Source organism: Aureimonas altamirensis (genome assembly GCF_023702225.1).
Taxonomy (GTDB): domain Bacteria; phylum Pseudomonadota; class Alphaproteobacteria; order Rhizobiales; family Rhizobiaceae; genus Aureimonas; species Aureimonas altamirensis_B.
Genome location: NZ_JAMQCO010000005.1, coordinates 1 through 335,845 on the forward strand (window position 1 = coordinate 1; position 335,845 = coordinate 335,845).

Sequence of the window (335,845 nt, forward strand, 5' to 3'; positions counted from 1 at the left end):
CAACAAGGACGAGGATGCTCCCATCTTCCAGGTCGCCGACTACGGACTCGTCGGCGACCTCTTCCAGATAATCCCGGAGCTTCAATCGAAGCTTTGAGACGATTATCATGCGTATGGGCGGCAGGAAGCCGCCCGTACGATATCTCCGGGGGAACTTGAATGGTCGAGATTCGCAAGGTCGGCGTGATCGGGGCAGGACAGATGGGCGTCGGCATCGCGCATGTGGCGGCGCTCGGCGGCTTCGATGTCATCCTGCAGGATGTGAGCCACGAGCGGGCGCAGGCCGGGCTGCAACGCATCGAGGCAAACCTTGCGCGCCAGGTCGCGTCCGGCAAGCTGGCCGAGGACGCCAGGGCGGCGGCCCTGTCGCGGATCGCAGCCGCCGATGGCGTGCAGGCCATGCGCGACGCGGACCTCGTCATCGAGGCGGCCACGGAGGAAGAGGCCGTCAAGCGGCGGATCTTTCAACAGGTCTGCCCGGAATTGCGCCCCGACGCCATCCTGGCGACGAACACCTCGTCCATTTCCATCACGCGGCTTGCCGCGTCGACCGACCGCCCGGAACAGTTCGTCGGCATCCACTTCATGAACCCCGTTCCCATCATGAAGCTGATCGAACTGGTTCGCGGCATCGCCACGTCCGACGAGACCTTCGGATCGGCCAAGGCCTTTGCCGATAAGCTCGACAAGGTGACGACGGTCTCGGAGGACTTCCCTGCCTTCATCGTCAATCGAATCCTGATGCCGATGATCAACGAGGCGATCTACACGCTGTACGAGGGCGTCGGCTCGGTCGAGAGCATCGACACGTCGATGAAGCTGGGTGCGAACCATCCGATGGGGCCGCTGCAACTGGCCGACTTCATCGGCCTCGACACATGCCTGTCGATCATGCAGGTCCTGCATGACGGGTTGTCCGATTCCAAGTACCGGCCTTGCCCGCTGCTGGTGAAGTATGTCGAGGCCGGCTGGCTCGGCCGCAAGGCCAAGCGAGGCTTCTACGACTATCGCGGCGAAACGCCGGTTCCGACGCGCTGAAGGGGGGCGTGATGCCCCTTACTTGCCGACCTCGGCGCCCGGCTCGGCATCGCCCGCGATGACGGCGCGGCGCTCCTGCGCCTTCAACTCGTCGAGCGCCGGCATCGACATGATGTTGTAGCCCGCATCCACATACTGGATCTCGCCGGTCACGCCATTGGCGAGATCCGACAAAAGGTACAGCGCCGCGCCGCCAACCTCGTCTATGGTGACGTTGCGGCGCATGGGGGCGTTGCGGCGCTGATAGTTCAGCATCAGCCGGGCGTCGGAAACACCCGCCCCCGCGAGCGTGCGCACCGGCCCCGCCGAAATGGCGTTGACGCGAATGTTGCGCGGCCCGAAATCGGCGGCCAGGTAGCGAACCGAGGCCTCCAGCGCGGCCTTGGCCACACCCATCACGTTGTAGTTCGGCATGACGCGCTGCGAGCCGTCATAGGTCAATGTCAGCAGCGAGCCGCCATTGTTCATGATACCGGCAGCGCGCCGCGCGATCTCCGTGAAGGAGAAGCAGGAGATGACCATCGTGCGCACGAAATTCTCGCGCGTGGTATCGGCGTAAAGTCCCTTCAACTCGGACTTGTCCGAGAAGGCGATGGCGTGGACGACGAAGTCGATCCTGCCCCAGCGCTGCTCGAGAGTGTCGAAGGCGGCGTTGACGCTGGCGACGTCCTCGACATCGCAGTCGATGAGGACATCGCTGCCGATTTCCGCGGCCAGCGGCCGGACGCGCTTGCCGAAGGCATCGCCCTGATAGGTCAGGGCGATTTCGGCGCCATGGGCGGCGAGCAGGCGGGCGATGCCCCATGCGATGGAATTGTGGTTGGCGACGCCCATGACGAGCCCGCGCTTTCCCTTCATCAGGTCGCCCATGGCCGATCCCTCTCTTGTTGTCAGTTGGTCAGACCCGGCGGAACACCAGTGTCGCGTTGGTGCCGCCGAACCCGAAGGAGTTGGACAGGACGGTATCGATCTTGGCATCGTCGATCCGTTCGCGGACGATGGGTATGTCCGCGAAATCGGGATCGATCTCGTCGATATGCGCGCTCTTGGCGATGAAGCGATCGCGCATCATCAGGATGCTGTAGATCGCTTCCTGCACCCCGGTCGCGCCGAGCGAGTGCCCGGTCAGCGACTTCGTTGCCGAGATCGGCGGGATGGCGTCCCCGAACACCTCGCGGATCGCCGCGATCTCCTGCCGGTCGCCGACCGGCGTGGAAGTGGCGTGCGGATTGATGTAGTCGATCGGCGTATCCACGCCGGCCAGCGCCTGCTGCATGCAGCGCACGGCGCCCTCGCCCGAAGGGGCCACCATGTCGTAGCCGTCCGAGGTTGCGCCATAGCCGACGATCTCGGCCAGGATGTCGGCGCCGCGCGCCTTGGCGTGCTCGTATTCCTCCAGCACCAGCACGCCGGCGCCTCCGGCGATCACGAAGCCGTCCCTGTCCTTGTCGTAGGCGCGGGATGCCTCCGACGGGCGGTCGTTGAAGCCCGAGGACATCGCGCCCATGGCGTCGAACAGCGCCGAAAGGGTCCAGTCGAGTTCTTCGCAGCCGCCGGCGAAGATGATGTCCTGCCGGCCGGCCTGGATCGTCTCGTAGGCATTGCCGATGCAATGGTTGGACGTGGCGCAGGCCGACGATATGGAATAGTTGACGCCCTTGATCTTGAACCATGTGGCAAGCGTCGCCGAGGCGGTCGAGCCCATGGCCTTCGGTACGCTGGTCGGCCCGATGCGCTTCGGCCCGCCCTTGTTGCGGGTGATCTCCGCCGCCTGAACGATGGTCTGCGTGGAGGCGCCGCCCGAGCCCATGATGATGCCCGTGCGCGGGTTGGAGACGAGGTCCGTCGTCAGCCCGGCGTCGGCGATCGCCTGGTCCATGGCGATATGGTTCCACGCCGTGCCGCCGCCGTGGAAACGCATGGCGCGCCGGTCGAGCACGGTCGTCGGGTCCAGGGTCGGCCTGCCGTGCACGCGGCAGCGGAAATTCAATTCTTCGTATTCGGGCGCATAGGAGATGCCCGAGCGGGATTCCTTCAGCGAACGGGCGACTTCCTCCACGTCGTTTCCGATGGAGGAAACGATGCCCATGCCGGTTACGACGACGCGCTTCATGCCAAAGGCCCTTCTTTTCTATGGATGCTCAAGCTGCGTCCGCGTCCCGGAACAGGCCGACACGCAGATCGCTGGCGCGATAGATGACCTCGCCATCGGCCTTCATCCAGCCCTCGGCGATGCCGAGCTTGAGTTTGGAGCGCATGACGCGCCGGAATTCGACCCCGTACTCGACCAGCTTGACGTCCGGCGTCACCTGCCCGGTGAACTTGACCTCGCCGACGCCCAGCGCCCGGCCGCGGCCCGGCTCGCCCAGCCAGCCCAGGTAGAAGCCCGTCAACTGCCAGAGGGCGTCCAGCCCCAGGCAGCCGGGCATGACCGGATCTCCCTGGAAATGGCAGGCGAAGAACCAGAGGTCGGGAGATACGTCGAACTCGGCCTTGATGGACCCCTTGCCGAACTGGCCGCCGTCTTCCGTGACTTCGGTGATCCGGTCGAACATCAGCATGGGGGGAAGCGGCAATTGCGCATTGCCGGGCCCAAACAGCTCTCCACGGGCGCAAGCGAGAATATCCTCCTTGCCGAACTGCGTCTGTCTGGTGTCCATCATGCTGCCCGTTTCTCCCCGCTTCAGTGATTGCCGCCGTTGCGCGCGAGGCGGGGCGACGGCTGCCCTGACTGTTTCAGGTGTGCCCCTTAGCATGGGCCGGCCCCGTGGCAAATCCCGTCCGATTCGGATCGCGGCAATATGAGGTATGAACGGAATGCAAATCGCCCTGCGGTTTCTGGGATTTTTTCTCCCGCTCATCGTCTGCGGTCCGGCGCCGGCAGCCACCTGGGGGTTCTCGGATGGCGCGGCCCCGTCGCTGGCCTTCGACGGCGGCAGCGCCGGCCCATCGTTTCGCTGCATGGGCGAAGGCACCGTTCAGACGACCGTGCCGGGTGGCGGCGGGCGCTTCGAGCCGGGCCGCGCCTACACGGTGACGTTGTCGGTCGACGGGCTTGCCTTCCTGATGACGATGCGGGTCGAGCCGCAGGCCGGGGGCGACGTCTTCGTGCTTCTTCGATCGCTTGCCGAAAGCGAAGACCTGCTTGCCGCGCTGGCCCGCGGCAAGGACCTCGAGGTCGCTTCGCCGGCCGGGCATTACCGCCTGCCGCTGGACGGAAGCGCGCGGGGCGTGGCCGCCCTGCGGCGAGCCTGCGCCTGATCGGCGCCGGCCTGCTGCGGATTTGTTTTTCCCGCCGGAAAAGACTATCTCTTGAACGTGCGGGCGAAACCCCGTAAAAGTGGATCATCGTTGTCAAGTTATTCAGATGGTGTCGAAGTGATGGACGAACGTGCAGTTGCGAAAACCGTGGCCGGCGGGCGTCAGCTTTCCTATTGCGTGTTCGAGCGCCTGCGCGCCGCGGGCCTGCGTCCGACACGGCAGCGCGTGACGCTGGGCAACCTGATCTTCGGTGCGGGCGACAGGCACCTGTCCGCCGAAGAGCTGCACGAAGAGGCGCACAAGGCCGGCGAGCCGGTATCGCTGGCCACCGTCTACAATACGCTGCACCAATTCACGGATGCCGGCCTGGTGCGCCCGATCTCGGGCGAGGGACAGCGCACCTATTTCGATACCAATACGTCGGATCATCACCACTTCTTCCTGGAGGAAGAGAACATGATGATCGATATTCCGGACGGTTCGATCCGCATACAGGATCTGCCCGCGCCGCCCGAGGGCATGGAAATCGTCAATGTGGACGTCGTCGTGCGGCTTCGCCGACGGCCCTCCTGACGGGCCGAAGCCCGCCTTGCCGTCGATCAGTTGAACGATTCGCCCGGATAGACGCCCCAGAGCTCGTTCTGGGAGACGAATCCCTTGCGATCCGCGACATCGACCCGGCAGGTGGAGCCGTTGCACTCTTCGACCCGCACGATGACGCCCGGCTCCAGCATGGCGACCGGCCCGCTTTCAGCGGCGGCGGCGCGGCGCACCTGGACCTTGAAATCCTCGCCCTTGCGCCACGGAGTGGCGATGGCGGTGCGTTGGCCGGACAGGAGCGAATAGTAGACCCATCCTTCCGAGCCCTCGCTGTCGCGTACGCGACGCCATTGCTCGAACTCCTGGATGATCTCCACCGGCAGGCCCCGCTTGCTGTAGCGCCACGATACGGGGAAGTCGCGCCCCGGTCCGACCCGCAGGTTCACCTGCTCGGCCTTGAACGACACGAAGCGCGGCAGCGGCAGCTTGTCGGGGTCTGCGGCGTCTTCGTTGGCCTGCTGGGCTTGTGCGGCATGGCCGAGCGTCAGGGCGCAGGCGATGGTAAGAGCGATGCGGCGGAAAGGAATGTTGGCCACGTCTTTCCCTTGGCTGGTCGGATTTCGCCCCGTCGGGGCATCGGCCTCTTGTCGCATGGCTTTGGTTAACAAGTTTTCATCGCATGCAGGGCGGAGTATGTCGGCGCGCATCCAGTGTGCTATCCATGCGAGCACGGAGGGACCATCGGGAGCGACATGACGGAACGGCGGGCTTTGGTGGTGGCGTTGACGCGCCGGTTGCCTCAGGAAATCGAACGGCGCATGGAGGAATTGTTCCGCGTGGCGCGTCCACCGCAGGATGGCGCGATGACGCGCCGCCAGCTGGCGGCCGCCATGGAAGAGGCGGACGTCCTTGTGTCCACCCTCAACGACCGGATCGACGCCGAACTTCTGGCTGCGGCCGGCCCGCGCCTGAAGCTGATCGCCCAGTACGGCGCAGGCACCGACAATATCGACATCGACGCCGCGCATCGGGCGGGCATCACGGTCACCAATACGCCGAACGTCCTGAACGAGGATACCGCGGACATGACCATGGCGCTGATCCTGGCTGTCGCGCGCCGCGTCGTGGAGGGCAGCCGCGACCTTCTCGACGATGGCGCATGGCCCGGCTGGTCGCCGGATTTCATGCTGGGCATGCGGCTGTCCGGAAAACGGCTGGGCATCGTGGGCATGGGCCGCATCGGAACCGCCGTCGCACGCCGGGCGCGCGCCTTCGGAATGGAAATCCACTACCACAACCGCAACCGCGCCAGCGAGCGGACGGAGGGCGAGCTTGCCGCCACCTATTGGGAGAGCCTGGACCAGATGCTGGCCCGGGTGGATGTCGTTTCCGTCAACTGCCCCTACACGCCGGCCACCTACCATCTTCTGTCGCGGCGTCGTCTGGCGCTGATGCAGCCCACGGCGCTGCTGGTGAACACGGCGCGCGGCGAGATCGTCGACGAGGATGCGTTGATCGAGCTTCTGGAGGCCGGCAGGCTCGGCGGCGCCGGCCTGGACGTCTTCGAAGCGCAGCCCCGGCTGAACGAGCGGCTCGTGCGGCTGGCGCAGCGCAACCGTGTGACGCTCCTGCCGCACATGGCCTCCGCCACGCGCGAGGCGCGGCTGGACATGGGCGAAAAGGTCATCATCAACATCCGGACCTTCATGGATGGGCACCGGCCGCCCGACCGCATCCTGCCCGGGCGCGGCTGAGGATGTTTAGCGCCGGTAGCGGATTTCGCTGAAGCGCATCGCCAGGACATCGACCATCAGCAGCCGGCCGATCAGCGGGTCGCCGATGCCGCAGATATGCTTGACCGCCTCGGCGGCTGCCATGGTGCCGAGGATGCCGGTGACGACGCCGAGGATGCCGGCCTCGGCGCATGTCGGCACGGAGCCTTCCGGCGGCGCCTCCGGGAACAGGTCCGTCAGGCGCGGCGCAGGGCTGCCATCGGGCAGGTCCATGAAGGGCGCAAGCAGCGTCAGCGAACCGGAGAACCTCTGGACGGCAGCCTGGACCAGCGGCTTGCGGGCCCTTTCGCACAGGGCCGCGACCGCATAGCGGGTGGCGAAATTGTCGGACCCGTCGATGACGAGATCGTAGCCCTCGACGATGTCCATGCCGTTGTCCGTGGTCAACCGCAGGGGGTGCCGCTCGATTGCGACATGCGGGTTGAGCGCGTGCAGCCGGTGCGCGGCCCGATCGACCTTGGCCGCGCCGATATCGGCGGTTCCGTACAAGACCTGCCTCTGCAAATTCGACAGGCTCACGACGTCGTCGTCGACGAGGCCCAGCGTACCAATGCCTGCGGCCGCCAGATAAAGCGCGGCAGGGGCGCCGATGCCGCCGGCGCCGACGAGAAGAACGCGGGCGGCCTTCAGCTTCTGCTGGCCGGCGCCGCCGACCTCCGACAGCATGATGTGGCGGGCATAGCGTTGCAGCTCTTGCGGTTGAAGCATCGTCATGACGCAAGCGATCCGTTGGTGGCGGCCAGGATTTGGGCGCGGCCTTCCAGCGCGTCGAACAGCGCACGGTCGGTGCCCGTCATGAAGCTTTGTACGCCGAGTCGGTCGAGGATGTCGAACAGCGTCGCCCGGCGGCCGGGATCGAGATGGGCGGCGACCTCATCCAGCAGCAGGATCGGCGGGAGGCCGCTGGACTGCCGCACAAGGTCGGCATGGGCCAGCACCAGGCCGATCAGCAATGCCTTCTGCTCGCCGGTCGAGGCGAGGCCGGCCGGCATCGACTTGGCGAGGTGCGTTACCAAGAGATCGGCGCGATGCGGCCCTTCCAGCGTCCGTCCGGCCGCCCGGTCCAGCCCGCGCGATCGCCGCAACCGTGCCGCGATCTCGTCTTCCACGTCGATGCCGGGACGCGACAGATCGAGCGCGCCGTAGCCTGCATGGAGCTCCAGCCCGGCCAGGGGAAAGGTTCCGTCCGCCGCCGGCCCGCCATGAATTGCCGCTGCAAGGCGATGCACCGTTTCGGCCCGCGCCAGGGCGATGGCAAGGCCCAGTTCTGCCATCTGGACCTCGATGCCCGACAGCCAGGCGTCGTCCCCGCGATCCGCGGCCAGAAGGCGATTGCGGCCGCGCATCGCCTTTTCGAAGTCGGTGGAGCGTCGCCCATGCTCCGGATGCAGGGTCAGGACAAGGCGATCCAGGAAACGGCGGCGCTCGGCGGCGGGCCCGGTGAAAAGCCCATCCATCGCCGGTGTCAGCCACAGGATCCGGCAGAGGTCTAGAAGCTCTTCGGCGCTGCGGGCCGCCACCGCGTCGATCCGCACCTGCCGCTGCGGCCCGACGCCGGCCTCGGGCCGCATCAGCGTCAGGACATCGGCCGGTTCGTCATGGGGGCGGGCAAGGCCCGCGCGGACGGAGAAGCCGCCGCTGCCGGCCACGCGCGCCATCTCGCCATAGGTGGCGCGGCGCAGGCCGCGTCCCGGGGTCAGCAGCGACACGGCCTCGATGAGATTTGTCTTGCCGGCGCCGTTGTCGCCGGCCAGCACCACGAAGCGCGACCCTATATCGAGCCTCAGCGTCGTGTAGTTTCGAAAATCGGCAAGACGCAGTTCGGTGACGCGGCCGGGGCCGGGATCGTCCATCGATGACCCTAGACGCGCATCGGCATGAGGACGTAGAGCGTGCCCGTATCGCCGCCATCGCGGATCAGCGTCGGCGAGCCGGCATCCGCCAGCATGAATACGGCTTCCTCGCCGGCCAGCTGGCCGGTGATGTCGAGGAGGTAGCGGGCGTTGAAGCCGATCTCGATGTCGTCGGCCTCGTAGCCGACCGGGAGTTCTTCGGTGGCGGTGCCGGAATCCGGCGAATTGACCGTCAGCACGAGCTGGCCGTTGGACACCGCCAGTTTTACCGCGCGACCGCGCTCGGACGAGATGGTTGACACGCGGTCGACCGCCTGGGCGAAGCTCTGCCGGTCGAGGGTCAGCGCCTTGTCGTTGCCCGTCGGAATGACGCGCTGGTAGTCGGGGAAGGTGCCGTCGATCAGCTTGGAGGTGATGACCACGTCTCCGATCGTGAAGCGGATCTTGGCTTCGGACAGTTCGATGGCCACCATGCTGTCCGAAGCGGCGTCGCTGATGAGCTTCTGCAGTTCGGCAACCGTCTTGCGGGGCACGATGATGCCGGGCATGCCTTCGGAGCCGGAAGGCGCCACGGATTCCGCACGCGCAAGGCGGTGGCCGTCCGTGGCCACGGCGCGCAGGCGCAGGTCGCCTTCGGATTCGATCGTGTGCAGGTAGATGCCGTTCAGGTAATAGCGCGTCTCTTCGGTGGAGATGGCGAACTGCGTCCGCTCGATGAGACGCGCCAGATCGCCGGCCGACAGGCTGAAGCTGTGCGACAGCGCACCGGCGGTAATGTCGGGAAAGTCCACCTCGGGCAGGCACTGCAGCCGGAAGCGCGACCGCCCGGAACTGACGATCAGCTGGCCGCCGTCCTCGCTGGTGGCAAGGCTGACCTCCGCTCCGTCGGACAGCTTGCGGACGATGTCGTAGAGAAGATAGGCGGGCACGGTCGTGCCGCCGGCCTGCTCGTCGATCGCCGAGACACGCTCCGTCACCTCGATGTCGAGGTCCGTCGCCTTCAGGCGCAGGGCGCCGTCCTCGCTCTTGAGCAGCACGTTCGACAGGATCGGGATCGTGTTGCGCCGCTCGACCACGCGGTGAACGTGGCTCAGTGCCTTCAGGAGGTTCGAACGCTCGATGATGATACGCATGACGTCAGGGCAGACCGATCTAGATGGAAGCCGGGCATGCGGCCCGGCACGTTCCGCTTTTATTAGAGCAAGGCACGCCGAATTGGAACCTCGCCGTCGCGCCGGGCCAGGCCGGGCGCCGTCATTCTTCGATCATGCGGCGGATGATGTCGAGCTCTTCCGAAAGCTTGGAATCTCCGGCGCGCTCCGCCTCGATCTTGCGTACCGCGTGCAGCACGGTCGTATGGTCGCGGCCGCCGAAGCGACGCCCGATCTCGGGCAGCGAGCGCGGGGTCATCGTCTTGGCGAGATACATGGCGATCTGCCTGGGCCGCACTATGGTGCGCGTGCGCCGCGCCGACAGGATATCGGCCCGCGACACGTTGTAGTGCCGCGATACGAATTTCAGGATGTCCTCGATGCGCACGCGCTTCTCGGCCGTATTGCGCGTCAGCTGGTTGAGCAGGTCGTTGAGATGGTCGCTGGACAGCGGCTGGCCGACCGAATGGCGGAAGGCGATCTGGTTGAAGGCGCCTTCCAGGTCGCGGCCGGAGCCGGTGATGCGTTTGGCGATCGTGTCGATGACGGTTTCCGGCAGCTCGAAGGAGGGGTCCTCGGCCTTCATGGCGCTGATGCGGGTGTTGAGGATGGTGCGGCGCATGTCGAGGTCGGGCGATGCCATCTCGATGGAGACGCCGCCGGCAAGGCGCGAACGCACCCGCTGATCCAGCGATTCGAGCTCGTAGGCCGGCCTGTCCGCGGCGACGATCACCTGCCGCGCGCTGTCGATCAGCGCATTCAGCAGATGGCAGAACTCCTGCTGGATGGAACGCCCCTGCAGAAACTGCATGTCATCGATGATCAAAAGGTCGATGCCACGCAGGTTCTGCTTGAAGTCGAGCGCCTGGTTGTCGCGGATCGCCGTCGCGAAGCGCCACATGAAGTATTCGGCCGTCAGGTACACGACGCGCGGGTTGTCGGCCCGCGCCAGCGCCGAGTTGGCGATCGCCTGCAGGAGATGCGTCTTGCCGAGACCGACCGACGCATGGATGAACAGCGGGTTGAACCGCACCGAGTGAGGGCCGTTCTCGGCGATGGAGCGGGCCGCGGCCAGCGCCACCCGGTTGCTCGGCCCCTCGACGAAGCCGGAGAAGACATAGCGCGGGTCGAGCGGCGAGCCGAACTCGGCGGCCGGACGGTCCAAGGCGGGCGCGACGGCGGGCAGGCCGGAACGCGCATGCCTGTCGCCGTCATTGGCCGGCATGGGCATGGGCATGGGCATCGCGGCGGGCATCGCCGTCACGGAGGCGGCGGCCGGCGGCGCTGCGCGCACCGCGCTGCGCACCTGTATGTCGACGCGCATCGTGCCCGGCACTTCCTCGGCGAAGATCTGCTGGAGGAAATCCTTGTAGTGGCCGTTGATCCAGGTCTTCAGGAAGGCCGTCGGAACCGAGAGCTGCACGGAGCCTCGCCCGACCGCCTCGAGCTTCATGCGCTGGAACCAGGAGGCGTAGATGTCCTGGCCGAGCTGCGCCTTCAGCCGCGCGCGCACACGTTCCATCACCTCGTCGTCGTTGCGCGCCGGCAGTGTCCGCATCGGGGTTTGTGCTCCTTCGTGATGGCCGAATGCCGTATGCGCCGTCTGTCGCGTCGTCGCCTCGAGCGACCGGTTGCCGCCCGCCACGCTCATTTCTGCACCCAGGTCAGGCCTTCGGCCTTCCAGCCGGCCACCCGGCCGCGATGGCCGTCCGTGTCCGGCGGACCTTCGAAGCCGTCGAGTATGTTGAAGCTTTCGCCAAAGCCGGCGGCCGACATCGCCGCCGCGCTGGCCATGGAGCGGGCGCCCGAGCGGCACAGGAAATACAGTCGCGACCGACGCGAGCCGCCGCGCTCCTCGACGGCGGCGGAAACCCGCTCCACGAAGGCGGGGTTGACCGACATGGACGGATAGCTCTGCCATTCGACGAAAAGCGGATCCCTCGCCCCGTCCGGCAGGAGCGGAAAGCCGACATAGGTCCACTCGGCCAGCGTGCGGACATCGATCAGGAACGCGTCACCCCCGGCTTCGAGGTCGTCCCAGCATTGCCGGGCCGTTACATCGTCCTTGTAGGGCTTCGTCACGGCGATACTCTCCATGGGCCGCGGCGGCATGCGCCGGGCAGGTAAAAGAAAACAGAACACGGGTCGGCAACGCCGCAAAGACGCGCGGTTGCCAGTTCGGGAATTGCGAGAGCTTAAGCGAGGGGTGTGTTGAACCTAGAAGGACACCAGATTTCCAATTTTGTTCTGGAAAACACGCGTTGTCCCCACACTTCGTTTCCGCAAGCTCTTGTCGCTGAGAGGAAGCTACGCATGTCGACAGTTTGGGGCAAGCTTCGAATCGTGGAAAACGACCTCGCGGCTCGGGGACTGTGGCGCGGAGGACAAAGCCATAGTGTAGCCCATTTGATTAATGGGCTGATTCCGCAACGGATTCGTTTTCCGATCCACACATCGGGAAACGACAAGGAAAATTTCGACTTTATTTCGCACCCCCTTGCTTGACTCTCGCCCTGCGCGGGACTTCCCGGCAGATGACAGAAAAGTTTCAATCAGACCTTCGCCAACCTGCTGAAATATAACGGTTAATTCTGCGGGCCGCGGGCGTGCGGCAGAATCGCCGCGGGCCGCTGTGGCGTTTGCATGACGGAAAACCCCCCGAGGCCTTGATTCCGTTTCGGGAATCGCGGCTCCGCCGAACCGGGCTTGACGGCCGCGTCCGTGTAATGAGAACAAAAGGAGATCCTTGCGACTCGAGTCGAGGACGGGGCCATGCTTACGGAGACGATCATGCAGGCCTTGCTGCCGGCCCTGATGATTCTCAACCTGTGCTTTCTGATCTGGCTGATATCGCGGGTTGCACGGGGGGAATCCGCCCGCGATGAGATCGCCGACCGGCTCGACCAGCTCGATGCCCGCATGTCGGAGACGCAGAGTTTCGCCCAGGCGGGCTTCAGCGCCCTGCGCGAGGATTTCGCACATGCCGCCTCGGAAACGCGGGCGGATGCCAGGCACCTTCGGGAGGAGGTCGGGGCGTCGCTGCACCGCCTCGGCACCCAGACCATGACCACGCTGGACGGTGCGACGCGGCGCCAGGCCGAAGGCTTGCAGGGCGTTGCCGGCCGGCTTCACGAGATGTCCGAGGCCAACGAGCGCCGGCAGGAGGCGTTGCGCCAGACACTGGAAGGCCGGCTCGACCGCCTGCGCCAGGAGAATGCCGCCAAGCTGGAGGAGATGCGCGTGACCGTGGACGAGAAACTGCAGGGGACGCTGGAACAGCGTCTCGGCGCTTCCTTCAACACGGTGAACGAGAATCTGGAGCGGGTCTTCCGTTCGGTCGGGGAAATGCAGTCCATCGCAACGGGTGTAGGGGACCTGAAGCGCGTGCTCTCCAACGTGAAGGCGCGTGGCACCTGGGGCGAGGCGACGCTCGGCATGGCGCTGGAGCAGGTGATGACGCCGGAGCAGTACGCCACCAATGTCGAGGTGCGCCCGCATAGCGGGCAACGTGTGGAATATGCGATCCGCCTGCCGGGAGACGGAGCGGAGCCGGTCTGGCTGCCGATCGACGCGAAGCTGCCGACCGAGGATTACGAGCGTCTGGTCGATGCGTCGGAGCGCGGCGACGCCGATGGCGTCGAGGAGGCTGCCAAGGGGCTGGACCGCGCCATTCGCAAGGCTGCCGCCGAGATCGCCGCCAAATATGTCCAGCCGCCCCACACCACGGATTTCGCCGTCATGTTCCTGCCGACCGAAGGCCTCTTCGCCGAGGTCGTGCGGCGGCCGGGCCTGATCGACCAGTTGCAGCGCGACAGCCGGGTGATCGTGACGGGCCCGACGACGCTGATGGCGTTGCTGACGTCGCTGCGCATGGGGTTTCGCTCGCTTGCCATACAGGAGCGATCGAGCGAGGTCTGGCAGGTGCTGGGCGGTGTGAAGAGCGAGTTCTCGCGGTTCGGCGACATGCTGGACAAGGTACAGAAGAAGCTTGGCGAGGCGCAGACGGCCGTCGATGGCGCGCGGACGCGCGGACGCGCGATCGACAGGCGGCTACGCGCCGTCGATGACGGCGGCGACGGCGCGCGCCACCATCCGCTCCTCGTCGGTGGCGAAGACGTGCAGTGCGGGCCCCTGTCCTGACGATATGTCTTCGGCCCCGGCCTCGTTTGCGGCCTCGTCGATCCGGACGCCGAGCCAGGAGAGGCGGCGAGCGATCATCGCCCGCGCGGCGGGCGAGTTTTCGCCGATACCGGCCGTGAACACGATGCGATCGACGCCCTCCAGCGCCGCCGTCAACGCGCCGACCTGACGGCATACGGTCAGCGCGAAATAATCCAGCGCCTCGCGGGCCTCCGGTGTGCCGGCGGCCATCAGTTCCTGCATGTCGCCGGAAAGGCCGCTGACGCCGGCAAGACCGGAGCGACGGTACAGCATATCTTCCACCGCATCGGGCGCCATGCCCTTTCGCAGCATCAGGTGAAGCAGGACGCCGGGGTCGATCGCCCCGCACCTCGTGGCCATGACGGGGCCGTCGAGCGGCGAGAACCCCATGGTGGTCGCGACGCTCTGCCCGTCCCGCATGGCGCAGAGACTGGAACCGCTGCCCAGATGCAGCACCAGAACGCGCCCGCCGGCGTCGGGCCCGAAACGCTGCGCCAGCCGTTCGGCGATGGCCTCGAAGGACAGGCCATGGAAACCATAGGCGATGATGCCCTCGTCGATCAGCGAGCGGGGCAGGCCGTAAAGCTTCTGCAGCGCCGGGCGGCCGGCATGGAAGGCCGTGTCGAACGCGCCGACCTGCACCGCATCGGGGAAGCGCCTTGCGGCCAAGGCGACGATGGCGAGGTTGTAGGGTTGGTGCAGCGGCGCCAGCGGCTCCAGGGTGGCAAGATAGTCGAGCGTCGGGCCGTCCAGCCGGGCCGGACCGGTCAGCATCCGGCCGCCATGGACGATGCGATGGCCGATGGCCGAAATGGCCCGCTTGCCGGACAGGCCCCCCTCCAGCCGGTCGAAGACCAGTTCCAGCGCACCGTCCATGTCGATGGGGGCGTCGCCTGGGCTCTCGTCGACAGTCTCGCCCCCCGCCGCACGGATGCGCAGGCGTGGCCGATGGCCGATGCCTGAAACGGAGCCGCGCACGCGCTCGTCGCCGCCTTCGGCATAGAGGGCGAATTTCAGGCTGGACGAACCGGCGTTGAGCACGAGCCTTCGTGTCATGCGGGGATGCTTTCCTTGGCGGCGCGCGCGCTTTTCTGCCGGCGCGCCACAAGCAGCGCCGCCGCAGCCGAGGCCAGCCGCGACAACCGCCCGTCGGCGCGGCTGGTCAGCATGATCGGCACGCGCGCACCCATCACCAGTCCGGCCGATTGCGCCGCCGCAAGATAGAACAGTTGCTTGGCCATCATGTTGCCGGCCTCGATATCCGGCACGATCAGGATATCTGCGCGCCCCGCGACGGGCGATCGGATGCCCTTGCGCTCGGCCGCCTCCGGCGACACGGCGTTGTCGAAGGCGAGCGGCCCGTCGATGATGCCGCCTTCGATCTGCCCCCGGTCGGCCATCTTGCACAGGGCTGCCGCATCCAGCGTCGCGGGCATCGTGGGGTGGACCGTCTCCACGGCGGCGAGCAGCGCGACGCGTGGCTCGGGCACGCCCAGCGCATGGGCGCAGTCGATGGCGTTGCGGACGATATCGGCCTTGGCCGCCAGGTCGGGCGAGATGTTGATGGCCGCGTCCGATATGAAGAGCGGGCGCGGATAGGTCGGCACATCCATGATGAAGACATGCGACATGCGGCGGTCGGTCCGCAGGCCCTTGGCGCGGTCCACCACCGCGCCCAGGAGTTCGTCCGTATGAAGGCTGCCCTTCATCAGCGCTTCCACGCTGCCGTCCCGCGCCAGGGCGCAGGCGGCTTCCGCGGCCGCATGACTGTGCTCTACCTCGACGCGCTCGATCCCCGAAATGTCGATGCCGGCGGCTTCGGCAGCCCGGTCGATGCGCCCCGCCGGGCCGATCAGCACCGGCTCGATCAGCCCGATGCGCGCAGCCTCGACGGCCCCTTCAAGCGAAACGGCGTCGACGGGATGCACCACGGCGGTCCGGGCCGGTGCGGCCTTGTCGGCCAGTCCGAGCAGCCTGTCCAGTTGCGAGGTCATGTCTGCCCCCTGTCCGCGTTCGGTGGAATCCATGGCGCTCCAGTCGGGTCAGGGGAGGGTGTAGGCGATCACGTAGTCGCCGCGCTCGGGCGATTGGCGCGCGCCGCCGGCCGTGACGACGACATACTGCTTTCCGCTTGCGGGCGACACGTAGCTCATCGGGCCGCCCTGGCTGCCGACGGGCAGGCGGCCCTTCCACAACTCCTCGCCCGTCCGGCCGTCGAAGGCCCGCAGGTAGAAATCCTGGGTGCCGGCAAAGAACACGAGGCCCGAATGCGTCGCCAGCGAGGGGCCGAGCGTCGGCATGCCGATCGGGATGGGCAAGCCCATCGCGATCCCGAGCGGGCCGGTATCCTCCACCGTGCCGAGCGGAACCTGCCACACAAGCTCGTGCGTCTTCAGGTCGATCGCCGAGAGCGTGCCGAAAGGCGGCTTCTGGCAGGGGATGCCCAGCGGCGACAGGAAGCGCATGCGCATGGCGCCGAAGGGGGTGCCCTCCTGCGGCACGACGCCCATTTCGATGCCGCTGGCGCCGGCCGGTATGTCGGCGCGCGGCACCATGTAGTTGGCGAGCCCGAGCCGCATGTCGTTGACGTACATCAGGTCGGTGGTGGCATCGATGGACACGGCGCCCCAGTTCATGCCGCCGAGCGACCCGGGGAACTGCAACGACTTGTCCAGGCCGGGCGGGGTGAATATCCCTTCCACCCGCATGTCGCGGAAAGCGATCCGGCACAATAGCTGGTCGAAGGGCGTAGCGCCCCACATGTCGGCCTCGGTGAGCGTCTCGTTACCGATCATCGGCATGCCGACCGAGAAGGGCTGCGTAGGACTGTAGGTTTCCCCTTCGAGGTTGCCCTGCGGTACGGGCCTGTCCTCGACCTCGGCGATGGGCTCTCCCGTCTCGCGGTTGAGAAGGAAGATCATGCCCTGCTTGGTCACCTGCGCCAACGCCGGCACGGTGCCGCCATTGCCGTCCGGAATGTCGTACAGCACGGGCTGGGCGGGCATGTCGAAATCCCAGATGTCGCGGCGAACTCCCTGGAAGGTCCAGCGGACCTGCCCGGTCGCCTGGTCCAGCGCCACCACGGAAGAGGAATACCGGTTGTCCAGGTCGCTGCGATGGCCTGTCCAGAAGTCCGGCGTGGCGTTGCCGGTCGGCAGATAGACGAGGCCCAGTTCGGGGTCGTAGGACATGGCGGCCCACACATTGGGTGTGCCGCGCGTATAGGTTTCACCCTCCGGCGGCTCGCCCGTCAGGTCCGGGTTGCCGGGGTCCCATGCCCAGGCGAGATTGCCCGTGAGCACGTCGAAGGCGCGGACGACGCCCGGGGGCTCGTCGGTCGAGAAATTGTCGGCCACGCGGCCGCCGACGATCACGAGGTCGCCGGCCACGAGCGCGGTGGATGTCTGCTGATAGTAACCCGGCTCGACTTCGCCCATCCCGACCGTCAGATCCACCGTCCCGCCCTGGCCGAAATCGGCGCAGGGCTGCCCGGTTTCCGCGTCCAGTGCGATCAGGCGCGCATCGATGGTCGGCAGGAACAGGCGTCCCCGGCACAGGGCGGCATCGGCGGCCTGCGGCGCCGGCTGGCCCTCGCCGCCGGCCGCAGGCGGCGTCTGCGCCGCCGGCGCCGGCTCGTCGCCTGCCTCCCAGTAGGCGAGGCCGCGGCAGCGTTGCCAGTTGGGCGACTGCGCCTGCGGGTCGAAGCGCCAGCGCTCGGTGCCCGCATCGGCGTCGATGGCGAACACCTTGCCGTAGGCGGAGCAGACATAGACCGTGTCGCCGACCTGTATGGGCGTGTTCTGGTCTTCCGCGCCCGAGCCGGTGCTTTCCGGCAGGTCGCCGGTGCGGAACGTCCAGGCCACCTGCAGGTCCTGCACGTTGGCAGGGGTGATCTGGTCGATGGACGCGAAGCGCGTTCCGAACGAGTCCTTGCCCCATTCGCGCCATTCGCCGGGTTGTGCCGGTGTGTCCGGCGCGGCGTAGCTGGCGGTCGGGGCGACGACGTTCTTGGGAGAGAAGGCGGCGACCGCGGTGGCCACGATGCCGACGAGGAGCACGAGCCCGGCGCCGTAGGGCGCGAAGGAGGGTTGCCGTCCGGCGGCACGCTGCAATGTCGGATGCAGGAACAGGAGAAGGCAGGTGGCGACCGCGATGGCGAAAAGCCGCGCCACGAGTTGCCAGAAGTCGAATCCGACCTCCCAGAGCGCCCATGGAATGGTGACCAGGAAGACGATGCAGAACAGCACCGTACCGGTGGGGCTGAGCGAGACGATCAGCGCACCGGAGGCAAGCAGCACGAGGCCCGCCAGAAGGTAGTACCAACTGCCGCCGAGGCCGGCGAGCCAGGCCCCACCGCCGGCAAGGTACAGGCCGGCGATGATGACGACGATGCCGACGAGCCGCAGGAGAATGCGTCCGAAGGCGGAGGATGTTTGTTCTGGCATGCTGCACGTCCCCGAGAAACGGCGCTGTGTCGAGACGACCAGGCGCCTCGAAGAGTGATTAGCGCGGCCTCAAAAAGAAACAACCCACCGCCTTGCGGTGGGTTGTCGAATCGCGGGTGAACGGTGCGTTCATGCCGACAGGTTGGAATTGATCCAGGCGACAAGCTTCGATTTGGGCGCCGCACCCACCTGTACCGATGCCTGCTGGCCGTCCTTGAACAGCATCAGCGTCGGAATGGACCGCACGCCGAACTGCGCCGCCAGATCCGGATTGTCGTCGATGTTGACCTTGACGATCTGGACGGCGTCGTTCTCTTCCGAGATTTCCTCCAGGCTGGGCGCGATCATCTTGCAGGGGCCGCACCACTCGGCCCAGAAATCGACGACGACAGGCTTTGACGCCTGGAGAACATCGGCCTGGAAAGACGCTTTGTCGGTTTTCTTCGTAGCCATAGGGGGCTCCACTTCGCGCCGTTCCCGATGGGGCGGCGCCGATTGTTTGCGATTGCCGGCGGCACGAGGCGATTGTCTCCGCGATGCCGCCGGGCCTGTCCCATAGTTAGAACCTTGCATTGCCGCGTTCAAGCAGCCGGTCCAAGCGACAGCGCCTCCGGGTCCAGGCGATGCAGCACCGGCCCCTCGGTATAGAGCAGCGCCGCCTCGATGCGCCGGTCGGGGAAAAGCGGCGCCAGCAATGCCGCGTACAGCGCCATCTGCCGGCGATGCGCTTCCGGAATGGCGGCGGCGTCCTGTGGAACGGGACGGTTTGTCTTGTAGTCCACCAGAAGGACGCGGTCCGCTTCCACGGCCAGCCGGTCGATCAGGCCGTTGACCGGCAGACGCCGCCCGTCCAGCTCGACCGTCCCGGCGATCGCCACCTCCGCGCGGCTGGCCGATCCGAAGATGGGGGCAAATGCGGGCTCGCGCAGGACGGCGTCCACCTCTTCGATCAATTTTTCGCGCTCTGCCGCCGGCAAGGCCGGTGCGCATCGCGCGACATAGCCATGGGCGGCCTCGCGGCGCGCTTCCTCTGCAAGGTCCGGCAGGACCTGCAGCAGGCGATGGGCCATTTGTCCGCGCAGGAGCGCCATGGCCGGGTCCGCCGGCCCGTCGAGGACCGGCGAGCGCCATGCCGGCCCTTCGAAGCGTTCGATCGTCTGGCCGCCGGCCGTCGAAGGCGTCAGCGGGCGCGGCCCGATCTCCTCGGGCGGCAGGGGCGACAGGTCGATTGCCGGCGGAGTTGCCGGCGCGGCTTCGACGGCATCTTCCATCCGGCCGTGCGGCGGCTTGCCGATGCGCCAGGCGACGATTTCGCCGCCGGGATCGAGGATCGCCTCGGCGGTTTCGCCCAGACTGTCGCGGACATGGGCGGACCAGCTATCCGCACTCGGTTCCCGGATGCCGGAATAGCCGCAGACGACGAGGCGATCGGCCGCGCGCGTCAGGCCCACATAGAGAAGGCGGCGATACTCGTCTTCCGCACGCGCGCGCTCCAGCGCCGCCAGCCTTTCGATCTCTGCGTTGCGGCATGACCTGTCGGGACACCAGAGGAAGCCCGGCTGGCTTTCCGGCGGTTGGCCCGGCATGCCCTCCCATTCGATCAGGCGAGCCGCATGGCCGGTGGTGAAAGGCTCCGAACCGGGATCGACCAGAAAGACCGCCGGGGCTTCCAGCCCCTTGGCGGCATGCACCGTCATGATGCGCACTTCTCCCCTGAGCGGCGTCATTTCGCGGCGCACGACGGGAGGATTGGCGGCCAGGTCGGCAAGGAAGGCGTCGAGCCCGGCTCGCCCCTCCTGCTCGGCCGTCAGGGCAAGCTCCAGAAACGCGTCCAGGACTTCGCCCGTATCGCGGCCGAGGCGGGCGGACAACGCGGCCCGGCCGCCCTCGGGCCCGAGAAGGCGCGCGTAGAAGCCGTAGACCCCGGTGTAGCCGGCGCGGTCGCGCAGAGCTTCCAGGCGCTCGAAGGCGCGTCTTGCGCGCTCGGCCAAGGGATCCGCATCGACACCGAACGGTTGCAGCCGCGCCGGATCCACCCCGCCCGCCAGCCGGCGAAGGGCCAGATAGAGGGCTTGCGGCTGTCGCACATTGCCGCGCGACAGCGCGAGCGCCATCAGGTCGTCATCGCTGAAACCGAAGATCGGGCTCTTCAACGCTTCGGCCAGCGACAGCTCGTCCTCGGCGTTGGCGACGGTGCGGCCGATGGCCATCAGATCCTGCACGGCGAGATGGTCGGTAATGGTGAGACGATCGGCTCCGGCAACCCGTATGGCCGGATTGCCCAGCGCCCTGATGGCGGCGCCCATGGCGGCCACGAAGGCCGACCGCTTGCGCACCAGGATGATGACGTCGCCGGCGTCCAGCGGGCGGGTGACCCCCTTTACCTCGACGGGCGTGCCGACCCAGGCCTCGATCTGCCCGGCGATCCGTCGGGCCAGACGGTGAATAGGCGCGTCCAGCGGCTGGTGGTCGATGGGCTGCAGCCAATCGTCGTCGGTTTGCGCCGCGGGAAGCGGCCGGACGGTGGGCCACACCTCGACGAGGCCCGCCTGGGCGGCGCGCGCGGACTCGTGCACCGGAGCCTCGCCTTCGCTGGACAGGCCGCGACGGCGCGTCTCGTCGGAAAAGATCGTGTCGACCGCCGACAGGATTTCGGCCGCGGAGCGAAACGACTGGTGCAACCCTACCCGGTGGAAGGGATGCCCGGACCGGGCGGCCAGTTGCTCCAGCCGCCGTCGCTCCCGCGCGAACATTGCCGGGGATGCGCCCTGGAACGAATAGATGGACTGCTTTTCGTCACCGACGGCGAAGACGGTGCGCCGACGCGCCGCATCGGCGCCATGGAAGAATTCGTCCACCAGCGCCCGCACCACCTGCCACTGGCGCAGGCTCGTATCCTGCGCCTCGTCGACGAGCACATGGTCGATACCCCGGTCGAGCTTGTAGTGCACCCAGGCCGAAGCCTCGCGCCGCAAGAGAAGATCGGCCGTGCGTACGATCAGGTCTTCGAAATCCAGCATGCCGCGCCGCTGCTTCAGGGCGCGATAGTCGCGCTCCAGCCGGTCGGCGACGACAAGGGCTGCCCGGCTGGCGCGAAACAGGCGTTCGGTGGCAAGGCGTTCGGCACAGCCGTCGAGATAGTCGCCCAGCATCCCGAGCCTCGATTCGAGGTCGGGCAAGGCCGCTGCGACGGCCTTGGTGGCGACGCTGCCGAGCTTGTAGCGATCGCCCTTCACGGTGAAGACCAGCGATCGAAGGACGGCATACCGCTCCTGCGGCGCCGGCGCGGCGGTCAGGCGCGCCAGCTTCTCGCACAGCTTGTCGTTGGTGGCGCCGCCGGCCCGCGCCGCTTCCAGGCCGAGCTGCCGGCAGAAGGCGGGCTCGAAGCCGGGCGGATCGTCGATGCCGGCCAGGGGGTCCGTGCCGCCCACGCCCAGCGCCTGCCGGAGCGTCCGGACGGCACCGTCCGCGCCGCCGCAGCCCTCGATGAAGGCGCCGATGCGGTCGCGCCGGGCTATACAGGCATCGATCAACGCGTCGAGGCCGGCTTCCCCCGCCAGTTCGAGCGCCTCGGCGAAGGCCTCGGCAAGCGCCGGGTCGGCGCCGGTGCCGCCGTCCAGCCGGGCCAGTACCACCAGCAGGCGGCGCGCCTCTGCCAGAAGGAGCGTGCTTTCGCCCTCGTCCATGACCCGGAAGTGGCCCGGCACGTTCGCCTCGAGCGGGAATTGATGCAGGATGGCTTCGCAGAAGGCGTGTATGGTCTGGATCTTCAGGCCGCCCGGCGTTTCCAGCGCAGTGGCGAACAGGCGGCGCGCGGCCTTCACGTCGCCCGGGACGCCGCCTCGTAAGGCTGCCAGCTCCTTGCCGAGGCTGTCGTCGTCGGCGCGCGTCCAGCGCGACAGGGTGGCGAAGACGCGGGCCTGCATCTCCGCTGCCGCCGCCTTCGTGTAGGTGAGGCACAGGATACGGCCTGGGCTGACGCCGGAAAGGAGCAGCCGCACCACCCGCATCGTCAGGACATGCGTCTTCCCGGAGCCGGCATTGGCCGCCACGAAAACCGACAGGGACGGATCGGAGGCGCGCTCCTGCGCGTGGATCGTGGCGGCGGAAACGGAAAGACCGGTCATTCCTGTTCCTCGCTCCCTTCCTCGGCCATCGCCCATTCGCGCGAGCGGGCAAGCTGGTCGTAATCGCCCGACATGTCGGCGGCGACGAATGGGCGCGCACGCGACAGATAGCCCTTCGCAGGGTTGCGGTAGGCGGCGCCGAGGGCGCGCAGCCGCGCCAGGGCGGCATCGGCCAGCCCATCCACGGTGATGGCCTCGCTCCGGGCGCTGCCGGGCGTGGCCAACGCTTCCTCGATGAAGTCGCGTTCGCGGAGGCGCACATAGCTCAGCCCCGCGATGGGCGTCCCGGCGGCCAGCCCGTCGAAGGCGCCGAGCTTCAGCATCGCGCCTTCCAGCGGCAATTGCGGCGCAAGCAGCGTGCGCGCCTGCCTGACCGAGGGCGAAAGCCCGGTCTTGAAGTCGATGATCTCCGCGCCGCCGTCGACCGTCTCGTCGATGCGATCGGCATAGCCCGTCAGGGTCAGCCCGATATCCGCAAGGACGAGTTGGCCGCCGAGCTCCGCCCTGCGGGTGCGGATGCGGGGGCTCCGTTCGTTTTCCCAGTCAAGGTATCGCCGCGCCAGCCCCTCCATGCGCGGCCACCATACCGCCTCGATCTCCGGCGGCAGCTCCGCCGCGGCGAATTGGCGCCGCGCGATGGCCAGCAGCGCCGAACCGGCATCGGGGCTTGCCGGATCCAGCCCCTGCGAAACGAACTCAGCCAGGATGTCGTGGAACAGCGTTCCGCGCTCGGCGGCACCGGGAGCGCGGATCAACGACTCGAACGGTTCCAGCTTGAGGATGCGCCGGGCGTAGACGGCATAAGGGTCGCGCACCAGGCGCTCAACTTCGGTCACCGATATGCGGTCGGGCCTAAATTCGACAGGCGGGCGGGGCTCGGGGCGGGCGTGGCGCGGCATCTCGGCGCCGGTGTCGAGACGGCGCGCATGGGCGATATAGGACGCGCCCCGCTGCCGCAGGCGGGCGGTCGCGTCCGGGCCGGCCACGGCCGCAAGCCGCTGCAGCCAGCGCGAGGCGATGGATGGCGCGCCGCCCCGGCGCTCGGCCCGCGTCAGGATCAACCGCTCGTTTCCGATCGACATCCACAGGTCGTGCGCGGCGAGGCCGATCCGGCGCTCCGGCGGATCGAGCAGTATCTCCGTGCGCATCAGCCGCGACAGGAAGGCGTCGGCGCGCGCGCCCTGCGGCCAGGTACCCTCGTCGAGACCGCCGAGGATCAGCGTATCAACGCTCTGCAGGCGCGCTTCCAGGGCGCCCCAGACAAAGGCGCGATGCGACAAGCCGCCGCGCGGGGCGACGCGCCTGTCGGCCATCAGGGCAGCGACCACGTCGGGAAGCTCTGCCGGGGCAAAGGCGAATTCCGTCGCCGGTGACGAGACGAGTTCGCGCAGCCATGCGGCGAGGGCCTGGCCGGCTTCCTCTGCGTAGAGGGAGGCCGGCGTCCCATCGGGGTCGGCGGCAAGGCCTTCCAGGGCCAATGCCAGCTGCATCGCCTGCGGGGCAAGTTCCATCGCCGTCTCGCCGCGCAGCGCGGCAAGTGGAGCCAGTGCCAACTCAAGCGCCTCGGCCACCGCGGCGCCAAGGGCAAGGTCCGCCTCTGTCAGAAGCTGCACGGCGCGCGCAACGCGCGCATCCTCCGCGCGTTGCCGGCAACGCCTTGCGTACAAGGCTGCCAGCCCGGCCGCATCGGCAACCCCGGCGCCGCCGCGCAACGCCACGATCTCGACCGCGCGGGCGCCGCGCCGCACATCGGCAGGCGCCATCCCCAGGCGGGTCAGCGGATGCTTCATCAGCGACAGAAGCACAACGGGATCGCCGGGCGTCAGCGCGGCCTGCAAGGCCAGCCGGACCAGTTCTCCCGGCGGCGTCGCGGCAAGCGGCCGGCCGGCGGAATCGTTGGCCGATATGCCGAAACGCTCCAGTTCGGCACAAACGCGACGGCCGAGGGCCCGGTCGGGTGTCGCCAGCGCAACGCGGCTGCCCGGCTGCGTCAGGGCCTCGCGCATGGCGATGGCGATGGCCAGCGCTTCTTCCGCTTCGTCCGCCGCCTCGATCAGGCTGACGCCGTCCAGCCCCGCCTCGACATCCAGCGCGGCGTCCCGCCAGCGCTCCGTCGTTTCGGCCGGGCGCGTCGCCTCTGAAAAAAGGGCTTCGCGTGCGCCGAGCGCCGGTATCGCGGGACCATCGATCTCGCGGACATCGGCGCGGGACAGGCCGAGACCGTCCAGCATGCGCGCCAGCGTGTATTGCGGGTGGCCCGCCGCGGCGGCTTCATGCGCGCGGCGCACCCGCTGGAACGCGTCGTCGTCGAGCCGCTTGTCCAGGCCGGGCAGCACGAGCGCTCCGTTCGGCAGGGCTGCGATCGCCTTCATGAGGCCCAGCGTCGCGCCCACGCTGGTCAGCGCGCCGGCCACCAGGACCGGGTCCTTGCTGCCTTCGGTACGGTAGCGCGCCGCCTCCCGCCGCGCGAGTTCGAGCCGCAGGGTTGCGGCGTCGGCAAGCTGGAGCCGGGCGAGTTCGCCGGGCCAGTGCTCGGTCACGATGGACAGGAAGGTCTGCGTCAACTGCCACCAGCCGGCCAGCCGGTCGCTCATGTCGAGGCGCGCCAGCGCGCCGAGGTCGATGCCTTCCCCGGCGGCCTCGTCCATCAGCGCGGCAAGGTCGGACGCCATCCACAGGGCGTCCGCCGCCGAGGCAGGGAGTACCAGCTCCTCCTCGCCGAGGACGTCAAGGGCGGCGCCGGCCAGCTGCGTCTTCCAGAAGCGGATCAGCCGCGCCAGCAGCAGGCGGCGGTGCAACGGCTCCATGGCGGGAAGAAGGGTGGATGCGCCATCGGGGCGGAAGCCGGCGGCATCGTCTTCCTCGCCCAGCGTGCGGATGCGGGGAAGGATGGCCGATACGCCGCCCAGCTCCGAAGCCAGGGCGGCGGCGAGCGTCTGCCCGGCTCGCCGCGTCGGCACGTAGATGGTCAGGGCTGCAAGGGCCAACGGGTCGCTCGCGCCGGCGGCGATCTCGGGCACGATCCGTCCGGCCAGGATCTCTTTCGCCAACGTCGGCAGGAAAGGCAGGCGCGGCGGAATGGAGAAGACGCGCAGGGCCGGCCCATCCATCGCCGTCACGCCGCGCTGGCGACGAGCACCCGCTCGGCTGCGCCGATGGCGTCGGGGGTGCCGACCGTCAGCCACAGCCCGTCCAGCCGCACCCCGAACAGCCGGCGGTTCTCGATGGCGCGGTCGAAGACGCGATTGAGCGAATAGCGCTCGATGCCGAACCCCTCGAAGGCGCGCGGGTGGATGATGGCGGCCCCGGCATAGATGAAGGGCGACATGTCGCGCTCGTCCACGCGGGCCAGCCGTCCCTCTACATCCATGACGAAATCGCCGCGCCCGTCATAGCCGGTCGATCGTTTCATGTCGGCGATGAGCAGCAGGATATCCATCGTGCTTTCGTCCCACATCGCGGCCATGAGGTCGAGATTGTCGCGGTACCCCTCGATCCAGAATGTGTCCGAGTTGATGACGTAGAACGGGTCCGGCCCCAGAAGGGGCAGGGCCTTGGCGATGCCGCCGCCGCTTTCCAGGAGGGCGTCGCTCTCGTCCGAGATGTCCACGCGCACGTCGCGGCGCTTGCGCATGTGGGCGCGTACGAGATCGGGCAGATAATGGACGTTGACGACCAGATGGTCGACGCCGTTGCGCAGCAGCGCCTCGACCCCGTAATCGATGAGGGCCTTGCCGCCCACCTCCACCAGCGGCTTGGGAATCGTGGCGGTGATCGGCCGCATGCGTTTGCCGATTCCGGCGGCCAAAACCATGGCCGTCTTCGGCCGTTCCATCGTCTGTCGTGTCATGTCTCGTCTGTCGTCCGTCAGGCGCCGGTGACGCCCCAGTCATCGTAGATCGCCTTCAGCCTCGCATTGGCGGGATGGAGGATCGATCGGTTCAGATAGGTCTGAATACGTGGAATGTGACGCAGGTATTGCGGCTTGCCGTCGCGCTCGTGCAGCCGCACGAAAAGTCCCAGAAGCTTGGTCGCGCGCTGGGCCGCCATGATGGCGTATTGCGCGGCAAGCGCCTCCGCGTCGAAGGCCGGGTCGATGGCCAGCGCCTCTTCCAGATAGGCTGCCGAAACCGCCTCTTCCAGGTCCTGCGGCATGTCTACGCGCGCATCCTGCGCCAGCGAGGCGAGATCGTAGGCGACCGGCCCGATCATGGCGTCCTGGAAGTCCAGGAGGCCGATCCGCGCCGGCCCGGACTGTTCCGCCTGCCACAGGATGTTCGGAGAATGAAAGTCGCGCATCACCAGGCCGCGCCGCGCGCCCTTGAGCCCGTCGAAAGTTGCCGACCAGGCGGCGCGGAACGCGTCCCGCTTCGCATCGGGGATGGGCTCGCCGTGCTGCCGCGGCCAGTACCAGTCGGCAAGTAGCTCCACCTCGATGGACAGGGCCGGCCTGTCGAAAGGCGGAATCGTCCAGGCGAAGCCGTGCCGCGTCTCGATCGGCCCGGTGAAGTCCTCGGCGTGCAGGCGCGCCAGCGCGCGGGCGCTTGCCTCGTAGCGGGCGGGGATCGGTTCGCCGTCCGGGGTAACGATCCCCTCGACGCCGAGATCGCCCAGAAGGACGAGCCCGGCAGGAACGTCCGCCGCCAGGACACGGGGCGCGGTGAAGCCGCGTGCGGAGAGTTCTTCCGCTATGGCGATGAAGGGGCGCACGTCGCGCGCGATATGGGCGATCTGCGTATAGGCGCGGCCGTTGCGGATGGCCGGGCCCGGAGGCTGCGCCGGTGCGTCCATCAGCACCATCGACCGGCCGTCATGCGTGGCGCGTTCGTAGCGGCGCACGCTGGCATCCGCCGGAAAGGGCATGCGGTGCGCGCCGCCGAAGCCGGCATCGTCCAGGAACCGGCGGATGGCCAGGCTGCGCGCCAGCCGAAGTGCAAGTTCCGGAGTTGGCGAAAGGGCGGCATCGCGCCCGCCGTCCGGCGCGATCGTCAGGGCGATCGTCAGGTTCGCCTCCTCCAGCGCCTGGCGCGCCCGCTCCGGCCACTCGACCAGCACGATCCCGGTTTCGGCGGCTTCCTCGAAGCCGAGCTCGTCCAGCTCGCTGTCCTCGGCCAGGCGATACAGGTCGAAATGCGTTACCTTCGGCGCCGTCTCGTAGGTCTGCGTCAGCGTGTAGGTCGGGGAGGGAACCTCCAGTTCGGGTTCGCCGGCCAGCTGGCGGATCAGCGCGCGCGCCAGCGTCGTCTTGCCGGCGCCGAGGTCTCCGGTCATCGCCACGACGTCGCCGGTCCGCAGGATGGCGGCCAGATCCTGCGCGAAGGCGTGGGTGGCGGCTTCGTCCGGCAGGTGGACCGTCAGGCCGGGTTCTACTATCACCATCAACGCGCGGCCTCGTGCAGTTTCGGGAAACGACAGGTCACGACGGTTCCTGCCCCGGCGCTGGAGGTAATCTCGACCTCGCCCTGATGCAACTCGACGAAGCTCTTGACGATGGACAGGCCGAGCCCGGCGCCGGATTTGCGGGCCCCCGCCGCATTCTGCTCGAACCGCTCGAAGGCCTTGGTCACGGTTTCCGGCGACATGCCCGGTCCCTCGTCGGTGACCGAAAAGAGCGTATCGGTGCCGTCCCGCCACACCGTCAGCCGAACCACCCCGCCGGCGGGAGAGAAGTTGACGGCGTTGGACAGGAGGTTGAACAGGATCTGCACCACCCGCTTGCCATCGGCGCGGAACGTGCTGCCGGCGGCGGCAAGGTCGGTCTCGATCCCGATATCGCCCTGCCGCGTCCTGTCTTCCACCGCCTCGATGGCCTGCTCGACCGTGCGCGCGATGTCGACGTCCGACAGGTCGAGCTGCAGCGTGCCGGCATCGATGGAAGCCAGGTCCAGGATGTCGTTGACGATGGTCATCAGCGCCCGCGTCGAGGTGATGATGTAGTCCAGATATTCGCTCTGGCGCTCGGTCAGCGGGCCCGTGTCGAGCGATCGCAGCAGGGCTGAAAAGCCGATGATGTTGGTCAGCGGCGAGCGCAGCTCGTAACTGACATGCTGGACGAAATCGTTCTTCAGGCGGTCCGCTTCCTCGAGCGCCTCGTTGCGCTCGCGCAGCATGCGCTCGGCCTGGCGCGCCACCGAGACGTCGGAAAATGTCAGCATGGTCTGGCCGTTGGGCAGCGGCACGATGCCGTAGCTCTGGGTGCGGCCGTCCTCGAGTTCGAATTCGCCGCTTTCCGTCAGGCGTGCTCCCTCGTCGAAGGCCGTGACGGCATTGGCGAACAGCTCCCAGGACGGCGATCCCGCCACGCCCTTTCGCAGCGCAAAAGGCGTCGCCCTGGCGAAGGAGCGGATATGCGGCTTGGCCGCCAGGAAGTCGCGCGAGAGCCCCCACATTTCCGCGAAGGTCGGGTTGGAGAGGCGCAGCCGCCCATCCTGGCCGAACACGGCGACCGCTTCCTTCAGGTAGTCGAGCGTTTCGCCCTGCAGGCGGACCAGCGAGTTCAGGCGGCTTTCGAGCTGAAACTTCTCGGTCAGGTCCTCGAACACCCAGGTCGCGCCGCCCTGCGGCTCCGGGCTGGCGAAGACGCGCAACGTGCGTCCGTCGGCCAGATGCCAGAGCGCGTCGGTGGGGCGCGTGGCGCGGTAGGCGGCCAGGATATCGTCCTTCAGGTCGCGCAACGGCCTGTCTTCCGGCATGATGCCGCGCGTGCGCAACTGGTCCATGATGGCGACGTGATCGGGCTTGCCGTCCAGATAGGATTCCGACAGGTCGAAAAGCTTCTGGAACTCGGCATTGTAGTATGTCAGCAGCGTCTTGGCGTCGAAGCGCGCCACCGCCGTCGTCAGGTGGTCGAGCGTCTCGGAATGGCTGCGCAAGGTCGCCTTCAGTTCGCGGCGCACCGTCTCGACGGCGGAGACGTCCGAAGCCAGGCCGGCCGAGCCGAGCGGGCCTGCCGCCTCGATGACGTCGAAATTGCGCCTGTCGCCTTCCACCACCGCGGTCAGCCCGCCGCGGAAGACGCCCGTTCCGGCAACCGACTGGGCGATCGCGGCGCGGTCCTGCGCGTTGAAGAACTCGACCTGCCGGTCCACCGTCTCGTCGACGCTTTCCGCCTCGACGCTGCGGGCGAAGGCCGTATTTACCCATACCAGCACGCCGCTGCGCGCGCGCAGCCACATCGGGGTGGGAGCCGCATCGAACAGGCTCTGCATCGTCTCGATGGTGGCGGTGGTGCGCTGGCGCTCGATGCGCAACGTCGCCAGTTCCTCGCGCATGCCGGACAGGGGCGTGAAGCGCACGACGGCGAGGGCGCCGACCGTGCGTCCGGCCACTTCCAGAGGCCGCCCGTTCGCCAGTTCGACCTCGCGGCGGAAGCCTTCGGCGCTGGCGCGCAACCGGTCGATCTCGCGTTCCAGCGCCATCGCGTCGTAGGCCGGCATCCAGTCCCTGAACGACAGGAAGGCGGCGGCCTCGCGGGGGGCCTCGTATTCCCGCGGGAGGCTGCCGAGCACCTCGGGCGAATCGCGTCCGGCAAAGGCCACGATGCGCTGGTCGGTTGCGGCGATGATGCCGGCTCGGATATCGGCAAGGCCCTGCGCGTCCGCCAGCTCTCCGCGCAGCCTGTCGGCATCGGCCAGAAGGCGGGCGCGCTGGCGCATGTGCCAGACGGCGATCAGCAGGGCGCCGGCCAGGAACAGGGCGGCCACCGCAAGCGCGAGAATCATCTCCGGGCTGGCGGATCCCGCCAGTTGTCCCGCCTGCGTCTCACCCTGCATCCGATTCCCCTCGAGCGTCCCCGCCGGGGCGCGCGCCCCGGCTCGATTCGCTCAAGTTTAGAGCGTCATGCGGGCAGATGGAATCGCTTCCGTGGCCTGTCCGCGAACGAATGCGTCAGTAGCGGTAATGCTCGGCCTTGAAGGGCCCCTGCGGCGATACGCCGATATAGGCGGCCTGGTCCTCGCTGAGCTCGGTCAGGCGCGCGCCCAGCTTGCCGAGGTGCAGCCGCGCCACCTTCTCGTCGAGATGCTTGGGCAGCACATAGACCTCGTTGGCATAGGAGCCGCCCTTGGTGAACAGTTCGATCTGCGCCAGCGTCTGGTTGGTGAACGAGGCCGACATGACGAAGGACGGATGGCCCGTGGCGTTGCCGAGATTGAGCAGGCGTCCCTCGGACAGGAGGATGATGCGCTTGCCGTCGGCAAACTCGATCATGTCGACCTGCGGCTTGACGTTCGTCCACTTCAGGTTGCGCAGCGCGCCGACCTGGATCTCGTTGTCGAAGTGGCCGATATTCCCGACGATGCACATGTCCTTGAGGGCGCGCATGTGCTCCAGCCGCACGACATCCTTGTTGCCGGTGGTGGTGATGATGATGTCGGCCGTCGGCGCGGCGTCCTCCAGCGTCACGACCTCGAAGCCGTCCATCGCGGCCTGCAGGGCGCAGATCGGATCGACTTCCGTCACCTTCACGCGCGCGCCGGCGCCGGCCAGCGACGCGGCGGAGCCCTTGCCCACGTCGCCATAGCCGCAGACCACGGCCACCTTGCCGGCCATCATCACGTCGGTGCCGCGGCGGATGCCGTCGACCAGCGATTCCTTGCAGCCATACTTGTTGTCGAACTTCGACTTGGTGACGCTGTCGTTCACGTTGATGGCGGGGAAAGGCAGGAGGCCCTTCTTCTGCAACTGGTAAAGGCGGTTGACGCCTGTCGTCGTCTCTTCGGTAACGCCACGGATGGCGTCGCGCTGGCGCTTGAAGAAGCCCGGCGTCTTTTCCATGCGCCTGGCGATCTGGCGGAAAAGGATCTCCTCCTCCTCGTTGCCGGGGTTGGACAGCACGTCTTCGCCCGCTTCCGCGCGCGCGCCGATCAGGATGTACATCGTGGCGTCGCCGCCATCGTCCAGGATCATGTTGGAGGGCTCGCCGTCCGGCCACTGGAAGATGCGGTCGGTGTACTCCCAATACTCTTCCAGGCTCTCTCCCTTCACGGCGAAGACGGGCGTGCCCGTCGCGGCGATGGCGGCCGCCGCGTGGTCCTGCGTCGAAAAGATGTTGCACGATGCCCAGCGTACGTCGGCGCCCAGCGCCTGCAGCGTCTCGATGAGCACACCCGTCTGGATCGTCATGTGCAACGAGCCGGAGATGCGCGCGCCCTTGAGCGGCTTGTCGGCGCCGAATTCGTCGCGGCAGGCCATGAGGCCCGGCATCTCGGTTTCGGCGATTGTGAGTTCCTTGCGGCCCCAGTCGGCCAGGGCGATGTCGCGGACGACGTAGTCTTGTGCGGTCATGACGGAAAATCCCGTTCCGGAGCCTCGATCGGCGACCGATCTACCAGATGGGCCGCGCGGCGCACAAGGGGATATAAACTTTTCCTTATGTCTTTGCGTAGCGATCGGCCGACAGGTCGTCGCTGCGGATGTCGGTGCTGCGGCCGCTGACGATATCGGCCAGCAGGCGGGCGGAACCGCAGCTCATCGTCCAGCCGAGGGTGCCGTGACCCGTATTCAGGAAGAGGTTGCGAACCGACGTCTTCCCGATGATCGGCGTGCCATCCGGCGTCATCGGCCGCAGGCCGGACCAGAAGCTGGCGGCAGACAAGTCGCCGCCGGGGAAGAGGTCGCCGACGGACTGTTCCAGCGTACGGCGGCGCGCCTGCGGCAAGGCGTTGTTGTAGCCGGAAATCTCGGCCATGCCGCCCACGCGGATGCGGTCGCCGAGCCGCGTGAGGGCGATCTTGTAGGTTTCGTCCATCACGGTGGATTCGGGCGCCAGCGCGGCGTCGCGGATGGGGATGGTCAGCGAATAGCCCTTCACCGGATAGACGGGGATGCGGATGCCGAGCGGCCGCACCATGAAGGGCGAGAAACTGCCCAGCGCCACGACGACCGCGTCGAAAGCCTCGGTCTGTCCGTCGACGACGATACCGGTGGCCCGGCCACCCTGTTCCACGATCCGCTCGACCTTGCAGCCGAAACGGAACGAGATCCCCGCCGCTTCGGCCATGGCGGCAAGCGAGTTGGTGAACTTGAAGCAGTCCCCCGTCTCGTCCTGCGGGGTCCTGAGCCCACCGGCGATCTTGCCCCTTACGCGCGCCAGCGCCGGCTCGGCCGCAACGCAGCCATCCGCATCCAGCACCTCGTAGGGGATGCCGTCGGCGGCCAGCGCCTTGACGTCCTTGGCGGAGGCGTCCACCTGCGCCTCTGTCCGGAACAACTGCAGCGTGCCGCGCTGGCGGGAATCGTATTCGATGCCCGTTTCCGTCCGCAGCGCCGCCAGGCAGGTGCGGCTGTAATCGGCGACGCGCAGCATGCGGCCCTTGTTGCGGGCATAGGCCGCGGACGTGCAATTGGACAGCATCTGCGCCATCCAGCCCAGCATCGCGGCATCGGGCTTCGGCCGCAGGATCAGCGGAGCATGCTCCATCATCAGCCACTTTATCGCCTTGACCGGAATGCCGGGCGCTGCCCAGGGCGACGAATAGCCGAACGAGACCTGGCCGGCATTTGCGAAGCTGGTTTCCAGCGCCGGACCCTTCTCGCGGTCGAACAGCGTCACCGCGTGGCCGGCCTTGCCGAGATACCAAGCCGATGTGACGCCGATGACGCCGCCACCCAGAACTGCGACCTTCATGCGACGGCTCCCTTGCCGGTTTCGTCGCGATAGACGCGCGTGAAGCGCATGCCGAGCGACGTCAGGATTTCGTAGGATATGGTGCCGGCATCCGCCGCGACCGCGTCGAGAGTGCGGTGCGGCCCGACCAGTTCGACCCGATCGCCCGGCGCAAGCGCCGGCACGGCGGTCGCGTCGAGGATGATGCTGTCCATCGATACCCGCCCTGCGAAGGGCAGCGCATGGCCCTCGAACCAGGCCGAACCCCTGTTGCTCGAGGCTCGATGCCATCCGTCCGCATAGCCGACCGGGATGGTGGCGAGGCGCATCCGGCCCGTGGCATGGCGGCTGAACCCGTAGCCGATGCCGGCGCCGGGCGGCACCGTGCGGATCTGCGCCACGGGCGCTTCAACCGTCGCCACCGGTTTCATCGGGTTCGGCCGGCCGGGGATGGGCGCGCCGCCATAGAGCGCGATACCGGGCCGGACGAGGTCGAAGCGGAAATCCGGCCCCAGCATGATCCCGGCCGAATTGGCGAGCGACCGGCGGGCCGCGGGCAACAGCGCCGACAGTGCCCGGAAATTGGCTAGCTGCATCGCGTTGGCTGCGTTGTCCGGCTCGTCGGCGCAGGCGAGATGACTCATGAACAGGGTGAAGTCGAGGCCCTCGAACGCGGTGGCGTCGGCGGCGATGGCCTCGAGCTCTTCGGGCGGCAGTCCAAGGCGGGACATTCCGGTGTCGGCCTGCAGGGCGGCGGGCAGGCGTCGGCCGAGCCGGTGGGCAAGTGCGCGCCAGGCCGCAAATTGCGGGCGCGAATTGAGAACGGGGGTGATCCGTCGCTCCGCGCACTCCGCCTCGAGCTCCGGCTGCACGCCGTTCAGGACGAAGAGTTCGGCATCGCCGGGCAATCCGTCGCGAAGGGAAAGCGCCTCCATGAGTTGGGCGACGAAGAATGTCCGGCACCCTTCTTGGTACAGGACCTGCGCGATCCGCGCGGCGCCCAGGCCATAGGCATCGGCCTTGACGACGCCGGCCACGGCCGCTCCGGCGGCTGCTTGGCACAGGCCGCGATAATTAGACCGCACGGCGGCAAGGTCGATCGTCAGGGTGCCCGCGCCGACCATGGCCAGTGGTGAAATGTCGATTGACCCGCTGGAATGCATGACGTTCGGCCCGTTCATCCCGATCTTCCCCGCTGCGGCGCGATAAGGGAAGAATGGCCGAATGATTGTCGAATGTTTGCGCTTATGAGAGAAGGAAAGACGAATATGCGTCCGCCAGGCGCATGAAGTTCGAAAGGTCCGCAATAATTTGCACGACATCGACCGAATAGACCGCGCCATCATCCGTGCCCTGCGGCAGGACGGGCGCCAGACCAATTCAGCGCTGGCCCAGAAGGTCGGCCTGTCGCAGTCGGCATGCCTTCGGCGCGTGCAGATCCTGGAGGAGCGGAAGGTGATCCGCGGCTACACCGCGCTCGTCTCCGGCCCGGCGGCGGCGGATGCGCATGTGGTGATCGTGCGCATCAGCCTGGAGCGGCAGACGGAAGACGTGCTGAACCGCTTCGAGGCCGAGGTGCTGAAGCACCCCGAAATCCGCGAATGCTACCTGATGACGGGCGAGGAGGATTACCTCCTGCGTCTCGAAGTCGCCGGGGCGGGCGATTACGAGCGCGTCCACAAGGAGATCCTCTCGCGCCTGCCGGGCGTGTTGCGGATCAACTCCAGCTTCGCGATCCGTAGCGTTCTCTAGAAAGCGAGATATCGGAATGATATATCTGGATATCAGAAGGAGATATCCAGATGGCGCTTTTCATTCGTGATGCCGATGTCGATGCGATGGCTGAAGAGATAAAGATGCTGACGCAGGCGCCGACAAAGGCTGCGGCCGTCCGCGAGGCGCTGCGTGCGCAACTCAACCAAATTCGGAAAGAGCTGCCGATCAGGGAAAGGTTGAAGCGCGCGAGAAGGCTGGCCGATGCGCTGGGACCGAGCGATCCGAGCTTCGAGATGAAAGCCTTTAGCGACGACATGTGGGGCGGCATTTAATGTTTATCGACGCTTCCGCGATCGTTGCTGTTCTCACCCGCGAACCGGGTTTCGAAGAGCTTGAAAGGCGCCTGAACGAAATTCGGGGTACATTCTACGTCTCTCCCTTGGTTCGTTACGAAGCCACGCTTGCCCTTGCTCGCGCCAAGAGCGGAGAGAGAAGGCCGGATGCGGAACTCGTCTCTTATGCCGAAGCGGTTGTTTCAGCATTCATCGAGGACATCGGCGCTGAAGAGGTATCCATCGACAGTAAAATCGGCGTTGCGGCGATAGAGGCGTCTGCACGCTATGGAAAGTCTGTCGGCCATGCGGCGGATCTCAATTTCGGCGACTGTTTTGCCTATGCGTGTGCTCGGCGCCTCGGCGTCGGCCTGATCTACAAGGGCTCGGATTTTATCCATACCGACCTGGCTTGAGGCGGCGGTCGCGAGCGGCCGCCGCAAACACATCCCGCCTATTCCTTGACCGCGCCCGTCATCGACGAGACGTAATAGTCGACGAAGAAGGAATAGAGGATCACCACGGGCAGCGAGCCGATCAGCGCTCCGGCCATGAGCGACCCCCATTCGTAGACGTCGCCGCGCACCAGTTCCGTCAGGACGCCCACCGGCACCGTCTTGTTTTCCGAAGACTGGATGAAGGTCAGTGCGTAGATGAACTCGTTCCACGACAGGGTGAAGGCGAAGATGCCGGCCGAGATGAGGCCGGGGATCGCCAGCGGCAGCACGATCTTGGTCAGGATCTGCCATCGTGTCGCACCGTCCACCAGCGCGCTTTCCTCCAGTTCGAACGGGATCGACCGGAAGTAGCCCATCAGCAGCCAGGTGCAGAAGGGGATCAGGAACGTCGGGTAGGTCAGGATCAGCGCCAGCCGCGTGTCGAAGATGCCTGCCTGGAAGACGATGAAGGCGAGCGGAATGAACAGGATGGACGGCGGCACCAGATAGGCGAGGAAGATCGACAGGCCCGCCACGCGCGCGCCGCTGAAGCGCACCCGCTCGATGGCGTAGGCGGCGAAGACGGAGGCGCCCAGCGACAGGAAGGTGGAGGCGACCGCCACGATGATCGTGTTCCACAGCCAGCCCGGATAGGACGTCTCGAATAGGAGATAGCGGATGTGGTCCAGCGTCGGCCTGACCACCCAGAACGGGCTGTAGGTCTGGTAATCGGTCAGCTGCTCGTTCGGCTTAACCGCCGTGATCGCCATCCAGTAGAAGGGAAACAGCAGGACGAAGACGAAGACCGCCAGTGGCAGGTAGATCACCAGGATCCGGCGGGCCAGCGTGTCGTGGTGCGACATGCCGACGATGTCGTCGACGACGGGAGCGGCATTGGCTTGGGTCGTATCGGTCATTGTCGGTGCCTCAATCGTTGCCGCCCTGCTGCCACTTGCGGCGTTGCAGGCCGAAGAAGCTTAACAGGATTGCTGCGAGCAGGAAGGGGATCATGGCGACGGCGATGGCCGCGCCCTCGCCGAGCTGGCCGCCCGGTATGCCGCGCTGGAAGGACAGCGTCGCCATCAGGTGCGTCGCATTGACGGGGCCGCCGCGCGTCAGCACGTAGATGAGCTGGAAATCGGTGAAGGTGAACAGGACCGAGAAGGTCATGACGACGGCGATGATGGGCGTCAGCAAGGGCAGGGTCACGCTACGGAACCGCTGCCACGATGTCGCGCCGTCCAGTGCCGCGGCCTCGTGCAGCGATTGCGGAATGGTCTGCAGGCCGGCCAGCAGCGAGATGGCGACGAAGGGAATGCCGCGCCAGACATTGGCCGCGATCACCGAGGCGCGCGCATTGGTGGGATCGCCGAGGAAGTTGATGGGCGCGTCGATCAGCCCCCATTGCATCAGCACCCAGGAGATGATCGAGAACTGGCTGTCGAAGATCCACCAGAAGGCGAGCGCCGACAGCACGGTCGGAACCACCCACGGAAGAAGGATGATGGCGCGGAAGAGATTCTTGAAGGGCAGGTGCTCGTTCAGGATGATGGCCAGCCACAGGCCCAGCGCGAATTTCAGCACCGACGCGACGGTGGTGTAGAGCACCGTGTTGAAGACCGACATCCAGAAGACGCTGTCGTCGAACAGCCAAAGGTAGTTCTCCAGGCCGATGAAGACGCCCGGCCTGCCGATCTGCGTATCCGTGAAGCCGAGCCAGACGCCCAGGAACAGGGGATAGGTCAGAAAGCAGATCAGGAAGACCGCTGCCGGCAGCATGAACAGAAGGCCGAGGCCGTTCCGGCTTTGCGACAGGCGGTCGAGGAAGGAGGGCTTGGGCGCACTCTCGATGCTGGACATGGATCGTTTCCCCGAAGGATGGGCCGGGCGGAAGACCGGGTCCGCCTCGGAGGCGGACCCGGCGATACCCCATGCAGGCTTTAGCGGTAGTAGCGGCTGGCGCGGCGTTCGGCGTTGCGCATCGCATCTTCCGGCGAGCGCTGGCCGGTGACGGCCTCCGCGAACATGTCCACCAGCACGTAGTCGGCCATGGCGCCCGCCGAGGCGGAGCCGAGCGGGCCGGCGTAGCCGTTCGGGCGCAGGCTCGCCGAAGCGCGCGAATAGGGCTCGTGGATCGGGTTGGCGGTCCACACCGGGTTGCTCTCGTAGGCCCGCAGCGGCTGGCAGCAATAGGCGTTGGCGCCCTCTACCCAGGCGTTCATCTGGTCATTGCCGTAGATGAACTTCAGGTAGGCCTTCGCGGCCTCCGGATATTGCGTATGGGCAAAGACCGACATGGTCGAGGCCTGGTGCAGCTCGACCGATTCTCCGACCGGCCCGATGGGCAGGTTCACCGAGCGCATGTCGGCGGCAAGCTCGGCCAGTGCCGGATCCTTCGTCGCGGCATAGTACATCGACACGCCGTTCGCCGTCAGGGATACCTGGCCGGCCAGGAAGGCGCGGTTGTTGTTGACGTCGAGCCAGCTTTCCGTGCCGGGGATGAAGGTCTTGTACAGCTCCTGCGCATACTGGATCGCGGCCAGGGTCTCCGGGCTGTTGATGGTGACGGCGCCTGCCTCGTCCACCATCTTGCCGCCATGGCTCCACAGCAGCCAGTGGGCGTAATTGTTGCCGTCGCCAACCGCCTTGCCGTGGGGGAAGCCCGCCGGCGTGCCCTTGGCCTGCAACGCCTTGCAGAGCTCGAGGAAACCGGCGGTGTCCTCCGGAAATTCGCTGAAGCCGGCAGCCTTCATGTGGCTGTCGCGGTAGCAGATCGCGTTGCCGATGGCGCAGAGCGGCAGGGCGATGAACTTGCCGTCGCGCTTGGCATAGCCTTCCAGGCCAGGATACCAGCCGCCGTCGCGCGCGCCGAGATACTCGCCGAGGTCGGTAAGGTCGAGGAGCTTGTCCGGATATTGCTGCGGATCGTCGAACCAGCTCATGACGATGTCCGGGCCGGAGCCGACATTGGCGGCCACCGCCGCCTTCGGGCGAACGTCTTCCCAGCTTTCCTTGTCGATCCGCACCTCGACGCCGGTCGCGTCGGTGAAGGCCTTCGTGTTGGCCAGGAAGGCTTCTTCCTCGGCCGGCACGAACGGGACCCAGCGCAGCACGCGCAGGGAAGCGCCGGCTTCCGGCGTGAAGGTTGGCTCGGCGGCCTGTGCGAAGGCGTTGCCGATACCGAAGCGACCGCCGAGGGCCGCGCCGGCGGCGATGCCGGCGGTGCCGGCAAGGACGTTTCTGCGCGTGATCTTCATGGGTTGTGTTCCTCCCTGCGTTTCCCGGGACTTATCCTCCTGCCGCGCCCATCCCGGATCCTGCGCGGCGAACGGATCAGTCGACGAGGCGTTGGCCGCTCTTGGCGTCGAACAGATGAATGGCGTTCGGGTCGATCGCCACATGGATCGTCTCGCCCGGCGCGACGGCGACGCGCTCGCGGAAGACGCAGCTGATCTCGGATTGGCCGAGCTTCGCCACGACCTGGCTTTCGTAGCCTGTCGGCTCGATCACCACGACCTGCAGCGGCACCCCGGACGCAGACAGCGTCATCGCTTCCGGGCGCATACCGTAGACAAGGTCCTTGCCCAGCGCCGAAGCCGGCGGCCGGCCGACCGGCAACACGGTCCCGTCACCGGTCACGAAGCGGGTCGGATCGTTCGGGTCCAGACGCCCGGACACCATGTTCATGGCGGGCGAGCCGATGAAGCCGGCGACGAACAAATTGGCCGGCCTGTCGTAGAGGTCGAGCGGCTTGCCGACCTGCTCGACGATGCCGTCATGCATGACGACGATCTTGTCGGCCATGGTCATGGCCTCGATCTGGTCGTGCGTCACGTAGACCGTGGTCGTCGTCAGGCGCTGATGAAGGTTCTTGATCTCGGCGCGCATCGACACGCGCAGCTTGGCGTCGAGGTTGGACAGCGGCTCGTCGAACAGGAACACCTGCGGGTCGCGTACGATGGCGCGCCCCATGGCGACGCGCTGACGCTGGCCGCCCGAAAGCTGCCGGGGGAAGCGGTCCAGAAGATGCGACAGCCCCAGGATCTGCGCCGCCGGCGCGACGCGGCTCTCGATCTCGCTGGCCGACGCTCCCTTGAGCTTCAGCGAGAAGGCCATGTTGTCGCCGACCGTCATATGCGGATAGAGCGCATAGTTCTGGAACACCATGGCGATGTCCCTGTCCTTGGGCGGCAATTCGTTGACCACCTTGTTGCCGATGCGAATCTCGCCCGAGGTGATGTGTTCCAGCCCCGCCAGCATGCGCAGGAGGGTGGATTTGCCGCAGCCCGACGGACCGACGAGGATGACGAACTCGCCATCCTCGATGTCGATGTTGACACCCTTGATGACCGGGTGGGCGCCATAGTTCTTGCGCACGTCGACGATATCGACAGATGCCATTCTTGCTCCTCCCGCAAGCGCGCCGCCTCTCTCCCGCGGCGCGGTTTGCCTGTTATCCCGTTTCCCGTCAGCCGCGTCCGACGAAGGGCATCCTGTTGGCCATGACGGTCATGGTGAGCACGTTGGCGCTCAGCGGCAGGCCGGCCATGTAGCGGACGGCCTCGCCGACCAGCTTCGGGTCGATGGTCGCTTCCGCCGCCGTGCTGCCGTCCGCCTGCAATACGCCCTTGGAGATCGTCGTCGTCATCTCGCTGGCGGCATTGCCGATATCGATCTGCCCGCAGGCGATGTCGAAGGCCCGGCCCTCCAGCGACGTCGCCTTGGTCAGCCCCGAGATCGCGTGCTTGGTGGCGGCATAGGGCGCCGAATGCGGCCGCGGCGTCGTGGCCGATACCGAGCCGTTGTTGACGATGCGCCCCCCTTGCGGCGATTGCGCCTTGAACTGCCGCACGGCGGCCTGCGTGCACAGGAAGGCGCCCGTCAGATTGGCGGCAACCACTGTGTTCCACTCGTCGAAGGCGACGTCTTCCAACGCCTTCAGGGGGGCGTTGACCCCGGCATTGTTGACCAGGAGGTCGATGCGCCCGAAGCGCTCGACGACGGTGTCGAACAGGGCCTTCACATCGTCCGGCCGGGAAATGTCGGCCGCCACTGCGATTACCGCGCCGCCGGAGGAAAGCTCGGCGGCGGTCGCGTCCAGGACGTCCTTGCGGCGTCCGGTGATGACCACGCTGAAGCCCGCTTCCGCCAGCTCCCGGGTGATGGCCTTGCCGACGCCCGTTCCGCCGCCGGTGACGATGGCGACCTTGCCGTCGCCATTCCTGTCGTTGCTCATTGCGATGCCCTTGTTGTCTCGTCCCGTCGTCTCGTTCCCGATGCCGGTTCAGGCCGCGATGCGCCCGCCGAGTTCGTCATCGATATGCGCCCGGATGATCGCGTCGAAATCGGTTTCGGCGGTGAAGCCGAGTTCGCGCGCACGGCGCGCCTCGAAATTGGTGGCCCAGCCGGCGACGATGCGCTGGATGGTCTCGTCCGGCTCGCGGCGGATCAGCCGCACGGCCTTGTCGCCGGCGACGCGCCGCAATGCTTCGATCTCTTCGCCCACGGTCGCCGAAAGGCCGGGCATCGTCAGGTTGATGCGGGGGCCGACCGGCGCAAGATCCATCGTTGCCGCATGGATGAAGAAGCCGACGGCCGAGCGTGGGCTGGCGAACCAGTGCCGGACGCTTTCGTCCACGGGCAGGACGGCCTCGTGCCCGGAAAGCGGCTCGCGCAGGATGTTGGAGAAGAAGCCCGACGCCGCCTTGTTGGGCTTGCCGGGGCGGATGCAGATCGTGGGAAGGCGGATACCGATGCCCGACAGAAACCCCTTGCGGGAATAGTCCGCCAGGAGAAGCTCGCCGATGGCCTTCTGCGTGCCGTAGCTGGTGAGCGGATAGAGGGCGAAATCCTCGGCGATCGTCTCGTCGAAGGGCGCTCCGTAGACCGCGATGGACGAAGCGTAGACGACGCGGGGCTTGTAGGGCTGCTTCATGCCCTCGTGGCGGATCGCCTCCAGCAGGGCATGCGTGCCGGTCTGGTTGACGCGGTAGCCCTTGTCGAAGTCGGCTTCCGCTTCGCCGGAAACGACGGCGGCCAGATGGATGATCAGGTCCGGCCGGCCGGAAACGAGCCGTTCCGCCACGCCGGGCTCGGAAAGATCGACAGCCTCGCCGGTTGCGACGGCACTCAGCGCCGCAGGCGCCGCTGGCTCCACCACGTCGACCAGCGTCAGCCTGTCGATCGCCGCGCCCAGCGCCTCGGGCTCCGCGGCTACCTTGTCCAGTATCTTGCGACCGACCATTCCGGCCGCCCCGATCATCAGTACGTGCATTGCGCCTGCTTCCGTTAATGGCCCGGGACGCCGACGCCCTTGAGCCTCAAGACAGTTGGAACGGGAAAGTGCCGTGACGTTTGCGATGGACGGCCCTCAGGCCGAAACCCCGCTATCCGCCGGCATGCGCATGATGCTCATGAAGGCCTCCCCCGATCGGCGTTTCCGGGCTTCCGGAGCGGCCGTAGAACCAGAATTCGTGTGGGAGCCGGCATCCGGCTTCCGTTTCCTGCGCCATCTTTCTGGTAGCGCTTGCGTTACGCCTAGCGAATTGCGATCACTCTGCCAAGCGCATTCTGGCAGCGCTGCCAAAAAAAGTATGACGATATCGTGTGGCGGGGATCGAACCCCTGTCGCACGGGGTGCGCGGCCAGCGCATCCCACCCCGGGGGAGGGGCTCCGACATGAAGGATCGGTACGGGCAACCGGCGGAACTGTCCGCCGTTACGCTTCGGGAAGTCAGCCGCGAAGCTGGCGTCGGAGCCAGCACGGTGTCGCGCGTGCTACGCAACCAGGGCTCCTTTTCCGCCAGGACGCGGGATCGTGTGCTGCAGGCGGTGGAGAAGCTCGGCTATGTACCGAACAGGCTGGCGGGCGCCCTCGCATCGGCCGGATCCAACCTCGTCGGCATCGTCATTCCCTCGCTTCACAATGTCGTCTTCCCCGATCTCCTGCGCGGTGTCACGCGCCAGCTCGACCGGACGGGCCGGCAGGCGGTGATCGGCGTCAGCGAATACTCCATCGAGAGGGAGCAGGCCCTGGTGGCCTCCATGCTGGCGTGGCGGCCCGCAGCGCTCCTGCTGGTCGGGCTGGAACATACGGATCGGACGCGCCAGATGCTGGATGCCGCCCATATCCGCGTGGCGGAACTGCTGGATCTCGATGGCGAAGGCGTGGATATCGTCATCGGGTTCTCGCATCGGGAGGCCGGGCGCGCCTGCGCACGCCACCTTCTCGAACGCGGTTACCGGAAGATCGCCTATATCGGTCGCGACTTCGCCAGCGACCGGCGCAGTGCCAAACGGTGTGCCGGCTTCCGCGAGATCCTGCGCGAGTCCGGGCTGGATCTCGTCGCGATCCGCGAACTGGACGGAGAGTCGTCCACCGAACTCGGCCGTGCCGCACTGGGGTCTCTGCTTGCGGAGCGCGTGCCGATGGACGCCGTGTTCTGCTCGAACGACGATTATGCGGTCGGAGCGCTGTTCCACTGCATGGCTTGCGGCGTCGACGTGCCGGGACAACTGGCGATCATGGGCTATAACGGGCTCGATATCGGGCGGGCGGCGCCGCTGCCGCTGGCAACCGTTTTGACCCCGCGCGTCGAAGTCGGCGAGATCGCGGCGCTGAAGGTCTTTTCCGACGAGCCGTCGCAGCGGCTGCAGGTGCCGTTCACCATCATCCCCGGAGCGACCGCCTGACGATCAGGGCCTTCCTCAGCCCTGCCATTGCGGGCGCGATCGCTTCCGCCTACGCATCCAGCGTTTCGGCCTCCTGTTCGGGAAGTTTTCATGACGCAATTCATCTCGCCCAGCCTCCTTCCCATCCTGCTTCTGGTCTGCTCCAACGTCTTCATGACCTTCGCCTGGTACGGGCACTTGAAGTTCGAGAACAAGCCGCTTCTTGCCGTCATACTGGTAAGCTGGGGCATCGCCTTCTTCGAGTATTGCCTCGCCGTGCCTGCAAACCGCTACGGTTCGCACGTCTATTCTGCGGCCGAACTGAAGACGATGCAGGAGGTGATAACCCTCGCCGTGTTCGCGGTGTTCTCAGTCACCTATCTCGGCGAGCGCCTGACGGTGAACCATCTGGTCGGCTTCGGTTTCATTGCGCTCGGAGCCTTCTTCATCTTCAAGGGACCACTCCGTTTCTGAGCATCAGCGTCCGATCGGACGCACGGCGCGCCAAGCGCTTCCGGGGCTTGAAAGAGCGTGCGGCACAGCCCATCTTCAGGGCCGGTTGCTGGCACCTGCCGCCCGCGGGCCCGGATGGGCCCTTGGTGAAGTCCAGCCTCACCTGCGATCCATCGGTGTCATCTCCGGGGCGCATCGTGGCAATGCGGGCACCATGCAGGAAGCCGCCTCTCTACGTTCGGAGAGACCCGACATGACCATGACATTCGACACAATCAGCGCCCGGACCCTCAAGTCCGAGGCGAAAGCCCTGCGCGAGAGCAGTGCGCGGACTGGCCTTGCCATGACGCACGGAGCGGCCCTCGAGGCGGTCGCCAGGGCGCATGGCTTCCGTGACTGGAATACGGCGCGAGCCACCTTGCCGGATCATGCCGCGGCACCGTTCCAGGTGGGCATGCGCGTCGGCGGCCATTATCTCGAGCGGCCTTTCGAGGGCCTCGTCGTCGGCGTCCGGCTGCTGGGCAGCCGTCCGCTCCTGTCGGTGACGATCCAGTTCGACAAGCCGGTCGACGTCACGCCGAACCTGATGTTCGAGACCCTGCGCCAGCGCGTCACCGCGACGGTGAATACCGAGGGCGTCTCGCCCGAATTGCGCGGCAACGGCAAGCCGGTCATGCAGTTGGCCCACCTTTAGGTCGGCGCACCCTACGCAAGCAGAAAAGGGGCTCCGGACATCTCCGGAGCCCCTTTTCCATGAAGATTCTGGAGAGCCCCCTCCGGCAGATCTTAAGCAAGGCCGAGGAAGCTGAGGATTGCGATGATGACGACAACAACCCCGATGATGTAAAAGATGTTCACGGCGTCTCTCTCCTGTTTTGGTCGAGCATTCAACGCCGGGTGCGACACAATGTTCCGACGGATGTGGACGGATGTGGACGGATGTTTCATTCCGTCCATGCGAATGATCACTGCGCCGCGACCGGTTCGGCGATGCCGCGCTGCTTCAACCAGTCGCGCATCTCCGCAATTTCCTTCTCCTGAGCCGCGATGACTTCTTGCGCCAGCGTGCGCGTGAATTCGTCCTTGCCGTATTCCAGCACGATCTTCGCCATGTCGATCGCGCCCTGATGATGCGGGATCATGCCCAACACGAAGGCAACGTCGGGATCGGCATTCTCGACACCCTCCATCATCGGCCCGTGCATCCTGTCCATCGCGTCCATGTACGCTTCGGTGGCGGGAGATGCCGTTTGCGCCGACGTCATGGCCGACATGTCGTGCCCCGCATGGGACCCGTTATCCTGTGCGGATGCGCCCGTTGCCGTCATGGCCGCGAACGCCGCTGCAAGAAGAAACCGCTTCATGATGCTGTCCAACCCCGTCTCTGGCGCGCCGTCCGCAATGGCCGGCACCGTGGTGGAACCGCCAGTACCCCTTCCAACCATGGGAAGGTCAAATCGTAATTCGGCGGTCGACCAAACGTGAGCGGTTGGCGAATATTTAACCTTGCATGACAGAAGGATGAAGGTTCATAAGGCTGTCATCGTATGGAGGGCTTATGAATACCTTCTCCGTTGGGCGTCGCTTCGCCGGCTTGACGCTCCTTGTGCTTGCGGCGACGCTTGCCCTGGCATTCGCTGCGGCAGGCCTATTGGGTTTCGAGGCCGCCTCTATCGAGGAGGGGCCGCTCGAGCGCGCCCAGGAAATCGTGCTGGCGCTGTCCATCTTCCTGTTCGTCGGTGCCGCGATCTACCAGCGTGGGGCCGGCCGGATGGCAAGCTTCGGCATGGTCCTGCTGTGCATCGTCTTCTTCCTGCGCGAACTGGAGCTTCCGGTCAGCGGACCGGTGACGGCCTACCTTCATACGGACACGTTCCGGTTGCACGAGACGATCGCGCTGCTGGCGCTTGGCCTTCCGTACCTGGCTCTCCGCTGGCGTCTGATTCCGCAGTTCTGGCACTATGCCGTATCCTTGCGCGGCTGGCCCTTCGTCCTGTCCGCCGCCCTGGTCGGGCTCGGCGCGGCCGCCGAAGCGATGGTGCCGTATTTTCCCGTCTGGTCGATGGGTGTCTTCTTCGAGGAGACCTTCGAAACGATGGCTTACGTCGTGCTTGCCTGCCTTGCGGTGCATGTGCTGTCGGCTGCCTTCCAGCAATGCCAGACACAGGCGGCCGATGCGATGCCGGGGCCCGTCACACGGCTCCGCTGAAGCGCATGCCGCTTTCCGTTCGATAACGATCGAAGACCGCGGCGGCCAGGCGCACGAAGGGGCGGCCGATCTCGGTCATTTCTATCCGTGTTCCGGCAACCCGCACGAGCCCGTCCGCCACGTAGGGCCGCAGAAGGGCGACTTCGTCGGCGAACCGGCCTCCATCCGTACCGAGATCTATCTGCAGATTGCACATCAACGCCTCGATGATCGACGCGCGGCGACGATCATCGTCCGAAAGCTCGTGACCGCGCCGCGTCGCCAGGCGGCCCTCCGTCACCATCCGCGAATAGGCGCCGATCGCGGGCTCGTTCTGGACGAAGCCTCCGGGCAGTTGCGAGATCGCGGATGCGCCAAAGCCGATCAGGCTGTTTCCCTCGTCGTCCGTATAGCCCTGGAAATTCCGGTGAAGGCGGCCTCCGCGCATGGCCTGCGCCAACGGATCGTCCGCAAGGGCATAATGGTCGATGCCGACGCGTTCATAGCCATGGCTGATGAGGCTGTCGCGTACGGCCTCGGCCAACGCCATCCGCAGGACCGGTCCGGGAAGCCGCTGCGGATCGATGAGCCTCTGGTTGGCGCGACGGTGCGGGAGGTGGGCGTAGCCGTAGCAGGCTATCCTGTCCGGCCGCATCGCCGCGACGGCGTCGCAGGTATCGGCGATGCTTCGCTCGGTCTGCTCCGGCAGGCCGTAGATAAGGTCTATATTGATCCGCGCGATGCCCGCATCCCGCAGCGTGCCCACGGCTGCCCTGACGACATCCATGGGTTGCTCGCGGCCGATGGCCTGCTGCACGACGGGGTTGGTGTCCTGGACGCCGAGACTTGCCCTGTCGACGCCGATATCCACCAGGCGTCGGCATAGCTCCGGCGACAATTGGCGCGGGTCCAGCTCGATGGAGTGCTCGCGGATATCCGATGTGTCGAAATGCCGGGCGAGCGTGTCGACGATCCGGACGAGCCCTTCGGCCCCCAGGATGGAGGGCGTGCCGCCGCCCCACGCCAGCCGGCCGATCGGGATGCGGCCGGCGCACAGGCCGGCAACGAGCCGGATCTCCTCTGCCAGCCTGTCGCGATAGGCATCGATGACGGTGTCGCGGCGCGCCATCTTTGCGTGGCATCCGCAGTAATGGCAGATCTGCTGGCAGTACGGCACATGGACGTAAGCGGAGACTGCCTCCCGCGGGTCGAGGTCGCGCAGCCAGCGTGCATGGTCGCGCGGGCCGACGGCAGCGTCGAAATCCGCTGCAGTCGGGTAGGAGGTGTAGCGGGGAACGGACAGGGCGGCGTAACGCTCCACGGTGTCCATCCTAGACGTTCCGCCGCGATGCCGGCTTGCCGCGGAACGGGCCGTCCGCCGGCCGCACCTGCAGACGATCCTCGCGCATTTCGAACCACATTGCGTTGAGGATGGCGAAGGCGCAGGCGAGGCCGACGCCGAGAATCCACGAGAAGTACCACATGGCTATCGTTCCTTTCCGTCAGTAGGCGTTGGGGTTGCGCTCGATGCTCTGCGCCGTCACCGGGCCGCGCATGACGCTGTAGACCCAGGTGGTGTAGGCCAGGATGAGCGGCAGGAAGACGAGCGTCGCCAGCAGCATGATGAACAAAGTGAGGTGGCTCGACGAGGCATCCCAGACCGTCAGGCTGACGCCGGGATCGAGGGATGAGGGCAGCAGGAAGGGAAACAGCGACAGGCCCGCCGTGGCCACGATGCCGGTGACCGACAGGCTCGAACCGCCGATCGAAAGCCAGCCGTTTCGGACAGACAGGCCGGCGAGGTACAGGAGCGCGCCGAGAAAGCCGAGCGCCGGGGCGGCGATCATCCACGGATGGGCTCCGAAATTGGTGAGCCATCCGCCGGGCACGAGCGCGACCGTCTTGGCAAGCGGATTGGAGGGCAGCGTGGTGACGATCGCGCCCGTCACGCGGTAGCCGTCGATGCCGTAAGCGATCCACAATCCGCCGAGGGCGAAGAGGGCGAGGGTCAGCACGGCTGCGATCCGGCCATAGCTTCGGCTGCGATCCGCCACCGCGCCCCGTGTCCGGGTGGCGATCACGCCGGCGCCGTGCATGACCAGCATGGCCACGCTGAGTACGCCGCACAGAAGCGGGAAGGGCCGCAGGAGGCCGAAGAACGATCCCTCGTAGCTGGGGCGCATGGCCGCGTCGAGGCCGAAGGGAACGCCCAAGAGCACGTTACCCACGGCGACGCCGAAGATGAGCGCCGGGACGAACCCGCCGATGAAAAGGGCCCAATCCCACAGGCTGCGCCAGCGCGGATCGGCGATCTTGCCGCGGAACTTGAAGCCGACGGGCCTGAGAATCAGCGCCAGGAGCACGGTGATCATGGCAAGGTAGAAGCCGGAGAACGACACGGCGTAAAGCGCGGGCCAAGCCGCGAAGATGGCGCCGCCGCCGAGCACAAGCCAAACCTGGTTTCCTTCCCAGGTGGGGCCGATGAGGTTGATGAGGATGCGGCGCTCCTCGTCGGTGCGCGCGGCGAAGGGCAGGAGCGTGCCGACGCCGAGGTCGTAGCCGTCGGTGACGGCGAAGGCGATCAGCAGGATGCCCAGAAGCGCCCACCAGATCAGCCGCATGGTTTCATAGTCGAGGGGAATGTCGATCATCTTTCGATATCCTGTTGGCGGCGTCGTTCAGTGCCGATCCGGGGTGGCCGCCGCGCCTTGCGGCGCAACAGGCGCGCCGGAGACGGCCTCCATGACGAGGTTGTGCCCGCTGGGTCCGGCCTTGATGACCTTGAGCATCAGGAGAACCATGATGATCGCCAGCACGGTGTAGAGCGTGACGAAGAAGCCGAGGCTGATCGCAAGGTCGGTCACCGAAAGGTCGGAAGCGGCATAGAAGGTTGGCAGTACGCCCTCGACCGCCCAGGGCTGGCGCCCGTACTCCGCGATGAACCAGCCGGCTTCGGCAGCGATCCAGGGCAGCGGCAGGCTGATCAGCGCCAGTTGGAGGAAGCGCCGGCTTTCCACGATGCGGTGCTTGCTCGTCTGCCAGAAGGCGAAGGCGAAGAAGGCTATGAAGTAGAAGCCCAGCGCCACCATGATGCGGAAGGACCAGAACATGGGGGCGACACCGGGGACGGTATCGAGCGCGGCGGCGGTGATCTCGTCCTGCGTGGCATTCAAAATGTCCTCGCGGTAGCGCTTGAGCAGCAGCGCGTAGCCGAGGTCGGGCCATGTCTCAGCAAACCGGGCCCGGGCGGCTTCGTCCGTACCGTCGGCGCGGATGGCCTGAAGGGCGCGATAGGCCTCCAGCCCATTGGCGATGCGATGGCCGGATGTTTCGACGAGGTCGAGAATGCCCGGGATCTCGCCCGTCAGGGAGCGTGTCGCGATCAGTCCCAGAGCGTAGGGAACCTGGATCTCGAAGCGATTCTGCCCGTTGCCCGGGAGGGCGAAGAGGTTGAATCCGGCGGGAGCCGGCTCGGTGTGCCACATGGCTTCCATGGCCGCGAGCTTCATCTTCTGGTGCTGGGTGGCCGCGTAGCCGCTTTCATCGCCCAGGACGACGACCGACAGCGACGCTGCCAGGCCGAAGCTGGCGGCGACCGCGATGGAGCGCTTGGCCAGGTCCAGATGCCGGCCGCGCAGGATGAAGTAGGCACTGATCGCTATGACGAACATGGCGCCGGTGACGTAGCCCGCGCTGACCGTATGGACGAACTTGGCCTGCGCGACCGGGTTGAAGATCACCGCCATGAAATCGGTGATCTCCATCCGCATCGTGTCCGGATTGAAGGTCGAGCCGACGGGGTTCTGCATCCAACCGTTGGCGATTAGGATCCAGAGTGCCGAGAAGTTGGCGCCCAGCGCGACCAGCCAGGTGACGCAGAGGTGCTGGACCTTGGAAAGCCTGTCCCAGCCGAAGAAGAAGAGGCCGACGAAGGTCGCTTCCAGGAAGAAGGCCATCAGCCCTTCGATGGCCAGGGGCGCACCGAAGATGTCGCCGACATAGTGGCTGTAATAGGCCCAGTTCATGCCGAACTGGAACTCCATGACGATGCCGGTGGCGACGCCCATGGCGAAGTTGATGCCGAAAAGCGTGCCCCAGAAGAGCGTCATGCGGCGCCAGATCTCGCGCCCCGTCATGACGTAGACGCTTTCCATGATGGCCATCAGGAATGACAGGCCGAGCGTCAGCGGCACGAAGATGAAGTGGTACATCGCCGTTGCCGCGAATTGCAGCCGCGACAGGTCGACGACCGTCAGATCGATCATGGTTTCATTCGCTTCTCTTGGCCGGACCGCCGATGGATTCTCTATACGGACGGGGCAGGTTGCGGTGTCGACGGGAAGCTGTAGGAGCGGCGCCCGGCCCCCGCATTGATTCAAATCAATGTCGGCATTCTGCCGTCGGCTTATCGGTATCCGGCATGAACCGGGACAGCCGCGCATGACGATGACCACGAGACACGACCGCGAAACGGTACGGCGCCACCGGCAATGGCTGCGGGCGCGTCGTATCGACGGCGGCGCCGCCCTGAAGGCGGGGCTTGTGCTGCCGCTGGCCTCGGGCCTGCTTCTCGTCGGGCAGGCCTGGCTGCTGGCAGGCATCGTCGATGCCGTCGCGGTGTCGGGCGCAACGCCGGCTGTCCTGGTTGCGCCGATTGCCGGCCTTGCCGGCCTCGTCCTGGCGCGAGCCCTGCTGTCGGCGCTGAGCGAGCGCGCGGCGGCGCGGGGCGCTGAAGCGATCAAGCGCCAGGTGCGCCGGCGGATCATGTCCGGCTATCTCAACGGTGCGCTCGCACCGGCCAGGCCCGAAAGCGGCGCCATGGCATCGACGATCGTCGAGCAGGTCGACGCGCTGGACGGCTTCTATGCCCGCTTCCTGCCCGCCATGGTACAGGCCGCCATCCTGCCCGTCGCCTTCGCCGCCACCGTCCTGCCGGTGGATGTCGTGGTGGCGTTGCTGTTCGTCGTCACGGCGCCGCTGATTCCGCTGTTCATGGCGCTGGTGGGTTGGGGCGCTCAGGCGGCGAGCGACGCACAGGCCGATGCGATGGCCGGCCTGTCCGGATTCTTCGCCGACCGGTTGCGCGGCCTTCTGACGATTCGCCTGCTGGGGCGGGCCGGCGACGAAGCGCGGCTGCTGACACAGCGTAGCGACGCCTTGCGCAGGCGCACGTTCCGGGTGCTGCGCATCGCCTTCCTGTCGTCCGCCGTGCTGGAACTGTTCGCGGCGCTCGGGGTTGCCGGTGTCGCACTCTATATCGGGCTCGCCTATCTGGGCATGATCGGCTCGCTCGGAGCGGGCGCCACCCTCTCGGCCGGCCTGTTCTGCCTGCTGATAGCCCCGGAAGTGTACCAGCCGCTCCGCCTTCTGGCCGCCCATTATCACGACCGCGCAGGGGCCATGGCCGCCGTCGCCATGATCGAAGCCCATTACGAGGACGATCGCGCGACGCCGGAAGACGGACCGACGCGGCCTCTACCTGCAACGCGCCCGACCGATCTCGTATTGCGCGGTCTGGCGCTGGACGCTCCGGGGGGGCGGGCCCTGCTGCGCGATGTCGGCCTTGCCGTCGAAGCGGATCGGCATCTCGGCATCGTCGGCCCAAGCGGATGCGGCAAGTCGACCCTGATCGAAACCATTGCCGCCCTGCGGTCGCCGGCGGCCGGCACGATCCATCTGGGCGGCACGGATCTCCTGACGGCGCCATGGGCGTGGCGCGCCGACATGATATGCCACATCGGCCAGGCGCCGCGTCTTTTCCACGGCACCATCGCCGACAATATCCGCTTTGCCCGGCCGGACGCGACGGACGCCGATATTCGGCGGGCGGCCGATTATGCGCTGGTTCGACGCTTCGCCACGCGGCTGCCGGACGGGCTGGAGACGCGTATCGGCGAAGGTGGCTACGGCCTGTCCGGCGGGCAGGCGCATCGCGTCGGCCTGGCGCGCCTTTTCCTGCGGGATCCGGCGCTGATCCTGCTGGACGAGCCGACGGCGCATCTCGATGCGGCGACCGAAGACGAACTGATGGCCAACATCCTGGCATTCGCCAAAGGGCGGATGCTGGTCATGGCGACGCATTCCGCAAGTGCCGCCGCCCGGATGACGACGGTTCTCCGAATCGCGGACGGCCTGCTGGTTCCGTGCGGCGGGCGGGGCGTACAGATCCGCCTGGTCGGGAAGGACGCGGCATGAGAGCGCTTCTTTCGTTCACGCCGCTGTTCGTCCGGCATTATCGCGCTTTCGCGCTGGCGCTGTTGATGGCTCTCGCGACGGTCGCGGCTGGCGTCGGGCTTCTGGCCGTGTCCGGCTGGTTCCTGACGGCAGCGTTCCTGGCGGGAGCCGGAGCCGCGTTCAACCTGTTCGGGCCGTCTTCGGCCGTGCGGGGCCTGTCGCTGCTGCGCATCCTCTGCCGCTATGGCGAAAGGATGAGCGGCCACGATGCGACCTTGAAGGCGCTGACGCAATTGCGGCACTGGCTGTTCACTCGGCTGGTGCCGAATGCCGGGCCGCTGGGGAAGGGGCTGCGCAGGGGAGACCTGATCCAGCGCCTGACGGCCGATGTGGACGCGCTGGACGTCGTCTTTCTGTTGGCGATCGGCCCGATGGCCACGGCGTTTCTTGCCGGTTCGGTGCTCTCCGTCGTCTTCTGGTTCGTGTTGCCGGGCGCTGCCCTCGGGTATCTTGCCGCCTTCATGGCGGCCGCCATCGCCGTTCCGCTGCTTTTGACGCCGGCGACCCGCCGGGCCGGACGCGATGCGGTGGAGGCGATGGCCGCCTTGCGCATGATGGTCCTGGACGGCGTGGACGGACGATCCGAGATCCTCTGCTTCGGTTGCCGCGACCGCTTCATGGAGCGGTTCGATACGGCAGCAGCCGCGCTCGGCCTGGCCCGGACCCGCATCGCGGACCGGGCTGCCTTCGCCCAGGGGAGCGTCCAGGCGTTGACCGGCGCCGCGCTCCTTCTGGTGCTGGTGCCGGGGATGGGCGCGGTGTCGCAAGGCCAACTCGGCGGGGCCGCGTTGGCCGGACTGCTGCTCGCCGTTCTGGGCACGTTCGAGACGACGGCCATTCTGACGCGCAGCGTCGCACGGCTGGGCGCCGCCGCAACCGCCGCCGAGCGTCTGAACGAGATCGCACGGCCGATGGAGGCTGCGATGAAGCGGCAGGCGGGCGTACAGAATGTTCCGGACGGTGACCTGCGTTTCGTATCCGCGGTCGCGGGCTATCGCGGCGCGTCGCCTGTCGGGCCGCTCGACCTGACCGTGCGGCAAGGTGGCGTGGTGGCCATCAAGGGGCCGAGCGGCAGTGGCAAGTCGACCTTGCTCGCATCGGTCCTGCAACTGGCGCCGCTCCGTGCGGGCAGGATCTCGATCGGCGGCGTACCGATCGAAGAGGCGAGCCAACAGGCTCTCTACGCCCGCGTCGCCCTCCTGGAGCAGGAGGCCCCCATCTTTCTCGGCACTCTTCGCGACAATCTGTTGCTCGCAGACCCCGATGCGACCGATCGACACCTGTGGGGAGCGCTCGCCGATGCGCGGCTGGAGGCTATGGTGCGTGCACTGCCGGGCGGTCTCGATACGGAGGTGGGCGAGGCCGGGCATGCCCTGTCGGCGGGTGAGCGCCGGCGGCTTGCCCTGGCGCGTATTCTGATGACGAAGGCGACGATCCTGCTTCTCGACGAGCCGACCTCCGGGCTCGACGCGGAAACGGAAGCGACATTCTTCTCGGATATCAGACGTGCATGCCGGGGCCGGACGGTCGTCATCGCCACCCACGCCGAACTTCCGGCCGGCGCCGTGGACAGGGTACTGACGCTGAATGACGGCCTGCCGGGCTGAGCGTCGCCGAGTTGTTCAGTCCTGACCAATGCCGGCGACCGCAGCCAAGGCGCGCCGATCCACGATGTCCACATGATGGGCGTCGGGGAGGCGGATCAGTTGCTGATTGCGCAGCTTGGTGAAGCTGCGGCTCACCGTCTCGATGGTCAGGCCGAGATAGTCGGCGATATCCGACCGCGACATCGGTATGGAGACGGGATTTGCAGGCAGGCCGCGCGCCGCCATTCGGGTGGACATCACCAGAAGGAAGCTCGACAGCTTCTCTACCGGCGCCATCCGCCCCAGCATGATCTGGCCGTCCCGTGCCTCGCGAAGCGCCGACCGGGTGAACTGCATCAGCCGCGCCTGCAATGGAGGGTGATCGTGCAGCAGCCTTTCCATGTCGGCACGGGCAAAAGCGCACAAGGTCGCATTCGTGACGGCCTCCGCCGTGGCGGATGTCGTTTCCTCATCCGCAAGGCCCAGAAAGTCGCCCGGCATCAGAAAGCCGGTGATCTGGCGGCGGCCGTCGACGAGGATCGTGGACAGGCGCAACATGCCCCTGGTCAGCGTATAGACGCGCCGTGCCGGATCTCCTTCGTGGACGAGGATTTCGTCAGGCGCGAGGTTGCGCACCGTCGAAACCCGCTCCATCGCCGAAAGATCGTCCTGTCGCAGCGCGGCGCAAAGCGACAAGGCGCGGACGTCGCAGGATGCACATGATGTCTCGCACGGGACGGGAGTGCGGGATGCAACGCCTGACATCGTGTTAATCGATCCTTAACCAACCGCGCCGGCAACCATGCGAACCCGTCGCATATGCGTCATTACGACGCATATTCGCGCCGCTCGGGTAACGCAACGTTAATTACTGTTTCTCCGGGCGTACAACAACTTGTGTTTGTTATGCAACACCCGGTCCTGATCTCCGAAACCCCACTATTTTCAACTGGCGGTTACCCCATTTAGTCGGTACGCAACACTCAAGAGTAACGGCCAAGCCTTCGGACACACCGACAGGATCCGGCCACAGACAGGGGGGTTCTGTCATGAACCGTTTCGCACTTCTTCTGGCTTCGGCCGCTTTCGTTACGCCCGCCGTGGCCGCGGACGTCATCTATGAAGAGCCGGCTCCGGCTCCGGTCGTCGCTTACGAGCCGGCCTTCACCTGGACCGGCTTCTACGTCGGTGGCCAGGCCGGCGTCGCCTTCAACCGCGACTCGGGCCTGTTCTCCACGGACTCGTCCTTCATCGGCTCCAGCGACGATGGCGAAGCTTCGTTCATCGGCGGTGGTCACGTCGGTTACGACTACCAGATGGGCAACTTCCTCATCGGTGCGGTCGCCGACTTGAGCTACATCGACGCTTCGACGGCTTCGTCCTACACGCTGCCGGGTTCGGCGGTGGTTTACGGCGCGCAGCAGGACATCGACTATGTCGGTACCGTCCGCGCCAAGCTCGGCTACGCGGCTGACCGCATCGCCGTGTATGCCACGGGTGGTCTCGCCTACGGCGACACCAGCAACAACTACCTCGGCAGCAGCACCGCTACGCTGTCGGTCGGTGGCGCTGCTCCGGCCCTGTACAACGTCTCCGTCGAAGAAGACACGGACGATGTCGGCTACTCCGTTGGCGCGGGCGTCGAGTATCTCGTGACGCAGAACTTCTCGTTCGGCGTCGAGTACCTCTACACCGACCTCGGCGACTCGAAGCTCGACGTCACCTACACGCCGGTTGCCGGTGGCACGGCCGGCAGCGTCACGACGACGTCGTCCTCGGACCTCGACTTCCACACCGTGTGGGCCAAGGCTTCGTTCCGCTTCAACTAAGACGCGGAACGGCTGCAAGCAGCCAGGAAATGAAAAGGGGTTCCCGGGAAACCGGGAGCCCCTTTTTTCGTGCCCTGCGGTCTGTGCCGGTGCCGGTCGGGCACATTGAACGGCCGTGGGTGATCCGGCATTGCGCAGCGTAGATGGAAAGACCCTATACACGCACGTCAAAAAGCCGGGCACAGAGGCTGCACCCGGCTTATCGTATTGGAGCGTAGTCGCTGCCGGATCAGGCGGCGGCGACGGCCTTAACGCGGCTCGACAGACGCGAGATCTTGCGGGAAACGAGGTTCTTGTGGAACACGCCCTTCGAAGCGGCGCGGGCCAGTTCGGGCTCGCATGCCTTCAGGGCTGCCGTGGCGGCGGCCTTGTCGCCGGCGAGGATGGCTTCCTCGACCTTGCGGAGATAGGTGCGAACGCGCGAGCGGCGCGCCTTGTTGATAGCCGTCCGGCGCGCGATCTTCCGCGTAGCCTTCTTGGCCGAAGGGGTATTGGCCATGTCGAAGTCTCTTTCTGTTGCCGCGCCCCGGCAGTGCCCGAAAGGCCATGCTGGCGCGCATGTCTGGATGTCGGTGATCCCGCATTGCAGCCCGAAGGTCGACAAAGAGGGACGGGGCCGCAACTCTCGTCGCGGCTGAACATGGCGCGCCTTATAGGGAAAACAGCGTTGAGCGTCAACCGAGATTCAACGTCTCAGCGCTGGCAGACAGGGCAGAAGAACGTCGAGCGGCCCGACTGTACGATCCGGGCTATGGTGCCGCCGCAGTCTTTGTGTCGGCAAGGCTGCCCCTCGCGGTCGTAGGCGGCGAAAGCGTGCTGGAAATAGCCGAGGCTGCCGTCGGCCTGTCGGTAGTCCCGAAGCGAAGACCCGCCGGCCGCGATCGCGTCGGCAATGGTCTGGCGGATGTGGACGGTCAGGCGCTCCAGGCGCTCCGTCGGCCGGCCGGAAGCGCGGACCAGCGAGCCTGCGCCTCTGCGCGGCGACAGGCGCGCCCGCCACAGCGCCTCGCACACATAGATGTTGCCGAGCCCGGCAACGATCGTCTGGTCCAGCAGGGCGGCCTTCAGCGGCGCGGCCCGCCCGGCGAAGCGCAAGGCGAGGTAATCGGGCGAGAGCGCGTTGCCGGTCGGCTCGACGCCGAGGTTGCGGAACATCGGATCCTCGGCCATCCGGAGGCGCGTCGACAGGCGCATGAAGCCGAAACGGCGGGGATCGTTGTAGACGATGCTCGGCGCGGAGCCGTCGGGCCGTTCGAGATGGAGCGCGACATGATCGTGCAGGCGCGCCTGCGACCGCGGATGGTGGAACAGGCCGGGCGTATCCGCCTCGGCATGCGGCCATTCGATGCGGAAGGATCCCGACATTCCGAGATGCATGGCGAGGATGTCGTCGTTTTCCAGCTCGCACAGGAGGTACTTGGCGCGGCGCGACAGGGACAGGATGCGCTGGCCGGTGAGCCTTTCGGCAAAATCCCGATCGAAGGGGAAGCGCAGGTCGGCCCGGTTGAGCGCAACGGAGGCGATGGTTGCACCTTCCATGGCGGGGGCAAGCCCGCGGCGTACGGTTTCGACTTCCGGTAGTTCAGGCATGGCCCTATCTGAGTTGGTGCCGACGCGGCTGTTTACGCGTTTCCCTTGGCGCGGGAAACGCTTTACAGCTTTCCGCGCGATCGGCCGGTCTCGAATCGACGGGCCGATCCCGAACCAGAAGGCTTTCGCTTATGTCGCGCAACCGCATCACCGACGCCGATGGCATGGAAACCTCCTACGGCTTCGAGACCGTATCCGGCAAGGCAGAGAAGCAGGCCCGGGTGGACGAGGTGTTCCACCGCGTCGCCAGCCGCTACGACCTGATGAACGACCTGATGTCCGGCGGCATGCACCGCCTGTGGAAGGATGCGCTCGTCAACTGGCTGGCGCCGTCGCGCAGGCCGGGCTGGCGCTTCGTCGACGTGGCCGGCGGCACCGGCGACGTGGCCTTCCGTATCGTGGAGGCGTCGAGGCGCAATGCGGAAGGCACGGTGCTGGATATCAATGCCTCGATGCTCGGCGTCGGCGCGGAGCGCGCCGCCAGGCGCGGCCTCAAGGACAATCTGACCTTCGTGGAAGGAAACGCCGAAAACCTGTCCCTGCCCACAGCGGACTTCGACGCCTACACGATCGCCTTCGGCATCCGCAACGTGCCGCGCATCGACCTTGCGCTGGCCGAGGCGTACCGTGTGCTCAAGCCGGGCGGACGGTTTATGTGCCTGGAATTCTCCGAGGTCGACCTCCCCGTGCTCGACAAGGTCTACGATGCCTGGTCCTTCCGCGCCATACCCGCCATCGGCGAGGCGGTGGCCAAGGATCGCGCATCCTACGCGTATCTCGTGGAGTCGATCCGCAAGTTCCCCAACCAGGAGAATTTCGCGTCGCTGATCCGCGCCGCCGGATTCGAGCGCGTATCCTGGCGCAACCTGTCGGGTGGCATCGCCGCCATCCATTCCGGCTGGAAGCTCTGACCTTGCTGAGTTCGCTTTACGGTATCGTGGCGCTGCTGCGCGCCGGCTGGGTGCTGATGCGCGAAGGCGTCGTCTCGGCCCTGCCGGCCGAAGGGCTGCCGCCCGGGCCGCGGCTCGCCCACCGCCTGGCCGGCCTCATGGCGCGGCGTTCGGCCCGGCGCAAGGCGCGCTCCGAACGCCTGTCGCAGGCGTTGAACCGGCTGGGCCCATCCTATGTCAAGCTCGGGCAGTTTCTTGCCACGCGGCCCGACATCGTGGGCCAGAGCCTGGCCTTGGAACTCGGCCATCTGCAGGACAAGGTGCCCCCTTTCCCGACGGCGCAGGCCATCGCGACGATCGAGGCGTCGCTCGGCCGCACCATCGACGATCTTTTCCTGACTTTCGGCGAGCCGGTCGGAGCGGCGTCCATCGCGCAGGTGCACAAGGCGCGCATCGCCGCACCGGACGGAGAGAGGGACGTGGCCGTAAAGGTCATCCGCCCCGGCGTCCGTGCCCGCTTCCGTCGCGAGTTGAACGCTTTCGCCTTCATCGCCAGGATGATGGAGCGTTTCGTGCGGTCGTCGCGGCGCCTGCGGCCCGTGGCCGTCGTCGAGACGCTGGCGCAAAGCACGCGGATCGAGATGGATCTCCGGCTCGAGGCCGCCGCCTCGTCCGAAATGGCCGAGAACATCCGCAACGACCCCGGTTTCCGTGTCCCGACCGTCGACTGGGAGCGCACCGGCCGCGACGTTCTGACGATGGAGTGGATCGACGGCATCAAGATGAGCGACGTCGCCGGCGTCGCCGCGGCGGGGCACGACCTGAAGGCGCTCGGCATCAATGTCGTGCAGAACTTCCTGCGCCAGTCCATGCGCGACGGCTTCTTCCACGCCGACATGCACCAGGGAAACCTCTTCGTCGCGCCCGACGGAGCCATCGTGGCGGTCGATCTCGGCATCGTCGGCCGCCTGTCGTCGGACAGCCGGCGTTTTCTGGCGGAAATCCTGTACGGTTTCATCCGCCGGGATTATCGACGCGTCGCCGAAGTGCATTTCGAGGCCGGGTACGTGCCCCGCAACCAGGATGTCCTGTCCTTCGCGCAGGCGCTGCGCGCCATCGGCGAGCCGATCCATGGCCAGCCGGCGGAGACCATATCCATGGGGCACCTGCTGACCCTGCTCTTCGAGGTGACGGAACTGTTCGACATGCGCACCCGGCCCGAACTGGTGCTGCTGCAGAAGACGATGGTGGTCGTGGAAGGCGTCGCCCGCAGCTACGACCCGAAATTCAACATGTGGGAGGCCGCCGAGCCCGTCGTGTCCGACTATATCCGGGGCGAACTCGGCCCGACGGCCAAGCTGGCGGAATTGCGTGACGTGCTGGAGGCCGTCGTGAAGATCGGCCGCAGGCTGCCCGACTATGCGGTCGGGCTGGAGGTTCTCGGCAAGCACCTGCCGGATCTGGTCGACAACGGCATCCGCATCAACGACGATTCCCTGCAGGAGCTGGCGCAGGATACCAAGGCCGGCATCCTGTTCGGGCATATCGCGCAGTGGGTAACGGCACTCGGCGTGGCGGTGATCGCCGCCAGCCTGCTTTTGGGGTAGGGCGATGGAGCGCACGCTCGCGGGAAAACGCATTCTCCTGATCATCGGCGGCGGTATCGCCGCCTACAAGGCGCTCGACCTCATCCGCCGCCTGCGGGAGCGTGGCGCCGCGGTGACGCCCATCCTGACGGCGGCCGGGGCGCAGTTCGTGACTCCGCTGGCCGTCGGCGCGCTGTCCGCCACGCGTGTCTACGACGATCTATTCTCACGCGACGACGAGCAGGATGTCGGCCATATCCGGCTGGCGCGCGGAGCGGACCTGATCCTCGTCGCACCGGCGACCGCCGATCGCATGGCGCAGATGGCCGCCGGCCTCGCGGGGGACCTCGCCGGCGCGGTTCTGCTGGCGGCGCGCTGCCCCATCCTGCTCGCCCCCGCCATGAACCCGGCCATGTGGACGCACCCCGCCACCCGGCGTAGCGCAGCCTTGCTGGAAGGGGACGGCGTCTCCTTTGTGGGCCCAGAGCGCGGAGAAATGGCCGAGGCGGGCGAAAGCGGCCTCGGCCGCATGAGCGAACCGCCGGCCATCGTCTGCGCGGTTGAGGCGCGCCTGGCCGCGCAGGGCGGCGGCAAGCCGCTGTCGGGCCGCCGCGCCGTGGTGACCTCCGGCCCGACGCATGAACCGATCGACCCCGTCCGCTACATCGCAAACCGCTCGTCGGGGCGGCAGGGCCACGCCATGGCCGAGGCCTTGGCCGAGCTGGGCGCAGAGGTGACGCTGGTCTCCGGCCCGGTCGCCATCCTCGATCCGGCGGGGGTGCGCGTCGTGCGGGTGGAGACGGCCCGCCAGATGCTGGCGGCGGTGGAGGCGGCGCTTCCGGCCGATATCGGCGTCTTCGTCGCCGCCGTCGCCGACTGGCGTGCTGCGGAAGAGGCGACCGACAAGATCAAGAAGCGCGTCGGAGGGGGCGCGCTTTCCCTGGCGCTGGCCGAGAACCCGGACATACTCGCCACGATTGCCCACGGCCCGAGCCGGCCGCGCCTGGTGGTCGGCTTCGCGGCCGAGACATCGGGCCTGATGGGCAATGCGCAGGCCAAGCTGCAACGCAAAGGCGCCGACATGATCGTTGCAAACGACGTGTCGGGCGAGGTGATGGGCGGCGCGGACAATCGTGTCCATCTGTTGACGCAAGCGGGTGTGGAAGACTGGCCCGAGCTGTCGAAGGCGGAGGTTGCCCGGCGGCTCGCGTCGCGGTTCGCCGCCATGCTGGGGGATATGGAATGAGCATCGACGTCAAGGTGAAGCGCCTGCCGCATGCCGCGGACATGCCGTTGCCGGCTTACGAGAGCGACGGGGCGGCGGGCGCGGATCTGCGCGCAGCCGTCGCGGATGTGCTGGAGATACCGCCGATGGGCCGGGCTCTGGTGCCGACCGGGCTCTGCTTCGAGATACCGGACGGATACGAGATGCAGGTCCGGCCGCGCTCGGGCCTTGCGGCCCGGCACGGGATAACCCTTCTCAACACGCCCGGCACGGTGGATAGCGACTATCGCGGCGAGGTAAAGGTGATCGTGATCAACCTCGGCGACACGGCGTTCGAAGTGCGGCGCGGCGAGCGGATCGCACAGGCCGTCGTGGCTCCGGTCACGCGGGCGCGCTACGCCGAGGTCGAGGATCTCGCGGAAACCTTGCGGGGGGCCGGCGGCTTCGGCTCGACGGGACGTTGAGGGAGATGTTCGATGAAAGCACATGAATCGCATGTCGTATCGCAGTTCGGGCCGCAGGCGGCGGCTTACGTAGCGAGCGCCGTCCACGCTTCGGGCCCCGATCTGGAGGCCCTCGAGCGCGTTGTCGCCGAAAGGCGCCCCGCAAACGCCCTGGACCTCGGGACAGGTGGCGGGCACGTCGCCTATCTTCTCGCAGCCCATGCCGTTCAAGTGACGGCGGTGGATCTGTCCGCCGAGATGCTGGCCGCCGTCGCGGCGACGGCGTCGGACAGGGGCCTCGGCAATCTCCAGACGGTGGAAAGTGCAGCCGAAACGCTGCCATTCGACGATGGCGCATTCGATTTCCTCGCCTGCCGCTATTCGGCCCATCACTGGGGCGATCTCGAAGCCGGCATCCGCCAGGCAAGGCGGGTCCTGAAATACGGAGCGCCGGCCGTTTTCATCGACACGGTCGCGGCCGGCTCGGCCCTGGCGGATACCCATTTGCAGGCAGTGGAGCTTCTGCGCGACACATCGCATGTGCGCGACTACAGCCCGGCGGAATGGATGGCGGTGCTGGCGCGCACGGGCTTTGCCGTGGAGGGCCTGCGCATGTTCCGGGTCCGCATGGACTTCAAGGTGTGGATTGCACGGATGCGCACGCCGGACGAGAATGCCCGCGTCATCCGCACCCTTCAGGACGGCGCGTCGCAGGCCGTGCGACGGCATTTCGCCATCGAGGACGACGGCTCCTTCATGTTGGACGTCATGATGGTCGAGGCCCGCGCCGCCTGAACAATTTGTTGCCGCCATGCGTTTGTCGGGCAGAATTTTCTCCGTCTCGTCGCCGTGGCGTGGTGCGGCAACCTCGCGCCGGAACCGCCGTGGCGGTTAGACTGGGCCATGAGCAAACGGGAGAGCACCATGGACAAGACGGTCAACGACCAGATCGCACGGACGCATGGACGCGGGCGTGTCTACGATTCCATTCTGGACACGATCGGCGATACGCCGCTGGTCCGGATCGACAAGTTCGCCCATGAGAAGGGCGTGAAGGCGAAGCTTCTCGCCAAGCTGGAATTCTTCAATCCGATCGCCTCCGTCAAGGACCGCATCGGCGTCGCCATGCTGGAAAAGCTCGAGGCCGATGGCGCCATCGAACCCGGCCGGACGGTTCTGGTGGAGCCGACATCCGGCAATACGGGCATCGCACTGGCTTTCGCGGCTGCGGCCAAGGGCTATCGCCTCATCCTGACCATGCCCGAGACGATGTCGCTGGAGCGGCGCAAGATGCTGCGCCTTCTGGGTGCGGACCTTGTCCTGACCGAGGGCGCCAAGGGCATGAAGGGGGCCATCGCCAAGGCCGAGGAGCTGAAGGCGGAGCTGCCCAATGCGGTGATCCCGCAGCAGTTCGAGAACCCGGCAAACCCGCAGATCCACCGCATCACCACGGCTGAGGAAATCTGGAACGATACGGGCGGCAACGTCGACGTCCTCATATCGGGCATCGGCACGGGCGGCACCATCACCGGCGTCGGCCAGGTGCTCAAGGCCCGCAAGCCGGACGTGCGTGTCGTGGCGGTGGAGCCGGAGGCTTCGCCCGTCCTGTCGGGCGGCAACCCCGGCCCGCACAAGATCCAGGGCATCGGCGCGGGCTTCGCGCCGCCGATCCTGGACAAGACCGTCTATGACGAGGTGGTGACAGTGTCCAATGACGACGCCTTCGAAAACGCCCGCCTTCTGGCGCGGATCGAGGGGATACCCGTGGGCATCTCGTCCGGCGCGGCGCTGACGGCCGCCGTCGAGGTGGGCCGCCGCCCCGAGAACGATGGGAAGACCATCGTCGTCATCATACCGTCCTTCGCCGAGCGGTATCTTTCGACGGCGCTGTTCGAGGGATTGGGCGACGAGGCGCCCGCGGCGCCCGCCGACCGCCCGGCCGGCGGCGCGATCTAGAGCGTTTCCTGCTCATATGGAAACGCTCTAAGGGCCATCAGCGGCGGCGGCTGACCCGCATGGGCAGGCCGCCGCGCGGTTGAACCGTAATCTTCTGCACCGGATAGGGCTGCTCGGTGCCGGCATAGTCGAAACGCAGATGCCGCATGAGGCTGGCGAGGGCGATGACGCCCTCGTGCATGGCGAAGCTCGAGCCGATACAGACCCGGGGCCCGACGCCGAAGGGCAGGTACTGGAAGCGGTCGAGCTTCTCGCGCTCTCCCGGCATGAACCGGTCCGGTATGAAGTAGCCGGGCCTGTCCCAATAGAGCTCGTTGCGGTGGACGAGCCACGGCATCACCAAAAGGGAAGCGCCGGCGGGAATGTCGATGCCGCCGACGCAATCGTCGGCCAGCGCCGTCCGGTTCAGCGATGGGGCCGGCGGATAGAGACGCATCGCTTCTTCCAGCGCGGCCCGTGTGCGCGGCAGCTTGTCCAGCCACTGTGCCGGATCGGGCAGGCCGTCCAGCGTGGCATCCAGCTCTTCCTCGACCTTGCGGCGCTCGTCCGGCGCCTGCGCCAGGAGATAGAGGGTCCATCCCAAGGCACGAGCCGTCGTCTCGTGGCCGGCGCCGATGAAGGTGATGATGTTGTCCTCGATCTCGGATCGCGAGAGGCCGTCCGTCTTCAGCAGCATCGTCAGGAAATCGCCCGGCGCGGCGTCCGGGGCGCGCTCCAGCATCGCGATGCGTCGCTCCATGGTGTCGGCGATCAGCTTGCGGAAGTAATTGGTGCTGCGCATGCCGATCAGCCTGTTGATGCGCGGCAGGAAGGCGGGGGCATCGAGGATGTCCAGCGGGTCCACCCGTCCCATGCGGGCCAGAAACGTTTCCATCGAGCGGGCGAATTCCTTCGGCTCGCCCGTGATGTCGTCCGAGAACAGCGTCGCCTGAAGGATGTCGTAGGTCAGCAGCGTCATCTGGAAGGCGACGTCGACCGTTTCGCCGCTTTCAGCGAGCCCATCGGCGAAGGCGGCGCTGCGGGCCGCCATGACGGGCGTCAGCCCGTCGATGTTGCGCGGCGTGAATACCGGCGCGAGCGCCCGCCGGGTGCGCTTCCACAATTCGCCCTCCGCCGTCAGTAGCCCGTCGCGCAGCATGAGCCGCAACACCCGCTGCCGCAGCGGCTGCATCGCGTAGTTGCGGGCGTTGTCGACGAGGCAGTGGCGGATGCCGGCAGGATCGTTGACGATAACGGTGGGCACGCGCAGCCAGTTGGCCTTGAGATACGGCTCCTTGAAGGCGCGCGAGCCCCAGATCTCGATGGGATTGCGCGATGCCGTCAGCACGAAGCCGAGCATGCCGAGCGGCTTGGTGTGAGGCGTCGGGGCCGGGGCGAGGAATGGCTCTGCGATCGTATCCATGCCCCCTCATATGGGAAGTCCGATACCCTCGGTCGAGCTTTGGCCGATGCTTTCATTTTCGCCTGAAAATGCCTATATTCGGGAAGCTTGATAAGCCGCAGTCGCGGCAGGGCCGGCGGCGATTCGCCACCCGGGCCGCAGCCGCGCCAATGAAGGATTCCCATGTCGCAAGCTGAAGAGACGAACGCCGGCCTCGACGCCGAATATGGCGCCGATTCCATCAAGGTTCTCAAGGGGCTCGATGCCGTTCGCAAGCGGCCCGGCATGTATATCGGCGATACGGACGACGGCTCCGGCCTGCATCACATGGTTTACGAGGTGGTCGACAACGCCATCGACGAGGCGCTCGCCGGCCATGCGACGCATGTGACCGTCACGTTGAACGCCGACGGCTCGTGCACCGTCACCGACAACGGCCGCGGCATTCCGACGGATATCCACCAGGGCGAGGGCGTGTCGGCTGCCGAGGTCATCATGACCCAGTTGCATGCCGGCGGGAAGTTCGACCAGAATTCCTACAAGGTGTCCGGCGGCCTGCACGGCGTCGGCGTGTCCGTCGTCAACGCGCTGTCGGTGTGGCTGCGCATGAAGATCCGCCGCAAGGGCAAGATCCACGAGATGTCCTTCACGCATGGTGTGCCGGATGCGCCGCTGGCCGTCACGGGCGAAGCCGGCGCGGAGACGGGCACCGCCATCACCTTCCTGCCGTCGACCGATACCTTCTCGCGCACCGAGTTCGATCTTGCCACGCTGGAGCATCGGCTGCGCGAGCTTGCCTTCCTGAATTCCGGCGTGCGCATCATCCTGACCGACAAGCGGCCCGCCGACGAGAAACGCGTCGAGCTCTTCTACGAAGGCGGGCTGGAAGCGTTCGTGCGCTATCTCGACCGCGCCCGCAAGCCGCTGATGCCCGAGCCGATCGTCATCCACGGCGAAAAGGACGGCATGACCGTTGAAGCCGCCATGTGGTGGAACGATTCCTACCAGGATACGGTGCTGGCCTTCACCAACAACATCCCGCAGCGCGACGGCGGCACCCATATGGCCGGTTTCCGGGGCGCGCTGACACGCCAGGTGACGGGCTATGCCGAGACCTCGGGCATCCTCAAGAAGGAAAAGGTGTCGCTGACCGGGGACGACTGCCGCGAAGGTTTGAGCTGCGTCCTGTCGGTCAAGGTGCCGGACCCGAAATTCTCCTCGCAGACCAAGGACAAGCTGGTCTCCTCGGAAGTGCGGCCGGTCGTGGAGGGCCTTGTAAACGAGGCGCTGGCCACCTGGTTCGAGGAGCATCCGCAGGAAGCGCGCATCGTCATCGGCAAGGTGGTCGAGGCTGCGTCGGCGCGCGAGGCCGCCCGCAAGGCGCGCGAGTTGACGCGGCGCAAGGGCGCGCTCGACATCACGTCGCTGCCGGGCAAGCTCGCCGATTGCCAGGAGCGCGACCCCGCCAAGTCCGAGATCTTCATCGTCGAGGGCGACTCGGCCGGTGGCTCGGCCAAGGGTGCGCGTTCGCGCCAGAACCAGGCGATCCTTCCGCTGCGTGGCAAGATCCTCAACGTAGAGCGTGCGCGCTTCGACCGGATGCTCGGCTCCGACCAGATCGGCACGCTGATCACGGCGCTCGGCACGTCCATCGGCAAGGACGAGTTCAACCCTGACAAGCTGCGCTATCACAAGATCATCATCATGACGGACGCCGACGTCGACGGCGCCCACATCCGCACATTGCTGCTCACTTTCTTCTTCCGGCAGATGCCGGAGCTGATCGAGCGTGGCTATGTCTACATCGCGCAGCCGCCCCTGTTCAAAGTCACGCGGGGCAAGCAGAGCCAGTACCTGAAAAACGAGAAGGCGCTCGAGAACTACCTGATCGACGGCGGGCTGGACGACGCGCTGCTGCGGCTCGCCTCCGGCGAAACACGGACCGGCAAGGATCTGCGCAGCGTCGTGGACGACGCCCTGTCGGTGCGCCAGATCCTGAACGGCCTGCATACACGCTACGACCGCGCCGTGGTGGAGCAGGCGGCGATCGCCGGCGCGCTGACGCCGGAGATCGCCGACAGCGGCGCGGATGCCCCCTACATGGCCGAGCGCATCGCCAAGGCGCTCGACGCCGTCGCCGAGGAAACGGAGCGCGGCTGGAGCGGTGAATCGACGCCGGAGGGCGGCTATCGCTTCCAGCGCCTCGTTCGCGGCGTGCAGGAAGTGCAGACCATCGATGCGGCACTGATCCATTCGGCCGACGCCATCGCGCTCAACCGGATGGCCTCGCGCCTCGGCGAAGTCTATGCGCAGTCGCCGACGCTGAAGCGCAAAGAGACCGAGCGGTCGATCAGCGGCCCGGTCGATCTTTTGAACGCAGTGTTCGAGGTGGGCCGCAAGGGCATCTCGCTGCAGCGCTACAAGGGGCTGGGCGAAATGGATCCCGAGCAGCTCTGGGAAACGACGCTGGATCCGGAAGTGCGCTCGCTCCTGCAGGTCAAGATCAACGACGCAACCGACGCCGACCAACTCTTCTCACGCCTCATGGGCGACGAGGTTGAACCACGTCGCGAGTTCATCCAGGACAATGCGTTGCAGGTGGCCAATCTGGACGTTTGATCTGACTTTCTACAGAAAATATGCAGCAGCGGTTCAAGCGAGATCGGTGCCCATCGAGTGGTGCCGATTCCGATAGCAGACGATAGCAATCATCAGGTTGCGATGGCTGTGATCCGCAGGCATTGAAGCGCACTCTCTCGGCCACGGTGTTGAGGGACCGAGACATTTGCCAGCAGCGGCTTGGTAAACCCAAAACAATATCTGTTAGTTGATCAAAAAAGGCGGGGGCAAACTCGTTTCCGAGCTGCCCCCATACTGTTTAGACTCTTTTGGCATCCCGCATGGGAGCAAGCTTCATCGAAATGTCGCCACCAACCGAGTGATCATGAAGGTATCCACTGCGACAGCAATGTCAAGCTCGACGTCTGTGCCCTTGATGGAGCCTAGGCGCCCCCGTTATCAAAGCGAGCTCCGCGAGCTTGTCGATACCTACCTCGCACGTACTCCATGGGCAAAGGAAGCCTGTTTCCTTGAAGAGGATATACGCAAGCTTCACCCGCTGATGCTGGGCGATGCGTTGCGCGAGCTGATCGCGGGTCGCTCGAAGGGCGAGATCGGGGTGCGATCGGCCCTCCTGATTGTCTATGGCCGCAAAATGAAAGAGATGGCTGCTCTTTACCCTCTTGCCTTCAGTGTCGAGAACGCGCTTCGCGCCCGTGTCGCCGAGGCGACCTCCGGACGGTTCGGCTACGACACATGGTGGAGGCCTATCCGCTTCGCCATGAAGAACGGGCAGGATCCACAAACCGTAAAAGAGATTATGAAGGTACCGATTACGAGCAAGTTGGCCCGTCGAGTCGGCGACATCATCGCCTTCGTGGATGGCGAACGTCTAACGCGGGATACGACGGAAATCATGACTTGCGGGAGCGCCTTCCTGGCAGGTTCGACCTTCGGCCAGTTGCGTTACCTTGTCATCGACTCTTGGAGTGTCTTCGACCACCTGTTCGACGGCAAGAGGAACGGCTTGCGTGCCATGTCGAAAGAGGATTTCGCCAGCCTTTCGAAGGCTGTGAACGATACTCGTAACGACCTTTACCATCACAATCCGGTTGCCTACCGCCAACGCTTCATCGAAGCGTGCGAAAGGATTGCCGACCACCTCGACCTGCATCTCGGATCCATCGACGCTTTTCTCACGAATGCTCGATACACGAGGCCGGAATTCGATGTGACGGCACAGGATCGGCACTGCGCAGACTACCCTACGGGGTAGACCGGTATCAGGCCGCGAGCTGACTGCGGATGACGTCGCTGCGGTGGCGGAAGACGCTGTCGCGGGTCAGGTGTTCCGCCGAAGCGCCGGCGGCGCGGATCAGCGTCGCCAGCACGCCCCGGTTGGCGTCCAGCCCGGCGATCGTGTCGGCGAGGGCTTCCGGGTTGCCGCGGGGCACCAGCAGGCCGGCGCCTTTTTCGTCGATCAACCCGGCGGAATAAGGGTCCTTGTAGCCGATCAGCGGCGTCGCCGAATGCAGGCTTTCGATAAGATTGCGCGGCGACTCGTCGCTCAGATGGCAGAACATCAACAGATGGGCGTCGCGGTAGGAGGTCCGGACGCGCGCCGGGTCGGACACGAATCCCTCGAAGACGAGCTCATCTTGCGTCAGGCCCGCCTTCTCGGCCGCAGCCCGCATGGCGGGGAGAAGGTCGCCGTCGCCCAGCCACCGGGCCTCGAAGGCAACGCCGCGCGCCTTCAGCGCCGCCAGCGCGGCGACCCACTCCAGTGGCCCCTTCATCGGCGCGGCGCGGCCGCAATAGACGATGCGCAGCGGCCCGCTGGCGGCGCCCTGCGCCTTCGCGGCGACTTCCCGAGGCGACAGCCGGTCGTCCGCATTGAAGTGGATGTCCTCCACCTGGTGCGGATTGCGGGCGATGGGCCTGAAATGATCGAAGACCGTCGCCCCGTGCAGCAGGCTCAGTTCCGCGCCGCGCACGGCGCGCTTTTCGTTCCGCTCCATGATGGCCATCTTGATCGCCGTTTTGAGCCGGCCCTTCAGCGACCCGTCGCCTTCGGCCTTTACCACCTGTGACTCCACACGGTCGAACCAGACAGCATGGGCGATGCCGTGTCGCCGGGCGACGGCGGCGGCGAGTTCGCCCGGGTCGCCCAGCCAGCCGCCGTAGGCGAAGCTGTGGTAATGGGTATCCCGCATCAGCTGCAGCATGGTCTCGGACAGCGCCTTGCGCTGGCTGAAAAGGACCTTGAGGTCGTAAGTGTTGGGGATCGGCACGAGCTTGATGCCCGGCTCCGTCAATCCTCCTTCGGCGGCGTCTTCCCAGCCCGGCGGCGGGGGGGCGTCGTGGCAGATCGAGAAGGCAACGAGGCGCGAGAAATTCTCCTTCCAGGCATGCAGCCCGGAAATCGTCTGCCGCTCGGCGAAAAGCCGCCCGTCATGGCGATAGAGCGGGGCGCTGAAGCCCAGCATCAGGGAATTGTCCGTCCGTGTCATCGTCGTTCTCGCTGGCATGCTGCGGGGCGGCGGTTCCGGTCAGGATAGACGGAGGCCGCCGCCGGAGCCATAGCGCCGGCCTCCTCCATCCGGATGACGGCCGTGCCGCATTCGGTATCAGGCGGTTTCCTTCAATGCGGGGGGCCCCTTCAACTGCGCTTCGCCGGAGTAGGCGTCGGGCTGGTTGATCTCGGCTTCCTTTTCGGTCGCGTACCATTGAGACGTCCGATGCAGCACGAGGCGGTCGCGGCCGAAACCTCGCAACAGGCCCCACATCATCAGGATAATGACGAAGGCGAAGGGGAAACCGGCGACGACGGCGGCAGCCTGCAACGCCTGCAACCCGCCCAGCACCAGAAGCACGGCCGCGATCGCGCCCTCCGCCAGAGCCCAGAACAGGCGCTGGATCTTCGGCGGGTTGGCATGGCCGCCGGCCGTCAGCATGTCGATGACGAAGCTGGCGCTGTCGGACGAGGTGACGAACCAGATGACGATCATGAAGACCACCAGCACATTCAGGAGTGTCGTGAAGGGATAGAACTCCATCAGCGCGAAGATGGCGCCGCCATAGCTGGCGCGCGTGACTTCGACGAGGCCCGGATCGCCCGTCAGTTCAAGGTGCAGCGCCGCGCCGCCGAAGGCGGTGAACCAGAGGAACAGGATACCGCAAGGAATGAGGAGGACGCCGAGAGCGAACTCGCGCACCGTCCGCCCGCGCGAGATGCGGGCGATGAAGATACCGACGAAGGGAGACCAGGAGATCCACCAGGCCCAGTAGAAGATCGTCCAGTCGACCTGCCAGTCGGTACCCGAATAGGCCTCGTTCCAGAAGGAGAAGCGGACGATGTCCTGGACGTAGAGGCCGATATTCTCCACGAAGCTGTCCAGGATATAAAGTGTCGGGCCGGTGGCCATGATGAAGGCCAGCATGATGAGCGTCAGCCCCACATTGAAGTTGGACAGGCGCTTGATGCCGCTGTCCAGCCCGGCCATGACCGACGCGGTGGCCATCGCGGTGATGACGGCGATCAGGATCAGCTGGATCGCGGTGCTTTCGGGCCAGCCGAACAGAGTCGACAGGCCGTCGTTTATCTGCATGACGCCAAGGCCCAGCGATGTCACCACGCCGAACATGGTGCCGAAGACCGCGAGGATATCCACCGCATGGCCGATCGGTCCGTAGATGCGCTGGCCGATCAGCGGATAGAGGGCTGAGCGGACGGATAGCGGCAGGCCGTGCCGGAAGTGGAAATAGGCCAACGCAAGGCCGACCACCGCGTAGATGGCCCAGCCATGGATACCCCAATGCAGGAAGGACAACACCATCGCCTGCTGCGCGGCTTCGGCCGTTTCGGGCGTTCCGATGGGCGGGGCCAGGAAATGCTGCAAGGGCTCGGCGACGCCCCAATAGAGAAGACCGATTCCGATGCCGGCGGAGAACAGCATCGAGACCCAGGAAAAGAGGCCGTATTCGGGTGTCTCCGTCTGCGCCCCGAGGCGGATGTCGCCATAGCGGCTGAACGCGACGTAGAAGGTGAAGATCAGGGCGAGATTGGTCGTCGACGTCAGGAACCAGCCGAACCGCTCGGCGATCTGCGATTGCGCACCGGTAAACAGCGTGTTCGACAACTCCGGCGCCAGCATTCCGAACAGCACGAAGCCGACGATGAGGAGGGCGGAAACGGAGAATACGCTCCGGCTGACATGCGGGAAGGGGCCGAGACGACCGGTTCTGACCTCACGCTGCAAGCTATCGATCCTTTCGTGGAGACTGCCGCACCGGGCGGCCGGGAGTGCCGACCCATATGGGGCGCCCCCGCGAAAGGTCGATAACCGGACGCTCGCGCGTCCGTTATCTCAACGCCAGCCGAGGCCGGGTGCGACATGCTTCAGGATATTCTCGATCACATGCGCATTGTACTCGACCCCGAGCTGGTTGGGCACGGTGAGAAGCAGCGTATCCGCCTCCGCGACGGCTTCGTCGTCCGCGAGAAGCCGGATGAGCGCGTCGGGCTCCGCCGCATAGTTGCGGCCGAAGATCGAGCGGGTCCTGTCGATGACGCCGACCTGGTCGCGCGCATCGCCGCCGCGTCCGAAATAGGCGCGGTCCTCGTCACTGGTCAGGGCGAAGATGCTGCGGCTGACCGATACGCGCGGTGTACGGGTATGGCCTGCCTCTTTCCAGGCCGCGCGATACGCGCGGATCTGCCGTGCCTGCTGCACGTGGAACGGCTCGCCGCTTTCGTCCGTCTTCAAGGTCGAGCTTTGCAGGTTCATGCCCAGCACCGCGGCCCAGACGGCTGTCGCATCGGACGCCGCGCCCCACCAGATCCGGTCGCGAAGGCCCTCCGAGTGCGGCTCCAGCCGCAGCAGGCCCGGCGGGTTGGGAAACATGGGTTGCGGGTTCGGCTCGGCGAAGCCCCTACCTTCGAGTAGTTGGAGCAGAGTCTGGGTCCGCTCCCGCGCCATGTCGGATTCGGTCTTCCCCTCGGCCGGCCGGTATCCGAAGTGCCGCCAGCCATCGATGACCTGTTCGGGCGAGCCGCGGCTGAGGCCGAGCTGCAATCGTCCACCGGCGATCAGGTCGGCCGCGCCGGCGTCCTCCGCCATGTAGAACGGGTTCTCGTAGCGCATATCGATGACGGCAGTGCCGGTTTCGATCCGTTTCGTGCGAGCGCCGACGGCTGCCAGCAGCGGAAAGGGCGAGGCAAGCTGGCGAGCGAAATGGTGAACGCGGAAATACGCCCCGTCGGCGCCCAGTTCTTCGGCCGCGACGGCGAGTTCGATGGATTGCAGCAGCGCGTCGCCCGCAGAGCGCGTCTGCGAACCCGGTGCCGGAGACCAATGCCCGAAGGAGAGAAACCCGATCTTCTTCATCTCGAACGTCCTTTTCCGCCCGTTCTACGGGCTTGTACGGCTTCGAGATAGGACCGACCGGCGACGTGCGCAATTTGCGGATTGGAAACGCAGTGTCGTCGTTTGCCTTACTGCGTGATCGCGTTTGCCAGGAAGTGCTGATGGCCGTGCGCCCGCGCGCGGACGATGTTGGGGAAGGGGTCGCGCGGCTGGGTGAACTCGGGCGGCATGCGCATCATCGGCAGGATGCGGTTCAGGATCGCCTTGGCGGTCGGCACCGCGTTCCAACCCGCCGTCCGGAAACCGTGCGTGCCCTCGACGGGCTTCGGCTCGTCGAGCATGACGAGGATCAGGTATTTCGGCTCGTGCGCCGGAACGAGTCCCATGAAGGAGGTCATCACCTTGCCCTTGGCGTAGCGTCCGTCGATCACTTTCTCGGCGGTGCCCGTCTTGCCGCCGACATGGTAGCCGGCGATGGTGGCGCGGCGTGCCGAGCCGTCGATGCCGTTCAGCCGCATGAGGTAGCGCAGGGCCTCGCCGGTCGACGGTGCTATGACGTCCTCGGCGATGACGCGGCCTTCGACCGGCGTATCCTTGATGAAGGTCGGACGGATCAGACGGCCGCCATTCACCAATGCGGCGACGCCCATGGAAGCCTGCAGCGGCGTCACCGCCAGTCCGTGACCGAATGCGATGGTGGCGGTATTGACCGCACCCCAGTTGCGCGGAACGATGGGGGCGGCGCTTTCGGGCAGTTCGGTCGTCAGGCGGGTGAGCTGGCCGAGCGCCCGCAGGAACTCCTTGTGCCTGTCCACGCCGATCTGCATCGCCATCTTGCCGAACACGATGTTGGACGAGACGAGAAAGGCTTCCGGCATGTTCAGCGGCCGCTTTTCCCCGCGATAGTCGCTGATCGAAAACCGGCCGAAGCGCAGGGGATTGGTCGCATCCACGACGGAATGGATGTCGAAGGCGGTGCTGTCGAGCCCCATCGCCATGGTCAGGGCCTTGAAGGTCGAGCCCATCTCGTAGACGCCGACATTGATGCGGTTGATGTTTTCCTTCCGGTGCGCCTCCGTCGGATTGTTCGGATCGAAATCCGGCAAGGACACGAGGGAGACGACTTCGCCGGTGTTGACGTCGAGCACCAGGCCCGCACCGCCGATGGCGTCGTAATGGTCGATCGCCTTGCGCATCTCGTCGGCGAAGGCGTGCTGGACATAGAGGTCGATGGACAGGTTGACGGGGTCGAGATCCTCGCGGCGATAGTCCATGCCGGCGGAGCGCAGGACGTTGAGGCCGCTATCGTCGATCCAGCTTTCGATGCCGGCGATGCCCAGATTGTCGATGTTGACCGCGCCCAGCACCTGCGCCGCTGCCGCGCCGTTGGGATACAGGCGGCGCACCTCGGGGCGAAAGCCGATGCCGGGCAGACCGAGATTGTGGATCGCCTGCTGCTTGGCCGGCGTGATCGAGCGGCTGACCCAGGTGAAGCCCGACTTGCCGCTGAGCCTGCGATACAGCGAAGCCGCGTTCAACTCCGGCAGGATGGTCAGCAACTGCTCGACCGTTTCGTCCGGATCGATCACGCGGCGCGGCTCGGCGAAAACGGAAAACATCACGATGTCGCGCGCCAGGATCTCGCCGTTCCGGTCCAGGATATCGGGTCGCGAATGCGACGGGGCGGCGCGTGCCAGGACCGGCTGGTCGGGCTCCAACGTGGTCAGGTGGACAAGTCGACCGAAGATCGCCAGAAATGCTGCCGAGAAGACGGCCAGCAGGACATAGGTTCTGAAAGACGTCGCAACTTGGTTCATTTTACCCAGGGTCGAACTATACTGGCGATACAGGCTCGCGGCGACCCTAGAGTGGCTCTGTTAACTGTCCGTTAATCACAGAATCGTGTTCCGTGAATGCGCTCAGCGTTATTACGCTCCCGCCAAGCGGCGCAGCTTTTGCAGCTTGGTTTCCTGCGGCTCGTCGTAATCGAGCGTGCCGGTAAAGCGCCCGTCCGGGCCCATCAGCAGCACGGAGGCGGTATGGTCCATCGTATAGCCGCCGTCGTCCAGCGGTACGCGGCGAACGTGGATATGGAACGCCTCGGCGGCGGCCTCGACCTGGGCTTGCGTACCCGACAGGCCGATCATGCGCCCGTCGAAGGCCTGGAGATAGCGCGCGACCTGTTGCGGCCCGTCCCTTTCCCAATCCACCGACACGAAGACGAAATCGATTGCGTCGGCCTGCGGGCCGAGTTCCCGCATCAGGCCGGTCAGCTCGTACAATGTCGTCGGGCAGATATCCGGGCAGAAGGTGAAGCCGAAGAAGATCGCGGCGGGACGCCCCGTGAGGTTCTTCTCGGTGAACGGTTCCCCGCCGGTATCGGTCAGGGTGAACGGTCCGCCGATATCGGCGACGGAGATGGAGGCGCTCCGCGTCTGCTGCGGGTTCTGCCCGCCAACCATCGCTGTGAAGCCGGCCAGCGTGGCGCCGACGACGAGGCCGGCGCCGGCCAGAAGGGCGATGTGGCTCCAACGCATGTTCCATCTCCTTGTGCCGGGCCGGATCGCATATTTGCGCGCCCCTGTCACCAGCGTTTACCTGCGGGGGGAATTCGCTTTATGGAGGGGTGGCTCGGATGGGGGGAGCGCCGATGTTCAAGAAGATCCTGATCGCCAATCGCGGCGAGATCGCCTGCCGGGTCATCCGCACGGCCAAGCGCATGGGCATCGCCACTGTTGCGGTCCATTCGGATGCGGACCGCGATGCCGTGCATGTCCGCATGGCGGACGAGGCCGTGTCGATCGGGCCGGCGCCCTCGGCGCAGTCCTATCTGTCCATCGATGCCATCCTTTCGGCCGTTGCCGCGACGGGGGCCGATGCCGTGCACCCCGGCTACGGCTTCCTGTCGGAAAACGCCGCCTTCGCCCGTGCACTCGACGCCGCCGGCGTTGCGTTCGTCGGACCGCCGGCCCCGGCCATCGAGGCGATGGGCGACAAGATCACCTCCAAGAAGCTGGCGGCAGAGGCCGGCGTTTCCACCGTTCCGGGGCATATGGGCCTGATCGAGACCGCGGAGGAGGCCGTCTCCATCGCCGATGGAATCGGCTACCCCGTGATGATCAAGGCTTCGGCCGGCGGTGGCGGCAAGGGCATGCGCATCGCATGGAACGCCGAGGAAGCGCGGCAAGGCTTCGCATCTTCGCGCAGCGAGGCACGCGGCGCCTTCGGCGACGAGCGCATCTTCATCGAGAAATTCGTGGAGCAGCCCCGCCATATCGAGATCCAGGTTCTCGGCGACCGGCACGGGACGATCATCCATCTGGGCGAGCGCGAATGCTCCATCCAGAGACGCAACCAGAAGGTTCTGGAAGAGGCGCCGTCGCCCTTCCTGGACGAAGAGACGCGCGCCGCCATGGGGGCCCAGGCCGTGGCGCTTGCGGCGGCGGTCGGCTACCACTCGGCCGGCACGGTCGAGTTCATCGTCGATGGCGCACGCAATTTCTATTTCCTCGAGATGAATACCCGCCTGCAGGTCGAGCATCCGGTAACCGAACTGGTCACCGGCCTCGACCTCGTGGAAGAGATGATCCGCATCGCCGCCGGGGAGCCGCTGCGCCATGGACAGGCCGACGTTGCGGCCAAGGGCTGGGCCATGGAGGCCCGCATCTACGCGGAGGATCCGTACCGCAATTTCCTGCCGTCCATCGGCCGGCTGACTCGCTATCGCCCGCCGCCCGAAGGGATGATCGGCGCGGTCACGGTACGCAACGACACCGGCGTTACCGAAGGCAGCGAAATCTCGATGTATTACGACCCGATGATCGCCAAGCTGTGCACCCATGCCGCGACGCGCGAGGCGGCGGTCGACGGGCTGGCCGAGGCGCTCGACGGCTTCGAACTGGAGGGGATCGGCCATAACCTGCCGTTCCTTTCGGCCGTGACGCGCAGGGAGCGTTTCCGGACCGGCGCCCTGACCACAGGGTTCATCGCGGAAGAATTTCCGGACGGGTTCACCGGCGTCGAGCCGACGCCTGCGGAGGCGCGCCGCCTCGCCGCGATCGCGGGGCTTGTCCGCAGCCGCGAAACGGCGCGGTCGGCCCGCATTACCGGTGCGATCGCCCATCATGGCGCGACCGCCGACACGGACCTTGTCGTCACCTTCGGCGACTGGCGTTTTCATGTCGCCATAGGCGAAACCATCCGGTTCGACGATGGGTCGCACGCGAGCATCGCCAGCGACTGGAGGCCGGGGGACACGCTGTCGGCCTTCGTGGTGGACGGCGAGGAGATGCTGGTCAAGACCGGCCTGGAGGGCGGAGCCATCCGCCTGCGCTGGCGCGGCGTGGACATAAGGGCGCATGCCCGTCGGCCGCGCGTGGCCGAGCTGGCAGCCCTGATGCCGCACAAGCCTGCCCCCGATACGTCGCGCATGCTGCTGTGCCCGATGCCCGGTGTCGTTACCGCCATCGCCGTTGGCGAGGGGGATGCCGTCGAGGCGGGCCAGGTGCTCGCTACGGTCGAGGCCATGAAGATGGAGAACGTGCTGCGTGCCGAGCGGCGCGCCGTCGTCAAGCGCGTCGCCGCCGAACCGGGCTCCAGCCTGGCGGTCGACGAGCTCATCCTGGAATTCGAGGAGTAGAGCCGCTTAGGGGCGCAGGCGGTAGCCGGTCGCGAACATGCGGTTGATGACGAGGATGCAGGCCAGCATGAAGGCGAAGGTCATGCCGAGGCTGACGAAGATGTTCACGTCGGACTGGCCGAAGAAACTCCAGCGGAAGCCGTTGATGAGATAGACGACCGGGTTGATCATCGACACATCCTGCCAGAAGGGCGGCAGCATGCGGATCGAGTAGAAGCTGCCGCCGAGGAAGGCGAGGGGTGTGACGATGAGCAGGGGCACGAGCTGCAGCTTCTCGAACCCGTCGGCCCATATGCCGATGATGAAGCCGAACAGGCTGAACGTAACGGCCGTCAGCACCAGGAAGAAGAGCATCAGCGGCGGGTGGTCGATCCGCAGCGGCACGAACAGGAACGCCGTGGCGAGGATGATGAGGCCGAGGATCACCGATTTGGTGGCCGCGGCCCCGACATAGCCGGCGACGATCTCGAGGGTCGAGACGGGGGCCGACATGATTTCGTAGATGGTGCCCGTGAATTTCGGGAAATAGATGCCGAAGGCGGCATTGGACAGGCTTTGCGTCAGCAACGACAGCATGATGAGCCCGGGCACGATGAAGGCCCCGTAGTCGATACCGTCCACCGCCCCGATGCTGCGGCCGATGGCCGCCCCGAAGACGACGAAGTAGAGCGATGTCGAGATGACGGGGGACAGGATGCTCTGGAAGATGGTGCGCCACATGCGGGCCATCTCGAAACGATAGATCGCGAGAACGCCGCGCCAGTTCATGCCCTGCTCCTGACGAGGTCGATGAAGATGTCTTCCAGCGTGCTCTGGTGGGTGCGGATATCGTGGAGGCGGATGCCCGCCCCGTCGATGGCGGCCAGCAGCGCCGTGATGCCCGTCCGCTCGCCGCCCGTCGCATAGGCATAGGTGAGAGCCTTGCCATCGTCCGACAAGGCCAGGTCGAAACCGGACAGGGCGGCGGGGACCGAGGGGAGGGGCTCCTGCAGCTCGATGGTGAGTTCCTTGCGGCCGAGCTTTTCCATGAGCCGGGACTTTTCTTCCACCAGGATCAGCTCGCCGCCCCGGATGACGCCGATCCGGTCGGCCATCTCCTGCGCTTCCTCGATGTAATGCGTGGTCAGGAAGATGGTGACCCCGGAATCACGCAGGGTGCTGACGACGCGCCACATGTCGCGACGCAGTTCCACGTCGACGCCGGCAGTCGGCTCGTCGAGGAACAGCAGCCGGGGCTCGTGCGCCAGCGCCTTGGCGATCAGCACCCTGCGCTTCATGCCGCCGGACAGGGTCATGATCTTGGAATCGCGCTTGTCCCACAGGGACAGGTCCTTCAGAACCTTCTCCACATAGGCGTCGTTGCGCTTAAGGCCGAACAGGCCGCGCGTGAAGCTGACCGTCGCCCACACCGATTCGAAGGCGTCGGCCGTCAGTTCCTGCGGCACCAGCCCGATCATCGCACGGGCGGCGCGGTAGTCGGAGCCGATGTCGTGGCCGCCGACGCGCACCGTGCCCTGGCTGCGGTTGGTCAAACCGCAGATAATGCTGATAAGCGTGGTCTTGCCTGCGCCGTTGGGGCCGAGAAGCGCGAAGATCTCGCCCTGCCTGATAGCGAGGTCCACCGGTTTCAGCGCCGTGAATCCGTTGGAATAGGTCTTGGCGACATTCTCGACCGACAGGATCGGTTCCATCATCGAAGCCTTCATCGTGAGCGAGGTCTTCTACTCGATCCCGCCCGCGCTGTCGCCTCCCCCGTCGGCGTCGGCCGCAAGGCTGTCCATCGGTTGCGCCGTATCGATGGACACGATGACCGACATGCCCGGCACCAGCGGACCGGACTGCGCGTCCTGCCCCTCGATCCGGATGCGCACGGGCATGCGCTGGGCGATCTTGGTGAAGTTGCCGGTGGCGTTGTCCGACTTCAGAACCGCGAATTCCGATCCCGTCGCCGGAGAGAAGCGCTCGACCCGCCCATGGAAGACGCGGCCCGGATAGGCATCCACCGTAAAGTCGACGCGCTGTCCCGGCGCCATGCCCCGAACCTGCGTTTCCTTATAGTTGGCGACGATCCACCGGTCGTCCGGCACGAGGCTGGCCAGCGCGGTGCCCGGCTGGACATACTGGCCGACGCGGGCCCCGACCTCGCCGAGCGTTCCGTCGGCGGGGGCGAGGATGCGCGTATGCGCCATGTCGAGTTCGGCCAGCGAGACGGCGGCCTTCGCACTGTCGACCGCGGCTTCCAGCGACTGGCGCGAGGTGATGACGGATGCCAGATCCTGCCGGGAAACCTCCAGCTGCGCGCGCGCCTGGTTCAAAGCGGCGTCGGCCTCGGCCCGGGACTTGCGCGCGAGGTCGAGGTCGCTGCCGGGTGCGAAACCCTTGGCGGCCAGAGGGGCGATGCGGTTCCAGTTGGCGTCCGCCGTGTCGAAGGAGGCTTCCGCGCTTTTCTGAGCCGCCTGTGCCGCCACCACCTTGGCTTCCGCTGAAAGGCGCTGCTGCTCGAAGCGCGACAGGGCCGCCTCCTGTCCCGACAGGTTGGCGCGGGCCTGCTCCAGTTTCTGGCGGTAGGTGCCGTCGTCGATGCGGGCGATGAGCGTGCCTGCCTTCACATGCTGGAAATCCTGCACGGGCACCTCGGCGACGATGCCGGACAGTTGCGGGCTCATCATGGTGACGCGGCCTCGGACATAGGCGTCGTTGGTCGTCTGGACGCTGGACGCGAAGGGCGGCAGGTTCCAGGCGTAGAGGATCGTAAGCACACCGGCGACGCCGATGAGCGCCGCGACATAGGTTGCGAAGGAGCGGAAGATGCGGGGCATGTTCCAGCCTTTCAAATGGTCGGTATCGAGAACGGGGTTTCGTCGGTCTGGTCAGGTCGCCGCCGGCTGGGGCGGCGGGAAGATGTGCCGGAAAAAGACATGCAGCAGCAGGCAGCCGAGGCCGAAGGCGGCCAGACCGCTGACCAGCAGGAACGCGTCGTTGTAGGCGAGGATGGTGGCCTCGCGGGTCGCCTGCGCGGACAGGGCGGCAAGCGCCCTGGCCTGCTGGATCGCCGGGTCCGGCGTCGTCGAGGCATAGGCGGCGGCCATGCGCGCCACGCGCGCCGCCACCGTCGGATCGCTCATGACGACGTCTTCCACCAGGGCCCCGGAATGGAATTTTTCGCGGTAGGTGACGACGGTGCGGAAGATGCCCGAGCCGATGGCCCCTCCCAGACTCTGCGTGGTCAGGAAGACGATCAGGAAGGAGAGCAGATAGTTCATGCCCTTCTTCATTGCCGCCATGAAGCCCATGGCCAGGGCCGGCGGCAGGAACATGACGCCGGCCATGGCGATCATGGACTGGCTGACCAGCATGTTCTCGGGCCGGGTCAGGTTGGTGGCGTGCGCATCCATGAAGGCGCCGACCGACAGGAGCGCCAGGGCGGCAGCATGGATGGCCGGCGCCCGCCCGGGCTTCATGACGGCGGCCGTGGCCAGCCCCGCCAGCACCGTGCTGGCCAGCATCACGAAATAAAGGAGCGTCATCTGCTCGTTGCGCAGGCCTATGGCCTGGAAGAAACCGGAGGCGCCGCTTGTCTGCTCGGACAGGATCAGCCGGAACAACAGCAGGATGCCTGCGAAATGCAGGATTTCCGGCGACAGGATCCAGCGCAGGTCCACCAAAGGATTGGAGCGGTTGAGCTCTATCACGGCAGCGGCCGCCAGTGCGGCGACGCCGGCGGCCAGCGTCCAGCCGATCCAGCGCGCTTCCAGCCACCACTCGTAGGGGCCGACCGTAGCGGTGACGGCGATGGAGCCCAGCCCGATGGCGATCAGGACATAGCTGACGAAGTCCAGCGGTTCGAGCACCTGTGCGCGGGCCGGCGGATTGAGCGGCAGGAAGAAGATCGCGGCCAGCGACAGCATGGCCATCGCCATTTCGAGGCTGAACAGGCTGGCGAAGTCTCCCATGTCGGTCAGGAGGGGCGAGACCAGACGTGCCACCGGCATGGCGATCGAGATGTTGATGACGGCGAAGGTGACGCCCATCGTCATCTTCTTCTCGGGCGGGAAGGTCTCCAGCATGTAGAGGAAGGCGAGCGTCGACAGGGGCGAGGCCGCAACACCCGCGAAGAATCGGACGAGCAGCGCCGACCGGAAGTCGGTGACGAAGAGATGCATGGCGCTGACGGCCACGAAGGCGACGATGGCGCATTCGGCGAAGCGCCGCAGCCCGAACTGGGCGCGGATCTTGGTCATCATCAGGGTCAGGCTGACATTGGGCGCCAGATAAGCCGCCATGAGCCAGACCGTTTCCGTCGTCGTCAGCGAAAGGCTGCCCTGCACGTTGGGCAGGTTGGACGAGATCAGGTTGAGGCCGAGGCCCTGCGTCAGCGAGATAAGCGTGGCCGCGCCGATATACAGCGCGGCATGGGCCGGATGCCGCGCCATGTAGGGCGCGGGCGCCGGCAGCGTGCGCAGGGGGCGGTCCGGGGCGGCGGTTTCATTCGTCATCGTCGGACGCTCCCGGGTGGGAAACGGCCTCGATGGCCCGCGCCATGCGCCGCATGACGGCCAGGGCGGCCACGATCTCCCGGTCGTCGATATCGGCCAGCACGACGTCGCGAATGTCGTCGGATGCCGCCGAGACGGCAGCTGCCGCCTTGCGCCCCGCCGGCGTGAGCCGAACGATCTTCGCCCGCCGGTCGCCGGGGGACGGCAGCCGCTCGATGAGGTCCAGCCGCTCCATTCCGTCCAGAAGGCGGACCACCGTCGCGCTTTCGAGCTGGAGCTGGCAGGCCAGCTCCGTCTGCGTCGGCATCGGATGGCGGGCCAGTTCGGCAAGAGCGCGGGCGCGCGGATAGGTCAGTCCACGCTCGCTGACGCGGGCGTTGAACAGGGTGCGCATGCGGCGGCTCGTCTTGATGACGAGGTCCGTCAACTCGGCTCGGGAGGCATGGTCCGTGTTTTGCATGTTGGGCATATAACTAGTGCACTAACAATAAACAAGACTTACAAACTGTCGCAGGCTAGAAGGTGTTTCCACACCGGAGGTCTGCCCATGGCGAACACGCCGCGCATCACGATCACCTACTGCACCCAATGCCAGTGGCTGCTGCGCGCCGCATGGCTGGCGCAGGAGCTTCTGTCGACCTTCGGCACGGATATCGGCGAGGTGGCTCTGGTGCCCGGAACCGGCGGCATCTTCGAGATCGCCTGCGATGGCGTTTCCGTGTGGGAGCGCAAGGCGGATGGCGGTTTCCCGGAGGCGAAGGTGCTGAAGCAACGCGTGCGCGACCGGCTGGACCCGGGGCGCAGCCTCGGGCACAGCGACCGGTGAAGACGCCATGACGAAGGTGATTTCGGCGCTCCTGATCGTGGCGATGGCCGTTCAGGTGATTCGGCCGCTGGGCCTGCCCGGCCTGCGCCGGCGAGGCGACTTCTGGAAGATCGCGCTGGCGGCCCTGTTCGTCTTCGGCGCAACGGTACTCATTCGGCCACAATAGGGGCGCAGCGTCCGTGCCGATTTCGGGGGAATTTGAACGGCATGGCGCACTCGTGTACTGAGGCGGGCTGTTCCGCAAAGCAGGGGTGACATCGAAGAATGGACCGCATTCGCATTCGGGGCGGTAACGCGCTCAACGGCACGATTCCGATCTCCGGGGCCAAGAACGCCGCGCTGCCGCTGATGATCGCCTCGCTCCTGACGGACGATACGCTGACGCTGGAGAACGTACCGCATCTGGCGGATGTGGAACAGCTGATCCGCATTCTCGGCAATCACGGCGTCGACTATGCGGTGTCGGGCAAGCGCCTGGTCCAGGACCCTTCGCAGGGACGCACGATCCACTTCACCGCGCGGACCATCGTCGACACGACCGCCCCTTACGAACTCGTCTCCAAGATGCGGGCGAGCTTCTGGGTGATCGGGCCGCTGCTGGCCCGCATGCACAAGGCTCGCGTCTCGCTGCCCGGTGGGTGCGCCATCGGCACCCGGCCGGTGGACCTGTTCATCGACGGGCTCCGGGCGCTGGGCGCCGAAATCGATATCGACCAGGGCTATGTCGTCGCCGAGGCGAAGGGCGGCCTCGTCGGCGCGCGGTATCGCTTTCCCAAAGTGTCGGTGGGCGCAACCCATGTCCTGATGATGGCGGCGTCGCTGGCCCGCGGCGAAACCGTGATCGAGAACGCCGCGCGCGAACCTGAGGTGGCCGACCTGGCCACCTGCCTGAATGCCATGGGCGCGCGCATTTCGGGCGCTGGAACATCCACGATCACCATCGAGGGCGTCGCGGCCCTGTCCGGAGCGCGTCACCGCGTGCTGCCGGACCGGATCGAGACGGGCACCTACGCCATTGCCGCCGCCATGGCCGGCGGCGACGTCACGCTGGCCGGCACGCGCGCCTCCCTGCTGGATTCCGCACTCGATGCCTTGCGGCAGGCCGGGGCCGAGATCACCGAACTGAACGACGGAATCCGGGTGCGGCGCAACGGTGCGGGTATTTCCCCGGTCGATGTGACGACGGACCCTTTCCCGGGATTTCCGACCGATCTGCAGGCCCAGTTCATGGCGTTGATGACGCGCTCCGGCGGCGTTTCCAACATCACCGAGACGATCTTCGAGAATCGCTTCATGCATGTGCAGGAACTGGCCCGGCTCGGCGCGAAGATTTCGCTTGCCGGACAGGTCGCCCGGGTTGAGGGCGTGCCGCGGCTTGCCGGCGCCCCGGTTATGGCGACCGATCTGCGCGCCTCCGTGTCGCTGGTGATCGCCGGCCTGGTTGCGGAAGGCGAAACGACGGTCAACCGCGTCTATCATCTCGACCGTGGATTCGAGCGGCTGGAAGAGAAGCTCGTCGCCTGCGGCGCGGATGTGGAGAGGATTTCGGGCTGAGCATGGCCGATCGTTCGGGCAAATCCATTCCCGCCTTGCATTTTTCCTCGTTCCGCACGATTTAGGGCGCGTGAATTTGCATCACGGGTCGGCCGCGCCGTGCGCAGCCGGCCTCGACTCGTTCCAATGGGCCGGCCCGCATCGGGCCTCGGCCGAACCCCGATCCAAGGTCAGGACCACGCATGGCGAAAGAAGAAGTTCTCGAGTTTCCCGGAGTCGTAACCGAGCTGCTGCCGAACGCGACATTCCGCATCAAGCTCGAGAACGATCACGAAATCATCGCGCACACGGCAGGGCGCATGCGCAAGAACCGCATCCGCGTTCTGACGGGCGACAAGGTGCTCGTCGAGATGACCCCCTACGACCTGACCAAGGGCCGCATCACCTATCGCTTCAAGTAAGCCGGGCACGCGTCGCATGGCCCAGTCGCAGCATCTGATTCTCGCTTCGGCGTCGCCGCGCCGGCTCGAACTGCTGCAGCAGGTCGGCCTGGAGCCCGAGCGGCTGTTGCCGGCCGACATCGACGAGACGCAACATCGGTCCGAGCATCCGCGCTCGCTCGCCAAGCGGCTGAGCCAGGGCAAGGCCGAGGCCGCCGCAGCCGTGCTGGAGCGCCTGGAAGAGCGGGTCGGCCGCTTCGTGCTGGCCGCCGATACGGTCGTCTGCGTCGGACGCCAAGTCATGCCCAAGGCGGAACTGATCGAGGATGCGCACGCCAACCTGCGCATCCTGTCCGGCCGTACGCACCGCGTCTATACCGGCGTCTGCGTGATCGGACCGTCGGGGCGGCTTCGCCAGCGGCTGGTGGAGACGCGGGTCCGCTTCAAGCGTCTGACGCGCGAAGACATGGACCGCTATCTGGCCAGCGGCGAGTGGCGCGGCAAGGCCGGCGGCTACGCCATCCAGGGGCTGGCGGGCAGCTTCGTCGTACGCCTGGTGGGAAGCTACAGCAATGTGGTGGGCCTGCCGCTCTACGAGACTTTGGCGCTACTTGCGGGCGAAGGCTTCCGGCAGGGCATGGCGGCTCAATGACCGGCGCGGTAACGCCGCTGCGGCCCAAGCGGGCCTGCCCGGAATGCGGCCGGCCCTCCGAGCGCGCGACCTATCCATTCTGTTCGCCGCGCTGCAAATCCGTGGACCTCAACCGCTGGCTGTCCGGCGCCTACGTCATACCGGGCGTCGAGGAGGAAGTGCCGGACAAGGAAGACGAAGCCTGATTGCCTCACCCCGTCAGCGCAGCGCCGCCGGCACGACGCGGGCATCGCGCCCGGATGCGAGCCGGACCGGGGCATCGCCCCCGACGCGAACCCAGCGGCCCGGATCGGCCGAATCCTGGCGCTTGAGGTAGGTGTAGGGCGTATCGCCCCAGCCGCGCACCCGCGCATCCAGATTGTCCAGGACGAAGTCGCCGTCGCGCGTCGTCAGCGTCAGCACGGCGTGGCCTTCGCCGTCCGGCTTGCGCACGACGGTCATCAGGAGGTTGCCGGCCGGCAGGCCGGCCTCGACCAGGCGCTTGCGTTTCAGGAGCGCGTAATCCTCGCAGTCTCCGCGGTCCACCGGCACGCTCCAATATTCCTCTTGTCCGTGCATGGCCCAGTCCGATGCCGGCTGAATGTCGGCATTGACCTCACGGTTGATGCCGGCGACGAGGTGGAGAAGACCGGCCGAAAGCACCAGAGGGCCCGGCGCCACCCCTGCCGGCGGCCGGCATTCCTGGGGCTGGCGCCTGCAATAGTCGAAATGGCCGATGGGCTGCGTGGTCGGGCCGGCGAGCGGCATGAACAGGGACCGGGCCTGTGCAGGCAATATCGCACCTGCACACAAGGCCGATGCGATCGCAATCGCAAGTAGCGCGCGTAGCCTGCCCATGGAAGCCGAACCCCTCGTCGTCCCCGAACCCTGCATGGAATGGTCGGACCAGGGGCGAAGAAGGTCAACATCTCCGCTGGTGGAGGGTGCCCGACTTGGATGTAGATCGGACCGACGATCGGCGTATTTTCGGTTTCGCAGGTGCAATAGTCCGGGCTCCGTCGTTGCGGTGCAAACCGCGACGATTCAGGCAGTCCCGCGGGGTCCGGTCTGGAGTTTGACGAGCCGGATGGCCTTAATGTGACATTAACATCACGGGCAGGCGAAAATTTATCCGCTCACCTTGCCGGATGCCAGATCGAGGACAGCGGCATCCATCCGCCGAAGGTCTTCCTCGCGCGAGAGGCGGTGATCTCCATTGGCCACCAGCGTCAGCGTCACGCCTTCGCCGGGGAGGTGCGAGACGAGTTCCAGCGCATGGGCATAGGGCACGTCCGGATCCTGCATCCCCTGGATGATGTGGACCGGGCATCCCGTCTCCACCGGCCCGTCCAGCACGCATTGCGACAAGCCGTCGTCGAGGAGCCGCTTGGTGTAGACGGTCGGTTCTGGCGAATAGTTCGAAGCGCGTTCGATAAAGCCGTGGCGTGCAAGGTCGCGGCACTCGGCAGCGGTCAGGGACGGCTCCACGAGCCGCTTGGTGAAGTCCGGCGCCGGCGCCAGAAGCAGCATCCCGGCCATGCGCGCCTGCATCCGCCGCGCCAGCAGAAGCGCGATCCAGCCGCCAATCGACGATCCGACCAGCAGCAGCGGCCCTTCCGTCTTCGCCGATACGATGTCGGCGGCGTCGTCCAGCCAGTCGGATATGGTCAGGTCGGTGAAGCGCCCCGACGATTCGCCGTGGCCACGATAATCGAAGCGCAGAAAGCCGAGGCCCGCCTTGTCGCAGGTGGTCGACAGGCGCTCGGCCTTCGCGCCCCGCATGTCGGAACGATAGCCGCCGAGGAAGACGACTGTCGGCGCCCGGCCGGGCCGGCCGAGCCAGGCGAGCCGTTTGCCTTCGGGCCCGGCAGGCGTGAAGAATTCGGCGTTCGGCTGTGACTGCATCCGGCTGCTCCGTGTCGGTCTTCAAGCAAATAATATGGTAGACGGGTGAAACTCGCCGGGCGACGTGCTATATCGAAAAGGTGATCGGCCCGAGGCCGGCGTGCCGCCGAAAGGGGGCTCGCCGGACCGGGCTGGGTTGCGTGCGTTGTCGCGCAGCTTCGCATATGTCGTCAACAACAGGAGTGAACGACCATTCGCAGACCGTTTCGTGCCCCGCCCGCCCAGAAGGAAGGACCGCGCTCCAACCGGGAAATTCGTGTTCCGCAGATCCAGCTGATCGATGCGGACGGCCAGAACCGTGGTCCGACGCCGACCGCCGAGGCCCTGGCCCTTGCGGAAGAGGCCGGACTGGATCTCGTCGAGATCGTGCCTACGGCCAATCCGCCCGTCTGCAAGATCCTCGATCTCGGCAAGCTGAAATACGAGAATCAGAAGAAGGCCGCCGAGGCGCGCAAGCGCCAGAAGGTCATCGAGGTCAAGGAGATCAAGATGCGGCCGAACATCGACGATCATGACTACGAGACCAAGATGAAAGCCGTGCGCCGCTTCTTCGAGGACGGCGACAAGGTCAAGGTGACGCTGCGCTTCCGCGGCCGCGAGATGGCCCACCAGGAACTTGGCATGCAGCTGTTGAACCGTGTCCGCGAGGAGACGGCCGAAATCTCGAAGGTCGAAGCCGAGCCCAAGCTCGAAGGCCGTCAGATGATGATGGTTCTGGCGCCGCGCGGCTGACGCGCGCGCCATCCCGGCTTGTGCCGGCCATCGCGAATGGCGGGCTTGCCATGCCGGGGACGACAGACTATAAGCCCCAGCGTTCAATTGAGAGCCGTCCGGCAGGGCATGCCGTGGCGGCTCCTAATGCTTGGCGACACGTTCGGTAATGCCGAACGGCGGTCCTTCGGGACCGCCGCCGTCGCCACATCCATCAAGGAGAGCAAAATGCCCAAGATGAAGACCAAATCGAGCGCCAAGAAGCGCTTCCGCATGACGGCGACCGGCAAGGTCAAGGCCCAGCCCGCCGGCAAGCGCCACGGCATGATCAAACGCTCCAACGACTTCATCCGCGATGCGCGCGGAACGATGATCCTGTCCAAGCCGGACGAGCGCATCGTCAAGACCTACATGCCCTACGACCGCTGAGCGGGCCGGGACACCTCAAGGTTTAGAGATTCAGGAGCGATATCATGGCACGTGTCAAAAGAGGCGTTACCGCCCACGCCAAGCACAAGAAGGTTCTGAAGGCCGCCAAAGGCTTTTACGGACGCCGCAAGAACACCATCCGCGCCGCCAAGGCCGCCGTCGACCGCGCGAAGCAGTACGCCACGCGCGACCGCCGCGTTAAGAAGCGCAACTTCCGCGCCCTGTGGATCCAGCGCATCAACGCCGGCGTCCGCGAGCATGGGCTGACCTACGCCCGCTTCATGGACGGCCTCACCAAGGCCGGCATCGAGGTCGACCGCAAGGTCCTGTCCGACATCGCCATCCACGAGCCGGAGGCCTTCGCGGCGCTGGTCGAGCAGGCCAAGTCGGCTCTCGCCTACCTCAAGGACGGCAACGACAACGCCTATGAGCGTGCCGTCGGCGAAAAGCGCGCCGCCTGACGACGGCGTCCTGCCGGACTGTCCCGGCAGCATCGGGACAGTCCGAACCGTTAAAAGCGACAAGGCCCGCCGCGGATGCCGCGTGCGGGCCTTGTCGCGTTCGCATGCTTTGTGCTTGAAGCTCATGACATCGGAAGAAACAGGCGGGCGGCGCGCGGCGTACAATGCGGCGCGACGGACCCGGCAGGGGAATCATGCAGGACACGACCATGGCGAGCGATCTTGCGGCCATCGAGGCGCGCACCCTCTCGCAGATCGAGGCGGCGGCAAGCGAAGCCGCGCTGGAAGACGTGCGGCTGGCCGCGCTGGGCAAGAAGGGCGAAATTTCCGAGCTCCTGAAGGGACTCGGCCGGATGACGCCTGACGAGAGGCGCGAAGCCGGACCTGCGCTCAACGGCCTGCGGGATCGTGTGCAGCAGGCCCTGGCGGCGCGCAAGGAAGCGCTTGCCGATGCCGCGATCGAGGCGCGGTTGGCGGCTGAGGCGGTAGACGTCACGCTGCCGCTGCGCCCCTCCGCGCTGGCGGCGGGGCGGCTGCATCCGCTGAGCCAGGTCGTGGACGAGATCACCGCGATCTTTTCCGACATGGGCTTCGCCATCGCCGAAGGGCCGGACGTCGAGACCGACTATTACAACTTCACCGCGCTGAACTTCCCGGAAGGGCACCCCGCGCGCGAGATGCACGACACGTTCTTCTTCCGTCCCGGCCCGGACGGGGCGCGCAAGGTACTGCGCACCCATACGTCCCCGGTGCAGGTGCGCACGATGGAAAGCCAGAAGCCGCCCATCCGCATCGTGATCCCCGGCAAGACCTACCGGCAGGATTCCGACGCGACGCATTCGCCGATGTTCCACCAGCTCGAAGGGCTGGTGGTCGATCGCAAGGCCAACATCGCCAACATGATGTGGGTTCTGGAAGAGTTCTGCCGCGCCTTCTTCGAGGTGCCCTCGGTCCAGATGCGCTTTCGGCCGAGCTTCTTCCCCTTCACCGAACCGTCGATGGAGGTGGACATCCAGTGCGACCGCTCACGCCCCGGCGAGGTGCGTTTCGGCGAGGGTACGGACTGGATGGAGATCCTCGGCTGCGGCATGGTGCATCCCAACGTGCTGCGTCTCAGCGGCCTCGACCCGGACGAGTTCCAGGGCTTCGCCTGGGGCATGGGCATCGACCGGATCGCCATGCTGAAATACGGCATGCCCGATCTGCGCGCCTTCTTCGACGCGGATGTCCGGTGGCTCGAGCATTACGGCTTCCGTCCGCTGGATATCCCGACCTTGTTCGGCGGGTTGAGCAGCAACTGACCTTGGAAGGGGCGACGGCGATGAAGATGATGATCCTGGAATGCATCGCGGTTCTGGCCGGCGCCGTCCTCGGCACGGTGCTGACGGGCCTGCTGGCCTGGCTGTTCGCCGGCACGCCCTTCGTGGTGGCTGTCGCCTCCCTCGGCGCCTATGTGCTCGGCCTCGTCACCGTCGCCCTGTTCGCCTTCCTGTACCATCAGCTGGATCGTACGCCGGCGGCGCTGGCAAGCCTTGCCGTGGGCGTCGTCCTGCCGACGCTGGTCGACCGCTTCGTGCTGGGCGATACGCTGGGCTGGACGACGATCATCCTTCTGAACCTCGTCTTCGCCGTGCTGGCGCTGTCGATCTACCGTTTCGTGCACGCCAATGCCGCGAGCCGGCAGGCAGCGCGCGGCGTCGCCCGCCGGCTCGACTGAACCCATCCTTCCTTTTCCGATACGATCGCGATTCCCGATATGAAGTTCACCCTGTCCTGGCTGAAGGACCATCTCGACACCGAGGCGGGCCTTGGCGAAATCACCGAACGCCTGACCGCCATCGGCCTCGAGGTCGAGCATGTCGACGACCGGGCCGTGTTCCGACCCTTCACCATTGCGCGTGTCCTCACGGCACAGCCCCATCCGGACGCCGACAAGCTGCGCGTGCTCAGCGTCGACGCAGGATCGGGCGTCAACGGTGGCAAGCCGCTGCAGATCGTCTGCGGGGCGCCCAATGCCGCGGCCGGCCTGGTCGGCGTGCTGGCGCTGCCCGGCACCTACGTTCCGGGCATCGACACGACGCTGGGCGTCGGGAAGATCCGTGGCGTCGAAAGCTTCGGCATGATGTGCTCGGAGCGCGAACTCGAACTTTCGGACGAGCATGACGGCATCATCAGCCTGCCGGCCGACGCGCCCGTCGGCACGGCCTTCGCCGACTATGCGGGCCTGTCCGACCCGGTGATCGAAATCAACCTGACGCCCAACCGGCCGGATGCCACCAGCATCCACGGCATCGCACGCGACCTTGCGGCCGCCGGCCTCGGCCGGTTGAAGGATGCCGCCGTCGAGCGGATCGAGGGCGCTGGCCCGTGCCCCGTGGCCATCCACGTGGAAAGCCCGACCTGCACGGGCTTCGCCCTGCGGCTGGTGCGGGGCGTCAGCAACGGTCCGTCGCCGGAATGGATGCAGAAGCGGCTGCGTGCCATCGGCCTGCGCCCGATCAACGCCCTGGTGGACATCACGAACTACCTGACCTTCGACCGCGGGCGCCCGCTGCACGTCTTCGACGCGGCCAAGGTTTCCGGCGGACTCACCGTGCGGCAGGGCCGGCCGGGCGAGGAGATCCTGGCGCTGGACGGGCGGACCTATGCGCTGGACGAGGACGTCTGCGTGATCGCCGACGACAAGGGTCCGGAATCCATCGGCGGCATCATGGGCGGCGAGCATTCCGGCTGCGACGAGGGCACCGTGGACGTGCTGGTGGAATCCGCCCTCTGGCGCTCGCTGGACATAGCGCGCACGGGCCGTACCCTCGGCATCGTCACGGATGCGCGCTACCGCTTCGAACGCGGCGTGGACCCGGCCTTCATGGAGCCGGGACTGGACCTTGCCACGCGCATGATCCTCGATCTGTGCGGCGGCGAGCCCAGCGAACCGGTCGTGGTTCCGCACCGCGCCGATGCGCCTGCCGAAATCCGCCTGCCCTTTACCGAGGTCAAGAGGCTCACGAGCCTGGACATTTCCCCGGACCGGCAGGTCGAGTTGCTGGAAAGGCTCGGCTTCGCCGTGACGGCCCGAGACGCGGACGGCGCAGGCGTCATCGCGCCGAGCTGGCGCCCGGACGTGGAAGGCAAGGCCGATTTGGTGGAAGAGGTGATGCGGCTGACGGGCGTGGATGCGATCGCCCCGCAGCCGCTGCCGCGCGAAGGCGCCGTGGCGGGGCGCGTGCTGACCACGGCGCAGATGCGCGATCGGCTGGTCAAGCGCGCTCTTGCTACCCGCGGCATGCTGGAAACGGTCACCTACGCCTTCATTCCGCATGAGGAGGCCGTGGCCTTCGGTGGCGGCGCGCCAGAGCTGCAACTGGAAAACCCCATCGCCGCGGAACTGACCGACATGCGTCCCTCGCTTCTGCCCAGCCTTCTGGCGGCGGCCGGGCGCAACGCGGCGCGCGGCTACGGCGATGTTGCGCTGTTCGAGGTTTCCCACGTCTACCGCGACGATACGCCTGCCGGGCAGTTGCGCGTTGCGGCCGGGCTGCGGCGCGGCACCGCAGCGCCGACGGGCGCGGGGCGCAACTGGGCCGGCAACGCCGCCCCGGTTTCGGTCTTCGACGCAAAGGCCGACGCCATGGCGGTGCTGGAGGCTGCGGGCGTGCCGACCGATCGACTGCAGGTCGAAACGGGCGCCAGCTCCTGGTATCATCCCGGCCGCTCGGGCCGATTGAAGCTCGGGCCGAAGGTGACGCTGGCCGAGTTCGGCGAGTTTCATCCGCGCGTCCTGAAGAAGATGCGTCTATCGGCCGCCCATGCCGGGTTCGAGGTGTTCCTCGACGCGCTGCCGGAGGGCAGGCGCAAGGCCACCAGGACGAAGCCGGTTCTGGAGCTTTCGCCGTTCCAGCCCGTGCGGCGCGACTTCGCCTTCGTGGTGGACCAGGCGGTGGAGGCGCTGAAACTCGTCCGTGCCGCCGAGGGTGCCGACCGCAAGCTCGTGTCGTCGGTCAGCGTCTTCGACGTCTTCACCGGTGCGTCGCTGGGCGAAGGGCGCAAATCCGTCGCCATCGAGGTGACGTTGAAGCCGGCCGAGCGGACCCTGACCGACGAGGACCTGGAAGCGGTCTCACAGAAGATCGTGGCAGCGGTGGCCAAGGCGACCGGCGGCACACTGCGGACCTGACGTCCGGTCACCCCAGCCGGTCTATGTCGGATTCAGCATAAAGCATTGATATGCGGAATCCGGCATAAACTTCTTTTATGCGTGAAATGACATACTGGCGCTTTATGCGATTTGCGGCATAATGGGAGCAGGAGATTGTCCATGCCGCTCATCGCTCGATCGCCCAGGCAACTGGGAAATGCAATTCGACGTACCCGTACGCAACGCGGGCTCACGCAGACGCAACTCGCCGATCTTGCCGGTATGCGGCAGGAAAAAGTGTCCGTAATCGAAAGCGGGCAGGAGGGTGCGAAGCTTTCGACGATCTTTGCCCTGCTTGCCGCGCTCAACCTCGAGATCACCGTCGGGGAAAGATCCGGCAAGAGTGAAAAAGGCGTCGAGGACATATTCTGATGGGCCGCCGCAAGACACGCGCGCCACTCGATGTGGTGATCAACAATCGCCTCGTCGGTCGTCTTGTCAAAGAGGCAAATGGGGCAATTCGGTATCGATACGATCAAAGCTGGCTCGATTGGGAGCACAGCTTTGCGATCTCGCTTTCGCTTCCCCTGCGGGAGACAGCCTATACCGGCGCGCCAGTCACTGCGGTGTTCGACAATCTGCTTCCCGACGACCCGAATGTCCGCAAGCGCGTCGCCGAGCGTGTCGGCGCGCAAAGTACCGACTACTATAGCTTGCTCGAAAGCATCGGACGCGACTGCGTCGGCGCGATGCAATTCCTTCCCGACGGGAAGCTGCCCGGCACCGTGCCCGATGTGAAGGGCGAGCCGCTGAGCGAGGACGAAATAGAGCGAATTCTCGCCAATCTCGAGCAGGCTCCGCTGGGCATCGAACCCGATCAGGAATTTCGTATTTCCGTTGCGGGAGCGCAGGAAAAGACTGCGCTGCTCTTTCACGAGGGGCGATGGATGCGTCCGCTCGGCACGACGCCGACAACCCACATCCTGAAGCCTCAGCTCGGTCAAATTCCTACCGCCTTCGGAATGATCGACATGAAGGCGAGCGTCGATAACGAGCACTATTGCCTGGAGCTGATGCGCGCGCTCGGCTTTGAAGTGGCCAGGAGCCAGATCCTCACCTTCGGGAAACGCCGGGTATTGGCCGTCGAGCGATTCGATCGGATCTGGCGCGACGGATCGCACCTGTTGCGCCTTCCTCAAGAGGATTTCTGTCAAGCCACCGGCACACCTTCGGCCCTGAAATATCAGAATAATGGCGGCCCCGGCATTGTGGACGGCCTAAAACTGCTGCAGAGCGCGGACGAGCCGCTGAAGGATCAAGCCGCGTTTTTCAAGGCCCAGATCACGAACTGGCTGATCGGCGCCACGGACGGGCATGGAAAGAATTTCAGCATTTTCCTTCGGCCGGAAGGAAGATACGGGCTCACGCCCTTCTATGACGTGCTGTCGGCGCAGCCAGCCCTGGATGAGAGGCAGATACCGCGCAATAGATTCAAGCTCGCCATGTCGGTCGGCAACAGCCGCAAATACGAAATCATCAAGATCGTCGGAAGGCATTTCATCGAAACCGGCAAGGAAGCCGGGCTCGGCCAGACGATCATACGGCAGGTTGTGTCCGATCTTCTCGAGGAGGCCGTCCAGGCCTCCGAGGCGGCAATTGCCGGAATGCCGGCGGACTTCGCCGGTGAAATCCATGACAGCGTATCCGCCGCAATGGCTGCGAGATTGCGTATACTGGAGGCGACCGGCCTCTAGTCTTGTGGAAGCCGCCTTCGGTCAGGGCAGGGACCGGGATTGGGGGCAAGCTCCGCGCATCCTTGCACGGCCACACTTGGCGGCTCATGATGCGGAGGTGATCATGAACCGCTCCCTCGTGTCGCTCGGCGTCGCTTTCCTGGCGGTCCTTGCCGGGCCCGCAATCGCCGCGCCGGCGGCCAAGGACCTGTTCGGCGCCCGGACGCAGCCGGCGGCCATGGCCAGCCGCAGCATCGGCTTCTATGCCAAGGGCTGCCTGTCCGGCGCGGCGGCGATGCCGAAGGACGGGCCGACCTGGCAGATGACCCGGCCGTCCCGCAACCGCGCCTGGGGCAACCCGGCAATGATTTCCCTGCTGCAGCACCTGTCGGCCGAGGCGGCCGAAAAGGACGGGTGGCGCGGATTCCTGATCGGGGATATCGCCCAGCCGCGCGGCGGTCCGATGTCGTCGGGCCATGCATCGCACCAGATTGGCCTCGATGCGGATGTCTACCTGACGCCGATGCCGCAGCGCCGGCTGAGCGACGCGGAGCGCGACGGCCTCGACCCGCAGAGCCTCATCGACCCGAAGACCCTGCATGTGGACGAAAGCCTGTGGCGGCCGGAACATCTCAAGCTCCTGCGCCGCGTCGCCAAGGCGCCCGAGGTGCAGCGCGTCTTCGTGCATCCGGGCATCAAGCTCAAGCTGTGCCGGACGGCCGGGCGCGATCGTGCGTGGCTGGCCAAGGTGCGTCCCACCTACGGACATGACTATCACTTTCATATCCGGATGTTCTGCCCGCCGGGCGACGCTGCCTGCGACGGACAGGCGCCCGTCGGCCGGGAGGACGGCTGCGACGACCTGGACTGGTGGTTCGATGTCGCGCTGCAGCCGCCGCCGCCCGATGCCCCGCCCTACAAGCCGAAGCCGCCTCTGACGATGGCCGATCTGCCGCGGGCCTGCGCCACCGTGCTCGATGCCGACGCCGGGACCGCCTCGGCGTCGGCCGCGCCCGGACGCATCGCCATACCCACTCAACGCCCGTCACATTGACGCGATAGGCGCTTGTCCAACGCCCCTTCCCTCTATCTCTACTTTCTTCAATCGATTTAGGTCTCCTGCACATGACCCCCACCCATGAAAGTGCCGAAGCGCTGCGCTTCCCGATCCTCCTGGCCGACATCGGCGGCACGAACGCGCGCTTCGCACTTCTGGTGGATGCCTTCGCCGAACCGAAGGTGTTCCCCGTGGTGAAGACGGCGGACTACGGGAACATCGACGACGCCATCCAGGCTGCCGTGCTGGACAAGACGTCCGTTCAGCCGAATTCCGCGGTGCTGGCCATCGCCGGCCCCATCGACGGCGACGAGATCGACCTGACCAACAGCCCCTGGATCGTGCGTCCCAAGGTGCTGATGCGCGACCTCGGCTTCGAGGAAATCGTGGTGATGAACGATTTCGAGGCGCAGGCCCTGGCCGTCTCCGCCCTTCCGGAAACCGGGCGCGAGCAGATCGGCGGGGGCATCGCGCGCGAGGGGGCCAGCCGCGTCGTCCTCGGCCCCGGAACCGGGCTCGGCGTCGCCGGCCTCGTCCGGGCCCGGCGCATGTGGATCCCCGTCGCGGGCGAGGGCGGACATATCGACCTTGGCCCGCGGACCGGCCGCGACCTGGAGATATGGCCCCATCTCGACCGCATCGAGGGGCGCGTTTCCGCGGAGGAGGTCTTGAGCGGCCGGGGTCTGGTCAATCTCTATCATGCCATCTGCACGGCCGATGGAGCGGAGCGCCGGCACGCCGATCCGGCCGACGTCACGCAGGCGGCCGGCGATGGCGATGCCCAGGCATTGGAGGCGGTCCGTCTATTCGCCACCTGTCTGGGGCGCGTCGCGGGCGACCTGGCGTTGGTTTTCATGGCCCGGGGCGGGGTCTACATCGCCGGTGGGATATTCCAGCGCATCGTGCCGCTGATCGAGCCGGAACTGGTGCGCGCCGCCTTCGAGGACAAGGCGCCGCATTCCGCCCTCCTGCGCGACATGCCGCTGTTTGCCGTGACGGAAACGATGGCGGCCCTTGTCGGCATGGCGGCCTATGCGCGCAATCCGCGCTTCTTCGGCCTGGAAACCAGCGGACGACGCTGGGCTGCCTGACAGGGCGGATAAAATGCTCTAAAGCGAGCGGCACGATGAACGGGACGAGCCGGCCGTGAGTAGACAGAAGAACCTTTCGCTGGCCGACGGGCAGGAAAGGGGCGAGGCGTTCAAGTTGCTGCGGCGCATCCTGGCCGAAAACGGGCGCTCGCACATCAAGGGTTACGCGATCGCCATCGCATGCCTGGTCCTCGTGGCGCTGTCGACGGCCTTTCTGGCCTGGATCATGCGAGACGTGATCGACGAGATCTTCGTCGAACGCAACCGCGCCGTGCTGCTGACGCTGCCGCTCGCCGTCTTCGCGGCCTTCCTGATCCGTGGCGTCGCCAGCTACATCCAGGGCGTGATCCTGGCCCGTATCGGCAACGACATCGTCGCGCGCTACCAGAAGCGCCTGTTCACCCATCTCACCGAGCTTTCGGTCGATTTCTTCGGCGAGACGCGCTCGGCGCAGCTTGCGGCGCGCATCAGCCAGAACGTGACGGGCGTTCGCGACACGCTGAACCTCACCGTCACCTCGCTGGCGCGGGACCTCCTGACCCTCGTCTTCCTGATCGGGGTCATGATCTGGCAGGACCCCGTCCTGTCGGGCATCGCCCTTCTGGCCGGGCCGCCGGTCGCCATCATGATCGGGCGCCTGTCGCGCAAGCTGCGGCGCGCCACCCGCCAGTCCATCGACCTCAATGCCCAGGTGGTCGGCTCCATGCAGGAGGCGGCGCAGGGGATACAGGTAGTCAAGGCCTTCACCATGGAAGAGCCGCTGCGCCAGCGGACTGACCGGTTGGTCGAGGCTGCGGAGGAGCGCGCCAACCGCATCGCCGCCATCACCGAACGCTCCGGCCCCATCGTTGAAACCATCGCCGGCCTTGCCGTCGCAGGCGTCATCGGCTGGTCCGGTTACCGCGCCATCGTCTACGGTCATTCGCCGGGCGCGATGTTCGCCTTCATCACCGCGCTTCTGCTGGCCTACGACCCGGCCCGCCGGCTGGCGCGGCTGCAGGTGGAGATGGAGCGTGCATTGGTGAATGCGCGAATGATCTACGAAATCCTCGACCTCAAGCCCCGCAAGCCCGATGCGCCCGGCGCGCCGGACCTGAAGGTCAGCGGCGGCGAAATCCGCTTCGAGAATGTCAGCTTCGCCTATTCGGCCGGCGAGCCCGTATTGCGGCAGGTCGATTTTACGGCCCCCGCCGGCCGCACGACGGCCATCATCGGCGCATCCGGCGGCGGCAAGTCTACCATCCTGTCCCTGATCGAGCGCTTCTACGAGCCGTCGTCGGGCCGGATCACCATCGACGGGCAGGACATTGCCGGCGTCACCAAGCGATCGCTGCGCGCGCAGGTGTCCTACGTGCCGCAACAGGCCGTGCTGTTCGAGGGTACCATACGCGACAATCTTCGCTACGGCCGTCTCGACGCCACGGATGAAGAGATCGAAGCCGCCGCCCGCATGGCACAGGCGGAGGAGTTCATCCTGGCCCAACCCCTCGGCTACGATACGCCGGTAGGCGAAAACGGCATGACGCTTTCGGGCGGGCAGCGTCAGCGCCTGTCCATCGCCCGGGCGCTGGTGCGCGGCGCGCCGATCCTCATCCTGGACGAGGCGACGTCGGCGCTCGACACCCAGTCGGAAACGCTCGTCCAGCGCGCCTTGACCGAGATCATGCGCGAGAAGACCGTGCTGGTGGTGGCGCATCGCCTGTCGACGATCGTCGGCGCGGACCAGATCCTGGTGGTCGAAAACGGCCGTGTGGCCGAAAGCGGCACCCATTCCGACCTTGTTGCCCGGGGTGGCAGCCTGTATGCGAAGTTCCACAGCCTGCAGGCGGCCGGCGAGATCGGCCTGTCGGGACGCAGGGAGTAGACGTCGCGACGATGGGGAAGGATATCGGATGAGACTCGTCGTTCTGGGGGCAGCCGGACGGATGGGCAAGAACCTCGTCCGCGTCATCGAGGAAACGCCTGGCGTCACCCTGGCCGCCGCCATCGAGCGCAAGGGCTCTTCCGCGCTGGGGCGCGATGCCGGCGAGCTTGCCGGCCTCGGCGAGATCGGCACGGCCGTCACCGACTCGCTGGAGCCTGTCCTGGCGGATGCCGACGGGATCCTGGACTTCACTGCGCCGGCCTATTCCATCTTTGTCGCCGAACTGGCGGCGCAGCACGGCCTGGTGCACGTCATCGGCACGACCGGCTTTTCCGCACAGGACGATGCCGCGGTGGCAAAGGCCGCGGCATCGGGGGCGCGGATCGTGAAATCCGGCAATATGAGCCTCGGCGTCAACATGCTGGCCGTCCTGGTGGAGCGGGCGGCGCACGCGCTGGCCGCCGACGGCTTCGACATCGAGATCGCCGAGATGCATCATCGACACAAGGTGGACGCCCCTTCCGGCACGGCGCTGCTTCTGGGCGAGGCAGCCGCCGCCGGGCGCGGGGTCGCGCTGGCGGATGCCTCGGTGCGCGTGCGCGACGGCCATACCGGGCCACGACCCTCCGGCGCCATCGGCTTCGCCACGCTGCGGGGCGGTTCGGTGATCGGCGACCATTCCGTCATCTTCGCGGGGGAGGGCGAGCGCATCGAACTGGCGCATCGCGCCGACGACCGCGCCATCTATGCGCGCGGCGCCGTCAAGGCGGCGCTCTGGGCAGGCGGGCAGGCGCCCGGCCTGTATTCCATGCGTGACGTCCTTTCGATCTGACATTCAACGGAGCTCAAATGGTGCGGACCCTCGTTCTCGTAAGACACGGCCAGAGTGACTGGAACCTCAAGAACCTGTTTACCGGCTGGCGCGACCCGGACCTGACCGAGAAAGGGGTGGAGGAAGCCAAGGCCGCCGGAGAGCGGCTGAAGGCGACGGGCCTGAACTTCGACCATGCCTTCACCAGCAACCTGTCCCGCGCACAGCGTACGCTGTCGCTTCTTCAGGGGACGCTCGGCCAGGCCGACATCCCGACGGAGCACAGCGAGGCCCTGAACGAGCGCGACTATGGCGATCTTTCCGGGCTCAACAAGGACGATGCGCGCGCCAAATGGGGCGAGGAGCAGGTCCATGTCTGGCGGCGCTCCTACGATGTGCCGCCGCCGGGCGGCGAAAGCCTGAAGGATACCGGGGCGCGTGTCTGGCCCTACTATATCCACACCATCCAGCCGCGTGTCCTGGGTGGCGGCAACGTCATCGTGGCGGCGCACGGCAACTCGCTGCGCGCGCTCGTGATGGCGCTGGAGGGCCTGTCGCCGGACGAGATCGTCAATGCGGAGATCGCGACGGGCGTACCCATCGTCTACAGCCTGAACGCCGATTCTTCAGTGGCGTCGAAGGAGGTTCTGGAGGGCTGAGCCGGCTTTAGCCGCGCCGGGCGGTTGCCAGGGCGCGGCCGAACTCGGAGGCGAAGGTTTCCCGGTCGTCCGGGTTCAGGAAGGAGCCGATCTCGGTGGCGCGCCCGCTGCCGGAGACGGCCATCCGCGTGACGCCGAATTCGTGATGGCGTTGCACGTCGAACCGGGCCCAGAACGGGTTGTAATTGTCTTCGCGGACTTCGCCGCGCGGCGAGGTCTTGCGGATCGTGAGGCGCGTGCGCGATACGCTGACTTCCTCCCGCGCGCGGGCGGCACGGTAGTTGGCGCGAAAGGCGATCCACAGGGCCAGCACATCGAGACCGAAAAAGCCGAAGATGGGCCAGGCTCCGTGGGACAGGAAAAACAGGCCCGTGATAAGGCTGATGCCGCCGAAGCCGACCATGACGACGGCAAATCCCGTGCGCCCCAACGAGCGATAGGGCGTCAGCAGCGCGTGGAAAAGCGGCCGCTCGTTGGGGTTCTCGCTTTCCTCGTCCGGCATCCTCGGTTCACCTGTCGGGCAGACTGACAAGGCAGGATACACCATGGCGCCAACAGCGCAAAAGAGGGCGCCCCGTGCGCCGAGGATTCCGTACAGCCGGGCGGAGATCGCCGAGATCTTCCGCAGGTTCGCCGTGCAGCGGCCCGAGCCGCAGCCGGAACTGGAACACAGCAACCCCTTTACGCTCCTGGTCGCGGTCGTGCTTTCGGCGCAGGCCACCGATGCCGGCGTCAACCGGGCAACACGCGGCCTGTTCGCCAAAGCCGACAATGCGGCCGCCATGGTGGCGCTGGGCGAGGACGCCATCAGGGAGGAAATCCGCACGATCGGCCTGTTCCGCAACAAGGCGCGCAATGTGTGGCTGCTGTCGAAGGCGCTGGTGGAGACTTATGGCGGGCAGGTGCCCGATACGCGTGAAGCGCTGGAAGCCCTGCCCGGCGTCGGCCGCAAGACGGCCAATGTGGTTCTGAACACGGCGTTCGGCAAGGAGACGCTGGCCGTCGACACGCACATCTTTCGCATCGGCAACCGGCTCGGGATCGCGCCGGGCAAGACGCCGGAAGAGGTCGAGCGCAATTTCCTGCGCATCATCCCGCACGGCTATCTGCGCCATGCCCATCACTGGCTGATCCTGCACGGACGCTATGTCTGCAAGGCACGCAAGCCCGACTGCCCGGCCTGCATCATCGCCGACCTGTGCAAGGCCGACGTCAAGACGACGGATGTGCCGGCTCCATTGGTGACGCTGGAGACGCGGCCCGCCGGAGAGCAGCCTCGTCCGCCTGTGACGGCTGAAGGTTAGTGCGTTTCCACCTGGGCGGGGCCAGGCTGCGGCACGCCGCCTTCGCGCCGCGAAAGCTTCTGGTGCAGATGCACCATCATCGCGGCGGCGAAGAGCGGCGTGAGCAGGTTGACGATGGGAATTGCAAGGAAGGCGGCGATGACCAGGCCGGCGATGAAGATGCGCCCGCCATTCCGGTTGCGCATGGCGGCGGCCTGGTCTTCGGAGCGATAGCGCAGGCACGCGAACTGGAAATATTCGCGGCCGAGCAGATAGCCGTTGACCACGAAGAAGGCCCCGACATTGACCAGAGGCACCCAAAGCAGCGCGAAGGCGATGAGGTTGCCCAGGATGACGATGCCGAAGAACTTGACGGACAGGACCATGCCGCGCACCAGCGGCAAGGCGCGCCCTTCCGGCTGGTCCGCATAATCCTTCCTTTCCACCGCCTCGGCAACGTCGTCGAGAAAAAGCCCGGCGATGATTGCGCTGACGGGCGCGATCAGGAAAGCCATGAGAAAGGCCAGAACGATGCCCGCCGCGATGCCGGCGAAAGCTCCGGCATTGTCGATCCAGGCCGGCATGTCGGGCGTGAAGCCGGCGAAGAATGGGATGGCCACCGCCGCAAAAAGCCACCGCACGGTGAACCACAGCGCCACCAGCACCACGGCCGTCAGGCCGAGCACCTTCCACAAGGTCGAGCGAAATGGCTGCGAGACGATGTCGCGCAGGGCAAGGCGTGCGGAGGAAAGGATCATATGCGGCAGTACCTCGATCAGATCGTCAGCGGTCCGGTGACTCCGTCCTGTATATAGAGTGCGACGCCGGCGGATGCATTGCGTACGACATGGTAGACGATGCCGTCCAGGCTCGCGTCGCCGCTGCTGCTCCACCCGGCCAGGGAGGCCAGCTCCACCCTGTCGCCGACGTTTCCGGCCACGACCATCTGGTGGACGTTTTCCGCTGCGGCGAGGCCCGTCCATCCGTTGGTCGAATTGAAGAGGTTCGCCGAGGACAGATCCACGACGTCCTCGACGGATATCTTGAGGCGGTTGTCGCCCGAGCCGGTCAGGTCCACCCGCTCGATGCCGGATAGCCGGCCGGCGCCGTGCTGGAGGCCCGTCCCGGGGTTCTGGAGGGCTGTGAGGTCGAGGATGATGCCGCCGCCATCGATCCTGAGCGTGTCCACTCCACTACCGCCGTCCAGATGCGAGATGCGCCCGCTCACGGCGCCGGCAAGGCCCTCCAGCAGAAAGTCGAGGCCGATGACCAACGTATCGTCTCCGGCTCCGCCGAGCGCGACGCTACCGCCGCGCGACAGCGATATCGTATCGTTGCCCGCGCCGCCGGCGATGACCGCCGGCTGGCCGTCGTCCGACATGACGTCGTCGGCCGTGCCGCCGAGTTGCGTAATCGCAGAGTGCGTGAACGCACCCGATGTCGAGCCGTAGATGACATAGGCGCCCCCGCCCCCGGGTTGCCCGGATGCCGTCGGAGCGCCGACCAGAAGGTCTGCAAGGCCGTCGCCATTGACGTCACCCGCCGGCGAAACGGCAGCGCCGGCGAGGTCGCCCGCGCTCTCTCCGCGGATGACGAAACCGCCACCATTGCCGGCGATGATGGAGGATAGCTGGATATCCGAGGCGTTCGCCCGGCCGAAGACGAGGACGGCGCCCCCCGCCTGCAAGCCCGTGACGTTCAGGTCGGGTGTGCCGAGGATGTAATCGGCCAGGCCGTCCCCGCTTACATCCCCAACGGTCGCGACCGATCGGGCGATTGCGCCGGTGGCGGTGTCCCCATCGATCCGGAAGCCTGCCGAACCGCCGGAAGCGTCCGTCAGGTCGATCGGGCCGCCATCGCTCTTCCCGTAGACGATGTAGGTTCTGCCGCCACCCGAGCCCGGGGCCGTTATGGCGACATCGTCGAGCCCATCGCGGTTTGCGTCGCCCGCCGATGCGATCGACGCGCCGGCAAGGTCGCCGGCAGCGCCGTCTATGACATAGCCGCCGAGGCCTGCGGCGATGTCGTCGAGTTGCACCGCCGACGTACCCGCGCGTCCGAAGACGACATAGACGCGCCCGGCATGTCCGGAGGCATCCATCGCGGCTAGGACGACGTCGGCAAGCCCGTCCGCGTTGACGTCGCCGGCTGCGGCAAGGGACGTCAGGACGGTGCCCGTGCCGCTCTGCGAGCGGATCGCCGATGCCGGCATGCCGGGCTCGCCTGCCATGCCCGATGCGGCGTGGGCGCTGCCGCCGAACACGATGTATGCCACGCTTCCCGACGCCGTGCCGACCAGCATGTCGTCGAACCCGTCTCCGTTCACGTCACCCGCGGCCGCGACCCGGGCTCCGATCCCCTGTCCGGTCACCGGGCTCATGATCGCGAAGCCGCCGACGTCCAGGTCGAGGTCCGACGCCAGCACGACCGGATAGGCGACCGAGACCGAGCGGCTGTCGGTGGGCGGGTCTTGCGTTCCGTCCGCTGCAACGGCATGGATGACGGCGTCCTGCGCCGGAATGTCGTTCCGCGAAAAGACCACGCTCCAGCCGTTGTTCGATACGCTGGCCTGCCGGCTCGACTGTCCCCACGTGACGGTTACCTGGACGCCGTCCGCCAGGTTCTCGGCCGTGCCCGCGACGGTCACGTCCGATCCGCGCTCGAGATAGCTGACGACGTCGTCGGCGGACACGGGTTCTATCGCGATACGGGCGACAAGCGGTTCCGGTACGGGCGCGGACGCCGCTATCCGCACCTCGCGCGAGGCGGTGGCGAACTCGCCGATGCTCGCCCGGACCGTATAGGTGGACTCGGCCGTGTCCTGGGGGATCTCGTCTGCGGCAAATGTCACGGACCAGTATCCGGCACTGGACGGGGTGACGCTTTTCGTCGTCGTACCCCATTCGACGACGACGATCGAATCGGCTTCCACGTTCGACGCGACGCCGCTGACCGTGACGCCCGAGCTCCGCTCTGCATCGGTGACCTGATCGTCGTCGGAAACGGCCTCGATCGAGAGGGAGGGCCGCTCGAGCGCCGCGATCTGGACCTTGGTGCCTGCGACGGTCTGACCCGTCATGGCATAGATGTTCGTATAGTCTCGGGTGGCAAGTACGGAACCCGCATCGAAGGTCGCTTGCCAGGTCTCGTTCTCCACGACGGCCGTGGCGCGCGCCGCCCCCCAGGATACGGTAATCGAGGCACCGTCGGCGATGTCGATGGCGGTTCCCGATACGGTTATCGCGCCCGCCAGCTCGCCGTCGCTGAGTAAATTGTCGCCGGTGACGGGATCGATCGCCAGCCTCGGCGTCTTCTGCGTCGTCGTGTCCGGGGGGGTATCCGTTGCCGTTTCGGCTGCTGCGGCGCCGCTTCCTCCACCCGATACGGCCGCGATGCCGCCGCCGATCAGCGCCCCGCCGGCCAGGACGAGACTTTGCGGCGAGAGGCCCGAAGCCAGCGGCAGGCGGTTCGCCGACAGCGTCGAAAGTTCGAATCGATCGGCGGCTAGGACGTCGTACTGGGCTGCGAAGTCGTGCGCCAGGCTGGCCAACGCCTGCCCTTCGCCATAGGAATGCACGACATCGAGACCGCCTGAGGCGTAGGATGGGCGGGGCGTGGAGCCGTCGATCGTCCTTGCCTGCCCGTCCTGCTGCGGAAGCTCGATCGATGCACCTTCGGTGGAGAAGAAATCGCGGACGACGATTTTCGTGCCGTCGTCCGTCAGGAGGACGAGGTCGTTGTCCGGTGTGGAAATCGCGATGACCCTGTCGACGGCTTCCTGGCCGCGTTCGGTGATCTTGACCAGCTTGAAATGTCCGTTCGGTTGCGCCGCGATCTGCACCGAGCGCCCCCGTACGACGGGGAGCGGCGCCGCGCCGCGCGACACCAGCGCGTACGAGATCGAGTTTGCGAAGGGACTGGGTGTAAGGGGCGCAACCATCGACGGAACCTCAAGCGCAGGGACGTAAACCCACTTGACGCTATTTCGACAGGCGCCAAAAGAAACCCAAGATTTAATATTTTCAGTGGTTTAGGGCGCTGTAGTGGTTTCCCTCGCCAAATGTCTCCGGAAGCGTTATCCAACGCCTGTCTCCCATCCTGACGAGAGCCTTCATGCAGGAATACGATCTTCTGACCATCGGAAATGCCATCGTCGATGTCCTTACGCGGACCGACGACGCCGCGCTCGAGGCGCTCGGCGTGGAAAAGGGTGCCATGACGCTGGTAGACGAGGCGCGGGCGATCGAACTTTACGGCGGCATGGGACCGGCCATCGAGATGTCCGGCGGCAGTGCCGGCAATACGCTGGCCGGCTTCGTGTCGCTGGGCGGTCGCGGCGCCTATTTCGGCAAGGTCGCCGCCGATACGCTCGGCGAGATCTTCACCCATGACATCCGTGCCGCCGGCGCCCATTACGAATCTGTGCCGCTGCATGGCGGACCCTCCACGGCACGCTGCATGATCTTCGTGACGCCCGATGGCGAGCGCTCGATGTCCACCTATCTTGGCGCCTGTGTCGAGTTCGGACCGGAGGATGTCGACGAGGCTGTCGTCGCGGCCGCGAAGGTCTGCTACTTCGAAGGATATCTCTGGGATCCGCCGCGCGCCAAGGACGGCATCCTAAAAGCCGCCGCCGCGGCGCACGCTGCTGGGCGCGACGTCTCCATGACGCTGTCCGATTCCTTCTGCGTGCACCGGCACCGGGAAGAGTTTCTCCAACTGATGCGTTCCGGCACGGTCGACATCGTCTTCGCCAACGAGGAGGAGGCGCTGGCCCTGTACGAGACGCGAGACCTGCAGGCCGCCCTCGATGCCATCGGGCGCGACACGCGCAAGCTCGCCGTCGTGACGCGCAGCGAAAAGGGCTGCGTCGTCGTGGAAGGGGGCGCGCAGGCGGCCTATCCCGCACTGCGCGTCGACGACGTCGCCGATACGACGGGGGCCGGCGACCTGTTCGCTTCCGGGTTCCTGCGCGGCTACACCGCCGGCCTTGACCATGGCTCCAGCGCCGCGCTCGGCGCCGCTGCCGCGGGCCATATCATCCGGCAGATGGGTCCACGGCCGCAGCTGCGGCTGGCCGACCAGCCGGAATTCGCGGCGCTTCTTGCCGAGGCTCACCCGACCGTGGTGGCCTGAGGTCCGACGCGATAGGCGAGAGCTTCGGCCAGATGCCGACGCTCGACTGCTTCCACCGCGTCGAGGTCGGCCATGGTGCGCGCAACCTTGAGGACGCGATGGTAGGCCCGGGCCGAAAGCCGCAGGCGGTCGGCTGCCGCCCCCATCATCGCACACCCATCCGCGTCGAGCGCGGCCGCAGCCTCGATTTCGGCGGCCGAGCAGCGGGCATTGACGTGCCCATCGGCCAGGCCCATCGCGGCATAGCGCCGATGTTGCAGGCGACGCGCGGCCGCGACCCGCTGCGCAACGTCGGCTGACGCCTCCGAGGGCCTTTGCACCATCAGGTCGGCGACCGTCACGGCGGGCACGGACATGCGCAGGTCTATCCGGTCCATGAACGGCCCGGAAACGCGCGCCTGATAGTCGCTCTGGCAACGCGGCCCCCGCGCACAGACATGGCCGGGTTCGCCCGCCATGCCGCACCGGCACGGGTTCATCGCGGCGACGAGCTGGAAACGCGCCGGATAGGTGACGCGGTGGTTGACCCGAGCGACGACGGCTTCACCGCTTTCGATCGGCTGGCGCAGCGAATCCAGCACGGCAGGCGTAAATTCGGGCAGCTCGTCGAGAAACAGGACGCCCTGGTGCGCCATGGAGACCTCGCCGGGCCGCGCTTTCGGGCCGCCACCGATCATCGCCGCCATGGAGGCCGAGTGGTGCGGGGCGCGAAACGGCCGGCTCGCGGACAGGCGTCCTTCGGCCAGCTCTCCCGCGATGGACGCGATCATCGACACTTCCAGCAACTCGCGGGGCGACAATGGCGGCAGGATGGATGGCAGGCGCTGGGCAAGCATCGACTTTCCGGAGCCGGGCGGACCGCAGAACAGCATGTTGTATACGGTGGACCCACGAGCTATCTCGGGGACCGGAGAGCATCTGATGACCACAGCGTATTCCTACCTTCGTTTTTCGACGCCCGAGCAGGCCAAAGGCGACAGCACCCGCAGGCAAATCGAACTTGCCGAGCGGTACGCTGCCGAACACGGCCTTACCCTCGACACCAACCTTCGCATGACCGACGAAGGTGTCAGCGCCTTCCGGGCCAAGAACGTGCGAGCTGGCGCTCTGGGACGCTTCCTGCGAGCCATCGATGATGGGATGGTCGAGCCGGGCTCCTTCCTGCTGGTCGAGAACCTTGACCGCGTCAGCCGTGCCAGCCCGTGGGACGCGATGCCCATTTTCCAACAGATCATTAACGCTGGCATCACCATCGTCACGTTGCAGGATGGACGCGCTTGGAGCGAGGCGGAGTTGAGGGAGAACCCCTTCCGCATCTTCGAAAGCCTGATGGTCATGATCAGGGCGAACCAAGAGAGCGAGACGAAGTCGCGGCGTCTTAAGGCGGTCTGGGAGGCCAAGCGGCGAACGGCGGGTTCCGTCGCCCTAACTTCCCGCGCCCCGGCTTGGCTGCGGCTAGACCGTGACGTGTCTGCCTTCGTGGTCGATGAGGAGAAGGCGTCTGTCGTCATTCGCATCTACGAGCTGACGGAGGCCGGTTGGGGGCAGAACCGCATCACCGAGTTGCTGAACACCGAAGGCGTTCCCTGCTTTGGAGGCGCGAAGCACTGGCACCGCTCCTACGTGGTGAAGCTTTTGGAGAACCCAGCGGTCATCGGGACACTGGTCCCCCACGAGGTCTTCTACGAGGACGGCGTGCGGCGCCGGAAGCCCTTGGAGCCGGTCGCCGGCTACTATCCCCCCATCGTGCCGGAGGAGCTGTTCCAGCGCATCAAAGCCCAAAGGATGGGCAAGCGTGCGCCCGTGGTTCGGAAGGGGGTGGTGGCGAACTTCTTCGGCGGGTTGGCACGGTGTCCGGTGTGCGATGCCAGCATGACAAGGGTTTCGAAGGGCTCCACGAGCAAGGGCGGCAAGCCTTATCTCGTCTGCCGCGCCGCGAAGGCGGGTGCCGGTTGTCGGTACCGGGCGACGAAGCTGCCCCAGGTCGAAGAGGCGTTGTTCCAAAATGCCGGGTGGTTGATTGCGACCGCACCGAGCGGCGACGACACCTTGGACGACCAGCTTGCCCAGATCGAGGCCGGAATGTCGGCGCTGTCGGAGCAGATCATAACGCTTGTCGGTGAACTTGCGACAAGACCCTCGGCTGCCGTTCGAACCTTTCTGGTCGAGCAAGAGGCCGCCCTGGAAGCCCTCCGCGAGGAAGAGCGCAAGCTTTTGGAATTGCACGACGCAACCAGCGGCCCATTCCTCCAGCGCCGTCAGAGCGATCTACTGGACGCCCTTGAAGCGACACCGGCCGACCCTGTCCTGGTCAACGCGCTGATGCGTCAGGTCTTCTCGAAGGTCGTCGTGGACTACCGGACGGGTCAGCTCGTCTTCGAGTGGCGCCAGGGCGGAACCACGAGCGTCACCTTCGGCTGGCCGGAGGAGGTCTTCGAAGAGGCCACGGAAGAGGCGCTGGCGAGCTGATGAGCTGAGGGTTCACCGAACGCCCGACACGAACGGGAGCCACGCCCAGAGGGCCAGGAGCGTCGCCAGAAGCACGGGCGGCGTCAGGACGATGCCAACCCGGACGTACTGCCCCCAGGTGATGCGCTGCCCCTTGCCGGCGAGGACGTGAAGCCAGAGCAGCGTTGCCAGCGAGCCGATGGGCGTGAGCTTCGGGCCGAGGTCGTTCCCCACGACGTTGGCGAACACCATCAGCTCCTTCGTCAACGCCGGGATGTCAGCGCGGTCGATGGCCAGGGCCCCGACGAGCGTGGCCGGCATGTTGTTCATGACGGAGGCCAGGGCTGCCACGACGAAGCCTGTCCCAATCGTGGCAACCAGCGTCCCGCGTTCCGCCAGCCAGTGGAGGACGCCGGCCGAGATGTCCGTGAGGCCCGCGTTCCCGAGGCCGTAGACGACGAGATACATTCCGATGGAGAAGAGGACGATCTGCCAAGGCGCATCCCGCATCACCTTCGATAGAGGAATGATCGCGCCCCGTCCCCCCGTCGTCCAGCGTCCTGCCACGACAAGAAGGGCTACGGCGGCAGCTCCGGTCACCAGCGCAATGGGCACCCCAAGCGGCCCTGTGACGAAGTAGGCGACCAGCAGGAGGCCGAGGAGCGGGAAGGCAGCCCGGAACACCGCAGGGTCCTTCACCGCGCTCTGCGGGGCCTCCAAGTCCTCCACTCGGTACTCGACCTCAAGGTCCCGCCGGAAGTGCAGCCACAGGACCAGAAGCGTAGTCGCGATGGACACGAGGTCCACCGGCACCATGACGGCGGCGTAGTGCCCGAACGAGATGCCGAAGAAGTTCGCGGTCACGATGTTCACGAGGTTCGACACTACGAGCGGCAGGCTGGCCGTGTCCGCGATGAAGCCGCAGGCGACCGTGAAGGCGAGCGAAGCGGTTGTGGGAAAGCGGAGGCGCAGGAGGATGGACAGGACGATGGGCGTCAGGAGCAGCGCGGCTCCATCGTTCGCGAACAGGGCGGCGATGACGGCCCCCAGAAGGACCACGAGGGGGAACAGCCGGCGTCCACTTCCCCTGCCCCAGCGGGCCACGTGGAGCGCAGCCCACGAGAAGAAGCCGGCCTCGTCAAGAATGAGCGAGATGACGATGAGGGCGACGAAGGTGAAGGTCGCATCCCAGACGATGTGCCAGACCGTCCCGACATCGGCCCATGCAACGACCCCCGTGGCGAGCGCGAGAGCCGCCCCCATCAGCGCGGACCAGCCAATGCCGAGGCCACGAGGCTGCCAGATGACGAGGACGAGCGTGGCGAGGAAAATCGCGAAGGCGAGCATGGAGATGTCCGGGGGCAGGAAGGGTCAGATGGACCGCTGGTTGACGCGCTTGGAGAGTTCTTCTGCGGTCTCGACACGCTCCGAGTAGCGGTCGGTCAGGTAGGCAGAGCGTCCACGAACGAGGAAGGTGAACTTGGCCAGCTCTTCGCAGACATCGACCACGCGACCGTAGAGGGCCGAGGGCTTCATCCGGCCGGCCTCATCGAACTCAAGGAACGCCTTGGGCACGGAGGACTGGTTCGGAATGGTCACCATCCGCATCCACCGCCCAAGGACACGCATTTGGTTCACGGCGTTGAAAGACTGCGAGCCGCCTGACACTTCCATCACCGCCAGCGTCTTGCCCTGCGTGGGCCTCGTGGCACCGAGGGCGAGAGGCATCCAGTCGATCTGCGCCTTCATGATGCCGGTCATGGCCCCGTGACGCTCCGGGCTGACCCACACCATCCCCTCGGACCAGTCCGCAAGGTCCCGCAGCTCCTTGACCTTCGGATGGTCGGGCTCGGCTCCGTCCGGCAGCGGCAGGCCACGTGGATCGAAGGTCTTCACCTCGCAGCCGAACCAACGGAGCAGCCGGCCGGCCTCCTCGGACAGGAGCCGGGAGAACGACCGTTCGCGGATGGAGCCGTAGAGAATGAGGATGCGGGGCGGATGCGTCTGGTCGCCGGGGCGCGTCAGCATCTCGACGTCAATCGGCTGGAGGTGCGCGAGGTCAACGCTCGGCAGATCGGCGGCCACGGGGTCGGTCATGAAAGGCGCTCCGGGGGCCGTAGAAAGGAGCTGTCACAGCCCTCGGGGACTGCTGCAGTCGCCTCAACGATCGAACCTGCGGGCGATGCTGGGACCACACGGGGCCATCTCCGGACGATCGGAGACCGCCTCATGCTGCGCCTGCCGAAGTCGAGATTACCTCACCGTCTTCCTTGGTGAAGGAGCGGACCGGACGGTCCAGAAGGGAAAGGACTTCCTCGGACGGACGGCACAGCTTCACGCCCTTCGGGGTGACGACGACGGGGCGATTGATGAGAATGGGATGCGCCATCATCGCGTCGATCAGGGCATCGTCGGACAGGCTCTCGTCACCGAGCCCGAGGTCGGCGTAGGGCGTGCCCTTCTGGCGTAGGAGGTCGCGCGGCCGGCCGCCCATGGCGTTAATGAGGCCGACCAACGTCTCGCGCGAGGGCGGCTCCTTCAGGTACTCGATGACCTGCGGGTCCTCACCGGACTGGCGCATCATCTCCAGCGTGTTGCGGGACGTGCCGCAGGCGGGGTTGTGGTAGATCGTGGAGGTCATCGGCAGGTCTCCGGGGGGCAGACGGTCGAGAGGCGCACGAGGTCACCGCAAATCTCCGGGTTGCCGGAGCAGCAGTCCTCGGTGAGGAAGGCGAGGAGCTGGCGCATGTCGTCGTAGCTCGCCGCGTAGAGGATGCGCCGCCCGTCTCGCCACGAGCGCAGGAGCTTGGCCCGCTCAAGGGTCGCAAGGTGGAAGCTCATCCGGGTCGGGGGGATGGTCAGGGTCTCGGCAATTTCCCCCGAGGCCATCCCGTTGGGTCCAGCGCGGACGAGCATCCGAAAGGCCCGCAGGCGGTCTGCATGGGCCAGGGCAGCGAGTGCAGCGACAGCTTCATCATCAATCATGGGCTGACTATCCAAACATCCTTGTAGGATGCAAGGGTTTTGTGATGGTTGGGCCAACACCCGCTTGTTTCTGGGACAAATTTCTTCGAGCCCATCTCATAGGAGCGGAAGAGCGTCCTTCCCCCCATGGGGCGGGGTCGGTGCCGCAAGGCCGGCCGACCAGACACGCTAATGTTGCCTTGCTTTTCTTCTTCCGTTCCTGTCTGCCAGGGGACGGTCGCAAATTAGGAGCATCCAGAACGCATGAGGAAGTGCCAAGTACCGGGCTGCGGGGAGATGACCACGCGCTTCGGTCGCTACTGCACCAGCCACAAGGCTCGGGCTCGACGCCATGGTGATGTCTACCAACGCGGGGTCACCGCCACGGAGCTGAAGCCCTTCGTGATGAAGGTCCGGGCGAGGATGGCGAAGAACGCCGACAACCCGCTGTGGGACCAATGCGATGCCCGCTGGAGGGCCATCGTGGACCATGCGGTCGGCATCGGCCGGACCTTCCAGTCGGGCCAGCCGGGGAACCGCTACGAGCATCAGGCGGCCAAGATGATCATGAACATTGGCTCGCAGGTCGAGCCTCGGGCGGCCGTTGAGACGGCCTTGGCGATGTACCTGATGCGGGAGGCGGACCCGTACCGCTTCACCTCGGACGGTGCCTTCTCGGTCCAGCTCGCGAGACGGCTTCGGGGCTTGGGTGAGGTCAACGCTACGACGACCGTAGATCGGTCAGGACGGCAGCGGCGGGTCTACCGGGAGCTATCCCCGAAGGTCACCATCGTCATCGCCCAGTGGGCCGCACAGGCGCTGGGAGCGGCCGGCATCATCATCGCGAGGTTGGAGATGAAGGAGGTGGAGGCCGCCAGAGCCGAGCGGGATGCCTTCAGCGAAGCCTTGAGCCGCCTCACCTGACACCATCCAAGAACCATGCGCCGGCCGCACCACGGGGCACCATAGGTGCAGTGACTGCACTTGTGCCGGCCGATGCCGAGACGAGAGGAAACCCCATGATCGGAGCCACCACCTCCGCCGACATCCCATTCACCGACGACGAAGGCGAGGACGTCGAGCTGGAGCTGGCCTACGAGCCTTCCGAGACGTTGGAAGAGCTTCGGAAGATGGCGAAGAAGGCGACGGTCACCGAGCGCCCACCTCGGCTGGACCTTCAGGACATCCACGAGTACCCCGAGGTGTTCCAGCCGCGCCCTCTCAACGTCCAGCACATCGATGAGCTGAAGCGAGCGATCAAATCCCGAGGTGATGTCGAACCCATCACCGTCATGCAGATCGGCTTGAAGGCCGTCGTGATCGACGGGCACCACCGCAGGACCGCCTACGGGGACGCAGGGAAGCGTGAGGGCATCCCCGTGAAATACTTCGAGGGGTCGCTGGAGGAGGCCGTCTTGGAGGCAGGGAAGGCGAACTCCAAGGCCAAGCTCCAGATGGACAACCGCACCCGCCAAAACTACGCATGGCGGCTGGTGATGATGGACTTCTCGAAGAGGCAGATCGTGGAGGCGGCCAGCGTCTCGGACGGTCAGATCGGCATCATGCGCCGTGTCCGCAAAGAGCTTGGTCCCCTTGCCTTCGACCAGAAGCACTGGTGGCAGGCCCACAACGCCTGGAAGGGGCTGGAGAACCACACCGAGAGCGATGAGGAGCTGGAGGAGCGTCTGGAGGCGCAGGCGGCGAACTATGCCGACCGTCTCAAGAAGGAGTTTGGGTCCAAGCTCAACCGAAACACGGACCTCGCTGCGAGAGCGTTGGCTCGCCATTTCGGTCGCAGCCTCGGGCAGCTCATCGCGGACCTTCAGGGCCATTGGGATGGTCCGATGGAAGCCGGTGAGGATGACGACTTCTGACCTACCTCATGCAATCCCTACGTGGTGCAAATTGCATAGGGTGAAGTTCCGACGCAGCCAATTGGTGCCATCCGAACATAGGGTCCATTGTCAACAACGGGAGCAGGTTGTGCCCGCCGGCTGCCGCAACCTCGAGGGCGCGCCGGGCTTCCTCCTGGCCCCGGATATCCGCCATGTCCGGCAGCGATGCCGAAGCGGCGCGGCTGACCGGCGTAGGGCGCTCCAGGATCTGCGTGCCCCGGAAATGGTTGGCGATCTGGATGATGTTGCGGGCGGCGACGATGCGCATGTCGGCTCCGGCCCAGGCTGCCTCCGATCCGCAGGAATGGGGGCAGATGAGGCCGAGGCCACTTGCATTGGCCGCCATCGCGGCCGGCAGAACGCCATTGACGGCAACGATGCTGCCGTCCAGCGACAGCTCTCCCAGTACTGCATAGTCCGACAACCCTGCCGGCGGAATCGCGCCGAGCGCGGCCATCAGGCCAAGCGCGATCGGCAGGTCGTAGTGGCTGCCTTCCTTCGGCAGGTTGGCCGGCGCCAGATTGATGGTGATCCGTTTGGGCGGCATCGCCAGTCCCGATGCATGAAGTGCGGACTGGACCCGCTCGCGGCTTTCGGCAACAGCCTTGTCCGCCAGGCCGACGATCTGCATGCCGACCTTGCCGGGCGCCACCATCACCTCGACATCGACGGGGATGGCTTCCACGCCCTGAAAGGCCACCGTGCGAACCCTGGCGATCATCGTGCAACCATATCCCGAACCAAAACATCCGGAGGACTATAGGATATCGTGTTGTCGTCAAGCGTGTCGTGCCACGGGGCGAAACAGCCGACCAGAATTGAATGGCGGTCTAAAGTTTTCGTCATTCGCAGCTTCGTCGATTGGGCTGCAATTGCGGCACACACAATTTTCGGACACGGGATGCATGACCTCATCGAAGCGCAGCGCTGCCGATACCATCAGATGCGAGCTGGCCGTGTCGGAATGGCATATGCGCGACGTGACGATCGTCCGCGGCATCGCCTTCATCGGCGAGGGTGGCCACGACACGGACTTCATCTTCGACGCCAATGACCGCTGTGCGACCCACTTCGTCTTTTATGATCGTACGCAGCCCTTCGGCGCCCTTCGTATCCGGTTCTTTGCCGGCTTCGCGAAATACGAGCGTACCTGTTTCCGACCGAGCCATCGTAACCCGTTCGTCGTCAAGCACTGTGTGGAGATGACGTTCCCCCACGTTGCCCGCAAGGGCTACACCCGCGTCGTCACACAGTCCGACGCACGGCTGGCGCAGCTATGGACGCGCCTCTTCGGTTTCGAATGCGTAGACCGGCACCCGGTGTTAATTCAGGGGCATCCACCCTATGTCACGGTGGTCGGCACGATTGCTGCCGATCCGCATGCGGTCCGCTACGACGGCGAGGGCGAGGCGCTGCTTCAGGCGGAGGACGTGTGGTCAAGGAAGATGGCAGAGACTGCATCATGAGTCAGGGAAAGAAGCGATCCGGCGTCGATGACGCCGCACTTGCCAAGCTGGTGCGGATGGCGCAGGCGGAAGCTCTGAAGGCGGTCGAAGATGCCGCGAAATGGCAAGGCAGCCCCGCCGAGCTTGCCGGACTGTGCGAGGAGATCGCCAGCCGTTACCTGGATATCGCGGAAAAGGCGTCCGCGCTGGCGCTGCGTCGCATGCACCACTGATGCCGCATCAGGCATCGAGGTTGAAGAAGGATCGGAAATCGGTTTCGGCTTCGCTCGAACCGGGCTCCGTGGACAGGTCCGGACTGAAGAACGGGTTGCTCAGAAACTGCGTGCGGTACCAGTCGTAAACGGCGCGCACCGGGGGCGATTGAAGCCGCGCCGCCTCGGCCGTGATATAGATCGGCAAAGGGACGTGGACCTCGGAGCCGGCGCGCCGCAGGCGCGGTTCCAGCAGCGCATAGGTGCCGAGAAGGGCTATTCCGGCTGCTGCCTTGGCAAGGGCGTAATAGGCCAGCGAATTCTCGCAGTGGTGGGTGACGCGGCCCGCGGCCGCCAGTTCGTTCCAGCCGCGCCAGCGCCCGCTCGCATCCTCGTAGTATCCGCACTGAAGAAATGCGTGACCCGCCCCACCCTGGTCGAGGCGGCCGCGACGGGCAAGGTATGCCTCGGCCGCGATCGGAACCAGGTGCAGTGTCCCCACCTCTTCGCAGACGAAGTCCGTACGGCCGATGCGTGAAAGGCCGATCTAAATATCGGCAAGGTTCTTCTCGAAATTCACGAAGGACAACTGATCCTTGATATCGAGCTCGATATCCGGAAAATCCTGGTTGAGCCTGGCGACCGCCGGCGCGACGAAGGCGACGCCGATGCGGGATGGCGCGCTGACGGAGACCCGTCCCGCCAGTGCGCCCCGCTCCCGGCGCAGGCCGGAGGACAGGGTGGACAGCCGATAATCCAGGTCGGCCAGGTCGAGCGCCAGCGCGTGGCCCGTCGGCGTCAGCTTGATGCCCGAATAGCCGGAGACGACCAACTGGGCGCCGAGCTCGTCCTGCAGCCGCTTGACGTCGCGGCTGACCGTCGGGGCGCTGGTATTCAGCAACCGGGCCGCCTGGGCGAAGGACGTGCTTTTGGCGACGGCGAGGAACGTGCGGAGCTCGCGCCAGAAAGGGCGCGACAGGAGCCGAGCCACCTCGAGCGGCGAGCGGTCCAGATCGGCCCGGCCGGTTCCGAAAGGTTCGATGTTGCGCATCGATATCGAACGCGACGGCGTGGCGGACTAGACGCGATCCTCGATCTTGTCCCAGAAGAGAGCGGCGATATCGGCTCCACCGAAGCGGCGGACCTCTCTTATGCCGGTCGGCGAGGTCACGTTGATTTCGGTCAGATAGTCGCCGATCACGTCGATTCCCACGAAGAGCTGCCCGCGCTCGCGCAGGGCCGGACCGATTCGGGCACAGATCTCGCGGTCGCGATCCGTGATGTCCGCCGGTTCCGCACGGCCGCCGACATGCATGTTGGAACGCGCATCGGTCTCGGACGGCACCCGGTTGATCGCGCCCACCGGTTCGCCGTCGATGAGGATCACCCGCTTGTCGCCCTTGCGCACGTCCGGCAGGTATTTTTGCACGATGAATGGCTCGCGGAACAGAAGCGCGAACGTTTCCAGGAAGGACGACAGGTTCCGATCGTCCCGCGTCAGATGGAAGACGCCGGCGCCGCCATTGCCGTAAAGGGGCTTCATCACGATCTCGCCGAACTCGGCGCGGAAAGCGGCAACCTCTGCCGGGTCCTTGGTGATGAGCGTCTCCGGCATGAGGTCCGAGAACTCCGTCACGAAGATCTTCTCGGGCATGTTGCGTACCCAGGCGGGGTCGTTGGCGACGATCGTGCCCGGCTGCAGCCGCTCCAGGAGATGCGTCGACGTGATGTAGTTCATGTCGAAGGGGGGGTCCTGCCGCAACAGGACGACGTCCATCTCGGCGAGATCGGTTCGCACGGGTTCGCCCAGCGTGAAGTGGCGGCCCTGTTCCTCGGCGAGCTGCATCGCCTCGATCCGTGCGGTAACGACGCCGTCGCGCATCGAGAGGCGGTCCGGCGTATAGTGGAAGAGACGGTGTCCGCGCCGCTGCGCCTCCAGGCACAAGGCGAAAGTTGAATCACCCTTGATCGTGATGGACGACACATGGTCCATCTGCACTGCGACCTTCAAGCTCATGACACCTCGCGGGACTCGTCCTCAGGCGTGTCGTAGCCGCCAACGCCTGCGGAATGCAATCACTTGTATCGGACAGGCTGCCATGCACCGGCAAGGTGCCTGAGCCGGAACGCAGACGTCACCGCGACGATGTCGTAGCGCGTGGAAAGGGCGTCGAGCTGCGGATGGCGCCCGCGCCAGACATCCGCCGCGGCCTCGATGCGTCGCCACGCTGCGTTCTGCACGGCATCCACGGCGGCCGTCACCTCATTGCGCGCCTTGACTTCGACCACGGCGAGGACGGCGCCCCGCCGGGCGATGATATCGACCTCGCCCACGCGGCAGCGGAACCGGCGCGCCAGGATGCGATAGCCCTTGAACCTCAGCCAGAGGGCGGCGAAGCCTTCGGCGTGATGGCCCTTGCGAAAGGCCCGCCGGCGCCGGTTGCGGACGTTCAAGCCGTGCCGTCCTTGAGGGCCAGCGCACGCCGGTACAACTCCCGACGCGGTAGGCCCGTCAGCTTGACCGCTTCCTGAGCAGCATGGGCCGGCTTCATTTCCTGAAGCAGGCCGGACAGGATCGCATCGACATCGTCGCCGGAGGCGGCAGCCTCGGGAGCGGGCGGGCCGACGCAAACCACGATCTCGCCGCGCACGCGTTCCATCGCCTGGAATGTCCTCGCGAGGCCGGACAGCCCGTCGCGATAGATCGTCTCGTGAAGCTTCGTCAGTTCGCGGCACACGGCCGCCGGCCTGTCGCCCAGCATCGCGGCCATGTCCGCCAGACTGTCGGCGATACGATGGGGCGCTTCGAAGAACAGGAGCGTGCCCGGCACCCGTGCCAGTTCCTCGAAGCGGGCACGTCGCGCCACCTGCTTCTGCGGCGGAAAGCCGGCAAAGAAGAAGGCGTCGGTCGGCAGGCCGCTGGCCGCCAGCGCCGCCAGCGGCGCCGATGCGCCCGGAACCGGAATAACGGGAAAACCCGCGGCGATGGCCAGGCGAGCGGCCGGAAAACCGGGATCCGAGACGACGGGCGTTCCGGCGTCCGAAACCAGCGCGACGGACTTGCCGGCCGCCAGGGCCTCGAGGATGGCGGCCCCCGCGGCCTCCGAATTATGCTCGTGATAGGCCATGCTGGCGCGCCGGATGCCATAGCGTTGCAACAGCTTGGCGGTCACGCGCGTATCTTCGCACGCCAGCATGTCGGCCCCTGCCACGATCTGCAGCGCCCGCAGCCCCATGTCGCCCAGATTGCCGATGGGCGTGGCCACGAGGTAGAGCCCCGGCTCGGGCCTCGGCGCGTCGAAGACCTGCCCCAGAAAGGTAAAGCGCGAATCCGGACGTGCTTCCTCCACGGCGCTCTCCCTCATGCCAGTTCCGCCAGAACCCGGTCCAGCACCAGCATGCCGGCGGGTGTCGCCCGCAGGCGGTCGGTCGCCAGTCGCTCGACCATTCCATAGGACTTCAGTTCCGCCTCGCGCCCCGCATCGAGGTCGCGGCCAGACAGAAGACGCCAGCGCGCCAGGTCCACGCCCTCGCTCAGGCGCAGCCCCATCAGCAGCAGTTCCTCTGCCTGATCGTCATCGGCCAGCGGCTCGTCGATCTCCATGCCGTGTCCCTGCGCCTCGACCATTTCGAGCCAGCGCTCGGGCAGTTTCTCGTTGGCGGTAGCGTGCCGCATGGCGCTGCCGGGAATGCGTCCATGTGCACCGGGCCCGACGCCGGCATAGAGGCCGTAGCGCCAGTAGGTCAGGTTGTGACGTGATTCGGCGCCGGGTACGGCATGGTTGGAAATTTCATAGGCCGGCATGCCGCGCGCCGCGGTGACGGCCTGCGTCACCTCGTACAAATCCGCGGACAGTTCGCCGTCCGGCACCGGCAGCTTGCCGGCGCGGTGCAGCGCATGGAAGACGGTGCCTTCCTCTATGGTGAGCTGGTACAGCGACAGATGGTCGGCTGCGAGGTCGATGGCCCGCTCGAGTTCGCTGCGCCAAGCCTCTGCGGTCTGGCCGGGGCGCGCATAGATGAGATCGAAGGACAGGCGAGGAAAGGTTTCCCGCGCAAGCTCGATGGCGGCCAGCGCCTGGCGCACGTCATGCAGGCGCCCCAGGCGTCGCAGATCGGCGTCGTTCAACGCCTGGACACCCAGCGACACGCGGTTGACGCCGGCGGCGCGATAGCCCCGGAAGCGCTCCGCCTCGACGCTGCCCGGGTTTGCCTCCATCGTGATCTCGGCGCCGTCCGCGACGGGCCAGAAACGGGCGATGGCGGAAAGGATGCGCTCGACGGTCGCCGGTTCCATCAGGGACGGCGTGCCGCCGCCGAGAAAGACGGAGGTTACCGTCCGGCCCGGCGTGCGCGCCGCCATCGTGGCCAGTTCACGCTCGAAGGCGCGCGCGAAACGCGGCTGGTCCACCGGTTTGTGGCGCACGTGGCTGTTGAAGTCGCAATAGGGGCATTTGGCCGCGCAGAAGGGCCAGTGGACATAGACGCCGAAACCGGGCTCGGCCGGAGTCGGCGTGAAGATGCGCCCCCCGGCCGGAGGTTTGGGGCCTTCAGTCACGCAACGCCCAGCATGTCGCGGGCGAAGGACTGGAATGCCCGCGCGCGATGCGACAGCGCGGTCGCCTGTCCGGGCTTCCAACCGTGCTTTTCTTCCGACGACATCTCGCCGAAGGTCCGTGAATGGCCTTCGGGCAGGAAGAACGGATCGTAGCCGAAGCCGAGCGCGCCGCGCGGCGGCCATACGACGACGCCCTCGACCTCGCCGCGAAACTCGCGCGTCGTGCCGTCCGGCAAGGCCAGGCAGAGAACCGCCACGAAGCGCGCCCGCCGCTGCGCCGGCTCCAGCGCGCCGGCCGCCTGCAACTTCTCTTCCACCTGACGCATCGCCATGGCGAAATCCTTGTCCGGCCCGCCCCAGCGGGCCGAATAGATGCCGGGCGCGCCATCGAGCGCATCGACCACGATGCCGCTGTCGTCCGACAAGGCGACGAGGCCGGTGGCGGTTGCCGCGGCCAGCGCCTTGATCCGGGCGTTCTCCTCGAAGGTCGCGCCGGTCTCGTCCGGCTCCGGCAGATCGCGCTGCGAAGCGGAAACCACCGAGAAGCCGAGCGGGCCGAGAAGCTCCTCGATCTCGGCGATCTTTCCCGTGTTGTGACTGGCCACCAGCAGCGGGCCGGCCTTGGGATCGAGCGTATGGGCCATGGGTCTCCTTCAGCCGGCAAGGACCGCCTTCTGCTTCTCGACGAGTTCGGCGATGCCGGCCTTGGCAAGGTCCATGAGCGCCTTCAACTCGTCTTCGCTGAACGGCTCGCCTTCGGCCGTACCCTGGATCTCCACGATGCCGCCACGCCCCGTCATGACGAAATTGGCGTCCGTTCCGGCGGACGAATCCTCCAGGTAGTCGAGGTCGATCACCGGCTGGCCGTTGTGGATGCCGCACGAGATGGCCGCGACATGATCCTTCAGGACGGCGGCGCGCTTGACCATGCCGCGCTGCTCCATCCAGGACAGGCAGTCGGACAGCGCCACGAAGGCACCCGTGATGGCGGCGGTGCGGGTGCCGCCATCGGCCTGGATGACGTCGCAGTCCACGGTGATCTGGCGCTCGCCCAGCGCCTGGAGATCGACGATGGCGCGCAGCGAGCGGCCGATCAGGCGCTGGATTTCCTGCGTGCGACCGGATTGCTTGCCCGATGCGGCCTCGCGGCGCATCCTGTCTCCGGTCGCGCGCGGCAGCATGCCGTACTCTGCCGTCACCCAACCCTTGCCGGTGTTCTTCAGCCAGCCGGGCACGCGCTCTTCGAGACTGGCCGTGCACAGGACGTGCGTATCGCCGAAGCGCACCAGGCACGAGCCTTCGGCATGGCGGGAGACGCCGCGTTCGAGTGTGACGTTGCGCAGTTCGTGCGCCGCGCGCTTGGATGGCCGCATGAGGCTTGTGTCCCGTATCGTCTTGGGGTGGTCCGCTTGTTCTCGCGTGATGTAGAATCTTTCGACGCTGGACGGAAGCGCCGGCAGGCGCTTATGTTGATGGTAGAGCCATGAAGTACAGGACCACCCCCACCAACGATCCATTCGGAACGGGCGTCGGCGCGACGCTCGACGAGCGGTCCCGCGACATCTTCCGGCTGATCGTCGATTCCTATCTCGACAATGGCGAGCCGGTGGGCTCGCGCAATATCTCGCGCCTCCTGACGCAGAGCCTGTCGCCGGCCTCGGTCCGCAACGTCATGAGCGACCTGGAGGCGCTCGGACTGATCTACGCGCCGCATGTCAGCGCCGGCCGCGTGCCGACCGAGCTTGGCCTGCGCTTCTTCGTCGACGCCTTCCTGGAGGTCGGAGACATGCCGGATGCCGAGCGCGGCCGGATCGAGGAGCATGTGCGCTCGCTGGGAGACACGCGCTCCGTCGATACGCTGCTGACGGAAGCGAGCCAGCTTCTGTCCGGCCTGTCGCGCGGGGCCGGCCTGGTGATGGCAGGCAAGAACGACCTGCGGCTCAAGCATGTGGATTTCATCCGGCTCGACCCTAAGCGGGCGCTGGCCGTCCTGGTCGGCGAGAATGGCGATGTCGAGAACCGCGTCGTGGACCTGCCACCCGGCGTGACGTCCTCGCAGTTGGTCGAGGCCGCCAATTTCCTCAATGCCAACGTGGTCGGACGAACGCTCAGCGAGGCGCATGAGCGGTTGGGCGACCTCAGGCGTCAGACGGCCAGCGAACTGGACAAGCTCTCCCAGGAAATGGTGGATGCGGGCATCGCCGTATGGTCGGGCGCGAGCGCCGACCAGCCGAGCCGCCTGATCGTGCGCGGGCGCGCCAACCTGATCGAGAACGTATCGGCCGCCGCCGACCTGGAGCGCCTGCGCCATCTGTTCAACGATCTCGAAACCAAGAGCTCCATCATGGAACTGGTCGACCTGGCCGAATCCGGCGATGGGGTGCGCATCTTCATCGGGTCGGAGAACAAGCTTTTCTCAATGTCGGGGTCATCGCTGGTCATCGCGCCGTATCGCGACGGCGCGGAGCGCGTCATCGGCGCTGTCGGCGTCATCGGGCCGACGCGCCTCAACTACCGGCGCATCGTGCCCATGGTCGATTACACGGCGCGGCTGGTTTCGCGGCTTCTGGGCGGCGGCGCCGGCCGCCCGTGACCTTGATTTTGAGGCGGCCGCATTCGATATGCGGCGGGATCGATCTGTTCCGCCGCACGGGCGGCGGCACGCAAAGGAGAGCCTGACACGATGACGAACAGCGAAAACGGTACGCGCCACGACGAAGGCGTGGAACAGAAGACCGAGACCGCTGGCGCTGCCGACGACGCCGCGACGCCCGGCTGGGGCGAGGGCGCGGCGGCCGCCGACGCCGAAAGGCTGGCCACGCTGGAGGCCGAGAACGCCGAACTGAAGGACCGGATGCTGCGCGTTGCGGCCGACATGGAGAACCTGCGCCGCCGTACCGAACGCGAGATCCGCGATGCGCGCCAGTTCGCCGTCGCCGGCTTCGCCCGGGACATGCTGGGCGTTTCCGACAATCTCTCCCGCGCCCTCCAGGCCATTCCGGCCGAGGCGCGCGACGGGGCGGACAGCGGCTTCAAGTCGCTGGTCGAGGGCGTCGACATGACGGCCCGCTCGATGCTGTCTGCGCTGGAAAGCCATGGAGTGCGCAAGCTGGAGCCGAAGGGCCAGAGGTTCGATCCGAACTTCCATCAGGCCATGTTCGAGGTGCCCAACGCCGAGATACCCGCCAACACGGTGGTCGAGGTGGTGCAGGACGGCTACGCCATAGGCGAGCGCGTCCTGCGGCCGGCCCTGGTGGGCGTATCGAAGGGCGGCCCGAAGGCGCCGGTCGAGCCGCCGGCCGCCGGGGCGGACGAAGCGACCCGCGACGCCTGATTTTTCTGCTTTCCGGTCCGCTTCCGGCTCGGCTATCCTCGTGCCGGGCCGGAAGGGGAGAAACGGACACATGCCGCAGCTTGAGGGGAATGTCGCGATCGTCACGGGGGCCGGCTCCGGCATCGGCCGCCAGATCGCCATGGCCTACGCGCGCGAAGGCGCGCGCGTCGCCGTCAGCGACATCGATGCCGGTGCTGCGGCCCGCACCGTGGAGGCGGTCGCCGCCGCCGGAGGCGAGGCCCTCGCCGTGACCATGGACGTGACCGACGAGCGGGCCGTGGAGGAGGGCGTCGCCCAGACCATCGAGCGGTTCGGGCGGATCGACACGATGGTCGCCAATGCCGGCATCCAGATCGTCCACCCGGTCGAGGATTTCCCCTACGAGGAATTCCGCAAGGTCGTGGACATCCATCTCGGTGGCAGCTTCCTTCTGACGAAGGCCTGCATACGTCACATGTACCCGCAGAAATCGGGCTCGCTCATCTATATGGGTTCGGTGCACAGCCACGAACCATCGCCGCTCAAGAGCGCCTATGTCGCCGCCAAGCATGCCATCCTCGGCCTGGCGCGCGTGATGGCGCGGGAGGGCGGCCCCCACGGGGTACGCTCCAACATCATCTGCCCCGGCTTCGTCCGCACGCCGCTGGTGGAGAGGCAGATTCCCGAACAGGCGCGCGATCTCGGCATCTCCGAACAGGAGGTCGTCGAGCGCGTCATGCTGGGGCGCACGGTGGACAAGGAGTTCACCACGCTGGATGACGTCGCGGACGTCGCCGTGTTTCTTGCGGCATTCCGCTCCAACGCGCTGACCGGCCAGTCGATCGTGCCCAGCCATGGGTGGTACATGGCCTGAACGCGCCTATTTCCTCTCACGGACACACCCGGAGAGGATTCCCATGGACGTTATCGTCATCCAGCCTGTCGTCGCCCTGATTGCCGGCGTTCTCATTCTCATCATGCCGCGACTGCTGAACTACATCGTGGCATTCTATCTCATCATCGTGGGGCTGACGGGCCTGTTCGGCTGACAGGGAGGCAAGGGAGTTGGCAAGGCAGACGCGCATCCTGATCCTCGGCGGCGGGGCAGGCGGGCTGGAACTGGCGGTGCAGTTGGCGGGCGGCCGGGATATCGACGTGACCCTGATCGACAGGGTGACGTCGCATCTGTGGAAGCCGCGCCTGCACGAATTCGCGGCCGGTACGGTATCCTCCTCCCTGGCGGAAATTTCCTTCTACGTCCTCGGCCAGTTGCGCGGCTTCCATTTCGAGCAGGGCAGCGTCATCGGCATCGAGCACGCCATGAAGGCCGTGCGCCTTGCCGCCATCCATGACGATGCCGGCGAGGTCGTGGTGCCGGAACGTCTCCTGACCTATGATTACTGCGTGGTCGCGCTGGGCGGGGTCACGCCCGATTTCAACACGACCGGCGTTGCCGAGAACGCGATTCGGCTGGATGCGGCAAACGATGCGGATGCGTTCCGCAAGCGCTTCATCAACGAAATGATCCGTGCCCGCGCCACGGGTGTTCCCGCCGATGTCGTGATCGTCGGCTCCGGCGCCACGGGAACGGAACTCGCCGCGCATCTGCGCGCCTCGGAGCGCGCCTTCTTCGACTGGAGCAGCAAGGGGCCGGTGCCCCGCGGCCGCAAACTGCTCGACATCACCATCCTGGAGGCCGCGCCCGAGCTGATGCCGGGCGCCGAGACCGCCCTGCGCGAGAAGCTTGTCGAGCGGCTTCGCGGGCTCGACATCAAGACCGTGACCGACGCACGCATCACCGTGGTGGACAAGGACGAGATCCGCACCGCCAAGGGCGAGGCCTGGCCGGTGGACATCTCGGTATGGGCCGCCGGCCTCGTCGGAAACCCGGTACTGCGCAACCTCGGCCGGTTCGATTACGACGACAAGGGGCGAATCGAGGTGGACAGCCATCTGCGATCCACCACCGACGATTGCATCTACGTCCTCGGCGACGCCGCGGCCTGCATTCCTGCAGGAGCGGAAAAGCCATTGCCGCCCACCGCGCAGGCCGCCAGCCAGCAGGCCGCCTACCTTGCCGCGGCGCTGCCGCGCGTGATGCGAAACGAGCCGGTCAGGCCGTTCCGCTTCCAGAACAAGGGGCGGCTCGTATCGCTTGCCGGGGCTGGAGCGATCGGCATCATAGGACGCCGCAAGCAGGACATACTGATCCACGGCCAGTTCGCCATCGCAGCCTATGACGCGTTGCAGCGTCAGCATCAGTGGCGCGTCCTCGGCCCGGTGCGCGGCTCGGTCGCCATCCTCGCCGACCTGTTGTCGCCGACGCGCGGGCCGCCGCTCAAGCTGCATGGCGGTTGACCCGCGATCTGGCTGTTGCAACGCCGACCCGGTCGTGGTGAAAGCTGAGTCGCAAGCGAAGGATTTTTGCGATGAGCGTGACCGCCAAGCTTCAGGATGTGCCGGACTGCGGCTTTGCCGTCTCAGAGCCCCTGTTCGCCGCCGAGGGCCTGACCTACGCGATCGGGGAGCGGGCCCTTGTCGGACCGCTCGACCTGACGTTGCCGGCCGGCCGGGTGATCGGGTTGATCGGCCATAACGGCTCCGGCAAATCGACCCTTTTGAAGATGCTGGCCCGGCAGGAGCCGCCGACGCGCGGCGCGATCCGCTTCGAGGGAAAGGCGTTGAAGGAATGGGGCGAGCGCGCCTTCGCGCGCAAGGTGGCCTACCTGCCGCAATATACGCCGGCCGCCACGGGGATGCTCGTGCGCGAACTCGTGGCGCTGGGCCGGTATCCCTGGCACGGCGCGCTTGGCCGTTTCGGCGAGGGCGACCGCGCCAAGGTGGAGGAGGCGATGGCGCTGACCGATATCCAGAGCTTCGCCGATCGGCAGGTGGATACGCTGTCCGGCGGCGAACGCCAGCGTGTCTGGCTGGCCATGCTGGTAGCTCAGGACGCCGAATGCCTGCTGCTGGACGAGCCGATCTCGGCGCTGGACGTCGCACACCAGATCGAGGTTCTGTCGCTGGTGCATCGCCTTTCGGCGGAGCGCGGCCTCGGTGTGGTCGTTGTGCTTCACGACGTCAACATGGCGGCACGCTTCTGCGACGAGATCTTGGCGCTGAAGCAAGGAAAGCTGATCGCGCGCGGTTCGCCCGAGGCGATCATGACGCCGGAAGAGCTGCAACGCATCTACGGCGTAGCGATGGACGTCCTGCCGCAGGGCCCGGGGAAGCGGCCGCTGGCCTTTCCGGCCTAGAGCGTTTCCCGCTCAGCCGAACACACGGGAAAGATGTAAACGATATACGATATTGAAAATCGTATTGTCGGGTGCTCAAGACCTCACATCCTGTAGATGTGTGGGAAACCAATTATGCCCGATGTTTTGACCGATCATCTCGACCCGGATGCAGCGGACGTGCCGAGTGAGGGCGTTGCTCACGTCAGCGCTCCAGCGACCGTGCGATACGGCGGCTTCTGGATCAGGGCGGCCGCTTACGTGATCGACGTCCTCATACTGTCGCCTGTATCTTTCGTGTTGACCTTCCTTCAGCAGTTCAGCCCGTCCTCGAACTGGCAGGCCGCGGAAACACTCGTCGTGATCACGGCGCTTCTCGCCTACAATATCCTCCTGGTTGCGCGCCCGGCGCAGGCAACGTGGGGCAAGCAGATTCTGGGACTTCGCATCGTCCGGACCGACGGCAAACCGATCGGCTACCGATTGGCGCTCGGCCGCTTCCTGTCCCGATCCATATCCATGTTCTGCTTGCTCATAGGCGTCCTGATGGTTGGCTGGACTCGGGAGAAGCAGGGGCTCCACGACATGATGTGCAGGACGAGAGTCGTCTACCGGTAGAGTGCGACACGCCATGGGCGGGGTCAGTATTCGATACCCTTCTGCGCCTTGATGCCGGCGCGGAAGGGGTGCTTGACCTGCTCCATCTCCGTCACCAGGTCGGCGGCTTCGATCAGTTCGTCCTTTGCGTTCCGCCCGGTGATGACGACATGCTTCATGGGCGGCTTCGACGTTCGCAGGAATTCGACCACCTCCTCCACCGGCAGGTAATCGTAGCGCAGCACGATGTTCAGCTCGTCCAGCACCACCATCTGGTGTTCGGCGTCGGCTATCAGCGCCTTGGCGCGCTCCCAGGCGGCGCGTGCGGCGGCGATGTCGCGCTGCCGGTCCTGTGTTTCCCAGGTGAAGCCGTCGCCCATGGCGGTGATGGTGACTTCGTCGGCGAAACGCGTCAGGGCCTGACGCTCGCCCGTTTCCCACTTGCCCTTCACGAACTGCACGATGGCAACCTTCATGCCGTTGCCCAGCGCCCGGAAGACAAGGCCGAACGCCGCCGTGGACTTGCCCTTGCCCTTGCCGGTGTGGACGATCACGAGGCCCTTTTCCTGCGTCTTGGTGGCGATGATCTTGTCGCGCGCGGCCTTCTTCTTGCGCATCTTCTCCGCGTGGCGTGCATCCAGCTCGGCATCGCTCATCCCGGCGATCTTCTCATTCTTCACGGTCATTGCAGCGTCCCCTTGCGGTCGAGTTCGAAGCGGGCGGCATTGGAGCGCGGACGCCAGAGGCCCCGCTCCACCGCCTCGGCCAGGCGGTCCACCATTTCGCGGTAGGCGGCCGGGTTGTTGGCGCGCATGAAGGCGCTGACGGTCTCGTCGGCCACGAAAGCCGCGTGCACCAGGTCGAAGTGATGGTCGCGCACCGCGCCCGTCGTGGCGGCGAAGGCGAAGAGGTAGTCCACCGTGGCGGTGATCTCGAAGGCGCCCTTGTAGCCATGGCGCATGACGCCCGATATCCATTTCGGATTGACGACGCGTGCGCGCAGCACGCGGCCGATCTCCTCGTCGAGGGTTCGGACGACCGGGCGCTCGGGCCGCGAATGGTCGTTGTGATAGGCATGCGGACGCTTGCCCGTCAGCGTCTCGACCGCCGCACTCATGCCGCCCTCGAACTGATAGTAATCGTCGGAATCCAGAAGGTCGTGCTCGCGGTTGTCCTGGTTCTGCACCACGGCGTCGACCTGCGACAGCCGCGTTTCCAGTGCCTGCCTGTCGACCTCGCCTTCGCCGTCCGCGCCATAGGCATAGCCGCCCCAGACGAGAAAGGCTTCCGCGAAGTCTCGCCTGTCGGTCCAGCCGCCTTCGTCGATCAGCGCCTGCAGGCCCGCGCCATAGGCGCCGGGGCGCGCGCCGAAGACGCGGAAGCCTGCTCGCCGCCGCGCCTCTTCCGGTGTCGAGCCGCCTTCCACCAGCGCCGCCGCATCATCGCGCATGCGGGCGGCAAGAGGGTTGTCCGCGTCGGGTTCGTCGAGGGCGCCGACCGCGCGCGCGGCGGCATCGAACAGGGCGATCTGCTCGGGGAACGCATCTCGGAAAAAGCCGGAAATCCGCAACGTGACATCGACGCGTGGCCGGCCGAGCGCCGCAAGCGGCACGATCTCGAAACCTGTGACGCGCCGCGACCCGCCGTCCCAGACGGGCCGCGCGCCGATGAGCGCCAGGGCCTGCGCGATATCGTCGCCGCCGGTGCGCATATTAGCCGTGCCCCATACCGTCAGGCCGATGGCGCGGAGCCATTCGCCATGATCCTGCAAATGCCGCGTCACCAGCGCCTCGGCGGATTTCCGCCCGAGGGCGAAAGCCGTCTCGGTGGGGACGGCCCGTGTATCGACTGAATAGAAATTGCGTCCGGTCGGCAGCACGTCCGGCCGCCCGCGCGTCGGCGCGCCGGAGGGGCCGGGGGCAAGGAAACGGCCGTCCAGCCCGGTCAGAAGGCCGGTCAGTTCCGCTTGTCCACAGCCGTCCACGGCGGGTGCCAGAGTTTCTCGCATGAACGCCAGAACCGGAGCCGCTGACGGCATGGGGATATCCGCGCCGAGCGTGCCGGCGACAAGCCGGCTGCAAAGCAGCTCCAGCCTTTCGACCGTATCCCCGCAACTGCGCCACGGGTCTGTGGACAACCTGTCGAGAAGGTGTGGCCGAGGTCCGGTCCAGGGCGTCGAGAATTCACAGGATAGCGGATCGAAATCCCCAAGCTCCAGATCCTGCGCCAGCGCGCGCATCAGCGAGGCGTCCTGCGGCCCCGTTCCGCGTGGCAGGCGCAGCATCGCGACGATCAGTTCGTCGCGCAGGCCGCCTTCCGGCGACCGGCCGAAGATATGGAGCCCATCCCGTATCTGCATCTCCTTCAGGTCGCACAGATAGGCATCGAGCTTTACGAGAGCGGCGTCGGGAAGGGCTTCGCCCGCGATGCCGGCATCTTCGGCAAGGCCGCTGTCGACGGCCAGTTGCAGGATCTTCGGGCGCAGGGCGTCCGCCCGCCGCCTGTCGCCTTGCTCGGCCTCGTAATATTCGTCGACCAACCCTTCCAGGTCGCGCAGCACCCCGTAGCTTTCAGCGCGCGCCAAGGGCGGCGTCAGATGATCGACGATCACGGCGGCGTTGCGCCGCTTGGCCTGAGTGCCTTCGCCCGGGTCGTTGACGATGAATGGGTAGAGATGCGGCATCGGCCCCAGGATCGCGCGTGGTGCGCAGGCTTCCGAAAGGGCCAGCGCCTTGCCGGGCAGCCATTCGAGATTGCCGTGCTTGCCCATGTGGATGACCGCATCCGCGCAAAAGATCCTTCGCAACCAGGCATAGGCAGCGATGTAGTTGTGCGGCGGCGGAAGATCGGGCGCGTGGTAGCTTTCCTTCGGATCGATATTGTAGCCGCGGGCCGGCTGGATGCCGACCACACTATTGCCGAACCGCGCGAAGGGCAGGGCGAAGCCCATGCCGGCCAGATGGAAGGGATCGTCCTGGGGCGGGCCCCAGCGCTCGCTCACCGCCTGCCGAAGGGCCGGCGGCAGCGTCGCGAAAAAGGCGTCATAGTCTTCGAGCGTCAAGGTTTCCCGGATGGCGCGGCCCGCGATGCCGGCGTTGGTGGCGCCGGCAAGCAGATGCTCCACAAGGCGGTTGCCGTCATGGGGAAGGCCGTCGACCCGATATCCGGCCTGCCGCATGGCCGTCAGCACCGCCATGGCGCCGGCCGGCGTGTCCAGCCCGACACCGTTGGCGATGCGGCCATCGCGATTGGGATAGTTTGCAAGAAGCATCGCGATGCGGCGCTGCCCCGTCGGCTTGCGCCTCAGGCGCGACCATCGGTCGGCCAGGGCGCAGGCGAAGTCGATATTGGCCGCCAGCGGGCGATGGGTGACGACATCCACTTCGCAGACGGGATCCCATGTCGCCGCGCTCTTGAAGGCGACCGCGCCGGCCAGGACACGCCCGTCGACCTCCGGCAGGGCGATGTTCATGGCAAGGTCGCGGACGCCCAGCCCCCTGTCGGAGCTTGCCCACGTCTCTTCGCTGGTGCCGGACAGCACGCACTGGATGACCGGGGCGCCCTGTTCATCGAGCACCGTGGGGCGGTGTGCCTGCCCGGCCGGCGATATTGCGAAGCCCGTGCAGTTCAACACGACATCGGGCCGCGAGGCCGAGAAGAGATGGCGCACCGTCTCCTGCGTGACGGCATCCTTGAGGCTGGACACGAATATCGGAAGGGCGCGCAGGCCGCGGCGCTCCAGCCCCTCGCATAGCGACTCGATCGTCTCCGTCTGGCCGCTTTGCATCAGCGCGCGGTAGAAAATGACGGACGCCACCGGCGCGTCGGGCGCGGCATACGATATGCGGTCCATGAGGCCGGCTCGCAGCAGGGGGCGCGCATCCGGCGGCCATGCGCCATCGTCGATCACCGCGCCGCAGGCTTCGACGAAGTGCATGGCGTTGTCTGGGCCGCCTTCCCGCAGATAGGCCGCAAGCCGATCGCAAACGGACGGCGCAACGGTTCCGGCGGCGTCCAGCGCGGGGTCCGGGCGATCGTCGCCCGGAAGGAAGGTGAGGGCGAAGCCCTTGCGCTGCGCGGCGGCGCGCAATGCATCGACGCCGTAAGGCCAGTAGCCGATGCCGCCCAGCAGCCGCACGACGACGAGGCGGGCCCGCGACAGGGTCCGCTCCACATAGGTATCGACCGACATGGGATGCGTCAGCCGCATCAGGTTGGCCAGCCGCAGGCGACCGGGCGCGAGGTGCAACCGACGCGCCGCCGACGACAGGGAAGCAAGCTCCGTATCGGCGGCCGACAGAACGACGATTTCGCCCGGGGACTGGCCGAGATCGACCGCCTCGGCGGTCTCGGCGAGAGATCCCTTTTCCGCCAGCAGCAGGTGCATCGGGTCAGGCCGCCGCGCGGGTCGTCAGTTGTTCCAGCCGCGCGGTGATGGCCGTCCGCGCGGCGCCGTCCAGCCTGTCATGCAGGCCGATGACGACAAGGCGCGTTCCCTCGTCCTGTCCGGCCGGACGGTCGAAATAGCTGTCGATACGTCTGCCCACCGCCTGAACCTGCAGGCGCATCGGCTTGCCCGCGATGCTGGCAAACCCCTTAAGGCGGAGAATGTCGTACTCGGCGATGACGGCCTCGAGGGCGTCTTCGAGTGCTTCGCGCGAGGGAACCTTGCCGATATCGACCAGGAAACTGTCGAAATCCTCGTGGTCGTGATCGTGCCCGTCGGCATGGTGAATCTCGTGATGCGACCGGCGGCCGGCGATCAGCGCCTCGGTCCCGGCCTGAAGGCCGATCAGCACGTCGGCGGGCAGCTTGCCGCCTTCCGCGGCCAAGACCGGCAGCTTGCGCCCTGCCTCTGCCTCGACGAGCGCGCGGACGCCGTCCAGCGCCGTGGCGTCCACAAGGTCGGCCTTGTTGAGAACGACGAGGTCCGCAGCCCGGATCTGGTCCTCGAACAGCTCTTCCAGCGGGTTATCATGGCCGAGGCTGTCGTCGGCGGCACGCTGCGCCGCCAGGCGGGCCTCGTCATCGGCAAAGCGGCCGGCGGCGACGGCCGCCGTGTCGATTACGGTGACGACACCATCGACCGTCACCTGCTCGCGGATGCCGGGCCAGTTGAAGGCGGCGACCAGCGGTTGCGGCAGCGCCAGCCCCGATGTCTCGATGACGATGTGATCCGGCTTTTCGGCGCGCTCGAGAAGCTTCGTCATGGTGGGGATGAAGTCGTCGGCCACGGTGCAGCAGATGCAGCCGTTCGTCAGCTCCACGATATCCTCTTCCCGGCAGGCGCTGCCGGCGCAGGCCCGAAGCACGTCCCCGTCGACACCCAGATCGCCGAACTCGTTGATGATGAGGGCGATTCTCCTGTCCCCGGCATCGGCGAGGAGGTTGCGGATAAGCGTCGTCTTGCCGGCGCCGAGGAAGCCGGTGATGACGGTGGCGGGGATCTTGCGGGTCATGATGTCTATCCTTTCAGTTTCAGCGGCAGCCCGGCGGCAACCAGCCAGGCCTCGTCGGCGCGTGCCGCGATGGCCTGGTTCATGCGGCCGGAATGATCGCGGAAGGCGCGGGCCAAAGCGTTTTCGGGCACGATCGACAGGCCGACCTCGTTGGAAACGAGGATGATCGTGCCGTCTGCCGCTTCCAGCATCCGGCCCAGTTCGTCGATGGCGGCGGCGATATCGCCGTCCGCCAGGAGGCAATTGCTGAGCCAAAGGGTCAGGCAGTCCACCAGAAGCACGCGGTCTTGGCGCGCTTCCGCCCGGATGGCTTGCGTCAGGGCCTGCGGCGCTTCCACGGTGCGCCAGCCCGTGCCGCGAGAGCGCCGATGCGCATCGATGCGCGCTACCATCTCTGCGTCGAAGGCTTGCCCCGTCGCGATATAGACCTGCTCGAGCCCGGTCGCGTCGGCAAGCCGCTCGGCGAAGGCGCTCTTGCCGGAGCGCGCTCCGCCGAGCACGAAGACGGTCCGCCTCACGCGGGGCGCGGCACGGCGCTGCGCCGGATCGCGTCGAGCACCAGCCCGGAGAACAGGCCGATCAACACCCAGAAGAGCGCGGACGTCGCCAGCGACGCCACGGCGAACTCCGCCGCCAGGCTGGGCGGAATCGGGCTTGCCAGCTCGGCCGGGTGCGGCGCCGGCACGAACAGGGGCAGCACGATCAGCACGAGGCCGAGAAGGCGTTGCCATGTGCGCCGAGACAGGACGAGGCCGGCCAGGCCGCCTCCGGTGCATGCGACGGCCATCAGCCACCAGGCCTGCCGCGCCCCCAGGTCGGCGGCGGGCATGGCCGGCAGCTCCGGCGGCAGGCCGAGTGCCGGGGCCAGCGTAAGGACGGCAAAGCCGGCAAGGCCCCAGACCGCGCCGTTGCGGGCCGTCACCGGCCTGTCGGATGCCAGGCTGACCGCCGCGAGGAGCAGCGCGAAGCCGGCGCCCAGAACGATGTTGGCCATCGCCGTTCCGCCGAGGCGGCTGGCGACGAGGGTGGCGCTTTCCTCGCCCTCGCCGCCATGGGCGTTGGCGGGGGTGACGAGTGACAGGCCCGCCGCGTGGTCATGGGCAGGTGCGCCGCCGTCCTCGAAGATTTCGGCGGCAAGGATGAGGGGGGTCGTCTTCAGCGACTGGACCGGCGTGATCGCCAGGCCAGCCAGCATTCCGGCCAGAAGGGCCGCGATAAGGGTTCGTGCCAGCATGGTGCGTTCCTCCGTCCCGGCTCAGTGGCAGGGAAGGCCCATGGCGTGGCGCGCATCGTGCGCGGTGTCGTGCAGCGCATCGGCGGAGGCGAAGCCCGCGCCATAGACGAAGAAGACGCCGAGAACGAGGGCGAAGAGCGCTGTTGCGATGCGCCCGGACGAAGTGGCATGCGTTTGCGACGCGGAATGCGCGGTCATCGGGTTCAACCTCCGTGACGGCGGCAGGATTGCCGCCCTTCAGCGATGGCAGGTCTCCTGGCTCGCGGGTCAGCGGTTGCTTCCTGCCTTCCCGGGGCAAGCCCAGTGGCGTTTCCGGCATGCCGGTGGAAGAACCTCTCCGCTCTACAGTCGCGGGGTCGGCTGCGATACGGGCCCCCGGATTGGGTCGGCCCTTCGCATTCCCTCTTAGCCCGAAGCCGCAGGGGGCGGCACGGGACCATCGGCCGTCACGATAATCAGTCGGCTTGCCGGCCGCAACTTGCCAATGCGGGCCTGCTGCCCGAAATAGGCGGGACCGAAACGAAAGATCCACCGGAGCCGTCCATGCCACACCCCGCAATCGCCCCCAACCACAACGCGGTCGTGATGGGCGGGGCGGCCGGCATCGGCCTTGCCGCCGCCCGCCGGTTCCTGGCCGAAGGCATGAACGTGGCCATCGTGGACCGCGACATGGAGCAGCTCGCCGAGGCGCTGCAAATGCTCGAAACCGAGGCCGGCGGGGAGCTCAACGTCGCGGCAGCCGCCTGCGACGTCACGGACAGGGCCGGGTTGGCCAAGACCGCCGCGCACCTGGAGCGGACGCTGGGTCCGATCCACGTGCTGATGAACAACGCCGGAATCCAGCCCGGCTCCTCGATCTTCGGCGAGGAGAGGAACTGGGACGCCGTCCTGTCGGTCAATCTGGGCGGGGTGATCAACGGCACGCGGGCGTTCGGGCCCGCCATGCTGGCGCATGGCGAGCCGGGCCTGATCGTCAACACCGGTTCCAAGCAGGGCATCACCACGCCGCCCGGCGACCCGGCCTACAATGTCTCGAAGGCCGGCGTGAAGGCGTTTACCGAAGCGCTTGCGCATGAGTTGCGCGAGCGGGAGGGCTGCGCGGTGACGGCGGCGCTGCTGATTCCGGGCTTCGTCTTCACCGGGCTGACGGCGCGCGGCCAGGCCGACAAGCCGGACGCTGCCTGGACTCCGGAAGAGACGGTGGATTTCATGATGGCGCGCCTGTCGGAGGGCGATTTCTACATCCTGTGTCCCGACAACGAGGTGACGCGCGAGATCGACGAAAAGCGCATCCAGTGGGCGGCGGAGGACGTGATCGGCAACCGGCCGCCATTGTCTCGTTGGCACAAGGATTGGGCGGATCGCTTTCGCGCCTTCATGGCAGGGTGATCAATAGAAGCCGATGACCGGATCGAGAAGGCCGATGGCCTGGAAATGCTCGATCGCCTCGAAGGCGGGCACCGAAACGAAAAAGACGAGCCCGTCCTTCAACGTCGCCCATAGCATGTGCGGCTTGACGGTCACGGCATCCGGGCTGCGATAGAGCGACGGATTCGGGATCAGGCGCGGCACACGCGCGCAATAGCGGGCATAGGCCGGGCCGAACTGCTCGGCCAGGAACGCCTCCTCGCGGCGGATGACGATGGCGAAGGCGATCAGGCAGCCGAGGCCGAAGAGCGCGGCGATGGTGATGCTGCCCGTCTGCGCGCCGACACCCGTGGCGGCGATGCCGGAGAAGAAGTACAGCGGGTTGCGGCACATGGCGTAAGGGCCCGTATCCACGATCTCCGCGGCCTTGCGGCCGCCGATGTAGAGGGTGCACCAGAGGCGGCCCAGGATGCCGGCGGCGATGAGGAACATGCCGAGCTGCTCCAGCCCCTCGTGCATCTCGCCGCCGCCGAGCGGCCTGACGAAGGGGATGGCGCCGACGACGAGAAGGATGAGTACTGCCAGCGCGATCCGGCGCCGTCTCTGGAAACTGGTCAAGGCCATGGGGTCGTCGTCATCCCGTCAGATCATCCGCGAAGCGATTCGATCTTTCCAGACCGCCTCGTGCAGCCCCAACATGGCGATGTGCCCGACGATCAGCGCCAGTAACACCCACCCGAGCAGGCCGTGCACGGCGCTCGCCGGCGCGATCAGCACCGGGATACGCTCGCCCGTGGCGGCGAATATCTCGAATCCGTAGGGAGCGAACCCCCTGCCGTTGCCGTAGGCGCGCAGTATGGCGAGAAACGGGATGACGATCATCAGAAGATACATCGCCAGATGGCCCACCGTGGCCAGCCGGCCGAAGCGGATCGTGGAATGCCCCGGCCGCCGGGACAGGTTCGCCAGCCCCCACAGGCCGCGCAGGATCGCCAGCAGGAATATGGTGAAGCCGACGGCGTAGTGGGTCGACCAGAAGAAGCCTTCCAGCGTCGTATCCTCGGCGAAGACCCGCAGCAGGGCGCTGGTGAACTGCCAGGCCAGCAGCGCCACCATCACCCAGTGGAACAGCCGGGAAACGATGCCGAAACGGCCCGGCGTATCCATCATGGTCGAGTGCATCGGCAATGGCTCCTTGCCTGGAAACGTTCCAGCGAATCTGGCGCAGGATGCGGCCGGGGGAAAGATGCCATTGCGTGACGAAAGGTTTCAGCGCGCGAGCCGCAGCAGCGATTGCACGTCCAGAGCCGCTTCCAGCGCGTCGGCGACGCCGTCGAGGGCAGCTTCGACATCGGCCATGTAGGCCAGCGTCGGGCCGGCATGGCCGAGATCCGACAGGAAGCGGCCGCGCCAGGCGTCGTTGGCGAAGACGCCGTGCAGATAGGTGCCGAGGACGCGGCCGTCGGCGCTGACGGCGCCCTCCGGCCCGGATTCATCGGCGGCGAAGGGGCGGCTGCGGCCGGGGCCCTCGGTGCGGCCGAGATGGATTTCGTAACCGGACAGATCCTCTCCGGTCGTCGCGCGCAGGCGGGCCGGGCGCACCGTCTTGCGCGGCTCCATCACCGTATCCACCGCGAGCAGGCCAAGGCCGTCGACGCTGCCGGCCGGCCCCTCCATCCCTTCGGGATCCTCGATCCGTCGACCCAGCATCTGGAAGCCGCCACAAATGCCGACGATCGTGCCGCCGCCCGCATGATGGCGGGCGATGTCGCGGTCCCAGCCATTGCGGCGAAAGGCTGCAAGGTCGGCGATCGTGGCCCGCGTGCCGGGCAGCAGGATGCAGTCGCACCGGGGGATCGCCTCGCCCGGGCGCACGAAGGTGACTTCGACCCCCGGCGTCGCGGCGAGCGGGTCGAGGTCGTCGAAATTGGCGATGCGCCCGGGTTGCGGAACGGCAATGCGGATGCGACGCGCCCCGCCGCCGGGGCGTGGACGCTCCAGCGCCACGGAATCCTCGGGCGGCAGGCGTCCGGCGGTCGAAAGCCAGGGAACCAGCCCCAGCGAGGGCCATCCGGTATGCTTCGCGATCGTCGCGAGCCCTTCGGCGAACAGCGCCGGATCGCCGCGAAACTTGTTGACGATGGTGCCGACGATCATGGCGCGGTCCGGCGGCGGCAAGACGCAATGCGTGCCGACCAGCGCCGCGATGACGCCGCCCCGGTCGATATCCCCGACCAGCACCACCGGCACGCCGGCGGCGCGGGCAAAGCCCATATTGGCGATGTCGCCGGCGCGAAGGTTGACCTCGGATGCGCTGCCCGCCCCCTCGACGAGGACGAGGTCGCATTCCGCCGCCAGCCTTGCATGGCTTTCCAGCACCGCGTCGAGCAGGCTTGCCTTGAGGCGCTGGTAGGCGGCGGCGGATGCGGGGCCCCGGCTTCTGCCCTGCACGACGATGTCGGCGCCCGTGTCGGACATCGGTTTCAGCAGCACGGGGTTCATGTCGGTGACCGGTTCGGCGCCGCACGCCAGCGCCTGCAGCCATTGCGCGCGGCCGATCTCGCCGTAGCCGCCGTCGTGGCGGCGCGCCACGGCGGCGTTGTTGGACATGTTCTGCGCCTTGAACGGGCGCACCGCCGTTCCGCGGCGGGCAAACAACCGGCACAGTCCGGCAACGAGGACGCTTTTCCCGACATCGGAGCCGGTGCCCTGGAACATGAGGCTGCGTGCGGCCATGCCCGTCAGCCCCAGATGAGCTTGAGCGCAAGCGTCGTGCAGACCACGACGAGCAGGGGGCGAATCAGCCTTGCGCCGAAGCGTACGGCGGAAGCGGCGCCCAGGCGCGCGCCGCAGAACTGCGCGATGCCCATGGCAAGCCCGAGCTTCCAGTGGATGGATCCGGAAAAGGCGAAGATGGCGAATCCGCCGAGATTGGACGCGAAATTGAGAAGCTTGGTATGGGCGGTGGCCTTCAGAACGCCGTAGCCCGCGAGCGCCACGAAGGCGATCATGAAGAAGGAGCCGGTGCCGGGGCCGAACAGCCCGTCATAGGCGCCGATCAGCGGCACGAGGAAACAGGCGAAGAAGACGGGAGATATTCGCCGGTCCCGGTCGACGTCGGACAGATTGGGCTTGACCGCGAAATACACGGCGATGGCGATCAGCAGGAAGGGAAGGATGCCGCCCAGCAGATCCGGCGGCAGCAGCATGGCCGCCGATGCGCCGGCGCATGCGCCGGCAAAGGACAGGGCGGCCGCCGGAAGCAGCGCCTTCAGGTCGACCAGCCCGCGACGCGCATAGGCGATGGTGGCCGAGCCGGAGCCGAACAGGCTCTGCAGCTTGTTGGTGCCGAGCGCGGACAGCGGGTCGAAGCCGCCCAGCAGAAGCGCCGGAATGGTGATCAGGCCGCCGCCCCCCGCGATGGCATCGACGAAGCCGGCCACAAATGCTGCGGCGACGATGAGAATCAGGATCGTATCGGGGGACATCGGGCATAAGCTTCCTGTGGCTCGCTTGCGTTTAGAGCCTTTCATGACCTTCGGAAAGCTTCTATGCAGGCGGGGATACGGTGCCTCGCCAAGAGGCTGAGAGATAATCCGTGGCGGCCGACCCAATCCGGGGGCCAGGACGGAGCCGAAGGAGGTGGCGCATGAACGCCCTGATGCTGTGCGGCCATGGCAGCCGCGACCAAGGCGCGGTCGACGAGTTCAAGGCGCTGGCGCACAAGATGACGCATCGCCTGCCCGACTGGACGGTCGATTACGGCTATCTGGAATTCGCAAGGCCCATTATCCGCGACGGGCTCGACAGGCTGCGCGAAGGCGGTGCAAAAACAATCCTGGCGTTGCCCGGCATGCTGTTTGCCGCCGGTCATGCCAAGAACGACATTCCCTCCGTGCTGAACACCTATGCGGGCGCCAACGGCGTGGACATCCGCTACGGGCGCGAACTCGGCATCGATCCGAAGATGGTGCGGGCCGCCGGGGACCGCATCCGGCAAGGCCTTCGGGCCGCCGGGTGGCAGGACGGCATGCCCCTTCACGATACGATGCTGGTCGTCGTCGGGCGGGGGGCCTCGGACCCCGATGCCAATTCAAACGTCGCCAAGGTCATGCGGCTGCTCTGGGAGGGCCTCGGCTTCGGCTGGGGCGAGACGGCCTATTCGGGCGTCACCTTCCCGCTGGTGGAGCCGGCGCTCGAACATGCGACGCGGCTGGGCTATCGGCGCATCGTCGTGTTTCCGTATTTCCTGTTCACCGGCATCCTCGTGCGGCGCATCTACGACTATACCGACGCTGTGGCGTCGCGGCACGGCGACATCGAGTTCATCAAGGCGCCCTACCTGGGCGCGCACGACCTTGTGCTGGAAACATTCGTGGACCGGCTGGAAGAGGTGATTGCCGGCACCAACAACATGAACTGCCAGATGTGCAAGTACCGCGAGCAGGTGCTGGGCTTCGAGGCCGAAGTCGGGCTGCCGCAGGAAAGCCACCACCATCACGTGGAGGGTGTCGGCACGGGCGATGCCGGGCATCACCATGCCGACGGGCACCACCATCATCATGGCGATGGGCATCATAATCATCATCATCATCATGGCGATGGCGGCCATACGCATCATCCCTATCCCCATGCCGAACATCCGCTCGGCCCGCGCTCCATGAAAAAGGACGGCTGAGCCGGTGTCTGTCTGGCTGACGGTCGTCGGGATCGGCGACGGCGGGCTGGAGTGCCTTTCGCCCGGGCAGCGCGCCGCCCTCGATGGCGCGCGGCACGTGGTGGGCGGCGCGCGGCATCTGGCCATGCTGGACGGCAGCGGCATCGGCGCGGAACGCCACCCCTGGTCCTCGCCCTTCGACGAATCCCGTACGACCCTTCAGGCCCTGGCCGGGCAGCCGACCGTCGTGCTGGCATCGGGCGATCCGTCCTGGTTCGGCCCGGTGGCCTGGCTGCGCCGGTTCCTGCCGGCCGATGCCATGCGGGTGCTGCCGTCGCCGTCCTCCTTTTCGCTGGCGGCGGCGCGGCTCGGCTGGCCGCTGGAGGACGTCGCCTGCCTGTCGGCGCATGGGCGCCCCGTCTCCGCGCTGGCTGCATCGTTCGGCGCTGGCCGTCGGCTGCTGATCCTGTCCGCCGGCGCCAGGACGCCGGGCGAGGTCGCGTCGCTGCTGACGCGTGAAGGGTTCGGCGAAAGCCGCATCACCGTTCTGGAACATCTCGGCGGCGCGCTGGAACGGGCAAGCTCTGCGACGGCGGAGGGATTTTCGCTGCCCCAAGGCGCGGCGCTGAACGTCGTCGTCGTCGATTGCATCGGCCGGCCGGCGCATGGCCCGTTCGGGCTGGCCGACGAAGCCTTCGCGCATGATGGCAAAATGACCAAGCGGCCGATGCGCGCCCTGGCGCTCGCCGCCCTGGAGCCGCGCCCTGGCGCCTGCCTGTGGGATATCGGCTCCGGCTGCGGCTCGATCGCGGTGGAATGGGCGCGGTTTGGCGGCCGAGCCATCGCGTTGGAGCCGCGCTCGGACAGGCGTGCGATGCTGGCCGACAATGTCTGTCGCCTGGCGCATGGGCCGGTCGAGATCGTTGCGGGGTTGGCCCCGGATGCGCTGGACGGCCTTGCCGCGCCGGACAGCGTCTTCATCGGCGGCGGGCTGTCGGAGGCCACCTTTGCCCATGCCTTCGATGCCCTGCCGCAGCATGGCAACCTCGTCGCCCATGCCGTCACGCTGGAGTCCGAGGCGCTTCTGCTGGCGCTCCATGCGCGTCACGGCGGCAACCTGACGCGCATCGCCGTCACGCTCGCCGCGCCCGTCGGCAACCTTACGGGCTGGCGGCCGCAGATGCCGGTGACCCATTGGCATCTGCGCAAGGGGGCGGAGCGGACATGAGCGGAACGCTTTACGGCGTCGGCCTCGGGCCGGGCGACCCCGAACTCCTCACACTCAAGGCGGTGCGCATCCTGTCGCAAGTGCCGGCGATCGCCTACCCCGTGCCGGACAGCGGGCACAGCATGGCCCGCGCCATTGCCGCGCCGCATCTGCGGCCGGGCCTTGCCGAGATCGCCTTCGGCCTGTGCATGCGCATCGACGCCGCCCCGGGGCAGGCAGCCTACGACGCGGCGGCGGACGCCATCGCCGCACGCCTGCAGGGCGGCGAGGACGTCGCGCTTCTGTGCGAGGGGGACCCGTTCTTCTACGGCTCCTTCCTCTACCTCTTCGAGCGGCTGGCCGGGCGGTTCCAGGTCGAGATCGTGCCGGGCATCTCCTCGCCCATGGCGGCTGCCGCGGCCATGCGCATGCCGCTGGCGCGCCGCAACGAGACTCTGGCCGTGATACCCGCTCCGCTGCCCGATGCCGAGATCGCCACACGGCTGGCCGTGGCGGACGCCTTCTGCATCATCAAGCTGGGACGGCACCTGGCGCGTATGCGCGCGCTTCTGGAACAAGCCGGCCTTGCGGACGGCAGTTGTTATCTTTCGCATGTCTCCACCCCCCAGGAAACCATCATGCCCTTGTGCGAGGCGCCCGCCACCGCGCCGTATTTCTCGATGATCGTCGGTCACAAGGGAGGCACCGCATGAGGCCGGCCATCGTCATCCTGCATGCCGCGGCCATGGGGACCGCGCAACGCATCCAGGCCGAACTGGCGGCGGGGATCCATGCGCCGGATGGCGTCGTCGGCGCGGATACGCATTATCCGGTGCTGGCCGGGCACCTGCGCAACCTCTTTCGGGAGGGTCGCCCAATCGTCGCGATCATGGCGGCCGGGGCGGTGGTCCGCATTCTCGCCCCATCCCTGGCGGACAAGCGGTCGGAGCCGGCGGTTCTGGCCGTCTCCGAGGATGGACGCAGCATCGTGCCGCTTCTGGGCGGCCATCACGGCGCCAACGAGATGGCGCGGCGTCTTGCCGGCGCTCTCGGCGGCCATGCTGCCGTCACCACGGCCGGCGATACGCGCTTCGGCGTGGCCCTCGATGCGCCGCCATGCGGGTGGCGGCTGGAGAATCCGCAGGATGCGAAGGTTGCCATGGCCGCCTTGCTGGCCGGTGCGCCGGCCCGGATCGAGGCTGAGGCGGACTGGCTGACCGGTCTGGCGGCGCCGCGCGCCGACGATGCCGCGGTGATCCTGTCGGAAGACGATGCAAGGCGCGCACCCCGTCCGGGCGAACTCCTGTATCGCCCGCAGCGGATCGTTCTCGGAATGGGAGCGGAGCGCGGTGCACCGGCGGAGGAGGCCATCGACCTTGCCGAACGGGCCCTGCACCAGGCCGGCGTCAGCCCATGCTCGCTCGCCATGATAGCGACCTTGGACGTCAAGGCCGACGAAGCGTCGCTGAACGCGGTTGCGGCGCATTTCCGCGTGCCGCTGCGTGTCTTCGATGCGGCGATGCTGGAGGCCGAGAGGCATCGGCTGGCCACGCCGTCCGACATCGTCTTCGCCGAGGTCGGATGCCATGGCGTCGCCGAAGGAGCCGCCCTCGCGGCCGGCGGGCCGGACGCCGCGCTGATCCTGCCCAAAGTCAAATCCCGGCGTGTGACAGCGGCGGTCGCGCGTGCGCCGACGCCGCTGTCGACGCGATCCGTCGGCAGGGCGCGGGGGCGCCTGACCCTTGTGGGCATCGGGCCGGGAGCCCCGGAATGGCGTTCGCCCGAGGCCCATGCCGCCATCGAGGCGGCGGACGACCGCGTCGGTTACGGCCTCTACCTGGATCTCGTGGCGGATATCCCCCTTGCCGGCCACCGGCACGATTTTCCGCTGGGCGCGGAAGAGGATCGCGTGCGCCACGCCCTGCTCCTGGCGGCGCAAGGCCGCAAGGTGGCGCTGGTTTGCTCCGGCGATGCCGGCATCTACGCGATGGCGACCCTTGCCTATGAACTGATCGACACGGCCGAACTGCCCGATGCCGCCCGCCGGGTGGAGGTGGTGGTCTGCCCCGGCATCTCGGCCCTGCAGGCGGCGGCGGCGCGGGCCGGAGCGCCGCTCGGCCACGATTTCTGCACCATATCGCTATCCGATCTGCTGACGCCCTGGCCCGATATCGAGCGGCGGGTGCGCGCCGCGGCAACGGGTGACTTCGTGATCGCCTTCTACAATCCGGTTTCGCGGCGGCGGCGAAGCCAGCTCGCCGCTGCACGCGCCATCCTTATGGAGCATCGCCCGGCGGAAACGCCGGTCGTGCTGGCAACCAATCTCGGCCGTCCGGGTGAAACGGTCCGCATCGTGTCGCTGGCGGAGCTGCGGGTGGACGATGTCGACATGCTGACCGTCGTCATCGTCGGCTCGTCGCAGACGCGGCGCATGCGCACGGGTGACGGACGCGAGCATGCCTATACGCCGCGCGGCTATGCCGGCAAGGCGGGCAGTACGTTGACGGCGGATGCCTTGAGGGAGCGCGCATGACGGTTCATTTCATCGGGGCGGGTCCGGGCGCACCCGATCTCATCACGTTGCGCGGCCTGCGGCTGATCCAGTCCTGCCCGGTATGCCTTTATGCCGGGTCGCTGGTGCCCGAGGAAATCGTCCGCGCGGCGCCGGAGGGGGCGCGCGTCCTGGATACCGCCGCGATGACCCTGGACGACATCGTCGCCGAGATCGCCGATGCCCATGGCAAGGGCATGGACGTGGCGCGCGTGCATTCCGGGGATCCGTCGATCTATGGCGCGACGGCGGAGCAGATGCGACGGCTGGACGCCATGGGCATTCCCTACGACGTGACGCCGGGGGTGCCGGCCTTCGCGGCCGCGGCTGCGGCCCTGAAACTGGAACTGACCGTCCCGGAATTGTGCCAGAGCATTATCCTGACGCGCACGGCCATGAAGTCGTCGGCGATGCCGAAGGGCGAGGAACTGGAGACGCTGGCGCGCAGCGGCGCGACGCTCGCCATCCACCTGTCGGTGCGCAACCTCGCGCATATCGAGCGGGTGCTGACGCCGCTTGCCGCCTACGGACCGGATTGCCCGGCCATCATCGCCTATCGCGTCGGCTGGCCGGACGAGGCGTTCCTGCACGGCACGGTGGCTACGATGCGCCGTCTGGCGCGCGACGCCAAATTGACGCGCACGGCCCTCGTGCTTGTCGGCAGGGCGCTCCGCGCATCGGCCTTCCGCGACTCGGCCCTGTACGACCCCGCCCACGTCCATGTGCTCCGGCCCAAAGCGGCCGGACAGGGTCGCAAACATGCCTAGCGCTTGAAGACGATCTCCTTGAGAGCGTCGTTGATACGCGACTGCCAGCCCGGGCCGGATTCCCGGAAGTGCCGCACGATATCGGCGTCGAGCCGCATGGTGAGTTTTTCCTTCGGAGCGGCGATAGGGGGGCGTCCGCGTGGCCGTGTCAGCGTTCCGGTGGCAGCGCGGATAATTCTGTCGCCGTGTCGTATCTCGGCGCGCGCCCAAACGTCATCGGTCCAAGGCGGAGCATCATCTGGATCGACCCAAACGGCTTCGGAATTTTCTACTTTCTTCATCATGGCAGTGCCTCATCGAGATAATGCGTCTTTCGTCACCTCGTGACGTCCATACGATCGACACGACCCGTCCGTGCAATTCGCCGAAGGTTTGATGTCGTATCTCGCCGTAATCTCTCCGGTCATCAATGACGGTTATAGTCCAGCTATCGAAGATCAATGCCGCATCTGCGAAATCCAGGCCGCGTTCTTGAAGAGTTTTCTCACGCTTGGATGGATCATAGCATATCCCTGAGAATTTTCGTACCGACATTTAATGCGCGCTTCAAGTGGTATCCAGATACGAACCGATACGTCCATTTAGTTTACCATGCAACCAAATGACCGCGGCGTTCAGGGTGGTCGCTTCCACGTTTCGGCAGATTCCTGGGCGCCGGATCATGAAGACGGGAATGCCGAGGCATTCGGCGGCATCGAGCTTCGCCAACCCTGCATCACCGCCGGAATTGCGGCAGACGAGATGCGTCACCGCGTGCTCGCGAAACAGCCTTGCTTCCTGCTCCACATCGCGGGAGGGCGGTCCCACGATGACATCCGCCACAAACGGCAAGCGCGCCTGCGGCGGCTCTGCCATGCGCAGCACGGGCGCGATGTCGGACCGATGGCGAAAGGGCGCGAGGTGGCGTTGCCCGAGTGCCAGGAATGGCCGCGACCCGAATGGTAGTGCGGCGCTGGCCGCGCCAAGGCACGCGAAGTGCTGCCAGCCGAGTCTTGATGGCCATTCGCGGCGGATGACTGCGAGATAAGGCACTCCGGCGCTTGTCGCCGCTGCCGCAGCATTGCGGTGGATGCCGGCGGCAAAGGGGTGTGCCGCGTCGATGAGATGGGTGATGCCTTCTGCACGCAGGAAGGCGGCCAGCCCCTCCGCGCCGCCGAAGCCGCCGATCCGCAACGCTCCGGCGTAAGGCGCCGGCTCCGACGTCGCGCCGAGCAGCGACACGATGAGACGCGCTGCGGGAAAATCCTGCGCGATGGCGGCGGCAAGTGCACGCGCCTCCGCAGTGCCGGCAATCAGCAATATCGTCGGGCTAGCGTTGTCCATGCCGATCATTATAAGCGTCGGGTACCATGGCGCGACAGGGTATTCTCATATCGGCCCCGGCTTCGGGTTGCGGCAAGACGCTGGTGACGCTGGCGCTGCTGCGCCTGCTTGCCCGGCGCGGCATGAAGGTGACGCCCGCCAAGTCGGGCCCGGACTATATCGACCCCGGTTTCCATCGCCTTGCCTGCGGGCATGAAAGCGTCAATCTCGATGCCTATGCCATGCAGCCGCAGACGATCCTGCGTCTCGCCGGGCGCGGCGAGGGGCTGCTGGCGGTCGAGGGCGCGATGGGCCTCTTCGACGGCGCGGCGAACGGCCGGGGCTCCGCCGCGGAGCTCGCGCGACTGCTGGGCCTGCCCGTCATCCTGGTGGTCGATTGTACCCGTCAGGCGCAGTCCGTGGCGGCGCTGGTGCGCGGCTTCGCCATGCACGACCCGTCGATCCGGATCGGCGGGCTCATTCTCAACCGCGTCGGCAGCCGACGCCATGAGGCGATGATGCGCTCCGCGCTGGAGCCTCTGGAGATCCCCGTCCTGGCGGCGCTTCCTGCAGAGCCGTCTCTGGCGATCCCCTCCAGGCATCTCGGCCTCGTGCGCGCGGAAGAGCTGGGGGCGGCGGTCGAATTGTTGAGCGAGCGTGCGGCCGACTGGCTGGAAGCGGCGCTGGACCTCGATCGCCTTCTCGATATCTCCGGACGTGCCGTCGTGCCGGCCGGCGATGGCCGGGCGCCTCGCCTGCCGCCGCCCGGCGCGCGCGTCGCGGTGGCGCGCGACGACGCCTTCGCCTTCGCCTATCCGCATCTTCTGGCCTGCTGGCGGGACGCCGGTGCGGAGATTTCGTTCTTTTCGCCGCTGGGCGACGAATCGCCGGATAATGGCGCGGACGCGATCTACCTGCCGGGCGGGTATCCCGAACTCCATGCGGGGCGGATCGCCGGCACGGCCGGCTTTCGTGCCGGAATGGCCGCTGCGGCGATGCGGGGCGCGCTCGTCTACGGCGAATGCGGGGGCTATATGGTGCTTGGCGACGGCATGGTGGATGGCGAGGGCAACCGGCACGCCATGCTGGGCATGCTGCCGCTGGAAACGAGTGTCGAGACGCCGCGCCGGCATCTCGGCTACCGGCAGGCCGCGCGCGCTGGCGATGCGCCTTTCTGGACTGCAGCCGTGACCGCACACGAATTCCACTATGCCTCGATCCTCTCGGAAGGAGACGCGGGCCGACTTTTTAGCGCCAGCGACGCGACCGGGCAGCCATTGGGCGCGCTCGGCCTGTATCGAGGCCGCGTGATGGGATCGTTCCTGCATGTGATCGACGGCATCGCCTGATGGACGCCGCGCTGAAACACGGCGGAGCGCTCGACGCAGCCATGGCGCGCTGGGGAGGCCGTCGCGCTGATTGGCTAGACCTGTCCACCGGCATCAACCCGCATCCGTTGCCCCTCCCGCCGTTGCCGCCGGACGTGTGGACCCGGCTTCCGGAAGCCGCCGACGCAGCGGCGCTGGACGATGCCGCCCGCGCCTTCTTCGGGGCGGCCGGCAGCATCGTTGCCGCTCCGGGAACGCAGGCCCTCATCGGCCTGTGGCCCCACCTCTTCACGCCGCGCCGTGCGGCCATCCTGTCCCCGACCTATGAGGAGCACAGGCGGGCGCTGGTGCTGGCGGGCCACGAGGCAACCGATTGCGCCGGCCTTGGCGATATCCCCGCCGATGCGTCGCTGGTCGTCGTCGTCAATCCGAACAACCCGGACGGGCGGCGCTTTGAGCGGCGGATGCTGCTGGCGCTGGCGGAGCGCCTCGTGGCCTGCGACGGGCTTCTTGTCGTGGACGAGGCCTTCGCCGATGCCGACCCCACCGACAGCCTCGCGGGCGATACGGCAGGCCCGCTGCCGATCCTCGTGCTCAAATCCTTCGGCAAATATTTCGGTTATGCGGGCCTGCGGCTCGGTTTCGCCCTTTGCGGCGACGCACTCGCCGAGCGGATTGCCGCGCGCCTTGGGCCATGGGCCGTGTCCGGACCGGCCCTTGCCGTGGGTGCGGCCGCACTGAGCGCAGAGAGGGCGACAGGCGCGGTGCGGGACCGTCTGGAGGGGCAGGCGCAAAGGACGCGGAAAACGCTGTCCGCCGCCGGGCTTGCCATCGCCGGAGGAACGGCGATGTTCACCCTCATTCGGGATGAAAGGGCCGGGGCGATCTTCGAACGGCTCGCCGCGGGGCATATCCTGACACGCCCCTTCGCCTATGAACCGACCTGGCTCCGGTTCGGAAATACCGGTGACGACGCCGAGGCCGACCGTCTCGCCGAGGCGCTATGCTGCTAGGCGGCTCGGCCATCGCCCTGATTGCCGGATTGCTTCTGGACAGACTGGTGGGCGATCCAAAATGGCTGTGGCGACACCTGCCGCATCCGGTCGTCCTGTTCGGCGCGGCGATCGATCGGCTCGACCGCGCCTGGAACATCTCCACCCTTACGGAAAGTCGAAGACGCCATGCCGGGCTCCTCGCCATCGGTCTCCTGACGGCGGCGGCGGCCCTGCTCGGCTATGCCCTGCAATGGGGCCTGTCCCGTATGGGGCCGCTCGGCATCGGGTTGGAGGCCTGCATCGTCGCGATATTCCTGGCGCAGGGCAGCCTGCGCCAGCATGTCGAGGCGGTGGCGATGGGGCTTTCCCGGTCGCTTGCCGATGGCCGCCATGCGGTATCGATGATCGTCGGCCGCGACCCGGAGCAACTGGACGAGGCCGGCGTCTGCCGGGCCGCGATCGAAAGCCTTGCCGAAAATACGTCCGATGGCGTGGTCGCGCCGTTTCTCTATGCGGCGCTGTTCGGCCTGCCGGGCCTTCTGGCCTACAAGATGATCAATACGGCCGATTCGATGATCGGCCATATGAGCCCGCGCCACCGCGCGTTCGGCATGGGTGCGGCCCGCCTGGACGACCTGGTCAACTGGCCGGCCGCCCGGTCGACTGCACTGCTGTTCGCGCTCGTCGCCTTCGACGGGCGCGCCTGGCGCGTCGCACGGCGGGACGCGCCGAAGCACCGCTCTCCCAATGCGGGGTGGCCGGAAGCGGCGATGGCCGCTGCGCTGGGCCTGTCGCTCGGCGGACCGCGCCGCTATGGCGCCCTTGCGGTCGATGCTCCCTGCATCCATGCGGAGGGCCGGCGGCAGGCGCGGATAGACGACATCGGCCGGGCGCTGGTGCTCTATGGCCGCACCTGCAGCGCCCTTGCGGCCATCGCCGTCCTCTTGGTGTTCGCGTCAGCCTGAAGCGAGCGCCAGTCCCAGCAAGATCGCGATTTCCAGCAATTGCTGGCATGCGCCGAGCGTGTCGCCCGTCTGTCCGCCGAGGCGGCGGCGCACCACGGACCGGAACCACAGATAGACGATCGTCGCGATCGCGGCCGCAAGGACGGCACCGGAAAGCCCCGACGCCATCCAGCAGAGGAGGATGCCTGGCGCCATTCCCAGCGCGAGGGACCAGAGCCCCTGCCGGTGCGTCGGCCTGCCGAGGCGGTCTGCGACGCCGTCGGGGCGTGCGGATGGCAGGGACGACCATAAAAAGCCCATTCCGCCGCGGCTGGCCGCTGCCGCCGCCAGCAAGGCGCATGCCGCAGCAAGCGGACTGGCCATTGCCATCTCCGCCAGAAGCGCGATGCGCAGCAGAAGCGCGAACGACAGCGCCAGGACGCCATAGGTTCCGATGCGGCTGTCCTTCATGATGTCGAGCGCACGGTCCTTTCCGGCATGCCCGAACAGGCCATCCGCCGTGTCGCCGAGCCCGTCTTCGTGCAGGGCGCCGGTCGATGCCACCATCAGCGCAAGTGCCAGGATGGCGGCGGTAAGCGGCGAAAGGCCGGCGGCCATTACAAGCAGCAGGAGCACGGCGGGCACAAACCCGACGATCAGGCCCACCACCGGAAACGATGGGGCATCGGCTGCCAGGGGGTGCGGCCCGCCGCGAAAGGCTTGGGGCAGCGCCGGAAAACGGCTCAGGAAGGAGAGGGCACGCAGAAGGCTGGCGACGGGCTGTATCATGGCGTCAGCTTTCGCCGCGCCGTCGCCAGCATGCAAGCCGTTTGCTTCGACGGGCGCGATTGCCTATCACCGGCCAGTCAAGATCACGCCTATCCGAAAGCTCGTCTCCATGTCCGCAACCGGCCTTCCCTTCGACGATATTCGCGCCCTCGTCCGGCAGATGCCGCAGCAGGATGGCCGCGCCCGCCACGATGCGCGCCATCGCCAGGAGGAACTGACCAAGCCCTCCGGCTCACTTGGCCGGCTCGAGGATATCGCCGAGTGGATGGCCGCCTGGCAGGGGCGTGCGCCGACCGTCGCCCGACCGGTCGTCGCCGTCTTCGCCGCCAACCACGGAATTGCCGCCCGCGGCGCTTCGGCGTTCCCGCCCGAGGTGACGCGCCAGATGGTGGAGAACTTCGCGGCGGGCGGCGCCGCCATCAACCAGATCTGCGCCACCTTCGACCTTGGCCTCAAGATATTCGACCTCGCGCTCGACTACCCCACCGGCGACATCACGCTCGAACCCGCATTGTCGGAGCGCGATTGCGCCGCCACCATGGCCTACGGCATGGAATGCCTTGCGGGGGAACCCGACCTCCTGTGCATCGGCGAGATGGGGATCGGCAATACGGCGGTGGCCAGTGCGCTCTTCGCGGCGCTCTTCGGCGGCACCGCCGGCGACTGGGTCGGGCCGGGCACAGGCCATGACGGCGCCGGCATGGCGCGCAAGACGGCCCTGGTGCAGGAGGCAATAGACCTCCACGCACGCCATGCCGCGGATCCGCTCGAGGCGCTGCGCCGGCTTGGCGGGCGGGAGATCGCCGCCATGGCGGGCGCCATACTTGCGGCCCGGATGCAACGCGTGCCGGTGATCGTGGACGGCTTCGTCGCGACGGCTGCTGCGGCCGTGCTGTACAGGCTGTCCCCCGACACGCTCGACCATTGCCTGTTCGGCCATGTGTCCGCCGAGCCGGGCCACCAGCGCGCCTTGCAGGCGATGGGCAAGGTGCCCTTGCTGGCCCTCGGCATGCGGCTGGGTGAAGGCACCGGGGCGGCGCTGGCCGCCGCCATGGTGAAGGCGGCGGTGGCCTGCCACAACGGCATGGCGACGTTTGCGCAGGCCGGCGTTTCGGACCGCGCTGCCGACTGAATCGGCTCCGGCGCCGCTATTCGCTTTCGGGCGGCGCCTTGTAGTTGATGAACAACGCGAAGATACCGTAGGCGGCGATCGCCAGCGTGATCGCGCCCCAGAGCTGTTCGCCGTTCCACCACTCGAAGCCGGACCAGACGAGGCACGATCCGACGATCAGCACGCGCCGCCACAGCGGCTTGAAGAACGGGTGGTTGGAATCGCTGTACATCTGGCTTGGCTATCCGGCTCGTGTCATGGGGTGCGCCGTGCGGTGGGCGCCATGGCCTCCACGGGCTGGGCGTTGCGCGCCGTCTCCGGGCGCGCGGCCGGGGTGGTGCGGCCCGCCTTTGCCGGTTTCGACGCCACGTGCCACCAGTCGAGATAGCGGGCCAATCCGAACTGGATGGCGAGGCCGATTGTGACGAGGGCCGTATCGTAGGCCAATGTCGTTTCGTTGCCGAAGCGCAGCGCCTGCGCCAGCAGCGACAGGAAGGTTCCGACCGCGAAGACCGGCAGCGAGTGACGGCCGAGCATGGTCAGCGGGTTGGCGGCGCCGACCCGGCTGAAGGGCGACATCTTCGGCGCATGGGCGAAGACGTAGACGAGCGCCACGAGATGCATGAGCCGCGGGATGGACACGTAGGTCTTGTCGAAGCCGACGAAGAGGGACGGCAGCGGGATCATCCGCTCTACCGACCACCAGCCGAAGCCCACGAACGCCCAGGCGAAGGCAAGGAAGCCGAGCGCCAGCACATAGAGCCTCGGGGAATAAGGAATTGCGGGCTGGCCGCGCAGCTTCTGGAAGCCGGTGTACAGGCCGAGGGCGAAGATGAGTTGCCAGGAGAACGGATTGAAGAACCATCCTCCGGGATTGGGATAGTTGGGAATGTTGATGCGCGCGAGGCCGAAGACGAGCCAGACGGTGAGTGACGCGACGAGGAATCCCTTGAGGCCGATCCACCGTATGCCGAGAAGCATGAGCGGCAGCATCAGCAGCAACGCGGCGTAGAGCGGCAGGATGTTCAGATAGCCGAGCTGGTTGCCGAGTGTGGCGATGCCGTAAAGCGCATCGAGGGGCTGCGTCAAAAGGGGCCCAAGCCCGATCTGGCGCAGGATATCGCCCTTGCCGAGCGCCAGCGCGAACCAGATGAACAGCGAGACGACCGCCATGGTAAGGGCGATGTGAACGAGATAGAGAACGCCCGCCCGCCTGGCCGCCTTCAGCGATGCGATCAGCGGCGAGCCCTCCAGGAAGAGACGCCCATAGGCGAAGGCGCTGGCGACGCCGGCCAGGAAGACGAAGACTTCCGCCGAATCGGAGAAGCCGAAATTTCGGCTTGTGAAATTTTCCCAGAGGACGCCCGGTATGTGGTTGATGAAGATCATCACCAGGGCCACGCCGCGGAAAAAATCGATCCTGTAGTCTCGCTCCGGACGGAGAAAGACGCTGTCATGTACGCTCATGGCTGTTCGACCTTCAGCCTCTGGCGGGCGTCTCGATAGGGTCCGACGTGCCCGTCCTCTGATCCCTTCGCGGTTGAGATAGTGTTTTTCGTGCGCCGGCAAGGCGTTGGTGCCACGCTTCGGAAGCGCGGATCACAGGTTCGGGAGCGATCTCGAACGGTGTCGCGAAGATGGAAAGCGCCTTTGCCTTGTCACCCAGCACCGGATCTGCGGTGAACGAGATGAACAGGGGCGCAACCACCAGCGGCAGCGCGATCGGCAGCACCCACAGGAACAGCGTCAGGGAATAGACATAGCTCGTCACCATGAGGACGGCGCCCACGATGACCATCCACCAGCTTGCCGCAAAGGCGGCCGCCAGCGGGACGCCCTCGTCCTCGCGGTCGGTCGACGGCCAGCCGCTGTCACGAGCCATCAAGATTTCGGCAACGGCCTTGGACTGGAACAGCATCATGATCGGCGCGAGAGCACTGGTGAGAATGAGCTCGCAGGTGGCCCCGGCCAGAACCGCGATCGTGCCGCCGAAGCGTGCCGCCCGGTGCGACAGCGCGGCACGGAAGGCGATGAGCGTCTTGGGCAGCAGCAGCAGCGTGAAGATGCCGATCAGGAGCAGCAGCGCCTTTGTCGTTTCCGGACGCGGGAAGACGGGGAACAGGCTGTCTCCGGGGAAGTAGTTCGGCGCAGGCGCCAGAATCGGATCCAGCATGGACACGATGAGAAACAGGAGCCAGATCGGCGAGGCCGCATAGGCCATGATGCCGGACACCATCGCGACGCGGCTCCAGAAGCGCAGGCGCGGCGCGGGGATCAGCCGCCCGTGCTGCAGATTGCCCTGGCACCAGCGCCTGTCGCGCTTGGCATATTCGATCAGGTTCGAAGGCGCCTCTTCGAAGGAGCCTTCGAGGTCGGGATCGACGCGCACCTTCCAGCCGTCGCGGGCCAGGAGCGCCGCCTCGACGAAGTCGTGGCTGAGGATATGGCCGCCGAAGGGCGGGCGGCCCGACAGGTGCGGCAATCCGCAGCTTTCTGCGAAGGCGCGGGTGCGGATGATCGCGTTGTGACCCCAGAAAGGGCCTTCGCGGCCTTGCAGGGCCGCGATCCCGCGCGAAAAGAAGGGGGAGTAGAGAGCGGCCGAGAATTGCAGCGCACGGCCGAAAAGGCTGCGCCGATTGATGATGAGCGGCTGCGTCTGCAGGAGGGCCAACTCATCGTCGTCGTCCATCCGCGCGACCATTTCGACCAGCGTCTCGGGCCGCATCAGGCTGTCTGCATCGAGCACGATCATGTAGGTGTAGGCGCCGCCCTGCTGGGTGACGAACTCGCCGATATTGCCCGCCTTGCGGTTGGTGTTCTTTTCGCGGTGGCGATAGTAGAGATGCGTCCCGGTCTCCAGTGCGCCGGCGATCTCGAAGACCGCCCGACGCTCGGCCGCGACGGATTCCGCCTTGGTGGAGTCCGACAGGACGAAAAAGTCGAACGCCTCGAGCCGTCGAATGCGGCGCAGCCCCTCGATCATGGCGGCGACGCGCGCCATCACGGCATCCGCGTCTTCGTTGTAGACGGGCACCAGAACGGCCGTCCGGTTGACGGAGGCCGGCGCCAGCACGCCGCCCCGCCGGTTCGGCTTGCCGCGCGAGAAGAAGATGCCGGCAACGGCGGTGTTGAAGCCCCAGGCCAGCCACATGCAGCAGACGATCAGCAGGCAGACCTGGGCGAAATGCAGCCAGGTCGCGCCATTGGCGGTGATGATGGTGGCGAACAGGAATCCTGCCACGACAGCCAGCGCCAGCGCCACGAGCGCGAAGATGAACCTTCCGAAGATGACCAAGCCAATCCCGTCCAATCAAGCGGCAATGCGTCGGCAGCGCTGCCTTATGCCCGTTCAGTGACGCTGAGTCACGCCATATTGAGACCGCAGTATCGGGCGCTCCGGCATGTCGAGGCTGCCTCGTGGGGGCGGCAGGACGAGCTTGCGCAGGAAGGCAAGGGCCTTGCGCTTTCCGATGCGCGCCGCCAGAAGCACGACGTCCGGCTCGGGCCCGCTGCGGCCCTCGAAGGCGAGACGCTCGGCGATGGCGCGGCGAACCTCGTCTTCCGACAGGTCGGGCCGCCCGACGAGAACGCCGGCCGGCACCTTCGGCAATGGCGCCTCGTGCCTGCCGGGCGGCGTCGGTGTCGCAGTGGCGTCGGCGGTCATTGGCCGATCCATTGGTACAGCCAGGTTTCGCTGACCACGCGGCCGCCGACCGCCAGCTTGGCCCTCAGTTCCACGGGGGCGCTGTCGAGCTTCTCCAGCTCGATCGAAAGGCGCCAGCCGCCGCCGGGCAGCCGGTTGACCCCGATATGCTCGATGCGGGCGTTCTGCGGAACGTCGACGATGGGTTCGACCACCGAACCGCCCGGCAGGTTGGCTGCGGTGCCGCCATCGAAATTGATCTCGAAGCGGCGGGTGTTGACGTCGCCCGTGTGGGCGGCGTTGCCGCCGAGCCCGGCAAAGGTGCCGAGGACGACGGCCACGTCGCTGCGCATCTCCTCGATCAGGCCCCAGCGCATGCGATAGCGGAATTCGTACTGGCTGCCTGCCTCGGGCCGTTCTTCCGGCACCCAGAAGGCGACGATATTGTCGTTGGCCTCCGACTCGGTCGGGATCTCCACCAGTTGGACGACGCCCTTGCCCCAGTCACCCTGCGGCTCGATGATGAGGGAGGGGCGGACCTCGTAGCGGGCCTCCACGTCCTGGTAGTGATCGAACTCGCGGTCGCGCTGCAGAAGGCCGAAGCGGCGCGGCGAACTTTCGCCGAAATAGCTGAGCGCGAGCTCCGTCGGATTTTTCAAGGGACGCCAAAGGCGCTCGCCATTGACCCGCTCGATGAACAGGCCGTCGCTGTCGTGGACTTCGGGGCGGAAGTCCTCGCGCTCGGGATGGTCGTTTTCTCCGAAGAAGTACATCGACGTCAGCGGCGCCACGCCCAGTCGCTCGACGGGCTGGCGGAAATAAAGCCGTTTGTTGACGTCGATCACCGTTTCGGCGCCCGGCCGGATCAGGAAGGAATAGGCCCCGGTCACGCTGGGGCTGTCCATCTCGGCATAGATCTGGATCGTCCTTTCGCCTTCCCTGGGCTGGACGATGTAGAAAGCCGTGAAGCGCGGAAATTCCTCGGCGACGCTGGTGGCGGTATTCAGCGCGAGGCCGCGGGCCGACAGGCCGTACCGGTTGCCCATCCCGAGAGCGCGGAAATAGCTTGCGCCCAGAAACGATACCAGCTCGTCGAACCGGTCGGGACGGTCGAGCGGATAGTTCAGCCGGAAGCCGGCGACGCCCGGCAATTGCAGGTTCTGGAAGACGTTCGGATCGAGCGGGGCGAGAAACTCGAAATCGGCGCCCGAAAACGGATAGGGCGCGAAACGCGATCCGTCACCGATATGGACGCGCGTCGTGACCTTGTAGAGGAAGCCCGGGAAATAGGCCTGCAGGTGGAAGTTGAACGGGTCGTTCGCCCAGACCGTGCGCTCGCGCCGGAACAGGATGCGCCTGTAGGCGTCGTAGTCGAGATCCTGGATCGGCTGCGGCAGATCGTTGGGAGGCTCGACATAAGGCTGCGCCGCACGGTTCCGCATGGCTTCCGACAGGGCGTCGAAGCTGAAATCGTTGAGGTCCACCATGGTCGGATCGGCCGGTGGCTGAGCAGTTGCGGCGGATGGCTCCGCCGGCGGCTCGGTCGGCTGGGTCGGGGCAGGCTCTGCGTCCTGGGCATAGGCGCGGCCCGCCAGGATGGCCGTCATGATGCCGCCGAGGCCATAGGCCATGGCGGTGCGTCTCGTGGTCTTGAATGAGGAACTCAATGTATCGGCTGACTTTTTCCTGGAGCCTGAGCGTGGTGTGAGCATACGCAAAAAACCCGACAAATCCAGCACCCGGTGGAGTGCACGCGCGGACCATACATAGAAGCGATGAACGGCTTCTGAACCGATTCAGCGATATTTTCGGAAAGGATCAGCGATGACGACGCAGGCGCGCCGCAAGCAGGAGGTCTATGCGCGCCATCGCCTCCTTGACGGCGCGGGCCTCGTCCGCAGACATGCCGCCCGCCAGCTCGCTTTCCAGCCGGGCCCAGACCTGCGCCACGCGTGGCTTCAGAGCGGCGCCCTCTTCCGTCAGAAGAACCATGGTGCGGCGCGCGTCTTCCGCGCTGACGAGGCGGCGGACCGCTCCCTTCTCGACCAACCGGTCCAGCATCTTGGAAACGGTCGACGGCCTCACCGCGATCCGATCGGCAAGCGTGGAGACGCTCATGGGCTCGCCGTCCCGAAGGCAGGCTATCAGCTGGTCTTGCCCGAGATGCAGCCCGATATCGGCAAGAAGAAGCGCCAGGAAGGCGCGGGTAGACTTGGAAATCGACAGGAGCGCCCGAACGAGCGGAAGGGGATCTTCGATTTCCTCCCCGCGGGCATCGCGCGCGCCACCTCTGCCAGATATCGGAAACGAGAACTCATCCATAAGCGATCTATAGCGCCATAACCGACAGTTGCATTAAACCGCTTAAAACCTTCGAAAAATGGCTCCAAACAAATAAAGCATTGCCGTCCAGCTAATTACGGGACAGTTTTTGAGCAACCTGAGGTGGAAACCCGCTTATATGGCCGCAGTCTGAGCGAACCGTCGGGAAGGGCGATCGGGGAATGTCGAGTTGTCTGGTGGCGAAGCTGTCGCACTATCTGTCGCTGGCCGATGAGGAACGGGCATTTCTGGCGCGCATGGAAGGCACCCATCTGAGCTTGCCACGCCGCAGCACGGTGATCGGCGGGCAAAGCCGCATCGGCAACGTGTTCGTCGTTCGGGAGGGATGGCTCTATTCGCACACGACCGATGTCGAGGGGCAGCAGATCATAACCGAGCTCTTCCACCCCGGTGACGTGGTGGGCATCAGCCAGCTCGGCTGCGAACTGTCGACGCTCGTCTATACCGCCGCAACCGACCTCGAATTGTGCCCCTTCCCCAAGGAGGGGCTGCGTGATGCCTTCGCCTATCATCCAAGGCTGGCCGCGCTGTTCTTCACCTTCGTGACGCTGGAGCGCGTATCCATGCTGGACAGGCTTCGCGCCTCCAGCAGCATGAACCCGCGCGACAGGGTCGCGCTCTTCCTTCTGCAGACGCGGGCGCGCCAGCGCATAACCGGGAGGCTGAAGAACGAATGGTTCCTGATGCCGCTGTCCCAGCAGTTGATCGGCAATGTCGTCGGCCTGTCCATCGTCTCCGTCAACCGCGCGCTGCGCGTGCTGGAAGACCAGGGACATCTTGCCCGGGACGGACGGATGATGTCGCTGAGAAATCATGAACGTCTTGCCGGCGAGGTGGACTTCACCGACCGCGACTATGCGATAGACTGCAGCTGGTTTCCGGAGCGGGCCGTGGCCTGAGCCGGTACGCGAAGGGGAGGGAAAGGCATGGCTGACGTCCGCGCGATCTGCGCGATCGGTCGTAGCGGGCAACTGGGGCTGAACGGCATCCTGCCTTGGGAAGGCGCCCGCGAGCGGCCCTTCGTCGAGGACGTCGAACGCTTCTTCGAGATCACGCGCGGCCATGTTCTGGTCGCGGGTCCGCGCACGGTGGCCTCGTTTCCCGATTTCGCGAGGGTCGACAGGACCATCGTGGAAATCCGCTCGAGCGACGATCCGGGCCATGTACTGTCCCGCTTCGCGGAGCGGGTCGTCTATATCGGCGGCGGCCCTTCGGTCTGGGACGTCTATGCCCCGCTGATCCGGCATTGGGACATCAACCGCGTGCCCTATGACGGTCCCGCCGACCGATGGTTCGACCCGGCATGGCTTATCGCCTGCGGGCGAGGGCGATGAAATTGGCGATGAGTCCCAGCCCATCCGGCGTCAGCACCGACTCCGGATGGAACTGTATGCCGTAGGTCGGGTGGGTACGGTGCGACAGAGCCATGACCTCGCCCTCCGGCGAGCGCGCGTCCACCATCAGCGCGGACGCCATTTCCGGCGTTTCCTCGACGATGAGGGAGTGGTAGCGCCCCGCGCGTGCCGGATTGGGCAACCCGGCGAACAACCGCTCGCCGGCGTGAAGAATGTCCGAGGCCTGCCCGTGCAGCGGCATCCGCGCATGCGTCACCCGGCCACCGAATGCCGCTCCGATGACCTGATGGCCGAGGCAGACGCCGAGGATCGGGATGCGCCCCGACAGCCGCCGAACGACATCGGTGGAGATACCGGCTTCCGCCGGCGTGCAGGGCCCCGGCGAAATCACCACCGCGCGCGGCGCCATGTCGACAATGGCCTCGACGCTGGCGGCGTCGTTGCGCAGGACGCGCATGCCGACGCCGAGCCGCTCGAAGTACCGGGCGACGTTGAAGACGAAGCTGTCGTAATTGTCGATCATCACGATCATGAACCGGCCTCGAAGGTTTCGAGAAGGCGGGACGCCTTGGCGAGGCTCTCGTCATATTCCGCCTGCGGGTCCGAAAGAATGGTGATGCCGCCGCCTGCCGACAGGCGCGCCCGGCCCCCGGCAAGGCTTACGGTGCGGATGGCGATGTTGAGATCCATCGATCCGTCGAACCCCAGATAGCCGATGCAGCCGCAATAGACCCCGCGGCGGCGTCGCTCCAGTTCCGTGATGATATCCATGGCGCGGATCTTCGGCGCGCCCGTGATGGATCCGCCTGGAAAGCAGGCGGCCACGATGTCGAGCGCATCGAGGCCCGGGCGCAGGCGCGCTGTGACGACCGAGACGAGATGGTGGACCGAGGCATAGGATTCGAGCCCGCACAGGACCGGGACTTCGACCGTGTCGGGGACTGCCACGCGAGACAGGTCGTTGCGCAGCAGATCGACGATCATAACGTTCTCCGCCCGGTCCTTGACCGAAGAGAGAAGCGCTTCGGCCTGCCGCACGTCTTGCGTCGGGTCGGGCGAACGGCGCGCCGTTCCCTTGATCGGCCGCGTCTCGATCCTGTCGCCGGATAGCGCCATGAACCGCTCGGGCGACGACGATACGATCGTCTCGCCGGGCAGTTCCAGATAGGCGGCGAAGGGTGCGGGGTTGCGACGCCGTAGAGCGGAATGGAAGGCGAGGGCATCGAAGCCGTCCGGCAGGGTGGCGGAAAAGCTCTGTGCGATATTCGCCTGATAGATGTCGCCGTCGCGGATATAGTCCCGTACGCGAGCGATGGCCCGCTCGTAGTCGGCGCGCGTGAAGTCCGAGCGGAAACCCTTTACCGGGGGATTGCGCGCCAGCGGCTCCGGCTCTGCCGACAAGGCGGCCTCGATGCGATCGAACTGGCGCTCCGCCTCTTCGCGTCGCAAGGCGGCGGGCGTATGGCGGTCAAACGCCTGCGAGAAACCGGCGCTCGCCATGACCGCATGGCCCGACATGTGGTCGAAGGTCAGCACCGTGCCGTACAGGCCGAACGAGGCGAGACGCACGCGATCGTCCCAGTCGGACGGCTTGGAGAGCCTTTCGAGGCGATGCGCAAGATCGTACGAGAAGGCGCCGATGGCAGCGCCGGCCATCGCACCTGCGTCATCGGCCTCGATCCGGTACCGCGACAGGAGCGCGCCGAGGCCTGCAAGGTCGCCGTCCCGGGAATCGATCTCGTAGCGCAGGAACGGCGCGGCGGCGACGCACGAGCGCGTGCCGAGCGGCGGCCCGGCGGTGGCGCTGTCCAGAAAGGCGAGGCCGCCCAGCGGGCGAAGCCGCCGCGCAGCATCGAACGGGTCCGTCCCGAGCAAGCGGCGTGTCCACATGGCGGTGGTTCAGCCCTCGTCCACGACGAAGATATGCAGCGTCGCCGGGCCGTGCACGCCGATCACGAGGCTGCCTTCGATATCCGTCGTGCCGCTGGGTCCCGTCACGATCACCACATTGCGGCTGCGCGCCAGGTCGGCGCGGTCGAGGAAGCTGTCGAGATAAGGCAGGATGTCGCGCCGTCTGACGGCAACCAGGTGGTGCAGCGGCAGGAAGGCATCCAGGATCGGCATATGCGGACCCGAGCGGATGACGAGGCTGGCCGTCTCGGCGATGGCGGCCTCTGCCAGCGAAAGGGCGGTCCGGTCGTCCACGGCGTCGCGCAGGCCGACACCGACGGCGTTGAAGTCCAGCACCTGGAATTCTTCGGTCGGCTGTATTTTCAGGGCCGGCTCGAGGCCCATGGCGGAAAGGCGCCGGGCGACGGCAGCGGGCAGGGCGGACATGGCGTCGATCCGCTCCACCGACGCGCCGGGCGGCAGGCGCGCGACGGCGTCCATGAACCGCGTTCCGACGTCGCCATCCGGGGTGGGCGGGCGCACGGCCTGCGGGTCGGCAAGGAGTGCGAGGGCTTCGGCGGCGATCTCTTCCGGTGGTCGTTTCGGGCCGCTTGCCCGTTCTATGCGCTCGAAGATGTCCTGCCGTGCGCTCATGGCTTTTTCCTCTGACGCGCGGCCCTGCTTGCCAGAAAGGACGGTCCGTCAGGGGCGGGCATGTCGCGGAACTGCGTCCAGCCGCCAGCCAGCGGAAGACGCCGGATGCGGCCGTTGCCGCGTCCGAGGATGCGCAGGGCCAGCGATCCGAGGCGTGCGACCGTCCGATACAGGCGTGGATGGGTCGCCAGGAATACCCATGCCTTGACGCCGCCGCGCATGGCCGGCGGCTCCAGCCCCTCGCGCCAGCTGCGGTCGCGCCAGCCCTTGATCAGCGTCGGAAGCGGGATGTCGACGGGGCAGACCTCGCGGCATCGTCCATTGAGCGTGCAGGCTCCGACCAGCTCGCGCGATTTCTCGAGTCCGTCGAAGACGGGCGTCAGGACCGCACCCATGGGCCCGGGATAGGTGCCGCCATAGGCATGGCCGCCGATCTGGTTGAAGACCGGGCAGTGGTTCATGCACGCACCGCATCGGATGCAGCGGAGCATGTCCTTCAACTCCGGATCGGCCAGCATGCGGGTTCGACCGTTGTCCACGAGGACGATGTGGAAGGCCTCCGGCCCATCGAGGTCGCCCGGTCGCTTCGGTCCGGTATGGAAGGTCGTGTACTGCGTCAGCGCCGCGCCGGTGGCCGAGCGCACGAGCAGGCGCAGCATGGTGGCCGCATGGGCGGCGGAGGGGATCAGCTTCTCGATGCCGGCCGTCACGATATGCACGCGCGGCGGCGTCGTCGTCATTTCCGCGTTGCCCTCGTTGGTGACCGTGCAGACCGAGCCGCTGTCGGCGACGAGGAAATTGGCGCCCGATATGCCGATATCGGCGTCGAGGAATTTGACCCGCAGGAAGCGCCGCGCGGAGGCGGCCATCGCCTCCGGCGTCTCCTCCCCGTGCGGGTCGTGGTGGGCCGCCTTGAACAATTCAGAGATCTGCTCGCGCGTCTTGTGAAGCGCCGGCCAGATGATGTGGCTGGGCCGCTCGCCGGCCAGTTGCACGATATGTTCGGCAAGGTCGGTCTCGACACGTTCTATGCCGGCTTCCGCCAAGGCATGCGGCAGCCCGATTTCTTCGCCGAGCATGGATTTGGAGCGCGTGACGCTGCGTGCGCCGGCGTCCCTGCACAGACGCACGACGAGGTCGGCCGCCTCGTCCGCGGTGGACGCGTAATGGACATGTGCGCCGCTGGCGATCGCATTTCGCTCGAACTCGGCCAGGTAGTGGCCGAGATTGGCGACGACATGGTCCCTGATGGCCTTGCCGCGCTGGCGCGCCACCTGGAAATCGGGCCATTGGCCCACTATGGCCGCGCGCTTGGTGCGCGCCGTGCCCGTGGTGCGGTCGATCGCCGTCTTCAGCCAGGCATCGGCCAGCGCCTCGCCGGCCCGCGCCTTGAACGGCGGAAGGGTCGCCAGATCGCTCATCGCCCGTCTCCCTTTTCGCCGATGGCCGGCCCGCCGGACGCGCCGGCCAGAACCTCCACCGTATGGAAGACCCGCACCGAAGAGCCGCGCCGCTGCAGCTTGCCGGCCATGTTCAAGAGGCAGCCGAGATCGCCGCCGAGCAGCATCGCGGCGCCCGTACCCTCGATCGCATCCGCCTTCTCGCCGACGATGGCGTTCGAGATGGCGGGATATTTCACGCAGAAGGTTCCGCCGAATCCGCAGCAGACGTCCGCCCCGGGCAGGGCGCGCATCTCCAGCCCCTCGACCGCGGCCAGAAGCCGCCGGGGCTGGTCGTGGATGCCGAGTTCCCGGAGGCCGGAACAGGTATCGTGATAGGTGGCGCTCGTTGCCAGCGGCGGCGTCTTCGGAACGAAGGCCATGACGTCGCTGAGAAATGTCAGGATCTCGTAGGTGCGCGCGGCCAGCGCTTCCGCCCGCGCCGCCCATTGCGGCTCGGCCGCCAGCGCCTTCGGCCATTCGTGCTTCATCGTCGCGCCGCAGGAGCCGGAGGGCACGACCACATAGTCGTATTCTTCCAGAAGGGCGATCTGGTGCTTGGCCATCCGCACGCCGCCGGCCTGGTCGCCCGAATTGAAGGCCGGCTGGCCGCAGCAGGTCTGCGCCAGGGGCACCTCCACCCGTGCCCCGGCCGATTCCAGCAGGGCGATCGTGCACTCCGCGATGCTCGGGCGCATCACGTTGACGAGGCATGTGACGAACAGCGCAACGCGGGGTGTATCGCCGGCAGGGCGGTTCTGGCCTTCGGGCATATCGAGCAAGGGCTTCCCATTCCATTCGAACGCCGCCGATGGACCGGATTGGCGCACTGCCTCAAGGGTTAGAACATGCGCGTGCGAATTGGAACCGTTCCGTATTCGGGAGTGTGGCCCGGCGCGTGGTCGACGCTTGCGACATCAATTAGTGATTGTGCATTGCGATGCCACATTTCATCGGGCATACTCAGGCCACCTTACGAAAAACGGTCGATGAGCCGACCGTTTCGCGCGGCCTGCCTCGATGCATGGGCCGCCCCAACTGACGAACCAGTCTTCCCTCCGCGTATCGCCTGTCGAGCGCCGGGGACGCACGTTCCGAACAGGAGGGACCGTGGGATGGCTTTCCCGGCACCGTACGTATCCGGCGCATTGCGCCTGGACCCGCAGGATTCCGACCGCATCCGCATAGCGCGCACTGTCTGCATCTTCATGATGATGTATGTGCACGTGCAGGCCGGCGTCGCGGATGACGTGAACGCCCGGCCAGCGGAAGGCGTGTTCGACATCGTCTACTTTCTGCTGACGCGCGTGATGGGCCTCAGCTCCGTCGCGCTTCTCAGCATCGTTTCCGGCTATCTCATCGTATCGACCATCGCCAAGATGGGCGCACTGCCGCTGTACCGCTCCAAGGCTCAGACGCTTCTGGTGCCGCTTGTCGCGTGGAATGCGGTCATGCTGGCCTGTATCGTGGGATATGGCCTTCTGTCCGGCAAATGGGACAAGCTTCCGGCGCTGGATGCGATGGGGCTTGCCAACGACTTCCTCGCCATCACGGAATGGCCGATGGTCGTGCCGCTGTGGTTCCTGCGCGACCTGTTCGTGTGCTGCCTGTTCACGCCGATCCTGCTGGCGGGCCTGCGGCGGGCGCCGCTGGCGACGGCGGGCGCCCTGCTGGTCTTCGCGTTCTTCGGCGAGCCGCTCCACGTTCTGCAAAGGCCGCCGCTGATGCTGTTCTTTGCTGCAGGACTGTGGCTGAGGGACAGGGGCCTGTCGCGCGGGGACCTCGACAGGATCGCCGCTCCGCTTTCTCTGGCGCTCCTGCCGATCGTCGCCGTGTTCCTGGTCGTCCGCCTGAACGAAGGCTCGATCGTCGCGTGGAGCGAAGATGCATCGACCGCGTTCGACATCGCGCTACGCTTCGCCATGGCTGCCGCGATATGGCGCCTGACAAGCCTTCTGGCAACGCTGCGCTTCGGCAAGCTGTGCCGCGAACTGGAGCCCTATGTCTTCTTCGCCTTCTGCAGCCACGCGATCCTGTTCGACTTCGGGCAGATCGTGCTGCGAAGGGCTTTCGGCAATTACGGATCGGACCTGTTTCCGATCATGTTCTTCGGGCTGCCTTTCGCCGCGCTGGCGACCTCGGTCGTGGCGCTGCAGGTCATCCGGCGGGCGCAGCCGCTTCTGTATCTCCTGAATGCGGGCCGCTCCGTGCCGTCCTGGCCGCCGCAACTGGAGCGGCCGCCGCAGCGCGCCGCCGTTTCACCAGAAGCCCGGCGGCATAGAACATGAGGAAAGCCCCGATCGTATAGGGCGTGATCATGTCGATCTCCACGAAGGAGCGAATCGCGAACATGGTGACGAGGCCGAACATCAGGTGAGCGGTCGGGTTGCTTGCATCCCGCGTCAGCGCCGCAAGATGCCCGAACAGCGTCCGATACAGGAAGAACGTCATCACCGCGAGGCCGATGAAGCCGAGCTCCACATACAGCTCGATATAGGTGTTGTGGAAGTGGAAGCCGGTTCGGGTGGCGATGTAGAACTCGTACCAGAGGCGTTCCGCTTCCGGGAAGCCCTGGACCCAGTACGCGTAGTAGCCCGTGCCTGCCAGGGGATTCTGGTTGCCGGCGGCAATGCCTTGCGCCCAGAGATAGGTTCGGCCAGTCAGGGTGGAATCCTTGCCGAAGATGCCCAGCACGGCGTCGGCGAACCCGGCGCCGGCCAAAATCGGTACGAGCGCCGCAACGGCCACGACTGCGACGATCAGGATGACGCGGCGGTGGCCTGGACGAAAGGCGAGCAGCACGCGGAATCCATAGGTCGCCAATATCGTGGCGGCCGTCGCCAGGATGGATGTGGCGGACTGCGAGGCGACCATCCCATAGGCCGAGAACAGCACGACCGCGAGGCAGCCGACGCGCCACAAGCCCCGTTCCTTCAGGATGAACACGGCTGCGAGGCCGAAATAGACGCCAAGCGAGGCATAGAGGCCCAGCTGGTTCTTGGACGAGAAGGAACCCACGAAGCTGTAGGTTCCGTCGAGGGCATCGTAGCTGTAGTGGCCGAACAGGAACGAGTAGACCAAGACCAGGGTGACGCCGATGACGATGCCGCGCGTCAGGTTCCGCACGGACAGCGTATTGACCGCGATCAGGGCGCAGAGAGCGTGCGTGGCGAACTGGACGCTGGCCCGCGCCGTTGTCGGGACGGCGTCGGACCAGAAGGTCGAAAGCAGCGCGACGGCCACGAAGGCCACGATCCACGGTACCAGCACGACGGTGCCCAGCACCTTGCGGTAATCCACGAAGACCAGCGGCAGCCAAAGGGCATAATAGGCCAGGATCGAGATCTGGCCGAAAAGGGTCGAGTAGGCGAAAACGAAGACCGATAGCGTCATCGCGGCGACGCCATAGAGGCCGTTGCGTTCCGGATCGATCAGCCATGCCCTGGCGATGCGCATGGCGTTGCCGTCAGTTTACGGGGATCGCCGCAAGCGCGACCTTGACCACGTCGCCCGGCAGGACAGGCGTGTTCTCTTCTGCGGCGAGCTCCTGCGGCTCGCCGTCGACCGTGCGGACGATCTTGTACTCGATCCGCACATTCTCGTTGAACAGGCCGACATTGGCCACGGGGGCCTGCATCATCGCCTCCGAAACCAGGTTCTGGTTCGTGGCGAGTTGCAGGTCGGCTGCGCGGATGTCTGCCTCTACCTGCTGGCGTTCCCGGGCGATTTCCGCGGCACGGTCGTTTTCCAGGTCGGTGGCCGATTGCTGTGCCTTGGTGATCTCCTGGCGCGCCTGCAGCAATGCCGTTTCGTAGTCGAGAAGGCGCGTTTCCAGCTCCGCCATGGTCCGCTCGACGGAGAGAAGACGCGAGTTGACCACCAGGCCCTGGTTGGACAGGTCGCCGATGTCGCTGAGCTCCTTGCGGGTCAGCTCGATCTGGCGGTTCTGCGCCACGATCTTCTTCTGCAGCGCCTCGACCTCGTTGGTCAGAAGCTGCTTCAGATCGTCCAGCGCCTCGAGCTGAAGATCCAGCCGCTTGCGACGCGTCTCCATGATGGCCGTCTCGTCGGAGATCATGGACGCGAAGTCCGGCTGGTCCTTCAGTTCGGCGGGGGCATCGAACTCGGTGCGGTTGGCCGCTTCCGCCTCCAGCCGCGCCCGCTTGACGATCAGGCGGTTGCGATTGGCCGCCACCACATCGTGCTCGCCCGTGGCGCGGATGACGTCGCGTTCGAGGCGCATGTTGCTATCGTTGGCGCGGCGCAAGCCGCCGGCGATGCTGACCGCCTTGAGGACCGTCAGATCCGGATCGTACGGGTAGCGGCCGGGATTCTGCGCATCGCCCGCCACGAAGACCGGACGGAACTCGGCCAGTTCCACCGATGCGTTAGGCCTGTCCATGAGGCCCAGCGTCTGCTGAAGGTCTTCGCCGATTACGGATGCTATCTCGGCCGGGGTGCGTCCCGCGGCCTCGATCTGTCCGATGAAGGGCAGGGAGATGGACCCGTCCGGGCCGACGAGGTAGTCGCCGCCGAGGGCGCTCCAGTCACGGACCGCACCCTCCGCGCTCTGCCATTCGACGACACGGATGCGCAGCTTGTCCATGGCGCCGAGGCGGTAGCCGTCGCCGCTGTCCTGGGCGCCGGCCGGAAAGCATATGCCGGCCGCGACGAGCGCGCCGGCCAGGCGGATTGATAAGGGTCGGAGCGTCAAGAAAAGCCTCCAGTGCCGGCCCATGCCCGATGGCAGGCCGGCGGATGCCGCGTGAGGCGCGGTCAGTAGCTGCCGCGCGACGCGACGACGGCCGGAACCGTCTTGATGATGATGGCAAGGTCGGTCGCAAGCGACCAGTTCTGCACGTAATGCGTGTCGAAGGCGACGCGCGCCGCGTAGGATACGTCGTTGCGACCGCTGACCTGCCACAGCCCGGTCAGTCCGGGGCGGGACGCCAGGTAGAATTCGGCCGCGGGTCCGTAATAGTCGAGTTCCTCGGATACGACGGGACGCGGCCCCACCACCGACATCTCGCCGCGCACGATGTTCAGGATCTGCGGCAGCTCATCCAGGCTGAGCTTGCGCAGAACCTGGCCGACGCGCGTCACGCGCGGATCGTTCTGGAGTTTGCGCGTGGCGGTCCATTCCGCCAGGGCCTGCGGGTCGGTGCGAAGATGCTGCTGGAGCACCTCGTCGCCGTTCTCGACCATGGTGCGGAACTTCAGGCATCGGAACGTCTCGCCGTTTCGACCGATCCGCTTGTGGCCGTACAGAATGCTTCCGCCGTCGCTCGCCTTCACGAGGGCCCCGATCAGGAAGAACAGGGGCGCCAGAATTATCAGGGCGAGGACCGCCGCGGTGAGATCGAATGTCCGCTTGATCGCGCCGCCGATAGGCGGCGTCTGCCCCTCCGACCGCGCAAAAAGACGTGCGGGCTTGCTTAGGAGCCTATCAGCCGTTCGCATGTTGCAAACTCCGAACCGAGGATGACGAGCACAGGAAGCATACGCGAAACATGTTGCAGTGCAACCAGACATTTGCGCTTTGGATCGAATTTTTCAGGAAGACCATAATTCTGTTGGCGTTTTCCGTGGCGCGCGGCGGTATCCCACCAGTTGAAGAATGCCAATTCGCGTCTGTTGGAATGGCTAAAAATCAGTCAAGGCGCGTCGTTAAGGGCGAAGAATTTGACAATTTTTTGTCACCCATCGAAAGTGGGTGTCCAGCGTAAACGCAGTGTAAGTATATTCTGAAAAAATACTTTGCCCCGGAAAAAATCTACATGACATTCACGGGTGGATCACGATTGCGAACGGTCGCTTATTAAATCGGTTAGGGTGCGCCGCGAAAAAAATGCTACCAAAAATTGATTATCGGACCGCATCCATATTGATCTGTGGCGCGTTTGGCCTTAGAGATGGAGCATATTGAGCTAAAACTTGTGTTTCTTTACTAACCTTAGAAGACCTCTGTTGAGGAAAACAGCCGCGCTGCCGGGAGCAGCCAGGGCCTGCAAGGCTCAAGGAAAGCGGCGCAGATGTTGAACTTGCATCGTTCTTCGCCATGATGATGGTCTTATAGTCATGTCCTTCGTTCTTTTTCTACGTGGCATGTTGCTGGCTCTCACGGCCTTCGCCATCGCAATTTACTGGCTGACGGGCTCGGTTTGGACGACGCTCGTGCAGACCCTTGTGTGCGCAGTCATCATTCAGGTTGGTTACTTCGTAGGCGTACTGTTTCTTGTGTGGCGGTCGGGCAACGTAGCTGAAGATGGTCGCCGTCATGATGCCCAGTCCGATGCCGGCAAGGTCGGGTCCGACGTTTTTCACAATCATTTCTAAGTCGTCATTCCGGCCTTGATCGGCATGGCACTTGAACTCGCCACGTTTCCAAGTCAGCCTTTTGGCTGAAGACGATTACGGAAGCTGAAGGCGGGACCCGCTTATGGAAGACAGGTTGAAGGTTGCAGTCATCATCGCTGCGATGAACGCATCCGCAACGATCTCCAGGGCCGTCATATCCGCATTGGCCGACCGCAATGTCGGCGAGGTCATCGTCGTCGATGACGCATCTTCCGACGATACGGCGGCTGCGGCGCGTGCCGCGGACGACGGGTCCGGGCGTCTGACCGTGCTGGTGCAAGCCGTCAACGCCGGTCCGGCTGCCGCCCGCAACAGGGCGATCGACGCCTCGTCGTCGCCGTTGATCGCCATTCTGGACGCCGATGATTTCCTGTTGCCGGGTCGCTTCGACGCGATTCTCGACGAAGACGGCTGGGATTTCGCCGCCGACGATATCCTTTTCGTGCCGGCGGACCGCGCACTGGACCCTCTGCCTGCGATCGCGGCCAGCCCGCGCCCGGCAAGTACCCTGGACGCAGCCGGCTTCGTCGACGGCAACATATCCCGGCGCGGCCGCTCGCGCGGGGAGATCGGTTTCCTCAAGCCGGTCATGCGGCGGGGCTTCCTGGACACTCACGGACTGCGCTACCGCGAGCAACTGCGCCTCGGCGAGGATTACGAGTTCTATGTCCGCGCCTTGCTGGCCGGGGCCCGGTACAAGGTCGTGCATAATTGCGGCTATGCCGCCATCGTGCGCACCGATTCGCTGAGCGGCCGCCATCGGACGGAGGACCTTCGGCTTCTGTGGCAGGCCGACCTCGCGCTGCTCCGCCTGCCGATGGAAGCGGATGTGCGCAATGCCCTGTCGCGGCACGCCGGACATATTCGCAGGCGATACGAGCTGCGACGGTTCCTCGACGACAAGGCCGCGAGCGGTCTCGTGCGGGCCGGAATTTCCGGTCTCTTCCGGCCCCGGACCCTGCCGGGCATCGCCACCGGTATCGCTGCCGACAAGCTGGACACGCTTCTTCGCCGCCTGGACCGCCGCCCCGCCGAGCTGCCGCGTCACAGGCAGCTTTCCGAGGGGTGGCCCGTCGGCTGAGCTCGGTCAGGTCTTGCGAAGTTTCGAAAGGCAAAGGCTGATTGCGCTTCGTACGATGGCCGGATCGGTCCGGGCCCAGCGCGCCAGCAGCCGGAGTTGCGGCGCCTTCCCGCGCCTCGATCGTGCGACCTGTCCCCACAGCGCTTCGCGGCGTGCCCGTTCCGAGCGGCCGGCAAGGGCGGCCGAGCCTTCTTCGTCGGGCGTGGCGCGCTGCGACAAGAGCTTCAGCGCGCGCAACGTGTTGAACTGCTGTGCCAGATAGGACGGCGCCGTGTTCGTTATGCCGTGGAAGATATTCGCGCCCTCGCCCCGCACTGCGCCCGTGTGTCCCGACAGGATCGTGCGCCGCGCCGCCGACACGCTCTCGTTCATGAAGAGGATATCTTCGGCCGCCAGTCTGAGTTCCGGATCGAACCGGACGGTGCGGAACACCGAGGGCCCCATGACCATGCAGGACAGGTGCAGGTAGGACCAATCCTCCAGCATGCGGGAGGCAAGCCCGTCCGCAACGAGCATCAGCGGTGCGTTCGACAGGGTGGTGAAGCCGGACCTGCCCTCCAGGGCGTCGACGGCGGAATGATAACCGAAGTCGTCTCCACCGGTGATCGTTGCAAAGCAGCAATCGGCATCGAACCTGTCCATGGCGTCGAGCGAGGCCGCGAGATGCCCGGCGTGCCACACATCGTCCGAATCGAGGAAGGCGACATGCGTCGTGTCGCCAGGCACCCGATCCAGCCCCGTATTGCGGGCGCCGCCGGGCCCTGCATTGGCCTGTCGCACCAGTGTCACCCGCGCCTGCTCCGATGGCGGTCGGCAGACGATTTCGATCTGCGCCGGAACGGGCGAGGCGTCGTCCACGACGATGATGGACGGTGTGACACCGACCTGCCCGAAAACGGAATCGAGCGCCCGGGACAGGATGCCCGACTGCTTCTGGTAGAACGGTATGACGACGGTTACCGATGACACGTCCAACCCTTTCCATGGCGATCTGCGCAGCCTCTTGTTGCGGCGCATCAAACTGTTGCAGGCCTTGTGTCCGATGACAATGTTGGCGAAATCAAGGGTTGCATCCAGGCGAAAATATAACGATCTTCCGCACCGCACGACGCTTCGCCGTGACAGCTCCTGTCACAATCTGCCCGCATTCGCGGGCGAGTGATGTCCGCCGCGCCGCAACATGGCGGGTTATCCTGCCTGCACGAACGGCCGACGGACTGCAAACGATAAGGTGGCGTGATGAAAACGCACATGAACCACAAGACGCAGTCTTTCGGTACGAACCCGCAGGTCGAGGACAGCTCCCGGTTGCATCTCGACGAGGCAGCAGGCACGCCCGAGGGAAAGGCCTACCCCGCATATTTCCACGGCATGGGATTTGCCGTCGGAGCGGTTGGCCCGACCGGGGAGGGGTGAGCGTTCCTGCCAGACAAGGAGCCTGCGCCATGCGCATCCCCGCGCTCGCAGCATTGATCCTCGCCACTCCGACCGTCGCTCTGGCGGCCGGAGCGGACGGCAACGGCACCTCCTTCGTGGAGGATTTCGACCGGCTGGACCTGAAGCGCTGGTACGTCTCCGATGGCTGGGCCAACGGCGATCACCAGAACTGTACCTGGTCCAAGCGGCAGGTCGGCATTTCCGACGGCACGTTGCGCCTTGCCTTCGAACAGCGCCGGGCCGGGGACAGGGATTATGCCTGCGGAGAGATCCAGACCCGCGGCGAATTCAAGTACGGGACCTACGAAGTCCGGATGAAGCCGGTTGCCGGCTCCGGCCTCAACTCGTCTCTGTTCACCTATATCGGCCCGACCCACGGCAAGCCCCACGACGAGATCGACTTCGAGTTCCTTGGCAAGGATCCGTCGCAGGTCCAGCTGAACCAGTATGTCGACGGCGTCGGCAACAACGAGAAACTGGTGGATGTCGCCGGCGGCGCGGACACCGCCTTCAACGACTATGCCTTTGTCTGGGAGCCCGACCGTATCCGCTGGTTCGTCAACGGAGAACTGGTCCATAAGGCCGACGACCCCGCCAAGCTGCCGCAGAATGCCCAGAAAATCTATCTGGCACTCTGGGGGAGCGACACCCTGACGGGCTGGATGGGCCCATTCGAGGACGAGGGCCGCAAGGTGATGGAAGTCGACAGGGTATCCTTCACCGCGCAAGGTGAGGCTTGCCAGTATCCGGATTCCATCGTTTGCCGGATCGACGAGGCCGACGCGCAATAGGCTTTCTGCGAAAATGCTGTGGTGCAGCAATTTTATTGCAAAGCCTCAACTTTAGACTTAGCCTCCAATCTGCAGGTTGCACGGGGTCCGCACGGCATGCCTACGATCCTTTATCTCGTCCACGATCTCTCCGACCCGGCCGTCGCACGCCGTGTCGCCATGCTCGAGGCAGGCGGTGCGCGCGTCGACACGGCGGGCTTCTGCCGTGGCGAGGTGCCGGCGCGCCTTGGCGCGGACCGGCCGATCATGCTCGGGGCGACGGCCGATGGCGACTTCCGGCAAAGGCTGGCCATGGTGGCCACCGCCGCGTTGCGCCTGCGACGGTCTCTCGGGCATCTTTCGCGCCCGGACGTGATCGTTGCCCGCACGCTGGAGATGCTTGCCCTCGCGCGTCGCGCGACAAGGTTTCACCGGCCGCGGCCCACGCTCGTCTACGAGAGCCTCGATATCCATCGCCTGCTTCTCGGCGACGGGCTGAAGGGGCGGGCGATGCGCGCCGCCGAGCGAGCCCTCGCCAGTGACGCGGCGCTGCTGATGACGAGTTCGCCCGCTTTCGTGCGGGAGTATTTCGAGCCGCGACAGGGCCTGACCCTGCCGACGCTGCTTCTCGAGAACAAGGTGCTGGACCTCGGCGCCGGGCACGTGCCGGCCGATGCCGTGCCGCATGCCCCCCCTGCCGGCAAGCCGTGGACGATAGGCTGGTTCGGCGCCCTGCGCTGCCGCAAGTCGCTGGACATCCTGTCTCGCCTGACGCGGATGGCCGAAGGCCGCATCGAGGTCGTGCTGCGCGGCCGGCCGGCCCTGCGCGAGTTCGACGATTTCCATGGCCGCATCGCCGAAGAACCCTTCATCCGCTTCGAAGGGCCGTATCGCAACCCGGACGACCTGTCCGCAATCTACGGCGAGGTTCACTTCGCCTGGGCGATCGATTATTTAGAAGCCGGTTTGAATTCCGATTGGCTGCTGCCCAACCGACTGTACGAGAGCTGCCTGCATGGCGTGGTGCCGATAGCGCTGTCGGCCACGGAAACCGGGCGTACGCTGGCACGGCGCGACATCGGCATCCGCCTCGACGCGGCGACGCCGGAGGCCTTGCTGGCGGCCTTGCCGCTGGACGATGAAGGCTATGCGGCGGAGCGTGCCCGGGTGACCGCCCGTCCGCGCTCCTTCTGGGTCTGCGGCCCGCGCGAATGCGCGGCCCTGGTGGAGCGGCTCGTCGCCCTGCCCGGAGAGGTGCGGCCCAAAGGCCGCGCGATGATGGAGGCTGCAGGCTGATGCGTTGCCTGATCGTCGTGCCCTGTCTCAACGAAGCGGCTCATATCGGCCCGCTGCTCGATCGCCTGGATGCCGCAGCGGCCCGCCTCGATGCGCGGATCGTCGTTGCCGACGGCGGCAGCACGGACGGCACGCTCGACTGTCTTCGACAGCGCGCAGGGGGGCGGATCGGTTTCTTCCACAATGCCCGCCGCATCCAGAGCGCCGGGATCAACGAAGCGGTCGCACGCCATGGCGACGGTTTCGACTGGCTGATGCGGATCGATGCCCATGGCGACTATCCGGACGACTTCGTCGACTGCGTGCTGGCCGACGCCGAGGCGACCGGGGCGGATTCCGTCGTCGTCGCCATGGTGACGCAAGGCAAGGGCGCGCGCCAGCGCGCGGCCGCCCTGGCGCAGAACTCGCGCCTCGGCAATGGCGGGTCGGCGCACCGGGCCGGCGGCGGCGGCGCCTTCGTGGACCATGGGCATCATGCCGCCATGCGCATATCCGCCTTCCGGGCCGTCGGCGGTTATGACGAGAGCTTCAGCCACAACGAGGATGCCGAACTGGATCATCGCCTGAGTGCGGCCGGCTATCGCATCTGGATGACGGGCCGGACGCGGATGACCTATTATCCGCGCGCCAGCTTTCGCGCCCTCGCACGGCAGTATTTCGGCTATGGCAAGGGCCGCGCGATGAACCTCATGAAGCACCGCGGCCGACCGCGCCTGCGCCAGCTCGTCCCGGTCCTCGTCGCGCCGGTGCTGGCGATGGCCCTTCTGGCGCCCGCGGCATGGGTGTTCGCGGTGCCGGCGCTCGGCTATCTGCTGCTCTGCCTCGCCTACGGCGCGGCACTGGGTTTCCGGCAGGGCCGCCCGGGCGAGGGCATGCTGGCCGGCCTGTCGGCAGTCGTCATGCACACGGCGTGGTCCGCCGGGTTCTGGGCGGCGCTGCTGCGGCCCGCGCGCCGCCGCGAGGTGCCGGCATGAACGGGAAGCGCTCTGGGGACCGTCTTCTCGTCGATATCGGCCTGTGCACCTTCCGCCGGCCTGAACTGGCCGAGGCGCTGGCATCGATAGACGGGCTTGCCGTGCCCGACGGCGTCGAGCTGCATGTCATCGTGGCGGACAACGACACGGAGCCCACCGCCCGGCCGCGCGTCGACGCCTTTGCGCGTTCGTCGCGCCATCGCGTGAGCTACGTCCATGCGCCGGCCGGCAACATCTCAATCGCGCGCAATGCCTGCCTTGATACGGCGGCGGGACGCTACATCGCCTTCATCGACGATGACGAAACCGCCCATCCGAGCTGGATCGCGGCGCTTCTGAACGTCGCGCGCCTGCAGCGCGCGGCGGCGGTGCTGGGCCCGGTCGAGGCGGTGTATGGCGAGGATGCGCCGCGCTGGATGCGCGAAGCGGATCTCCATTCGACCCTGCCCGTCCATGTCGATGGACGGATCCTGACCGGCTACACCTGCAACGTCCTTCTGGACCGCGAGGCCGCCAGCGTGGCGGGACGCCGCTTCGATCTTTCCCTCGGCCGGACGGGCGGCGAGGATACGGCCTTCTTCACCGGACTGACCCGGGACGGCGGGCGCATCGCCTATGCGCCGGAAGCCCTCGTCTCGGAAGGAGTGCCGAAGGCCCGCGCAACCTTCGGCTGGCTCGCGCGCCGACGGTTCCGCATGGGGCAGACCCATGCGCGTATCGTCATCGGGCCGGGATCGCCGGCCCGCCAGGCGGCCCAGATGGCGCGCGCCGCCGCCAAGGCGGGGTGGTGCTGGGCAATGGCCGCCGCGACGTTTCCGGCTGCGGCCTCCAGCCGCCGGCATGCCCTGCGCGGTACGTTGCATGCGGGCGCGGTGGTTGGCCTTCTCGGCGTGCGCGAAAGCGAGCATTACGGCACGGCGCAGCCTGCGGGGGAGACGCCCGATGCAGCCTGACGTCACCTTCGTCATCGCGGCGTGGAAGGCTGCCGACACGCTGCCCGCGGCCCTGCATTCGGCCTTGGCGCAAGCGGGCGTCGAGGTGGAATGCGTGGTCGCGGACGATTGCTCCGGCGACGGTACGGCCGATGCCGCGCGCGCACTGCGCGACGCGCGGATCAAGATCGTTTCGCTCGACCGGAACGGCGGGCCGGGCGCGGCGCGCAACGCCGCGATGCGGCTGGCGACCGGGCGCTGGCTGGCGGTGCTGGATTGCGACGACAGTGTCCGGCCGGACAGGCTTGCCCGCATGATCGCCCGAGGCGAGCGGATGGACGCCGAGATCGTGGTCGACAACATCGAGATCGCGGAGAACGGGCGCTCGCACCCGATGTTTCCCGAAGCGCTCCTGCGTCGCACGCCGGACATTTCGCTGGAAGCCTTCATCCTGTCCAACCGCATGTTCCGCAGCCGCTTCAATTTCGGCTACATGAAGCCGATCCTGCGACGCGACTTCGTGCTGGAGCATGGTATCCGCTATCCGGACGGCTTGCGGATCGGCGAGGATTTCATCTTCCTGGCCAGCGCCATGGCCCATGGCGGACGGTGCGTCGTGGAGCCCGAGGCCGGCTATGTCTATGCCGTGCGCCAGGGCTCGATCTCGCGCGTCCTGCATGCCCATCACGTCGAGGCGCTGATCGCCGCCGACGCGGCCTTCCTGGCGGCGCATCGCCTGTCCGGCCCCGAGAGCGCCGCAATGGCGGCGCATCGCAAGAGCCTGGACGATGCGGCTGCCTTCCTGGAGGTCGTGCGGCACATCAAGGACAGATCCATCGTCGGAGCCCTCAGGCAGGGCCTGGCGAACCCCATGGCGCTGGCTCACCTGCGCATGCCCATCGCCGCGCGCCTGCAACGGCTGGCGCGTCCGGCAACCGGCTGAGGCGCGGATGAAACAGAACAAGAAAAAGGCGCTGGCGGAATCATGAACCAGAACCATTTCCCCATGCACGGCAAGGTGCAGGCGCTGTCTGGAATGGACGATCGCAGAGACGAATTCATCGACCTGGACCGCCTCCTTGGCATGGTCCGGCGCAATTGGAAGCTGGCCGCCATCGGCGGAGCGGCCGGCCTCGTGCTGGGCGGTCTCTATCTCGTCAGTGCTCCATCGGTCTATACGGCGTCCACACGTATTCTGCTCGACCAGAATCTCAGTCGTTTCGCCGAGGACGAGCCCCAGTCGCGCAATCCGCTGCAGATGGACTCCGTGGTGTTGAACGAGGTGGAGATCCTCGGCTCGTCGCGCCTGGCCCGCACCGTCGCGCAGAACATGAACCTGGACGACAACGACGCTTTCCTGAACCCGCCGCAATCCTTCGTCGGCTGGATCAAGTCCGGCCTCCGCCGGGTCGTCTCCATGGTTTCGCCCCCGCCCGAACTGACCGAGGCCGAGGCGGCCAATGCCCGGCTCGGCAAGGCGCAGTACCTCCTGCAATCGGGGCTGACCGCCGAACGCGTCGGGCGCAGCTTCGTCATCGAGGTATCGTACCGCACCAACGACCGCATCCTCGCCGGCGACATCACGCGGGCCTACGCGGCCGCCTATCTTGCGGACCAGCTCGACGCGAATTTCGAGGCGACCCAGCAGGCCACCGCATGGTTGCAGGGGCGGCTGGAGGAGTTGCGGACGAGTTCGCAGGCCGCAGCCTTGGCGGTGGAGCGTTTCCGGGCCGAGAACGGCCTGACCGCGGCGCGCGGCGAACTGATCTCCGAGCAGCAGCTCAGCGAACTCAACGGTCAGCTGATCCTGGCGCAGGCCGAGACGGCCCGCGCCTCGGCGCGTTATCGCCAGTTCCAGTCGATCGTCGATTCCGGGCCGGAGAACGCGGTACAGAACTCGACCATCTCCAGCGCCGAGCAGCCCGGCACGGAGACCATCGTCGATCTTCGCCAGCGTTACCTGCAGGTGGCGCAGCGCAAGACCGCCATCGAGGAACAGTTCGGCGCCGAACATCCGCAGGCGGTAGCGCTGGCACGCCAGGAAGCCGAGCTGACGCAGCAGATCTTCCGCGAGTTGCAGCAACTGACGAACAGCTATCGCAACGAGTTCGAGGTGGCGCAGTCACGCGAGCAATCCTTGCGCGACAATCTGAACCTCCTGACCGGGCAGGTGCCCGAAACCAATACCGCGATGGTGCGCCTGCGGGAACTGGAGCAGCAGGCCAATACGCTGTCGACGCTCTACCAGACCTTCCTGACGCGCTACGAGGAGGCGTCGCAGCACCAGTCCTTCCCCATCGCCAAGGCGCGGGTCATCTCGCCGGCCGGCAATCCGGTCAGCCCGTCGAGCCCCCGGAAGACCATGACGATGGCCCTCGCGCTCGTGCTCGGGCTGATGGGCGGCGCGGCGGTGGCCGGTCTGCGCGAGTTCCGCGAGCGGTCCTTCCGCACCGGCGCGCAGATCGCACCGGAACTCGGCCTGCGGTTCCTCGGCTATCTGCCGTATTTCGACCGGCGCGTCGTGGCCGCCGCGGCGGCCCAATCGGCGGCCAGCGGCGAGGGGGAAGCCCTGATGCCGCCGGAAATGCGCTTCGCCGCGATGGCGCCCGGCTCCAGCACGGCCGAAAGCCTGCGCCATGCGCGCATGATGGTGGACGCGGCCTTGCCCGACAAGGCTTCCCGGGTGATCGGCTTCGCCTCCGTGCTGCCGGGCGAGGGCAAATCCACCACCGCTTCCAATTTCGCGGCGTTGCTGGCCGCTTCGGGGCGGCGTACCCTGCTGATCGATGCCGATATGCGCAACCCCGGCCTAAGCCGCGCACTTCTGCGGCCTCCGGAGACGGGCCTGGTCGACGTCCTGGCCGGCACGACGCCCTGGCACGGAGCGCTGCTGCAGGACAAGTACACGCAGACGATCCTGTTGCCATCCGTTCTGCGCCGCAACTTTACCCCCACGGCGGAGCTGCTTGCGGGTGCGAAGGCGGCCACGCTGATCGGCGAGGCTCAGGAGCATTTCGAATATGTCGTGGTGGATCTTCCGCCGCTTGGCGCGCTCCTGGATGCACGGGCCTTCGAACCGATCTGCGATGCCTTCATCATCGTCGCCGAATGGGGGCGCACCCCGCGCGAGTTGTTGCGCAGCTCGCTGGAATCGCATCGCGAGATCGGGTCGAAGGCAGCCGGCGTTATCCTGACGAAGACCGACATGCAGAAACTCGGCCTCTATGGCTCTTCGGCCGGGCCGGAACAATATGCCGGCCATTACGGCGCCTATTACAGCGACCGGACCTGACGTCGTCAGATCCGCCCGGCGGGGCGCACGGCGCCGCCGGGCCGGCTGGACAGGAAGCGGCCCGTGTTGTGCCACAGCCGAAGGCCCGTCAGCCGGCCGGTGAAACAGGCGCCGGTATCGAGATTGACCCTGCCCTTCGCATGCAGGGGCTGCTCCACCGGCGTATGGCCGTGCACCACGACACGCTCGGCCAGATGGGCCTTCTCCGCGAAGGACTTCCGCACCGTGGCGAGCTGCCAGTCGGATTGGCGCGCCAACGGCGTGTCGGGCATGACCCCCGCATGCACGAAGGCGAAGCCCGGCATTTCAACGATGATCGCCAGCTGGCGAAGAAACTGCAGATGCGCAACGGGAATCGCCTGGCGGATCAGCATGTCGCGTTCGGCGTTACCCTGCCCAAGGGCCGCGATCTGCGCCGTATCGATGCCATAGGACGCAAGCGTTTCATCCGCGCCGTAACGCAGCCAGTCCTCCAGGGTGCTGCGACCTTCGAGATAGTCGAGCATGACCAGCTCGTGGTTGCCGGCCAGGCACAGGCGGGTGAAGCCCTGCGGCATCGGCTGCATGAGGTGGTCGATGACCTGGGCGGAGGCCGGGCCACGGTCGACGAAGTCGCCGAGCATGATCAGAAGTCGTGGTTCCGGAAAGTGGGCGGAGTCCGCGAAGATTTCGTCTTCCAACGTCAACAGCGCATCGAGGCATCCATGGACGTCACCGACCGCATAGACCGGGCCCTGCGGTTCGGGCAGCACGATGCGTTTCAGCGGGCGGCGATCCGGTCGGCGGGAGCCGATCAGCCGGGACAGGCTCTTCATGCGGGGCGTTCCTGGACGGTCGTGTCGGGGCTGCGAGTCACCATGGGCGACCTTCGGTTGAACGATACTGCATCGAGGCCGCAACGACAAAAAGCGCCCTGGACCGCCGGTCGGCGTTGTCGTGAGGCAACGCCCCAACCCTGAAGAATGCGTGATCGGCGCGCTCAGCGGCGATTTTTCGCCGACCCTGCTTGACCGAACGGTGCGCCGCTTCACCTTCCATCGCATCGACCGTGTAGTCAGGAGACGAGTTATGGACGGCGTAGGTTGGATAGCAGCCATCATCATCGGTGGCATTGCCGGATGGTTGGCGACGATCTTCATGAAGAGCGATACCGGCGTCTTCATGAACATCATATTGGGCATTATCGGCGCAGCGGTGGCGAGCTTTCTGTTCGGGCTGCTGGGCATCTCGTTCGGTGGGTGGCTCGGCTATCTGGTCGCGGGCTTCGTCGGAGCCTGTATCCTCATAGCGATCGCACGTGCGATTCGGGGCAACAGCGTCCGAAGCTGACAGCGACTGGCGGGAGCGGTCCCTGCCGTCTCCCGCCGTCAATTCCGCCCGTCGACCGTAGCGGGCGGCACAAGGCGGCGGTCTGCCCTTTCCGCCTGCATGGACGGCGGCCGCATCGCCGTCGGCATCGCGGCCGGCGCGTTGCGGCCAAGGCTGGCCGCGCGGACCCAACCGGTAAAGATCCCGGCTTCCACGCGGCGCCATTCCCCCTTGCTTTCCACGATCCGCAGGACTTTGCCCGGCTCGACGGTGGCGCGGACTGTCGAACCGTCCTTCGGTTCCGACAGGAGCCGTAGCTGCCCGCTTTTCAACACGGGACGGCTTGCGACCAACGGACGCTTTGCCGGCGTTGCCGGGTTGGCGATGGAGGCCACCTCAGACTTGCGGTCCGGTGTCGGCGGCGCCGGCCGCGGCGATGTCGAAGCCTGCTGGGCACTTGCACGCGGCGCCGGCGCCGAACGCGCCGGTGGGGTATCCGGCTGCGCGAGGCCGGCCAGAGTGGACGCCCTGTCGTAGAGGCCCGTCATGAGTGCAGGGTTGGATCCGTGGACGATCCAGCCTACCCCGAGCAGGCCGGCCAGCCACCAGCCGAGGCCGATGCCCGATTTCCTGCTTGCCGGTTTGCGCCTGCGCTTGCCCGTTGCCATTACCGCGCTCCATAGGTCTCGACCGGCCGAGCCGATCCTGTTCCATCCGGGTTCCCACTGGTCTATACCGTCGGCCGGTTACGAATCTTTACACCTCGCGCGGGCGACCTACATTTTCGCCGAACGGCATATCGAATTGGTGCATGAATTGCTGGCATTGGTCGTCGAAGACGAGCCCATGGTCCGCATGGCTCTGGTGGATTTCCTGTCCGACAACGGGATGGACGTGCGCGAGGCGGGCACCGCCGACGACGCGTGGCGGCTCATCGAGGCCGGCGAGCGGTTCGATATCGTGTACACGGACGTCAACATGCCGGGCGAGATGGACGGGCTCGACCTCGCACACCGCCTGCACAGGGATTGCGGTTCGACGCGGATCGTCATCCTGTCCGGACGGCAGCACCCCGACCGGGCGGCGCTGCCCGCCGGCGCCGTGTTCCTGACCAAGCCCTATCGCTATGAGGAACTGCTCGTTCTCGCCGTACAGTAACCGCAGGTCAATCGATCGCATCCAGCGTGCCGTGCATCTGGAACTGCGCGCCGGCGGGTGCGAAGGTCAGTCGTGCGCTTCCGGAAAAGTAACTGGCCACGACTTTCTCCAGCAGTCGGGAGCCGAAGCCGCGCCGATTCGGTAGCGAGGCCGGCGGCCCGCCGGATTCCAGCCAATTGAAGGTGAACTCCCGCCCATGCCCGAGCGCCCAGACGATATCGACGCGCCCGCCCGGGCTCGACAGGGAACCGTATTTCCAGGCATTCGTCGCCAACTCGTGGATTGCCAGCGTAAGGCCCAGGGTCTGCTGCTCGTTCAGATAGGCGACCGGGCCGGAAACGGCGATCCTGTCGACGCTTTCGCGATGCGGCACCAGCGCCGACGTTACGGCATCGGCGACGGGCGTGCTCGCCGAGACCGATCCGGTCAAAAGATCCTGCGCGCGTGCAAGCGCGGCCAGCCGCGAGGATATGGCCGCGCGGGCCTCGTCCATATCGGACGAAATCCGGAATGTCTGGCCCACGATCGACTGCACTACCGCGAGGGTGTTCTTCATGCGGTGCGACAGTTCGCGCGCCAGCATGAGGCGGCGTCGGTTGGCCTCGCGCAGCTCCTCGATGCTGGCATCGCGCTCGGCGATGAGCTTGCGCATCTCGATCTGGGCCATGGCCTGGCGCGCCAGAAGCTGCAGGCTACGGACCTGATGTTCGCTCAGGGTACGGGGCACGGTATCCAGCACGCAGATCGTGCCGATGGGATGGCCGCCGGGGGCGCGCAGAACCGCGCCTGCATAGAAGCGGATCGCGTCCGTTGCCGTCACGGCCGGGTGCGTTCGGAAGCGCGGGTCCGCAGCGGTGTCGGGAATTTCCAGAAAGCCGTCCTGGCGCACCGTCTGGCGGCAGAATGGCAGGACCGAGACGGCTTCCGCCCCCGTCAGGCCGGTCGCCGCCTTGATGAATTGTCGTTCGGCCGCGACGAGGTTGACGAGGGCGCCAGGCGCTTTGCACAGTTCGGCGGCGATGAAGACGAGTTCGTCGAAGTCGGGTTCGGGCGGCGTGTCCAGAATGGCATAGGATTCGAGCGCGGCGAGCCTCGCCACCTCGCCATCCGCATAAGATTCCATCTCGCCCCGGATGCTCGCCTCCTTCAAAAGAATTATCTGTGATTGAATCCATATCCGAAGTTGCAGACAGAACCATGAAAGCAATCCGGTCGCGGCTATGCAATGCCGAATCAAGCAGGCTGCCGCGAGAACCGGAAGGGGTGGGTGGCGCATGACGCTGTTGCGCGGTCTTCTCGCGGCCTTCGCGATCCTCTTCGTGGTGCCGGTGCTGGCGAGTTCGGCGTGGTGGGCCCTGACGGAGCGGCCCTCGCAGTGGAACCGCGCCATCTGGACCTCGGCCGGCATCCTGCCGCCGGCAGACCGGGAGAAAGCCGCCGTCTATATCCTGGCGGCGCGGACGGGCGGCATGAAGGGAGCAATCTCGCTGCATAGCTGGATCGTGCTGAAGCGGCCGGGGGAGGCGCGTTACGAGCGCTACGACAAGGTCGGCTGGGGGCAGCCTGTTCGGCGAAACCATCGCGACGCCGACGGCTACTGGTACTCGAACGAGCCTTTCGTGGTCCATGCGGTCGAGGGAGAGGCCGCGGCGGCTCTGCTGCCGCAGTTCGATGCGGCGATCGCGGCCTATCCCTACGGGCAGGCCGGCGGCTATCACATCTGGCCGGGCCCGAACTCGAACAGCTTCGTGGCCCATGTGCTGGATGCCGTACCGGATTTCGGCGGGCGGCTTCCGCCGCATGCGGTGGGCCGTGATTTCGCGCCGGGATGGGGGCGGTTCGGCCCGACGCCCGACGGCCGGGACTTCCGCGCCTCTCTCGGCGGCTATGCGGGAATCACCGTCGGCCTGGCAAGCGGGCTCGAGATCAATATCCTCGGCCTCGTCGCCGGGTTCGACGTGGCGCGACTGGGGGTAAAACTGCCCGGTGTCGGCACGCTCGCCTTATGGTGAACCGTTGCGGCTTTCGGCCGTCACTCCGGCATGACGTAGTTCAGGACACGCCGTCCGCCATCGGGATAGATGGTCTCGCCGGTCATGTATGAGGCGTCGTCGCTGGCCAGGAAGGCAACGACCGCCGCGATTTCGTCCGGTGTGCCGTAGCGGCCCAGCGGCGTGCGCGCGATGATCGCCTTGTCCGTCGCCTTGGCCACGAAGTCGCCGCGGATCATCTCCGTGTCGATCGTGCCGGGACCGACGCCGACGACGCGGATGCCGTTGCGTGCAAACGCCACGGCGGCCGTCGAGGTGATCTGGTTCATTCCGCCCTTGCTGATGGCGTAGGTGGCGACGTCCGGGTTGGCGAGCCCGGAATTGATCGACGACATGTTCACGATGACGCCGCCCTTGCCTTGCGCAACCATCTGCCGGGCCGCCGCCTGCGTGCCCCAGAAGGCCCCTTCCAGGTTGACGCCGATCACCTTGCGGAAATCGGCCTCCGTAACGTCGAGGAAGCTCTTCACCTGGGCAATGCCGGCATTGTTGACCATGATGTCCAACTGGCCGAACCGCGCGACCGCCTCCGCCACGAGTGCTTCCACGGCGGCCCTTCGGCTGACGTCCGTAACGACGGTGACGAGCCTGCCATCCCGGTCGAGCTCGCCTGCGGTTTCCGCCAGCCTTTCCGCATCGATATCCGCCAGCACGACGGACGCCCCATCCTGAAGCAGCCGCGCCGCGCAGGCGCGCCCGATCCCGCGCGCAGCGCCCGTTACGATTGCGACCTTGCCCTGAAACTTCGTCATCGCCTGCCTTGCCTTCCGTCGCACAAGTGCCTGTCGACGGAACCATGCCTTATCGCTAGAATGGATACAATATTCAAGAATGAAGGTAGGTGTCCGTGCCGGAAGCTTGCGATGTTCTGATCGTCGGTGGCGGGGTCGTCGGAAGCGCCATCGCGTATTTCCTCACGGCCGTTGAAGGCTTTCATGGCCGGGTCACGGTGGTGGAGCGGGATCCGCTTTATGAACGGTCCTCGTCCTCGCTTTCGGCATCGGCGATCCGTCAGCAATTCGCCTGCCGTGCCAACATCGTCGCATCGCAGTTCGGCATTGATTTCCTGCGGCATGCGGGGGAATTGCTGGCGGTGGACGCGGACATGCCGGACATCGCCCTGCACGAGGCGGGCTACCTGATCCTCGGGGCGGAGGGCGCGCATGACGCGTTTTCGCGGCGCGCCGCGCATCAGGCGTCCTGCGGGGTACGGACGCGGTTGATGGATCCGGCGGCGTTGCGGCAGGCTTTCCCGTGGCTCTCCCTCGACGGGATCGGGGTCGGCTCGCTCGGCATGGATGGCGAAGGGTGGTTCGACGGGCCGGGCCTGCATCTGGCCCTCCGGCGGAAGGCACGCTCCCTTGGCGCGGCCTATACTGCGGGAGATGTCGTCGGCATGAGACGGCAGCACGGCCGCATCGCCGGCGTGAACCTGGCCGATGGCCGCACCATCGACGCGGGGATCGTCGTCGACGCGGCCGGCGCGTGGAGCGGCGCCGTGGCTCGAATGGCGGGGATCGATCTGCCGGTCGCGCCGCGCAAACGCTGTGTCTTCGTGATCGAGAGCCCGGCGCGCCTCGGCAACGCACCCTTCCTGTTCGATCCCAGCGGTTTCTGGATCAGGCCCGAAGGGCAATATTACATCTGCGGCATGCATCCTCCCCTGGAGAATCCACAGGACGACTTTTCGCTCGATGTGGATCACGCGCTGTTCGAGGAACGTCTCTGGCCCGCCCTGGCGCACCGCATTCCCGCATTCGAGGAACTGCGGATGCGGCGTGCCTGGGCGGGACATTATGATTACAATCTCTTCGACCAGAGCGCGGTCATCGGCCCCGTCCCGGACGTGCCCAATCTCATACTGGCCTGCGGATTCAGCGGGCATGGAATGATGCATGCGCCGGCGGCCGGCGCTGCGGTCGCGGACTTGATCCTGTGTGGGCACTACCGGCGGATCGATATGTCCGACTTCGCATTCGGGCGAATTGCAGCCGGACGGCCGGTCGCCGAGCATGTCTATTGACCGTGGAGACGCAATGACCGGAACCGCCATTCGCAAGCAGACGATATCGGGCCGGGTGGCGGACGCCATCCGGCATAAGATTCTGTCCGGCCTGCTTCCGAGCGGCCATGCCTTGCGTCAGGAACATCTGGCGGTCGAGCTCGGCGTCAGCCGGATTCCCGTGCGCGAGGCGCTGCACCAGTTGCATTCCGAGGGACTGGTCGATCTGGTGTCCCACAAGGGGGCGGTGGTGTCGTCGCTGTCGATGGACGACATTCTCGAACTGCACGAATTGCGGGCGCGCGTGGAAACGTGGCTTCTGGAACTGGCGGTGCCCCGCATGGCGGGCGACGACATTGCCCGGGCCGAGAGTGCGCAGGCCAGGTTCGCCTAAGCCGCCGCCGACGGCATCTACGACCTCGATCTCAACTGGCAATTCCATTCGGCGCTCTATGCGCCGGCAGGGCGCCCGGCATCCATCGCGATGATGGCGAAGGTTCACCAGCATATCGAACGACACACCAATCTTCTGGTCAAGGTCGTCGACGAGCGCCGCAACGGAGCGGCGACGGAACATGCGGAGATCGTCGGCCTTTGCAAGGCGGGTGATGCGCAGGGCGCTTCGGCGGCGTTGCAGGCGCATATCCTGAAGGGTGGTCTGGCGCTCGTGGCGCGTCTGCAGGAACTGCGAGGAGAGGGGGGGCCGGTAGTGCCGAGGCGGACGACCGGATGGTGGTGCCTAGGGACGGGATCGAACCGCCGACACTGCGATTTTCAGTCGCATGCTCTACCAACTGAGCTACCTAGGCTTGCCGTGATTTCAGGGTGCGCCGTGCGCCGACCCTTCATCAGGATGGGCGGCTTATAGGTGACGCATATCGGGCTGTCCAGCCCCTTTTGCATGCCCGGAGCATTCTTGGCGACAGCGCCTTGCGCAAGACGCCCGGCTGTGTAATAGAGCCGCCGTCGACAGCGGCTGCGGTAGCTCAGTGGTAGAGCACTCCCTTGGTAAGGGAGAGGTCGAGAGTTCAATCCTCTCTCGCAGCACCATTTCATCCCGTTGAAATCATTGAAACCCTTGACCTGCAAGGGCTTCCGTCCATAACGATGTTACAAAATTCGTTACAAACGGACCCCGTTCATGGCCGGCAAACTGCGCAACCTTCTGAACCGCGACGGGCGATATTTCGCTCGGCTAGTGATCCCGAAGGAACTTCGGCCGTTCATGGATCGCAAGACCGAACTGCGAACGCCGCTCGGCGCTGATTACCGCGATGCAGTGAAGAAGCTGCCAGGAGCCGTTGCGCTGCTTCAACATCAAATCGCCCTCGGCGAGCGCCGCGCCGTCGAGGCCGGCACGAAGCAAGTCACCATTGGCCGCTACCCGCTCGCGCCGGAACAGATCGCGCTTCGCAATTATGAAGCCCGGCTACTATTCGATGAAAAAGTCCGGAATGCTGGATCAATGTGGCCGTCGGTCAGCGTGGACGACCTGCTCGTTGAAAAGCTGCGCGCTGGAATTGCGGGACGACTGTCGGACGCAGAACTTCAGGAAATTGTCGGCGCACGTGTTGAGCACTTCCGCCGTATTGGCAACACTAACGCCGAGTTCGGAAGTGAAGAATGGCGGATCGTCGCCCGCGCGATCTGCATATCGGACTATGAAGCTCTGTCCCGCGTGGCAGAACGCGACGAAGGTGACTTCACCGGGCAGATCGAGCACCCCATGCTAAAGGACTTACAGCCGATCCCGGAAGAGAAGCCGCCCGTATCCCTGAAGAAGCTCTTCGCCGACTACATCGCCAGCCGCGTAGCTATTGGCAAAGGCAAGGGCGCAGAGAAGCGTTGGACGCCTGTTTTCGAGAACCTTCGGAAGTTCGTAAAGCATGACGACGCGCGCCGCTTGACCAAACAGAACCTTCAGGACTGGCGTGACGGTTTACTCAAAACGCACGCAGCGAAGACGGTAGGCGACGTGTATCTCGCGTCCGTTCGCACTGTGTTGAAATGGGCAGTGGAGAACGACCGGCTCGAAGAGAACGTTGCCGAGAAGGTGCGGCAGCAAGTTCCAAAGAAGCAGTTGGACCGGGAACAGGGATACACTGACGCGGAAGCGCTTGTGATCCTCAAGGCCGCGCGGGACTATCGCCCTGTCGCTTCCGACAATATCGCCACGAGCGAGCTTCCACAAACGACAGCCGCGAAACGTTGGGCACCGATCCTTTGCGCCTTTACCGGTGCGCGCATTGGGGAGCTTATGCAGCTTCGCAAGCAGGACTTCCGCAAGGAAGGGGAAACACACGTAATGCGAATCCGCCCATCGGCCGGCACGTTGAAAGCGGGTAGCTACCGTGATGTGCCATTGCACCAGCAGCTTATAGAGTCGGGCTTCCTTGAGTTCGTGCACACCTCACCAACCGACGCGCTCTTCTATCGCGCATCGAAGGGGCGCGCAGCGACCAGCGGCGCGAAGGCGACTGCCGGACGAGTTAGCGTTTGGCTTCAAGGTCTCGGCGTTGTGCCTGAAGGTGTAAGCCCTAGTCACGGATGGCGGCACCGCTTCAAGACAGTCGGGCGCGAGGAAGGAATATCCGACCGGACGTTGGATGCAATTCAAGGTCACGCCTCGAAGACTGCCGGCGACAGCTACGGCGATGTGACTGTGAAGGCACGAAAAGCAGCTATTGATAAGCTGCCGAGCTATCCACTCAAATAGTCTGTAAAAATTCTCGCATCATTCATACGATTTATGTTGCATCGCCGATTCGCAGTATGGGACAATATTGTCAAGATCAAATCTTGACGATGGCAAATGGCTTCCACTCGCATCAAAGACGCAATCCGCGCCCTGTTCTCGTCTATTGAGACGAAGAGCGCAGACGTGCCGTTCAATGCGTGGGGATTGGAAGCATTCCTAACGCCTAACACCGTCTCTGGACACGTTATCACGCCAGAAGTTGCGATGCGTGTCCCGGCCGTGCTTGCGGCCGTTTCACTTTTGTCTTCAACGCTCGGCACAATGCCGGCGAAGTTGCATCGCAAGCATGACGGACAGAAGGCCGTCGCCAACGATCACCCTGCGCACGCACTCATTCATCGGGAGGCCAACGAATGGACTAGCGCAGGCGAGCTACGTGCCTTGCTGACGCAGGACGCGCTCTTGCATGGCAATGGCTACGCCCTTGCCAATCGCGCCAATGCACGCGTTGTTGAGTTCATCCGGCTCGAGCCTACGTCCATACAGGTCCGCACCGATGATTACGGCGCACCGCTCTATGTCCATACGGCGACGGGCGGGCAGACAATCTACAACCACACCGAAGTTCTTCATCTTCGCTCGCGCACGTCCCTCGACGGCTTGTCCGGCGTAGCTCCTATTCGTTTGTGCCGTGAGGCCATCGGCCTTGCGTTGACGATGGAAGAACATGCGTCCCGCCTCTTCGCGGATGGTGCACGCCCCTCGGCTGTTTTGAAGCTTCCGGCCACAAATGGGCGTCCCGGCGAGGACGCAGCCAAGACGCAACGGAACATCATTGAGCGCGCCCGCGCTGGCCTCGCTGGCCTACAGAATGGCGGCAAGCTCGGCGTGCTATTCGATGGGGCCGACCTAGCGACCTTCGCTTTCTCGTCCGTGGACGCGCAGTTCCTCGAACTTCGCCGCTTCGCGATTGACGAGATCGCCCGTGCCTTCCGCATCCCGCCCACGATGCTCTTCGAGCTTGAGCGCGGAACGTGGAGCAACACCGAACAGATGGGGCAGCAGTTCCTTCAACTCACGCTCCTGCCGTGGATCGAAGCATGGCAGGACGCCTATGCCCGCGTGCTCCTGACACGCGAGGAACGCGCCTCCTACGGCGTTGAATTCATCGTTGAAGACCTCCTGCGCGCCGACACGGCCGCGCGATACGAGGCCTACAGCAAGGCCATCGCTTCCCGGTTCATGAATCCGAACGAGGCGCGCGCCCTCGAAAACCTGCCTTCATACGCAGGCGGCGACGAGTTCCTCAATCCGAACACGACCGCCGCGACCGTCCCGGCAAACGAAGCCGCATGACCATATCGCACACTCAATTCTTCGGCGATCAGGAGCGCACGTTCATGCTCGCCGTTCCGCAGATCGTAGAGCTTGAGCGCCAGACCGGAACCGGCGTCGGCGCGCTCGCGCAGCGCATCATGCGCCGCGAGTTCGCGCTCAACGAGCTTCACCAGATCATTCGCCTCGGCCTTATCGGCGGCGGCACCGATCCCAAGGAGGCCACCGACCTGATGGCGGCTTACGTCTATCCCCGTCCAATCGAAGAGGCGCAGCTTATCGCAATCAACGTCATTTCCGCCGCCTACTTCGGCACACCGAATGAGGGCGCTGCCTGATGCCTGTAGAGACCTTCAATATTTACGGCCAGCGAAAGGCCATCTCGCAGTTCGTGCTCGGCCCGAATGGGCGTCCAATTGATCGGGACGCGAATGGCGTTCCCGTTCCCACGCAATTCGTCTCCGAACCGATCCGCCTCGCCGGCCGCATCGCGCTTCAAGTTGCGCCGGTCATGCGCTTCCTGCCGATCGACGCCCGGCTTTGGCTGGAGCGCTGTGTTGCTCCACCCCGTGAATCCGACACGGTCATGGATTGGGCCGAAGCTACAAGCGAGGCGTTCGGCGGGTTCGATATCCAGATTCAGTCCTGGCAGGAAATCAATGCCACGAACGGCTGGATCACCAGTGCGCCCAGGCTCCGGCATTACGATGAGCCGGCCGCAGCGTGGTTCCGCGTTGTCGGCCTCTTCAAGCAGGATAACAGCGTCCACGTCTCATTGTCTGGGGGCGCGGTTTGAACCTCATCGAGACAAAGGCCGAAATTACGTCCACCGAGACCGGCGAGATTTCTGGCCTCGCTTGGCCGTTCGGCACGCCCGACCGTGCCGGCGACATGATCCAGAAAGGCGCTTTTTCTAGTGCTTCTCTCCCGCTCCCGATGCTGTCCCGACATGATCCGGCCGCCCCTGTCGGCGTCTGGACCGGCGTCGAGGAAACTGACGAGGGCCTCATCCTCAAGGGCCGGCTTTTACTGGACGAGGTAGCAGGCGCGCGCGAGACGCTCGCGCTCGTGAAGGCCGGCGTTATGCGCGGCCTGTCCATTGGCTTCCGCACCTTGGCGACAGGCACCCCGACCCGTGGCCGTCGCCTGATCACGAAAGCCGAACTTGTCGAGTGCTCGTTCGTCACCGTGCCGAGCCATCCCGGCGCAAAAGTCCTTTCGACCAAAGACGGAACGCGGGCTCTTGCGCTCGCAGACGCAATCAACCGGGCGACCCTAGCCCTCTCACCCAAGAAGTAAGGAACCTATGAACCTCGACCACTCGGCGTTTGCGAACGCCATCGAACTGAAGAGCGACGACGCCGACGCAAACGATATCGTGACGAAGGCGCTCGCCGACCTGACCACGACCATGGAAGCGCGCCTCGCCGCCATCGAGACGAAGGCCGCTGAACCCGCCTCCCGCCTCGACCGTTTGGAAGCTAAGCTGAACCGCCCGGCCATCCATACGAAGAGCGAAGAGGCACCCATCGAACAGAAGGCCTATGAGGGATACATCCGTCATGGCCTTCAGCAGATGACGGATATCGAGACGAAGGCGCTCGTGCTCGCGAACGACTCGCAGGGCGGATACCTGGCCCCGGAAGCCCTCGCCAGCGAGATCCTTAAATCGCTTGTCGAATATTCGCCGATCCGCTCCTACGCCACGGTCACGACCATCGGCGCGGAATCAATCAAGCTCCCTCGCAAGACCGGCACCACGCAGGCCGTATGGGTAGAAGAGATCGAAGAGCGCACCGAGTCGCAGCCTTCCTTCGGCCAGATGAGTATCAAGCCGTGGGAACTTGCGACGTTCACCGATATGTCTGTCCAGCTTTTGGAGGACAACGCCTATAACCTGATGGGCGAGCTGGCCGAAGACTTCGCCGAGAACTTCGGCAAGACGGAAGGGCTGGCATTCGTCAAAGGCACGGGCGTATCGCAGCCGACCGGCCTGATGACGGCTCAAGGCATCGCCGAGCTTAACTCCGGCCATGCCTCCGGCTTCCCCTCGACCGACCCCTCTGACGTGCTCATCACCATGTATCACGCCCTGCCGACCGCGCACGCACAGCGCGCGTGCTGGCTGATGAATCGCATGACGCTCGGCGAAATCCGCAAGTGGAAGGACGGCAACGGCCGTTACCTCATTGTGGACCCGATCAGCGAAGGCGCGCCGATGACCCTTCTCGGCCGGCCCATCGTTGAAGCCGTGGACATGGATAACATCGGCGCGGGCAATTTCCCGATCCTCTTCGGCGACCTCAAGGGTTTCCGGATCGTGGATCGCGTCGGCTTTTCGACCATGCGCGACCCCTACACCCTTGCGACCCGTGGACAGGTCCGCGTCCACGCCCGCAAGCGTGTCGGCGCTGACGTGACCCACCCGGATCGCTTCATCAAGCTGCGCGTCGCGGCATAACGGGAGAACAAAGCACCATGGCAAACTTTTCCCAGAGCACCGGCACGAAGGTTTATGTCGCTGGCGAGTCATCCGCATCCACCCTCGCCGAGTTCGAGACCCTGACGTGGACCGAAATCGGCGGCATTACGTCCATCGGCTCGTTCGGCGATGAACGCGAAGAAATCACCGTCGATATGTTCGGGGCCGGTCGGCGCATCAAGCGCCCCGGCGTCCGCGATGCTGGCACGTTGGAATTGGAAGTCGCTCGTGACGCGCTGGATGTAGGCCAGCAGCTTTTGCGCGACGGCTTCAATGGCGGGCGCACGCACGCCGTTCGGGTTGTGTTGGACGACCGACCCGCAGGTGGCGGCACGCCGACGAGCGTCTACTGCCTCGGCGTCATCCTGTCTGCCCGCATCGGTATCGACGGGCCGAACGATATCGTGAAGCAGACCTTCAACGTCTCGCTCACCGACGCGCCGCTCGAAGTCCCGGCAGAGGCGGCATAACGAACGATGACGCGGCTCGCATGGGAAGCCGGGGCACTCCAGCCCGGCGCTGAATCTTTACTCCCGACCATGCGGGCCGCGCTTCGGCTGGCGCGAGACTATGACGATTTCGCCCCTCTGTTCCGAGCCATTGCAGAGGGTTCCGTCACCGTCATCAGTCGCGTCATGAGGGAGTGCGCAATCAGTCCGGGCGCACTCCCTCTCTTTCCCGATCCCGATAAAAGCCTCGCCGTGACCCTAAGTGAGCACCAGCCGCTCGCTTTCGAGCTTCTCGCCGGCCTACTCGGCGTTGACACGAACGAACAGCCGGAAAGCAGCCGGCCGGCATCCAAGCACGCCAAACCAACGCGCCTCATCGAGCACTACGAATACCTTTTCGGCTTTGCGACCGGCATCCTGAAATGGACACCGGCTCAGACCTACGCGGCCACTCCCGGCGAGATAATCGCCGCGTTCGAGTTCCGGCAGAAGGCATACGCATCAAAGGACGACAAAGACGCCGCCAAGGACGCGCACGCGAAGCTCACCCTCAATCAGCAGGCAATAAAGGCATTCGCCGGCCTTGGTGCTCGCGTCGTCAAAAGGACGAAGCCCGATGCCGAGTAAGCCGCTCCGCATCTGTGCCTGTGGCAAGCGCGTCCCGGCTACACAGCGCTGCGAATGCCAGATCAACCGCGAGCGCGAGCGCAAGGCGCGCCATGATGCCAACCGTCCGACCGCCTCGCAGCGCGGCTACGGCACGAAGTGGCGCGCTGCCCGCGTCACGTTCCTCGAACAGCACCCGACCTGTGCCAGATGCGGTGCGCCTGCGACCATCGTGGACCACATCATTCCCCATCGTGGCGACCTGACGAAGCGCGGCCTCTTCTGGAACCGGCGCAACTGGCAACCCCTGTGCAAGCCCTGTCACGACCGCGCGAAGCAATCCGAAGAGAAGAGCGCCAGCTAATGCCCTTGCAGACCTTCAACCCGCCGCTCGCCCCTGTCGTCGGCTCATCCGTTCGTAACGAGATGAAGCTTCGGCGCACCGAGTTCGGCGACGGCTACACGCAGATCACCCGCGACGGCATGAACCATCATCGCGTCACCCCGTCGCTTCGCTGGGAATTGCTCGACCCCGAACAGCTTGTCGCCATTGACGACTTCCTCAAGCACCACGGCGGCGACACCCCGTTCTACTACACGCTGCCCGGCCAGACGACGCCCACGAAGTTCACCTGCGAAGAGTGGACATGGACTGGCATGAGCGCCGGCTACGCCTCCCTCGACGCCACGTTCAAACAGTCCTTCAGCTTGCAGGTATGACATGACCTACGAAGAAGCCCGTCAGATTGACGTTGAAGAGTTCGCGACGGAAAGCCGCGACCTGATGCGCCGTGCCCTCGCTTACGCGGCTGAAAAGCGTGCCGAAGAGGTAGCGAGGTTCACCAGTGCCAAACCGGCACCATCCGCGCAGTTCAACAGGCAGGGCATCGGCACGTCTGTCTATGAGCTGGACGGCAAGCACATGTCACTGCCCGAATGGTGCGCTCATTATGAGATCGATATCGCCGACGTGCGTCGTCGCCTCAAAGCTGGATGGACCTTGGATGCCGCTCTCAAAACCCGCAAGGGCACTGCGCGCGCCGCCAAGCTTTACGATCTCGACGGAGTAGAGAAGCCGATTGCCGCTTGGGCCTTGGAGCACGGCATTAGCTTACCGACCGTTATGAGCCGCCTCTACACAGATTGGACGCTGAAGCAGGCGCTCGGCATCGCACCGCGCGAACGTAAGCAGCGGACGCCGAAAGTGACCCCGGGGCGGGTCCGAACTTCTCTAGATGACTAAGGGACCGGCGGGGGTTCCGCCGCGCAAGATTTCTCGCAAATGGGATTTTTTTGAATGACCGTCTCGACGGATGAACTGAAACAGCACCTCGCCATCGAAGGCGACGAAGACGATGCCATGCTGACGGCCATCATTGGCGAAGCCATGTCATGGATCGAGAACTACACGGGCCTCGAATCGTTACCGGTCGAAGAAACGCCGCCCGCACTCAACCGAGCCGTGAAGACTCTCGCCGCACACTTCTATCAGCAGCGCGGCGATAGCTTCGAACCCCTGTCGATCCCGGCAGACGTGTTCGGCCTGTGTGCACCCTATAAAGAGTTCGCGTTCTGATGGCGCGCTCCCGGCAGGTCGACAAGCTTTTTCGACGCCTCAACCGCATTCCTGAGCGCGTCCGCGAGGCAGCTCAGCCGGCCGTCAATAAAGGCGCGCAGGACATGGCCGGCACCATGCGCCATCTCGCGCCCGTGGACGAAGGCGACCTGCGCGACAGCGTGACCGTCACCCCGGCCGGCCAGACGACCCCGCCTTACTCGCAGCCGGGCGGCTCAATCCTCGTTCCCGATGGCGCGGCTGTCGTGACCGCGGGCAACAGCGACGTGCGCTATCCGCACCTTCTGGAATACGGCACCAGCGACACGCAAGCGCAGCCGTTCTTCTGGCCGGCCGTCCGGCTCAATCGCAAGCGCGCCGAGAACCGCATCAAACGCGCCATGGCGAAGAGCGTCCGTGAGACGTGGGGCGGAAAATGAGTGAACCAACCCTCGCACTTCAAAAGGCCATCGGCGACCGCCTTGCATCCTCGCCCGCCGTCACTGCACTTGTCCCGGCCGACCGCATCGTGGATGCACCCGTGCGCCGCGACGACTTCCCGGCCATTGTCTTCGGCAACGCCCAGGCCGTAGCAGCGGACCTCACGTTCTCCCGGCAGCACGCCCGCGTGTTCCTCGACCTTCACGTTTGGACAACTAAGGACGCGCACGTCGAGGCGAAGCAGATCGTCGGCGCGATGACGGCAGCCCTGCGCGCCCGCCCTTCAATCGAGGATTTTGACCTTGTGGACTATCAGCAGATTGGCGCTCGTTTTCTCCGTGACCCTGACGGCGTGGGCCATGCCGTTGTGAGCGTCGAGGCGCTCATGGGATGGCGCACATGATCGTATCGAGCCGCCTCAACCATCGCATAGTCATCGAGCGCCAGCGTGAAACCGTTGACCAGTATCGCCAGCGCGTCACCACCTGGACCGAAGTTGCCAGCGTGCGCGCCGAGATCGTGACGGCCAGCCTCACCGAACTGACGAAACCCTTCGGCGAGGAAGATCGCAGCGCAGTCGTGTTTCGCGTCCGGCACCGTGGCGATATCTTGACCGCCGACCGCATCCAGCACGCCGGCCGGCTCTACAATATCCGTGAGCTTGTCGAGCTTGAGCGCAGGCGCGGCCTCGAACTTCGCTGCGAGGCGACATGAAGGGGCGCAGGCCAAACGAAATCGCGGCAGACACGGCAACTTTGATGAACACGCCAAAGCCGCCCGCATGGCTGTCGAAAGACTCGAAAGCGGAATGGCGTCGTGTCGCCCCTATCCTTGTCGAGCGGGCTGTGCTGACCGAAGCCGACCTCGGCATTCTGGAATCCTATGTTGTGGCGATTGCCCGCGTCCGCGAGGCAGAGCGCACCATAGCCAGCGACGGCGCGACGATCACGAATGCCAAGGGCGAGTTCAAGCGCCACCCGGCCGTCACCTCTCAGGATGCCGCAATCAAGACCGCGCGCCTGTGCGCCAACGAGCTTGGCCTGACGCCCGTCAGCCGTTCCCGCCCTTCCATTCGAGCGACCAGTGACGAAGACGACCTATCCCCACTGGATATCTGACGGCTCGGCAATCCCCGACCCACTCGGCCATGGCGAGCGCGCCGTGCGGTTTCTGCGTGCCCTCAAGCACCCGAAGAGCACGCTTCCCCGGCGTGCCTTCACGCTCGACCCGTGGCAGGAGCGTATCGTCCGGCGCATCTACGGCCCACGCCATCCGAACGGCGACCGCATCGTCAAGACGGTTGTGCTGTTGCTGCCGCGCGGGAACCGCAAAACCAGCCTCTCGGCCGCGCTCGCTCTTCTCCATACCATCGGCCCGGAACACCGTCCGAACGGCGAGGCAATCTTTGCGGCCAGCGACCGCACGCAGGCAGGCATCGGCTTTCGTGAGGCGGCCGGCATCATCGAACAGGACAGGCGTCTCATCGCGGCGACCCGCACCTATGACGCGCACAACTCGGCGAAAAAGATCGTCTACGAGAAAGACGGCGCGTTCCTCGAAGTCGTGTCGAGCGACGGCAAAAAGCAGCACGGGCGCACCCCTGATTTCGTGCTTGCCGACGAAATCCACGTCTGGCGCGGCGAAGAGCTATGGGAAGCGCTCACGACCGGTCTAGAGAAGTCCGACAACGGCTTGCTCGTCATCGCCACGACCGCAGGGCGTGGGCAGGAGAACATGGCGTGGCGCACGATTGAGGATGCCCGCAAGGTTGCACGCGGCGAGGTAGACGACCCGTCCATTCTGCCCGTGCTCTTCGAGGCCGACGCGAAAGCCGATTGGCTGGACGAAACAGTCTGGCACGCGGTCAATCCCGGCTTGCAGCATGGCTATCCCTCGCTCGACGGCTTCCGGCGCCATGCCAATCGTGCAGAACGCAGTGCTGTGGAGCGTGAATCCTTCCGTCAGTTGAAGCTCAATATCTGGCTCGACCAGTCCACCAGCCCGTTTGTGGACATGGCTGTCTACGACGAAGGCGCTGGCGAGATCGATCTTGAATCTCTTCACGGATTGCCCGCGTGGATCGGCGTAGACATGAGCGCCACGACCGACCTGACGGCGGTCGTGGCCTGCGTCCGCGACGATGAGCGCTACATCCTTCTGCCGAAGTTCTTCCTACCCGGTGACGACCTGCGCGCCCGTGGCGACCGTGACGGCGTTCCCTATGTCGCATGGGCCGAACAGGGGCACGTCACGCCGACGCCCGGCAACGCCATTGATTACCGCGCCGTCGAGGCTGGCATCCGCGAGTTCTGCGACTTGTTCGACGTGCGCGAGATCGCGTTCGATATCGCCTACAGCCAACCCGTCGCCGGTCCGCTCGGCGACGAGGGCTATCCCGTTACGACCCTTCGCCAAGGATGGGTTACGCAGTCGCCCGCCCTCAACGAGCTTGAGCGCGTGATTGTCGAGCGCAAGCTTGTCCACGGCGGACACCCGGCGCTGCGTTGGTGCTTCGGCAATGTAGCCATCCACACCGACAGCGCCGGCAACCGCACCATGCACAAGGGCAAATCACACGGCGACAAAAACCGCCGTATCGACGGCGCGGTCGCGTCGTGGATGGCAGTCTCCCGTGCTGCCGCCGACGAACCCGCCCCGCTTTCCATCTATGCGTCCGACGATTTCGACCCGGCGCTTTGCACGATCTTTTAGGAGCCTCATGTCCCGCGATACAGAACAGCTTGTCGTCACGCTCGAAGCGCGCGTTAACGATTTCCAGCGCCAGATGCAGCGTGCCGAACGACGCGCCAGCCAGAGCTTCGGCACGATGGAGCGCCGCGCGCAACAGGCCGGCAAGAGGATGGAGGACTCGCTTCGCTCATCCACGGCGAACATAAATCGCCTTCTCAGCGGCCTTGGCGTCGGCATCTCCCTCAACGAGCTTCGCAACCTTGCCGAGACTTGGACGGACCTGACCTCGCGCGTCAACATCGCGGCAGGCTCGCAGGAACAGGGCGCGGCTGTCATGGCTCGCGTCTCCCAAATTGCCCGGCGCACCTATTCCGACCTTAGTCAGACGGCAAACGCCTACGTGGCGAACAGCCAAGCTCTGAAAGACCTCGGCTATTCCACGCAGACGCAGCTTGATTATACCGAAGCCCTGAACAATGCGCTTGTCGTCTCGAACGCGAAGGGGCAGCAGGCCGAAAGCGTCATGGACGCCCTGTCGAAGGCTATGGCGAATGGCGAGCTTCGCGGCGATAACCTGAATACCGTGATCGGGACAGGCGGGCGCGTAGCGCAGGCCCTCGCCGATGGCCTTGGCGTCACCGTCACAGAACTGCGTGCCCTCGGGCAGCAGGGCAAGCTTACCAGCGACGTTGTGGTGAAAGCCCTTACCGGCGAGCTTGGCAAGCTTCGCGAGGAAGCCGAATCCATGCCGGCGACTATCTCGGACGCCCTTGTGCTCTTGCGTAACAGCCTGACGCAGTATGTCGGCAAGCTCAACGAAGCGAACGGCGTCACGTCCATCTTCTCGGACGGCATCATTCTCGTCGCCGACAATATCGAGACGATCGCGGCCGGCGCAGCTACGGCCGGCCTTGTGATCAGCGGGAAATACGTGCCGGGTTTGGTGCGCGCCACGGCAGCACAGGCAGCCATGATCGCGACGAACCCGTTCCTGTTGCTTGTATCGGCCATCGGCGCTGCCACGTTCGCCCTCTCGGCCTTCGGCGACCAGATCACGCCGATTGAAGGCGATCTTGCGAACATGCAGGACTATGCCGGGGCGGCTTGGACCGCGATCAAGGAAGGTGCTTACGCGGCGGGCACTGGCATCAACGATACCCTCGTTACTGCCATCAACTTCATCTCGGAAGCCATCGGCGGGGCTGAAGTCTCGTTCGGCGACCTCGCTGATTTCGTGAAGTCCGTCACCAACCAGATCATCGGCGAGCTTGGCCTCGTCTATGATACCGTCCGCATTGCGTTCACGAAGCTGCCCGGCGCGGTCGCAGAGGCAGTCGTCAACGCAATGAACAGCATGATCGCCGGGATTGAAAGCGGCCTGAATGGCGTTGTCGAGGCGGTAAACAGCACGATCACCAGCATCAACAGCGTCGGCGAGCGCGTCGGCGTCTCCCTTGGCACTATCAGTTCCGTCACCCTCGGCCGCATCACGAACGCCTATGAAGGTGCTGGCGCTGCCGCAGGCGAAGCGTTTGCCGATGCCATGCGAAACGCCGGTAATGATCATGTCGGCGCAGCCCTTGGAGCATGGCGCAACGCTGCCAACCAGCGCGCACAGGATCGCCTCGCAAACCAGCCCGAAGCGCCGCAGATCGATAGCGAGGATAACCCTGTCGCCCGTGCCCGACCCGGTAGCGGCAAGGGATCAGGCGGTGGCGGCTCGGGCCGTGGTGGACGCGGACGCGGCGGTAGGGGTGGTGAGAATGAGTTCGACCGACAGGTAGGCCAGATCAACGAGCGCATTGCCGCGCTCAAGATGGAAACCGAAGCCCGGCGCGGCCTCACTGGCACCTTGGACCAGCAGGACGCAGCATTGGAGCGCGCACACCTTCGTCATGAGCTTCTCGTTGCAGCCCAAAAGGCCGGCCTCGCCATCACGCCGGAACTGGAAAACCGTATCAACGCGCTCGCCGACGCCTATAGCTCGGCTTCGCTTGAGGCCCAGGCACTTGCCAAATCGCAAGAGGATGCAGCCCAGCGCGCCGATGAGTTCAAGTCCATGTCGTCGGACCTGTTGAAGGGGTTCGTCTCGGACCTGCGCAGCGGCAAGGGGCCGCTCGACGCGCTCCTGTCCGGTCTCGACAAAATCGCCGACAAGCTCCTCGACATGGCGTTGTCCAATCTGTTCGAAAACGCGCTCGGCGGCCTCGGGGGTGGATTGTTCGGTAAGCTCTTCGGCTTTGCTAATGGCGGCGAGGTGAAAGGCTACGCCACTGGTGGGCATGTGCGCGGTCCGGGCACCGGGCGCAGTGACAGCATCCCGGCCATGTTGAGCAACGGCGAGTATGTCATCAACGCACGCTCGACCGCGAAGCACCGCGCCTTGTTGGACGCGATCAACAGCGGCACCCTGCCGGCGTTCGCAGACGGCGGGCCTGTCGGACGTGCGCGGAAGGTGGGCAACGCGGGGGCGGCGAGCGCCGGGCAAAGTATCACGATTGCGCCCGCGATTACCGTAAACGCCAATGGCGGCACGCCGGAACAGAATGCGGACCTCGCGCGCCAGACCGCGAAAGCTGCCGAAAACTCCATCCGCGCGATTGTTCAGCAGGAGTTTCGCAGCGCGACCAGACCGGGCGGAATCCTTCGCTGACGATAGCGCTTCCCTCCCGGACTCCCCCTGTGTCATAATCGTAGCGCACACAACACATCGGGCGAGCGGCAGAGGAAGTCACTCGCGGACATAAGAAACCCCACCACGAGTCTTTGCGGGATCGTGATGGGGCTAACAATGCTGTTTTGATAGGATTAATATAACGTGCTGTGTGTAAATGATCAACCATTATCGTCTAGCGAAATCGATGAATTGTTCGCTGAGTTCTATCGTGACGATTTTGGCAGTCTGGTAAATCCCGAAGCCTCAGAATCACGCCCGACGCCGAGCCTTGAAGGCCCGCAAGCCGGGGCTTTGGGCCATCTTGCCCCAGCGCCCGCATGTGACGAGACTTTAGTATGGGAAACTCCTGTCTCCACTAACAACCCTCCATCTACCAACACGCTGACAGAGACGCACACCCACGCAGACACCGTTCAAGAAACACTTGCGAACACGCTCACGGAAAAATCGTCGGCGCGCGCCAGCATCCATTCGTCCCCGTCTGTCCCTGACCTGAAAGACGTCCGCGAACGCGCCGACAACTGGCTCGCGTCACAGTCGAAGACATTCCAATCGAAGCAGAAGAATCGCCAAACGCTCATACAAGCCCAAGAGGCGCTTTCTACACGCTGGCGCGACCTCAGCGGCCCAACTCGCGCAAACGCTCTCACACGGGCCTGTATGGCAGCCGGCGAGACGTATCCTTTCACGCTGAACTTGAACCCTGCGACTGAGAAGGCCGCGCTCGCATCCGGCGCACCGCACACCTACCTCGCCAAGCGTATCACGCGGCACCTCAAGCCTATCCTCGGCGAACCTCTGTTCTGGATCGTCACGGAACAGGCCCAGAACACCGATCGCTCAGCACGTCTTCACGTCCATGGCTGCATCCGCGCCGACGAAGAGACCCTCCCGGCCGTTCGTGAGGCGCTACGCAAAGCAGGCGGCGAATGGGAACAGCACCGGCAGTTTCAGGCGCATATCCTCAAGGACGCGCCTGATTTTGGATGGCACGAGTATGTCAGCAAAGAAACCAAAACGTTCGCCGCGCCGCTCATAGCCAAACAACGTGCTCAGGCTATCCACGACGGGAAACGCGCCAGACGGAAAGCATACCGCGATCCCGCACCTAGATCATGAGCTTCCCGGCACACCAACTTCTATTCATTTATCATAAGTCATTTTTTACTTATCTTATTTTATTTAAATAACTTCTTGCGTTCTGTCACGACCTGAATCAGAATCACAAATGCGCCGAATGGCTCGGCGCTTGATCCTCCCTGAGTATTCAACGTGACAACCATCGAGTTCCCGGAACTGCCCGACCAACAGTATGAATCCATTGTCAGCCTTCTCCTGAAAACGGCGCACGCGCTCAACAGGCGCTCCATGCTCGACGCCGCAGACGTGCGCGGCTTCCTTGCCGAGATGAGCATCTTTCCGATCAGCTCAAGCGAAGTCTGCGAGGCCCTGACGCCCGCCCCGGCCGACATTGGCAAGAGCCTGACGCCTACGCCGAAGCACACTCTCTCGAACGCGCTCTATCGGCTCGTGTAGCTGCGTCCGGCAGACACCTCCATTCGCCGGCCCGAAAATATTTGCCCCGCCCTACTTGCGATCCGGTTTTGGTTACAATAGATGTAACTGTAGCGAGCAAGGAGGTTTTATGGCGCTGACATCGGCACAGAAGCAGCAGCGATTTCGCGAAAGGCAGAAAGCCAAGGAGGACGCGGAGGCCGCCGAGATGGCGACTTACATTCGTCGCCCCTTCTCGGAATTCTTCACCGAGCACAAGGACCACGACTGGAACAGTTCAGTCGAGGAAATGGCCGACCACGCCGGCCTAATTCTTCCGAACCTCGAAAGCGAGGAGTTCAAGGAGTTCGAGGAAAACCACCTAGCTGATTTTGAGTGGGCTAATCGCGGGGCAATGACCCGCGCGATGCTTCTGCGCGCAGCGTTCTATGAAGGTTATCGCGTGCTAACGGACATGCTCAACCAGTATCAGCGCGAAGAGATAGAGGCGCGTATCGCCGAGATCGAAGCGGCTGACCTGTCAGACCCGGCCGTTAAGAAGCAGGCACTCGGCGAGATCGTGAAGCTCAACAAGCTTCTCGACAAGCTCAAGAAGACCGAGCGGCTGTCGTTCCCATACATGGAACACAAGCTACTCGGCTAACCGCAGCGAACCGAAGCAAGAGATTCCAACCGACGCGGCTCCAACCGCGCCGGAAGGATAAGCCACGCCTCGGCGTGGAATGCAGGCCCGCGCAATGGCTTAGGAACCGCGCGGGAACGTCAACAGGCCGATACGGCCGATGAAAGGGCAATAACATGCGCAAGCGCACCACATCAAATGATATCACCGGCCGCGACGGCTACATTGTTACACAGGCGTTGATCTACGCAATCGCGCATATTCAAAATCTTCCGGAAGAAGATCAGGAATGGGCAAATATGCGCGACATGTGCAGGCTCGTGCGGGCTTCGACGTCTCCGTTCATTCCGCAGTTCATGCTTAGCGTCAAAAATCACACCGGCACGCTTCCGAACCTCTGGCCGGAGGAAGAGGGCGACTTGTCTGCCTCGGAGCTTACGGCGCGTGACGAGTTTCAAGCAGAGTTGGCCGCGTTTGAAGAGCGGATGAATTTGCTCAGCAAGGGAGCCTACGCGCTCATGACGACCAACGATGGAACTGCGCAGGTGATGGGGGATGACGGGCGCGGAAGACTCGACGCCTACCTCCTGCCGGCCGGCTGATGCCAATCTGCCCTGACGAGTGTCGTCAGGGCAGCCCTGCCAAAAGATCCATCTACAGAAGGATTACCGCACATGAATTTGCGGGACAAACAGTCGTGCGCCATTTGCAGCGCCAGCCCAAGCCAAGTAATCAGCCTTTCTTCCCATCCATCGCGCGGCGGTCATGCTCCCAGTGCAGTTCGCGGCCTCTTCGTCGATCTCGTCGAAGCCTACGCAATTGGACACGCCATGACGATTTGGGAGCATCGCAAACTCCGCGAACTGACCGGTAAGTTATGGAATTGCACTGATGCACTTCCCTGGCATTTGTATGGAGATATCGAAGCACTACAGTGCACAGTAGAAAAGATGCCTACGACCTACGCTCAAGCTGCTCGCTTCATACGCCAGCGGATGCTAAGAGACCGGCCGCGCATTCGTATACAAGCTGTGAGCCGGCCGCTTGCGCCTTGATCGACCTTAAGAGGTTTCGCTCTTGAGCAAGCCCTTACCTGACTCTCGCTACAAGCCCTGAATGCGGAACCTAACGCCCGATCCGAGGCTGCCGCTTTCCCCGTATATCCTCGATAACCTGCTCTCCCTGAACATTAAGCGCCCTATGCAGCATCGGATGGAGATGGACTTTTGTTTCTAGGTCAATCGTTTCCGGATTGATCACCGGCACGTCTTTATATGCGTAGATGTAGCGCTCCCCCGCTGATGTCTTCACGCCGACTGCACCAATTCGATACAGCTCGCTGACCAGCATTCGACATGTATGCATTACGGCTGCCTCGGTCCCGTTAGCGAGGTAAGCATCAACTGCCTTTTTGATCGGGTCGGTTCGCGAAGTTATTCTCTGATCAACTTCCAGAACGAAGTCGTCAAAAAACTCTTTGGCCGCAATCTCGGCTGACTTAAATCGCCCCCTTCGATTTGCCAGTAGGCGGAACGCAACCTCTAACGAAGGAAAGGCGCTCTGCCATTCGTGGATAAGCGCCTGCATTCTTATCCGCGAGTATTCCGACTCGGCTTCCTTCACGATCTTCTGCGTAACTTCCGTTGCGCCTTGAGCGCGTTCCAGACATTCATTGATGAATGAAATGACGTCTCTAGGGCGATGCAATGTCCTTTCAATGATATAATCAATAGGATCTTTCCCAGCGACCTTGCTTTTAAATATGTCGTCAAAATGGACGTCCTTCGAGGTATACTTCCTTTTATAAAGTGAGTTAATCCGCTTCGCGACAAGCTCCTTCAATTGCTCTGGCGACCAGACTATCCGAAGGAAATAATCGTCGTATTTCTCGCGCTGAAAACCAGCGTCTTGATTTTCCTGAACAACTCTCTCAATGACGTCCTCTCGGATTGCCACGACAATCTTCAAATTTGGTATCTTGTTGAATGACCTTAGGCATTCGATGAGAGCGCGAATAAGATCAAAACGAATTTCCTCATCGACCCACTTCTCGTCCAATCTGTCAATGATAATGTAGTATTGTTGAGCGTATTTTTCGCTTTGATGAGCTGTAGACAATAGTTCTAGAACACGGTTCAGTTCTGCCAGCTGAGAAGCGTTTACAATCTTCTTAGCACGCGCGACAAACTCAGAGCGTTTCTCACCACTTAGGGTTCGCGCGTATCCTGCCCGTGTAGTAAATTTATGCAGCTCTGCGCCAAACTCAAGGCCGACTTTCGACTCTAATTTTGAAGTGACCTCTTTAATATTCTCGTCCATTGTAATAAAAAAACGATTTGACCATTCTTCAAGATACTTAAGTGCAGATTGCTTTCGACCATCCGAAGAAAATATGTCACGCAGCCATTCGAATAAGTTTCTTGATGCCTCTTTGTTTTGAACGCCGTATCGAAGCCTTATGAACTCTAAGCACAAAACGTGCTTCCAGAGAGCCTGAAAAAACAAGTCCAGATCTACATCAAGTGAGTTCAAAAAGCGAATGATATCAGAGTTTGCAACATAATTCATAGAGAGATCAGAAAGATCAACAGAAGATGTAGTCTTTTGATATTGCTTTTCTATCATCTTGGCTATGGCTGTTTTGCCTCCACCGGTCCGAGCGGTGATAAACATGCGCGAGTTATTCGTCTCGCGAGCCACCGAATACGCGGGATGGTCTACAAAACAATCGAACAAAAACTCATTATCTTCTTCGGCCGCCATGTTACCAATTGTCGTATCTGGCCGGATTACAACTGGATTATTTCTTAAGTCCTTGGCCATAGCCGCTCCGCGCTACCCTGATATGTTAAAAATTCCGGCGAATCATATGACCTAAAATAATACTACGTTTGCCTGCGGTCCGCTCAAGCGGGCCGCAAGCGGATTTTCCCCTTGCAACTCCTGGGCGCTACCCCGTGCGCAGTCGCAGGCGTTACCGAATTGGCTGGTTACGACGTTACAAAGGGATTGCTAACCTGTTGATTGAATTATAATTAGTCAGACTTCAATCCTCTCTCGCAGCACCATCCTATCCTTTTGAACCGTGACGGTCAGGAGCTTCGGTCCAGCACGCGGCCGGGCGGCATCCTTCGCTGATTATTATTGGCGAATGCGAATGATCACAGCGTTTGCAGATCCGATGATCCCCTGTCATCATGAGGTGCCGATCTGGCGATGCCCATACGTAAGACAGGCTGATGCAGGCCATTAAACATCTTGTGCAAAACCGAATAGTGTGCGCGTTGGTGGCTCTGATAGTCCCGGCTGTTGTTCTGTTTATAGCCAGCAGTGACATCATCTTAAGTCCAGCCTTCCGATTGGCTTTGATTATTCCGGGTGGCTTACTCGGAATGGCCGTCTCGTTAGTGATCTATCCGTTTGCGATGGCGTTTTACGACTCTGGATCGATGGATGGGGATGAGGGTCCGGCATTCTACATCGCGATCAGTTCTCTTTGCGGGATCGCGTTCTGGTGGTTCATCGGCTACGTTACGCTGATACTCCTTAGAAAGCGCATTGGCGGGACTTGGACGAAAAAGGCGTAATGCCTGCCCACTAAAATCACATGAGCACGCGGCGAGCCGCCGCTTTCGCATTCTCACGATCGTTGACGACTGCACGCGCGGGACGAGTTGCTGATGCGGAGCTCGTGGTCGGGGAAATCTCTCCGTTTGTCTTGCGACGGCCCCAGCCTACCTTTGGCTGTGTCAACGGAGACCGATCATGCACATCCTACCCCTGAGCAAGGATCCCCAACCGGACGAGGCGGAGTTCAACGCCTTCTTCCCTTCGAAGTTCTCGTTGAAGGAGTTCACCAGCGCCAAGAGCGACCTCGAGGGTGCCGATTATCCGCAACCCTACCGCGGCAAGCGTCGCATCCTCGTCATCGGTACGGACGAGCGCTATCTGCGAATGGAGAACGGCACCCTGTTCTCGACCGGCAACCATCCGGTCGAGACGCTCGTGCCGATGTATCACCTGCACAAGGCCGGATTTGAGTTCGACATCGCGACGGTTTCGGGCAATCCCGTCAAGTTCGAGTTCTGGGCCATGCCGAACGAGGACGAGGCGATCACCGGTCTTCACAAAGCCTATCTCGATCGTTTTCTCAGCCCCCTCAAATTGTCGGACGTGGCCGCAACGCTGGGTGCGGACACCGACTATGCAGCGATCTTCATTCCCGGCGGACACGGCCCCCTGGCCGGCCTGCCCTTCAGCGACGACGTCGCATCGACGATCCGCTGGGCGTTCGACAACGATCGCCACCTGATCTCCATCTGCCACGGCCCTGCCGCCTTCCTGGCCTGCGCCAGGGACGGAAACTCGGGAGAGTTCCCATTTGCCGGCTACACGATCACCGCGTTTCCGGATGCCGCGGACGCGATGACGCCGGACATCGGGTACATGCCGGGCCATCTGACGTGGAAGTTCGGCGAGAAACTGAAGGCCCTGGGCGTGACGATCGCCAATTCGGAGCCCGATAATTCGGTCCATAAGGACCGCAAGCTCCTGACGGGCGCAAGCCCGTTTGCGGCAAACGAGCTCGGCAAGCTGGCTGCAAGGACACTCCTTGACGAGGTTGGACCACACTGACCAAAGGCGGTGCGGCGTCGGAGGCGAGGCCTGCGCGCCGCACCGCCAGCTCTTCCAGTTCTGCATGCCTGACGCGTAAAACCATCACGTGCGGAGACTTTTCATCTCTGCTCTGCGCGCCACTTGCTCCTTCATTCGCATGAAGGAGATCGCATCATGGCCAGGACGGTAGCGGACCTCGTGGTTGAAACGCTGGTATCGGCGGGAGTGTCGCGCATCTGGGGCGTCACGGGAGACAGCCTGAACGCCATAAACGACAGCCTCCAGCGATCCGGCTCCATCGCGTGGATGCATGTCCGCAACGAAGAGGCCGGCGCTTTCGCCGCCGGGGCGGAGGCGCACGCGACGGGCAAGCTGGCCGTCTGCGCCGGCAGCTGCGGACCGGGGAATCTCCACCTCATCAACGGTCTCTACGATTGCCACCGCAACCGGGTGCCGGTGCTGGCGATCGCCTCGCATATCCCGTCTTCGGAGATCGGCCTGAACTATTTCCAGGAAACGCATCCGACCGACATTTTCCGCGAGTGCAGCCACTTCGTCGAACTCGTCACGGATCCGCGCCAGATGCCGGAAGTCCTGCACCGGGCCATGCGTGCGGCCATCGGCCAGCGTGGTGTCGCCGTGATCGTGCTTCCGGGTGACGTCACGCTCAAGCCCGCCGCCGGCGGGCGCATGCCGCCCTTCGCCGCGATGGAGCCGCCGGTGGCGACGCCGGACGATGCGACCTTGCGCCGGCTGGCGCTGATGCTCAATGCCGCACCCGCCGTTACGCTTTTGTGCGGCAGCGGCTGTGCCGGCGCCCATGGCGACGTGGTCGCGCTGGCCGAGGCGCTGCAAGCGCCCATCGTTCATGCCTTTCGCGGCAAGGAGCATGTCGAATGGGATAATCCGTACGATGTCGGCATGACGGGGCTGATCGGCTTTTCTTCCGGGTATCACGCCATGATGGAGTGCGACGCCCTGCTGATGCTGGGGACGGATTTCCCCTACCGGAACTTCTATCCGGCGGGAGCGAAGATCGGCCAGGTCGATATCGACCCCCAGGCGCTGGGCCGCCGCGTGCCGCTGGACGTCGCGGTGCTTGGCGACGTGGGCGAGGCCGCCAGGCGTCTGCGTGGCATGATAGAGCCGAATCGCGACGCCGGCTTCCTCGACTCGGCCCGCGCCCATTACCGCAAGGCACGCGAGGGGCTCGACGATCTGGCAACGCCCTCCGCGTCGGGCAAGCCGCTGCACCCGCAATACGTGACAAAGGTGCTGGACCGGCTGGCCGACGACGACGCCGTCTTTACCGCCGATGTCGGCACGCCCGTCGTCTGGGCGGCGCGCTACCTGCGTATGAACGGCAAGCGGCGGCTGATCGGCTCATTCAACCACGGCTCCATGGCCAACGCCATGCCGCAGGCCATCGGCGCGCAGGCGGCCTTTCCCGGGCGGCAGGTGATTTCCATGTCGGGCGATGGCGGCTTCACCATGCTGATGGGCGACGTGCTGACGCTTTCCCAGCACGATCTGCCGGTGAAGATCATCCTCTTCAACAACGGTCAGCTCGGCTTCGTGGCGATGGAGATGAAGGCGGCCGGTTATCTCGATACCAACACGTCGCTGCACGGGGCCGACTTCGCGGCGCTGGCCGAGGCGGTGGGCATACGCGGATTGCGCGTGCGCGATTCGGCCTCGCTGGAAAGCATTCTCGCGGAAGCGCTGGCCCATCCCGGGCCGGTGCTGGTGGACGTGCCCATCGAGTCGCAGGAACTGGTGATTCCACCGAAGATCAAGGCGGAGCAGGCGAAGGGGTTCAGCCTCTATGCCCTGAAGGCCGTGTTGAGCGGGCGCGGCGACGAGGTGCTGGAACTGGCGAGCGCCAATCTCTTGCGCCGGCGGTAAGCCGGCCGCTCAGACGCAGAGATAGCCGCCGTCGATGGGCAGGATCGTTCCCGTGACATAGGCGGCGAGGGGCGAGGCAAGGTAGAAGACGCCGCCGACCAGGTCTTCCGGCTCGCCCCAGCGCTTCAGCGCGGTGCGCTGCTCGATGGCGGCACTGCGCTCCTTGTCGGCGGTCAGTCCCTCGGTCAGGGGGGTCCGGATCCAGCCCGGCGCGATCGCGTTCACGCGGATGGCGTCCGGCGCGTAGGCGATGGCGAGCGAGCGCGTCAATTGCGCGATGCCGCCCTTGCTGGCCGAATAGCCCGGCACCAGCCCGCCTCCGAAATAGGACAGCATCGACGCGGTGTTGACGATGGATCCGCCCTGCCGCGCCAGAAGCGGCCGGGCGCCCGCCGCCATGCGCATGCTGCCGTTGAGGTTGATATCCACCACCTCGGCGAACACCTCCGGATCCAGTTCCGCGCCGCGCCGGATGATGCCGGCGCAATTGACCAGGATATCGAGGGCATCGAGCCCCGCGAAGAAGGCGCTGACCGCACCCGCGTCGCGCACGTCGAGCGCCTCGAGGCGGGCGCCTGTCAATATCGGGTCGGCCTCTGCGCGGGCGATGTCGGCCTCGCCCGCGCCGGTGCAGGTCACGCGCGCACCCGCCGCCAGGAAGGCCGAGGCGACCGCGGCGCCGATGCCGGACGTGCCGCCCGATACGAGCACATGCCGCCCGCCGGCCCAACCGGAGGCCCAGCCATGCGCCGCGCGCAACGCCTCAGCGGACGAACTGGTCGACATAGTCGCTCCCAAGGCCGACCTTTTCGTAGTGGGCGCGGCACATGTCGATCTTGGTGAACACGTCCTCGAAGCCGACATGCCGGTCGTTTTCGTCCAGATAGACCATGCAGCCGGTGATGTTGAAGAAGGTGATCATTTCAGGCACGTCTTCCGGCACGGTCAGCGTGTGGATTTCGCCCGGCGGCTCCATGACGTAGGAGCCTTCGGTCGCTACCCAGTCATGCTCCAGGTAATGCCATCTGCCCTTCAGCACAAAGCCGTGCACGGGGTTGGGGTGAAGGTGCCGCGACAGGACGCCCGACTTGCGCACCCGCAGGAGGTTGCACCATTGCCCGGCCAGCGTGTTCAGCATCAGGGGACGAAACCAGACGTCCGGCGCTTGCGGGACCCAGACGCGCTCGTCGTCCGGAACGGCCGGTACGACGATCTCGTGCGGGGCAAGCCGGTGTGTCGTGCCCTTCATGTCGCGATAGAAACTGCTGTTCATCCTCGCTTGTCCTCCCTCGGCGCGGATGGTGCCGGCTTGCTGCCGACTTGATTCCCAAGTCGAACTTACGATCAATGGTCGCAACGAGGGAAGGGGACCAACGCATGGATCTTGGAATCGCCGGCCGTACGGCCATCGTCTGCGCCTCCAGCAGGGGACTTGGCCGGGCCTGCGCGACGGCGCTGGCACGCGAGGGCGCGCGCGTCGTGATGAACGGCCGCACGCCCGAATCGATCGAGCCCGTGGCGCGCGCCATCGCCGACGAAACGGGGGCCGATATCGTGCCCGTCGCCGGCAATTTGGACGATGCCGGCCTGCGGGCCGAACTGGTGGCGGCTGCCGGCGGGCAGGTCGACCTGCTCGTCAACAACAATGGTGGGCCACCCCTGCGGGATTTCCGCCAGGTGGACGAGGCGGCGATGCTGGCCGGCCTGCAGGCCAACATGATCGCGCCGATCGACCTCGTGCGGCGCGTCATCGACGGCATGGTCGAGCGGCGTTTCGGCCGCATCGTCAACATCACTTCCGCCTCGGTGAAGATGCCGCTTCCCATGCTGGACCTTTCCAGCGGGGCGCGTGCCGGCCTGACAGGTTTTCTGGGCGGCGTGGCGCGGCAAGTGGCCGGGGCCAACGTCACCATCAACTTCCTGCTGCCCGGCGCCTTCGATACGGACAGGCTGAACGGCTCGATGGAGCGGGAAAGCGCGGCGCGCGGGGTCGATAAGGCGCAACTGGAGGACGAGCGTCGCAAGGGCATTCCGGCCGGCCGCTTCGGCACGCCGGAAGAATTCGGCGCGGCCTGCGCCTTCCTGTGCTCGGCACAGGCCGGTTATATCACCGGCCAAAGCCTCCTGATCGATGGCGGCACCTATCCGGGCATCGTCTAACCCTTGCCATCGGACGCGCGTCGCGCACTTATCCGACGTCGCCATGCATTTCCGGGTGAGGTCGCTTGTTCGAGTTCCTGACGCGCGCCGCATTCGGCGTTGCAAGCATCGTTCTCATGCTGCTCGCCGGCGGGCTCATCGTCTATGCGCTGGCGGACGTCTGGCAAAGCTGGACGGTGCCCGACCAGGATGTCGGCCCGGCGCTCCTGGAAGCCGTCGGCTACACCGTCATCGCCATCGCGGTCTTCGACGTCGGCAAGTACCTTCTCGAGGAGGAGGCGATCCGTGGGCGCGAGATGCGGCAGGCGGCCGAGGCACGCCGCAGCCTGACCAAGTTCATCTCCACCATCGTCATCGCGGTGCTGCTGGAGGCGGTCGTGACGGTATTTCAGGCGGGCAAGGAAGACTTCTCCCGCATGGTCTATCCGACGATCCTCCTGTTTGTCGGCGTGCTGCTGTTCGTCGGGCTCGGAGCCTATCAATTACTGAGCGTCAGCGCCGAGTCGCAGGTGAGCGACCCACCCGAAAAAGACGATGAAGGCGCGCTCTGAGCGACTTGCGGCGGCTGAAGTGGACGAGTGCTTCCGCCGGCTGCGGGCGCGGATGCCGGGCCGCATTGCCGGTGCGAAGGGGCCGAAGGGCGAAGCCGACCCCTTCCGGGCGCTGGTGGCCTGCATGCTTTCGGCCCAGAGCCGGGACGCCAACACCCGGCTTGCCGCAGAGGCGCTGTTCCGTCTGGCGGATACGCCCGATGGCATGCTGACGCTGGACGAAGCCGTCATCGCCGACGCGATCCGCCCCTGCGGCCTCTACAATGCAAAGGGACGCAACATCCTGCGGATGGCCGCGGCCCTGTCGGAGCGGCATGGCGGGATGGTGCCGACAACGCGCGAAGGCCTGATGGCGCTGCCCGGCGTCGGCCGCAAATGCGCCGACATCATGCTATCCTTCGTCTACGACCGCCCGGTCATTGCCGTCGATACCCATGTCTTCCGCGTCGCCAACCGACTTGGCCTGGCCTGCGCCACGACTGCCGATCGCACGGCGGACGAGCTTGCCGCCCGTTCGCCCGGATGGGCCTTGCAGGACGGCCATTTCTGGCTGATCCAGTTCGGCAAGGCGGTGTGCCATGCGCGCCGGCCCTCATGTTCCACCTGCTTCCTCTCCGATCTCTGCCTCTGGCGTCGCTCCGATTGACGTGGCTGCTGCTTATTGCAGGCCGAGGAAGTGGAATGGCGCGGCCGGCTGGAAGTCGGCCGTCGCGTCGCCGGAGAAGGTGTGGTCCTGCTGCGGACCGAGGTCCAGACGCTTCACCGGCGCGCCTTCCGAAAAATCGACGGCCTTGAGGTCGACCCAGAACGTGTTGGGCGTCATCGCGGATTCGAAGAAATACAGCCGCTCCTTGTGGTCGTAGACCGTACGCCAGCGGGTCGAGGAAATTTCCGGTTGGTCGGGCGTCGAAATGCCCAATGGCACCGACACGTTGCGGATGACGCCGAAAACGCTGGCGAGCGTCTCCTTGGGCGGGGCAGCCTGCGGGATCGCCCTTATGTAGAAATCGGCCCGTGCGAAGCGGTCCGATGCCCGGTTGGTGCCCGGCAGCATCACCGTGCCGCCGATCTGCGACCAGTAGGAAGCGAGCGCAAGCTGCTCGTCGTAGGTGGGCGAATTCGTCATCACCTGGTACTGGCGTCCGTGATGAACCACCAGCCGCCCGTCGATATACTCGAAGATGGCGCTGTCGCCGGTCGAATCCGACAGGGAGAGATGCAGCGTGGTCAGCCGGTCTTCTCCCGGAACGGCATCCGTGACGACGGTGAAGGGCGGATTACCCATCACCGCCACCGCCTCCGACACGGTCGCGAAATTGTCCAGGGCGTATTGCGCCCATGCGGCAATGGTCAGGCCCGGTTTCGAAGAGGCGTCGAAGGCGGGATATTCGGACTCCGTCAACCACAGAAGGTTTGCCACGAGGCCGCGTTCGTTGACGCCGTCGGTGGTGGATACGTCGTAGCCGGTGGCGACGACCGAGCCGTATCGCGCCGTCCATTCGATCGAATTCTCGCCGGCCTGCCCGTTGCGCGCGATGCCGCGGGGAAGCACGTAGAGATTGGTGCCGATCTCGGCCTTCCAGTCCATGGAGCGCGCCGTAACGACGGCATCGTCGGCGCCGATATAGACGAAACGGGTGCAGGCTAGGGCCGAAGGCGGGGCCGCCAGCGCGGCAAGCGCCAGCGCCGTCGTCAGAAGGATGCGGATGGCGCCTGCGGGTTTAGCCATTGTCGGCCCTTCCGGGAGATGAGGGGTGGTGCGTTGCCGAACTCCGAAAGTCGGATCGTAGAGTAAGGCCGGCTATCCCGCCAGAGCGAGCGAGATGCCGGGCGCGAAGGTCACCAGCAACAATGATGCCTCCCCATGGTCCAACAATGGGACCACGGGGAGGGTATTTCAGCTATGCCTATGGGCGATCAACCAACGGATTTGTGAGCCAGGTGGGATCGCCGTTCGTGTCAGGCGCGGTCCCGGGGCTCATCGAGACGGGACAGCACTGCGAAGGACAGGATGGCGGACAAAAGCATGAAGCCGCCGACAATGGTCATCGGCAAGCCGTAGCCGCCGGTCCAGTCCTTGACCGCGCCGGTGATGTACGGTGCGGCGAAGCCCGCGATGTTGCCCATCGTGTTGATGAGGGCGATGCCCGCGGCCGCCGCCGCCCCGGTCAAGAACCGTGCCGGGAAGGACCAGAAGTTCGGCAGCGCCGAGAAGATGGCGCAGGCCGTCAGCGTGATGACCGCGATGGTCGTGGTGGGCGTCGGCATGGCCAGGGCCAGCGGGATGGAAACCGCGCCCAGCAACGCCGGAAGGCCGATATGCCAGGGGCGCACGCCGCGGCGGGAGGCGTCGCGGCTCCACAAGACGAGGGCGATTGCGGCCGGCAGATAGGGGATCGCCGTGATGAGGCCGCGTTCCATGACCGTGAACCGGGTGCCGAACTCGGCTTCGAAGCCACCGATGATGGTGGGCAGGAAGAAGCCCAGGGCGTAGAGCCCATAGATGAAGCCGAAATAGATCAGCGACAACAGCCACACCCGGCCGCTCATCAACGCCTTGCCCGTATTGCGGCCATGGCTCGCGGCCTTGACCTTGTCTTCCCGCGCAAGTTCTCCGTTCAGCCAGTCGCGCTCCTCCTGCGTCAGCCAGCGCGCGTCGTTCGGCGTGTCCGGCAGGTAGAAGAATGTGATGATGCCGACGATGATGGCCGGCACGGAGACGCCGAAGAACATGATGCGCCAGCCCTCGAGGCCGAAGGCGCCATGCGCTTCGATCAGGGCGGAGGCGATGGGTGCGCCGATCACCGTCGTCAGCGGCTGCGCCACGTAGAAGACGGCCAGCACCTTGGCGCGGTGGCGCGCCGGCACCCACATGGACAGGAACAGGATCGCGCCGGGAAAGAAGCCGGCCTCCGCGACGCCGAGCAGGAAGCGCAGCCAGTAGAGCTGCGTCGCGCTCTGCACGAAGGTGAAGAGCAGCGAGACGATGCCCCAGGTGACCATGATGCGGGCCAGCCATTTGCGGGCGCCGAACTTGTGCAGGGCCAGGTTGCTGGGGATCTCGAGGGCGATGTAGCCGACGAAGAAGATGCCGGCGGCGAAGCCGAACTGCGCGGCCGTCAGCCCCAGATCCTGCGTCATGCCGTTCGGTCCGGCAAAGCCGATGGCCGTGCGGTCGAGGAAGTTGATGAAGAACATCAACCCCAGAAATGGCACGAGACGCCAGGTGATCTTGCCGATCGCCGATGTCTCGACGGAATTGGTCGTTTGCATGCTGTGTCGAACCCCCCAACGAGGAAAAAAGACGGTCTCTTCGGCCGGGCCCCTCGTCCCGGCCGATCGTATCTGCGTCAGCCGCCGTCCCGGATGCGCACGAAGTAGTCGTCATTGCCGACCTGTCCGCCTTTCAGCGCCACTTCGAGCCCGTCGAATGCGGGGTCGGTGCTGTAGGCCGTCGACAAGGGAGAGCCGGGCGTGTCCGCCATCGGCAGGCGCGGCGTCAGCGCAAAGACCGCCAGTTGCCGCAGCGCATGGCTGGACGTATCGCCGCCGGCGATGACGGCACGCTTAAGCCCGGCGCGGCGGACGAGCTCCGCCTGCAGGCGGCCGAGGCCCCGGCCGATGGCGTGACGGGCGCCCGGAGCATCGGCGATCTCGCCGCCGAGATCGCTTTCCGGCCCCATCGCGGTATGGACGATCACGCTGCCACCCTCGGCCAGCGTCGAATGGGCGCGGGCGGCAACGGCCTGTACCGCCGCTTCGTCGCCGGCGACGAGCGCGCGCGGGTCCAGCGCGATGGCCGTAAAACCCAACGTCCCGGCGTGGGCGATCTGCCGTGCGGTTGTGGGCGAGCAGCTACCCGATACCACGGACAAACGCTCCACTGCGGGCAGCGGGTCGAAACGCCCGGCGCCGGACGCCTCGCCGCCCGAGATGAAGGCGTGGGCCAGGGCGTATTCCACGCCGGAGGAGCCGACGACGAAACGACATCCGGCCCTGGCGAGCCTGCGCAACTGCACGCCCGCCGCCGCCTGGCCATGCAGGTCCATGACGTCGATGAACACGCCGCCCGGCTCCCCCGCGATCGCGCGGTCGACGGCTGCGTCCGGGTCCTTGCCGGTCAGCGCGACGGGATCGACGAGGGCGACGGAAAGGGTCGTCTGCGCGGCGAGATGACGGATCAGGTCCGCCTCGTGCATCGGCGTCACCGGATGGCGGCTCATGACGGGATGGCGGTCGATGCGGAAGACCTCGCCGCGATAGGCTGCGAACAGCGTTGCGAAGGCGGTGTAGCGTTTCAGCTGCGGCGCGCCGACAAGGATGGGAACGGGCCTGTCGCCGAAGGCCTTGCGCCCGAGCTCCAGCGCGCGTCCGATATTGCCGGCATGCGGCGCGGAATCGAAGGTAGAGCAGACCTTGTAATGGCATATCTCCGCGCTCTCGGCCGCCAGCGCGGCGAAGACGGGCGGCAGGTTCTCGTCCATCCACTCCGGCGTTTCGCTGCGGCTGGTGCCGGCGATGCCGAGCGCCCGTACGCCGGGGAAGCGTGCACGCTGGTCCGGATCGGGGATATCCAGAAACAGCACCGCCTCGATACCGGAGAGCGCCAGCGCCTCCATGACGTCGGTCGAGCCCGTAAGGTCGTCGCCATACCAGGTCATCAGAAGGGGGGAAGTCATCGTCGGACGTGTCCTTTGTGCGCTCAGGCGCCACCGCCGCTGCCGAAGCGGGCGATGGATCGTGCAAGTTCGGCATGGTCGCGGGCGTAGGTGGCGAGGTCGATGCCGGCCACGGCGGCCTGCCAGGCTTGCTGCACCGCCCGAACGCCGGCGGCCGGCCCGTCGGGGTGGCTGACGACGCCGCCGCCGCAGAGATAGAGAAGGTTGGTCGTGGCCACCGCCTGCCATGTCGCAGGGGCCTGGCCGCCCCACTGGCCGGAGCAGACCACCGGCAAGGGCCTGTCCTCCGGCTTGAAGAGGGGGGTGTCGAGCGCGCGGAACGAGCGGATGAAGCTGTCGTCCGGCTCCCAGTATTTGGCGCCGATGCCGTTGATCTGGAACTGGTCGACACCGAGCAGCCGCCAAAAGGTCTCGTAGACGGAAAAGTCCATGCCGAGGCCGGAGTGCCGGGTCAGGATATCCCATCCGTTGCGATGGGCATGCAGCACGAGCGACGAGCGGCGGCGAAGGAAGGCCATCGCGCCCATGCCGATGGAGTTGATGTTGACGACGGCGGCGTTGCCGCCCGCCCGCGCGACGAGATCGTGGTTCCGCATCATCGTGTCGGGGTCGGTGGCGGTGATACCGAAAGCGACCATCACCTTCTTGCCGGTCTTCTGCTCATGATCCAGCACCACGGGCATGATGGCGGCGATCCGCTCTTCCAGCGGGGAATAGGCCGGGTTCATCAGCTTTTCGTCGTCCTTGATGAAGTCGACGCCGGCCTCCACCAACTCCTTCACCATGGCGGCCGATTCATGCGGCCGAAGTCCGAGCGCCGGCTTGACGATGGTGCCGATGATGGGCCGCCCGTCGACGCCGGTCAGCCGCTTGCTGCCTGCGATGCCGAACTGCGGGCCCGGCCATGCCGCCGCGAAGGCATCCGGCAGCTTCAGCCCGGTGATGCGGATGCCGCTGAACCCCTTTATGGAATAGACGCCGCCGATAGCGATGGTCATCAACGCGGCGAGATCCGTACCCACCGCCTCGATGGGGAAGGCGATGTCGGCCTCGCCCCGATTGAAGGCGGCCGGCCCGGCCAGATCGTCATGGTCGCGGCCGAAAGACGGTTCGCAGACCGGGGCCAGCGGGCGCACCGCGACAACCTCGGCTGCCACACGCGCCTTCAATTCGGGCGTTTCGCCCGGCAGCGGCACGAAGGTGCCGGTGGACTGGTCGCTGGCGATCTTTGCGGCAAGCTTTTCGACGCTGCCCGGCGTCTCGATGCGATAGGTGACGACGATCCTGTCGCTCATGGCGATACGCCCTCATGACTGGAGCGTTTCCAGACGGAAACCGATAGTGGTATGGTGATGACACCAGCGGGGCACGATGCGCCGCGCCGTGCAGGACCGCATCCATGGACACGACACCGGAGCCGATCGTTCGCCGTAAATTGTCGGACGAGGTCTTCGACCGTCTCAAGGGCATGATCGTTACCGGCGAGCTCGCACCCGGCGATGCCATGCCCGCCGAGCGAGACCTGATGGCGCGCTTCGGCGTCGGCCGCCCCGCCATACGAGAGGCGATGCAGGCCCTGGCCGGCATGGGACTGATCGCGATCAGCCATGGCGAGCGTGCGCGGGTGCTGGCCATGACGCCGCAATCGGTCGTGCGGCAGGTGGACCGCGCGGCCGAGATCATGCTGTCGACCTCGCCGGCCGCATTGGACCATCTGAAGGAGGCGCGCATCCTGTTCGAGCGAGGCGTGGTGCGGCAGGCCGCCGAACGTACCGGGGACGCGGACATCGCCGCTCTTGGCTCCCTGCTCGACGCGCAGCGCGCCGTATTGGGCCGGCCCGACGCCTTCATCGCGGCCGACATGCAGTTCCATACGCGCATTGCCGCCATCTGCGGCAACCCGATCCTTGAGGCGGTATCGCATTCCATGCTGGGCTGGCTCAAGCAGTACCACACGGAGCTTCTGATCTGGTCCGGCCGCGAGAATGTGACGCTGGTCGAGCACCAGGAACTTCTGGATGCGTTGGCCGCGCGCGACCCGGCTGCGGCGGAGGCGGCGCTGGTGCGCCACCTCGAGCGCTCGCGCGAGTTGTACGTTCACCAGGCGGGCTGACGACGGCTTCATGCGCGCACCCGGCCCAGAAGCGCGTAGGGTGCAAGAACCGCCGTTTCGCCGGCGATATCCACCTGCTGGTCGCTGGCGGTCAGATTGGCGAGCCACAGGACCGTCGAACCATCGGCGGCAAGCGCGGCGAAGCCGTCGACCCGCCCGGGCGCGTCGCTGTGCAGCACGAGGCGTGGTCGGCCGGCGAGTTGGGCCAGGGTCCGGAGCGCCGCGAAGGCGGGCGTCTTGCCGCCATCCGGCCGGACCACGCCGCGGGGTCCGCACAAGGAGCTTGCCGTCCAGCATTGCAACTCCGTGCCGGCAAGCCGTGCGGCATAGCCCACCAGCCAGGCTGCTCCGAAGGCGCCGCGGCCGCGCGGATCGTCATGGGCCATCGCAATGCGCCTGCCATAGGGGTTCGGCATCGTGCGCGAGCCATACGGATTCTGCCGCATGCCGATGGTCGTGGGGCCGATGCGGTATGCCGCCGTGCCTATGAAGCTGCGTGTCGACCGCGTGATGTAGGGAATAGCCTCCAGCGTCTGCATGACGCTCCTGTCATCGGCCGCATGTACGATCGGGCAGGTGGCGTGCGTGACGAAGTCGAGCAGCGCGGCCGGCACGCGCTTGCGGTTCAACTCCGTGAAATAGCTGAACATGCCGCCGCCCAGCGCGACGCCGGGGAAGGCCCGGCGCGCCTCGGCATAGATGTCTTCCAGCGGCGGGCAGGGCGGCCATGCGCTGCCCGGTGGGGTCGATCGGCGGTCGACATCGGCCAGCGCCGCGACCGCATGGGGTGCGAGGCCGGAGTGCAGGACGGCCGCAGCGGCGTCGTCGAAAATGCCGGCAAGCGGCCCGGATGTCGGAACGACGAACTCCAGCACGCGCTCCGCCAGCGGAGCGGCGTCCGCCAGGATGCGGAGCCGCTCCAACTCCGCCACGCCATGGCCGATGCCGGGATCGAACGTCAGGAGCAGGCATTGCGGGTTCAGATCCGCCAGCGCATCGCGCGCGGCATCCATATCGACGATCTCGTCGGGCGAAACAGCCACGCCGATCGGCGGCATGTCCGCCGGAAGGCGCTCGCCGACATCGATCGACACGATCTCCGGTCGCCTTTTCGGTACCGCGCCGATGGACGGCTGGATCGTCAGCGTCACGCTCTGGCGCATGGAGCGGCCCGCCTGCAGCCGATAGGGCCAGGGCAGCGAAAGCGGCCTGACATAGGTCTTGTACGAGGCGTCGGACCAGGCGCGCTGGTCTTCCATCTCGAACGCGTCCCCCTCCATCCGGCAGGTGGCCCCGAGGCCGGGGACGGGAGAATGCTCGAGCGCCCTTATGTCGCGGAATGGCTGCCAGGGCTCGATCAGGTCGGGAAAGCGGGCGTCTTCGGTCGAGCCGTCCGTATGTGTGACGCGCACCGGCGCCCCGGCTACGCCTTCGATCGGATGCAGGACGCAGAAGCCCGTGCGGTTGGTCTCGAACGCGCCGTCCGGCGTGGCCTCCACGGAAAAAGTCAGCGTACCGTCCGCCGCACCCTCGATGCGGGCGGACATATGCAGCGCCACCCCTTCAGAAGAGGTACATCGGGCCGCAAAGCGGATGGAAAATCCGGTCTGCGCCTCGTCGACCGCGAGCTTTGTCACGGTGAGGTCATGGGTACCCCAGTCCCGGTCGCGTACGACGTAGTCGATAGCGCGCAGCACTTCATGCCCGTCGTAGCGTATGTCGCGAAGGCCGCCGGACACGAACTCGGCCGACAGCCCGCCGGCCGTGAGCCTGCGGCCTAAGACCGGCGGTTCGAGCGTGCCGTACAGTGCCATGTCGCCGCGCATCGTCACAGCCTGTCCGGGTCGATGCTGCGGCGCTGGGCGGCGCTGAGATAGGCTGCCTCGACAAGCGCGAGCGTCTTCAAATTGTCGGCCCCGGATGTTTCCGGCTCGATGTCGTCGCGCAGGCAGCGCACCCAGTGCCGCTGGATCGCAAGAACGCTTTCCTGGATGTTGTGCCACGGCCGCTCGGCCCATGGCAGCAGCGTCGGCGATACGTCCTCGCTCCGGCTGCCCTCAGGCGTGGTGACCGTCAGGCGATAGCCGGCGTCCAGGCGGATCGTGCCTTCGGCGCCGTCGATCTCGATCAGCGTCTCCGGAAAATTGTCCTTGGCCAGCCGCGTGGCATAGGAGCAGTCGACGATGCTGGTGACGCCGCTCGCATGGTCCAGCATGATCGTGGCCACGTCCTCGCCCCGGATCGCCGGGTTCACGCGGGCGATGCGGGCCGTGACGCCCGAAACGTCGCCGAACAGGTAGCGCGCGACGTCCAGCGCGTGGATGCCGAGATCCTCGATGATGAATCGTTCGCCCGTGGCAAGGTAGGGTTGCGCCGCGTAGACATCGAAGGCCGAGCGGAAAGAAACGCGCCCGAAGAAGGGCGCCCCGATGGCGCCGGATCGCAGAGCGGAAGCCGTGGCTCGAATGGCCGATTGCCAGCGGAAATTCTCGTGCACCATCAGCGGGGTGCCAGCTTTCCGCGTGGCGGCGACCATGGCGCGCGCATCGTCCAGCCGGGGGGCGAAGGGCTTCTGGCAGATGGCCGGGATGCGGTGGGACGCGGCGAGTTCCACTAAAGCGCGGTGGCTGGGCGGTGTCGTCGCGATATCGACGAAATCGAGCGCCTTGTCATTCATCATCGCCGCGGCGTCGTCATAGACGTCCGACACGGCGAAGCGTTCGGCCATGGCCCTGGCGCGGCCGGCATCGCGGTCGCACACGGCGACGATGTCGACATCCGCGATGTCGGCCCAGCCATGCATCTGGTTGACTGCGAAGAAGCCGCAGCCGATCAGCGCGCCTTGCAACCTGTCTCCGGCATGTCCCATTCTTGCGTCCTCCGCGCCAGAAATGCCCTGCCGGCGGGCCGGCAGGGCCTTGAGTGAAGCCGATATCAGGTGATGCGGCGGATGGAGGCGGCGAGTTCCTCGGGTTCGAAGACGCGCTTCCAGTCGTCGCGCATCAGCATCGGCTTGCCGAACTCGATGGCCTTGTTGCACGCGTCGGAGAACACGCCCGGCGTTTCCTCGAAGATGACGGAGCCCAGAACGTTCATGTGGCCCAGCAGGAAGTCGCGTGCGGCTTCCTTCGGCACGCCGCGCGCCACCACCTCGTCCATGGCTTCCTTCATTGCCACCAGCAGGCTGGCGCAGACGGTTTCGGACAGGCCGGGCTCCAGCAGGGCCATCTGCTCCACGCTCACGCGGTGCGAGCGCATGACCGGCGCCCAGATCACCTTGGCGACTTCCTCACCCAGCGCATAATGCTCTTCGGGGCCCTGCATCAGGGCGGAGGTGATGTGCTGCTTGGCGGCGATGCCGCCGAAGAAGTCGCGCTTGGCTTCCATGTCCGTCTCGTCGTTGAAGATCGGCGGATGGCATGGATGGGTCACGAAATAGGTCAGGTCCGGCCGGTCGGGCAGGTGGCCGGCGAAGGGGGCCGCGGCATCCAGCACGATGACGATGGTGCCCGGCTTCAGGCTTTTCTCGATCCCGGCGGCCACTTTGCCGATCAGCGTGTCCGGTACGGCCAGCACGACGACCTCGGCGCCGTCCAGCGCGGCGTCCGCAGGCACGCAATCGAAGCCCAGACCTTCCTTGAGGCGCTTTGCGCCGGCTTCGCTGGGTTCGACATGGCGCACGTCGAAGCGGGAGCCTTTCAGGTTGCTGGCAAGCCGGTAGCCCATCTTGCCGCCGGCGCCGAACAGGGCGATCGAAGTCATGCTGAATTCCTTTCCTCTGGCAGCGTCGCGGCGCGTCGGCCGCCAAGCAGATTCGCTGAAGAGGCGAGGGCTGGTCCCGGGCGCGTTTGCGCATTGCGGGCCCTAAGCGAGCTCCTGGCCGATACGGCGCATGACCGCTCGAACCCTGCCTCCCAACAAGGCCTCTATACCACGGCATGTCATCACGCCGTCAACTGGTATAATGAGTATATGTTGTTTGGAGGGCCATGACGCGCCGAAGGGCGCGACGAACAATGGATGAATCGATGGGAAAGACCGCGGATCGACCCACGGCAGGGCTTTCAACCCGATCGCGCCGATCCCGAGGGCGACAAGCCTGATCGCCTGTGCTCTTCGGTCATGGCATCGCCGTTCATATGAGCCAGCGCGGCGAAGACCTGCCCCATCTGGGTCGATATTTCGGCGGGGTCGCGTGCCCGCAGGGTCGAGCCGGACCAGAGAGCAAGCAAAATGCGCGCGACCTGATCGCTCGGCATTTCGGCTTTCAACCCTGCGCGCTGAAGCAGATGTTCGGTGACGCCCGTGAAGGCGTTTTCATAGGCGCGCCTGACAGGTTCGAAACGGCTGCGGAACCGGGCATCCCTCCTGGCGTGGAGATGCAGTTCGATGACGAGGATCGACCGTTCCGGCTGCAGGGACAGGGTGCCGAGGCTGGTCGTCATGGCATCGAGCAACGCGTCCAGCGTCGCGGCCGGAGACGTGGCGATGATCGCTTCGAACGAGCGCACGAGCGCGCCCATATGGTCCTCGACAAGCGTGAACAGGACATCGTCCTTGCTGGCGAAGTAGGAATAGAAGGCACCCTGCGAAAATCCCGCGCCTTCGCAAATTCCACGGATGGACGCAGCCGCAACCCCGCCTTGCACGATCAGCTTCATCGCCGATTCCAGCAGCCGGGCGCGCGACTCGGCTCGCATTTCCGGGCGGGTTCGGCGCCGCGAGCCTGGTTGCCCGGATGTCGATCGATGGGTTGGCACAATCACGAAGATATGACGCCACACGCGGCTTTGCAACGGCGCCCCGGACCGCGACATTGGAACTAATATATCATGCGATATGTTAGTGTGATGGACAACGAAGGGGCATTGCCGACGTTATGGAACGAGCGCCGATCAGATATCACCCCGACCTGGAAGTGCCGCAGCCCGACGAGGCGGCGCTGACGACCGAGATCGTGGAAAGGATGGCGGCCATGCAGGCCGCCAATGCCGAGCGGCATCGTCATGCCCACCGCGATGCCCATGCCAAGAGCCATGCGGTTATCACGGGCCGCATGACCGTGCATGCCGGCCTGTCGCCGGAACTGGCGCAGGGCATTTTCGCCGCCCCGCGCGACTATGAGGTCGTGGCGCGCCTGTCGTCTGCACAGGGCGACATCCACAGCGACGCGGTGCCGGCCCCTCGCGGCTTTGCGATCAAGGTGATCGGCGTGGAGGGAGAGCGGCTGTCGCCTGAATTGGGCGGGGCAAATCAGGACTTCCTGATGGTCAACTTTCCCACGCTCGCCTTCGGGACCATCGCCAAATACAAGACGATGCTGGGCCTTCTGGAGACGAACGCCGGTGCGCCGGAAACGCTCCAGCGTCTGACCGCAGCGGCGGCGCGCGGGGTCAAAGGTGCCGTCGAGGCGCTGGGCGGCACTGCGAACGCAACCGTCGACGGCCTTGCGCGCGACTTTGCCAATATGCTGGGCGAAACGTTCCACAGCCAGGCCGCGATCCGGTTCGGCGATCATGTCGCCAAGCTCTCGCTGGCGCCGCTGGGCGAGGTCGCAGCACTTTCCGGCCAGGCGATCAAGCCCGGCTTTTCGACGATGCGCGATGCGGTCGTGGCTCATTTTGCGCGGCATGGCGCCCGCTATGAACTGCGCGCGCAACTCTGCGTGGATACCCAGGCGATGCCGATCGAGGACGCCGCCATCCTGTGGGATCCTGAAACGTCGCCCCATCGCGCCGTGGCGACCCTTACCTTCGCGCCGCAGGACGCCTATTCGCCGGGCCGCCAGGTGTTCGGCGACGATCATCTCGCCTTCAATCCATGGAACGGCGTGGCGGCCCACCGGCCGCTCGGCGGGATCATGCGCATCCGAAAGGCGGCCTACGAATCCTCCTCCGCGCAGCGCCACCGGCTGAACGCGCTGGAGCGGCGCGAGCCGACTTCGCTCGAAGCCGTACCCGACTGACGAATTTACCAAAAAGGAGATTGTGCGATGAACGATACCAAAGACCCGCGCCTGGACGATGAAACCAGGCTGGCCGAGTTTCGTCGTGTGGCGGCGGAAGTGGCCGCTGACGCCCCCACGCTGGCGCAGATCGCGATCAACGCGCTGATCCGCGACCACAACCCGCTCTATGAAGGCAGTTCCAAATCGGCCGGCCGTGCGGGACGCCAGTCCGGCAACGTATCCGAACTGACTGCGATTGCCGATCTGAAGCCCGGCGGCGCCGATCGCCTGCGCCGCATCTTCAACCTGACGGGCGGGAATTTCGACGGGGCGCAAAAGGTGTCGACGCTGCATGACATGCGCTTCGTCTTTTTCGACGACGATACGCGCATCCTGTTCGCCACCACCTATGACGGCGACTGGGACACCTACATCAACGATTTCGCGACCAAGATTCCGAACCTGATGGACCTTCTGTTCGCCAATATCGAGGGCTGGCCGGGGATCGCTGCCCCCGAGGTCAAGGATTTCATCGCAGGACTTCAGATCGACGCGGCGGGCTGGTTCGTGGCCAATCCGCAGGTGACGGTGGTCGATGTGCGCCGTCTCCAGCGGATGGAGCAGGCGCTGGACAAGTTTCTCGACACCATGTCGGCCAACGCGGACGCCGATCCGGCCACGCGCGAGGCGCTGAAGGCGCTGTCGGACCAGATCGCCCGGCCGCATGGAGTCGATTACTGATGGGTATTCTCCAGCACCTGAAGGACCGCTTCCGCCCCGACCGCGTAACGCTGCAACTGGAGGACATCCAGGCGCTGATCCTGCGCGAGCGTCCCGAACCCTATGTCGGCCTGCATGCCATGCTGCGCGTCGATGACGCCGAGGGAGGCCGCGATCTCCTGGGTCGGCTGGCCCCATATGTTCCGGCCGCAGCCGACTGGACCGAGGATCTGACGGCGTGGACCGGCGTTGCGATCAGCCATTCGGGATTGCAGGCACTCGGCGTGCCCGAGGATAGCCTTGCAAGCTTTCCGTTGGCATTTCGCCAAGGCATGGCCGCCCGCGCCGAACAACTGCGCGACGTCGGCGAGAATGCGCCCGACCAGTGGGAGGAGGCCTATCGCGACGGCCACTGCCATATCGCGTTGACCCTTTATGCGGTGGACGAGGAGCGGCTGGACGAGGCGGTCCGTCAGGCTATGGCGGAACTGGACGCGTCGCAGGGCGTCACGCTGATCGGCACGCACAGCTTCGGCGCCGATGAGGACGCCAAGAACCCGTTCGGCTTTCGCGACTCGATCTCGCAGCCGACGATCGCGGGCGCCGGCGTCGATCCGCAGCCGGGGCAGGAGCGGGCCATCGCGTCGGGAGAGTTCATTCTCGGCGAGGACAGCGAGACGGGATCGCCGCTTTCCATGCCGCAGCCCGAGGCGCTCGGGCGCAACGGATCCTATGTGGTGCTGCGCAAGTACGACAGCCGGGTCGGGGCGTTCAACGATTTCGTCCGCAGCCATGCCGAGGGCGAGGCGGCGCAGGACCTGCTGGCCGCCAAGATGTTCGGCCGCTGGCGTTCGGGGGCGCCGTTGTCGCTGTCGCCCGAAGCCGATGACGCGGCGCTGGGCGCCGACCCCGACCGCCGCAACGCCTTCGACTTTGCGGGCGACAAGGCGGGCATGGTGTGTCCGCATGGCGCGCATGCGCGGCGGATGAACCCGCGCGGAGACCGCCTGACGATCCTGACGGACGAACATATCCATCGCATCATTCGCCGCTCCTCGACCTTCGGCCCGAAATGGTCGCGCGACGTGACGGCGGCCGACGACGGCAAGGTGGATCGCGGCATCTTCTTCATCTTCATCTCGGCGCGTGCCTACGACACGATCGAGTTTCTCCAGCAGGAGTGGATCAACCGCGGCAACTTCATGGATCTGGGCGAAGAGCGCGATCCCGTCGTCGGCTTGCACGAGGAACCGGGGAGCTTCACCATTCCAGCAGAACCGGCGCGGCGCCGCGTGGACGGGGTGACGACCTTCAACCGCCTGCGGGGCGGCGAATACATGTTCATGCCGTCGCTGACCGCCCTGCGCTGGATCGCCGACGGCGCAGGGAGGTGATGAGGACGGTCATTCCCTGATGCGAGAGCATGGTGCAGGGTTTGGGGGCGGCAGGTGCCTTTGCCGCTCCCGATAAATTTCTGACCATGGAAACTGGCGGCAAGCCGTCGGCATGGGGCGTCACCCATGTCTTCGGTGCGGTCTGTTACCCATATTTTCGGGCTGTACATGTACTGATATGGCGCGCCCGAAAGGATTCGAACCTCTGACCCCCAGATTCGTAGTCTGGTGCTCTATCCAGCTGAGCTACGGGCGCATCCGGCGTTGGCAGGGGCTAGGCCCCGCGACCGGTGTGAGCGGTTCCTAACCGCTCCCCTCGGCGAAAGCAAGCGCCCCTGGCCGAAAAAATGCGTCACATCCGCCCGTCGCGCTTGCCGACCACGATTTCGAAGCGCGCTCCCGGCGATTGCCCTTCCACATGATGGATCGAGCCTCCATGCGCCTGCACGATCTCAGCCGCGATGGCGAGGCCGAGCCCGGTGCCGCCCGCCCGGGTCGAACCGCGAAACGCCTTGAAGAGATGTTCCCGCGCCCGGGCGGAGAGGCCGGGGCCGGTGTCCTGGACGCCGATCCGGACCCGGTTGCCGTCCACCTCTGCGGCATCCACCACGACCCGGCGGACCAACGCCTCGTCGGCGTCGTTCTCGAAGGCCTGGATCGCGTTGCGGACGAGATTGGCGATGGCCCGGTGGAAATGATCCGGGTCCACCTCCATCTCGAGATCCGTGGGCACCTCGTTGGCGAACTGAACCCGCTCGTCCAGCCCGGCCATCATGTCGAACACGTCGTCCACCAGAAGCCGCAGGCGAATCACGCGCTTCTGCGGGTTGCTCTCGACCGCGCGGCCATAAGCCAGCACCGACTGCGTATAATGCAGCGCCCGGTCCAGGCTGCGGATCAAGGTCGGCGCAAAGCGCTGCACCTGCGGATCCGGAATGTCCGACAGGCGGTCCGAAACCAGTTGCGCCGAGGCCAGCGTGTTGCGCAGGTCGTGGTTGATCTTGGAGACGGCGAGGCCGAGATCGGCCAGATGCCGCTGCTCGCGCAGCATCCGTTGCAGCGTGCCCTGCATGTCGGCCAGATGCCGCTCGGCGATGCCGATCTCGTCGTCCCGGCTGCTGGCCGCGATGACGCGCGCCGGATTTTCGGGCTCTTCCCGAAACCGCACCATCGATTCGGTCATGCGGCGCATGGGCCGCAACAGGTAGCGGCTGATGGCGAGATACACGAGAAGCCCCGCGAAGCTGGCCAGAAGCAGCGAGATGGTGAAGATGTTGCGCGAATAGACGAGCATCGCCCGGCGCAACGGCTGCTCCATGAGGACGACCTCCGCCGTCATCGTTCCGTCGCCGATGGGGCCGAGGGCGCGGATGGTGCGCTGGCCGCCGAACAGCAGCGTGTCGAAGGCCGCGCGGATCGATGCCGGGACGGATTCGGTCGCAAGGTCGACCTCGCGGTCGACCGGGCCGACTTCCTCGGCCCGCGCCAGCAGCCGCGACATGCCCTGCGACTCGACCGCGATGAGCTGCGCGCCGAGCGAATGAAGAAGCTCCGCCTCGTCCTCGGGCGTCATCAGGCCGAACGGCCCGCCCGAACTGCGGCCGGCCGCAAGGCTGGCGGCCGCGACCGTCTCGACCTTGGTGTACAGCCAGTCGCGGCGAAACTTGGAAACGGACGGCACGAACACCGCGACCTCGGCCAGCATGATCGAGATCATGGTGAACCACAGGATGCGCGTCGAAAGACGGCGCGGCAGCTTGGGCCGGTGGGCGTTCGCCTCTTCCCTGGCGCCCGTCATCCAATATCCTCTCAGAACCTTCCTCGTCCGATTCCGCAACCGATACCGGCAAACGGCCATCGCGCCTTCGTACTTCTTAGGCTTTCGGGCTGCAGAATAGGAAGGCGCAATTGACTTTCGTCCACGAATTTTCCATAAGCGCCGCACCAGAGCGGGTGGCAGCCCGCGTCAGAGTGCTTAAGCATGTCCGACGCCCCGTCCGCCAAAGTCTATATAGAGACCTGTCGAACCAAGGGGTCCGCGGATATCGCCGCGGAATAAGAACATGAAGCGCACCTATCAGCCGAGCAAACTCGTCCGCAAGCGCCGTCACGGCTTCCGCTCGCGCATGGCGACCACCGGTGGCCGCCGCGTCATCGCGTCGCGCCGCGCCAAGGGCCGCAAGCGCCTGTCGGCCTGAGGCAACGGCCGCCGGCGCACGCACTGCCAGGGTGGTGCAGCGACTCAAGAAGCGGTCCGAGTTTCTGGCCGCGCGCAAGGGCCGTCGTCTGAACGGCCCTTTGTTCTTTATCGAAGCTCTGGAACGCCCGGACGATGCCCCGGCCCGGTACGGACTGACGGTCACGCGCAAGGTCGGCAACGCGGTCGAACGCAATCGCATCCGCCGACGCCTTCGTGAAGCGATCCGTGTCCATTCCGGGGCTGACATGGTGCCGGGCTTCGATTATGTGATCGTCGCGCGCCGCGATCTTCTTGCAGCACCCTTCGACCGGATCGGGGCGGAGCTGTCCGCACGGTTTCGAAAAGTGGCGCGGGGCGACGCGGGCGGCCGTTCCGGCCAGAGGGCCCGTCCACCGGGAACGTGAATGATGCAAAACAACCGCAATTTTCTTCTGGCGATGGTGCTGTCCATCGCGGTCCTCGTCGGGTGGCAGTTCTTCGTCATCAGCCCCCGCATGAGCGAGGATGGCGCCGCGACGACCACTGCGGCGGAGGGATCGTTGCAGTCGCCCACCGTTCCCGCCGGCACCCCGCAGGAACAGGCCGTGGCGCCCGCGGGCCGCGAGAGCATTCCGCAGGCCGCCCCGCAGGTCGATACGCTGTCGCGGGAGGCCGCCATCGCCGCCTCGCCCCGTGTCGCGCTGGATACGCCGTCGCTGTCCGGATCGATCAACCTGATCGGCGCCCGTCTCGACGATGTGCGCCTCAAGAATTTCCATGAGACGGTGGACGATTCCTCGCCCACCATCGTCCTCCTGTCGCCCGAGCAGGCAGGCCATGACGCCTACTTCGCCGAGTTCGGCTATACCGGGCAGGATCTCGGCGCCCTGCCGGGCCCGACGACGCGCTGGCAGGCCGAGGACGGCCAGACGCTGACGCCGGGAACGCCGATCCGCCTGACCTACACCAACGAGCGCGGCATCGAATTCGTCCGCGAGATTTCCGTCGATCCGAACGCGATGTTCACCATCGCCGACAGCATCACCAACGCCGGCGACGCCGCGGTTTCGGTGCAGCCCTACGGGCGCGTCGTGCGCCATTCCAAGCCGCAGGTCGCCTCGGCCTGGGTCGTGTTCGAGGGCCTCATCGGCTATCTCGGCGAAAGCGGCCTCAACGAGGTCACCTATTCCAAGATCGAGGAAGAGGGCAGGGTCAGCCCGCCGCAGACCACCAACGGCTGGCTCGGCATCACCGACAAATACTGGGCGACGACGCTGATTCCGGATACCAGCGCGCCCTTCCAGCCCGGTTTCCGCTTCTCGCCCGACAATGGCGGCCGCTACCAGACCGAGTATCTGAGCGACGCCGTCAGCCTGCAGCCCGGCGAAACCCGCGAACTGCTGACCCGGACCTTCGCCGGGCCGAAGGTCGTCAGCCTCGTCGACGGCTACCAGGAAAGCCTCGGCATACCGGAATTCAGCCGCCTGATCGACTGGGGCTGGTTCCGCTTCCTGACCCGCCCGCTCTTCTACGTCATCGACTGGATCTACAACTTCACCGGCAATTTCGGCGTCGCCATCCTGCTGGTGACGGTGCTCTTGAAGCTCATCTTCTTCCCGCTCGCCAACAAGAGCTACAAGTCGATGGCGAAGATGAAGAACGTGCAGCCGCTGATGATGGAGCTGCGCGAGAAATACGCCGACGACCGGATGAAGCAGCAGCAGGAGATGATGCGCATCTACAAGGAAGAGAAGATCAACCCTGCCGCGGGCTGCTGGCCCGTGCTGGTGCAGATCCCCGTCTTCTTCGCGCTCTACAAGGTGCTCTACGTCACCATCGAGATGCGGCACGCGCCCTTCTTCGGCTGGATCCAGGATCTGGCCGCCCCGGATCCGACGAGCATCTTCAACCTGTTCGGCCTCATTCCGCTGACGCTGCCGCACTTCCTGATGATCGGCGTATGGCCGATCCTGATGGGCATCACGATGTTCGTGCAGATGAAGTTGAATCCGACTCCGCCGGACCCGACCCAGCAGATGATCTTCACCTGGATGCCGATCCTGTTCACCTTCATGCTGGCGTCCTTCCCCGCCGGACTGGTGATCTACTGGACGTGGAACAACTTCCTGTCGATCATCCAGCAATCCGTGATCATGAAGCGCAACGGCGCCAAGATCGAGCTGTGGGACAATCTGCGCGGCATGTTCCGACGAAAAGGCTCGGAGGCCTGACGGAACGTGTCGGAAGAGACCAGCCTCATCTTCAAGCGGCCATGGGTGTTCATCCGCGGCGTGCCCGCCATGAAGTTCCTGCCGCCGGAGGGCCCGCCCGAGGTGGCATTTGCCGGCCGTTCGAATGTCGGCAAATCTTCGCTGATCAACGCCTTGCTGGGCCAGAAGGGCTTGGCGCGCACCTCCAATACGCCGGGCCGCACGCAGGAGCTCAACTACTTCGTGCCGGACGGCTATTCCGGCGGCGCGGACGACCTGCCGCCCGTCGCCCTGGTGGACATGCCCGGCTATGGCTATGCCAAGGCGCCGAAAGAGCATGTGGACGCCTGGACGCGCCTTGTCTTCGATTACCTGCGCGGCCGGGCCTCGTTGAAGCGCGTTTTCGTGCTGATCGATTCCCGCCACGGCATCAAGAAGAACGACGCGGACGTGATGGCCCTCCTGGACAAGGCCGCCGTGTCCTACCAGATCGTGCTGACCAAGACCGACAAGATCTCCGCCCTGGCCCTTCCCAAGCTGATGGCCGCGACGCAGGAAGCCATCCGCAAGCGGCCCGCAGCCTACCCTGAAATCCTGTCCACCTCGTCCGAGAAGGGCGTCGGCCTATCCGAGGTGCAAGGCGCCATCGAATCCTTCGTCGACTGAAGGCCCTGGCGCCTCAGGCGGGGGAGGGCAGGCTCCGGGCCCGCAGGTCGCGCACTTTCGCCTCTATCCGGTGGAACACGTCGCGATAGGCATCGAGGATCTGTTCGCGGCTGCCGGTGGTGGCCGACGGGTCGGGCATCGGCCAGAACTCGATCGTCACGGCCTCGCCTCCGGTATGGTCCAGCGCGTAGTGATGCGCTTCGGGCGACATGGTGACGATCATGTCGAAGAACCCGTCCTCCATATCCGCCATGCGACGGGGCGGCGTGCTGACGGGGGGCAGGCCCTCTTCCCGCAGGATCGCGTCCACGAACGGGTCCGGCTGGCCGTCCTTGACCCCTGCCGAGGCGATGTAGATGCTGCCGGGCAGAAGGCTGCGCGCCAGGACTTCGGCCATCGGCGAGCGGATCGCGTTCATGCCGCAGACGAACAGGATGGAGCCGGGGAGGGTGGTGCCCGTCGTCATCGCGTCAGCTCCGCCAATGCAGCACGCAGATGAGGGTGAATAGGCGCCGCGCCGTATCCGTGTCGAGAACGATCTTGCCGGACAGGCGCTCGCGCAGAAGCTCTGAGCCGTCGTTGTGGACGCCCCGACGCCCCATGTCGATGGCCTCGATCTGCGAGGGTGTCGCCGAGCGGATGGCTTCGTAATAGCTGTCGCAGATCAGGAAGTAATCCCGAATGATGCGCTTGAACGGCGTCAGCGACAGGATGTGGGTCGTCAGCTTCCGGCCGTCCGGATCGCGGATATCGAAGACGAGACGTTTCTCCACCAAGGCGAGACGCAGGCGGTAGAGGCCGCCCGGCTCCATGCCCGCCGGCTCGAAACGGTTTTCCTCGATCAGGTCGAAGATGGCGACGGCGCGCTCGTGCTCGACGTCCGGGGTGGCACGGCCGATCGTCTCGTCCAATTCGATGTCGACCAGCCTGCCGTGTTCCCCCCTGTCCATCGCCGCCTCAGGACATGTTCAGCCGGATGGACACCGAGCGTGCATGGGCGTCCAGCCCTTCCACACGCGCCAGTTCCACCGCTGCCGGCGCGAGGGCCGCGAGGCTTTCGGGCGTCAGCTTCAGGACGGATGTGCGCTTCATGAAATCCAGGACGCCGAGCCCCGACGAGAAGCGCGCCGAACGGGCCGTGGGCAGGACATGGTTGGACCCCGAGACATAGTCGCCGATGACTTCCGGCGTATGCCGGCCCAGGAAGGCAGCGCCGGCGTCCGTGATGCGATCCAGCAGGCGCTCCGGTTCGGCGGTGGCGATCTCCAGATGTTCCGCGGCGATTCGATCGGCCAGCAGCGGAGCATCGCGCTCGAGATCCTGCACCAGGATTACGGCGCCGAAATCGTCCCAGCTTGCCCTGGCGGTTGTCTCGCGCGGGAGGCGGCGCAATTGCCGGTCCACGGCCTCCATGACGGACTGCGCGAAGCTGGCGTCATCCGTGATCAGGATCGACTGCGCCGCGGTATCGTGCTCGGCCTGCGCCAGGAGGTCGGCCGCGACCCAGTCGGGATTGTTGTCGCGGTCGGCGATGACGAGCACTTCCGACGGGCCGGCGATCATGTCGATGCCCACCGTGCCGAAGACCTGCCGCTTGGCTGCCGCGACATAGGCGTTGCCCGGACCGACGATCTTGGCGACGGGCGCGATGCTCTCGGTGCCGTAGGCGAGCGCCGCCACAGCCTGCGCCCCGCCGATGCGGTAGATTTCGTCGACGCCGGCAAGGTGCGCCGCCGCCAGCACCAGCGGGTTCAATTCCCCCGAGCGCGCCGGAACCACCATGGCGATGCGGCCGACACCGGCCACGACCGCCGGCACGGCGTTCATCAGGACCGAGGACGGATAGCTGGCGGCGCCGCCGGGTACGTACAGGCCCACCGACCGGATCGCCGTCCAGCGCGCGCCGAGCGTGGCACCCAGCGCATCCGTATAGAGGTCGTCCGCGGGGCGCTGCCGCTCGTGGTGGCGCCGGATTCGCTCATGCGCGAATTTCAGGGCATCCATGGTTGCCTGCGGCGTCGCCTCGACCGCGGCGGCGATCTCTTCGGGCCCGACGCGCAAACCGCTGGAGGCAAGGTCCAGTCCATCGAAGCGGCGTGTCAGATCGACGAGTGCTGCATCGCCTTCCGAGCGGATCCGGGCGATGATGCTGCGGACGGCCTCCTCGACATCGGGCGAGGCTTCGCGCTTCGTCCCCAGGAAGGTTTCGAAGCGGCTTTCGAAATCCGGCTCCCCCGCATTCAGCCTGATCGGCACAGGATACTCCCTAAAAACGTCAGGCCCGGTCGTGGTCGGGCACCGCATCCGTGCTCCAGGCTGCTCCGAGGTCGGACAGCTGGGCTTCGATGCATTCGACCTGAAGCCTTATCGTAGCGTCGCCGGCAAAGACAAGCTCGATGACGCCGGAGGGCGCGTCCGTCTCTTCGAAGCGGATTGCGAGAAGGTCCAGCACCTCGTCCGGCATGCTCGTGGCGATGCCCTGCTGCCGCACCGAAACGACACGGTCGAAATGCAGGACGGAGCGGCGACGCTCGCGGCTGCGCCGGCGAAACCGAGCAAACCCCTTGCGCTCGTCCGCAGCCTCCCAGGCGAAGCGATTCATCACGATGACGAACCGCCTGCCATGCGGCTCGAAGGTGAGATCCTGCGTCTTCATGACGGCGTCCTGGCAACATGCCGAGATGATCTGTAGGTCCTGGGCGTCGAGCGCCATGAGGCGTAGGTCTGTCATGGGCCGCTTCGTGTGGTTTAAGTCCGGAACCCATGTAGAGCAGATCGAGCGAAAGTGGAAACGCCGCGATCCGCTAGCCGCCGGCCTTCGCGAAGAAGGCCGACAGCGCCGCGGCGATATCGGGCACCACCTGCTCCACCACCACGCGCCCCTTTTGCGCGCTGGCGCTTGCCGCGGAACTGAGAACGCCATCTTCTGGAATGGTCGACAGGTCGAACGGATAGGGGTCGAAGGGCGGAAACTCCGCCGGCGGATGATCGGGTATCAGGTCTGCCCGTACGAGGTCGGGCCGCAGGTGCAGCATGACCGAGGTTTCCATGACGGCGGCATGTTCGAGCGCCCAGCTGACGAGCCCGTCCGGGAAGAGGATCTCTTCCGTTTCGGGGGTGATGAATTCCCAGTAGCCTAGCTTGATCGCGCGGACGGTGTCGATGCCTTCGCGCCGCTGGTCGCGCAGCATCAGGTCGATCGCCTCGGTGATGAACCACTGGTTCTCCATATGGCCGTCGAACACCACGATGTGGCGGATGCCGTGACGCACGAGCTCGTTCATCACATCGCGCAGCACGGCAATCAGCGTGGATGCGTCGAGGCTGAGCGTGCCGGGGAAATGGTTGCCGCCGCCTGTCTTCGGCTGGGATTTGTAGCCGTAGGAGATGGGCGGCGCGACGAGCGCGCCCATTCGCGCGGCGACGCGCATGGCGATCTCCTCGGGCAGGACGACATCCGTCGACAGCGGCAAATGCGGGCCGTGCTGCTCGATGGAGCCGACCGGCAGCAGCACCACCGGCGGCCCTTCCTGGACGAGGCGTCGGAAATCGTAGGAGGTGAGGTCCGCGATGCGGAGCGGGTGCGTTTCAAGCATCGGAGGCCCACCGGGTCATGCCGACGTCCATTCCGTAACAGCGCTTGACGACCTTTTCGAAGGCCGGCTCGAGCGCGCGGTTGGCGGCTTCGACGCCCAGCGTATACTCCTGAAACGCGGGCATCATCTCGCGCAGCTCGGCCAGCAGCGCCCTCTCGTCCACCCTGGTCAGGCGTCCGCCATCCACCACCATCTCGCCGTTGACGAAAACCTTCTCGATGGAGGATCCGTTCTCGCAGTAGACGAGGTGCTGGGTGAGATCGTTCAACGGCGTGAAGCTGGCGGTCTCCATGTCCAGCACCAGGAAGTCGGCCTTCTTGCCGGCCTCCAGCGAGCCCGTCTCATCCTGCAGCAGCGCAGTGCGCGCTCCGCCGAGCGTTGCGGCATGCAGGACTTCGGATGCCGTCAGCCAGCGCTTCCAGTCCGGGTTGTTCACCTTGTGCATCAGGCCGGCAGCCTTCATCACGTCGAATATGCGCGGCGTATCGTTGGAACATATGCCATCCGATCCGAGACCGACGTTGACGCCGGCCTCGATGAGCTTGCGCACCGGAGCCGTCCCCGCGCCGAGCTTCTGGTTGGAGATGGCGTTGTGGGCAACGGAAACGCCGGCCCGCCCCATGCGGGCGATGTCGTCGTCGCTGACCCAGATCGAATGGGCGATCGTCGTCCATGGGTTGAGGAGGCCAAGGTCGTCCATGTAGGCCATCAGCGACTTGCCGTAGAACTCCGGCCCCGTGACGCCCTGCACCTTGGTCTCGACGATATGGGTATGGAACGGGGCTTGCCATTCCTTCGCCAGCTCGTTGGCAGCCTGCATCAGGTCCACCGTGCAGCGTTGCGGGGCGGAGGGGGCGAGCATGGTGCGGATGCGGCCCGAACGGCCATGGAAGCGGGAATGCGCCTCCTTCACGAAGGCGAGATAGTCCGGCGTGGACATCGGGATCAGGCGGCCGATCTCGTCCTGCAGATCCTGCGATACGTAATCGCGCGTGAAGGGAATCGTGTCGAGGAAGTTGCGGTTGACCACATGGGCCGAAACCGTGGCCCGGATGCCGACGTCGTCATAGGCGTCGATGGCCGCGCCCATGAGTTCCAGCTCGGAACGGGGGCTTTCGTAGAGATCGTCGGTGATGCAGGTGACGCCGGTGCGCAGGGATTCCATCGCCACCAGCATGCTGCGAAGGTAGACCAGGCGCGGCGGCAACGCCTTCGCGGCGCGGATCGGGTAGGAATAGAGCATCCAGATTTCGAGCGGCATGTTGTCGTAGCGGCCCTTGAACAGGGCTTCGTTGGAATGCAGATGCGCATTGACGAGGCCCGGCATGACCAGCTTGCCGCCGCCGTCGAGCGTGGGGGTGCCCTCGGCTGCGTCGAGGTTTGTGCCGATGGCCGCGATCCGATCCCCTTCGACCAGCATGTCGCCGGTGAAGGGCTCCATGCCGGATTGGCCGCCGGCCAGGATCGTCGCGCCCTTGATCAGGATGCTCATGGATTGAACGCCTTCAGTTTGTGATGAGGTAGCCGGAATCGTCGCGCCAGCTTGCGAAGACCCTGGCGCCCGGCAGGTAGGCTTGCGCCTCGATGGCGCCCGAGGCCACCACGGCCTTCAGCTCCTGCCCGCCGGCGCATTCCAGGAAGACGGTCAGCGACGCGCCGTTGAAATCGGTCGTGGCCACGCTTGCCGCGACGCCGCCATCGGCGGGCGCCGCGGACGACAGCACGATCTTGTCCGCGCCCACCACGAGGGTCGCCGGGCCAGGGGAGGCCGCCGGCCCGGCGATGCCGAACGTGCCGATGGCCGTATCGATGACCTGGCGTCCGCCATCCTGCCGCACGGTGCCGGGCACGAGATTGGAGCCGCCGAGAAACTCGGCCACGAAGCTGTTTGCGGCACGGCGATAGAGCGCGCGGGGCGCGCCGACCTGCTGTACCTTGCCCTCGTTCATGATGACGACGCGGTCGGCCATGGCGAAAGCCTCGGACGGGCTGTGCGTGACGCAGACGAAGGCGATGCCGAGCTCCCGGTGCAGGCGGACCAGCTCCGCCTGCATGCGCACCTTCAGATGCGGGTCGAGGGCGCTGAGCGGCTCGTCGAGCAGCAGCAGCTCCGGCTCGGTGGCCAAGGCCCGTGCCAGCGCCACGCGCTGGCGCTGGCCGCCCGATAGTTGATGCGGCAGCCGCCCGGCAAGCGCTGCGATGCCCATTCGCTCCAGCCACTCGTCTACCTTGATGCGGCGGATGGCGGCTTCGACCGAGCGCTGCTTGAGCCCGAACTCGACATTGTCGCGCACCGTCATGAATGGAAACAGGGCATAGTTCTGCCAGACCAGCGGCGTATCGCGGGCCCAGGGATGGTCGTCGTTGATGCGCCGCCCCCAGAGGCGGATGTCGCCGCGCGTCGGCCGTTCCAGCCCGGCGATCATGCGCAGGGTCGTCGTCTTTCCGCAGCCGGACGGCCCCATCAGCGCGATGAACTCGCCCTTGTGCACGGCAAGGCTGACATCCTCCACCGCCATCTGCCCGTCATAGCTCTTGCCGACGGCGGACAGCTCCAGCATGGCTTGCGTCATGGATTGTTTCCCTTGATGCGGCCAGCCGCCAGCCGCCGGGCAGCGATAAGCTGCGCCAGCGCCACCAGCACGATCGAGACGGCGAAGACGAGCGCCCCGACCGCGTTGATGCGCGGGCTGACCTGTCCTTGCAGCATGGCCAGCACACGGACGGGCAGCGTTTCGTTGAGCCCGGAGATGAACCACGCGACCATGAATTCGTCGAAGGAGACCGAAGCCGTGATGAGCAGCGCAGCGGCGATGGCCGGCATGGCGAAGGGGACGACGATCCGGCGCAACGCCATCCACTGGCCGCAGCCGAGGTTCCAGGCGGCGGGTTCGAGATCCTTGTCGAGGTCGGCGAGCCGCATGCGGATGAGCGCCATGGCGAAAGGCGCGCAGATCACCACATGGGCGGCCACGAGGCCGGGAATGGTGCCCGACAGGCCGATGCGGCCCTGGAAGCTGAGCATCGCCACGCCCATGATGACGACGGGCACGGTCGGCGGCAGCGTGGCCAGCGCCATGTAGACGGCCTTGCCGAAGAAGCGATAGCGATAATCGACATAGGCGGCGGTGAAGCCGAGCGCGGTCGATATCACCGCCGCGAAGCCTGCGACGACGAGACTGTTGCCGAGCCCGCGCCGTACCGTCGCGTCGGCGAAGATGGCCTCGTACCATTGCAGGGAGAAGCCTCCCCACGGCAGCGAGGGAAAGCGGTCCGCGTTGAAGGAGAAGACGACCGTCGACAGGATCGGCGCGAAGATGAACAGGAAGGCTACCGCCGCCCAGGCGGACAGCAGGCAATTGATGATGCGACCCGTCGTGTCGGTCTTCATGACGGGCGTCTTCCATAGGCGAGCTTCATCAGGATGCCGAGCACGGCGGTGAGCGTCAGGATCATCACCACGGCGACGACCGACGCGCGGGGCCAGTGATTGCCGGATTTGACCTGGTCGGCGATCAGGATGGACAGGGTCGGCGGATTGGATCCGCCCAGAAATTGCGGACTGATGTAATCCCCGAAGCACAGGATGAAGGCGAAGGCGGCAGCCAGGACCAGCCCCACCCGTGCCGAAGGCACGACGATGCGCAATACGGTCGCCATGCGGCCGCAGCCGAGGTTGTGTGCGGCCTGCACCAGGGTCCTGTCGACCGCGCCCAGCGCTATGGTTTGCAGCAGGATGACCAGCGGCGCTGTCAGCGTCAGATAGCCGATGAAGGTGCCCGCCGGCGTATTCAGGACGGAAGGTGCATCGAGGCCGAATGGCGTAACGAGCGCATGGATGATGCCGGACGGGCTGAAGAAGATCTGCATCGAATAGATGCGGACCGGAAAGCTCGTGAAGAAGGGCACCAGAAGCAGGCCGGCCAGCAGCAGCCGCCAGCGTGCCGGCGCTTTGAACGCCAGGGCGTAGGATACCGGGAAGGCGAAGAGGCTGACGGCAAGCGCGGCGAGCGCGGACAGGACGAATGTGTAGACGAAGGCGCTCTGGAAGAAGCCGGCCGAGAGCACCGTTTCCCAATTGGCCAGCGTGAAGTCCGGCCGCAAGCGGAAGTTGCGCACGGACCAGAAGGTCATCGCGACCAGGAAGAGAAGCGGGGCCACGAAGAACGCGGCCTGCCACAGGAACATGGGCAGGCCGAGGACAAGGCCGAAGCGGGAGCGGCGCACGGTCATCCGGCCGGCCGTTCGTTACATCGCCTTGAATTCGGACCAGGTATCATTCCAGGTTTCGATATCCTGCTGTACCGGCGTCTGGCGGATGTGGATCTTGCCTTCCTTGTACTCGTCCATGACGTTGCGGGCGTCGAAGGTGTGGCGCAGCTTCACGGCGTCCTCGGGCGCCTGCGCATTCATCATCTCCCAGCCCTTCCTGTTGGGGATGGAAGCCCAGTAGGCCGGCAGGCGGGCCGATCGGAACTGGCCTTCCGGCGAACTGGCATACTGGATGAACTTCCTGGCCAGGTCCTTCTTGGTGGAGCTGGAGACGATGGACATGGATTCGGTCCACTGGATGCCGCCCTGTTCCGGCACGACGGCATCCACGGGCACGCCCTCGTTCTGCAGCAGAAGCACGACCCAGTCGCCGATGCCGGGAATGACGGCGGCCGTGCCGTTGGTCAGCATGGCGAACTGGTCGGCCATGGAATAGAAGCCGCTGGTCTGCGGACGCAGGGAGAAGAGCGTTTCCGTCAGCTTCTCGTAGGCCGTCTCGTCGATGTCGAACGGCGATGCGTTGCCGTCGTACAGGCTGAGGCAGCCCATGGTGGGCAGGTACCAGTCGAAGAAGCCGACCTTGCCCTTGACCTTCTCGTTCCACAGCGCCTCGTAGGACGAGACGTCTTCGGCACTCAGCATGTCGGTCCGGTAGGCGAGGCCCAGATAGCCGAAGCGGATCATGACGGAATAGAGCTCGTCGTTGACCCAGTGCAGAGGAAACTTCTGGAATTCCGGCCAGTAGTCGGCCAGCGGATAGTCGGCGGGGTCGAGAGCGTCGATGAAGCCGCCATCCTGCAGCATGCCGATATATTCCGCATCGGCCAGGACGACGTCGAACGATCCGGGGGGCGACTGGTTCATCAGCGCCAGCATCGGCTCCCCACCGACATATTCCTTGGCGACGACTTTCACGCCATGCGCGTCCTCGAACGGCTTGACGAAGGCCGGGTCGCCGTGTCCCGGCCACGTCAGGATGTTGAGGACGTTCTCCTGCGCCATGGAGGCTCCCGTTCCGAGCCCCAATGCAGCCGAACCCGCAAGCGCGCCCGCGCCTTGAAGCACGGTTCTGCGTGTCGGCCTGAGAAGAAGTTCGCGCGGATCGCGGATCAGGAAGCGGCTCATGGAAAGACCTTCTGGGCGTCGTATCGTGCCGCGACTGTGCATGAGCCGTTCCGGAAACGGAAAGACGAAAAACCGATCACTGCCCATAGGATGCTCCTATGACAATGCAAACCATGGGACGTCGCATCGACAGCCGTCGTTGAATTCATTGATGTTATTGCGGTGACAAAACCGTCTGCGTTAAAATGCGGCAAATCCGGCGATTTCATTGCTTTGAAAAGCATCACTTATTCTATGGCGCTAATACCCAAGTTCAAAATTGAATGATCATTGTTTAGGCTATTGCCTATACCTTGAGCAAGTTGACAGATGACGTTCGAGTAACCATAGGTAGTTCCGAACGCAGGTCGAGGCGGATGGACTTTCGGCAACTCAGATATTTCGTCGCGATTGCCGACAGCGGCACCTTCTCCCGTGCAGCCGAAACGCTGCGTATCTCGCAACCCTCGCTCAGCCAGCAGATCCGGAACCTGGAGGACGAGCTCGGCGTCGAGCTTCTGTCCCGCCATGCGCGCGGCGTCGCACTGACCGAACTCGGCCAGCAATTCTACGACCATGCGCGGCGGATCCTGTCCGGCGTCGAGCGGGCCCGGGAAGTCGTGAATGCGCGCCGGGAGCATCCGCGCGGGCGTATATCGGTGGGCCTGCCGACCTCGGCCGCACGCAACCTGTCCCTGCCGCTGTTCCGGGAACTCGCGGAACGCGGGCCCAACATCGAACTCCATATCGTCGAGGCGATGTCGGGCTATCTGGACGATTTCGTACAGGGCGGACGGCTGGACGTCGCCTTGCTCTACGATCATCGGGCCTATGAGGATGTCGCCTGGACGGAGCTTGTCGTCGAGGATCTGTGCCTGTTCGTATCGCCGCGCCATCCCTGGGCCCGGCGCCGTCAGGTGGCATTCGACCGGGTGTTCGACATGCCGCTCGTCTTGCCGGGCCGCCCGCACGCGCTGCGGACGGTGGTCGAGCGGTTGGCGGCGCGGCGCGGCGTTACGGCAGACGCGCTGGATTGCGACAGCCTTCCCGCCATCGCCCGGCTGGTCACCTCCGAAGGGTTCGGCGCGATCATGCCGCATTTCGCCTTTCTGGACGAGCTGGCGCGGGGCGAGATGGTGGCGCTGGATATTTGCGATCCAACGCCGTCCTGGCGCCTGTCGGTCGTCGTGTCGCAGCGAACCGTCAACCCGCGGGGCAGCGAAGCGGTGGCGCGTGCGCTCGGCGATGTGATCGCACGGCTGGTCGGCGAGGGAACATGGCGTGCGCGGCTGTCGCAGCCGGCTGTCCCGGCCCTGTCGCCGGACGGCGGCAAGACCTTGGCGACAGGTGACAGGCGGCAACCGCAGGTTTAACAGTTTGTTTGCCATGTTTCGGCAAGACTGAAGGCCGCACGCGCCGCATCATCCAGGACCCGCTTCATGCCCCGTAACACCCCGCCGCACCCCGACGGTACAGCGCGGAAGCGCCCGCCCGCCGCCTTGCGCTGGGGCGTCGTCCTGCTTGTCGCCGCCGCACTCGGAGCCGTCGCGGGCATGGCCTTCGATCGACTGTCCGATCCGGTCTACTCGGCGGTTGCGCGCATCGCGCTGGAGCCGGATGCCTACCGCGCCGAAGAGGGTGGGGACGACGCGATCCTGATGCCGCGCCTGCGCGGGAAGCTTGCGCAGATCACGGGGGATGACGTCCTGGCCGCGGCGTCTTCGGATCCGGCGGACCTGCGCAGCCGGGTGACCGTTCACAGCCCGCCCGGGGAATTGACGGCCGATATCCTCGTGCGGGCCGCGACGGCCGGGGCCGCGGCAAAGGAGGCCGATGCCATCGCACGCGCCTTCGCAGATCGCGAGGCGCGTGACGCCGAAGGCCGGCGCACGGCGGAGCGGGAGGAAGCGGAGCGTCGGGTGCGTGAGGCGCAGTCCGCCCTGGCGCAAGCCGAATCCGCGCTGGCCATGGCGCGGCCCGCGGCCGGACCGTCGATCGATGCCGACGCGCCGGATGCAGAGATGTCGCGCCTGCAGCGGCAACTGGCTGCGCTGCAGCGGGCCGGCGCCGGCGAGCCCGGCGGCGGCGACCTGCCTGAAAGCGTCCGCACCTTGTCCGAAAGGCGGGATGCGGCGGCCGCCGAACTCGGCCTTCTGTCGCGAACCTATGGGCCTCGGCATCCGCGGCGCGTGGAGGCCGCAAGGCGGTTGGCCGCGGCAGAGGCCGCGACCCGGCAGGAGGCGACCCGCCTGGCGGCGGAGCGACAGGCGGCCATTGATGCCGCCAGGACCGCCCCGGTCCGGCCTTCCCCCGTCGAAGCGGCTGCGGCAGACCCCGCCCCGGAAGCGGCCGAGGTGGACCGGCTGCGGGCCGCGCTGTCGGAGGCCGACGCCTCGCTGGACGAATTGGCTCGCCGTCCGGCATCGGCCCCGGTGACCATGGTCATCGCGGCCGAGCCGCCCGCCATGCGCGATGGCCCGTCGGAGGCGGCCTACGCCGTTATGGGGGCGGCCGGGGGCATCCTGGCCGGGCTCTTCATTCTTGCGGTTTTCGGCCTTTCGCGCGCCATCGGGCAGGGCGCGCGCCGGCCGGAGATGGTGCTGTCGGACGTATCCTATGCGCCGGTCGATCTGGCGCGGCGCGGCGACGCGTTGCGGCTTTCAGCTCCGGCCGAAACCGCCGAAGCGCCGCGTGACCCAGGCCCACAGACCGATCCTCGGCAGGACCGGCAGGCCGAAGCGACCGGCGAACGGCCGGCGGACGAAGAGGTTCTCCGCCGCCGCGAGCGGCTGCGCCGCGAACTGCGCGAGATGACGGCGCGGCGACAGGCACAACTGGATGGAGGCGGCGCGGCGCGGATCTTGAGTGCCGAAGAGTTGCAGCGCCGCCACGACGAGCGTAACGGGCCGTACCGACTTTAGCTGAAGCGCTTCCATTCTCCATGGGAACGGAAACGCCTTTCAGACCGGCATGTCAGGACGCCGGCGGCGCGGGAAGCGACGGCGCCGTGCCCGCATTGTCGGTCAGCCCCGGACGCTCGCCCTGCGCGGGGCGGTAATCGGGGACGATATGCGACAGGAGCGCGATGGCGCGGCAGGCGTCGTTGGCGCGGATCGCCTTTTCCAGGGCTTCGAAATTCCGCTTCAGGAACGATGTGTCCGACACGCGGGAGCTGGCCGCCAGCAGCCCGTCGCGCCCGGTCCGCTCGATGATCTCGCCGTCGCCGAACAGTTCCTCGTAAAGCTTCTCGCCGGGGCGCAGGCCAATATATTCGATGGCGATATCGACGCCGGGGCGCAGGCCGGCAAGCTGGATCAGCCTTTCGGCCAGCTCGGCGATCAGGATGGGCTCGCCCATGTCCAGCACGAAGATCCGACCCCGCTCGGTGCGCGCCGCAACACCGTGCCCCGCGGCATGCAGGATCAGCCGGCAGGCCTCCGGGATGGTCATGAAGAACCGGGTGATCTTGGGATGGGTGACCGTCAGCGGGCCGCCGCGCTGCAACTGCGACTGGAACAGGGGGATGACCGAGCCGGCCGAGCCGAGCACGTTGCCGAAGCGGACCGTCATGAAGCGGGTGGCGCTGCCCGAAAGGTCGAGCGCCTGGCAATAGGCCTCGGCCGCGCGCTTGGTGGCGCCCATGACATTGGCGGGGTTGACCGCCTTGTCGGTGGATACCATCACGAAGGCGGCCGCTTCGGACGCCAGGGCGGCGTCGGCGACGTTGCGGGTGCCGAGCAGGTTCGTTTCTATTCCTTCGACCGGGTTGTGCTCCACCAGCGGCACATGCTTCAGGGCTGCGGCGTGGAAGACGACATCCGGCTTGAAGGCGGTGAATGCCGCAAGAACACGGTCGGCCATGCGGACGTCGAGGATCCGCTCTTCCGTCTCCACGCCCGGGAAGGAAGCCGCAAGCTGGCGCCCGATGGAATAGAGGTTGAACTCGGAACTGTCGATCAGCAGCAGCTTCCTGGGCTGGAAGGCCGCGATCTGCTTGCAGAGTTCCGACCCGATGCTGCCGCCCGCGCCGGTGACGGCGATGGCGCGGTCGTTGATCAGCTGCGCGACTTCGCGGATTTCCAGGTTCACTTCGCGGCGGCCGAGCAGGTCTTCCAGCGAGACGGGCAGCGCCTCGATGGGCGCCTCGCTGTCGACGCCGCCGGCCTTCGAGATGTCGGGCAGGCGCTTGACGGCGATCTTCAGCGGGGCTGCCGCTTCCACCACGTCGGACATGTCGAGGGGCGGCAGGTTGGTCTGCGTGACGACGATCTGCGAGATGGGGCTGGCCGACAGCTCGTTCTTGCGGGCCAGGGTGGTGAGAGACGACAGATCCCCCACGACCCGGACTCCGTGCAGGCGGCGGCGCCAGTTCTTGGGCCGTGGGTCCAGGATGGCGACGATGTGGGTGTTGGGCTGCGAGCGGCGGGCATTGCGGATGAACAGGTCCGCATTGTCGTTGAAGCCGTAGAGCACGATATGCTCGACCTTGCCGATGCCGATCGGCCGCGTCGCCGTCTCGTTGAAACCGCGCTCCTTGGACAGGCGGTAGATGAGGCGCGGTCCGCCCAGCCCGACGATCATGATGAACCAGCACATCACCAGTGCTGAACGCGGCAGGAAGGCGCCGCGAAACAGGATGAAGTGCCCCAGCAGGAAGACCGTCACGATGGCGGTGACGGCCTTGACGATCGAGACCACGTCGAGCAGCGAGGCATAGCGCCACGCGCCGCTGTTCAGGGAGAACAGCGGAAACATCAGCGCCGACAGGAGGGCGAAGCTGCCGACGATCGCCCAGAGCTGCCAGTAGACGGCAAAGGCGTTGAAGTTCCAGGCGAGGCCCATCGACAGCGCCATCGACAACGCGGCAACCATCACGTCGTGGACGATACCGAGTGAGCGGAGCGACCCGCGCGGCAGATGCGGCTTCGTGTCGAACATGGCCTTCCGGAATCGAGGCGCCGAAGGCGCGACCGGCCCCGTACGCATTGCGACGAATGGTCGGGACGATCGGAGACCGCCCCGGCCATGCCTTCATTCTAGAGCGTTTCCATCCATCAAGGAAGGAGGACGCGTCGCGACCGGCTCAGAAGACGGTCGCACCTTTCGAGGCGGGGCCGACCATTGACCGGAAGATGCCGAACAATTCGCGGCCGACGCCATAATCGTTGGCGGTCAGGTCCGGGGCGGCAACCTCGCGGAGCGCCAGCTCGGCCGGATCGACGAGCAGTTCCAGCGTACCGGCCTCGGCGTCCAGCCGGATCAGGTCGCCGTCGCGGATACGACCGATGACGCCGCCCTCCTTGGCTTCCGGCGTGACGTGAATGGCCGCAGGCACCTTGCCGGACGCGCCCGACATGCGGCCGTCCGTGACCAGGGCGACACTCTGGCCGCGATCCATGAGAACTCCCAGCGTCGGCGTCAGCTTGTGCAGCTCGGGCATGCCGTTCGCCGACGGGCCCTGATACCGGACGACCGCGATGAAGTCGCCCGTCAGCTCGCCGGCGCGGAAGGCGCGCTGCACGGCTTCCTGTCCGTCGAAGACGCGGGCGGGCGCGGTGACGATCCGCCGCTCGGGCTTGACCGCCGAGACCTTGATGACCGCCTTGCCGACATTGCCGTCGAGAACGCGCAACCCGCCATTGGACGAGAACGGCGTGTCCGCGCGCGCCAGAACCTTGGAGTCCAGACTTTCGGCTGGGGCGGCGACGCGCTCCACGCCCACGCCGTCCGCCGCCAGCCTGGCCTCGACCGTGTAGGCCGACAGGCCCATTCCATAAGCCGTGCGGACATCCTCGTGCAGGAGACCGGCGCCCAGCAACTCGCGGATCAGGAAGCCCATGCCGCCTGCTGCGTTGAAATGATTCACGTCGGCCAACCCGTTCGGATACACGCGCGCCAGCAGCGGGGTTATATCCGACAGGTCGGAGATATCCTGCCATGTCAGCGTGATGCCCGCTGCCGCCGCCATCGCGACCAGATGCAGCGTATGGTTTGTGGAGCCGCCGGTGGCGTGCAGCCCGACGACGCCGTTGACGATGGTGCGTTCGTCCACCATCACCCCGACGGGCGTATACTCGTTGCCCAGGGCGGTGATGGCCAGTGCGCGCTGAGCGGCTTCGCGGGTGAGGGCGTCGCGCAGGGGCGTATTCGGATTGACGAAGGAACTGCCGGGCAGGTGCAGGCCCATGATCTCCATGAGCATCTGGTTGGAGTTGGCCGTGCCGTAGAAGGTGCAGGTGCCCGGCCCGTGATAGGATTTCGATTCCGCCTCGAGCAATTCGTCGCGGCCGACCTTGCCTTCCGCATAGAGCTGGCGCACCCGCGCCTTCTCGTCGTTGGGCAGGCCCGACGTCATGGGACCGGCCGGCACGAAGACCGCCGGCAGATGGCCGAAGGTGAGCGCGGCGATGACGAGGCCCGGCACGATCTTGTCGCAGACGCCCAGATAGACCGCCGCGTCGAACATGTCGTGGCTCAGGCCGACAGCGGCCGACAGCGCTATGACATCGCGCGAGAACAGCGAAAGCTCCATGCCGGCCTCGCCCTGCGTGACGCCGTCGCACATGGCGGGCACGCCGCCGGCCACTTGAGCCGTCGCGCCCATGTCGCGGGCTGCCCGCCGGATGATGTCGGGATACCGCTCGTATGGCTGGTGCGCCGACAGCATGTCGTTATAGGCCGTGACGATGCCGAGATTGGGGGCCGCGTCACCTTTCAGGAGCGCCTTGTCGCCGGTTCCGCAGGCAGCGAAGCCGTGGGCGAGGTTGCCGCACCCGAGCGCGGATCGGCGCGGCCGCGATTCGGCGCGGGCCAGGACGCGGGCAAGATAGGCCTCGCGTGCGGCGACCGAGCGTTCGCGGATACGGTCGGTAATTGCAAGGAGGCGTTTGTCGGCACTCATCGGAACCTCCTCAGCGGGCCCAGAATATCTGCAGGTCGTCGCGGCCGTCCTGCCGCAGGACCGCCCGTACGGGCATTTCTTCCAGCGGTCCGTCGGCCAGCGCCAGCCCAAGGGTTTCCCTCTTGTCCTCGCCCTCGATGTGCAGCGCCAGGAAATGCGCCGACAGGAGAAGGGGCAGGGTCAGCGTGACGCGCGGTTCTGCGGCGCCGGGCGCCTCCACGGCGACGACGGCGGCGCCGTCGGTGGGCGCGAGCGCGGCGCCGAGCTGTTCGGAGCCGGGAAAGAACGACGCGGTGTGGCCGTCATTGCCCATGCCCAGGATGGCCGCGTCGAGGGGCCGCGCCAGAACGCCGAACCGCTCCGACAGGTCCGGCGCGGCTTCTTCGGCGGTCCGGCCCGGTATGAAGAAGGGTTCGAAGCGCGCCCTGGCGGCCCTGCCACGGAGAAGTCCGTTGCGGACGAGGCGCGCGTTGGACCGTTCGTTGTCCTCGTCCACCCAACGTTCGTCGACGAGGAAGACGCACACCTTGTCCCATTCGATGTCGGCCTGCGACAGTCGCTCGAACAGGAGGCGCGGTGTCGAGCCGCCGGACACGGCCAGGGACGCGGCGCCCCGTGCGTCGATCGCAGTTGCGAGTACGGCGGCTAGGCCCGTGGCCAGCCCTTCGGCCAGGGCCTCACGCGTCGGATATTCGTGGAAGCGCAGATCCATGGCTCGTCCCTACTCCGGCTCGTGCCAGGTTCTGCCGTCGCGCTCGATGAGCGCGATGGAGCCGGAGGGGCCCCATGTGCCGGCCGTATAACCCTGCGGGCGGATGTCCTTCTCTTCCCAGGCGGACAGGATGGGGCCGACCCATTCCCAGGCCGCCTCCACTTCGTCGCGCCGCATGAACAGCGTCTGGTTGCCGCGGATGACATCCATCAGCAGCCGCTCGTAGGCGTCCGGGTTCCGGACGCCGAAGGACTGGGCGAAGCTCATGTCCAGCGGCACGTGGCGCAGGCGCATCCCGCCGGGGCCGGGGTCCTTGATCATCAGCCACTGCTTCACGCCTTCGTCCGGCTGCAGCCGAAGCACGAGCTGATTCTGCTGCACGTGGCCGGCCGCCCCGCCGAAGATGTTGTGCGGAATGGGCCGGAAGGTCACGACGATCTCGCTCATACGCTGCGTCAGGCGCTTTCCGGTGCGCAGGTAGAAAGGCACGCCGGCCCAGCGCCAGTTGTTGATCTCGGCCTTGATGGCGACGAACGTCTCGGTGTTGCTGGATTCTTCGCCCAGATCCTCGAGATAGCTCTTGGCGGGTCCGCCGTTCGAGGCGCCCGACCGGTACTGGCCGCGCACGGTGACATGCTCGACGTTGCGTGCGTCGATGGGCTTCAGCGCCCGCAGCACTTTCAGCTTCTCGTCGCGCAGGGCATTGCCGTCGATGGCGCCCGGCGGCTCAAGCGCCACCAGGCACATCAGCTGCACGATATGGTTCTGCACCATGTCGCGCAGCGCGCCGGCCTTGTCGTAGTAGCCCGCCCGCCCTTCGAGGCCGACCGATTCGGCGACGGTGATCTGTACGTGGTCCACGAAGGCCGAGTTCCACAACGGCTCGTAGAGCATGTTGGCAAAGCGCAGGGCCATCAGGTTCTGCACCGTCTCCTTGCCGAGATAATGATCGATGCGGAAGACCTGATGTTCCTCGAAATGCTCGCCGATGATCCGGTTCAGCTCGCGAGCGGATTCGAGGTCGCGCCCGACCGGCTTTTCGACAACTAGCCGGGTGCGGTCGTTGACGAGGCCGAAGCTGCGGATGCGCATGGCGAAATCGCCGAACAGCGATGGCCCCACGGCAAGGTAGAAGGCGCGGATCCGGCTCGGCGGCGCCTGGTCCAGCAGCGTCTTCAGCTCGTCCCAGCCGCCATCCGCCCGCGCATCGACCTTCAGGTAGAAGAGCCGGCCGATGAAGCGTTCTATGGCGGCCTCGTCATGGTCTTCCGCGGCGACGAAACGGTCGATCGCCTCGCGTGCGAAGGCACGGTATTCCTCGTCCCCGAGCGCCGTCCGCGATGCGCCGATGATCCGGGAATCGGCAGGGAGCTGACCGTCGAGGTCGCGATGGTAAAGGGCAGGCAGAAGCTTGCGTTCCGCCAGGTCGCCGTTGCCCCCGAAAACAACGTAGTCGAAACTCTCTACCGGGATGATATGGCTGGTCACGAATGGGAATCCTGCTGCAATCCTTGAGTCGGTTATAGGGCGACCCATCGGCGAAGGTAATTCTAATCGATTGAAAATGAAAGATCGCAGCGCCGAATTTCCGAGGCGACGGCCCGGATCTGGCGTTGTGGCGTCCTGCCGGAATGACGCCGCATACGAAGGTAAAATTGCCGGATCAACATTACTACTGACGGTTATATTTCTATAAACAAATATACACTTAACATTCGTAATTTATTGAATTGTAAGGACTTTCAACATTTTTTCGACGTGCTATAACGCACGACGGAATTTTACGGCACATAGGGAGTAAAATGAGCCTCAAGACTTTCGATCTTAGGCCCTTGTATCTGCAGGTCGTTGACGACTTCATAGGTCGAATAGTCTCTGGCGTCTGGCCGGCTGGTCAATTCATAGCCAGCGAGACGGAAATATCCCGCGAACTCGGTCTCTCCATCGGCACGGTGCGCCGCGCCTTCGACATTCTCGATCAGTATGGCGTACTCGATCGTTCCCAAGGCAAGGGAACGTTGATCCTGGACGCGTCCGGCGAAGAGGCGTCCCGGCGCTTCGTCACCTTCATCGACGGCGCCGGCGAGCGCGTCGCCGGCGAGCTCGAACTGATCGAAGCATCCATGTCCAAGGCGGACGCTGCCGTCGCTGCCGACCTGAAGATCGATCCGGGCAGCGATATCCTGACGATGCGGCGGCAGCGCCGGTATGGCGAGCGCATCTTCCTGACGGAGATCGCGCAGAGCCCGTTCGTGCCGCCGGCCGGCGCACGTGGCAAGGCTGCCCTGATGGAAGCCGCGGAGGGGCGCTGGTTCGCCCACAGCCTGGCCGTCCGGATGACCGAGACGATCAAGCCGATTCAGGCAGACGCGGATGATGCCCGCTCTTTCGGTGTGCCGGCGGGAGAGGCCCTCCTGGAATTGACGCGCATCATCTTCAGTTATGACGGCACGGCGCTGGAACGCCGCGTCGCGCACTGCTATCTGGGGCAGGATCTGTTCTACGAGAACAGCTGAGAGCAGCCCGGAAGGCCCGATGTCACACGCTGAAGAACGTTCGCTGGCCATCACAGGCTCGGCGCTCCGCAGTCTTTCGGCCGCAAGCGACGGTTTCGATCTCCTGTCCGCCGATATCCGGAACGGGCCGCTGGGACAGGCCATAGCGGAGGCGGTTGCGCTGATCCGGGCGCGGCCGGGCCGCCTGATCGTCACCGGCGTCGGCAAGAGCGGGCATATCGCCCGCAAGCTCGCGGCCACGTTCGCCTCTACCGGTACGCCCGCCTACCATCTCCACCCGACCGAGGCGAACCACGGCGATCTCGGCATGATCGACAGGACGGATGTCATCATGGCGCTGTCCTGGTCTGGCGAGACCAGCGAACTGGCGCAGACGATCACCTATGCCAAGCGCTTCGAAGTGCCCTTGATCTCGTTGACTTCGGCCGGCGACAGCACGCTCGCGATGGCGTCGAGCGTTGCGCTCGTCCTGCCCCGCGTGCGGGAGGCATGCCCGCACAACCTTGCGCCGACGACCTCCACCCTCATGCAACTGGCGATCGGCGACGCCATCGCCGTGGCGCTGATCGAGGACCGCGGCTTCTCTCCGGACGATTTCAAGATATTCCACCCCGGCGGCAAGCTGGGCGCCCAGTTGCAGACGGTGGGCGACCTCATGCACACGGGGCAGTCGCTGCCGCTGACGGGTCTCGCAGCCGATATCTCGCAGGCCGTCCGCGTCATGTCGGCCCATGGTTTCGGTGCGGTCGGCATCGTCGATGATGCCGGCAACCTTGCCGGGATGATCACGGACGGCGACCTGCGACGTCATCTGTCGCCCGACCTCGCCCAGCGCAACGTATCCGCAGTCATGACGCACGGACCGATCGTCGTCGGCGCGTCCACCCTGGCCGCCGAGGCGCTGAAGCTGATGGAAGCCCGCAAGATCGGGGCTCTCTTCGTCGTGGACGGCATGCGCCCGGTCGGCTTCATCCGCACGCTGGACCTGCTGCGCGCCGGCGTCGCCTGAAGCGCCGCGCGTACACAAAAAAACCGTCGGCGGTGCAAAGGCGCAAGGTTCGGGAATTAACCGGGTGTTAACCGTGGAGGCGTACACCATGGAAACCACTCGTTAACCAAGATGAATGAAACCTTGACCAGTCGCAAAGCAATCCGCCTGCGCGGACGGTCCTTTCTGGCGCTCGTCCTTTCGCCGGAGCTGCCCTTCGAGGATTGGCTCCACGAACTGGATGACCTTGCCCGGCGCTCCACCGGCTTCTTCCTGAGCCGGCCCATCGTGCTGGACGTCGCCGGCTTGCCGATCACGCGCGATACCCTGCAGGCGTTGATCGACGAACTGGCCAGGCGCAACGTCAGGATCATGGGCATCGAAGGCGCCAAGCCTTCCCTGCTGGGGCCCGGCATGCCGCCCGAGATGCGCGGCGGCCGCCCCGCTGCGGACGTCGAGGTGCCGGAAGACAGCGCGGCGCCGGCGGCCGGTGCGAAGCCGCGTGCCGAGCCCGCGCGCGACACCGCCGCCAGCGTCTATGTCGCGCCGCAGGGAAACTCCACGCTGATCGTCGAGGAGAGCGTGCGCTCGGGCCAGTCGATCATCCATCCCGAGGGGGACGTGACCGTACTCGGGTCCGTATCGTCCGGGGCGGAGATCGTTGCCGGCGGCTCCATCCACGTCTACGGCGCGCTTCGCGGACGCGCGCTGGCCGGTTCCGCCGGCAATCCGAAGGCACGCATCTTCTGCCGCAGGCTCGAGGCCGAGCTGATCGCGATCGACGGCCTCTACAAGACCGCGGAAGACATGGAACAGAAACTCCGGGGACAGGCCGTGCAGGTCTGGCTGGACGGAGATGTATTGAAGGCAGCCGTTCTGGCTTGAACGAAAGGACGTCGATAATGGCAAAAGTTCTGGTAGTGACGTCGGGCAAGGGGGGAGTCGGAAAGACGACCTCGACCGCCGCGCTGGGCGCCGCGCTTGCGCAGGGCGGCCAGAAGGTCGTGGTCGTCGATTTCGACGTCGGACTTCGCAACCTGGATCTGGTGATGGGCGCCGAACGCCGCGTCGTCTACGATCTCATAAACGTGGTGCAGGGTGACGCCAAGCTGCCCCAGGCGCTGATCCGCGACAAGCGCGTCGATACGCTGCACCTGCTGCCCGCCTCGCAGACGCGCGACAAGGACAACCTCACCACCGAGGGCGTCGAGCGCGTGATGGGCGAGTTGAAGGAGCAGTTCGACTGGGTGATCTGCGACAGCCCGGCCGGCATCGAGCGCGGCGCCACGCTGGCCATGCGCCATGCCGACATCGCGGTCGTCGTCACCAATCCGGAAGTGTCGTCGGTCCGCGATTCCGACCGCATCATCGGCTTGCTCGACTCCAAGACCGAACGCGCCGAGCGCGGCGAGCGGATCGAGAAGCACCTGCTGCTCACCCGTTTCGACACGATGCGCGCCGAGCGCGGCGACATGCTCAAGGTCGAGGACGTGCTGGAGATTCTCTCCATTCCGCTGCTCGGGATCATTCCGGAAAGCGCCGAGGTGCTGCGCGCCTCCAACCTCGGAACGCCCGTCACCCTGTCGGATGCCAACAGCGCCCCGGCGCGCGCCTACATGGACGCCGCCCGCCGCCTGAACGGCGATGCCGTGCCGATGATCGTGCCGACCGACAAGCGCGGCCTTCTCGGCAAACTCTTCGGCAGGAGGGCGGCATGAACCTTTTCAACCTCTTTGCCCGACGCAATACCGCGCCGGCGGCGCGCGAGCGCCTGCAGGTCCTGCTGGCGCACGAGCGGGCGGCGGTGGGCCAGTCGGACCTCGTGAACATCCTGCGCGAGGAGATCCTGGCGGTCATCGCCAAGCACGTGTCCATCGACCGCGAGAAGGTCAAGGTTTCGATGGATCGCGGTGACGCCATCTCCATGCTGGAGGTGGATATCGAGCTGCCGACGGCCGAGCCGGTCATGGACCGGGAGGTCCGGGCGGCGCACGGCTGATCGGCCGGCCAATCCGAGGACTTGAAGCGAAAGGAGAGACGACGATGAGCAGAGCCGAACTTCTCGTCCGGTTGCAGAAGGTGCAGGAAACCCCGGAAATGCAGGGTCGCAATATCCGCAGCATCGCGGCGATCCTGTCCAATGACGCACTCCTCAAACATGTCGAGGTGTGCGAGGAGGCGGTCGAGAAAGCACGCCGAGTCAACTAGAATTGACCTGACCCCGGCCGGTCGAGCCGGGGTTTTTTATACGGGTCGGGCAACCGATGCGGTGGTTTGTCGCTTCCTCTGGTCGGCGAAACAACCGCGGGAAAATCATGCCAAGCGATACTGTAGCGCGCAAACGACAGGCTTCGGCCGAGATCGCGGTCTTCGCGCCATGGCCGCTTTTCACCATCACCATCGAGAAACTGGCCAGCGGCGAGGACGAAGTCTATTTCCATGCCGGGGGCCAGGGCGTATGGGCCGCGCGCATGGCCGCCGAACTGGGCGGCAAGGCGCTGCTCGTCGGGCCGGTGGGCGGCGAGGCGCGCACCCTGATCGAGGCCCTGGTGCGGTCCGAAGGGCTGGACATGCGCGCCGTGCCCATCCGCCACGCCAATGGCGGATACATCAACGACAGGCGCGGCGGCGAGCGCAAGGAAATCGCCACCGTGCCGCCGCCCCGGCTGGACCGCCACGAGGTGGACGACCTCTATAATGCGGCGCTGGCCGAGGGCATACGCTGCGGCACGATGATCGTGACCGGCGTGCCCGACGGGGAAGTCCTGCCGGTGGAAATCTACACGCGGCTGGCCCGCGACCTGAAGGCCAACGACGTCGTCTCCGTCGCCGATATCGCGGGCACGGTCCTGGACGCCATCGAGGAGGGCCTGACGCTCATAAAGGTCAGCCACGAGGAACTGCAGGCGGCCGGCCTTGCCAAGGACGATAGCCGGAAAAGCCTGATGAAGGCCATGGAGGGCCTGCGCAAGAAGGCCGACAATATCGTCGTCTCCTGTGCCGGGGCCGGTGCGCTGGCCCTCATGCAAGACCGGTTCTGGGAGGCGAAGGCTCCGCAACTGACCCCGCGCGACCACAGCGGCGCCGGCGACTCCATGACGGCCGCCCTTGCCGTCGCACTCTCACGCGGGGACGAGCCGGACGCCTGCCTGAAACTGGCGACGGCCGCAGGCGCGATGAACGTGACCCGCCATGGGCGTGGCACCGGCAACCTGCACGATATCGAGATCGTCGCGGGGCGGGTGAGGATCGAGGAAATCAAATGAGCCGAGCCCAAGACGATCTCCGCGATCTGGAGAGCCTTGCCGTCGAACTGGCGCAACTGGCCGGCGACCGCATCATCGCCTCCCTCGGTACGGCCCTGGCCGTCAAGTACAAGAAACTCTCCCGCGAGGAAGAGGCCGAGGCGGAGTTCCGCGACCCGGTGTCCGAAATCGACAGCGCCGTCGAGGCGGTGCTGCGCGAGCGCCTTGCCGAGCGCTATCCGACGCATGGCATCGTCGGCGAAGAGGAAGGCGGAGGCGACCTGCCGCCATGCGATTACACCTGGGTGATCGACCCCGTCGACGGAACGGCAAATTTCGTCAACGGCTTTCCCATCTTTGCGGCCTCGATCGGCCTGGTGCACAAGGGCGACCCCATCGTCGGCGCGGTCTGGTGCTCGACCAGCCACGCGCTGCGGCCGGGGGTCTACCATGCGACCAGCGGCGGCGCCCTGTTCTTCGACGGGGCTCGCATCGAGGCGGTGGACCGTTCCGCGGTCAAGCGGCGCATCGTGGCCATGCCGAACCTCATGACCGACATGAGCCTCGGCTACGAGGCGCGGCAGACCGGCTCGGCGGCTGCGGAATGCGCTTTCGTGGCGGCCGGGCTTCTTGCGGGCGCACGGTTCGACTCGCCCAATATATGGGATGTCGCCGGCGGCGTGCCCCTGGTGCAGGCAACGGGCGGCACCGTGTTGACGCGCCAGGGCGCGGGCCACGACTGGAAGGAATTCCGGCGCTTCGATGCCCCACGCGGCGTCGTGTGGCGTCAGCCCATGATCATCGGGGGTGGCGAAACCGCCAGCGCATTGGCACTTACGGCCTGACGGAAGCGGAATTCTGCGCTTTGTGCGCAATAATCATTCCAATGGTAAGGCAAACAGGCTTTATGGGAGGGATCCGAAGCGACCTCCCGTATCATCGACATGCCCAGCCAGACAGCGTCCACATCCATACTCGGCGGCATACTGCTGACCCTGTTTGCCGGCATGATCTTCTCGTCCATGGATGCCGTGGCCAAGAGCCTGACGGGAACGCTGCCCGTCATGCAGGTTGTGTGGGGGCGCTACGTCTTCCATACGCTTCTGGTCGGCGGCATCCTGACCGCCCGTAGCGGCGGCTTCGGCTATCTCAGGTCGCGTCACCCCGTGCTGCAGTTCGTCCGGGGCATGTGCCTGCTTTCGTCGACGCTGCTGATGTACATGGCCATCGCGCGCGTGCCGCTGGCCGACGCGACCGCCGTCCTGTTCTTCTCGCCCGTCTTCGTGACCCTGCTGTCCGTCCTGGTGCTGAAGGAAACGATCGGCATCCATCGCGTCACCGCGGTGGTGGCGGGCTTCGTCGGCGTTCTGCTCGTGGTGCGTCCGGAACTCGGCCGCACCGATCCATGGCTTCTGCTGCCGCTGGCCGCCGTCGTCAGCAATTCGGTGTACCTGATGATGACGCGCCATCTGGCGCATGCCGAAAGCCCTGCGGTAACGCAGTTCAACACGACCGCCGCAGGCATGGTCATCATGTGCTTCGTCGTGCTGCCCGCCTGGCAGACGCCGGAACCCCGGCAATGGGCGCTGATGTTGGTGATGGGTGCGTTCGGCGCCCTGGGCCATACCGTGCTGGTGAAGGCGTTCTCGTTCGCCCCGGCCTCGCTTCTGTCGCCGTTCCTGTATTCCCAGGTGATGTTCTCGGCGCTGCTCAGCATCTTCTGGTTCGGCGACCCGATGCATCCGCTGACGCTGGCGGGAACGGCTATCCTGATCGCCAGCGGACTCTATATCTGGTGGCGCGAGAACCGGAGGCGCCTGTAACCACGGCGGGGCGTGGCCGGGGCACGACCCCGCCCCTGAGGCGTCAGGCCGTCCAGCCGCCGTCGATGACGTGGATCTGGCCGGTCGTGTAGGTGGCGGTCGCCAGGTGCAGCGCCAGGGCCGCGATCTCTTCGGGCTGGCCGATGCGGCCGATGGGCTGGCGCGCGATGAAGGCGGCGCGGGCGGCCTCATAGTCGCCCCCGGCGCGCAGGCGTTCCTGCAGGGAGGGGGAATCGACCGTGCCGGGGCATATGGCGTTACAGCGGATCCCCTTTCCGACATAGTCGGCCGCGACAGATTTGGTCAGGCCGATTACGGCAGCCTTGGTGACGCTGTAGGCAAAGCGATTCGGCACCGCCTTCACGCTGGAGGCGACGGACGCCATGTTGATGATGCAGCCATCGCCACGCTCCAGCATGCCCGGCAGGATCGCCTGGATCGTGTGCATCTGGGCGCGGACGTTCAGGTCGAAGGCGAAGTCCAGATCCTTGTCGGTACATTCCAGGATTGCGCCCGAATGGACGACGCCGGCACAGTTGAAGAGGACGTCGATCCGGCCTGCCTCAACCGCGGCGGCCTCCACGGCGCCCGCGTCCAGAACGTCGAGCGTCAGCGTCTCCACGCCGGCGATCGCGGAAAGATCGGCCAATGCCGCCTCGTTGATGTCGGAGGCGATCACCCGCGCCCCCGCCGCGGCGAACAGTTCCACCGTGGCCCTGCCGATGCCCTGCGCTGCCGCCGTTATGAAGGCCGTCTTACCCGAAAGGTCGATCATGCTCGCTCCTACCCATCTTGATCCGATCGGAGGTTCAATAGGGCGAAGCATGGCGTGAGGGCAAGTGGCTAGACCAATTCAGGCCCGTCGGTCGACAGCGCGAAATCGGCTTCCATGCTGGAGCCCATCACCAGCCGGACGTTTGGAAGATCGTTGCCCTCCATCTTCGAAACAAGCGCGGCGTCGTCGTAGTCGAAGCCGAGCCACCGTTGGCGAAGGCGCTCCGTAATGATGTCCAGCGGCGCGGTGACGAATACGGCGATGTCGAAGCGGCTGCGCAGTTCGCGCCAGCCGTCGGCATCGAGAAGCAGGTAGTTTCCCTCGGTCACGACGATCCGGGCCGAGCCGGGCACGATGTCCGCGCCGGCACGGGCGATCTCCAGCGTACGGTCGAAGACGGGCACGGCAATATCGCTCGCGTCATCGGCGCGCAGCCTGTCGAGCATCGCGCGATAGCCGCCGAGATCGAAGGTGTGCGGAGCGCCCTTGCGCGGGCGGTGTCCGCGTGCGTTCAGTATGGCGTCGTCGAAATGGTAGCCGTCCATCGGAAACAGGGCGGCGATGCCGGGGCTTGCCGTATTCAACGAGCGTGCCAGGCGGTCCGCGACCGTCGATTTGCCGGCCCCGGGCGGTCCGGCAAGGGCGACGATGATGCGCCGGCCATCCCCGGCCTGCCGCAGGGCAAGCCGGACGAGGTCCTGGAAGGCGATGTCCGGCGCCATCGGGTCAGCCGGCGTCGGCCGTAAAGCCCGCCGCCTCGATGCCGGCGATGGCGGCGATCTCGTCATTGTCGGATGTGTCGCCGGTAATGCCGACCGCGCCGACGATCGCGCCATCCTTGCGGATCAGGACGCCGCCCGGCACCGGCACGAGGCTGCCGCCGGCAAGGCTGTTCATGGCCTGGATGAAAAAGGGCTGCTTCTCCGCCCGGTCGAAAAGGGCGCGGCAACCGACGCCCATCGCGATGCAGCCATTGGCCTTGCCGATGGCGATGTCGGGGCGCATGCGGGACGTGCCGTCCTGGCGTTCCAGGGCGATCAGGGCGCCGCCGGCATCCAGAACGGCCACGGTCAGCGGCTTGAACTTGCCTTCGGCTGCCTTGGCAAGGCTGGCCGAGATGATCTTGCGGGCGTGGTCGAGCGTCAGTGTCATGGGTTTCCTTCCTTGGTGGCCCGGCTTCTTCTCGAATCGCCGGGCCTTGCATTCGGAAGGGAAGGTTTATCCAAACCGTCGCGCGGCATCCAGCGCAAGGCCGAGGCCGACGCTGCCGAAGGCGTCGGAACGGATGACCTGCGCGTGCGGAAGGGAGGCCGTGGCGGCCGTGCGCACGGCAGGCACTTCCGCGCCGCCGCCGGTCAGGATGACGCTGTCGACCGCGCTTGCCGCAACGCCCGCGCTTGCCAGGGCCTCGGCAAGGCTGGCTTCGATCCTTCCGACCAGTTCGCGCGTGGCGTCCTCGAAGGCCGTCCGTGAGACGGACAGGGCGAAGTCCAGACCGGGTTCGTCTAGGACGATCCGGGTTTCCGGCGCGTCCGTCAGCCGGATCTTGCCGGCCTCGACGGCGCCGGCCAGCCGATGTCCGGAGCGATGTTCGACGAGGTGACGAAACCGGTCCAGGCGCTCGGGCTCGGCCGCCGCGCGTTCCAGATCGCGGATGTCCCGCAGCACCTTGGGCGTGTAGAGCAGGTTGATGCGATGCCACGTCGCCATGTCGTTGAAATACCAGACGGGCAGGCTGCGCTTGCCGTCGGCATACAGGCTGCCCAGGCCGAAATGCGGCATGACCTGCCGGATGCTCAGCAGCCGGTCGAAATCGGTGCCACCGACATGCACGCCGGTGGAAGCCAGGATATCGGCCGACCGGTCATGCGCGAGGGCGCGCTCCGGCGACAGGCGAACGACCGAGAAATCGGACGTGCCGCCGCCGACATCGACGATCAGGGCCAGTTCTTCGGCATGCAGCAGAGACTCCCGGTACAGCGCGGCGGCGACCGGCTCGAACTGGAACTCGACATGGGCGAAGCCTTCCGCACGCGCCGCGGCGGCCAGTTGCGCCTCTGCCTTGGCGTCGGCGGCCGGATCGTCGTCGACGAAGTGCACCGGGCGCCCCAGCACAACCTTGTCCGCCTGCACGCCCGCCGCTTCCAGCCGTTCCCGCATGTGGCGCAGGAAACGCCCGATCAGGTCCTGGAAGCTCTTGCGCTCGCGCCCGACAAGCGTCGTCTCGTTCATGAGCGAGGTGCCGAGAATGCTTTTCAAGGCGCGCATGAAGCGGCCTTCCGCACCCTCGACATATTCAGATACGGCTTGCCTGCCGAAATAGGTCCGGCCGTCCTCCAGGCTGAAGAACAGCGCCGAGGGGATGGTCAGCGCCTCGCCCTCGACGGGTAGCAGGCGCGGGGCGCCGCCGCGCGCCGCGATGCCGAGCGTGGAGTTGGTCGTGCCGAAGTCGAGCCCGGCATGGGTGCCGGACGCCACGGTGCCGGAGATCGGGGGCAAGGGCCAGGCTCCGCTCAGCTGTCCATCTTGAGGGCGGCGATGAACGCTTCCTGCGGAATCTCCACCTTGCCGAACTGCCGCATGCGCTTCTTGCCCTCCTTCTGCTTGTCGAGCAGCTTGCGCTTGCGGGTGGCGTCGCCGCCGTAGCATTTGGCGGTCACGTCCTTGCGGAGGGCGGAGATTGTCTCGCGGGCGATGACCTTGCCGCCGATGGCGGCCTGGATCGGAATCTTGAACAGATGTTGCGGGATCAGCTCCTTGAGCTTTTCGCACATGGCGCGTCCGCGCCGCTCGGCCTGGCTGCGGTGGACCAGCATGGACAGGGCGTCGACCGGCTCCGCATTCACGAGGATGCCCATCTTGACGAGGTCGCCCTCGCGGTAGTCCACCATCTGGTAGTCGAAGGACGCATAGCCCTTGGAGATGGATTTGAGCCGGTCGTAGAAGTCGAAGACGACTTCGTTCAGCGGCAGCTCGTAGGTGACCATGGCGCGCTTGCCCACATAGGACAGGTCCACCTGGATGCCGCGCCGCTCCTGACAGAGCTGCAGGATGTTGCCGAGGTAATCGTCCGGCGTCAGGATCGTGGCGCGGATCCACGGCTCTTCGATCGTGTCGATGCGCACGACGTCTGGCATGTCGGCGGGGTTGTGCAACTGGATTTCCGAGCCGTCCGTCATGCGGATGGTGTAGACCACCGAAGGCGCCGTCGCGATCAGGTCCAGATCGAATTCGCGGCTGAGCCGCTCCTGGATGATCTCCAGATGCAGGAGGCCGAGAAAGCCGCAACGGAAGCCGAAGCCGAGCGCGGCGGAGGACTCCATCTCGAACGAGAAGGACGCATCGTTGAGGCGCAGCTTGCCCATGGCGGCGCGCAGATCGTCGAAGTCGGCGGCATCGACGGGAAACAGGCCGCAGAACACTACCGGCTGGGCCGGCTGGAAGCCGGGCAGCATCTCGGCCGTGGGGCGCTTGTCCTCGGTGATCGTATCGCCGACGCGGGTATCGGCCACTTCCTTGATGGAGGCGGTGATGAAGCCGATCTCGCCGGGGCCGAGCGCGTCGACGGAGACCATCTTGGGGGTGAAGACGCCGACCCGGTCCACCGGATATTTCGCGTCGGTGCCCATCATGCGGATGGTCTGGCCCTTCTTCATCTCGCCGTCGATGACGCGCACCAGCACGACCACGCCGAGATAGGCGTCGTACCAGCTATCGACCAGCATGGCCTTCAGGGGCGCGGAGCGGTCGCCCGTCTTGGGGGACGGCAGCCGCGTCACGATGGCTTCCAGCACCTCGTCGATGCCGAGGCCAGACTTGGCCGAGATCATCACCGCGTCCGAGGCGTCGAGGCCGATGACCTCCTCGATCTGCTCCTTCACGCGGTCGGGCTCGGCGGCAGGAAGGTCGATCTTGTTGAGGACGGGCACGATCTCTAGGTCGGCGTCGAGCGCCAGATAGACGTTGGCAAGCGTCTGCGCTTCAACGCCCTGCGCCGCATCGACCACCAGCAGCGCACCCTCGCAGGCCGAGAGCGAGCGCGAGACTTCGTAGGCGAAGTCGACATGGCCCGGCGTGTCGATGAGGTTCAGCACGTACATCTGCCCGTCGCGAGCCGTGTAATGCAGGCGCACCGTCTGCGCCTTGATGGTGATGCCGCGCTCCCGCTCGATGTCCATCGAATCGAGCACCTGATCCTTCATCTCGCGCGTATCGAGGCCGCCCGTCATCTGGATGAGGCGGTCGGCCAGCGTGGACTTTCCATGGTCGATATGGGCGACGATGGAAAAGTTGCGGATACGGTCGAGGGCGGTCTTGGTGCTCATGGCCCGCATATATTCAATCCGGGGCCAAACAGAAACTGCTTTTTACGGACGGGCGGGCCGTGTCACGCGGCGGCGAGGGAAGCCTGCCACGGCGCCGGCGGCTCGTATTCGGGAACGACGTCGACCGCGTGGCGCGCAGCCTGCGCGCCGGTGGTGGTGACGACGCCGGCAACGGGCGCGACATCGGCATAGTCGCGGCCGAAGGCCACGGCGACATGACCCTCGCCTGCCAGGCAGCCATTGGTCGGGTCGAAGCCGACCCAGCCGAGTTCGGGCCCGAGCCACGCCTCGATCCAGGCGTGCATCGCGTCCGCCCCCTCGATGCGCGGCTGGCCGGGCGGCGGATCCGTCCGAAGGAAGCCCGAAACGTAGGCCGCCGGAATGCCGACCTGCCGAAGGCCCGCGATCATCAGGTGGGCGAAGTCCTGACAGACGCCGCGCCGGCTGGACAGGGTTTGCGCCGGCGTCGTGGACAGCGACGAAAAGCCCGGCTGGTAGGCGAACTCGCCGGCGATCCGCCGCGCGACGGCAAGGACGCCGAGGCCGGGCGACAGGCCCGACAGGCTTTCGGACACGAAGACGCCGGCTTCCGGCAGGGGTGAAACCATGCGGCTGGCGGGTAGCTGGAATATGGGGCTCTGGCCGTTTTCGGCGCGGCATTGCCGCGCAAGGTCCGCCAGGGGCGCAAGCGCCGGCCCGTGGGAAAGATCGGGCTCCACGCGCCGGACTTCGACGCGCGCCCGCATCTCGACCGACAGTGCGCCATGCGGCTGGTTCATCAGGAGGTGCTGCGTGCGGTTGCCGAAAAAGCAGAGCTCCTCGATGGTCTCGTCCGTTTTCGGCACGATATCGAGCGACAGGGCATGGACCGCCTGCCCACGGTCGTTGCGCGGCGCGACGCGCAGGAGATGGCGGGCGCTGCGAACGGGCAGGGCATAGTCGTAGCCGATGCGAAGGCGAATATCGTAGCGCATGGGCTTATTCCACCGTGCTTCCGCCATAGGCGGACGGACGTGTCGCGACCGGCGCGAAGTACCGTTCGGACAAAAGCTCCGAGATGTCGCGCATGTCCTGCGCGACGCGCTTCAGGAAGGCGGCGTCGACCTCGCGCGGGTCCGCCGTGCGCAGGCGGACGGCCAGCCGGGCGATGCGCCGGCCGGGCTGCGTCAGCGGCTCGCCCGCCTGGAAGCCGGGCAGCGCGTGAATGATGGTGTCGAGCTCTTCGGCAAGGGCCGTCACCGAACGCGGGTTGAGCGGATCGAGTACGGCGAGGTCCAGCACGGCGTGCCGCCAGAGTTCCACGGAGTAGCGACGGCGATAGGTGAGGCGGCTGTCGGCCAGCTCGAGAATGGCATCCAGCGCTTCGTCGCCGAGATCGGGCGCGACCAGATCCGCCACCGACTCGCAGAATGCGATGCCCCTTTCGATCCGCCGCCCGCATTGCAGGAACCGCCAGCCGTTCAGCCGGTACATGTTCTCGTCGACGAGGCCGGTGAAACCCGACAACCGCCCGAGAATGCCGTTGGCGACGGCGGCAGCCTCGACGTGGGTGGCGGGCCGGGCCTTTGCCAGAAGCGGGGGAATCTCGGAGAGTACGCGCCAGCCGTCCGGCGAAAACCGGTCGCGGATGCGGGCCGCGATGTCGCAGGCCATGCCGGCCAGCCCGGCGAGGCCAGGCAGAGGGTCTCCGGCATCCAGGCCGAAACGCATGAGGGCGCCGCGCAGGGCGCCGTCGACCTCGGCCATGGGGGCCGCATCCGCCAGCCGCCCCTGATGCGTGCGCATGATGCGGCTGGCCTGCTCCAGCCGCTCCACCTGCCGCCCCAGCCAGAATAGATTGTCCGCCGCGCGCGCCGGCAGCGCCCCGGGCAGCCGTCGCGAAAAGGCCGTATCGCGCGACAGCAGGGTCAGATCCGACCGGGGGCCGTCCGACAGGACCCAGACATCCACAGACCGGCCGCCGGCGCGGATGGCGGCGCCGGGCAGGGCATTTTCCGCCACGCGGGCGAAGCCGCCCGGCATGACATGCCATCGCTCGCGGCCCCGTGCCAGAAACACGCGCAGCGTCACCGGCCGCGGCGACAGCGCACCGGCGGACAGGACCGGCGCCGTGGACGGCGTGGACTGCCGTTCCGCCGGCCGCAAGATCAGCGTTTCGCCGATCAGCCGCTCTGCGAGCGTATCCATGAATGGCGCGAGCGACGGGTCTTCGAGGAAGCCGGAGCCCAGTGCATTGACCATCAGGAGATTGCCGGCGCGGACGGCGCGCGACAATCCGGGCGTGCCGATGCGGCTTTCCCCGTTCAACTCGACCGGATCGGCGAAATCGGCGTCGAGCCTTCGCCACAGGACCGCCAGGGGCCGGTCGCCCTCCACGCTGCGCACGAAGACCCGGTCGTCCCTGACCGTCAGGTCGCCGCCTTCGACGAGCTGAAAGCCGAGATAGCGCGCAAGATAGGCATGCTCGTACGAGGTCTCGCTCATCAGGCCGGGGCTGAGAATGCCGATCGACTCGCCACGAAGGGCCGCGTTGCGGGCATGAAGTGCATCGCGAAACGCCTGGAAGAAGCCGGCCAGCCGGCGCACCTGCCCGTCCCGGAGGAGCTCGGGGAAGGCCCTGGCGGTGGCGACCCGGTTTTCGAGGGCGAAACCCGCTCCGGACGGCGCTTGCGCCCGGTCGTCGAGGATGCGCCAGACGCCGTCCCCGCTGCGCATCAGGTCCATGGCGACGAAGCCGAGGAGGGGAAGGCCGTTACGGGCCTGATCGGCCAGCGGGTGCAGGAATTCCGGATTGGCGGCCAGTACCGCACCGGGCAGGAGGCCTTCCGCAACGATGGTGCGGTCGCCGTAGACGTCGGCCAGCAGGCGTTCCAGAAAGCGCACCCGCTGGATCAGCGCAGCCTCGAGCCCGTGCCATTCGGCGGCGTCGATGACCAGCGGCAGGAAGGCCAGCGGCCAGGCATGCTCGGCCCCCGTCGCCCCTGCGCCCTCCGCCGTATCGCGATAGTAGACGCCGGCCTCGCGCAGATATTGCTCTGCCTGGCCCTGACGCCGCGCCTGCTCCGCATCGGGCATGGCCGTCAGCGCATCGACGAGGGCGCGGTAGTGCGGCCGCACCAGACCGTCGCCGCCGATCATCTCGTCGATGCCGGCCGGGCGGTAGGTCTGCGGTGCGGCGCGCTGCAAGGGCTGGCCGTCAGAAGGCAAGGTGGGCCGGACGCCGCAGGTCGAGCGTCATGGGGAAGGAGGGGTCGGGCAGCTCCCGCGCCGGTTGGTACCGGCCCGGCGTATGACCGATATCCTCGAAGCGGGCCAGCCGTCGCGCCTCCGCCTCATACGCGTTGACGGGGAAGGATTCGTAATTGCGGCCGCCCGGATGGGCGACGTGATAGACGCAGCCGCCCAGCGAGCGGCCCGACCAGCGATCGTAGATATCGAAGGTCAGCGGCGCCTGGGCGGGGAGGGTGGGATGCAGGCCGCTGGCTGGCTGCCAGGCCTTGAAGCGCACCCCGGCCACGGCCTCGCCGGCCGTGCCCGTCGGCGTCAGCGGCACGAAACGTCCGTTGCATGTTACAGAATGACGCGCCGGGTCGAATCCGGAAAGCTTCACCTGCAACCGCTCCACCGAAGAGTCCACGAATCGGACGGTGCCGCCGATGGCGCCCGTTTCACCCATGACGTGCCATGGCTCGAGCGCCTGCCGCAATTCCAGCGCCACGCCCTGCCGCTCGATGCGGCCGCAGAACGGAAAGCGGAATTCGTGCTGGGCCTCGAACCATTCCGGCCGGACCGGATAGCCGGCGCGCTCGAGATCGCCGAGGACGGACCGGAGGTCCTGCCAGATGAAGGCCGGCAGCATGAACCTGTCGTGCAGGCTCGTGCCCCAACGGGTGCATGGCCCGTCCTGCGGCTCCTTCCAGAACCAGGCGATCAGCGCGCGCACCAGCAGCTGCTGGGCCAGCGACATCTTCGGGTCCGGCGGCATCTCGAATCCGCGAAATTCCACGAGACCGAGGCGTCCGGTGGGTCCGTCGGGCGAAAACAGTTTGTCGATGCAGATTTCCGAACGATGGGTATTGCCCGTCACGTCGGTCAGGAGGTTGCGGAAGAGTCGGTCCACGAGCCATGGCGGCGGCGCCGTCCCGGCGCCCGGAGCCGGCACGTTGGCCATGGCGATCTCCAGCTCGTAGAGGCTGTCGTGCCGCGCTTCGTCGATGCGGGGGGCCTGGCTGGTGGGGCCGATGAACAGGCCCGAGAACAGATAGGACAGCGCCGGATGGCGTTGCCAGTACAGTACGAGCGACTTCAGGACATCGGGCCGGCGCAGGAACGGGCTGTCGAGCGGCGTCGCGCCGCCGACCACGACATGGTTGCCGCCGCCGGTGCCGACATGCCGCCCGTCCACCATGAACTTGTCCGTGCCGAGGCGCGACTGGCGCGCATCCTCGTAGACGCCCGTGGTGATCGACACGGCCTCGCGCCAGCTCGCGGCGGGATGGACGTTGACTTCGATGACGCCGGGATCGGGGGCGACGCGGATGACGTTGATGCGCGGATCGAAGGGCGGCTGGTAGCCCTCTATGCGGACCGGCATGGACAATGTTTCGGCGGCATCCTCGATGGCTGCGAGGAGGTCCAGATACTCCTCCACCGTGGCGACCGGCGGCATGAAGACGCAGAGCTTGCCGTCCTTGGGCTCGATCGACAGCGCCGTGCGGACGGAGCCGGCGATCTCGTCCACCGGCGCCGGGGCGAGGGCCTGCGGCGGTGCCGCTGTATCGATGCGCGGCTGGGGCCGGCCGAAACTGGCCGGTTCGGGCAGCGCCGGGAAGGGCTGCATCGGATCGGCCGGGTTGACGTAGGGGTATGAAGCCGGCGGGATATGCGACAGGGCCGACAGCGGCAGGCGATAGCCGACGGAACTGTCCCCCGGCACCAGAAACAGCTTGCCGCGCCGGGTCTGCCACTTTTCCGATATCCAGCGCCGGCCGCCGGGCCGGTCCGCCGCCTGCCACGACTGTATGGGCAGTACCATGCCGGACGGCTGGTGAAGCCCCCTGTCGAAGACGCGCGCCAGCCGGGCGCGCTCCTCCGGATCCTCCAGCCTGGAGTTCGACGGATCGACATTGTCCGGCAGGCGCGCCTCGCGCACCAGCCAGTAGGATGGATCCTCGAAGGCCGGCTCGGCATTGGCGGGGTCGACGCCCAGTGTCTGCGCAACCGTTCGCAGCAAGGTCTGCGCCGCTTCTATGGTGGCCGCCCCGCTGTGCGCGTCCTCCGCGATCAGGCCGGGATTCTTCCAGATCGGCCTGCCGTCCTTGCGCCAGTAAAGGGAGTAGGTCCAGCGCGGCAAGGTTTCGCCGGGATACCATTTGCCTTGGCCGAAATGCAGGAATCCGCCATCCGCGAAGCGCGTGCGAAGGCGGCGGATGAGGTCGTCGGCAAGGCCCTGCTTGGCCGGCCCGGTGGCCTCCGCGTTCCACTCCGGCGTCTCGAAATCGTCGATGGACACAAAAGTGGGCTCGCCGCCCATGGTCAGCCGCACGTCGGCGGCGGCAAGATCGGCGTCGATGGCCTCGCCCAGTGCATCGAGCGCCTGCCAGCTTTCGTCCGGGAAGGGGTAGGAGACGCGGGGACGCTCGGCGATGCGCCGCACCGTCATGTCGAAGTGAAACGTGACTTCGGCATAGTCCACCGCACCCGAAATCGGCGCGGCCGACCGGAAATGCGGCGTGGCGGCCAGCGGGATGTGGCTTTCTCCCGTCAGGAGGCCCGATGTCGGGTCGAGGCCGATCCAGCCGGCACCGGGAACATACACCTCCGTCCAGGCATGCAGGTCGGTGAAATCGTGGTCGGTTCCGGCCGGTCCGTCGAGGGCGACGATGTCCGGCTTCAACTGGATCAGATAGCCGGAGACGAAGCGGGCGGCGAGGCCGAGGTGACGGAAAGTCTGGACCAGAAGCCAGGCGGAGTCGCGGCAGGAGCCCGACTTGCGCGCCAGCGTCTCTTCCGGGGTCTGGACGCCGGGCTCCATGCGGATCACATAGTCGACTGCCTGTTCGACCCGGCGGTTCAGCGCCACGAGAAAGTCGATCGTGGGGACGGGTGTCGTGTCGATGCCGGAAAGGAATGTCTGGAGAAGCGGCCCTGCCGGGTCGTGGGCCAGATAGGGCTTCAGTTCCTCGTGCAGTTCTTCGGAGTAGGGGAACGGCGCCTTTTCCGCGCTGTCTTCGATGAAGAAGTCGAAGGGGTTGTAGACCGACATGTCGGCGACGAGGTCCACCTCGATCCGGAACTCGGTTGCCTTTTCCGGAAAGACGAGCCGGGCAAGATAGTTGCCGAAGGGGTCCTGTTGCCAGTTGATGAAATGGTTCGCCGGGGTGATCTTCAACGCATAGGAGGGAACTTTCGTGCGCGAATGCGGAGCCGGACGCAGCCGGATCGTTTGCGGAGCAAGCTGGACCGGACGGTCATAGCGGTAATGCGTGACATGGTTCAGTGCGGCAAGAATCGACATGGGTTCGGTACGCGCCTTCGACCTGCTGGTTCCGAAAATATTGTCGAACCATAGCCGAACCGTTCCCGGCCACAAGCGTTTGCATTGCAGCATGGCAAAGCGCCATGGAACCGAACGCCCGCCCGCACATTCCTGACCGCCGATCAACCCTCCGCCGATTTTTCGAAGGTGCCTCTCGCCATGAAGCTCTTCTCCTGCCCCTCCTGCGATCAGGTGATCTTCTTTGCCAACACGGTCTGCGAACGCTGCGGACACGCTCTGGGCTACGAACCCCTGACGAACCGCATGCTCGCGCTCGAGCCCGACGGCCAGTACTTCGTGTCGGTCGGCCGCCGCGCCAAGGGCGATCACTGGAAGTACTGCGACAACTACCGCTACGGCGTCTGCAACTGGCTGCTGCCCTCCGACAGCCCGGAGACGCTGTCCATCGCGTCCCGCTTCAACCTGACGGTGCCGGACCTGTCCGATCCCGGCAACGTCGCCCTGTGGCAGAAGATGGAGTTCGCAAAGCAGCGGTTGTTCTATTCGCTGTTGCGCCTGAAGCTGCCCCTGATGACCCGTGACGAGGATCCGGAAGGGCTCGGCTTCGACTTCCTGACGCACGACCCGGAGACCGGCGGCAACGTCATGACCGGGCATGACCGCGGCCTGATCACCATCGCCCTGGCGGAGGCCGACGATGCCGAGCGCGAGAAGCGGCGCGAGGACATGGGCGAGCCCTATCGCACGCTGCTCGGCCATTTCCGCCACGAGATCGGCCATTGGTACTGGGACCGGCTGGTGCGCGACGGCAACGCCCTCGATGCCTGCCGCGCCGTCTTCGGCGACGATTCGCAGGATTACGGGCAGGCCTTGCAGAATCATTACGCCAACGGGCCGCAGCCGAACTGGCAAGAGAATTTCGTATCCTCCTATGCCGGCGCCCATCCGTGGGAAGATTTCGCCGAGACCTGGGCGCATTACCTGCATATCGTCGATACGCTGGAGACGGGCGGTGCGCTGGGCATGACGCTGTCGCCCAGGCTCGACCGCGACGGCATCCTGACGACGGAGCTGGATTTCGACATCTATGGCTCCGACACGACCATGGACCAGATCGCCGAGGCCTGGTTGGCCCTGTCGGCCGCGATCAACGCCTTGAATCGCTCCATGGGCCTGAACGATCCCTATCCTTTCGTTCTGTCGCCCGTCGTCATCGGGAAACTCGGCTTTATCCATGATCTCGTGCATGGCCGCATCGGCACGGCGGCGCGGGCAGGGCTTTCCGAAGAACTTGTCGAAAGCCAGCAGCCCGAAACGGCAGCCGGGTAAAAGGGGACAATCCATGGCCGAGGGCGGACAGATCGCAACGCGCTTTTCCTTCGAGACGAGTTGGGGAGCGCGCCCGATGAACGATGGCGCATTGTTCCAGCTCTGGGCGCCGCATGCCGGGTCGGTCGAGCTTGCCGCGGGCGAGGGCGACGATACGGCATTCCACCCGATGCAGATGGATGCCGATGGCTGGTGGCGTTTGACGACGGATGCGGTGCCGGTCGGCGGCGCCTACGGATTCCGCGTCGACGGGGGCAAGCCCGTTCCGGATCCGGCGTCGCGCGAGCAGGCTTTCGACGTGCACAGCCGGTCCCGGCTGGTGGATCCGCACGGCTACGAATGGCGGTGCCCGGCATGGCGGGGCCGGCCATGGCACGAGACGGTCTTCTACGAGATGCATGTCGGCACCTTTACGTCCGAAGGCACCTTCGACGGCGCCATCGCGAGGCTCGACCATCTGAAGGCCACGGGCATCACGGCCATCGAGCTGTTGCCCGTGGCCGAGTTCGGCGGCCGGCGCGGTTGGGGCTATGACGGCGTCCTGCTGTACTGTCCGCACGGAGTCTATGGCGGCCATCGCGGCCTCAAGCGCTTCGTCGATGCGGCGCACGAGCGTGGACTGATGGTGTTCCTGGACGTCGTCTACAATCATTTCGGGCCGGACGGAAACTACATCCCGTCCTACCTGCCGGACTTCTTTCATTCGGAAACGCATACGCCATGGGGTCCGGCCATCGCCTATGACGAGCCGGCCGTCCGCGATTTCATGATCGAGAACGCGCTGTACTGGCTCGAGGAATACAGGATCGACGGCCTGCGCCTGGATGCGATCGACTCCATCCACGACACGACCGACAAGCCGCTCGTGGAAGAGCTGGCCGAGCGTGTCCGCGCTGCCTTTCCGGACCGCCACGTCCACCTGACCAGCGAGGACGAACGCAACATCACGCGGTTCGTCGAGCGCGGCCCGGACGGATCGATAAAATTCGTTTCCGGCGAGTGGAACGACGATTTCCACCATGCCGCGCATGTGCTGGCAACGAACGATCGCGAAGGCTACTACATCGATTACGAGTTCGAATCGGTGGAGCAGCTCGCGACGGCGCTGGCCACGGGCTTCATTTACCAGGGGGAACATTCCCCCCATCGGGACCACGATGTCGGGGAGGCGTCCGACCACCTGCCGCCGACCGCCTTCGTGAACTTTCTCCAGAACCACGACCAGATCGGCAACCGCGCCTTCGGCGACCGGCTCCGCTCGCTCAGTTCGGCGCGGGCCTTCGACTGCCTGCAGGCGATCCTGTTGCTGGGGCCGCAGATACCGCTGATGTTCCAGGGTGACGAGTTCGGCGATTGCCACTCCTTCTGCTTCTTCACCGATTTCGACGGAGAACTCGGCGCAGCCGTATCGCGTGGACGCAAGGCCGAGTTTGCCAAGTTCTCGGCATTCGAGGACCCGCATGCGCAGGAGGTCTTCCCCGACCCCAACGCGGAATCGACGTTCCTGACCTCTCGCCTGGACTGGTCGTTGACGGAACGCCCGGTCAACCGGCGCAGGCTCCAGGTAACGCAGGAGCTTCTGGAAGCGCGGCGCGACCACCTTATGCCCCTTCTGGCCGACGCACCCGGCGGCGTGGGGAAGGCGCTGGTCGACGGACGGGCGATGATCGTTTCCTGGGAGCTTGCGCCGGGCCGTTTCTACCACTGTTTCGCCAATTTGGACGATGATCCGTGGGAGATCGGCGAAGATTTCGATCCCCGCCTCCTGGATGGATCGACGGAGGTCTTCTCGAATCATGGCAAGACGTTCGAGGAATTGCGGGGAGGGCGGATGCGCGGCTACAGCGTCGCCTTTATGCTCGGTCGGCATGACGTGATCGAGGGGCTGGCCGAATGACCGATGATCTGGTGTCTCTTGCGAGAAGCCACGGAATACAGACGCACTATACATCGGAGACCGGAGACGACAGGAGCTTGAGCGAGGGAGCCATCCGCTCCCTCCTGACCGTCATGGGCCTGGACCCGGATGAGGCGCAGCCGGGGAGTTTCGAAGCCGCCCGCCACGCACCAGACCTCGCCTGCGTGGCGCCGCAAGGCGACCCTTGCTGGGGCATCACCTGCCAGCTCTACAGCCTGCGGTCCTCCCGCACGGTCGGGCTGGGCGACTTCGAGGATCTCGCGCGGCTGGCCGAGATCGCCGGCAGGGCCGGGGCGGCGTTCCTGGGCGTCAACCCGCTGCATGCGCTGTTCTTCGCCAACCCTGGACACTACAGCCCGTATTCGCCATCGACCCGGCGTTTCCTGAACCCGTTCTATATCGCGGTGGATGCGCTGCCGGGCGGGGTCGAGGCGACGGCAGAGCTTGCGGCGGAAGATCCCTCGCTGTTCGATGGCCTCGACGGCGACCTGATCGACTATCCGCGCGCCGGGCGTGCGCGCGCCGCGGTGCTGCGGCGCATTTTCGACCGCGGCGAGGCCGCGGACGCCGGCGCATTGGACGAATTTCGCACACGGCATGGGGACGCCATCGAGAAATTCGCCCTGTTCGAGGCGCTGTCCATGCACTTCGCCGCGGGCGGCGGCAGCGCGGGATGGCATGGATGGCCGGAGGCCTTCCGCCATCCGGAGCACGACGCGGTACGCGCCTTCGCGGCCGAACACGCCGCGGACATCCTGTTCCATATCTGGCTGCAGCAGACGGCCGAAACGCAGCTTCGCAACGCGCAGAAGCGGGCGCTGGCGGCGGGCATGAGCATCGGGCTCTATCTCGATTTCGCGGTCGGCGTATCTCCGGACGGAGCGGAGACATGGGCCGACCCGGACGTGACGATGCCGGATGCGCGTGTGGGTTCGCCGCCGGACATGTTCAATGCCTCCGGCCAGGACTGGGGGCTGGCGCCGTTGTCGCCGGAGGCGCTGGCCAAACGCAGCTACAGGCCGCTGGCCGAAGCCTACGACGCCCTGATGAAGAACGCCGGCGCGGTCCGCATCGACCATGTCATGGGGCTGGCCCGCCTGTGGTGGATCGCGCGCGGCCACGACGCGCGCGACGGCGGCTATGTCCGCTACCCGCTGGGCGACATGGTGGACGTGGCGGCCAGGGCATCGCGCGCCAATGGATGCATCGTCATCGGCGAGGATCTCGGCACCGTTCCGGAAGGGTTCCGGCCCGTCATGCAGGCGGCCAACATCCTGTCCTATCGGGTGCTCTATTTCGAAAAGCGCATGTGGGAAGGCTTCATCCCGCCGGCCCGGTATCCTGTCGGCTCGCTGGCTTGCATCTCGACGCACGATCTGGCGACGCTGGCCGGCTGGTGGGCCGCAAGCGACATCGCCTTGCGTGCCGATACAGGGCGCCAGGACGAGGAATCGACCCGGCGCGACCGAGCCGAGCGGGACGACGACCGCCGCGCCCTCCTGCACGCGCTCAGGCTGGAAGGGCTGTTGCCCGGAGATTTCGTGGGGCCGCTCGATACCGGCTCGGCGCTGCCTGACACGTTGCCGCTTGACCTTGCGCTGGCGATCCATCGCTTCGCCGCGCGGACGCGCTCGCATCTCTTCGCCGTGCAACTCGACGACATGGTGATGGCCCTGCGCCAGCCCAACCTGCCCGGCACCACGGACGCCTATCCCAACTGGCGCATTCGCGGCGACGTCCCCCTCGAAGCCCTCGAGGACCATCCGACATTCAAGGTCATGGCTGCCGCCATGCGCGAGGAAAGGCCACGACACACATGACGAGCCGCACGCTGACCGCGACCTATCGGCTGCAATTTCGCAACGGCGTCGGCTTCGACGCCGCCCGCGATCTGGTGCCCTACCTTGCCGAGCTGGGGGTAAGCCATTTCTACGCTTCGCCGGTGTTCGAAGCGTCGCCCGGCTCGACGCACGGCTATGACGTGGTCGACTACAACCGCTTCGAGCCGGACCTCGGCGGCGATGCGGGCTTCGACGCACTGTCCGACGCGCTGCGGGAAGCGGGCCTCGGCCTTATCCTGGATTTCGTGCCAAACCATATGGGCGTTTCCCCGGCGAACGGCTGGTGGGAAGACGTGTTGCGCTGGGGGTCGGAGAGCCGCCATGCGGGCACGTTCGACATCTCCTGGGAGGCGGAGAAGATCCTGATCCCCGTTCTGGGCCAGCCCTACGGGGAAGCGCTCGAAAACGGGGATCTTGCGGTCGTGCTTGATGTGGGCCGCCGTGAACTGAGGTTCTCGGCCTCCGGCTACGAATTGCCGGTCGACCCGCGCACCTTCCCCGATATTTTCGGCTTTCTCGATCATCCCCAGCGCGAGCCGTTGATCCGCCTGTTTGCGGGCGCCGAACCCGCCGATGGCGACGACCTGACCGAGCGCCTTGGCGAACTCCTCGACGAGCCCGGCTTTCTCGCCGCCTTCGAGCAGGCAGTCGCCAGCACGAACGCCGACAAGGCGGCGCTGCACGCCCTGCATGAGCGCCAGCATTGGCGGCTGGCCTGGTGGCGTCTCGCCCGCGAGAAGCTCTCCTATCGGCGCTTCTTCGAGATCGCCGATCTCATCGGCGTCCGGCAGGAGGTGCGTCGCGTCTTCCGCGAGAGCCACCGCACGATCCTGCGGCTGGCGCGCGAGGGGCGTCTCGACGGCATCCGCATCGACCATGTCGACGGCGTCGCCGATCCGAAGGGCTATCTCGGCGATCTGCGATCGGCTCTCGACCGGGCCGGAGCGGACGAGGCCGTCATCCATGTCGAGAAGATCCTGACCGGCCCGGAGCGCATCCGGCGTAGCTGGAACGTCGAGGGAACCACCGGCTACGAGTTCATCTCGGCCATTTCCGGCCTTTATGTCGATGCCGCCCGCGAAGCGGAGATGACGCAAGCCTACGATGCCTTCGTCGGCGGCGAGGCGACCCTGGAAGCGCAGGTGCACAAGCAGAAGCGCTACATCTTCAGCCACAACCTGGCCGGGGAGTTGTCGGTGCTGACCGACATAGCCCTTTCTGTCGCCCGGCTGGGCCTGGCGACGCGCGATTTCGGCTCCGATACGCTGCAGCGGGCGATCCTCGAGATCGCGACGGCGCTACCGGTCTATCGGACCTATTCCGGCATCGACGGCATCCCCGCCGAGGATGTCGAGATCATCGACGGCGCGGTCGCCTGGGTCCAGGCGGCCCGCAAGGTGGAAGCGGACGAGCCGGTCGCCTTCGTCGGCCGGCTCCTGAAGCTCGACTTCGAAGACGGCGCGGCCATGGCCGGCGCGCTCGACTTCACCCGCCGCTTCCAGCAGACGACCGGCGCGGTGATGGCGAAGGCCGTCGAGGATACCGTCTTCTATCGCTGGAACCGGTTGATCGCCTTGAACGAAGTCGGTGGAGAGCCCGACCATTACGGGGCCGATGTCGACACCTTCCACGAGGCGATGCGGATTCGGCTGGAAGACCAGCCGGAGGGGCTCCTGGCCTTGTCGACGCATGACACCAAGCGGGGCGAGGACGCGCGGGCGAGAATCTATACGATCAGCCAGGCCCCCGACATATGGGCCGACATCGTTCGGCAGGCGGCACAGGCGCTGGCGCCGTTCCGCGTGACGCTCGACGACGGTGGCCTGTCGCCGGACCCGGCGACCGAATGGGGGTTCTATCAGTCGCTGCTTGGGGTGCTGCCAGCCGACTTCGACCCCTTCGACGCGGCTGCCCGCGACGACATCCGCCAGCGGATGCGCGCCTTCATGGAAAAGGCCGTGCGGGAGGCCAAGCAATTTACAAGCTGGACCGCGCCGAACGAGCCATACGAAGAGGCATTGCATGCCTTCGTGGATGCCGCTTTCGAGCCGGCATTCCTTGAAACCTTCTGGCAGCGGGTACAGCCTTTCGTCGTGGCCGGCGCGTTGACGAGCCTGTCCCAGACACTGATCCGGCTGGGCGCGCCGGGCGTGCCGGACATTTATCAAGGTACGGAATTCTACGACTACAGCCTCGTCGACCCCGACAATCGCCGGCTCGTCGATTTCGATGCGCGCCGCGCGGCGCTGCGGGGGGGCGAACCGGTCGGCGTTGCGGCAGCGCATTGGCGCGACGGTTGCGTCAAGGCGCGGCTGACGGCGGTCGGGCTGGCGGTGCGTGCGTCTCGACCCGGCCTCTTCACCGTCGGCGATTATCTTCCCCTGAAGGTGGAGGGTGCGGCAGCATCGCAATTCGTGGCCTTTGCCCGGTCGAGCGGCGACGATGCCGCGATCATCGTCGCGCCGCGCCTTTGCCTGACGCTGATGGGGGGGCGTTCCGACCTTTCCGGCATCGCGCTCGGAGATACGCGCGTGATCCTGCCGGCGGCGTTGGCCGGGCGGCGGATGGTCGACGCCGTCACGGGCGATCCGGTGACCGCCACGACAGAGATGCCGCTTGCGGATCTGTTCGACGGCCTGCCGCTGGCCTTCCTGAGCATGCCACGCGGGTGAACGCCCGTTCGCGGAATCCTACTTGCAATCTCGCGTGATCGACCCTCAATCTTGCGCTGCAACAAAAACAGCCATGTCGGCTCGCATATGTGCAGTGGAGGGGACATTCCGTGACGATAGCCAAGATCCTGGTCGCCAACCGGTCCGAAATCGCCATCCGGGTATTTCGGGCAGCCAACGAACTGGGCTTGAAGACCGTGGCCGTGTGGGCGGAGGAGGACAAGTATGCGCTCCATCGCTTCAAGGCCGACGAATCCTATCAGATCGGCCGTGGCCCGCATCTGACGCGCGATCTCGGCCCCATCGAAAGCTATCTCTCGATCGAGGAGATCATCCGCGTCGCCCGCATTTCGGGCGCCGATGCGATCCATCCCGGATATGGCCTCCTGTCGGAAAGTCCGGAATTTGCCGACGCCTGCGCCGAAGCCGGCATAACCTTCATCGGCCCGCGTCCGGACACGATGCGCCGGCTCGGAAACAAGGTGGCCGCGCGAAATCTGGCCATCGGGGTGGGCGTACCGGTGGTGCCGGCGACGGACCCTTTGCCCGACGACATGGAGGAGGTGCGCCGACTGGCGGCCGGAATCGGCTACCCGGTCATGCTGAAGGCATCATGGGGCGGCGGCGGGCGCGGCATGCGCGCCATCCGGGCGGAAGCGGACCTCGAGCGCGAGGTCATGGAGGGCAAGCGCGAGGCGCGGGCCGCCTTCGGCAAGGACGAAGTCTATCTCGAGAAGCTGGTCGAGCGCGCCCGTCACGTGGAAGTGCAGGTTCTCGGCGATACGCACGGCAATGTGGTGGACCTGTTCGAACGCGACTGCTCGATCCAGCGGCGCAACCAGAAGGTGGTCGAACGGGCGCCGGCCCCCTATCTCTCCGATCCGCAGCGCCGCGAACTGGCGGCCCATGCCCGCAAGATCGCCGAGGCCACCGATTATGTCGGGGCGGGCACGGTGGAATTCCTGATGGATGCCGATACCGGCGCCTTCTACTTCATCGAGGTGAATCCGCGCATCCAGGTCGAGCATACGGTGACGGAGGAAGTCACCGGCATCGATATCGTGAAGGCGCAGATCCATATCCTGGACGGTCACGCCATCGGCACGCCGGAATCCGGCGTTCCGGCGCAGGCCGATATCAAGCTGAACGGCCACGCACTGCAGTGCCGCATCACGACGGAGGATCCGGAACACAATTTCATTCCGGATTACGGCCGCATCACCGCCTATCGCGGCGCAACGGGCTTCGGCATACGGCTCGACGGCGGCACCGCCTATTCCGGCGCGGTGATCACCCGGTTCTACGATCCGCTGCTCGAGAAGGTCACGGCCTGGGCGCCGACGGCCGAGGAGGCTATCGCGCGGATGGACCGCGCCCTGCGGGAATTTCGGATCCGTGGCGTCGCCACCAACCTCACCTTCCTGGAAGCGATCATCGGCCACCCGCAATTTCGCGACAACAGCTATACGACCCGTTTCATCGATACGACGCCCGACCTGTTCCGGCAGGTGCGCCGGCGCGACCGCGCGACCAAGCTTCTGACCTATCTGGCCGATGTCACGGTGAACGGCCACCCGGAAACGCGCGGACGGCCGCGGCCGGCCGCGGATCTGCGCCGTCCGCAGGCGCCCTTGTTCGACGCACAGATCGCGCCCGGCACGCGCCAGAAGCTGGATGAACTGGGTCCGCGCGGCTTTGCCGACTGGATGCTGGCCCAGAAGCGCGTGTTGATGACCGACACGACCATGCGCGACGGCCACCAGTCCCTCCTGGCCACCCGCATGCGCACCTTCGACATCGCCGCGGTGGCCGATTCCTATGCACGGGGCCTGCCGCAACTGCTCAGCCTGGAATGCTGGGGCGGTGCGACCTTCGACGTTTCCATGCGCTTCCTGACGGAAGACCCCTGGGAGCGGCTGGCGCTGATCCGCCAGCGCGCGCCCAACATCCTGTTGCAGATGCTGCTGCGCGGCTCCAACGGGGTCGGCTATACCAACTATCCCGACAATGTGGTGAAGCGCTTCGTAGCGGAGGCGGCGCGTGGCGGCATCGACCTGTTCCGCGTGTTCGACTGCCTCAACTGGGTCGAGAACATGCGCGTATCGATGGACGCCGTGCTGGAGGCGGACAAGCTCTGCGAGGGTGCGCTTTGCTATACGGCGGACCTGTTCGACGAAACCCGCCCGACCTACAGCCTGAAATATTATGTCGACCTGGCGAAGGAACTGGAGAGCGCCGGCGCGCATATCCTCGGCGTCAAGGATATGGCCGGCCTGCTCAAACCGGCGGCGGCGCGTGCGTTGTTCCGGGCCCTGAAGGACGAGATCTCGATCCCCATCCATTTCCATACGCATGATACGTCGGGTATTGCGGCGGCCACCGTGCTGGCCGCGATCGAAAGCGGCGTCGACGCGGTGGATGCGGCGATGGATGCGCTGTCCGGCAATACGTCCCAGCCGTGCCTGGGCTCCATCGTCGCGGCGCTGGAAGGCAGCGAGCGCGACCCTGGCCTGTCGCAGGAGGCGATCCGGCGCATCTCCTTCTATTGGGAGGCGGTGCGTGGGCAATATGCCGCCTTCGAAAGCGACCTGAAGGGACCGGCTTCGGAGGTGTATCTCCACGAGATGCCGGGAGGACAGTTCACCAACCTCAAGGAGCAGGCGCGCTCGCTCGGGCTCGATACGCGCTGGCACCAGGTGGCGCAAACCTATGCGGACGTGAACCGGATGTTCGGCGATATCGTCAAGGTGACGCCTTCGTCCAAGGTCGTCGGCGACATGGCCCTGATGATGGTGTCGCAGGACCTGACCGTCGCCGAGGTGCAGGACCCGGCCAGGGAGATCGCCTTTCCGGAATCGGTCGTCTCGATGCTCAGGGGCGATCTCGGCCAGCCGCCGGCCGGCTGGCCCGAGGCGCTGCAGAAAAAAGCCCTCAAGGGCGATACGCCGATCACCGTGCGGCCCGGCGCGCTGATCGCCGCCGCCGACCTCGATGCGGAGCGGCGGGCCGTGGAGGAGAGGCTGGGAGCCGAAATCGACGACCAGGCATTCGCAAGCTACCTGATGTACCCCAAGGTCTTTACCGACTTCGCCCTTGCAGCCGACAGGTACGGGCCGGTGTCCGCACTGCCGACCCTGAATTATTTCTACGGGATCGCGCAGGAGGAGGAGATCCTCATAGACCTGGAGCGCGGCAAGACGCTCGTCCTGCGCTGCCTCGGCATCGGCGATACGGACGAGAAGGGCATGCGCACCGTCTTCTTCGAATTGAACGGCCAGCCGCGGCGCATCAAGGTTCCGGATCGTTCGCGCGCCGATTCCGTGATCGCGCGCGCCAAGGTGGACCCGACCAACGCCAACCAGATCGGCGCGCCGATGCCGGGTGTCGTCTCCACGCTGTCGGTCTCTCCGGGCCAGAGCGTCAAGGCGGGCGACGTGCTCCTGTCCATCGAGGCCATGAAGATGGAGACCGCGCTCCACGCCGAACGCGACGGGGTCATCGAATCCGTCAACGTCAAGGCGGGAGACCAGATCGACGCCAAGGATCTCCTGGTCAGTTTCGCCTGAAGCCGGAAACGATCTAGATGCGGCCGAGCAGCAGCAGGATGAGGACGACGATCAGAACGAAGCCCAGAATGCCGCTCGGCCCGTATCCCCAGCTTCTCGAATAACCCCAGCTTGGAAACGCGCCGATCAGAAGCAGCACGAGAATGATGATGAGGATCGTTCCGAGGGACATGGCGCGCAGCTCCGCGAACTCTGGGTCTTCCATAAAGGTAGCGGGAAGGCCGCCGGTTCCATCGCTGCCGCCGGTCACGATCAGATGATCTGCGTTACCCAGGCCAGCACGGCGATCGTCAGGACGATGCCGGCCACGATGGCCGGCCGCGGGCTGAGATCGCGCGACCATGGCCAGACGGGCCACGACGCGATGAAAAGCAGGAGAGCGGCAAGATTGACGATGGCGCCGAAGGACATGGCTGGCTTCCGATTGCATGACATCCGGGCAGGGCGAGGCAGCGATGCCGCATGCCATTTTCCCGCCCGGTGAAGCCCTATATGGTGTGCACGACCAGAGGCAAGCCCGGACGCCATCGATGACCATGATGCAGGATATTATCGCAGACCCGTTGCCACGCCGGCCCACGGTGGGCGTCGACGTGGGCGGCGTACGCGTCGGCGGCGGTGCGCCCGTGGTCGTGCAGTCGATGACGAACACCGATACCGCGGATGTCGATGCGACGGTCAGGCAGGTGGCGCAGCTTGCCGGCGCCGGCTCGGAGATCGTCCGCATCACCGTGGACAGGCCGGAATCGGCCGCGGCGGTGCCGCGTATCCGCGAGCGCCTGGAAAGGCTCGGCCTCGATGTGCCGCTGGTGGGCGACTTCCATTATATCGGGCACAAGCTGCTGGCCGATCATCCCGATTGCGCGGCCGCGCTGGCGAAGTATCGCATCAATCCCGGCAATGTCGGCTTCAAGGACAAGAAGGACCGGCAGTTCGTCGATATCGTGGAGATGGCGATCCGGCATGGCAAGCCCGTGCGTATCGGCGTCAACTGGGGCTCCCTCGACCAGGAGCTGCTGACCCGCCTGATGGACGAGAACAACCGCCAGCCGACGCCGCGTCCCGCCCGGGCCGTCATGCGGGAAGCCATCATACAGTCGGCCCTGCATTCGGCGGCGCTGGCCGAGGAGACGGGACTGCCGCGCGAGCGCATCATCCTGTCGGCCAAGGTGTCGAACGTCCAGGATCTGATCGCCGTCTATCGCGACCTGTCGCGGCGCACCGACCACGCCATCCATCTCGGACTGACGGAGGCCGGCATGGGCTCGAAAGGCATCGTCGCCTCGTCCGCGGCGATGGGCATCCTGCTGCAGGAGGGCATCGGCGATACGATCCGGGTGTCGCTGACCCCGGAGCCGGGAGGCGACCGGACCCGGGAAGTGCAGGTGGCGCAGGAAATCCTGCAGACCATGGGCTTCCGCCAGTTCATTCCCATCGTCGCGGCCTGTCCGGGCTGCGGGCGCACCACCTCGACCCTGTTCCAGGAACTGGCCGAGACGATCCAGTCCGACATCCGCGCCGCCATGCCGGAATGGCGCGACCGCTATCCCGGGGTGGAGAGCCTGTCGGTTGCGGTGATGGGCTGCATCGTCAACGGCCCCGGCGAATCCAAGCATGCGGATATCGGCATCTCGTTGCCCGGCACGGCCGAAGTGCCCTCCGCGCCCGTCTACATAGAGGGGCAGAAGGTGGCCACGCTGCGCGGCGCGCATATCGCGGAAGAATTCCGCGTCATGGTGGCCGATTACATCGAGCGGCGCTTCGGCAGGCCAGCCGCGGCACAATAGGGGGCCGGTCCGTTGCGGTGGCTTCGTCTCCTGCCGGTTGCCGCCATGTCGTGGGCGATCGGCGCCATGGGCGCGGTCGCCGGCGAGACGGCGGAGGCGGATTCCCCCGTCGGCGCGATCTGCGACCTCATCGCCCTCAACGCCGCCGACGCGGGCATGTCGCCGGACTTCTTCGCCCGGCTGATCTGGAAGGAAAGCCGTTTCGATGCCGGGGCGATTTCGCCGGTCGGGGCGCGCGGCATCGCGCAATTCATGCCCTATACGGCCGCGGAGCGCGGCCTCGAAGATCCATTCGACCCGAAGCAGGCGATCCCGCATTCCGCCAGCTACCTTCGTGACCTGAAGGGCGAACTCGGCTCGTGGGGTCTGGCCGCGGCCGCCTATAATGGCGGCATCAACCGGGTGAAGCGGTGGATGCGGACCGGCGGGCGGCTTCCCTTCGAGACGGAGGACTATGTCCTGTCGATTACCGCCTATCCCGCAACCTGGTTTCGGGAAGAGGTGGGGCGCGATTTCGAGGCGAGGCCCCTGGACGCCGACCTGTCCTTCGACGAATCGTGCCGGCGGCTGCCGATCATGGAGACGCGCTCCGTCTTCGCGCTGGCGGAAAGCGCCCCGATGCGGCCATGGGGGGTGCAGGTGGCCGGCCATGTCAACGAGGCCATCGCGCTCCGCATCTATCGGCGGCTGCAGGATGCGCACCCATCCGTCCTCGGCGGCGTCGATCCGATCCTGATGCGTGCCCGCCCGGCGTCCGGTCCACGTCGCATCACGGCGGTGCGCGTCGGTGCCGACAGCCGGGCGGAGGCCAATGCCATCTGCACCCGGCTGCGTGGGGACGGCGGCGCCTGCATCGTGCTGCGCAATTAGGGTGGTTCCTTTACCGCTTCAGCGGTCGCGCCCGGCGATGAAGCGGGCGGCCTCGCGCAAGGTGGCTCCCCTCTCAGCGAAGGGAGACAGGAGCTCTTCCGCCTCCGACACGAGGTCCGACAGGCGATCGCGCGTCCATTGCAGCCCATGCAACGCCGGCAGTGTCTTCTTGCCCCTATCCCTGTCCTTGCCGGCGGCCTTGCCGAGGGTCGTCGCATCGGCCGTCTCGTCCAGAAGGTCGTCGGCAAGCTGGAAGGCCAGTCCGATCACCTCCCCGAACCGGCGCAGCCGTGCGCGTTCGTCCTGCGATGCATCCATCAGCACGGCGCCGGCTTCGCAGGCGAAGGCGATCAACGCGCCCGTCTTCATCGCCTGCATGCGGGCGATGGAAGTTTCATCCAGCGTATCGGTCTCGGCCATGAGGTCGAGCATCTGCCCGCCCGCCATGCCAGCCGCACCGGCGTCGCGTGAGAGGAGCGAAACGAGGGACAGCCGCGCCGCCGGGGACAGTTCGTCCGCCGAAGCGACGAGCCCGAAGGCGAGCGTCAGAAGGCTGTCGCCCGCAAGGATGGCCGTCGCCTCGTCGAAAGCCTTGTGCACCGTCGGACGGCCGCGCCTCACATCATCGTCATCCATGGCTGGCAGGTCGTCATGGATGAGCGAATAGCAGTGGATGCATTCCAGCGCGGCGGCAACCTGTACCGCGCCGGCCGGCGGAGCGCCGAAAAGGGCAGCCGATTCGAGGGTGAGGAAGGGGCGGAGCCGCTTGCCGCCGCCGAGCGCGCCATGGCGCATGGCATCCGCAAGCCGGGCCGGCATGCCCGCCAGAAGCGGCGCGGATGTGGACAATGCCTCGTCCAGCGCGCTCTCCACCGCTGCGGCAGTCGCGGCAAGCCTGTCGGAGAATGCCGGGGAATAGGAGCTTGTCACGAGGCGTGTTCCTGACCATGCTTGTGCGGGAACTCTCCGTGTGCCGGACTGGCCGTCGGCGGGCAAGGCCTTTACGCTGCGGCGCCGTGCCGCCGGGCGATGTGGTGACATGAGCGAACTGAATCTCGAGGCTGAACCGGAAAGGAAGCCAGAAGTGCGGAAGCGAACGTTCGGCGGGCGGCTGAAGCGATTCGCGGCGCTGCTCATCCTGGCGGTCGTGGCGCTGCCGCTGGTGCTGGTGCCGATTTATGCGCTGCCGTCGACGCGGCCCGTATCGACCCTGATGCTTTCGGAGCACTTCACCTTCCAGCCCTATGACAGGCAGTGGGTTCCGCTGGAGGACATCGCACCCGTCCTCGTGCGCTCGGTGATGATGTCGGAGGACGGCCAGTTCTGCGCCCATGGAGGCGTCGACTGGGCCGAGTTCGCCGGGGTCATGGACCAGGCCTTCAGCGGCGACGGGCCCAGCCGTGGCGCTTCCACCATACCGATGCAGACGGTGAAGAACCTGTTCCTGTGGAACGGCCGATCCTATGTGCGCAAAGGGCTGGAATTGCCCCTCGCCATGTATGCGGACACGATGTGGACCAAGCGCCGCATGATGGAAATCTATCTCAACGTCGCCGAATGGGGGCCGGGCGTCTACGGCATCGAGGCCGCATCGCGCTATTACTACAACCGGCCCGCTTCCGAACTGTCCGGCCGGCAGGCGGCGCTTCTGGCGGTCACCCTGCCGTCGCCCCTCTCGCGCGATCCGGCGCAACCCAGCGCAGGGCTGGCGCGGATGGCGGACCGCATCCAGGCGCGCGCCCGGGCGGCAGGAGATTACACGCAATGCCTGGAGCTCGGCCGCTGATGTCGCGAAGCGGGCAGGGGGACTTTTCTTTCGCCGCCGCTTTTGGTATTGGGCTGTCACGATTTCCCCGATGCAGGTGAATACGTGGGATTGCTTATGGGCGATCTACGGTCGGCTGCAACGTGGACGGTGCCGGAGCCGATCGAGCCCGACGCCGATGGCGACAACAAGACAGACAAGCGATGGGGCCGGAGCCGTCATCGCGACGGAGCACGACATGGCCGTACCCAAAAGAAAGACGACGCCTTCCAAGCGCGGCATGCGCCGCTCGGCCGATGCGCTGAGCGCGCCGACCTACGTCACGGACAAGAACTCGGGCGAGCTGCGCCGTCCGCACCACATCGACCTGAAGACGGGCGTCTATCGCGGCCGCCAGGTTCTGAAGGCGCAGGACTGAGTTTTCCAGCGGGGTCGTTGTGCGGCCCTGAAAGTCGGATATGACGAGAAGGCCGGTGCTTGCGCCGGCCTTCTTGCGTTGCGGCGGGACGGGTGTCAGGTCTTGCGGGAGTCCAGCGCCTCGATACGCTTCTGCATGTCGGCAAGCTCCTGCCGCATGGCCGCTAGATCCTCCGCGGGGGATGCGCCGCCGCCTGTCTTTCCCGCTGCGCGGGCAGCGCCGTTCTGTGCCGGTTGGCCCTCGGTCATCGCATTCGCGATAAAGGGGTTGAAGACGCTCATGGCCTGGCGGAACAATTCCGTGTTGCGGCGCACCTGATCCTCGATCAGCCGCGTCGTCTGCGCGACCGCCTCCGCCGGGTTGGTGCGGAAGCGCTCCTGCTCGTGCGAGAACGCCGTCATCGACTGTTCCAGATAGGCCGGTATCACCATCTGCATCTGGTCGCCGTAAAAGCGTATGAGCTGGCGCAGGAAGGTGATCGGCATCAGGTTCTGGCCGTTCTTGTTTTCCTGCTCGAAGATGATCTGCGTCAGGACGGAGTGGGTGATGTCTTCGCCGGTCTTGGCGTCCTGGACGACGAAGTCCTCGTTGCCCTTCACCATGGCGGCCAGGTTTTCCAGCGTCACGTACATGCTGGTGCCGGTGTTGTAGAGGCGCCTGTTTGCGTATTTCTTGATGACCGTCGTTTCGTTCCTGCGAGCCATAGTCTCTCTCCCGAGCATTGCGCCTCCGCGATGCGGCTTCGCCTCTGCGGGCGAATGCTGCACTGCCTAAAAGAACATACCGCCCATGACGCGGCAATCCAAACCTTTGTCATGCGGCCATGCTCTTTTGTACCGCGGCGTCCCTTCACAAATTCCCGCGTCCGGGTTTTGATGGGCGCGAAGGGCAGGCTCGATCTGCCTCCAAGGAGGAAGTTTCATCATGAGTGCCGCTCAATCCATCGTCATCGTCGGCGCCGCCCGCACGCCGGTCGGCTCGTTCAACGGCGCCTTCGCCAACGTCCCGGCGCATGAACTGGGCGCCGCCGCGATCGGTGGCGCGCTCGCCCGCGCCGGCGTGGACGCGGCGGAGGTGGACGAGGTGATCCTGGGCCAGATCCTACAGGCGGGCGAGGGACAGAACCCGGCCCGACAGGCGGCGATGAAGGCCGGCTGCCCGAAGGAGACGACCGCCTGGGCGCTGAACCAGCTATGCGGCTCCGGCCTGCGCGCCGTGGCGCTGGGCATGCAGCAGATCGCCCTGGGCGACGCCCGCATCATCGTGGCCGGAGGGCAGGAATCCATGTCCATGGCGCCGCACGCGGCGCATTTGCGCGGCGGCCAGAAGATGGGCGACCTGAAGCTGGTGGACACGATGCTGAAGGATGGCCTTATCGACGCCTTCCACGGCTATCACATGGGCATCACCGCCGAGAACGTCGCCCGCCAGTGGCAGATCACGCGTGACGAGCAGGACGGCTTTGCCGTGGCCTCGCAGAACAAGGCCGAGAAGGCGCAGGGCGAAGGCCGCTTCCGCGACGAGATCGTGCCCTTTACGGTGGCGGGCCGAAAGGGCGACACGGTCGTGGAGGACGACGAGTATATCAAGCCGGGTACGACGTTGGACAAGGTGCAGAAGCTGCGGCCGGCCTTCGACAAGGAAGGGTCCGTCACGGCGGCCAACGCCTCCGGTATCAACGATGGCGCGGCGGCGCTGGTGCTGATGTCCGAGGAAGAGGCGTCACGCCGCGGACTGTCGCCGATGGCGCGCATCGTGTCGTGGGCGACGGCCGGCGTGGACCCGGCGCTGATGGGCTCCGGCCCGATCCCGGCATCGCGCCGGGCGCTGGAAAAGGCCGGATGGTCGATCGAGGATCTCGACCTCGTCGAGGCCAACGAGGCCTTTGCGGCACAGGCCTGCGCAGTCAACAAGGACCTCGGCTGGAACCCGGACATCGTCAACGTCAATGGCGGCGCCATCGCCATCGGGCATCCGGTCGGCGCTTCCGGTGCGCGGATCGCCAACACGCTGCTGTTCGAGATGCGTCGGCGGGGCGCGCGCAAGGGCCTGGCCACACTTTGTATCGGCGGCGGCATGGGCATCGCCATGTGTTTCGAAGCCATGTGAGAAAAAGAATCGTCCGGCAGCAAGGCCGGCGGCGTCGAGTGGGAGGACATGCGCATGCAAAGGACGGCAATCGTAACCGGTGGCACGCGCGGTATCGGCGCCGCCATCGCCAGGGCGCTTTCGGCGGCGGGCTACAAGGTCGCGGCCAATTACTGCGGCAACGAGGCGGTGGCCGAGCGCTTCACGGCGGACACGGGAATCGCCACTTTCAAGTGGGACGTATCCGACTACGACTCCTGCGGGCGGGGCATCGCAGCCGTCACGGAAGCGATGGGCCCGCCGGACATCCTCGTCAACAATGCCGGCATCACGCGCGACGCGATGTTCCACAAGATGACGCCGCAACAGTGGAACGAGGTGGTCGCCACCAATTTGACGGGCCTGTTCAACATGAGCCGCCTTGTCTGGGAGGGTATGCGCGAGCGGGAATTCGGCCGTATCGTCAACATTTCGTCGATCAACGGCCAGAAGGGCCAGATGGGGCAGGTCAACTACTCGGCTGCCAAGGCCGGCGATATCGGCTTCACCAAGGCGCTAGCCCAGGAAGGCGCCCGCAAGGGCATCACGGTCAACGCCATCTGCCCCGGCTATATCGACACCGACATGATGTCGACGATCTCGCAGGATGTCATGCAGAAGCATATCCTTCCGCAAATTCCCGTCGGGCGGCTGGGACAGGCGGACGAGATCGCCCGCACCGTGCTCTTCCTGGTGGACGAGGATGCCGGCTTCGTCACCGGCTCCACCGTTACGGTGAATGGCGGCCAGTATTTCGCCTGAGCGCCATCAGGCGCCGCTTCGTCCGCGGCACCCTTTATCGAACGGCTTCACCCGTGGCCGGACCCGGTACGGATACGAGGACGTAGCGCTGGCGGCGGCCGATGATCATCAGCGGTACGCTGGCGAAGGACAGGATGAGCGCGGCGGCGGCAAAAAGCCCGATGAGCGGATTGTCCTCCATCGCCGTCGTGTAGAACAACTGGTACGTCTCATACAGGAAGATCGGCGGGCAGAAGGTAAACAGCAAGGCGCCCGCATAGCCATGGGTGCGGAAACGTGTCGTCACCAACGTTTCGTTGTGGCCGGAAATGGTCATCTGTCCTCTCGCCTTGTCCTTCGGATCGACAATTTTCCGACCTAAACCTTGCGCCAGCCAATCGAACCCGGCAAGGCGCCGGACATGGGACAGCGGAGAAACCTCCATGCGCACCTTATCGACAGTCTCAATAGCCGCCCTGCTGCTTTCGGGATGTACCATGGCCGGCGGCGCGACGGCCTTTCGCGGCGATATCGTCGCCTATGACGACGCCCCCGTGTCGCGCTGCGACAATTATGCACGCCAGACCTATTACAACGCGCTGGAAGACTATTCCGACGACGGGGGCAGCCTGTCGTCCCGCCTCATGACGCGGCAGACCGCCGAGCGTGCCGCGGACCGCGCCTATGAGCGGTGCCGCCAGGGCCGGCTGAACTGAGGCGTCAGCGCATCAGGAGCCCGATGAGCGGCGGCAGGATGACCGATGTCGTGAGCGCGTTCAGGCCCATCGCGATGCCGGCGAAGGCTCCGGCCAGGGAGTCGACGGTAAAGGCGCGGGCCGTGCCGATGCCGTGCGAAGCCAGCCCGACGGCGAAGCCGCGCGCGGCATAATTGCGGATGCGCAAGGCGTTCATCATCGGTGTGACGATCAGCGCGCCGATGATCCCCGTCAGGATGCACATGGCGGCCGTCAGCGCCGGCTGGCCGCCGATGGCCTGCGAGATACCCATGGCGACGGGCGCGGTCGCCGATTTCGGCGCGAGCGACAGGATGGCGACGTCCGGCAGGCGCAGCCACCGCGCCATCAGGACGGTGACGGCGATGGCCGTCGCCGAACCGATGACCAACGCGGCCAGCAAGGGGACGAAATTGTCCATGATGACACGCCGTGCGCGGTAGAGCGGGATGGCGAGGGCGACGGTTGCCGGCCCCAGCAGAAAATGAACGAACTGCGCACCGTCGAAATAGCTTCGGTACGGCGTGCCAGTCATGGCAAGCAGCGCCGCGACGATGAGGATGGCGATCAACACCGGGTTGGCTGCGGGATTGCGGCCGGTGCGGATGGCGATCTCGTCGGCGACCAGCCAGGCCAGCAGCGTCACCGTTAGCCAGAGCAGCGGGGATGTGGAGAGGTAGGCCCATAGCTCGAAGGGCGTCGGCGTGCCGGTCATGTGTCGCCGCCGCCCTTCACCAGCCGGTGCACCCACAGGAAGGTGACCACCGTCACCAGCAGCGTCACGACCACCGAAACGATGAGGATTGCGGCGAAGGCCGCCGCGTTGCCGGCTAGAAGGCCGAGATGGTCCACGAGGCCGACGCCTGCGGGTACGAACAGAAGCCCCAGCATGCCGAGAATCTTGTCGGCCACGCCGCCGAGCGCGCCCTCAGGCCGCGCGTCGAGCACGGCGCCGCCGCGTCTGCCCACCGCCAGAAGCAGGGCGAACAGGATCAGCAACCCGATGACGGGACCGGGTACGGGCAGGGCGAAGCCCCGCGCGACGGCTTCGCCGGCAAGTTGGCATGCGAGTATGAGGGCGATGGGTTTCAGCATCTGGGCGAGGGCTCCCGGGAAACGCTCCAAGCGATGGCGGCAGGCGATGGAAGCTCAGCCGGAGAGGATCGGGCGCGCCATGAACATGTCCTCGAAGGCTGCGGCCTCCCGCCGGATGAAGTCGCGGACGACGCGGATGCGAGGCGCATCCGCCAGGTCTTCACGGCACGATAGCCAGTATTCGCGCTCGATATGCAACTCCTGCGGCAGTACCGGCGCCAGTTGCGGATAACCGCGCGCGATGAAATAGGGCAGGATGGTCATGCCATAGCCCGCCAGCCCCGCCGCGAGTTGGGCGATGATGCTGGAACTCTGATAGCCGGCGCGTTTGCCGGGCAGGATATCGCGCAGATAATCCAGCCCCGGCGCGAAGATCATGTCGTCGATATAACCGGCAAGGGGATGCTCCATCGCGTCGGCGCGGCTGCGGATGGGCGGATGCGATTCGAGATAGGATCGGCTGGCATAGACGAGCAGGCGATAGCGCGCGATCTTCTCCACCTGATAGGGCCCGGAGGCCGGCGGATGCAGGGCGACGGAGATGTCGGCCTCGCGCCGCGACAGGGACAGGATCTGCTGCAGCGTCATGAACTCGACCAGAAGACCGGGATTGCGCGCGGCGAAGTCCGGCAGGCGCGACGACAGGAAGAAACTGCCGAACCCCTCTGGCGTCGAAAGACGGATGACGCCACGCAGGGCCGCCTTCTCGCCCGAGATGGTTTCGTGCAGCCCGTCCGCGGTCTGCTCCATCGCCTGCGCGTGGGCGACGAGGCGCTCTCCGACGCCGGTCAGCGTATAGCCGCGCGGCGAGCGCTCGAAGAGGCGAAGCGACAGGGATTGCTCGAGCCTGTCGATCCGCCGCGACACGGTGACGTGGTTGCTCCGCAGGCGACGCGCCGCCGACGAGAGCTGGCCTGTCTGCGCAACCGCCAGAAAATACCGCAGATCGTCCCAATCGAAACCGGCCCCGGCCATGCAACCACGCTTTCGTACAATTGCCTGTACGAAACCGTACATTTCCTGTGCGGAAAATTCCATATGCGACGCAGCATGCCGATGCTAGCCTTTGGAACAGAGGTTGTGGCCGGTTCATCGCAGGAAACGGAGCCGCCCAATTCTCAGCCCGATCGCGACACAGAGCGCGGCGGGCGCCGGGAGGATGACGTATCGTGGCGCTCGACGCCGCGCCGCGGCCTTGGCCGCGACACTGCATCTCCCGTGGACCTGAGATCGTGGCACCCGGGAGGCTTCCTCAATGAACAAACTGTCCGTCCTCACTGCAGCCCTGCTGGCAGCCGTCGCCATGCCGGCGATGGCGCAGATATCCGACGATGTCGTCAAGATCGGCATCCTCAACGACCAGTCCGGCGTCTATGCCGATTTCGGCGGCCGCTGGTCCTACGAGGCGGCCCTGATGGCTGTGGAAGATTTCGGCGGAACCGTGAACGGCGCCAAGATCGAGGTGATCACCGCCGATCACCAGAACAAGCCGGACGTCGCCTCCAACATCGCCCGCCAGTGGTACGATACGGAGAATGTCGACACCATCATGGAACTGACGACATCCTCGGTGGCGCTTGCCGTGCAGGGCCTGTCCAAGGAAAAGAAGAAGATCACCATGGCGACCGGGCCGGCCACGACGGCGCTGACCGGCGAGCAGTGCAGCCCCTATGGCTTCCATTGGGCCTACGACACGCATGCATTGGCGGTCGGCACCGGCGGCGCCCTGGTGGAACAGGGCGGCGATACCTGGTTTTTCCTGACGGCGGACTACGCCTTCGGTTATTCGCTGGAAGAGCAGACGACGAAATTCGTCACCGAACACGGCGGCCAGGTGCTCGGCTCGGTCCGCCATCCGCTGTCGAACACCGACTATTCCTCCTTCCTGCTGCAGGCGCAGGCATCCGGCGCCAAGGTGATCGGCATGGCCAATGCCGGCCTGGATACGGCCAACACCGTCAAGCAGGCATCGGAATTCGGCATCGTGCAGGGCGGCCAGAAACTGGCTGCGCTGCTGTTCACGCTGGCGGAGGTGCATGGCCTCGGCTTGCAGGCGGCACAGGGGATCACCCTGACCGAAGGCTTCTACTGGGACCGTGACGACGAGAGCCGCGAATTCTCGCAACGCTTCTTCGAGCGCACGCAGCGCATGCCGAACATGGTGCAGGCCGGCACCTACTCCACCGTTACCCAGTATCTGAAGGCCATCGAGAAGGCCGGCACCGACGAGACGGAAGCAGTCGCCAAAGCGCTGCACGAAATGCCGGTGGACGACGTGTTCGGGCGCGGCGGCAAGGTTTTGCCCAATGGGCGCATGGTCTACGACATGTACCTGATGGAAGTGAAGTCGCCGGAGGAAAGCACCAAGCCGTGGGATTACTACAAGGTGCTTGCAACCATCCCCGGAGACCAGGCCTACCTGTCCGCAGAGGAAAGCGGCTGCCCGCTCGTGACGCAGTAAAGCGACATGGGGGCGCCGATGATTCGCGAGCGGGACACGACCGATGCGGCAGAGACCGGCGAGGCAGGAGCGGTGCTCCTGTCCTGCCGCGGGCTGCGCCGTGACTTCGGAGGGTTCACCGCCGTCAACAATGTCGATCTCGATGTGCGGCACGGGCAGGTCCATGCCCTGATCGGCCCCAACGGCGCCGGCAAGACGACGGTCTTCAACCTCCTGACCAAGTTCCTGCAGCCGACCAGGGGGCAGATCACCTTCGACGGCCAGGACATCACGCGTGCCTCGCCCTCCTCCGTGGCGCGCAAGGGGCTTGTCCGCTCCTTCCAGATCTCGGCCACCTTTCCTCACCTGACGGTTCTCGAAAACGTCCGGGTGGCGCTGCAGCGGCCGCGCGGCCTGGCTACACAGTTCTGGCGGCCGGTGTCTGCCCTCGACGTGTTGAACGCGCGGGCGCTCGAACTTCTCGAAGAAGTGGGATTGGCGGAAGCGCGAAACGCGCTGGCTGCCGATCTCTCCTACGGGCGCAAGCGCGTTCTGGAGATCGCCACGACCCTGGCGCTCGACCCGAAGGTCCTGCTGCTCGACGAACCGATGGCCGGCATGGGGCAGGAGGATATCGGAACGGTATCGGAGCTCATCCGGCGCGTCGGGCGGGAACGCGCCGTGCTGATGGTGGAGCATAATCTGAAGGTGGTCGCCAATCTGTGCCAGCGGATCACCGTGCTCCAGCGCGGCGAAATCCTGGCGGCCGGAGATTACCGGACGGTCTCCGGCGATCCGCGCGTTCGAAGCGCCTATATGGGAACACAGGAATGAGCCACGCCGCCACCTCCCATCGATCGACCGATGCAGGGCATGCCCTCCTTTCGGTGCGCGGCCTGAATGCCTGGTACGGCGAAAGCCATGCGCTGCACGGGGTGGACCTCGACATCGCCAGCGGCGAGACGATCACGCTGATCGGCCGCAACGGCGTCGGAAAGACCACCACCCTGCGCGCCATCATGGGCATAATCCCCAAACGCACCGGCGCCATCCGCTTCGACGGGCGCGACATGATGCCCGTGCCGCTGCATCGCACCGCCCATCACGGCATCGGCTTCGTGCCGGAAGAGCGCGGCATCTTCGCCTCGTTGACAGTCGAGGAGAACCTCACCTTGCCCCCGGTCGTCGGCAAGGGCGGCATGAGCCTCGACGAGATCTACGATCTCTTCCCGAACCTGCATGAGCGGCGCGGCTCGGGCGGCACGAAGCTGTCGGGTGGCGAGCAGCAGATGCTGGCCATCGCGCGCATCCTGCGGTCCGGCGTGCGCCTTCTCCTGCTGGACGAGCCCACCGAAGGGCTGGCTCCGGTGATCGTGGAGCGGATCGGCGAAATCCTGATCGAACTGAAGAAGCGCGGGCTGACCGTCCTGCTGGTGGAGCAGAACTTTCGCTTCGCGGCGCGCGTCGCCGACCGCTTCTACCTGATGGACCACGGCACGGTGGTGGACAGTTTCGCCACGCGGGATCTTGCCCATCACCAGCAACGCCTGAACGAAGTGCTGGGAGTCTGAGCGCATGACCATGATCTTCGGCGTGCCCGTCCAGGCCCTCATGGGGCAATTGCTTGTCGGGCTCATCAACGGCTCCTTCTATGCCATGCTCAGCCTCGGCCTCGCCGTCATCTTCGGCCTGCTGCGCATCATCAACTTCGCCCATGGCGCGCAATACATGCTGGGCGCTTTCGCCGGCTATCTCCTGCTGGCCTATGGCGGCATCGGCTTCTGGCCTTCGCTCATCCTGGCGCCCTTGATCGTCGGGCTGACCGGAGCGCTCATCGAAAGGCTCGCCCTGTCGCGTCTGTACGACCTCGACCACCTCTACGGGCTGCTGTTCACCTTCGGCCTCGCGCTCGTGCTCGAAGGAACGTTCCGCTACTATTTCGGGGCGTCCGGGCAGCCTTACGCGCCGCCGCCGCAACTGGCGGGCGGCACCAACCTCGGCTTCATGTTCCTGCCCAACTATCGCGGCTTCATCGTCGTCGCCTCGCTGATCGTATGCCTGGCGACATGGCTTCTGATCGAGAAGACCAAGCTGGGCGCCTATCTGCGCGCGGCGACCGAGAACCCGACCCTGGTGCGCGCCTTCGGCATCAACGTGCCGCTGCTCTTGACCTTCACCTACGGGCTCGGCGCGGCGCTGGCCGGGCTGACCGGCATTCTCGCCGCGCCCGTCTATCAGGTCAGCCCGCTGATGGGCTCCAACATCATCATCATCGTCTTCGCCGTCGTCGTCGTCGGCGGCATGGGGTCGATCGGCGGGGCCATCGTAACCGGTTATCTGCTCGGCCTCTGCGAAGGGCTGACGAAAGTCTTCTATCCGGAGGCGTCCAACATCGTCATCTTCGTCATCATGGCGCTGGTGCTGCTGGTGCGGCCCGCCGGCCTGTTCGGGAGGGCCTGACAATGGCAAACGCAACTTACGGCGTGGCCGCCGTCGAACGCCGGGGCATGGCGCCGGCGCGGCTGGCGCTGTTGGCCATCGCCATCGGAGCCCTCATCCTCGCGCCGATGGGCTTCTACCCCGTTTTCCTGATGAAGCTCCTGTGCTTCGCGCTGTTCGCATCGGCGTTCAACCTGCTGCTCGGCTATACCGGCCTCCTGTCCTTCGGGCATGCGGCCTTCTTCGGCGGGGCCGCCTATTTCACCGCCCATGCGGTGAAGGTCTGGGGCCTGTCGCCCGAACTCGGCATCCTGGTCGGCATGGCAGGCGCCGCCGTACTCGGCCTCGTCATGGGCTTTCTGGCGATCCGCAGGCAGGGCATCTACTTCGCCATGGTGACGCTGGCGCTGGCGCAGATGTTCTTCTTCTTCTGCCTGCAGGCGCCCTTCACCCACGGAGAGGACGGCATCCAGGCGGTGCCGAGGGGCATGCTGTTCGGCTTCATCGATCTCGGTCAGAGCCTCAACATGTACTATTTCGTGCTTGCGGCCTTCCTGATCGGCATGTTCGCCATCCACCGCATCGTGCATTCGCCCTTCGGCATGATCATGAAGTCGATCCGCGAAAACGAGAGCCGCGCCATCTCGCTCGGCTACTCGGTCAATTCCTACAAGCTCGCGGCCTTCGTGATGTCCGCGACGCTGGCCGGGCTGGCGGGCTCCGTCAAGGCGCTGGTCTTCCAGTTCGCGACCCTGACGGACGTCGCCTGGCAGATGTCCGGCGAAGTCATCCTGATGACGCTGCTCGGGGGCATCGGCACCATGCTCGGCCCGTTCTTCGGCGCGGCCATCGTGGTGACCCTGCAGAACTATCTGGCCACCTCGGCCTTTCCCGTCACCATCATTACCGGCCTGATCTTCATGATATGCGTGCTGGTGTTCCGGCGCGGCATCGTAGGCGAGTTCCAGAACTCCAGATTCGGCCGGCGCCTCATGGAGCGTCTCGGCGCCTGATCTCATGTCCGATACATTCGATTACATCGTGGTCGGCGGCGGTACCGCCGGCTGCACGCTCGCCAACCGCCTCTCCGCCGGCACGCGCAGCGTGCTGTTGCTTGAGGCGGGCGGCCGCGACAATTATGCCTGGATCCACATTCCGGTCGGCTACCTGTATTGCATCGGCAATCCGCGCACGGACTGGTGCTTCTCCACGGACGCGGAAGCCGGGTTGAACGGCCGCACCCTCGGCTATCCCCGCGGCAAGGTACTGGGCGGCTGCTCGTCCATCAACGGCATGATCTACATGCGCGGCCAGGCCCGCGACTACGATTTATGGCGCCAGATGGGTTGCGACGGCTGGTCGTGGGACGACGTGCTGCCATTGTTCCGCGCGAGCGAGGATTATTATGCCGGGGCCGACGCCATGCACGGAGCCGGCGGCGAATGGCGCGTCGAAACCGCCCGGCTGCATTGGGATATCCTCGACGCCTTCCGCGAGGCGGCCGCGCAATACGGCATCCCGAAGATCGAGGATTTCAACCGAGGCGACAATGAAGGTTCGTCCTACTTCAAGGTCAACCAGAAGCGCGGCGTGCGCTGGAATACCGTCAAGGCCTTCCTGAAGCCGGCCGCGAAGCGGCCGAACCTGTCGGTCCGGACGGGAGCACAGGTGCGCCGCCTTTTGATCGAGGACGGCCGCGTCACCGGCGTCGAGTACGAGACGGGCGGCGCGGTGCTGCGTGCGGCCTGCCGTGCCGAGGTGGTGCTGAGCGCGGGGGCCATCGGCTCGCCGCATATCCTGGAGCTGTCGGGGATCGGCGGCGGCCGCGTGCTGGCGCAGGCGGGCGTGGAAACCGTGGTCGACAGGCCGGCCGTCGGCGAAAACCTGCAGGACCACCTGCAACTGCGCTGCGCCTACAAGGTGTCGGGCATCCGCACGCTGAACGAGCGTGCGTCCACCATGGCCGGCAAGATGATGATCGGGCTGGAGTACGCCCTGTCGCGGTCGGGCCCGATGTCCATGGCGCCCAGCCAGCTTGGCGTCTTCACCCGTTCGGACCCTGCCTTCGAGACCGCCAACCTGCAATATCACGTGCAGCCTCTCAGCCTTGAGAAGTTCGGCGAGAACGTTCATTCCTTTCCGGCCTTCACGGCCAGTGTCTGCAACCTGCGGCCCGAAAGCCGCGGCAGCGTGCATGTGCGTTCGCCGGACCACCGGGTGCAGCCGGCGATCCGCCCCAATTACCTGTCTGCCGAGGCGGACAGGCGCGTGGCTGCCGATTCCATTCGGATCACCCGCGCCATCGTCGGTCAGCCGGCGCTGGCACGGTACAGCCCGCAGGAGTTCAAGCCCGGGCCGTCCTTCGAGACCCAGGAAGAGCTGGAACGCGCCGCCGGTGACATCGGCACCACCATCTTCCACCCTGTCGGAACCTGCAGGATGGGCAGCGATCAGGACTCGGTCGTGGATCCGCGGCTTCGCGTCCGCGGCGTCGGCGGCCTGCGCGTGGCCGACGCCTCGATCATGCCGACGATCACATCCGGCAATACCAACTCGCCCACGGTCATGATCGCCGAAAAGGCGGCGCGCATGATCCTGATGGAATAGGAGACAGGGAATGACCATGCGGATCGCCTTCGTCGGCCTCGGCAATATGGGGCTGCCCATGGCCCTCAACCTGAAGGCGGCCGGCCATGCGGTCACCGGCTTCGACCTTGCGGAAGGCGCGCGCGCCGCCGCGCAGGCGGCCGGGCTTTCCCTGGCCGCAGGGCTTGCCGATGCCGTGGCCGATGCGGGCGCCGTCATCACCATGCTCCCGGCAGGCCGCCATGTCACCGGGGTCTGGGCGGACCTGACGTCGCTTGCAGCGCCGGGCACGCTGCTGGTCGATTGCTCGACCATCGATGTCGGCAGCGCGCGCGAGGCGCATGCGATGGCCGGCGCTGCCGGCATGCCTTCGCTGGATGCGCCGGTATCCGGCGGCACGGTCGGCGCGGAGGCGGCGACGCTGACCCTGATGTGCGGCGGGTCCGATCAGGCGTTCTCGGCCGCGCATCCTGTCCTGGCGTGCATGGGCAAGCGGATCGTTCATTGCGGCGCGGCCGGGGCAGGGCAGGCGGCGAAGATCTGCAACAACATGATCCTCGGCATTTCGATGATCGGTGTCGCGGAAGCCTTCGTGCTGGCCGAAAAGCTGGGCCTGTCGCATCAGGCGCTGTTCGACGTGGCCTCCACGTCTTCCGGCCAATGCTGGTCCCTGACCACCTATTGCCCCGTACCCGGGCCGGTGCCCGGATCGCCGGCCAACCGCGAATACCGTCCGGGCTTCGCGGCCGCGCTCATGCTCAAGGATCTCGGACTGGCGCGGGAGGCCGCGGAAGCATCGGGATCGGCCACGCCTCTGGGCCGGCACGCCCAGGAAATATACGAGGCGTTCGAGGCGGCCGGCGGCGGCGGAGAAGATTTCTCGGCCGTGATCAAGTATCTTCGGAACAGGTGATGGATCAGGCGGATGGGCGCTCCGTCAGCACGTAGCCCTCCGAAACCAGTTCCGTCACGTTGAGTGACGGACGACGGTAACCGAACTCGCGGCGCTCGTCGTCGCTGAGGACGATCTCCCAGATGGATCCGCGATGATGACCGTGATAGCGGCCTGCCGGCAGCACGCGACGACGCACCATGACTTCGTCGGGGACGATGAAGGTCTCGACCGTATTCGGGGTAATGCTGCCCATGATGATCGCCTCCACGATTAACGCACTTTTCATGATTTAGGCGATAATGCGGCAAATGGGAGTCTCGTTCCGTCACCTGCGTCGTTGTGGCAGGGCTGCCAGGATGCTTGCGCGCTCGGCGTCGCTCATGCTGCCCCAACGGGCGATCTCGTCGATCGTGCGCAGGCATGCGGTGCACTGGCCAATTCGTTTGTCGAATGTGCAGATCTTCAGGCAGGGGCTTTCCATGGCTATCGGCGTAGCGCCTGGTTTACGCCGGGACAAGCTCGGACATCACCCTGTTGCGCCCGCCCTTCTTGGCTGAGTAGAGAAGCCTGTCGGCCTTCTGCAGCGCGTCGGACAGGCTGTGTCCATCCGGCCCCGCCGAACTGATGCCGATGCTGACCGTAATGCCGAACGGGCGTGCCTCGCGCGTTTCGATCGACATCAGGGATATCGCCTCCCGCAACCTTTCCGCAAACAGGAAGGCCTCGCGGGTCCTCGTGTTCGGGAGAACGAGGGCAAACTCTTCGCCGCCCATGCGGCCGAACTGGTCGCCCGCGCGCAACGCCCTGCGCACCGCTCCGGCAAAATCCCGCAAGGCGGCATCGCCGGCCGCATGGCCGTAGGTATCGTTGATGAGCTTGAAGCGGTCGACATCGAGCACCAGCACGGCGCAGCGTGCGTCCGCGGCGGCGTTGCGAGCTCGGCGCAGAAATTCCGAACGGGAAAGCGCCCCGGTCAGGAAGTCCGTTGCCAGCGCCTTCTGCAACTGCCGCACAAGGACAAGACGGCTCGAGCTGATGGACGATACGGCGAGGGGACCGAGGATCAGCAGGGTCAACGCGAACCGAAGCGAAATGATATTGCAAGCGTTTTCCAGATCGACGCGCATATCGACCAGCCCGGATGCGATCGCGACATTGGCCAGCACCAGATACAGGAGAAGGACGATCGTATTGGTGAAGAGCGGCAGCGAGATCGCGAACCACAGCAATGCGGGAAGCGGGAAGAAAACGGCTGCCGGGCCACCGATCACGACACCGAATATGCAGCACAGGCCGAGCGTGAGCGTCGGGCCCGCCAGCCGCCGCAGGGATGTTCCGTCGGCGCCATGCTGCCTGAGGGCACGACGCCAGCGATGGGGAAACGTCGCGATGAAGGGCAGGATGGCGACGTAGCTCGTCATCTCGGCCGAAAGCCATTCTGCAAAGGCGACGATCACCGCGTCGCCGAAAAGCACGTTGCACGCCAGTGCGCCAGCGGCCGCCGTCATCATGGCAGGGACGCACGCCGCCGCCGCCAGCTTGATGACGGAATTGGGGCGCCGCAAGCGGAACTCCTGAGGCGAAAACTGGCGAAACACCAAGACACCGGCGGCGACGCCGCCAAGATTGGCCATATTCAGCAACAGCGTGGCGTTCATCGTGCTTCCGGTCCCAATGTCTGCCGCTCCGTAGCCGGCAACCACCGCAAGCCAGTCCAGTGGATGTCCGAGACTGCGATGGCGGGTAAACAGGCCGACGACGATGGCATTGGCGGGCCAGAATGTGGCCAGAAGGCCGGCGGGGCGAGACGTTATGCCGGCAAGGCACGCGATGAAAACGATTACGAATATCAGGACAATGCGAACGGCCCGCTTGCGGGAGGCTTCTGTCGTCATGGCTTTCCAGCTTTCACGCATGAATACGCGCCATCGGGAGTCGGACCCGGATACGGCGGCTGCAGAGTTGGACGTGACATATCCAGAGTATTGTATGCGTGCAATCTAAGGATGCATTCCTAAAGCATGACTACTCCTTTTTGGTAATGTTTCCGCAAGAGGTTCCGGCTGCCATCCCGGCCCGTACAGGGGAAATGTCATTCTTGATCGACGAGAAAAGGCCCCAGGGCCGGAGGAGTTCAGGTGCCATCGATGGGAATGGAAGAATGGGTTGCCGCCGGCCGCGCGATCGCGCGGGGCCACCTGTCGCGCCACGGCAAGGAGGCACGCTTCACCAACACCTTCGAAAGTCGGCTGGCCGAGACGACCGGCGCCCGGCACGCGCTTGCGGTATCCTCGGGTACGGCCGCACTCATTTCGGCGCTTGTCGGCGCCGGGATCGGGCCGGGTGACGAGGTTCTCGTTCCCGCCTATACCTGGATGGCCACGGCAGCGGCCGTCGTGATCGTCGGGGCGGTGCCGATCTTCGTCGATATCGACGAAACGCTCACCATAGACCCCTACGATATCGAGCGGAAGATCACGCCCTATACGCGGGCCATCATGCCCGTTCACATGGGCAATGCGCCATGCGACATGGATGCGATCATGGCGATCGCCAGCAGGCACGATCTGCTCGTCATCGAGGATGCCTGCCAAGCAGTCGGCGTCGGATACAAGGGCCGACATCTCGGCGCCATCGGCGATCTCGGCGCCTTCAGCTTCAACAAGATGAAGAACATGAATATCGGCGAAGGCGGCGCCGTCCTGACGGGCAACAGCCGATATTTCGCCAGGGCTCGGGGCTACCACGACCTCGGCGACCTGATCCGCGACCACGAGGAACCGCTCGGCGAGCCAGCCCTCATCGGCGTCAACTTCAAGGTCACCGAAATCCAGACCGCGATGCTGGCGGTGCAACTGAAGAAGGTTGGGCCGATGCTGGAGCGCATGCGCAAGCGCCGCGCCATGATGGCCGATATCCTGTCCGGCAGCTCCGAATTCCGCGTGACGCCGCATAATGATGCAGACAGCGCGGTCAGCCTGACGCTTTTGGCCCCGACGAAGGAAGCTGCCGTCGAGTTGCAGCAGCGGCGCGGCGTCTGGAACCGCCTGCGCGACAGCTCGAAGCACGTCTATACCAACTGGGAGCCCATCCTTGCGCAGCGTACGTCACATCCCAGGCTGAACCCATGGGCATGGGCGAACCGGGAAATCCGATACGACCGGGACATGTGTTCCCGGACGCTGGACATACTCGATCGCACCTGCGTGGTGAATCTGGGGATGAAATACCCGTCCGCTCTCATGCGCCGTGTTGCGATGGGTATCGTCAGGTAAGTTCCGCAACCCGTGGGCGCTCAGGCGCGCCTTCCCGCCGAAGCCGCCGGCCGGACGCGTGTGCGGCGGCCCGTGCGGAGAGGGCCATGATCGTCAGCGTCGGGTTCTGTATGCCGAGCGACGGCAGCGCGGCCGCATCGGTGACGTAGAGCCCCTTGACGTCCCAGCACTCGCCGTTGGCATCGACGACCGACGTGGAGGGGTCGGAGCCCATGCGCGCCGTGCCGCATTCATGGATGCCGGTACCCGGTGGGGCGATCTCCTTGCTGAGATATTCGACGTCGATGCCGAGCACCTTCGCCGCTTCCGCCACGCTTTCCAGCATGCACCGGGCGATTGCGCGGTCGGCATCGCCATAGCGGCAGTCGATGGTGAGGATGGGCACGCCGAACCTGTCCTTGCGGGACGACAGACGCACGCGGTTCTCCGCGCGAGGAAGCATCGGGGCAAAGCCGACGATGTCGATCCGGGCGCGATCGTCACCGATCGGCTGGCGATGCAGTTGCATCCCGAAAGCGCTTTCCAGCAGTCCGCCCGTCTCCGGGTCTTCCGCCTGCGCCATTGCCGGCACGTAGATGCAGCGACCATGCTCGACCGTTGCCGACGCCGCGTCGTCGTCCTTTCGCGCATCGACGTAGCCGGCGCAACTGGCGACGGCGTGGTCCATGACGAAACGTCCGAGGGCATCGGAATGCATGCCGATGCCCTCCCGGTTCGAGGGATCGCGCGACATCAGCAGGATGCGCGTGGATTCGAATGCCGAAGCGCACAGGAAGACGATCGGCGCTTCCGCAGACTTGCGCGTGCCGCTGCGGCGATCGATCCAGTCGACGCCGGTCACGTTCCCGCCGCGGTCCTTGCGCACGCGATCGACGATTGCGCCGGTGGCCAGGGTAAGACGGCCGCTTTCGGCAGCCATCGCGACCCAGTTCGGCGGAGGCGCGTAGCGGCCGAGAACAGGATGCAGTTCCGGCGACCGGTCGCGGAGCGCGGAGATCATCGCCGCCTCGTCCGGCCGTGGCGCAACGATGGTGTGGATAAGGCTGTCCGGCACGAAAGCGGAGCTGTCGTTGCCGCCCCGCAGGCGCAGCTTCTGTTCGAGCTCGGCATAAAAGGGCTCGAGTTCGGAAAGGTCCAGCGGCCATGCAGGCCGCCCGTGGCGGTCGCCTCCCAGATCGGCCTCCGCCATGCGATAATATTGCCGCCCATGGCCCGGCACCGTCATCCTGCCGCCGAGCTGGCGAGACCGAAACCAGTTGAACTGGGTACCCGGCGCCGTTTCGTACGGGCAGTCGCGATCGTCGACCAGAGATCCGGGAGACAGTTTCCATGCGAAACATCGGGACTGAACCGGCTGCCGGACTTTGCCGAAGGCCGACAGGGCCTTCATGCCGAGTGCGTTCAGGACGGGGGGAATGGCTCGTTGGCGCAAGCCGTTTGTGATCGATGCGACAAGTCGTGCCGATGGCGCGTTGACGCCGGCCAGCGGAGAGGTGGGCTCCCAGCCGGCCTCCAGCACCAGGACGCGCAGCCCGGCATGCGTCAACTCGTGGCAAGCCACCCCGCCGGCCGCCCCGCTGCCCACGACGATGGCGTCGTACGGTGAGCCCTGCCGACTGTTGAAGATGTCGTGCGAAAGATTATCGGCATGTAAAAGCATCGCGTGGATCAAATCATCTTTGCCAATTCGACACAGAAACCGTATCCACGTGCCAATCGATATTCTATAACTCAATTTTATAGAGCCATAGACCGATAGGCTTAAACTACCCACCGATCGAGGTATTGTTTATGGCTGTGGGTTGATCGCAACCGATCGGGCAAAGCTCCTGCACAACAGGCACAAGACAGTCTGATATGGAGACATAAGGATGTCCTTATATGTCCCTTGACTTTCGCAGACGCATGGAGGAAATTGCCCCTGCCTAGGTTCCCCGGCCGTTGCCTGCAACATGCCGGGGCTAAGAGGGAAGTCGGTGCTCCGTATGTCTCGGAAAAGCCGGCGCTGCCCCCGCAACTGTAAGCGGCGAGCCAATGTCCAGCATTGTCACTGGGAGAAATTCCGGGAAGACGGACAGCGGCGCCGACCCGCGAGCCAGGAGACCTGCCTGAGCACGATTACGTCCACGGGCGGGGTGTCCCGGTGTGCCGTAGCGAAGCTGCAGCGATGCGGCCGATATCGCTATGTGTGTGCTGACCCATGCCCCCAAACCATGGGGCCATCACATGTCTCGGATTGAAAATCCGCTCGCTACATTCATGATCAGGAGCACGCGTTTCGACGAGGATTACTGCCCGTCGGAGAATACGCGCATCACGACGAACTTCGCCAATCTGGCGCGAGGCGAGACGCGGCAGCAGAACCTGCGAAACGCCCTTGCGATGATCGACAATCGCTTCAATGCACTGGCGCATTGGGACAACCCGACAGGCGATCGATACAGCGTCGAACTCGACATTATCTCCGTCGAGATGAGCATTGCGGCAAATGCTCTGCCGCTGATCGAAATGCTTAAGACGACGGTCCTCGACCGCAAAACCGACACGCGCATCGATGGCATCGTCGGGAACAATTTTTCGTCCTATGTCCGCGACTACGACTTCAGCGTCGTGCTGCCGGAGTATAACAGGGATCGGCCCAAATTCGGCGTTCCAGCGGATTTTGGTGACTTGCACGGCAAGCTGTTCAAGAGCTTTCTACGTTCCGAAGCCTACCTGTCGCATTTCAGCAAGCCGCCGGTCATCTGCATCAGCGCCTCGACGAGCAAGACCTATCGCAGGACAGAACTCCACCATCCCATCATGGGCGTCGAATATCGGCAGGACGAGGCGTCCTCGACCGATGCCTATTTTGCCAAGATGGGAATGGCGGTCCGCTACTTCATGCCCGCCGGCAGCGTCGCGCCGCTGGCCTTTTACTTCATCGGCGACCTCTTGGCCGATTACTCCAATCTGGAACTGATCGGCACGATCAGTACGATGGAGACCTTCCAGAGAATTTACCGCCCCGAGATCTACAATGCCAATTCGGCAGCCAGCGCCATCTATCGGCCCAGCCTGAAGCATGCCGACTATTCGCTGACCCGCATCGTCTACGATCGCGAAGAGCGTAGCCGGCTGGCCGTGGAACAGGGCAAGTTCGCGGAAGAGCATTTCATCAAGCCGTACCGGACCCTGCTCGCGCAATGGTCCGCAAAAGCCGCAGCATGACCTCCAGGATTACAAGGCCCTACACCATGACAAGACTGCTTCAGACATCGACCGCCGGCAGCCTGCCCAAGCCTTCCTGGCTGGCCCAGCCCGAAAAGCTCTGGTCACCCTGGAAGCTGGAGGGCGACGCGCTGATCGAGGGCAAGCGGGATGCACTGCGGGTGACCCTGGCCGACCAAAGCCTGGCCGGCATCGATATCGTCAGCGATGGCGAGCAGACGCGCCAGCATTTCGTGACCACTTTCATCGAGCATCTCGACGGCGTCGATTTCGAAAAGCGCGAAACGGTCCGCATCCGCAATCGCTATGATGCCAGCGTGCCGACCGTTGTCGGCGCGGTATCTCGCCCCAGATCGGTCTTTGTCGACGACGCCAAGTTCCTGCGCCAGCAGACCAGCCAGGCGATCAAATGGGCCCTGCCGGGGCCGATGACCATGATCGATACACTCTACGACGGCCACTACAGGAGCCGCGAAAAGCTGGCCTGGGAATTTGCCAGGATCCTCAATGAAGAGGCCAGGGAGCTTGAGGCCGCCGGCGTCGACATCGTCCAGTTCGACGAACCGGCCTTCAATGTCTTCTTCGACGAAGTGAACGACTGGGGCATTGCCGCGCTGGAACGAGCAGCCGAAGGCCTCAAGTGCCAGACGGCAGTCCATATCTGCTACGGCTATGGCATCAAGGCCAATACGGACTGGAAGAAGACGCTGGGCCAGGAGTGGCGCCAGTATGAAAACGCCTTCCCCAAGCTGCGGAAGTCGAGCATCGACATGGTCTCGCTCGAATGCCAGAACTCGCATGTCCCCATGGACCTGATCGAGCTCATCCGCGGGAAGAAGGTGATGGTCGGGGCGATCGACGTCGCCTCCAACACTGTGGAAACGCCCGAACAGGTTGCCGATACTCTGCGCAAGGCGCTGCAGTTCGTCGATGCCGAGGATCTCTATCCCTGCACCAATTGCGGAATGGCGCCGCTGTCCCGGCAGGTCGCATCCGGCAAGCTTCGGGCGCTGGCCGCGGGCGCCGACATCGTCCGCAAGGAACTGACGGTTTAGCGGCCATCAGATAGGGAGGCTGGGCCGTCTGCGACGCCAGGCGGGCAAAAGAGAGCGCTTCTCTGGTCCTGTTGCGCTTCGTGCTCAGAGAGGGCGTTGGTGATCCCAGTTGGATTCGAACCAACGACCCCCAGATTAGGAATCTGGTGCTCTATCCTGCTGAGCTATGGGACCAGCCGGCGCGGACAATAGGCGAAGAGCGGCCGGCCGCAAAGATGGAAAATGTCCAGGCCGGACTATTCGTGCCCACTGAAGACGGCAAAGGCGCGGCCCGCCTCGATCTCGATCTCGACCGGCCCGAGAGCCTCGTTGGACTGGGTGAGGAGCGAGTCGAAGGGAAGCTCGATGCGGGTGAGCGGCCATTTGGCCCCGCGTATGGTAAGCCCCGAAAGGGCCGAGAACTTGCAGATCGAGAATTGCGTGCCGCGCTGCGCTTCGTGGCGCAGGGTGCGGCCGGGCACCAGAGGGAAGACATGCTCCCGCCCGTCGAAGAGCCACAGTTTCTCGAACCGGTCCGCCATGGCGACCGCGAGGTTGAGGTTGGAAAAGGTGTGATCGGTCCGTGCGCCGCCAAGGGCTCCGACGACGAGCAGGTCTTCGGCGCCCAGTTCCGCCGCCATGCGCAGTGCGGTTTCTCCGTCCGTCTCGCCCTTGTCGCGCGGAAGGCCATGGCGCGGCACGAGCGGGTAGGCCTCCAGGATGGCCGGATCGACCGAATCGAAATCGCCGACGATCAGTTCCGGCGTCACGCCCAGCGCGGCCGCGTGCCGCGAGCCGCCATCCGCCGCGATGATGCGTCGGCCGGCAATTGCCGCACCCAAGGCCGCGCCGGCACTGATATCGCCTGCAAGCAATAGGGCGAATGAAGTCACGGCGGCGCTCCCTTGCGCTTGCGCCCGCACGGGCAGGCGTTAGAATGGTGTCCACTCACGGGGTGCCCCATCCAGGGGCTGAGAGGCAAGAGCCAACCCGACGAACCTGATCCGGCTCGTACCGGCGGAGGGATGGGAGACGGTCGCCGGAGGCGGTCGCCGCCTGCGCCTTCCGGCTACCATGGATGCCTCATGCGCACGTTGCTGCTGTCCACCCTCGTTTTCACGGCCCTGTCTTCCGCCCCCCTGTCACAAGCTTTCGCTCAGGAAGCCGAAAAGCCGGTCCTGACAGTCTATACCTATGACAGCTTCGTGCCGGACTGGGGCCCGGGCCCGCGCATCGAGACGGGGTTCGAAGCGATGTGCGGCTGCGACCTGCGCTTCGTCGGGCTCGACGACGGCGTCGGCATCCTCAATCGCCTTCGGCTCGAAGGCGAGGGCACCGAGGCGGATGTGGCCCTGGGAATGACGACGGATCTTATCCCGGAACTGCGCGAGACGGGCCTGTTCGCGCCGACGGGAATCGACCTGTCGAAACTGGAACTGCCCATCGCCTACGACGATGCCGATTTCGTGCCGTTCGACTATGCGCCGCTGGCCTTCGTCTACGACAGCGAAACGGTTTCGACTGTGCCGGACAGCTTCGATGCCTTGATCGCCGGCCCGGCCGACGAGAAGATCGTCCTCATGGATCCGCGCACGTCGACGCCCGGCCTGGGCCTGCTTTTGTGGATGAAGGCCGTCTACGGCGACGCCGCGGCGGAAAAATGGAAGGCGCTGAGCCCCCGCATCCTGACGGTGACGCCGGGATGGAGCGAGGCGTACGGGCTGTTTACCACCGGCGAGGCGCCGATCGTCCTGTCCTATACGACGTCGCCGGCCTACCACATGGTGGAGGAGGGAACGGAGCGATACAAGGCGGCCCGTTTTTCGGAAGGCCAGTACATGCAGGTCGAGATCGCCGGGGTTCTGCGGACCTCCGATCACCCGGACCTTGCCAAGGCTTTCCTGGAATATCTGGTGTCGCCGGAAGTCCAGTCCTTCATCCCGGTGACGAACTGGACACTGCCGGTCGTGTCGCCATCGCAGCCTTTGCCGGAGGCCTTCGACAAGCTCGTGTCGCCGGCTAGGGCGCTGACGATCGATCCCGAGGAGGTCGCGGCCAACCGGCAGGCCTGGACGCAGGAATGGCTGCAGGCGATTGGCCGCTGACGCCGTCTCGCGCATGAAGCCGAGCGGCAAGCGGCTGCTTGCCGGGGCGCTCGGCCTTGCCTTCATCGCGCTCGTCCTGCTTGCGCCGTTTCTAGCCCTACCGCTGGCCACCGGGGCACGGCCGGCCCTGGCGCTGGTCGCGGCCGACCCATATGTCCACGGCGTGCTGCGCTTCACCCTGGTGCAAGCCGGGCTTTCCGCGCTTCTGTCGGCGCTCTTCGCGTTGCCTCTGGCCCTGGCGATGCACCGTCGCGCCTTTCCCGGACGGCAGCTCATCCTGCGCATCATGCTGCTGCCGCAGGCTCTGCCCACCCTCGTCGCGGCGCTCGGCATCCTCGCCGTCTTCGGCCGCTCGGGCCTCCTGTCGTCGGCGCTGGCGGCGGCCGGCATCGGCCGGCTGGATATCTACGGCCTGACCGGCATCCTCATCGCGCATGTGTTTTTCAACATGCCGCTGGCCACACGGCTGATGCTTGCGGCCCTGTCGGCCATTCCGGCGGAAAGCTGGAAGCTGGCGGGGCAATTGTCGATGGGGCGTCGGGCCACCTTCCGGCTGGTCGAATGGCCGGCTATCCGCGCCACCCTTCCGGGAACTCTGACGCTCGTCTTCATGCTGTGCGTCACAAGCTTCGCCATCGTGCTGGTGCTGGGCGGTGGCCCGGCGGCCACGACGCTGGAAGTGGCCATCTACCAGGCTCTCCGCTACGATTTCGACCCGGCCCGGGTCATGGCCTTGTCGCTGATGCAGATCGTGGTCGTATCCGTCGTGCTTGCGATCTCGTCCATCCTCGGCCGATCGGACGCCGGCATCGCCTCGCTCGGGGGGCGGTCGCGCCGCTACGACACCGACGGTCCCGCCGCCCGCGTTGCCGATACCGCCCTGATCGTTGCGGGCCTCGCCTTTATCCTGGCGCCGTTCTGCGCCATTCTCTGCAGCGGTCTCGCTTCGGATCTTGCCGGGCTCGTGATGCAGCCTGCCGTGCACAGGGCCCTCCTGACCAGCCTTGCGATCGCCTTTTCGGCCACGGCCATGGGCCTTGCCCTTTCGCTGGCCCTCGCCCTCGGCCGGCAGGGCAGGCGAAGCGGCCTTATCGACTATGCGGGCAGCATCGTGCTGGTGGTTCCGCCGATCGTGGTCGGTGCGGGGTGGTTCCTGATCCTGCGGGAGTTCGCCGCGGTCGCATCGCTGGCGCCGCTGGTCGTGGTTACCGCGAACGCGGTCATGGCCGTACCCTTCATGCTCCGTGTCCTGACGCCGGCCATGGACCGCGCCGAGATGCAGCGCGCCCGAATCGCCGCGCATCTGGGCATTCGCGGATGGGCCTACTGGCGGCTGGTGCTCTGGCCGGCGCTCCGGCGTCCGCTGGGGTTGGCGCTGGCCTTCGGATTGTCCCTCTCGCTGGGCGATCTCGGCGTTGTCGCGCTGTTCGGCAGCCAGGACCTGGTGACGCTGCCCTATCTGCTGCTGCAGCGCATGGGCAGCTATCGTACCGCGGACGCGGCCGGCATCGCCCTGATCCTGGCCGCTACCTGCCTGACCTTGATGTGGCTCGCCGAACGCGGCGCGCAAACCGACAGGACGCCATGACAGCACAGCCAGCCCTCGTACTCGACGACGTGACCTTCGCCCATGAGGGCCTGACGCTCCGCTTCGATCTGAGCGTGGCCGCCGGTGAATGGCTGGCCATCATCGGGCCCAGCGGCGCCGGCAAGTCGACGCTGCTGGACATCGTGGCGGGCTTTCTGCAACCGGACCGGGGCCGGGTCCTGTTCGGCGGACGCGACATGACGTCGGCAGCCCCCGCCGACCGGCCGGTGAGTTTCGTCTTCCAGGAGAACAACCTGTTCCCCAACCTGACGGCCGAAGCCAACGTGCTGCTCGGCCTGACGACGGCGGTACGCGCAAGCCCGGCGGAGAAGCAATCCGCGCAGGCCGCGCTCGACGATGTCGGTCTGTCCGGCTTCGGCAAGCGGCTGCCGGCCGCCATGTCGGGCGGCGAGCGGCAGCGCGTGGCGCTGGCACGCGCGATGGTGCGTCGAAGACCGCTGCTTCTGCTGGACGAGCCGCTCGCCGCCCTTGGGCCGGCGATGCGGCAGGACGTTCTGGCGCTGATGGCGCGTCTTCGGCATGAGGCCGGGCTGACGATCCTCATGGTAACGCACCAGCCGGAGGATGCCGTCGGCCATGCCGACCGCATCGCCTATGTGGAAGGCGGGCGCATCGCGGCCATCGGTACGACGGCCCGGATGCTGGGCCCTCCGCCCGATCCTGCCCTGGCGGGATATCTTGCCGGGTGACGGCTGGCGCAGTCGCTTGCGCGACCCCATATTTCCGTCGGATTTGCCGGGCAATCGGCTATCGACGGTTATTCGCGCACCTGTTGCGCCTCGGTGCTTTCGCAGGGGCGGTTGGGCACGCTACCAATGCAGCGGAATCTTGTGCCGCGACGAGGGGTTAAGGGAATCATGACGGCCACCATGTCGGTTCGACGGGGCGATCCTGCCGGCCTGCGCGACAGGCGCGCCGGCTGGCGCGTGCTGGCCTGTCTTTCGGCGGGGCTGGCGCTGTCGGGCTGCACGTCGCTTGGCGCGAGCATGGAGGACATGGCTTCCGGCGCGTCGGGCCAGACAGGTTTCCTGCCGGCACAGCAGCGGCAGCCGATCAGTTTCGAAAGCGCGCAATCCACCGATCCGCAATCCTCTATCGGGCGGTCGCAGCATCCACGTATCCTGGCTGCCTATGGCGGGGCCTATTCGGACCCGAAGCTGGAGCGGGCGCTTGCCGCCATCGTCGGGCGCCTTGCGGCCTATTCCGACGATCCGACGCGCGTCTACTCGATCACGGTGCTGAACTCGCCGAACATCAATGCCTTTGCCTTGCCGGGTGGTTATCTCTACGTGACGCGCGGCCTTCTGGCGCTTGCCAACGATTCGGCGGAAGTCGCCGCCGTGCTGGCCCACGAGATGGGGCACGTGTCGGCCAACCATGGTATCAAGCGGCAGGAGCGGGAGCAGGCAGCGGAACTGGCCGGGCGCGTCGTCAGCGAAGTCCTGTCCAGTCCGCAGGCCGGGCAGGCCGCGCTGGCGAAGGGCCAGTTGAGCCTGGCCAGCTTCTCGCGCAACCAGGAGCTCGAAGCGGATGCGCTCGGCATCCGCCATGTCGGGCGGGCCGGTTACGACCCGTATGCAGCCGCCCGCTTCCTGGAGGCGATGGAATCCTTCAGTCGTTTCCGCAACGCCTTCCAGGCGAGCAATCCGGAACTGGACTTCCTCGCATCCCATCCAGCCTCGGCCCAGCGCATCGATTTCGCACGCCGGCATGCCGCCGAGTTCGGCGGACCGGGAACCGGCGTTGCGGACAGGGACCGCTATCTGTCCGGCATCGACGGCATGCTGTTCGGGGATACGGCCGCGGAAGGCTACGTGCGCGAACGCAATTTCTTCCACCCCGGTCTCGGCATATCGTTCAGCGTGCCGCGGGACTTCGTCATCGACAACACGGCTGAGGCGGTGCTGGCGACAGGGCCGGGGGACACCGCCATCCGTTTCGACGGCGTGGCGGTATCCGAGCGCACGCCGCTGGAAGAGTATGTGCGCAGCGGGTGGATCGGCGGCCTCGACCAGAATTCGGTCCGGCCGATCCGCGTCAACGGCCTGGAGGCGGTCAATGCCAGGGCCCAAGGGGGCGCCTATGCCTTCGACATCACCGTCATCCGCGTCGGCGGGCAGGTTTACCGCTTCCTGACGGCGATGCCGGCGGCATCGTCGAGCCGGCTGGAGCCGATCGCACGGGAGATATCGCAAAGCTTCCGCATGATGACGGCAGAGGAGCGCCAGGGCCTGAAGCCGTTGCGCATTCGCGTGGTCACGGCAGGCATCGGCGATACGGAAGCATCGATCGCCGCGCGGATGCAGGGGGTAGACCGCAAGGTGGAGCTGTTCCGGCTGCTGAACGGCCTTCGCGACGCCGGCGGCGTGCGGACCGGCTCGCGCTACAAGATCATTTCCGAGTAAAAGCATAAAAAGGGCGGCGTCCGCAGACACCGCCCAATCGGTCGAGCGCTTCAGGCGATTCAGCTTACATAGGCTGCCTGATCGGGGTTGCGCGCCAGAAGCGCCGCCCGCAGCTTCTCCAGCGCGCGCGTTTCGATCTGACGTACGCGTTCCTTGGAGATTCCGAGCTCGCTTCCGAGCGCCTCGAGCGTTGCCCCGTCGTCCTGCAGCCGGCGTTCCCGGATGATGCGCAGTTCCCGGTCCGACAACACATCGAGCGCGTCCGTCAGCCAGATCACGCGGCGCTCATCGTCGATGGAACTGGATACCATCTCGTCGGGAAGGGGAGCGTCGGACACCAGGAAATCCTGTCGATCCGCGCTGCCGGACTCGTCTTCCATCAGGGGCGCATTCAGCGACGAATCCGGACCTGACAGGCGGCTGTCCATCAGCGCCACGTCGCCGACTGACACGTTCAGCGCCTGCGCGATCTCCCGGTACATCTCGCTCGAGGCGAGACTCTCGGACCCCTGGCTGAGGCGTGCGCGAAGCCGACGAAGATTGAAGAAGAGGGCCTTCTGCGCGGAAGACGTGCCACCGCGGACGATGGACCAGTTGCGCAGGATATAATCCTGTATGGAAGCCCGGATCCACCAAGTGGCATAGGTGGAGAAGCGCACTTCCCGCTCCGGCTCGAAACGCGCAGCCGCCTCCAAAAGACCGACATGCCCCTCCTGGATGAGATCGTTCATCGACAGGCCGAAATGGCGGAACTTCGCTGCCATCGAAATCACCAGACGCATGTGTGCGGCCGTCATCCGGTGAAGCGCATCCTGGTCTTTGAGATCCTTCCAACGGACTGCGAGCTCGTATTCCTCGTCCCGCTGAAGATAGGGCGCGGCCATTGCCGCCCGGATCATTACGCGGCCTGCGGACTGGGATTTCATCTTGGAGCCTTTCGCTGAAATCTGACAGTACGTGTCGCGCGAGGCTCGAAACCCATCCCCATCGCCCCACGCACAGGAACAATCCCGCACGCAACCGTTGGTTCCCGGAAGGTGGATTTTTTTCCGAAATAGATCGCCGGAGCGCCGCGGCAAGGGAAGGGGGTGGTCATAATGGTCGCAGGGCGCACTCGACCATTGACAAAGGAGGGCAAGAGAAAGTGAAGGCAAAGAAAAAGCCGGCGCGACGGCCGGCTTTTCAAGGGAATCGAAAGCCTGTGGATCAAGCGGCCTCGTCGGCCTCGATTTCGTCTTCGTCGTTCTCGGCGACCTTGGCGCGAGCCGGCCGCTTGTTGAGATTGATCTCGATCAGGCGCACGGCTTCCGTCTCGGAAACCTCGTTGACGGCGGCCAGCTCGCGTGCCATGCGGCCGAGGGCAGCTTCATAGAGCTGACGTTCCGAATAGGACTGCTCGGGCTGGCTGTCGGCGCGATACAGATCGCGGACCACCTCGGCGATGGAAATCAGATCGCCGGAATTGATCTTCGCATCGTATTCCTGGGCGCGGCGGCTCCACATCGTGCGCTTGACGCGCGCACGGCCCTGCACGACCTTCAGCGCCCTGTCGACGAAATCCGTCTCGGACAGCTTGCGCATGCCGACGGACTCTGCCTTCGCGACCGGCACCTTCAGCCGCATCTTGTCCTTCTCGAAGTCGATGACGAAGAGTTCGAGCTTCATCCCCGCAACCGTCTGCTCTTCGATGGCTACGATCTGACCGACGCCGTGGGCGGGGTAGACGATGCTTTCACCAGTCTTGAAACCTTGACGCTGGGAGGTCTTCTTCTGAATGCTCATACGCCTGATAAAACTCCCTGTTGTGCGCGGCCTCGAGTGCCGCTATGCACGGGGACGACACGCAGGGTCGCCGGATTAGAGCGCGGGCCACCTCATGATGGCACGACAGTCTGCGCTGCCGAAGGAGTTTCGCGAGGCCATGATCGCCGGTCCGGCAAAAGCCGGAGGGGTGCAACCAAAGGTGACGAAGAAACGCCTTTCGGAAGTGCCACGAAGCCGGGTGATGCAAGTTGAAGCAAGCCAGCATTCGACTGTTGCGAAAATAATACCCTAATTCCGCAGAAAACTCAACAAAAATGCAGGGCTTATATGCGCGCCGCAGCATGCGGCCCGATATCGCATATCGACGCGCCGGCAGTCGCATTCAACTTCGGGTGGGCATTTATGCCCTGACCTCGTCGCAGTGCGGTCGCCCGGAGGCCGGCTTGCGCGGCCCTCCGTCGATGATTAGCGACCCAACCCTGCGCAAAGCTTGTCAGTCGCCGGAGCCAGGCTCGGCAGAGAAGAACTTCTCGAGCTTCCCCTCGACGCCATCCATATCCTTGGCATCGGCGGGCGCATCCCGCTTGATCGTGATGTTGGGCCATTTTTCGGCGAAGTCGGCGTTGAGCTGCAGCCACTTGTCGAGCCCCGGCTCCGTATCCGGCTTGATCGCCTCTGCCGGGCATTCAGGCTCGCAGACGCCGCAATCGATACATTCGTCCGGATGGATGACGAGCATGTTCTCGCCTTCGTAGAAGCAGTCGACGGGGCAGACCTCCACGCAGTCGGTGTACTTGCAACGAATGCAGTTGTCAGTCACCACGTAGGTCATGTCACCCTGTTCCCGGACGCACCGGCGGGACGGTCAGGATCACGCCGGTTGGTTGATGAGGCTGGCGCCAGCGACTTGGCCTTGAGACAACGTCGCCACGCCGGGCGGAGGTAGCCCCTTGCCGGTTGCGTTGCAAGAGCAAAGCTTGTCGCCGCAAGCCCCTATTGCGATAAAGAATTCTCCTGCACATCGATGCCGGCGGCCGGGCCGGTCGATGTCAGCTCCTCGAAAAGGCAGGCCGCCTCGCTGGCCGGGCCACGCCTTTCTCCGGCCGTCAGCACCCGCAACACGCGAACGGATCTGTCCAGCCGTATGGTCAGAACGTCTCCGGGCCGCACCAGGCGCGCGGCATGTTCCACCTTGTCCCGGTTGACGCGAACGGCGCCGGAAACGGCCAGCTTCTGCGCAAGGCTGCGCGATTTGACGACGCGGGCGAAGAACAGCCACTTGTCGATACGCTGCTCGCCTCCCGTCATCCGCCGGCCCTTACTTCTTGAGCATGTCCTTCAGCGCGGCCAGCTTGGCGAAGGGGGAGTCGGGGTCGAGCGGCTTTTGCCGTTCGGGCCGCCTTTCCTCCCGCATGGCGGGCTTGCGCTCATCCTGGTCCGGTCTCGGCTTGCCACGCCCTTCCGCACGCTTGGGCTTCTGCCACGGCTTGCGCTGCTGCGCACCCTCATGGCCCTCGCGGTCGCCGCGCCGGCCTTCGCCTGGCGCTCCGGCCTGTGCACCCTGCTGCCCTCCCGGGCGGCGTCGCTGCTGCTGGCCGCCACGGTTGGCGCGCGTGTCGTCGCGCCTTCCGCCGCGGCCCTCGCCCCGGTGCGGCTTCCAGAGCTGGACAAGCTTGCGCTCTTCCGTGGCCGCATCATCCGGCGCGTTTGCGGCGGCCGTCTCATCGTCGGGCGCGACCTCGCCCGATACCATTTCGACCGCGTCGGCCGGCGTATTGTCGGACAGGATGGCGTCGACGGGAACGGGCGCGTCTTCCGGCGCCGTCTCGACGGCTTCTTCGTCGGTGACGGCCGCGGCAGGCTGCATCAGAGGGCTCTCGGGCTGCGCCTCGGTTGCGGCGCCCGGCGCATCCGCCTCTGCGGGCGTCGCGATGGCGGCTTCTTCGGCGATCGCGGCGTCTTCCGGCGGAAGTTGTGCCACGGCCGGCGCGGATGCAGCCTCCTGCGCCGCGACCAGACGATCCACCTCGGCCTGCTCGACGCTGCGGGCGCGGTAACCGAGGCCCTTGAGGATCTCGTCCATATCGTCGGGCGTTGCGCCGAGAATGGACATCATCGCCGCCGTTACCTGGAACTCGCGCCCATCGAACGCTCCTTCCGGGCGCTTGCCGACGCCGGGCTTCCAGGACAGGGCTGGGCGGATCAGGTCGGCGAGGCGCTCCAGAATGTCGACGCGCACCGCGCGCCGGCCGAGAACGCGGTAGCCGGACAGAGTATAGAAGACGGGGTCGAAGCCGGCATCCAGCGGCGCGGAGGTGCGGCCGGTGGCCAGGAGCTGCGTCACCTCGCCGAAGCCGGGGCGGTCGCGACCATCGTTGCGGATGCCCCAGAGAAGGGTGATGAGCTGCGCCGGCGCAGGCTTGACCAGCATGGGCAGGAAAATGTGATAGGCTCCGAAGCGTACGCCAAGGGCGCGCAGGGCCGCGCGGGCATCCTGATCCAGGCTGCGGACATCGTCGGCGATCTCGCGGCGCTGCAGAAGCCCGAAATTCTCGGCAAGGCGATAGGCGATGCCCTTGGCAGTCCCCTCGAGGCCTTCGCCGGCCTCGAGATCCACGAGCGGCTTGAGGATGGTGGAAACCTGATAGGTCACGTAACGCTCGGCGCGCGCCTGCACCTTGTCGCGCTGGGCGCCGGCCAACTGGTCGTCGGCCAGAAGCACGAGGCGCGGACGCAAGGGCGAGTCGCCGGCGCTCAGCACGGCGACGGGCGCGCCCAGCCATCGCAGAAGGCCATCCGACCCAAGTGCGAAATCGCCATTGGGGGCGTTCGCGAAGCGCTCCGCCCGGTTGTCGTATTCTCCGGTCAGGGCCTTCTGCGCCGCGGCGCGCACGGCTTTCGCATCGGGGCCGTCGGACTTGACGTCCGGCGTGAACCTGAACCCCTGCAGCTCGCCTACATGGTGACCCTCCACGAGCACCTTGCCGTCGCCGCCGATCTCAGCTTCCATGAATGCGTTCTCTCTCAGCCGCCTCATCAAGACGCTTGTCCTGCGGTCTACGAAGCGTTTCGTCAACCGCTCGTGCAACGCGTCGGACAGCCTGTCCTCGATCGCGCGCGTCTTTTCCTGCCAGTGTGACGGATCGGCAAGCCATCCGGGCCGGTGCGAAATATAGGTCCAGGTGCGGATTTCCGCGATCCGCTGCGATAGCGCGTCGATGTCGCCCTCGGTGAAGTCGGCCCTTTCAACCTGCGCGGCCATGTAGTCTTCCGCGACATGGCCGCGCCCGGTCAGGTCGCGGTAGATGGAGGCGATGATGTCCGCATGCTGGGCCGGAGCGATTCGCCGATAGTCGGGAAGCTTGCAGGCCTCCCACAGAAGTTCGACCGCGCGCGCGCCCTTTGCCAGCCGGGCTATGCCGGGATCGGCTGCCAAAAGGCCAAGCGCGCGCTGATCGACGGAAGGCAGGCTGCGGGTGAGGTCGGGCGAGGCGGGCGGCGCGTCCAGGCTTTGGCGGAGCGCGTCGCATGACGAGAAATCGAGCTGCCGCGAACGCCATTGCAGGACTTTCAGCGGCTCGAAGCGGTGGGCTTCCAGCGCCTCGACCAGCTCCTGCGGCAAGGGATCGACCTGGCCGGTAACCCCGAAGGTTCCGTCGCGCACATGCCGCCCGGCGCGGCCGGCGATCTGGCCGTATTCGGCCGGCGAAAGCTGGCGGTACTGGAAGCCGTCGAATTTCCAGTCCTGTGCGAAGGCGACGTGGTCGACGTCGAGGTTGAGCCCCATGCCGACGGCATCCGTGGCCACCAGAAACTCGACGTCGCCATTCTGGTACAGTTCGACCTGTGCGTTGCGCGTGCGCGGGCTGAGGGCCCCCAGCACGACGGCGGCGCCGCCGCGCTGACGCCTTATCAACTCCGCGATTGCGTAGACCTCGTCCGCCGAGAAGGCGACGATGGCGCTGCGGCGGGGCAGGCGGGTGATCTTCCTGGAGCCGGCGTAGAGCAGTTGCGACAGGCGCGGCCGCGTCTGCACCACGATGCCCGGCAGCAACCTTTCCAGCACGCCGCGCATGGTCGCGGAGCCGAGAAGCAGCGTCTCCTCGCGGCCGCGCATATGCAGGATCCTGTCGGTGAAGACGTGGCCGCGCTCCAGGTCGCCGGCCAGTTGCACCTCGTCGATGGCGACGAAGGCCGCACCGGACTCGACCGGCATCGCCTCGACGGTGCAGACGCAATAGCGGGCGTTCGGCGGCTTGATCTTCTCTTCACCGGTAATCAGCGAAACCGCGCCGATGCCGACCCGATCGACGACGCGCTGATAGACTTCCCGCGCCAGCAGGCGCAAAGGCAGCCCGATCACGCCCGACGAATGGGCTACCATCCGCTCGATCGCAAGCCACGTCTTGCCGGTGTTGGTGGGTCCGAGAACCGCCTTGACGCCGGTCGCGTCGAAGCGCGCGGGCCGGGCGGGCGGTCTGGTGTTGATCGGGCGCATGTCCATCATGTCACCCGATAGTTGGGACATGGACGGACGTAACGCAATCACCTCACGGCGCGCGCGACGACCGTCAACAGGTTTCAGGCATCCAGCGAGGCCGAAAGGCCTTCCGACAGAAACCGCAGCCAACGCTGGTGCGAGGGCTCCACCCGCCATGCGACGAGCGCGGCTGCGGCACGCGGCTCGTTCCGGCGCCATGCGGCCATGAGGCGCAGCAGCCAGGTCTCGTCGTCGCTGACCGCGCGGGCGCCGGGGCGGTAGATCACCATGTCGCGACGGGCATGGTCGGCCAGCCCCCGGAAGAAGCAGACCGAATAGCGCTCGAGCGAAGCCTCGCGCCCCGCTGCAAGCAGGAAGCACGCCTTTTCGAGGTTCGGCTTTGGGGCCAGCCGGCTGCGCAGGGCAAGCCAGCGCAAGCGATCCAGCTCGATGCGCTGCGCATCGTCGAGCATGCCGGGGCCGGGCATGATGCGCGACGAGGTCGGGCACGCGGGAAACGCCAGAACCCGGCCTTCCGGCTGGTATATGGTTTTGCGCGATGCAGACGAGGCCATTCGACGGTTCCCGCAGTCCGGGCGGCCATAACATGACCGCTGCTGTCAGCTTCAACTATCAGACTGCATTTCGAATTTCCAGTGCGCGGCGTCAAGCCGGCCGGGTGGCCGACATCATGTAGTTGACGTCCATGTCGGAGGTGGCGCGCCATGTGTCGGCCAGGGGCGAGTAGGCGACGCCGGTGCGCGCCGCCGGGATAAGGCCGGCGGCTTTCAGCGGCAGATCGATTTCCTCGGGGCGCACCAGTTTCTCATAGGAGTGGGTGCCGCGCGGAAGCCAGCGCAGAACGTATTCCGCGCCGACGATGGCCAGCGCCAGGGCCTTCATCGTCCGGTTTATGGTGGCGACCACCATGACCCCGCCGGGGCGGACCATGCCGGCGCAGGTGGTCAGGAAGAACGGGACGTCGGCGACGTGCTCGACGATCTCGAGCGCCAGGACGACGTCGTAGGTTTCGCCTGCTTCCGCCAGCGCCTCGGCCGTGGTGGCGCGATAGTCAATGGCGAGGCCGCCCTCGGCTGCATGCAGGCGCGCCACCTCGATATTCGTGGCGCTGGCGTCGGCGCCGGTAATGTCGGCACCCAGCCGGGACAACGGCTCGCAGACGAGGCCGCCACCGCAGCCGATATCCAGTATGCGCAGGCCGGACAGCGGATCGGGCGCCCGCGCATCGCGGTCGAAATGCCGGACGATCTCGTTCCGGATCCATTCGAGCCGGACGGGATTGAACTTGTGCAGCGGCCGGAACTTTCCATGCGGGTTCCACCATTCGGCGGCCAGCCGGGAGAAGCGCTCGACCTCCGCCGCATCGATGGTCGTCGCCTTGTTGTCGGACATGATGCCTCCGCCTGCCGTGGTCAGGCTAGCTGGATGGGCCGCGCAGTCCGGCAAGTCAACCGGAGGCTTCTTGCGGCCAGCCGTAATTTCGGTTACTGAGCGGCGCTTTCGCGATCGGGCTGCGCAGTGCGGCTCTCTGTCGCGTGTTCTTTTCAACTATCGGCCGCCTGCGGGTTGCCGGACAACATCAAGCTTCTTGTCCCATGGCGCGTCTCGTCCTCAAATTCGGCGGCACCTCGGTGGCCGATGTCGACCGTATCCGCAACGTGGCCCGCCACGTCAAACGCGAGGTCGACGCCGGTCACGAGGTGGCGGTGGTGGTTTCCGCCATGTCGGGCAAGACCAACGAGCTGGTCGGCTGGTGCCGGGAGGCCTCGCCCATCCACGACGCGCGCGAATACGATACCGTCGTCGCATCGGGAGAGCAGGTGACGGCCGGCCTTTTGGCCATCGTTCTGCAGTCGATGGGCGTCAATGCGCGCTCCTGGATGGGGTGGCAGATTCCTATATCGACAGACAATGCCCATGGCGCGGCCCGCATCGAGGATATCGACGCCTCCGATATCACGCGTCGTTTCGCCGAAGGGCAGGTGGCGGTGATCGCCGGTTTCCAGGGGATCGCCCCGGACAGGCGGATCGCCACGCTCGGACGCGGCGGCTCGGACACCAGCGCCGTCGCCGTGGCGGCCGCGCTGAAGGCCGACCGCTGCGACATCTATACGGATGTGGACGGCGTCTACACGACGGATCCGCGTATCGAGCCGAAGGCCCGCCGCATGGACCGCATATCCTTCGAGGAGATGCTGGAAATGGCGTCGCTGGGCGCCAAGGTGCTGCAGGTGCGCTCGGTCGAGCTGGCGATGGTTCACAAGGTGCGCACGTTCGTGCGTTCTTCTTTCGAGGATCCGGATGCGCCCGGCATGGGCGATTTCGACAACCCGCCGGGTACCCTCATTTGCGACGAGGATGAAATCTTGGAACAGCAGGTCGTCACCGGCATCGCCTACGCCAAGGACGAGGCGCAGATATCGCTTCGCCGCGTCGAGGACAGGCCCGGCATCGCCGCCGCCATCTTCGGCCCGCTGGCCGATGCCGGCGTGAACGTCGACATGATCGTGCAGAACATCTCCGAGGACGGCACCCGCACCGACATGACATTCACGGTGCCGGCCAGCGACCTCGACAAGGCGACGACCATCATCGAGAACGCCAAGTCGGACATGCGCTTCGACGTCATCCAGTCCGAGGGCGGCCTGACCAAGGTGTCCGTCATCGGCATCGGCATGCGCAGCCATACGGGCGTCGCCGCAACGGCCTTCAAGGCGCTGGCGAACCGAGGTATCAACATCCGCGCCATCACCACGTCGGAGATCAAGATATCCATCCTGATCGACGGCGAGTTTTCCGAACTGGCGGTTCGGACCTTGCATTCGGTCTACGGTCTCGACAAAGCTCGTCCCTGAACACGGGCGGCATCCAGAACGCCCGAATCGACATCGCCCGTGCGGGCGATGTCCCAACGTGACGGACGGATGACGCCCTTGACGCGAAGCGATTCCCCCGGGCCGCGGGTGTTGTTGCGCCGCATGCGCGAATTGATGGCCGAGCCGCTGGAGCCACAGGCGCGGCTGGACGAGATCGTCCGCCAGATCGCCGCCAACATGGTGGCGGAGGTGTGCTCCCTGTACATCCTGCGCGCCGACGGCGTACTCGAACTCTATGCGACGGAAGGGTTGAACCCGGGATCGGTCCACCTTGCGCAATTGCGCCTCGGCGAAGGGCTCGTCGGCACCATCGCCGCGACGGCCCGGGCGCTCAACCTCAACGACGCCCAGAAGCATCCCGCCTTCACCTACCTGCCGGAAACCGGAGAAGAGATCTACAACTCCTTCCTGGGTGTGCCGATCCTGCGGGCGGGGCGCACGTTGGGCGTGCTGGTCGTGCAGAACAAGGCCAAGCGCGTCTACCGCGACGAGGAGACCGAAGCGCTCGAGACCGTCGGCATGGTGATTGCCGAGATGGTCGCCGCCGGCAGCCTGGAGGGATTGTCGCGGCCGGGCGTGGTGCTGGACCTGTCGCGTCCCGTCATGATCGAAGGCGCAGCGCTTGCGGACGGCATCGGCCTGGGCAGCGTGGTGCTGCACGAGCCGCGCGTCGTGGTGACAAACCTGTTCAACGAGGATGTCGAGGGAGAGGTGGCGCGGCTCGACGGGGCGCTGTCTTCGTTGCGCATCTCCATCGAGGACATGCTGTCGCGCCGCGACATCGCGGTGGAGGGCGAGCACCGCGCTGTCCTCGAAGCCTATCGAATGTTCGCCAACGACAGGGGCTGGGTGCGCAAGCTGGAAGAGGCCGTGCGCAACGGCCTGACGGCGGAAGCTTCCGTCGAGAAGGTGCAGTCGGACATGCGGGCGCGCATGATGCACATGGCCGACCCCTATCTGCGCGAGCGCCTGCACGATTTCGACGACCTCGCCAACCGCCTGCTGCGCCAGTTGATGGGGCAGGCCGCCGACCTGTTCGGCGAGGACGATGCGGGCGACGCCATCATCGTCTGCCGAAACATGGGCGCGGCCGAGCTTCTGGATTACCGCCGCGAGCAGGTGCGCGGCCTGGTGCTGGAAGAGGGGGCGCCGACGAGCCACGTCGTGATCGTGGCCAAGGCGCTCGGAATCCCGGTCGTCGGACAGGCCAAGGGCGCCGTTTCGATGGCCGAAAAGGGCGACGCCATCATCGTCGACGGAGAAAAGGGCGTGGTGCACCTGCGCCCGCCCTCCGACATCGAGGATGTCTACGCCGAGCGCGTGGCTTTCCGCGCCCGCCGTCAGGAGCGCTACCGCCAGCTGCGGGACCAGCCGGCCGAGACGAAGGACGGCCGCCGCGTCTGGCTGCTGGTCAATGCCGGCCTTCTCGTGGACCTGCCGCAACTGGCCGATTCGGGCGCCGACGGTGTCGGTCTCTTTCGGACGGAGCTGCAGTTCATGGTTGCTTCGGCAATGCCGAAGACCAGCGAACAGGAGCGGCTCTACGCCTCCGTGCTGGATGCGGCGGGCGACAAGCCCGTGACGTTCCGCACGCTCGATGTCGGCGGTGACAAGGTCTTGCCCTACCTCCACCAGTCGGCGGAAGAAAACCCCGCCCTCGGCTACCGCGCCCTGCGGCTGGCGCTCGACAAGCCCGGCCTGATGCGCACGCAGCTTCGCGCCCTGTTGCGCGCGGCCGGGGGGCGGGAGCTGCGCGTCATGTTTCCCATGGTGACGGACATGGAGGAGCTGAAGCAGGCGCGCGACCTGATCTCCCGCGAGTTCAAGCAGCAGACGCGCTTCGGCCACGTCATGCCGCGCCGCCTGAAGCTGGGCGCGATGATCGAGGTGCCGTCGATGCTGTACCAGCTCGACGAATTGATGGCGCTGGTGGATTTCGTATCCATCGGCTCCAACGACCTGTTCCAGTTCTTCTGTGCCGTGGACCGCGGCAATGCGCAGATCTCCGGACGCTTCGACGACCTGTCGCCGCCCTTCCTGAAGGCGCTGCGCGAAATCCTGCGGGCGGGCGAACGCAACGACGTGTCCGTGACGCTGTGCGGCGAGATGGCCGGACAGCCATTATCGGCCATGGCATTGATCGCACTGGGCTTCAAATCCATATCCATGACCACGTCCTCGATCGGGCCGGTGAAGGCGATGCTGCTGGAACTGGATGCCGGGGACCTTTCGCGCGAGCTCGATGCCTTCCTGGAAAACAGGTTCCGGCAGGGCCGGCTCCGCGACTTCCTGCGGGATTACGCCGCCCGCAACTCCATCCCGCTCTAGGCCCGGCGCTTCAGGCGCCGGACAGCCGGACGCATCAATTCAGGAATCCCATGGCGATCTTGCCTGCCGATACGATGAACGAAATTCTCAAGCGGTCCGAGCACCTGGAGGCCGAGATGGCCAAGGGCCCGGAGCACGAGGTCTATGCGCGGCTGGCCGCGGAATATTCCGGGCTCGAGGACGTGGTCGCGGCCATCCGCGCCTATCATGCCGCAACGCGAGAGCGCGCCGACCTGAAGGGCCTTCTGGAGGATCCTGCCGCCGACCGCGAAATGCGCGAGCTTGCCGTTGCGGAGATGGACGACCTGGCCGGGCGCATCGACGCGCTGTCGGACGAAATCCTCATCCTGCTTCTGCCCAAGGACGCTGCCGACGAAAAGGGCGCGATCCTGGAAATCAGGGCCGGGACCGGCGGTTCCGAGGCTGCCCTCTTTGCCGGTGACCTGTTCCGCATGTATCAGCGCTACGCCGAGTTGCGCGGCTGGAAGGTCGAGATACTCGACGCCTCTGACGGTGAGGTCGGCGGCTACCGCGAGGTGATCGCCGAAGTGCGCGGCAAGGGAGTCTTCTCGCGGCTGAAGTTCGAATCGGGCGTGCACAGGGTGCAGCGCGTGCCGGCGACGGAATCGTCCGGGCGCATCCACACTTCGGCGGCGACGGTGGCCGTGCTGCCCGTGGCCGAGGATGTGGACATAGAGATCCGCGCGGAAGATATCCGCATCGACACGATGCGCGCGTCCGGCGCCGGTGGCCAGCACGTCAACACCACCGATTCCGCCGTGCGCATCACACATCTGCCCACCGGAATCGTCGTCACCTCGTCCGAGAAGTCGCAGCACCAGAACCGGGCGCGGGCCATGCAGGTGCTGCGCGCCCGCCTTTTCGACATAGAGCGGCAGCGGGTGGAGAGCGAGCGTTCCGAGGCGCGCCGGTCGCAGGTCGGCTCGGGCGACCGGTCGGAGCGTATCCGCACCTACAATTTTCCGCAGGGGCGTGTGACCGATCACCGTATCAACCTGACGCTCTACAAGCTCGATCGCGTCATCGAAGGCGAGATGGACGAGTTGATCGACGCGCTCATCGCCGATCATCAGGCGGCGCAACTGGCCTCCATGGGTGTCGATGCCTGAGGCGCCCACCATCGGCGAGCTCCTTGCGCAGGCCCGGGCTCAACTGGCCGCAGCGGGGATCGACAGCGCGGCGGCGGATGCGCGCCTGTTGATGATGGACAGCCTGGGCCTGACGTCGGCCGATCTTCATCTGCGCTCCGGACAATGCCCGTCGCGGCCCGTGGAGCCCTTCCGCGAGCGGCTGCTGCGGCGCATGTCGGGCGAGCCGGTCCACCGCATCCTCGGGCATCGGCCGTTCTACGCGCACGACTTCGCGCTGTCGGCCGATACGCTGGAGCCGCGGCCGGACACCGAGACACTGGTGGACCTGGCCATCGAGACGCTGTCGGCGCGGTTCGGGCGGGCGACGCCGTTCCTCTTCGCCGATATCGGGACGGGCACGGGCGCCATAGCGGTATCGCTCCTTGCCGAATTTCCACAGGCCCGGTGCATCGCCGTCGACATAGCGCAAGGCGCCCTGGATACCGCGATGCGGAACGCCCGCGATGCCGGCGTTTCGGCTCGGATTCGCCCGCTCGTATCGAACTATCTCTCCTCCATCTCGGACCCGCTGGACGCCGTCGTGTCGAACCCGCCCTATATTCCTTCGAACGAGATCGACGGGCTCGATATCGGCGTTCGCCGTCACGATCCGCGCCGGGCGCTGGACGGGGGAGCCGACGGGCTCGATGCCTATCGCGCCCTGGCTTCCGGCGCGGCGGACATTCTGCGACCGGCCGGGGACATGCTGCTTGAAATCGGGGCCGGCCAGGGGCCCGACGTCCGCAGCCTGATGGAGCAGGCGGGGCTTGCCTTCGTCGCGTCGAAGATGGACCTCGGCGGGCACGAACGCGCACTCCTGTTCCGCCGCGGCGCGGGATGACAAATACGGGCACAATGCACAATTAAATAGGAAGCGGACCAAGAAACCCCTTGTGAGCGCGCGTCGGAGCCACTAGGACTAAATCCAGAGACGGATATTCGGCAGGGATGGCGCACCGCTTCGTTTGAGGCGGTCGGGCCGAAAGCCCCCCGAAAAGGCTCCGATCCGTCCAGGTGTCTGTGAACACTCGCGGGACACGACCAACACGAAACATGGCGAGCAAGGGCGGCGCATTCGCGTAAGCGGATTCTGTCGCAAATGCTCAAACGCTGATTTTCATGCGTGGCGGCCTGTGCCGCCCGAAAGATGGGGCCAGACCGGACGAACAGGCAGCGCGATTTTCATGCGCCGGCCGAAACGGACCGTGTGATCCAAAGACAGGAAAAGCATGAGGCCACAACAGCAGAACAAGCGTATGCGTGGACGCGGGCGCAAGGGCCCCAATCCGCTGGCGCGCAGCTACGAATCCAATGGACCTGACGTGAAGATTCGCGGGACGGCCCAGCACATAGCCGAAAAATATACGACGCTGGCGCGCGATGCGACGGCTTCCGGCGACCGTGTCATGGCGGAAAACTATCTCCAGCATGCCGAGCATTACGGGCGTATCGTCGCCGCTGCGCAGGGAAGTTTCCAGCTCCAGTCCAATGAGCGCGATTATGACGGCGACGAGGACGAGGGTGACGATCTGGCGGCAGAGGGCGGCGCCCCGAACGGCCAGCAGAACAATGGCCACCAGAACGGCTATAATGGTGACCGCCAGCACAATGGGGGCGAGCGCCAGAACAACGGCCAGAACCGCCACGATGGCGGTCGGCAGGATAATTCCCGCCACGACGGCAACCGCGATCGCCGAAACAATTTCCGCGACCGGCAGGGCAATGGCGAAGGCTATGCGCCCGAGGCCGTTGCCGAAGGCGAAGACGCACAGAACCGCCCTAACGGCAATCGCAACGATAACAACAACCGCAACGACGGCAATTTCCGCCGCGACAGGGAAGATCGGCGTACCCGCTTCGCCGAGCGCCGCGAGCGCTTCAACCGTGAGCGTGGCGAAGGTCAGCCCGGTAGCGACGGCCAGGATGTCGGCGCCGTCGGCGCCCCGCAGCCGGAGATCGAATCGCCCACATTCGCCGACGACGCGTCGATGACGCCGTCCGTCGAGTTGAAGGCGGAGCAGGGCCGTCGACGCGGCCGTCCGCGCCGCGATGGCGACGAGGCGGAGGCCGTTGTCGATGCTCCGGTGAACGCCGAGGTTCCCGCCCCGGCCGCCGGGGAGTCTCCGGCGACCGTAAGCGCCGATATCGATGCCGACGCGAAGCCGGCACCGCGCCGGCGTACCCGCGCCGCTGCCGCCAAGGTGGAGGGCGAGGACGCCGGACCGGAAGCGCCGAAGCGCAAGTCGGCCACCCGCGCCCGCCGCAAGAAGGCGGATGACGACGCATCCGAAGAAAGCCATCTGCCCGCGTTTCTCGTGGGTTCGGATAGCTGATCGCCGTCCACTGCAATCGATCGATCTTGAAAAGGGCCGGCATCACCGGCCCTTTTCTTTTGCGTCCAATCTTTTGTCGGGGCATCTTTTCGGCAGGCTCGACCCATCCCATATCCGATGCAGCGGTTCGCCTCAGGGGAGCCGACTCCACGGTGTGGCGATGGATGCCGAAGATCGGGCCATCGCCGTAAAGGAGATGACCGGATGAATATCGAGAAATACACCGAGCGTGCGCGCGGCTTCGTTCAGGCTGCGCAAACCCTGGCACTGACGCGCGACAATCAGCAATTCCTTCCCGAACATCTTTTGAAAGTCCTGGTGGACGATCCCGAAGGGATGGCCACGGGCCTGATCGAGCGCGCCGGCGGCCGGCCCCAGGATGTGAGGCTGGCGGTGGATGCCGCCGTCGACGCCGTCCCCCGCGTGACGGGCGGCGCAGGGCAGATTTATCTTGCGCCGCAGACGGCCAAGGTGTTTGCAACGGCAGAGGAAATCGCCAAGAAGGCCGGCGACAGCTTCGTTACGGTGGAACGACTGCTGCTCGCACTGGCCATGGAAAAAAGCGCCAAGACCTCCGAAATCCTGGCCAAGGCCGGCGTGACGGCCAACTCGCTGAACGCCGCCATCAACGAAATCCGCAAGGGCCGCACCGCAGACAGCGCGTCCGCCGAACAGGGCTACGATGCCTTGAAGCGCTATGCCCGCGACCTGACCAAGGATGCCCGCGAGGGCCGCCTCGACCCGGTGATCGGCCGCGACGACGAGATACGCCGCACGATCCAGGTCCTGTCGCGCCGTACCAAGAACAACCCGGTGCTGATCGGCGAGCCGGGTGTCGGCAAGACGGCCATCGCCGAAGGCCTGGCCCTGCGCCTCGTCAATGGCGACGTGCCGGAATCGCTGCGTGACAAGCAGTTGATGGCGCTCGACATGGGCGCGCTGATTGCCGGCGCGAAGTATCGCGGCGAATTCGAGGAACGGTTGAAGTCCGTCCTGTCGGAAGTGCAATCCGCCGACGGCAACATCATCCTATTCATCGACGAGATGCACACGCTTGTCGGCGCGGGCAAGGCGGACGGCGCCATGGATGCGTCCAACCTGCTGAAGCCGGCTCTGGCGCGCGGCGAGCTGCATTGCGTCGGCGCGACGACGCTGGACGAATACCGCAAGCACGTCGAAAAGGATCCGGCGCTTGCCCGTCGCTTCCAGCCCGTCTTCGTCGACGAGCCCACCGTCGAGGATACGATTTCGATCCTGCGCGGCCTGAAGGAAAAGTACGAGCAGCATCACAAGGTGCGGATATCGGATTCCGCCCTTGTGGCCGCCGCGCAACTGTCCAACCGCTATATCACCGACCGCTTCCTGCCCGACAAGGCCATCGACCTTGTCGACGAGGGCGCGGCGCGGCTGCGCATGGCCGTCGATTCCAAGCCCGAGGCCCTGGACGAGATCGACCGCCGCGTCGTGCAACTGAAGATCGAGCGCGAGGCCCTCAAGAAGGAAAAGGATGATGGCGCGCGCAGCCGGCTGGAGCGGCTCGAGGCCGAACTGGCCGACCTGCAGGAGCAATCCGATGCGTTGACGGCGACCTGGCAGGCCGAAAAGTCGAAACTCGGCCATGCGGCCGAGCTCAAGCGCAAGCTCGACGAGGCCCGCAACGCGCTGGCCATCGCCCAGCGCAATGGCGAGTTCCAGCGTGCGGGAGAGCTGGCCTATGGCGAGATCCCGGACCTCGAGCGCCAGTTGAAGGAAGCCGAGACGGCGGACCAGTCGCAGGGCGGTTCGATGGTCGAGGAAACCGTGACCGCCGATCACGTCGCACAGGTCGTTTCGCGCTGGACCGGCATACCGGTAGACCGGATGATGGAAGGCGAGCGCGAAAAGCTTCTCCGGATGGAAGACGTTCTCGGCCAACGCGTGGTCGGGCAGGGCGAGGCGGTACAGGCCGTTTCCCGCGCCGTGCGGCGTGCGCGTGCCGGCCTGCAGGATCCGAACCGGCCCATCGGGTCGTTCATCTTCCTCGGTCCGACGGGCGTCGGCAAGACGGAGTTGACGAAGGCATTGGCCAGTTTCCTCTTCGACGAGGAGACCGCGATGGTGCGCATCGACATGTCGGAGTTCATGGAAAAGCATTCCGTGGCCCGGCTGATCGGCGCGCCTCCCGGCTATGTCGGCTATGAGGAAGGCGGCGTGCTGACCGAGGCGGTCCGACGCCGGCCCTATCAGGTGATCCTGTTCGACGAGATCGAAAAGGCCCATCCGGATGTGTTCAACGTCCTGCTGCAGGTCCTGGACGATGGACGGCTGACGGACGGACAGGGCCGTACGGTGGATTTCCGCAATACGCTGATCGTCATGACGTCGAACCTCGGCGCCGAATATCTCGTGGCGCTCAAGGACGACGAGGATGTGGAGCAGGTGCGGGGGCAGGTGATGGACGTGGTGCGCGCCAGTTTCCGGCCCGAATTCCTGAACCGCGTCGACGAGACCATCCTGTTCCATCGGTTGCATCGTTCCGAGATGGGCGCGATCGTCGATATCCAGATGCGGCGGCTGGAGAAGCTGTTGCAGGAGCGCAAGATCAGTCTGGAACTCGAGCCGTCGGCACGCGAATGGCTTTCCGAAAAGGGCTACGACCCGGCTTATGGGGCACGCCCCCTGAAGAGGGTCATCCAGCGCGAGGTGCAGGACCCCCTGGCCGAGCGCATCCTGCTCGGCGAGATCAAGGACGAGGACAGCGTCAAGATTTCGGCTGGCAACGACAGGCTGCAATTCTATGTGGTCGGCTCGAAAGCCGAAACACCCGGCGACCGGTTCGCCGCATGACAGAAAAAGGGGCGGCCTCGCGGCCGCCCCTTTCGTTTGTGCCTCAGGTTTCCGTCAGTAATAGCCAAGGCCGTAGTAATCGTTGATGCGCCGGCCGTAAGCCGGGTCCACCCAGTCGGGCCGGTCGCTTTCGGAATAGTGCGGCGCACCCTCCAACTGCTCGCGTGTCAGGCCGACGACATAGCCGCCCTGCCGCTCGTCGTATTTGAGCACCTGCCATGGCAGCGGGTGATACTCTTCGCCGATCCCGAGGAAGCCGCCGAACGACATGATCGCATATTTGACCTTGCCGTCGCGCTTGCCGATCACGAGATCGTAGATATGGCCGAGGCTGTCGCCGTCGGTGTTGAAAACCTTCGTGCCGTTTACGCGGCTGGCCTCGATGGCATCGGCGCCGACCTGCACGTCACCATTCGGGCTCACTTCGTAAGTCGAGGACATGGGAAACCTCCCTCTCTCGTCCGTGTTCCGTTTCTGGAACGACGCAAGGCGCGCGCTCGTTCCGGTGCGGTAGCGTCGAAAACGGTAATGAAGAGGGTGGAAAGCGCATGCGGACGATCGATTTTGCCGATGGCGACGGCGTTCCCGCAATCGGTCAGGGCACCTGGATGATGGCCGAGGGCCGCCGCCCGCGCGGCGAGGAAATCAGGGCGCTGCGGGTCGGCTTCGACCTTGGGCTGACCCTCGTCGACACGGCCGAAATCTATGCCGGCGGCGCGTCGGAGGAACTGGTGGGCGAAGCCATCGAGGGACGCCGCGACGAACTCTTCATCGTATCGAAGGTCGCCCCGTCCCATGCATCGTCGCAGGGCACCATCCGCGCGCTGGAAGGAAGCCTGAAGCGACTGCGCACAGACCGGATCGATCTGTATCTACTGCACTGGCGCGGCGGTTTTCCGTTGTCTGAGACGGTCGCCGCGCTCGACCGCCTGCGTGCAGACGGCAAGATCCTCATGTGGGGCGTGTCGAATTTCGACACGGACGATATGCAGGAGCTGATGGAAACGCCGGGTGGCCGCGCCTGCGCAACCAACCAGATCCTCTACAATCCGCAGGAGCGCGGAACCGAATTTGACCTTCTGCCGTGGATGCGGCGCGAAGGCATGCCGGCCATGGCCTACTCGCCCGTGGGGCAGGGGGGCGAACTCCTGCGCCATGCGGCGCTGGCCCGTGTGGCGCGGCGGCATGGCGTAGCCCCGGCGCAGGTGGCGCTGGCCTTCGCGATCAGGGACGGAAACATGATCGCCATTCCCAAGGCCGGTACGGAAGAGCATGTGCGGCAGAATGCCGCTGCCCTCCGGCTTCATCTGGATGCCGATGACATGAAGGTGTTGGACGCGGCCTTTCCGCCGCCGTCAGGCAAGGTTCCGCTGTCTATAATCTGATCTGGTATCGAGTTCGGACGAGGTTTCGATGACCCTGCGAGCGATAGCGCTTCTGTTCCTGGCAATGCCGACGCTTGCCGCCTGCGGCACCATCGCGCGTGGGACCAGCGACGACGTGACCATCGAAGTCGAACCCGCGGACGCATTGGTGCGCACAAGCTATGGGCGGGTTTGCCGTGGCCCCTGCAGAATCCGCGCTCCTCGTGCCGAGGATTTTACCGTCACTGCGGAAAAGCCGGGCTATGTCAGCCAGACTGTGGAGGTACGATCGAAAGTCAGTCTTGCCGGAGCTACCGGGGCCGCACGCAACGTCATGACGGGCGTGGGCGTGGTGGGCGCCGGTGTCGATGTGTATTCCGGCGCGATCTACGATCACGAACCCAATCCCGTCCGCTTCCGGCTGCGCCGAGCCGAACAGGGTCCGGCCCGGCCGGCGACATGAGAATGGCGATGGACGATATTTGCCATTCGGTAACCATATCTTGCGATAGAGTGGAGACCGGACATTCTCGCTTTGGGCGGTGGAACCTCTGGTCGAATCTCTCGGCCGGAAAGGATTGAAGATGATGGCGTTGCGTTTTCGCTGGATAGTCGCGTTTCTGGCGATCCTGCCGCTGGCCGCGACCTCCGCGGAGGCGCAGTACGGCTATGATTACGGGCGCGACCCGTACGGGGCGCACGATCCCTATTACGATAACCAGGATATGGGAGACGTCCGGCGCTTCATCGACGAGGACGGACGCATCGTGACCGTGGATCCCTATGGCCGCGTCGTCTCGATCGAGGAGCCGGCCCGGCGCGCGCCCCCTCCCGGGGCCGTGCTGGAGGGGCCGGCGCAGCGATACGACCCTTACGGAAACTACGGAGCCGGCCCATCGGACTCCATGCCCCTGCCGCCGCCCGGTGCTTCGCAGCGCGCCGGCCTTCCGCCCGTGGACAATACCTACACGGGCTCGGTCAACCCGGCGGAACCCGCCATGCCGGCGCCCGGCCAGCCGATGATCGAGACCGACCCCGCACCGCCGGTCGCCGGGCCGACCGGGCGCAATGCCAAGGCGGAGGTTGCCGCGCTTCAGGTGATCCTCGATCGCGCGGGCGTATCGCCCGGCGTCATCGACGGACGCATGGGGTCCAACGTCAACAAGGCCGTCGCCGCCTACCACGAAATGACGGGCCGCCTGCTGGACGCGACGAGCCCTCAAGCGTTGCTGGAAGAGTTGTATGCGACGGGCGGGCCGGCGGTGGTGGAATATCAGATCACCAACGAGGACGTTTCCGGGCCTTTCGTCGCGTCGATCCCTTCGGACTATGCCGAGAAGGCGACGATGCCGGCGATGTCCTACGAGCGCGTTTCGGAAATGCTGGCCGAACGGTTCCACATGGACGAGGCTTATCTTCGGGAAATCAATCCGGGTGCCGATTTCAGCCGTCCCGGAACCATCCTGCGGGTGATGGATACGGGCTCCAACGTCAAGACGCCGGTGGCGCGGGTGGTGGCCGACAAGGGCCGCGAGCAGGTACGCGCCTATGACGAATACGGGCGGCTGGTCGTCGCCTATCCCGCGACCATCGGTTCGTCCGCCACGCCATCGCCCGCCGGAACCCATACCGTGGCGCGCATCGCCCTGAACCCGAACTACACGTACAATCCCAAGATCAATTTCCAGCAGGGCAACAACACCGGCGTCCTGACGATACCGCCCGGCCCGAACGGTCCGGTCGGGTCGGTCTGGATCGCCTTGTCCAAGCCAACCTACGGTATTCACGGAACGCCCGAGCCGTCGCAAATCGGAAAGACGAACAGCCATGGCTGTATCCGCTTGACCAACTGGGACGCCCAGGAGTTGGCGAAGCTCGTGAAGCCGGGCGTCACCGTAGAGTTTCACGACTGACATGATGTCCATCCGGCCGGTCGTCTTCGCCGCATGTCTTTTCGCTTACGGGGCCGGCTGCGGCGCAAGCGCGGCGCAGGAGAACGCTCCCGTACCGACGCCCGTCCCCGGTGGCGAGACCGCGGGCCCGCCCGCTCCGACCCGCGAAGGCCAGGATATTCCCGAAGCGGCCATCCCGGTTCCGGAGTTGAAGCCGGCAGAGCCGCCGGCGCCCGGCGCGGCGGAGCCGCAGCCGGAACCCGAACCACCATCCGCGGACGCACCCGAGGGGCCGAAAGCGACGCCGCCGACGCCGGCCGAGCCCCGTCCCGCCTATGTTTCACCGCAGAAGGCGCGCACCAGCCCGGAGCCGTCCGCTCCGACAACGCCCGATGCGGCCGTGACACCAGAAGAATCGGTGGAAGCGGCGGAAGCGTTGCTGGATGCGGAGACATGCGAGGGAGAGTTGAAGAAGCGGGGTGTGCAATTTTCGATAGGAGACTCGATCGCCGATGGCGATTGCGGCGTGCTGCGCCCCGTCACGGTTCGGGCGCTCAGTAGTGGCATGACGGTTTCGCCCGATACGCAGATGCTGTGCCGCACCGCGCTGGCGTTGGATATCTGGGTGGCGAAGGGAGTTGTCGAGGCGGCCAGGAAGGCCTTCCCCGACGAGGAACTCACGTCGATCACGCACGCATCCACCTATGTGTGCCGCGATCGCGCCAGCGAAAGCCGTATATCGGAACATTCGCGCGGCAGCGCCATCGATATCGCATCCTTCGGCTTCCGGTCGGGCAAGACCATCATCGTCGAGCGACAGGAGCCGGCCACCGCGGATGACCGCTTCCTGGCGGATTCGCGACGCGCCGCCTGCGGCCCGTTTCGCACCGTCCTCGGGCCCGGTACCGATGCCGATCACGACACCCATTTCCACCTGGATATCGCCGCACGCACCAATGGCTCAACCTATTGCCGTTGAAACTTGAGGCTGCGTCGCCGCACGGCTACAAGGCGTCTGACTTCAAGTTTTCCGGGAGGGACGACAGATGCCATACGATGCCGCGGCAAACCGCTACGACAGCATGCCCTACAGGCGAACGGGCCGCTCCGGGCTGCAACTGCCGGCGATTTCGCTGGGCCTCTGGCAGAATTTCGGCGGTGTCGATACCTTCGAGACGGGGCGCGCGGTCCTGCGCCGCGCCTTCGACAGGGGCGTCACGCATTTCGATCTCGCCAACAATTACGGCCCGCCTCCCGGCTCGTCCGAGGAACAGTTCGGCCGTTGGATGGAACTGGATCTTCGCCCCTATCGCGACGAGCTGATCGTGTCCACGAAGGCCGGTTACCTCATGTGGCCGGGCCCGTACGGCAATTTCGGCTCGCGAAAATACATCCTTGCCAGCCTGGACCAAAGCCTCGGGCGCATGGGGCTGGACTATGTGGACATATTCTACCATCACCGGCCGGATCCCGACACGCCGCTCGAAGAAAGCATGGGGGCGCTGGATCAGGCCGTGCGCTCGGGCAAGGCGCTCTATGTCGGCGTCTCTTCCTATTCGCCGGAACTGACGCGCGAGGCCTATCGTATTCTCAAGGCGCAGGGTACGCCCTTCGTCATTCACCAGCCATCCTATTCGATGCTGAACCGTTGGGTGGAAGACGGCCTTCTGGATACGCTGGCCGAACTCGGCCTGGGCTGCATCGCCTTCTCACCCCTCGCCCAGGGGCTGCTCACGACCAAATATCTGAACGGGGTGCCCGAAGGCTCGCGCGCGACGCGCAGCGTTTCGTTTTCGCCCGAACTGATCACCCCGGAGAATGTGGAGCGGATCGCCGCGCTGAACGAGATCGCCAAGGCTCGTGGACAGACGCTCGCGCAGATGGCCATTGCCTGGGTCCTGCGCAATCCGGCCGTAACCTCGGCACTGATCGGGGCGCGCAACGTCGAGCAACTCGATAATTCTCTGGATGCGCTGAACAATCTGGACTTCTCGGACGACGAATTGAAGTCCATCGATTCCCATGCGACGGAAGGCGGCATCGATTTGTGGCGCAGCCATTCCCGAATCCAGCCGGCCGCCTAGAGCGGAAACGCTCCGAACCGGCAGACGAGCGTCAGCGGCCGGCGACCCGCATGTCGGCCGCGCCTTCCTCGATCAGCGTATCGATGCGGGCGCGCTCCTGCTGGAAGACCTCCATCTGCTCGCCCTTCAGGGCACGGCTTGCCGGAAGGCGAATCCGCATCGGATCGACGCGCTGGCCATTGACCGAAACCTCGTAATGCAGGTGGTTGCCGGTGGACAGGCCGGTGGATCCGACCGCACCGATCACCTGGCCCTGCCGGACCTTGGCGCCGACGACGACATCCTTGGCGATGGAGTTCTGGTGCGAGTATGAGGTTTCGTAGCCGTTGGCGTGCTTGATGACCGTCTGGCGCCCGTAGCCGCTCGTCCAGCCGGCATGGGTTACCGTGCCGGAGGCGCTGGCCAGGATGGGCGTGCCGCGCGGCGCTGCCCAGTCGACGCCCCAATGCATGCGCGAATAGCCCAAGACCGGATGCCGGCGCGACCCGAAGGACGAGGTGAAGCGTCCGTTCGGAACGGGATTGCGCAGCATGAACTGGCGTGCACTCCGCCCTTCCGCGTCGTAGAAGTCGAGAATGCCGGCGTCGGGATCCCAGAAGCGATAATATTTCTTCTCGAAATTGCCGAACCTCGCCTCGACGTAGAGGATGTCGGAGTTCTCGTCGGCTTCCGTCTTGCCGTCCGTCAACGAGTAGAGGACGGTCAGCTTGTCCTCCGGCTCCAGCCGTGCCTGAAAATCGAGATCCGCGGCCAGAAGGCGCACCAGCCGGCGTACCAGCCTTTCGTCCAGCCCGTAGGACAGCGACGCTTGGTAGATGCCGTCGTAGACGGTCGGCATGCTGGAGCGCATCGGCTCTTCCGTGGCGTTCTCATCGAAGGCTTCGGCCACCGACCGGCTCAACTGCGGTTCGGGCCCCTCCATGTACGTGCCGTCATCGGCGCGTCCCACGGTCGCCAGATGGTCGATGCCGCGATAGGCCGATACGCGGACAAGTCCAGGGTCGCCGTCATGCGCCAGAAGACCGAGCCGGAGCACCTCGCCGGGCTGCATCTCATCACGGCCCAGAAGCTTCCCCAGCGCCGCCGCCGCCTTGCCGGCCTCCGCTTCCGGGTAGCCGTTCTCGGTAAGCGCCTTCTCGATTCCGTAGGTTTCGCGAAGCGGAATGATCTCTTCCGTATACCGACCGGCATGGGCGGCGCCGTCGTCGGCCTGCGAGACGGAGACGTTCTCCTGAATGACCCGGAAGGCAGAGCCCGGTACATATCCCTGGATATCGCTCATCGGATCGAAGCGGCCGGGATCGAAGGGAAGGAACGCCGCAACCTGTACGGGCGTCGTCTCGAGATCTTCCTCGGTTTGGCGCAGGAGCGCCTCGGCCTCCTCCGTACCGATATCGTCAAGATCGTCGAGGTCGGCGCTGGCCATGTCGAACGGCTCGACGGCAAGCTGCACATCGGACTCCACCCGCGATCCGTAGATCTGACCCTGCTCGCCCAGCCGATCGGCGTCGACCTCTGCGTCGTCCTCGGCAAATACCTTCAACGGATCGAAATCGGGGTAATCCTCGGTGGCGGTATGTCGAGCACCCAGCATCATCGCCACATAGGCGATCGGCACGGTCCGGATGACATCCCGGTTGCCGTCGCTGATCATCGTGGGGACTTCCAGCACCTTCTTGCTGCGTGAAAGCGGGATCGCCGTGGCGAAGACGCGCTCGCCGCGGATCATCGGAACGTCCGGCGCGGCGTATGCCGCCGACGGGTTCTGCACCGCGGGCCGCGCTAGGATGGGGTGCCCCTCATGCGCCGCCGACAGGGCGATGCCCATGAGCGTCACGGAGGTGACGCCCGTCAGAAGCGTTCCCGCCAGCCAACGCGCCGAGACCTGACGCCGATCCGGCCGTCGCCGCTTGTCGGCGACCAGCGGAGGCGTATCCCCCAACTCGTCGAGCACATGGCGTTCCTGCTTCATTCCGCTCCTGCTCGCTGCCCCACTCCGGCTTCCGCGAAACGATTGGCCGGTTTCGCCTGCGCATGTCAATCTCGCGTGCGATTTGGCCTTCGATAAGGCGGGCATCGGGGCCGGCAGAAGGCCGGGTTTCGTCTCGCGCGGCAAGCGATTCCACTGGATCCACCGACCAAAATGGCGTCCGGGTTTGACATCGGGGCAGGGGATACCCAGATAGGGTCCAGGCAAGTCATTGTCGGACAAAGCGTTTCGCAGTTTTTCGACAGTTTTGCGATTTTCCTGGTTGACGGTTGGATCTTGTTGGTCCTATAAGCCGGCCATCGAGACGGCGGCGGCGCCGGGCCGGAC

The 335,845-nt window shown here is 65.8% G+C and carries 320 protein-coding genes, 4 tRNA genes, 3 pseudogenes and 3 riboswitches; of the genes and pseudogenes, 170 read left to right on the top strand and 157 right to left on the bottom strand.

The window, feature by feature from the left end:
* Positions 1-159: 159 nt before the first annotated feature.
* On the top strand, positions 160-1,038 hold the full coding sequence (locus NDN16_RS09505) for a 3-hydroxybutyryl-CoA dehydrogenase (protein WP_251113396.1): 879 nt from the start codon (positions 160-162) through the stop codon (positions 1,036-1,038).
* Positions 1,039-1,056: 18 nt separating this feature from the next.
* Here the strand turns inward: NDN16_RS09505 and fabI are convergent, their stop codons facing one another.
* From fabI to fabA, 3 genes are read right to left on the bottom strand one after another with little or no spacing between them, the layout of a single operon-like run.
* The gene (gene fabI, locus NDN16_RS09510; protein WP_251113397.1) at positions 1,057-1,908 is read right to left on the bottom strand and encodes an enoyl-ACP reductase FabI; all 852 of its coding nucleotides are present in this window, start codon (positions 1,906-1,908) and stop codon (positions 1,057-1,059) included.
* Positions 1,909-1,936: 28 nt separating this feature from the next.
* On the bottom strand, positions 1,937-3,151 hold the full coding sequence (gene fabB, locus NDN16_RS09515) for a beta-ketoacyl-ACP synthase I (protein WP_251113398.1): 1,215 nt from the start codon (positions 3,149-3,151) through the stop codon (positions 1,937-1,939).
* Positions 3,152-3,179: 28 nt separating this feature from the next.
* Positions 3,180-3,698: a 3-hydroxyacyl-[acyl-carrier-protein] dehydratase FabA gene (gene fabA / locus NDN16_RS09520; protein WP_251113687.1), complete on the bottom strand. Its 519-nt coding sequence runs from the start codon at positions 3,696-3,698 to the stop codon at positions 3,180-3,182.
* 148 nt (positions 3,699-3,846) lie between these two features.
* On the opposite strand from fabA, the gene NDN16_RS09525 reads away from it, so the two are divergent.
* Together NDN16_RS09525 and irrA are read left to right on the top strand one after the other, a co-directional pair.
* Positions 3,847-4,299: a hypothetical protein gene (locus NDN16_RS09525; protein WP_285292570.1), complete on the top strand. Its 453-nt coding sequence runs from the start codon at positions 3,847-3,849 to the stop codon at positions 4,297-4,299.
* A 120-nt stretch (positions 4,300-4,419) separates the two neighbouring features.
* A complete protein-coding gene (irrA, locus tag NDN16_RS09530) occupies positions 4,420-4,872 on the top strand; it encodes an iron response transcriptional regulator IrrA (RefSeq protein WP_251113400.1) in 453 nt (150 codons plus the stop codon).
* Between the two features lie 26 nt (positions 4,873-4,898).
* Here the strand turns inward: irrA and NDN16_RS09535 are convergent, their stop codons facing one another.
* Positions 4,899-5,426: an SH3 domain-containing protein gene (locus NDN16_RS09535; protein ID WP_435301089.1), complete on the bottom strand. Its 528-nt coding sequence runs from the start codon at positions 5,424-5,426 to the stop codon at positions 4,899-4,901.
* A gap of 165 nt (positions 5,427-5,591) precedes the next feature.
* On the opposite strand from NDN16_RS09535, the gene NDN16_RS09540 reads away from it, so the two are divergent.
* Positions 5,592-6,593 (top strand): 2-hydroxyacid dehydrogenase, encoded by a 1,002-nt coding sequence (locus tag NDN16_RS09540; protein ID WP_251113402.1) that lies wholly within the window; start codon positions 5,592-5,594, stop codon positions 6,591-6,593.
* A 6-nt stretch (positions 6,594-6,599) separates the two neighbouring features.
* Here NDN16_RS09540 and NDN16_RS09545 read toward each other — a convergent pair whose 3' ends face one another.
* From NDN16_RS09545 to NDN16_RS09565, 5 genes are all read right to left on the bottom strand, one after another.
* The gene (locus NDN16_RS09545) at positions 6,600-7,346 is read right to left on the bottom strand and encodes a HesA/MoeB/ThiF family protein (protein ID WP_251113403.1); all 747 of its coding nucleotides are present in this window, start codon (positions 7,344-7,346) and stop codon (positions 6,600-6,602) included.
* Entirely contained in the window at positions 7,343-8,485 is a 1,143-nt protein-coding gene (gene recF / locus NDN16_RS09550; protein WP_251113404.1) for a DNA replication/repair protein RecF, read from the bottom strand. Before recF ends, NDN16_RS09545 begins: the two co-directional genes overlap by 4 nt.
* An 8-nt stretch (positions 8,486-8,493) precedes the next feature.
* Entirely contained in the window at positions 8,494-9,618 is a 1,125-nt protein-coding gene (dnaN, locus tag NDN16_RS09555; RefSeq protein ID WP_251113405.1) for a DNA polymerase III subunit beta, read from the bottom strand.
* 121 nt (positions 9,619-9,739) lie between these two features.
* Positions 9,740-11,287, bottom strand: coding sequence for a chromosomal replication initiator protein DnaA (dnaA, locus tag NDN16_RS09560; RefSeq protein WP_435301085.1), 1,548 nt, complete (start codon positions 11,285-11,287; stop codon positions 9,740-9,742).
* The gene (locus tag NDN16_RS09565; RefSeq protein WP_251113406.1) at positions 11,284-11,718 is read right to left on the bottom strand and encodes a rhodanese-like domain-containing protein; all 435 of its coding nucleotides are present in this window, start codon (positions 11,716-11,718) and stop codon (positions 11,284-11,286) included. Before NDN16_RS09565 ends, dnaA begins: the two co-directional genes overlap by 4 nt.
* A 690-nt stretch (positions 11,719-12,408) precedes the next feature.
* Here NDN16_RS09565 and rmuC point away from each other — a divergent pair.
* A complete protein-coding gene (rmuC, locus tag NDN16_RS09570; RefSeq protein ID WP_251113407.1) occupies positions 12,409-13,776 on the top strand; it encodes a DNA recombination protein RmuC in 1,368 nt (455 codons plus the stop codon).
* Here the strand turns inward: rmuC and NDN16_RS09575 are convergent.
* From NDN16_RS09575 to alr, 12 genes are all read right to left on the bottom strand, one after another.
* Positions 13,687-14,853 (bottom strand): acetate/propionate family kinase, encoded by a 1,167-nt coding sequence (locus NDN16_RS09575; RefSeq protein ID WP_251113408.1) that lies wholly within the window; start codon positions 14,851-14,853, stop codon positions 13,687-13,689. The genes rmuC and NDN16_RS09575 overlap by 90 nt on opposite strands.
* Positions 14,850-15,824 (bottom strand): bifunctional enoyl-CoA hydratase/phosphate acetyltransferase, encoded by a 975-nt coding sequence (locus NDN16_RS09580; RefSeq protein ID WP_251113409.1) that lies wholly within the window; start codon positions 15,822-15,824, stop codon positions 14,850-14,852. Before NDN16_RS09580 ends, NDN16_RS09575 begins: the two co-directional genes overlap by 4 nt.
* A gap of 15 nt (positions 15,825-15,839) precedes the next feature.
* Positions 15,840-18,242, bottom strand: coding sequence for a membrane-bound PQQ-dependent dehydrogenase, glucose/quinate/shikimate family (locus tag NDN16_RS09585; RefSeq protein WP_251113410.1), 2,403 nt, complete (start codon positions 18,240-18,242; stop codon positions 15,840-15,842).
* A gap of 129 nt (positions 18,243-18,371) precedes the next feature.
* Positions 18,372-18,695 (bottom strand): thioredoxin, encoded by a 324-nt coding sequence (gene trxA / locus NDN16_RS09590; RefSeq protein ID WP_039195941.1) that lies wholly within the window; start codon positions 18,693-18,695, stop codon positions 18,372-18,374.
* Positions 18,696-18,823: 128 nt separating this feature from the next.
* A complete protein-coding gene (gene addA, locus NDN16_RS09595) occupies positions 18,824-22,369 on the bottom strand; it encodes a double-strand break repair helicase AddA (RefSeq protein ID WP_251113411.1) in 3,546 nt (1,181 codons plus the stop codon).
* Positions 22,366-25,479 carry a double-strand break repair protein AddB gene (gene addB / locus NDN16_RS09600; RefSeq protein WP_251113689.1) on the bottom strand — a complete coding sequence of 1,038 codons (3,114 nt, stop codon included), beginning with the start codon at positions 25,477-25,479 and terminating at the stop codon, positions 22,366-22,368. Before addB ends, addA begins: the two co-directional genes overlap by 4 nt.
* A gap of 5 nt (positions 25,480-25,484) precedes the next feature.
* Positions 25,485-26,219: a nucleotidyltransferase family protein gene (locus NDN16_RS09605; protein ID WP_251113412.1), complete on the bottom strand. Its 735-nt coding sequence runs from the start codon at positions 26,217-26,219 to the stop codon at positions 25,485-25,487.
* A gap of 17 nt (positions 26,220-26,236) precedes the next feature.
* On the bottom strand, positions 26,237-27,748 hold the full coding sequence (gene tsaE, locus NDN16_RS09610) for a tRNA (adenosine(37)-N6)-threonylcarbamoyltransferase complex ATPase subunit type 1 TsaE (RefSeq protein WP_251113413.1): 1,512 nt from the start codon (positions 27,746-27,748) through the stop codon (positions 26,237-26,239).
* Complete coding sequence (locus NDN16_RS09615; protein WP_251113414.1) at positions 27,748-30,141, bottom strand: sensor histidine kinase; 2,394 nt, start codon at positions 30,139-30,141, stop codon at positions 27,748-27,750. Before NDN16_RS09615 ends, tsaE begins: the two co-directional genes overlap by 1 nt.
* A 115-nt stretch (positions 30,142-30,256) precedes the next feature.
* Positions 30,257-31,654, bottom strand: a complete 1,398-nt coding sequence (gene ahcY / locus NDN16_RS09620) for an adenosylhomocysteinase (protein WP_251113415.1) — start codon at positions 31,652-31,654, stop codon at positions 30,257-30,259.
* A gap of 85 nt (positions 31,655-31,739) precedes the next feature.
* Positions 31,740-32,996 (bottom strand): D-amino acid dehydrogenase, encoded by a 1,257-nt coding sequence (locus tag NDN16_RS09625; RefSeq protein WP_251113416.1) that lies wholly within the window; start codon positions 32,994-32,996, stop codon positions 31,740-31,742.
* A complete protein-coding gene (alr, locus tag NDN16_RS09630) occupies positions 32,993-34,156 on the bottom strand; it encodes an alanine racemase (protein ID WP_435301086.1) in 1,164 nt (387 codons plus the stop codon). The genes NDN16_RS09625 and alr overlap by 4 nt, the downstream gene beginning before the upstream one ends.
* Positions 34,157-34,286: 130 nt before the next feature.
* Here alr and NDN16_RS09635 point away from each other — a divergent pair, with 130 nt between their 5' ends.
* Genes NDN16_RS09635 through NDN16_RS09645 form a run of 3 tightly spaced genes read left to right on the top strand, consistent with a single transcriptional unit; the run spans position 34,287 to position 35,439 of the window.
* Positions 34,287-34,727, top strand: coding sequence for an Lrp/AsnC family transcriptional regulator (locus tag NDN16_RS09635; RefSeq protein WP_251113417.1), 441 nt, complete (start codon positions 34,287-34,289; stop codon positions 34,725-34,727).
* A 50-nt stretch (positions 34,728-34,777) separates the two neighbouring features.
* A complete protein-coding gene (locus NDN16_RS09640) occupies positions 34,778-35,023 on the top strand; it encodes a type II toxin-antitoxin system VapB family antitoxin (RefSeq protein WP_251113418.1) in 246 nt (81 codons plus the stop codon).
* Positions 35,023-35,439: a type II toxin-antitoxin system VapC family toxin gene (locus tag NDN16_RS09645; protein ID WP_251113419.1), complete on the top strand. Its 417-nt coding sequence runs from the start codon at positions 35,023-35,025 to the stop codon at positions 35,437-35,439. The genes NDN16_RS09640 and NDN16_RS09645 overlap by 1 nt, the downstream gene beginning before the upstream one ends.
* A gap of 38 nt (positions 35,440-35,477) precedes the next feature.
* Here NDN16_RS09645 and NDN16_RS09650 read toward each other — a convergent pair whose 3' ends face one another.
* The 6 genes from NDN16_RS09650 to denD all read right to left on the bottom strand — a co-directional run bounded on the left by NDN16_RS09650 (position 35,478) and on the right by denD (position 41,734).
* A complete protein-coding gene (locus tag NDN16_RS09650; RefSeq protein ID WP_251113420.1) occupies positions 35,478-36,377 on the bottom strand; it encodes a carbohydrate ABC transporter permease in 900 nt (299 codons plus the stop codon).
* A gap of 10 nt (positions 36,378-36,387) precedes the next feature.
* A complete protein-coding gene (locus tag NDN16_RS09655) occupies positions 36,388-37,320 on the bottom strand; it encodes a carbohydrate ABC transporter permease (protein ID WP_251113421.1) in 933 nt (310 codons plus the stop codon).
* An 80-nt stretch (positions 37,321-37,400) separates the two neighbouring features.
* Entirely contained in the window at positions 37,401-38,717 is a 1,317-nt protein-coding gene (locus NDN16_RS09660; RefSeq protein ID WP_251113422.1) for an ABC transporter substrate-binding protein, read from the bottom strand.
* A gap of 76 nt (positions 38,718-38,793) precedes the next feature.
* Positions 38,794-39,861: an ABC transporter ATP-binding protein gene (locus NDN16_RS09665; RefSeq protein WP_251113423.1), complete on the bottom strand. Its 1,068-nt coding sequence runs from the start codon at positions 39,859-39,861 to the stop codon at positions 38,794-38,796.
* A gap of 67 nt (positions 39,862-39,928) precedes the next feature.
* The gene (locus tag NDN16_RS09670; protein ID WP_251113424.1) at positions 39,929-40,696 is read right to left on the bottom strand and encodes an SDR family oxidoreductase; all 768 of its coding nucleotides are present in this window, start codon (positions 40,694-40,696) and stop codon (positions 39,929-39,931) included.
* A 48-nt stretch (positions 40,697-40,744) separates the two neighbouring features.
* Positions 40,745-41,734: a D-erythronate dehydrogenase gene (gene denD, locus NDN16_RS09675; protein WP_251113425.1), complete on the bottom strand. Its 990-nt coding sequence runs from the start codon at positions 41,732-41,734 to the stop codon at positions 40,745-40,747.
* 404 nt (positions 41,735-42,138) lie between these two features.
* Here denD and NDN16_RS09680 point away from each other — a divergent pair, with 404 nt between their 5' ends.
* From NDN16_RS09680 to NDN16_RS09690, 3 genes are all read left to right on the top strand, one after another.
* Positions 42,139-43,152 (top strand): LacI family DNA-binding transcriptional regulator, encoded by a 1,014-nt coding sequence (locus NDN16_RS09680; protein ID WP_251113426.1) that lies wholly within the window; start codon positions 42,139-42,141, stop codon positions 43,150-43,152.
* A 90-nt stretch (positions 43,153-43,242) separates the two neighbouring features.
* Positions 43,243-43,605: a DMT family protein gene (locus NDN16_RS09685; RefSeq protein ID WP_251113427.1), complete on the top strand. Its 363-nt coding sequence runs from the start codon at positions 43,243-43,245 to the stop codon at positions 43,603-43,605.
* Between the two features lie 232 nt (positions 43,606-43,837).
* Positions 43,838-44,278, top strand: coding sequence for a glyoxalase superfamily protein (locus NDN16_RS09690; protein ID WP_251113428.1), 441 nt, complete (start codon positions 43,838-43,840; stop codon positions 44,276-44,278).
* 271 nt (positions 44,279-44,549) lie between these two features.
* On the opposite strand, the gene copM is transcribed toward NDN16_RS09690, so the two are convergent.
* Positions 44,550-44,948: a CopM family metallochaperone gene (copM, locus tag NDN16_RS09695; protein WP_251113429.1), complete on the bottom strand. Its 399-nt coding sequence runs from the start codon at positions 44,946-44,948 to the stop codon at positions 44,550-44,552.
* 194 nt (positions 44,949-45,142) lie between these two features.
* Between copM and NDN16_RS09700 the strand changes: the two genes are divergently transcribed.
* On the top strand, positions 45,143-45,793 hold the full coding sequence (locus tag NDN16_RS09700) for a hypothetical protein (protein ID WP_251113430.1): 651 nt from the start codon (positions 45,143-45,145) through the stop codon (positions 45,791-45,793).
* Here the strand turns inward: NDN16_RS09700 and hemN are convergent.
* From hemN to NDN16_RS09720, 4 genes are read right to left on the bottom strand one after another with little or no spacing between them, the layout of a single operon-like run.
* Complete coding sequence (gene hemN, locus NDN16_RS09705) at positions 45,777-47,102, bottom strand: oxygen-independent coproporphyrinogen III oxidase (protein WP_251113431.1); 1,326 nt, start codon at positions 47,100-47,102, stop codon at positions 45,777-45,779. The genes NDN16_RS09700 and hemN overlap by 17 nt on opposite strands.
* A 1-nt stretch (position 47,103) precedes the next feature.
* Complete coding sequence (cydX, locus tag NDN16_RS09710; protein WP_251113432.1) at positions 47,104-47,256, bottom strand: cytochrome bd-I oxidase subunit CydX; 153 nt, start codon at positions 47,254-47,256, stop codon at positions 47,104-47,106.
* An 18-nt stretch (positions 47,257-47,274) separates the two neighbouring features.
* Positions 47,275-48,423, bottom strand: a complete 1,149-nt coding sequence (cydB, locus tag NDN16_RS09715; RefSeq protein WP_251113433.1) for a cytochrome d ubiquinol oxidase subunit II — start codon at positions 48,421-48,423, stop codon at positions 47,275-47,277.
* A gap of 27 nt (positions 48,424-48,450) precedes the next feature.
* Entirely contained in the window at positions 48,451-50,037 is a 1,587-nt protein-coding gene (locus NDN16_RS09720) for a cytochrome ubiquinol oxidase subunit I (RefSeq protein ID WP_251113434.1), read from the bottom strand.
* Positions 50,038-50,212: 175 nt separating this feature from the next.
* Here NDN16_RS09720 and cydD point away from each other — a divergent pair, with 175 nt between their 5' ends.
* Positions 50,213-51,967 (top strand): thiol reductant ABC exporter subunit CydD, encoded by a 1,755-nt coding sequence (cydD, locus tag NDN16_RS09725; protein WP_251113435.1) that lies wholly within the window; start codon positions 50,213-50,215, stop codon positions 51,965-51,967.
* Positions 51,964-53,613 carry a thiol reductant ABC exporter subunit CydC gene (gene cydC, locus NDN16_RS09730; protein WP_251113436.1) on the top strand — a complete coding sequence of 550 codons (1,650 nt, stop codon included), beginning with the start codon at positions 51,964-51,966 and terminating at the stop codon, positions 53,611-53,613. The genes cydD and cydC overlap by 4 nt, the downstream gene beginning before the upstream one ends.
* A gap of 15 nt (positions 53,614-53,628) precedes the next feature.
* Here cydC and NDN16_RS09735 read toward each other — a convergent pair whose 3' ends face one another.
* Positions 53,629-54,357: a Crp/Fnr family transcriptional regulator gene (locus tag NDN16_RS09735; protein ID WP_251113437.1), complete on the bottom strand. Its 729-nt coding sequence runs from the start codon at positions 54,355-54,357 to the stop codon at positions 53,629-53,631.
* Between the two features lie 284 nt (positions 54,358-54,641).
* Here NDN16_RS09735 and NDN16_RS09740 point away from each other — a divergent pair, with 284 nt between their 5' ends.
* Positions 54,642-55,421, top strand: a complete 780-nt coding sequence (locus NDN16_RS09740) for an outer membrane protein (RefSeq protein ID WP_251113438.1) — start codon at positions 54,642-54,644, stop codon at positions 55,419-55,421.
* A 229-nt stretch (positions 55,422-55,650) separates the two neighbouring features.
* Here NDN16_RS09740 and rpsT read toward each other — a convergent pair whose 3' ends face one another.
* Entirely contained in the window at positions 55,651-55,920 is a 270-nt protein-coding gene (gene rpsT, locus NDN16_RS09745; protein WP_251113439.1) for a 30S ribosomal protein S20, read from the bottom strand.
* A 194-nt stretch (positions 55,921-56,114) separates the two neighbouring features.
* Positions 56,115-57,011 carry a bifunctional DNA-formamidopyrimidine glycosylase/DNA-(apurinic or apyrimidinic site) lyase gene (gene mutM, locus NDN16_RS09750; RefSeq protein WP_251113440.1) on the bottom strand — a complete coding sequence of 299 codons (897 nt, stop codon included), beginning with the start codon at positions 57,009-57,011 and terminating at the stop codon, positions 56,115-56,117.
* 131 nt (positions 57,012-57,142) lie between these two features.
* On the opposite strand from mutM, the gene ubiE reads away from it, so the two are divergent.
* The 6 genes from ubiE to cysK all read left to right on the top strand — a co-directional run bounded on the left by ubiE (position 57,143) and on the right by cysK (position 63,111).
* The gene (gene ubiE, locus NDN16_RS09755; RefSeq protein WP_251113441.1) at positions 57,143-57,922 is read left to right on the top strand and encodes a bifunctional demethylmenaquinone methyltransferase/2-methoxy-6-polyprenyl-1,4-benzoquinol methylase UbiE; all 780 of its coding nucleotides are present in this window, start codon (positions 57,143-57,145) and stop codon (positions 57,920-57,922) included.
* Positions 57,923-57,927: 5 nt separating this feature from the next.
* Complete coding sequence (ubiB, locus tag NDN16_RS09760) at positions 57,928-59,508, top strand: 2-polyprenylphenol 6-hydroxylase (protein ID WP_251113691.1); 1,581 nt, start codon at positions 57,928-57,930, stop codon at positions 59,506-59,508.
* A gap of 4 nt (positions 59,509-59,512) precedes the next feature.
* Positions 59,513-60,733 carry a bifunctional phosphopantothenoylcysteine decarboxylase/phosphopantothenate--cysteine ligase CoaBC gene (gene coaBC, locus NDN16_RS09765; RefSeq protein WP_251113442.1) on the top strand — a complete coding sequence of 407 codons (1,221 nt, stop codon included), beginning with the start codon at positions 59,513-59,515 and terminating at the stop codon, positions 60,731-60,733.
* On the top strand, positions 60,730-61,176 hold the full coding sequence (gene dut / locus NDN16_RS09770; protein ID WP_251113443.1) for a dUTP diphosphatase: 447 nt from the start codon (positions 60,730-60,732) through the stop codon (positions 61,174-61,176). The genes coaBC and dut overlap by 4 nt, the downstream gene beginning before the upstream one ends.
* Positions 61,177-61,188: 12 nt before the next feature.
* A complete protein-coding gene (locus NDN16_RS09775) occupies positions 61,189-61,950 on the top strand; it encodes a class I SAM-dependent methyltransferase (RefSeq protein ID WP_251113444.1) in 762 nt (253 codons plus the stop codon).
* Positions 61,951-62,079: 129 nt separating this feature from the next.
* A complete protein-coding gene (gene cysK, locus NDN16_RS09780; RefSeq protein WP_285292576.1) occupies positions 62,080-63,111 on the top strand; it encodes a cysteine synthase A in 1,032 nt (343 codons plus the stop codon).
* Positions 63,112-63,148: 37 nt separating this feature from the next.
* On the opposite strand, the gene NDN16_RS09785 is transcribed toward cysK, so the two are convergent.
* Positions 63,149-64,513 (bottom strand): cytochrome P450, encoded by a 1,365-nt coding sequence (locus NDN16_RS09785; protein WP_251113445.1) that lies wholly within the window; start codon positions 64,511-64,513, stop codon positions 63,149-63,151.
* Between the two features lie 162 nt (positions 64,514-64,675).
* On the opposite strand from NDN16_RS09785, the gene gyrB reads away from it, so the two are divergent.
* Together gyrB and NDN16_RS09795 are read left to right on the top strand one after the other, a co-directional pair.
* Positions 64,676-67,111 carry a DNA topoisomerase (ATP-hydrolyzing) subunit B gene (gene gyrB / locus NDN16_RS09790; RefSeq protein ID WP_251113446.1) on the top strand — a complete coding sequence of 812 codons (2,436 nt, stop codon included), beginning with the start codon at positions 64,676-64,678 and terminating at the stop codon, positions 67,109-67,111.
* A 325-nt stretch (positions 67,112-67,436) separates the two neighbouring features.
* Positions 67,437-68,327, top strand: coding sequence for a hypothetical protein (locus NDN16_RS09795; protein WP_251113447.1), 891 nt, complete (start codon positions 67,437-67,439; stop codon positions 68,325-68,327).
* A 7-nt stretch (positions 68,328-68,334) separates the two neighbouring features.
* Here NDN16_RS09795 and NDN16_RS09800 read toward each other — a convergent pair whose 3' ends face one another.
* From NDN16_RS09800 to NDN16_RS09820, 5 genes are all read right to left on the bottom strand, one after another.
* Complete coding sequence (locus NDN16_RS09800) at positions 68,335-69,561, bottom strand: glycosyltransferase (RefSeq protein ID WP_251113448.1); 1,227 nt, start codon at positions 69,559-69,561, stop codon at positions 68,335-68,337.
* Positions 69,562-69,678: 117 nt separating this feature from the next.
* Complete coding sequence (locus NDN16_RS09805) at positions 69,679-71,310, bottom strand: BCCT family transporter (protein WP_251113449.1); 1,632 nt, start codon at positions 71,308-71,310, stop codon at positions 69,679-69,681.
* Between the two features lie 108 nt (positions 71,311-71,418).
* Entirely contained in the window at positions 71,419-72,438 is a 1,020-nt protein-coding gene (locus NDN16_RS09810; RefSeq protein WP_251113450.1) for an LLM class flavin-dependent oxidoreductase, read from the bottom strand.
* A 107-nt stretch (positions 72,439-72,545) separates the two neighbouring features.
* Positions 72,546-74,234 carry a peptidoglycan D,D-transpeptidase FtsI family protein gene (locus NDN16_RS09815; protein ID WP_251113451.1) on the bottom strand — a complete coding sequence of 563 codons (1,689 nt, stop codon included), beginning with the start codon at positions 74,232-74,234 and terminating at the stop codon, positions 72,546-72,548.
* Between the two features lie 111 nt (positions 74,235-74,345).
* A complete protein-coding gene (locus NDN16_RS09820; protein WP_251113452.1) occupies positions 74,346-74,954 on the bottom strand; it encodes an SCO family protein in 609 nt (202 codons plus the stop codon).
* Between the two features lie 113 nt (positions 74,955-75,067).
* Between NDN16_RS09820 and NDN16_RS09825 the strand changes: the two genes are divergently transcribed.
* Positions 75,068-77,056, top strand: a complete 1,989-nt coding sequence (locus tag NDN16_RS09825; protein WP_251113453.1) for an acetyl-CoA carboxylase biotin carboxylase subunit — start codon at positions 75,068-75,070, stop codon at positions 77,054-77,056.
* Between the two features lie 6 nt (positions 77,057-77,062).
* Here NDN16_RS09825 and NDN16_RS09830 read toward each other — a convergent pair whose 3' ends face one another.
* From NDN16_RS09830 to NDN16_RS09850, 5 genes are read right to left on the bottom strand one after another with little or no spacing between them, the layout of a single operon-like run.
* On the bottom strand, positions 77,063-77,824 hold the full coding sequence (locus tag NDN16_RS09830) for an ABC transporter permease (protein ID WP_251113454.1): 762 nt from the start codon (positions 77,822-77,824) through the stop codon (positions 77,063-77,065).
* The gene (locus NDN16_RS09835; protein ID WP_251113693.1) at positions 77,821-78,747 is read right to left on the bottom strand and encodes an ABC transporter ATP-binding protein; all 927 of its coding nucleotides are present in this window, start codon (positions 78,745-78,747) and stop codon (positions 77,821-77,823) included. Before NDN16_RS09835 ends, NDN16_RS09830 begins: the two co-directional genes overlap by 4 nt.
* A 30-nt stretch (positions 78,748-78,777) precedes the next feature.
* Positions 78,778-79,875 carry an HlyD family secretion protein gene (locus tag NDN16_RS09840; protein ID WP_251113455.1) on the bottom strand — a complete coding sequence of 366 codons (1,098 nt, stop codon included), beginning with the start codon at positions 79,873-79,875 and terminating at the stop codon, positions 78,778-78,780.
* Between the two features lie 51 nt (positions 79,876-79,926).
* Positions 79,927-81,489: an MFS transporter gene (locus NDN16_RS09845; protein WP_435301090.1), complete on the bottom strand. Its 1,563-nt coding sequence runs from the start codon at positions 81,487-81,489 to the stop codon at positions 79,927-79,929.
* Positions 81,490-81,541: 52 nt separating this feature from the next.
* Positions 81,542-82,021: a MarR family winged helix-turn-helix transcriptional regulator gene (locus NDN16_RS09850; protein ID WP_285292578.1), complete on the bottom strand. Its 480-nt coding sequence runs from the start codon at positions 82,019-82,021 to the stop codon at positions 81,542-81,544.
* A gap of 78 nt (positions 82,022-82,099) precedes the next feature.
* On the opposite strand from NDN16_RS09850, the gene NDN16_RS09855 reads away from it, so the two are divergent.
* From NDN16_RS09855 to yacG, 6 genes are all read left to right on the top strand, one after another.
* Positions 82,100-82,378 carry a SelT/SelW/SelH family protein gene (locus NDN16_RS09855; protein WP_251113458.1) on the top strand — a complete coding sequence of 93 codons (279 nt, stop codon included), beginning with the start codon at positions 82,100-82,102 and terminating at the stop codon, positions 82,376-82,378.
* Positions 82,379-82,385: 7 nt separating this feature from the next.
* On the top strand, positions 82,386-82,544 hold the full coding sequence (locus NDN16_RS09860) for a hypothetical protein (RefSeq protein ID WP_251113459.1): 159 nt from the start codon (positions 82,386-82,388) through the stop codon (positions 82,542-82,544).
* 98 nt (positions 82,545-82,642) lie between these two features.
* Entirely contained in the window at positions 82,643-83,932 is a 1,290-nt protein-coding gene (gene murA, locus NDN16_RS09865; protein WP_251113460.1) for a UDP-N-acetylglucosamine 1-carboxyvinyltransferase, read from the top strand.
* Positions 83,933-84,114: 182 nt separating this feature from the next.
* The gene (gene infA / locus NDN16_RS09870) at positions 84,115-84,333 is read left to right on the top strand and encodes a translation initiation factor IF-1 (RefSeq protein WP_019994787.1); all 219 of its coding nucleotides are present in this window, start codon (positions 84,115-84,117) and stop codon (positions 84,331-84,333) included.
* A 16-nt stretch (positions 84,334-84,349) separates the two neighbouring features.
* Positions 84,350-84,964, top strand: coding sequence for a Maf-like protein (locus NDN16_RS09875; protein WP_251113461.1), 615 nt, complete (start codon positions 84,350-84,352; stop codon positions 84,962-84,964).
* Positions 84,961-85,149: a DNA gyrase inhibitor YacG gene (gene yacG / locus NDN16_RS09880; protein WP_251113462.1), complete on the top strand. Its 189-nt coding sequence runs from the start codon at positions 84,961-84,963 to the stop codon at positions 85,147-85,149. The genes NDN16_RS09875 and yacG overlap by 4 nt, the downstream gene beginning before the upstream one ends.
* A 13-nt stretch (positions 85,150-85,162) precedes the next feature.
* Here yacG and NDN16_RS09885 read toward each other — a convergent pair whose 3' ends face one another.
* Both NDN16_RS09885 and NDN16_RS09890 read right to left on the bottom strand, forming a co-directional pair.
* Positions 85,163-85,801, bottom strand: a complete 639-nt coding sequence (locus tag NDN16_RS09885) for a transglutaminase-like cysteine peptidase (RefSeq protein ID WP_251113463.1) — start codon at positions 85,799-85,801, stop codon at positions 85,163-85,165.
* A 270-nt stretch (positions 85,802-86,071) separates the two neighbouring features.
* The gene (locus tag NDN16_RS09890; RefSeq protein ID WP_251113464.1) at positions 86,072-86,848 is read right to left on the bottom strand and encodes an alpha/beta hydrolase; all 777 of its coding nucleotides are present in this window, start codon (positions 86,846-86,848) and stop codon (positions 86,072-86,074) included.
* Between the two features lie 192 nt (positions 86,849-87,040).
* On the opposite strand from NDN16_RS09890, the gene infC reads away from it, so the two are divergent.
* From infC to NDN16_RS09955, 13 genes are all read left to right on the top strand, one after another.
* Entirely contained in the window at positions 87,041-87,580 is a 540-nt protein-coding gene (gene infC, locus NDN16_RS09895; protein ID WP_251113694.1) for a translation initiation factor IF-3, read from the top strand.
* Between the two features lie 207 nt (positions 87,581-87,787).
* A complete protein-coding gene (gene rpmI / locus NDN16_RS09900; protein ID WP_039195541.1) occupies positions 87,788-87,988 on the top strand; it encodes a 50S ribosomal protein L35 in 201 nt (66 codons plus the stop codon).
* Between the two features lie 44 nt (positions 87,989-88,032).
* A complete protein-coding gene (gene rplT / locus NDN16_RS09905; RefSeq protein ID WP_251113465.1) occupies positions 88,033-88,449 on the top strand; it encodes a 50S ribosomal protein L20 in 417 nt (138 codons plus the stop codon).
* 194 nt (positions 88,450-88,643) lie between these two features.
* A complete protein-coding gene (pheS, locus tag NDN16_RS09910; RefSeq protein WP_251113466.1) occupies positions 88,644-89,750 on the top strand; it encodes a phenylalanine--tRNA ligase subunit alpha in 1,107 nt (368 codons plus the stop codon).
* Between the two features lie 20 nt (positions 89,751-89,770).
* Positions 89,771-90,166 (top strand): hypothetical protein, encoded by a 396-nt coding sequence (locus NDN16_RS09915; RefSeq protein WP_060608674.1) that lies wholly within the window; start codon positions 89,771-89,773, stop codon positions 90,164-90,166.
* 39 nt (positions 90,167-90,205) lie between these two features.
* Positions 90,206-92,623 carry a phenylalanine--tRNA ligase subunit beta gene (gene pheT / locus NDN16_RS09920; protein ID WP_251113467.1) on the top strand — a complete coding sequence of 806 codons (2,418 nt, stop codon included), beginning with the start codon at positions 90,206-90,208 and terminating at the stop codon, positions 92,621-92,623.
* Positions 92,624-92,764: 141 nt separating this feature from the next.
* Complete coding sequence (locus NDN16_RS09925) at positions 92,765-93,016, top strand: helix-turn-helix transcriptional regulator (RefSeq protein ID WP_251113468.1); 252 nt, start codon at positions 92,765-92,767, stop codon at positions 93,014-93,016.
* Complete coding sequence (locus NDN16_RS09930) at positions 93,016-94,338, top strand: type II toxin-antitoxin system HipA family toxin (RefSeq protein WP_251113469.1); 1,323 nt, start codon at positions 93,016-93,018, stop codon at positions 94,336-94,338. The genes NDN16_RS09925 and NDN16_RS09930 overlap by 1 nt, the downstream gene beginning before the upstream one ends.
* Before the next feature lie 103 nt (positions 94,339-94,441).
* The gene (mepA, locus tag NDN16_RS09935) at positions 94,442-95,371 is read left to right on the top strand and encodes a penicillin-insensitive murein endopeptidase (RefSeq protein ID WP_251113470.1); all 930 of its coding nucleotides are present in this window, start codon (positions 94,442-94,444) and stop codon (positions 95,369-95,371) included.
* A gap of 71 nt (positions 95,372-95,442) precedes the next feature.
* On the top strand, positions 95,443-96,465 hold the full coding sequence (locus tag NDN16_RS09940; protein WP_251113471.1) for a glucokinase: 1,023 nt from the start codon (positions 95,443-95,445) through the stop codon (positions 96,463-96,465).
* 55 nt (positions 96,466-96,520) lie between these two features.
* Entirely contained in the window at positions 96,521-98,329 is a 1,809-nt protein-coding gene (locus NDN16_RS09945) for an ABC transporter ATP-binding protein (protein ID WP_251113472.1), read from the top strand.
* 28 nt (positions 98,330-98,357) lie between these two features.
* Complete coding sequence (gene dapB / locus NDN16_RS09950) at positions 98,358-99,161, top strand: 4-hydroxy-tetrahydrodipicolinate reductase (protein WP_251113473.1); 804 nt, start codon at positions 98,358-98,360, stop codon at positions 99,159-99,161.
* Positions 99,162-99,178: 17 nt separating this feature from the next.
* Positions 99,179-99,799 carry a 2,3-bisphosphoglycerate-dependent phosphoglycerate mutase gene (locus NDN16_RS09955; protein WP_251113474.1) on the top strand — a complete coding sequence of 207 codons (621 nt, stop codon included), beginning with the start codon at positions 99,179-99,181 and terminating at the stop codon, positions 99,797-99,799.
* Positions 99,800-99,806: 7 nt separating this feature from the next.
* Here NDN16_RS09955 and NDN16_RS09960 read toward each other — a convergent pair whose 3' ends face one another.
* Positions 99,807-100,301 (bottom strand): DUF2244 domain-containing protein, encoded by a 495-nt coding sequence (locus NDN16_RS09960; RefSeq protein WP_251113475.1) that lies wholly within the window; start codon positions 100,299-100,301, stop codon positions 99,807-99,809.
* A gap of 43 nt (positions 100,302-100,344) precedes the next feature.
* Between NDN16_RS09960 and nth the strand changes: the two genes are divergently transcribed.
* Positions 100,345-101,103 (top strand): endonuclease III, encoded by a 759-nt coding sequence (gene nth / locus NDN16_RS09965; protein WP_251113476.1) that lies wholly within the window; start codon positions 100,345-100,347, stop codon positions 101,101-101,103.
* Here the strand turns inward: nth and NDN16_RS09970 are convergent.
* Both NDN16_RS09970 and NDN16_RS09975 read right to left on the bottom strand, forming a co-directional pair.
* Positions 101,100-101,840 (bottom strand): sulfate transporter family protein, encoded by a 741-nt coding sequence (locus NDN16_RS09970; RefSeq protein ID WP_251113477.1) that lies wholly within the window; start codon positions 101,838-101,840, stop codon positions 101,100-101,102. The genes nth and NDN16_RS09970 overlap by 4 nt on opposite strands.
* A 17-nt stretch (positions 101,841-101,857) precedes the next feature.
* The gene (locus NDN16_RS09975) at positions 101,858-105,022 is read right to left on the bottom strand and encodes a beta strand repeat-containing protein (RefSeq protein ID WP_251113478.1); all 3,165 of its coding nucleotides are present in this window, start codon (positions 105,020-105,022) and stop codon (positions 101,858-101,860) included.
* A 173-nt stretch (positions 105,023-105,195) separates the two neighbouring features.
* Here NDN16_RS09975 and NDN16_RS09980 point away from each other — a divergent pair, with 173 nt between their 5' ends.
* Positions 105,196-106,218 carry an adenosine kinase gene (locus NDN16_RS09980; protein WP_251113479.1) on the top strand — a complete coding sequence of 341 codons (1,023 nt, stop codon included), beginning with the start codon at positions 105,196-105,198 and terminating at the stop codon, positions 106,216-106,218.
* Here the strand turns inward: NDN16_RS09980 and NDN16_RS09985 are convergent.
* A pseudogene (locus NDN16_RS09985) lies at positions 106,197-107,096 on the bottom strand (YifB family Mg chelatase-like AAA ATPase); the annotation flags it as partial. The gene NDN16_RS09980 and the pseudogene NDN16_RS09985 overlap by 22 nt on opposite strands.
* Positions 107,097-107,139: 43 nt before the next feature.
* Between NDN16_RS09985 and NDN16_RS09990 the strand changes: the two are divergent.
* Positions 107,140-108,687 (top strand): recombinase family protein, encoded by a 1,548-nt coding sequence (locus NDN16_RS09990; protein ID WP_251113480.1) that lies wholly within the window; start codon positions 107,140-107,142, stop codon positions 108,685-108,687.
* A 12-nt stretch (positions 108,688-108,699) separates the two neighbouring features.
* On the opposite strand, the gene NDN16_RS09995 is transcribed toward NDN16_RS09990, so the two are convergent.
* The 4 genes from NDN16_RS09995 to NDN16_RS10010 form a co-directional block, all read right to left on the bottom strand.
* The gene (locus NDN16_RS09995; RefSeq protein ID WP_251113481.1) at positions 108,700-110,013 is read right to left on the bottom strand and encodes an arsenic transporter; all 1,314 of its coding nucleotides are present in this window, start codon (positions 110,011-110,013) and stop codon (positions 108,700-108,702) included.
* Positions 110,014-110,037: 24 nt separating this feature from the next.
* Positions 110,038-110,763 carry an arsenical resistance protein ArsH gene (gene arsH / locus NDN16_RS10000; RefSeq protein WP_285292583.1) on the bottom strand — a complete coding sequence of 242 codons (726 nt, stop codon included), beginning with the start codon at positions 110,761-110,763 and terminating at the stop codon, positions 110,038-110,040.
* A 130-nt stretch (positions 110,764-110,893) separates the two neighbouring features.
* Positions 110,894-111,307: an arsenate reductase (glutaredoxin) gene (gene arsC, locus NDN16_RS10005; protein WP_251113482.1), complete on the bottom strand. Its 414-nt coding sequence runs from the start codon at positions 111,305-111,307 to the stop codon at positions 110,894-110,896.
* Positions 111,304-111,651 (bottom strand): ArsR/SmtB family transcription factor, encoded by a 348-nt coding sequence (locus NDN16_RS10010; protein WP_251113483.1) that lies wholly within the window; start codon positions 111,649-111,651, stop codon positions 111,304-111,306. The genes arsC and NDN16_RS10010 overlap by 4 nt, the downstream gene beginning before the upstream one ends.
* A gap of 276 nt (positions 111,652-111,927) precedes the next feature.
* Between NDN16_RS10010 and NDN16_RS10015 the strand changes: the two genes are divergently transcribed.
* A complete protein-coding gene (locus NDN16_RS10015; RefSeq protein ID WP_251113484.1) occupies positions 111,928-112,554 on the top strand; it encodes a hypothetical protein in 627 nt (208 codons plus the stop codon).
* A 95-nt stretch (positions 112,555-112,649) separates the two neighbouring features.
* Positions 112,650-113,504, top strand: coding sequence for a ParB/RepB/Spo0J family partition protein (locus NDN16_RS10020; RefSeq protein WP_251113485.1), 855 nt, complete (start codon positions 112,650-112,652; stop codon positions 113,502-113,504).
* Position 113,505: 1 nt separating this feature from the next.
* Here the strand turns inward: NDN16_RS10020 and NDN16_RS10025 are convergent, their stop codons facing one another.
* On the bottom strand, positions 113,506-114,246 hold the full coding sequence (locus NDN16_RS10025; protein WP_251113486.1) for a magnesium chelatase domain-containing protein: 741 nt from the start codon (positions 114,244-114,246) through the stop codon (positions 113,506-113,508).
* Positions 114,247-114,496: 250 nt separating this feature from the next.
* Between NDN16_RS10025 and NDN16_RS10030 the strand changes: the two genes are divergently transcribed.
* Together NDN16_RS10030 and NDN16_RS10035 are read left to right on the top strand one after the other, a co-directional pair.
* Positions 114,497-114,991 (top strand): hypothetical protein, encoded by a 495-nt coding sequence (locus tag NDN16_RS10030; protein WP_251113487.1) that lies wholly within the window; start codon positions 114,497-114,499, stop codon positions 114,989-114,991.
* A complete protein-coding gene (locus tag NDN16_RS10035; protein WP_251113488.1) occupies positions 114,988-115,203 on the top strand; it encodes a hypothetical protein in 216 nt (71 codons plus the stop codon). The genes NDN16_RS10030 and NDN16_RS10035 overlap by 4 nt, the downstream gene beginning before the upstream one ends.
* A 7-nt stretch (positions 115,204-115,210) precedes the next feature.
* On the opposite strand, the gene NDN16_RS10040 is transcribed toward NDN16_RS10035, so the two are convergent.
* Genes NDN16_RS10040 through rph form a run of 8 tightly spaced genes read right to left on the bottom strand, consistent with a single transcriptional unit; the run spans position 115,211 to position 121,113 of the window.
* Positions 115,211-115,729: a LysR substrate-binding domain-containing protein gene (locus NDN16_RS10040; protein WP_353050214.1), complete on the bottom strand. Its 519-nt coding sequence runs from the start codon at positions 115,727-115,729 to the stop codon at positions 115,211-115,213.
* Positions 115,730-116,233, bottom strand: a complete 504-nt coding sequence (locus NDN16_RS10045) for a LysR family transcriptional regulator (protein ID WP_251113490.1) — start codon at positions 116,231-116,233, stop codon at positions 115,730-115,732.
* Between the two features lie 27 nt (positions 116,234-116,260).
* Complete coding sequence (gshB, locus tag NDN16_RS10050; RefSeq protein ID WP_251113491.1) at positions 116,261-117,199, bottom strand: glutathione synthase; 939 nt, start codon at positions 117,197-117,199, stop codon at positions 116,261-116,263.
* A 59-nt stretch (positions 117,200-117,258) separates the two neighbouring features.
* On the bottom strand, positions 117,259-117,636 hold the full coding sequence (locus NDN16_RS10055; protein WP_251113492.1) for a YraN family protein: 378 nt from the start codon (positions 117,634-117,636) through the stop codon (positions 117,259-117,261).
* On the bottom strand, positions 117,633-118,547 hold the full coding sequence (gene rsmI, locus NDN16_RS10060; RefSeq protein WP_251113493.1) for a 16S rRNA (cytidine(1402)-2'-O)-methyltransferase: 915 nt from the start codon (positions 118,545-118,547) through the stop codon (positions 117,633-117,635). Before rsmI ends, NDN16_RS10055 begins: the two co-directional genes overlap by 4 nt.
* Positions 118,544-119,740 carry a radical SAM family heme chaperone HemW gene (gene hemW, locus NDN16_RS10065; protein WP_251113494.1) on the bottom strand — a complete coding sequence of 399 codons (1,197 nt, stop codon included), beginning with the start codon at positions 119,738-119,740 and terminating at the stop codon, positions 118,544-118,546. The genes rsmI and hemW overlap by 4 nt, the downstream gene beginning before the upstream one ends.
* Positions 119,737-120,384: an RdgB/HAM1 family non-canonical purine NTP pyrophosphatase gene (gene rdgB, locus NDN16_RS10070; protein WP_251113495.1), complete on the bottom strand. Its 648-nt coding sequence runs from the start codon at positions 120,382-120,384 to the stop codon at positions 119,737-119,739. Before rdgB ends, hemW begins: the two co-directional genes overlap by 4 nt.
* 9 nt (positions 120,385-120,393) lie before the next feature.
* Positions 120,394-121,113 (bottom strand): ribonuclease PH, encoded by a 720-nt coding sequence (rph, locus tag NDN16_RS10075; protein ID WP_251113496.1) that lies wholly within the window; start codon positions 121,111-121,113, stop codon positions 120,394-120,396.
* 110 nt (positions 121,114-121,223) lie between these two features.
* Here rph and hrcA point away from each other — a divergent pair, with 110 nt between their 5' ends.
* The 7 genes from hrcA (at position 121,224) to NDN16_RS10110 (ending at position 126,907) form a co-directional block, all read left to right on the top strand.
* A complete protein-coding gene (hrcA, locus tag NDN16_RS10080) occupies positions 121,224-122,333 on the top strand; it encodes a heat-inducible transcriptional repressor HrcA (protein WP_251113497.1) in 1,110 nt (369 codons plus the stop codon).
* A gap of 90 nt (positions 122,334-122,423) precedes the next feature.
* Positions 122,424-123,074, top strand: a complete 651-nt coding sequence (gene grpE, locus NDN16_RS10085; RefSeq protein WP_251113498.1) for a nucleotide exchange factor GrpE — start codon at positions 122,424-122,426, stop codon at positions 123,072-123,074.
* Between the two features lie 70 nt (positions 123,075-123,144).
* Positions 123,145-123,927 carry a 3-hydroxybutyrate dehydrogenase gene (locus NDN16_RS10090; RefSeq protein ID WP_251113499.1) on the top strand — a complete coding sequence of 261 codons (783 nt, stop codon included), beginning with the start codon at positions 123,145-123,147 and terminating at the stop codon, positions 123,925-123,927.
* Positions 123,928-123,970: 43 nt separating this feature from the next.
* On the top strand, positions 123,971-124,102 hold the full coding sequence (locus NDN16_RS10095) for a DUF3096 domain-containing protein (protein ID WP_192388414.1): 132 nt from the start codon (positions 123,971-123,973) through the stop codon (positions 124,100-124,102).
* 16 nt (positions 124,103-124,118) lie between these two features.
* Positions 124,119-125,411 carry an NAD(P)/FAD-dependent oxidoreductase gene (locus tag NDN16_RS10100; protein ID WP_251113500.1) on the top strand — a complete coding sequence of 431 codons (1,293 nt, stop codon included), beginning with the start codon at positions 124,119-124,121 and terminating at the stop codon, positions 125,409-125,411.
* Positions 125,412-125,482: 71 nt separating this feature from the next.
* Entirely contained in the window at positions 125,483-126,310 is an 828-nt protein-coding gene (locus tag NDN16_RS10105; protein WP_251113501.1) for an ATP-binding cassette domain-containing protein, read from the top strand.
* A 114-nt stretch (positions 126,311-126,424) separates the two neighbouring features.
* On the top strand, positions 126,425-126,907 hold the full coding sequence (locus NDN16_RS10110) for an RDD family protein (RefSeq protein ID WP_251113502.1): 483 nt from the start codon (positions 126,425-126,427) through the stop codon (positions 126,905-126,907).
* A gap of 23 nt (positions 126,908-126,930) precedes the next feature.
* Here the strand turns inward: NDN16_RS10110 and cobO are convergent, their stop codons facing one another.
* The 6 genes from cobO to NDN16_RS10140 are packed head-to-tail and all read right to left on the bottom strand — an operon-like array spanning position 126,931 to position 133,777.
* The gene (gene cobO / locus NDN16_RS10115) at positions 126,931-127,572 is read right to left on the bottom strand and encodes a cob(I)yrinic acid a,c-diamide adenosyltransferase (protein WP_251113503.1); all 642 of its coding nucleotides are present in this window, start codon (positions 127,570-127,572) and stop codon (positions 126,931-126,933) included.
* Positions 127,569-131,273, bottom strand: coding sequence for a cobaltochelatase subunit CobN (cobN, locus tag NDN16_RS10120; RefSeq protein WP_251113504.1), 3,705 nt, complete (start codon positions 131,271-131,273; stop codon positions 127,569-127,571). The genes cobO and cobN overlap by 4 nt, the downstream gene beginning before the upstream one ends.
* Before the next feature lie 4 nt (positions 131,274-131,277).
* Positions 131,278-132,348: a cobalamin biosynthesis protein CobW gene (gene cobW, locus NDN16_RS10125; protein WP_251113696.1), complete on the bottom strand. Its 1,071-nt coding sequence runs from the start codon at positions 132,346-132,348 to the stop codon at positions 131,278-131,280.
* Positions 132,349-132,350: 2 nt separating this feature from the next.
* Positions 132,351-132,863, bottom strand: coding sequence for a bifunctional adenosylcobinamide kinase/adenosylcobinamide-phosphate guanylyltransferase (gene cobU / locus NDN16_RS10130; protein WP_251113505.1), 513 nt, complete (start codon positions 132,861-132,863; stop codon positions 132,351-132,353).
* Positions 132,860-133,579 (bottom strand): CbtA family protein, encoded by a 720-nt coding sequence (locus NDN16_RS10135; RefSeq protein ID WP_251113506.1) that lies wholly within the window; start codon positions 133,577-133,579, stop codon positions 132,860-132,862. The genes cobU and NDN16_RS10135 overlap by 4 nt, the downstream gene beginning before the upstream one ends.
* Before the next feature lie 21 nt (positions 133,580-133,600).
* Positions 133,601-133,777: a CbtB domain-containing protein gene (locus NDN16_RS10140; RefSeq protein WP_251113507.1), complete on the bottom strand. Its 177-nt coding sequence runs from the start codon at positions 133,775-133,777 to the stop codon at positions 133,601-133,603.
* Between the two features lie 30 nt (positions 133,778-133,807).
* A riboswitch (cobalamin riboswitch) is annotated at positions 133,808-134,035 on the bottom strand.
* Between the two features lie 87 nt (positions 134,036-134,122).
* On the opposite strand from NDN16_RS10140, the gene NDN16_RS10145 reads away from it, so the two are divergent.
* A complete protein-coding gene (locus tag NDN16_RS10145; RefSeq protein ID WP_251113508.1) occupies positions 134,123-134,968 on the top strand; it encodes an SDR family NAD(P)-dependent oxidoreductase in 846 nt (281 codons plus the stop codon).
* On the opposite strand, the gene NDN16_RS10150 is transcribed toward NDN16_RS10145, so the two are convergent.
* The 4 genes from NDN16_RS10150 to NDN16_RS10165 all read right to left on the bottom strand — a co-directional run bounded on the left by NDN16_RS10150 (position 134,969) and on the right by NDN16_RS10165 (position 138,435).
* Positions 134,969-135,571 (bottom strand): methyltransferase family protein, encoded by a 603-nt coding sequence (locus tag NDN16_RS10150; RefSeq protein WP_251113509.1) that lies wholly within the window; start codon positions 135,569-135,571, stop codon positions 134,969-134,971.
* 18 nt (positions 135,572-135,589) lie between these two features.
* Positions 135,590-136,129: a cytochrome b gene (locus tag NDN16_RS10155; protein WP_251113510.1), complete on the bottom strand. Its 540-nt coding sequence runs from the start codon at positions 136,127-136,129 to the stop codon at positions 135,590-135,592.
* Positions 136,130-136,216: 87 nt separating this feature from the next.
* Positions 136,217-137,683, bottom strand: coding sequence for a cobyric acid synthase (locus NDN16_RS10160; protein WP_251113511.1), 1,467 nt, complete (start codon positions 137,681-137,683; stop codon positions 136,217-136,219).
* A 5-nt stretch (positions 137,684-137,688) separates the two neighbouring features.
* The gene (locus NDN16_RS10165; RefSeq protein WP_251113512.1) at positions 137,689-138,435 is read right to left on the bottom strand and encodes a TSUP family transporter; all 747 of its coding nucleotides are present in this window, start codon (positions 138,433-138,435) and stop codon (positions 137,689-137,691) included.
* Between the two features lie 161 nt (positions 138,436-138,596).
* On the opposite strand from NDN16_RS10165, the gene NDN16_RS10170 reads away from it, so the two are divergent.
* The 5 genes from NDN16_RS10170 to cobM are packed head-to-tail and all read left to right on the top strand — an operon-like array spanning position 138,597 to position 144,129.
* Entirely contained in the window at positions 138,597-139,625 is a 1,029-nt protein-coding gene (locus tag NDN16_RS10170; RefSeq protein WP_251113513.1) for a sirohydrochlorin chelatase, read from the top strand.
* A 4-nt stretch (positions 139,626-139,629) separates the two neighbouring features.
* A complete protein-coding gene (gene cbiE, locus NDN16_RS10175; RefSeq protein WP_251113514.1) occupies positions 139,630-140,832 on the top strand; it encodes a precorrin-6y C5,15-methyltransferase (decarboxylating) subunit CbiE in 1,203 nt (400 codons plus the stop codon).
* Positions 140,829-141,524 carry a precorrin-2 C(20)-methyltransferase gene (cobI, locus tag NDN16_RS10180; protein WP_251113515.1) on the top strand — a complete coding sequence of 232 codons (696 nt, stop codon included), beginning with the start codon at positions 140,829-140,831 and terminating at the stop codon, positions 141,522-141,524. Before cbiE ends, cobI begins: the two co-directional genes overlap by 4 nt.
* Complete coding sequence (gene cobJ / locus NDN16_RS10185) at positions 141,521-143,344, top strand: precorrin-3B C(17)-methyltransferase (RefSeq protein ID WP_251113516.1); 1,824 nt, start codon at positions 141,521-141,523, stop codon at positions 143,342-143,344. Before cobI ends, cobJ begins: the two co-directional genes overlap by 4 nt.
* A complete protein-coding gene (gene cobM / locus NDN16_RS10190) occupies positions 143,341-144,129 on the top strand; it encodes a precorrin-4 C(11)-methyltransferase (RefSeq protein WP_251113517.1) in 789 nt (262 codons plus the stop codon). Before cobJ ends, cobM begins: the two co-directional genes overlap by 4 nt.
* On the opposite strand, the gene NDN16_RS10195 is transcribed toward cobM, so the two are convergent.
* From NDN16_RS10195 to NDN16_RS10205, 3 genes are read right to left on the bottom strand one after another with little or no spacing between them, the layout of a single operon-like run.
* Positions 144,126-144,413: a BrnA antitoxin family protein gene (locus NDN16_RS10195; RefSeq protein WP_251113518.1), complete on the bottom strand. Its 288-nt coding sequence runs from the start codon at positions 144,411-144,413 to the stop codon at positions 144,126-144,128. The two genes, cobM and NDN16_RS10195, sit on opposite strands and share 4 nt — an antisense overlap.
* A complete protein-coding gene (locus tag NDN16_RS10200; protein ID WP_251113519.1) occupies positions 144,364-144,663 on the bottom strand; it encodes a BrnT family toxin in 300 nt (99 codons plus the stop codon). Before NDN16_RS10200 ends, NDN16_RS10195 begins: the two co-directional genes overlap by 50 nt.
* Positions 144,664-144,675: 12 nt before the next feature.
* Entirely contained in the window at positions 144,676-145,461 is a 786-nt protein-coding gene (locus tag NDN16_RS10205; RefSeq protein ID WP_251113520.1) for a precorrin-6A/cobalt-precorrin-6A reductase, read from the bottom strand.
* A gap of 17 nt (positions 145,462-145,478) precedes the next feature.
* Between NDN16_RS10205 and NDN16_RS10210 the strand changes: the two genes are divergently transcribed.
* From NDN16_RS10210 to cbiB, 3 genes are read left to right on the top strand one after another with little or no spacing between them, the layout of a single operon-like run.
* A complete protein-coding gene (locus tag NDN16_RS10210) occupies positions 145,479-146,780 on the top strand; it encodes a cobyrinate a,c-diamide synthase (protein WP_251113521.1) in 1,302 nt (433 codons plus the stop codon).
* Positions 146,780-147,772, top strand: a complete 993-nt coding sequence (gene cobD / locus NDN16_RS10215; RefSeq protein ID WP_251113522.1) for a threonine-phosphate decarboxylase CobD — start codon at positions 146,780-146,782, stop codon at positions 147,770-147,772. Before NDN16_RS10210 ends, cobD begins: the two co-directional genes overlap by 1 nt.
* Positions 147,763-148,719 (top strand): adenosylcobinamide-phosphate synthase CbiB, encoded by a 957-nt coding sequence (cbiB, locus tag NDN16_RS10220; protein WP_251113523.1) that lies wholly within the window; start codon positions 147,763-147,765, stop codon positions 148,717-148,719. Before cobD ends, cbiB begins: the two co-directional genes overlap by 10 nt.
* On the opposite strand, the gene cobS is transcribed toward cbiB, so the two are convergent.
* On the bottom strand, positions 148,711-149,487 hold the full coding sequence (gene cobS, locus NDN16_RS10225; protein ID WP_251113524.1) for an adenosylcobinamide-GDP ribazoletransferase: 777 nt from the start codon (positions 149,485-149,487) through the stop codon (positions 148,711-148,713). The genes cbiB and cobS overlap by 9 nt on opposite strands.
* 109 nt (positions 149,488-149,596) lie before the next feature.
* Here cobS and cobT point away from each other — a divergent pair, with 109 nt between their 5' ends.
* Positions 149,597-150,619: a nicotinate-nucleotide--dimethylbenzimidazole phosphoribosyltransferase gene (cobT, locus tag NDN16_RS10230; RefSeq protein WP_251113525.1), complete on the top strand. Its 1,023-nt coding sequence runs from the start codon at positions 149,597-149,599 to the stop codon at positions 150,617-150,619.
* 16 nt (positions 150,620-150,635) lie between these two features.
* On the opposite strand, the gene NDN16_RS10235 is transcribed toward cobT, so the two are convergent.
* The 6 genes from NDN16_RS10235 to NDN16_RS10260 form a co-directional block, all read right to left on the bottom strand.
* Positions 150,636-150,830 carry a hypothetical protein gene (locus tag NDN16_RS10235; RefSeq protein WP_039195489.1) on the bottom strand — a complete coding sequence of 65 codons (195 nt, stop codon included), beginning with the start codon at positions 150,828-150,830 and terminating at the stop codon, positions 150,636-150,638.
* A gap of 23 nt (positions 150,831-150,853) precedes the next feature.
* Positions 150,854-152,065: an OpgC family protein gene (locus NDN16_RS10240; RefSeq protein ID WP_251113526.1), complete on the bottom strand. Its 1,212-nt coding sequence runs from the start codon at positions 152,063-152,065 to the stop codon at positions 150,854-150,856.
* 13 nt (positions 152,066-152,078) lie between these two features.
* Positions 152,079-153,893 (bottom strand): glucans biosynthesis glucosyltransferase MdoH, encoded by a 1,815-nt coding sequence (mdoH, locus tag NDN16_RS10245; protein WP_251113527.1) that lies wholly within the window; start codon positions 153,891-153,893, stop codon positions 152,079-152,081.
* Positions 153,894-153,947: 54 nt separating this feature from the next.
* Positions 153,948-154,262 (bottom strand): hypothetical protein, encoded by a 315-nt coding sequence (locus NDN16_RS10250; RefSeq protein ID WP_251113528.1) that lies wholly within the window; start codon positions 154,260-154,262, stop codon positions 153,948-153,950.
* Positions 154,259-155,872 (bottom strand): glucan biosynthesis protein, encoded by a 1,614-nt coding sequence (locus NDN16_RS10255; protein ID WP_251113529.1) that lies wholly within the window; start codon positions 155,870-155,872, stop codon positions 154,259-154,261. The genes NDN16_RS10250 and NDN16_RS10255 overlap by 4 nt, the downstream gene beginning before the upstream one ends.
* A 187-nt stretch (positions 155,873-156,059) precedes the next feature.
* Positions 156,060-156,563 (bottom strand): MarR family winged helix-turn-helix transcriptional regulator, encoded by a 504-nt coding sequence (locus NDN16_RS10260; RefSeq protein WP_251113530.1) that lies wholly within the window; start codon positions 156,561-156,563, stop codon positions 156,060-156,062.
* Between the two features lie 182 nt (positions 156,564-156,745).
* Here NDN16_RS10260 and NDN16_RS10265 point away from each other — a divergent pair, with 182 nt between their 5' ends.
* Together NDN16_RS10265 and NDN16_RS10270 are read left to right on the top strand one after the other, a co-directional pair.
* Positions 156,746-157,483: a Crp/Fnr family transcriptional regulator gene (locus NDN16_RS10265; RefSeq protein WP_251113531.1), complete on the top strand. Its 738-nt coding sequence runs from the start codon at positions 156,746-156,748 to the stop codon at positions 157,481-157,483.
* 27 nt (positions 157,484-157,510) lie between these two features.
* A complete protein-coding gene (locus NDN16_RS10270) occupies positions 157,511-157,918 on the top strand; it encodes a diacylglycerol kinase (RefSeq protein WP_251113532.1) in 408 nt (135 codons plus the stop codon).
* On the opposite strand, the gene NDN16_RS10275 is transcribed toward NDN16_RS10270, so the two are convergent.
* The 5 genes from NDN16_RS10275 to NDN16_RS10295 are packed head-to-tail and all read right to left on the bottom strand — an operon-like array spanning position 157,893 to position 162,695.
* Positions 157,893-158,471 (bottom strand): anthranilate synthase component II, encoded by a 579-nt coding sequence (locus NDN16_RS10275; protein ID WP_251113533.1) that lies wholly within the window; start codon positions 158,469-158,471, stop codon positions 157,893-157,895. The two genes, NDN16_RS10270 and NDN16_RS10275, sit on opposite strands and share 26 nt — an antisense overlap.
* Entirely contained in the window at positions 158,468-159,814 is a 1,347-nt protein-coding gene (pabB, locus tag NDN16_RS10280) for an aminodeoxychorismate synthase component I (protein ID WP_353050210.1), read from the bottom strand. Before pabB ends, NDN16_RS10275 begins: the two co-directional genes overlap by 4 nt.
* Positions 159,815-159,838: 24 nt before the next feature.
* Positions 159,839-160,483 (bottom strand): LutC/YkgG family protein, encoded by a 645-nt coding sequence (locus NDN16_RS10285; protein ID WP_251113535.1) that lies wholly within the window; start codon positions 160,481-160,483, stop codon positions 159,839-159,841.
* Entirely contained in the window at positions 160,480-161,904 is a 1,425-nt protein-coding gene (locus NDN16_RS10290; protein ID WP_251113536.1) for a LutB/LldF family L-lactate oxidation iron-sulfur protein, read from the bottom strand. Before NDN16_RS10290 ends, NDN16_RS10285 begins: the two co-directional genes overlap by 4 nt.
* Positions 161,901-162,695, bottom strand: a complete 795-nt coding sequence (locus NDN16_RS10295) for a (Fe-S)-binding protein (RefSeq protein ID WP_251113697.1) — start codon at positions 162,693-162,695, stop codon at positions 161,901-161,903. The genes NDN16_RS10290 and NDN16_RS10295 overlap by 4 nt, the downstream gene beginning before the upstream one ends.
* 342 nt (positions 162,696-163,037) lie before the next feature.
* Here NDN16_RS10295 and NDN16_RS10300 point away from each other — a divergent pair.
* Positions 163,038-164,057 (top strand): annotated as a pseudogene (locus NDN16_RS10300) (acyltransferase family protein); the annotation flags it as partial.
* Between the two features lie 22 nt (positions 164,058-164,079).
* Here NDN16_RS10300 and NDN16_RS10305 read toward each other — a convergent pair.
* From NDN16_RS10305 to NDN16_RS10315, 3 genes are all read right to left on the bottom strand, one after another.
* On the bottom strand, positions 164,080-165,378 hold the full coding sequence (locus tag NDN16_RS10305; RefSeq protein WP_251113537.1) for an O-antigen ligase family protein: 1,299 nt from the start codon (positions 165,376-165,378) through the stop codon (positions 164,080-164,082).
* Between the two features lie 10 nt (positions 165,379-165,388).
* Positions 165,389-166,636: a polysaccharide biosynthesis/export family protein gene (locus tag NDN16_RS10310; RefSeq protein WP_251113538.1), complete on the bottom strand. Its 1,248-nt coding sequence runs from the start codon at positions 166,634-166,636 to the stop codon at positions 165,389-165,391.
* Between the two features lie 62 nt (positions 166,637-166,698).
* On the bottom strand, positions 166,699-167,382 hold the full coding sequence (locus NDN16_RS10315) for a sugar transferase (RefSeq protein ID WP_251113539.1): 684 nt from the start codon (positions 167,380-167,382) through the stop codon (positions 166,699-166,701).
* Between the two features lie 618 nt (positions 167,383-168,000).
* On the opposite strand from NDN16_RS10315, the gene NDN16_RS10320 reads away from it, so the two are divergent.
* Both NDN16_RS10320 and NDN16_RS10325 read left to right on the top strand, forming a co-directional pair.
* Positions 168,001-168,258, top strand: coding sequence for an exopolysaccharide production repressor protein (locus tag NDN16_RS10320; protein ID WP_285292588.1), 258 nt, complete (start codon positions 168,001-168,003; stop codon positions 168,256-168,258).
* Positions 168,259-168,361: 103 nt separating this feature from the next.
* Positions 168,362-169,360, top strand: coding sequence for a glycosyltransferase family 2 protein (locus NDN16_RS10325; RefSeq protein ID WP_251113540.1), 999 nt, complete (start codon positions 168,362-168,364; stop codon positions 169,358-169,360).
* A 6-nt stretch (positions 169,361-169,366) separates the two neighbouring features.
* Here the strand turns inward: NDN16_RS10325 and NDN16_RS10330 are convergent, their stop codons facing one another.
* A complete protein-coding gene (locus NDN16_RS10330) occupies positions 169,367-170,329 on the bottom strand; it encodes a glycosyltransferase family 2 protein (protein ID WP_251113541.1) in 963 nt (320 codons plus the stop codon).
* Between the two features lie 282 nt (positions 170,330-170,611).
* Between NDN16_RS10330 and NDN16_RS10335 the strand changes: the two genes are divergently transcribed.
* The 7 genes from NDN16_RS10335 (at position 170,612) to NDN16_RS10365 (ending at position 178,061) form a co-directional block, all read left to right on the top strand.
* Positions 170,612-170,776 carry a hypothetical protein gene (locus tag NDN16_RS10335; protein WP_251113542.1) on the top strand — a complete coding sequence of 55 codons (165 nt, stop codon included), beginning with the start codon at positions 170,612-170,614 and terminating at the stop codon, positions 170,774-170,776.
* A 29-nt stretch (positions 170,777-170,805) separates the two neighbouring features.
* On the top strand, positions 170,806-171,588 hold the full coding sequence (locus NDN16_RS10340; RefSeq protein ID WP_251113543.1) for a glycoside hydrolase family 16 protein: 783 nt from the start codon (positions 170,806-170,808) through the stop codon (positions 171,586-171,588).
* A 96-nt stretch (positions 171,589-171,684) separates the two neighbouring features.
* Complete coding sequence (locus tag NDN16_RS10345; protein ID WP_251113544.1) at positions 171,685-172,863, top strand: glycosyltransferase; 1,179 nt, start codon at positions 171,685-171,687, stop codon at positions 172,861-172,863.
* A complete protein-coding gene (locus NDN16_RS10350) occupies positions 172,863-173,837 on the top strand; it encodes a glycosyltransferase family 2 protein (RefSeq protein ID WP_251113545.1) in 975 nt (324 codons plus the stop codon). The genes NDN16_RS10345 and NDN16_RS10350 overlap by 1 nt, the downstream gene beginning before the upstream one ends.
* Entirely contained in the window at positions 173,834-174,790 is a 957-nt protein-coding gene (locus NDN16_RS10355; protein WP_251113546.1) for a glycosyltransferase, read from the top strand. Before NDN16_RS10350 ends, NDN16_RS10355 begins: the two co-directional genes overlap by 4 nt.
* Positions 174,780-175,712 (top strand): glycosyltransferase family 2 protein, encoded by a 933-nt coding sequence (locus tag NDN16_RS10360; RefSeq protein WP_251113547.1) that lies wholly within the window; start codon positions 174,780-174,782, stop codon positions 175,710-175,712. The genes NDN16_RS10355 and NDN16_RS10360 overlap by 11 nt, the downstream gene beginning before the upstream one ends.
* A gap of 42 nt (positions 175,713-175,754) precedes the next feature.
* Entirely contained in the window at positions 175,755-178,061 is a 2,307-nt protein-coding gene (locus NDN16_RS10365; RefSeq protein ID WP_251113548.1) for a Wzz/FepE/Etk N-terminal domain-containing protein, read from the top strand.
* Between the two features lie 5 nt (positions 178,062-178,066).
* On the opposite strand, the gene NDN16_RS10370 is transcribed toward NDN16_RS10365, so the two are convergent.
* Positions 178,067-178,876: a metallophosphoesterase gene (locus NDN16_RS10370; protein ID WP_251113549.1), complete on the bottom strand. Its 810-nt coding sequence runs from the start codon at positions 178,874-178,876 to the stop codon at positions 178,067-178,069.
* A gap of 253 nt (positions 178,877-179,129) precedes the next feature.
* On the opposite strand from NDN16_RS10370, the gene NDN16_RS10375 reads away from it, so the two are divergent.
* Complete coding sequence (locus tag NDN16_RS10375) at positions 179,130-179,390, top strand: GlsB/YeaQ/YmgE family stress response membrane protein (protein ID WP_251113698.1); 261 nt, start codon at positions 179,130-179,132, stop codon at positions 179,388-179,390.
* A 38-nt stretch (positions 179,391-179,428) separates the two neighbouring features.
* Here the strand turns inward: NDN16_RS10375 and NDN16_RS10380 are convergent, their stop codons facing one another.
* Entirely contained in the window at positions 179,429-180,037 is a 609-nt protein-coding gene (locus tag NDN16_RS10380; RefSeq protein WP_251113550.1) for an SH3 domain-containing protein, read from the bottom strand.
* A 139-nt stretch (positions 180,038-180,176) separates the two neighbouring features.
* Between NDN16_RS10380 and NDN16_RS10385 the strand changes: the two genes are divergently transcribed.
* Entirely contained in the window at positions 180,177-180,527 is a 351-nt protein-coding gene (locus NDN16_RS10385) for a response regulator (RefSeq protein WP_353050211.1), read from the top strand.
* 7 nt (positions 180,528-180,534) lie between these two features.
* On the opposite strand, the gene NDN16_RS10390 is transcribed toward NDN16_RS10385, so the two are convergent.
* Positions 180,535-181,650: an HWE histidine kinase domain-containing protein gene (locus NDN16_RS10390; RefSeq protein WP_285292591.1), complete on the bottom strand. Its 1,116-nt coding sequence runs from the start codon at positions 181,648-181,650 to the stop codon at positions 180,535-180,537.
* Between the two features lie 151 nt (positions 181,651-181,801).
* Here NDN16_RS10390 and NDN16_RS10395 point away from each other — a divergent pair, with 151 nt between their 5' ends.
* On the top strand, positions 181,802-182,539 hold the full coding sequence (locus NDN16_RS10395; protein ID WP_251113553.1) for a DUF3750 domain-containing protein: 738 nt from the start codon (positions 181,802-181,804) through the stop codon (positions 182,537-182,539).
* 20 nt (positions 182,540-182,559) lie between these two features.
* Here NDN16_RS10395 and NDN16_RS10400 read toward each other — a convergent pair whose 3' ends face one another.
* Positions 182,560-183,330: an SDR family NAD(P)-dependent oxidoreductase gene (locus tag NDN16_RS10400; protein ID WP_251113554.1), complete on the bottom strand. Its 771-nt coding sequence runs from the start codon at positions 183,328-183,330 to the stop codon at positions 182,560-182,562.
* Positions 183,331-183,419: 89 nt separating this feature from the next.
* Here NDN16_RS10400 and NDN16_RS10405 point away from each other — a divergent pair, with 89 nt between their 5' ends.
* The 3 genes and pseudogenes from NDN16_RS10405 to NDN16_RS20945 form a co-directional block, all read left to right on the top strand.
* Positions 183,420-184,601: an NAD(P)/FAD-dependent oxidoreductase gene (locus NDN16_RS10405; protein ID WP_353050212.1), complete on the top strand. Its 1,182-nt coding sequence runs from the start codon at positions 183,420-183,422 to the stop codon at positions 184,599-184,601.
* Between the two features lie 13 nt (positions 184,602-184,614).
* The gene (locus NDN16_RS10410; RefSeq protein WP_251113556.1) at positions 184,615-184,974 is read left to right on the top strand and encodes a GntR family transcriptional regulator; all 360 of its coding nucleotides are present in this window, start codon (positions 184,615-184,617) and stop codon (positions 184,972-184,974) included.
* 15 nt (positions 184,975-184,989) lie between these two features.
* A pseudogene (locus tag NDN16_RS20945) lies at positions 184,990-185,214 on the top strand (FCD domain-containing protein); the annotation flags it as partial.
* A 99-nt stretch (positions 185,215-185,313) separates the two neighbouring features.
* Here NDN16_RS20945 and NDN16_RS10420 read toward each other — a convergent pair.
* Positions 185,314-185,389: transfer RNA gene (locus tag NDN16_RS10420), tRNA-Phe, on the bottom strand.
* Positions 185,390-185,555: 166 nt separating this feature from the next.
* Between NDN16_RS10420 and NDN16_RS10425 the strand changes: the two genes are divergently transcribed.
* The 23 genes from NDN16_RS10425 (at position 185,556) to NDN16_RS10535 (ending at position 202,253) form a co-directional block, all read left to right on the top strand.
* Positions 185,556-185,630, top strand: a tRNA-Thr gene (locus tag NDN16_RS10425).
* A 91-nt stretch (positions 185,631-185,721) separates the two neighbouring features.
* Complete coding sequence (locus tag NDN16_RS10430) at positions 185,722-187,296, top strand: tyrosine-type recombinase/integrase (RefSeq protein ID WP_251113557.1); 1,575 nt, start codon at positions 185,722-185,724, stop codon at positions 187,294-187,296.
* Positions 187,297-187,392: 96 nt separating this feature from the next.
* Complete coding sequence (locus NDN16_RS10435) at positions 187,393-188,634, top strand: phage portal protein (protein WP_251113558.1); 1,242 nt, start codon at positions 187,393-187,395, stop codon at positions 188,632-188,634.
* The gene (locus tag NDN16_RS10440) at positions 188,631-188,951 is read left to right on the top strand and encodes a gene transfer agent family protein (protein ID WP_251113559.1); all 321 of its coding nucleotides are present in this window, start codon (positions 188,631-188,633) and stop codon (positions 188,949-188,951) included. Before NDN16_RS10435 ends, NDN16_RS10440 begins: the two co-directional genes overlap by 4 nt.
* Complete coding sequence (locus tag NDN16_RS10445) at positions 188,951-189,409, top strand: hypothetical protein (protein WP_251113560.1); 459 nt, start codon at positions 188,951-188,953, stop codon at positions 189,407-189,409. Before NDN16_RS10440 ends, NDN16_RS10445 begins: the two co-directional genes overlap by 1 nt.
* Entirely contained in the window at positions 189,406-189,912 is a 507-nt protein-coding gene (locus tag NDN16_RS10450; protein WP_251113561.1) for an HK97 family phage prohead protease, read from the top strand. Before NDN16_RS10445 ends, NDN16_RS10450 begins: the two co-directional genes overlap by 4 nt.
* 7 nt (positions 189,913-189,919) lie before the next feature.
* Positions 189,920-191,074, top strand: a complete 1,155-nt coding sequence (locus NDN16_RS10455) for a phage major capsid protein (protein WP_251113562.1) — start codon at positions 189,920-189,922, stop codon at positions 191,072-191,074.
* A 17-nt stretch (positions 191,075-191,091) separates the two neighbouring features.
* Positions 191,092-191,565: a phage tail protein gene (locus NDN16_RS10460; protein WP_251113563.1), complete on the top strand. Its 474-nt coding sequence runs from the start codon at positions 191,092-191,094 to the stop codon at positions 191,563-191,565.
* A gap of 6 nt (positions 191,566-191,571) precedes the next feature.
* A complete protein-coding gene (locus NDN16_RS10465; RefSeq protein ID WP_251113564.1) occupies positions 191,572-192,171 on the top strand; it encodes a hypothetical protein in 600 nt (199 codons plus the stop codon).
* Positions 192,161-192,514, top strand: coding sequence for an HNH endonuclease (locus NDN16_RS10470; protein WP_251113565.1), 354 nt, complete (start codon positions 192,161-192,163; stop codon positions 192,512-192,514). The genes NDN16_RS10465 and NDN16_RS10470 overlap by 11 nt, the downstream gene beginning before the upstream one ends.
* Positions 192,514-192,870 (top strand): phage tail protein, encoded by a 357-nt coding sequence (locus NDN16_RS10475; RefSeq protein ID WP_251113566.1) that lies wholly within the window; start codon positions 192,514-192,516, stop codon positions 192,868-192,870. Before NDN16_RS10470 ends, NDN16_RS10475 begins: the two co-directional genes overlap by 1 nt.
* A gap of 1 nt (position 192,871) precedes the next feature.
* Positions 192,872-193,393 (top strand): hypothetical protein, encoded by a 522-nt coding sequence (locus tag NDN16_RS10480; protein WP_251113567.1) that lies wholly within the window; start codon positions 192,872-192,874, stop codon positions 193,391-193,393.
* Between the two features lie 54 nt (positions 193,394-193,447).
* The gene (locus NDN16_RS10485) at positions 193,448-193,726 is read left to right on the top strand and encodes a head-tail connector protein (RefSeq protein WP_251113568.1); all 279 of its coding nucleotides are present in this window, start codon (positions 193,448-193,450) and stop codon (positions 193,724-193,726) included.
* A complete protein-coding gene (locus NDN16_RS10490; RefSeq protein WP_251113569.1) occupies positions 193,726-194,145 on the top strand; it encodes an HK97-gp10 family putative phage morphogenesis protein in 420 nt (139 codons plus the stop codon). The genes NDN16_RS10485 and NDN16_RS10490 overlap by 1 nt, the downstream gene beginning before the upstream one ends.
* Positions 194,142-194,549: a DUF3168 domain-containing protein gene (locus tag NDN16_RS10495; RefSeq protein ID WP_251113570.1), complete on the top strand. Its 408-nt coding sequence runs from the start codon at positions 194,142-194,144 to the stop codon at positions 194,547-194,549. Before NDN16_RS10490 ends, NDN16_RS10495 begins: the two co-directional genes overlap by 4 nt.
* Positions 194,546-194,860 carry a phage head closure protein gene (locus tag NDN16_RS10500; protein WP_251113571.1) on the top strand — a complete coding sequence of 105 codons (315 nt, stop codon included), beginning with the start codon at positions 194,546-194,548 and terminating at the stop codon, positions 194,858-194,860. Before NDN16_RS10495 ends, NDN16_RS10500 begins: the two co-directional genes overlap by 4 nt.
* Positions 194,861-194,904: 44 nt before the next feature.
* A complete protein-coding gene (locus NDN16_RS10505) occupies positions 194,905-195,264 on the top strand; it encodes a phage terminase small subunit P27 family (protein WP_285292593.1) in 360 nt (119 codons plus the stop codon).
* Positions 195,230-196,858: a terminase large subunit gene (locus NDN16_RS10510; protein WP_251113573.1), complete on the top strand. Its 1,629-nt coding sequence runs from the start codon at positions 195,230-195,232 to the stop codon at positions 196,856-196,858. The genes NDN16_RS10505 and NDN16_RS10510 overlap by 35 nt, the downstream gene beginning before the upstream one ends.
* A 7-nt stretch (positions 196,859-196,865) precedes the next feature.
* Positions 196,866-199,490, top strand: coding sequence for a tape measure protein (locus NDN16_RS10515; RefSeq protein WP_251113574.1), 2,625 nt, complete (start codon positions 196,866-196,868; stop codon positions 199,488-199,490).
* 213 nt (positions 199,491-199,703) lie between these two features.
* Complete coding sequence (locus NDN16_RS10520; protein ID WP_251113575.1) at positions 199,704-200,633, top strand: hypothetical protein; 930 nt, start codon at positions 199,704-199,706, stop codon at positions 200,631-200,633.
* A gap of 153 nt (positions 200,634-200,786) precedes the next feature.
* The gene (locus NDN16_RS10525; protein WP_251113576.1) at positions 200,787-201,050 is read left to right on the top strand and encodes a hypothetical protein; all 264 of its coding nucleotides are present in this window, start codon (positions 200,787-200,789) and stop codon (positions 201,048-201,050) included.
* Between the two features lie 109 nt (positions 201,051-201,159).
* Complete coding sequence (locus NDN16_RS10530; protein WP_251113577.1) at positions 201,160-201,672, top strand: hypothetical protein; 513 nt, start codon at positions 201,160-201,162, stop codon at positions 201,670-201,672.
* Positions 201,673-201,827: 155 nt separating this feature from the next.
* Entirely contained in the window at positions 201,828-202,253 is a 426-nt protein-coding gene (locus NDN16_RS10535; protein WP_251113578.1) for a hypothetical protein, read from the top strand.
* Positions 202,254-202,776: 523 nt separating this feature from the next.
* Here the strand turns inward: NDN16_RS10535 and NDN16_RS10540 are convergent.
* Positions 202,777-204,474 (bottom strand): P-loop ATPase, Sll1717 family, encoded by a 1,698-nt coding sequence (locus tag NDN16_RS10540; RefSeq protein ID WP_251113579.1) that lies wholly within the window; start codon positions 204,472-204,474, stop codon positions 202,777-202,779.
* Positions 204,475-204,890: 416 nt separating this feature from the next.
* On the opposite strand from NDN16_RS10540, the gene NDN16_RS10545 reads away from it, so the two are divergent.
* From NDN16_RS10545 to poxB, 3 genes are all read left to right on the top strand, one after another.
* On the top strand, positions 204,891-205,238 hold the full coding sequence (locus NDN16_RS10545) for a hypothetical protein (RefSeq protein WP_251113580.1): 348 nt from the start codon (positions 204,891-204,893) through the stop codon (positions 205,236-205,238).
* A 178-nt stretch (positions 205,239-205,416) separates the two neighbouring features.
* Positions 205,417-206,286, top strand: a complete 870-nt coding sequence (hchA, locus tag NDN16_RS10550; RefSeq protein ID WP_251113581.1) for a glyoxalase III HchA — start codon at positions 205,417-205,419, stop codon at positions 206,284-206,286.
* Between the two features lie 156 nt (positions 206,287-206,442).
* Positions 206,443-208,173 carry a ubiquinone-dependent pyruvate dehydrogenase gene (gene poxB / locus NDN16_RS10555; protein ID WP_251113582.1) on the top strand — a complete coding sequence of 577 codons (1,731 nt, stop codon included), beginning with the start codon at positions 206,443-206,445 and terminating at the stop codon, positions 208,171-208,173.
* Between the two features lie 9 nt (positions 208,174-208,182).
* Here poxB and NDN16_RS10560 read toward each other — a convergent pair whose 3' ends face one another.
* A complete protein-coding gene (locus tag NDN16_RS10560; protein ID WP_251113583.1) occupies positions 208,183-208,959 on the bottom strand; it encodes an SDR family NAD(P)-dependent oxidoreductase in 777 nt (258 codons plus the stop codon).
* Positions 208,937-209,446, bottom strand: coding sequence for a 2,4'-dihydroxyacetophenone dioxygenase family protein (locus NDN16_RS10565; RefSeq protein ID WP_251113584.1), 510 nt, complete (start codon positions 209,444-209,446; stop codon positions 208,937-208,939). The genes NDN16_RS10560 and NDN16_RS10565 overlap by 23 nt, the downstream gene beginning before the upstream one ends.
* Before the next feature lie 104 nt (positions 209,447-209,550).
* On the opposite strand from NDN16_RS10565, the gene NDN16_RS10570 reads away from it, so the two are divergent.
* The 3 genes from NDN16_RS10570 to NDN16_RS10580 all read left to right on the top strand — a co-directional run bounded on the left by NDN16_RS10570 (position 209,551) and on the right by NDN16_RS10580 (position 211,530).
* Positions 209,551-210,333 (top strand): SDR family oxidoreductase, encoded by a 783-nt coding sequence (locus NDN16_RS10570; RefSeq protein ID WP_251113585.1) that lies wholly within the window; start codon positions 209,551-209,553, stop codon positions 210,331-210,333.
* 65 nt (positions 210,334-210,398) lie between these two features.
* On the top strand, positions 210,399-210,884 hold the full coding sequence (locus NDN16_RS10575) for a GNAT family acetyltransferase (RefSeq protein ID WP_251113586.1): 486 nt from the start codon (positions 210,399-210,401) through the stop codon (positions 210,882-210,884).
* A complete protein-coding gene (locus NDN16_RS10580; RefSeq protein ID WP_251113587.1) occupies positions 210,868-211,530 on the top strand; it encodes an endonuclease III domain-containing protein in 663 nt (220 codons plus the stop codon). Before NDN16_RS10575 ends, NDN16_RS10580 begins: the two co-directional genes overlap by 17 nt.
* 12 nt (positions 211,531-211,542) lie before the next feature.
* Here the strand turns inward: NDN16_RS10580 and NDN16_RS10585 are convergent, their stop codons facing one another.
* From NDN16_RS10585 to oiaX, 4 genes are all read right to left on the bottom strand, one after another.
* A complete protein-coding gene (locus NDN16_RS10585; RefSeq protein WP_251113588.1) occupies positions 211,543-212,613 on the bottom strand; it encodes a linear amide C-N hydrolase in 1,071 nt (356 codons plus the stop codon).
* A gap of 230 nt (positions 212,614-212,843) precedes the next feature.
* Positions 212,844-214,157, bottom strand: coding sequence for an MFS transporter (locus NDN16_RS10590; RefSeq protein ID WP_251113589.1), 1,314 nt, complete (start codon positions 214,155-214,157; stop codon positions 212,844-212,846).
* Positions 214,158-214,234: 77 nt separating this feature from the next.
* Positions 214,235-215,563 (bottom strand): four-carbon acid sugar kinase family protein, encoded by a 1,329-nt coding sequence (locus NDN16_RS10595; RefSeq protein WP_251113590.1) that lies wholly within the window; start codon positions 215,561-215,563, stop codon positions 214,235-214,237.
* Between the two features lie 23 nt (positions 215,564-215,586).
* Entirely contained in the window at positions 215,587-216,858 is a 1,272-nt protein-coding gene (gene oiaX, locus NDN16_RS10600; RefSeq protein ID WP_251113591.1) for a 3-oxo-isoapionate-4-phosphate decarboxylase OiaX, read from the bottom strand.
* A gap of 104 nt (positions 216,859-216,962) precedes the next feature.
* Here oiaX and NDN16_RS10605 point away from each other — a divergent pair, with 104 nt between their 5' ends.
* Positions 216,963-217,676: a transcriptional regulator NanR gene (locus tag NDN16_RS10605; protein ID WP_251113592.1), complete on the top strand. Its 714-nt coding sequence runs from the start codon at positions 216,963-216,965 to the stop codon at positions 217,674-217,676.
* Between the two features lie 8 nt (positions 217,677-217,684).
* Here the strand turns inward: NDN16_RS10605 and apnL are convergent, their stop codons facing one another.
* From apnL to NDN16_RS10625, 4 genes are all read right to left on the bottom strand, one after another.
* Positions 217,685-219,502, bottom strand: coding sequence for a D-apionate lactonase (gene apnL, locus NDN16_RS10610; protein ID WP_251113593.1), 1,818 nt, complete (start codon positions 219,500-219,502; stop codon positions 217,685-217,687).
* Between the two features lie 2 nt (positions 219,503-219,504).
* Complete coding sequence (locus NDN16_RS10615; RefSeq protein ID WP_251113594.1) at positions 219,505-220,545, bottom strand: Gfo/Idh/MocA family protein; 1,041 nt, start codon at positions 220,543-220,545, stop codon at positions 219,505-219,507.
* A gap of 65 nt (positions 220,546-220,610) precedes the next feature.
* Positions 220,611-221,438, bottom strand: coding sequence for a phosphogluconate dehydrogenase C-terminal domain-containing protein (locus NDN16_RS10620; protein WP_251113595.1), 828 nt, complete (start codon positions 221,436-221,438; stop codon positions 220,611-220,613).
* Positions 221,439-221,740: 302 nt separating this feature from the next.
* Positions 221,741-222,376: a TetR/AcrR family transcriptional regulator gene (locus tag NDN16_RS10625; protein WP_251113596.1), complete on the bottom strand. Its 636-nt coding sequence runs from the start codon at positions 222,374-222,376 to the stop codon at positions 221,741-221,743.
* A gap of 179 nt (positions 222,377-222,555) precedes the next feature.
* Between NDN16_RS10625 and NDN16_RS10630 the strand changes: the two genes are divergently transcribed.
* The 3 genes from NDN16_RS10630 to NDN16_RS10640 are packed head-to-tail and all read left to right on the top strand — an operon-like array spanning position 222,556 to position 225,737.
* The gene (locus tag NDN16_RS10630) at positions 222,556-223,641 is read left to right on the top strand and encodes a catalase family protein (protein ID WP_251113597.1); all 1,086 of its coding nucleotides are present in this window, start codon (positions 222,556-222,558) and stop codon (positions 223,639-223,641) included.
* A 27-nt stretch (positions 223,642-223,668) separates the two neighbouring features.
* Positions 223,669-224,364, top strand: a complete 696-nt coding sequence (locus tag NDN16_RS10635) for a hypothetical protein (RefSeq protein ID WP_251113598.1) — start codon at positions 223,669-223,671, stop codon at positions 224,362-224,364.
* Positions 224,364-225,737: a Dyp-type peroxidase gene (locus NDN16_RS10640; protein ID WP_251113599.1), complete on the top strand. Its 1,374-nt coding sequence runs from the start codon at positions 224,364-224,366 to the stop codon at positions 225,735-225,737. Before NDN16_RS10635 ends, NDN16_RS10640 begins: the two co-directional genes overlap by 1 nt.
* A 179-nt stretch (positions 225,738-225,916) precedes the next feature.
* Here the strand turns inward: NDN16_RS10640 and NDN16_RS10645 are convergent.
* Positions 225,917-225,993 (bottom strand) — tRNA-Arg (locus NDN16_RS10645).
* Positions 225,994-226,089: 96 nt separating this feature from the next.
* Positions 226,090-227,535, bottom strand: a complete 1,446-nt coding sequence (locus NDN16_RS10650) for a sensor histidine kinase (RefSeq protein ID WP_251113600.1) — start codon at positions 227,533-227,535, stop codon at positions 226,090-226,092.
* A 265-nt stretch (positions 227,536-227,800) separates the two neighbouring features.
* On the opposite strand from NDN16_RS10650, the gene rpmH reads away from it, so the two are divergent.
* From rpmH to yihA, 4 genes are read left to right on the top strand one after another with little or no spacing between them, the layout of a single operon-like run.
* Positions 227,801-227,935, top strand: coding sequence for a 50S ribosomal protein L34 (rpmH, locus tag NDN16_RS10655; protein ID WP_039195429.1), 135 nt, complete (start codon positions 227,801-227,803; stop codon positions 227,933-227,935).
* Positions 227,936-227,969: 34 nt separating this feature from the next.
* Positions 227,970-228,341 carry a ribonuclease P protein component gene (rnpA, locus tag NDN16_RS10660; RefSeq protein WP_251113601.1) on the top strand — a complete coding sequence of 124 codons (372 nt, stop codon included), beginning with the start codon at positions 227,970-227,972 and terminating at the stop codon, positions 228,339-228,341.
* Between the two features lie 3 nt (positions 228,342-228,344).
* The gene (yidC, locus tag NDN16_RS10665) at positions 228,345-230,147 is read left to right on the top strand and encodes a membrane protein insertase YidC (RefSeq protein ID WP_251113699.1); all 1,803 of its coding nucleotides are present in this window, start codon (positions 228,345-228,347) and stop codon (positions 230,145-230,147) included.
* A gap of 6 nt (positions 230,148-230,153) precedes the next feature.
* Positions 230,154-230,792, top strand: coding sequence for a ribosome biogenesis GTP-binding protein YihA/YsxC (gene yihA / locus NDN16_RS10670; protein WP_251113602.1), 639 nt, complete (start codon positions 230,154-230,156; stop codon positions 230,790-230,792).
* Between the two features lie 13 nt (positions 230,793-230,805).
* Here the strand turns inward: yihA and NDN16_RS10675 are convergent, their stop codons facing one another.
* From NDN16_RS10675 to NDN16_RS10720, 10 genes are all read right to left on the bottom strand, one after another.
* Positions 230,806-231,258, bottom strand: coding sequence for a low molecular weight phosphatase family protein (locus NDN16_RS10675; protein ID WP_251113603.1), 453 nt, complete (start codon positions 231,256-231,258; stop codon positions 230,806-230,808).
* Positions 231,259-231,262: 4 nt separating this feature from the next.
* Positions 231,263-231,742: a UPF0262 family protein gene (locus NDN16_RS10680; protein WP_251113604.1), complete on the bottom strand. Its 480-nt coding sequence runs from the start codon at positions 231,740-231,742 to the stop codon at positions 231,263-231,265.
* Positions 231,743-231,749: 7 nt separating this feature from the next.
* On the bottom strand, positions 231,750-233,048 hold the full coding sequence (gene hisD / locus NDN16_RS10685; protein ID WP_251113605.1) for a histidinol dehydrogenase: 1,299 nt from the start codon (positions 233,046-233,048) through the stop codon (positions 231,750-231,752).
* A 19-nt stretch (positions 233,049-233,067) separates the two neighbouring features.
* Complete coding sequence (locus NDN16_RS10690; RefSeq protein ID WP_251113606.1) at positions 233,068-233,523, bottom strand: DUF2948 family protein; 456 nt, start codon at positions 233,521-233,523, stop codon at positions 233,068-233,070.
* Between the two features lie 73 nt (positions 233,524-233,596).
* Positions 233,597-234,388: a creatininase gene (locus tag NDN16_RS10695; protein WP_251113607.1), complete on the bottom strand. Its 792-nt coding sequence runs from the start codon at positions 234,386-234,388 to the stop codon at positions 233,597-233,599.
* The gene (locus NDN16_RS10700) at positions 234,381-235,880 is read right to left on the bottom strand and encodes an amidohydrolase family protein (RefSeq protein WP_251113608.1); all 1,500 of its coding nucleotides are present in this window, start codon (positions 235,878-235,880) and stop codon (positions 234,381-234,383) included. The genes NDN16_RS10695 and NDN16_RS10700 overlap by 8 nt, the downstream gene beginning before the upstream one ends.
* A 13-nt stretch (positions 235,881-235,893) precedes the next feature.
* Positions 235,894-236,961 carry an ABC transporter ATP-binding protein gene (locus NDN16_RS10705; protein WP_251113609.1) on the bottom strand — a complete coding sequence of 356 codons (1,068 nt, stop codon included), beginning with the start codon at positions 236,959-236,961 and terminating at the stop codon, positions 235,894-235,896.
* Positions 236,958-237,779: an ABC transporter permease gene (locus NDN16_RS10710; RefSeq protein ID WP_251113610.1), complete on the bottom strand. Its 822-nt coding sequence runs from the start codon at positions 237,777-237,779 to the stop codon at positions 236,958-236,960. Before NDN16_RS10710 ends, NDN16_RS10705 begins: the two co-directional genes overlap by 4 nt.
* Entirely contained in the window at positions 237,776-238,621 is an 846-nt protein-coding gene (locus NDN16_RS10715) for an ABC transporter permease (protein WP_251113611.1), read from the bottom strand. The genes NDN16_RS10710 and NDN16_RS10715 overlap by 4 nt, the downstream gene beginning before the upstream one ends.
* 15 nt (positions 238,622-238,636) lie before the next feature.
* On the bottom strand, positions 238,637-239,785 hold the full coding sequence (locus NDN16_RS10720; RefSeq protein WP_251113612.1) for an ABC transporter substrate-binding protein: 1,149 nt from the start codon (positions 239,783-239,785) through the stop codon (positions 238,637-238,639).
* A 356-nt stretch (positions 239,786-240,141) separates the two neighbouring features.
* Between NDN16_RS10720 and NDN16_RS10725 the strand changes: the two genes are divergently transcribed.
* Together NDN16_RS10725 and NDN16_RS10730 are read left to right on the top strand one after the other, a co-directional pair.
* Entirely contained in the window at positions 240,142-241,137 is a 996-nt protein-coding gene (locus NDN16_RS10725; RefSeq protein WP_251113613.1) for a LysR family transcriptional regulator, read from the top strand.
* 66 nt (positions 241,138-241,203) lie between these two features.
* Complete coding sequence (locus tag NDN16_RS10730; protein ID WP_251113614.1) at positions 241,204-242,685, top strand: hypothetical protein; 1,482 nt, start codon at positions 241,204-241,206, stop codon at positions 242,683-242,685.
* Positions 242,686-242,737: 52 nt separating this feature from the next.
* Here the strand turns inward: NDN16_RS10730 and NDN16_RS10735 are convergent, their stop codons facing one another.
* From NDN16_RS10735 to zwf, 4 genes are all read right to left on the bottom strand, one after another.
* Positions 242,738-244,702 carry a polysaccharide biosynthesis protein gene (locus tag NDN16_RS10735; protein WP_251113615.1) on the bottom strand — a complete coding sequence of 655 codons (1,965 nt, stop codon included), beginning with the start codon at positions 244,700-244,702 and terminating at the stop codon, positions 242,738-242,740.
* Positions 244,703-244,847: 145 nt separating this feature from the next.
* The gene (gene edd / locus NDN16_RS10740; RefSeq protein WP_251113616.1) at positions 244,848-246,665 is read right to left on the bottom strand and encodes a phosphogluconate dehydratase; all 1,818 of its coding nucleotides are present in this window, start codon (positions 246,663-246,665) and stop codon (positions 244,848-244,850) included.
* A gap of 10 nt (positions 246,666-246,675) precedes the next feature.
* Entirely contained in the window at positions 246,676-247,377 is a 702-nt protein-coding gene (gene pgl, locus NDN16_RS10745; RefSeq protein ID WP_251113617.1) for a 6-phosphogluconolactonase, read from the bottom strand.
* 9 nt (positions 247,378-247,386) lie between these two features.
* The gene (gene zwf, locus NDN16_RS10750) at positions 247,387-248,865 is read right to left on the bottom strand and encodes a glucose-6-phosphate dehydrogenase (RefSeq protein WP_251113618.1); all 1,479 of its coding nucleotides are present in this window, start codon (positions 248,863-248,865) and stop codon (positions 247,387-247,389) included.
* Positions 248,866-249,179: 314 nt separating this feature from the next.
* Here zwf and NDN16_RS10755 point away from each other — a divergent pair, with 314 nt between their 5' ends.
* From NDN16_RS10755 to NDN16_RS10795, 9 genes are all read left to right on the top strand, one after another.
* On the top strand, positions 249,180-249,893 hold the full coding sequence (locus NDN16_RS10755; protein WP_251113619.1) for a GntR family transcriptional regulator: 714 nt from the start codon (positions 249,180-249,182) through the stop codon (positions 249,891-249,893).
* 19 nt (positions 249,894-249,912) lie between these two features.
* Positions 249,913-250,902 (top strand): KpsF/GutQ family sugar-phosphate isomerase, encoded by a 990-nt coding sequence (locus NDN16_RS10760; protein ID WP_251113620.1) that lies wholly within the window; start codon positions 249,913-249,915, stop codon positions 250,900-250,902.
* A gap of 111 nt (positions 250,903-251,013) precedes the next feature.
* A complete protein-coding gene (minC, locus tag NDN16_RS10765) occupies positions 251,014-251,766 on the top strand; it encodes a septum site-determining protein MinC (RefSeq protein ID WP_251113621.1) in 753 nt (250 codons plus the stop codon).
* A gap of 17 nt (positions 251,767-251,783) precedes the next feature.
* Positions 251,784-252,599 (top strand): septum site-determining protein MinD, encoded by an 816-nt coding sequence (gene minD, locus NDN16_RS10770; protein ID WP_251113622.1) that lies wholly within the window; start codon positions 251,784-251,786, stop codon positions 252,597-252,599.
* Entirely contained in the window at positions 252,596-252,880 is a 285-nt protein-coding gene (gene minE, locus NDN16_RS10775; RefSeq protein WP_251113623.1) for a cell division topological specificity factor MinE, read from the top strand. Before minD ends, minE begins: the two co-directional genes overlap by 4 nt.
* 44 nt (positions 252,881-252,924) lie before the next feature.
* On the top strand, positions 252,925-253,089 hold the full coding sequence (locus tag NDN16_RS10780) for a hypothetical protein (RefSeq protein WP_192388162.1): 165 nt from the start codon (positions 252,925-252,927) through the stop codon (positions 253,087-253,089).
* A 107-nt stretch (positions 253,090-253,196) separates the two neighbouring features.
* Complete coding sequence (locus tag NDN16_RS10785) at positions 253,197-254,147, top strand: 1-phosphofructokinase family hexose kinase (protein WP_251113624.1); 951 nt, start codon at positions 253,197-253,199, stop codon at positions 254,145-254,147.
* The gene (locus NDN16_RS10790) at positions 254,144-254,971 is read left to right on the top strand and encodes an inositol monophosphatase family protein (RefSeq protein WP_251113625.1); all 828 of its coding nucleotides are present in this window, start codon (positions 254,144-254,146) and stop codon (positions 254,969-254,971) included. Before NDN16_RS10785 ends, NDN16_RS10790 begins: the two co-directional genes overlap by 4 nt.
* Before the next feature lie 99 nt (positions 254,972-255,070).
* The gene (locus NDN16_RS10795; protein WP_251113626.1) at positions 255,071-255,949 is read left to right on the top strand and encodes a DMT family transporter; all 879 of its coding nucleotides are present in this window, start codon (positions 255,071-255,073) and stop codon (positions 255,947-255,949) included.
* Between the two features lie 43 nt (positions 255,950-255,992).
* On the opposite strand, the gene NDN16_RS10800 is transcribed toward NDN16_RS10795, so the two are convergent.
* From NDN16_RS10800 to NDN16_RS10835, 8 genes are all read right to left on the bottom strand, one after another.
* Positions 255,993-256,724, bottom strand: coding sequence for an SDR family oxidoreductase (locus NDN16_RS10800; protein WP_251113627.1), 732 nt, complete (start codon positions 256,722-256,724; stop codon positions 255,993-255,995).
* Positions 256,725-256,792: 68 nt separating this feature from the next.
* The gene (locus NDN16_RS10805) at positions 256,793-257,446 is read right to left on the bottom strand and encodes a nucleoside/nucleotide kinase family protein (protein WP_251113628.1); all 654 of its coding nucleotides are present in this window, start codon (positions 257,444-257,446) and stop codon (positions 256,793-256,795) included.
* 4 nt (positions 257,447-257,450) lie between these two features.
* Positions 257,451-257,876 (bottom strand): GlcG/HbpS family heme-binding protein, encoded by a 426-nt coding sequence (locus NDN16_RS10810; protein ID WP_251113629.1) that lies wholly within the window; start codon positions 257,874-257,876, stop codon positions 257,451-257,453.
* A gap of 66 nt (positions 257,877-257,942) precedes the next feature.
* Positions 257,943-259,223, bottom strand: a complete 1,281-nt coding sequence (locus NDN16_RS10815; RefSeq protein WP_251113630.1) for an Hsp70 family protein — start codon at positions 259,221-259,223, stop codon at positions 257,943-257,945.
* Between the two features lie 14 nt (positions 259,224-259,237).
* On the bottom strand, positions 259,238-261,049 hold the full coding sequence (gene lepA, locus NDN16_RS10820; protein WP_251113631.1) for a translation elongation factor 4: 1,812 nt from the start codon (positions 261,047-261,049) through the stop codon (positions 259,238-259,240).
* Between the two features lie 62 nt (positions 261,050-261,111).
* Positions 261,112-262,023, bottom strand: coding sequence for a transglutaminase family protein (locus NDN16_RS10825; RefSeq protein WP_251113632.1), 912 nt, complete (start codon positions 262,021-262,023; stop codon positions 261,112-261,114).
* Between the two features lie 4 nt (positions 262,024-262,027).
* A complete protein-coding gene (locus NDN16_RS10830; protein WP_251113633.1) occupies positions 262,028-264,256 on the bottom strand; it encodes a circularly permuted type 2 ATP-grasp protein in 2,229 nt (742 codons plus the stop codon).
* On the bottom strand, positions 264,246-267,566 hold the full coding sequence (locus tag NDN16_RS10835; protein ID WP_251113634.1) for a DUF2126 domain-containing protein: 3,321 nt from the start codon (positions 267,564-267,566) through the stop codon (positions 264,246-264,248). Before NDN16_RS10835 ends, NDN16_RS10830 begins: the two co-directional genes overlap by 11 nt.
* A 180-nt stretch (positions 267,567-267,746) precedes the next feature.
* Between NDN16_RS10835 and NDN16_RS10840 the strand changes: the two genes are divergently transcribed.
* The 5 genes from NDN16_RS10840 (at position 267,747) to pyc (ending at position 278,874) form a co-directional block, all read left to right on the top strand.
* On the top strand, positions 267,747-268,877 hold the full coding sequence (locus NDN16_RS10840) for a zinc-binding metallopeptidase family protein (protein WP_251113635.1): 1,131 nt from the start codon (positions 267,747-267,749) through the stop codon (positions 268,875-268,877).
* Positions 268,878-268,890: 13 nt separating this feature from the next.
* On the top strand, positions 268,891-270,774 hold the full coding sequence (gene treZ, locus NDN16_RS10845) for a malto-oligosyltrehalose trehalohydrolase (protein ID WP_251113636.1): 1,884 nt from the start codon (positions 268,891-268,893) through the stop codon (positions 270,772-270,774).
* A 77-nt stretch (positions 270,775-270,851) separates the two neighbouring features.
* The gene (malQ, locus tag NDN16_RS10850) at positions 270,852-272,615 is read left to right on the top strand and encodes a 4-alpha-glucanotransferase (RefSeq protein WP_251113637.1); all 1,764 of its coding nucleotides are present in this window, start codon (positions 270,852-270,854) and stop codon (positions 272,613-272,615) included.
* Positions 272,612-275,308 carry a malto-oligosyltrehalose synthase gene (gene treY / locus NDN16_RS10855; RefSeq protein WP_251113638.1) on the top strand — a complete coding sequence of 899 codons (2,697 nt, stop codon included), beginning with the start codon at positions 272,612-272,614 and terminating at the stop codon, positions 275,306-275,308. The genes malQ and treY overlap by 4 nt, the downstream gene beginning before the upstream one ends.
* 110 nt (positions 275,309-275,418) lie before the next feature.
* A complete protein-coding gene (pyc, locus tag NDN16_RS10860; RefSeq protein ID WP_251113639.1) occupies positions 275,419-278,874 on the top strand; it encodes a pyruvate carboxylase in 3,456 nt (1,151 codons plus the stop codon).
* A gap of 13 nt (positions 278,875-278,887) precedes the next feature.
* On the opposite strand, the gene NDN16_RS10865 is transcribed toward pyc, so the two are convergent.
* A complete protein-coding gene (locus tag NDN16_RS10865; RefSeq protein ID WP_251113640.1) occupies positions 278,888-279,046 on the bottom strand; it encodes a DUF3309 family protein in 159 nt (52 codons plus the stop codon).
* 80 nt (positions 279,047-279,126) lie between these two features.
* Entirely contained in the window at positions 279,127-279,285 is a 159-nt protein-coding gene (locus tag NDN16_RS10870) for a DUF3309 family protein (RefSeq protein WP_251113641.1), read from the bottom strand.
* Between the two features lie 119 nt (positions 279,286-279,404).
* On the opposite strand from NDN16_RS10870, the gene ispG reads away from it, so the two are divergent.
* Together ispG and NDN16_RS10880 are read left to right on the top strand one after the other, a co-directional pair.
* Positions 279,405-280,661, top strand: a complete 1,257-nt coding sequence (ispG, locus tag NDN16_RS10875; protein ID WP_435301087.1) for a flavodoxin-dependent (E)-4-hydroxy-3-methylbut-2-enyl-diphosphate synthase — start codon at positions 279,405-279,407, stop codon at positions 280,659-280,661.
* A gap of 12 nt (positions 280,662-280,673) precedes the next feature.
* Positions 280,674-281,531, top strand: coding sequence for a lytic transglycosylase domain-containing protein (locus NDN16_RS10880; RefSeq protein ID WP_251113642.1), 858 nt, complete (start codon positions 280,674-280,676; stop codon positions 281,529-281,531).
* An 18-nt stretch (positions 281,532-281,549) separates the two neighbouring features.
* Here the strand turns inward: NDN16_RS10880 and NDN16_RS10885 are convergent, their stop codons facing one another.
* Positions 281,550-282,461, bottom strand: coding sequence for a polyprenyl synthetase family protein (locus NDN16_RS10885; protein WP_435301088.1), 912 nt, complete (start codon positions 282,459-282,461; stop codon positions 281,550-281,552).
* Positions 282,462-282,570: 109 nt separating this feature from the next.
* Here NDN16_RS10885 and mtgA point away from each other — a divergent pair, with 109 nt between their 5' ends.
* Together mtgA and rpmF are read left to right on the top strand one after the other, a co-directional pair.
* Positions 282,571-283,317 carry a monofunctional biosynthetic peptidoglycan transglycosylase gene (gene mtgA / locus NDN16_RS10890; protein WP_285292596.1) on the top strand — a complete coding sequence of 249 codons (747 nt, stop codon included), beginning with the start codon at positions 282,571-282,573 and terminating at the stop codon, positions 283,315-283,317.
* A gap of 217 nt (positions 283,318-283,534) precedes the next feature.
* Positions 283,535-283,714 (top strand): 50S ribosomal protein L32, encoded by a 180-nt coding sequence (gene rpmF / locus NDN16_RS10895; protein WP_039195390.1) that lies wholly within the window; start codon positions 283,535-283,537, stop codon positions 283,712-283,714.
* Between the two features lie 95 nt (positions 283,715-283,809).
* Here rpmF and phaR read toward each other — a convergent pair whose 3' ends face one another.
* Positions 283,810-284,418, bottom strand: a complete 609-nt coding sequence (phaR, locus tag NDN16_RS10900; RefSeq protein WP_251113644.1) for a polyhydroxyalkanoate synthesis repressor PhaR — start codon at positions 284,416-284,418, stop codon at positions 283,810-283,812.
* A gap of 220 nt (positions 284,419-284,638) precedes the next feature.
* On the opposite strand from phaR, the gene NDN16_RS10905 reads away from it, so the two are divergent.
* A complete protein-coding gene (locus tag NDN16_RS10905) occupies positions 284,639-285,823 on the top strand; it encodes an acetyl-CoA C-acetyltransferase (protein WP_251113645.1) in 1,185 nt (394 codons plus the stop codon).
* 54 nt (positions 285,824-285,877) lie between these two features.
* Positions 285,878-286,603 (top strand): acetoacetyl-CoA reductase, encoded by a 726-nt coding sequence (gene phbB, locus NDN16_RS10910; protein ID WP_251113646.1) that lies wholly within the window; start codon positions 285,878-285,880, stop codon positions 286,601-286,603.
* Positions 286,604-286,637: 34 nt separating this feature from the next.
* Here the strand turns inward: phbB and NDN16_RS10915 are convergent, their stop codons facing one another.
* Positions 286,638-286,919, bottom strand: coding sequence for a hypothetical protein (locus NDN16_RS10915; RefSeq protein WP_251113647.1), 282 nt, complete (start codon positions 286,917-286,919; stop codon positions 286,638-286,640).
* A gap of 106 nt (positions 286,920-287,025) precedes the next feature.
* On the opposite strand from NDN16_RS10915, the gene NDN16_RS10920 reads away from it, so the two are divergent.
* Positions 287,026-287,298, top strand: coding sequence for a hypothetical protein (locus NDN16_RS10920; RefSeq protein WP_251113648.1), 273 nt, complete (start codon positions 287,026-287,028; stop codon positions 287,296-287,298).
* Between the two features lie 4 nt (positions 287,299-287,302).
* On the opposite strand, the gene NDN16_RS10925 is transcribed toward NDN16_RS10920, so the two are convergent.
* The 3 genes from NDN16_RS10925 to NDN16_RS10935 are packed head-to-tail and all read right to left on the bottom strand — an operon-like array spanning position 287,303 to position 289,386.
* On the bottom strand, positions 287,303-288,031 hold the full coding sequence (locus NDN16_RS10925) for an LrgB family protein (RefSeq protein WP_251113649.1): 729 nt from the start codon (positions 288,029-288,031) through the stop codon (positions 287,303-287,305).
* Positions 288,028-288,411: a CidA/LrgA family protein gene (locus NDN16_RS10930; protein WP_251113650.1), complete on the bottom strand. Its 384-nt coding sequence runs from the start codon at positions 288,409-288,411 to the stop codon at positions 288,028-288,030. The genes NDN16_RS10925 and NDN16_RS10930 overlap by 4 nt, the downstream gene beginning before the upstream one ends.
* A gap of 54 nt (positions 288,412-288,465) precedes the next feature.
* Positions 288,466-289,386: a LysR family transcriptional regulator gene (locus NDN16_RS10935; protein ID WP_251113651.1), complete on the bottom strand. Its 921-nt coding sequence runs from the start codon at positions 289,384-289,386 to the stop codon at positions 288,466-288,468.
* 280 nt (positions 289,387-289,666) lie between these two features.
* Here NDN16_RS10935 and NDN16_RS10940 point away from each other — a divergent pair, with 280 nt between their 5' ends.
* Genes NDN16_RS10940 through mmsB form a run of 7 tightly spaced genes read left to right on the top strand, consistent with a single transcriptional unit; the run spans position 289,667 to position 296,789 of the window.
* Positions 289,667-290,872 carry an ABC transporter substrate-binding protein gene (locus NDN16_RS10940; protein ID WP_251113652.1) on the top strand — a complete coding sequence of 402 codons (1,206 nt, stop codon included), beginning with the start codon at positions 289,667-289,669 and terminating at the stop codon, positions 290,870-290,872.
* A gap of 18 nt (positions 290,873-290,890) precedes the next feature.
* A complete protein-coding gene (locus NDN16_RS10945) occupies positions 290,891-291,685 on the top strand; it encodes an ABC transporter ATP-binding protein (RefSeq protein ID WP_251113653.1) in 795 nt (264 codons plus the stop codon).
* Positions 291,682-292,422, top strand: coding sequence for an ABC transporter ATP-binding protein (locus NDN16_RS10950; RefSeq protein ID WP_251113654.1), 741 nt, complete (start codon positions 291,682-291,684; stop codon positions 292,420-292,422). Before NDN16_RS10945 ends, NDN16_RS10950 begins: the two co-directional genes overlap by 4 nt.
* Before the next feature lie 4 nt (positions 292,423-292,426).
* The gene (locus NDN16_RS10955) at positions 292,427-293,311 is read left to right on the top strand and encodes a branched-chain amino acid ABC transporter permease (RefSeq protein WP_251113655.1); all 885 of its coding nucleotides are present in this window, start codon (positions 292,427-292,429) and stop codon (positions 293,309-293,311) included.
* 47 nt (positions 293,312-293,358) lie between these two features.
* Positions 293,359-294,303 (top strand): branched-chain amino acid ABC transporter permease, encoded by a 945-nt coding sequence (locus NDN16_RS10960; RefSeq protein WP_251113702.1) that lies wholly within the window; start codon positions 293,359-293,361, stop codon positions 294,301-294,303.
* Between the two features lie 4 nt (positions 294,304-294,307).
* Complete coding sequence (locus NDN16_RS10965) at positions 294,308-295,897, top strand: GMC family oxidoreductase (protein ID WP_251113656.1); 1,590 nt, start codon at positions 294,308-294,310, stop codon at positions 295,895-295,897.
* Positions 295,898-295,913: 16 nt separating this feature from the next.
* Complete coding sequence (gene mmsB / locus NDN16_RS10970) at positions 295,914-296,789, top strand: 3-hydroxyisobutyrate dehydrogenase (protein ID WP_435301091.1); 876 nt, start codon at positions 295,914-295,916, stop codon at positions 296,787-296,789.
* A 4-nt stretch (positions 296,790-296,793) separates the two neighbouring features.
* Here mmsB and NDN16_RS10975 read toward each other — a convergent pair whose 3' ends face one another.
* The 3 genes from NDN16_RS10975 to NDN16_RS10985 form a co-directional block, all read right to left on the bottom strand.
* Positions 296,794-297,024, bottom strand: a complete 231-nt coding sequence (locus tag NDN16_RS10975) for a hypothetical protein (RefSeq protein ID WP_251113658.1) — start codon at positions 297,022-297,024, stop codon at positions 296,794-296,796.
* A gap of 72 nt (positions 297,025-297,096) precedes the next feature.
* Positions 297,097-297,252 (bottom strand): DUF1289 domain-containing protein, encoded by a 156-nt coding sequence (locus tag NDN16_RS10980; protein ID WP_251113659.1) that lies wholly within the window; start codon positions 297,250-297,252, stop codon positions 297,097-297,099.
* A 22-nt stretch (positions 297,253-297,274) separates the two neighbouring features.
* Positions 297,275-298,666, bottom strand: a complete 1,392-nt coding sequence (locus tag NDN16_RS10985) for a GGDEF domain-containing protein (RefSeq protein WP_251113660.1) — start codon at positions 298,664-298,666, stop codon at positions 297,275-297,277.
* Positions 298,667-298,918: 252 nt separating this feature from the next.
* Between NDN16_RS10985 and NDN16_RS10990 the strand changes: the two genes are divergently transcribed.
* Complete coding sequence (locus NDN16_RS10990; RefSeq protein ID WP_285292611.1) at positions 298,919-300,046, top strand: DegT/DnrJ/EryC1/StrS family aminotransferase; 1,128 nt, start codon at positions 298,919-298,921, stop codon at positions 300,044-300,046.
* On the opposite strand, the gene NDN16_RS10995 is transcribed toward NDN16_RS10990, so the two are convergent.
* Positions 300,039-301,706 (bottom strand): GMC oxidoreductase, encoded by a 1,668-nt coding sequence (locus NDN16_RS10995; RefSeq protein WP_251113662.1) that lies wholly within the window; start codon positions 301,704-301,706, stop codon positions 300,039-300,041. The two genes, NDN16_RS10990 and NDN16_RS10995, sit on opposite strands and share 8 nt — an antisense overlap.
* Before the next feature lie 250 nt (positions 301,707-301,956).
* Positions 301,957-302,172: riboswitch (cobalamin riboswitch) on the top strand.
* Between the two features lie 100 nt (positions 302,173-302,272).
* On the opposite strand from NDN16_RS10995, the gene NDN16_RS11000 reads away from it, so the two are divergent.
* On the top strand, positions 302,273-303,256 hold the full coding sequence (locus NDN16_RS11000) for a DUF1852 domain-containing protein (protein WP_251113663.1): 984 nt from the start codon (positions 302,273-302,275) through the stop codon (positions 303,254-303,256).
* A 26-nt stretch (positions 303,257-303,282) separates the two neighbouring features.
* The gene (locus NDN16_RS11005) at positions 303,283-304,311 is read left to right on the top strand and encodes a methionine synthase (protein WP_251113664.1); all 1,029 of its coding nucleotides are present in this window, start codon (positions 303,283-303,285) and stop codon (positions 304,309-304,311) included.
* 97 nt (positions 304,312-304,408) lie between these two features.
* On the opposite strand, the gene NDN16_RS11010 is transcribed toward NDN16_RS11005, so the two are convergent.
* Together NDN16_RS11010 and NDN16_RS11015 are read right to left on the bottom strand one after the other, a co-directional pair.
* A tRNA-Arg gene (locus NDN16_RS11010) sits at positions 304,409-304,485 on the bottom strand.
* Between the two features lie 62 nt (positions 304,486-304,547).
* Complete coding sequence (locus tag NDN16_RS11015) at positions 304,548-305,183, bottom strand: thiamine diphosphokinase (protein WP_251113665.1); 636 nt, start codon at positions 305,181-305,183, stop codon at positions 304,548-304,550.
* Positions 305,184-305,231: 48 nt separating this feature from the next.
* Positions 305,232-305,333: riboswitch (TPP riboswitch) on the top strand.
* 42 nt (positions 305,334-305,375) lie between these two features.
* On the opposite strand from NDN16_RS11015, the gene thiB reads away from it, so the two are divergent.
* From thiB to NDN16_RS11035, 4 genes are all read left to right on the top strand, one after another.
* Positions 305,376-306,395: a thiamine ABC transporter substrate binding subunit gene (thiB, locus tag NDN16_RS11020; protein WP_251113666.1), complete on the top strand. Its 1,020-nt coding sequence runs from the start codon at positions 305,376-305,378 to the stop codon at positions 306,393-306,395.
* Between the two features lie 13 nt (positions 306,396-306,408).
* A complete protein-coding gene (gene thiP, locus NDN16_RS11025; RefSeq protein ID WP_435301092.1) occupies positions 306,409-307,983 on the top strand; it encodes a thiamine/thiamine pyrophosphate ABC transporter permease in 1,575 nt (524 codons plus the stop codon).
* Complete coding sequence (locus NDN16_RS11030; protein ID WP_251113668.1) at positions 307,980-308,693, top strand: thiamine ABC transporter ATP-binding protein; 714 nt, start codon at positions 307,980-307,982, stop codon at positions 308,691-308,693. The genes thiP and NDN16_RS11030 overlap by 4 nt, the downstream gene beginning before the upstream one ends.
* Positions 308,694-308,861: 168 nt before the next feature.
* Positions 308,862-310,409 carry a M48 family metalloprotease gene (locus NDN16_RS11035; RefSeq protein ID WP_251113669.1) on the top strand — a complete coding sequence of 516 codons (1,548 nt, stop codon included), beginning with the start codon at positions 308,862-308,864 and terminating at the stop codon, positions 310,407-310,409.
* A 59-nt stretch (positions 310,410-310,468) separates the two neighbouring features.
* On the opposite strand, the gene NDN16_RS11040 is transcribed toward NDN16_RS11035, so the two are convergent.
* The 7 genes from NDN16_RS11040 to ubiG all read right to left on the bottom strand — a co-directional run bounded on the left by NDN16_RS11040 (position 310,469) and on the right by ubiG (position 318,066).
* Positions 310,469-311,335 carry an RNA polymerase factor sigma-32 gene (locus NDN16_RS11040; protein ID WP_251113670.1) on the bottom strand — a complete coding sequence of 289 codons (867 nt, stop codon included), beginning with the start codon at positions 311,333-311,335 and terminating at the stop codon, positions 310,469-310,471.
* Positions 311,336-311,615: 280 nt separating this feature from the next.
* Positions 311,616-312,191, bottom strand: a complete 576-nt coding sequence (locus tag NDN16_RS11045) for a CarD family transcriptional regulator (RefSeq protein ID WP_039196203.1) — start codon at positions 312,189-312,191, stop codon at positions 311,616-311,618.
* 475 nt (positions 312,192-312,666) lie between these two features.
* Positions 312,667-313,005, bottom strand: coding sequence for a ferredoxin FdxA (gene fdxA / locus NDN16_RS11050; protein ID WP_251113671.1), 339 nt, complete (start codon positions 313,003-313,005; stop codon positions 312,667-312,669).
* Positions 313,006-313,166: 161 nt separating this feature from the next.
* Complete coding sequence (locus tag NDN16_RS11055; RefSeq protein WP_353050213.1) at positions 313,167-313,481, bottom strand: RNA-binding S4 domain-containing protein; 315 nt, start codon at positions 313,479-313,481, stop codon at positions 313,167-313,169.
* Between the two features lie 10 nt (positions 313,482-313,491).
* The gene (locus tag NDN16_RS11060) at positions 313,492-316,680 is read right to left on the bottom strand and encodes a helicase-related protein (RefSeq protein ID WP_435301093.1); all 3,189 of its coding nucleotides are present in this window, start codon (positions 316,678-316,680) and stop codon (positions 313,492-313,494) included.
* A 74-nt stretch (positions 316,681-316,754) separates the two neighbouring features.
* Positions 316,755-317,228, bottom strand: a complete 474-nt coding sequence (locus NDN16_RS11065; protein WP_251113672.1) for a hypothetical protein — start codon at positions 317,226-317,228, stop codon at positions 316,755-316,757.
* Positions 317,229-317,319: 91 nt separating this feature from the next.
* Positions 317,320-318,066, bottom strand: coding sequence for a bifunctional 2-polyprenyl-6-hydroxyphenol methylase/3-demethylubiquinol 3-O-methyltransferase UbiG (gene ubiG / locus NDN16_RS11070; protein ID WP_251113673.1), 747 nt, complete (start codon positions 318,064-318,066; stop codon positions 317,320-317,322).
* A gap of 203 nt (positions 318,067-318,269) precedes the next feature.
* Between ubiG and NDN16_RS11075 the strand changes: the two genes are divergently transcribed.
* The 6 genes from NDN16_RS11075 (at position 318,270) to clpB (ending at position 328,188) form a co-directional block, all read left to right on the top strand.
* The gene (locus NDN16_RS11075; RefSeq protein WP_251113674.1) at positions 318,270-319,529 is read left to right on the top strand and encodes an aspartate kinase; all 1,260 of its coding nucleotides are present in this window, start codon (positions 318,270-318,272) and stop codon (positions 319,527-319,529) included.
* Between the two features lie 69 nt (positions 319,530-319,598).
* Positions 319,599-321,878, top strand: coding sequence for a phosphoenolpyruvate--protein phosphotransferase (gene ptsP / locus NDN16_RS11080; protein WP_251113675.1), 2,280 nt, complete (start codon positions 319,599-319,601; stop codon positions 321,876-321,878).
* 50 nt (positions 321,879-321,928) lie between these two features.
* A complete protein-coding gene (gene prfA, locus NDN16_RS11085) occupies positions 321,929-323,008 on the top strand; it encodes a peptide chain release factor 1 (protein WP_251113676.1) in 1,080 nt (359 codons plus the stop codon).
* Entirely contained in the window at positions 323,001-323,870 is an 870-nt protein-coding gene (gene prmC, locus NDN16_RS11090; RefSeq protein ID WP_251113677.1) for a peptide chain release factor N(5)-glutamine methyltransferase, read from the top strand. The genes prfA and prmC overlap by 8 nt, the downstream gene beginning before the upstream one ends.
* 388 nt (positions 323,871-324,258) lie before the next feature.
* A complete protein-coding gene (locus NDN16_RS11095; RefSeq protein WP_251113678.1) occupies positions 324,259-325,362 on the top strand; it encodes a DUF4167 domain-containing protein in 1,104 nt (367 codons plus the stop codon).
* A 204-nt stretch (positions 325,363-325,566) separates the two neighbouring features.
* Entirely contained in the window at positions 325,567-328,188 is a 2,622-nt protein-coding gene (clpB, locus tag NDN16_RS11100; RefSeq protein ID WP_251113679.1) for an ATP-dependent chaperone ClpB, read from the top strand.
* A gap of 54 nt (positions 328,189-328,242) precedes the next feature.
* Here the strand turns inward: clpB and NDN16_RS11105 are convergent, their stop codons facing one another.
* Positions 328,243-328,629: a PRC-barrel domain-containing protein gene (locus tag NDN16_RS11105; RefSeq protein WP_251113680.1), complete on the bottom strand. Its 387-nt coding sequence runs from the start codon at positions 328,627-328,629 to the stop codon at positions 328,243-328,245.
* Positions 328,630-328,736: 107 nt separating this feature from the next.
* Here NDN16_RS11105 and NDN16_RS11110 point away from each other — a divergent pair, with 107 nt between their 5' ends.
* From NDN16_RS11110 to mgrA, 5 genes are all read left to right on the top strand, one after another.
* Complete coding sequence (locus NDN16_RS11110) at positions 328,737-329,573, top strand: aldo/keto reductase (RefSeq protein ID WP_251113681.1); 837 nt, start codon at positions 328,737-328,739, stop codon at positions 329,571-329,573.
* A 28-nt stretch (positions 329,574-329,601) separates the two neighbouring features.
* On the top strand, positions 329,602-330,015 hold the full coding sequence (locus tag NDN16_RS11115) for a translation initiation factor 2 (RefSeq protein ID WP_251113682.1): 414 nt from the start codon (positions 329,602-329,604) through the stop codon (positions 330,013-330,015).
* Positions 330,016-330,136: 121 nt separating this feature from the next.
* Complete coding sequence (locus tag NDN16_RS11120) at positions 330,137-331,465, top strand: L,D-transpeptidase family protein (protein WP_251113683.1); 1,329 nt, start codon at positions 330,137-330,139, stop codon at positions 331,463-331,465.
* A gap of 1 nt (position 331,466) precedes the next feature.
* Complete coding sequence (locus NDN16_RS11125) at positions 331,467-332,423, top strand: extensin-like domain-containing protein (RefSeq protein WP_285292599.1); 957 nt, start codon at positions 331,467-331,469, stop codon at positions 332,421-332,423.
* Positions 332,424-332,490: 67 nt separating this feature from the next.
* Complete coding sequence (gene mgrA / locus NDN16_RS11130) at positions 332,491-333,528, top strand: L-glyceraldehyde 3-phosphate reductase (protein WP_251113685.1); 1,038 nt, start codon at positions 332,491-332,493, stop codon at positions 333,526-333,528.
* Positions 333,529-333,559: 31 nt separating this feature from the next.
* Here the strand turns inward: mgrA and NDN16_RS11135 are convergent, their stop codons facing one another.
* Complete coding sequence (locus tag NDN16_RS11135; protein WP_251113686.1) at positions 333,560-335,500, bottom strand: M23 family metallopeptidase; 1,941 nt, start codon at positions 335,498-335,500, stop codon at positions 333,560-333,562.
* Between the last annotated feature and the right edge of the window lie 345 nt (positions 335,501-335,845).

Coding starts and splice junctions, on each gene's coding strand:
- NDN16_RS09505 (WP_251113396.1), top strand. CDS start 160: ATGGTCGAGATTCGCAAGGTCGGCGTGATCGGGGCAGGACAGATGGGC.
- fabI (WP_251113397.1), bottom strand. CDS start 1,908: ATGGGCGACCTGATGAAGGGAAAGCGCGGGCTCGTCATGGGCGTCGCC.
- fabB (WP_251113398.1), bottom strand. CDS start 3,151: ATGAAGCGCGTCGTCGTAACCGGCATGGGCATCGTTTCCTCCATCGGA.
- fabA (WP_251113687.1), bottom strand. CDS start 3,698: ATGGACACCAGACAGACGCAGTTCGGCAAGGAGGATATTCTCGCTTGC.
- NDN16_RS09525 (WP_285292570.1), top strand. CDS start 3,847: ATGAACGGAATGCAAATCGCCCTGCGGTTTCTGGGATTTTTTCTCCCG.
- irrA (WP_251113400.1), top strand. CDS start 4,420: ATGGACGAACGTGCAGTTGCGAAAACCGTGGCCGGCGGGCGTCAGCTT.
- NDN16_RS09540 (WP_251113402.1), top strand. CDS start 5,592: ATGACGGAACGGCGGGCTTTGGTGGTGGCGTTGACGCGCCGGTTGCCT.
- NDN16_RS09545 (WP_251113403.1), bottom strand. CDS start 7,346: ATGACGATGCTTCAACCGCAAGAGCTGCAACGCTATGCCCGCCACATC.
- recF (WP_251113404.1), bottom strand. CDS start 8,485: ATGGACGATCCCGGCCCCGGCCGCGTCACCGAACTGCGTCTTGCCGAT.
- dnaN (WP_251113405.1), bottom strand. CDS start 9,618: ATGCGTATCATCATCGAGCGTTCGAACCTCCTGAAGGCACTGAGCCAC.
- dnaA (WP_435301085.1), bottom strand. CDS start 11,287: ATGAGCGTGGCGGGCGGCAACCGGTCGCTCGAGGCGACGACGCGACAG.
- rmuC (WP_251113407.1), top strand. CDS start 12,409: ATGCTTACGGAGACGATCATGCAGGCCTTGCTGCCGGCCCTGATGATT.
- NDN16_RS09575 (WP_251113408.1), bottom strand. CDS start 14,853: ATGACACGAAGGCTCGTGCTCAACGCCGGTTCGTCCAGCCTGAAATTC.
- NDN16_RS09580 (WP_251113409.1), bottom strand. CDS start 15,824: ATGGATTCCACCGAACGCGGACAGGGGGCAGACATGACCTCGCAACTG.
- NDN16_RS09585 (WP_251113410.1), bottom strand. CDS start 18,242: ATGCCAGAACAAACATCCTCCGCCTTCGGACGCATTCTCCTGCGGCTC.
- trxA (WP_039195941.1), bottom strand. CDS start 18,695: ATGGCTACGAAGAAAACCGACAAAGCGTCTTTCCAGGCCGATGTTCTC.
- addA (WP_251113411.1), bottom strand. CDS start 22,369: ATGACCGGTCTTTCCGTTTCCGCCGCCACGATCCACGCGCAGGAGCGC.
- addB (WP_251113689.1), bottom strand. CDS start 25,479: ATGGATGGGCCGGCCCTGCGCGTCTTCTCCATTCCGCCGCGCCTGCCT.
- NDN16_RS09605 (WP_251113412.1), bottom strand. CDS start 26,219: ATGACACGACAGACGATGGAACGGCCGAAGACGGCCATGGTTTTGGCC.
- tsaE (WP_251113413.1), bottom strand. CDS start 27,748: ATGGTGATAGTAGAACCCGGCCTGACGGTCCACCTGCCGGACGAAGCC.
- NDN16_RS09615 (WP_251113414.1), bottom strand. CDS start 30,141: ATGCAGGGTGAGACGCAGGCGGGACAACTGGCGGGATCCGCCAGCCCG.
- ahcY (WP_251113415.1), bottom strand. CDS start 31,654: ATGACCGCACAAGACTACGTCGTCCGCGACATCGCCCTGGCCGACTGG.
- NDN16_RS09625 (WP_251113416.1), bottom strand. CDS start 32,996: ATGAAGGTCGCAGTTCTGGGTGGCGGCGTCATCGGCGTCACATCGGCT.
- alr (WP_435301086.1), bottom strand. CDS start 34,156: ATGAACGGGCCGAACGTCATGCATTCCAGCGGGTCAATCGACATTTCA.
- NDN16_RS09640 (WP_251113418.1), top strand. CDS start 34,778: ATGGCGCTTTTCATTCGTGATGCCGATGTCGATGCGATGGCTGAAGAG.
- NDN16_RS09645 (WP_251113419.1), top strand. CDS start 35,023: ATGTTTATCGACGCTTCCGCGATCGTTGCTGTTCTCACCCGCGAACCG.
- NDN16_RS09650 (WP_251113420.1), bottom strand. CDS start 36,377: ATGACCGATACGACCCAAGCCAATGCCGCTCCCGTCGTCGACGACATC.
- NDN16_RS09655 (WP_251113421.1), bottom strand. CDS start 37,320: ATGTCCAGCATCGAGAGTGCGCCCAAGCCCTCCTTCCTCGACCGCCTG.
- NDN16_RS09660 (WP_251113422.1), bottom strand. CDS start 38,717: ATGAAGATCACGCGCAGAAACGTCCTTGCCGGCACCGCCGGCATCGCC.
- NDN16_RS09665 (WP_251113423.1), bottom strand. CDS start 39,861: ATGGCATCTGTCGATATCGTCGACGTGCGCAAGAACTATGGCGCCCAC.
- NDN16_RS09670 (WP_251113424.1), bottom strand. CDS start 40,696: ATGAGCAACGACAGGAATGGCGACGGCAAGGTCGCCATCGTCACCGGC.
- denD (WP_251113425.1), bottom strand. CDS start 41,734: ATGCACGTACTGATGATCGGGGCGGCCGGAATGGTCGGTCGCAAGATA.
- NDN16_RS09680 (WP_251113426.1), top strand. CDS start 42,139: ATGAAGGATCGGTACGGGCAACCGGCGGAACTGTCCGCCGTTACGCTT.
- NDN16_RS09685 (WP_251113427.1), top strand. CDS start 43,243: ATGACGCAATTCATCTCGCCCAGCCTCCTTCCCATCCTGCTTCTGGTC.
- NDN16_RS09690 (WP_251113428.1), top strand. CDS start 43,838: ATGACCATGACATTCGACACAATCAGCGCCCGGACCCTCAAGTCCGAG.
- copM (WP_251113429.1), bottom strand. CDS start 44,948: ATGAAGCGGTTTCTTCTTGCAGCGGCGTTCGCGGCCATGACGGCAACG.
- NDN16_RS09700 (WP_251113430.1), top strand. CDS start 45,143: ATGAATACCTTCTCCGTTGGGCGTCGCTTCGCCGGCTTGACGCTCCTT.
- hemN (WP_251113431.1), bottom strand. CDS start 47,102: ATGGACACCGTGGAGCGTTACGCCGCCCTGTCCGTTCCCCGCTACACC.
- cydX (WP_251113432.1), bottom strand. CDS start 47,256: ATGTGGTACTTCTCGTGGATTCTCGGCGTCGGCCTCGCCTGCGCCTTC.
- cydB (WP_251113433.1), bottom strand. CDS start 48,423: ATGATCGACATTCCCCTCGACTATGAAACCATGCGGCTGATCTGGTGG.
- NDN16_RS09720 (WP_251113434.1), bottom strand. CDS start 50,037: ATGATCGATCTGACGGTCGTCGACCTGTCGCGGCTGCAATTCGCGGCA.
- cydD (WP_251113435.1), top strand. CDS start 50,213: ATGACGATGACCACGAGACACGACCGCGAAACGGTACGGCGCCACCGG.
- cydC (WP_251113436.1), top strand. CDS start 51,964: ATGAGAGCGCTTCTTTCGTTCACGCCGCTGTTCGTCCGGCATTATCGC.
- NDN16_RS09735 (WP_251113437.1), bottom strand. CDS start 54,357: ATGTCAGGCGTTGCATCCCGCACTCCCGTCCCGTGCGAGACATCATGT.
- NDN16_RS09740 (WP_251113438.1), top strand. CDS start 54,642: ATGAACCGTTTCGCACTTCTTCTGGCTTCGGCCGCTTTCGTTACGCCC.
- rpsT (WP_251113439.1), bottom strand. CDS start 55,920: ATGGCCAATACCCCTTCGGCCAAGAAGGCTACGCGGAAGATCGCGCGC.
- mutM (WP_251113440.1), bottom strand. CDS start 57,011: ATGCCTGAACTACCGGAAGTCGAAACCGTACGCCGCGGGCTTGCCCCC.
- ubiE (WP_251113441.1), top strand. CDS start 57,143: ATGTCGCGCAACCGCATCACCGACGCCGATGGCATGGAAACCTCCTAC.
- coaBC (WP_251113442.1), top strand. CDS start 59,513: ATGGAGCGCACGCTCGCGGGAAAACGCATTCTCCTGATCATCGGCGGC.
- dut (WP_251113443.1), top strand. CDS start 60,730: ATGAGCATCGACGTCAAGGTGAAGCGCCTGCCGCATGCCGCGGACATG.
- NDN16_RS09775 (WP_251113444.1), top strand. CDS start 61,189: ATGAAAGCACATGAATCGCATGTCGTATCGCAGTTCGGGCCGCAGGCG.
- cysK (WP_285292576.1), top strand. CDS start 62,080: ATGGACAAGACGGTCAACGACCAGATCGCACGGACGCATGGACGCGGG.
- NDN16_RS09785 (WP_251113445.1), bottom strand. CDS start 64,513: ATGGATACGATCGCAGAGCCATTCCTCGCCCCGGCCCCGACGCCTCAC.
- gyrB (WP_251113446.1), top strand. CDS start 64,676: ATGTCGCAAGCTGAAGAGACGAACGCCGGCCTCGACGCCGAATATGGC.
- NDN16_RS09795 (WP_251113447.1), top strand. CDS start 67,437: ATGAAGGTATCCACTGCGACAGCAATGTCAAGCTCGACGTCTGTGCCC.
- NDN16_RS09800 (WP_251113448.1), bottom strand. CDS start 69,561: ATGACACGGACGGACAATTCCCTGATGCTGGGCTTCAGCGCCCCGCTC.
- NDN16_RS09810 (WP_251113450.1), bottom strand. CDS start 72,438: ATGAAGAAGATCGGGTTTCTCTCCTTCGGGCATTGGTCTCCGGCACCG.
- NDN16_RS09815 (WP_251113451.1), bottom strand. CDS start 74,234: ATGAACCAAGTTGCGACGTCTTTCAGAACCTATGTCCTGCTGGCCGTC.
- NDN16_RS09820 (WP_251113452.1), bottom strand. CDS start 74,954: ATGCGTTGGAGCCACATCGCCCTTCTGGCCGGCGCCGGCCTCGTCGTC.
- NDN16_RS09825 (WP_251113453.1), top strand. CDS start 75,068: ATGTTCAAGAAGATCCTGATCGCCAATCGCGGCGAGATCGCCTGCCGG.
- NDN16_RS09830 (WP_251113454.1), bottom strand. CDS start 77,824: ATGAACTGGCGCGGCGTTCTCGCGATCTATCGTTTCGAGATGGCCCGC.
- NDN16_RS09835 (WP_251113693.1), bottom strand. CDS start 78,747: ATGGAACCGATCCTGTCGGTCGAGAATGTCGCCAAGACCTATTCCAAC.
- NDN16_RS09840 (WP_251113455.1), bottom strand. CDS start 79,875: ATGCCCCGCATCTTCCGCTCCTTCGCAACCTATGTCGCGGCGCTCATC.
- NDN16_RS09845 (WP_435301090.1), bottom strand. CDS start 81,489: ATGGCGCGGCATCCGGCCCATGCCGCGCTGTATATCGGCGCGGCCACG.
- NDN16_RS09850 (WP_285292578.1), bottom strand. CDS start 82,021: ATGCCCAACATGCAAAACACGGACCATGCCTCCCGAGCCGAGTTGACG.
- NDN16_RS09855 (WP_251113458.1), top strand. CDS start 82,100: ATGGCGAACACGCCGCGCATCACGATCACCTACTGCACCCAATGCCAG.
- NDN16_RS09860 (WP_251113459.1), top strand. CDS start 82,386: ATGACGAAGGTGATTTCGGCGCTCCTGATCGTGGCGATGGCCGTTCAG.
- murA (WP_251113460.1), top strand. CDS start 82,643: ATGGACCGCATTCGCATTCGGGGCGGTAACGCGCTCAACGGCACGATT.
- infA (WP_019994787.1), top strand. CDS start 84,115: ATGGCGAAAGAAGAAGTTCTCGAGTTTCCCGGAGTCGTAACCGAGCTG.
- NDN16_RS09875 (WP_251113461.1), top strand. CDS start 84,350: ATGGCCCAGTCGCAGCATCTGATTCTCGCTTCGGCGTCGCCGCGCCGG.
- yacG (WP_251113462.1), top strand. CDS start 84,961: ATGACCGGCGCGGTAACGCCGCTGCGGCCCAAGCGGGCCTGCCCGGAA.
- NDN16_RS09885 (WP_251113463.1), bottom strand. CDS start 85,801: ATGGGCAGGCTACGCGCGCTACTTGCGATTGCGATCGCATCGGCCTTG.
- NDN16_RS09890 (WP_251113464.1), bottom strand. CDS start 86,848: ATGCAGTCACAGCCGAACGCCGAATTCTTCACGCCTGCCGGGCCCGAA.
- rpmI (WP_039195541.1), top strand. CDS start 87,788: ATGCCCAAGATGAAGACCAAATCGAGCGCCAAGAAGCGCTTCCGCATG.
- rplT (WP_251113465.1), top strand. CDS start 88,033: ATGGCACGTGTCAAAAGAGGCGTTACCGCCCACGCCAAGCACAAGAAG.
- pheS (WP_251113466.1), top strand. CDS start 88,644: ATGCAGGACACGACCATGGCGAGCGATCTTGCGGCCATCGAGGCGCGC.
- NDN16_RS09915 (WP_060608674.1), top strand. CDS start 89,771: ATGAAGATGATGATCCTGGAATGCATCGCGGTTCTGGCCGGCGCCGTC.
- pheT (WP_251113467.1), top strand. CDS start 90,206: ATGAAGTTCACCCTGTCCTGGCTGAAGGACCATCTCGACACCGAGGCG.
- NDN16_RS09925 (WP_251113468.1), top strand. CDS start 92,765: ATGCCGCTCATCGCTCGATCGCCCAGGCAACTGGGAAATGCAATTCGA.
- NDN16_RS09930 (WP_251113469.1), top strand. CDS start 93,016: ATGGGCCGCCGCAAGACACGCGCGCCACTCGATGTGGTGATCAACAAT.
- mepA (WP_251113470.1), top strand. CDS start 94,442: ATGAACCGCTCCCTCGTGTCGCTCGGCGTCGCTTTCCTGGCGGTCCTT.
- NDN16_RS09940 (WP_251113471.1), top strand. CDS start 95,443: ATGACCCCCACCCATGAAAGTGCCGAAGCGCTGCGCTTCCCGATCCTC.
- dapB (WP_251113473.1), top strand. CDS start 98,358: ATGAGACTCGTCGTTCTGGGGGCAGCCGGACGGATGGGCAAGAACCTC.
- NDN16_RS09955 (WP_251113474.1), top strand. CDS start 99,179: ATGGTGCGGACCCTCGTTCTCGTAAGACACGGCCAGAGTGACTGGAAC.
- NDN16_RS09960 (WP_251113475.1), bottom strand. CDS start 100,301: ATGCCGGACGAGGAAAGCGAGAACCCCAACGAGCGGCCGCTTTTCCAC.
- nth (WP_251113476.1), top strand. CDS start 100,345: ATGGCGCCAACAGCGCAAAAGAGGGCGCCCCGTGCGCCGAGGATTCCG.
- NDN16_RS09970 (WP_251113477.1), bottom strand. CDS start 101,840: ATGATCCTTTCCTCCGCACGCCTTGCCCTGCGCGACATCGTCTCGCAG.
- NDN16_RS09975 (WP_251113478.1), bottom strand. CDS start 105,022: ATGGTTGCGCCCCTTACACCCAGTCCCTTCGCAAACTCGATCTCGTAC.
- NDN16_RS09980 (WP_251113479.1), top strand. CDS start 105,196: ATGCAGGAATACGATCTTCTGACCATCGGAAATGCCATCGTCGATGTC.
- NDN16_RS09990 (WP_251113480.1), top strand. CDS start 107,140: ATGACCACAGCGTATTCCTACCTTCGTTTTTCGACGCCCGAGCAGGCC.
- NDN16_RS09995 (WP_251113481.1), bottom strand. CDS start 110,013: ATGCTCGCCTTCGCGATTTTCCTCGCCACGCTCGTCCTCGTCATCTGG.
- arsH (WP_285292583.1), bottom strand. CDS start 110,763: ATGACCGACCCCGTGGCCGCCGATCTGCCGAGCGTTGACCTCGCGCAC.
- arsC (WP_251113482.1), bottom strand. CDS start 111,307: ATGACCTCCACGATCTACCACAACCCCGCCTGCGGCACGTCCCGCAAC.
- NDN16_RS10010 (WP_251113483.1), bottom strand. CDS start 111,651: ATGATTGATGATGAAGCTGTCGCTGCACTCGCTGCCCTGGCCCATGCA.
- NDN16_RS10015 (WP_251113484.1), top strand. CDS start 111,928: ATGACCACGCGCTTCGGTCGCTACTGCACCAGCCACAAGGCTCGGGCT.
- NDN16_RS10020 (WP_251113485.1), top strand. CDS start 112,650: ATGATCGGAGCCACCACCTCCGCCGACATCCCATTCACCGACGACGAA.
- NDN16_RS10025 (WP_251113486.1), bottom strand. CDS start 114,246: ATGATCGCCAGGGTTCGCACGGTGGCCTTTCAGGGCGTGGAAGCCATC.
- NDN16_RS10030 (WP_251113487.1), top strand. CDS start 114,497: ATGCGCGACGTGACGATCGTCCGCGGCATCGCCTTCATCGGCGAGGGT.
- NDN16_RS10035 (WP_251113488.1), top strand. CDS start 114,988: ATGAGTCAGGGAAAGAAGCGATCCGGCGTCGATGACGCCGCACTTGCC.
- NDN16_RS10045 (WP_251113490.1), bottom strand. CDS start 116,233: ATGCGCAACATCGAACCTTTCGGAACCGGCCGGGCCGATCTGGACCGC.
- gshB (WP_251113491.1), bottom strand. CDS start 117,199: ATGAGCTTGAAGGTCGCAGTGCAGATGGACCATGTGTCGTCCATCACG.
- rsmI (WP_251113493.1), bottom strand. CDS start 118,547: ATGAGGGAGAGCGCCGTGGAGGAAGCACGTCCGGATTCGCGCTTTACC.
- rdgB (WP_251113495.1), bottom strand. CDS start 120,384: ATGGCCCATACGCTCGATCCCAAGGCCGGCCCGCTGCTGGTGGCCAGT.
- rph (WP_251113496.1), bottom strand. CDS start 121,113: ATGCGGCCATCCAAGCGCGCGGCGCACGAACTGCGCAACGTCACACTC.
- hrcA (WP_251113497.1), top strand. CDS start 121,224: ATGAAGTACAGGACCACCCCCACCAACGATCCATTCGGAACGGGCGTC.
- grpE (WP_251113498.1), top strand. CDS start 122,424: ATGACGAACAGCGAAAACGGTACGCGCCACGACGAAGGCGTGGAACAG.
- NDN16_RS10090 (WP_251113499.1), top strand. CDS start 123,145: ATGCCGCAGCTTGAGGGGAATGTCGCGATCGTCACGGGGGCCGGCTCC.
- NDN16_RS10095 (WP_192388414.1), top strand. CDS start 123,971: ATGGACGTTATCGTCATCCAGCCTGTCGTCGCCCTGATTGCCGGCGTT.
- NDN16_RS10105 (WP_251113501.1), top strand. CDS start 125,483: ATGAGCGTGACCGCCAAGCTTCAGGATGTGCCGGACTGCGGCTTTGCC.
- NDN16_RS10110 (WP_251113502.1), top strand. CDS start 126,425: ATGCCCGATGTTTTGACCGATCATCTCGACCCGGATGCAGCGGACGTG.
- cobO (WP_251113503.1), bottom strand. CDS start 127,572: ATGACCGTGAAGAATGAGAAGATCGCCGGGATGAGCGATGCCGAGCTG.
- cobN (WP_251113504.1), bottom strand. CDS start 131,273: ATGCACCTGCTGCTGGCGGAAAAGGGATCTCTCGCCGAGACCGCCGAG.
- NDN16_RS10135 (WP_251113506.1), bottom strand. CDS start 133,579: ATGCTGGCACGAACCCTTATCGCGGCCCTTCTGGCCGGAATGCTGGCT.
- NDN16_RS10140 (WP_251113507.1), bottom strand. CDS start 133,777: ATGACCGCGCATTCCGCGTCGCAAACGCATGCCACTTCGTCCGGGCGC.
- NDN16_RS10145 (WP_251113508.1), top strand. CDS start 134,123: ATGCCACACCCCGCAATCGCCCCCAACCACAACGCGGTCGTGATGGGC.
- NDN16_RS10150 (WP_251113509.1), bottom strand. CDS start 135,571: ATGGCCTTGACCAGTTTCCAGAGACGGCGCCGGATCGCGCTGGCAGTA.
- NDN16_RS10155 (WP_251113510.1), bottom strand. CDS start 136,129: ATGCACTCGACCATGATGGATACGCCGGGCCGTTTCGGCATCGTTTCC.
- NDN16_RS10160 (WP_251113511.1), bottom strand. CDS start 137,683: ATGGCCGCACGCAGCCTCATGTTCCAGGGCACCGGCTCCGATGTCGGG.
- NDN16_RS10165 (WP_251113512.1), bottom strand. CDS start 138,435: ATGTCCCCCGATACGATCCTGATTCTCATCGTCGCCGCAGCATTTGTG.
- NDN16_RS10170 (WP_251113513.1), top strand. CDS start 138,597: ATGAACGCCCTGATGCTGTGCGGCCATGGCAGCCGCGACCAAGGCGCG.
- cobI (WP_251113515.1), top strand. CDS start 140,829: ATGAGCGGAACGCTTTACGGCGTCGGCCTCGGGCCGGGCGACCCCGAA.
- cobJ (WP_251113516.1), top strand. CDS start 141,521: ATGAGGCCGGCCATCGTCATCCTGCATGCCGCGGCCATGGGGACCGCG.
- cobM (WP_251113517.1), top strand. CDS start 143,341: ATGACGGTTCATTTCATCGGGGCGGGTCCGGGCGCACCCGATCTCATC.
- NDN16_RS10195 (WP_251113518.1), bottom strand. CDS start 144,413: ATGATGAAGAAAGTAGAAAATTCCGAAGCCGTTTGGGTCGATCCAGAT.
- NDN16_RS10200 (WP_251113519.1), bottom strand. CDS start 144,663: ATGTCGGTACGAAAATTCTCAGGGATATGCTATGATCCATCCAAGCGT.
- NDN16_RS10205 (WP_251113520.1), bottom strand. CDS start 145,461: ATGATCGGCATGGACAACGCTAGCCCGACGATATTGCTGATTGCCGGC.
- NDN16_RS10210 (WP_251113521.1), top strand. CDS start 145,479: ATGGCGCGACAGGGTATTCTCATATCGGCCCCGGCTTCGGGTTGCGGC.
- cobD (WP_251113522.1), top strand. CDS start 146,780: ATGGACGCCGCGCTGAAACACGGCGGAGCGCTCGACGCAGCCATGGCG.
- cbiB (WP_251113523.1), top strand. CDS start 147,763: ATGCTGCTAGGCGGCTCGGCCATCGCCCTGATTGCCGGATTGCTTCTG.
- cobS (WP_251113524.1), bottom strand. CDS start 149,487: ATGATACAGCCCGTCGCCAGCCTTCTGCGTGCCCTCTCCTTCCTGAGC.
- cobT (WP_251113525.1), top strand. CDS start 149,597: ATGTCCGCAACCGGCCTTCCCTTCGACGATATTCGCGCCCTCGTCCGG.
- NDN16_RS10235 (WP_039195489.1), bottom strand. CDS start 150,830: ATGTACAGCGATTCCAACCACCCGTTCTTCAAGCCGCTGTGGCGGCGC.
- NDN16_RS10240 (WP_251113526.1), bottom strand. CDS start 152,065: ATGAGCGTACATGACAGCGTCTTTCTCCGTCCGGAGCGAGACTACAGG.
- NDN16_RS10250 (WP_251113528.1), bottom strand. CDS start 154,262: ATGACCGCCGACGCCACTGCGACACCGACGCCGCCCGGCAGGCACGAG.
- NDN16_RS10255 (WP_251113529.1), bottom strand. CDS start 155,872: ATGGCCTATGGCCTCGGCGGCATCATGACGGCCATCCTGGCGGGCCGC.
- NDN16_RS10260 (WP_251113530.1), bottom strand. CDS start 156,563: ATGGATGAGTTCTCGTTTCCGATATCTGGCAGAGGTGGCGCGCGCGAT.
- NDN16_RS10265 (WP_251113531.1), top strand. CDS start 156,746: ATGTCGAGTTGTCTGGTGGCGAAGCTGTCGCACTATCTGTCGCTGGCC.
- NDN16_RS10270 (WP_251113532.1), top strand. CDS start 157,511: ATGGCTGACGTCCGCGCGATCTGCGCGATCGGTCGTAGCGGGCAACTG.
- NDN16_RS10275 (WP_251113533.1), bottom strand. CDS start 158,471: ATGATCGTGATGATCGACAATTACGACAGCTTCGTCTTCAACGTCGCC.
- NDN16_RS10285 (WP_251113535.1), bottom strand. CDS start 160,483: ATGAGCGCACGGCAGGACATCTTCGAGCGCATAGAACGGGCAAGCGGC.
- NDN16_RS10290 (WP_251113536.1), bottom strand. CDS start 161,904: ATGAGCGATCTGGCGACCCTTCCGCCGTTCAAGGCGCGGGCCGGCGAG.
- NDN16_RS10295 (WP_251113697.1), bottom strand. CDS start 162,695: ATGCCCGAAGGCCAGAACCGCCCTGCCGGCGATACACCCCGCGTTGCG.
- NDN16_RS10305 (WP_251113537.1), bottom strand. CDS start 165,378: ATGCGCATCGCCAGGGCATGGCTGATCGATCCGGAACGCAACGGCCTC.
- NDN16_RS10315 (WP_251113539.1), bottom strand. CDS start 167,382: ATGCGAACGGCTGATAGGCTCCTAAGCAAGCCCGCACGTCTTTTTGCG.
- NDN16_RS10320 (WP_285292588.1), top strand. CDS start 168,001: ATGTCCTTCGTTCTTTTTCTACGTGGCATGTTGCTGGCTCTCACGGCC.
- NDN16_RS10325 (WP_251113540.1), top strand. CDS start 168,362: ATGGAAGACAGGTTGAAGGTTGCAGTCATCATCGCTGCGATGAACGCA.
- NDN16_RS10335 (WP_251113542.1), top strand. CDS start 170,612: ATGAACCACAAGACGCAGTCTTTCGGTACGAACCCGCAGGTCGAGGAC.
- NDN16_RS10340 (WP_251113543.1), top strand. CDS start 170,806: ATGCGCATCCCCGCGCTCGCAGCATTGATCCTCGCCACTCCGACCGTC.
- NDN16_RS10345 (WP_251113544.1), top strand. CDS start 171,685: ATGCCTACGATCCTTTATCTCGTCCACGATCTCTCCGACCCGGCCGTC.
- NDN16_RS10350 (WP_251113545.1), top strand. CDS start 172,863: ATGCGTTGCCTGATCGTCGTGCCCTGTCTCAACGAAGCGGCTCATATC.
- NDN16_RS10355 (WP_251113546.1), top strand. CDS start 173,834: ATGAACGGGAAGCGCTCTGGGGACCGTCTTCTCGTCGATATCGGCCTG.
- NDN16_RS10360 (WP_251113547.1), top strand. CDS start 174,780: ATGCAGCCTGACGTCACCTTCGTCATCGCGGCGTGGAAGGCTGCCGAC.
- NDN16_RS10365 (WP_251113548.1), top strand. CDS start 175,755: ATGAACCAGAACCATTTCCCCATGCACGGCAAGGTGCAGGCGCTGTCT.
- NDN16_RS10370 (WP_251113549.1), bottom strand. CDS start 178,876: ATGAAGAGCCTGTCCCGGCTGATCGGCTCCCGCCGACCGGATCGCCGC.
- NDN16_RS10375 (WP_251113698.1), top strand. CDS start 179,130: ATGGACGGCGTAGGTTGGATAGCAGCCATCATCATCGGTGGCATTGCC.
- NDN16_RS10380 (WP_251113550.1), bottom strand. CDS start 180,037: ATGGCAACGGGCAAGCGCAGGCGCAAACCGGCAAGCAGGAAATCGGGC.
- NDN16_RS10390 (WP_285292591.1), bottom strand. CDS start 181,650: ATGGAATCTTATGCGGATGGCGAGGTGGCGAGGCTCGCCGCGCTCGAA.
- NDN16_RS10395 (WP_251113553.1), top strand. CDS start 181,802: ATGACGCTGTTGCGCGGTCTTCTCGCGGCCTTCGCGATCCTCTTCGTG.
- NDN16_RS10400 (WP_251113554.1), bottom strand. CDS start 183,330: ATGACGAAGTTTCAGGGCAAGGTCGCAATCGTAACGGGCGCTGCGCGC.
- NDN16_RS10410 (WP_251113556.1), top strand. CDS start 184,615: ATGACCGGAACCGCCATTCGCAAGCAGACGATATCGGGCCGGGTGGCG.
- NDN16_RS10430 (WP_251113557.1), top strand. CDS start 185,722: ATGGCCGGCAAACTGCGCAACCTTCTGAACCGCGACGGGCGATATTTC.
- NDN16_RS10435 (WP_251113558.1), top strand. CDS start 187,393: ATGGCTTCCACTCGCATCAAAGACGCAATCCGCGCCCTGTTCTCGTCT.
- NDN16_RS10440 (WP_251113559.1), top strand. CDS start 188,631: ATGACCATATCGCACACTCAATTCTTCGGCGATCAGGAGCGCACGTTC.
- NDN16_RS10445 (WP_251113560.1), top strand. CDS start 188,951: ATGCCTGTAGAGACCTTCAATATTTACGGCCAGCGAAAGGCCATCTCG.
- NDN16_RS10455 (WP_251113562.1), top strand. CDS start 189,920: ATGAACCTCGACCACTCGGCGTTTGCGAACGCCATCGAACTGAAGAGC.
- NDN16_RS10460 (WP_251113563.1), top strand. CDS start 191,092: ATGGCAAACTTTTCCCAGAGCACCGGCACGAAGGTTTATGTCGCTGGC.
- NDN16_RS10465 (WP_251113564.1), top strand. CDS start 191,572: ATGACGCGGCTCGCATGGGAAGCCGGGGCACTCCAGCCCGGCGCTGAA.
- NDN16_RS10470 (WP_251113565.1), top strand. CDS start 192,161: ATGCCGAGTAAGCCGCTCCGCATCTGTGCCTGTGGCAAGCGCGTCCCG.
- NDN16_RS10475 (WP_251113566.1), top strand. CDS start 192,514: ATGCCCTTGCAGACCTTCAACCCGCCGCTCGCCCCTGTCGTCGGCTCA.
- NDN16_RS10480 (WP_251113567.1), top strand. CDS start 192,872: ATGACCTACGAAGAAGCCCGTCAGATTGACGTTGAAGAGTTCGCGACG.
- NDN16_RS10485 (WP_251113568.1), top strand. CDS start 193,448: ATGACCGTCTCGACGGATGAACTGAAACAGCACCTCGCCATCGAAGGC.
- NDN16_RS10490 (WP_251113569.1), top strand. CDS start 193,726: ATGGCGCGCTCCCGGCAGGTCGACAAGCTTTTTCGACGCCTCAACCGC.
- NDN16_RS10495 (WP_251113570.1), top strand. CDS start 194,142: ATGAGTGAACCAACCCTCGCACTTCAAAAGGCCATCGGCGACCGCCTT.
- NDN16_RS10500 (WP_251113571.1), top strand. CDS start 194,546: ATGATCGTATCGAGCCGCCTCAACCATCGCATAGTCATCGAGCGCCAG.
- NDN16_RS10505 (WP_285292593.1), top strand. CDS start 194,905: ATGAACACGCCAAAGCCGCCCGCATGGCTGTCGAAAGACTCGAAAGCG.
- NDN16_RS10515 (WP_251113574.1), top strand. CDS start 196,866: ATGTCCCGCGATACAGAACAGCTTGTCGTCACGCTCGAAGCGCGCGTT.
- NDN16_RS10530 (WP_251113577.1), top strand. CDS start 201,160: ATGGCGCTGACATCGGCACAGAAGCAGCAGCGATTTCGCGAAAGGCAG.
- NDN16_RS10535 (WP_251113578.1), top strand. CDS start 201,828: ATGCGCAAGCGCACCACATCAAATGATATCACCGGCCGCGACGGCTAC.
- NDN16_RS10540 (WP_251113579.1), bottom strand. CDS start 204,474: ATGGCCAAGGACTTAAGAAATAATCCAGTTGTAATCCGGCCAGATACG.
- NDN16_RS10545 (WP_251113580.1), top strand. CDS start 204,891: ATGCAGGCCATTAAACATCTTGTGCAAAACCGAATAGTGTGCGCGTTG.
- hchA (WP_251113581.1), top strand. CDS start 205,417: ATGCACATCCTACCCCTGAGCAAGGATCCCCAACCGGACGAGGCGGAG.
- poxB (WP_251113582.1), top strand. CDS start 206,443: ATGGCCAGGACGGTAGCGGACCTCGTGGTTGAAACGCTGGTATCGGCG.
- NDN16_RS10560 (WP_251113583.1), bottom strand. CDS start 208,959: ATGTCGACCAGTTCGTCCGCTGAGGCGTTGCGCGCGGCGCATGGCTGG.
- NDN16_RS10565 (WP_251113584.1), bottom strand. CDS start 209,446: ATGAACAGCAGTTTCTATCGCGACATGAAGGGCACGACACACCGGCTT.
- NDN16_RS10570 (WP_251113585.1), top strand. CDS start 209,551: ATGGATCTTGGAATCGCCGGCCGTACGGCCATCGTCTGCGCCTCCAGC.
- NDN16_RS10580 (WP_251113587.1), top strand. CDS start 210,868: ATGAAGGCGCGCTCTGAGCGACTTGCGGCGGCTGAAGTGGACGAGTGC.
- NDN16_RS10585 (WP_251113588.1), bottom strand. CDS start 212,613: ATGGCTAAACCCGCAGGCGCCATCCGCATCCTTCTGACGACGGCGCTG.
- NDN16_RS10590 (WP_251113589.1), bottom strand. CDS start 214,157: ATGCAAACGACCAATTCCGTCGAGACATCGGCGATCGGCAAGATCACC.
- NDN16_RS10595 (WP_251113590.1), bottom strand. CDS start 215,563: ATGACTTCCCCCCTTCTGATGACCTGGTATGGCGACGACCTTACGGGC.
- oiaX (WP_251113591.1), bottom strand. CDS start 216,858: ATGAGCGACAGGATCGTCGTCACCTATCGCATCGAGACGCCGGGCAGC.
- NDN16_RS10605 (WP_251113592.1), top strand. CDS start 216,963: ATGGACACGACACCGGAGCCGATCGTTCGCCGTAAATTGTCGGACGAG.
- apnL (WP_251113593.1), bottom strand. CDS start 219,502: ATGCGCGGCGACATGGCACTGTACGGCACGCTCGAACCGCCGGTCTTA.
- NDN16_RS10615 (WP_251113594.1), bottom strand. CDS start 220,545: ATGGGACATGCCGGAGACAGGTTGCAAGGCGCGCTGATCGGCTGCGGC.
- NDN16_RS10620 (WP_251113595.1), bottom strand. CDS start 221,438: ATGACTTCGATCGCCCTGTTCGGCGCCGGCGGCAAGATGGGCTACCGG.
- NDN16_RS10625 (WP_251113596.1), bottom strand. CDS start 222,376: ATGCGAGCCGAGTCGCGCGCCCGGCTGCTGGAATCGGCGATGAAGCTG.
- NDN16_RS10630 (WP_251113597.1), top strand. CDS start 222,556: ATGGAACGAGCGCCGATCAGATATCACCCCGACCTGGAAGTGCCGCAG.
- NDN16_RS10635 (WP_251113598.1), top strand. CDS start 223,669: ATGAACGATACCAAAGACCCGCGCCTGGACGATGAAACCAGGCTGGCC.
- NDN16_RS10640 (WP_251113599.1), top strand. CDS start 224,364: ATGGGTATTCTCCAGCACCTGAAGGACCGCTTCCGCCCCGACCGCGTA.
- NDN16_RS10650 (WP_251113600.1), bottom strand. CDS start 227,535: ATGACGGGCGCCAGGGAAGAGGCGAACGCCCACCGGCCCAAGCTGCCG.
- rpmH (WP_039195429.1), top strand. CDS start 227,801: ATGAAGCGCACCTATCAGCCGAGCAAACTCGTCCGCAAGCGCCGTCAC.
- yidC (WP_251113699.1), top strand. CDS start 228,345: ATGCAAAACAACCGCAATTTTCTTCTGGCGATGGTGCTGTCCATCGCG.
- NDN16_RS10675 (WP_251113603.1), bottom strand. CDS start 231,258: ATGACGACGGGCACCACCCTCCCCGGCTCCATCCTGTTCGTCTGCGGC.
- NDN16_RS10680 (WP_251113604.1), bottom strand. CDS start 231,742: ATGGACAGGGGGGAACACGGCAGGCTGGTCGACATCGAATTGGACGAG.
- NDN16_RS10690 (WP_251113606.1), bottom strand. CDS start 233,523: ATGACAGACCTACGCCTCATGGCGCTCGACGCCCAGGACCTACAGATC.
- NDN16_RS10695 (WP_251113607.1), bottom strand. CDS start 234,388: ATGCTTGAAACGCACCCGCTCCGCATCGCGGACCTCACCTCCTACGAT.
- NDN16_RS10700 (WP_251113608.1), bottom strand. CDS start 235,880: ATGAGCATCCTGATCAAGGGCGCGACGATCCTGGCCGGCGGCCAATCC.
- NDN16_RS10705 (WP_251113609.1), bottom strand. CDS start 236,961: ATGACGCAAGCCATGCTGGAGCTGTCCGCCGTCGGCAAGAGCTATGAC.
- NDN16_RS10710 (WP_251113610.1), bottom strand. CDS start 237,779: ATGAAGACCGACACGACGGGTCGCATCATCAATTGCCTGCTGTCCGCC.
- NDN16_RS10715 (WP_251113611.1), bottom strand. CDS start 238,621: ATGACCGTGCGCCGCTCCCGCTTCGGCCTTGTCCTCGGCCTGCCCATG.
- NDN16_RS10720 (WP_251113612.1), bottom strand. CDS start 239,785: ATGAGCCGCTTCCTGATCCGCGATCCGCGCGAACTTCTTCTCAGGCCG.
- NDN16_RS10725 (WP_251113613.1), top strand. CDS start 240,142: ATGGACTTTCGGCAACTCAGATATTTCGTCGCGATTGCCGACAGCGGC.
- NDN16_RS10730 (WP_251113614.1), top strand. CDS start 241,204: ATGCCCCGTAACACCCCGCCGCACCCCGACGGTACAGCGCGGAAGCGC.
- NDN16_RS10735 (WP_251113615.1), bottom strand. CDS start 244,702: ATGTTCGACACGAAGCCGCATCTGCCGCGCGGGTCGCTCCGCTCACTC.
- edd (WP_251113616.1), bottom strand. CDS start 246,665: ATGAGTGCCGACAAACGCCTCCTTGCAATTACCGACCGTATCCGCGAA.
- pgl (WP_251113617.1), bottom strand. CDS start 247,377: ATGGATCTGCGCTTCCACGAATATCCGACGCGTGAGGCCCTGGCCGAA.
- NDN16_RS10755 (WP_251113619.1), top strand. CDS start 249,180: ATGAGCCTCAAGACTTTCGATCTTAGGCCCTTGTATCTGCAGGTCGTT.
- NDN16_RS10760 (WP_251113620.1), top strand. CDS start 249,913: ATGTCACACGCTGAAGAACGTTCGCTGGCCATCACAGGCTCGGCGCTC.
- minC (WP_251113621.1), top strand. CDS start 251,014: ATGAATGAAACCTTGACCAGTCGCAAAGCAATCCGCCTGCGCGGACGG.
- minD (WP_251113622.1), top strand. CDS start 251,784: ATGGCAAAAGTTCTGGTAGTGACGTCGGGCAAGGGGGGAGTCGGAAAG.
- minE (WP_251113623.1), top strand. CDS start 252,596: ATGAACCTTTTCAACCTCTTTGCCCGACGCAATACCGCGCCGGCGGCG.
- NDN16_RS10780 (WP_192388162.1), top strand. CDS start 252,925: ATGAGCAGAGCCGAACTTCTCGTCCGGTTGCAGAAGGTGCAGGAAACC.
- NDN16_RS10785 (WP_251113624.1), top strand. CDS start 253,197: ATGCCAAGCGATACTGTAGCGCGCAAACGACAGGCTTCGGCCGAGATC.
- NDN16_RS10790 (WP_251113625.1), top strand. CDS start 254,144: ATGAGCCGAGCCCAAGACGATCTCCGCGATCTGGAGAGCCTTGCCGTC.
- NDN16_RS10795 (WP_251113626.1), top strand. CDS start 255,071: ATGCCCAGCCAGACAGCGTCCACATCCATACTCGGCGGCATACTGCTG.
- NDN16_RS10800 (WP_251113627.1), bottom strand. CDS start 256,724: ATGATCGACCTTTCGGGTAAGACGGCCTTCATAACGGCGGCAGCGCAG.
- NDN16_RS10805 (WP_251113628.1), bottom strand. CDS start 257,446: ATGGCGCCGGACATCGCCTTCCAGGACCTCGTCCGGCTTGCCCTGCGG.
- NDN16_RS10810 (WP_251113629.1), bottom strand. CDS start 257,876: ATGACACTGACGCTCGACCACGCCCGCAAGATCATCTCGGCCAGCCTT.
- lepA (WP_251113631.1), bottom strand. CDS start 261,049: ATGAGCACCAAGACCGCCCTCGACCGTATCCGCAACTTTTCCATCGTC.
- NDN16_RS10825 (WP_251113632.1), bottom strand. CDS start 262,023: ATGCGCTACGATATTCGCCTTCGCATCGGCTACGACTATGCCCTGCCC.
- NDN16_RS10835 (WP_251113634.1), bottom strand. CDS start 267,566: ATGTCGATTCTTGCCGCACTGAACCATGTCACGCATTACCGCTATGAC.
- NDN16_RS10840 (WP_251113635.1), top strand. CDS start 267,747: ATGAAGCTCTTCTCCTGCCCCTCCTGCGATCAGGTGATCTTCTTTGCC.
- treZ (WP_251113636.1), top strand. CDS start 268,891: ATGGCCGAGGGCGGACAGATCGCAACGCGCTTTTCCTTCGAGACGAGT.
- treY (WP_251113638.1), top strand. CDS start 272,612: ATGACGAGCCGCACGCTGACCGCGACCTATCGGCTGCAATTTCGCAAC.
- NDN16_RS10865 (WP_251113640.1), bottom strand. CDS start 279,046: ATGTCCCTCGGAACGATCCTCATCATCATTCTCGTGCTGCTTCTGATC.
- NDN16_RS10870 (WP_251113641.1), bottom strand. CDS start 279,285: ATGTCCTTCGGCGCCATCGTCAATCTTGCCGCTCTCCTGCTTTTCATC.
- ispG (WP_435301087.1), top strand. CDS start 279,405: ATGACCATGATGCAGGATATTATCGCAGACCCGTTGCCACGCCGGCCC.
- mtgA (WP_285292596.1), top strand. CDS start 282,571: ATGAGCGAACTGAATCTCGAGGCTGAACCGGAAAGGAAGCCAGAAGTG.
- rpmF (WP_039195390.1), top strand. CDS start 283,535: ATGGCCGTACCCAAAAGAAAGACGACGCCTTCCAAGCGCGGCATGCGC.
- phaR (WP_251113644.1), bottom strand. CDS start 284,418: ATGGCTCGCAGGAACGAAACGACGGTCATCAAGAAATACGCAAACAGG.
- NDN16_RS10905 (WP_251113645.1), top strand. CDS start 284,639: ATGAGTGCCGCTCAATCCATCGTCATCGTCGGCGCCGCCCGCACGCCG.
- phbB (WP_251113646.1), top strand. CDS start 285,878: ATGCAAAGGACGGCAATCGTAACCGGTGGCACGCGCGGTATCGGCGCC.
- NDN16_RS10915 (WP_251113647.1), bottom strand. CDS start 286,919: ATGACCATTTCCGGCCACAACGAAACGTTGGTGACGACACGTTTCCGC.
- NDN16_RS10920 (WP_251113648.1), top strand. CDS start 287,026: ATGCGCACCTTATCGACAGTCTCAATAGCCGCCCTGCTGCTTTCGGGA.
- NDN16_RS10925 (WP_251113649.1), bottom strand. CDS start 288,031: ATGACCGGCACGCCGACGCCCTTCGAGCTATGGGCCTACCTCTCCACA.
- NDN16_RS10930 (WP_251113650.1), bottom strand. CDS start 288,411: ATGCTGAAACCCATCGCCCTCATACTCGCATGCCAACTTGCCGGCGAA.
- NDN16_RS10935 (WP_251113651.1), bottom strand. CDS start 289,386: ATGGCCGGGGCCGGTTTCGATTGGGACGATCTGCGGTATTTTCTGGCG.
- NDN16_RS10940 (WP_251113652.1), top strand. CDS start 289,667: ATGAACAAACTGTCCGTCCTCACTGCAGCCCTGCTGGCAGCCGTCGCC.
- NDN16_RS10945 (WP_251113653.1), top strand. CDS start 290,891: ATGATTCGCGAGCGGGACACGACCGATGCGGCAGAGACCGGCGAGGCA.
- NDN16_RS10950 (WP_251113654.1), top strand. CDS start 291,682: ATGAGCCACGCCGCCACCTCCCATCGATCGACCGATGCAGGGCATGCC.
- NDN16_RS10955 (WP_251113655.1), top strand. CDS start 292,427: ATGACCATGATCTTCGGCGTGCCCGTCCAGGCCCTCATGGGGCAATTG.
- NDN16_RS10960 (WP_251113702.1), top strand. CDS start 293,359: ATGGCGCCGGCGCGGCTGGCGCTGTTGGCCATCGCCATCGGAGCCCTC.
- NDN16_RS10965 (WP_251113656.1), top strand. CDS start 294,308: ATGTCCGATACATTCGATTACATCGTGGTCGGCGGCGGTACCGCCGGC.
- mmsB (WP_435301091.1), top strand. CDS start 295,914: ATGCGGATCGCCTTCGTCGGCCTCGGCAATATGGGGCTGCCCATGGCC.
- NDN16_RS10975 (WP_251113658.1), bottom strand. CDS start 297,024: ATGGGCAGCATTACCCCGAATACGGTCGAGACCTTCATCGTCCCCGAC.
- NDN16_RS10980 (WP_251113659.1), bottom strand. CDS start 297,252: ATGGAAAGCCCCTGCCTGAAGATCTGCACATTCGACAAACGAATTGGC.
- NDN16_RS10985 (WP_251113660.1), bottom strand. CDS start 298,666: ATGACGACAGAAGCCTCCCGCAAGCGGGCCGTTCGCATTGTCCTGATA.
- NDN16_RS10990 (WP_285292611.1), top strand. CDS start 298,919: ATGGGAATGGAAGAATGGGTTGCCGCCGGCCGCGCGATCGCGCGGGGC.
- NDN16_RS10995 (WP_251113662.1), bottom strand. CDS start 301,706: ATGCTTTTACATGCCGATAATCTTTCGCACGACATCTTCAACAGTCGG.
- NDN16_RS11000 (WP_251113663.1), top strand. CDS start 302,273: ATGTCTCGGATTGAAAATCCGCTCGCTACATTCATGATCAGGAGCACG.
- NDN16_RS11005 (WP_251113664.1), top strand. CDS start 303,283: ATGACAAGACTGCTTCAGACATCGACCGCCGGCAGCCTGCCCAAGCCT.
- thiB (WP_251113666.1), top strand. CDS start 305,376: ATGCGCACGTTGCTGCTGTCCACCCTCGTTTTCACGGCCCTGTCTTCC.
- thiP (WP_435301092.1), top strand. CDS start 306,409: ATGAAGCCGAGCGGCAAGCGGCTGCTTGCCGGGGCGCTCGGCCTTGCC.
- NDN16_RS11030 (WP_251113668.1), top strand. CDS start 307,980: ATGACAGCACAGCCAGCCCTCGTACTCGACGACGTGACCTTCGCCCAT.
- NDN16_RS11035 (WP_251113669.1), top strand. CDS start 308,862: ATGACGGCCACCATGTCGGTTCGACGGGGCGATCCTGCCGGCCTGCGC.
- NDN16_RS11040 (WP_251113670.1), bottom strand. CDS start 311,335: ATGAAATCCCAGTCCGCAGGCCGCGTAATGATCCGGGCGGCAATGGCC.
- NDN16_RS11045 (WP_039196203.1), bottom strand. CDS start 312,191: ATGAGCATTCAGAAGAAGACCTCCCAGCGTCAAGGTTTCAAGACTGGT.
- fdxA (WP_251113671.1), bottom strand. CDS start 313,005: ATGACCTACGTGGTGACTGACAACTGCATTCGTTGCAAGTACACCGAC.
- NDN16_RS11055 (WP_353050213.1), bottom strand. CDS start 313,481: ATGACGGGAGGCGAGCAGCGTATCGACAAGTGGCTGTTCTTCGCCCGC.
- NDN16_RS11060 (WP_435301093.1), bottom strand. CDS start 316,680: ATGATGGACATGCGCCCGATCAACACCAGACCGCCCGCCCGGCCCGCG.
- NDN16_RS11065 (WP_251113672.1), bottom strand. CDS start 317,228: ATGGCCTCGTCTGCATCGCGCAAAACCATATACCAGCCGGAAGGCCGG.
- ubiG (WP_251113673.1), bottom strand. CDS start 318,066: ATGTCCGACAACAAGGCGACGACCATCGATGCGGCGGAGGTCGAGCGC.
- NDN16_RS11075 (WP_251113674.1), top strand. CDS start 318,270: ATGGCGCGTCTCGTCCTCAAATTCGGCGGCACCTCGGTGGCCGATGTC.
- ptsP (WP_251113675.1), top strand. CDS start 319,599: ATGACGCCCTTGACGCGAAGCGATTCCCCCGGGCCGCGGGTGTTGTTG.
- prfA (WP_251113676.1), top strand. CDS start 321,929: ATGGCGATCTTGCCTGCCGATACGATGAACGAAATTCTCAAGCGGTCC.
- prmC (WP_251113677.1), top strand. CDS start 323,001: ATGCCTGAGGCGCCCACCATCGGCGAGCTCCTTGCGCAGGCCCGGGCT.
- NDN16_RS11095 (WP_251113678.1), top strand. CDS start 324,259: ATGAGGCCACAACAGCAGAACAAGCGTATGCGTGGACGCGGGCGCAAG.
- clpB (WP_251113679.1), top strand. CDS start 325,567: ATGAATATCGAGAAATACACCGAGCGTGCGCGCGGCTTCGTTCAGGCT.
- NDN16_RS11105 (WP_251113680.1), bottom strand. CDS start 328,629: ATGTCCTCGACTTACGAAGTGAGCCCGAATGGTGACGTGCAGGTCGGC.
- NDN16_RS11110 (WP_251113681.1), top strand. CDS start 328,737: ATGCGGACGATCGATTTTGCCGATGGCGACGGCGTTCCCGCAATCGGT.
- NDN16_RS11115 (WP_251113682.1), top strand. CDS start 329,602: ATGACCCTGCGAGCGATAGCGCTTCTGTTCCTGGCAATGCCGACGCTT.
- NDN16_RS11120 (WP_251113683.1), top strand. CDS start 330,137: ATGATGGCGTTGCGTTTTCGCTGGATAGTCGCGTTTCTGGCGATCCTG.
- NDN16_RS11125 (WP_285292599.1), top strand. CDS start 331,467: ATGATGTCCATCCGGCCGGTCGTCTTCGCCGCATGTCTTTTCGCTTAC.
- mgrA (WP_251113685.1), top strand. CDS start 332,491: ATGCCATACGATGCCGCGGCAAACCGCTACGACAGCATGCCCTACAGG.
- NDN16_RS11135 (WP_251113686.1), bottom strand. CDS start 335,500: ATGAAGCAGGAACGCCATGTGCTCGACGAGTTGGGGGATACGCCTCCG.